Source organism: Mariniflexile jejuense, assembly GCF_042675665.1.
GTDB classification, from domain to species: Bacteria; Bacteroidota; Bacteroidia; order Flavobacteriales; family Flavobacteriaceae; genus Mariniflexile; species Mariniflexile jejuense.
Genome location: NZ_JBHTJI010000001.1, coordinates 1,551,278 through 2,012,650, shown reverse-complemented (window position 1 = coordinate 2,012,650; position 461,373 = coordinate 1,551,278). Strand labels below are relative to the sequence as shown.

Genomic DNA, 461,373 nt, shown 5'->3' with positions numbered 1-461,373 from the left:
AACAGCACCTTTGTTTAAGTGAAGGTTTACGTTGCTTTTGAAGTGAATTTTTTTTGTTAACCATTCACCTTCGGGGATAACTACAACACCTCCGCCAGTTTTGTTAGCTTCAAAAATGGCATCTGCAATAGCTTTAGAGGTTTTTTCTTTATCGCCTTGAACTGCTCCAAAATCGGTAATTAAAAATTGTTTGCAATTACTAAAATCTGGTGTTTTAATAGCAGGCATCTCAAAAGGTGCTTCTACTTTTATTTCTGTAAATTTAATTTGATGAGTGTTTTCTTTACATGAGTACAGGGCCAATACCAATCCAATTAAAACTATTTTAAAAATCTTCATTTGTATATTTTTAATTTTTAAAAATAATTACAATACTAGTAATTGCTATCCTGTGGTGTCTTGTTTGGTAATTTAAACACTCGAAATTTAATCGATAACATTAAGTATTTTTTTTTTAATTTTTTCCATAACATTTAAATACATGAAAATCAGTCACTTGCATCATTTATTTTTTTTGTAAAAAATTTAACATATTATTTTAAGCAGGTAAGCACAGGATACACTTAGAATTTGTATTGGATAGATTTGGTTTTATAATTACTAAACTAAATTACATGAAAAACAAATTAACTTTTTTTATGAGTATGCTAATGTTTACTATATTGTATGCATCTGGTTACGCTCAAGAAAAACAGATTTCAGGTACAGTAACCGATCTGTCGAAACTTCCTTTACCAGGGGTAAACGTTATTGTAAAAGGAACTAGTAAAGGAGCTAGTACCGACTTTGATGGGAACTACACGATTACTGCATCTGTAGGACAAACCTTAGTTTTTTCGTATGTGGGTTTTAAAACACAAGAAAAGCTTGTAGGTTCAGCTAATAGTTATAATGTTTCTTTGGAAACTGATAATGCACAGTTGGATGAAGTTGTTATTGTAGGTTATGGTACTCAAAAAAGAACCATGACAACAGGAGCAGTATCATCCATTAAAACTGAAAATTTTGTTGAAAGACCAATTTCTAGAGTAGACCAAGGTCTTATAGGTCAGATTGCAGGTGTTCGTGTTAAACAAACTTCTGGATTGCCAGGTGAACCATTCAGTATTAATATTCGTGGTACAGGTTCCATCTCTGCAGGAAATGAACCTTTGTATGTTATTGATGGATTTCCAATACACACTGAAGGTACTTCTAGTAGTGGTGGTTTTGGAAATGGTAGCCCATTAGATAATATGAATCCTAATGATATTGCATCTGTTGAAATTTTAAAGGATGCAGCTGCAGCAGCAATTTATGGTTCAAGAGCTTCCAACGGAGTTGTATTAATTACAACTAAAAAAGGTAAAACAGGAAAACCTAAGTTTACATTTAATACTTATTCAGGAGTATCTAAGGAGGTTAAACGTATGGATATGTTAACAGCTGAGGAATGGATAGAAAGAGCTAAAATAATGATTGATACTCAGTGGGAAGCTTCAGGTATTCCTGGTGCATCTGCTAGCCAAACAGTTGATGAGCGTAGAGCTACGTACAATGCAGCTAGAAATCCAGATCTTGCTCCAGATCAGTTTAATACAAGTTTTATGTACGACCCAAGATGGGATATTCCAGGGCATCCAGGATTGGATTATATAGATTGGCAAGATTTAATATTTAAGAGAGGAGAATTTAATAATTATCAAGTATCAGCATCTGGTGCTACAGATATGGTTAATTATTATGTTTCGGGTAATTACCAAAAAAATAAAGGATATATTGTTGGTACAGATTATAGTTTATATTCAGCAAGAGCAAATGTTGATATAAATTTTTCTGAAAACCTAAAGATAGGTATTAATTTAGCCCCTTCATACTCTATAAAAAATGATCCTGGGGTTGAGGGTAAAGACCAAATTTTGCATAGAACAGTAGGTGCAACACCTGTTTTTGAAAGTGCTACCAATGAAAATGGAGAAAAGTACACAACACGATACGCTTGGGGAAGTAGTACTACAAATCAGCTTCCTCTTTTGGATAGAAAGGGTAAGAATTCAATGTTTAGAAACCTAACCTCTGCATATATTAGTTATAACGTTATTAAGGATTTAAATATTAAGAGTAGTATTAACTTTGATAACTCTGACAATACAACAGAAGTATATAGACCTAGTGATAATTTAACTAGTATAAGAGGAAATTATAATACTTACAGACGTCAAAATATAGTTAATGAAAACACATTAACATATAATACTACAATACGTGATAATCATAATTTCACCTTACTTGCAGGACAATCATATAATGCTTATCAAATCACTAGATCTGGGTTGTCATCAGGAAATCTATATAATAGTTATACAATTGAAACATTGCCTAGCGGTTCTACGGGTAACACAACTTCTGAAAAAAATGTTCAAATTTCATACTTCGGAAGGCTTCAGTACAACTTTAAAGAAAAGTACATACTTTCTGCTAGTCTCAGACGAGACGGTTCATCAAAGTTTGGATTTGAACAACGTTGGGGAACGTTTCCTTCAATCTCTTTGGGATGGCGTGTTACTGAAGAAGATTTTATGAAAGATGTAAATTGGTTAAGCGAGTTAAAACTTAGAGGAAGCTCTGGTGTTAATGGAAGTAATAACATTGGTAATTATGCAGCATTTTCAACCCTTGGAACTTACAATTATGCTTTAGGTGGTACCACTGGGTTAGGGCAAGGTGTTTCTGGCATACCAAATCCATATTTACATTGGGAAGAATCTAAAACTACCGATTTTGGTTTAGATTTTGGAATATTAAAAAACAGAATAACAGGTGTTTTTGATTATTACAGAAAAGTAAATAGTGATTTGTTATTACAAGTTCCAGCATTAGCATCTTCAGGTTATACGAGTTATTTGTCTAATGTAGGAAAAGTTGAAAATAAAGGTTGGGAGTTTGAGTTAACTTCGATAAATGTTAGTACCAAAGATTTTCAATGGAAAACATCAGCCAATATAAGCCATAACGAAAATAAAGTTTTAGCATTAGGTCCAGATCAAGATAAAATTGAAATTAACTCTAGTTGGGGTGGTGGTGTGCCATTTTACAAACTAGAAGTGGGCAAACCTATGTATACTATTTTTACGATTGTTCAAGATGGTGTAGTTACACAAGCAGATATTGATACAGGTGGTACTACTTGGGGAGGTAGAGCTTTAGTTTTAGGAGACCCAAGATATGTGGATCAAAATAAAGATGGTAAAATAACAACTGATGACCGAGTTGATGTTGGAAATCCAACACCAAAGTATACATGGGGTATAACAAACACCTTCAAATATAAAGATTTTGATTTAAATATTTTAGTTGAAGGTCAAAACGGAGGTTATGTGTATGGCCTTTTAGGTAGAGCATTAAATCGTACAGGTATGGGAGCTGTTGAAAACACAATAGATGTAGATCCAGCTATTAGAGGAAATTGGAAAACAAATTTTGGTTATGTGCCTAATACAGATTGGTTATATAAATCAGATTACTTGAGTGTTAGAAATATAACATTAGGTTATGATTTAACAAAATCCCTAAAATCATTAAGCAGAATAGATAATGCAAGATTATATTTAAGTTTTGAAAACTGGTTTTATTGGGATAAATATGATGGTGGATTTAACCCTGAAGCTAATAATGTATCGGGAAGTAGTGATAGTAGATATCCTGTGCCAGCAGATTATGGAGGAGCTCCATTAGCAAGGTCACTGGTTGTAGGACTTAATATTAATTTTAATTAAACGAAACATGAAAAAGTATATTTATTTAATAGCAAATATTTTTGCATTACTTATTTTAGTATCGTGTGAAGACGAACTTAATCAAGTTCCTTTGTCAGAAGGAACTACTGAGAATTTTTATTCTACACAGAATGATTTTATACAAGCTAGAAACGCTACCTATTCCATAGCGTTTCATGGTACAGGAACCTATGGATATCCTAGTAGAGTTTTAAACCTAAGCGAAACTAGATCAGACAATTTTTATGCAACAACACAAGCTTCAAGAGATTGGGAAGGTATTAATAATTTTTTTGTTTCTCTAAGCTCAAACTCTTTAGTAACAGAGGCTTATGTTAGTAATTATAATGCTATTTATAAAGCTAATCAGTTATTAGAGCAATTAGAAGCGAGAGGACAAGTTATTCCAGTCGTAGCAGACAGAACAAATATGGAAGCAGAAGCCCGTTTTCTTCGAGCATTTTGTTATTTTGATTTGTTAAGATGGTTTGGTAAAGTGCCATTAATAAAAAACACTTTATCTCCTCAAGAAGTAGCTTCAATAAAAAGAACAGCAGTAACAGAGGTTTACGATTTAATTCTTTCAGATTTGCAATTTGCCGTAAACAATCTAGCACCTTCATACGATGCAGCTAATTTTGGTAGAGTAACAAAATATGGAGCAAAAGGTTTATTAGCTTTGGTTTATATGACACGCTCAAGTCCTAACTACGGAATCGACGGTGCAATGCTAGGACTAAATGAATGGGATAAGGCATATCAACAATTAAACGATATTAAGTCAAGTGGATTATATGCCTTTGGTTCAAGTTATGAATCTATATTTAGAGTAGAAGGAAATACAAACAAAGAAAACGTTTTGGTTATTCCGTATTCTCAAAATACAGGTAATGGAGTTGGGGGTAATTTTATGGTGGAGTTAGGTTATGAGCCATATTTTGCATCATTAAATTTATCCCAACAAGGGTCATTAGAATACAGGCCTATTTCAGAATCGCTACTTAATCTATTAAGTTTAACTGACAATAGAAGAATCTTTGGAATTGCTGATACTTATACTGTTACTTCAGGAACTTATTTAGGAACCTATACAGATAGACCTGTAGTGAGAAAGTATATAGATGCATCAAGATATGGAAATGGTAGAGAAGATTGGGGTGTTGATTTTATTGTGATGCGCTATACAGATGTCTTAATGTTAATGGCAGAGTGTACCTTACATGGTGGTGGTGGTTCACAAGCCGATGTTGATGCAATTGTAAATGATGTTAGACAACGAGCTGGCTTAGCTCGAGATGCAAGTAATGTAACTTTGGATCAGTTATTTGAACACAGAAGAACCGAATTTTTTGGAGAAGGTACCAGATGGTTTGATTTAATTAGATCAGGAAATGCAATAACCATTATGAATGCATGGAAAACTGCAGAAGATGCTTCTAACAGTATTGGTACTATCGATAAAAATTCTTTATTATATCCAATGCCATTACAAGAAATGCTGGCTGTACCGGGTCTTTATGAACAAAATCCAGGGTACGATAATTAATGTAAAGAATTTATTTAATATCAAAAGCACTTGAGTAAACTTATTCAAGTGCTTTTTTCATTACATTTTACAGTATAGTACAGGATACAATTAAAAAGGCAATAAAATATCTTTGAAATAAAGAGTTAATAAACCAACTATGTTTCTAAAAAAGATTTATTTTATAAGTGTATTTAATTATGCTTTTTTAATCTGTTTAATAGGATGTTTAAACGCCTGTAATAAAATTGAGAAACACAAAACGCCTAAAGTAGCAACAAAAGGCATAAACATTCTAGTTATAATAGCCGATGATGCTGGTTGGAATGATGTAGGTTATAACGGTTCTGAAATAAACACACCCAACATTGATTTTTTAGCAAATAAAGGTGTGCAACTTAATAGGTTTTATGCGAATCCAACCTGTTCGCCATCACGTGTTTCACTATTAACAGGCATGCCAGCTAGTAGAATAGGTATTGTAGCGCCTATAAGTGATAAAAGCACAAAAACGTTACCAGATTCAATAGTAACACTACCCCAAGCATTAAAAAAACAAAACTATCAAACTGCTTTATTTGGGAAGTGGCATTTAGGATTGGATATTTCCAACGGGCCAAATGCCTTTGGTTTTGATTATTCGTACGGTTTTCTTCATGGTCAAATAGATCAATACACGCACAAATATAAAAATGGCGATGCGAGTTGGTATAGAAATGATAAAATGATTGAAGAAGAAGGACATACAACCGATTTAGTTACTAAAGAAACCATTGAGTGGATAACAAAAAAGCGCGATGTTTCAAAAAATTTCTATATTCAATTAGCTTACAGTGCACCACACTTTCCTTTACAAGAAGAAGATATATGGAAAGCACCTTATCTTGAAACCATTAAGAACGGTTCAAGAAGAGATTTTGCAGCAGCCATGTCGCACATGGATAGCAGTATAGGATTGGTTTTAGAAACTTTAAAAAAACAAGGTTTAGAAGAAAATACCATGGTTATTTTTATAAGCGATAATGGTGCCATGGAAAACTGGTATCCAGAAAATCAATATGGAGGTAAATTTAAACCAAATCCAGTATTAGGCAGCAATTATCCTTTGCGAGATTGGAAAACATCTAATTATGAAGGTGCTATTCGTGTACCAGCTATAGTCTATTGGAAAAATAAATTACATGCTCAAATTAATTCAAATTACATAAGTATTACAGATGTAATGCCAACAATTTTAAAATTAATAAAAAGCGAAATACCTAAACAAGTTGAAGGTGTTAATGTTTGGACATCCATACAAGATTCTAAAAAAGAAACAACGCACAACATTTATGTACGAGGTCATATTCAGGAAAGTTTAATACAAAAACCTTGGAAACTAATACGAAATAGATTTAAAGATAAGTCTCCAGCAAGCTATCAACTTTATAATATTGAGTTAGATCCTGAAGAAAAGAATGATGTTATAAATCAAAATCCAGTAATAGCATCTCAATTGAAAATAGTATTGCAAAATCAATTTAATAAAGACGATAAAACAATTAACGTCGATTTAAAATAAAAAACAAAATTTTAATGAAGTTAAAAATCATTTACATCCTTTTAATATTAGTTTGCATATCATGTAAAACACAAAACAGCAATAAAACTCAAACAAATGTTGCAGATAAACCATTGTTTCGAGATCCAATTTTTGATGGTGCTGCCGATCCATCAATTATTTGGAATAAAAAGGAGAAAACTTGGTATATGTTTTATACCAACAGACGTGCTAAAGATGATGCAGCAAGTGGCGTAGCTTGGGTACATGGTACACGAATTGGTATTGCAAAATCTAAAGATGGCGCACATTGGACGTATAAAGACACATGCAATATTCAATATCAAATAAAAGACGTAACGCATTGGGCACCAGATGTAATGGAGTATAAAGGTGTTTATCATATGTACTTAACCATTGTTCCAGGTATTTTTGAAGATTGGTACCATCCACGCTATATTATTCATCTAACTAGCAGTAATTTAACCGATTGGAAGTTTCATTCAAAATTAAATCTAGCTTCAGATCGCTGTATTGATGCCTCCGTTTTTCTGTTGCCAAACGGTACTTGGCGTATGTATTACAATAACGAAAATGATGGAAAATCTATTTATTATGCTGATAGTCCCGATTTGTATAATTGGATAGATAGTGGCACAAAAGTTATTAAAGATAGAGGAGAAGGGCCAAAAATTTTTAAATGGAAAGGCAAAAACTGGATGGTAAATGATGCATGGAAAGGTCTAGGTGTATATACTTCAGAAGATTTTGTTAACTGGAAACGACAAGATAAAAACATTTTAGAAATACCTGGTACAGGTGAAGATGACATGGTTAAAGGTGGACATCCAGATGTAATTGTGCAAGGTGAAAAAGCTTATGTGTTCTATTTTACCCATCCAGGGAAAACACCCGCAAATAAAGATATAGATAATTATGAAACCAGACGAAGTTCTATACAAGTTGCCGAATTGGAATACGTTGATGGAGAAATAGTTTGTAATAGAAATAAACCAGTATTTATTAAACTTATTCCTTAATTTAAACACTATAAAAATCTGTAAGATGAAAATTAACAAGTATATAATATTAGTTTCTGGAAGTCTTTTTTTGTTTAGTTTATCACTTTACAGTCAAATAGGTAGACGATTTCCATCTGAAAAGAGAATCATAGTAGATTCTATAACTGGAACAAAATTAGTTTTCTTAACAAGTAAACCTATGGGAGATTCTAAAATTTATCAAACACATCCGCAATGGACGGCAGATGGTAAATGGCTAATATTTAGGTCAAACAGGGTAAAAGGTGAAGCCATGGCAGTGAATGAAGCTACGGGTGATATCATTCAAGTTACAGAAGGTGGTTATAGTGGCATGCTAAATATTGCTCAAAAATCTATGAAGCTATATTTTATGAGGCATGCAGGGAATGATGTTTTGCAAATAATTGAAGTAAATCTAGCAAAGGTTTTTGCTGATAGTGAAGCAGGTAAAATGAAATCAGTTTCAAATTACGAAAGAATATGTGGTACAACACCAGCTAATATAAAAGCAAACGGCGATTTAGCACTCGATGCAGATGAAGAATGGGTGTATTTTAAAACAGGAAAAGAAGCAGCGGCAAAACATTTAGACTTTAATGTTAAAATTGAAGAAAATTTTGGACCTCGTAATATGGGTGCAGGACCTTCAGGAATTGCAAAAATGAATATTAAAACAGGAGAAACAACACATGTAATTTCTGTTCCTTTTCAAGTAGGTCATATACAAACCAATCCATGGAAATCTGGTGAATTGGTTTTTTGTTGGGAAACCGGCGGAAAATCACCACAGCGTACTTGGGTAGTATTGGCAGATGGCACAGGTTTACGTCCGTTATATCCTGAGGCAGATTATGAATGGGTAACCCACGAAGCCGTTATAACAAAAGACGAAGTAGCCATAGCAATTATGGGGCATCGTAAAGTAGATATTTTAAATGAAAAGCCTGTGGAGGTTACAGAAAGTACCAGCGTGAGAAATCCAGAAAACCCGGGGCAAGAAAGTAATTGGGGACCATCAGGAACTCGTGAAAAACCAACAGGTTTAGCTATTGTTAATTTACGAACAAGAGAAATGACTATTGCAGGACAAACACCAAGTGGAAGCGGTTTGTGGCACGTTAACGGTTCAAGTGATGGGCGATGGGCTGTTGGCGATGACTTCTCTAGAAGTGTTTACCTAATAGATAGACATACCAGAGAAATGATGCTGCTCACAACAGGACATAAAGTTACAGCAAGTGATCATCCACACCCATCATTTAGTCCTGATGGAACAAAAATTCAAATACAATCGGCAATGCTATCTAAAGATAATAAGTCTATGAATATTTGTATTGTTCATCTTCCTAAAACTTGGCTTGATAGAACTTATACTAAACCATAAATTATAGTTACCATTTCATAATAATTAAAACCAAATAATACTTTTCGGTTTTTACTAATACTATTTAAAGATGAAAATAAATGCTTTTAAAATGAAACTAAAACCAGGTTTCGAAGCTGAATATAAAAAGCGTCATGATGAAATTTGGCCAGAATTATCAAATCTACTTTCAGAAACAGGAATACAAGATTATAGTATATTTTTAGATGAAGAAACGTTAATACTTTTTGCAGTTCAAAAAATTTCAAAAGATTTTGATGAATCTTATTTACCTAATCATCCAATAGTAAAAAAATGGTGGGCGTATATGGCAGATATTATGGAAACTAATCAAGATAATTCACCTATAGCAATACCACTAAAACAAGTGTTTCATTTAGATTAGTATTGCTATAGGTAAGTTTTAAAAGAAATATTACTTAACAGTAATTATTTTACTACTTTTTTGATTGTCAGACCCTTTAATTACTAAAAGATAATTGCCAGATGCTAAGTTGTTTCTATTTATTGTAATTGTGTTTTTTCCAACAGGATACGTTTTTTCAGCAATATCAATTATTTTTACCCCCATAATATTGTATAATGAAAGGTGTAATTTTGAAACTTGATTTGTTTGAAAAACTAATGTGGTTTTTTCAGAAAACGGGTTAGGATAATTATAAAAATTTTCAACAATATTAAAGTTTTTCAAACCTAATGTTCCTGTTTCTAAATAACCCAAATCTGGAGCAGTACCATTAAATGCTAAACCAACATCAACACCTTTATCAATTAAATCACTTCCAGGAACAAGTTTCATAAAATCTATATCTGGTAAACTACCATCTGCTTTTCTTGGAGCACTTAATAGAGTTATATCTAAACTAACAAAATCTGAAGCATTAGCTACAAGACCATTTTGCCAACTATTGTTGGTTATGTTTGTAGTTGTTGCAGAATAACTATCGCCGCCAGAAACTCCTGAGATAGAAATGGTGTTTTTAATGGTAAGTGAATTAGCTATGTTGGTACTGCTAAAGTTAATGTTTCTTCCGTTACTGTAAGCAGAACAATTATAAAGTGTTACATCGCCACGGTTGCTATTATGATCAAAACCATCAAAAACATTTCCAGCTGCAATACAGTTTTTGTAAATAGCGTTGTGCTTTAGTAGTTTGTCATCACTACCACCAGTTTTAAAACCGTTACCATCGCCACCACCTATGGTACCATTTTTTAAATATCCGTTTCTAAATGCCCAACAATTCTCATAAGTAGTTGTAATATTATTAGCTGGTCTTAAATAACCATCCCAACCATCATCCAGATTTTGCCATGCACGACAACCAATAAATTTATTTCCAGTTCCTGCATCTAATTTACAAGCAAAACCATCGGCATTTTCAACTAAAGAATCGGCATTATTGTAAGAATCACAATTTAAAATTGTATTATTACTTGCGCCACTTCCTATTTGTAAGCCAGAGTCTTTACATTCGCTAAATGTGCAAAATTCTATTAGATTATTGCTTCCGCTAATAAACATACCGTTGTCTCCCGCACCAAAAATGTCAATACCTTTAATGTGCCAATAAGAACCAGATAGCGTAATAGCTCTATTGGTTGAGTTTTCTGCCATTGAAGAAAAATTCAATAGTATTCTAGAAGTGTTATTAGGATGCGGTAATAAGGATATTATATTTCCAGAAGTTCCATTTTTGGTAATACTAATTCTTGTAGTAAAGGTGTAAGTGCTACTGGTTGCATCACTTATGTAAATAGTGCCTCCAGCAGTGATAGTTGAAAGCGCACTGGTAAGTTCTTGTGGTGAATTTACAGTAGTTTGACTGTAACTAAATATACACTTAAGAAGAACTGTGTAGATAAGTAGCTTTTTTTTCATAACAAATTTTTTAATCTTTTTTACAAAGATATATACTTTAATTTGTTATAACTTCAAATAGCATGTTTTTTTTGTAATCGATTAACCTGACTTTGATTTGCATTTGAAAAATGGGTAAATTAAGTGCATTTAATACCCATTTTAAACACGTGTTTGCATTATTTTACAGTCATTAATTTACTGGTTTTTTGGTTGTTAGAGCTTTCTAAAACCACCAAATAATTACCAGTTGACAACTTATTTCTATTAAGAGTTATATTATTTTTTCCTGTATAACAAGTTTCCTCAGGAAGCTCAAGTACTTTAACTCCCATTAAATTATATACTGAAACTTTTATTTTTGAAGCTTGTGTTAAATTAAAAACAATATTAGTTTTAGTTGAGAATGGATTGGGATAATTAATAACATTAAACAAAGTATTATGATTTTTAATACTTAATGACGATGACTCTAAATAACCTAAATCTGGCGCAGAACCATAGTAAGCAAACCCAATATCATAGCCAGCATCAATTAAATCGCTTCCAGGTGCTAATCTGAAAAAGTCTGTATCAGGAAGACTACCATCAGCTTTTCTTGGACTCATCAATAAGGTGTGATCAAAACTTATAAAATCACTTGCATTAATGGTAACAGGTAAATCAAAATAGTTGTTGTTTAAGGAGCATTCAGGTTTGTCAATATCTGCTAACTCTTGTGAAGTTGCTCCTGCACCAAGGTTATTTGCCATTATATGTCCCCAACCAGGAACATCTGTAGCAAAATCGGTTGGATTTAAAGCTTTACAATTAAGCATTGTGTAGTTAACTGGGTTTTGAAAAGCAGTATTGTTAAACCACTTATTACCATTTAAATGATGGTTTGCATAAAACCCTCGAAGTCTATTTTTAACTGCTACACAAAACTGAATAGTATTCATAGGTATAGGAGCATATCTATTTACTACATCAGTATAAGCGGTACCACCTTTGCCATAACCACCAGCTTTAAAGCCAGTACCATCACCACGAGAAACAAAACCGGTTGAATACCCATTGTAAAATGCCCAACAATGATCGATTAAAACTGGTTCTCCTGAATTAATCAAATCAAAACCATCATCACTATTAAACCAAGCACGACAACCTCTAAATATATTCCCTACATCGCCATTTCTTACATGGCAACCAAACCCATCTACATTTCCTCCAACACCACCTTCTGAAACTGAATCCCAGTTTTCATAAGCATCACAATTTAAGATTAGGTTGTTAGAACCACGTAAAATATATACTCCTATTGCCATATTATGGTGCATAACAATGTTTTCTAGTGTATTATTGCTTCCTTGTATTTCAAAACATTCTGATTGTGTATGTGTAGTAATGGTTACTTGTACACCAATAATTTCTATGCCTTTAATGTGTATATTATTACCATTAATATAGAATGCAGTAATACGATAATTTACAGGTTTTATATTTTGATAGTCGAAAACAGGTTTTTCATTTTGGTATGCTAAATAAGAAATACCACTTTTATCTAATTTTGTTACGTATGCCCATATGCTATTGTATTGAGCTATTTGATTTTCTCTCATGGTGTACAAACCACCTCTTATATATACAGTGTCTCCATTACTAGCAAGTTGTTGCGCTCTTTTAATAGATTCTAAAGGGCTTGATATGGCACCACTGTTTGTATCATTTCCATTTGGAGCTACATAAAAATCTGCAGAAAAAACTGAAGTTATTGCAAATAGAGATATTATAAAAGTTAGGTATTTATTTAGCATAGTTTAGTTTTTAATAAAATTAATTAATTGCAGTTTAAAGCAGAAGTATAAACGAGGAACCGTGTTTAATTTAGTTTATATATAATTAGAGTATCAAAAGCAATAAGGTTTTTAGAAAATAAAATTATTGACTTGATGTCTAAAATTTTATATTTTAAAAACCTATTATCTAATTAGTTGTTTAATATTTTATTCTTCGTCTTTCCAAACAAATGGTAAATACCAGTTTGAAGGTGTCATTAGTTTACTACGAACTTCACTAGCTTTTGGGTTACCTTCTTTTAAAAGTTTTTGATAAATTCTATCTGCTAAAAAAGCAGGGTCATTACGGCGTAGCGCTATTCGAACTAAATCGCCCCATCTATTTCCTTCAAAGGCTAGTTCTAATGCAGCTTCTTTAATTAAGTTGTCTTCAATAGACATTAAACTATCGCCAACTACCGCGGCTCTTTCTACATAAGCACGACCTCTTATACCGCCGTTACGATGCCAATCATCTCTATAACGTGGGAAATCACCCATACGTGCAACAAAATCATATGGAAATGGTTGTTTTGTTTGCTCTATGTTTGTTTTATCAGTTTCTCCTGCAACGGTATAAGCACTTCGTATTCCGAAGTTTAAAATAGCATCTGCAATTTTATGTTGATTATCTCTGTTAGCGGCTTCTGCATAGCGTAAATGTAATAAACCTGCACGATACAAATGCCAATCGCCATCTGTTTGGAAAACATCAATAGGAGTTTGGTTTGTAGCATCTAGGTAATGGTAAAGGTATTTCATAATAACTTCTTCGCCATTAATCAAGCTATAAGAGAATTTTTGACCACGAGCATCATAAGGAAAACCATTACGTTGTTTTTGAGTTTTCCATAAATCCATTGCACTTTGAGATGGTTTTAATAAGTAGCTGCCTCCTTGGTTTGAAAAAAGATCGATAAATGGATTTTTAGGCGCAAAATTACTATCAAAAGGTAACGACCAGATCCATTCTGTATTCCATAATACATCTTTTTGTCTTGCAAACATAGAGCGCCACCCTTGTGTATTATTATTAACTAATGAAAGAGCATCTTGTTCTCTATATCTTAAGTAACCTACTGCTAAGTCATTGTTGGTTGCTATATCAGCTTCTTTAACACGATATACGTCATATCGTTCAGAATCATTGCCACTACCTGTTCCTGTTTCCATTACTAGTTTGTAATGGCTTGCAGCTTTTAAGTAATTACCTTTCCAAAGTTGTAAATCTCCTAACAAACATTCTTTATTTATAAAGAATTTAGCTGTGTTATAACCATCAACATTTATAACAAGAGAGCTATTTACATTATATAAATCTGTATACGGAAGTGATTCAGTAAATTGAATAAGTTCATCAAGTAATTGTTGAAATGATATTTTGTTATAATAGTTTGGATTTTTAATGTCATTAATATTTTCAACTGGTTCGGTAATGTAAGGTACACTACCATAATGCATACCTAATTGTAAATATAACCAGCTTCTTAAAGTACCTATATCAGAGTAACGTTCGTTAAATTCATCGGCATCTAATCTATTATCTGCACGCATTGCCTTGAAGTTTTTAAGAACGTCATTGCAGTTATTTATTAATTCGTAAAAATCTTTTGGGTTTGCATAAGGGTTATTCACACTTACCGAGTGTTCGTTCAACTCTTGAAGTGTTAAACCAGCATTGTATGTAGGGCTAATTAAATCTGCTCTTAATTCGTTTAGAACAACATACTTTTCTGCCAACCCCATTAATTTGCCATATATACCAACAATAGCTGCATCGGCATCAAAAACATCACGATAAACTTGATTGCTGTTTAATTTGTCTTGTGGATCAACATCTACATAGTCTTGACATGCAGTTAAACTTAAAAGAATAGCTAAGCCTCCTAATATAAAATGTCTTTTAATATTTTCGATTATTTTTTTCATTTTTATAACTCTAAAATTTTAATCATTATAATCCTAAACGTAGTCCTAATTGAACGGTCATGAATTGTGGCATTAAGCCTAAATCTACACCTTGTCCAAAAATTGATGAAGATGCGCTAAACTCTGGGTCAAAACCTAAGTAGTCTGTAATGGTGAATAGATTATTACCAGAAACGTAAACTTTCATGTATTTGAGGTAGTTCGAATCGATATCGATATCATAGGAAATAACAAGAGTTTTAAGCCTTAGGTAAGAGCCATCTTCTATCCATCGGCTAGAAAAAGAAGCATTTCCTAAAGGATCACCCCACGTTGCTTTTGGTATAGAAGTTTGTTGTCCTTCAGCTATCCAACGGTTATTTACAGCGATACTTTGGTTTTCATATCCGCTCATTTTTTCAAGGTTTTGACGAACACCGTTATATATATCATTTCCTATAGAAAAGTTGAATAATCCGGAAATACTTAATCGTTTGTATGTAAAGTTTGTGCTAATGCTTCCTGTTAAGTCTGGATTTGGATTTCCTATAACTTTACGATCACTTTCATCAATAACTTTATCACCGTTTAAGTCTTGAAAAATAACATCACCCCCAGAAAAAGGAACTAAACTTCCGTTTGACATTCTTCGAGATAAACCTTCTGTAAGAGCTTGTGCTGTGGTACTATATACGCCATTTGCTTGATAGCCGTAAAATAGGTTAGCGTCTTGTCCTTCATCAGTTATATAAGTAGCACCACCAAATTGTGTGATAATGCGATTGTTTGGGATGCTTAATATTTCGTTTTTGTATTTTGATATGTTTACACCTAAATCAAATTGAATATCTGAAGTATTTACCAATCTGCTATTTAAGCCCAAATCAAAACCTTGCGTTCTCATTGCACCACTATTCGATACAATATAATCGAAGCCACTTGTTGTGTTTAGGGTTTCGTAGGTTATCATATCTGTAATTCTGTTTGAAAACACATCGAAAGTACCATTTAAGCGTTCGTTAAATAAGGCGAAATCTAAACCTAGATTTAATTTTTGTACACTTTCCCATTTTAATTTTGGATTTCCAATATTACCTCTTACAAGACCTTGAATACCTAATAAGTTTTGCGAAACGTATAGTTGTTGTGCAGTATAGTTTCCTATATCATCATTACCACTTACACCAAAACTACCGCGAAGTTTTAATAGGTCAAAAGCTTTCGAGTTTTTCATGAAATTTTCAGAAGAAATTAACCATCCACCAGATATTGAGCCCAAAGCTGAAAATTTAACTTCATCACCAAAACGACTTGAACCGTCGTAAGAAGTGTTCAATGTTATAAAATATTTATTTAAATAATTGTATTCTGCGTTTATATAGCTATTAACCCAATTCCATTCACCTAAAGCACCGCCAACAATTCTTAAAAGGTTGCTTCCTGCGCCTACAGTTGTGAAATCATCTGTAGCAGAATTAAAACCTAATCCCAAATCACTTTCAGATTTGTTTGATTGGGTTCGCATACCTAAACTTACATTAAAATTGTGTTTGTAATCAATGCTTTTAGCGTAATTTAAAGACCCATGTGTATAAAGTGAGTAATATTGTTGCACTTCACTACCACTACGGTTATTAGCTATGGCTGTTGGTAAAGTTATATCGGCTACACCAAAGTTAGGTATAAAAAAATTCTCGCGTTCCTTGTTGAAATTTAGACCAACCAAAAGGTTTGCTTTTAGAGTTTTATTGATGTCATATTGAAAATTTAAGTTTCCAAAGAATCTATAATTTTTATTGATTCCTATACTGTTTTGAATAATTGCAACAGGGTTGCTTACATTAAAAATATCTACATCTGATAAGTTTGGAGATACTTCACCAGTTGCATTTATTGCATTTACTGCAACAAAAGGCGACTTTGTAAGTGCCAAATACATAGGGCTGGTTTTATATGCTAAACCTTGGTCGTGTTGGTTTTCTGTATTATAAATAAATGATAGGTTAGCATCAACCGAAAGTTTATCGGTAAGACGTAAATCGGCATTTAATCTTGTGTTATAGCGTTGTAAATTAGTATTTCCAGTGATGCCTTCGCTATTAAGGTATCCTACAGAAATCCCATATTTTGCAATATTATCACCACCTCTAATTTTTAAGAAGTAGCTTTGGTTTTCGCTAGCATTAAAAACTTTTTCTTGCCAATTTGTTTCATTATGGTATTGGTAATAATAACCACTATCAGTATTGTCCAGCATCCATGGTTTATTGGCTATTTGTTGTTGGCTATCACCTCTGGTTGCTAATAATTGTGATAAGTATGTTCTATAATTTCCTGATTTCATAACAGGTATTGGGCGTGGATCTCCGTTAACACCACCATACATTGTGAAATCAATTTTAGTGCTTAAATCAACAGGACGCGTAGTTGTAATAATAATTACCCCATTTGCTCCTTTTGTACCATAAAGTGATGAACCATCTTTTAATACAGTAATATCTTCAATATCTTTCACATCTAGCATAGATAGTGGTGATGTAGTATTGTTTTGTATTATACCAGATCCATAATCTTCATCATCATAAATCATTCCATCCAAAATAATTAATGGTTTGTTGGTAGCATAAAGCGAGTTAAAACCTCTTAATGTTAAATAAGCACCAGAGCCTGGAACTCCTGAATTACGAACACTATTAAGTCCTGTAATACGACCTTGTAAAAAGCCTCCAATGGATTCGTTTATAGGAATTCCCCATTGTTTCTCTTCAAAATCTACTACTTGCGCTGCTTTAGAGTTGGTGTATTGTAATTGTTCATTACTTGGTAAATTAGCAGTTTGGTAAAATGGAGAGTAACTAGCTTCAAAAAGAGCTATTTCAATACCGTTGGTTCTATTATTTAATGGAAAAACTTTAGTTTGATAATCTTGCCCACTTATTATTAATAGTGCGTTAAGATGAGGTGCTTTAATAGAAAAGCTACCATCTTCTTTAGTAATTGCTGCAGAAAAATCTTTTATAGCAATATTAATACCGGAAATTCCTTTACCTGTTTTAGCATTTTTAATCAGACCTACTATTTCAATCCCATCTTTAATTTGGGTTTTTACTTTTGTAGAATCTGAAGCAGTTTGTGCATTAAGATTCATTTTAATTCCCCCGAAAAGAAGTATGCAAAGTAGACCTGTTAGTTGCAATATTTTGAGCATAATAGTTGGTTTAAAAGACATTTATTTAATAACTGGAACTAGTTTTAGGTAATCTAAGCTTAAGGTGTTATTACCGTTAACACCAGTATTTGCGGCAATAAGTGATATTAAATCTATAGTACCAGCTTCGTTTAGAGTAAATTCTCCTATAAATATTTCATCATATACATTTGGAGGTACATCAGTATAAGGTAACTCTGCTATAGGGTCTAACACTGTACCATCTACTTGCCTCGTTCCACCTATGCGTAAACTTTGTTGAAATGTATTTGCTTGAATATCGTTTACGGCACGCCAATATACCTTATACGTTGTGCTATAAAGGTTTGAAGCACTATAGTTTATAGTAAACAAAGGTGTGCCATGGTTTTGTATCATGATGTCATTAAATAAAACACCATTATTATCATTTTTTTCTCTGTAAAATGTGTTGGTGCGTTTATCATTTCTGCTAAATCCTACAGGTTTTTCACCTTCAATTTTTGAGGTAACCAAACGAGTTTTAAGAGGAACATCTAACGCATTCATTACATATATAATGCCATTACTTAATTGAATTTCTCTTACAATATTATTTTTGTTTATTGGTACTTTTACACCAAATCTCGATGTAAGAGTGTCTGGCAAATTTTCTCTAGCAATAGCCTTATGAAAAGCAAAATCTCTAGATGTAAAGTAACTAGCGTATGTTGTGGTTGAATCTTGATTACTTTTTATTAAATAAGGTTCTAATTTTTCAACTTCAATATTGTAAGCGTCGTTTTCTAGTAAGAAAAAAGTGTATTTGTTTTTTTCGTTGTTTAGGTTATAAACATTTTTTAGGTACGAGTTGGTAAGTGAATCTGAATAGATTTTATGAAACTCGAAAGCTTTGGCAATACTATCCGATTTATACAAGTTAAATTGGGTTAAACTTTGTAAGTAAGCACTTAAATTACTACTTCCTGTATTTTCTTTTAAATATTCCCAAATATTAGATTTAGGTTCTAATGCTTTATTGATGATGTGAAACAAACCATTAGAAGCATATTGATTTGCTGTTATCACACTAGCATCTGCCATTATAGATCCGTTTTTAAATTCAAGATATTTGTTTGACAACATTTGTATTGTTACAGTATCTTTTTCGGTTACCGATGAAAACGCTGTTAAAGCTATGTGGTTTTGTACAAATAAGCGTTTTTTATCTAAATTGCTTAATAGAGCTGGGTCAACTTGACTTAAAGCAGCATTTGTAGGCGCCCAAACGGTGTAAGTTTTAGAATTAGACAATTCAATATCTAAACCAGTTTCAGCAATTAATTTTGCAAATTCTGTTGTTTCTGTAGTGTTTTTAAGGCGTTCGTTTAAGTTTTGTTTTAAATTATCATCATTAGTACTGTTGTGATCATCCCAAGGGTCTGAGCATGAAACAGCACCAATTAAAGCAATACTTGCAAATAAGCCTTTTATGTATTTGTTAGTTGTTATCATCCTTTGATGGATTAGTTTATCTATTATTATTAATTAGAGTTGTTATTGGTAAATTAGTCCAGGACCACCTGCTTGAAACTTCGGATAAAGTTGATCCATATCTATTGGTCTAAATTCAACCACATCTATCCATGTTTGTCCATTACTACTATCTTGTAATGCTTCAAATGTTATTTTATGTCTTCCTGTAGTAGGGATGTCGATAATTCCAACAAGTCTACAGTTAAATCGGTTAGTGTGTGGTTCAATATGTCTTTTATATCCTTGCGATTCTAGAACACGTTCAGGTTCTGTAGTATTACCATATTCTCTAAAATTAATTGTTCTAGACATAGGAATACCATTTATTGATACTTGTGTAGAGGCTGAAGATCTTTCATTTGTTCTATAAGATACCCAAACTTTGTATTTACCTTTAATAATTACAGGTGTATCAAATGTTATAGGGTCTAAAAAGCCATTTCTAAAACGTAATAACTCTATTACATCTCCATTCCATGCTCTATCTAAATAAGCACCATCTCCAATAGAAGCGGCAACGTAGGTTAGCGATTGATTGTCTGGCCAGTCAACTTCACTTAATTGACTTTTAGATAACGAAACGAAATTGCCTGGTTTTCTAAAAACTGAGCTTAATTGTCTTATTTCAGGTTGATCTCCTAAGTCAAAATAAACAGGTTGAGGAAATCTCTTTTTAATAAAAAAGTTGTTTTTCACATAATGTAGTGCACCATTTGAGGTGGTTACATCACTAGTAGTACGATTAATTTCAACACCTTTTTCTAATACACCGTTAAATGTAACTTCATTAATTAAAAGAGAGTCTGATGCTAGTTTTATAGTTATAACCTCAAGAGGAGCTTTTGTTAATATCGCAGGTGTTACAGCTAAATCGGCCATGTATTTGAGACCGGGTATAATGCGATATGCTACGAATAAATTAAGACTGTCTTCAGGGTTTAAAGGATCGTTTAAATGGCTGTATTTAGCTTTTAGATCATTAAGATTATTTAAGCCGTTTTTTTGAAACACCTCATTGGTTTGGGCAAAAACACTTAAATGGCTGGAAATACTATCTTGATCATAAGTAACAGGTTTGTTAAGTTTATCATACCAACCAGTTGCTTTTAGCGCTTCGGTAAAAAGAGAAAGTGAAGCGTCTTCTTCTATAGTTTTGGCTAATGTTTTATTTGCAACACGTAATACTTTGTCTAATACATGAATTATTCCATTTCCAACTATTATGTTTGAAGAAACTATTCTTGCTTCTTTATTAACCGTAATACTTGAAGCTCCTTCAATAAAAGCAGCACCCGTAATTATAAATTGGCCTTGTAAACTTGGGCTAGCTATTTTCCCATCAGTAAATGATGTTGTGTTTACTGTTTGCGGTAATATGTGAAGTTTAGCAAGTTCTTTTAAGTCTTCTAGTGGAATATCTTTAACAGAATTTACTCCTAATTGATTTAGTAAACTTGTTACTGCATCATTAGTAGGTAAAAATAATGTATAGGTTCCGTAAGTATTCATAAATGAAGCGTAACCTGTAACATCTAAAATTTCTAGAAAAAGTGAATACTCGCTATTAGCTCTTAAATATTCAGTTATGTTCAAAGTGTCGTCAGTTGATTCTTTAAATTTTTCAGACGTACAGTTTAAAACAAAAATAGTCGCTAGAACTGTAAGTACAAGTCTAGATAAATGGCGAAAGTTTAATAATTTTTTCATGACTATATTTTTTATTTATAAAACGGATTCTGTACCAATGCTTTGTTTGTAAATAGCTCATTTTCATTAATAGGTAAATAATGGCTATTAGAGTCTTTCATCTTAGCAATAATGCTTTGTTGTTGATTTGCAGGAGCACTTTTTAATGCTACGGCAAGTAAAATGTTTAAGTAAGAGTAATTTTCTTTACGAGCGTTACGTAAAACATCAAACCAACGTTTACCTTCAAAAGCAAACTCTCTTGAGCGTTCTGCAAGAATGTATAATCTTATACCAGCTTTGTCATCTAAAGCAATTTGTTGTGCAGTTTCGTCTATAGCTGCTCGTTTTAAACGGATATTTTCAATAATATTTAATGCTTCTTCACCTTGGCCTAGTTCATTTAAAGCTTCAGCCTTCATTAATAAAACATCTGCATATCTATAAATGAACCAATGTGTGTCAGATTCTGATAAAGCTTTGCGTTGTTCGGTATTTAGACCTGTAAATTTGTAAATTTCATTTGTGCCAGGAACTAATGAAGTTCTTTCTCCACGTATATCTTTATTTAAAGGATCTTCAAAATCAACACCAAAAACACCTTCTAATACTAAAGGTGATGCTAAATATTGAGGGCGTTGTAGAAAGATACTATAAAAAGGATTAAGGTTTTGTGTTGTGTATTGAAGTTCAAATATGCTTTCTGTTGAATTTCCTCTTGCAAATACCGTATTAAACCATTGTGGACTTGCATTAATTAATGCGAAAGAACCAGAATTAATAACTTTATTAGCTGCTATTAAAGCATCTTCGTAGTTTTCTTGCCATAAGTAAACATCTGCAAGCATTGCGTTTATAGCGTTTTTTGTAATTCGTCCTTTGGTTTCTGGAATATTGTTGTAAGTTTCAACAGCAAAACCTTCAGCCTTAGTTAAATCGGCTACAACTTGCTTAAATACGTCTGCTTGCGATGAAACAGGTAATTGAAAATTATCTTGATCTGATAGGGTTGCTTCTAATTTTAATGGAACATCTTTAAAAGAGCGTGCTAGGGTAAAATATAAATAGGCACGAATTGCTAAAGCTTCAGAAAGAAAATTATTTAATTTCACCTGTGTAAGGGTTGGGTCATTTTGTAAAACACTAGGTGCTAAATCTATAACTGTGTTGCAATAATTTATTATTCTGTAGTATTGAGACCATGTTGTAAGCGTATTTGATGGTAAAATATTAGAGGTTAACATATCTATTTGATCGTCAGACATAAAAGCTCCAGGGCTTACCATATCAGCTCTAAGTTCTCCATACATAAATGTATATTCAGCAAGTGTAAGGTCGCTTTCAGATGGTGGCGTGTTTAGCATAGCAGAATAGATACCTATTACGGCTGCTTGAACATCTTCTTTTGTTTTCCAAAATTCTTCACGTATTGTGCCGTCTTCAGGTTTTAAATCTAAATAACTATCGCATGATAGATTTAGTGTTGCTATGATTATAGTTAGCGTATATGTTAGTTTTGTTCGCATGAATCAAGTAGTTTAGTATTAAAATCTGGTTCTAAGACCTATTGTAAAACGACGAGTAGGAGGCGTTCTTGAATAATCTATTGCTATTCCAAAAGGATCTCCATTTGGTAGATTTACTTCAGGATCTTGTCCTTTATATTTTGTAAATGTTAAAATGTTATCTGCTGTGAAATAAATATTTAAATCATCAAGATTTAAGTTTTTCAAAAAATTCTTTTCAAAAGCATAGCTAAAGGTTGCAGATCTAAATCTTAAAAAAGATGCATCTTCTACATAACGGTTTGAACCAAGCCAGTTATAAGCAGCACCATAAACTGCACGAGGCATATTAGTTACATCTCCAGGGTTTCTCCAACGTGATAATGTGGCTGTACTTTGGTTATCGTAAGAATACATGTTTGTTGTTAGCATATCGGTACCATTAACTATATCATAGTCTAAGCGGTAAGTAAAGAACAATAGTAATTTATACTGTTTATTAAAGGTAATAGATGGTCCAAAACCACCTGTAAACTTAGGGTTACTGTTACCTAGGTAAACAACATCTCTACTATCAATATTACCATCATGGTTTACATCTTCATAAATTGCATCACCTGGTTGGAATATGTAATCAGTATTTGGGTAATTAAAACGCATATAAACAGTTTGCCCGTTTGGACCTGTAATAACGTTGCCATTAGCATCTTTTGCCTGTGTTGAAGCTAAGTCGGAATATACACCTTTAAATCTATATCCGTAAAATGAACCAAAAGGATTATCAGTTTGAAGAAAACGTTTAAATTGCCCGTTTCTATCAATATTACCACTTTCACTAGGAAAAAATTCTGAAATTTCACGAATTACGTTTTCATTTCTTGATATGTTAAAGTTGAAATCTATACTCCATTTATCTGTTTTTAAGGGTGTTGTATAAAGTCCAACTTCCCAACCTTGATTGTCAATAACACCCACATTTTGGTCTGAAATATTTGAATAACCTGAAACAGAAGTAACATCTATGTTTGGAAAAAGAAGGTCTTTTGTTCTGTTTTGGTAAACATCAACGTCAAGTATGATACTTTTTTTAAATAATTGTAAGTTGATACCTAAATTTTTACCTGTTAAGGTTTCCCATTTTAAATTAGATAGCTCCATGTTTTGAGGATATACACCACTATATCCTAAATATTCTGAAGGAAAGTTTCCATAAACATTAAAATAGCGGTAATCATAACGTGGTGCTCTACCTGATTGTCCTAAACTGGCACGAAAACTAAAGTCATCAATAAAATCAAGATTTTTCATGAACGGTTCGCCAGAAATTCTCCATCTTGTTGAAATTGAAGGAAAAAGTGCGTAACGATTTTCAGGTCCAAATTTTGAATTTCCATCACCACGAAGTCCAACATTAATAATGTATCTATCTAATAAGCTATATTGGGCATTAATTAATGCAGCAACACTACGTGATTGACTGTTGTTATTGTATAAAGTTAACTCAGAATTTTGAGTTCTTGATGGTACTGATGGATCTGTTAATAATGAAGATGCGGTATTGGATGTAAGTGCTTGATGCGATTCATAGCGATAATCATTAGTTTGAAGCGATAAAATAGTTTGTAAACTATGCTTTTGCCCAATATCTGGTGTGTATATAAAATTTGTTTTTGAAGTAACACTTGTAGCATCAACATCTGCATCAGAAGCTCTGTTTACAACAGTTTCAGTAAATGGTCTTCCAGTAGCATTTTGTGGTAAAAATGCTTTTGCTTTTGTACTATTGAAATCGAACTGTAAATCGAAAGTTGAAATTAATCTTTCAGGAACAATATCAACTTTTAAATTGAAATGAGGTACAATTCTATTGCCAATTTGTGTGTTAGAGGCGTATTCTGCTAATGCCAAAGGATTGTATGTACGAGAGTAAGAACCTTGAATATTAATTGCTGGTGAGAAATAATTTGGCGTTAAGTCACCCACATCATCATATTCATAAATACTCATGTTAGGCATTTTATTGTAAGCTACACTTCTAACACGATCACCACTTCCTGTACCATTTACATAATTACGCTCAGTATCTGTACGGGTATATGAAATATCTGCTTTAAAGCGAATTCTATCAGAAACTATATAGTCTAAGTTTAAACGACCATTTATACGATCAAAGCCTGTTCCTTTAGTAACACCTTTTGAACTGTAATAACCTATAGATGTAAAATAACGTGCTTTTTCACCACCACCTTGTAAAGATAGGTTGTGTTCTCCAGTTATACCTGTTTGTGTAATAGCAGCAACCCAATCGGTATTATTGCCATAGTTTTTATACCAGTATACTTCTTGCGGGTCATATTGAAACTCTTTTACAGTAAGTGTATTAAGAGGAGAACCATTACGATTCATAAATGCTTCTGGAATTAACTGTGAATATTGGTCACCACTAAGCATAGGTATTGTTTGAGGTACTTTTGAAGAAGTTCCTGTAAAACTATAGCCTATTTTTGGTGCTCCAACAGATCCTCTTTTTGTGTTAATTATTAACACACCACTTGCAGCACGCGCACCCCACATGGCTGTAGCAGCAGCATCTTTTAATATGGTAATACTTTCTATATCACTTGGCGCAACATTCAATAATGCAGCGTAACCTTGTTGGTCTGCAGAACCAAAGTTAAAATCTTCAGGAATAGAGGTTTCATAAGGCATACCATCAACAACTACTAATGGATCTGATGAGCCAGTAATAGAAGATGTTCCACGAATACGAATTTGCATTCCAGCTCCTGGATCTCCTGAATTAGCAACAATATCAACACCAGGTACTCTACCTTGAAGTGCTTCATCTATAGAAGCCGCTTGGGTGTTTTCAACTTCACTAGCCTTAATAGTAACTGCACTTGTGGTTAAATTACGCTCTGCTATATTTAGTAAGCCACTTTCTGTAGCTTTAGTAGCACTAATAACTATTTCATCTAAGCCTTCAACTGAAACTTCTAGATTTATTTTAAAGTTTCTTTGATTGCCAATTGATATAATTTTGGATTTATAACCTAAAGTTGATATAACTAATTGGTTTTTAATATTTTTAACCCGTATAGCGAAATTTCCATCAAAATCTGTAACAACGCCAGATACGGTTCTTTTTTCTGAATCTTGTTCTATTACGGTTGCTCCAAGCAATGGTTCTTTGGTGGTTGCATCTAACACTTGCCCTCTAATAATATCAGATTCTTGAGCAGAAACTTTTAAAGACGACATGGTGATTAAGAACAATATAAAGCAGTAAAAAAGTTTGGTAAAGTTATGTTTCATTTTATTCTTGGTATAATAAATAGTTGTCAACTAAATGAATTAGAGATCGATCGGCTAGGTTATTACTTAAACTTGGGATATAATTTGAAATTCTATTTTTAGAATCAACGAAACTAAGGTCGCCTGGAGCATTTACAATATTTATATATGTTTTTTCTCCAAGTGAACTTTTACGTAATGTTTCTGTTAATCCATTAATAAGTCCATCCGCAGAGGCAGTTCGTGTAGCTAAAATATGATACCTAATAAAGTCAGATACTTTATCTTTATCGATTTGATTTGCAGGTATAAAAGTTGGAATTCCAGTAGTGGTATTTCCAGGAAGCACACCATCGCGAACAGCTTGTTGAATGGCAGAATTTTTTGGAATAACAAATGTATATGATGTTCCTAATTCTACACCTTGTATATTTCCTGTTGCACTATCATAAATATTAGAATAAAGTAGCAAAATGTAAAAAAATTGAAACTGTGAACCTGAGGTTGTTCCCAATGCTTTTATATCCAATCCTTGGGGTTCTTCACTAAACTGTAAGAGTTTGTCAATATAATACGTACGACCGTTTCTTTGGTCTTCGTAGCCTAAAATATTTACTTTGTTTCCTAATACTTCATTGCCAGCAGCCCAAACCTGATTATTTTGCCACTTAATATATTCACCAGCTAAGTCAAAATCTCCTGATCGAATAATACCTGAGCCAGATAAATCATTTAATTCATTATTTGGCGTAGGAATAATTCCGTTATATAGCACGCGAAGTAAACTAGTTCTGGCCAATGTTCCTGTAACTGTATTGCCTGTTGAAGGAGAAGTGTATACCCATTCACTACGGTTTATATTGTAGTCGTATCCAAGTCCTCGTAGTGCAGTGTCGGATGGTAAAAACAATGTATATCTTCCAGTTATGTTACTTATTATTTCTCTATAACCAGAACCATCGTTATATAAACGCGTTGCTAGTGTAAATCTAGGATCTAAATATGCAGAAGTATAAACGGTAAAGAATAAATTTGATTCTTGAATTTTGTTTGTTCCATAGAAGAAACCATTACTTAGTACTTTTGCTTCAGTAACATTGGTGTTCATGTTTATTCGAATATCTTCTTCCAAGGCATTACTGTATCCAGCAACTAATGAAGGCCATACAGCATTTTTCACCATATGAGCATTGAAAAAATCTTCAAATACATATTTTGGAAGTTTATCAAGCGATGGATAGTTTTTTAAAAGCACATCATCAATAAATTTTTGTAATACAGCATTTTCAGGAGCAAATATGGTGTAGGCATCATTTTGCCCATCATTGTCCGATTCTTTTATATAGTTTTCATTGTTTGGCGAAAAAGACAAAGCTGGATCATAAACTTTAACATAGACTTTATCTGTTTTTCGGGTAAAGTTTTGGTATGTTGTCGTTGCATCTTGATCAAAAACATATTGCACTAAATTGGTTTCTAATAACTCTCTAAAGAGGCTATATTTTGAACTTTCTTCAAGTTTTTGGTCTAGATTTATAGGTGGTAGAGACACTTTATTCACTTCATGTATGATACCATTTTCAGCTACAATATCAGCTTTCACAGTTTGCCCGCTAAGTATATTAAAACCTGTGTAGGTTGTGTTTGGAAAAAAATAATTATAATCACTCGCACCTAACCCAAAGGCAGTCATGTATTCATCAACAAAGTAGGTTATGTATTTGTTGTTATTATCACCTGGGACATAGTAATCTGCTCCAGGAGCATTGTTTCTGTTGGAACCAGCTACAACCATTGGGCTGCCATTAATGGTTTTAGTTTGAAACCCATCATAATAAGCAGTTCTTCTTCTAAATGCGTTATCTTCTTCCCAACCTGTTCTGGATTGATAATCTGAAAGTCTTTCGGTACGAAATGCATTATAAATTAATGCGTATCTTACTATTTTTGAGGCAAGTACAGAATCTATACTTGCAACATTTGCAATTCCTTGTTCTTGGAAAAAAGCAGTAAAAGCATCGTCGTTTGGAGCCATCATTGTCCAATACCCAGCTTTACTTAAAATGTCTTTATAGCCAGCTTTTTCTATAAGCTTAGTAAGTGTATTGAAATTTCCTTGGGCTTCCAATTGTTGGTAAATTGGAGGTTCAAGATAATCAGGTCTTGCATAATACTTGTCAAATTCCTCTTTGCTACTACAATTAGTAAGAGAAAAAATAAGAGGTAAAAAAAGCAAATAATAGAGTATTTTTTTCTTCATTATGTGATGACTTATAAAGTTGTTGAAACTGACATTATATTTTAATTAACATTTCTTTACGAAAACTTTAACACTCAAAAATATTATTATGAAATAGGGTTTCTATCCTGTACTATCCTGTGTTTGTAGGGTTTTATGTAAAATAATTTTAATTTTTTTACATAAAAAGCCAAACTTATGTTTATTTCAGTATATTAATTTAACAACTATTAAGGGTAAAATAGTATATATGTTTTAAGTGAAAATTCAGCATTAAAGCTTTTTTGCTTTTTGGCCTGATGAATTTAGTTGATTAGTTGAGGTTTATTGGAAAAATAAATTAATCAATTTCAATAAAATCACGTAACCCTATTTCTTTATTTTTTTTTAAAACTTTTGCAATAGTTAAAGCTGTAAATGTTGCACCTTCCAAATTAGTGTGGGTATGATCTTGTGGAAAGAATACTTTTACATTTTCTTTTCCTAGATCTTCATATTTAATGGCTATAATATTATTTACATCTATATAAAAAGCGTCTTCAATTTCTGCAGCTTCTTTAGCCCATTTTACATATGTATCTGTTCTACGTTCTACTTTGTTATTTGGCCATTCATTTCTTGGTGTTAAACTTAAAACTATTGGAATAGCTTCTTTTTCTTTTATGTCTCTTATCATTTTTTTCATATACCAGCCATAAGTGTGTACAGTTTCGGTAGTACTATCTCTTTCTACTTGTTGTGTTTCTTCTCCTAAGCCTTTTAAAGAACCTCGGTATTTTTCTTTATCAATATTTCCTGCATCGTTATGGCCAAATTGTATAAAAACATAATCGCCTTTTTGAAATTCTTTTTTTACAGCATCCCATTTACCTTCAAAAGTGTAAGATCGTGTACTTCTACCTCCAACAGCTTTATTTATAATATTAAGCCTTAAAGTGTCGCAAAATTGCGAAAATGCAACACCCCAACCAATTGTGTTTGGGTTGCTGCTATTTGCCATGGTAGAATCGCCTATTAAAAAAATATTTTTCTTTTTCGGTAATACTATTTTTGGGTTGTTAATTATAAATTGTTTTAGTGAATTATTTGTGTAATATAAGGCGTCAATAATGCATGAAGCAGCAAGAACAGCACCCTTTGCAGTAGTATGAGTGTGATCTCGTTTGTAAAAATAAGTGCCGGTTACTTGGTTTTCTCCTAATGGTTCAAGTTTTGTAGCCATTTTTTCATTTAAATCAATAAATGTTACGTTTTCTTGTGTAGCTACTTGTTTAGCCCATAAGCCGTAAGATTCATTGTTTCTTGGTATTTTATGACCTTTCCAATCATTTCTTGGAATAGGTGACATTACAATTGGTATAGCGCCTTTAGATTTGGCTTCTTTCACTATTTTTCTAATATACCAGCCATATGAATGTACAATTTCATGTTTTTTAGTAATAAGGTTATCTATTTTTTGTGTTTCGTTTCCAGTACCTTTTATAGTGCCTCTTGCTCTAATAGTATCGTTTATAGGACCGTTATCATTATGCCCAAATTGTATTAAAACATAGTCGCCTTTTTTTAATTTTTTATATACAGCATCCCATAAACCAAGGTTTTGATAAGTTCTGCTGCTGGTACCACCTAAGGCATGGTTTTCTACGTTTACTTTGGTTGAATCCAAATATTGACCAATAAAATCGCCCCAACCCCAAAGACCTCCAGAACCGTCTCCACGTCCATTTTTTACCGTAGAATCACCAACGGTGTAAACAGTAGGCTTTTTTACATATTCAGAAGTTGATTGTGTAATAGATTTGCAATTTATAAATATAGTTGAAAGAAAAAATAATAGTAGAAATTTTAAATTTTTCATGGTAGTATTTTAATCAATTTTTAATGTATTGTAAATTTATATAAAAAAAAATGGAGGTAATTTACCTCCATTTTTTTAATATTAAGCAAAATGGATTAATATCCAGGGTTTTGCATCGCAGCTTTTTCAGAAGCATTTAAAGGACGACCTTGTGTATAAATAGCATCTAAAAATGTTTGTGGTATTGGTCTTAAAACATGATAGTCTTTAATGTTTGGAGCAGCTTCAGGGTTGTAAGCTTTAGCTCTAGCTACTAAAGTTTTAGTTCTACTTAAGTCTTCCCAACGATGAAATTCGCCACAAAGTTCTCTGGTACGTTCATTTAAAACTAAGCAAAGCATACGGTCATAATCAGTGGTGTAACCTAATTTTGTAATTATAGCTTCATCAGCAGCAGGAAGAGTATTAATACTTGCTATTGTTAAATTTGTAGCGGTAGTTGCTACAGGTATATTATTTGATTCGTAATACGAATTTTCAGGCATAAAAGATACTGCTCTTGTTCCTTGTCCAGCAGCAGTCCATGCCGCAGATCCGTCAGTATAAGCAGCGCGATCTTCACCTGATTTATATGTAGCACGGTTTCGAACAACGTTTATATAACTTAAAGCGTCACTATATGTTCCTGTTCCTAATTTAGCTAAGCGTACTTTAGCTTCCGCTGCCAATAAATAAGTGTCTGCAGAACGTGCTAATATCATATCACGGCTACCTTTTGTATTATTGAAATCAAGTCTTGAACCATCCATGTGTTTACTTAAAGAAGGGAATCTTACATCTTTCATTAAACCAAAATTGTCTGCGGCATAAGCAACAAATACACTAGGGATTGTTTTTCCGGTTTTTGAATAAATGATGGTGCCATCATTTCTTGTTTTAGTAAATCGTGTGTCAGATGGACTGTTAATTACATACATATAACCTAAGTCCCCATTAACATAGTAATTGCCAGATTTATTATTAACCATACCTTTTGTTTGAAAACTTTTCCAGAATCTGGAATCATTAACTTTGTCAAAAGCATCATACGTAAAGTAAGTTGGTGCTAAACGACTAAATGGTCTTCCTCCTGATGTATTACGAATCATTTGAGGCAATTGATCATAGGTTGAAATGAAATATAAATGTTGTTGATTACCTCCTGTTGTTAATTGATTTGAGTTAAAATCGGCAGATAAAATTAATTCAGATAATTTTTCATTTGCCCCATTTGCAGCTTTAAAATCCCATAAATTAACATAGTTAGGAGCTAGTGGGTGGTTTGCAATAACTTCATCTGAAAGTGTAACTACTTTCTGAAGATCGGCAGCTTTAGTTGCTGAATTCCAAGAATCGTTAATTTCACTTGCACGTGATAAATAAGCTTTTGCCAAGTAATGAGCTGCCGCATCTTTTGTAATTTTGTTAGGTGCTCCAGAATTAGCTAATAAATTATAAGCTTGTGTTAAATCGTCTATAATTTGGCTATAAACTTGTTCTGCTGTTGCTCTTGTAAATTCCAATTCAACAGTATTGCTAACAGTTAACTTTAAAGGAACACCTCCATACTGTCTTACTAATTTTAAATAGTTATACGCTCTCATAAAATACCCTTCTCCTAAAGCTATTTTTTTGATGGCATCATTTGTTGATACAATATTAGTTGCAGATTCAATTAATTGATTAGCATTTCCAATACCCATGTATAAGTTATCCCAATTTGTATTTGCTGCAACAGTATTAGAGTTTGATACAGTTACAAATGAACCAAATCCCGAAGCGTATGAGTTCCATAAGCCGTTTGATGGGTCGCCTCCAACGTGAAACTCGTCTGTTCCTGATTCTGTTGCAGTAAGCGGCACCTCTCGGTTCATGTCTAAAGCAAAAACTTGGTAATAAGTTCCAACAGAAAGTGCTTGAATACCGGCTTCTGTTTTGTAATATTCTTTACTGTATACGGTATTGTATTTTTCTTCTAAAAAATCTTCACTACAAGAATAGGTGAGACCTAAAGAAGCTACAAGCATTAAATTGATATATAATGATTTATAATTTTTCATAATTTATTTGTTTTAATTTTCTTAAAATTGAACATTTAATCCTAAAGTAAATCCTCTGTTAGAAAAAGTACTTCTTGTATCTAAATCTACCCAACTTACTTTTGAGAAAATCATACCAGGGTTGGCGGCTTGAAGATAAAATCTTAATCGAGACAATCCCATTTTTTCAACAACATCTTGGTTAAAGTTATAGCCTAACGAAATGTTACGTATTTTCAAGAAAGACCCATTTTTGTATCCTAAAATAGGGTTGTACAAATCGCCAGTACCAGCTGAGAAAATTGGTTTTTGGTATTCAGCATCTGTATTATCATCTGTGTAATAATCTAGTTGTCTTTGGCTGGTTTTACCACTTAAGTTTTCACCACCTGCGTTATATAAATACCCCATGCGACCATATACAAAAATTGATAATTCAATGTTTTTGTAATTAAAAGTATTAGTTAAACCTGTAATAAATTTAGGTTCAGTACTTCCTATAATTACACGATCATTATTCGCGTCAATTTTATAATCACCATTTTGGTCTACTGGTCTTGCGTTACCAAATGTAAAAATGGTACTTCCAGCAGCATCATTAAATTTTTGCATTTCTGCAGCATCTTCTGGTCTCCAAACCCCATTAGATTCAAAGCCATATATTACACCTTGAGTATAACCTATAAAACGGTTGTTGTTAATGTCATCAAACTTACCATTTTGTAATTCAACTATGGTGCTTTTTTGGTAAGAAGCACTTAAGTTAGAGCTCCACTCAAAATCGCCAGCCTTTACGTTAACAGTGTTTAATGTTAGTTCAACACCATTTCCTTTTGTTTTTCCAATATTTGCAATGGTATTAAAGAAACCAGAAACACTAGGAATAGCTCTGTCTAGTAATAAATCGTTAGTTTCTGTTGTGTAATATTCTAGACTTCCAGAAATTCTATTTTTAAATATACCAAAATCAATACCGTAGTTATATTGAGTTGTTTTTTCCCAACCTAGTTCTGTATTACCTAAATTTGAATTGTTTACCGTTCCTGAAAATGTTGAATATAGTACTTGTGTTAAAGGAGGTGTAGTATCGTAAGGATCAACGGCTGCACTACCAGTAATTCCATATCCAGCTCTTAATTTTAGTGAATTAATCCAAGAAATGTTTTTTATAAAATCTTCTTTATCTAAACGCCATCCTAAAGATGCACTAGGGAAATAGTCACTTTTATTTCCTGGCGATAATTGAGAAGCAGCATCATAACGAAGTGATGCCGTTAAAAGGTATTTATCGTTAAATCCATAGTTCAATCTACCCATGTATGAAAATAAACCCGATTCAACAAAATCTGACGAATAACTAGCTAAAGTTACGTTTGCTGTAGTTAATGCATTCCACTTGTTTTTAGGATTTGCAATGCCTTGTGCAGACATAGCACTTGATTCATTGGTATATTGCGTTTTACTTTGTAATAAAGTTAATCCAAAATCATGCTTGCCTATTGTTTTGTTGTAATAAATCAAATTGTCTAATGTGTATGAAATGGTTTGATCTTTTGCTAACGAAGCAAAACTTGTGCCTGAACGCGCAGATGATAAACCATCTAAAAACACACCGTTTCTGTATGAAGTAATGTCTGGTCCAAAATTAACACGATATTTTAAACCTTCTAATGCAGGGAATATTGCACCTAAATCTAATTGTGCATATAAACTACCAAATGCACGTAATGTTACACGTTGATCTTGTGAATATTTGTATTCTTCAGCAACGTTTCTAATTGTAGAATCGCCACCTGGATTTTGTATTCTATTACCATTTGCGTCATAAGGTAAAGCGTACGGAAGGTTTTGTCTTGCTGTTAAGTAAATACCATCTGAAGATGCTACAGCAGAACGACCAACGTTTGATAAACCATATTCATTTAATCCATAACTTGTATTAAGATTAAGACCCATAGAAAACCAATTTGCTGGAGTTAAATCTACGTTTACAACACCATTATAACGCTTGTAGCTTTGCCCTTTTAAAGTTCCCGTATTATCAATGTACCCAAAAGAACCGTAAGCTTTCATTTTATCAGAACCACCACTAACACTTAATGTGTGTTGTTGTGTAATACCTGTTTGTGTAACATATTTTGTCCAATCAGTAGTGCTTACTTTCGAGCCATCCCAAGTACCTGTAGCCCAACCTTTTTCAATGTTTGCCCAAGCTGTAGGATCGGCAGTATCTAAAAAGATGGTTCTATCATTAGCGATGGTTGGTGCATTACCTGCTGGAAAAGCAGAAGGATTAGAGTAGTGTCTTGCCCAACGACGTAATTCGATGTAATCTGCAGCATTCATTAAAGGTGCATTTTCGTTGATACTTTCTGTGGTTACTGCAGAATCGTAGTTTATATTAAATCTACCATTTTTACCTTTTTTAGTAGATACAAGAATAACACCATTAGCACCACGAGATCCAAAAATAGCAGTTGCAGAAGCATCTTTAAGAACTTCTATTGATTCAATATCATTAGGGTTAATAAAATCAATACCTCCTGAATTTAAAGGAATACCATCTACTACATATAATGGAGAACTATTGGCTGTTATAGAACGTGTTCCACGAATTCTAATTGTTCCAACAGTTCCAGGACGCTCGTTTGAAGAAATATCAACACCAGCAGCTTTACCTTGCATAGCTTGAACAGCATTATTTACAGGTCTTGAAGCTAAATCTTCAGCAGTTACACTTACAAGAGCTCCAGTAACATCCGATTTCTTTTGCGTACCGTAACCAACCACTACTACTTCATCTAATTGCGCAGCGTCTTCCAATAAAGTGATATTATAGGTTGCTTTGGTATCAATAGCAACTTCTTTTGTTTTCATACCAACAAATGAAATTACTAAAACTTCACCGGCTTTAGCATTAATAGTGAAATTGCCATCAAAATCGGTTTGAGCACCTCTGGTTGTGTTTTTTACCAAAACATTTACACCTGGTAGAGGCACGCCATTCGCATCTTTTATATTTCCATTGATGGTTTTTTCCTGAGCATTGGCTGTAAGCCCAGAAAAAATAACGGAAACAATAAATAAATACTTTAAAAATAATTGTTTCATAAAAATAGTTTAGTTTTTGTTAATAAATAGTTTAGTTTAATTGTTTTCAATAACAAGCATTCATTACCTAAACATTACATTTGTAGATAATGAAATAAATTAATTGTTACTTTTTGGGTATTTTCCTGATAGAGAGTCTATTGTGAAAATATGAATTGTGGAGTTAGTGTAAGCTTATTTCATAAGCGTTTAGTTTAAGTTAAAGTAGTTTAGTTTTTAAATTTGGTAAAAGTGTGGTGAAATTGTTGCTCAAATTAAATGTTAATTATCTGTTAAACTATCCTGTACTTACATGCTTTTTATAAAAAAGTTCATCGTTTGTTTTTGTAATAAAAAAATTTAATGTTAAAAAACTTATTTTTCTGTGAAATCAAACCACAATATCATTGGGATTCCATCGTCACCACTTTTAATTCTAATATTAGTAGGTTGACTTTCAGGCCCTTGGTGTTCTAAGGGTTTGAAAGCTCGCATTGCTGGAATTTCATACATAAAAGAAATATTCCCTTCAGGAAATGCTGGTTGAGGATAGGTTCCTGGAAATCCATTTTTAGGTAAATCTGGAGTGAATAATCTTAAAAACAGCTTATCGTTTTCACTGAAGAATTTTATATTGCCATTTTTGGTTTTTAAATTGCCTCCAATAAAGTTTGCATGATAGCCTTTAAATTCTGGGTATACTAAATTTTCAAAGCTTTCACCAGTAATAGTTGTGTTGTAATCTTTCTCCCAAAGTCCGAACGTGGTACCTTTGATGCGGTTTTTCCAAACATGATATGGACCATTACCTAACCATTTCATACCTTCAACACCATCTTCAGGAAAATTGAAAGTTAAACCAAATTGGTTTATTTTATCTTCAAATGAAGCTCCATCAAAACCATCATTTCTGCCAGCATCTTTTAAAAAGATGGCGTTCATTTTTAATCTGCCATCATTATAAAGTGTCCAAGTAATGGAATCAATGCCGCCATAATAGTTGAACTTACAAACTACATAATTTTTATTTTGTTCTGTTGAAATATCTTTAAGTTTAGCCTTCATACCAACTGGTTTTGGACCATTATTAAATGGAACAATGCCTTTGTTGTTTTCTATACTTGTTATTTCTCCAGTTGAAGCACTGAATATTACTTTAACGGTTTCAGAAGTTAAAATAATGGCATCATTTGTTTTTGAAATTGATACCGTTTTATTTGAAGTTTCTTTTTGTAATAGCTTTTCTGCAAAGTATGGTGCTCTGTGTATTGGCCATGACCAAGTGTAAATTTCTCTTCCATGTTTATCAGTTGCAGTAATTTCTAAATAATCTCCTTCAAAAAAGTTAGTTGGTAAATTAAATTTGATTTTTCTAGTTTCATTTGGTTCAATGTTTGGTATTTCTATGTTATTTGAATCTATAATTTCGGCTTTACTATCTGTATATAAGCTGTTTGTGTTGATTTTTAAAACACGATATTCCATTTTGCATTCGTTTAAATTCGTGTAGATATAATCGTTTGAAATAAAAAATGAACCATCAAATGTTGAAGTGACCATTTTAGGTTGAAATTGAATGGGCGACCAAACTTCTTTTACCGTATAAAAACTACCTTCTTTTTCTCGATGTGGTCCTAAAACACCATCAGCAGCCAATGAACCTTTTGAATCGTATTTTTCCTTGCCAGTCCAGTCTGATCTTAAAACAGCTTCGTCTAGCATTGCCCACATAAAGCCGCCTGCAAACAACGGACTTTGTTTGTAACGTGTCCAAAAATCGTCTAAGCCAGCGCCAATGCCATTATCGTAAGTACCATGCATAAATTCGGTTGGTAAAAATACATTCTCACCATTGTTAAAACGGTGCATACCTGTTAAGTATGTAGGGTAGTGGTGTGTGTCCCAACCATTAAAATCGGACCAAGGGTGAATAACAATGCGTTTTTGTGGATCGTATTGATGAAAAACGTGGTCTATGTCATAATTCCAGCCACCTTCATTGCCATGATCCCAAATGATTACTGATGGATGATTTACATCACGCTGCACAGTTTCCATAATTAATTTTGTTCCTGTTTTAGTATCGTAGCCATTTTGCCATCCAGCCAATTCATTTAATACAAATAACCCTAAAGAATCGCAAGCTTCTAAAAAATGGGTATCTGGTGGATAATGCCCTCTAACGGCATTCATGTTCATGTCTTTAAGTAGATTTACATCTAATATGCTAATGGCTTTATCAGTACTTCTACCAGATTCTGGCCAAATGGTATGTCGGTTTATGCCTTTCATGATGATTTTTTTACCATTCACATAAATACCATCTTTTTTAAGAAATTCAATAGTTCTGAAGCCTATTTTAGTTTTTGATGTATGAAGCGTTTTACCATTATTTTTAAGAGATAAATGCAATGTGTACATATTGGGCGATTCTGGATCCCAAGTTTTTATATTGTTCCATTTTGCTTTTATATTTTGTTTGCTTGTTTTACTTTCAACAGGAATAGCTATGGTTTCAAACGTTTCATTACTTCCAATAGGTGTTATGCTAGCTTCAATTTTAGTGTTTTTAGGTATGTTAACAAGCTCTAAATCGGCAGAAAGTGTTCCATCCATTTTAGCATCAACAGCTACGTGTTTAATGAATGTTTTTGGAGATACTTCTAACCAAACAGGGCGGTAAATACCACCAAATAACCACCAATCGGTTTTTCGTTCAGCATTATTTACGGTATTGTTGCTGGAATGTTTCCATACATGAACTTCTAAAACATTTTCTGAACCATAATTTAGTAACGACGTAATATCAAATATGAATTCGTAAAAACCGCCTTGGTGTTTTTCGCCAGCTAATTTTCCGTTTATTTTTACTTCGGTATCCGTCATAGCACCACCAAAAATGATGGTTACATTTTTGTCTTTATAATTTACTGGAACATTGAATTTGTATTTGTAAAAGCCTTCTTCCTTACTCGGTTCTTTTTCATTTAACTCTTTATACCATCTGCCATAGGTGTAGGTTCCAAAACCTTCTAACTCCCAGTTTGATGGAACATTTATAGTTGTCCATTTTTTACTGTTATTGCCATCTGTACACATAAAATCCCATGAAACAGGATGTTTAAAATCCTTACCAGATAAAAATATTTTTTCGGTTTCTTGTGAAAAAGTGGTTAAGTAACCTAATAAAGTAAAAGCGAAAAATGAAAAAAGTTGTTTTGGTTTCATAATGATTTAGTTTCCGTCTGGTTTTTTTATTTCAAATCGAGTGCTCATAGGTAGCGACCAATTAGCAAAAATATCTGGTTTTTTTGGGTTGTATTCTGGTAGATTTGGTCTTAAATAATTTACTAACTCTAAATTTAAATCTTTAATACATTGCACTACACATTTGGCAATTTCATTAGCTCCAAAACTATTAAAGTGTGTGTTGTCTTCTAAAGGTTCGGTTTGATTTGGAAATGTGTTTGCGGGGTATTGTACAAAGGCTTTTCTTGATGGTTCATTGCCCCAAGCTTCGTACATATAGGTTGTCATTTTAGTTATGTCAATTAACGGTATATTTAAATCTTTGGCTACTTGTCTCATTGCTGCAGGGAAATCGCCATGCGTTTCTGTTAAACTGCCATTGGTGTTAAAAGCACGTCGTTGGGTTGGTGTTACTAAAATAGGTATGCCACCTTTCTCTCTGCATTTTGTAATGAATTCTTTTAATGAATTGGTGTATAATCCCCAAGCACCATTACCTTCTCCTTTTATTTTTTCATCGTTATGACCAAATTCTATAAAAAGTAAATCATCAGGTTTCATTAAAGATAATATTTTATCTAAACGGTTTGTGCTTTTAAAGGAACTTAACGTAGCACCAGATTCGGCATAATTTGCAACTACAATGTTCGAATTAAAATAGTTGGTAATAAATTGCCCCCAAGATGCCCAAGGTTCTACATCTTGATCTGTAACCGTAGAATCTCCTGCTAAAAAGATGGTTTTAATATTTGTAACAGGACTTATTTTTATGCTTTGAATATTTGGGTTTCCAGCAAATTCTAAAGTTAATTTATTATCCCAATTTAGTTGGTTTTTATCACGGTCTTTAACTTTTATGTGTTGCTCATTATCAATTTTTGGAGTTCTAAGATTTACTGTAAAGGAATAATTTGAAGTCTTTTTTTTGTCAAGTTTCAATTCTTTAAGCATTAATCGTCTTGATTCAGCTTTTATAGTAGTGTTTGATGTTTTGTTTCCACCTAAAACCACATCAATTTTATAATTTCCTTCGGGAAGTTTTACAGAAAAGTAAATGGAGCTTTCACTTGAAATATAATTTTTGTTGAATTTTACATTTTGTGCCGATTGAAAATCAAACCCAAAACCTATTTCATCATCATATTTGATGGCGTTTTTCACTAATGTACCATCATTTTTTATTGTTTTTTTGCCAAAATAGAAGTTGCTGTTTTGAGCATTAATATTCAAAAAGCATGTAGCGGTTATTATGATTAAAATGATTGTTCTTAGCTGCTTCATATCATGTTTTCAGCTAAAATATCGTCAAAAAAATAAAGATGCATCCTGTACTATGATGCTTCTTTAAAGTTTTATAAGTTTAAAAGGTTTTTTAAATGGAGTTTCTTTCAATGTACTCAAACACATTTTTAACCTTTTCTTTTTTATTGGTTAGTACCATGTGTGCTGCAGTTTCGCCCATTGCTTTAAAATGTGTACTAACAACGTTTATGCCTAATAAATCTTTTAAAGGTGTGTCGTTGTATGATATTATGCCAATGTCTTTACCTAAGGTTAAGTTCTTTTTTCGTACTTGTCTTACTAAATTTACCAAGTCGTTTTCTTCAATAATTACATAAGCGTCTTTACTTTCAAGATCCATATCATCATATACTTGGTCTAAAATTTCGAAGTCAAAATTATATTTTGAACAAAATTTTCTAAAGCCATGTATAATTCTAAGCGGGTATGGGTACACAGATTTTGATGGATAAACAAGAACTAACTTGTCGTAGTTTTTAAGTTTTTCTAAGCCTTTTTTTAAAGCATCATAAATGTCATCTTGAAAATCTTGGTAAACGGCACCATAGTTTCCTTTAATATCTAATTTGTTATTATCTAAAATAATAAGTTTGTCTTTCGGAATTTTTTCAATCATATCTTTTACAACATCTGTTGTGCTAATATGATTTAGTTCATCGGTTTTAAAATGGGGCATTATTACATAATAATCAAATGCACCAAGATTTCTTTCTAGGGTTCTTGCAAAAAGCGATTCTTCGCAGTGATAAATAGATAGTGTTACATGCCCATTTATACCAACACTATTAACAAACGAGTTGTAAATCATCATTTTATAAGAGCTTAACTTATTAATCATGAAAAAAATTTGAATTTTAGAAATCAAATCGGTTTTTGAAGTGTAGTAGCCTTTACCTTTAACAGAAATAATAACTTTTTGCTCTTTTAGTTGTTTGTATGCTTTTTCAACTGTATCTCTGGATAGGTAGCAAGATTCACTCAACTCATTTATTGAAGGTATTTTTTCGCCTATTTTTAGTTTTCCTTTGGCAATATCATTAACTATTGAATCTACAATTTGCTTGTATTTTGGAACACGCGATGATTCATTAATTTTTATTTCTATTAATTGAGACATAAAATTTTAAATAGTAAAAGCTGTTTTGTTTATGTTTTGGGTATAAGTGAGTTAAGCAAAATTAGTATAAAAATATCAGTCAAGCATTACTGTAACCTAAATTTTAAGGTGTTAAATCCTATATTTTACTTATATTTTTTACTTTTTACTAAATATTAGTTATAACAAGTGGTTAGTGGTTTTTAATATTGGCAAGTAATATCATGTATGTACAGGATACATTACCTTAATCTTTATTTTAAATTTACTTTTTTGTTTTAAGAGTTATTATGAGGTATTTAAATGTGTTAATGTTATTTGTATTTTGCGCTTGCGCTGAACATAAAACTTCAATTAATCAAAATAAAGAGGTGTTAAAAGTTATCAAACCAGAATGGGTAGATAAAGTAGGTGCAACATTGAACAATTTTAAAAATGAAACCTATTTTGTAAACGATTTTGGAGCTGTAAATGACGGAACAACAGTAAATACTGAAGCTATACAAAAAACCATTGATGCTTGCGAAAAAGCAGGTGGCGGCATTGTAACTTTTAAACCAGGTGTTTATTTAACGGGTTCGGTTTTTGTAAAAACAGGCATACAATTTATAATTCCTAATGGTGTTGTACTAAAAGGAAGTGAAAATATTAAAGATTATAAAGAAATTTACACACGTGTTGCAGGCATTGAAATGGTATGGCCAGCAGCTTTAATAAATGTTGAAAACCAAAACAATGTTGTAATTGGTGGTGAAGGAATTGTTGATGGACAAGGAAAGGTGTTTTGGGATTACTATTGGAATTTACGCAGAAACGATTACGAACCACGGGGTTTGCGCTGGATAGTTGATTATGATGCAAAACGACCACGAACTATTTTAGTTTCAAATTCAAAAAACGTTGTTGTAAAAGATTTGAAGGTGCAGCGTGCTGGTTTTTGGACGGTACAAGTGCTATATTCAGAATATGTTACAGTTGATGGTTTAGTCATACAAAATAATATTGGCGGTCATGGACCAAGTACCGATGGGATAGATATCGATTCTTCAAAATGGATTTTAGTTCAAAACTGTGATATTGATTGTAACGACGATAATTTTTGCCTAAAAGCTGGTAGAGATTGGGATGGGCAACGTGTAAATAAACCAACCGAATATGTAGTAATTAAAGATTGTATTGCTAGAAAAGGCGCAGGTTTGTTTACATTAGGAAGCGAAACCGCAGGAAGTATTCGCTATGTTTATGTGTCAAACATTCAAGGTTTGGGTACAAAAAATGGTTTAAATATAAAATCTGCCACCAACAGAGGTGGTGTTGTAGAGCATATTTATATGGAAAACATAAAAATGGATAGTGTACGTACCTTTATGCAAGTAGGTATGAATTGGAATCCTGCTTATAGTTATTCAGAATTGCCAAAAGAATTTAATGCCGATTCTATTCCTGAACATTGGAAAAAAATGCTTCATAAAGTAGAGCCAGCTTCAAAAGGAATTCCAACTTTTAGAAATATCACCATAAATAATGTCGCTATTGAAGGAGCAGAAACAGCTATTAATGTAAATGGTTTAGAAAATTCTGTAATTAATAATATTACATTAAACAATGTGCAAATTAAAGCTGAAACGGCAGGACAAGTAAGTTATAGTGCTAATTGGAAACTTAATAATGTAAAAATAACTACAAAAGATGGCTCTAAAGTTTCTTTAGAAAACACAACTGAAGTTAATTTTCCAGATACTGTTTATTACCAAGAGAAAAAATAATTTTAATAAAATGAACAAAAAAATAAAACTAGGTACGCTTTTAGGTTTAGTGGTATTACAACTTATGGCATGTAAAACACAAAAACAAGACACAATAATTAGTTTAACCAATGCTTCGGATATTTTATTAACAGATAAACCCGTAGTTATAAAAAGGAATCAATTTTCAAATACAATTTCTAGCAGTCAATTTCCATTGCTTTTAATTGGAACAGACACCATTCCATCTCAAATGAATGATATTGATGCCGATGGTAATTGGGATGAATTGTTTTTTGTTATAAATTTTTCAGCTAATGAAACAAAAAATATTCAACTAAAATGGATTGATACAAAACCAAGCTACGAGGTTAAAACGAGTGTTCGATTTGGAAAGCGCTCGTCAAAAAACACACCAGTTCAACCAGCTACCGATGAATTATTACTAGCAAACGAAGTACATAAAGCTTTAGGATATCAACCTTATCAAACCGATGGGCCAACATGGGAAAATGATAAAGTTGGGTTTAGACATTATTTAGATGGTAGAAATGCAAAAGACGTTTTTGCAAAAAAAACAGCAGCAATAACACCAGAAAATGTTGGAATTGACAGCGTAGGTGGTGTAGAAGATAATTACCATGTAATGCACGATTGGGGAAGAGATGTTTTTCCTGTTGGAAATTCAGTAGGATTAGGTGGTTTTGCAATGCTAATAAACGACAAGGTTGAAAGACTTGGTATTACCACAAACGATACATTAAATAACATAGAAAAAACAACATTTAAAGTTACAGCAGAAGGTTCAGTAAATTCGATATTAAGTTATGAATATCAAAATTGGGAAGTATCAGGAAATAAGTATCAAGCACAAGAAACAACATCAATTTGGCCTGGTATGTATGGTTATAAAAACACAGTAAGCTTAAGTGGACTTAAGGGTAATGAAACTTTATTAATCGGGTTATCTAATATCAACAATGAAAAAGGTTTAAATACGGTTAATGTTGGCGATTGGGTTTGCCTTATTCAGCATGATAAGTTAACATACGAAAGGCAATGGGTAATGGGTACGGCATTAATTATACCTAAAACTAGTTTTAAAGGCGTTATGGAAGCACCGAAAGAAGGACAATTAACCAATTCGTATTTGGCAAAATTTAAAGTAGAAAATAATAAACCTATTAGTTATTATGCAATTGCTGCTTGCGAGTTAAGTGAAGATAAAAACTTTATAGATTCAGAATATTTTACAAATTATGTAGTCAACCTAGCCAAACAACTTGCTACTGAAATAAATATTGAAATTAAAAACTAAACCATCTATTAAACTAATTTAAAAATGAAAACAAATATCTTCATAGTAAAAACCAGTATTGCTGCTTTCTTGCTGTTATTCTCTTCAAATGTGTCAGCACAAGAACCACAAAACGATGTTACAGCACCGTTACATTTGTTGCAACCAGATTACCCAACACCTTACGGTGTACAATCTGTAGAAACTATTACCGCAACTTTAAATAGGGTTTATAATTTTTTAGAAAGTAAAACAGCATCCAAATTAATAGATTCAAAAACAAATAAAGAAATAACAAATCTTAAAAATTTAGATGAAAACACAGTTTTTGAACCAGGCGCGTTTCGATTAACAAGTTACGAGTGGGGTGTTACTTATGCAGGTATGCAATTAACTACTGAAGCAACAGGTGATTCTAAATATGCAAATTATACCAACAAACGATTAAAGTTAATAGCAGATATCGCACCATTTTATAATGCGAAGTTAAAAAAAGATGAAAAGTATCCATCACCAATTATTCAATCATTACGTCCCCATGCTTTAGATGATGCTGGGGCAATTTGTGCAGCCATGATTAAAGCTCAAAGAGCTGGTTTAAAAGCTGATTTAAGACCACTTATTGATAATTTCATGGACTTTATAAGCAATAAACAATTCCGTTTACCTGATGGTACGTTGGCTAGAAATAGACCGCAACCAAACACGTTATGGTTAGACGATTTATTTATGAGTGTGCCAGCATTGGCGCAAATGGGAAAACTTACTGGCGATGTAAAATATTATGATGATGCTGTAAAACAGGTTAAACAATTTTCTGAGCGTATGTTTAACAACCAAAATAATTTATACATGCATGGTTGGGTACAATCTATGGAAGAGCATCCGCAATTTCATTGGGCACGCGCTAATGGTTGGGCAGTTATGACACTAGTAGAATTGCTAGAAGTTTTACCCAAAGATCACGCAGGTTATAATGATGTTTTAAATCAATTACGATTACATGTAAAAGGTTTAGTTCACTATCAAGATGGCACTGGTTTTTGGCATCAATTAATTGATAGAAACGACACGTATTTAGAAACTTCAGCTACTGCAATTTACACGTATGCTATCGCACGTGCTATTAACAGAGGTTATATTGATAAAGCAGCATATTCACCTGTGGTTATGCTTGCTTGGAACGCTGTATCTACAAAAGTAAACGAAAAAGGACATGTGGAAGATGTTTGTGTAGGTACAGGCATGGGTTTCGATCCAGCATTTTATTATTACCGTCCTATCAACGTCTATGCGGCTCATGGGTATGGTCCAGTTATGTTGGCTGGTGCTGAAGTTATTTTCCTTTTGAAGAATAACGAGTTTGAAATAAACGATAGTTCATTACAGTTAAAATCTAAGAAATAATAGTAAAATTTATAAGCCAATACATGTATCAAACTAAAAAACATATCAAAGCGGTTTGTTTATGTTTATGGTTAGTTTTTGCAACTCAAGGAATTTCTCAAGAGAAAACACCACGAAAAATCCATTATGTTCCTGATGGTGAAAGTTTTGTTTTAAAAAACGGTTCTAGGAAATTTAATCGTGCTTTGTACGGAACAAATACAGGGTTTAGGGTTGAAGCTGGCGATTTACCAGAATTTGCTTTATACATGCCAGGTATGGGTGGTAATTTTACGTTAGGAATTGCCACTCAAACTACCAGCAAATGGATTTCCACCTGCGATTCTATTGCTACGCGATACAATCCTGGAATCATGCTTTATGAAATTCGGGATGCATTATTAAAAAACGGAATCATAAAAATTCAAGTTGTAGCTCATGCTGAAAATGAAGCTATGATTTTAAAAGTTGAAACCGAAAACATTCCTGAAAATGTTAATTTAATATGGTTGTATGGTGGTGCAAGTGGTAAAAAATTTAGTCGTGATGGTGATATTGGAGCCGACCCAGAATCGGTTTTTTATTTACAGCCAGAGTATTGTATTAACAATGAGTATAATCTTCAAAAAGAAGGATTTCTTCTAAATTTTGGTTCAGAAAACAACAAGCAAAAAACAGGAAATGATAGACATATAGCAGGTTATTTCCCTAATTCTGATTTAAAATTAGTTGAAGTTAATTCAGAAAAAAGTCCGAATAACTTGTTCAAATCGAAAGTTGATAGTTTACCTGTTGTAATTGGTAAAATCGATTTACTTTCTAAAGATACTTTGTTTTGGAAACTAGAAAACAATAATAATATTGTTGAAACTACCCAATCACAATTAAAAATAGAATTTAATCAAGCGGTTCAAAAAGTAAAGCAATTAGCATCAAGAGTTTCTTTAAAAACACCCGATTCTTATCTAAATACCTTGGGTGGTGCATTAGCAATTGCTGGTGATGCTATTTGGGAGAATCCAGCGTATTTGCATGGTTCTATAGCATGGCGTATGCACTTAAATGCATGGCGAGGTGCTTATGTTGCCAATCCACTTGGTTGGCATGACAGGGCTGAAACACATTTTAAAAGTTACGCCAATTCACAAGTTTTAGAACCTGAAACTGGTCCGGTTGTTTTGGATACGTTTAGAAATTTTGCCAGACAAAAAGAGGTTTTAGGAACCGCCATGTTTAGTCGTGGTTATATTAGTAGAAACCCAAATAATAACACGAAGGCGCATCACTATGATATGAATTCGGTGTTTATTAATCAACTGCTTCGTCATTATCAATGGACAGGTGATGTTGATTTTATTAAACAATTATGGCAAGTTATAAAACACCATATCGCTTGGGAAAAACGAAATTTTGATGCCGATGGCGACGGACTTTACGATGCCTACGCCACTATTTGGGCAAGCGATGCCTTACAATATTCGGGTGGCGGCGTTACCTATGCGTCGGCTTACAATTATAGCTGTAATGTATTAGCTGCTAGTGTTGCTAAACTTTTGGGTGAAAATCCAGAACCATATATTAAGGAAGCAAAACACATAAAAAAGGCCATCGAAACCAATTTGTGGATTTCTGAAAAAGGTGTTTTTGCAGAATATAAAGACTTGTTAGGAAACCAATTAGTACATGATACTCCAGGAATTTGGACTATTTATCATGCATTAGACGAAGGTATTGCAAACCCATTTCAAGCATATCAATCTTTAAGGTATGTAGATACAGAAATTCCAAATATTCCTGTCAAAGCTGAAGGTTTACCTCAATCGGATTTATACTTACTGTCAACCTCAAATTGGCAACCCTACACGTGGTCTGTTAACAATGTAGCGTTGGCCGAAAATTTACATGCTACTTTGGCGTATTGGCAAGGTGGTAGAAGTGAAGAAGCCTTTAAATTGTGGCAAAGTGCGCTAATTGAAAGTATGTATTTGGGTGCATCTCCAGGCAGTTTTCAGCAGTTATCGTATTATGATGCCATCCGTGGTGAATTGTATCGCGATTTTGCCGACCCTATTGGGATGGCAGCACGTTCGTTGGTAGAAGGTTTGTTTGGTATTCAACCAAATGCTATTGAAAACACCTTGTATATAAAACCTGGTTTCCCTAAACATTGGAATTATGCATCATTAAATATTCCTGATATTAATATCGCTTTCGCGGAAGAAAATGGCGTTTCAAACTATGTTATTGAATCCAATTTCAGTAAGCAGATGCATCTTAATTTCTCTGTAAACGTTCCAAATGAAGCAGTAGAATATGTCAAAATAAACAACAAAAAAGTAACTTGGAAACTTGATGAAACCGCCATTGGAAACCCGAGATTAATAATAGAAAGTCCGTTTCAAAAGAAATATGACATTGAAATAAAATGGAAAGGCAATAAGCTAGAACTACCTGTTTTTGAGTTTGAAGGAAATCAAAATAAACAACTACAGTTTAATGTTTTTAAAGCTGAAATCATCAAAATTTACAATCCACAAGCTTCCGTTTTAGAAGTAAATAAAACTAAAAATCAATTTGATTTTATAATCAATTCAGATAAAGGATATAAAACTTTTTTCATTCAATTAAAACAAAAAAATATGTTGTGGTGGCAACCTATTCATATAAAAATTATTGAAAAGGAGTCAGAATTTAAATTCCAAAATTGGGATAAAAAATTACCATTAAATACAAATTTTGATAAAGTTGACTTAGAAACTATTTTTAACTGTAAACTAACTGCTATTTTTGAAGAAAAATATTTAAGTCCACGACCCACATCACCAACCTTACAGCTGCCAACGCAAGGTATTGGCAACTGGTGTTACCCATTTATAAAACCAATTATAGACGATTCAGGTTTACGCAAAATGGCTGGTGAGAATAATACGATTGTAAGTCCGCAAAACATACCTTTTATTACGCCATCTAATCCAGAAAAAAGTAACATTGCTTTCGTTTCACAATGGGATAATTTTCCAAAAGCTATCGAATTACCACTTACAGGAAACGCATCGCATGCTTATTTTATGTTGGCAGGAACCACAAACCCAATGCAAAGCAGGTTTGTAAACGGTGAAATTATAGTAACTTACACAGATGAAAGTACTGAAATACTTCAGCTTAAAAATCCTGAAAACTGGTGGCCAGTAGAACAAGATTATTTTATTGATGGGTTAGCGTTTACAACCAATGCGCCAAAACCACCAAGAGTATATTTAAAATCGGGTAGCATAACCAGAGATTTTGAAGAGTTCACTCCCATTAAAGGCTTTACCGATTTTGGAATTGATGGCGGAGCAGGAACAATACTTGATTTGCCGTTAAATAAAAATAAAACCCTTAAAAAACTGGAAATTAAAGCTATGGCTAATGATGTTATTATTGGATTAATGAGTGTTACATTAATAAGAGATTAAATGAATAGAAAAGACTTCATATCAACTTCAGTGCTTGGTGCTATAAGCGCATGTATACCCATAAATGCGAGTGGTTTTTTAAATAATATTTTACAACAATTACCATTGTCTGATTTTGAAAAAAGTTTATCACCTGTTGGTCGCGCTTTAGAGTTTGAAGATTATTATGTTTGGTGCAATAGCCCCATTGAAGGTTCTGACGGCAAAATTCATGTGTTTTTTTCTCGTTGGCCAAAAGCTAAAAGTATGAGTGGATGGACCAACAGCTCAGAAATTGCTCATGCTGTTGCAAATAAACCAGAAGGACCTTACCAATATGTAAGTACTGTTTTGGCACCTAGAGGAGAAGGTTTTTGGGACGCTACCACATGCCATAATCCAAGTATTCATTTTGTAGATGGAAAATATGCATTATTTTTTATGGGAAATTCCAACGGAAAATTAAATACACAACGCGTAGGATTGGCAACGTCAGATTCGCTTTATGGTCCTTGGAAACGGCCTGATGAACCACTTTTGTTTCCTGGAAATGAAGGTGAATGGGATGATCATTGTACCACAAATCCATCGTTCTTAAAACACCCAAATGGCGAGTATTGGCTATATTATAAATCGTTTGATACTGAAGGGTATGTAAACCCTAAATTTGAAGTGAAAGGCAACAGAAAATACGGATTAGCCATTGCAAAATCACTTTATGGTCCATACTTAAAATATGAAGGAAACCCAGTAATTGATTTTCACGCTATGGGAAACAATCAACAATGTGAAGATGCTTTTGTTTGGTATGATGGTAAATTCAAAATGTTGGCAAGAGATTTAGGAGTTTATGGGATTGATAAAGGCTTGTATATGGATTCTGAAGATGGTAAGCATTGGTCTAAACCACAAATTGGTTATCAAGAATTAGAGAAATATGTAACACAGCCGCCGCCACCAAAGCATTTAAACCGTTACGGTCGTGCTGAACGCCCACAAGTGTTATTTCAAAACGGAAAAGCAACCTATCTGTTTACAGCTTCACAAGGTGGAAAATATGAAACAGCTTCTGGGTTTATTTTTAAAATCAACTAAAATTTAAAACAATAGATGAGACTATTAAAAATGAAAAGAATAATGAACATAAATATATTATTTTTAGTACTGTTATGGTTTTGTTCTAATTATACTTTAGTAGCACAAACATTAAATATTAAAAACGATAGATTTTGGGATACTAAAAACGGTGAACCAATATATAGCCAAGGAGGAGGTATTTTTAAATTTACAGATCCTAATACAAATATTGGAAAATACTATTGGTATGGTGTTCAATATAATGAAGCAGAATTATACAGAAATAACCCAACTGTAACACAACCTAATGCCACTTTTTTATCAGTTACTTGCTACACATCTACAGATTTAGTAAACTGGGATTCTGAAAAACCAGTACTAACAAAAGAGGAAATCAACAAGCATTACAGTAATACAAAATGGTTGGGACGATTGGGTGTAGTTTATATTAGTGTACTTAAAAAATATGCTATGTTTATTCAGCATGATGATCAAGTATTAATAACAGTTTCTGATAGTCCAATAGGCCCATTTAAGTGGCATCAAAGGATAAACATGAAAGCCATGATCGGTACGTCAAATACGGGAGATCAAACGGTATTTACGGATGAAGATACAGGTATTTCATACCTTGTATATTCATACGGAAATGGTCGAAATAAAATTTACATATCAGAAATTGGTGTAAAAGAAGGCATGGTAAATCTGCTTGATTGCACCGAAGTTTTTAGAGGTGCTGGTAGAGAAGGGAATTGTATGTTTAAATATAATGGCAAATATTATTTATTTGCATCAAATCTTTATGGTTGGGATTCATCTTATGCCTATTACTTAGTGGCAGACAAAATTAAAGGACCATATACACCAATAAACAAAATGCTTATCACACCTGGCTGTATGGACGATTATGCGCATATTACACAAACGGGTTTTTTTACTTCAATTAAAGGAAGTAATCAAGAACTTGTTATTTATTGTGGTGATAGATGGGCAGATTTTGCAGGTAATGGCTTGGGGTACAATCAATGGTTTCCAATAACGTTTGATGGAGAAACCCCTTATTTCAACTCTCTAAATTCATGGGATTTTGATGTTTCTACTGGAAGTTGGGCAGTTGCATCGGATAACGATTACGTTAAAAATGGAAGTTTTGAAGCAGATAGAAGGCACATTCCAAGTCCTGTAAAACCTATACAAGAACAATTAAAAGGGTGGACAACGCTAATTTATCAAGGTAATACTATAGTTGTTGGAGATGATGAATCTCCTGTATTAAATTATTTTAACACTGAAGAAGATAGAAAACAAGTTGTTGGTGAAAAAAGTCTAAACATTTCTGATAATATAAATTTCAAAAGAAAAGTATATCAAGTTATAGAGTCTAATCAATTTGTAAAATTGGAAGATGGGCTTTATAAACTATCTGCTAAAATTAAAAATACTTCAGGCTTTACTAAATTAAATATGTATGCAGAAAGTGTAAACAAACAAACTTTTTTGCCAATTATTGAACCAAATGCACAATGGACAGCTATAGAAATAAATGACATTCATGTTTTAAATGGTAAAGTTGAAATTGGTTTTATGGCAGAAGGAATAGCAAATGCATCATGTCAAATTGATGATGTTTGCTTGGTGAAAAACAAAAATAAATTTTAAATCAATCTAATAAAAAAGATATTAAAATGAAAAAAAGGAACCTTTATTTACTTGTATTTATTGCTGTTTTAAGCATGTATTCGTGTAAAGAAAAAGCGCAAACAAATCCTCAAAAAATTAACCGTAATGCTGTGGTAACAAGGCATAATGTTAAAATATCCAAAATTGATACATTAGGCTCATTAAATGTTGGTAATGGTAAATTTTCCTTTACAGTTGATGCTACTGGTTTGCAGTCATTTCCAGAGTTTTATGAAAAAGGTGTGCCTTTAGGAACACAGTCTGAATGGGGTTGGCATACATCATTAAATCAAGAAAATTATGAATTTAGTGAAACACTAAAAGGCTATGATTTTAATGGAAACCCAAATAGTTTGTATGCCATTCAAAATAGAGAAGACAAGCGGAAAAATGATGCAGCCGATTATTTTAGAGCTAACCCACACCGTTTGCAGTTAGGAAATATAGGTTTAGAAATTTTAAAGAAAGATGGTAGCATTGCAACACCTAACGATATAAAAGATATTAACCAAGAATTAAATTTATGGACTGGAAAAATTGAAAGTAATTTTACAGTAGAAGGTATTCCTGTAAAAGTAATTACTTATGGCGATTCAAAACTTGATGCTATTGCAGCCAAAATTGAATCTTCATTACTAAAAGAAAACCGTATAAAGTTAAAATTCAGATTTCCATACCCTACAATGAAGTTTGATGATAGAGGTGCCAATTATGAAGATAATGACATGCATCAAACTAGTGTAGATAAAGAATACGGGAAACATTTTATTTTCAGTAGAACTTTAGATAGCGACCACTATATTGTAGAAGCTAGTTTAAATACAGAGGCAATAATTACAAAAGTTAAGGACCATTATTTTACAATACAACCAAATGCTGAAAATAGTGTTGAAGTTGCTGTAGAATTTTCACAAGAAAGAAATGAAAAAACACTAAAGTTCAATAACATTGAAAAAAATAGCATTAAAGGTTGGGAGCAATTTTGGATGTCTGGTGGCGCTGTCGATTTTTCAGAATGTACCGATACAAGAGCTTTTGAAATTGAAAGACGTGTTGTACTATCACAATACCTAACCCGTTCACAATGTGCTGGCCATTATCCGGTTCAAGAAACGGGTTTAACATATAATAGTTGGTATGGAAAACCACACATGGAAATGTATTGGTGGCATGCAGCACATTACCCACTTTGGGGAAGAACTAATTTATTAGAAAACAGCATTGGTTGGTATTTTGATGCCTATGACAAGGCAAAATTAATAGCCGAAAGACAAGGTTACAAAGGTGTGCGTTGGCAAAAAATGACTGACCATCAAGCTGATGAAGCACCATCAAACGTTGGGTCGTTTTTAATATGGCAACAACCACACGTTATTTATTTAGCTGAATTAATTTATAGAAATAATCCAACAAAAGAGAACTTAGAAAAGTACCAAAAATTAATATTTTCAACAGCCGATTTTATGGCTTCCTATCCAAATTATGATGTTGAAAACGACCGTTATATTTTAGGAAAAGGTGTTATTCCTGCACAAGAATGTTTTGATAAACTAGAAACGTTTAATTCGCCTTGGGAGTTAGCCTATTGGAAATGGGCATTACAAACAGCACAACAATGGCGTGAGCGTTTAGGACTAAAACCAGAAACGGAATGGCAAAAAATTATAGATAAACTGTCACCAATGGCTCAAAAAGATGGTGTGTATTTAGCGGCTGAAAGTGTACCAAATTCATATTCACCAACAAGCGAGCATACTATTGATCATCCTGCAGTTTTAGGTGCTTTAAGCGCATTACCTCAAAATAATTATGTTGATATTAACGTAATGAATAGAACGTTTGATATTGTTGATAAAGTTTGGCATTGGGACCATACTTGGGGATGGGATTTTCCTATGGAAGCTATGACAGCAACTAGACTTAACCGTCCTGATGATGCCATAAAAGCTTTATTAAGAGGCCAAAAAACAAATACGTATTTACCCGGAGGGCATAACTACCAAAACGAAAGATTAACATTGTATTTACCTGGAAATGGCGGTATTCTTTCTGCTATAGCACTTATGTGCGCTGGTTATGATGGTAACACAGTTAAAAACCCTGGGTTTCCAAAAGATGGAAAATGGAACGTTAAATGGGAAGGCTTAAAATCAATGCCGTAATTTTTAAATTGTGTTCTAATTATCTTTTTTTGTATCAATTAATTTCTATAATGTATATTTTTATATTAAATAATTTTTATTAATAAGTTTATTTATATAATATTGTGTAATCGATTGCATATTTCTGTTTTAAAACAGAAAAATAACTATAAAGTGGAATATATATTATGAAGAAATTAAAAGCATTATTGAGTTTTGTTTTTTTAGTTGGTTTAATCGGTTGTAGTGGCGATAGTCCAGTACAAGAAAACTCTAAGACTATTTTAATAAACAATGTAATAATTAATGGAAGTAATATTTCTGACGGAAAGGCTAAACAACTCGCCGTTGTTGTATTACCAAATAACGCTACAGATAAAACTGTAACTTGGAGTGTGTCAAATGAGTCTGTCGCTGTTATATCAACCTCAGGACTTTTAACACCAATGGATAACGGAACGGTAACAGTAACAGCAACGGCTAATGATGATTCTGGAATTTCAGCTGAAAAAGTTATTACAATATCAGGTGTAACAGGTCCTGCCGTATTTGTTGAAAGCATTTCAGTTACTGGAACGGATATTACCGACGGTCAGCCGAAACAATTCTCTGCTCAGGTTTTACCAGCTAATGCCACTAATAAAGCAGTTACTTAGGCAGTTTCAGATGTACTATATGCATCAATATCTACCACGGGTTTGTTAACTCCAAAATTAAATGGTACAATTACCGTTACAGCAACAGCTACAGATGGTAGTGGGAAGGTTGGTCAACTTCAAATAAACATATCAGGAGTAGTTCCAGTATATGCTACTGTTTTAAAAGCTGAAAACATGTTGTTATGGCAACGTAGTAATGGAGGTTGGCCAAAAGAACCTTACAACGATTTTTCAGGTTACGATCGTGTACAAACAGCCAGTGAAATAACAAGAGCTAATAATGAAAAAAATAATACAGATACAACCATCGATAACAATCATACTGTTGGTGAAATTAGAGCTTTGTTAAGTGCATATAAAGGGACTCAGAACCCAGCTTATTTGGAAGCAGCTAAAAAAGGTATAGATTTCCTATTTGAAATGCAATACAATAACGGAGGTTGGCCTCAGTATTACCCATTAAGAAATAACTATAGCCGTCATATAACCTATAACGATAATGCTATGGGAAATGTTATGAATTTAATGAGAGATATTTTCTTAAAAAGAAGCAATTTAGATGTTATTGACCAAAGTTATGTTGCTAAGGGACAAACTGCATTTAATAAAGGTATTCAAGTTATTTTGGATACTCAAGTTGTAATTAATGGTACAAAAACAGCATGGTGTGCTCAACACGATGCTATAACTTTATTGCCAGCAGATGCAAGAGATTATGAATTGGCTTCAAATAGTGGTTCTGAATCTGTTGGTATTGTACGTTTATTAATGACTTTAGATAATCCATCCTCTGAGGTAATAGATGCTGTTAATAAAGCAGTAGCTTGGTTTGAATCAGTTAAAATTATTGGAAAAAGTTTACAAAATGTAGGTAATGATAAAGTATTGGTAGACTCTCCAGGAAATGTGATGTGGGCGAGGTTTTACACTTTGGGTAATTATACAGGACATACATGTCAGGCATTATTTAGTACATTCGGTCCAAATGAGCCATTTTTCTGTAGTAGAGTTGCAGATGCCGAGGGAGGTGGTCCAAGAAAAACGATTGCTGAGATATCATACGAAAGAAGAAATGGTTATGCATGGTATGGTAATTGGCCTGCTAGTTTAATTGGTTCAGAATATACAAATTGGAAAAACAAAAACGGTATTTGATAATTATTTGAGTTAGTCAACAAAAAAGGTGCTTATTTATAAGCACCTTTTTTGTTTTGAAAATAGTTTTGTATTATATTCTTTAAAACTTCCAAGGGTTGCAAGAATTGAAAATAGTTTCTAAGGTGTAGTTTTCAGCTTCTTTATCATTTAATTGATGAGACCATTTTACTCTTTCCGTTGGCTTAAAACCTTCGCCTGTACAATTATATTCTGCAAAAAAAGCTGTTTTTTCATTTTCAATATTACCCCAATTATGCCATCCTTCTGGGGCAATTTGCTTTGGGTAATGGCACTTTATAAATACAGATTTGCCCCAATAACGCCATGGTCTTCCTAAGAAAACTTTAGTGACATTGTTAGCTGTTGTTATATTACAATCTAAAAATACAAAACCAAATGTCTTTTCTTTTGTTGTATTAGGTGCTGTTATATATGAATTGGATTTGCAATGAATGGTACAGTCTTTAAAAACGGCTGTTGCAGGACCAAAAATAAAATCGGTAGTGCCTTCTATGTAGCAATTTTCAAAAAGTTGTCTGGAATATTCGCCTCCAAGGTATATGGTGTCTTGATTTCCAAGAAACTTACAGTTTTTAAAAACAGCTTTGTCTGCATCAACATATAGTGCTACTGCTTGCCCAACGGTGCCTGCCGAATTTTCAAATGTGATATTTTCAGCTTTAAACCTATTTCCAGATATTTTTGTGGTATGAGAATTAAAAGTGCCTATATGCTGCCCTCTTCCAGAATAATCATTGAAAGTTATAATGGTTTTATCTACACTTTCACCTACAAAAGTAACATCTGTATTGTTTTCAGATAATTCAATTTTTTCAGTATAAATCCCATTTTTAATGTACAAGGTTATGGGTGCTAAAGGAAATACACGCATGTCATCAATAGCATCCTGAATGTATTTGTAGTCGCCGCTACCATCTTTGGCAACAGTAAATTCATATTTGTATTTATCTGGGTTTGATGTTTGAGCGAGAATTGATGGAGAAGCAAAAATAAGGAGCAAAATAAATTTTAATGTTGCTAATTTTTTCATGAAGTTTAAGGTTTAGTTATTTAAAACTTTAATTAAAAAATTATCTATATAGTTAACTGTTTGGTTTACCCATGGATGAAACAACCAAAAGGTGTGGATTTGTTCGTTAAATTTATGAACTTCGGTGTAAATACCCCAGGTGTTCATCATGCCAATTAACTCATCTTGACCTGCATGAAATCTGGGAAAACCACTATTTAAAAATAAAATTGGAGGCGATTTTTCATTAGCCCAATAAATACTAGAAGCATCTTTCCATATTTCAGGTTTTTCATAAAAAGAACCACCTAGCCATTCAATATCAGGCGAATTTGGTTTTCTGTTTAAATTTAAAGAAGTTGGAGCCATAAAATTCACAACTCCATCAATATCAATTATTGCTTGAATATCGCTGGGAAAATCCAAATTACCATGGCTACCTTCTTTATCTTTAATACCATTAGTTAATCCTGTAAGCATTGCTAATTGCCCACCTGCCGAACAACCTGAGATAGCAATTTTATTTGCATCTATACCATATTTATCAGCATTTGCTCGCATCCATCTTATGGCACTTTTTATATTGTAAATAGCCGCAGGATATTTTGCTTCCATTGAAAGTTGATATTCTACACAAACTGTTACATAACCTCTAGCTGCAAGTTTTTGAGCCATTGGTATTTGTAATGATTTATCGCCTGCACGCCAACCGCCACCATGTACCATCAATAAAGCGGGATATTTTCCTGATTTTTTTGGTGAAAAAATATCTACATGTAAGTCTCTATCACCAAAAGGGGTATTCTTTAATGCGGTGTAAACTACTTCGCGGAATTGATTCACATTATTAGGTAATGAATCTTTTGCAGGTTTTATGTAAGGGAAATATTTTAAATATTTTTTGTATTCAGAAGCTACTTTATAGGTTGTGTCTTTTGGTATTTTGATATTTTTATTTTGAGCTTTAATTGTTGAAATATTCAAACATAAAAAACAGATAGCTATTATAGTTAAAAAAGGGTTTTTCATAATTTTAAACTTGATTAAAGATATGGATATTTTTTAAAAAAATATTACCGCATGTAATACACATTTCTATGTAGTACATGGGTAATATTTAAACTAACTCAAAACAAACTAAACTATAATGGGTAACCTGGATTTTGGACCAGATTTGGATTTGCTGTTATTTGTTCAGCAGGGATAGGGTATATACCTCTGAATGTTTCCGTTTGAGTGGTCTTAAATTTCCAAGTTCCAGTAAAATAAGTTCCAAAACGAATCATATCTCTTCTTCGGTGTCCTTCCCAAATAAGTTCTCTTGCTCTTTCATTTTCAATATCTTTAAGGGTTAAACTACTTAGTAGTGTAGCGTTACTTCTGCCTCTTACTGTATTTATTAAATTTAAGGGTGTATCTGGTATTGTAGTTGCACCACCTCTAAATAGGGCTTCAGCTTTTATTAGTAAAATATCTGCATAGCGAATCAAAACCAAGTCATTATCAGCATTAAAACCAGACCAAGTTGTACCAATTGGTGTGTATTTTAGAACTTTATAACCTTCATTGTCTTGTGCACTAACTAAATCTTGTACTGCTATGATGTTTAATTGAGTGCCGTCAGGATAGTTTAAAGGAGTTACTCCATCTAAATAATATTGTGGACCATATTCAATTAATTTTTTACGATTATCTTGGTTTTCATATCTGTCAAGAGCTTCTTGAAATGTACTATATCCGTTTGCTGGAGTAAAAGGTAAATTGTATTTTAATTTATCAGGAGCATGATTGGTGTATAGAATAAATTGGTTTTCAAGAGCTTTTTGAGTAGGGTTTACTGAAAATGAAGATATAAGTTCTTTAGAATTTTGCTCGTTTGTTGATTTGAAATTATCAACAACATTGGCTTCCAAATTATACTTTGCAGTACTTATTATATTATCACACATTGTTATAGCTTGCGTCCATTTAGTTGTACCTGTATAAACTTCAGCATTTAAATACATGGTAGCCAATGCAGCATATACAGCTTCTTTAGTAAGCCTTGGGTAATAACTTGCTTTATCTACGGTAGTTATAGAAGGTAAATCTTGAATTGCTGCTAGCATTTCGGTTTCAATAAAACTAAAAACTTCGCTTCTGGGAGTTATGGTAGGTAAATTGTTAGGGTCTATTCTAGCTACTGTAACTAAAGGTACGTTTCCCCAAAAATCCATAGCATAAAAATAACCATAGGCTCTTAGGGCTTTAGTTTCTGCTATCAATCCTTTTAGGTTCTCTTTATTAGGAGATGCTTGTAAGCTTTCTAAAACGGCATTGGCAATTCCTATTTCTTGAAAAATGTTATTCCAAGCTCTTCCGCAAGTAGCATTAGTAGGTTTTACTGTGTGTGTTATAATGTCTATGTTGTTTTGGTCAAACCAACCACCACTTGCTCTACCTGGAACTAAAAATTCATCAGTGCCAAATTCAGCAATTCTCCATGGATCACCTATATGAACTACTCGAGATAATACTTGATATACACCAACTACTGAAGAAAGTGCTTCTGCTTCGGTATTGTAATACGTGTCTGGAGATAAGCTTCCAAACGTTTCTTCATCTAAATTTGTACAGCCCGATAAGCACAAAGTAAAAATAGATAAAGTGAATATTAATTTTATATTATATATTTTCATGATAATTACTTTTATAAATTTAAGTTATTCTTAAAATGATACATTTAGTCCAATACTAACAGTTTTAGCTTTAGGATATGCTAAATAGTCAACTCCCAATGGAGCAATACCTGTACCAGACACATCAGAATTAACCTCAGGATCTAAACCAGAATATTTTGTGAATAACAATAAGTTTTGCCCTGTTATGAATAATCTAGCTGTAGAAATAGCAGGAAGATTTTTTAAGTTAAAATTGTAGCCTAAAGTTATATTATCTAATCTTACAAAAGATCCATCTTCAATCCATCTAGATGAATATTGTTTTGGTTGGCTTCTTAAAACACCACTAGTTAAAGCTTCTTTAAATACATTTCTACCAGGTAGATTGCTTAAATACGCTAAGTTATTTGCGGTTAAATTAAAAACATCATTTCCAATAGAGCCTCTAAAATTAAAACCTAGCGAAATTCTTTTGTATGTAAATGAGTTGCTAATGGCAAACGTAAAATCTGGTTGAGCAGAACCAATTACTTTCATTTCTGGATCTATTATCTCAACACCATTTTCTACACCTTTAAATTCTCTACCATAAAAAGTTCCTACAGGTAAACCTGGTTGTATAAGTTGGGCAAAAATACCGGCGGTTAAGCCTTGACCTTGTAGAGGTGCAATTTGAATGTTATTACCTTTGTATTGTGCGTTAGAAAGACTTAATACTTTATTTCTATTTCTACTATAATTTGCAGAAGCAGACCATGTAAAATCTTTTTTAGCAATAATGTCTGCTGAAATTTCTAACTCGATACCTTTGTTTTCAACACTACCAACATTTGCTAATTGAGTACTAATTGCTGTAGGTGATGGCACAGGAATTCTTAATAAAAGATCGGTGGTTTTTTTAACGTAATAATCGATACTTCCTCGAATTTTACCATCTAATATAGTATAATCAATACCTGTATTAAATTGAGATGTTTGTTCCCATTTTAAATCTGGATTGGCATATTGCTGAGGTAAAACTGTTGTTATTCTTTGGCCACCAACAATATATCCAGCTGTAGTAGCACCAAGTGTGGTAATAGAATTTAAATTTCCTATTTCTTGATTACCTGTAATACCGTAACTGGTTCTTATTTTTAAATCGGAAATAGTTTTTGATTTGAAAAAATCCATGTTTGAAACTCTCCAAGCTAAAGATCCTGAAGGAAAAACACCCCACTGATTACCAGAACCAAACCTACTAGAACCATCTCTTCTTACAGTAGCAGTTGCTAAAATTTTGTCATCAAAATTATAATTAACTCTACCATACATTGATATTAAAGTATTGCTTTCTTTAAAAGACGAAACATTACTTACGGTACTAGCTGCTTGTAAGCTATACCACTTAAACTCATCTGATAAAAACCCGGAAGCAACATTTCTAAGTCCTTCATTAACAAAGTATTGCCATGAATATCCGGCAATGGCGTCAAAATTATGTTTACCAAATGTTTGGTTGTATCTTAAAATAGTTTCTAATAGTTTGCTATAGTCTTCAAGTTTTTGAACACTAGCATAGCCACCCAAACCCTCTCCTAATGGATTAGTTTTTTTAATATATGAGTTTCTATTAATGCCTTGATTTGTATAACCCAAATTCACATTAAGGCTTAATGGTTCTATAATTTTATAGGTTGTAGAAAGATTACCTATAAAGCGATTGTTTGTAACCTCATCTATTACATCGTTTGAAAATGAAACCGGATTGATTCTATATGGAGGTACATGGTTATAATTTCCATTAGCATCATAAATTGGGTATGTAGGATTAAAAACATACGATTCATAATTTATACTAGTTCCTGCTTCACTACCAACAGTATTTGAAACAGGCGAATTATTAGAAAACGTATTACCATAGTTAATTCTAAGGTCAAAATTAAGTTTATCATCAAGTGTAGAATGATTAACATTAATTCTAGCGTTAGCTCTTTCTAATTTAGAACCCATTAAAACACCTTCTTGGTTGCCATAACCTAGCGATGCTAAGTAAGTTGATTTTCCATTTCCACCAGAAAATGATAAATTATAATCTTTTGTTTGAGCAGTTCTATAAATTTCGTCTTGCCAATTTGTATTTCCACCTAAGTCTGAAAAGGTTAAGCCTAAATCTGTATTTATTTGTCTGTATTCATCTGCAGTTAAAACATCTAATTTATTAGCAACTGTTGAAATACCACTGGTTACATTAAGTGCAACTTTTAAATTACCAGAACTTCCTTTTTTTGTTGTAATAACAATAACGCCATTAGCACCTCTAGAACCATAAATTGCAGTAGATGAAGCATCTTTTAAAACCGTAATAGATTCAATATCATTCGGGTTAATTGTCATTAAAGGGTTTGTTGGTTCTTGGTCAAAAAAATCAGTTCCATTGCCTCTTATGTTTGCTGAACTTACACCTGCAGTAGTAGAAATTGGAATTCCATCAATAACATACAAAGGGTCGTTTACGCCAGTTAGCGATGTGCCACCACGTACTCTAACTGTATTTGAACCACCTGGTTTTCCACTATTTTGCGAAATTACAACACCAGCCATTTTACCTTGCATAGCTTGTTGTGCACTTAGTTGTGGACCTTTATTAAAATCTTCTGATTTCATTGAAGAGACAGCACCTGTTAAATCTTTTTGTCTTTGTGAGCCATAACCTACCACAACTACTTCATCTAATTTGGCAACATCTTCTTTTAAAGTAACATTAATTACTGTTTTGTTAGCAAAAGCTACTTCTTGGGTAACAAATCCTATAAAAGAAAATACTAAAATAGCATTGGAATTTTCAACCGTTATGGCATAGTTTCCATCAAAATCGGTTTGAGTTCCATTGGATGTTCCCTTAACTAAAATATTTACACCTGGAAGAAATTGCCCGTTTTCATCTTTTACAGTACCAGTGATTTGATAATTTTGGGTGACCTTATCTTGTAAAGAAACTGGGGTAGTAATAGGTGTTTTTTTCTTAATAACAATATTGTTTTTATTCGTAATTTCAAATAGTACATCAACATTTGAAACGCTTTGCTGAAGCAGTGTATTAGCCTCAATAGTTCCTTTTTTTAAATGTACTTTGGGTAAGTTTTTAAACAAATCTACTTGGTAGATAAATTTGTAATCTGTTTGATCGCTAATCATTTTAAAAACTTCATCAACGGTAGCTGTTTTATCGGTGTCAATTACAATTTTAACATTTTGTGATAAAATGTTACTTGGTGTAAAACCGAAAATTGAAAAGAAGCATAGAAAAATGAAGGTTCTCATAATAATCATTAATAACCGTTTTCTGAATAGAAAACAAGCATTAGTTAATTTAATTTCCATAAATTTACATAGTTAGTTAGTTAAACATTTAATTAATTAATCGCATTAAAGGAGGGAGGATTATTTGCGGTGAGATGTTAATATTTCTTTCCCTCTTTTTTTATTTCAATATTACTTTATTGGTGTTTGTTTCATAGTTATTTATATAATTAGTGTTTTTTATTAGTAATAGGATGTCTTCTAGATTTTGATATTTACTCAATTCTCCATTAAATTTTATATCCTCAAGTGATTTATTTTCAATTTCAATTTCAATATCATACCAGCGCGATAATACCTTTATAATATCTTTTAAAGGTTTATTTTGAAATACGAAATCGCCATGAATCCAAGAAATAACCTCTTTAGTGTTTACTTCCTTAATAGCTATTTTGTTCAATACAATATCTAAATTTGATTGTTGGTTTGGAGCCAGTAGTTGTTTGCCTTTAGAAGTATTAATTTCTACTTTACCTTCTACTAAAGTTGTATAAATGTTGGTTTCGTCTTTATAAGATTTAATATTAAACATTGTTCCTAATACTTCTATCTCTTGAGATTTATTTAGAACCTTGAATTTTGCTCCATTATGTTTTGTACTTGGTGAAACATCAAAATAGGCTTCACCATATACTAATTCTACTTGTCTAGCATCACCTTTTTTGAAGTTTACAGGATATTTTAATTGTGATTCAGAGTTTAACCAAACTTTGGTTCCGTCTGATAGTTCAATAAAAAATTGACCGCCTCTAGGAATTGTTAGATAGTTGTATTTAATAGTTTTAGAATTTTCTTCTGAATTAGTATATACTATTTTTTCGCCGTTACTATTTGCATTTTGAGTTTGGAATGTATCTCCTTTTTCTAAAAGTATAACAGATCCATCTTCTAATGTTAAAGTGGCTTTGTTTGTACCTGCTTCAATAGTATTTGTAATTTTTATACTGTTTTCTATAGGCGTATTAAATAAATTATCTTTAAAATGATAGCTGGTAGCCAATACCCCAATTAGAATTGCCGCTGCATAATATATTTTTTTACGCATTTTCTTTAGCCTTATTACCTTTTTTTCGCGGGTAATTTCTTTTTGAAGTGTATCTTTTGCTTTATTGAGATTAAATGTTCTCATGTTAAATTCAATAGCGTAGTTTGTTTTAACATAGCTTTCAAATAATTGTTCATTATTTGAATCCTGCATCCAAATTTCTAATTCATCCAATTCTGAAGCTGAAGCTTGATTGGTAAGGAATTTAACAATTAAATTTTCTTTGATAGGGGAAATCATTAATTAACGTGTTGTTTGTTTTAATACGTATCAATTTTATAATACCCTAACTTTTTAATAATTTTTTTTCTATTTTCGCAATAAACCATGTTATTTATTATAGTTTTAATATATGTTAAAAATGTTTTCTAATAACACACAACTTATTGAAGCATTAAAATTAGGCGATTCTAAAGCTTATACTTTTTTAATGGAAACATATTACCATAAATTATGTGTTTATACATTTAGCCTTATTCACGATCAAGATGCCGCGGAAGATATCGTGCAAAACGTTTTTATTAGAACTTGGAGAAAGCGAGAACAACTTAAACCTAATTTTGAGATTAAGAGTTTTCTTTATAAATCTGTATATAATGAATTTATAGATTATTACCGTAAGCAAAAATCGGTTTTTCCTTTAGAGAATAAATACATAAGTGCACTTTCTTCTATCGTAGAAGATGAAGAAGAACAGTCTATGGAACAATTAATAAAATTGGTAAAAATAGAAATACAAAATCTTCCTCCTAAATGCAAAGAAATCTTTTTACTAAGTAAACAAGAAGGACTTACTAATATTGAAATTGCTGAATATAAAAATGTTTCTATTAAATCTGTTGAAGCACATATAACTAAAGCTTTTTCAATATTGCGAAAAACAGTTGGAGAAAAAACAAGTTGTATATTATTTTTATTATTTGGTGTTCAAACTAAATTAGGTCTAAAAACTAACGATTAGTTTATATTAAGAATATTCTACCCTGATTAAGATTTTTTTGAATTAGAAAATAATAATTAATCACTGTTTAAAATAAGGCTTAACAACATAATTTACCAAATCTAAGTTTAGTTCTCTAATGCCTTGTAAAACCAATTCAGCCATTTTACGAGCACCAAACTCAGAAAAATGGGTAGTGTCATTAAATCCTTTTGGAAAGCGAGGTAGTTCATTTGGTTCAAAAATCATATATAAATTTTTCGAAAACTCTGGTCCCATTTTTTTAACCAATTCATGGCTTTTAGTGTTTAAATCAATAACAGGTACATTATACTCGGTTCCTAATTCAATAACCGCATCGCAATATTCCTTATGCGATTTTATTAATTCGCCGTTAGAATCATATTTTCTTTGAGTAACTGGTGTTATTAAAATAATTGTAGCGCCTTTGGCTCTTGTTTCATTAATATACTTCCCCATATATTTTTTATAATCTTCGGGTGAAGCATAACGGTTGGGATGGTCTTTAGAATTTGCTGAATCGTTATGCCCAAACTGGATTAATACAAAATCGCCAGTTTTTAGTGAATCAACTATAGGTTGCCAACGGTTTTCATCAAGAAACGATTTGGTACTTCTGCCACCTTTTGCATGATTTTCAATTTCTATGGAATTGTCAAAAAAATTAGAAAATGGCATACCCCAACCTTCTTGTGGAAACCTACTTTCATCATATAAACACATGGTAGAATCACCAACTAGGTAAATCTTGGGTTTTTTACTCGCTGTAGTTTGAGCCACTAAAAACGTTGACAAAAAGGTTAGAATAATGAACGGAATTATATATTTAGTTTTCATTTTTTAATATGTTGTTTAAAAAATTAACGGTATAATTAAGAGTTGTTTCAAACCAAGGATGCATTAGCCAAAAGGAATGCGGCGTTTCAGGAATGGTATGTACTTCGCTATAAATACCATACTTATTTAAAATTGAAATCATATCATCTCGTCCAGCATGAAAACGAGGTTGAGCACTATTTATAAAAAGGGTAGGAGGCGAATGTTCATCAACATATTCTAATGGCGAGGCTTCTTTCCAGTTTTTAAAATTTTCTTCTTTTTCACCATCAAGCCAAATACCTGCCATTGATACTTTACCGAGTTTAGATTCTGCAGAAGCTTCAGGGTGAATAAAAGATACAATACCATCTATATTTACATAAGCTTGTACAGCATCTGAAATTTTTGAATTTGGTTCATACAAAGATGAGTTTGGAGTTACGGCTAAAAGTCCAGCTAATTGCGCACCTGCTGATGCTCCTAAAACAGCAATTTTATCAGGATTAATTTGATACTTTTTCGCATTTTTTCGCATCCATCTAATAGCGTCTTTTAAATCGATAACGCCTGCTGGATAAGGTGCTTCAAACCCTAACCTATAGGAAACCGATATGCCAACATAACCGTTTAGAGCTAAATGTTGCGCCATAACACGCTCATTTTCTTTACTACCAGTTAGCCAACCTCCACCATGAATCAATAAAACTGCAGGATAGGTTTTTTTACAATTACCTTTTGGAAGATATACATCTAATTTTAGGTTGGAGGTGGTTGTTTTTTTATAAACTACATCCTCTTTATATTTTATTTTTTTAGATTTTAAAGGCTGAATAGGAGTAATAAACGGATGGTCTTTTTTGAGTTTTTGATACGTTAATTCAATGGTGTAAGGTGCAAATGTTGGTTTTTCTTGGGCAGAAATAGGTTGCGAAAAAAACATACATAAACTAAATAGACTTATAAAATACCTCATTGTTTTTTGTTTTAATCTTTAATTTCTGCACTTAATTCTTTAAGTCCTTCAAATACTAATCTAGCGACTTCTGTTGCACCTTTTGGTTGAAAATGGGTGTTGTCTTTTTGTCCTTTAGGATACGCTTCATATTTTCCTTCAGGAAGATTCATAAAGTAATTTTCCGTAACAAAAGATTCTCCTTTTTTAGTGAAAAAGTCTCTAGATTTTTGATTTAAATCTATAAGCATGACGTTTAGTTCTAAAGCTACATCCTTCGGTGCTTGGTCGTAATCGCCATGGACATCATGTAAAACACCATCTTTCCAAGGGTAGTTTCTTGCAACAGGTGTTAAAATAATAGGAGTAGCTCCTTTTTCTCTGGTTTGGCTAACAAATAAGCGTAAAAATTCTTTGTAACCTTCAATATCTACGTAACGTTCTGTTTTTTCTTTGGCTGCATCGTTATGGCCAAATTGCATGATAACGATATCATCTTTTTTAAGATTTTCATAAACAGAACGCCATCTGCCTTCTTGAAAGAATGTACGCGTACTGCGTCCACCTCTGGCGCGATCATCAACAAGTACACTATCTGTTTTTATAAGATTTTCTACTTTATATAAACTATCCTTAGCCATAAACGGTTGAAAAACTTGCCCCCAACCAGTTACAGGATATCTGGTTTTCATATAATCTTTTCCTGGGTCATAATCATCAGTATAATCGGCCATGGTTGAGTCGCCAATTAAATAGATTGTAGTTGTAAGTGATACTTTTGTTTCTATTTTAGAAAAGAAAGAAGAAAGTGTATAAAAGGTTATCAAATAGAGTGCTGAAGTGATAAATTTTAAATGCATAATTTTCATTTTGTTATTTTAATTTCTTTCAGCCATTTTGTACAAATGGTTTTCCATTCATCTGTTAATGAAGATTCATTATAAATACCAATATTATGCTTTCCATTAGGAAAAATATGAAGCGAACCTGTAATGTTATTTTTTAGCATTTGTTCATAAAAAAGAATGCTATTCATAGGATTTACTGTAGTATCATTTTGCGCATGGAATAAAATAGTTGGTGGTGTTTTTGCAGTAACATGAAATTCGTTAGAGTATTTCAGAATGTTTTCAGGTGTTGCGTGGTTTCCTAAAAAATTTTCAAAACTGCCCTTATGAGCGAATTCACCAAAGCTTATAACAGGTGAGATTAAAACCATGAAGTTTGGGGTAAAGGAATATTTATCAATAGCATCACCAATTTTTGAAAGGTCTGTATCATGCGTTGCAATAGTAGAAGCTAAATGCCCGCCTGCCGATGCACCAAAGACACCTATTTTATTTATGTCTAAATGCCAAGTGTCTGCTTTCGATCGTATTATTTTTATAGCCCGTTGTGTGTCTTGAATTGGACCATTTTCACTTACTATTAAATCTGGAGAAGTAGGAAGTCTATATATTAAAACAAAAGCTGTAATGCCTTGTGTGTTAAACCATTTTGCTAATTGAATGCCACCAAGGTTATATGTAAGATGGTGGTAGCCACCGGAAGGTAAAATAATAATACTACTTCCATTTTGTTCTTCTTTTGGAGGAAAATAAGCGAGAATTTTAGGTTCTGAAACTTGAGTAATACGTTCGCGTTCTTCAATATGTTCAAGTGTTAAGCCTTTGGAATTTGGCATTTTGCCTTCAGTCCATAAGGGCAAAGCATCTTGAGCTGAAAGCACTGAATAAAAAAGAATATTAAAAATTAATATTAGTTTTTTTTTCATGTGTTTAAATTTGTTTTTTTCAAAGCCCATGCGTTGTTCGCTACTAATCATTCCGTTGGGAGATAGAATTTTGAACATGCCCGTATTTTTTGTTTATTGAATTTTAACTGCCTTTTTACCAATGCCCATTCCTAAAAGGATTTGTTCTTTTTCGTTTGAAATATCTTTTTTGTCAAACTGAATATCATTGGTTTTTGAACCTAATACTTTAATTGCAGATTTGCTTTCTTTAAAGTTGAACTCACTTGCTTTGATGTTTTTGCTGTTATAAATAGTTAAAGCATAATCATCTGAAGCTTTTATTTTTACATTTTTTAATGTAATGCCGTCTGAATTAATAAGAGTGATGCCTTTTTTTGTTTCGAAAATAGAATTTTCTATAGATATATTTTTTAGGTTCATTTCAGGCAATCCCATAAAAAACATGGCTGTTTCAGAATCTACTACATTAATATTTTTCATAAAAATATTTCTAAAAGAAGGCGTTTCTTCGTTAACTTCAACCAATTTTTCTTCTTGTATTTTAGCATCAGATGTTTCATTGTCATCTAAAACCGGTGCTTTACCTGAATAATACAGATTGAAGCCAATTGCTTCGGTTGGAATGTGAATCATATCTATGTTTGATATGTATATGTTTTCAACTATACCACCTCGTCCTCGGGTGCTTTTAAAACGTAAACCAATATCTGTTCCAATAAAAGTACAATTTGAAATGTGTACGTTTTTAACACCACTAGACATTTCACTGCCTATTACAAAACCCCCGTGTGCATGATACACAACATTGTTTTTTACAATAACATTTTCAGTAGGTATGTTTCTATCTCTGCCATCTTTATCTTTTCCAGATTTAAAGCAAATGGCATCATCACCTACATCAAACGTATTATTATAAACTAAAGCGTTTTTACATGATTCTAAATCTAAACCATCACCATTTTGTGAATACCAAGGGTTTCTAACTTTAAGATTTCTTATAATAATGTCTTCACACATTAACGGGTGAATATTCCAAGCAGGTGAGTTTTGAAACGTTGGGCCATCTAAAAGAACTCGTTTACTGTTAATAATGCTTACCATAACAGGACGTAGAAAATCTTTAACTGACGCTAATTCTTTATCAGTAATTAAATCGGGTACATTAAAATCGGTACTACTTTCATACCCTTTTTTTGAACCTTCAGAAGGAAACCAAATTTTACCATCTTTTGAAAGTACGCCACCAGAGCGAACAAGTGTTTTCCATTGTCCATCAGTCATTTTACTAACTTTTACAGGTCGCCAAGCATCACCACTGCCATCAATAATGCCATTACCAGTAATTGCGATATTTTCTACATTTTCAGCATTAATAGGCGAAATACATCTTACTGTATTTAAGCCTTCAAAACTAGTTTTTACAATAGGGTAATCATCAAAGTTTTTACTAAAAATAATTAAAGCGCCATCTTCCAAATGAAGATTTATATTGCTTTTTAAAGTGATTGGTCCGGTTAGCCAAATTCCTCTAGGTACAATAACTTTACCACCTCCTTTTGTTGATGCATTGTTTATTGCTTTAGCAAATGCTTCAGTATTTTTAAAAATGCCATTTCCAACTGCGCCAAAGTTTGAAATAGAAATTTCGTAGTTTGGAAAATTTGTTTCATTTACTTTAGGCATTTGAAACTCTATACCGTTATAAATAGTTTTTTCGTTAAGCGGAATTGCAACTTGAGCGTTTAATGTTTTTATAAAAACAAATACTAATAGGGTTGTAATTAGTTTAGTTGTAAGTAGCTTTTTCATTATTGTTATTTTGTTATTTTGAAATAATTAACATCAGCATAACCGCCACGTTTGGCTTCTTGTGTGCTAACGCTAAACAAACCTACTTTAGCCCCAATCCATTTGCCTTCTTTAGCTTTAAAAGGCTTGCCTATTTTTTTGTATTTTTTTCCGTTTTCGGAATAACTGAATTGACACATGGCATCTGGTGAAGAAATCTCTACTCTAAAATATGCGCTGTTTGTTTTTAGACGTTCAACTTCATTTGTTTTTTCTTCAGCACCATCAATGGCTTTTATAGCTTCGGTTTGTTTTATGAAATAGCCTTTTTCATCATGACTAATGCTTAGTGTTGCATAGTCCATTCCCATAATAATAAGTCCAGCAGTTTTGCCACTAGTGGCTTCTTCAGGAATTAAAGTGATTTTTGTTGAAGCTGTAAAGTTTGGTGCAGGAAATTTTTGAAGCAACAAGTTTGGAACCATCCAAAGATTTTCTGTGTCTTCAACAGATTTAATAGAAAACAATCTTAAATAATTATTTCCTGGTAATTTTGCATGCCAAACTACATTACTGTTTGCATTCCATTGCCATTGTAAACCTATGTTAAAACCATCAAAATTGTCGGTTTCAACAGGTGTTTCTATAGGATATGTTTTTCCAACATTTGGTTTTTTATGAGACATTACAGGTTCACCAATGCCATTTTTATCAAAATCTTGACCCATAACAGGCCAATCGTTTTTCCAAGACATAGGTTGTAAATGAACAATTCTTCCATAAGCACCAACATCTTGAAAATGATAAAACCAAGATTCTCCATTTGGTGTATCAACCCAAGCACCTTGATGTGGTCCATTAATTTTTGTGCTACCTTGCTCTAAAACTACTTTTTCTTCGTAAGGGCCATAAATGTTTTTAGAGCGTAAAATTAATTGCCAACCTGTAGCAACACCACCAGCAGGAGCAAAAATATAGTAATAGCCATTGCGTTTATAGAATTTTGAACCTTCAACGGTTTCATGGTTTTCATGCCCATCAAAAACGTGAATACCTGGATTTAAAACTTTGGTGCCTTCTGGATTCATTTTGTTCACAGATAACAAACTTTTTACACCAGCACGACTACCTGCATAAGCATGTACTAAATAAGCATCGCCATTGTCGTCCCAAAGTGGACATGAATCAATAAGACCTTTACCTGGCATAACAAGGATAGGTTCGTCCCATTTTCCATAAGGATCTTTAGTTTTTACCATATAAACTCCAAAGTCTGGATCGCCCCAATAAATATAAATTTCATTGTTATGATACCGGATACTTGGTGCCCAAACACCATTACCATGTTGTGGGATATTAAAAGTTTCTTCTGGAATTTGAGTTTCTAAAGCATAATTAATTAATTTCCAATTTACCATATCTTTTGAATGAAGAATAGGTAACCCCGGAGCTGAATTAAAGCTAGAAGCAGTCATATAATAATCATCTCCAACTCGTACAACATCGGGGTCTGAATAATCTGAATATAATATTGGGTTTTTATAAGTACCATCGCCATTATCGGCAACCCATACATTGGATACATAGGCTTTATTGTTTTGCGCAAATAGGAGCGTTGTGCATAAAAGGGATGATATTAAAAAATACTTCATTGTTGTTTATTTTGTAAAAATCCAGATTATTTGTTTAATTCAAGAGATGCCATTATGAATGGACCTGTTCCTTTTGGGTCGTTAGAGCGAATAGGTTCATTTATATAATATTCATAAGAACCATCTCTATATGGGTCGCCACCTAAACCGGCTACCGAGCAACATTTGTTTAAGTTTACAACACCGTTTTCTTCAACAGAAACTAAATTATTGATAAGTCCAGAAAAGGCTTTTTCAGCAACTGCTAAATATTTTTTATCTAAATAGCCTTTACGTACACCTTTTGCAAATGCATAAGTAAACATGGCTGTTCCAGTAGCTTCTAAATAATTACCTTCTCTGTTTCCTTGGTCTAAAACTTGCCACCATAAACCAGATTTATCTTGTACTTTTACTAAAGCTTCCGCGTATAGATTTAAATAGTTGATAATTTTTTCTCTTCCGGGATGATTTTTTGGTAAAAAGTCTAATACATCAACCATGGCCATACCGTACCAACCCATACCTCTAGACCAAAAATGTTGTGAGTTGCCTGTTTCTTTATTTGCCCAACGTTGGTCTTTACTTTCATCCCAACCGTGGTATAATAATCCTGTATTTTTATCGTAACTGTGTTTTTGTATTAAATCGAATTGAAGCACAACATCATCATATATTTTTTGTTTTTGAGCCTCGTCTTTAATATATTCATTTGCATAGTTGATATGGAATGGTTCAGCCATATATAAGCCATCTAACCACATTTGATATGGATACCTTTTTTTATGCCAATAACCGCCATCCGATGTTTTTGGTTGTGTTTCCATTTGACTATTTAAAGTTTCCATTGCCTTTAAAAAACGTTCTTCTTTCGTTTTTGGATATAAATAAAGTAATACATCGCCAGACTTTATCATGTCTAGATTTTGATCGGTTATTTTATATGTTTTTATATTGCCATCACTTTCAACTAAGTCGTTTGCATACGCATACGCATAATCATAAAATTTTTGATTTTTGGTTTTTTCAAACACTCTTAATGAGGCAGATAGAACTAATCCATTGGTGTAACTCCAACGTGGTTTGTCAACAAAATCGAGTTTTGAAGCTTCAGGGAAACGTTCAATTTCAGAAAGCATCATGCGTTCAGACCATTTTAAGTTTTCTGGAACTATTTTTTCAACAGTTGCAGTTTCTTTTGTGTTTTCTTTCTTTGCATTTTTACAAGAAGTAAAAAGAACTAAAGCGAAAGTAAAAAGGGCAAAATAAGTTATTGTCTTTTTCATGGTGTTTAGTTGATTGAATTTGTATTATTTAAAGTTTCTAATTTTTTATTTAAATCGGCAATAAATGCTTCTTGTGTTTTAATACCGTTTTGTTCTTGTTCCCAAGCGCCTAAAAAGTAGTAAGTTATTGTTTTATTTGTAGGCTTAAAAACCACCAAATGATCGTCAATACCTGTTTTTTGTTGTACTACTTCATTTAATTTGTAAAAAATAGCCATTCCTAGTTTGTCTGTATTACTTACTAAAGTTTGGTTGCCATAGGTTGCAATGTAAGCCCAATTTGTACCTTCTTTTTTAATTAAAGGAATGTTTTTAAATTTCACAATACCGGTAGAAATTCCTGTTATTTCTTTAGAAGGTGTTAATTCTGCTTTAGTATAACGGTCTTGTTGAAAAATAGTAAGTTTTGAGTTTAAATTGATAGTTTCATCACCCGTATTCCAATCTTCATAAGTAATATTTACAGATGAATTTGTTTTATTATTTTCAATTTTAGCAAATGTATTTTTTACATTTTGAAAATGAGCAATGGTGTCATTTACAAGTCTTCCGTAACCACCAATACCCATTGATTTTCCTGCTTTTAGAATATCTTGACCCCAAGGAGCAGGTTCGTGGTATGAATCAAAACCATCTTGACCAACGTAAGGCAATACTAAAGAATCTACTTTTTTGCCATAAATATCAATAGCGTTTCTCCAATCTAAATAAATTCGGTATCCAATTTGATTGTTTTCCCAACCTGGACCTTCATAACGAATATACCAAGAATGGTCTGTATGTTCTTTTGGAACTTGAAGTGAATTTACGTTTTTAAAAGAGGTTCCGGCATTATATTCTTTGTGTCCTCTTGAACCATCAATCCATTCACCACCTTGTGCAATAGAAAGTTCTGCATAGGTTTTTAAATTTGTTTCTAATGTTCCGCTAGCTTGGTTAGATTTGCATGAAAATATGCTTAAAACGACAATAGATAGAATTGCTATTTTTTTCATAATGAAACTTTATAATTTTAATACTTTTTACCGTTAATAGTTGTGTTTTTGAAAATAATAGGCTCTGAATTTTCTACTGAAAGATCTGTTTCAGCATTTTTTATATGCACGTTTGTTAATGTTACATTTTTTACAAAGCTTTCTGGTCTGCCTTTAATTAGTACGCCATACTTTCCACCATTTTCAACATTAATATCTTGTAAATGAATGTTTTTAACTACTGGCATAAAATCACCCTCTTGAGGACCATAAATGGCGTAGTAAAGATTAATTCTTAAAACAGCTTCTTTTACTTGACCAACTTCTATGTTTTTTACATACACGTTTTCTACAAAACCACCTCTTAATGTGTTGGTTTTTATGCGAATAGCACGGTCTAGTTCTGGGCTATTCATTTTGCAGTTTCTAACATAAACATTTCTAACACCTGCTGAAATTTCACTACCCATTACAACGCCACCATGGCCATCTTTCATGTTACAGTTTTCAACCACAATGTTTTCACTTGGGATGTTTACACGTCTACCATCATTATTTCTTCCAGATTTGATAGCAATACAATCATCACCTGTATCAAACGTACAGTTATTTATATGAACGTTTTTAGAGTATTCTGGGTCGCAACCATCGTTGTTTGGCCCATGGCTACTAACTGTAACCTCTTCAACTCTAACATAATTACATTTTATTGGATGAATAACCCAAAATGGGGCATTTGTAAAGGTTACACCTTGTATTAAAACATTTTCACATTCAAAAGGTTGAATAAATAATGGACGCAGTTGGTAGCCTTCACCAAATGTACGTTCTGAAACAGGTGTATTGTTTTCTGCCATTGCCCATAATCTTGGTAAATTATGGTCGTCTTTTTGTTGTGGTGTGTTTTCTATATGTCCGTAACGTTCTGCACCACACCAAGGCCACCAATTGGTTTTACCTGCTTGACCATTAAATGTTCCTGAACCAGTTACCGCAATGTTGTTTTGTTTGTATGCATAAATTAATGGTGAATAATTCATTAATTCTTGCCCTTCATAAGAAGTATGTACTACGGGTAAATAGTCTTTATGATTTTTTGAGAATAAGACTTCTGCACCTGCTTCTAAATGTAAATTTACATTACTTTTTAGATGAATTGGACCGGTTAAAAATTTTCCTGAAGGAATAATTACTTTTCCTCCGCCAGCTTTATTACAAGCGTCAATGGCTTTTTTAATTGCTTCAGTGTTGTTAGTTTCTCCATCGGCTACCGCACCAAAATCTATTACATTAAATGATTTGTTTGGAAAATCTAAAACCTTTATGGAGCTAATTATTTTATCAGCTTTATTAAAAACATCTGTTTCTACTATTTCCTTTTCTTTGCCCTTTGTTTTGCAGGCGTTGAAAGTTAGAAACAATAATGACATGCATATTATTGCATATGCCGAAAATGGCGTGTTAATTTTCATGAATTTTTATTTAGTTGTAATCGATTGTATAAAAATACTAAAGTTGAAATTGTTGGCATAATTAAATAACATTTAATATGTAATTCTAAAAAATTTAACTAAAAAATTAAAAATTGATTATTAAATTTTTGGAATCCAATTATCTGAACCTTTTAGAACTTCTTCTAAAGTGAAGTTATTAATTTCTTTTTTTGATATTTTTTTGGACCAATCGACTCTTTTGTTTGAAGCTCCTGGTCCTGTAGAATTATATTCTGCATAAAATGTGGTGAGTTCAGCGTTGGGTTTGCCCCAATTGTGCCAGCCTTCTGGTTTAATATGCTTATCCATGTAACAATCTATCCACACGGTTTTAGCATAATCGCGCCATGGTCTGCCCAAATAGAAGGTGTTTTCTAAAGCACTTCCTGTAATTTTACAGTTTTTAAATACAAAACCAAAAGTAGCATCTTTATTTGTTGAAGCTGCCGTTATATAACCTGAATTTTTACAATAAATTTCGCAGTTTTCAAAAAAGGCGGTTGACCATCCAAAGATGAAATCGACTGTGCCTTCTATATAACAATTTTTGTAATACTGTCGGCTTTTATCACCATGACAGTATAATGTATCTTGATTTCCTAAAAATTTACAGTTTTCAAAAATTACTTTATCACCATCAATTCTTACGGCTACAGCTTGCCCAATTGGACCAGCGCTATTTTCAAATGTGATATTTTTGGCTTTAAAACCATCACCAAAAACAAAAAAGGATGTAGAACCTGTGGTGCCTATTTCTTCACCAAAACTGTTATGTTTTTGTGCAAAATCGTCATAAGTTAAAATGGTTTCATTTTTATTTTCACCCACAAAAGTTACATTGGTTTTTGATGTTGGTAGCACGAGTTTTTCTTTATAGACGCCATTTTTTATAAAAATTTTGGTTTCATTTTTTCTAAAATCTGGTACTGCATTAATAGCTTGTTGTACTGTTTTGTAATCACCATACCCGTTGGAGTCAACTACAAAGTCAAATGTTTTACCGTTAATTACTTTTTTTTTTGCAACGACATTTGTTAATGAGTTGGCGTAAATTTCAAGGTTAGTGTAAAGATTGTCTATACTGTTTAGATTAGCATCATTTGTTTTTGGGTCTAGTTTGTTTTGTAGTTCCCAGTCATCTGGCATGCCATCTTCATCTATATCTGCTTTTGCTTTTTCAGATTTTAAAATTGGCCATCCATCAACATTGTTTTGCGAATCGATAATGCCATTTTTGAAATTAGCACTGCCTTCTCTAGTATTATGAACTATTCTAGCATCAACTGCATCCCTAAATAAGCTTGCACCAGCTTGTTTTAAAACGCTTTCAAATGCTTCTGAAGCACTTTCGGTTTTTATGTTTTCTGAAATGCTTATTTCAGTATTTAATTTTGTGGCTTCAGGATTCGCACATTGAACGCCACCATTCCAATTGTTTTTTGTAATAGTTTCAAAACCATTAACATAGTTGCCGTCAACATAAAACATACCGTAAGGATCTGATGGGTTTACAATACGATTTAGTTTTGATGATGTTGTTGCTGGACCGGATTTAAAATAGTTATTAATAATATTGTATGTGCCTTTTTCGCCACCATATATATTATTTTCACCCCAATTGTAAATTACATTATTTCTAAAATCTACAAATTCATTTTCGGAGTTTTCAGTAGTAGACGAACCGCTAAATCTTGGATTTCTACTATTATTACTAGCTATTAAGTTGTGATGAAAGGATACATTAACGCCACCCCAAATGCCACCATAACCATGTACACCTTTACTGTGTACTGAATTGTTTAAAGCTTCTGAAATGATACACCATTGTAAAGTAAAATTTTTATTGTTGTAAAATGAAGCATTCTCATCAGTTCCCCAACTTATAGAACAGTGGTCTATAATAACATTGTTCGCGTCTCTACATCCTAATGCATCGCCTTCAATGTTGTTTACATCTCCCATTCGGAAACGTAAGTAACGTACAATAACATTATCTGCTTTTATAGTGAATGGATAGCCTTTTATGGTTATGCCTTCACCAGATGCTGTTTGTCCTAAAATGCTTAAATCGCCTTTATTTACATCTAAATTTCTTTGAAGTTCTATAGTTCCTGAAACTGCGAATACAATGGTTCTAACACCACTTTTTAAAATGCCTTTTCTTAAACTACCTTCACCATCATCATTTAAATTAGTTACAGTGTAAACAACACCGCCTTTACCTCCAGTTGTATGTTTTCCAAAACCTTCGGCTTCTGGAAATGCTAATTGCTGTGAGTAGCTTGTAATAGATATTAATAAAATTATGGTTTTTAAAAAGTTTGTTTTATTAATCATTTTTTGTTTTTATGTAGTTTCTTAATTCAATTTAAAACAAGTAGTATTAAAAAAGAGGTATACAAAAATAATGTATACCTCTTTTTTAATCTAATCAATATTTATTTTAAAGTCTCCATCTTGGATCTCCAATTTGGTTGTCTATCAAAATTTGATTTGTAACTTTAAAGTTACCAGCAGCGGCATTTACAAAACCAGGATCTAAGGTTGTGAAAGTTGTTGTTGCATCAAACTTAGTATTTGTGGTGTGTAGACCAGTAGTGTTGAAATAATTATTATTTAAAAACACTGGGTCTGAAGTAGTGCTTTGATTTGAGTAAATAGCATCTGTTTGAGCAAAAATATTTTTACTTACAGTAATAGCATTAGCATTAAAACGAATATATAATATTCTATCTGTAGTATTACAAACACCATACAATGTGCAATTTTCTAATAACACATTTACTGTTTTAAGAGGAGTGTTATTATTAGAATCACCAGCGGCATCAATCCTAAAGAAGTCACGAGCTGGTGCACAATTATTAAAAGTACTTGTTTTTACGCTAATATTTAAAGCATCAGAATTTCTAAAATCTATAAAATCACCACCATTCGTTATTACATTAGTTACAATACAATCTTCAACAATTACTGTTTGAACAATAGCACTTGTAACATTACCCGCAATGAATGAACGATCGTAGTTTGATACAATACATCCTTTAATTAGTAATGAGTTATAGTTGCCAGCAGCACTATATCTTACAACATCTTGTACCGTAGCTCCTCCATTTAAGTTTAGGTGTATAAGACTAACATTTGTAGCGCCATTAACAATAGAAACATTGTTGCTTAATAAAGGTAAGTCATAACTATACAAACCTCTTATAGTAATTGATTTATTTAAAGTAATACTGCCAGTTTGTGCTGTATAGTCTCCAGGTTGTAATAATAGAATTGATCCAGATGCTGCATTAGCAATCATTTGAAGTAAATTATCACTAGGTCCAATTACATTGCCTATTGAAGGGTCTACTTCGGTTTTTATAGTTGCGAAACCTCTTGGTTTAGTATTGTTAAAAAGATCTACAGTATATTTTGTTTCACTTGTTAGCGCTGTAACGGTAGCTACTCCTGCGGCTTTTTCTTGTTCTGTAATGGTATGTGTAATGTCACCAGGTTGTAAAAGTAGGTGTGTTACATTAATGCCTGCTTGCCATTTTAAAGTAGCAGTGTTGTAACCTATGTCACCATTAGCATAAGGAAGCATTAGTTGCTCACTCAAGGTTGTTGCTGTTGTTACTGCCCAAGTAGAATCGTCAAGTCCCACTGAACTTAATGCTTTAACCCGTATTGAGTATTCTGTTAAACCTTCTAGTTGAACTTGTAGAGGAAGCTCACTAGCAGATACCTCAACTGTTTTAAAAATTGTATTAAAATTAGGATCATCAGCACTAAACTCAACGATATAGTTATTAACGTCTTCGCGTACGGTCCAATTTAATTCTACCACAGTTTGATTTCTAACGCGTGCAGTTAAGGCTACGGGAGCAAACTCTCTATTTAGAGATAACTCATCAATAACATCTTCGTTATAACCACAATTGTAAACAGTTGTGGAAATTAAAACTGCTATTAATAAAGATTTTAATATATATTTTGTTTTCATATTTTTAATATATTGTTTAATTAAACAGGTTTTAATAACCGTAATCGTTTACTAATTTACCATTACTTCCATCAAGGAATACTTGCCAAATTGGCCAAAATTGTCTGGAATCTGGGTTTACGTCAGACTTGTAAAGTGAATTTATTTTGTCGTCTGTAAAAGAAGTTGAATTCCAACCAAAAGATGAGTAATCGCCACCTGGGTTTGTAGTTTCACCTCTATTTAAACCATATATTTCTAAGGTTTCGTTGTCTGCTTTATACTTATAATAAAGTGTAGTAGGTACATCGGCATAATCACCTTGACGGTTTCTTAAGTCTGTCATTTTCACTTTGGCTTCTGCTAAGCTAGAACCTAATAAATTCCATCTTATAAGTGCTTGTTTACGTGTCATTTCGCCAACAAACTCAAATTTATGTTCTTTTACAATAGCGTTAAACATAGCTTGTTTTGTACCTAAAGCATTTACGTAGGCGTCAACTTTTGTAGCATGTTCAGCTGCTGCAAATGCTCTTTTGCGAATTTCTTTTAAGTAAGGTGCGGCAGCTGCAGGTCCTTCTAACTCATTTGCAGCTTCAGCAGCAATTAAAAGTACTTCGGCGTAGCGCATGTAAATCATATTAATTCCGTCGTCATTGCTAGATGTTACAAAACGATTCATCCACTCGTAACGGTATTTACCAAAATACCAAGTATATGAGTTTCCTAATTCTTGTTTTGCTATACCGTTAACGGCAGCACCCCATCTGTAAGGAACACAACTCACATTTCTACGGCTATCTGTTTCATCATAATCGTAAAAAACTGTTGGTAGCGGTCCTGCTAAACCACCACGATTACTACCGTTAGCATGATACTGGTCGTTAGAAGTATGACGTACAGCAAAGCTAAATAAAACACGCCCACGACCATCGGCAAATGGAATTTCCCAAAGCGATTCTCCACCAGCAGTAATAACTTCTTGATTGAATTTTTTCCAAAGTGATTCGAAAGAAGAGTCTAATGATGCTTTTCCACTGTTAATAACATCTCTACTTTCATCTAATGCAATTTTATACATTTTATCAGAAGCTAAATCTGGGTCGGTGCTTTTTCTAACACCGTCAGGATATTGTTGGTAGCCACCAGCAACTAAAGCTAAACGAGCTCTAAAGCCTTTTACAAATGCTTTGTTAATACGTTCTACAGTGGTTGTAGCAGAAGTTTCGTTTGGCCAAGCTACAAGAGTAGAGGCTTCAGCTAAATCTTCTAAAAGTTGTTTGTAGATAATATCACGATTTGATTTTTCTATATATAAAGTTTCAGAAGTGATTGGTTCAAATCTAGCAGGAACATCACCCCAAGCTTTCATTAAATCGGCATAATAAATGGCACGTAATGTTAGGGCTTCACCTAAAAGTTGTCCAAGTTCTGAGCCTGGAGTAGGGTTGCCAAAAGTACGCAAACCACGGATACAAATATTAGCACGCTCAATACCAGTATACATTTGAGACCAAGCATTATTATCGGTATTCATTTGCGTATTGTTTGGTTTAGCATCGTATATGCATAAATCTGCTGCTGCACTATTTGCTTGATCGGAGTTGTTGTTCCACTCAATATCATTATTAAACCCGTAATACGGAATAAAACGACCTCTGTAAGAGTTAGTTTGTCCAAAAGGTTCTTTAATACCATCTACAGCTCCTTTTGCTAATCCTGCATTAGAGAAAATTACAGATTCGTCTAAAGTTGATTTAGCTGGTGCCTCTAAGAAGTCTTTTTGGCAAGAAGTAAAAACTCCAGCAATAAATACGGTTATTATTAGTATTTTTTTCATAGTATATTCTAATAAATGTTTTAATTAAAAATTAAGATTCAATCCAAAAACAAAAGATCTGCTTCTTGGGAATGGTGAATAATCTACTCCTGGAGTAAGCGGCGTCTTTCTTCTAGTAGAAACTTCAGGGTCTAAACCAGAATAGTTGGTAATAATGAATACATTATTAGCTGTAGCATAAAATCTTAATTTTGATACGCCTAATTGAGTTAGCATTTCGTTAGGAACAGAGTATCCTAATGTTAATGTGTTTAGTCTTAAAAATGAACCATCTTCAACAGCCCAATCACTAAAAACAAAATTAGTAGAATAAGGCGACCACATGGTTGTATTGGCGTTTAGTGCTGTTAATGCAGTAGGATCGGTTACTAATTGACCTGATGTAGGATCTAAATTGGTCCATCTATTTCCATCAGCCATAATAGTACTTAAATTTCTATACTGTCCGTTGTTGTTTGAGGTAGTGAATTCAATTTTGTTGGCATTATAAACATCGTTACCAACACTCCAGTTAAATGCAGCTGACAAATCAAAACCATAGGCATTGGCATTAATTGTCATACCTCCAGTATGTTTTGGATTTGCATTACCAATGATGGTGTTGTCGTTTATATTTACAATACCATCACCATCTAAGTCTTTTAACTTCATGTTACCTGGTTTTGGCACACCAACTATAGCGCTATTGTTTGCAACACCAGTTTTTAAGGTGTAAGTTTCTGTTACAGAGTTATAGTCAAAATCTGAAACTTCATAACGTCCATCGCTTATATAGCCATACATTGTGCCAAGCGATTTACCTACATTGATAACATAATCATTATTTATTTGAGATGACGCCCAACCTGTAGCAGTACCAAAATCATCCATAACACCTAATGAGTTAATGCGGTTTTTGTTCATACCAAAATTTAATGATAAATTTAAACCGTAGTCTTTATGCTCTATAGCTGCAATATTTAAAGAAGCTTCGATACCTGTGTTTTGGGTTTCACCCATGTTTCTATATTGGGTGTTGTATCCAGTTCCAGGAACAGGGAAGTTTATTAAAAGGTCTGTTGTTAAATTTTTATAAGCTTCGAACGATCCACTAACACGCCCTTTAAACAAATCAAAATCTAAACCAACGTTTTGTGTTACGGTAGTTTCCCATTTCAAATCTGGGTTTGCTAAAGTATTTGATGCTGCCCAATAGTTGTTAACTCCATTAATGTAGGTAGTGTTTCTAGATAGGAAGTTTTGAAAGGTTTGACCAGTAGGGATATTATTATTACCTGCTTCACCATAACTTAATCTTACTTTAAGAGTATTTATCCAAGATACATCTTTTAAGAAATTTTCTTCCGAAATTTTCCAAGCAAAAGCAGCAGATGGAAAATACCCCCATTGGTTATCTCCTAAGAACTTACTAGAGCCATCGGCACGATAGGTAGCTGTAATTAAATAGCGGTTTTTAAAGCCATAATTAACACGACCAAAGAAAGACAGTAATTTGTCGTCTGGACTGTAAAAGTTATCAACATTTTGAGGAATACCTTGACTTGTTAAGTTTCTAGAAGTATCAAAATCAAAAAACTTTGGTAGACCTTGTATTTCTGAAGATACTTCATTCGATTTTGAAATAATCATTTCTTCACCAACAAGAAGTTTTAAGCTATGATCATCGCTTTTTCCAAATAATTTCTCAAAATCGTAGTTTAAAGTATTTGCATTTCTAAAACGTTCTCTTTTTTCATCACTAATGATGATAGATGGTAAGCCTTGGTTTTCTGCAGCAGGTCTATTACTTGCATAGTATGTAGAACGGCCATAAAAACGGTAATCTAAATCGTTACGATTGTCTAAACCTAAATCAGATTTAAATTGAAGGTTTTCCAAAATTTCCCAACCAAAACTACCTAATAAATTAAAGTTTTTTCTAAGTTGTAAGCGTTGATTGTCATCTACCGCTACAAATGGATTAACTAAGTAAGAGGATAATGCTTCATCAGTATTATCTGTTGTCAAACCTGGTAGTGGGATAGGTGAGTAACCAACACTATGTCTTAAACGTGCATCGGCTGATGAAATTTCATTTTGTTCGTTAGCACCACCGCCATTAATTTCAGTATCAGAATAACGGAACGTGAATGTTAAATCTACTTTCTCACTAGCTTTACTTTTTAAAGATAATGATAAGTTATCTCGCTTAAAGTCCGAACCAACCATAATGGTTTTTTCATCGTAATGGGCATAGTTAAAATTGAAGTTCAATTTATCTGAACCACCTCTTACAGCTAAATCACGGCTTTGTACTTCGCCCATTTTGCCATAAATTTGTTTTTGCCAGTTATTACCTTTCACTCCATTGTACTGGTCTGCATCTTGCCATAAACCAAAAATGTTTTCGTAAGAATCTTGGCGATCTCTTAATAAAGCATATTCGTATTGCCATTTTACAAAATCAACAGGGTCTAATACATCAATGGTATTCGCAATTTTTTTCACACCATAAAACATATTGAAGTTTGCAGATATTTTTCCATCCTTACCACTTTTAGTTGTAATGATAACAACACCATTAGCTCCTCTAGAACCGTAAATTGCTGTAGAAGAAGCGTCTTTTAAAACGGTAATACTTTCAATATCAGATGGTGTAACATCACTCATACTGTTCACAGGAAATCCATCAACAATTATCAATGGTGAACTATCTTGTGTTAATGAACCACCACCACGAACTCTTATGTTTATTTCAGCATCTGGTGAACCTTCAGAAGAAGTTACTTGAACACCAGCTAATCTACCTGTTAAGGCTTCGGCAACGCTTGATATAGATTGTTTTTTTAAATCTTCACCGCCAATTGCAACTACCGAACCTGTTAAATCAGATTTTCGAGACGTTCCATAACCAACAACAACAACTTCATCTAGAGATTCCAAGCTAGGAAGTAAGGTGATATTTATTGTTTTTTTACCAGAAACAGCAATTTCTTGTTTCTTATATCCTACATAAGAAAAAACAAGCGTTGCATTTGAGGCAACATTGCTTAAAGTGTAGTTACCGTCAAAATCGGTTGAAGCACCTGTTGTAGTTCCTTTAACGAGTACAGTTACACCAGGGAGTGGACCGCCCAAGTCTCCACCATCTGTTACAACGCCGCTAATTGTTATACTATTTTGCGCATTAATATTTAAGCAAAATAAAAATACACCAATAAATAAAGCTACATAAGCCTTATTGTATTGAGTTATTTTTTTTCTGTCTTTTCGAAAGAAAAAAAGATAATCAAATAAGGAATGGTTTGTCATAAATAATTTGTTTAGTTTGTTAATTTATTAATATGATTTTTTTTGAGTTTACTTAGCAGTTTTATGGTGTTTATTTATAAAGTATTATTATTCAAAATAAAACAACCTTGAAAATTTAATTTCTTATTTGTAAATTATAATGTAATCGATTGCTCAAATATAGGCAATATTTATTTTAAAGCAAATTTTTCAAGAAATTTAACATTAAAATTTAACTCAAATATAGGCTTATTTTAATCTATGTGCGCTGTTTTTTTACATGTTTTATTGATTGTTGTTCTTTTAATTCGTTGTAAATAAAATACTTGGTTGTAATTATGTTTTAATTTTCAAATGCAAGTATTTTAAAAATGTAGGATATGAATTTATGTTTTAAAAGTTACTGCTTTTGTTGATTTGATAATTTATTTATCAGAATGTTTGCAAAATTATAATTTTATAATATATTTGAGTAATCGATTGCATTTATGTAAATGTGTTGAGTTTGCTAAATTTCTTCCCAATCTTAGTTTACCTATTTTTTATCAATTTTATTTTACATGAACTAAAAACATAAAAAAATAAGATTAGTAAATATATCTATTAAACTTTAACTAAATTAAATAAACAAATGAGAAAACTATCCTTTTTATTATTAATTCCCCTCTTTTTACTAGCTTTTAAAACGCAGGGGCAAACTGTCATTTCTTATAACATGGGAGATGGTAGCGCTTTTACTAATGATGGAGTTCAATGGAATTCTGTTACATCTACCACTAGTCCTGATGGTTTGTTAAGAACTCAAGCTGCTACTTCTAAATGGCATAGCGCTGGTTATGGTGTGTCTTTTAGAACAACTAATTCGCTTGAAATAGATGTTACAGGCACCGTTACAGTTCGATTTTATGGATCAATTTATAGTGATGCAGCAGGAACTATGAGTGGAGGCACCACCTTAGGTGGTAATGATTTGGGAATTCAAAATATTAAAGTAGCAGTTGATAAAACTGGTTATTATGAGTTTTCGTATGTAGGTGGTCCAAAAACATTATACTTTACAAGAAATGGTAGTGGCGAATGCTACACGCCTGTTATAGATGTAATGTATCCATATAAACTTTATAATTTAGGAGATGGTTCTACCTTTACTAATGATGGAGTTCAATGGAATCCTGTTACTTCTACTACAAGTCCTGATGGCAAATTAAGAACTCAAGCTGCAACATCAAGATGGCATAGTAGCGGCTATGGCGTTTCATTCAGAACAGGTAATTCTTTACAAGTAGATGTTACTGGCCCAAGTGCAACGGTACGTTTCTATGGGTCAATTTATAGCGATGCAGCTGGTACGATTAGCGGTGGTACAACAGTTGGAGGTAATGAATTAGGTGTGCAAAACATTAAAGTAGCAGTTGATAAAACTGGTTATTATGAGTTTTCATATGTTGGTGGTCCAAGAACCTTATATTTTACAAGAAATGGTAGTGGAGAATGTTATACACCTCAAATTGTTGTAACTAATTTAGCGGCTTCTATTATTAAATCAGACGTTTGGGACTTTGGTGCGCAGCAATTAGATGAGGTACTTTATAATAATATGCTTAACGAAACCAAAATCAATGCTTGGTATTCAGGTGTTACTCCTGGTACAACTGCTACTGTGTTACCTACTACATGGACTGAAGGTGTTTTAAGTTGGGTAGGTGGTACGAACGATCGTTTAAGAACATCAAATACTAACCTTACCAGATATGATACAAATTTAGGTGGTGCAGTGGGTTATATAGGTAGAATATATCAAAACGGTACAAACCCAACAGCTCCAACAACTCCATCAAGATATATGCAATTAACCTTAGATGAAGATGACGAAGTAAAGGTTATGATGTTAACACAGTCTGGTGGTGGTGTTATACATTTTCAAAATGTAGCAAATCCAGGTATTCAAGATGATGTTGTAAATGTTGGAACAACATTACAAGAAGTAAAATTTGTATCTAAAGCGGCAGGTCAATATCGTATATATGACGCAGTTGATAAACCTAGCTTTTTTAGAATTTACAGGAAAGATGCTCAATATACTACTATTACGGGTGTTGTTAATGAAACAAATGCTCCTGGAGTTCCAAATGGCTATTCTATCAATTTTACTAATCAAGCAGGAAAAACTTTTTCAGCTGTTGTTTCAAGTGGAACCTATACTATAGACTTGCCTGTTGAATATACTTATGATGTAAGTTTAGGAAACGCAAATGGTTATGTTATTGCAAGTGATTTATCTTTAACAGCTACGGAAACAACTACTAATTTTAACGTAACCATCGTTCAAGTAGATTTGCATACAGTTAGTGGTAATATAACAGGATTGCCTAATCTTTCTAACCTTACACTAACTTATACGCCAGATCCTTTAGCAAATAAAATTTACAATCCTATTATTTCAATAAATACAACGAATTCAACTTATTCAGTTGATTTGGAAGCTAATGTTGAATATACAATTTCTGCAGGTGGAGTGAATGATTATGAGATTTTGTCAAACACAATTACCATCACAGGAACTCAAACTGCGGATATCGTTTTTACTCAAAAACCTTTGCATAATATCACTATAAATACGCCTGATTTAGATGTTACTCAAAGAGGTAAATTGAGTTTAACATTTACTAACTTAAATGAATCGGGATATGTATATACATTTACTGATGTTTCAACAGTAGCATTGCGCGATGGTGTTTATAAAATGACTTATTCTGGTTTAGACGAATATCCTATTGAACTGGCATTGACTTCAAATTTGTCGGTTTCAGGTAGTAACGTAGTAAAAGATTTAGTTTTTAAACCTGTTACAGAGTGGGTTTTTAATGATAGAAATATTTCTGCAGCAACAGCTTATAAAGGTCTTGTTTTTACAGGAAGTGTAAATGTAAGAGGTACAACAAATGGCGACTTAAATGCTAGTTCAGGAGCTACTATAGCTATTCCAGTTCATGTTGGTGATAAGGTGCTTATTACAGATTATTACGCATCAAACTACACAATAGATGGTGTTCAAACGGTTACTAATACATCAAATAGTACTGGTACAAAAGTTATAGCAGAATATGTATATCCAGGAGTGTCCGATGGATTTGTAAACTTAGCTATTTCTGGAACTACGTATTTATTATCTATAAAAGTATTACAAATAGTACCATATAGTGCTACAATTACAGTTGGAACAGGAAAAGATTATCAAACTATAAATGAAGCTTTAGATGCTATTTCAAGAATGGATAGACCAAGTAACGAGCGTGTTACAGTTTTAATTGATCCAGATAACTATGAAGAGATGATTGTAATAAAAAGTGCCAATGTTACATTGAAGAATGCAGCAACAACGCCAAGTATTGCGCTATTAAATAAAGGTGTTGATATAGATGCTAATGCCGTTAGAATAACATCATATTACGGGCAAAAATATAATTTCTTTAGTCAAGCGTCAGACAATAAATGGAATGCAGATGTACTGGCTGTTAATAAAGCCAATGGCTATACATTATACGAAAATAAAGAAGGTACTGGCGGTGGTTCTTCGTACTGGAATGCTACTGTAGTTGTTGAAGCAGTTGGGTTTACTGCTGAAAATATTATTCTTGAAAACTCGTTTAATCAATACATATCTTTAAAAGAATCTCAAGATGTGGTGCAACCTAAAGGTGGAGATCCAGTAAGACCTACAACCTATGGCAATGTAACAGTACAAGATCGCTCATTAGGTTATGTAACTCAAGCAGCTGCTATTGGAATAGCAGCCTCTGCTGATAAAGTACTTCTAAATAATTGTCGTGTTATAGGGCGTCAAGATTCATTTTATGGAGCAGGTCCATCCAGAGTAGTCGTATATAAAGGTGCAATGATGGGTGCGGTTGATTATTTATATGGCGCTATGAATGCGGTGTTTTATAAAACAGATTTAGTTTTAAATACGAGTGATTCTGGTAGTGATGTAGCTTATATAACGGCAGCACAGCAATCTAGTGGTAGAGGTTATTTAATGTATCAGTGTCATGTTAAATCACCTGTTCCAGGTGTTGAAACAGCTTCTATAAATGGGTCTAAACCAGGTTATTTTGGTCGTCCATGGTCACCAAATACGAGTGAAGTGGTGTTTTTTGAAACAACAATTGATGCTTCAACTTATCCAGGTAATGTAGGTCAATCATTAATTGTTCCTGCTGGTTGGAATAATACATTAGGAGGTAGTTCTGCTAAAATGTACGAACGCAGTACAGTAGAGGTTTCTGGTGAAAACAATGCTTCAAGTCGTGCGTCTTGGTCTACAGTTTTAACTCAAGATCAACTAACAGATGGTACGGCAATTACAACGTTTAATTTCACTAAAGGAAATGATAATTGGGATCCAATATCAGAATTGAATGCTTTAGGGGTTGAAGATCAATATCCTAATCAATCATCAGTTAAAGTTGTTGCTTATAACGGAAACATATACATATCAAATGTAACTTCAAACACACAAGTTAATATTTATAGTGTTACAGGCGCATTGGTTAAATCTGTTACAACAAAGTCTGATACCAATTTTAATATACAAAATGGTTTATGGATTATAAAAATTAAAGATGAAGTAGGTAAAAAAGTTATAAAACTAGTTTCTCATTAGTTTTACTTAACTAGTAAAAAAAAGAGAATACAATAACGTATTCTCTTTTTTTGTTTGTAGTATTTTTACGTAATAAGTATATGATAATGCTTATTTTTAAAATAGCTTATCGAGCATACATGTATATTGGCTAAAACTTTAAAACTTTAAGAAATAAATAAATAATAAATCCCAATTTATTTATTAAATTAATACTTGCAATTTTTAAGTAAATTCAAATGTTTTTTTGATTTACAAACTGATTTTGTTGGTTTATAGAAGTTTATAAAATCGACCAAAGTTCAATTATAAACCTGAATAATTGCTAAATAAATTAATTTTACCACATATTTCTTATTTTTTTGCATTCTAAAGGCAAAAAACTCTCAACTAATTATTAACAACTAAAAAAGATTAAGATGAAAAAACAATTACTTTTATTACTTATACCAATGTTGCTTTTTACAGTAACTTCAGAAGCCCAAATAAAATACTGGGATTTTGGAGCTAAAGAATTAGGAGCAGGATACACTAATGTAATGCCTTTATCACATTTAAATGCTTTTGCTAATTACAATCGTCAACTAGATTGGGTTAACGCTAGTGGAACTGTAGTAACAAATTATGCTGATGGTGTAGCTTATGTTGCTAAGTCTGGTTTCGAAAATGAAAATGGACAAAGTGCTGAATCTATTTATTTTACAACATTCAATGCAAATTATGCTAATTATGATAGTAGTGCACGTTTTCAAGTAAGTTCTAAAAGTTCATCACCAACACCTCCAGGTGGTACTTTGTTAAGTGGTGGAAGTATTTACACTAAACCACAATTAATGCCTGACTTAGATGGTACAGCTGATTTAGTATTTAAAAGAGATAGTAATAGCGATAGAATTATCACCACAAATACAGCTGTTACGCGTTTTGATGAGCGAACAGTAATGCTTGATAACATGGATCCAGCTTTATTCCCAGGTTGTTTGCAATTTACAACACCAGGTGAAAAAAGATGGAATAGAAATGGTGGACGAGGATTATTAATTAACTTACAAGCAGGACAGTGGGTTACTGTTGTAGGTTCTGGTGAGTATACCGATATAGAAGGAGATGGTACTTTAGGTTTTAGCACTGGATACATTAAATTTGAAACTTTTGGAGGTACTGGAACACCTGTTGATATAAATGACTGGGGTACAGGTACAGGAAGTCCAACAGGACCTATTGATGGAACAAATAAAGGTGATGAGGCAGTAAGAGTTATGCAGTTTCAAGCAGTAGATGCAGGTACTTATAGTCTTTCTAACAGAGGTGGTAAAATGCGTATTTACAGAATTTATTTAGGGCAAGTTGATGCCTCTCTTGGTTCAGGCCTTACAACTAAAATCTATGTAAATGGAGTGTACAGTAAAACACTTTCTGTAGAAAAAAATACACGAGTATCAACAGATGTAAAAGCTATTGGTAATAGAGTGTTTATATCTAATGTAAAATCAAGTACAGATATAAAAATATACACCATTACAGGTGCTTTAGTGAAAGAATTTAAAACAAATAGCGATATGGATTTTGTTTTTAACTCTGGTTTGTACATTGCAACTGTTAAAACTGCTGAAGGACAAAAATCGGTAAAATTACTTTTAAATTAATTCTATTTTTCTAAAAACAAAATAGAGTTTAATTTAAAAAGTGGCTGTTATTTTTTATAACAGCCACTTTTTTTATTTTAAAAAACAAGAAAAATACTTCAAATTAACACTAAATAACGTTTAAAAATAGTTTTCATCGAAAACCCATAAAAATCTACATGTTAAATAGTTAAATACTTTCAAAGTATTAAGAATTTATACTTAAATTAGGCAATCGATTACAATAGTGTAATCTTAACAAACTAAAACTATTTAAAAAATGAAACAAAAATTACTTTTTATTTTAACCGTATTGGTTATTACGGTAACATCACAAGCTCAATCTAAGGTTTGGGACTTTGGTAATGACACTACTACTTGGCCATTAAGCTCAGGTATTGGAACTTCAGAAATGGTGGTGGATCAATTAGGGTTGATTCCTAATGCTACTAATACCAATTTTGGAGCTGTTAATGCAAGTGCAGCTAATTTCAATATTTTTTCAGGTGAGACTTACTCAGCTGTAAACCGTTTTCAAATGAATGGTGGAGGTGGAGTGACAGCTCCTGCGGTTCCTACTCAGCGTTCATTGTATTTTAATGTTGATGGTAATTGTACTGTGAAAGTATATTTTAAAACAGGAAGTAATGGTACAATGCGTACATTATTTGTTACTGATGGTACAACCATTTTTGGTCAAGCAACAACAAATATGGCTCCAAATACCGATTTGGCCATACTTAATGCTTCAAATACAGCAGGAGCTACAAAATTGTATATTTATGGTGATGCATCAAACAATCTTTATAGAGTAGAGGTTTCTGGTGCTAATGTTACAACACCTGCGTTAGGTTTAGATAATGCAAATTCTAGAGTTTCTACAAACATACAAGCTGTAAGTAACAGAATCTATGTGTCAAACGTAAAATCTGTAACTGAAATAAATATTTACAGTATAACAGGTGCTTTAGTGAAAACATTTAAAACAAATAGCGATACAGATTTTAGCTTAAAATCAGGTTTATATATTGCTACATTAAAAACTGTTGAAGGTCAAAAAACAGTTAAGTTGCTAATGAAGTAATTCAGCAGTATTGCAAAATTTGAAAAGGGTATGCCATAAGCATATCCTTTTTTTATTCTTTAAAGTCAATTATTAAAAAAAAACAGCTTAAACTTATATAATTGGTCACCGCTCAAAAATAGCACAGAAATATTTTTAATTTCACAATATTGCAACTTATATATTATGGTATTTAATATACTATTTTACTTAAAGTATACAAATAAGCTATGCAAAAACGATTTTCAGGAGTAGTAGTTCCTATGATAACACCACTTAATAAAGACTTTACGGTTGATGTTGTTTCTGTTGAACGTATTGTTAAAAGTTTTGCCATAAATGGTATTCATCCATTAGTATTAGGTACAACAGGCGAATCAAGTTCTATCAATCAAAAAGAAAGTCTTAAGTTAGTTGAAGCTGCTGTGAGATTTAAAGGGAAAAATCAATGTATTTATGCAGGGTTAGTGGGGAATCAAGTTGATGATTTAATAGAACGAGGTAATCAATATCTAGGTTTAGGTGCCGATTGTGTAGTGGCTACACTACCATCATATTATGGGTTAACTTCACAACAAATGACATTTTTTTACAATACACTTGCCAATAAAATTTCTGGTCCAGTGATCATGTACAATATTAAAGCTACTACGCAAATGTCAATTCCATTAGATGTTATTGAAGCATTATCAACACATCCAAATATTTGGGGATTAAAAGATTCTGAGCGTGATGAAGAGCGTATGAATATCTGTATCAATCGTTATAAAACCAACCCAAATTTCTCCTATTTCTCTGGATGGGGTGCTCAAAGTTATGGTAGTTTAAAATTAGGAGCCGATGGTATTGTACCAAGTACCGGAAATTATGTTCCAGAAATGTATAAAGCACTTTATGAATCTGCTCTAAATAACGATTGGGAAACTTGTGAAGCATGGCAAAAAGAAACTGATGTTGTTGCACAACAATACCAAAAAGATAAAACCTTAGGCGAGTCATTAGCTGTTTTAAAAGGATTAATGAACAAAAAAGGATTATGTAATAAAACCATGATGCCACCATTAACCGAGGTGGAATAAATAAAACCAACTAAAACCAACCATTATGCTAAATATTCATTGGATTGATATTGCAATTGTAATCATTTCGGTAGTATTCACTTTAGGCGCAGGCTTTTATTTTGCGAGTAGGCAAAAAAGTTCCGATCAATATTTTGCAGGAAGCAAAACCATACCAGCTTGGGCAATAGGTATTTCAATTTTTGCAACGTTAATTAGTAGTGTTACCTTTTTGGCATATCCAGCAGCAGCTTATAAATCTAATTGGATTTTGTTAGTGCAAGGTTTAATGGTGCCAATTGTTTTGATTTGCGTTGTATGGGTTATCGTACCGTTATTCCGAAAAGTTATTCGCTTAAGTACTTATGAGTATTTCGAGCGTCGTTTCGGGGTTTTTGCACGCATGTACAGTTCTATCGCATTTATTTTAACGCACTTTTCTAAAATGGGAACGGTACTTTATTTAGTTAGTTTGGCATTGTCAACATTAACAGGGTTGGATGTAACTATTTATATACTAATACTAAGTGTGGTTATTATTTTATTAACCTTATTAGGAGGAATGGAAGCCGTAATTTGGATGGATGTCATTCAAGGTTTTTTATTAATTGGTGGCGGTATATTGTGTGCAGGTATTTTGTTGTTCAAGTATGAAGGTGGTGCAGGAGCTATGATAAGTGAAGCCGTTTCTATGAAAAAAATAGATTTTGGACCGTATGATTTTAGTTTTACTAAACTTACATTCTGGGTATTAGTAGTTAATGGCATTTTTTATGCGTTGCAAAAATATGGCACAGACCAAACCATTGTGCAGCGTTACTTAGCTGCAAAAAATGATAAAGACGCCAAAAAAGCTGCCTACATTGGTGTATTTGCCAGTGTACCAGTATGGGCGTTATTTATGTTAATAGGCTCATTATTATTTGTGTTTTATAACTCTGGTGGTGCTACTTTGCCTGAAGGCATGAATGCAGATCAAGCATTCACATATTTTATAGGAACTGAGTTACCTGTTGGTGCCGTTGGTTTGGTATTGGCAGCATTAATTGCTGCGGCAGTTTCTAGTTTAGATTCCGATATGAATTGTTTAGCGGCAATTGGTGTTGAAGATTTTTACCAACGTTTCAAACCCAATTGTTCAGATAAAGATAGGTTGCTTGTTGGCCGCTTATTAGTCTTGTTTTCAGGTTTAGCTATGTCGGCAGTAGCACTATTATACCATGCTTGGCAAGGAGAAGGTGTTTTAGGAGTAGTATTCGAACTATATGCTATTTTCTCAGCGGGTATCGTTGGAATTTTTCTGTTAGGATTATTCTCTAGACACGCAAATAAGCAAGGGTTGTATGTGGGTCTAGCAGTTTGTGTAGCTTTTACTGGTTATGCGGTATTAACTACAACCAAAATTAACGGTTCTATGATTTTAGACTTAGGAAGCCTAAACTTTCCGCATCATAAATACATGTTAGGGGTTTATAGTCACCTTATTGTATTGGTTGTTGGCTATTTTGCAAGCTTTTTATTTAAATCTGAAAAGGCAGATGATAGCTTAACCTTCTACGGATATTTAAAACAAAAGCATTAAATTTAAAATGAACGCAATTACATTATTACAACCTAATAAAATTGTTTTTGGTGAAAATTCATTAAATGAATTAGCATCAGAAACTATTTTACAGCATTCCAACAACATATTATTTTTAGTTGCTTCGCCACTATTAAAAGCAGTTTCATATACTGTTGAGTCTTTAAAATCAAAAAGCAAACGGGTAATACTTGTAGAATATACATTTTTAGGCGAACCTACTTTTTCACAATTTAACGAGTTGTTAAATACCAATGCATCATTCAATCCCGATTGTGTTGTAGGTGTTGGTGGTGGCAGTGTGTTAGATTGCGCCAAATTACTAGCGGCATTAATAAATAATAGCCAAAAATTAGAAGACGTCGTTGGTATTGGTTTTTTAAATGAAAGAAAAATTAAACTTATATGTATCCCTACAACATCAGGAACAGGTAGCGAAGTGTCGCCAAATGCTATTTTGTTAAATGAAGAAACTCAAGCTAAAAGCGGTATTATTAGTCCGTATTTAGTGCCAGATATTTGTTGTCTAGACCCTATTTTAACCATAAGTTTACCAGCAAAGTTAACTGCTGAAACAGGAATTGATGCCTTATCACACTGTATTGAAGCCTATACCAATAAATTTGCGCATCCAACAGTTGATACCTACGCATTAAAAGGTATTCAATTAATAGCTGAAAATCTTCATAAAGCCTACGAAAACAGGAATGATGTTGAAGCACGCTCAGCACTATTACTAGGTTCTATGTATGGTGGTTTGTGTTTAGGTCCTGTAAATACGGCGGCTGTTCATGCACTTTCTTATGGTTTGGGCGGTAAATTCCATATTGCTCATGGGTTGTCAAACGCTTTGTTAATGCCAGAAGTATTGCGTTTTAATTTGCAAGCAAATCCAAAACGTCATGCCGAAGTTGCTAGAGCTTTAGGTGTAACCATATCGGGAACTGATGAAGAAGTAGCTTTAGCAGGTATAGAAAAAATTGAAAAGTTATCAAAAGCATGTGGTATTCCACAACGATTAACTGCTATTGGTGTTACAGAAAACGATATACCTGAACTAGCAGACATCGCAATGAAAGTTACACGATTATTAAAAAATAATCCAAGAGGAGTAACTAAGGAAGATGCCATAACTATTTATAAAAAATTACTTTAGAATGATACCAAAAATAGGAATTTCAATGGGCGATCCAGCCGGAATTGGTCCAGAAATCATCATAAAAACATTAGCATTACAAGATGTTTACAGTCGCTGTAAACCATTGGTTGTTGGAGATGCACAAACGATGCAAAATGAAGTGAAAGCATTAAAATCGACATTAAATATAAATGCCATTCAAGATGTAAAAGATGCTAAGTTTGAACATGGTACTATTGATGTATTCGACTTAAAAAATGTTGATAATGCAATATTGCAACCAGGAGTTGTAACTGCCATGGCAGGAAAAGCAGCTTTTGAAGCGGTTACAAAAAACATTGAATTAGCTTTAGCAAACCAAATAGATGCTACGGTTACTGCACCAATAAACAAAGAATCCATTCACAAAGCAGGACATAAATATTCAGGTCATACCGAAATTTATGCCGATTATACAAATACCAAAAAATTTGCGATGCTTTTGGCCGATGAAAACTTCAGGGTCATTCACGTAAGTACCCATGTGTCATTACGTCAAGCTTGCGATTTATGTAAAAAAGACCGTGTATTTGAGGTGATTACCTTATTGGATGATGCTTGTAAAAAGTTCGGTATTAAGAAACCAAGAATTGCTGTGGCAGGATTAAATCCACATGCAGGCGAAAACCAGTTGTTTGGTGATGAAGAAGTTGATGAAATTATTCCAGCCATTGAAGAAGCCAATAAACTAGGTTACACCGTTGAAGGCCCATTTCCTCCAGATACCATGTTTGTAAAAGCGGTTCAGGGCAAGTTTGATGGTTGCATAGCCATGTATCACGATCAAGGGCATATTCCTTTTAAACTAGAAGGGTTCAAATGGGATAATGAAAAAGGGACAATGAAAAGCGTAAAAGGTGTAAACATCACTTTAGGTTTGCCTATCATTCGAACATCTGTCGATCATGGAACAGCTTTTGAAATTGCAGGTCAAGGAATCGCTTCAGCAGATGCGATGTTGGTAGCTATCGATTATGCTATTGTTATGGCGAAACACAAAAAATAATGATTACTGTTATTGCAGATGATTTAACAGGAGCTGCCGAAATAGCTGGTATTTGTCTTCGGTATGGTATAGACGTGTCGTTTGGCATCAATACAATACCAAAAAAACAAGCAACCGTTACTATTATAGCAACCGATTCACGCTCGATGAGTGAAGATGAAGCTTATGAAACTCATTTTCATTTAGCTGAAGAAATTATTTTAAAAACAAACAATATACTTTTTAAAAAATGCGATTCGGTATTGCGTGGTCATGTATTAACTGAACTTTCGGCATTAATTGATGTAACAGAAAAAAAAAGTATTTTACTTCAACCTTCTAACCCAGAAGGGAATCGTTGTATTAAAAAAGGAGTTTATTGGGTAAATGATAATCTTATAGAAAATACTGGATTTGCTACCGACCCAGATTTTCCTTCAAAAACATCTTTAGTAAAAGCGTTACTTTTAGATAGGAGTTCAAAAAAGGAGTCTATTGAAATTTTTACCGGCATTATTCATAAAATTAAAACAAAAGGTCTTTTTATTCCAGATTGTAGTTCTGTTGAAGATTTATCAAAGTGTATCAATTTATATCATGAAGACATCATTGTAGGTGGAAGCGCTGCTTTTTTTGAACAATTTCTAATTAAAATGAAACTGGCAACATCAACAGTAAAAGAAACCAAACATAGCTTTAATAATAATTATTTATTGCTTTCAGGAAGCACACATCCTAAAAGTATAGCGTTTTCAAAAACTATTGAAAAAGCTAATTGTCCTTTGGTTGTTTTTCCTGAAGCGCTTCTTGAAAATAAACTAGATAAAAAAAATTTGAAGAATTTTATAAATGAAGTGTCTTCAATTTATAATGATAAAAAAAAGTTGGTTTTAAGGGTTTCAAATACAATTATTCAATTGAATAACAAGTCTCTAAATTTAAAATCGCGATTGAGTTTAGTTGCAAAAAACCTAATAGAAACTTCAGATATTAAAGAGATTTTTATTGAAGGTGGCGCCACAGCTTATGATTTACTTGATGAATTACAATGGAAATCGTTCACACCCATAGTAGAACTTGCTTCAGGTGTTGTTCGAATGCAATATGATAGTAACCCAAAAAAATATATTACCTTAAAACCAGGAAGTTACCAATGGCCAGATGGCTTGCTAAATTAATATTGTTTTTAATTTCAGGATGCCACAGGACGGTTACATAGTAAGATTTAATTAAAATTGTTAAAGAAAAATGAAAATATTAAAAGGAATAGCTTGGAACCATACACGAGGGTTTACCTCGGTTGTAGCAACCGCACAACGGTTTGAAGAGTTAAATCCCGATGTAAGAATTACTTGGGAAAAACGCTCGTTACAAGCTTTTGCAGATGCTTCTTTAGGTGAATTAACAGCAAATTACGATTTGTTAATCATGGATAACCCGCATGTGTCCATTGCCGCAAAAGATAAAGTCCTTTTGCCTTTTGATGATTATTTAGATGCCGAATTCATAAAAGAATTAGCTAATAACAGTGTAGGGAAATCACATGCTAGTTATCATGTGAATGGTAAACAATGGACGTTGGCAACCGATGCAGCAACACCCATTGCAACTTGGAGAGAAGATTTGGTAAGTAAATACAATGTGCAAATCCCTAAAACTTGGAAAGAATTGATGAAGTTGGCAAAAACAGGGAAAGTGGCGTTTGCATCCATACCAATTGATACGCTAATGCATCATTTTATGATGTGTATCGCTTTAGGAGCTGAGGTTTTTGAAAGCAAAACGGAAGTGGCACCACGCCAAGTAATGATTGAAGCCATCAAAATCTATAAAGAATTATTAGATTTAGCACCGTCATTTTGTTTGGAGATGAATCCTATTAAGATTTATGAACGCATGACGCAAACGGATGATATAGTTTACAGTCCGTTCAATTATGGCTATTCAAATTATTCAAAAAAAAATTATGCCAACCATGTTTTAAAAGCAGGAGGCTTGGTAACTTTTAATGGAAAACGACTGCGTTCTACTTTAGGTGGCGCAGGTATTGCAGTGTCTTCAAAAACAAAACATGCTGAAATAGCTATGAAATATGCCGAATTTACAGCTTCAGAAAAAGTTCAATCTGGTTTGTATTTCGAATTTGGCGGACAACCAGGACACAGAAAATCATGGTTAAATGACGATGTTAATAAACAATGTAAAGATTTTTTTAAGGATACATTACAAACGTTGGATGAGGCAACAATGCGTCCGCAATATTATGGCTATATGCATTTTCAAGATGAAGCAAGCCCTGTAATTCATGAAGCCATGACAGGGAAAACCTCTATTGAAACAGCAGTAGATAAGATGAATGAAATTTATAAAGAATCGTTAACACACTAATTATAAATGAAGCCATTAGAAGGTTTATTGGTTTTAGAATTTGCCCAGTTTTTAGCAGGTCCTTCAGCGGGTTTAAAATTGGCCGATTTAGGTGCACGTGTTATTAAAATTGAGCGTCCAGTAAAAGGTGAAGCTTGCAGGCAGTTAAGCATTAAAGATTTGTTTGTAGATGAGAGTAGCATGCTATTTCATACTATTAACCGAAATAAAGAATCCTTTGCTGCCGATTTAAAAAATCCAGACGATTTAGCACAAGTAAAAAAACTAATCGCTAAGGCAGATATTATGACGCATAATTTCCGCCCAGGCGTTATGGAAAAAATAGGATTAACGTTTGAAGATGCTTTAGCTATTAATCCAAAAATCATTTACGGCGTTATTACTGGTTATGGCGAAAAAGGGCCTTGGGCTAAAAAACCGGGGCAAGATTTATTAATACAATCGCTTTCTGGTTTAACTTGGTTAAGCGGAAAAAGCAGTCAAGGACCAGTGCCTTTTGGGTTAGCCGTAGCCGATTTAATGTGCGGTAATCATTTTGTACAAGGCATTTTAGCAGCGTTACTTAAGCGTACAAAAACGAATAAAGGTGTTTTAGTTGAGGTAAGTTTGTTGGAGTCTATTTTAGATGTTCAGTTTGAAGCCATCACCATATTTTTAAACAATGGCGGAAAATTGGCCGATAGAGGAAATGTGCGAGGTAGCGCGCATGCCTTTTTAAGTGCGCCTTACGGAATTTACGAAACCAACGATGGTCATTTAGCATTGGCAATGGGCGATTTGCTTTTATTGGGAAGTATTCTTGATGTTGATTTAAGCAAATACACCAATAAAAAAACATGGTTCAGGTCGCGTGCAGCCATTCGAAAAATATTAAGTAAAAAAATAATTACCAAAGATTCAGATTATTGGATTAAAGCTTTGCGAGAAAAAGGTATGTGGTGTGAAAAAGTATCGGATTACAACGATTTAAACCGTCAACCTTTCATGAACGATTTACAGTTGAAACAAACCGTTAAAAATTCTGAAGGAAAAGAAATGCTAACGACGAGGCATCCAGTAAAGTTTGATGAAACTATTTTAAGCAGTGCTAAAGCAGCACCAAAAGTAGGAGAAGATAATCAGAAGATTTACGAACAATTTTTAAATAATTAATGAAGCCCTTAGAAGATTATTTAATAGTAGATTTTAGTCAGTTTTTGTCTGGACCATCGGCGAGTTTGCGTTTGGCAGATTTAGGTGCGCGTGTTATAAAAATTGAAAAACCCGGAACAGGTGATATCTGTAGAACGCTTTATACTTCCGATTTGATAATGAATGGTGAATCTTCTATTTTCCACACAATAAACAGAAATAAAGAATCTTTTGCAGTCGATTTTAAAGATGCAGAAGATTTGAAAATCATAAAGAAATTATTGGCTAAAGCCGATGTCGTGATGCATAATTTTAGACCCGATGTTATGAAACGTATTGGTTTAAGTTATGATGATGTTAAAGCTATCAACCCAAAAGTGGTATATGCTGAAATTTCAGGTTATGGCAACCATCCCGATTTAAAGGATAAACCTGGTCAAGATTTATTGTTACAATCCATGACTGCCTTAACATGGTTAACAGGCAACCAAAATGACGGTCCGGTGGCTATGGGATTATCCATAGTGGATATGTTGGCAGGTGCTCATTTAGCGCAAGGTATTTTAGCGGCGTTGTATAGAAAAACAGTCAATGATTCGGGTGCTTTGGTGCAGGTAAGTATGCTAGAATCTGCTATCGATTTTCAGTTCGAAACCATCACCACATTTTTTAACGATGGCGGCGAATTACCTTTACGAACCAAAAGCAACAATGCTCATGCTTATTTAGGAGCGCCGTACGGTATTTATAAAACCAATGATGGTTTTTTAGCCTTGGCTATGGGTTCAATTCGTGTGTTGGCAGAACTTTTAAAATGTGATGCTTTATTACAATTTTCTGAAAATAAATTCGGGTTAAGAGATAAGATTAAAAAAGTATTGGCAACACATCTTAAAACCCAAAACACAGACTATTGGTTAGCCATTTTAGAACCTGCCGATATTTGGTGTGCTAAGGTTTTAAATTATCAAGAGCTTTTTGAAGAAGAAGGATTTAAAGTTTTAGATTTTGTTCATAAAGTCACGATGGGTGATGGGTATTCGTATAAAACCACCCGATGTCCTATAAAAATTGATGGTGAATTGTTTATTTCTGAAAAAGGTTCGCCAAAACTTGGTGAGCACAACGAGAAAATTTTAAAGGAGTTAATGTAAATGGATAAGATAAAAATCGCAGTTCGGAAATTTGAACCTTTTGAAACGACTTTAAAAAAGTTGTGGGAGGCATTTCGTGCTGAAAATAATTTGAGCATGGAGGCAGAAATGGTTCCGTTGGAACTTCACGATTTATATGAAGAAACACTCACTAAAAAAGGTTTGCAAAATGGCGATTGGGATATTGCCCATATAAATACCGATTGGATTTTTGATGCTGTTAATGCCAATGCCGTTGAAAATTTATCACCATTAATAGCGCAAAATCCACCTCAAAATTTTCCGGAAGGTTGGCACGAATCGTTATTGCACCTTCAAGAAATAAATAATCAAGTTTATGGTTTGCCATTTCACGATGGACCAGAATGTTTAATTTACAGAAAGGATTTATTTGAAGATGTTTCAGAAAAAGAAAACTTTAAAAATCAATATAGTTACGAATTGCAACCACCAAAAACTTGGGAACAATTCATCCAAATAGCTGAATTTTTCAACAGACCAACTGATAATCTTTACGGTTGCGTCTTTGCAAACTATCCCGATGGTCACAACATGGTCTTCGACTTTTGCTTGCAGTTATGGACACGTGGTGGTTCGTTATTAGATGACAATAATGAAATAAATATTAATAAACCAGATGCTATCAAGGCATTAGATTTTTACAGACACATAGTAAACAATCAAAAAACAACACATCCCAAATCTAAAGAATTTGGCTCGGTAGAAGCAGGTATGGCATTCGCAACAGGTGAAGCAGCTATGGCAATAAATTGGTTTGGGTTTGCATCGATGTGCGAAGTAATAGAAGCTTCCAAAGTAAAAGGAAATGTTGATATTACAGAATTACCACATGATGAAAAACACAACTCAGCATCACTAAATGTCTATTGGCTATATACTATAGGTTCGGGAAGCAAACATAAAAATATAGCTTATAAATTTTTGCAATTCGCTACAACGCCCGAAAGCGATAAATTATTGACCAATGAAGGCGGTATAGGTTGTAGAAAATCAACTTGGAATGATATCGAAATCAATAAAACCATTCCGTATTATCACAAATTAAGCACGCTTCATGAAAATGCACTAACATTGCCACAAACTCCTGTATGGCCAAAAGTGGCTGAACTGATTGACCACATGGTATTAAAAGCCATTGATAGCAAAATACCTTCAGCTCAATTGTTAGAAGAAACTCAAAATAACATTCAAAAAATACTATAAAATGACTGTTACTTACAAACCATTATTACCAGAAACCCAGCAACCTATCATCATAATTGGTGCTAGCGGTATAGTAAAAGATGCACATTTACCAGCTTATAAAATGGCAGGGTTTAAGGTTTTTGGAATAACAAACCGTACCATTTCTAAAGCACACGATATGGCGAAAGCCCATAACATTCCTCATGTTTTTGAAAATGTAGCTGAAGCTGTAAAACATGCTCCCAAAAACGCGGTATATGATATTACCGTGTTGCCAGATCAATACATAGAAATTTTACAACAATTACCCGATGGAGCCGCTGTACTCATTCAAAAACCAATGGGTAATGATTATAAGCAAGCCAAAGAAATTGTTGCTGTTTGCGAACGTAAAAATTTGGTAGCAGCCATCAATTTTCAATTGCGTTTCGCATCCTTTGTAAGTGCTGCAAGAAATATGATTGACCAAGGGCTCATTGGCGATTTGTACGATTTGGAGTTTAAAGTCACCGTAAAAACGCCTTGGGAATTATTCCCAGTAATCAAACAGCATCCGAGGTTAGAAATATTGTTCCACAGCGTTCATTACATCGATTGTATTCGTTCATTTTTAGGAAACCCAAAAGCGGTTATGGCAAAAACGTGGAAGCATCCTTTAAAAGATTTATCCTCATGCCGTTCAACCATTATTCTAGATTATGGCGATACATTAAGCGTAAAAATAAACACGAATCACGACCACGATTTCGGCATCAATAATCAAGAAAGTTACATAAAATGGGAAGGAACCAAAGGAGCCATTAAAGCAAAAATGGGACTTTTAATGAATTATCCCGATGGCTTACCAGACAAATTCGAGTATATCATTACAGAAGCGGGTAAAGATTCAGAATGGATAACTCTAAACCTTGAGGGTTCATGGTTTCCAGAAGCATTCGTCGGTACTATGTCAAACTTAATGCGTTTCAAGGAAGGTTCAGATAACGTGTTGCATGCGAGTGTTCAAGACGTTTTAGGTACCATGAAAGTAGTAGAAGCGTGTTATGCAAGTAACAACAACGGAGGCGTTCAAATAATCGATTTTAATTAGGGCGTTACCACAAGGGTCGGGCTTTACGCTACAATCTTTTGCAGAAAAAGCAAAAGGATTTTCACTACAATCCCTAACGCACAGCGAAACTATAAACAACTTAACAAATAAACGAATCAACGATTAAACAAATAAAAAGATTATGTATTTCAAATCAACATTTTTCGAAGATTATCAATTAAACGAAAAACGAGTAACCTTAGGAAGAACCATTACAGAAACCGATTTCGTGGTACATGCAGGACATACAGGCGATTTCTTCCCGCATCATATGGATGAAGAGTGGTGTAAAACACAACCTTTTGGGCAGCGCATTGCACATGGTACCATGATTTTTAGTATCGGTATCGGGTTAACAGCTTCCGAAATAAACCCAGAAGCATTCTCAAAAGGGTATGATCGCATGCGCTTTGTAAAACCCGTTCATATTGGCGATACCATTCATTCAGAAATTACCATTTCAGAAAAGGGAGAAGCAAAAAGACCAGAAATGGGAACAGTTACTGAACATGTAGAAATCATCAATCAAAGAGGAGAAGTTGTATTGGTTTGCGACCATCTATTACTAGTAAAAAAGAAGCCATAAGTTAGTTGTTTTGTTATTATTAACTTGTTTAAATCTCATATTGAACTAAACCAACAACCAACAACCAATAACCATCAACTAAAAACTAAAAACTAAATAAAATGAGTGCACCAAATTCTTTATTAGGAACATTGCTTCATGCCGTAGGAGGTATTTCAGCAGCCAGTTGTTATTTACCAAGTACCAAAACAAAAGGTTGGTCTTGGAATACGTTTTGGCTGGCACAATCCATTTTTGCATGGTTACTGGTGCCAACGGTTTTGGCTTGGTTAACAGTGCCCAATTTCTTTTCAATTATTGCTAATGCGCCTTCAAAACCTTTTTGGATGGCACTTTTTTTAGGCGGTATTTATGGTTTTGGTGGTATGTCGTTTGGTAAAGCCATAAATCACATTGGCTATTCATTAACCTATACCATTGCTATTGGTATTTCAGCAGTTGTAGGTACTATTATGCCACTTATGGTTTTTGGGGGCTTAGGGGATTTCTTTACAAAGCCAGGAGGTAGTATTGTCCTTTTAGGGATGCTATTATCTATCGTAGGTGTTATTATATGTGGTTGGGCAGGTTTTAAAAAAGAGAAAGATTTAGATGCAGATAAGCTTAATAAGGCAGGTTTTAACATGATGCTGGGTTTGGGCTTAACCATTATTGCTGGTGTTCTATCAGGAGTATTTAATTTATCATTAGAATACGGACAGCCTATTGCAGATATGGCAGCCGAAAATGGAGCAGGACAATTTGAAGGCAATGCTAAGTTGGTAGTATCTACTTTAGGATGTTTTATTGTAAATTTTATATGGTATATCGTTGTTGGGTTTAAACAAAAAACCATAACAGAATTTTTACCTAATAAAAATGATGATGAAAATAAAGAAAAAAGTCTTACTAGAAATTGGCTATTATCATCATTAACAGGTTCATTATGGTGTTTGCAATTTTTCTTTTACGGATTGGGGCATGTAAAAATGGGAGAATATCAATTTGCTAGTTGGGTATTGCACATGTCTATGCTTATATTCTTTAGCTATATTGTTGGAGTTATTATGAAAGAATGGAAAAACGTTAAAAAAGAAACTTACACCATATTAGTAATAGGGTTGGTAGTTTTAATTTTATCATTTTGTGTTACGAGTTATGGTAGTTATTGATATATTTTATCATTTAATACAAGTTTAACCTTTTAGGGTAGTTTGGTATTTTATTTGTGGTTTTGTACCATAATAAAACTATTTCTAAAAGGGAAATTAAACCTTTCAACAGAATATGAGTCATATTTAACATGATTTAATTTGAAGGATTTTGTTTTTTAGATATCTTTGAGTAATCGATTGCACGGAATTATTGAAAAATATGAAAAATATAAAATATTATCACCTTTTTATAACTATGCTTTTTGTGGTTCTTTCAGGTGTTTTAAATAGTCAAACAATTTCAGAAAATCAAAATATAGAATGGACAATTTCAAGATTTCTTAATAAAAAATTACAAAATGTTCAAATTAGTGGCAATCCAAAAATTGTTAAGTCGCCATACGGAAATGCCGTATATTTTAATGGTGTAGATGATGCGTTTTTTTTAAATGAAATGCCTCTTAAAAACTTGGAGGAGTTTACTATTGAAATGATATTTAACCCCGCAATTGATGGCGATTTTGAGCAACGTGTTGTTCATATGGGTGAAGTGTCCCACGATAGAATGTTACTTGAAATAAGAGCAGTGGAAGGTAATTGGTATTTTGATGGCTACGTGGCATCTAAGGGAAATAAATTAGCACTCATTGATGAAAAATTAACCCATCCCTTAGGAAAATGGTATCATGTAGCTTTCGTGGTTACACAAAATAGTTTAACAACGTATGTAAATGGTAAGTTGGAATTACAGCAATCATATACTTTTAAACCAATAGAAACAGGGAAAACTTCCTTTGGTGTTCGTTTAAACAAACGCTCGTGGTTTAAAGGAAGTATTTATAAAATAAAAATATCACCAAACCAACTTAAACCAGATAGCTTTATGTCTTCTTAATTTAAACTAATCATTAATGAAACCAACTAACCACTTTCTTATTATTGCTTCTTTCTTAATTTTCGGATTTAAATTTCAAGCACAGCAGAAAATTTCAGAAGAAAGAGTTATTGAAACCATGTTGAAAGCTACCGAGTTTATGGTAGAAAAAGTAAGTACCAATGGTGGTTTTGTTTGGTATTATATGCCCGATTTCTCACGCCAATGGGGAGAAATGGAAGCCTATAAAACCATGATTTGGTTACAACACCCAGGAACTATAAGTATGGGGCATGTGTTTATTGATGCCTACAGAGCAACAAAAAACGAATATTATTATAAAGCTGCAGAAAAAGCAGCAAGAGCCATAATTTGGGGGCAAAGTCATGAAGGTGGTTGGAATTATATGATTGATTTTGCAGGAGATAGATCGCTAAAACAATGGTACAATACCATCGGTAAAAACGGATGGCGTTTGGAAGAATTTCAGCATTATTATGGAAATTCAACATTTGATGATGATGTAACTACGGATGCAGCTCGTTTTCTGTTAAGAATGTATTTAGAAAAAATGGATCCAACCTACAAACCAGCTTTAGATAAAGCTTTGGATTTTATTTTGAAAAGCCAATACCCCAATGGTGGTTGGCCACAAAGGTATCCTTTAGTTAAAGGTTATGAAAAACAAGGCTTCCCAGATTATACACCATTTTATACCTTTAATGATGATGTTATATGGGAAAACGTAAATTTTCTAATGCAATGCTATTTGGTATTGGGTCAGGAACGATTTCTTGAACCCATATATAAAGGAATGAATTTTTATAAAATATCTCAGGATACCTGTGGAGCTTGGGGGCAACAAGTAGATATGAATATGAAAGTGGCAAGTGCAAGAACTTATGAGCCTGCTGCATTTTTACCAAGTGCAACCTGTGAGAATGCATTACTATTAATTAAATTTTACCAATTAACAGGCGATAAACAATTTCTAGAAGGTGTTGCGAAAGCTATTAAGTGGTTAGAAGATGTAAAATTACCAGTAGATAAAATTGAAGGTCATCGTATACATCCAACATTTGTAGACGTTAAAACCAATAAACCAATTTATGTACATCGTAAAGGTTCTAATGTAATATATGGAAGCTACTACATTGATGAGAATGACAAGAATTTGCTGTCTCACTATTATGGAAAATCCTTTGTAAATCTTCAAGAGTTAAAAGATGAATATAAAGAGGTTTTAGAACTTTCTGTAGAAGAAGTAACTAAAGATTCACCATTAAAACCAAAAGAGTTTCAACAAAAAGGTACACCTCAAAGTTTTTATGATTTAAATCGATACGTGTTTAATTTCAAAATTGACGATTCTAAAATAGTAGAGGTCGTAAATGAACTTGATAATGAAAACCGTTGGCTTTCTAAAGGTGCCTACATAAGCAATCCATATATAGGTGATGGTAAAAACATAGAATTAACCAATGAATATGCTACAACTAGAGTTGGTGATGAAACAGATACGTCACCATATCCTGATAAAACTGACCAAAAATATATTTCAACAGGAACCTATATTAGAAATATGAAGTTATTAATTAATTATATAAATACTAAAGAAACTTTAAATAAATAATATCAATAATAAAATAAATAAAAATGCTAAGAAAATACAAAATTAGGCTGTTAACACTCTTAATTATCACATCTTTTATAGGTGTTAATGCCCAAAACCCAGTTGTTAAAATAGATTTTGATCAATCTGGAAGAAATACAAGTGAGGTTGGCGATCCTGATTATACGCCGTGGGTTATTGGCTCTGGAACGTCGGCTACAAATACTATAAATGGTGTTACATTTACGGTATCTAAAGCAGGAAGCTTTGGTGACGCTTTGGGTACTAATTGGTATAAAACAGGTATTCAAACACCATATTTTGCAAGATTAGTATGCGATGGTGTTACTGTTAAAGGAACAACCGCTAATCAAGGTGGGCAAATACAAGTACGTATAAGCGGTTTAGAAACGGGTGAACATACACTATTAGCATTTTTAAATGTTGTAGATAGTGAAACCTATACATATAGCCCTATTGATGTTTCAGTTGATGGCGTATTAGTTCAAAATGATGTTGTACCTACTGTAAGAGCATTAACAACTGCCAGTGCAAAATCGGTTTACTTAAAATTTCAAGCAACTACAGGTAACGATGTTGTAATTCTTTTTGCAGCTGAAACCTCAGGTACTTACGATTTTAGAAATGTAATGCTAAATGGTATAGAGTTAAATACACCAAACATTTTTAATCAAGCCACCAATCCAATACCTGCCCAAAATAATGAGCATGTACAGTTAAATTCAGGAAGCACAACACTACAATGGACAGCTGCAATAAACGCAGTTTCTCATAACGTTTATTTTGGCACAAGTTTGGCTTCCGTTGAAGCAGCAACTACAGCTTCACCTGAATTTAAAGGCAATCAACAACTAGCAAATGCTTCTTATACAGTAAATGGGTTATATACAGGTGATACTTATTTTTGGAGAATTGATGAAGTGTTAGGAAATAGTGAGGTTACTAAAGGAAATGTATGGCGTTTTCGTCCAGCTCAATTAGCTTTTCCGGGAGCCGAAGGTTATGGGCGTTTTGCTCGTGGTGGTCGTGGTGGTAAAGTTGTAGTAGTTACAAATTTAAATGATAGTGGTCCTGGAAGTTTACGTGAAGCGGTAACCAATGATATAGGTCCAAGAACCATTGTGTTTAACGTGTCAGGTGTTATAGTGCTTTATTCGCGTTTAGTATCAAGTCAGCCATATGTAACCATTGCAGGACAAACAGCACCAGGAAAAGGCATTACTATTAGAAGAGCACCTTTAGGAATTACAGGTAACGATAACTTAGTTCAAAACATACGTGTTCGTTTAGGAGGAGGTTTAACTTATGATGGAATGGGATTAACAGGTGGTGATCATAGTATTATAGATCACTGTTCTATAAGTTGGACCATCGATGAATCTTTCAGTTCTAGAGGAGCACACAATATCACGCTACAACGTACTTTAATTTCCGAAGCTTTAAATGCTGCAGGGCATCAAAATTATCCAGTTGGTACAGAGCATGGTTATGCAGCATCAATTGGTGGTGATGTTGGTAGTTTTCATCATAATTTATTAGCTCATAATTATGGGCGTAATTGGAGTTTGGCAGGTGGTTTAGATGGTAGTGGTTACTATTCAGGAAGATTGGATATTACAAATAATGTAGTATATAATTGGGGAAGTAGAACAACTGATGGAGGTGCTAAAGAACTGAACTTTGTTGGTAATTATTATAAACCAGGACCTGGTATGCAATTATCAAGATATGCTTTAACAGTGGATCATGAAAACGTAGGTGAAGGCATGCAGCGTGCCTATTTTGCTGGTAATGTAATGCCTGGATATTTTGATGAATCAAACCAAGACTACGGAAGAAGATCAAGAGACTCCAATGGTGCAAATACAACTTACGAAACATTTGTTAATACACCATTTTTTCCTTCTTATGTAACAACTCAAACAGCAAGACAAGCTTATAAAAGTGTATTGTCTGATGTTGGTTGTGTACAACCTGTTTTTGATGATCATGATATTAGAATGATTAATGAAACTTTAGCAGGAACTTATTCAGTTACAGGAAGTGTTACAGGAAAAAAAGGATTTCCAGACAATGAAGCCGATGCTGGAGGCTATGAAAATTATCCATTCATAACAAGACCGTCAAATTGGGATTCAGATAATGACGGTTTGCCAAATTGGTACGAAACAATCATAGGAACTAATATTAATTCACCTGCTGGAGATTTTTCAGATTCAAATGCTGATAACAATATGGATGGATACACTAATTTAGATTACTATTTACAATGGATGTCTTCACCACATTTTAGTACTGCATCAGGTGCAAAAATTGATGTTAATATTCAACAATTATCAAGAGGTTTTACAAGTGGAGTTTCTTATTCCATATCTGATGTTGTGAATGGAACAACTAATTTAGTTGGGAATATTGTAGAATTTACACCAACTGCAACTGGCTTAGGTTCTTTCAAATTTACAGTTACAGATTCTACTGGAGATAGTATGACGCGTACAGTTAATATTCTTAATGGGTACGATTTAGCATTATCTGTTGAAAAGAAAAACTTAGCAGATGTTAAAGTTTGGCCAATACCAAACAACGGTACTTTTTCTATTAAAATGAAGAATAACAACGTAAATTCAGAATATAAAATTTTCGATATTTTAGGAAAAGAAGTAGCTAAAGGCTTTATTGAAGGTTCAAACGTTCAAAATATAACAATCAATGCTAAAGGCGTATTTATATTAAAAGTATCCGAAACAGGTACAAAGCAGGTTTTACATACTCAAAAAATAATTGTTCAATAGCAAAAAATCTAAATTTCAATAAATGAAGAAAATATATTTATACATCTTCTGTATCACAGGAATACTTCAATCTTCGTGTGCACAAAAAAACGATAATGATTTTTTTCCAGACGGAAGTAAAATTCCAGATTGGTTTAAAGATGTAACCAAAGTAGATTATAAAGCTTTAGGAAAAGCATATATTATTACAGATTTTGGTGTTGTAAATGATAGTACAACATTACAAACCGAAGCAATTCAAAAAACAATTGACAATGCAAGTAGTAATGGTGGTGGCGTAATAATAATTCCAAAAGGAACATTTTTAAGCGGCGCATTATTTTTTAAACCAAACACACATTTATATGTTTCTGAAGGTGCTGTTTTAAAAGGTTCAGATAATATTGAAAATTACCCAATCATGCCATCACGTATGGAAGGGCAAAACCTCGATTACTTTCCAGCATTAGTCAATGCCTATGGGGTTGATGGTTTTACTATTTCAGGAACTGGAACTATTGATGGTAACGGACTTAAATATTGGGAAGCCTTTTGGGAGCGTAGAGCCATAAATCCAAAGTGTACAAACTTAGAAGTTTCAAGACCTCGTTTGGTGTTCGTTTGGAAATCTAATAACGTGCAAATGCAGGATATAAAACTAAAAAATTCTGGATTTTGGAGTAGTCATTACTACCAATGTAATAATGTAAAAGTTTTAGATGTACATATCACTTCACCACACCAACCCGTAAAAGCACCAAGTACCGATGCTATTGATATTGATGTATGTAATAATGTGTTGATAAAAGGCTGTTATATGGCAGTTAATGATGATGCTATAGCTTTAAAAGGCGGTAAAGGACCTTGGGCAGATACTGATGAAAATAACGGAGGAAATAGCAATATCATTATAGAAGATTGCAATTTTGGTTTTTGCCATTCGGCGCTTACTTGTGGTAGCGAAGCCATACATAATAAAAATATTATTATGAGAAATTGCACAGTAAAAGATGCAGTTCGATTACTATGGCTAAAAATGAGACCAGATACGCCTCAAAAATATGAATTTATAAGAGTTGAAAACATAAAAGGCTATGCAAATAGTATGATATATGTAAAACCTTGGACACAGTTTTTCGATTTAAAAGGAAAAAAAGAAGTGCCTTTATCATATTCAGATAACATTACAATGAAGAACATCGAACTTGAATGTAATGTGTTTTTTGATATGAAAATAACCGAGCACGACCGTTTATCAAACTTCACTTTCGAAAACTTAAACATCAATGCAAAAAATAGTGATTATGATAAAAGCATTATAAAAGGTGTTACTTTCAACAACGTTGTAGTAAATAAAAAAACAGTTAAGTAAAATATTATAAATATAAAATGATGTGAAAGTAAACGACAATATTAAAATATTTTTAAGCCTTTTTTTAGTTGTAAACAGTGTATTGTTTTCTCAACAGCAATATAAAAATTTGAATAAAGACATTATTTTTTCAAATAGTTATATTATTTACAAATCAAAGAAAATAGAACTTGGCCCGAAAGCATTTTATATTGATGGGCAACTTTCAAGCGAAGAAGCATCAAAATACAAGTACGTTTATAATTCAATTAATGAGGCTTCAAAACACCTAACACATGGCTCAGAAGCTTCACCTATGGTATTATACATAGCACCTTGGGTATATTGGGTAGATAACCCTGATGATACTGAAATTCGATTGCCAAAAGATGGTGAAAACACGCCGTTTGGATTAGAAATTTCATGTGAATGGTTAAAATTTCACGGATTATCTGATGATCCTCAAAATGTGGTAATAGCTTGCAATCGAGGTCAAACTATGGGCGCAAAAGGTAATTTTACCATGTTAAATATTAAAGGTGATGGAACGTATGCGGAAAACATCACCTTCGGAAATTACTGTAATATCGATTTAATTTACCCTTTAAATCCCAAATTAAATCGAGAAAAAAGAGGTTCAGCAATTGTACAAGGGCAGCTTATATTTTCTAACGGCGATAAAGTTGTGGCTCGAAATACACGCTTTATGAGTAGGCTAAATTTAGGACCTTTTTGGGGAAGTAAACGAACTCTTTTTGAAAGTTGCCATTTTGAATCGACTGATGATGCTCTTAATGGAAGTGCAGTATACCTTAACTGCACCTTCGGAATTTATTCATCAAAACCATTTGGAGGAACTCGCGGTACAGGTGCTGTTTTCTTAAATTCAGATATTCAAGCATTTACTAGAGAAAACCAGTATTTTGTAAAAGGTCGTGGACCAGTAACGGCAGTAGATACACGATTTTCTGCAGAAGATTTAAACTATATAGGATGGCGCGATATACCAGATACAGAAGCACGTTACTACCAATATAATGTTAGTTTAAATAATAAGTCAATTTTTATAGGTAATAATGACGCTTTTGCAACAGTTGATATGACCAATAAAAATGTTTTAAATGCGTATCGTTTCGAATACAAAAATAAGATTGTTTACAATACGTATAATTTGTTACGAGGTGATGATGATTGGGATCCAATGGGTGTAAAACCAATTGTTAAAGCAGCCGAAATAGAAACAAGAAGAGATTATTCAACAATTCCAACCTTATTAACAATTAAACCTACCCAACAAACATTAGAAACAGGAAAAGATAATTTGTTACTTGAGGCTACTGTAAACCGTTTTGGAAATTTTGAAATGAAAGGTGAAAAAGTAAATTGGGCAATTGAAGATAAATACAAATCACTAATTAAATTACAGATTAATGAAAATGGTACTTGTTTAGTGATTCCAACAAACAATGAAAATGAAACCAAAGAAGTTATTGTTACAGCTTCAACACTATCAGGTTTAGAGTCGGCAAGCGTATTATATATTGCACCTTCATTTATAAATCCACCAAATTTTACAAAACTTCCAGTAATCACAAAATTTAAAGAAGGCAATCTTCAATTGGATTATTCTTTGGATATGACTTTTAATGATGAATCATTAATTACATGGTATCGCTGCAAAGATTCTAAAGGAAATCATCCTATTGAAGTGGCGGTTTCAAGGTTTAATAAGCCAATGAAAAGCTACGAACTATCATCTGGAGATGTAGGTTATTATATCATGGCTAGTATTTCTCCTAAACATCTTCGTTGTGACTTAGGAGAATCAAAAACGGCTATTTTCAATAAGGTTATTACTGTAAAAGATGTGAAATCCAATGCCAAAATATTAATTCCTAACCTCGAAAATATGTCGGGAAAATATCAACCAGAAATTATAGCAGGATATTGGTCGCTAGATAGTTATGCACCACTTGATACAAAAGAACACAATTGGGAAGGCGATAATAGTCGAGACCCTTGGTTTTTTGGTGAAGGCATCAATGGTGCTGCAGGCGTAAATGGTTTTGTACAAAACACGAAAGGTGCACGCATGCGTTATTTACCAGTAGGGAATAATTTTGGCGACATGAAAATCAGTTTTACAGCAGTACCGTCAAAAACAGCTGGTCAAGGTTTTAGCAGTGCCAGAGCACAGTATATGGATGTTGGTATAAAAATGGATGTTAAAAATATGAATGGCTATGCACTTCGTATAATACGAACAACTAAATATAGCGATGCTGTTGATTTTGTTTTAATGAAATATGAAAATGGAATTGCAACACCTATAAGTGAGCCTGTTTCAACCTCGTCTTATCGACCAAATTGTAAAATTACTGTTAAGGTAAAAAGTAATAAGTTAATAGTACATGCTGAAAACACAGAGAATTACTTTACAGAACATGACGCGAATGAAGTTGTTAAGATAGTAGATGTAGAAACTGAAATAACACAAAACACATTTGGAGGTTTAAGTTTTCAACATACAGGAACAGTAGGAAGTGGTGCTACTTTAATTAAAGATTTAAAGATTGAATGGTTTTAACTAACCAAGTATAAAAAAATGAATAAAAAAGAATATGTTTTAATTTTTGTTATTTTATTAGTGAATACTTTAGTTTTTTGTCAGACTAAAGATTCTCTTTTGCATTATACATCCATTATAAAATCACATGTTTATAAAGATTATAAAAAAATGTACCGCCCAAGTAGCGGTTCATTAGTTTATCCTTTTTTAACACCAGGTAGTAATCAGTATGATAACGTTCTGTGGGATTGGGATTCGTGGTTAAGTAACATTGCACTTCGCCAAATTTTAACCGATGTAGGTTCAGAAAAAGATAAAAAAGAAGCCATAAAATACGAACAAGGTTGCGTGCTTAATTTTCTTCATTATGGAGATTGGGATGGTTATTTGCCAATTGTAATATGGGAAGATTCAAAACCTAGAGACATCATGCCCGAAAACATTTATGATGTAAATATGCACAAGCCTGTGTTAGCGCAACATGCAGCATTTTTAACAAAAACCAATGGAGGTGATGCAGAATGGCTTCGTGAAAAATTTTATCATTTACAGGCATTTGTAAATAATTATAAATCACATCATCGCAATAAAGCTACGGGTTTATATTATTGGCAAAATGATGTTGCTATTGGTGTAGATAACGATCCTGCTACATTTTTTAGACCTGCAAAAAGCTCAGGTTCAATATACTTAAACTGTTTAATGTATAAAGAATTGAATGCGATGGTTTATTTAGCTGATAGATTAAATCAATCTGAAATAGGCAAGGAATTTGCAGAAGATGCTAAAAACTTAAAAACAGCTATTCAAAAACATTGTTGGGATGAACGTGATGGATTTTTCTATAGCGTCGATTTAAATTTAACACCTGCTGTAAACCGATTGGATAGTACATTAGGAAAAGAGTTCATGATACATAGTGGTTACCCACGCGATTACGATTGTATAATTCAGCGTATCGAAGTTTGGTCTGGGTTTTTAGCATTATGGGCAGGCATTGCAACACAAGATCAAGCAGAACGTATTGTAAAAGAGCATTATGCTAATCCTAAAACATTTAATTCCCAATCAGGTGTTCGAACACTTTCAAAAATGGAAAAAATGTACAGCATGCGTGCTAGTGCAAATCCTTCTAATTGGCGTGGTCCTATTTGGGGTATTTCAAATTACATGGTTTTTAAAGGGTTGAAAGATTACGGTTTTACTTCTGAAGCAAAAGAATTAGCATCAAAAACCATTTGGCTTTTTGGGAAAGATTTTGAAAAAAACGGTGCTTTACATGAATATTACGAACCAGAAACAGGCGAACCACTTTTAAACAAAGGCTTTCAAAATTGGAATTATTTAGTATTAAATATGATAGCTTGGTTGGATGGCAAACCAGTAGTAGATGAATTTTAAAATATAGATTATGAAAAATTTAATATCGAGCATTTTATTATTTTCTGTTGTGTTAGTTAATGCACAATTACAACCTGTAAAAAATGGTGTGTATGTTTGGAATGATTTACAAGTAAATAAAACCAACGATAGAGAATCTAGATTTATTTTTGAAGGAGTTTCTCCTCATTTTGAATATTTAGAAATACACGCTACCACACAGTATAAAGACGCCAAACCCAACGAACCAAATGCTAATGATGATATAGAAGAACTCATTATTGTTAAAGAAGGGTTGATGAAAGTAACCAACGAAGGTAAAAGTGAAATTATTGGACCAGGAAGTGTAGTGTTGTTTATGCCAAAGCAAGTACATGCTATTGAAAATGTTGGCGATGGCAACTTAACATATTATGTAATGAGTTACAAATCCAAAAAACCGATAAATATTGAAAGAGGCCAGAGGCATGGAGGAACAATGGTTTACAATTTAGATAATTTAGAGTTTAAACCAAGTTCAAAAGGAGGTGGAATAGCATATTTTGATAGACCAACTGCTATGTGCGAACGTTTTGAAATGCACATTACACAGTTAGATAAAAAAGGACCAAGTCATAACCCACATACACATATTGAAACTGAAATTATTTTGCTAATATCTGGCAATGCAGAAATGACTATTGATGGTAAGCTTTATAAAGGAACTACAGGCGATTTGTTTTTGGCTAACTCTCAATTATTACATGGTATCGCAAATGCATCAAACGAAACTTGTAAATATTTTGCATTTAAATGGAATTAATATTCAATCAATTATTAAAATGAAATTTTTTAAACAGTTAATTATTGCTTTTTTAAGTACAGCATTTTTTACAATACAAGCTCAAGTGCATGATGTGTCTTGGCGCAACATCATTATTAAACAAGAAGGTTCTTGGTTTGCAACACAAGAAGCAAAAGCTATTGCCGAAAACGTATTGCTGTATCAACGAAATATTGGTGGTTGGCCAAAGAATATCCAAATGCAGAAACCACTAACTGCTCAAGAAAAACTACAACTAGAAAAATTAAAAGCGAGTACGGAAGATGTAACTACCGATAATGGTGCTACTACCCAAGAAATGCTTTTTCTATCAAAAATGTATCAAGCTACATCCGATGAAAAATATAAAGAAGCATTTCTTTTAGGCTTAAATTATATTTTAGAAGCACAATACAATTCAGGTGGATGGCCTCAATTTTACCCGTTAAAAAAAGGCTATTACACACACATAACATATAATGATGATTCTATGGTTAACATTTTAAATCTTTTAAAAGATTTAAAAGATAACACTGGTAAATATGCTGTAAAACCATCAAATGAAACTATAAAAAAAATAGAAATTTCATTCTCAAAAGGTATCGATTGCATTTTAAAAACACAATACAAACAAAATGGCGTGTTAACCGTTTGGTGTGCACAACATGATGAAGTTACTTTAGAGCCCGCCAAAGCTAGAGCTTACGAGTTACCATCATTAAGCGGAAGTGAATCTGCTGGAATTGTTTTGCTGCTAATGGATATAGAAAACCCTTCTGAAGCTATTAAAACAGCTATAAAAAGTGCTGTAATTTGGTTTGAAAAAGTTAAACTAACAGGTATAAAACAGGTTTGGGAATTAGATGAACAAACTAAAAAAAGAAACAAAATAATTGTAAAGGATGAAAATGCTAATCCCCTTTGGGCACGTTTTATGGAATTGGAAAACAATAAACCATTTTTTAGTGACCGCGATGGTATAAAAAAATATGCTTTAAATGAAATTGGCTACGAGCGTAGAAACGGCTACGGTTGGTATACCGAAAATCCTAGCAAAGTTTTAGAACGCTATCCAATATGGAAAGCCAAATATGACGTGACTGTTAAAGAAAAAAAATCGCCAAAAGAAGAGTACAACATGGTAGTTGCCAAAGATGGTAGTGGCGATTTTGCCACCATACAAGAGGCTATATATGCCGCAAAAGCATTTCCTTACCAACGCGTCATTATCAACATAAAAAATGGGGTTTATAACGAAAAAGTGCATGTATATTCATGGAATACCCATGTAACTTTTATTGGAGAAAGTAAAGAAAACACTATCATTACGTTTGATGATTATTTTAGTAAACTAGATTTAGGAAGAAACAGTACATTTCACACATCAACCCTTTTGGTTGAAGGTGATGATTTTATTGCGAAAAACATAACAATTAAAAACACCTCTGGTCCAGTAGGGCAAGCTGTTGCACTTTCGGTAAATGCTAACAGATGCTATTTTGAAAACTGTGCACTTTATGGTAATCAAGATACACTTTATACTGCAGGCGAAGGTTTTAAACAGTATTTTAAAAATTGTTATATAGAAGGCACTGTCGATTTTATTTTTGGTGAAGCTACCGTACTGTTTGATGGTTGTGTAATAAACAGTAAATCTAACGCGTATGTTACAGCTGCATCAACACCAAAAGGTCAAGAATTTGGGTATGTATTTAAAAATTGTAACCTAACTGCTAATGAAAACGTAACCGATGTTTATTTAGGTAGACCATGGCGAACCTATGCAAAAACGGTGTACATAAATTGTAATTTAGGCAAACATATAAAGCCAGAAGGTTGGAATAATTGGTCTAATAAAGAAGCTGAAAAATTATCGTTTTATGCCGAATATAATTGTACGGGTGAAGGTTATAAACCTGAAAGTAGAGTGGCTTGGTCACATCAATTAACAAAACGAGATGCTAAAAAATATACTTTAGAAAACATTCTTAAATCAAACACAAATTGGTATCAAAATTTATAATTAAAATGAAAAATTATATTAAAATCAACTTAATCTTAATCATGCTAATTGCCACTAGTTGTATGGCGCAAAAAACCACTATTTACATGATTGGCGATTCTACAATGGCTAATAAAAAAGACCCAGAAACAAACCCAGAACATGGCTGGGGACAAGTGTTGCCAGATTATTTTACAAAAAATGCAGTTATTGATAATAGAGCACAAAACGGTAGAAGCAGTCGAAGTTTTATTGATGAAGGCAGATGGGATTCTATACTAAAAACCTTAAAAAAAGGCGATTTCGTTTTTATTCAGTTTGGGCATAACGACCAAAAATTTAAATCGCCAGATCGTTACACCAATCCGCATGTAACCTATCGTCATAACTTAATAAAATTTGTTGAAGAAACTAGAGCTAAAGGCGCAACACCAGTTTTGTTTTCATCCATTGTTAGACGAAATTTTAATGAACAAGGAACGCTTATTGATACCCATGGCGAATATCCTGTAGAAACCAGATTAGTGGCTTTAGAGTTTAATGTGCCATTTATAGACCTTCAATATTTTACCGAACATTTAGAAGAATCGTATGGCGTTGAAGGTTCAAAAAAGCTACATCTTCATTTTGAAGCAGGTGAACATCCGTATTATAAAGAAGCAAAAGCAGATGATACACATTTGTCTAATTTAGGTGCTAATGAAGTTGCAAAATTGGCTGTTACCGAATTAAAAAAGAAAGTGTCTAGTCTTTCAGGTTTTATAAAATAATAATTAAATGAAAAAACTATTTTTAATAGTAGGTATATTATTTGTTTACACAATAAATGCGCAACAAATTTTGGATAAAGTGACTACAATTTCAAATATTTTAAACAGTATCAGTTTACCTAATATATCAAGTTATACAGTTTCCATTGAAAAATTTGGAGCAAAAGGCGATGGTATAAAAAACAGTAAACCTGCTTTTGATAAAGCTATGAAAGCGTGTTTAAAGAAAAACGGTGGCACAATACGTGTTCCAAAAGGAATATATATAGTTAATGGACCAATTCATTTTGTAAGTCATGTAAATCTGCATTTAGAAGAAGGTGCTAAAATTGTTTTTGGACAAAAGCCCGAAGATTACCCTTTGGTTTTAACCAGTTGGGAAGGTACCATGTTGTACAATTATAGCCCAATGATTTATGGTGAAAATGTAACCGATGTAGCTATTTCAGGAAAAGGAACAATTGATGGTGAAGGCCATGGATTATGGAATACTTGGAAACCTTTGGAAGAAAAAGGAAAGCTTTTAAGTAGAGATATGAACCATAACAAAACAGCAGTAAAAGATCGCGTTTTTGGTGAAGGTTATTATTTAAGGCCGCAACTTATTCAATTTGTAAATTCAAAAAACATTCTTATTGAAGATGTAAAAATTGAAGATTCACCGTTTTGGTGCGTTCATATCCTAAAAAGTAAAAGCATTACTTTAAGAGGAATAAAATACGATGCACACAACAAAAATAATGATGGCATTGATATAGAACATTCTAGTGATGTGTTGATTGAAAATGTAGATTTTAATAATGCTGATGATAATATTGCTATAAAAGCAGGACGCGATGATGATGGTAGAAATTCCAATATGCCTTCAAAAAATATTGTGATTAGAAATAATAAATTTAAAGGGTTGCATGCCTTAGTAATAGGAAGTGAAATGTCTGCCGGAGTTCAAAACGTTTTTGCTGAAAATTGTGAAGCTAGTGGCTATTTAAAACGAGGTATTTACCTAAAAACCAATACCGATAGAGGTGGTTTTATAAAAGATATTTATATAGAAAACATCATGTTTGGTGATGTGGAAGATGCAGTTTACATGACGTCCAATTATCATGGTGAAGGAAGTGGTTTGTATCCTTCAAAAATATCAAATATTTTATTAAAAAATATCAGTTTTGAAACAGTTTCAAACACAGCAATTGTAGTTGAAGGCTATCCAAATTTCAAAATAGAGCATGTAAATTTTGATGGCTTTATTGTAAAGTCTGCCAAAAATGGTATGACGCTTAGTAATACTGAAAACGTAACTTTTAATGAAGTTGTTATTGGCGAAAAACAAGGCGTACCAAGTGCTGTTAAATAGTAATTAATTGATAATAGCGTATTTAATGTTTTTTGTTGTTAGTTCGCAATTATCGGTTCTAAAAGGTGATGCAGGAAAATGTTCTTTATTGTAAAGATTACAATCACCAGCATCATCTGCCCATCCGTATCTAACTTCAATAGGATTGCTAACACTGTCATGATATACAACTACTTTGTTGTTATTTATGTAGGCTTTTGCAAAATGAAAAACGTTGTCTTCATCAGCAATTTCAAAACCTTTAAGGTATCCATATTTGTTGGGTGTTGTTAGGCCACTTCCTAAATTATCAAAAGTTAATATTATTTTATTTCCGTTAATTTCCTTTGATTTAAAAGTTGGTCCGCTAAAAACAATGTCTTTTTTATAAACATTATTTAAAGCGATTGCAGCAAGCCTTAAACCAACATCTTGCTTGTTTGTTGGGTGAATATCTTTAGCGTCGCCAATATCAGTAGTAACACACATGCCTGTGTTTAAAACGGTTTGTAATGTGTAGGTTTGTGCTTCCCTTAGTTCTGCCCATTTACTGCCGTTATTACTATCGCCGTTGTTTTCATTATAGCTTGATAGTTGAACGAAATAAAACGGAAAATCGCCTTGATTCCATTTAGTTCTCCAATCATTAATTAATAAAGGAAATGCTTTTTTATATTGAGTTGCTCTTGAGGTGTTAGATTCTCCTTGATACCACAAAACACCTTCAATGCCATAGGGGATTAAAGGGTTAATCATAGCATTAAATAGTAATGAAGGATAGTTGTTTGGCGAAACAGCACTTTTTACCTCAATAACATTAAACTTCCATTTTCCAGATAAAGGAATGATATTGGTTTGTGTTGTTAATTTTAAGTCTTGTGCATTACCATAAATACCGCCACCACCTGCATAATCAAAAATACGTATGGCAATTACATTTTTACCTTCTTTTAAAATGTTTTTAGGAATATTGTAAACTCTATTTTCATCGTATCTTCTTGTTGTTCCAATGAAGGAGCCATTTACGTAAGTTGAATCTTGATCGTCAATTTTTGCTAATTCTAAAAGCGCTTCTTTATTGGTGTCTTCTTTAGAAATTTGAATTGATTTCCGCATCCATACTGTTCCATCTAAATTTACCAATTGTTGGTTTTCCCAAAGATCAGGAGCATTCATTTCTGGCCAAGTTGAATCGTTGTAATTCAGGTTTTTTAATGAAGCTTCATTAAGCGTGGTAATTTTAGAGCCTTGAATTTTTTCAACCTTATCAGAAATTAATTTTGTTTGATTTTTTACAAGAGAATCAATATCAACATTTGGCATTTCAGCAATCATGTTTTTAAATTCATTACTGTTTTCAAAAGCATTTCTACTAATCCAAGTTTCAACACAAGTACCACCCCACGATGTGTGAATTAATCCTATTGGAATTTTTAATTCAGCATATAATTTTTTGGCAAAAAAGTAACCAACTGCTGTAAAATTTTCAACGGTGTTTTTATTACAAATATCCCATTTTCCTGATTTTACTTCTTGATTTGGGGTCGAACTCATATCCTTTTCAACCAAAAACTGACGAATTAAAGGAAAATTAGAATCGTTTATTTCTTGTTTAGAATTCATTATTTTGTCTACAGTAAACTCCATGTTCGATTGTCCACTGCAAACCCAAACTTCACCTACTAAAACATTATTTATAGTAATGGTATTTTTGCCTTTAATAACCATTTTGTATGGACCGCCAGCTAATTCAGATTTCAAATTAATAAGCCATTTTCCGTTTTTATTGGCTTTTGTTTTTACAATTTGGTTGTTAAAATGAATCTCAATTTTTTCATTAGCTTCAGCCCAACCCCAAACAGGAATTGGTTTATTGCGTTGTAAAACCATGTTGTCATTAAATATTAAAGGCATTTTAATATTGGCATTAGCATAAATACTAAAGACTAATAAAAGAATTTTGATGTATGATTTCATTTGGCTAAAATTATTTTTTGGTTTCAATTTTAATTACAAAAGCAGTATCGTTAATTTTTTGATTTGGTGTTTTAAAATGTAATCCTGCTTCATCTAATATAAATGGAATTTTACCTTCGAAACCTAATATAGAGATTTTTTTTATTTCAGGAATTTTGTCACCTAAAACCTTAGATGTAAAAGATTTTAAAGTGATAGATGTATTATTTCCAGACCACCCTAAAATAATTGCATAAATAGTATTTTCTTTTGTTGTAAAACGGATATCTTGAGGTGTGTAAATAATTTTATCAAGAAACATTCCTGATTTTTCTTGTTTTGTTGGGCCTTCACCAAAAACAAACCATGGTCGAGAACCGTAAATAGCTTCACCATTGGTTTTTAGCCATTTGCCAATTTCTAATAGAATATTTTGTTGATTTTGAGGAATAATACCATTTGCCATTGGTGATACATTTAGCATTAAAGCACCGTTTTTGCTAACAACATCAATTAATACATGAATAATTTCTTTAGATGATTTTAAGCCTAACGTATTGGTGTAACTCCAACTACCAACCGAAACGGTTTCATCAGTTAACCAATACTCTTTGGTTATTTTATTCATTCTACCTTTTTCAAAATCTTCAAGACTTACCGATTTAGGGAATTCACCTTCTTTATGTGTAAAAACCACTTGTTTGTTTTTTGAAACGGCATCATTAAAATAATAAGCAGCGAACTTTTTTCTGTAAAATTCTGGTATTTTTTGGGTTTGACTGTCGAAATAAATTAAATCTGGACTGTAATTATCAATCACTTCTTTAAGTTGTCCAAACCAATCTTTACTAAATTTTTCTTTAGAAATGTTGCCATACATTTTTGCTAATAGCGAATCTTCAGATGCGGTTGGCATTTTTGGGTTATATGGAAAATACGACGTATCATTCAACCATTTTTGTGGTTCTTCTTTAAATATTTGAAGGTTTCTGGCGATGTGAAACGATGCAACAAATTTCATGTGTTTCTTTTTTATTGCTTTGCTAAGTTCGCCCAAAATATCACGATGTGGTCCCATGTCAACCGAATTCCAAGGGTTTATTTTACTTCCCCAGTTTGACCAACCATCGTGGTGTTCTGCTACAATACCTGCAAATTTAGCGCCCGATTTTTCAAAAAGAGTTGCCCATGTATTAGCATTAAATTTTTCAGCCTTAAACATAGGAACAAAATCATGATAACCAAATTTTGATGGTTCACCATATGTTTCAACATGGTGTTTGTATTCATCAGTGCCTTCTATATGCATGTTTCTTGGGTACCAATCGTTAGCATAAGCTGGTACAGATAATACACCCCAATGGGCATAAATGCCAAATTTAGCATCTTTAAACCATTCTGCGGTTTCATTGTATTTTGATAAAGATTCCCAAGTTTCATCGTATTTTATGTTTTTTTGGTTTTGGGAAAATAAACTTATACTTATGATGATGATGTATAGGCTAATAATGTTTTTCATGCTATTTTGTAAATTAATGAAAGCTTCAAGTGAATTGTTTACACAAGAAGCCTTCTAACTAAACTCAAACTAAAAATTCAATAGGTGTTAATTCAAACCTTCTAAAAGTGCTGTTAGTGCTTGGGTATCAAAAACGGTGTTTGTGTTTCTATTAAATATACCTGAACCATTATTTCCAAGTCCTCCTGCATCCCAGTAAAAAGGCAGTAAGCCGTTGGCTTTCGATTCTTTAACAACAGTTTTTAAATAATATGCTCTTGAATCTAAATGTAACTGTAAGTTAGTTCCTGTTAAAGAGGTTCTTCTAATAGCTGCAAATTCCCCTAAAATAACAGGAATACCAATATCAATAAATTTTGTTTTCATTGATTTAAAATAGTTTTTTAAATCGGTTTCTTCACCCCAAGTGGCATTGCGTGTATTATCGGTTATAGAATGATAACCTGTTCCCCAATAATAAAACATTTTCCCCCAAGAAGCATCTACATCCATTAAAGCAAATTGATATGGTGTATAGTAATGTACTTCTACCATCAAGCGGTTTGAAGCAGTATCGGTTGGTAGGGTATTCATTAAATTGTTTGTTTTTTCAATATCGGTTGATGGTCCTTGTACAACCAACGTACGGTATGCATTTTTTCCACCTGTAGAACGTACGGCATTTATAAATGTTTGATGGTATGAGGTTAAAACGCTCATTTCAGTAGCGTTTTCTACTGCTGGTTCATTGGCACTGGCAAACAATAAATGTTCGTCAAAATCGCGTAAATGTGTTGCTATTTGTTCCCAAAAGGCTTTTTGCTTTGCATTTACTTGTGTTTTGTTTGCTTCATTTATGTTGTTTTCTAGCCAACCGCTATCCCAGTGAATGTTAAGTAAAACATACATATTATTATCTGTACAATATTGAACCACTTCTTTTACCCTGTTTAGCCATTCTGTTTTTATTTTGGCATTTGTAGCATCAGACATGTATTGATTCCATGCACAAGGAATTCTAACAGCATTAAAACCATTTGCTTTAACAGCATCAATTAATGCTTTTGTAACTTTTGGATTTCCCCAAGCGGTTTCACTTCCTATAGCTTCTAAACTATTTCCAATATTCCAACCTAAAGAAATATTTGCAGCTATTTGGGTAGCTGTACTGCTCATTCCAGTAGCATTTGCAGGTAATGGATTTGTATTATAATCTGGATAAATACCGTTTGTTGATGCTACACCAGATTGGTTTATTGTTATTTTTACAGCATTAACTTTGTTGGCATTAATAGTTACAGTTGAAGTACGAGGAGATATACTTGTATTAGCTAAAGCTGTTATCTTAACTACTGATGTTCCTGATACACCAGATGTTTTACTAAGTGATATCCAACTTGTGCCAGAAGTACTCATTACCCATGAATCTACATTGGTGGTAATAGTAACATCAAAACTGCTTTCTTTACTTTGAAAATCTACGGTTGAAGCGTTTGAGGTTAGTGTATACACAATTGGTTCTTCTGTAGATTCTTTTTCAGTTGGACTGTCTGAACTACATGTAAATAATCCTATTTGAGAGATAAAAACTAAAGCTAAAATGATAGTTTTGTTATTTAATGTTTTCATATTTAACACTGTTTTTATTTAATGTTGATTGAAATTTCAGCCTTAATATTTCTAGAAGAGCTTCCTATTTTTATTTTGTATAATCCAGATTCTACAATCCATTGTTTTTTAACATCGTTGTAATATGCTAATTCTTTGGCTGGTAGAAGTATGGTAACTTTTTTTGAAGTACCACTTTTTACGAATACTTTTTTAAAACCTTTTAATTCTTGAGCTGCTTTTTCAACATACGATTCTGGATCTGAAATGTATAACTGTGCTACTTCTTTACCATCCATTTTTCTAGTGTTTTTTATAGTGAAGGAAACATTAATTATTTCTTCGGCAGCATATATTTTTTTATCTGTTTTTAAATCTGAAAACTCAAAATTTGTATAAGATAAACCATAGCCAAATGGATATAATGGTTCTACTTTTTTAGTATCAAACCAACGATAACCTACCAAAATACCTTCAGTGTAATTAACTATTTTATCTCCAGGAAAACTGTTTGTTGCATGTGCTGGCGAATCGTTTATGTTTTTAGGCATTGTCCAAGGTAATTTTCCAGAAGGGTTTACTGTTCCTAATAAAACATCGGCAAGCGCATTACCACCTTCAGAGCCATTGAAGGAACTCCAAACCAAAGCATATGCTTTTTCTTTGATGCTATTGATGTCAAATGGTGCGCCAGTAATCATAACCACAATAGTATTTGGGTTAACGGCCAGTATTTTTTCAATTAATTCTTGTTGTCCGAACGGTAATTTTAGACTTATTCTGTCTGAAGCTTCCGTTTCATAATCACGATTTGAACCTGCAAAAATGATGGCAACATCTGAATTTTTGGCAGCATTGATAGCTTCTTCAAGTAATTTAGGGTCTAGTTCATCAATGGTTGGTGTTACTTTTTGAGTAACGTCGCCAAACTTCATTTCCTGTTTAGGCGCATAGCGTTCTAAATAACCTTTTGCGTAATTGATGGTAACTGATTTTGGAAGTCTATTTTGTAAACCTTCCAAAGGTGTTATTTCTCGTTTAGTTTTAACACCAGCACCAAAACCGCCTAAAGCATTTTTTTTGGTAGCATTGTCGCCTATTACAGCAATAGTTTTAATTGTTTTTGTGTTTATTGGTAATAAACTTTTTTCATTTTTAAGTAAAACAATAGACTCTGCGGCTATATTATAAGCATCCTTAAAATGCGCTTCGGTATCGATGCTTCCTTTTTTTCGAGGTTCGTTGCCCATACTTTTTATAGTGAACATAAGTTGTAAAATACGTTTTACAGATTTGTTTACTTCGGTTTCTGCAATATTGCCAGATTTTACTTTTTCAAGTAAAGCATCGGCATAAAAGAACTCATTGAAAGGCTTTGGTGTTCCCATTTCAATGTCCAAACCACTTTCTAAAGATTTTTTGGTATCGTGTACTGCAGCCCAATCAGAAACAACTATCCCTTCAAAACCCCATTGGTTTCTTAATACTGTATTAAGCATTGAGCTATTTTCACATAAATATTCACCTCTAAACTTATTATAAGCTCCCATCATACTGTAGGCATTTGCTTCTGTAACGGCGGCTTTAAAAGCGGGTAAATAAATTTCACGAAGTGCCCGTTCATCTATTTGAACATCAACAAAATCTCTATTGGTTTCTTGATTATTTGCGGCATAATGCTTTACGCAAGCAGCTACATCGTTTTCTTGTAAACCTACAATAAATGGAACGGTTAGTTTTTTGTTTAGAAATGGATCTTCCGTAAAATACTCGTAGGTTCTTCCTCCTAAAGGTGTTCTTATGATATTGATGGCTGGCGATAATAAAACGTCTTTATCTCTGGCACGTGCTTCTTCGCCAACGCTATTTCCAAAAGCATATAATAATTCGGTATTCCAAGTAGCCGAAGCACCAGCACCAGCAGGGTAGTAGGTTGCAAAATCGTTGTCCCAACCTGCTGCAGCCCACGAATCTCTAGAAATTTCTTCACGAACTCCTAATGGACCATCAGCCATTTTCAATTCTGGAATACCAAAACGCTCTATACCTTGAGTTGTAAACATACTGAAACCGTGTAGCATACCTATTTTTTCTTCCAAAGTCATTTTACTAATTATGGAATCTATTTTTGCATCATAGTTATGAGTTATTGGTTTTCCTGAATAGGTTTTTTCTACAATAACATCTTCAATAGGTTCGGCAGTTTTTTTAGTATCATTACATGAAATAATAGCTAATGAAGAAACTGCCATTGATAGAATGATGAGTTTATAATTCATTTAAGTATTTTTTAATTTAGTTTAATGGTTTGTTGGTTTCCGTTGTAGTTGATGGTTTGTCCTTCAGCATCATATTTAAATGGTTTTTGATTTTCTTTACTTACAGAAACGATGATGAATTTTCGGTTTTGCAACATGCCATCAAAAGAACCTTTTCTGTTTCCGATGGTTAATGTGCCTTCTGCTTCATTATAGTTAAATGAAATGGTAGCATACTGTCCTTTTTCATAATTATAATTTTCGTTTTCATCTTCATATAGGTTGAAACTGCCGTTTTTACCACGATACACATATACTATAATGGTATCTGCTGGTTTTTCATTAGTATATTGAATGTCTGGTCCAACAGGAATGATAGCGCCTTCAGGAATGAAAAGGGGTATTTTTTCGTAAGGAGCATCAATGTTTAATGTTTGTCCGCCTTTTATGTAATTACCAGTATAAAAATTATACCAACCCGTTTCTTTAGGAAAATAAACGTCTCTATTTCTAATTTCATAACCATAAATAGGAGAAACCATTATATTTGGACCGAACATAAATTGGTCGCTAATATTTTCAACGTTTTTATCGTTTGAAAAATCCATAACCAATGGGCGCATGATGGTATAATCATTAAAATGAGTCATGCCTGCCATGGAATAGATGTATGGCATCAATCTATAGCGTAATGTGTTATAATATAAAATGGACTCGTAAGCTGGATGTTCTTTTGGGGCAATGTTCCATGGTTCGCGAAATGGAAACTGCCCATGCGAACGGTACAACGGTGCAAACGCACCAAACTGGTGCCAACGGGCGTTTAACTCGCGCCATTCTTTATAATCGGCATTTTCTTTTTCGCTTTTATCGTACTCCAATTGACTGGCAACATATCTATCTTCTACACAAAAACCACCAATATCCATAGTCCAATAAGGAATGCCACTTACTGCGAAATTTAATCCTGCCGAAATTTGTGCTTTCATATCTTCCCAACGGGTAGCAATATCACCACTCCAAGTTGCTGTTGAGTAGCGTTGTAACCCTGCAAAACCAGAACGTGTTAATAAAAATACCCGCTTGTTTGGGGCAACATCTCGCTGTCCATTATAAATAGCTTCTGCATTCATTAATGCATATGTGTTAAAAAACTCTGTAGAAGAACCTAAAGCTGTTGGCCCTTGAAGTGATTTGCGATATTTCATATCTGTGCAATCCAAAACGTTTGGTTCGCTCGCATCCATCCACCAAGCATCAATGCCTAATGGATATAAATTATCATAAATTTGTTTCCAAAATAATTTTCGAGCTTCAGCAGAATAGGCATCATAAAATGAGCCAACATAACCTGGTCCAACCCAATCGCGAATACTATCTTTTATGGCTTGTTTGTACATCCAGCCTTTAGAATCAAATTCTTTAAAATGTTTGGTGGTAACATAAAATTTAGGCCAAACGGAAATCATCATTTTAGCATTCAAAGCATGAATAGAATCTGCCATTCTTTTAGGGTTTGGAAAACGAGTGGCATCAAATTCATGACTTCCCCAAGCATTTTCTTCCCAATAATTCCAATCTAAAACAATATTGTCAATTGGAATTTGACGTTCTCTAAACGCTTTTAAATTACTTAAAATTTCGTCTTCAGTTTTATAACGCTCACGACTTTGCCAATAACCCATAGCCCATTTTGGCATGATTTGGGATTTTCCTGTTAGTGTGCGATAGCCTTTTATTACCGTATCCATATTTTCGCCATGAACAAAATAATAATCCATTTTTTTATTCATTTCACTCCACCAAACTTGATTATTTTTTTCTTCTAGTGGTTGTGGTGTTCTTACTCTTAGTCCGCAATATGATGTGCCGCCATCTGGTTTCCATTCAATGCGTAAAGGCACGCGTTTTCCTGCTTCTAAGTTTATTGAAAACTTGTAGCTATTTGGGTTCCAAGCGGTTCGCCAACGTTCAGGCACAATTAATTCATTGTTTAAATACACTTTAATATAGCCAGCGTAATATAAAATAAAATTGTAATCGCCACTTTCAGAAGCTTCAATAGCACCTTCATAGTTAACATGAGCATGTTTCAAAGGAATTTTTTTTGGTAAGTTTAGGATGCTTTTTTTGTCTTCAAAGAAAATAGAAGTTTCTTTACGTGTAAGGTTTTGTCCGCCATTTTCTGAAGTTTTATAAGATCCAGTTAAAGCACCAATTTCTCCGTTTTTATCATATAATTTAAAAACGCTATTTAATTGTTTATATGGACGACTATCGCCAAAACGGCTTAACGAATAGCTATCCCATAAAAGCCCGTAGTTTTTGTTTGAAACAATAAATGGTACTGAAACTTTCGTGTTGTATTGAAACAATTCTTCACTTTTACCTTTGTAATTAAACTCGTCCGATTGATGTTGCCCTAAGCCGTAAAAAGCTTCATCTGTTGGTGATTCAAAAATTTGACGAATAGAATAGCCTTTTGTGCCTTCAACTTCAATAGGAGAAAATGATTTGCCACCGCCTGTTTTTTCAGCTAAAACAAGTTTTCCTTCTTTATCTTTAAATTGAATGCCACCATCTAACTTTGAAACCATTACTTTTAAAGTTGCTGTAGTTAATAATATTGAATCACCTTCTTCAAAAACATTAAATGGCACCTTTTTTATATTAGGTATAATAATTAAACTGGAATCTTTTGGAAATTCGTTCTCTGGGCTAGCCGATACATGAATAAGTTCATCTCCTAAAACTTGTAAACGCAATGTATTCACTTCGGTTTTGCTATTTTTATTTAAGTGAACAACAATACCATCATTAGTTTTTAAAAATGTTTTTTGAGTTGGAGAACAAGCTACTAATAGTAATCCTGTAAATAAACTTACGTATATATTGTTTTTAGTCATCTAATTTGTGGTTGATTTTTACTTATTTTTTTATTATTTTAAAAAACAGAACATCATTTTCGTTTATGTCTATTTCTTTGTTAAAGTTGTTGTTTGAATTAACTTTTATTTGTTCAATCAAAAATGGTTTACCGTTGCTTTCATCTTTTAACTGCGTAACTTGTAGTTTGGTTAATTGATTGGGCTTTCCCATGTTTAGATAAGCTGTGTAAGGATCGTTATTTTTGTATCCTACTTTATAGATTTCCAATGAATAATTTCCTTTAGGAAGATTAGAAAGTTGAATGTTTACTTTTTCTTTGGGTTTTGAAGGTAAATCTTTGATATAGTATGTTTGATTTAATTCCATATCCCCAGGGTGTGTATTGGTAAAATCCCAAAGCAATAATTGTAAATCGCCTTTGTTATTTTTCGTTGCCCATGAACAATTATCGGAGTTTTGTAATTCTGTTTCACCTAATTTATTCATAAACTGATATGCATAATAAGCTGGTTTTTTGATGCCTTGATAATTAAGTAAACCAAATCCGCCATGAAAAGGGGTGAATCTAGGTGCTGATTCTTCAAAAATATCAGTAAAAACCCAATACGACATGGAGTTTGTCGCAGTGCCAGTTTGCTTAATTTTTTGCAGTATATATGCGGCTTGATGGTAGCTGTCGTGTATAGGGTCTGCAGGTGTGTATGAAGAACTCCATTCGGTATAATGAAGCTCTAGGTTTTGTTTAGATAAGTTGTCCATTTTTTTGCGAACGTTAATAATATCAGCGCTTACGCTCCATTGATCTTTACTTAAAATAGTTCCAGAAGTCCCAAATTCATCCAAATACCCATGTTTTACGCCATATGAATGTGTTGAAATAAAATCGATAGGAACATTATTTTGGTTTGTAAAATTTATAGTTTCTGCTATCCAACCATTACCAGCGGTAGCAGGACCACCAATACGGTATGCACTATTAACGTTCTTAATAGCTTTAGCTGTATATTCATATAATTTGAAATATTCATCTTGTGTTCCAGACCAAAAACCATCTAAATTTGGTTCATTCCAAACTTCAAAATACCAAGTTTTTACTTCATCTTCACCATAACGTTCTGTAAAATGTGCTACTAAATTTTCTATTAACGCTTGCCATTTGTCATAATTATTAGGAGGTGTTATGTTACCTTTCCACCAAAAAATGGTTTTATCTGCACTAGCTAAATAATTGGGCATAAAACCGAGTTCAACAAAAGGTTTCATGCCTACACTTATAATATAATCGTACAACACATCTATATATTGGTAATTATATTGTGGGTTTCCTTTTTCGTCTTGTTTATAAACACCCATATCATCGGTTAAGAGCCCGTGCATTCTAATATATTTAAAATCACAATCTTGTTTTACCATGGCTAATTGTTGTTGCCAATCGGCACGCAACCCTTCATTAGCACGACCAGCACCAATACACTCTTTAAACATGGTATTTAGTTTTCCAGTAGTGTTATTGTAGTCTAGCTTTATAGTTCTTTGGTTTAATTTAGTTGATGAAAGGTTTTGACTAATTAAATTAGCTGTAAAACCAAGGAATATAAGTAGATGATATAGGTGTGAGAAATTAAATATATTTGTTTTGCTTTTAAACATGTTGGATAATTTTATCACTTTTATATAATTGATTAACAATGGTTTTATAATTAACTTCAATTTTAAGGCTTTCTTAATAGAGTTTTAGTAATGGATTAAAATAAATTTTTAATTAAAGCTTATATAATGGAATGCAGTACCATTCATTCAGTGAAAAAAGCTTTTCTGAATGTGAAATAACAAAGTCACTGTACTAGGTTTATTAATACAGTGACTTTTGTTTTGAATTTTAAGATGCTGGTACAAAAACCCAAGTTATCCAAAAAGCATCTTCACCAGATAGCGCAGGATCTCTATTTGCTTGTAAAAGTAAAGCACCATTTTCAATTTTGAAGGTTCTTATATTTGTCCAGCTAGCAACGGCAAAATCACAAGTCCATGGGTGTAACATGGCAACGGTAATAGATAGTTTTCCTGCTGTTACACTCCAATTTCCATTTAAAGTTACAATACCACTATCGGTTCTTTGGTTTACTACCATAGTACCATTTGTGTTGAATGCCATAGTACCGTAATCTACACCTGTATTTCCTGCTGCATAATGCTCTCCTGGTAATGGGTTCCAAGACCATGTTGCAAAATCTGAAAAAATTACAGGACCTTGTAATGATATGCCACCTACTGTTTTATTGTAGCTTCTATTTGAATCTAGTTTCCATGTTTTTCCGGTTAAAATAGCTTTAACCTCAGCATCAGGATCGGCAGATGGATTGTCTAATACAAAATGGAAAACCATATATTCATTTTTGCCAGATTCATCACGTTTGCCAAACCAAATATCGGTAACTAGACTTCCAGTTTTGGCAGTTTTTACAATTTTCCACTGGTTTTGAGATGTTGTTGAAACTGTTGCCCAAGAACTTCCTATAGGAAACGAAGGTGTAATATTGCTAAATGAAATAATGTTGGTGCCTTGTTCTGTTGAATAGGTTCCTGTTTTCTGAACCCCATTACTATCAACAGTTGTTACTTTTCCATCATTAGAAAATGATATTTTATTTTTAATTACTGTAGATTGGTCTGCTGAAATATATCCTGGCCAACCGGCAGCTTCATAATCTGCTACAGAATTCCAATCATTTAAGAAAGTGCCGTTTAAATCGGTCCAGTTAAAAGGTGTATCTTTACTTAAATGCCATGTTTTGGTAGTTGTTGTGGTGGTTGACAATAAATCATCAACTGTACCACCATTTAAATCGATAGCTGGATTTGGGTCGGGTAAATCTTGAGGAACCCAATTATCGCTATATTCTTTAGATATAAAGTTGAATACTAATAAAACTCTACCACCACACCCATCTTTTCTAAAAACACCTAATTGCATTGTGTTCTCTGTTAATGAAAACACTTTTGTTTCCGTCCAACTTTCAACACAACTTTGGTTTCCAGAATCGTGAAGCATTGAAGCATTAGTAAAAGAAAGCGTATGATTATCTTTGTCTAAAAAATAAGTGCCTGATTCATTTGTGCCAGTAGAAAGATTGTTGGTGGTTACAAAAGGGCCATTTATTAAATTAAAGGTCATAGTTCCAAAATTTTGTGCGCCATTTGGGAATAACCATTCATTACCCTTCCAATCTGGGTTCCAATTCCAGCAGTCGCTACCATAGCAGCCATTATCGCCACCTTCAAGCCAGCCCATATTTGTGCCATAAAAAAACATTGGACCTGCAAAATATTTAGATACACCTTCAGCGTTTAAATCTAATAACCAAGTTTTTGATTTGCCTACGCCACCAGATAGGTTTGTCCAAAGCGGATCGTTTACATAGTTAAGGTTATCGTCTGTTACAGTTATGGTTACAGGATCTAGTTCAACAATGCCACCCGCAGTTACAGCCGATATTTTAATAATATAATCACCTTTAAAGGCGTATTTAACGGTTTCAACAGCTTTGTTTGATTTGCCTGTTCCATAATCCCAAGTAAGCACAACGCCTTTGGTTTTGTTGGTAAGGATTACTGTGTTACCTCCAGGGTCTATACTGAAATCTTGGGAGATATCGTACTTGATATCTGATTTATCAAGAATATTGCCTAATGAATAGGATTCTGGCTGACAAGATGATATTAGGAAACTAATGCCTAGTATCAGAAATGACGTTATTAATATTTTAATTTTTTTCATTTTTAAATATTTAGTTTAGTTAAAAATTACCAACCAGCATTTTGCTGTAAAACGCCATTAGATAATGTAATTTGCGTTTTTGGGATTTGTTGCAATCCTTTTGTTGTTTGAATTTTACTAGCTGAAATTGTTTTTGTTCCTGATACTCCACCGCTTAAAAGTGTTGTGGTTTCAGCAATTGTTGAAGCTGCGGTACTTATGCCTTGACGTAATAAATCCCAATATCTAATGCCTTCAAGTGCAAACTCTAAGTGTCTTTCGTTCATTATATTTGTTTGATTTACTGGTGTAGAAGTAAAGTTTGATTGGTAAGCACGTTGTCTAACCTTATCAAAATAAGTTTGTGCATTTGCGCTTCCTAATTCAGCAGCCATTAATAATACATCAGCATATCGCATAACTATATAATCTTGAAATTGGCTAATTTGAAAACTTGTACCGCCCAAAGCAGTTACAACACTATTGCCAGCTTCATCGGACATTGGAGCATATTTTTTATTGTAATAACCTGTGTATTCTCGTTGACTATTTATTTTGTTAAATGGTATATCTTCTTCATCAATTCCTATAATTGTAGCTACTTGTCGTGTGTCGTTACTATCATAGGCATTCCATAGTTTAGAATTTACAGTTACTCCCCAACCATTTCCATAAGGATACGAGGTAAATTCTCTCATACCAAACATAACCATCCAATGGTTGCCATCGGTATTTCCATTATAGTCACTTGTGTAAGTGTATTTAATAGAAAAAACGACTTCTTTGTTAGCTTCGCCAGCATAATTATCTACAGAAGCTGCTGGCCAAAGATTTGAGAAATTACTAACTAAATCATGCCCGCTAGAAGTAATAATATCTTCTAAATGTGTTAATGCTTGTGCTTTAGTTACTACGCCAGCTAAATCTGTTGTGTTGTAGTAGCCAGTATAGTATAAATAAACACGACCAAGTAAGGCTTTTGCTGCCCATTTTGTTACGCGCCCACTATCAACACTATTATATGCTACTGAAGGTAAATTTTCAGACGCAAAAACTAAATCTTGAGCAATTACAGCATACACTTCTGCGGGAGTAGCTTGTGGGATATTTTCAGTTGAAGGTTGTGTTAATAAAGGAATGTTTCCCCATAATCTAACCATTTCAAAATAAATATAGGCTCTTATAAATTTTGTTTCAGATTCGTAAGTGTTTCTTAAAACGGTATTGCCTTTCCAATCAATTTGGTCCATTTTAGTTAAAAACACATTGCATCTGTACAAGGCTCTATAGTAGGCAACCCAGTTACTGTTTAATAAATCTACATCAGATGGCGATTTATTTGTGTCGAATTCATCTACTGCTTGAAATCCAAAACCATCTGAGTTTCCTGTTCCTCCAAAACAATCATCCGATAGTACCTCGCTGGTTACAGGAAAACTTAAACCACCTATACCACCAGTAGCAACTTGTAATCCGTCATAACAGCCAACTAAGGCCTTGTATGCATCATCAGTAGTTTTATAAAAATTGGAATCTGTTAACTGTGTTAAAGGTTCGGTGTCTAAGCTACAAGAACTTAGTGATAACAAACCTAAAAACAATATGTATATATATGTATTTTTCATTTTCTATATTTTTTAAAGTTTAACGTTTAATCCCATCATGAACGTTCTTGGTCTAGGGTAGTAGCCAACATCAACACCAGAAGAAAAGCCATCGGTACCAAATCCAATTTCAGGATCCATACCATTGTATTTAGTAAAGGTGTGAAGGTTTATTGCAGAAATATAAACTCTAAATTGGTTTGCGAAAAATGGTTTGCTTAAATTTAATTTAGCAAAATCGAAACCAATGGTAACATTGCTTAGTCTTAAAAAATCACCATCATGTATATAAAGGTCTGAAAACTGCGTAAAGTTTCTATTGTCTTCAGTTACTCTAGGCATTGAGTTTGATGATCCTTCACCATGCCAACGACTAAATATAGCTGTTGTATAGTTTCCGTAGGCACTAGATTGGTTTCTGTAGGATTGTACTATTTGATTTCCTGCAACACCATTTGCAGCTACAGAAAAATCAAAAGCTTTGTAATTTCCTGATATTGAAAAACCAAAGGTGAAATCAGGATTTGGATCTCCTATATTTGTTTTATCGGCATCCGAAATTTTTCCGTCATTGTTTAAGTCTTGATATATAATATCTCCAGGTGCAGCACTTGGTTGAATACCATAATCATCAATTTGTTGTTGGTTTTGAAAAACACCACCAGTTTTTAAACCCCAAAAATACCCTAAAGGAAACCCGTCTTGCGCTCTGTAAAACTCTGGTGCATTATTGTAAAGTTGGTTGGTTTGCCCATGAATAATGCCATCGGCAGTTGGTATTTCTCCAACTTTATTTTTGTTGTAAGCGCCATTTGCAGCTATGCTGTAGCTAAAATCACCTAGGGTGTTTTGGTATTGTAAAGCTAATTCAAAACCAGTATTTACAACATTACCACCGTTAATATAAGGTGCATCAGCACCAGCAGTTGCTAATATTGGAGCTACAATTAACCAATCTTTATTAGTTTTTTTATACCAATCGAAATTTACATTTAGTGCATTGTTAAATAATCTAGCATCAAAACCTATGTTTGTTTGCTCAGAAGTTTCCCATTTTAAACCTGGATTAGGTAATCTGTTTGGATATGCTCCTGGTGTAAGAACGCCTTCGGTTGTACCAAAAATATAATTGGTTGTTGCTGTTTGTATTGGTGCTAAAAATTGAAATGCTCCTGCATTTTGGTTTCCAACTTGTCCCCAACTAGCTCTTAATTTGAAAAAATTGAACGTGTTAGAATTGTTTAAAAAAGTTTCATTAGTTAAAACCCAACCAGCAGATATTGATGGGAAATAACCCCATTGGTTATCTGGATGAAAATTAGAAGAACCATCGGCTCTAAATGTTGCGTTTATTAAATAAGTATCTTTAAAACTATAATTTAACCTGCCAAAGTAAGACATTCTTTTGCTTTCAGATTTATTGCCATTTGGTCCACCTATTAAAGCACCATCTCTATTTGTTGCATTATCTAACCATGCATGTTCTAAATCATTAAAAATAACATTTACATTACTTGCAAAAATTGAAGTTCCATCATAATTAATTGAAGATGAGCCTAACATGGTTTCAAAGTGATGATTGCTAGTAACATCAAATTTATAAGTTAAAAGGTTGTCCCAAGTTAAACTTTTACCTTTATTCATGCTTTGAGATGCTCTATTGAAATTGTTAAAAGAATAAACAGATAATTCATATATTGGACTATAAGAATGCCCTTCGCCAGCATAATAATCTAACCCTAATGTAGTTTTAAATGTTAGGTTTTTTATAGGTTCTATTTGTAAATAAATATTTCCTAACAGTTTTTGATTATTGCTTTCGTTTTGGTTGTTATAAACCATTTCTGCATATGGGTTTGCAATGCCTGCAAGCCAAGGATCAGAATCATTAACCGTGCTGTAAAAGTCACCATTTGTATCATACATTGGTAAAAGTGGTGTAACACTAAAAGCACTTCTTAAAGAATTATTGTATTGATTTCCAACACCAATACCGTTTTTGTTTATGTATGCAAAACTTAAATTTTCACCAAAAGTTACAACATCTTTATAAAGTTTGTGTTCAGAATTGAATCTGAAATTGTAGCGTTCGTAGTTAGATAAGTCTTTACCACCTACAATACCTTCTTGACCTAAATAGGAAAGCGAACCAGAGTAAACAGAACTTTCTGAACCACCTGAAACGCCTAAAGCATAATTTTGAGTAGTTGTGTTATCTACAAACATCTCATTCATCCAATTGGTGCCTTTTCCTAAAGTAGCAATTTCCGCATTTGTGAAATATGGGTTTTTTCCAGAATTCATTGCAGCTTCATTTAGCATGATTGCATATTCTGATGCATTTAATAAGTCTATTTTTTTAGGAACTGATTGAAGTCCATAATATTGATCGAAGGTAATTTGAGCTGCAGAACCCCTTTTTCCTTTTTTGGTTGATACTAAAATAACACCATTAGATGCTTGAGAGCCATATATAGCAGCAGATGCAGCATCTTTTAAAATAGAAATAGACTCGATATCAGAATTATTTAAGTATGAAATATCGCCTGTAATAATACCATCTACAACATATATTGGAGAGCTACCAGATGTAGAACCTACACCTCTAATAACAACCTTTAAACTTTCACCAGGTTGACCAGAGGTTGATGTAATTTGAACACCAGGTGATTGTCCTTGTAATGCTTGAAGTGCGTTTACGGCACTCATTTTTTCAAGATTTTCACCACTAACTTGTACGCTAGCACCAGTAACAAGTGCTTTTTTTTGTGTACCATAGCCAACCAAAACAACCTCTTCTAAGGTTGCGGTATCTTCTTTTAAAATGATATTTAGTTTGTTTTTACCACTTATTTGAACTTCTTGTGTTAAAAAACCAACGTATGAGATAACTAAAACAGCATTTTTGTTTGAAACGTTTATTGAAAAATTGCCATCAAAATTTGATTGAGTACCGTTTTTAGTGCCTTTTTCTATAATATTGGCTCCTGGTAAAGGTTGTTCAAAACTATCTAAAATAGTACCATTCACAGCCCATGTTTGAACAGTGTTTTCTTTTTCAGTCGAGTTTTCAAGAACTTGTTTTTTAATATTAGATTCTTCTTTTTTTAGAAGAAATATTTGTCTGTCAACAATATTATATGCTGTGTTTGTGTCTTGAAATATTTGGGTTAAAATTGTATTAATGGATTCCTTTTCGACTGAAATTGATATGTTTCGGTTAAGGTTTACATCTTTAATTTTATAAACAAATCGAAATTCTGTAGTGCTTTCAATTTCATCTATTAGTTGGCCAACGCTTACATTATTTAAGTTTAAAGATATTTTTGCTTTTTGCGAATAGGATGTATTAGCATGTAAGGTAAAGAATATAACAAATATAAACAGTGCACTTAGCTTCATCTTTAAATCAAATTTTAATAATGGACTATGATGGCTTCTTTTCTTGTTAAGAAGTTTTTTCATACTTTTGAAGTGTTAATTGTGGTTATTAGTTTCGTTTAATCACATCTTTAAACTATCGGGAAATGCGTCAACATTTTCCGATTTTTTTTTTGCTCTGTAATTTCGTGAAGGAGCGGTAAGATGTGTTTAGTTTAGTTTGGTGTTTTTTTTTGCTTATTTATATCATAGGCGTGGTGGTGGTTTTAGTTTAGTTGATTAGTATTTTATTTTGGTTTATTGAATAGTTTACGTTGTAAGTAATTTTAAAATAGTCTAGTATTTTTTCAATAGGTTCGTTTCTAAAACTAGCGTTGAATTTTTCATTGGTTAGCACTGTGTTGTTGTTGGTAATTTCAACATTATACTGTCTTTCCATTTTTTTTAGAATATTATCAAAGGTGATGTTTCTAAAAACCAATTCACCATTTACCCAAGAGGTATAAATGCTTGTTATAACAGGGTTTGTGGTAATATTATTAGAGGTGTTTTTGTTGTAGCTTCCTTTAAACCCAGGTTTTAATAATACGTTATTGTCTTTATTTTTTGTAGTGTATAAGTTTACCGAACCTTCTACTAAAACAACATCAGTTTCAGTGTCTTCAGGATAGCTAGATACATTAAATTGCGTTCCAAGTACTTGAACATTTAATGCGTCCGAATTTACTACAAATGGATGTTTGGTGTCTTTGGCTACTTTAAAAAACGCTTCACCTTTTAGAAATACTTGACGATTTTGGTCTTTTAAGAATTTTACAGGATATTTTAATGATGTTCCAGCATTTAAATGAACCGTAGTACCGTCTGATAGTGCTATTTCAAAACGTTTTCCATAAGGTACGGTTAAGGTGTTGTAGGTTAGTTTCTCTTCAGAAGAATCGTTACCATAAACTATTTGAGTGCCATTTTGCGTGCCTATTATGTTTCCTTTAGCATCTTTTACTTGCGATGAACCATCTTCGTTTATTACTTTAATAGTGCCATTTTCTAATTGAAGTGTAATTTGTTCGTTAGGAATAACAAATGGTTTGTTGCTTTTGAAATAACCATTTTGATACATATAACCTAAACCTAAAAACACTATAATAACAGATGCATATTTAAAAATTCTAAAAACTTTTAATTGCTTCGTTTTTTTATGATGTTTAATTATTTTGCTTTCTAGTTTTTTGTAAATTCTTTCGGTTTCAATTTGTTTGTATATGCTTAATTTATCTTGTATGGTATTTTTATCAATAATTTTAGTATAAAGGGCTAAATTGGTTTCGTTTTTTAACCAAGCATCAAGTATATTTTGTTCTTCAATGGTAATTATTTTTGCAATTGATTTATATATTAATTGCGCTATTTGATATTCTGATGGACTTATTGGTGTCATTTATAATTCGATAAGATTGTTAAATCTTTTTTGTTAAAATCTAAAAATAATGATTGCCATTTTAACAAAAAGGCAATACAAATGTTAATGTACTGTTAATATGACTGTGGAAAGTGTGTTTAGGGTGGAAAAAAAATTAATTATTTTTTAATTTTTTATAATGAAGCTAAAAATATTTGATAAAAAGGATAGTTTTTTAAGTACGATTTAAGTAATTCTATAGCTCTAGCGCGTTGCGATTTTACTGTGTTTATGCTTATTTGAAGGTCTTCAGCTATGTCTTTATATTTTGCACCATCTAAACAAGATAGTTCAAAAACTTTTCTGCATTTTTCGGGTAAAGTTTCTAAAGCTTGAAATAAAATAGCATGTGTTTCTTCTTCAATGATATATTGTTCTTTTGTAGAAATTGAATTGTGTTTTTTGGCATCTAAACGAACAAATTTTTTTTCTTTTTTTAAATAATCTATTGAAGCATTTCTAACCATAGTGTATAAGTAAGATTTTAAATTTTCTACTTTTTCTAACTTGGTTCGTTTTTGCCAAAGTTTAAGTAAGGTTTCTTCAACAATTTCTTCGGCAGCAAATTTGTCTTCAGTGTATTGTAGCGCAAAGGCGAAAAGTCTTTTGTAATAAGTGTCGAAAATAATTTTAAAAGCATCTTTATCTCCCTTTTTTAAGAGAGAAAGGAAAGATTCAGAATGCGTTAAATCATTATTTTCCAAGATTGCTTTTGCTTATGATGCTGCAAAGTAATAAAATTAAACGATTTTACGCGGTTTATGAATTATTTGAGGTTTTGATGCGCCTAAAGGTGTTTTTAGTTAATTAATTATAATTCTACAACGCTTTTTTTAGTATTACTTTTTAGTGCAGCTTCAATAATTTCGATAACTTTTTTGCCATCTTCCGCAGTAACAGGAACGGGTTTATTATTTCTAATGGCTTCATAAATACCATCATAATATACCATGTAATTTCCTTTTAATGTTGGGATGTATTCTTTGGTTATTTTACCATCTTTTTCTGTGTGCAATACCCCTTTTTCGGTGTCTGGTTCTGTTCCCCAATTAACACTATCTGGCATTTTTCCTAATTGAAGTTCTTTTTCTTGTACATCGGCTTTAGTTTTTATAAATGAGCCTTTGGTACCGTGTAAAATGTTTCCAGCTAGTGGCTCGCGAACGTAATAACTCGATTTTAATATAACACGATGTGATGGGTAAAATAGTTTTACATCAAAATAATCGCCAACTTTAGAGTTTGGTCGATACGAATCTAAATCGGCAAAAATAGCTTTTGGCATTCCGAATAATTGTAATGCTTGGTCTATTAAATGCGAACCTAAATCGTATATACTACCTACACCAACAGTTGGAGTTTCTTTATGAACCTTATAGCTTAATACAGGATCAAAACGGTCGTAATGAAATTCGGCTTCAACAATGGTACCCAATAATCCATTTTCTAATACGTTTTGCACAGTTTTAAAGTCACTATCATATCTGCGGTTATGGTAAACGGACATGATTACATTTTTTTCTTTTGCCAATTGAATTAAATACTCAGCTTCTGCAACTGTAGCGGTAAATGGTTTTTCTATAACCAGATGTTTGCCAGCATTTATAACCTTTTTAGCAAAATCGAAATGTGTAACATTTGGTGTGTTTATAACAACCAATTCAATTGCATCATCATTCAACATGGTTTCTAAAGTGCGAAACGTTTTTATATTTGGATAATGCTTTTGAGCTTCGTTTTTTGTTCTTTCAAAAACAGCATATAAATTAAATTTAGGATTTACAGAAATAAAAGGTGCATGAAAAACATGACCACTCATGCCATATGAACATAGGGCTACTTGAATTGGTTGCATATTGATTGTTTTTTAATAATAACCTCTAAAATACAAATATGAATTTAACCACACTAGTACTAGGCGCGGTTTGGTAATGGTTTAATATCTGTTAAATCGGCTATTTTTATTGGTTTTCCAGATTCTATACTTTTTCTAGCGGCAATACCTATAATGGCAGACATAACACCATCTCTACTACCAGCAGCTCTTTCAAATGGATCTGTTTCATTTGGTGTTTTAAAAATTTTGTCGTGTAAACGTTTATCGCCACCACCATGACCACCTCTTTCAGTTGGTACTAAAACCTTGTTGTAATCTTTCCATAGTTTATGTACAATGATAGTTTCTGTTTCGGCTTCTTCTAAAGCGTTTTGTTCCATTTCCTTGGCATGCATTTCTGCTTGAGACACATCGGTTTTTTTGTTGTAAGGAATATCTAAAGATGCTTCAATTCTGCCTTCTGTACCATTGAAAGCGATGCGCCAACCTTCATAAGGCGAATAGGTTGTTAGTGAGTAATTTACAGTAGCGTTGTTGGCATATTTTATTTGAGCAGACATTTTATCGTAAATATCTATGTTGTTTCTAAATAAACAATTGTCTCTAATATATCCATCGTGTTTTTCGTTTGCTACATATAGTTGCATCATGTGTTTGTCTTTTGTAATATCAAAAAAGTATTCGCAATTTGTTTTGTGTTCGCAAGTTCTGCAATTATCGCCTCTAAAAGGACCGTTTGCACCATAATGTTCTAAGCTTCCGTAGGCGAAAACTTCTTCAGGATCTGAATCTAACCACCAATTTACCAAATCGAAATGATGTGTAGATTTGTGTACCCAAAGTGAATTACTTTTGTCTTTTTCACCATGCCATCTTCTAAAATAAGAAGCGCCATGATGTGTGTTTAAATACCAGTTAAAGTCTACCGAAGTGATTTTACCAATAGTACCGCTACTTAACAATTCTTTAATTTTTGTGCTGTAAGGACTCCATCTGTAATTAAAACCAACAATCAATTTTTTGTCAGATTTTTTTTCGGCATTTAAAATGGCTTGCGCTTTAGTTTCATCAGTAGTTAATGGTTTTTCGGTAAGCACATCACAACCAAATTCCAAACCTTTTATTATGAATTGATGGTGTGTAGCATCTACTGTTGTTACTATAATTAGGTCTGGTTTTGTTTTATTCAACATGGCGTCAAAATCAATAAACGTTGGGCAATTTACACCAATGTATTTTTTAGCGTATTCTAATCTGCCAGGATTTATATCGCTTAATCCTACAAATTCTAAAATATCTGAATATTCTTCAATAAGTCGTTTTCCCCAAAAGCTAATACCTCGAACACCTGTTCCTACAAGCACTACTCTAAGTTTTTTTGAACTACCAAAGCTGAAAGCATTAATTGGAAAGGCACTATAAGCCGCTAGCATACTTATTGATGCTAAAAATTGTCGTCTAGTATTAGTCATGTTATTAAAGTTTAGTGGTTAATTGGTTTTATTTAATTGAAATATTTTTTACGTTTTCGGTTACTATCCATTCACGTTCATCTTCAGTTTCAGTTGTTATTTTACAATTTGTAAAAGTAACATTATCAGTATGTCTTATAAAAAAGGCATGTGCATTTGTATTTCCAAAATAGCTGCCTTCTGGGTATTTTCCATCATATTCCATTACGGTTTGGGTGGTGGTGTTTATACCTCCTTTTAAATTTAAATTGATATTTTCAAAAGAGATGTTTTGAATGTTATGGCCAACAATTCCAGTAATTATTGAAGGGTATTGTTGGGTAAAATTTGTTCCTGTAATGTTTTTGAAATGGATGTTAGAAATTGTTCCTATGCGCGGATTTCTTTTAGGTACAGTTCTTTTTCTGTCTGCTAGTATAATAAAGAAGGCTTGACCGCAATTGGTTATATTAGAATCTCTAATAGTCATGTTATCGATTACAGCACCATCCATGGATTCAATTGCAATTGCAGAATTTTGATAAGCGTTTTTTAATGTTAATTCAGAAACATCAAAGTTCATAAAACTACCCAAACCATCTGTTCCTAATTTAAAGCAATTTCCAGCATTAACATTAAGTTTGTCAATAATACAACGTCTTACAATAATATCTTTACAGCCGAATTCACTACCACTTTTAAAACAAATACCATCGTCTTCTGATTGAATGAAGCTATCTTCTATAATCACATTATGGCAATCAACTATATCAATACCATCACGGTTTGGGGTTAAATTGCCTGTATTGACTTTTATGTTTTTAATAATAATATTTTCCGACTCAATATAAACTTGCGTCCAACAAGCTGGTTTTAAGAGTTTGATATTTGAAATAGTTATGTTTTTTGAACCTACGAAAGCAAGAATTGAAGGTCGATCTTTTTCAATTCCTAATTCTTTTACATGCATCCAAGGTTCATAATCACCTTGTCCATTAATGGTACCGCCACCTGTAATAGTAACATTGGTTATATTATTGCCGTATAGTAAACGTCTTTGGCAATCTTGCAACATACGGTTAGGGTATTTTGTTTCTATAAGATGGTGTGGATAGTCTTTTTCTTCATCAGATTTAATTCCTAAAATAGTTGCAGAAGAATCAATTTTTAAAACCAGATTACTTACTAATTTTAATTGACCCGTTAAAAAAGTACCATTTTTTAGAATTACTGTGCCACCAGTTTTAGAACAAGCTGAGATAGTTTTTTGAATGGCTTCTTGATCGTTTGTAACGCCATCACCTTTTGCTCCAAAATTATAAACGTTATACTCTGGTGTGTTAATTTGAGAACTAATGTTTTGAAAAATTAGTAAAAAAACACAAAAGAAGAATTGTTTAAGCATCAGAATAATTTGAATTATTTACTAATTTGGTTGTTAAATTTACTAAAAAAAGGGAATACTTTTTATTAGAATTAAAAGTATTCCCAATTTCTATTAGATAGCTTACCGAAGCTTACTATCTAAATTATTAAACAAACTAAACTAACTAAAATTAATATCCATTAGTACCAAATTCATCAGCATTAACTATGGCATCAAGAAATGCTTGAGGAATTGGTCTTACTTTGTGTTTATTATCATCAAAAGCTGTAATATCTGGGTTTTTTGAAGTTAAATAGGCACTTGTAAGTTTTCCAAATCTTTTCAAATCTTCCCAACGTACTTGTTCTCCAGTTAATTCTCTTGCACGTTCAGCTAAAATAAAATCTAAAGTTACTTGTCCTGCAGAAACAATCATTTCATTTTCACGACTTGTTACAGCTGCACGTTTACGTAATGTGTTTACGTATGTTGCAGCAGTTGCTTGATCATTATTTTTACGAAGTGCAGCTTCAGCAGCAATTAAATAAACATCGCCTAAACGAAGAATTGGAACATCACCCATCCATCTTTGGTTATTAAAAATCCAATAAATAGATGAAAATTTATTTAGAGAAGGATAGCAGTTGCTATATTCTGCACCTAGACCTCCAGAAGCAGCCGTTACAGATTTTCCATTTGCTTCAAATTGTTCCTCAGGTGTTACAACAAGAAACGGTAGTGAGCTTTTTTCTGATGCTGTCATTGGGTAATTAGGTGTGAATACAGAAATACCATCTAGGTAACCATCAGCATTTGTATCAACCATGTTAACAATTCCAGAGGCATTTAAGGTTGGATAATATACGCTTCTGCCTGCATAATATGTTTGACCTTTTGTATAAGTGCCAGCGGTATTTTTAATTACACGACCTAATAATGATTGATTTTTACCGTATTTAGTTATTATATTTTGATTGATTGTAAAGTCAGACCATCTAGAGTTGTAGTATTCTGTGAAGAATGTGTTATCAAAACGAGTGTCTGCTGGGTTTTTTACAGGAGTAAAAATTTCGGTTAATAAATACTTGGTAGGTTTAAAACCTCTATCGTTAGCTCTACCATACCATGCGCAGTTTTTCTCAGTCGTTCCCCATTCAGCACCTACTGTTTTTAAATCCATTTCGTAATATTGACGGGTACGACCTCTATTTCCTCCTTCAGGATTAAAATAAGTATCAGCATCAACAGCTTCAATAAACAAAAATTCTTTATTGGTTTTATTGTTAACACCGTCCCATAATTGCGCATATCCAGATTTGGTAGCAGTACTTGTGTACAAATCACAACCATAAGCTACTCTGTTGTCAATTAAATCTTTGGCTGTAGCTAATGCTTTTCCGGCATACAAAGCTTCATCACCTAAACGTGTTCTTTGAAGATAAGCTTTCGCAAGCATTCCTAAAGCTGCTTTTTTAGACGCGCGCCCACGATCTGTACCTTGACTTACAGGAAGATTTTGACTAGCGAATTCTAAATCGCTTAAAATTAATTCATAAATTTTTTCTTCACTACTACGTACTGGAAAATTATCCTCGTTTGTAGATAGTGTAGATGGTCTTGTTGTTAAAACTACATTGCCATATTGTTCTACAATTTGCAAATAACTCCATCCTCTTAAAAAATGAGCTTCAGCTGCTTTAGCTTTTCGTTGTGCATCGGTATAGCCTTCAACTTTATCAGCATAGTAAATGGCTAAATTTGCATAATTGATTGCAGCATAAAAGCCTTGCCAAAAAACAGTATTCTGACCTTGATCTGTGTTTAAACTACCATCATATTGTGTGTATGCTGTGTATTTAGATTCAGACCACCATAAATCTGTTCCCATTTCTTGAGCTCCAATACCATCTACTTTTCCATAGAAATAATATAAAGCATCATAGCCATAGTTTAATAAACTTTCATAGCCATCAGGACTTTTATATGAAATATCTGTATCTGCGGTTCTGTAATTAACTTCGTCTAAATCGCAGGAAGTTATCATGAATACCAGTAATATTACAGGTAGTGTTGTTTTTAAATTTAGTATTTTTTTCATCTTTTTCTTTTTTTAAAATGACATGTTTAAACCGAAAACCATTTGTTTATATAATGGAAATGAATCTGAAGCTCTAGTTTCTGGGTCTAACCCATCTAGTAAATGACTTTTTGTAATTACTAAAGAATTATAAATAGTACCGTAAACTCTAAAATTTGTTGCTCCAATACTTTTTGCAAAACTTTGTGGTAATGAATATCCTAAGGTTATATTTTTAATTTTTAAGTATGAAGCATCTACATTAGTTAAACCTAAATTAGGAGCAGATGGTGGTGTGCTTCTTGTTGTATATGGTCTTGGGAAATCGTTTGTTGGATTTGTAGGTGTCCAATAATCATAATTATCAGGAATATTTATTACACCTTGTTTGAAATATCCTAGTAATTCGCCGTCTATCATTTGTCCCCAACGTGCTGTTGCATAAATACTTAAATCGAAATTTTTGTATTTAAATGTATTTTGAAAACCAGCTGTCCATTTTGGTGCTGCTTGACCAATAATTTGTCTGTCATCTGTAGGGTTTATTGCGTATGGGTTACTTGCGGTATATTGTTCATCAACAGAATTGCCAGAAGCATCTTTAATAGTTCTACCCCAAACACCATCAGATATTTTATTTAAGCTGGTTTGAATTTTTGTATCACCAGGTTGAAGTCCAAAAACCGCAGCATCAGCTTCTTCACCTATTTGCCAAATACCTATTTTTTTATAAGTATAAAATATATCTTTTGGTGAACCTATATGTAATCCTTCAGAAATTAAATCGTCTAGCGATACATTATCACCTAAACTAATGGCGTTTATTTCTTCCCAGTTTCTAGCAAAAGTTAGTGTAGAGTTCCATTGAAAATTTTTTGTTCTAACATTTGTGCTAGTTAGTGTTAATTCAATACCATGGTTGTTCATTTCTGCAATGTTACCATATTGTGCGTATTGAATTTTGGGAGTTACACCACCAATTGTAGAGGGTAATGCGCGTTCGTAAATTACATCCTTTGTGTCTGTGTTATACCATTCTATTGAGCCATCTATTCTATTATGTAATAACCCAAAGTCTAAACCTATATTTAAATTATAAGATTTCTCCCAAGACAAATCACTATTACCAATAAATTCGGTAGGAATTGTTGTTAGTACTTGTCCGCTTCCAAAATTTAAAGCATCCGGACCATTTGTGGTTTCAGATCTTGTAACATAAGAATCTATATTTGTATTACCAGAAACACCGTAGCCTGCGCGTAATTTTAAATTATTTAACCAATTGTTAGTGCTTTTCATGAAGTTTTCATCTGAAATACGCCATGCTACTGCACCCGCAGGAAACGCATCCCATCTGTTGTTAGCTAGTTGCGAAACGCCATCATATCTAATAGAACCTGTTAATAAGTACTTGCCTTTGTAGCTGTAATTTAATCTACCAGCATAAGACATGCGTTTTTTGTGATAATAATCTGAAGAAACTCTTGGGTTTAAGCCAGCATCAATATTATAGAATGAGAAATCGTCATATAAAAAACCTTCGCTGTAAGCATAAGATTCTTCATTTTGATTTTTTGCATAAGATGTTATGAAAGTAGCTCCAAAATCGTGGTCTTCATTAAGTGTAATTTTATAGTTTAATATGTTTTCCCAATTATATGAATACCCTAAACTAGTACTGTAAGAACCGCTTCTAATAGCATTTTCACTACCTGTAAGCATTAGGTATGTATGGTCACTTTTAAACTCTCCAGTTCTGCCATTTGATATTGAAACGCCTAAAATAGATTTGATAGTTAAATCTTTGGCAAGCGTAAATTCAGCATACGGGTTTGCAGTTATGTTATAATATTTGTTATTGTTTTTGTAAGTTCCTGGTATATTATTAGCTAGTACACTAACCAAATCTGTTAAACCTTCAACTGGGAATTGGTTTATGTCTCCGTTTTCATTGTATGCATCTCCTAGAGGGATAATGCCGAAGGCTTTATTAATACGACTTCTGTTAGATTCTCTATCTCTAAAAATTAAACCTGTGGTAATACCAAATTTAGCCCAATCTGTAGCTTTAATATTCAAATCACCACGCATGGTGTAAACATTAGTGAAGTCATCTTTATAAACACCTTCTGTTTTGTTATATCCCATTGAAAAACTTGCTTGCACTTTATCGGTTCCACCACGAATAGATAACGTATTGTTGGTTTGAATACCTGTTTTAAAAGTTTCATCAACCCAATCAATGTATTTTGAATTGTTTATATATGGGTTTAGAATTGTAGGTGATAAATTCCATGCAGAAAGTACAGCGTCTCTATCATTAGGTGTAGGATTTCCAGATGCAATATAACCTTCTCTTAAATAATTTAGCCAAGCATCGCCTTTTAAAGGGCTAGGGTAAGATGGATTACCATTTATACTTACGTAAGAATCAAAATCTACTTGTATTTTGCCATCTTTAGCTTTTTTGGTAGTAATAATAATTACACCATTAGCACCAGCAGAACCGTAAATTGCTGTTGAAGAAGCGTCTTTTAAAACATCAATAGATTCAATATCGTTTGGGTTTAAGTTGTTGATGCTTCCTTGAATACCATCAATAATATAAATGGGTTCGCTGCTAGCTGTTAACGATCTGTTACCGCGAAGTAAAATGCTAACACCAGAATTTGAACGACCATCATTTCTCGTGATATCTAAACCGGCAACGCGACCTTGAATGGCTTCAATAGGGCTTGTTACAGGCGCTAATTTGATTTCATCACTTTTAACTGAAGACACAGCACCAGTTAAATCGCGTTTTTTTACAGTTCCATAACCAATTACAACAACTTCTTCTAAAATATCGGCACTTTCTAATAATGTAATGCTTATAGTTTTTTGATTGTTAATTGGTATTTCTTTTGTGATAAAACCAACATATGAAACAACTATGGTTGCATTCGAGTTTGCAACATTTAAAGTGAAGTTTCCATCAAAATCAGACTGCGTACCATTGTATGTTCCTTTTTCAACAATGTTAGCACCAGCTAGCGGTTGTCCATTGGCATCTGTAATTATTCCGCTTATTTTATGTGTTTGGATATTAACAGTAGTTGGTTTTGATACTGAATTTGAGTTAATGTTTTTAGTTTCTTTTAAAATAATTTGTGTATTTCTTATTAGAAAAGAAGTACTTGTATTATTAAATAAGTTGCTTAAAACATTTTCAATTAAATCGTTTTCAACTTGTATTGATACTTTTCTATTTAGGTCAACAAATTTTGTGTTGTAAACAAATCTATAATTTGTTGAAGCTTCTATTTTATCAATAACTTGTGATACTGTTACATTTTCAACATGTAATGTAATGTTTTGTGTATAACCTGTATTTGCCATCATAGTGAAAAATGATGCTATTGTAAATAGGGTTGTTAATTTCATTTTTAGATTAAATTTTAGAAGTAACAGTTTTCTGCCTTTTCTATCATGAAGTTTTTTCATATTTTTAATGTGTTTAAATAGTGTATGACTAAATTTAGTTGTCACTTAATAATTACCGGAAAATGTTGGCGCATTTTTCGGTTTTTTTTATTCCTTTTTGAAAAGAATAATTAGTGATTTTGTTAGTTGTTGTTTTTTTTTGTTTTGTGTTTATTTCATTAGTTTTTTGTTTTTAAGATTCATTAGTTTATATAGATAGTGTTGTTGGTTATTTTGTATTTAATATTGTAACTATCACTGAAATAGCTTAATATTTTTTCAATTGGCTCATCATTAAAGTTAGCATTGAAAATTTCGTTTTTTAATTGCTCGTTTGTGATAATTATTTTTTTGTTGTAATGGCGTTCTAATTTTTTAGCAATATTTTCAAAAGGGATATTTCTAAAAAATAAACCACCTTGTATCCACGATGTGTAAATAAGTGTATTAACTTTTTGTGTAGTTATTTGTTGGTCTTTTTTGTTAAGTGTTCCTTTTGTGCTAGGAATTAGCATAGTGCCATTTTGAAGTGTTTGAGCATCTTTATACATGCCTACTGAACCTTCAACTAAAACAACATCGGTAGTAGTGTCTTCTGGGTAAGCAGATACATTAAATTCGGTGCCTAAAACTTCTACATTTAGGTTTTCAGCATTTACAATAAAAGGATGTTTTTTATCTTTTGTAACAGTAAAAAATGCTTCGCCAGTTAAAAATACTTCTCTGTTTTTTCCTTTAATAAACTTAACTGGGTATTTTAAAGATGTACCAGAGTTTAAATGTACAATGGTGCCATCAGACAATTGAACCTCAAATCGTTTTCCATAAGGAACGGTTAGTGTATTGTAAACTAGCGTTTCATTGTTGGTAGTATTGCTATATACAATTTGGTTTTTGGTTTGTACGCCAATTTGGTTTCCTTTAGCGTCAACTAATTGCATAGTGCCATCACTTTGTATAATTTTTATATCACCATTTTCTAATTGAAGTGTAATGCTTTCCGTTGGTATAACGCTAGTGTTTGTTTTTAAAAAAATATCGTTTTTATACAAATAGCCAATGCTTAAAAATAAAATGGCAACCGCGGCATATTTTAAAATTGTACGATTAGGTTTTAAATATCTAAGAATTTGCGTTTTTGAGTTTGATGTTTGGGTTAATGGATTTTCTAGTTTAGATATAATAGTATTCCAAGCGGCATCTTTATTCAGTATTTTTAAGAATTCTGTTCGTCTTAATTTTTTATGTTTTTTTAAGTATTCAATAAAAAATTGCTCGTTTTTAGAATCGTCTAGTAGCCATTGTTTTAATTCGAGAAATTCTTTTTCGCTTATATTTTTGGATGTGTATTTTGAAATAAGCTTTAATATATTAGGACTAACTGTATTCATTTTGGTTTTGTAAATATGTTATTTTAACACTAATGTGTGCTATATTAACTATAATAACAAAAAGCCAAAATGGGTGACAAAAAAAATAACTTTTTTAAATAAAAAAGAATAAAATGGTTATTTCTAGAACATTACGAAGTTGTTTTAAAGCTCTAGAATGATGGGTTTTAACGGTGTTTATTGAAATGCCAAATAAAGTCGCGACTTCTTTGTACTTAAGATTATCAAGTACTATCGCCTTAAATACTTCTTTACTTTTTAGAGGTAATGCTTCAATTTCATTGTGGATTTTTTTCTTTTCATCTTCAATAAATTTTGTATCCAAATCTTCATCAAAGATAAGTTTGTTAACTTGTTTTTCTATTTCAATAAAACTGAATTTTGATTTCTCTTTTAAAGCTAATAATGTATTGTTTTTAACCGATTTGTAAAGGTAAGGCGCAATGGTATCTTCAAGCTTCATGTATAATTTTTCATCCCAAAATTTAACAAATAAATCTTGAACAATATCTTCTGCCATTACAAAAGAATCGCAATATTTTAAAGCATATGTACTTAGTGGAATGTAGTATAAATCAAACAATTCCTTAAAAGCTTTTGGCTCTCCTTGTTTAAGCTTTTCAAGCATTAATTGTTCGTTTGACTTCATGGTATATAAAGTAAAAGTTTTATTTTCATTATACTATCCTGCGTTATCTTGATTTATATAGAAGTTAAGTATACGTAAGAATTTTTTTTATTTCAATAAAAATAGTTAACCTAATAAAATATACAAAGACTGATGGTTCATCCTATTAAGGAATAGGTTTAAAAAAACTAATATCAATATTTTAAAAATAAACCATTGTTATTTTTAAGCGATGGTCAATTTTATAAATAATTTATATGATAGTAAAAGTATGGGGTGAAGGTTTATTAACTTTACTTTTTAAGTGTTTTGTCTTTGTATTTTCCAGGACTTACACCTATGCGTTGTGAAAATGTTGAAGTAAAATGTTGTAATGAAGAAAAGCCACAAGCAAAAGCAATGTCAGACATATTCATGTCTTCACTGTTTTTTATTAAATCTATAGCTTTTTCAATTTTCAAATTTATTATGAAACTATTAGGTGGGTAGCCTGTGTGTTTTTTTACTTCATATGTAAATTTGGTTTTGCCCATGCCAAACATGTAAGCAAGATCATCAATAATCCATTTTTTATTAATATCATTAGTAACTATTTGGGTTAGTTTAATAATGAAATTGTCTTCTTCTTGAATTTTTTGTTCTCGAAGTGTTAAGTGTCTAAATAAGTCAATAAAAAAGTTCTCTATAATGTTGTTAACAACAATTTCAAAACCTTTTTCTTGATTTGATAATTCTTTTTCGAGTTCTAAAAAGTATTTTTTAAAAACTTTGGCTTTTTCAATAACAATGGCATTTTCATTGGTAATCATGGTTCCCAATTTTTTTTGGAATTTGTCCGATAGTTTTGTCCAAGCACCTAATTTAAGCGATATGTCTAAATCGTATGCGTCGGGTTTAATTACCATCCAATATATTTGACCAATATCCATTTTTCCTGTAGGACTTCCATTTAGTTGCCAAGGTGCTGTAACCGATAGGTTGTCTGGTAAAAGTTCTACTTCATTTTCATCAATTACCCATTGGTATTTACCACTATTAACAAAATGGATTTCAATACCATCATTTAAATGTGGGCGCATGGTTTCATCCATTCTCACTTTTGAAAATTTCATACTACCAAATTGTCTGATATAAGGAAAATGTTTTAATGGTCCTAAATCATCTTGATGCCACCAAATACCCTGATTTCCTGTTTTCTTTTTTTTGTTAGACGAATCGTTTTCTAAAGAATGTTCCATGTTTAACTTTTAAAATCTATTTTTTAAGTTGTATTAATTTTAAAAAGCAAATGTATTTATAAAATTGACCATCGCTTAAAATTAACACTATTTTGTTGTAAAAAAATCAATATTTATACAAAATTTAACAGTAGCAGTTGAATAGTGTTCTGCGTTTACGAAGAAAATAGCTACAGTTTATTAAATTCAAAATAAAAAATGTTAAACATAGCAATATTAGGACTTGGTGAAGGTCGTAGCACAATGTCGGCAGCTTTACAAAGCAAAAAGTTGAAATTGGTAAAAGTTTGCGATTTAAATGAATCGCTTTGTGTAAAACGAGCTGAAGAATTCAATTTTAAATCATACACAACCAATTACCAAGAGTTACTTGAAGATACATCCATAGATATAATTGCTATTTATACACCAGATCATTTACATGCAGAACATGTTAAACAAGCATTATTACATAATAAACACGTGGTTTGCACAAAACCTTTTATAGACGATTTAACAAAAGCTAAAGAGTTAATTGATATTTGTGCAAAAACAGGCAAAAAAGTATTTGTAGGTCAAAGTTCTAGATTTTCAGAGCCTATGCGCCGACAACGAAAAGAATTTAGTGAAGGTTTAATAGGCGATTTAATTACTGTTGAAGCACACTATCATGCTGATAATAGATGGTTTTTGGCTAAAGATTGGTCGTTATTAAATTCTTTTAAATGGTTGTATGGCGGCTTAAGTCATCCAGTAGATTTTATACGTTGGTATTTAAAAGACATAGAAGAAGTAATGGGTTATGGTATGATTAGTGATAATGGCCAACTAGCAGGTTTGAAAAATGAAGATGCTATGCATTTTATTTTTAAAGCTAAAGATGGAAGAATTGCTAGAGTAAGCGGTGTATATTCCTCACCTACCCAACCCACAAAAAGAGATAGTACATTAAGCTGCATTTTACGCGGAACACTTGGCGCAAGTCAAGCAGATTACCACGAACTTAGATATTCAGTAACCACTAAAGAAGGTGAAGAGCGTATTGTGTATTGGGGCGATGAAAAACTTAAATATTATTACCGTTTTGAAGGACAAACCCATCATGCAGGTGAGTATCAAAACTATTTAGAGTATTTTGTTGATAGTATTGAACAAGATTTTACAGCATACCCAAATATGATTGAAGGTATAGGTACTGTAGCGTTATTACAAGCTATGGATAGAAGTTTAGAAACAGGTATGCCCGTAAAAATTGCTAGTATAAAAGCAGAATATGGCATATAATACCTCCTTTATAAAATTGACCAACGCTTAAAAATAACAGTATTTTATTGTTATATTGTGAATATTAGCTGCCCTGTATTAAAAGTTAATCCGTTTTAGTATTGATAAAAAGCGGAATAATTATTTTTATAAGACAATTAATAGCAGTTAGAGAATTATTTATTATCAATCATAAAATTAAAATGAATATGAATAGCAACAGAAAAATAGCAATATTTTTATTAATCTTCTTTGTTGTGTTTTCTAGTCATGCTATCGATATATGGGTTAGTCCAAAAGGCGATGATACAAATTTAGGTACTAAAGAAAAACCTTTAGCAACCTTAAACATGGCTTTAAGAAAAGCAAGAGAATTACGCCGATTAAAAGATCCTTCAATAAAAGAAGGAATTCACATTTTTTTAATGGATGGTTTGTACACTTTAAATGAACCTATATTTATTAGACCGGAAGATTCAGGTACTGCAGAAAGTCCTACCACAATAGAAGCAGAAACCAATTCAAATCCTATTTTAAGTGGTGGTTTGGAAGTGAAAAACTGGAAATTAGCTGAAGCAGTAAATGGATTAAAATCAGGAACTGTTTGGGTTGCCGATGCACCTAAAAAAGCAGGAAACGTAATTGATTACAGACAATTATGGGTAAACGGAAAAAAAGCCGTTAGAGCTAAAAGCGCTTCTGGAAATAAAATGGACAGAATTTTATCTTGGGATAAATCTTCAGAAACCTGTTGGATTCCTTATAAAGATTCTTCAATTAAGTTTGAACCAGGTATGGAAATGTTCATAGTACAATGGTGGGCAATTGCCAATTTGCGTATTAAAGATATTGAAGTTCAAAAAGATAGTGCTAAACTTTATTTTGAACAACCTGAAAGTAGAATACAAAGCGAGCATCCTTGGCCAGCACCGTGGATTTCAAAAAACAACGGTAATTCAGCATTCTATTTAACAAATGGTATGTCTTTACTTAACGAGCCAGGAGAATGGTATTTAGATAAAAATCAAGCCAAAATATATTATTATCCAAAGCCAGGTGAGGCTATAAATAACACTAAAGTCATTATTCCTGTATTAGAAAATATTCTTGAAATTAAAGGAACTATTGATACACCTGTACATCATTTGTCGTTCAAAGGTATTTCCTTTCAGTATAGCAATTGGCTTCGTCCGTCTCAACAAGGGCATGTGCCATTGCAAGCAGGTATGTATTTGTTGGATGCCTATAAATTGAAAACACCAGGCACACCAAACCAAACCACTTTAGAAAATCAAGCTTGGGTTGGCAGACCAAGAGCAGCTGTAGAGTTTAATTATACAAATAACATCACGTTTGAAGGGTGTGTATTTAAGCATTTATCTTCAACTGGTTTAGATTTGAATAAAGGAACAAACCATAACACTATTCAAGGAAATCTATTTAAAGATATTGGAGGAAGTGCTATTAATTTGGGAGTTTTCTCTGAAGAAGCTTTTGAAGCACATTTACCATACAATCCAACCGATGAACGTGAAGTATGTTCAAACGAATTGATTGCCGATAATTTAATTACTAATGTAGCCAATGAAGATTGGGGGACTTTAGGAATAAGCGCTGGTTTTGTTAAAAATATAACAATAACACATAATGAAATTTCAGATGTTTCTTACTCAGGAATTTCGATGGGTTGGGGTTGGAATGCAACGCCTAATGTTATGAAGAATAATAAAATCATCGCTAATAAAATTCATCATTATGCCAAACATTTGCATGATGTAGCAGGTATTTATACCCTTTCCGCACAGCCTGAAAGTCTTATTGCAGAAAATTATATTGATAGTTTATACCACAGTCCATATGCTCACGACCCGTATTTATGGCTTTATTTATATACAGACGAAGGAACATCAAACGTCACCATAAAAAACAATTGGATTCCTGTTGAAAAAAATCTACAAAATAATAATGGTCCAGGAAATATATGGGAAAACAACAATCCTTATGTAGGTGAAAATATTAAGAAAAACGCAGGCATAAGAGAACCATACAAACATTTACAAAACGAGTTAGTAATTGATGAAAATTGGGGTTTACAAAAACTTCCCGAATTTGCAGCTATTGAATTGGTTGGAAAAGAGTTTGATATGGTTGCCATCAAAAAACTAGTAAAAAGTTTTAGAATAATAGATCAAGGTTATTACCAATGGAAAAACCATTTGGTTATTTATGGTAAAATGAACAGCGTTGAAAAACTAAAAGACAGACTTGCATTACTTGCGCCAAAAGCAGAGGTAAAAAGTTACGAAAACCCAATTTACAACTTCAATAATTTTGAAAGATGTAAAGATTCAAAACCAGCTCAAGAATGGGAACATATACTGTTAACCGCAAATTTGGTGGAAGATGAAAAACTTCAAAATGAATATCTAGAGTATCATAAAACACAATTTGAAACATGGCCAGAAGTTGCAGAAGGCTTTTGCAATGCTAGTTTTCAGCAATTGCAAGTATTTAAAAACGGTCGCCAATTAATGCTTGTTATTAGCATTCCTAAAGGTGAAAGTTTAGATAAATTAAACCCAAAAACAACCGAGAACAATCCGCGTGTAAACGATTGGAATGCGTTAATGAAAAAATATCAAACAGGAATTAAAGGCGCAAAACGCAATGAAACTTGGGTGTTTTTAAATAAACTGAATGCTAATTAACCACTAGCATTCAATATACTAACCAGAATAAATGAAGCAAACTAACCATCAATTTTTCGACTTTCTAGATTTTAACACCGACTTATCTTTAGAAGAAGGTGTTTCTAGACTTTGGAAAGCCTGTAGGCCAATTGATATTTCTCAAAATGGACAAGGTGTGGTTTTAATAGTGCCTTTTCAGTGCCAATTGTTATCTAATGAGATAGCGCCCGATACATCGGTTTCTCGAAAAAATTATCATGTATTTTTACGTGCTTTAGGCGAAAAAATACTGCGTGTAAGTATAGGTTTTGATAAAAAAATAGCCGAAACATCCGATATGCTTGAAGTTGCTGATGATTTGAATGAAATGACTCTTGCTATTGAAAAAACGCCTAAAGCATGGAAAGTTATAGATGCTAATGGTGTTTTAAGAGCAGTTTTTAATTTGTCAAATCCAGAAATTGACCATTGGAGCGATTTACTTCCTGAACCTGAAGAATCTATGGAAGCGGTTTTTTATCCTGACGGAAAAAAAGCAGTTATCTTAAACGCATACGACCAGTTTTTTCCAGCTAGAATGGATGCTATGTGTTTATCATTCATTGAAAAATATGGTAAGCCAAGTAAAGCATCTATTTCGTTTCATGCAAAACCAGATGAAAAGTTTGTAGGTACAGGTGAACGCTTCAATAAAATGGACTTATCTGGCCATACTTTTCAATTAAAAAATCAAGATGGTCAAGGCGTAAATAATAAACGAACGTATAAAAATATTCCGTTTTATCTGTCTAGTGAAATGTACGGTTTGTTTTTACATACATCAACCTATTGCAAATTCTCTATGGCCGATTTTTCCACTAAATCGGTACAACTATTAGTTGAAGAACCAGTTTTAGATATGTTTTTAATTGGTGAAGATTCACCCGAAAAAATCATCTATCAATATAAAAAATTAACAGGATTTCCAACAGTACCTCCAGTTTGGAGTTATGGTGTTTGGATGAGCAGAATGACCTATTTTTCAGAAGAAGAAGTAAATGAAATTTGTAATAGGTTACGAGCAGAAGATTACCCATGCGATGTTATTCATTTAGATACTGGTTGGTTTAAAACCGATTGGCTTTGCGAATGGAAATTTAATAATGAACGCTTTCCAAACCCAACGCGTTTTGTTTCAAATTTGAAAAAAAACGGGTATCGCGTAAGCTTATGGCAAATGCCTTATATCTCGGAAGATGCTGAACAATATGAAGAGGCAAAAACCAATAAGTACATGAGTACCTTGAATGCCGAAATAATTAAAGGTGGCTCAAACTTTAGTAATTTAGATTATGCAGGAACCATAGATTTTACATACCCCAAAGCAGTTGAATGGTATAAAGACTTATTAAGAGAGCTTTTAGATATGGGTGTTGCATGTATTAAAACCGATTTTGGTGAAGAAATACATTTAGACGCAAAGTATCATAATATGGCACCAGAATCTCTTAATAATTTATACGCATTGTTATATCAAAAAGCAGCTTTTGAAGTAACTCAAGAAGTTACAGGCGATGGTTTGGTTTGGGCAAGAGCAGGTTGGGCAGGTTGCCAACGCTATCCTATACATTGGGGTGGTGATGCAGCCGCATCTTGGGATGGTATGGCAGGATCTTTAAAAGGTGGATTGCATTTGGGTTTATCAGGCTTCGGTTTTTGGAGTCATGATGTGCCAGGGTTTCATGGTGTGCCTAATTTTATGAATTCGGTAATTCCAGACGATTTGTATGTGCGTTGGACGCAATTTGGCGTTTTTACGTCGCATATCCGCTATCACGGCACTTCAAAAAGAGAACCATATTACTATCCAAATGTAGCTTCAACAATAAGAAAGTGGTGGAAATTACGCTATGCGTTGCTTCCTTACATAATTGCTGAAGGCGAAAAAACGACTAACACAGGCTTTCCTGTTTTACGTGCCTTGTTAATGCATCATCCTAATGATAAGATGTGTTGGCATATAGATAATCAATACTATTTAGGTAACGATTTTTTAGTAGCGCCAATGATGAATTCCGAGAATAAAAGAGATGTTTATTTGCCAGAAGGAAATTGGATTAACTTTTTTACAGGTGAAATATTTACAGGTGAAAAATGGCTAAGAAATTTTGAAGCTTCACTGGAAGATATGCCTGTTTGGGTAAAAGTAGATACTAAAATCCCAATATATCCTGAAACGGTGAATTGTACTGATGACATGGATATGAACAAGACAATAACCATTAAAATAGATGCAAACTTCAAAGGTATTTGGAAGCATTTGGATTATATATAACAAAACAAACAACCATACTATAACAATTAAATAAATAAGACAATGAGTGCAGTTTTAACCAACGAACAAGTAAACCAGTTTCAAGAAGACGGGTTTTGTATTGTAAAAAATGTAATTCCACAAGAATTAATAGAGCGATTACGTGGTGAATGCCAAAGATTCATAAAAGAAAAAGATGATGAAATGGATAGAAAAGGTGTTGAGGTTGACGAAATTAACCACAAAGGAAAACGCTATTTTATAGCATTGCGTTACAAAGATAGTAAAACCATGCAAGACCTTATTTTTGGTGAAGAAATGGAGCAAATTACACGTAAAATTTTAGGAGATAATGTATTTCTATTCTTAGAACAATATGTTGTAAAAGCTGCTGATAAAGGTATGACGTTTTCATGGCATCAAGATTCGGGCTATTTAGATTTTGAACACAAACCTTATTTATCCATTTGGTGTCCGTTAGATGATGTAACCGAAGAAAATGGAACAGTATATTTATTGCCATATAAAGATGCAGGTACAGAAAAACGCATAAACCACGTGTTGCAAGAAGGTACAAATGATAAAATTGGTTATTTTGGTGATAATCCCGGAGTTCCTGCCATATTAAATGCTGGTGACGTAGCGTTGTTTTCTAGTACGTGTTTTCATAGAAGTGGTTCAAATACAACCAACAAATCGCGTCGTGTATTGTTAATTCAATATTCCGCAGAACCTATTTTAAAAAGTACAGGCGAACCACTTTATTGGGCAGAACCTTTTATTAAAGAAGGTGAAAACGTAAATGCATATGTTTAATATATTCTTAACCAACTAACCAAACAGCCACTTAAACTAAAAAAATGAATATATACGACCAATTAGAATTTCTTGACTTTGCTGTAGTAGGTATGTATCTTATTGCGCTAATAGCTATTGGTGCTTGGATAGGTTTCAGGCAAAAAAGACCAGCAGACGAGAATTATTTTCTAGCTGGAAACTCTTTAAATTGGACCAGTATTGGTTTTAATATGTGGGGAACCAATGTTGGACCTTCCATGTTAATCGCTTCGGCAAGTATAGGTTACACAACAGGTATTGTTGCAGGTAATTTTTCATGGTATGCATTCATATTCATTTTTTTATTAGCCGTTGTTTTTGCACCAAGATATTTAGGTGCTAAAGTTCAAACATTGCCGGAGTTTATGGGTAAACGTTTTGGCAATTCTACCCAAAATATATTGGCGTGGTACACTATAGTTACAGTGCTATTAAGTTGGTTGTCCTTAACCTTATTTGCTGGTGGAATTTTAATTCAGCAAATACTTAATTTACCTATGTGGGCATCGGTAGTTATATTGCTACTTATCGCAGGGTTTTTTACTATGGCTGGTGGACTAAAAACGATTGCTTATACCAACGTAATTCAAATGGTGTTGCTAATAATAGTTTCATTTTCATTAATGTGGGTTGGGTTGGATAAAGTTGGTGGTGTTAGTGCGTTAATTGATAAAACACCTTCCAATTATTGGAACTTGTTTTTGCCAAGTGAAGATGCTAACTATCCTTGGGTTGCCATTTTATTAGGTTATCCAATTATGGGTGTTTGGTTTTGGTGTACAGATCAATCCATGGTGCAATCCGTTTTAGGTGCAAAAAGTATAAAACAAGGTCAGTTAGGTGCTAATTTTACAGGTTGGCTTAAAATTATTGATGTGCCATTATTTATATTACCAGGTATTATGTGCTTCATATTATTTCCTAATTTATCTAATCCAGATGAAGCATATATGACTATGGTAACCGAACTGTTCCCTACAGGTATGAAAGGTTTAGTTATGGCAGTTTTAATAGCTGCATTAGTAAGTACCATTGATTCGGCATTAAATGCACTAAGCACGGTATTTACAATGGATATTTATGTGAAAAAATTTCAACCAGAAGCAAGTCAGAAAAAAATTGTAAAAGTTGGACATTTAGTTACTGTTTCTGGAGCTATTATTTCCATTTTTATCACTATGGCTATTGATAGTATTAAAGGGTTGAATTTGTTTGATGTGTTTCAATCGGTATTGGGCTTTATAGCACCTCCTATGTCTGTAGTATTTTTGTTTGGTGTTTTATGGAAAAAAACAACCACAAAAGCAGCTAACAGTATTTTAATTTTTGGAACACTTCTTAGCTTAACTGTTGGTGTATTATATCTTTGGGTGTTTCCAAATAATCCAGCTTCTGGTGTTAAAATTTGGCCTCATTTTCTGATTTTGTCTTTTTATATTTTCGTGTTTCTATCGCTAATGATTGTAGTTATTTCACAGTTGGATAAAAATGGCAATTCGTATCAAAGCACCTTAAATTATACCAAAGCAAAATTATCACCTAAGGTTAAATTCCTTTGGGCTGCATTAATTATTACAATGATTAGCCTATATCTGTTTTTCAACGGACACTAAACTAAATTAAAATAACAATATGATTAAAAACACGAACGATGCTAGTAAAAACCCACCAGCATTACGTATTGATATAAATTATAACACCTGCGATGAATTACCTTCGTTTTCAAAAGGTCCAAAAGGAAATGATAGGGAAAAACATGAAGCTATAGCCAAAGCAGGATTTCAAGGTATTCAAGATGGCGATCCGCAACTTTGTATAGAATTTAACTTGCAATTAACAGCGCATGCTCGAATTAATAAAGTGGGCGATTTAGATGCCTTAATGCCTGTTTGGAAAAGTAAAAATTACAATTGTGCAACCATTCATTTAGGTTGGGGTATGGAAACCGATGCCGAAATGGATGCATTAGTTCAATACGTATTGGATACATCGGTAAAGTACAATTTTCCAATTTACATCGAAACCCATCGCGCTACCATTACTCAAGATTTGTTTAGAACAGTTCAGCTTACAAAACGCTTCCCAGAAGTGCGTTTTAATGGCGACTTTTCGCATTGGTATACAGGGCAGGAAATGGTATATGGTGGTATTGAAAACAAATGGGACTTCATACAACCCGTTTTTGATAGAGTTCGTTTTATGCACGGTCGTATAGGTAACCCTGGAAGCATACAAGTTGATGTAAAAGATGAAAATGCAGATTACGTTCAGCATTTTAAAGAAATGTGGAAACGCTCGTTTTTAGGATTTTTAAAGTCGGCAAAACCCGGTGATTATATTTGTTTTACTATAGAATTACTAAAAGCCGAAATATTTTACGAACGCACCATTTACAGTCAAGATGGACATGAAATTGAAGAAGGCGATCGTTGGCAACAAGCATTACTGTATAAAGAAATAATTAAAGAATGCTGGGAAGCAGCTCAAAAAGAATTAAATTAAAACTTTTAAAAGGTGCTATAACATGATGAAATTAAGTAAGAAAATTGATTTGTTTTCATAAGGAAGTAAAAATAGCAGCGAAAGGATATTCAATATTAAATGGAACAGTAATAAAAACGCATTATAAAAATATTAAATAAAGAATGGAACAAAAAACTGGAAGTTTAAAAAGCACTATAGCAGTATCGCTTACAAATTATCTTGATGCAGGTGCAATTGTTGCAGGCGCAAGCGGATTGACGCTTTGGCAAAATTACCTCGGACTTACCGAAGGACATCTTGGTTGGCTTAACGCTATTAGTGCCAACTGTTTTGGAGCTGCTATTGGAGCGATTTTTGGCGGGTTTCTTGCTGATAAATACGGACGAAAAACCATTTATACCTACAATATGCTTGTGTATATGTTGGGTATTGCCATTATCATGTTTACGGTCAATTTTCCGATGCTCTTAACTGGATTTCTTATTACAGGTATTTCAGTAGGTGTGGGTGTTCCTGCTTCATGGACATATATTTCTGAAAATTCTGAAGTTGGTAATCGTGGGCGCAATATGGGTATTTCTCAGTTTGCCTGGGGTGTTGGTCCAACTATCATTTTGCTTTTAGGCATGTTGTTTGCTCCTGGTAAAGCCGATGCTTCAGCAGGTGTGTTATTTGATTATGTACAGAAAATTGCAGCACTTTTTATTGGTAACGATGCAAGTGTTGAAGCAGTTAATGTGTTTAGTAGTCGAATTATTTTTGGCTCGTTGTTTATTGTTGCCTTTATCGCATGGAATCTTCAGCGAAAACTAAATGAATCAAAAGATTGGCAAGAAGCTAAACAAGTTCAAGGTAAAGACAATCAACCAAGTGTTTTTGCATCATTTGGTACACTTTTCACCAATAAAGTAAATATTCGTACCATGCTTTTTCTTGCAAGTATTTATGTTACTTGGAATATGGTTGCTTCCGTGATGGGTTTCTTTCAACAGCACATTTATGAAACCGCAGGCGGTCTTTCCAACGGAGAAGCGAACATGATATCAGCTGTACAATGGATTGTGATTATTGCTGTTACTTATTTTGGATTTGCCATGATAGTTGATAAAGTAAATCAGCGTCTATTATATTTTGTTGGCACTTTAATAGGTGTTGCAGCATGGTGCATTCTCATTTTTGTAGGCATTAAAAATACATTTGCCTTATGGACGTTCACTATACTTTGGGGTGTTCATGCAGGGATAAGTGTGCAAGCATTTTATGCGCTTTGGGCTTCAGAACTTTTTCCTGCTCAATATCGCGCCGCAGCACAAGGTGTTATGTTTTTTCTAGTAAGAGGCATCGCTGCAGTATGGGGGTTAGGTTTTGTTAATATTTACGGTGAAAACGGTGAAGGATTTAACACAGCTGCCTACATCATGGTAGGATTACTTCTGGTTGCATTAATAATAGGGACTATTTGGACGCCAAAAACCCGAGGCAAAACGTTACAACAAATTACTGATGAAAGATACGGAGACAATATTTAAAACTGTTTTGTAGTATCAAAATAAATAAACTAATGAATAAATCTTTTTTACCAAATGACACGTCTGTTTCAACATGGATTTGGTATCCGGGTGATTATGAAATTTGGCTAAGCAATAAAATGCAGGTAAGACGCACCGAGCGGGAAGCTGTTTTTCCGCCGCTTTGGCGGTATTACAGTCCGTATCCTTTGGTAACCTTTCAAACCGAAGTGGATATTCCTGAAGCAGATGATGTAAAAATTTATTCAGAAGGTTCTTTTCAATTATTAGTAGATGATGTTCAAATTTATGGGCAGCCAAAATCAATTAAAATACCGTCTGGAAAACATAAAATATCTTTAAAAGTTTATAATCAAGAAGTGTTACCAGCTATTTTTATGGATGGTAAATATGTAAAATCAAATAGTTCTTGGGTAGTAACAAATGAAGATAAATTGTGGATTGATGAAACGGGCAAAGCACAACAAGCAGGAACACCTTGGATGCCTGTTGGAACTTGGAATTTTAATTCACCCGAAAATAAACCATCAGAATTTCAACTTAAAACCGAGCCTTGGAATGCCAAAAAGGTAGAAAAAGTAGGTCTTAGCGAATTAATAGACTTTGGCAAAGAAACCTTCGGCTACATTAAAATTCATGGTTTAAAAGGAAAAGGGAAATTAGCGTTGTATTATGGTGAATCGCGAGAAGAAGCTTTAGATTCCGTCAAATGCGAAACATTAGATTATTTAGAATTTGATGGCACGCAACCTGAAACCTACACACACCATGGGTCAAAAGCATTTCGATATGTTCAAGTACAAGCAGACGCATCAGTAACATACGATTCTGTTTCCATGCTGTATGAATATTTACCATTGGATTATCGAGGTAGCTTTAAATCTTCAGACGATTTATTGAACAACATTTGGGATGTTTCGGCTTACACCATGCATTTAACCACGCGCGAATTCTTTATTGATGGTATTAAACGCGACCGTTGGATATGGTCTGGTGATGCCTATCAAAGTTATTTGATGAACTATTATTTGTTTTTTGATTCACCATCAGTAGAACGTACCTTATTGGCACTTCGCGGCAAAGAACCAGTAACGGCACACATCAATATTATAATGGATTATTCGTTGTATTGGTTTGTTGGTATTTACGATTACTATTTATATACTGGCGATACAAAGTTTATAAAGACGTTTTATCAACGAATGAAAACGCTTATGGATTACTGTTTGGGCAGAAGAAATAAAAACGGATTTCTAGAACCATTGGAAGGAGATTGGGTTTTTATTGATTGGGCAGATGGTTTGCCAAAAACAGGCGAAGTAAGTTTTGAACAAATGCTTTTAGTGCGAAGTTTAGAAGCTATGGCAGTTAGTGCCGAAATAGCAAGTGAAACTGAAGACCAAAAACTGTATCAAAAATTAGCCAATGACTTAAAAACAAAATTGTTTGATGTGTTTTGGGATGAAAAAGAAAACATTATGAAGCATCAGCGTATTGATGGAAAAATACAAGACATTGTTACCAGATACGCCAATATGTTTGGTATCTTTTTCAATTATTTTAATGAAGACCAAAAACAAAGCGTAAAAAACAAGGTGTTGCTTAATGATGATGTTCTACAAATCACCACACCATATATGCGATTTTACGAGTTAGAAGCCTTATGTGCTATGGGCGAACAAAAATTCGTGTTGGATGAAATTCGAGATTATTGGGGTGGTATGTTAGCAAATGATGCCACATCATTTTGGGAAAAATACGATCCAAAACAAAGTGGAAAAGACCATTTAGAAATGTACGGACGTCCTTATGGAAAAAGCCTGTGTCACGCTTGGGGTGCTAGCCCAATTTACCTTTTCGGAAAATATTATTTGGGTGTAAAACCAACAAAACCCGGGTATGCAGAATATGAAATTAAACCAAATTTAGGTGGTTTACAATGGATAGAAGGTAAAGTGCCAATACCAAATGGAGATGTTTCATTATATTGTAGTACAAACGAAATTAAATTAAAGGCTTCAAATGGTATGGGTGCTTTAATCATTAACAGTAAAAGTAAACCAACTTCAAATTATGGTAACATAACTATTTTAGGAAAACACCAATACCAATTGAAAATTCAACCAAATACACCATATCATATTAATTACAAAGCATTATAAATACGATGATTAAAATTAGATTTATATTTATTTTAGTAAGCACTTTAGGATGTCTTTTGGGGAATTCTCAAAACGCAATTCCGAGTTGGCAACCAGCTTCTTATAAAATTGTCGGCTCTAATTATCAAACCTTTACTACAACACAATATGCACACGTTTTTTCTGGAAGCAAGCATAATGTTGTTCGTTTAGCACCCGAATTAAAAGGTTTAACAGGTATTAAATTACCTTATAAAACTGATAACCCATTAAAATTGAAATTTAATGAGCCAGTAAAAGTGATTGTTGGTGTTTTTAAAGATGAAAATTCAAATATCAAAGCGAATAAAAATGCGCAGCTTGTTTTACAAAATGGACTAACTATTTCTGGTTTGTCATTTGTAGATGTGTATGCTATGCCATATTCAAAGGGAACACATGTTATTAATACATCTGGTTTATGCACCGTTTTGGGCGTTATAAAAGCAAATGAAACATTGAATTTTCGAAATGCAGAATGTCCAGATGGCAACCTTTGGAATCCAACTTTTATAGTTGAAGGCTTTTCAGATGAAAAACCATTATTTGAAATTATTGGCGGTCAAAATTCACCAGTAGTTGATGAAGGCATGCCTGGAACCGAAGGTATCCAAGGTGGTTTTGAAGGTGGTCGTGTTGTAAAAGTTGGTGATAGGTATCATATGTTTCCAACAGAACGCGCTGGAGAAGTTGGGGTTGAAGCCTATTACGATCGTGTAAAAACTAAAATTGGGCATTGGACAAGTACAGACGCCATAAACTGGAAACGTGAATCTACCATTTTACAAGCTAGTGGAACATATGCCATAACTGAAGATGATAACCCAATGAACGATAGGCGTGCAGCCATTTGGTCGTACATGCCTGTTTTTAATGAAGTGGCAAATAAATGGTATGGCTATTATTTGGCATATACTGTTCATAAAGAGATTGAACCAAACCATTCTTTTGGGCGTATTTGGAGATGCGAATCTATTGTTGATGGTATAGAAGGCATTGGTGGTCCATATAAAGATATTGGCATTATTATTGAGCCTGGTTTAAATTCAAAGCCATGGGAAGGCCGTCAAGGTGTCGCTTCTTTTTTTCCATATAAAGTGAGTGAAAATGAATGGTTAGGTTTTTATAGCGGTGCGTATCCGTTTAAAACTTGGGACGATTATCCTAAGAAATCAGGAAAAGGCTGGTTTGTAGGACTTGCTAAATCCAATAGTTTAGAAGGACCTTGGAAACGTTTAGATGCAACAATAAATCCAATAACATCGATGCATCCTTTTTTTGTTGAAAATCCAATTGTTAGTCAGTTGCCCGATGGAACATACATAGCTGTTTTTGATGGAGGTCCAGAAGGTTGGGGGCATCATTTACCAAATATGATGGCGTATAGTTTGTCTAAAGATGGTTTAAAATGGTCGGAAGCACGCTATTTACCAATTGAAACCAAAGTTGATAAATGGTGGGATATTATGCGAACGCCTTTATGTTTACTTCCCGAAGGGAACGATATTTACACCATTGTATATGCTGCCATCGATTTGAAAAGAAGATTTCATCCTATGGGTATGGTAAAAGTTAAATTGAATAAAGAAGCACTAGCTGAAAGACTTCAAAAGTTATAGAATAAATGAGAAAATTAAAAAACGTAATCATTATTTCAATTTCAATTGTTTTTATTGGATGTGGAACTTCAAAATATAAAAAACGTGATATCACAAACGATGTCATGCTAGAGATTTACAACGAAATTAAAACACCTTATAAATACGGCTTGGTGATGGTGCCAACCGATAATTCCTATAAAATGGATTGTCCAAGTGTCTTCAAAAAAGATGGAAAATGGTATATGACCTATTTGATTTTTGAAGGTAGAGGTTATGAAACTTGGTTGGCAGAAAGTGATGATTTACTCAATTGGAAACATTTAGGTAAAGTTATGTCGTTTTCAAAAGATAGTACGGAATGGGATGTAAACCAAAAAGCAGGATACATTGCTTTGCAAGATCCTACTTGGGGCGGTTCTTATGAATGGAAGAAATATGATGATAAGTATTGGATGAGTTATTTTGGAGGAAATACAACTGGTTATGAAGCAGGTATTTTATCAATGGGAATGGCTTATACCAATAAATTGCCAACAACACCGCATGAATTTCAACGATTGGAAAAACCAGTTTTGTCTCCGCATGATTCAAACGTTAAATGGTGGGATAATAGCACCATGTATAAAAGTTCGGTAATTCAAGATGTTGCTAAAGAAACGGGACATGAGTTTATCATGTATTACAATGCGCGAGGTGATAGTATTAATCCTGCTAAAGGTGCAGAGCGTATTGCTATGGCAGTGTCTAACGATATGAAACAATGGGAACGTTATGGCGATAAACCGTTGATTAATCATCATAAAGGTATTTCGGGTGATGCTTTTATCCAACGAATCAACAATACCTGGGTAATGTTTTATTTTGGTGCTTTTTGGACTGGTTGGAACCAAGGTGCTTTTAATCGTTTTGCAGTTTCGAACGATTTAATACATTGGAAAGATTGGGAAGGCGATGATTTAATTAAATCAACTGAAGATTATGATAATTTATTTGCGCATAAATCTTTCGTAGTGAAAGATAATGGTATTGTGTATCATTTTTATTGTGCCGTAAACAAAAAAGAACAGCGTGGTATCGCGGTAGCAACATCCAAAGATATTGGTAAAAGTAATTTGCATTTTGTAAAGCTAGATGATGAAAAAAAGTAACATTCTTATATGTTTTTTGATTGGTAGTTTTTGGATTGCAAAATCCCAAACCGTTAGTGGCGAACCTGCCGGCATTCCAGAAGCACCCCAAAAATATAGTTTTGCACCATGGGAAGATCCTTTGGTAACCAGCATCAATAGACAGCCAGCAAGAGCAACAGCCTATTCATATAAAACCGTAGAAGATGCATTGGAAGGTAACCGAGAGAAAAGTAGGTTATTGATGTTAAATGGTAAATGGGATTTTAAATATTCAGTAAATCTTCAGCAAGCTCCTAAAGATTTTTACAAACAAGAAGTCAAGAATTGGGATAAAATAGATGTGCCTTCCAATTGGGAATTAAAAGGTTATGATATTCCCATTTATAAAAGTGCAGTTTATCCGTTTCGACCTGTAAACCCACCGTTTGTACCTAAAGACACCAATGGTATTGGCTCCTATCAGCATAAATTTAAAGTGCCAAGTGAATGGAATAACATGACGGTAACATTGCATTTTGGTGGTGTAAGTTCAGCATTTCAAGTATGGTTAAATGGCGAATTTGTGGGTTATGGTGAAGATAGTTGTTTGCCTTCAGAGTTTAATATTTCACCGTATTTAAAGGAAGGTGAAAACGTATTGTCGGTTCAAGTGATTCGTTATAGTGATGGAGCCTATCTAGAAGACCAAGACCATTGGCGTATGAGTGGTATTCAGCGCGAAGTGTTTGTTATGGCAGAACCAAAATTGCGAATTCAGGATTTTTTCTATCAAACAAAATTGGATAAAAAGTATGAAGATGCCGTGTTTCAATTGCGTCCGAAACTTGAAAATCTAACGGGTGCAAATGTGAAAAAAGCTTCGTTTGAATTTCAATTGTACAATGCTGAAAACGAAGTGCTTTTCACCAAACCTATCGATACATTGGCAATAGCAATTGTTAATGAAAGTTATCCACGATTAGATAATGTACGTTTTGGTTTCTTTGAAAAAAAGATTGAAAAACCTAAAAAGTGGAGTTCTGAAACACCCAATTTATATACTTTGGTGATGACTTTAAAGGATGAAAACGGCAATATTTCAGAAGTGAAATCGTGTAAAGTAGGTTTTCGTGCTATTGAGTTTTCAAAAGAAAATGGCAAGCTTTTAATCAACGGAAAAGAAACCTATGTTTATGGTGTTAATCGTCACGATCATCACCCCATTCGCGGAAAAGCATTAAAAAGACAAGATATTGAAGACGATTTAAAAACCATCAAGCAATTCAATTTCAATACCATAAGAACAAGTCATTATCCAAACGACCCTTATTTTTATGAGTTGTGTGATGCATACGGTATTATGGTTATGGACGAAGCTAATTTAGAAACACATGGTTTAGGTGGAAAATTAAGTAATGATACCCAATGGACGCATGCGTATTTAGAGCGTATGAGTAGAATGGTTGAACGAGATAAAAATCACCCGAGTGTGGTATTTTGGAGTTTGGGTAACGAAGCTGGAAAAGGTCCAAACCATGCAGCCATGGCTAGTTGGACACACGATTTTGATATTACCAGACCTGTACATTATGAACCAGCGCAAGGCAACCCAAGATTGGATGGTTACATTGATGAACGCGACCCAAGATACCCTAAAACAGTTGACCACGCACACCGTTTTGAAAACCCGCAAGATGAACCTTATGTAGATATGGTGAGTCGTTTTTATCCAGGTGTTTTTACGCCTAAATTTTTAGTTGATACTAAAGCAGATATACGTCCTATTTTGTTTGTAGAGTATTCACATTCTATGGGAAATTCCACAGGAAATTTAAAAGAACTTTGGGATGAATTTCGTTCGTTACCACGAATAATTGGTGGTTGTATTTGGGATTTTAAAGACCAAGGGTTGTTAAAAACAGATAAAAATACCGGACAGGAATTTTATGCCTATGGTGGCGATTTTGGTGAAAAACTACACGACGGTAATTTTTGTATCAACGGTATTGTAGCTTCTGATGGTAGGCCAAAAGCAGCTATGTACGAAAACAAATGGGTGTATCAACCAGTTACGTGTAGTTTGGATGGAAACCAATTAACAATCAAAAACCGTCAAGCAACAAATTCGTTAGAAAATTACATGCCTGTTTTGCAAATTCTTGAAAATGGCCATGTTGCCAAGGAAGTTGTATTAAATCGTTTCAAAGTAGAAGCAGGAACAGAAACGGTTTTCAATATTGAAAAGTTTCTACCGAAGTTAAAATCGGGCGCAGAATATTTTTTAAATATTCAATTTCAATTAGCTCAAGATGAAATTTGGGCAAAAAAAGGATTTGTTGTTGCGGAAGATCAATTTTTATTACAGAAGAAAGATGTTGTATCATATCTTTCAAAAAATAAAGAGTCAATTTCAGCTATAGAGTCAAATGAAGTTATTTCAGTAAAAGGAGCATTATTCAATATCGATATCAATAAAAAAGACGGCGCACTAACTTCTTATGTTTTCAACGGAAAAGAACAAGTTTTTGCTCCACTATTACCAAATTTCACCCGTCCGTTAACCGATAATGATAAGAAAGGTTGGAAGCCGCAAAAAGTTTTAAAACCTTGGTATGAAGCGAAACCAATATTAAAGTCTATTAAAACTGAAAAATTAGGCAATGAAGTACTTATTATTTCTAATTACGAAGTAATAAAAGATAGTGCACAAGTAACGGTTTCATATACCATAAAACCAGATGGTATTATAAAAGTTGATTATCAGCTAAAAGCTTCGGAAGCATTACCAAACATTCCAAAAGTGGGTATGCAAATGGGTATTAAAAACGATTTCAAACAAATTTCATGGTACGGAAAAGGTGCGTTGGAAAACTATATTGATAGAAATCACGGATTTCCTATTGAATGCTATTCGCTTCCTTTAGAAAAATTCACCGAACCCTATGTCATGCCACAAGAAAACGGCAATCGAACAGATGTGAGATGGATGAGTTTTTCAACCCAAAACAAAAACGAAGGTTTATTGGTGATGAGTAAAAACCAAGCGCTTTGCATGAGTGCATGGGCAAACACCCAAAAAAATATTAATGAAGCAAAACATACGTTCGATTTGATTGATGCTGGTTTTTTAACCGTAAATATCGACCTCATTCAAATGGGTATTGGAGGTAATGATAGTTGGTCGCCAGTAGCTGCACCTTTAGAAACCTATCAAATACCATCTAAAAATTATGAATACGGTTTTTATATAGTGCCATTTAAATCGAATAAAGAAGGATTAAAAAGTACATTGGATAAATTTCAATATTAAATGAAAAAAGCAACAAAATATTTGTGTCTATTTTTGGTTGTTTTATGTATGTTTTCATGTAAGGAAACCCAAGTAATTAGCACATCTTATTTTAAGCCTACTCAAGAAACAGCAAAATCTTGGGTGTATTGGTATTGGTTAAAAAGTGCCTATTCCAAAGAAGGTATTACAGCCGATTTAGAAGCCATGAAAAGTGCAGGCTTAAGAGGCGCTTATTTAATGACTATAAAAGGACCAACAGAACCACCGTTAATAGAACCGCCAGTTTTACAATTAAGCAAAGAATTTTGGGACATGGTACATTGGGCATTAACCGAAGCAGACAGATTGGATTTAAAAATTGCTTTCCATCCAGCCGATGGTTTTGCTGTTGCTGGTGGTCCATGGATTACGCCAGAAATGTCTATGCAAAAAGTAGTTTGGGCAGATACGCTTGTTTATGAAAATAGAACGAGAAATTTAAAACTGCCAGTTCCTCAACATTTCGAAACTTACTATAAAGACATTGCTACCTTTGCAATACCAGTTAATGAAGCTTTTAAAACGTCCATAGAAATTCAACCTAAAATAACCACTTCTAATAGTGAAGCTGCGGTGTTTTTAACGGATAATTCAAAAGAACAAACACAATTCAGATTAAATGAAGTTGGTTGGATTCAATATGAATTTGATCAGCCATTTACTTGTAAATCCATTCAAATTGAAACAAAAGGCAATAACTATCAAGCACACCGATTATTGGTTGAGGTAAGTGATGATGGTAAAACTTTTAAAAGTTTAGGCAGGTTAGAAACACCACGCCACGGTTGGCAAGATACAGATGCTTTTTACACACATAGCATTGTTCCAGCAACAGCTAAGTATTTCAGGTTTATTTATAATCCTGAAGGCACCGAACCTGGAGCTGAAGATTTAGATTCAGCTAAATGGAATCAAGGTTTGAAGGTGGCAAAAATTATACTTTCTAATGAACCTTTAATTGAAAATTATCAAGGTAAATCTGGTGCTGTTTGGCGTGTTAGTTCATTAACAACAGAAGATAAGATAACAAATCAAGATTGTGTTGATACATCCAAAATGATTAACATTTCTAATTTTGTAGATAACAATGGTGTTTTAAACTGGGAAATTCCAAAAGGAAGGTGGCGTATCATGCGCTTTGGGCATACGTCTACAGGTCATGAAAACGCAACAGGTGGTGCAGGAAAAGGTTTGGAAGTTGATAAATTTAACCCTGAAGCTATTCGTTTTCAGCTAGACCATTGGTTTGGTGAAATGCTTAGAACTGCTGGTCCAGAATTGGCTTCAAAAGTTGTAGAAATCCTACATATGGATAGTTGGGAATGTGGTAGTCAAAATTGGTCGCCCGTTTTTCGAGATGAATTTAAAAAACGCCGAGGTTACGATATTGTAGCGTATTTGCCTGTGATGGCTGGAATTCCATTAAATGACATACAAACTTCAGAAAGTATTCTATACGATGTTAGAAAAACCATTTCCGAATTAATTGCCGATAATTTCTTTGGAACTTTAGCCAATGAAGCTAAAAAAGCAGGCGTTAAATTCAGTGCAGAAAATGTAGCCCCAACCATGACAAGTGATGCCTTGTTACATTTTAAATATATTGATTACCCTAGTGGCGAATTTTGGTTTCGAAGCCCAACGCACGATAAACCTTTTGATATGTTGGATGCTATTTCTGGCGGCCATATTTACGGTAAAGATATCATTCAAGCGGAAGCATTTACACAACTTCGTATGGACTGGGACGAGCATCCAGGAAATTTAAAAACATTGGCCGATAGAAATTATGCTTTAGGAATTAACCGTTTTTTTTATCATGTGTTTGTTCATAACCCGTGGTTGGATAGAAAACCTGGTATGACTTTAGACCCAATTGGTACTTTTTTTCAGCGCGACCAAACATGGTGGAAACCCGGAAAAGCGTTTTTCGATTATTGTAAAAATGTGCAGTTTCAGCTTCAAAAAGGATATCCTGTTATTGATTTAGCAGTTTTTACAGGTGAAGATATTCCGTCAAGGTCGGTATTACCCGATAGGTTAGTACCATTTATTCCAAATATTTTTGGTGAAGATAGGGTTGCTTCAGAAAAAGTACGATTAGAAAATATGGGGCAACCTTCCGCACACATGCCTAAAGAAGTACGCTATTCAAAAAATAGCACCGATTTATCCGCATGGACAAATGCTTTAAATGGCTATAAATATACGTCGTTTAATACTGATGTATTGTTGAATGATGCTAAAGTAGTAAATGGCAAAGTGGTTTTTAGAGGCGGTATTGAATACAGTGCATTATTGTTTTTAGGAAACAGAAAATTATCGCCAAATAATATAATGTCTTTGGAAGTGGCTCAAAAAATGTTGACGTTGGTAAAAGAAGGTGCAACTATTTTTGTTGCTGAAAAACCAACTAAAATGACCGGTTTTTTATCATCTTCAGAAAAAGAACAATGGCAACATGTTATAGACGAATTATGGAATAGTAAAGGAAAACAACAATGGCAATTAGGAAAAGGAATTGTTGTGAAGTTGCCATATTTAGAACAAACTTTTGAGAAATTAGGATTTGTTCCAGATGTGATGGTCTATAAAAAACCACAAACCATTGCATGGACACATCGGAAAAATGCCGATAGTGATATTTATTTTTTATCAAATCAATTGGAAGAAAACGTGGTTAGAACATTGTCGTTCAGAATTTTAAAAAAAACACCTTATTTACACCATCCAATAACAGGTATTGAAACCGAAATTAAAAATTGGAAAATTGAAAATGGACGAACTATCATTCCGTTACAATTTGATAAAAATGAATCATTTTTCATTATTTTTAAAGAACCAACTAGTAAAACAAGTTCTAGTGAAAAGCAAAATTGGTCGGATTTTGAAACGGTTGAAATTTTAAATGAAGATTGGATACTTCAATTTGATAAATTATATAAAGGACCTTCAAAACCTATTAAAATTAATAAATTGTTTGATTGGAGTACTTCTGAAAATGATAGTATTACATATTATTCAGGAACTGTTAGCTATTCAAAAACCTTCAATTGGAATATATCTGAAACTAAAGATTTGTATTTGAATTTTGAAGACGTTAACAACATAGCAGAAGTCAACTTAAACGGAAAAAATTGTGGCATCATTTGGACGTTTCCGTACCGTATTAATATTTCCGAAGCCATAAAAAAAGGAGAAAACAAGTTAGAAATAAAAGTAACCAATACGTGGGCAAACCGATTGATAGGTGACCAAAAATTACCAGAAAAAGACCAATTTACATGGACAACAGCTCCTTATCGATTAGATGGAAACCCACTATTAAAAGCAGGATTACTGGGTGCAATAACTATTAAAAAAGAAATAAAAAAGTAAGATGAAAAAATTAATTATCATTACAATTTTTTGCTTTTCGGCAGTATTTCAAGCGCATGCCGAAATAAAATTACCAGCATTATTTACCGATAATATGATGCTACAACAACAAATGGAAACACCAATTTGGGGTTGGGCAACTAAAAACGGAAAAGTTTCGATAACAACTTCATGGGATTCAAAAACCTATGAAGCAAATGTTGATAAGCAAGGTAAATGGAAAACAAAAGTAAAAACACCTATAGCAGGTGGAACTTTTGAAATTGTTATTAAAGAAGGTTCAGAAACTAAAATCATTAAAAATATACTAATTGGCGAAGTTTGGTTGTGTTCTGGACAGTCAAATATGGAAATGCCATTAAAGGGATTTACAGGGCAACCAGTTTTGGGCGGTAATGAAGCTATTGTAAATTCTACAAATAACAATATCAGGTTTATAAGTGTGCCAAGAGCAACCGTATTATCTCCTACAGATGATTTTGAAGGCAGTTGGCAAGTTGCTTCACCTCAAACTACAGGAAATTTTAGCGCAACCGCTTGGTATTTTGGAAGCCTAATTCAAAAAGTTTTAAATGTACCTGTTGGCTTGATAGAAGTGTCTTACGGCGGCTCAAATGTTGAAGCTTGGATGAATGCTGAAATGCTTAAAGACTTTAAAAACATAACCATTCCAACTAAAAAAGAAGATTTTAAAGAAGCTCCTAACCGCGAACCAACTACCTTGTTTAACGGTATGCTATCGCCAACAATTGGTTACGGTATTAAAGGTGCTATTTGGTATCAAGGCGAATCAAACCGCGATAAACCATTTGAATATAAAGCTTTGTTTAAAAAAATGGTATCAAGTTGGAGAAGTTTATGGAATCAAGGTGAGTTTCCTTTTTATTTTGTTCAAATTGCACCGTTTGATTATACACGTTATCATCCAAATAATTATTTAGCAAAATATAATTCGGCTTATTTGCGAGAAGCACAATTGCAAGCTTCAAAAGAAATACCAAACTCTGCAATGGCAGTTATTATGGATATTGGTGAAAAGGACAATATTCACCCAATAGAAAAACAAAAAGGCGGTAGCCGATTAGCGTATTTAGCCTTAGCAAAAACCTATGGAATAAGTGGGTTTGAATTTGAAAGTCCAGAGTTTAACGCCATGGAAATAAAAGGAAGCATTGTAACAGTATCATTCAATAATGTGCCAAATGGCATTACATCATATAATAAAGAAGTAACAGGTTTTGAAATTGCAGGAGAAGACCAAGTGTTTTATCCAGCGCAAGCAACACTTCGAAGTAAATCGGTTTTATTATCATCAACTCGTGTTGAAAAACCTGTAGCCGTTCGCTATTTGTTTAAAGATTTTACTACTGCCGAAATTTTTAGTGTTGGTGGGTTGCCTATGTCGTCATTCAGAACAGATACGTGGTATAAAGATTAATTTTTTTTGATAATGAAACACCTAATAATCTTCATGTTTTTGGTTTTTACGCTTTCCGCGGAAGCGCAACTACCTGTGCTTGAAAATTACAATCAGGTTTGGAACACACAAAGCAAAAACTCATCCGAGTCAATGCCGTTAGGTGGTGGCGATATTGGGTTGAATGTTTGGGTTGAAAATGGCAACGTATATTTCTATGTTTCAAGAAGTGGCACGTTTGATGAGCATAATACCTTGTTAAAATTAGGACGTGTAAAAGTAGAGCTAACTCCCAACCCATTTAAAGATGATTATGGTTTTCATCAAGAATTGGTTTTAAAAGATGGTTATGTTACAATAGCTCAAAATAATACTAAAATAAAGTTTTGGGTTGATGTTTTTAACCCAGTAATTCATTTGGATTTAGAAAGTGAATCACCTTTAAAAATGAAAGCTTCCTATGAAAGTTGGCGTTACAAAAACCGCGACGTAAAAGGGAAAGCAAATAATGCAAACTCCTACAAATGGGCGCCACAAGGAGATATCATTACTTACCAAGATTCTATTGTTTTTGAAAATGATGGTGTTAAATTTTACCATAGAAATAGGGAACAAACCGTTTTTGATGTAGTAGTAAGGCAACAAAAAATGGAATCAGTTAAAAGCCAAATGATGAATCCGATAAAACATCTCACTTTTGGCGGCTTTATGCAAGGTGCCAACATGAAATATGCAGGAACATACACTGGGAAGTATATTGATACCGATTTTAAAGGGTTTAGTTTGGAAAATGTCAAACCAAGTAAAAAGCATCAACTAAAACTGTTTTTGCATACCAATCAATCTGAAAATGCTCTAGACTGGAATATCGAGTTAAAAAAAGAAGTTTTAGTATATAAAGCCAAAGAAAAAAAGGCAGAAAAGAATACCCAATTATGGTGGAATAATTTTTGGAATAGAAGTTTTATTTATACTCGTAAAAATGTTTCCAAAGAAAAAGATTCAGTTTATCAAATTGGGCAGAATTACCAATTATTCAGGTATATGTTGGGCTGTAATGCCTACGGAAAATATCCAACCAAATTTAATGGTGGTTTGTTTACTTACGATCCTGTTTTTACTAATTCTGAATTAAGTTTCACTCCCGATTTTAGAAATTGGGGTGGTGGCACCATGACGCAACAAAACCAACGTTTGGTATATTTTCCAATGCTAAAAAGTGGCGATTTTGATATGATGGATTCGCAATTGGATTATTATTTAACCTTGCAAAAAAACGCCGAATTACGAAGCGAAGTTTATTGGAACCATAAAGGTGCAGCATTTACAGAGCAATTAGAAAATTTCGGATTACCAAACCCAGCTGAATACGAGTGGAAACGACCCGAAGATTACGACCCAGGAATGCAATACAACGCTTGGTTGGAATACCAATGGGATACTGTATTCGAGTTTTGTAACATGATGTTGGAACAAAACGAATACGCTAGTAAAGATGTAAAAAAATATAATGGATTTATTTTAAGCTGCCTTCGTTTTTTTGATGAACATTATCAATATTTAGCTAAAAAACGTGGCAGAAAAGTATTAGACTCTAGTGGGCATTTGGTCTTATATCCAGGTTCGGCAGTAGAAACATATAAAATGGCTAACAATGCAAACGCTACTATTTCAGCATTAAAAGTTATTTCTGAAAAATTATTAAAAGTTTCAAGTGAAAATTTAACCAAAGAAGAAGTTGATTATCTAAAAGCGTTTCAAACTAGAATCCCACCGTTAAATTTCAGAGAAATAAACCATCAAACCGTCTTGTCTCCAGCAAAATCTTGGGAGCGTATTAATAATACAGAAGCGGCACAGTTATATCCAGTGTTTCCTTGGCAACTATACGCTATAGGAAAACCAAATTTAGAAGTGGCTCAAAACACCTATTTTCTGGATGAAGATGTGTTGAAATTCAGAAGTCATGTTGGTTGGAAACAAGATAACATTTTCGCAGCTCGCTTAGGCTTAACCAGTGAAGCTGCAAAATACAATCTACTTAAAATGGCAAATTCAGGAAGACGTTTTCCTGCATTTTGGGGTCCAGGTTTCGATTGGGTTCCAGACCACAATTGGGGCGGTTCAGGCATGATTGGTATGCAAGATATGTTGTTGCAGGAAGCTAATGGAAAAATATACTTGTTTCCTGCATGGCCAAAAGATTGGAACGTACATTTTAAATTACACACCTCAAATAATACAACTGTTGAAGCAAAACTTGAAAATGGTAAGCTTGAACTTTTAAAAGTTATCCCAGAAGAAAGAAAACACGATATCCAAAATTTATTGGAACTATCAATTGAAGAAAAAACTAATTTGAATTAATAAAAAATGATTAAAAACATATTGCAAATAGCATTAATTTCAATATCTATTGTATTAAATGTACAATGTCAAAACATAAAGAATACAGAAAAGCAAATTGTTAAATTCGATTTTGATTTTTCAGGACGAAGAATAGAAGAAGTTAGCGATCCTTTTTACAAATCGTGGGTTATAAATGAACAAAAAGAAGATGAAAAAACGGTTAATGGCGTAACTATTAAGCTAAAAGGAAATTTCACTTCAAAATGGTTTAAAGTAGGAATGAGCGCTCCTTATTATGCTCGTTTGGTAAGTGATGGTTTGGTTTCAAATGAATCTTTAGAATTTAAAATTACAGGATTAAGTGCAGGAAAGCATTCCTTACTAAGCTTTCATAATACTTTTGATAAGGTTGGTGAACAAACATTTTCACCCATAACTATTTATGTAAATAACGAAAAAGTAAAAACCATAACTCCTAGTAACCGCGTTTTTGCAAAAATTGAAGCTGAAACAGCGTATATTACGTTTATTACCGAAGCGAATAAAGATGTTATTATTCGTTTTGAAGTAGCTTCAAATGCCGATATTTCACAATTAATCATCAATGGTTTTGAAATTGATACACCAGATATTAAGAAACAAGCACATACACCGTTTCCAGAAAATGCAGATGAACACGTTGTTTGTGATGATAATTTGATACTAAAATGGCAATCTCCAAAGGAAGCAGTAGCGCATCATATATATTTTGGTGAAGATGAAAAAGCTGTTTCTGTAGCTAATAAAAATTCAAAAGAGTTTAAAGGCAACCTAGCTAAAAATGAATTTTCAGTAAATAACATATACAGTATGACTACCTATTATTGGCGTGTTGATGAAGTAGATAACACTGGCGAAATAACCCAAGGTAATGTTTGGAAATTTAAACCAGCACAATTAGCATTTCCTGAAGCGGAAGGCTATGGTCGTTTTGCTATAGGTGGTCGTGGTGGAAAAGTTGTAGAAGTAACAAATTTAAATGACGATGGTCTAGGTAGTTTGCGTGATGCTGTAAATCAAGATATTGGTCCACGAACCATTGTGTTCAATGTGTCTGGAAACATTCAATTAAAATCAAGGTTAGTTATTAATCAACCTTATATTACGGTTGCAGGTCAAACAGCTCCTGGTGAGGGAATTACTATAAGTCGCGCACCAGTTGGATTAACAGGCAATGAAGGAATTGTACAATTTTTAAAAGTAAGAATAGGTTCAGGAACGACGTTTGATGGCATGGGGCTTACGGGTGCAAATCATAGTATTATTGATCATTGTTCTATTAGTTGGACTATTGATGAATCGTTCAGTTCGCGAGGTGCACACAACATTACTTTACAGCGTACGTTAATTTCCGAAGCTTTAAATGTAGCAGGACATGATAAATATAAAGAAGGGCAAATGCATGGTTATGCTGCAACCATTGGGGGAGATATAGGTAGTTTTCATCATAACTTATTAGCACATAATTACGGCAGAAATTGGAGCATTGGTGGTGGATTGAATGGTGATGGATACTACTCGGGCAAGATAGATATAAGGAATAATGTGGTATATAACTGGGGAGGACGTGTTACCGATGGAGGTGCAAATCAGGTGAATTTTGTAAACAATTATTATAAGCCAGGAGCTTCTTCAAAAGTTTTTTATGCTTTAAAAGTACAACATGAAGGTGTGGGTAAAGGAAAACAACAATATTTTTTTAATGGTAATGTAATGCCTGGGTATTTTGATGAAAATTCTCAAGAAAAAGGAAAAACAATACAGATAAGTAATGGTGCTATTGTTGATTTTGAAACTTTTGTAGATAAACCATTCTTTGAGTCTTATGTTTCAACCCAATCTGCCAAAGCAGCTTATAAAAATGTACTTTCTGATGTTGGTGCTACACAACCGTTTTTTGATAAACATGATACTCGTATTTTAGAAGAAACTCTTAAAGGAACTTATTCATTTAAAGGAAGTAAAAGTGGATTAGCAGGTATGATTGATACCGAAAATGATGCTGGAGGATTTCCTGAATTTAAAAGTGAAACCCGTCCTGAAAATTGGGATACAGACCATGATGGTTTACCAAATTGGTGGGAGAAAGCACATGGGTTAAATGAAAATTCAGCAAAAAATGATTTTTCAGATGCAAATAATGATGATGATAAAAACGGTTACACCCAACTTGAAGAATACTTACATTGGATGGCAAAACCGCATTTTTTTGTAACTTTAGGTGAAACATTAGAGCTTTCATTAGCTAATTATTTTAAAGGCTTTGAAAAGAAACCTGTTTATAATTATTCAAAAGTTTCAAATGGGAAAATAACTTTAAAAAGGGATAAACTTCAATTTAAAGCATTAAAACATGGCATGGCTTCTTTTGAAATTTCGGTTAAAGATGCCGATAACGATTCGATGACACGCCTAATTAATGTTTACATAAAATAAAATAGTTCAAATGATAAAAAATAGCATTTTTATAATCTGTCTTTTAGCTAGTGTCTTACTTTCTGCCCAAGATAAAGGGTTGGTTGCAAACTCTAAAAGTCCTTACACAAAATTACAAAGTGTAAATCTTCAAGATGTAACATGGACAAATGGTTTTTGGAAAGAACAGTTTGATGTAGAAGTTCAAAACACCTTGCCATATATGTGGAATTTGTATCATAACGATTCCATTTCGCATGCTTATGCTAATTTCAAAATTGCTTCAGGCGAAATGAAAGGTAAACATGCAGGTCCGTCGTTTCATGATGGCGATTTTTATAAAATATTAGAAGGTATGGCTTCAGCTTACGCCATCACTAAAAGTCCTGAATTAGATAAACAAATGGATGAAGCTATCGCTATGTTTACCAAAGTTCAAAGAAAAGACGGTTATATAAACACGCCTGTTTTAATAGAAGAACGTTGGGGAACTTTAGGGCCTGAAGAATTAAAAAAACAGTTGGGTTTCGAGAAGTACAACATGGGGCATTTAATGACGTCGGCATGTATTCATTATCGCGCTACTGGAAAAACCAATTTTTTAGAAGTAGCCAAAGGTGTTGCTAATTTTTTATACGATTTTTATAAGAAAGCATCACCAGAATTGGCTAGAAATGCTATTTGTCCGTCGCATTATATGGGTATTATAGAAATGTACCGCACCGTAAAAGACCCGCGCTATTTAGAATTAGCAAATAATTTAATTGATATTAGAGGTACTACCAATGATGGTACCGATGATAACCAAGATCGTATTCCGTTTAGGCAACAAACAACTGCTATGGGACATGCAGTTAGAGCCAATTATCTATACGCAGGTATTGCCGATTTATATGCTGAAACGGGCGAAGAAAAATTAATGGAAAACCTAAAATCTATTTGGGAAGATGTTGCCTACAGAAAAATGTACATTACAGGTGCATGTGGCGCATTATATGATGGTGTTTCGCCAGATGGGACATCTTATAATCCTTCAGAGGTGCAAAAAATACATCAAGCTTATGGTAGGCCATATCAATTACCAAATGCCACTGCGCATACCGAAACCTGCGCAAATATTGGAAATGTTCTCTGGAATTGGCGCATGTTACAATTAACAGGCGATGCTAAATATACTGATGTAATGGAATTAGTACTTTACAACAGTGTATTGTCTGGTGTAAGTCTTGAAGGTACAGAGTTTTGTTATAACAATCCATTAAATGTTTCAGAAAAGTTGCCATTTAAACAACGTTGGGGAAGCAAACGTGAAGGTTATATTGCTTGGTCTAATTGCTGTGCACCTAATGTAACGCGTACTTTGGCCCAAGTTAGTAACTACGCTTATAATTTTTCAAAAGAAGGATTGTACGTAAACTTATATGGTAGTAATCATTTAAAATCTGAATCGCTAAGTGGTGATAATATTGAAATTGAGCAACAAACCAATTATCCTTGGGAAGGTAAAGTTGTTTTAAAAATCATTAAAGCTCCTAAAGAAAATTATGCGCTTTTTTTAAGAATCCCAGGATGGAGTCAAGGTGCAACAATATCTGTAAATGGAAATTTGATTACTGAAGAAGTTGTTTCAGGAAATTACACAAAGCTTTTTAGAAAATGGAGAAAAGATGATATTGTAGAACTTAATGTGCCTATGAAAGTAGTGTTAATGCAAGCAAATCCATTGGTAGAAGAAACCAAAAACCAAGTTGCTGTTAAAAGAGGTCCAATAGTTTACTGTTTGGAATCTGAAGATATTTCGAAGCAATCGGACATTAACAGCATTGTTTTAGATTTGAATTCCAATTTTGAAACCCAGAAGATTAAAGTAAACAATAAAGAATTACTTGCTATTCAGGCTAATGCGTTTTTAGAAGATTCAAATTGGGATAAAAAATTATACAAACCCATAAGTATACAAAAAGAAAAAATAGCCATTAAATTAGTTCCTTATTTTTCTTGGGGTAACCGATCAAGTAAAGAAATGACCGTTTGGCTTTCGTATTGAATACGTGTTTAAATGTTAAAATAAGTTCGAATCCTATTTTATAAAAAGCTATTCTATATCTTAGTGTTTTGCTAATTATTAACAAAACAATCGATTACATAGGTTTTTGTCTGAAAATGAAATGTAGAAAAGTTAAAACCAATTTACAAAATCGGTCACCGTTCAAAAATGGCACTTAAATATTGTTTAATTAACAATATTAGCACTTTGAAACAATCAAAAAAGTCTTAACTAAGCATAAATTAACTAAACAATTATTAAACTAAACAAATAAGTATGAAAAAAACATTTGCAAAAACATGTATTATGTTGATTTTCAGTATATTAAGCTTTAATTCTTTTGCTCAAGATGCTAATAGCAAAAAAACGGTTACAGGTACAGTGGTAGATGCTACTGGTATTCCGCTGCCAGGAGTTAATATTATTGAAAAAGGAACGTCTAATGGTGTTGTTTCCGATTTTGATGGAAACTTCAGTTTATCTGTAAAATCCAAAGGCATCTTAGTCTTTACTTTTATAGGTATGAAAAAGGCAGAATATTCTGTTGATGGTAAAACAATTTTAAAAGTAACTTTACAAGAAGATACAGAATCATTAGATGAAGTAGTAGTAGTAGGTTATGGTACTCAAAAAAGAGAAGCTGTTACTGGTTCTGTAGCTACAGTAAAAATGAGCGAGATAGAAGATTTGCCTGTAGGAAACTTAGCATCGGCACTTGTTGGGCGTGTGCTAGGTGTTAGTGTTTCAGGAGGAGAATCAAGACCAGGGAGTCAAGCTCAAATTACCATACGCCAACCTTCTACTTTTGCAAAGGATGGAGGTAGTTTAAATCCATTATATGTAATAGATGGTGTAGTACAAATAGATCCAAGTAATGGGCAAAACGATGCGACTTTATTTAATAATTTAGATGCTTCAGAGGTTGAAAGTATTTCTTTCTTAAAAGATGCTTCAGCAGCAATTTATGGTTCTAGATCAGCACAAGGTGTGGTTTTGGTAACAACAAAACGAGGAAAAAAAGGACCTGCAAAATTTTCATATAGTGGAAATTTTTCGATATCAGACGAGGCTTATAGAACAGAAATGTTAAATGCTTATGAGTATGGAAAAGTGTTTAATATAATGAACACGCAAAATCCAACTGTTGGTAGTACTTATGATCCAACAAATCCAGCACCAAATAGCAATTATTTTTTCTCGCCAAATGAATTAGCGCATTTTAAAACTTTAAATTTTGATGCTTTAGATGATAATTGGAAATCAGCAAGTACACAAAGGCATAATATTAATTTAACAGGAGGTACTGATGATGCTACATATTTTGGAGGAATTTCATACTATACTCAAGATGGTAATTTAGGTACATTAAATTATGATAGATGGTCTTTCAGGGCAGGATCTAGTGTTAATTTAGCAAAAGGTTTTAAAGCAGATTTTCAAGTATCTGGCTATTTTACAGATAAAAGCAGTACTTTTAGTAAAATTGGCACTGAAAATGTTGAAAATGATTTCCGACAATTACAAAATAGAACGCCATTTTTACCTATGTATATTAATGGGTTGCCAACGCAATTAATTGGTTCTAGTGGTAATGACGATTTAATTGGATATCATTACGAAGAAATTCAAAGATTACAAAATTTAGCAGTAAGCACAGATAATAACGTTTCTTTAAATTTAAATGTAGAGTATCAAGTGCCATTTATTAAAGGTTTAAAACTTAAAGCAAATTATTCGCGTCAAGAGTCTACTGGACGTGGTTCGCAATTAGGTAATAGATATAAACTTTATGAGTTTTTTGGCGCTGATGATGATCTTTCAGTAGCTGGAGTACCTGCTGGAAACACATATATTCTTTATGAAAGTGGTTCAGGACCATTAGGAACCAATGTTGTTAGGTTTGAAGAAGAAATTATTAATGGAGATAGAATTCTAATAGATAATGATAGAAATGGTAGAGAACAAACACGTTTTCAAGCTACTTATGAAAATGATTTTGGAAAACACAGAATTTCGGCATTGTTTGCTGTTGAAAAATCTGAAACATCATACAATAAAGAGCGTATCATAAAATCAGGAGCACCAAACTGGTCTGATGGTATGTTATGGCAAGCAACTGGTACTATAGACCCATCGAACACCTTCAACTGGAGAAGTGAAGCAGGTGATTTGGGTTATATAGGTAGATTAAACTATGATTATGACGGAAAATATTATGCTGAATTTTTGTACAGATCTGATGCTTCGGCGAAATTTGCTCCTAAAAACTATTGGGGAAATTTTTACTCAATTTCTGGAGGTTGGATTATTTCCAAAGAATCTTTTTTTAAATCTAATACTATTGATTTTCTTAAATTTAGAGGTTCTGTAGGGGTACAAGGTAAAGATGATATTAAAAACTGGTTATGGTTACAATCTTTTGCTTTTAAAGGAGATAAAGGTGTTGTTTTTGGAGGCAATACAGCAGCATCTACAGGGTTAGAGCCTAGTGGTGCTCCAAACCCAGATGTTAGATGGAGTGATGAATTAAAAACTAACTTTGGTTTTGAAGCCAGATTTTTAGATAATAGATTATCAGTAAGTGCGGAGACTTACTACAATATAGGAACTAATATATTAATGAATTTAAATGTAGGAGTTCCTTTTACAGTAGGAGGTGCTACATCAGCTTCAAACGTAGGTAAATATGATACTTGGGGTACAGAAATAGGTTTAGGCTGGAGTGATGAAATTGGAAAAGATTTTAGTTATGGTTTTAATCTTAACTTTGGTTGGGGGTATAATAACTTAATTAAAGGTGATTTTTCAGACCCATCCTTATGGACACCATGGTTACAAAACCAACCTGGAAACAGAGATAGAGGTACTTGGGGCTATGATTATGTTGGGATGTTTAAAACTCAATCAGACATTGATAGTTACATAGCTGAAACTGGAATTACTCAAATTTTAGGAAAAACAGTTAGCCAGTTAAGACCAGGAATGCTTTATTATAAAGATATTAGAGGTCCTTGGGATCCTGCAACAAGAACTTTCGCAGCTAAAGATGGTATTGTTAATGAATGGGATCAGGTTCAATTACGTAAAGCAGCTAAAGGACCACAAGGATTTGCATCTACTATAAAATTAGATTACAAACAATTTAGTTTAAATACCGTATTAAGTGTTAGTTGGGGTGGTTATAGAGAGGTAAGTGGAACTGCAAGAAAATCGTTTTCTTCACCATTAATTACTGGAAATTATCAGAATAGACCAGCTTTTTGGGCAAATATGTATCATGAAACTTTAAATCCAACAGGTACAATACCTAATTTATATGTTGATAATGGTTCTATAAATACAGTAAGTTCCAAGTTTTGGCAAGTAAGTAGTTTTGATATTGCTATAAGAAATGTTAATATAAGTTATTCTGTGCCTAAAAGAATTACTGAAAAAGCTGGAGTTAGTAGTTTCAAGTTAAATTTAGTAGCAATGAATCCATTTATTTTATTTAACCCATATAAAGATTATGGTTTAACACCTTATGGTTCATACGATAATTATCCTGTATTGAAAACATATTCATTAGGACTTAATATTGGTTTTTAACTAGACTTAAAATATATAAAAGTATATAAAATGAAAAATATTAAAATAAATAATCTACTAGTAATTTTAGCTCTAATATTGCTAAGTAGCTGTAGTACAGATTTTATTGAAGAAAAGAAAGACTATTCCAGTGTTAATATAAAAGTATATCAAGAAGAGTCTTTAGCTATACAATATCTAGACTATTTATATAACGCAATGTTTCCTGGTGGAAATTCAAACATGGCAATGTGGTCAAAAGCCGCCGCCGAACATTCTGCTAGTGATTTATTCGCAAAAGCTACCGATGAAGTAGCTGGAGAAGTTGATATTAACAAAGCATGGGCGCAAATTTCAGCTACAGAAGCAAATTGTTTAAAATCGTTAGGTACAAAGTTGACATCTAGTGCAAGTAGAACAGATGCTTACACCAGAATTAGACACTGTAATTTATATCTTGATAATGTAGATAATTATACAGGTTTAGAAGAAGATTTTAAAAATCAGATAAAAGGCCAGTTTTATTTTTGGAGAGCATGGCAGTATTTTGAGCTAGTAAGATTATATGGCGGTGTTCCATTAGTTTTAAATGTTCAAGGTGCTAATGTTGATGACCCAAGTGTGCAAATACCAAGAAGCACATCTGCTCAAGTAATTAATCAAATCGTTTCAGATTTAGATATGGCAAAAAATTTATTAACAGCAGGAAGACCATATACTGCCGCACAAGCCGGTAGAATTACAGCTTCTGCCGCTGCTGCTTTAAAAGGACGTGTATTGTTAACTTGGGCTAGCCCACTATTTAACAGAACGGATGATAAAGCAAGATGGCAACGTGCCTATGACGCTAATTTAGATGCCTACAATATATGTGTAGTTGCTGGTAAAGGTTTGAATGCCGATTGGAAAAATATGTGGTTTCAAGATAATAATAAAGAATCAATCTTTGCTTTTGGGTTTAATAATGATGCTACTAATTCTGATATTAGTGAAAATAATTACACAGAATATCAATCACGTTCAAGAGCACAAGGAGGTAACGGTACCATTTCTCCAACAAAAAATATCATGGATGCTTTTCCAATGGCAGATGGTACACCATATAACCCAAATGGAAATTTGAATCACTTCTACAGAAATAGAGATCCTCGTTTTTATCATACATTTGCTTATAATGGATGTATTTGGCCCTATGCTGGGAATGCTAATTACAGAAATTGGACATATTTTTGGCATATTAATACAGATCCTAATGGTGTTGTTCGTCCTACAGATATTGTTCAAAATACATCAGGAGTTTATCTTAGAAAATTTACAAATGACCTTTCTGCAAATACTAATTCTTTCAAAAATAGTGGAGCAGATTATATGGAAATTCGTTTTGCAGAGGTAGTTTTAAATCTAGCAGAATCTGCTATAGGTATAGATAAACTTTCAGAAGGGAAAGGTTATATAAAAACTATTAGAGCGAGAGCAGGTGTAACAAATAGCGATGGAGATTACGGTTTGGCAAGTGTAACCACAAGAGATCAACATTTTGCAGCTGTTATTAATGAAAGAAAAGTTGAATTTGCATATGAAAATAAACGCTTCCACGATTTAAGACGTTGGATGTTGTATAATGATGATTTTGGTACTTGTACTAGATTAAATCAAAAACCAATTGAAGGTTCTAGAAGACAAGGGTATTATACAATCGCAAAAAGAGATGTTAATACACAATATTCTCAAGTTAATCCAGATCCGTTTTTAGGAGCAAGTGCACCTATAATTAATAGAGATGCAACTACATATCCATCTGGAATCACAACATATGCTCAATATTTGGATTATTTGTATGACAATTATTTTGAAGTAATTGTTAGAGATAATGTTGATGCTGCAAGTTTTTCGTTCAAATGGTACAACGAATATTATTTCTTTGGTATCTACCAAGATTTATTAAATACGGCACCATATTTGAAACAAACACAAGGTTGGGGTGGTACGTTTGATCCTATAAACTAATACTATGTAGTATTTAAAATAAAATTACCTGTGTTTGTTTTAAATACAGGTAATTTTTTTTAAAGAGATAAATAAATACAAAAATTTTTTTAGTAACTGGCTTATAATATAGGGTTAGTTGGCTGTTCCTATAAAACACAAAAAAGAGTAATGATGAGAAAGAGTAATTTTATTTTATGTATGTTGTTTTTGATAACAATCAAAACATACGCACAATATCCGAAACTTACTTCAGAAGATAGAGCAAAAGAAGAAGCTATTAAAGCTGAAGCATATAAACATTCTGACGAAGCTTGGGAAAAAGCAAAATTAATTGTTGAACAAGAAGCAAAAGAAGGAAAACCTTATTTGCCATGGGCAGGTAGACCAACCGATTTACCACAAGCCGAAATTCCTGCTTTTCCAGGTGCTGAAGGTGGTGGTATGTACACTTTTGGTGGTCGTGGTGGCAATGTCTATACAGTAACCAGTCTTGAAGATGATGGCGTAGGAACTCTGCGTGAAGCATGCGAAAAGGGTGGTGCTAGAATAATTGTTTTCAATGTGTCGGGTATTATAAAACTTAAAACGCCATTAATTATACGTGCGCCATATATTACTATTGCAGGACAAACAGCTCCTGGTGATGGTATTTGTGTAGCAGGTGAATCGGTTTGGATTGATACTCATGATGTTATTATTCGCCACATGCGCTTTCGTAGAGGCGAAACATTTGTTGGCAGAAGGGACGATGCTATTGGCGGGAATCCTGTTGGAAATATTATGCTGGATCATATTTCAGCCACTTGGGGATTAGACGAAAATATGTCTATTTACAGACACATGTACAGTCCTGGTGCCGACTATAAAGATGAAAAAAAGCCAACCGTTAACATCACCATTCAAAACAGTTTGTTTGGTGAAGCTTTAGATACCTATAACCATGCTTTTGGAAGTACCTTAGGAGGTGAAAATTGTGCATTCATTAGAAATATGTGGGCTAACAATGCAGGTAGAAATCCTTCAATAGGATGGAATGGTATTTTCAATTTTGTAAACAACATCGTTTTCAACTGGAGCAATCGTTCTATTGACGGCGGCGATTATACAGCAACTTACAACATCATAAATAACTACTTTAAACCAGGTCCAGTTACTTCTAAAGAAGATCCAATTGGATATAGAATACTAAAACCTGAAGCAGGTAGAAGTAAACTAGATTACATGGTTTTTGGTCGCGCTTATGTAAACGGCAACATTGTTGAAGGTAATGAAAAAGTAACAGCAAACAATTGGGATGGTGGTGTACAAATGGAAAATAAAAAAGGCGAATTAATGAGTGTTGAAGAAGCTGGAGCCTATTTCCCCGCCATGAAAACTAGCAAACCTTTCCCAATGCCTTGGTTTAGAAATATTATGACAGCAGATAAAGCGTATGATTTTGTATTAAAAAATGTAGGCGCTACTTTACCTATTAGAGATGTTGTAGATGAAAGAATTGTTAGAACCGTAAAAACTGGAAAACCAGAATATGTTAAAGGTTTAGATCCAAATTCATTTTACCAATTTGAACACAGACGTTTACCAGCCGATTCTTATAAAGATGGCATAATTACTGATATTTCTCAAGTTGGGGGTTACCCAGAATATAAAGGTACACCTTATTTAGATTCAGATAAAGATGGTATGCCAGATGCATGGGAAATTAAATATGGTTTAAATCCGAACGATGCTTCCGATGCTAAAGCTGATAAAAATAACGATGGTTATACCAATATTGAAGATTATATGAACGGTACAAATCCGAAGAAAAAAATAGATTGGAAAGATTTAAATAATAATAAAGAAACTTTAACAGAACCGCTATTAAAATAGATTCAGTTATAAAAACTAAAGAAATGATGTTGAAAAAAATAAGTTTAGGTCTAGTACTTTTAGTTTTAACACTTTGTAATCTAAATGCACAGCAACATTTAGATCCAGAGTATATAAAGGTAACCAATGAGCGTGCTGCTAAAATTGTAGAAGAATTAAAACTGACTGACACCGAAAAAGAGCAAACACTTACTAATATTATTGGTGAACAATACAGAAATTTAAGTAAGCTTCACGACGGTAGAGATGCTAAAATTGAAGCTTTAAAGAAAAGCGATTTACCTAAAGAAAAGTTAGAATCTAAAATTGAGAAGCTAAAATCTAAAACAGATAAGTCAATTAGCAAGTTGCATAAAAAGTATATAATTATTTTAAATAAACATTTAACACCTGAAAAAGTTGATGCGGTAAAAGATGGAATGACTTATGGTGTTGTACCTAAAACCTATTTCGCTTTTCAAGATATGTTGCCAAATTTAACCGAAGCGCAAAAAAAGTATATCTACGATAATTTAGTTGAAGCACGCGAACATGCTATGGATGCAGGTACATCAAAAGAAAAACACGCATGGTTTGGAAAATATAAAGGTAGAATAAACAATTATTTGTCGGCTCAAGGTTACGATTTAAATAAAGAAAGTGAAGATTGGCACAAGCGTATTGAAGAACGTGAAAAAGCTAAAAACTAAGTTTTAATTAAAATATACGGTTTAAAATCAATAATTTTAAAAACTCTCAAAATGCATTATTCTTTAAAAAAAATACTAAGAAGCCTAGTATTAGTAACTTTCTTTTGTACAGTTTCTCAAAAAGTAAGTGCGCAATATCCAGACATTCCTGAAGCACTTCAAGCAAAAACGGATTCTGTTTTAGCTAAAGAAGAAAAAAGATTGCAAACCATTTGGGAAAGCAATTATCACATTATAAAAGAAGAATCAAAACAAGGTCGCCCATACATTCCATGGGCAGCATATCCAGGAGATTTAATTAAAGCAGAAATCCCTGCATTTCCAGGAGCCGAAGGTGGAGGCGCATTTACACCTGGTGGTCGTGGTGGCAAAATATTTGTTGTTACCAGTTTAGAAGATAGCGGAAAAGGTACTTTGCGTGAAGCTTGCGAAGCGGTTGGTGCAAGAACCATTGTGTTCAATGTGTCTGGCATTATACGATTAAAATTACCTATAAGTGTTCGTGCACCTTATATAACCATAGCTGGTCAAACAGCTCCTGGTGATGGAATTTGTGTTGCTGGCGAATCGTTGTTGTTGGATACACACGATATCATCATCCGTCATATGCGTTTTCGCAGAGGTGCGACAGATGTTACTAGAAGAGACGATGCGTTAGGTGGTAATGTCATTGGAAACGTTATTATCGATCATTGTTCTGTAAGTTGGGGTCTAGATGAAAACATTTCATTATACAGACATCAATTTCAAGCTAATGAAAAATCAAAATTAGAAAAAATGCCTGCGGTTAATGTTACCATTCAAAACACCATTTCTTCAGAAGGTTTAGATACGTATAATCATGCCTTCGGAAGTACTATTGGTGGTTTAAATAGTACATTTATTCGTAATTTATGGGCAAATAATATTTCCAGAAATCCATCAATTGGTATGTATGGTAGTTTCAATTTTGTAAATAATGTGTTGTTTAATTGGTGGAATCGTTCTCTTGATGGTGGCGATTACCGTTCCATGTTCAACATCATCAACAACTATTTTAAAGCAGGACCTATAACACCAGAAGATCAACCAATTCGATACAGAATTTTAAAACCAGAATCAGGTTACATGGAACCAAAAACATTTGGTCGCGCTTATGTGTCTGGTAATTTTGTGGTTGGTTCACCAGAAGTTTCTGCTAATAACTGGAATGGCGGTGTACAAATTGAAAATCGTTCATTTGAAGAAGCGAAAGCGTATTTAGAATTAATTAAACAAGATAAGCCATTTGAAATGCCACATCTTACAATTATGAAAACGGAAGATGCTTATGAGTTTGTTTTGAATAACGTAGGTGCCACATTACCCAAACGTGATGCTGTTGATGTTCGTGTAATTAATTACGTTAGAACTGGAAAAATTGAATATAAAGACGGATTGGAAAATACCATAGGTAAAGAATTTATTAAAAGGCGTTTGCCTGCGGATTCATATAAAAAAGGAATCATAACTAGCCCAGAACAAGTTGGAGGTTATCCTGTTTACAAAGGAAAACCATATAAAGATTCAGACGGTGATGGTATGTCTGATAAATGGGAAAAAGCCAATGGTTTAAATCCTAATGATGCTTCTGATGCTAATAAAGATATAAATGGTGATGGCTATACCAATATTGAAAAGTATATAAATGGCATCGACACCACTACGAAAGTAGATTGGACAAAATCTGTAAACAATACAGATACCTTGGCAAAATTGCCTAATGGATTATTACAATAATCTCAAAATAAATAGTAATTGTTAAGACTACTTGGAAATGAATTTCAGTGCTTTAAAAAACAGAATTTTTAATCGAAAAGATAAATTTACTTTATCAAGTATTGCTTTGTTTTTTATTGTGAATTTTGGGATTTCTCAAACTAAATTTCCAGATATTGTTAAGAATAAGCAAGGAAAAGTAGTTAATGTTCCTGATAGCTTAGGAAATCAAATTCCTGATTTTTCATTTGCAGGATATATGGCTTCAGAAAAATCGATTCCTACGGTTGAAGCGAAAATATTTGTTCCAAAACAAGATGCTGATGCTACCCAAACAATACAAGCAGCTATTGATTATGTGAGTAATTTAAAACCTAATTCTTCAGGTTTTAGAGGTGCCATACTTTTAGATAAAGGGATTTTCAAAATCAGCGGTACGTTATACATTAAAAATTCTGGCGTCGTTTTAAGAGGAAGCGGAAACGCTGAAAATGAAACCATCCTTTTAGGAACAGGTGTTGAACGTGAAGCCATCATTAGCGTTTTAGGTATAGATGATAGAAAATATCAGGACACTTTAGATTTTAATACAACTTACACGCCTTTAGGGACTCAAAAAATTCAATTAAAAAACACATTCAAATTAAAGGTTTCTGATGAAATTCTTATTAAACAGCCTTTAATCGATAATTGGATTAAGGAATTGAAAATGAACGATTTTGGTGGAGAAACCGGTTGGATTGGTTGGAAATCTAGAGATTGGGATATGACGTGGAATCGTGTGGTTACAAATATAAACGGGAATGAAGTTTCGTTAAATGCACCATTAACCATGGCTTTAAATGCTAAATATGGAAACCCACAAGTTATTAAATATTCTTGGAAAGGTAGAATAGAAAATGTTGGCGTTGAAAATTTGAGTATACAATCTACATTCGATAAAACAAATGTAAAAGATGAACTTCACCGTTGGTTTGGCATTTCTATGGAACATGTAAAAAACGCGTGGGTTCGTCAAGTGAATTTTAAACATTTAGCAGGTGGTGCAGTCAATTTATTAAAATCATCGCAGCAAATTACGGTTGAAGATTGTATCGCTACCGAACCTATTTCAGAAATTGCAGCTTTTAGAAGAAACACTTTTTATACTGAAGGGCAACAAACCTTATTTCAGCGTTGTTATTCAGAATATGGGTATCACGATTTTGCAGTAGGTGGTTTCGGTACTACAGGTCCAAATGCATTCGTGCAATGTGAATCGTATTTGCCATTTAGTAATAGTGGAGCAATAGGTTCTTGGGCAACGGGCGTGTTGTTTGATGTTGCTTATATAGATGGAAATGCCATAAGTTTTAATAACCGAGAACAAACAGGTAGAGGTGCTGGCTGGACAGCGGCTAACAGCGTTATTTGGGAATCATCGGCTTCAAAAATTGATAATTACAGTCCGCCAACAGCTCAAAATTGGGCATTTGGTGTTTGGGGAGGTATTATGGGCGGTAATGGACATTGGAAAGACGTTAACAATCACATAAGTCCAAGAAGTTTATTTTATGCACAGTTGGAAAACAGATTAGAAAAACTTCCCATGAATCCGTATGTGTTCGATTTGGGTACAGAACCATCTTCAAGCCCAACCATAGATCAAGCCGACGCACTAAATCAAGAAGCTCTACAACCTAAAAAAACTTTAAAAGAATGGATTCAAGACGTTTCAACATTGAATACTATTCCTGTAAATACTTCAAATATAAAGTCAATTCATGATTTAAAGTTGAAACCTTCCCACGAAATCGAAAATACTTCAAAAGTAACTATTGAAAAGGGTTGGTTAACCTTTAACGGAAAAGTGATTACTGGCAATCAAGCCAACGTTATGTGGTGGCGTGGAAGCTTGCGTGACCATGATGTGGAAAATGCGACACCGCATGTAACACGATTTGTTCCTGGGAAAACAGGAACAGGGTTAACAGATAATTTAAATGATGTTGTTAATTATTTCAGTTCAAAAAACACCATTGCTTTAGAGCATAATTACGGTTTGTGGTATGAGCGTAGAATGGACGACCACGAACGAACCCGCAGAATAGATGCCGATGTTTGGGCACCATTTTACGAACAACCTTTTTCTAGAACAGGTAATGGTTTAGCGTGGGATCATTTAAGTAAATACGATTTAACCAAATTCAATTCTTGGTATTGGTACCGTTTAAATCGTTTTGCAGATTTAGCAGAACCAAACGGACAATTACTAATTAATCAGCAATATTTTCAGCATAACATTATTGAGGCAGGTGCGCATTGGTCGAGTTCGCCGTGGCGTTCGGCAAATAATGTAAATGAAACAGGTTTTCCAGAACCAGTGCCTTATGCAGGCGACAAACGTATTTTTATGGCGGAACAGTTTTATGATGTTTCAAACGAAACTAGAAAAAAACTGCATCAAGGATTCATTAGAAAATCGTTAGAAAACTTTAAAAACAACAGTAATGTTATTCAATTAACAAGTGCTGAATATACCGGACCGCTTCATTTTATGGAATTTTGGTTGGATGAAGTTCAAAAATATAAAGAAGAAACTTCAGGTAATGGCATTATCGGGTTGAGCGCCACAAAAGATGTACAAGATGCAATTTTGAATGATGCAAAACGCAATAAAACAGTCGATTTGATTGATATTCGTTATTGGCATTACAGAGAAGATGGTAGTGTTTATGCTCCTGAAGGTGGCAAAAATCTAGCCCCACGCCAGCATGCCCGTAAAATGAATGTTGGAAAAGAAACAGAAGAACAAGTGTACAGAGCGGTACGAGAATATCGAGAAAAATATCCTGAAAAAGTGGTGTTATATTCAACGGATGCTTCATCACGATTTGGTTGGTCGGTACTTTTGGCAGGTGGTTCGTTGGCAAACATTCCAAAGATTGATGTTCCTAGTTTTTATGAATCGGTTTCTAAAATGCAAATTCCTGAAAACCAAAATTTAAACAGTAATTTTTGGTGTTTGGAAAACAAAGGAATAAGCTATGTTTTCTATTTAAGAAATACAAAAACAGTTGAAGTAGATTTATCAAATTCAAAAGGAAAGTTTGAAGTATTTTGGATAGATTCCAACACAGGAAAAGTGATTTATAAAAATGAGATTCAAGGTTATAGAAAGCACACTATTTCCGCTTCAAAAACAAGTGAAAAAGCATTCGTAGTTTATATAAAAAAGAAATAATTTAATAATGAAAAACCAGCTAAACCATATTAAAATTTTTGCAGTCATGGCATTTGTTGCTGCACAAATAGTGTCTTGTAAAGAATCTAAAAAAGAACAAGTTGAACCAGAAATAACTGGTATTCAAAAATTAGAAGTGTCTGAAAACGGACATTATTTTCAAACGGAAGATGGTAAACCATTTTTTTGGTTAGGTGATACGGGTTGGTTAACATTCAAAAAATTAAATAGAGACGAGATTAAAAAATACTTCGCCGATAGAAAAGATAAAGGCTATAATGTGATTCAAATAATGACCATGCATTCTGAAGAAATGGCGAATGTTTATGGTGATTCGGCAGTTGTAAATAAAGATGTATCAAAACCATTAATTACTGAAGGTAATAATTTTGAAAATCCAGATGAGTACGATTTTTGGGATCATGTAGATTATGCCTTAGATGTTGCTGAAGAAAACAATTTGTATATAGGCATGGTGCCAATTTGGGGAACCTCTGTTAAAGGCGGCAAAGTAAATTTAGAACAAGCTAAAGCGTATGCGACTTTTTTAGGAGACAGATTTAAAAGCAGAAAAAATATTATTTGGCTTAATGGTGGTGATACACCTGGTGAACAAAACAAAGAAATTTGGAACGCTATCGGTAACATTTTGCATGCTAAAAATCCAGATTGGTTAATCACCTTTCATCCATTTGGACGTACCGATTCTTCCGATAATTATCACAATGAAAACTGGTTAGATTTTAATATGTTCCAATCTGGTCACAGACGTTACGATCAAGAAACGGAAGGCAGAATGTTTGCTCAAGATAATTATAAATTCATAAAAACAGATTTCAACCTTAAACCTACAAAACCAACTTTAGATGGTGAACCTTCTTACGAAGGCATTCCACAAGGGTTACACGATACGTTGCAGCCACTTTGGAACGATAACGATTTGCGTCGCTACGCCTATTGGTCGGTTTTTGCAGGTGGTGCAGGCTTTACGTATGGGCATAATGCCGTAATGCAGATGTTCAGTATTGGCGATAATCCAGCTTATGGAAATAAAAAACCTTGGGTTGAAGCTATTAACGATCCTGGAGCAAAACAAATGCAATATGTTAAAAACTTGATTTTGAAATTTGATTATTTCAATCGTATTCCCGATGAAAGTTTAGTAGCTAATCAAGGCGAAAAGTACGATTATCAAGCTGCAACCAGAGGTGAAGATTATGCTTTGATTTACACTTACAACGGACGAACTATTTCTGTAAACATGGGTAAAATTAAAGGTAAAGAAGTAGAGACAGCTTGGTATAATCCTAAAAACGGAAAAACTACCAAAATAGGAACTTTTAAAAATGAAGGCATACAAGATTTTAAACCTTCAGGAGAACAAGTTGATGGAAACGATTGGGTGCTAATTTTAACCTCTAAATAGAGCATATTCGATTATGAAAAAAGTATTTTTAGTACTATGCATTAGTGTTTTAACATCGTTTGTTTCGGTAAGTTCGGCAACAAATGGTTGGTTAAATATTTTAAATGAAGGAGGCAATAATAAAGGCGAATTGTGTACCGAAGCTATTCAAAAAGCGATAGATAAAGCTGAAAAGCAAGGTGGTGGTACTATATATTTCCCCGCAGGCGAATACCTAACTGGCGCATTAAAATTGAAAAATAATATCACCATTCATTTAGATGCTGGTGCGATGTTACGATTTTCAACAAATTTTGACCATTATTTACCTTTTGTACAATTGCGTTGGGAAGGAACGGTTATGCAAAGTTTTTCACCATTGCTATATGCTAAAGATGTTGAAAATGTAACCATAACAGGTAGAGGAACTATTGACGGACAAGGTGAAGCTTGGTGGAAAGAAATTTGGCGTATTGAATCTTCTAAAGAAAAATTGGAACTTACTAAGTACCAAAAAATGACTCAAGAAGCCAACAAAGATTTAAAAACTGAACCTTATTACGAAAGAACCAGAAGCTATTTGTTTCATCGTCCTCCATTATTTCAAGCATTCAATTGTAAAAATGTGCGAATTGAAGGTGTAACGATTCAAAACTCACCGTTTTGGACCATTAACCCAGCGTTTTGTGATAATGTTACGGTTGATGGCGTAACTATTTTCAATCCGTATTCGCCAAATACAGATGGTATTAATCCAACATCGTGTAAAAATGTACATATTTCGAATTGTCATATTAGTGTGGGTGATGATTGTATTACCATTAAATCGGGTCGTGATGCCGATGGTAGAAAATGGGCAACACCAACTGAAAACGTAACCATAACAAATTGTACCATGTTAAACGGTCATGGTGGCGTGGTTATAGGTAGTGAAATGTCTGGTAGCATTAAAAAAATAACCATCGCTAACTGTGTGTTTGATGGTACCGATAGAGGTATTCGATTGAAAGCAGCACGAGGTAGAGGTGGCGTGGTTGAAGAAATTCGAGTATCTAATATTGTAATGAACAATATCAAGGAAGAAGCCTTCATGTTCAATTTATTCTATGATAAAAACACAGTTGAAGAACCAGTTACAGAACGTACACCAATTTTCAGAAATATTCATATCAGTAATGTTACGGCTACCAATGTGAATACCGCATGTCGTATCATTGGAATTCCAGAAATGCCAATTCATAACCTAACGTTTTCAAACATTAATACTGAGGCGAAACAAGGTTTTTCAATTGACACAGCTACCGATATTGAACTTCATAATGTAAAAGTAAACGCAGAATTAGGAGCAGCATTTAAAGTATTGAATTCTAAAAACATCATTTTAGAAAATGTTTCAACTGCAAAACCAATAAAAGATACGCCTGTTATAAAGTTGGAAAATGCATCAAACATCATGATAAATAATAATTTTCAAATGTATCCAACCGATGTGTTTTTAGAAGCGAATGGTTCAGGAACTAAATCTATTTTCTTAAAAAATAATGTATTTGAGCATGTAAAAACGATAGTTAAAAAAGGAAAAGATTTAAATTCAGAGATTAAAACTAATTAAAAAAGAATGAAAAAACTGTTATTGCTTATTCTATTACCAACTTTATTTAACTGTGCGTCTAAAAAAGACCTGTATATTTTTACGTCTTTTAGAGAACCAGCAACCGAAGGTTTGTATTTAGCATACAGTGAAGATGGTTACCATTGGGAAGATTTAAAAGGCCCGTATTTAAAGCCTGAAACTGGTGCGAGCAAAATTATGCGCGACCCATCAATTACCAGAGGAAAAGATGGAATGTATCACATGGTTTGGACTACCGATTGGAAAGGTGGAAACGGTTTTGGTTATGCATCATCAAAAGATTTAATAAACTGGAGTGAACAACAATACATTCCCGTTATGGCACATGAACCTTCTGTAGTAAATGTTTGGGCACCTGAAATTTTTTATGATGACATTGAAGACCGATACATTATTATTTGGGCTTCAACCATCCCGTTTCGTTTCGAAAAAGGGATTGAAGATGAAGATAATAACCATAGGATGTATTATGTCACAACCAAAGATTTTAAAACCTTTTCAGATACCAAATTATTTTTAGACCCCAAATTTAGTGTGATAGATTGCGTGATTGTAAAGCGTACAAAAGATGATTATGTGTTAATTATAAAAGACAATACAAGACCTATGCGAAACCTAAAAGTAGGTTTTGGAACATCGCCATTAGGACCTTTTAATAACATTTCAGAACCCTACACAGGTTTTAAATCGGAAGGGCCAACAGTATTAAAAGTAAATGGTAAATGGCTTATTTACTATGATAATTATGGTGATATGAATTATAAAGCAGTAAGAACATCCGATTTTAAAACTTTTGAAGATGTGTCATCTGAAATAAAACTTCCAGAAGGTCATAAACATGGCACGATTAGTACCATTTCAAAAAAGGTTTTAAAAAATTTAATTGAAAAAAGTAAAGAAAAGTAATGATGGGGTTTCAAAAAATAAAAAAATATTTCGTCTCTGCAATATTAGTGTTATTTGTGTGTGTTTCTCTAAATGCGCAGCAAGACACCATAAAATATGTGGGTAAAACACTATCGAATATCGATTATCACCATGGGCAACTAGGTCCTGCCGTTGGTGTACATGCTACTCAAATTATGAGAGCAAGTAGAGAGCATCCTGAAAAAGCCGATGGTTTTGGGTGGACTTATAATCACGCACCAAACATAGCTTATTGGAATAATACCTTTTTTGTAAACTATTTAAGCGATCCTGTTGGAGAACACATTCCACCAAGTCAGTCGTTTTTACAAACCTCTAAAGATGGCGAAAATTGGAGTTTTCCTGAAGTTGTTTTCCCGATGTATAACATTCCAGATGGTTACGTGAAAGAAGGTGTTGATGCCGTTGCTAAAAACTTAAAAGCGGTGATGCACCAACGTATGGGCTTTTTTACATCTTCAGATAATCGGTTTTTTACTTTGGCTTATTACGGGATTGTTATGAAACCACACGACGATCCTAACGATGGTAAAGGTATCGGTCGCGTAATTCGTGAAATTTATAAAGATGGTAGTTTAGGTCCTATTTATTTTATTCGTCACAATAAATCGTGGGACACTTCAAAATCGGCATACCCGTTTTATACTAAAAGTAAAGACAAAGGTTTTAAAAAAGCTTGTGAAGAATTATTGGCAACACCATTAATGATGCAACAATGGGTTGAAGAAGCCGATAGAGACGACCCATTAATTCCGCTTAAAAAAGAATATAAAGCATTTAGTTACTACCACATACCTGATGGACGCGTGGTTGGTTTATGGAAACATGCCTTAACCTCTATGAGTACCGATAATGGTAAAACATGGCAGTATGATGCTTTAAGAGCACCTGGTTTTGTAAATAGTAATGCCAAAATTTGGGGACAAAAAACATCTGATAATAAATACGCTACTGTTTATAATCCGTCAGAATTCCGTTGGCCATTAGCAGTCTCAACAAGTAAAGATGGTTTAAATTATACAGATTTGTTATTGGTACATGGTGAAATTTCGCGTCTACGTTATGGTGGTGCGTATAAATCGCACGGACCACAATATGTGCGCGGTATTGTTGAAGGTAATGGCACACCGCTAGATGGAAATATGTGGCTAACTTATAGTATGAATAAGGAAGATATTTGGGTAGCTTCAGTACCTGTTCCAATTACTTCGGAAGTTTTGGAAGATGTAAACGATGTGTTCAATAACCTTCCAAATGGCGACGAATTAGTACTTTGGAATACATACGATTTATCATGGGGTTCAGCAAAAATAGAAACCAAAAATGCTGAGAAACAGTTAACCCTTCGCGATCAAGATCCGTTTGATTATCCTCGTGTGGAACGTGTAATTCCGTTTGCAGAAAAAATGGAAGCTACTTTTACAGTTGTGCCAGAACAAAACAATCATGGCTTGATGGAAGTAGAGTTTCAGAACAAACAAGGTATGCCAGCTATTCGATTTATTTTTGATTCGGATGGAATTTTAAAGCATAAAGCAGGTTATAGATTAAGAAATATTACCAAATATGAAGCAGGAAAAACATATTCAATTAGTGTTTCTTTAGATGTATCATCGCGTTCCTATACTGTTTCTGTTAATGGAAGTGAACCAACGCGTGGTATCTTTTTTCAACCTGTAGATGGTATTTCGCGTATCATATTCCGTACTGGTGAGCAACGTTATTATCCAAATCCAGATACACCTGTTGATACACCCGATTATGATGATGTGCCTTTTACAGGAGTAAGTATTCCCGAGGCTGTTTTCAATATAAAATCATTAATTACTAAAAAGTTATAGATTGAATTTTTTAAAATCCATCCTGTTTTTTATTTGTGCTTCATTAGTTATAACAATGAAAGGGCAAACAGTTGTAACGCATTTAACTTGCGATATGGCTGTAAATCCGTTAGCGGTTATTAAAGAACAGCCCAAATTAGGTTGGAAACTTGAGTCTAAAGATTTTAATATTTCACAAAAAGCATATCAAATTTTGGTGGCTTCTTCCGAAGAAAAACTAAAAAATAATGAAGCTGATGTTTGGGATAGCGGCAAGGTAAAATCAAATAAAAATCAATTAGCTTCATATAACGGAAAACCTTTAAAAGTAGAAACCAAATATTTTTGGAAAGTAAAAATTTGGACACAGAAGAACAAAGAATCCAATTGGAGTAATATAGCTTCATTTAGAATAGCACCCGAAACATCGAGTTTAAATTCTATATGGATTGGCGCTATTACCAAAGCAGATAGCCATTTGCCAGAAGGCAGAAATTACCATACGGCAACCTTCAAAAGAGCAAAAAAAGACTCCATCATCAATGCATCCCATCCGTTGTCACGCCAAAGTATCATGCTTCGCAAACCGTTTTCAGTTTCAAAAAAAATTAAAGAAGCTGTAGTTTATATTTCGGGTTTAGGGCATTATGAATTAACTATTAATGGAAAAAAAATTGGCAACAGTGAATTTGCACCATTATGGACAGATTATGATAAATCCGTTAATTTCAATACTTATGAACTAACATCAACAGATTTACAACAAGGTCAAAATTGTATTGGCGTGGTTTTAGGAAATGGCATGTACAATGTATTGGCAGAACGTTATTCCAAGTTTTTTGTAAGTTTTGGACCGCCAACGCTGTTTTTTAAAATGAAAGTAAGGTATGAAGATGGTTCTGAAGCAATTATTAATTCTGATGAAACATGGAAATATTCTGTAAGCCCTATTACCTACAATAGTATGTTTGGAGGTGAAGATTATGATGCCAATTTAGAACAAAGTGGATGGAATACTCCAAATTTTGATGCTTCAAACTGGAAACCTGTTGTTGTACAAGAAGTGCCAAAAGGAACATTAAGAGCGCAACAAACAGCACCAAACACCATTCAAAAAACATATCAAGTAAAAGAATTTAAAAAACCAGCAGATAGTACACATGTTTTTAATATGGGGCAAAACCTATCGGGATTTCCAACTATAAAAGTCAAAGGAAAAAAAGGACAAACTGTTACACTTTGGGTTGGTGAAGGTTTGAATGACGATGGTAGAATTAGCCAAGGTCGTTCTGGAAAACCATACTATTTTCAATACACTTTAAAAGGTGAAGGTGTTGAAATTTGGCAGCCAAAATTTAGTTATTATGGTTATCAATACATTCAAATAGACAATGTAAATTATTTGGAAGCAAATAACCAAGAACTACCAACAGTATTAGATATAACTTCAAATTTTATTTATAATAATTCGGGTGAAGCAGGAGCGTTTGAATGTTCCAACGAAATTTTTAACAAAGCACACGAGCTTATCAATAATGCTATAAAAAGTAATTTTCAAGCAGTGTTGACGGATTGTCCGCATCGTGAAAAATTAGGATGGTTAGAAGAAGCGCATCTTAATGGACCGGGGTTAATTTTCAATTACAATTTACAAACCTACATTCCCAGTATCATGCAAAATATTGCCGATGCACAACGGGAAAACGGCATGATTCCAACCATCGCACCAGAGTATGTGGTGTTTGGTGGTGATTTTACCGATTCTCCGGAATGGGGCGTTACAGGCGTTATTCTGCCTTGGATGTATTACGAATATTATGGCGATGATAGTTTGATAAAAGATTATTATCAAGTAATGAAAAGGTATATTGATTACTTAACTTCTAAATCTGAAGATTATATCCTTGATTACGGATTAGGCGATTGGTACGATTACGGTGAACATGCTGCTGGCTATTCAAAAAATAGTCCTATTGCCCTTTCTGCCACCAGTCATTACTACTACGCAGCACATTTATTTGCCAAAGCAGCAAAGCACCTAAATAAAACGGAAGATATTTCTAAGTACGAAACTTTAGCATCTCATATTAAAGATGCATATAATGAGGCGTTTTTCAACAAAGAAACGAAACAATACGGTACAGAAAGCCAATTTAGTAATGCGGTTTCTGTGTTTATGGATATTGTAGAACCGCAATATAAAGAAGCGGTTGTGGCTAATTTATTGGCTGACATAAAAAATAGAGGTTACCGATTAACAACGGGCGATGTGGGTAATCGTTACCTATTTCAAGCGTTGGCAAGAAATAATGAAAGTGAAACCATGTTTAAAATGAACAACCATTATGATACACCGGGCTACGGGTTTCAAATTAAATTTGGATTAACCACATTAACCGAACAATGGGATCCAAGAAAAGGAAATTCATGGAACCATTTTATGATGGGACAAATTGAAGAATGGTTTTACAGAAGTTTGGCAGGCATCGTTCCCGATGAAGCACATCCAGGGTTTAAACACTTCTTCATTCAACCAGAAATTGTGGGCGATATGACCTTTGTAAAAGCAAGTTATAAATCGGTTTATGGAACAATAGTTTCAGAATGGGAGAAGCAGGATAACAAAACCATTTTCAAAATTGAAATACCTGCCAATACAACAGCAACAGTGATTTTGCCCGTCAATGCAGAATCTGAAATAACAATTAACGGAAAATCATTAAAGCAATTTAAAGGACAAATTGAGGTTGATAAAAAAGCAAAAAAGCCAACTTTTATAATAGGTTCGGGAGTTTACAGTATAGAAAGTAACTAAAATGAAATTAAAATCAATAAACATAGTAGTTTTTTCAATAGTCGTATTGTTGTTTTCAACAATGCAGGCGCAAACTTCTGATACTAATTTTAAAACGCCTATTGCAGAAACAATTCATAAAATTGAAATTATTTTCAATGTAAAAATTAAAGATAATAAAGGTTTGTTGAAAGAAAAAGTATTGGATTATGCCGATTGGAAAATTGAACCCGATAATTTAGAAGTGTCTTTAGCTAATGTTTTAGCACCTTTCAATTTAACAACGTTTAAAGAAGCTGATGGTATTTATGAAATCAGGGAATTTCAACACCATAGGGTATCCATTCCCAAAAGCGTAGAACGTTTAGCTTTTTTGTCAAATTTATATAATGATAAACAAACTTGGGAAACCAGAAATGCCGAATTGAAACAGTGCATGATAACAGCTTTCGGAATTGATAAAGCACCAAAAATGCCTTATTCAAAACCCATTTTAACCAAAAAAAGAAAGTATAAAAGCTATACTGTTGAAAATATTGGCTTGGAAATTCTTCCAGGAGTTTATACAACTGGCTCAATCTACAAACCTTATCCATTTAACAAAAAAGCGCCTATTGTTATCACGCCAAACGGTCATTTTGGTGATGGTCGCTACCGAAAAGACGAACAATTGCGTTGTGCTATGTTGGCTAGAATGGGAGCAATTGTTGTGAATTTTGATTTGTTTGCTTGGGGCGAATCGCAATTGCAGTTTCCAGCAACAACACATAGAAATAGTATCGCTTCAACCATACAATTATTAAGCGGTATGCGTTTACTGGATTATGTGTCAACTCTAAAACATGCCGATATCACTCGTGTGGGCGTTACAGGTGGTTCTGGTGGTGGTTCGCATACACTATTTTTGGCAGCTTTAGATGATAGAGTTACGGTATCTGTTCCTGTTGTTATGGTGTCAGCAAATCATTCTGGTGGTTGTCCTTGTGAAAGTGGTCGTGGTATTCATCTGTGCGGAAATGGGACAAACAATGTTGAAGTAGCAGCCATGGCAACACCAAAACCACAACTTGTTATTTCTGATGGAAAAGATTGGACTAGCAATGTTCCTGAATTAGAATTTCCATTTATACAACGAACCTATGGTTTTTATGGTAAAAAGGAACTAGTTGAAAATGCTCATTTTGCAGAAGAAGGACATGATTATGGTAAGTCTAAACGTATGGCAATGTATCCTTTTATGGCGAAGCATTTAGGGTTAAATTTAGAAAAAGTTATAAATAATATGGGTGAAATTGACGAATCCGATTGTGTTATTGAACCCTACGAGAACTTATATGTTTTTGGGAATAAAGTTGAAAACTTGCCACAAAACGCGATGAAAAATATAGACGAATTGTATGAACTATTTGGAGAAAAAAACAATAAAGAGTATGATATTAAAAAATAGAAATATTAAAATTCTTTGTTGCCTAATCTTTCTTTTTGGGGTAAATAATTTGTTTGCTCAAACGGAAACCGAATTAAAACTTTGGTACGACAAACCAGCCGAAATTTGGAACGAAGCCTTACCTTTAGGAAACGGACGTTTAGGTGCTATGGTTTTTGGCGATCCAGCGGTGGAACGTTTACAATTAAACGAAGAAACCATTTGGGCAGGTTCTCCTAACAGCATTGCACATGATAAAGCATTAAAGGCATTGCCTAAAGTGCGTCAGCTTATTTTTGATGGAAAATATAAGGAAGCACAAGATTTGGCAACGTCGGATATCCGTTCGCAAACCAATAACGGAATGCCGTATCAAACCTTTGGAAGTGTGTATTTATCATTTCCTGGGCATCAAAATTACACAAATTATTATCGCGATTTAGATATTGAAAATGCAACCGCTAAAGTTCAGTATATTGTTGACGGCGTTACATTTACCAGAGAAATACTTACGGCGTTTTCAGACCAAGTGATAGTGGTAAAATTAACGGCTAGTCAACCGGGGCAAATTACAGGAAATGTGTTTATGAATAGTCCGTTTGATAAAACACTAACTACAACGGAAGGAAATCAAGTATCTCTTTCAGGTGAAACAAGTACGGTAGAAGGTCAAAGAGGACGTGTTAAGTTTCAAGGTAGAATGGCGGCTAGAAATATAGGAGGCGATGTTTCTGTTAAAAATGGAATTATTAGCATTAATAAGGCTGATGAGGTAACACTTTACATTTCAATAGCTACCAATTTCAAAAATTATAAAGAACTTACTGAAGATGAAGTTGCTAAAAGCAAAGCGTATTTAGATAAAGCTTTAATCAAAGATTTTGAAGCCATTAAATCGACACATGTTACCTATTATCAAAAATTCTTCAACCGTGTATCTTTCGATTTGGGAATTACCGAAGCAGCTAAAGAAACTACCGACGCGCGTATTCGAAAATTCGATAGTCAATTCGATCCGCAGTTGGCATCATTATATTTTCAATTCGGACGTTATTTATTGATTTCCTGTTCGCAACCAGGTGGGCAACCTGCAAATCTTCAAGGTATTTGGAACGATATGTTGTTTCCGCCTTGGGAAAGTAAGTACACCATGAATATTAATGCAGAAATGAACTATTGGCCTGCGGAATTAACCAACCTTTCCGAAATGCACGAACCGTTTATTCAAATGGTAAAAGAAGTTGCTGAAACTGGTAAAGAAACAGCTCAAATAATGTATAATGCCGATGGTTGGGTGCTGCATCACAATACCGATATCTGGCGTATTACAGGTCCAATTGATAATGCGGCATCGGGTATGTGGCCAACAGGTGGCGCGTGGGTATGTCAAGATTTATGGGAGCGTTATTTATATACGGGCGATGAAAATTATCTAAAAGAAATTTATCCCATAATGAAAGGTGCTGCCAACTTCTTTTTAGATTTTATGATTAAAGATCCGAACTCCGGATACTTAGTAGTAGTACCTTCAAATTCTCCTGAAAACACACATGCTGGTGAAGATGGTACATCAACTATAACCGCAGGAACTACAATGGATAATCAATTGATTTTTGATTTATTCACCAACATTATTAGAGCAACAGATATTCTATCAGAAGATAAAAATTTTACAAAAAAATTAAAAGATGCTTTAGCTAAAATGCCGCCAATGCAAATTGGAAAGCATGGGCAATTGCAAGAATGGTTGATCGATTGGGACGACCCTGAAGACAAGCACCGTCATGTATCACACTTGTATGGATTGTTCCCTAGTAATCAAATTTCACCTTTTAAAACCCCTGAATTATTCGATGCAGCAAAAACCTCATTAAATTTTAGAGGTGATGAATCTACCGGATGGTCTATGGGTTGGAAAGTAAATTTATGGGCACGTTTGTTAGATGGAAATCACGCATACAAATTATTGCAAGACCAATTACATTTGGTTACTGCAGACCAGCGAAAAGGAGGTGGAACCTATCCAAATATGCTAGATGCCCACCAACCTTTTCAAATAGATGGTAATTTTGGTTGTACTGCAGGCATTGCAGAAATGCTCATGCAAAGTCACGAAGGTGCTATTCACCTGTTGCCAGCACTACCAAGTGTTTGGAAAAATGGCTCTATAAAAGGACTTGTTTCTAGAGGTGGTTATGAATTGGACATCACTTGGAAGAACAATAAAATATCAGTTTTGAAAATTCAAGCAAAACGAGATGGTAATTGTAGGTTAAGGTTGGAAAGCCAGATTAAAGGCAATCATCTAAAAAAAGCCAAAGGAAACAACCCAAATCCTTTGTTTTATGATGTTGAAGTTAAGAAACCAATTATTTCTGAAAAAGCAGAAATTAAGAAAGTGAAGCTTCCTGAGTATTATGAGTATGACGTGGAAATGAAAGCAGGAGAATCTTACATCTTTTACGCAAAATAACTATTAAAATGAATTCAAAAATCAATCATATCAAACTACTAATAGTCTTTTTTACAGTTCTGTTTAGTAGTTGTAAATCGACTTTAGTAGCTCAAAAACCATATGTTTTAGAAGTTGATAACTACAAACATTATGTAGATTATTTCAACACCATGGAAGATGAAAACATAGCCAAAGCCATTCCAAATGATAGTGCTTGGGCTTGGATGAAAGCAAATATTCCATTGTTTGAATGTCCACAACAAAACTTCGAAGAAATGTATTATTTCCGTTGGTGGAGTTTACGTAAGCACATTACCAATACACCACAAGGTTACGCCATTACTGAGTTTTTGGTAGACCGTTCGTACGCCGATAAATACAATTTAATTGCATGTGCTTTAGGGCATCATATTTATGAGTTTAGATGGGTGCACAATCCAGAGTTTATTGAGCAAAACGTTAAGTTGTGGTACAGGGGAAATGAAGGAGGTAGAATGAAAAAACTAATGACGTTTAGTAGTTGGACTGCCGATGCACTTTACAACCGTTATTTGGTAAATAAAGACGAAAAGTTTCTATTGGACATGTATCCTGATTTAGTTTCAGAATATGCACAATGGGAAATTGATAGAGGAAGAACTGATGGATTGTTTTGGCAAATTGACGTGAAGGATGGTATGGAAGAATCCTTAAGTGGTGGTCGCCATGTGCAAAATGTACGTCCAACCATTAATAGTTATATGTTTGGGAATGCCGAAGCTTTATCTAAAATAGCAGCCATAAAAGGAGATAAAAAGCAAGTGGCTAATTTCAGTAGTAAAGCTTCGAAGCTTAAAAATTTAGTAGAAACTCGTTTGTGGAATTCCAAAGATGAATTTTTTGAAACATTGACCGAGAAAGATACCTCTTCCAATGTACGGGAAGCTATTGGTTTTATTCCGTGGTATTTCAATCTTCCAGAAAAAAACAAAGGATTTGAAAAAGCTTGGGCACAAGTAAAAGACGAACAAGGGTTTTCTGCACCTTTTGGTTTAACAACTGCCGAACGTAGAAGTCCACGTTTTAGAAGCCATGGTACTGGAACTTGCGAGTGGGATGGTGCGGTTTGGCCTTTTGCAACGTCTCAAACACTTACAGCTATGGCAAATGTGTTGAATAACTACAGTCAAGATGTAGTTTTAGAAGCTGATTATTTCAAACAAATGAATTTGTATGTAGAGTCGCAATATTATCGTGGTCGACCATATATTGGTGAATATTTGGATGAAACTACGGGCTATTGGTTAATGGGTGATCGAGAGCGTAGTCGCTATTACAACCATTCAACATTTAACGATTTAATGATCACAGGTTTGGTTGGTTTACGCCCAAGAGCCGATGAAAAAATAGAAGTCAATCCGTTAATTCCTCAAGATAAATGGGATTGGTTTTGTTTAGATAATGTGTTGTACCATGGTGCTATTATTACCATTTTATGGGACAAAACAGGTGAAAAATATAACATGGGAAAAGGGTTTAAGATTTTTAGAAATGGTAAAGAAATAGCAGCTTCTGAAAAACTTGAAAGGCTAATTTCAAAATAAAAACATATAAATGAAGAAAATATTTCAATATTTAGTTTTGCTGCTTTTTTCATTTTCGGCGATAGCTCAAAATGATATAAAGTTGCATAATCTTCAATGTGAAATGCTCACAAATCCATTAGGTATTGATGTGTTGCAACCACGATTGAGTTGGCAAATTATTACTGATGTATCTGAAGTAGAGCAAAAAACATATCAAATTCTAGTAGCTTCTTCAGTTGAAAAATTAAAAAACAATAATGCCGATTTATGGGATTCTGGTAAAGTATCGAGCAATGCTTCAATGAATATAACCTATTCAGGAAAAAAATTGAACAGTAAAGATGAAGCCTATTGGAAAGTAAAAATTTGGACGAATAAAGGAGAAACCCAATGGAGTGAAACCGCACATTGGAGCATGGGTATTTTAACTTATGCCGATTGGAAATCTACCCGATGGATTGGTTATAATCAGCTGTTTCCAGGTGATAGTGTGAGCCAGTTTTCAAAATTATCAGCACGTTATATTCGCAAGCATATCGATGTTAAAAAGCAGGTAAAAAATGCCAAAGTTTACATTATGGGTATGGGCTTGTATGAGCTTTATATTAATGGTGAAAAAATAGGGAATCAAGTGTTGGCACCTGTTCCAACCGATTACACAAAAAACGTAAAATACAATGTATTTGATGTAACATCTCAATTAAAAAAAGGTGAAAACGTATTAGGTACTATTTTAGGAAACGGACGCTTTTTTGCGATGCGTCAAGAATACAAACCCTATAAAATTAAAAGTTTTGGGTTTCCAAAAATGGCATTGCAGTTGGATATTGAATATGAAGATGGCACTACTGAAACTATAAAAACCGATGAAACCTGGAAGTTTACACCAAACGGTCCAATAAGAAGTAACAACGAATATGATGGAGAAGTCCATGATGCTAGAAAAGAAATACCCAATTGGAATACAAATAATTTTGACGATACCAATTGGCTAAATTTAACGTGGGTTGAAGAACCAGGCGGCTTTCCAGAGGCACAAATGACACCAAATATGAAGGTGATGGATGAAGTGAAACCTTTATCTATTACGGCAACTAAAACGGGTAACTATATTTTAGATATGGGTCAGAATATGGTGGGTTGGCTGCAACTAAAAGTGAATGGAAATAGAGACGATACCATCACGATGAAATTTGCCGAATCTTTAAAGGAAGATGGGTCGCTTTATATAGCGAATTTACGTGATGCTCGCGTTACAGACGAATACATTTTAAAAGGTGAAGGTGAAGAAATTTGGGAACCAAAATTTGTATATCACGGTTTTAGGTTTGTTGAAATTTCGGGATTAAAATCAAAACCTTCATTAGACCAGTTTTTAGGAAAAGTGGTGTATGACTATATAGAAACCATTGGGACGTTTGAATGTTCTAACCAAACTATGAACCAAATTTTCAAGAATGCTTTTTGGGGCATTCGAGGAAATTATAAAGGCATGCCGATTGATTGTCCGCAACGTAATGAACGTCAACCTTGGTTGGGTGATAGAACGACAGGAGCTTATGGCGAGAGTTTTTTGTTCGATAATCAAACACTTTATGCGAAATGGCTTGACGATATTAAATTTTCGCAAACTTTAGATGGTGGCATTCCAGATGTAGCTCCTGCGTTTTGGCGTTATTATGGAGACGGCGTTACTTGGCAAGGTGCTTACATTAAAGTGGCCGATATGTTGTACAACCAATTTGCTGATGAAAATGTGATTAAAAACCATTATCCCTACATGAAAAAATGGATGGATTATATGGAAGCCAATTATTTGAAGAACGATTTAATGACGAAAGACAAATACGGCGATTGGTGTGTGCCACCAGAATCTTTGGAAATTATCCGTTCGCAAGATCCTACACGTTTAACCGATGGTGAGGTTTTGTCGAGTGCTTTTTATTATCACCTGCTTCAAATTATGAAAAAGTTTGCACATATTATTAATGCAACTGAAGCGGATATAGCACATTATGATGATTTATCAGAACGCATAAAAACGGCATTCAATAAAAAATATTTAAACACATCTACATTTAGTTATGCTAATAATACTGTTACAGCTAATGTATTGCCTTTAGCATTTGGTATGGTACCAGAAGAATTAAAGGCGAAAGTGTTTGATAATATGGTGCATGAAATTGAGGTTACCAAACAAGGCCATGTAAGTACAGGTGTTGTTGGCATACAATTTTTAATGAGAACCTTAACAGAACATGGAAGGGGCGATTTGGCATACAAACTAGCGTCAAACAAAACCTATCCAAGTTGGGGTTATATGGTTGAAAATGGCGCAACTACTATTTGGGAATTATGGAATGGTAATACTGCCAATCCAGAAATGAATTCCCAAAACCACGTGATGCTATTGGGCGATTTATTGGTTTGGTATTACGAAAATATGGCAGGAATTAAAAGTAATCCAGAAATGCCTGGTTTTAAACAAATCATTATGAAACCAGATTTTAATGCTGGTCTAAGTTATGTAAATGCATCGTATAAATCTTCTTACGGGCTTATAAGGAGTCATTGGAAAAAGAATAAAAACAAGTTAACTTGGTATATCACCATTCCAGTAAACACGACAGCTTTGGTTAATTTACCAACCACCAATGTTTCAAAAGTAAAAATCAATAAAAAGCAATTCGATAAGAATTCTGAAAATTATAAAACAGAAGAAGGTAAACTTGTTTTAGAATTAAAATCAGGAACTTATTTAATTAATATAAACTAAACTAATAATATATATGAAATTAATTCAAACCATATTAATTCTAACAGGTATAGTACTTCTAGGGAGTTGTAAACCATCGGTAAATGATAAAAAAATAACTTTAGAAGAAAAAACGTGGAAAGAAGGAATTCTTATAGATGAATTTATTTATCGTGAAGCATCCTATCCTTCATGTCATGCAGCAACTATTGCAGAAATGAAAAATGGCGAATTGATTGCCGCATGGTTTGGTGGTACAAACGAAAGAGATCCAGACGTTGGTATATGGGTAAGTAAGCGTAAAAATGGAAAATGGACTGAAAATGTTGAGGTTGCCAATGGTGTACAAAATGATACATTGCGTTATCCAACATGGAATCCTGTTTTATATCAAATACCAAAAGGAGATTTGTTGTTGTTTTATAAAATTGGGCCGCATCCATCAACTTGGTGGGGTATGTTAATAAGGTCTTCAGATAACGGCGAAACATGGTCTAAACCAGAAAAATTACCAGAAAATTACTTAGGCCCAATAAAAAACAAGCCAGTTTTATTAGCTAATAATAAATTATTACTTCCATCAAGTATTGAAGGTGGTGGCTGGAATTTACGCATGGAATCTACACCAGATTTTGGTAAAACTTGGCACATGAGCGATACCATTGCAAAAGGGCAAAACAATATTAATGCCATTCAGCCAAGTATACTTTTACATAAAAATGGCAAATTGCAAGCTATTGGTAGAACAAAAAATAGAGCATTGTTTAGTACATGGTCTTCAGATAATGGCGAAACATGGTCTGATATTGAATTATTAAACATGCCAAATAACAATTCTGGAACCGATGCCGTAACTATGAAAAACGGACAACATGTTCTAATATACAACCATGTTCTACCTGATGGTGATGATGTTAAAGGTATAAGAACACCACTAAATATAGCTGTTTCAAATGATGGTGTAAATTGGGATGCATCCTTAGTGTTAGAAGATTCACGAATTAGTCAATATTCATATCCAGCCATAATTCAAGGGTCTGATGGCATGCTGCATTGTGTTTATACATGGCGAAGACAACGTATTAAATATGTGAAAATTGATCCTTCTAAATTAGTGTCATTTCCAATAAAAAATGGTGTTTGGCCAGGACCAACAATTGAACGATATAAAGTAGCTGTTTGCGATTGGATGATATTGAAACGTCAAAAATTGGGTGCGTTTGAATTGGCAAAAGAAATAAATTCAGATGGTATTGAAATGGATATGGGAAGTTTAGGTAGCAGAGAAACTTTTGATAGTAAGTTTGGAGATACTACCGAAGTGAAAGTATTCTTAGATAAATCAAAAGAAACTGGTGTTCAAATAAGCTCTATCGCTATGTCTGGCTTTTATGCACAGTCGTTTGCAAAACGTCCAACCGTAAAGAAAATGGTGGCAGATTGTATAGAAACTATGAAAAAATTTAATGTTAAAACAGCTTATTTGCCATTAGGAACACAAGGTGATTTGGTAGCAAATCCAGAACTAAGACCGGCTATTATTGAGCGTTTAAGATGGGCAGGAGAAGAAGTAAATAAAATTGATGGTGTTATTGCAATTGAAACATCACTTTCTGCTGCCGAAGAAGTAAAACTTTTAGAAGAAATTGGTAATAGAAACATTCGAATTTCATTCAATTTTGCGAATGCCATTAAAAATGGTCGCGATATTTCAAGTGAATTAAAAACCTTAGGACGCGATAATATTGCTCAAATTCATGCTTCAAATACAGATGGTTTTTGGTTGGAAAATGATAAAGAAATCGATTTACCAAAAATAAAAGAAACCTTAGATAATATGCATTGGTTAGGTTGGTTAATTGTAGAGCGTTCTAGAGATACAACACAAGTTCACAATGTAAAAGCAAATTATGGCGCCAATGTTAATTATTTAAAAAAGATTTTTAAAAATCAATAAATGAAAGTGTTTTAACATGATGAGATATACCTTTTTACTTTTTTTTATACTAATAGTTTCGTGTTCAACATCGAAAAAAATTACCATTGTTAGTGATGCTGAATCACCACGACTAGCATTTGGTGTTGAAAAACTTTCAACCAAATTATCTGAAAATGGGTATGTAGTTTCAGTTTCTTCCGAAATTCCTAAGGGCAAACACAAAGTAATAGTTCTAATTGATAAAAAAGACGCTTCAAAAAAAGAAAGTTTTAAAATAAGATCTAAAGAAAATATAATAACAATTGAAGGTTCAGATGCTTCAGGAACGTTGTATGGTGCCTTAGAGTTGGTAAATAATATTAAAGAAAACGGAGATTTGCCTTCTGAAATACATATTGAAGATGCGCCAGAAATGGTGCTGCGTGGTACTTGTATTGGCATGCAAAAAACGGAATATTTAGAAGGTAGAGGCGTTTACGAATATCCATATACACCCGAAAATTTTCCTTGGTTTTATGATAAAGAACTTTGGATAAAGTATCTGGATATGATGGTTGATAATAGGTTGAATTCATTATACCTGTGGAACGGACATCCATTTGCATCTTTAGTAAAGTTGGATGATTACCCATTTGCCGTTGAAGTAAGCGATGAAGATTTTAAAAAAAACGAAGAAATTTTCAAATTCATAACCGAAGAAGCTAACAAACGTGGTATTTGGATTATTCAAATGTTTTACAATATTATCGTTTCTAAACCTTTTGCGGAACATTATAACATAGCAACACAAGATAGATCAAGACCCATTGTGCCTGTTATTGCAGATTATACTCAAAAATCCATTGCTGCTTTTGTTGAAAAATACCCAAATGTAGGTTTGTTAGTCGCTCTAGGTGAAGCTATGGAACGAGACTATGATGTAGAATGGTTTACAAAAACCATTATTCCGGGTGTGAAAGATGGTTTGAAAGCTTTAGGAACCACGCAAGAACCACCCATTATTTTGCGAGCCCACGATACCGATGCACCTGTAGTTATGCAACATGCCTTGCCATTATACAAAAATTTATATACCATGAATAAGTATAATGGCGAATCGCTAACTACTTACCAGCCTCGTGGTCCTTGGGCTGAAACGCATCGTCAATTAAGTGCAGCTGGTTCAACGCATATTTCAAATGTGCACATTTTGGCAAATTTAGAACCGTTTAGATATGGTTCGCCAGATTTCATTCAAAAAGCAACAAAAGCCATGCATACTATTCATGGAGCTAATGCACTTCATTTATATCCACAAACATCCTATTGGGATTGGCCGTATGCGCCAGATAAAACAGAAAAACGATTACTGGAAATGGAACGCGATTGGATTTGGTATAAAGCTTGGTCGCGCTACGCATGGGAAAGTAATAGAGATAGAAAAGATGAAATTGAATTTTGGAGTAATGAATTAGCTACTAAGTATGGTATTGATTTAGAATCAGGAAAAAATATTTTAAAAGCTTATGAAGAAGCTGGCGAAATAGCTCCAAAAACCTTAAGACGTTTTGGAATAACTGAAGGCAACAGGCAAACATTATTATTGGGTATGTTCGAAAGTCAGTTGGTCAATCCATACAAATGGCGCGTGTATCCAGGTTTTTACGAATCTTGTGGACCACTTGGCGAAATTCTTTTAGAATATGCAAAAAAAGAATGGGAAAACACACCACATGAAGGTGAAACACCAGTTCAAATCATTAATGAAATTGTAGCACATGGCAAAAATGCTGTTGAAGCTATTGATAAGGCAGAAGCAAGTGTAACTAAAGATAAAGAGGAATTTGCTCGTTTAAAAAATGATATGTACTGCTACAATGCTTTCGCCAATTTCTTTGCTGAAAAAGTAGAAGCCGCTTTATTGGTGTTGCGATATAGCTATTCAAATGAAATAAACGATTTAGATAAGGCACTTCCACATTTAGAAAAAAGTATTACACATTATCAAACCTTAGTTAACTTAACAAAAGACACCTATTTGTACGCCAACAGTATGCAAACGGCGCAACGTAGAATTCCTATTGGCGGTGATGATGGTAATAATAAAAGATGGAAAGAATTATTGCCTCATTACGAACGTGAATTGGCTAATTTCAAAAGAAATTTAGAACTTTTAAAAGCTTCAAAAGATGGTAAAATTGTTAAACAAAACATAACACCTTGGCAAATTGAAAATGTTACTCTAATAACTGAAAACAAAGGCGTTTACCAAGTAAAAAAAGGCACAAAGGTTTACGGTATTCCAGAGTCTGAAATTTTAGAAATAGCACCAGAACTTCAAAATTTAAAAGGTATTTCATTTGTTGCAGATACTCAAAATAATAATGGCACACATCTTAAATTTAAGAATGATAAGTCTGTGAAATTAGTTGTTGGTTATTTCAATACCGACCAAAAACGCTTTTTATTTCCACCAAGTTTAGAAACTAATGCAGCAGGAAATAATAGAGGTGAAGCCGAGGTTGTTTTAGCAAATGCTGTTAAATTGAAAGAATTACCAAGAGTAAATATTCACACTTACAGCTTTGAAGCTGGTGAAAATGAACTTAATTTAGGAAAAGGGCGTGTGCTTATTTTTGGTTTTATTGATGCAAATCAAACTATTAACTCACGCGATGTAGGTTTAATTGGAGACGACGAAAAAGCAGCTGTCGATTGGCTTTTTTATTAATATGAAACAGATACATTACATAATCATTTTAGTTTTTACCACTCTGTTTTCATGCAAAAGTGAAAGTCAAGTTAGTGATGTTCGTAAAACAATCTCATTAAGCACCAATTGGAAAACGATTATTTTAGATAGTTTAAATCAACCGGAAAATGATTTTGTAAAAAACCCAAACACAAATAAAGCTTGGGAAAACGTTTCTGTACCACATAACTGGGATCAATATTACGGATACAGACGTTCAAAACATGGTAATTTGCATGGAACAGCATGGTATAAAAAAACATTAAAATTAGATGCTTCAAATAAAGGGAAACAGCATTTTTTGTTTTTTGAAGGTGTAAGTTCTTATGCCACCGTTTGGGTAAATGGCAAACAAGTTGGCACACATAAGGGTGGAAGAACCACGTTTACTTTAGATATTACAAATGCTATTGATTTCAATAAAGAAAACAGCATCGTTGTAAAAGCAGCACATCCTTCATTTATTGCCGATTTACCTTGGGTTTGTGGTGGTTGTTCTGGCGAATGGGGCTTTTCAGAAGGCTCGCAACCTATGGGTATTTTTAGGCCAGTTTCTTTAGTTATTACAGATAAATTAAGAATTGAGCCTTTCGGAATTCATATATGGAATGATGACAAAACAAATAAAGAAAAAGCCATTCTTCATATTTCTACCGAACTTAAAAATTATGGAAATTCATCTAAAAATATCACAGTTGAAAACTCACTTTTAGATAAAGAAGGTAACGAAGTAGTTTCAATAAAAACCGAAATAAATGTTTCAAATTCAAAAGAAATAAAACAAACGCTTCCTGAAATTTTAAATCCAAAACTGTGGTCGCCAGAAAACCCGTATCTATACACACTTTCAACCAAAATATTTGAAAATGGTAACGTAATTGATGCCTTAACAACACCTTACGGTATTCGTTGGGTAAGTTGGCCAATTAATAGAACAGGAAGTGACAATCGGTTTTTTATAAACGACAATCCATTATTTGTCAATGGCACTTGTGAATATGAACATTTAATAGGGAAAAGCCATTCATTTTCTAATACTGAAATAAAAACGAGGGTTGAACAAGTAAAAGCAGCTGGTTACAACGCATTTCGTGAAGGACATCAACCTCATAATTTAAAATACCAAGAACATTTAGATGAAGAAGGTATTTTGTTTTGGAGTCAGTTTTCAGCACATATTTGGTATGATACACCCGAGTTTAAAGAAAACTTTAAAACGCTTTTAAAGGAATGGATTAAAGAGCGTAGAAACAATCCATCGGTTGTTATGTGGGGCTTGCAAAATGAAAGTACCATACCAAAAGAATTTGCAGAAGAATGTACTCAAATCATTAGAGAACTCGATCCTACAGCAGCAAAACAACGCATCGTTACAACATGTAATGGAGGAGAAGGAACCGATTGGAACGTTATTCAAAACTGGTCAGGAACGTATGGTGGCAATCCATTTAATTATGGCGAAGAATTGACGGAACAACTTTTAAATGGCGAATACGGCGCATGGCGTTCGGCAGATTTACATACTGAAGGCGAATTCAACCAAAAAGGTGAATTAAGCGAAAACCGTTTTTCGCAACTTATGGAAATAAAAGTACGTGAAGCAGAATCTGTAAAAGACAAGATTGTTGGTCAGTATCATTGGTTGTTATATTCACATGAAAATCCTGGTAGAACTCAAAATGGTGAAGGTTTCAGAGATATTGATAAAGTTGGACCAGTAAATTACAAAGGTATTTTTACCATTTGGGGCGAACCGCTGGATGCTTTTTATATGTATCGTGCCAACTACGTTTCAAAAGAAAAAAGCCCGATGGTTTATATTGTGTCACATTCTTGGGCTAACCGTTGGGATTCTGTAGGAATAAAAAATGGCATTGACGTATATTCAAACTGTGATGAGGTAGAATTGTTTAACGATGTTGATAATGAATCTTTTGGAAAACTTAAAAATTCAGGTATTAAAGGCGAACATTTTCAGTGGAATAATGTCAATATAAAACACAATGTGTTATACGCCATTGGTTATGTGAATGGAAAAGCAGTTGCTAAGGATTATATTGTGTTAAACAACTTACCAAAAGCACCAAATTTTGAAAAATTAGTTTCTAAATCGAATGCAATTCTAAAGCCTGAAAGCAATTACAATTACGTGTATAGAGTGAATGCTGGTGGTTCAGATTATAAAGATACTTTTGGAAATACATGGTTAGCAGATGTACATAAAACGGATAAAAATACATGGGGTTCAACATCATGGACAGATAATTTTGAAAATCTTCCAGCCTTTTATGCTAGCCAGAGAAAAACAAACGACCTAGTTGGAAATACCCAAGATTGGAAATTATTTCAAAGCTTTAGATATGGTGCGGATAAATTGCAATACGAATTTCCTGCAGCAGATGGCGATTATGTAGTTGAATTATATTTTAATGAACCTTGGTTTGGCACTGGTGGTGGTTTGGATTGTAAAAATTGGCGTGTTTTTGATGTCGCTATTAATGATGAAATCGTTTTAAAAAATTTAGATATTTGGAGTGAAGTTGGACATAAATCAGCTTTAAAGAAAACAGTTAAAGCAAAAAGTAAAAATGGTAAAATTGTTATTTCATTTCCAAATGTAGCATCTGGTCAAGCGGTTATTTCAGCCATCGCTATTGCTACAAAAAATAAAAATATTAAGCCTGCAAAACCATCAGCGAAAAATATTTTGAATGTTTCAACGAATGCTGAATTTGAAATTGATTCTTGGTTAGATGACTCAAGTAAACAATATCAAAATTCTAATATTCAAATTACCAAATTACCTTCAGAACTTTATGGAGCCGATTATATTCGTTTTTCAAATGCTGCTAAAAAAGATGTTTCAGGTTCGTTTATTTCAAAAGAAAACGCTACTGTTTATGTTGTTTTAGATTCAAAAGTAAACGAAATAGTTTCATGGCTTAACGGTTATGAAAAAACAACAGATACGGTACAGAATTCAAAAGGAAATCAATTCAATGTATTCAAAAAACAAGTAAAAAAAGGTGAAAAAGTAGTGTTTGGCAAAAACGGAAATAGTGAAAACTTAGCGATGTATACAGTAGCTGTAGTTCCTATATATTCAATGGAAGAACAAGATGATAGACCAATTCTGTTGCTTGAAGCTGAAACTGCCAAAACAACTGGTGCAGGCGTTGAAAAAGCATTTTTTAAAAACAGTGATTATATTGAATTTACCAAAAACACTCAAAGCAGCATCACATTTACCGTAAATCCAGGTGTAGCAAATAACTATTTAATGCGTTATCGTTTTATGAATATGAATGATGAGCCTGTTAAAGTGCGCTTAAAAATTGAAGATGCTAATGGTATTTTGTTACGAAATGACGATATAGAATTTCCTGTTCAAAATGAAAAATGGAAAATTTTAAATACCACCTCTGGAGGCTACATTAATGCAGGAACTTATAAAATTACTTTAGAGTCAAATACGATGAAAGGGTTGCGAATAGAATCGTTTGAATTTCAATAAATACTAAAAATAATGCGTTTAAAAATGAAATATATAGGCTTGTTAATTGGTTTGCTTTTAGTAGTAATGGCTTGTAAACCAATTCAAAAAGATATTAGAATTGTTGAAGATTTTAATTTTAATTGGAATTTTAAACTTGGTGACCATCCTGAGGCTATTCAAGAAAATTTTAATGCTTCTGAATGGCAAAATTTAGATTTACCACACGACTGGAGTATTGAAGGCGCTTTTAGTGAAGACCATCCAACAAAACCTGAAGGTGGCGCATTACCTGCTGGTTTAGGTTGGTACAGAAAAACATTTAGCTTGCCAATAAATTGGAAAAACAAACAAGTTTCTGTTGAGTTTGATGGCGTTTATAGAAATAGTGAAGTTTGGATTAATGGTCATTATTTGGGAAAACGTCCTTACGGTTATATCTCATTTGCATATGATTTGTCGAATTTTTTAAAATTTGGTGAAGAAAAAAATATTATTTCGGTGAAGGTTGATAATTCCGAGCAACCCAATTCGCGTTGGTACACAGGTTCGGGTATTTATAGAAATGTAAGGTTGGTAGCAACCGAAAAACTACATATAACACATTGGGGAACTTACGTTACAACACCCAAAGTTTCAAAAGAAAAAGCATCTGTAAATTTAGAAGTAACGCTTCAAAATGATGCAAATTCAAGCAAAACATATAAAATAGTCAGCACAATTTTAAATGCTGAAATGCTAGAAATAGCTCAAACAACTTCTGAAGAGACAATCAATAAAAACACATCAAAAGTAACAAGTCAAACGTTTGAAGTTTTAAATCCAACATTGTGGAATATTGAAAAGCCATATTTATATAAAATTAAAACAACCGTTTTTGAAAACTCTAAATTGGTTGATAATTACGAAACGCCTTTAGGTATTCGTTATTTTAATTTTGATTCCGAAAAAGGGTTTTCATTAAATGGCGTTCCAACAAAAATACATGGTGTTTGTTTGCATCACGATAATGGCGCGTTGGGTGCGGTTGCAAATTATCATGCAATAAAGCGAAAGTTGCAAATAATGAAGGATATGGGTGTGAATGCCATACGTGTTTCGCACAATCCATCATCGGTTGAGTTGTTACAATTGTGCGACGCTATGGGTTTTATTGTACAAACAGAAGCCTTTGATGTCTGGAAAAAGAAAAAAGTAAAAGCCGATTACAATTTGGAATGGGATGCATGGCATAAAAAAGATTTGGAAGATTTTGTTAAGCGAGATAGAAACCATCCATCAGTAATGATGTGGAGTATTGGTAATGAAATTCGCGAACAATTTGATAGTACTGGTGTTGCCATTACTAAAAATCTAGTTGCTATTGTAAAATCTTTAGATAAAACCAGACCTGTAACCTGTGCGTTAACTGAAAATGTTCCAGAGAAAAATTTCATTTACCAATCTGGTGCTTTGGATGTGTTGGGTTTTAATTATAAACACAAAGATTATTACGATTTTCCTGAAAAGTTTAAAGGTGAAAAAATAATAGCTTCAGAAAGTGTATCAGCTTTAGAAACACGCGGACATTACGATATGCCATCTGATAGCATCAAAAGATGGCCGCCAGCACACAATGAACCGTTTGATGGAAATGACGATTTTACCGTTTCTGCTTACGATCAAGTTTCTGCTTATTGGGGTGCAACACACGAAGAAAATTGGAAAACAGTTAAAAAATTAAATTTTATTTCGGGCATGTTCATCTGGACAGGTTTCGATTATTTAGGCGAACCCATTCCATATCCATATCCTGCCAGAAGCTCGTATTTTGGAGTGGTAGATTTGGCTGGTTTTCCTAAGGATGTGTATTATATGTATCAAAGTGAATGGACAAATAAACCTGTTTTACACATTTTACCACATTGGAATTGGAATATTGGGCAAGATGTTGATGTTTGGGTATATTACAATAATGCAGATGAGGTCGAATTGTTTTTAAACGGAAAATCTTTAGGTACAAAATCAAAACAAAATGATGATTTGCATATTTCATGGCGTGTTAAATTTGAAGCAGGTAACATTAAAGCTATTTCAAGAAAAAATGGAATTGTTGTTTTAGAAAAAGAAATTCATACAGCTACATCACCAAATACTATTCAACTAATTGCCGACAAAACCCTGATAAAAAATGATGGTTATGATTTGGTTTACGTTACAGTAAATGTTTTAGATGCCAAAGGAAATTTAGTGCCAAAAGCAGATAACTTAATAAATTTTGCGGTAACAGGTGGTGGAAAAATAGTTGGTGTTGATAATGGTTATCAAGCCAATTTATCGTCGTTTAAAGCTTCAGAAATCAAAGCGTATAACGGTAAGTGCTTGGTGATTATTCAATCTAATGGAAAGGCAGAAGACATTACTTTAGTAGCTTCTTCAATAGATAACGGTGTTATGAAAAAAACAGTTACAATTAAAACAAAATAAATAGTCTAGATTTCTACAAGTCTAACAATCTAAAAATCTTAAAAAAATGAAATATATTGTTTGTGAAGAACCAAACAAATTCACTTTAAAGGAAAAAGAATTTCCAAAAAGAGAAGATAATCAAGCATTGCTTAAAGTGCATCGCGTAGGTATTTGTGGTACCGATTTGCATGCTTATTCGGGTAACCAAGCCTTTTTTACATATCCTAGAATTTTGGGGCACGAATTAGCTTGCGAAGTACTTGAAATAGGGAATAATCCGCAAAAATTAAAAGCTGGCGACAAGGTAATAATTATGCCTTATGTAAGTTGCGGAACATGTTATGCCTGTTCACAAGGCAAAACAAACTGCTGTAGCAACATTAGGGTTTTGGGTGTTCATGCCGATGGAGGAATGCAACAACAATTTGCTGTAAGAACCGATTTATTAATTCCTGCAGGAAACCTGTCGTTTGAAGAAATGGCAATTGTAGAACCTTTAGCCATTGGCGCACATGCTATTAGGCGTGCCAATGTGGTTGCAGGTGAAACCATCGTGGTAATTGGTTGCGGACCAATTGGGATTGGTTTAATGAAATTAGCTCAAATTAAAGGCGCAGAAGTAATAGCTTTGGATGTTGATGAAGCTCGATTAGAGTTTGTAAAAAACGAAATAGGAGTAAAACATGTCGTAAAAGTATCAGAAACCGCGGTTGAAGAAGTTTCAAAAATAACGAATACCAATTTAGCATCAGCAGTTTTTGATTGTACAGGTAATAAACGTGCTTTAGAAAACGGTATTAATTACATGTCGCATGGTGGTCGTTATGTGTTGGTAGGCTTATCAAAAGGCGAATTGGTGTTTAGCCATCCTGCAATTCACGCCAAAGAATCAACCATTATGTGTAGTAGAAATGCAACTCTGGAAGATTTTGATTTCGTGGTAAGTAATCTTCATAAATTCCCAACCAAAGCCTTTGTTACACATCAAGTGGATTTTACAGATATGATTGCTAATTTTGATGCTTGGCTCGATCCAAAAACCAAAGTTATTAAGGCAATGGTTAATTTTAATTAACACTAAAAGTGTATATTGTACAATTATTTTTTTGAAACGTAAAATAAGATGAAATTTAGTCTTGAAAATAAAACAGCCATCGTTACAGGTGGCGGTAGCGGTATAGGTAAAGCTATATCAAAAACATTGGCGGCACAAGGTGCATATGTTCATATATTAGAAATGAATGTTGATAATGCCGAAGTAACTAAAAATGAGATTGAAATTGATGGTGGTTCAGCAGAAACACATCAATGTAATGTTGCTAATCAAGAAGATGTTATTAAGGTTATTAATGCTATTTCAGAAAAGGGTAACATTAATATTTTAATAAATAACGCAGGAATTGCCCATATTGGAAATGTTGAAAACACACCAGAAGCAGACCTAGACCGCGTTTATAGCGTAAATGTAAAAGGTGTTTATAACTGCATTTTTGCAACTATTCCACATATGAAAAAGTATGGAGGTGTTATTTTAAATATGGCATCCATAGCATCATCGGTAGGGCTAAATGATAGGTTTGCCTATTCCATGTCTAAAGGAGCGGCACTTACCATGACCTATTCCGTAGCAAAAGATTATATTGATTACGGAATACGATGTAATTGTATGTCGCCCGCGCGTATTCATACACCTTTTGTTGATGGTTTTTTAAAGAATAATTACCCAGGTAAAGAAGTAGAAATGTTCGAAAAACTATCAAAAACACAACCTATTGGTCGCATGGGAAAACCACAAGAAGTAGCAGATTTGGCATTGTATTTATGTTCAGATGAAGCATCATTCATCACAGGAACCGACTTTCCTATTGATGGTGGATTTATAAAATTAAACGGATAAAAATCAATTATGAATTACGAATTACGGTTCACAATTCACAAATAAAAAATAAGCAAATAAACAATTAAACGAATTTAGAATGAAACTTATAAGATTTGGTGAAGCTGGAAAAGAAAAACCAGGAGTTCAATTACCTAACGGAAATAAAATAGATGTATCAACTTTTGGAGAAGATTATACTGAACAATTTTTTGAAACTGACGGAATTGAAAGGCTTGAAAAGTGGTTAAAAATAAACGAGTCAAAATGCGCTAAAGTTTCTGAAGAAACCAGATTAGGTTCACCAATTTGTCGTCCTTCAAAATTAGTTTGTATCGGCTTAAACTATGCTAAACATGCTGCCGAAGCTGGAATGAAAATACCAAGCGAGCCTGTTTTGTTTTTTAAATCTACCACAGCTATTGTTGGTCCAAATGATGATGTTGTTATTCCAAAAGGAAGTACAAAAACCGATTGGGAAGTAGAACTTGCAGTTGTTATTGGTAAAAAAGCATCGTACATTTCTAAAGAAGAAGTATATAATCACATTGCTGGTTATGTATTGCATAACGATGTTAGTGAACGCGCCTTTCAAATTGAAAAAGAAGGTCAATGGTGTAAAGGAAAAGGATGTGATACATTTGCGCCACTAGGTCCATTTTTAGCTACTAAAGATGAAGTTAAAAACCCAAATAATTTAGACTTGTGGTTGAAATTAAATGGTGAAATGATGCAGAACAGTTCAACATCCGATTTTATTTTTAATATTGAAGAATCTATTAGTTATATCAGTCAGTTTATGACGCTGCTTCCAGGTGATGTTATTTCAACAGGAACACCATTTGGTGTAGGTTTAGGTCTAAAACCGCCCGTATATTTAAAACCAGGCGATGTTATGGAATTAGGTATTGAAGGTTTAGGTGTTTCAAAACAAAAAGTTGTAGCATACTCTGGGAAATGATTATAGATAGTCATCAACATTTTTGGCAATACCATCCTGTAAAACACGCTTGGATAGATAATGCTATGGCAGTTATTCGAAAGGATTTTATGCCCAATGATTTAGCAAAAGTATATCAAGAAAATGGTGTTGATGGTTGTATAGCTGTTGAAGCAGACCAAAATCCAGTAGAAACCGATTTCTTGTTGAAGTTAGCTTCAGAAACTAATTTCATTAAAGGTGTTGTAGGTTGGATTGATTTAAGAAGTGATACAATTGAATCAAACTTAGAAGCGCGCAAAAGTCAAGAAAAATTAAAAGGGTTTAGGCATGTAGTTCAAGCAGAAACAGACCATAACTTTTTGCTTCGCCCTAATTTTTTAAGAGGCGTTTCATTGCTTGAAAAACATAATTACACCTACGATATTTTAATTTTTCCTCATCAACTTGGGGCGACTTTAGAATTTGTAAAACGATTTCCAAATCAGAAATTCATCATAGACCACATTGCAAAACCGTATATAAAAGATAGTTTTTATGATGGTTGGGCGGTTTTAATGAAGGAAATAGCAAAGCAAGAAAATGTGTTTTGTAAACTTTCAGGAATGATAACCGAAGCAGATTATAACCATTGGAAACCCGAACAAATCCACCCATATATGAACTTGGTTTTAGAAGCTTTCGGTTCCAATCGTTTACTATTTGGTTCCGATTGGCCTGTGTGTTTGGTAGCAGGAAATTATTCAAAAGTAAAAGAATTAGTAGTCAATTTCATTTCAAAATTAAGCGCCAATGAGCAGCAAAATATCATGGGTGCAAACGCTATAAAATTTTATAATCTATAATATGGATTTACATTTAAAAGATAAAGTAGTCGTAGTTACGGGTGCTGCAGGTATAAAAGGTAGTATAGGCGAAACCATTGTTCAAGCCCTAGCAAAGGAAGGCGCGATTCCTGTAATTATTTGCAGAAACGACCGCGGATTTGCTTATGAAAAAGAACTACAAGACAAAGGTATTGATGCTCTTTTCGTGAAAACCGATGTTACTAAACCAGAGCAAATTGAAGCAGCAGTTAAAGTAATTGCTGATAAATATGGACGTATTGATGCATTAATCAATAATGTTGGGGTTAATGATGGTGCAGGTTTAGATGCATCTATTGATGATTTTATGCAGTCACTAAAACTAAATCTTGTTAGCTTTTTTGCTACAACAAAGTACTGTTTACCATATATAAAAAAATCAAAAGGAAATATATTAAATATTGGTTCTAAAGTTGGTATGACAGGGCAAGGCGGAACATCAGGTTATGCTGCATCAAAAGGTGGTGTTTTAGGTTTAACCAGAGAATGGGCTGTCGATTTAATTAAAGAAGGCATTCGAGTAAACGCTTTAATAATTGCAGAAAGTTGGACGCCAGCTTATGATACATGGATTAAAACGTTAGAAAATGGTGAAGAAAAGCTAAAATCAATTGTCAAAAAAATTCCTTTAGAAAATAGAATGACAACGCCAGAAGAAATTGCCAATACCTGTTTGTTTACAATTTCCAATAGGTCATCACACACCACAGGGCAATTTATATTTGTTGATGGTGGTTATGTACACCTAGACCGTTCTTTATTAACTGAATAATTAAAAAATCCAACTAAACCACCAATGAATAAACCAACCAAAATTCCTGTTGTACCAGTACATTTAGTAGTACCATTTATTTTAATAACTTTTTGTTTTGCCTTATGGGGTTTTGCAAACGATATTACAAATCCGTTAGTAAGTGCTTTCGGTAGAATTTTTAACCAAAGTCAAACCATCAGTTCATTTACACAGGTGGCATTTTATGGTGGCTATTGTTTAATGGCAATTCCTGCGGCGTTATTCATAAAAAAATACACTTATAAATCGGGTATTTTATTAGGGTTGGCATTGTATGCCATTGGTGGACTTATATTTATTCCAGCTGCTTCCACAGGTTTGTTTTGGCCATTTTTAGCAGCTTTTTTTATTTTAACATGCGGACTTAGTTTTTTAGAAACAAGTGCAAACCCTTATATTTTATCTATGGGTGAAGAAGCAACGTCTACACAGCGCTTAAACTTAGCACAAGCATTTAACCCCATAGGTTCTATAACAGGAGCATGGGTTGCTAAAGAATTTATTTTAGCAAAAATGAATAAATTAAGTACTGCTGAAAGAGCTGCGTTACCTTCAGACGAATTTGAAGTTATTAAAATGGCAGATTTACAAGTTGTTAAAACACCATATGTTATTATTGGTGTTGTTATCGCCATCATGTTTGTTTTGATTCTTCTTAAAAAAATGCCTAAAAGCAAACAAGATGATGGAAACAAAGGATTAGATATAAAAGGAACGCTAAACAGGTTAATTTCAAATGCTAGATATAAAGAAGGTGTTATTGCCCAAGCATTTTATGTAGGAGCACAAATTTGTGTTTGGACATATACTATTCAATATGGTATTAAAGTGTTTATGGATTTAGGTATGATTGAGGGCGATGCAGCTATTGAGGCAGGTTCGTACACCATTTATGCTTTAGTTGTGTTTACAATTTCACGTTTTATTTGCACGTTTTTATTAAAATATCTAACACCAGGCTCGTTGTTAATGTATTTGTCTATTTTGGCTATTGGGTTATTAATTCCTGTTATTTTTGTCGGTGGTTTATTTGGGTTATACGCATTAGTTGGTGTTTCGGCATGTATGTCGTTAATGTTCCCTACCATTTACGGAATTGCTCTAAAAGGTGTTGGTGATGATGCTAAATTAGGTGCCGCAGGTCTTGTAATGGCTATTGGTGGCGGTGCATTATTACCATATTTACAGGCCTATATGATTGATACATTTTCAGTAAATATATCCTATATATTGCCGCTTGTTTGTTTTGTTTTTACAGCTATTTATGGTTACAGATCTTATAAAACGTATCCATATCAAGGGTAAAATTTCACTATGGCTTCCACAAAAAAATACTGTCTGTTTTGCGATTTGAAAGATGATAATATTCTCATTGAAGCATATATTGAGCGTCATAAAAACGTATGGCAAGAGGTTTTAGATAGTATTAAGGCTTCTGGAATTATTAATATGGAAATTTACAATAAAGGTAATAGATTATTTATGATTATTGAAGCAGATGCATCCTTCTCATTTGAAGCTAAATCTAAATTAGATGCCAATAATTCCAAAGTGCAAGAATGGGAAACACTCATGTGGAAATACCAACAAAAAGTGCCTTTTGCTAAAGAAGGCGAAAAATGGATACTTTTAGATACCATATTTAAGCTATAATACCTTCAAACAAACTAAAATAATTCAGATTTCATTTTTTACCAATAATTTATAAGTGTTTTTACTACACTTATAAATTATTTGCATATATTTGCAAATATAATTCGCTATTGCATTTAAAATAGGCTTTAGGTAAACTATTTTTTTATTTTTGCAAAATTAGTTTAAATGCAATCCAACTAAGTTGTTGGCTATTAAAAATTAACCATAAAAAAAATGAACAAAAAATTAGATCAACAAGCAGCAGATAATATCAGAGCATTAGCTGTAGCAATGGTAGAAAAAGCAAATTCAGGACATCCAGGTGGTCCAATGGGCGGTGCAGATTTTATGCACATTTTATATTCTGAGTTCTTTAACTTTGATCCAACTGATATGGAATGGCCATTTAGAGACCGTTTTTTCATGGATGCTGGTCACTTATCTACCTTAATGTATGCTCAATATTATCTTTTAGGAAACTATGAAAAGGATGATGTTGCTAATTTTAGACAATGGGGTTCAATCACACCAGGTCATCCAGAGGTTGATGTAAAACGCGGTATTGAAAATACTTCAGGGCCATTAGGTCAAGGTCATACTATGGGTATTGGTGCTGCTATTGGTGCAAAATTTTTACAAGCACGTTTTGGTGACTGGATGAATCATAAAGTATATGGTTTTATTTCTGATGGTGGTGTTCAAGAAGAAATTTCACAAGGTGCAGGTAGAATTGCTGGTCATTTAGGGTTGAGTAATTTCATCATGTTCTTTGATTCTAATGACATTCAATTATCAACAGGAACTGAAGAAGTAACCTCTGAAGATACTGCCATGAAATACGAAGCATGGGGTTGGAAGGTTGTTACTATTGATGGTCATAACCACGATGAAATAAGAAAAGCTTTAACCGATGCAAACAACGAAACTGAAAAACCTACCTTAATAATTGGTAAAACCATTATGGGTAAAGGTTGTGTAACTGCCGATGGAAGTATGTTTGAAGGCGAATGTGAATTACACGGTCAGCCAATTGGACATACAGGTGCTGATTACATTAAAACATTATTAAATTTAGGTGCAAATCCTGAAAGTCCGTTTGATATTTATTCAGATGTACAGGCATTCTATAAAACTATTTTAAAAGAAAAAACAGTAAAAGCCGCCGAAAAGAAAGCAGAAATTGCTTCTTGGAGAGCTTCAAATAAAGCATTGGCTGATAAATTAGACTTTTTTTTATCAGGTGAATTACCAGAATTAGATTTTGAATCTATTGAGCATAAAGCAGGTTTAGCATCAAGAGCAGCTTCTTCAGGTGTATTGGGCTATTTAGCTGGTAAAGTAGAAAACATGATTGTGTCTTCTGCCGATTTATCAAACTCTGACAAAACCGATGGTTTCTTAAAGAAAACCCACGCACTTAAAAAAGGAGATTTCTCAGGCTCGTTTTTACAAGCAGGTGTAGCAGAGTTAACCATGGCATGTATTGCAAACGGTTTAGCATTACACGGTGGTATCATCCCTGTTGTAGCAACCTTCTTTGTGTTTTCAGATTATATGAAACCAGCCATTCGTTTAAGTGGTATTCAAGAATTAGGTGTGAAATATGTATGGACGCATGATGCCTTTAGAGTAGGTGAGGATGGACCAACACATCAACCAATTGAACAAGAAGCGCAAATTCGTTTATTAGAGAAACTGAAAAACCATAGTGGAAACCCAAGTTTCTTAGCGTTACGTCCTGCAGATTCTGCTGAAACTTCAGTAGCTTGGAAAATGGCATTAGAAAACAAAAACACACCAACTGGTTTAATACTTTCTAGACAAAATATTAAAGACATTCCTGCAATTGGAAGTTCAAGATATAAAGAAGCATTAGCTGCTGAAAAAGGGGGTTATTTAGTGAAACAAGTTGAAAACCCAGATGTGGTTTTAATTGCTAATGGTTCAGAAGTTTCAACGCTTATAGCTGCTGCTGAAATTTTAGAAGCAGAAAACGGTTTAAAAGTAAACATAGCTTCAGTAATTTCAGAAGGATTATTCAGACTGCAATCAAAAGACTATCAAAATTCAGTAATTCCTAAAAACAAACCATTATTTGGTTTAACTGCGGGCTTACCTGTTAATTTAGAAGGTTTGGTTGGAGATAACGGAAAAGTATTTGGATTAGATCATTTTGGATATTCAGCACCAGCAAATGTTCTTGATGAGAAATTCGGATTTACTGGCGAGAAAGTAAGCAAACAAGTACTAGAATATTTAAAAACACAACAAAACTAAAATTATAAAAGATGAAATTTTTTATTGATACTGCAAATTTAAATGATATAGCCGAAGCACAAGCATTAGGCGTTTTAGATGGTGTTACTACAAACCCATCATTAATGGCAAAAGAAGGTATTACTGGAGCTGAAAATATTTTAGCTCACTACAAAAAAATATGTGATTTAGTTGAAGGCGATGTAAGTGCTGAAGTTATTTCAACCGATTTTGAAGGTATGGTAAGAGAAGGTGAAGCTTTGGCTGCACTTCACCCACAAATCGTGGTAAAATTGCCATTAATTGCAGATGGTATTAAAGCTTGTAAATACTTTTCAGATAAAGGTATTAGAACTAATGTTACTTTAGTATTTTCTCCAGGGCAAGCGTTATTAGCTGCAAAAGCTGGTGCAACGTATGTATCACCTTTTATTGGTCGTTTAGATGATATTTCAACAGATGGTTTAAACTTAATTTCAGAAATCAGATTAATTTATGATAACTACGGTTTTCAAACACAAATTTTAGCAGCATCGGTACGTCACACAATGCATGTTATTGATTGTGCTAAGTTAGGTTCTGATGTTATGACTGGGCCATTATCTGCTATAAAAGGTTTATTAAAACACCCTTTAACCGATAGTGGTTTAGCACAGTTTTTATTAGATTACCAAAAAGGAAATAAATAATTAATTACAAAATTTGTTGATAATTTTTCTTTGAAACTATGACAATTGATAACAAAAGATATGAAGAATTACAACAAATTAAACTAGCTGTTGATTGTATAATTTTCGGATTTAACAACAACAGATTAGAGTTATTGCTTATACACAGAGGGTTTGCTCCCGAAATAGGTAAATGGTCTTTAATTGGTGGCTTCATTGGTAATGATGAAGATTTAGATGAAGCCGCCAATAGAGTACTATATGGATTGTCTGGTTTGGAGAATATTTATATGGAGCAAGTTAAAACTTTTGGTAAAGCAAACAGAGATACTTCTGGGCGCGTTGTTTCTACAACATACAGTGCCATGATTTTGAAGTCGGAATACGATGAAGCATTAGTTAGTAAATATAATGCTAAGTGGTTTCCTATTGATGAATTACCCGAACTTGTTTTCGACCATCGAGATATGGTTGATTCAGCCATTAGACGATTAAGGCGTCGTGTTCGCAATTTCCCAATAGCGTTCAATTTATTACCAGCTAAATTCACCTTGCCACAATTGCAAGCACTTTATGAAGGTATTTTGAATGAGCCTATCGATAAAAGAAACTTTAGAAGAAAGGTAGCTCAAATGAATTATTTAGTCAAACTTACTGAAAAAGACATGTCCGAATCTAGAAAAGGCGCATACTTTTACGAGTTTGATGAAGCACTTTATCAAATAGAACAAAATTTCAATCTATAATTTTAATAAACTAGCTTAAAGCTTTTAAAAAAAATATAGATTTTTTTGTTTAAAATTTTATAAGTGTTTATAATACACTTGTCAAAATAAATATTATATTAGCAATGCTAATTAAAAGAAATAAATTTTATAGATTTAAATTATGAATAACGTCAAGTTTACCATAGGAATGGATTTCGGGTCAGATTCTGTTAGAGCACTTATAGTAAATGCTTCAACAGGTGAAGAAATGGCTACAGCAGTTCATTATTATGCACGTTGGAAAAGTGGTAAATACTGCGAACCTTCAAAAAATAAATTCCGTCAGCATCCCTTAGATTATATTGAAGGTATAGAAAATACTATCAAATCGGTAGTATCTCAAGTTGGCGATGAAGTAGTAAAAAATATAGTAGGCATTGGTGTTGATACTACAGGTTCTACACCAGTAGCAGTTGATAAATATGGAACACCATTGGCGTTATTAGAAGGTTTTGAAGAAAATCCAAACGCCATGTTTGTACTTTGGAAAGACCATACAGGTATTAAAGAAGCTGATGAAATAAATGCGTTATGTAAAAAATGGGATGTAGATTATTCTCAATTTGAAGGCGGTATTTATTCTTCAGAATGGTTTTGGAGTAAAATTTTACATGTTTCAAGACAAGATGAAAAAGTTTTAAACGCCGCATATTCATGGGTTGAACATTGCGATTGGGTGCCATTTTTATTAACAGGAGGCAACGACGTAACACAAATGAAACGTAGCCGTTGTGCTGCGGGTCATAAAGCTTTATGGCACGAATCGTTTGGCGGATTGCCACCAAACGATTTTTTTGTAGCATTAGATCCTGTTTTAGATGGTTTAACAGACCGTTTATTTAAAGAAACACATACATCAAATGTTTCAGCAGGAACATTGTCGGAAGCATGGGCAAAACGTTTAGGCTTATCAACCTCAGTTGTTGTTGCTGTTGGTGCTTTTGATTGTCATATGGGTGCTGTTGGTGTAAATATTGAACCTTATTACTTAACCAAGGTTATGGGAACGTCTACCTGCGATATTTTGGTTACACCATTACAAGAAAAAGAACATTTAGTAAAAGGTATTTGCGGACAAGTAGATGGTTCGGTAATTCCAAATATGTTAGGTTTGGAAGCAGGACAATCGGCTTTTGGCGATATTTATGCGTGGTACGAACGCTTAATTTCATGGCCAATTATAGAACTTGTTGGAAATTCAAATCTAATTAGTGAAGATATTAAAGCAAAATTAGTTGAAGAATCTATAGTTAATATTTTACCAAAACTAAGTGAAGCAGCTTCAAAAGAACCAATAACCGCTTCAGGAGAATTGGCTTTAGATTGGATGAATGGTAGAAGAACACCTGATGCTAATCAAAATCTAAAAGGTGTTATTTCAGGAATCAATTTAGGAAGTTCATCACCAAAAGTATTTAGAGCTTTAGTGGAAGCTTCATGTTTCGGAGCAAAAAAAATAGCTGATAGATTTATTAGTGAAGGCATTCCTGTAAAAGGTGTAATTGCTTTAGGAGGCATTGCTAAAAAATCAACATTCGTTATGCAAACCATGGCAGACGTTTTAAATACGCCTATTAAAGTAGCACAATCTGAACAGGCTTGCGCTTTAGGTGCTGCTATTTTTGGAGCTGTTGCTGCAGAAGTACATCAAAATACCGAAACCGCAATGAATGCTATGGCAAGTCCTTTTGAAAAAGAGTATCAGCCTATAAAAGAAAATGCTGAAGCTTACAAGGAAGTCTATAAGAACTATAGTGAACTATGTGAAGCTATGGAAAATCATATCATGAAAAATAAATAATATGAGTATTTATAAATCATTAAAAGAAGAGGCTTTTGAAGCCAATATGCAACTGCCAGAATTAGGATTGGTATTATTTACATTTGGAAATGCTAGTGCGGTTGATAGAAATAAAGGTGTTTTTGCCATAAAACCTAGTGGTGTGCCTTATGTAGATTTGAAACCTGAAGATATGGTTATTTGCGATTTTGAGGCTAAGATAGTTGAAGGTACTTTGCGACCATCATCCGACACAAAAACACATGCGGTTTTATATAAAGAATGGGATAAAGTAGGCGGTGTAGTACATACGCATTCAACCTATGGAACCGCATGGGCTCAAGCCATAAAAGATATACCGATTTTTGGTACAACGCATGCCGACCATTTAATTTCTGATATTCCTTGTGCACCACCAATGAAAGATGATTATATTGCAGGCGATTATGAACACATGACGGGGTATCAAATTATAGATTGTATTAAAGAACGCAGTTTAGACTACAATGAAGTAGGAATGATACTTGTTGGAAACCATGCACCATTTACTTGGGGTTCAACCGTTGCGAAAGCTGTTTATAATAGTGCTGTTTGTGAAGAAGTTGCTAGAATGGCATATTTAACATTGCAAATAAACCCAAATGCAGCTAGATTAAAAGAAGCCTTAAAAAATAAACATTATGACCGTAAGCATGGTAAAGATGCGTATTATGGTCAAGGATGTTAAAACCAATTATAAACTAAATACTAACTAAAATTAATTAAATATGGGAATTTTATCTTTTGTAGGCTTTACATTAATAGTTGCTGTGGTTGCTTGGTGGTCAACTCGTAATACCGACGAGAATTCGTCCGATGGCTATTTCTTAGGAGGACGAAGTCTTACGGGACCTGTAATAGCAGGCTCATTACTACTAACCAATTTATCAACCGAACAAATTGTAGGGATGAATGGTGTATCATTTAGAGATGGTTTGCCAATTATGGCTTACGAAGTTATTGCTGCCATAGCAATGGTTTTTACAGCATTTATATTACTTCCTAAATATTTAAAAGGTGGTGTTGCAACCATACCGCAATTTTTAGAAACAAGGTATGGTAAAAGCACCAAAACCATTGTGTCTTTGTTGTTTTTATTGGGCTATGCTATATCTATGTTGCCTACAGTACTTTACTCTGGTGCACTAGCTATTAATTCAATGTTCGATGTGCCTCAAATGCTAGGCATTTCAGATAAAGCTGCACTTTGGGTAACTGTTTGGGCTATAGGTATTATAGGAGGTATTTATGCTATCTTTGGAGGTTTAAAAGCTGTGGCTGTTTCCGATTCTATTAATGCTATTGGTTTAATAATTGGAGGTTCGCTAATACCAATTTTTGGACTCATGTATATAGGTGATGGAAGTGTCTTTAAAGGTTTACATACATTAACAACTGCACTTCCTGAAAAGTTTGTAATTATTGGAGGTCCAGATTCTGATGTGCCATTTTGGACTTTATTCACGGGCATGATAATTGTAAATTTTTACTATTGGGGAACAAATCAGGCGATTATACAAAGAGCACTTGGAGCTAAAAACTTAAAAGAAGGTCAAAAAGGACTCTTGTTAGCTGCGTTCATTAAAATATTAGGACCATTTATAGTAGTACTTCCAGGTATTATTGCATTTTATATTTTTAATGGCGATTTAGCAAACCCAGATGAAGCGTATCCAATGCTAGTTAAGCAAGTATTACCAACAGCATTTATAGGTTTTTTTGCAGCAGTACTATTCGGTGCAATTTTAAGTTCGTTCAATAGTGCTTTAAATAGCTCAGTAACCTTATTTGGGTTAGATTTTTATAAAGCTTTTATGAACAAGGAAGCTTCAGAAAGAAAAACTGTAAAAGCAGGTAAAATTTTTGGAACACTTTTAGGGGTGTTCTCTATGGCAATAGCTCCGCTTTTGTATGGTGTTGAAGGCGGTGTGTTTACTTATTTACAACAATTAAATGGTACACATAGTGTGCCAATTTTAGCTATTATAATTGTGGGTATCTTTTCTAAACGTGTTTCTGCTAAAGCTGCCAATATTTCTATTTTGTTTAGTGCAGTCACTTACTTAATAACCTTGTATATAATAAAGCCAAATATTAGTTTTTTACACATAATGGGAATTCTATTTGTTTTAACAATTCTTATGATGTTTTTAATAAGTCGCTTTTATCCAAGAGATACAGATTATAATCAAGAATATACCAAACAAGTAGATATTACTAATTGGGAATATTTAAAACCTGTTGGATTTGCTATTGTAGCTATGGTAGTAGGTCTATATGTATATTTATCTTAATAACACTTTTTATAATACAAAATGATTAATTTAAAATTTGGCGAAGTATGGTTTGTAACCGGAAGCCAGCATTTATACGGTCCTGAAACATTAAAACAGGTTGCCGAACATTCAAAAGAAATTGCAAATGCTTATAGTGCAAGTAGCGTTATTCCTGTAAATGTAGTTTTTAAACCAACTGTAAAATCGCCTGAAGAAATTCATGCTATTTGTAAAGCGGCTAATAATGATGATAATTGTATTGGTATCATAACTTGGATGCATACGTTTTCACCAGCTAAAATGTGGATTGCAGGTTTAACCGCACTACAAAAACCATTTTTACATTTACACACACAATTTAATAGAGATATTCCTTGGAGTACTATTGATATGGATTTTATGAACCTAAATCAATCTGCACACGGTGGTCGTGAGTTTGGATTTATGGTATCTAGACTTCGTAAAAATCGTAAAGTTGTTGTCGGTCATTGGCAAAATGAAAAAGTTATTAAACAAGTGGCCGATTGGTGTCGTGTTGCAAATGCAGTAGCCGATAGCAAAACTATGAAAGTAGCTCGTTTTGGTGATAACATGCGTCAAGTTGCAGTTACTGATGGAAATAAAGTATCAGCTCAAATTAAATTTGGATACGAAGTAAATGGGTATGGAATTGGCGATTTAGTTGATTATGTAAATCAAATTACAGATGCGCAAGTAGATAGATTGGTACAAGAGTATGATGATACCTATGTTATGGCTTCCAAAATTAAGGCAGATGGTGCTATGCGTCAATCATTAAAAGATGCTGCTAAAATTGAGTTAGGTATGCGTGCTTTTTTAGAAAATGGTGGTTATACAGCATTTACTGATACGTTTGAAGATTTACATGGTATGAAACAATTACCTGGTATCGCAACCCAACGTTTAATGGCAAGTGGCTATGGTTTTGGTGGTGAAGGCGACTGGAAAACTTCGGCATTAGTGCGTACCATGAAAGTTATGGGTGCAGGTTTAGAAGGAGGAAATAGCTTTATGGAAGATTACACCTATCATTTTGATCCTGATAATACAACCTGTTTAGGTTCTCACATGTTAGAAATTTGTCCATCTATTGCTAAAGGCGATGTGTCTTGTGAAATTCACCCATTAGGAATTGGAGGAAAAGAAGATCCTGTTAGATTAGTATTTAACGGTGGTGCAGGAAACGCTTTAAACGCATCGGTTGTTGATATGGGTAACCGTTTTAGAATGTTAGTAAACAAAGTTGAAGCTGTTGAAATTAAAGAAAGCTTACCAAAATTACCAGTTGCTCGTGTACTTTGGGATGCAAAACCAGATTTACAAACGGCTGCCGCTGCTTGGATTTATGCTGGTGGGGCACATCACACATGTTATAGCCAAAATATTTCACCTGAATCTTTAGAAGATTTTGCTGAAATTATGGATATTGAATATTTATTAATTGATGAAAAAACCGATTTATACCGTTTTAAACAAGAGCTTCGTTGGAATGACGCTGCTTATGTTATAAACAAAGGGTTTTAGTTCTTTTTAAATAAAATAATCTTAAATTTAAACCATCAAAATATAGTTTTTGATGGTTTTTTATTTGTTTGATTTTAAGTTTTTAAGTAGAAAGTGTAGCTTTTAAAATTGTATGTTTTGAAAGTAAATAGTTGTTTTAACGACTAAATTTCGACTTCAATAAAGAAATTATATATTAAAAAGAAAGGAAACATAAGTATGCTAACTTGGAAAGACGTAATCAATTTTTCGGTAAAAGGAAATCCAACTCCAGACCGTCGTGTTGAAAAAACAGATGCCGAATGGAAATTACAATTAACACCAGAGCAATATAGAATTGCAAGACAAAAAGGTACAGAACGCCCGCATAGTGGCGCATTATGTACTATTCATGAAGCCGGAAAATACAATTGTATATGCTGTAATACACCGTTGTTCGACTCAACTATTAAGTTTGAATCTGGTACAGGTTGGCCTAGTTTTACGCAACCTATAAAACCAAATGCTATAAAATATGAAAAAGATACTGCTTATGGCATGATTCGGGTTGAGGTAATGTGTAATACGTGCGATGCTCATTTAGGTCACGTATTTCCAGATGGACCAGAACCTAGTGGTTTGCGTTATTGTATTAATTCAGAATCAATGCTATTAGAAACGGAGGCAACCCATGGGAGCTAAAAATTTACAACTAGCCACATTTGGTGGTGGCTGTTTTTGGTGTACAGAAGCAGTTTTTCAGGAGTTAAAAGGTGTTGAAAAAGTAGAATCAGGTTATTCTGGAGGCAATGTTCCAGGGCATCCAACATATCGCGAAATTTGTTCAGGACTAACAGGGCATGCTGAAGTGGTGCAAATAACATTTGATACTGACGTGATTTCTTATGAAGATATATTATTTATTTTCATGACAACACACGACCCAACAACATTAAACAAACAAGGTGCTGATGTTGGTACGCAATACCGCTCGGTAATTTATTATCATGATGAAAATCAAAAGGCTATAGCAGAAACAGTGATTAATGAAGTGTCTAAACTTTATGATCATCCAATTGTAACAGAAGTAAGTCCGTTAAACGTATTTTATAAAGCAGAAGAATATCATCAAGATTATTACAGAAACAATAAAGAACAAGGCTATTGTAATTTTGTAATTATGCCGAAATTATCTAAATTAAGAAAATTGTACGGAGATAAATTAAAATGATAAACCTCAATATAAAAGATACATTTAATAAAGAATTACCAGCTGATTCAATTTTAGAAAATACAAGAAGACAGGTTGAAAAGGCCTGTTTTTCTTATGTTTCACCCAAGCAAACAGCAAAACCCGAATTACTTCATGTGTCGCCCGAAATGCTTGAAAATTTAGGACTTACAATTGAAGAAGCTAAATCAGAAGCCTTTTTAAGAATTTTTACAGGAAACGTCGTTTTACCGAACACGAAGCCTTATGCCATGTGTTATGGCGGACATCAATTTGGTAATTGGGCAGGACAATTGGGTGATGGTCGTGCTATAAATTTAACCGAAGTTGTTCATAATAACAAGCGTTGGGCACTTCAGCTAAAAGGAGCAGGAGAAACACCGTATTCTAGAACTGCCGATGGTTTGGCAGTTTTGCGTTCGTCCATTCGTGAATATTTATGTAGCGAAGCCATGTTTCATTTAGGTGTGCCAACAACCAGAGCTTTATCATTGGCATTATCTGGCGACCAAGTTTTAAGAGATATGTTGTATAATGGCAATCCTGAATACGAAAAAGGAGCCATTGTTTGCCGAGTAGCACCTTCTTTTTTGCGGTTTGGTAACTACGAAATTTTTGCAGCGCGCCAAGATATTAAAACACTTAAAACGCTTGTAGATTATACTATAAAACACTTTTTTGGCCATTTAGGTGAACCTTCAAAAAAAACGTATTTAGCTTTTTTTAGTGAAGTTTCAAAGCGAACGTTAGATATGATTATCAACTGGCAACGTGTCGGGTTTGTACATGGCGTAATGAATACCGATAATATGTCTATTCTTGGTTTAACCATCGATTATGGGCCTTACGGCTGGTTGGAAGGTTTTGATTATGGTTGGACACCAAACACCACAGACCGACAACATAAACGTTACCAATATGGCAATCAGCCAAACGTTGGGTTGTGGAATTTGTATAAATTGGCAAACGCTTTGTATCCTTTAATTGAAGAAACAGAATCACTTGAAGAAATTTTAAATACTTATAAAACAGATTTTGAAGTGAAATCTTTGAAGATGATGCGTTCAAAAATAGGTTTAGAAATAGAAGATGTTTTTGATGCATCGTTAATTCAAGAATTGGAAGATAATTTATTACTCACAGAAACCGATATGACTATTTTTTTTAGAAATTTAAGTGATTTTAATAGTGAGAAACCTTCAGAAGGGTTAAAAATTATAAAAGAAGCATTTTATATTTCAGAAGAAATAAATGAAGAAATACAACAAAAATGGCATGCTTGGTTTCAAAGATACGCTGAACGTTTAAGTCAAGAATTAATAACTTCCGAAGAAAGAAAAATGAAGATGAATGCTGTAAATCCAAAATATGTGCTTCGAAATTACATGGCGCAATTGGCAATTGATGATGCAAATAAAGGCGATTATAAGCTAATAGATGAGTTATTTCAATTACTTAAAAAACCGTACAACGAACAACCTGAATTCGAAAAATGGTTTGCAAAACGTCCAGATTGGGCAAGAAATAAAGTGGGTTGTTCTATGTTGTCGTGTAGTTCGTAGTAAATTTATAAATGTAAATGACTCAAATAGGTTTAGGATTAGCAGCTTTAGGAAGACCAGAATACATAAATATTAGAGATAATAATGCTATTGATAAAAGCAAAATAGCTTTTAAAAACAACACGTTTTCGGTTTTAAATGAAGCTTATAAGTTGGGTGTTAGGTATTTTGATACAGCACCATCATATGGCAAAGGTGAAGCTTTTTTGCGTGAATGGGATATGGAAACAAACCATCCAGATGTGGTTTTAGGTACCAAATGGGGTTATACCTATGTAGCAAATTGGGAATTGGGTTTTAGTGGCCAACATGAAGTTAAAGAACATTCATTAAAAAAACTATTGGAACAATGGCAGGTGTCAAAAAAAATGCTTCCAAAGTTGAAATATTACCAAGTGCATTCGGCAACTTTTGAAAGCGGTATTTTAGAAAATCAAAACGTCTTAAATCAACTTTTCGAAATTAAAAAAGAAACGGGTTTGCAAATTGGTATTAGTACCAGTGGTGCAAATCAAAAAGAAATACTTGAAGCAGCATTAAAAATTAGCATTAAAAACGAAATGTTGTTTGATTGCTTTCAAGTTACCTATAATGTTTTTGAACAATCTACATTTTCAGTTTTGCAACATATACTACAAAGTGGTAAATCGGTTATTATAAAAGAAGCTTTAGCAAACGGACGTGTGTTTCAAAATGAAAATTTTCAGCATTATAATGAGTCATATAATTTATTAAAACAACTTTCAGAAAAATATAAAGTAAATGTTGATGCTGTTGCATTACGTTTTGTAATGGATAGTTTAAAGCCTACTTTTGTGTTAAGTGGCGCATCAACTATTAAACAGTTAAAGCAAAATTTAAAAGCTAATAATTTTGTTTTATCAGATTCAGAGATAGAAAATTTACAGAAAACACCCATTTCAAACGAAATATATTGGAAAGAACGCAGTAAATTAGCTTGGAATTAAACAATACACATGAAAACCGTTAGTGCCTTATTAGATATTTTAAGATTAACAGAGCATTCTGAAACACAATTTTCGGGTGAAAGTGCAGATGTTGGAAGCCCCAATGTATTTGGTGGTCAAGTTTTGGCACAAGCTATAAATGCCGCTTGCAGAACCATAACCAACCAACGTGTACTTCATTCTATGCATGCCTATTTTTTAGAAGCAGGCAGGTTGGATGTACTAATTGTTTACAATGTAAGCATTGTTAGAGATGGCGGTAGTTTTTCGGTACGACGTGTTACTGCCGAACAAAATGGGGTTACTATTTTTATTTTATCGGCATCATTTCATAAAAAAGAAGAAGGTTATAATCATCAAATTGATATGCCTTCAAACATAAAACAACCAGAAGAGTTACTAAGTTGGACAGATATGTTGAATCAATTTGGAGATGCAATTCCATCAAGAACCAAAGCGTTTATTCAAGTTGAACGCCCAATAGAATTTAAACCTGTTGAAGTAGTAAATCCATTTAATAAAGAAGATTTACCTTCGTTTACAAATGTGTGGTTTAAGTTAATGGGCGATGTTTCCAATTTAGATTTACCTTCAAAACAGCAAATATTAACCTATATTTCCGATTATAATATTTTGGCAGCAGCCATGAATAGGCACGCTAGTAAAGCACATTGGGGTAATACACAAACAGCAAGTTTAGACCATTCTATGTGGTTTTTTAGAGATTTTGATTTTGATGATTGGATGCTTTATGCCATAGAATCGCCAAATACTTCAAACGCACGTGGTTTTGCACGAGGAAATATTTTTACAAGAAGTGGAAAGTTAATAGCATCTGTTACGCAAGAAGGGTTAATGCGCCCAAAAAAATAAGAAAATGAGTAATGAAGTTTTAAAAATTGGGCACCGAGGTGCCAAAGGTCACGCTACTGAAAACACGTTGGAATCCATTCAAAAAGCCCTAGATTTAGGTGTAGATGGTATTGAAATAGATGTGCATGTGTGCGCATCGGGTGAGTTGGTTGTATTTCATGATTTCACTGTAAATAGAATGACAGATGGTACAGGAGAAATTTCTAAATTCACCCTTAAAGAGTTGAAGAAATTAAAAGTGAAAGACCGATACCAAATTCCAACATTATCTGAAGTTTTACTTTTAGTTGATAAAAAATGCTTATTAAATATTGAACTAAAAGGTATAAATACAGCAAAAGAAGCATGTAGGTTAATTACTTTTTTTGTTGAAAAAAAAGGATGGAATTATAATCAATTTATAGTTTCTAGTTTTCAGTCAGGTTTGTTAGAAACTGTTTATGAGATAAATAAAGAAATTCCTTTAGGCGTTCTTACAGACACAAATTTAGATAAAGCTGTTAGTTTTGCTAAAACAATTAATGCAGTTTCTATGCATGTTGATTATACCATGCTATCTCAAGAAATTGTTGAAAAATTACAAGAAAATTATAATGTGTTTGCATATACGGTAAATAATTTAAAACCTTTGGAACGTATTAAATCGTATAATGTTGATGGTATAATTTCAGATTATCCAAACAGGATATGATTGAAAAAGACGTTATCATAATAGGTGGTGGAGCAGCTGGTTTTTTTGCAGCTATAAATATTGCAGAACAAAATCCAGAACTAAAAGTTGCAATTTTAGAAAAAGGAAAAGAGGGGTTGCAAAAAGTGAAAATTTCTGGTGGCGGACGTTGTAATGTAACACATGCTGAATTTATTCCACAAGAATTAGTGCAAAATTACCCGCGTGGCGAAAAGGAATTATTAGGGCCTTTTCATCAATTCATGACAGGTGATACTATTGATTGGTTTGAAAAACGAGGTGTTGCTTTGAAGATTGAAGACGATGGCAGAATGTTTCCCGTTTCAAATTCATCACAAACCATTGTTGATTGCTTTCTTAATGAAGCTAAAAGGCATAAGGTTGATGTTTTATATAATCAAAACGTTTCTCAAATAGCTTCAAAAACCCAGTTTGAAGGTTTTGAAATCCAAACAAAAGATGACACATATCGGTGTAAAAAATTAGTAATTGCCACAGGAAGCAACCCAAAAATTTGGAATCTTTTAGAAGGTTTAGGTCATACCATTTTACAACCCGTACCGTCGCTTTTTACTTTTGATATTAATGACGAACGTATTAAAGATATTCCAGGTGTTGTAGCACAAAATGTTGAAATTAAGGTTTTAGAAACCAATTTGTATAGCGAAGGCCCATTGCTAATTACACACGTTGGTATGAGTGCGCCAGCTATTTTAAAATTATCGGCGTTTGGTGCTATTGAATTTGCAAAACGAAACTATAAATTTGAAATTGAAATTAATTTTATTAAGCAAACTTTTGAAGATTGTTTAGATATTTTGAAAGCACTAAAACACGATTTAGCTAAAAAAACAGTGTTTAAATCTACACAATTTGATTTACCAAAACGGTTATGGCAAAAATTGGTAGTAGCTTCAAGTATGCATGAAGAAACCCGATGGGCAGATTTAAACAAACAACAATTAGAAAATTTAGCATCACAATTAACCCAAGCTATTTTTAAGGTTGAAGGCAAAAGCACCTTTAAAGATGAATTTGTAACTGCTGGCGGAATCGATTTAAAAGAAATCAATTTTAAAACCTTTGAAAGTAAGCTTTATAAAAACCTGTATTTTGCAGGCGAAGTACTAAATATAGATGCTATAACGGGCGGTTTTAACTTTCAAAATGCGTGGACTGGCGCATATATTGTAGCTAAATCTATTTCAAAATGAGTATGTTTATTGCGCTTTTAAGAGGTATTAATGTTGGCGGACATAAAAAAGTGCCAATGGCAGATTTACGAATTTGTTTTACAGGTTTGGGCTTTGAAAACGTTCAAACTTACATTCAAAGTGGAAATATTATTTTTGAATCTTCAGAAAAAAATAGCTTCAAATTAGAAGAAATTATACAAAACGCTATAAAATCCCATTTTGGGTTTGAAGTTTCGGTAATTGTAAAAACGTCTTCTCAATTTCAGATTATTTTTGATGCATGTCCGTTTTCCGAAGAAAAAAAAGGAAAAAGTTATTTTATTCTATTAAATAAAATTCCTAATAAAAACTTAGTTGATGAAGCAATGCAAATTTCGTATGAAAATGAGGAGGTTGTTATTAAAAACGATTGTATTTATTTTTACAATGATGTAGGTTACGGAAAAGCAAAGTTTAATATGAATACTTTTGAGCGTAAGTTAAATGTAGTTGGTACAGCTAGAAACCATAATACAATGGTAAAACTGTTATCTTTGTGTGCATAAAATTAAGAAATGACCGAACAAAACTTCATACCTAAAGCATATTCAAATACGATTGAAAGTGGCAAAGTAACTTGGGAATCGCCTAGTAATATTGCTTTAATTAAATATTGGGGAAAAAAGAAAGACCAAATTCCTGAAAATCCATCCATTAGTTTTACACTTAACAATTGTAAAACAATAACAAGTTTAACGTTTTCAAAAAAAGAAAACACTACTAATTTTGAATTTGAAGTTTATTTAGACGGTGAAAAAAAGGATGATTTTAAACCGAAAATAGAAACTTTTTTTAATCGTGTTGAAGTCTATTTGCCTTTTTTAAGAAATTATAAATTTAAAATTGAAACCAAAAATACGTTTCCGCATAGTTCAGGAATTGCATCGTCTGCTTCAGGAATGAGTGCTTTGGCGTTGTGCTTAATGAGTTTAAAAAGGCAATTAAATCCAGATATGCCTGACGCTTATTTTAACCAAAAAGCATCATTTTTAGCACGATTAGGTTCTGGTTCTGCTTGTCGTAGTATTGAGGGAGATTTAATTGTATGGGGAAGAACCGGTGTGATTGAAGAAAGTACAGATTTATTTGGAGTAAAATATCCATATAAAGTTCACGAAAATTTCAAGGAATATCAAGACACCATTTTGTTGGTTGATAAAGGTGAAAAGCAAGTAAGCAGTACGGTTGGGCACAATTTAATGCACAATCATCCGTACGCAAAAAACAGATTTCAGCAAGCGCATGATAATTTTAAAGCTTTAAAACCCATATTAGAATCTGGAAATTTAGAAGCATTTATTCAACTTATAGAAAGCGAAGCATTAACATTACATGCTATGATGATGACAAGCATGCCCTATTTTATTTTAATGAAGCCAAATACATTGGAAATTATTAATAAAATTTGGAAATTTCGTCAAGAAACAGGTTTGCATATTAGCTTTACGTTAGATGCAGGTGCTAATGTACATGTGTTATATCCAAAAAATGAAGCTTCAGTAATTTTGGAATTCATTAAAAATGAATTAGTTGCATATTGTCAAAACGGTCATTATATTTGCGACCAAATTGGCATGGGTGCAAAACAATTAACAATGTAAAATTGATAATTGACAATGAAGGAGGGGAATATTATTAGAATTAAAAGTTATCAATTTGCTGTAAGAGTTGTAAATTTGTATAAGTTTTTAGCTGAAGGTAGAAGGAGTTGGTGCTTTCAAAACAATTGTTACGCTCAGGAACATCCATTGGAGCTAATGTAAGGGAAGCGGAACATGCAGAAAGTAAAGCAGATTTTATCCATAAGCTTTCAATTGCGTTAAAAGAAGCAAACGAAACGGAATATTGGTTAGATTTGCTTAAAGAAACAAGTTATTTGAATAATTCTGAGTATATTAGTATTCAGGTTGATATAAAAGAAATTTTAAAACTTCTTACAAGTATCATAAAAACATCAAAACAAAAATAATTTTCAATTATTAATTGTCAATTATCAATTGAATTATATGAAAGGACCATTATTTTACTCAAAAATTCTACTCTTCGGTGAGTATGGAATTATAAAAGATTCTAAAGGATTATCCATTCCATATAATTTTTATAATGGGGCTTTAAAAACAGACAAAAACCCTTCAGAAGCAGCTTTAAAATCTAATCAAAGTTTAAAACGTTTTGTTTCATATTTAGAAACAATTAATCCAGAGTTGGTAACTTTTGATATTGATACGTTAAAAAGTGATGTTGATGCAGGTATGTATTTCGATTCTTCCATTCCACAAGGGTATGGTGTAGGAAGTAGTGGTGCATTAGTTGCTGCAATTTATTATAATTACGCACACAATAAAATTACGGTTTTAGAAAATTTAACTAGAGAAAAATTATTGATTTTAAAATCAATTTTTTCTGAAATGGAATCGTTTTTTCATGGAAAATCTTCAGGTTTAGACCCTTTAAATAGCTATTTAAGTATTCCAATCCTTATCAATTCAAAAGATGATATTGAAGCAACAGGTATTCCGTCGCAAAAAGCCGATGGAAAAGGTGCTGTTTTTTTATTAGATAGTGGTATAATTGGTGAAACGGCGCCTATGGTTAGTATTTTTATGGAAAATATGAAACAAGAAGGTTTTCGCAATATGCTTAAAGACCAGTTTATAAAACATACCGATGCTTGTGTTGAAGATTTTTTGAAAGGCGACATTAAATCGTTGTTTAAAAACACAAAACAACTATCAAAAGTGGTGCTTAATAATTTTAAACCTATGATACCGCAACAGTTTCATGAACTTTGGAAAAAAGGTATTGAAACTAATGAGTACTACTTAAAACTTTGTGGTTCTGGTGGAGGTGGCTATATTTTAGGTTTTACCGAAAATATTGATAAAGCAAAACAATCATTAAAAGATTATAAGTTAGAAGTAGTTTATAATTTTTAAATTTTCTTTGTTACTATAAACCTATTTTAGGCTTTTATCAAAACATTTTTTCATGTTATCCAGAAAACAAAAGCACATACTTCTCAAGTTTTTTAGCATGTTTTCTGTAATTAGAGGTTACAATATTCTAATAATTGTAATCGCTCAATATTTAGCATCCATATATATATTGGCACATGATAAACCTTTGCGTAAGGTTGTTTTTGATGTTAATTTGTTTTTGCTTGTTTTAGCTTCGGCAGCTACAATTGCAGGTGGTTACATTATAAATAATTTTTACGATTCTGAAAAAGATTTAATTAATCGCCCAATAAAATCGAAGTTAGATAAGTTGGTTAGTCAAAACACGAAATTGTCATTTTATTTTGTTTTAAATTTCATAGCTGTTATAATGGCTAGTTACGTTTCATTTAAAGCAGTTATTTTCTTTTCAATTTATATTTTTGGTATTTGGTTTTATTCACACAAATTAAAAAAGTTGCCCTTTATAGGTAATTTAACTTCAGCAATTTTAACTATTACGCCATTTTTTGCCATTTTCATGTATTATAAAAATTTCGAAACCGTCATTTTTGTACATGCTATTTTCTTGTTTTTATTAATTTCAATGAGAGAATTAACCAAAGATTTAGAAAACATAACAGGCGATTTAACCTTAAACTATTACACAATTCCAATAGTTTATGGTGAAAGTACTTCAAAAAAGATGCTTACAGCATTAGCAATATTAACCCTTGTGCCAACATATTTGTTGTTATTTAAATTCGAAATAGGGTATATGTATATTTATTTCTATTTAAGTATTGTGCTGCTTGTTGTTTTTATAGTAGTATTGTGGATGTCTAAAACAAAATTGCATTATCTAATAGAGCATAATATTTTAAAATTTATCATTGTTTTAGGGGTTTTTAGTATTTTATTGATAGATGTTAACCTTTTGTTGAATAGGATTTTATAAAATCTATAAATCAAAATCGTAAATCGTAAATTTTAAAAGTATCTTTGCCAAAAATAAAAGTGATGAGTAGAACGCAAGGAACAAGTGGAAAAGGGAAACCTTCAGGAAGAGGACAGCAAAACAGTAATGGTAAAAATACCAGTAGAGGTGGTAGTGCATCAAAAGGTAAAAGTTTTGCTAGAGGAAATGCGCCAATACGCAATGTGAATCCGCCATCTAAAAAAACGTCGAATCCAGATGAAATTCGTTTAAACAAATACGTCGCAAATTCTGGTATGTGTTCGCGCAGAGAAGCCGATGTGCATATTGCAACAGGACTTGTAACTGTTAACGGAAAAGTAGTAACAGAAATGGGTTATAAAGTAAAGCTAGATGACGAGGTGCGATACGACGGAGCAAGGATAAACCCAGAGAAAAAAGCATATGTATTATTAAACAAACCAAAAGGCTTTGCAACAACCACAAGCGAAGGCAAAGGTAGAACAGTAATGGATTTAGTTGCCAATGCTACCACTTCCAGAATAAAACCAATTGGGCGTTTGGGCAGAAACTCAAAAGGCTTGTTGTTATTTACAAATGATGAGGTAATTGCAGAAAAATTTACCAACTCTAAAAATGGTGTAGCACGTTTATTTCAAGTAGAATTAGATAAAAATTTAAAGTTAGAAGATTTAAAAGCCATTCAAGCAGGCTTTAAAGTTGACGGAAAACTAATTGCAGTTGAAGAAATTAGCTATATTGATGGTGAATCTAAAAATCAAATAGGTTTAAAAATTAAGAATATAGGAAACACATTAATTCGCACTATTTTCGATCATTTCAAATACGAAATTGTTAGTTTAGATTGTGTTGCTATTGGTCATCTTACAAAAAAAGACATTCCGCGCGGGCATTGGAAACATTTAACCGAACAAGAATTGAATACTTTGAAGATGCTTTAAAAAAAATCTAAAAAAAAACTTCAAATCACTTTAAAATTAAATTTTTTATATTTCATTTGTAACGTAATTGCCGAACAAATTGAAGCGTGTTTATATGTTCCGTTTTTTGAAAGTTAAGAAGTTGTTTTCAAAAATAGCTTATAGAAAAAGTAACCGAATTTTAGAGTTAACTTCTGCCTATACTATTGCTGGTAGTCAGCATATATATGGCTTCGTTCCAACTACACAAAGTCAAATCCGAATTTGATTAATAGTAATATAATTTGATTAGAAACTTATGTTTCTTTAACTTTAAAAAATTATCATTTAACTATTACATCTAAAAACTAAGAATGAATACTAAATACATTGATTTAATAAATCAATCTTTTTACTTTCCGCAAGAAGAGTTTGATCTAAACGACAGGCATTTAGAGTTCCATGGCATCAATTTAATGGGATTGGTAGAGCAATATGGAGCACCTTTAAAATTCACCTACTTACCTCAAATATCTAATAACATCAATAGAGCAAAAGGTTGGTTTGATAAAGCTATAAAGGCCAATAAATACAAAGGTAAATACAACTATTGTTATTGTACTAAAAGTTCACATTTTAAACATGTTTTAGATGAAGCTTTAAAAAATGATATTCATATAGAAACATCATCAGCTTTTGATATTGATATTGTTGAAAGCTTAAAAGCAGAAGGAAAAATAACCGATAAAACCTATGTAATTAGTAACGGTTTTAAAAGAGATAAATACATTACCAACATAGCAAGATTAATTAATAATGGGCACAAAAACTGTATTCCAATTATTGATAATTATGAAGAGATTGATTTACTTTCAAAAGAAATTAAAGGTAAATTCAACATTGGTATTAGAATAGCTTCGGAAGAAGAACCAAAATTCGAGTTCTATACATCGCGTTTAGGCATTGGTTATAAAAATATATTGCCGTTTTACAGAAGTCAGATTAAAGAAAATAAAAAAGTGAAACTGAAAATGCTTCATTTCTTTATAAATACAGGTATTCGAGATAATGCGTATTATTGGAACGAGCTTACAAAATGTTTAAAAGTTTATACCAGTTTAAAACGCATTTGCCCAAGTTTAGATAGTTTGAATATTGGTGGCGGTTTTCCAATTAAAAACTCGTTAGCATTCGATTTTGATTATGAATATATAGTTGGAGAAATCATCAACCAAATAAAACTAGTTTGTGAAGAAGAAGAAGTAGAAGTGCCAAACATTTTTACAGAATTTGGAAGCTTTACAGTAGGCGAAAGTGGCGGTGCTATTTATGAGGTATTATACCAAAAACAACAAAATGACCGTGAAAAGTGGAATATGATAAACTCATCATTCATCACAACACTTCCAGATACATGGGCTATAAACAAGCGCTTTGTTATGTTGCCAATAAACAGGTGGCACGAAAGTTACGAACGTGTTTTGTTAGGTGGTTTAACCTGTGATAGTGATGATTATTACAATAGCGAGCAACACATGAACGCCATCTATTTGCCAAAATACAACAAAGAAAAACCACTATATATTGGTTTTTTCAATACAGGTGCTTACCAAGAAACCATTGGTGGTTTTGGCGGTTTACAACACTGCTTAATACCATCACCTAAGCATATTTTAATTGATAGAGATGCTGATGGAAATATTGTTACAAAATTATTTAGTGAACAACAAAAAAGTGAAGACTTACTTAAAATATTAGGTTATGACAAATAACACATATGCTGGCATACCAGAAGAATTTGCAAAATTAGAACAAGCAAAAATTGTTTTAATTCCGGTGCCTTTTGAAGCAGAAAATAGCATTCAAAAAGGATCGAATAAAGGACCAGAAGCTTTTTTAAACGCTTCAAACAACCTGGAACTTTATGATATTGAAACAGATACAGAGGTTTACCAACAAGGTATTTATTTGGCTGATGCCGTTGATGAAAACAATTCACCAGAAGCTATGGTTGATGCTGTTCATCAAACCACAAAAAAGTATATTAAAAAGAACAAGTTTGTAACATTATTTGGTAGTGAACATGTTGTTTCTATTGGTACTATTCGTGCGTTTAACGATATGTATCCAAGTTTAACAGTGTTACATATTGGCGCACATGCAAATTTAAGCAAAAGCAAAAATGGAAGTTTCATTAACAATGCTTGCGCACTTCATGAAGCTAACCAAATGACCAATTTAATTCAAGTTGGTGTGCGCTCTATGAGTGCAAATGAGAAAACCATTGCAGATGTTGAGAAAACCTATTTCGCTCACGAAATGGCAGTTGATGATACTTGGATGGATTCTGCAATAGATCAAATGACTGATAATGTGTTTATAAATTTCAACTTAAACGCTTTAGATATTTCTATTATGCCAAATACAGCAGCACCATTACCAGGAGGCTTATTTTGGTATGAAACTTTAGATTTTTTAAAACAAGTTTTTGCTGAAAAAAATGTAGTAGGGTTTGATATAGTTGAACTATGCCCAGCCATAAAACAAAAAGCATCCGATTTTTTAGCTGCAAAATTGTATTATAAAATGTTAAGTTATAAATTTATGGATGAAGAAGTAGGTGATGATTATGATAATACCTACGATAATTCAAAACAAAAAAACAACGCTTCAAAATTTAATGACGACGATGAGTACTAAAGGACCAATATCACAATTTATAGAAAAAAATTATTTACACTTTAATGCTGCTGCTTTAGTAGATGCCGCAAAAGGCTACGAAACACACTTGCTTGAAGGCGGAAAAATGATGGTAACCTTGGCTGGCGCTATGAGTACTGCAGAATTAGGAAAATCGTTAGCAGAAATGATACGTCAAGATAAAATTCAAATTATATCGTGTACAGGAGCAAATCTTGAAGAAGATATTATGAATTTAGTAGCGCACAATTCATACAAAAGAGTACCAAACTACAGAGATTTATCACCACAAGAAGAATGGGATTTATTAGAAAACCATTACAACCGTGTTACTGATACCTGTATACCTGAAGAGGAAGCATTCAGACGTTTGCAATCACATCTATACGATATTTGGAATAAAGCCGATAAAGCAGGCGAGCGTTATTTTCCGCACGAGTTTATGTATCAAATGATAAATTCAGGAGTTTTGGAACAATACTATGAAATAGACCCAAAAGATTCGTGGATGGTGGCTGCAGCCGAAAAAAACTTACCAATTGTAGTTCCAGGTTGGGAAGATAGTACAATGGGCAATATTTTTGCATCGTACTGTATTAAAGGTGAATTTAAACCTACAACTACTAAAAGCGGTATAGAATACATGATGTGGTTAGCCGACTGGTATCCAAAAAATTCAGGAGGTAAAGGTGTAGGCTTCTTCCAAATTGGTGGTGGAATTGCGGGCGATTTTCCAATATGTGTTGTGCCAATGCTTTACCAAGACATGGAAATGCACGATATACCATTTTGGAGCTATTTTTGCCAAATTAGCGACTCAACAACCAGTTATGGTTCCTACTCAGGTGCAGTACCAAACGAAAAAATTACTTGGGGTAAATTAGATATTACTACCCCAAAATATATAATTGAAAGTGATGCAACCATTGTTGCACCATTAATTTTTGCATATTTGTTAGACCAATAATTCCAACCCAAATAAAAATGTTACGCAAAATTGTAGATTACAAAAAATTAAATGAAGATATTTTAAATCTTCTTGTTGAAAAGTTTCCTGATGGTTACGATGAAACAGATATTATTTCGTTTAGAAATGCGCAAAACGAAATAATCGAAGCCGTTGAGGTAAGAACCGATGATACTATTTATTTAGTAAAAGTAGGTAAACGCCTTGTACAAGCTATGGAAGACTTCGGTGATGATGATTCAGATGTTGCTGATGATGATTTCGAAGAAGTTAAAGTAGATGATGCTGATGCGAATTTAGATGACGATGATGATGATGACACACCAGTTAAGAAAGAAAAACTAGATGATGATGGCGATGACGATGATGATGACGATGATGACGCTGATTCAGACTACGATGAAGAAGACGAAGATGATGATATTGATTAGTTTTTAGGTATGAGAACAGCTGTTTTTAAGTCTTACAAAAACGGTTATTTTACGTTTTGGTTTGAAAATGGAGAAGAATTAGTATTCGAGGAAGTACACCCAAGAGTACTAAAACAATACGATTTAAAGAACGATAAAAGTCTAATAGATAAAAGTTTTAGAATAACTTTTGTTGAAGATTTTGAAGATGAAGACGAAGATTTTGTAATTTACAGAGTTGAAAGTTTAAAACCTCTTTAATCAATCATAATTATGGGCGCATCATTTCACATGTCGTTGCCTTGTTTAAGTGTAAAAACAACCAAAAGTTTTTACGCCGATACCATTGGCGCTTCCTTAGGAAGAATTACACAAAATTGGGTAGATGTTAATTTGTTTGGTAATCAATTAACATTTATAAAGGCTGAAAAATTTAGTTTTAATAGTCCTAATTACGTGTTTGAAGGTAAAATATTGCCATCATTTCATTTTGGTATTATTGTCGATTTAAAAGATTGGGAACAAATTTATGCCAGACTTAACGACCAAAAACTAGATGTGGTTACTCAAGCTAGGTTTTTAGAAGGCAAAACAGGCGAACACGTTTCATTCTTCATAAAAGACCCAAATGATTATATGTTGGAGTTTAAAAGTTTTGAAAATCCAAATTCAATCTTTGAGAAATAAACAAAAAAGCTATGAAACCAATTTCATAGCTTTTTTATTTATAAAAACCTCCCAAATAAAAACACTGTAAACAATTAAATATTCCAAACCAATAACCCAAAGGTTTTCGGCATTATTTGAGTTTAGATATGCTAAATAGCTTAAAATAATAGCAAAACTCCAAACCAATGGAAACTTATAATTTGTAAAAACGGATAGTATTAAAAGTGTTGCAACGTACCAAGGATGAATTGTTGTAGCTGTAAAATAGTAAAACGATAAAACCAATAACATGCTTGTTATTAAATCTGTAGTGCTTTTGTTTTTTCTAAAAAAAGTTATTATTAGTACAAACAAAATTACCAAAACAGGAATTGCTTTTCCAATAATTGCAATTTCATTATAACCTCTAAATAAATAACCTACTTCCCTAGCTATGTAGTATAAACTGGCATTAAATTCAAAATCTTGAAACCATAAAGCTACGGTTTTCATGTAGTTGTTTATGAGTATTTTGGAGTAAAAAGGCACAAATAAGAATAGTATTGTTAAGCCTGTTAAGCTATAGAATATAAGTAGATTTGGCATTCCTGTAAAAGCAAGAATCCACTTCTTTTTGTCATTGCTAGAAGGTAATACCGAGTTAGTTTTTTCAACAGAAACAGATTGATTCATTTCATTTTTAATAATATTACGTTTTGTAAACCACCTAAAAAACAAAGGCAAAAACATTAAAGGAATCAATTTTACCGAAATAGACAAGCCTAAAACAATACCTGCAAAATACCATTTCTCTATATGAAGTAAATATAAACTCCATATCAAAAAGAAAATCATTACACCTTCAAAATGAAGATTTCCCGTTAATTCAATAATAATAAACGGATTTAAAATATACCAAAATATGTTGTAAACAGGAATGTTTAGTTTTTTTAAAAGCTTCTTTCCAAAATGCAAGGTTCCAAAATCGGCAGCTATAATAAGTAATCGCATCACAATTACCGAACCTAAAATACTCTTACTAGCAAACAAAGCAGCAAGTATAAAGCACAATTGATTAATAGGCGGATAATTTGTAAAATGACCAGCATTAAGTTCGCCCATGCCATTATACAACTCTTGGGCTTGAGCAACAGGAAAATTACCATTTTTAATAAATGATTCTACAGTATATAAATAAGGATTAAAACCTTCCAAAATCATTCTTCCATCCCAAATAAATCTATAAAAATCCTGAGATAAATTCGGTATTGCTAAAATAAAAACAGCTCTAAAAATAAATGCTAACCAAGTTAAAAATACAATACGTGTTTTTAAAATAGTTATCAATTTGTAAAATAAAAAAAACAACGCAGTGTAAAGCGTTAAAAGTTTAACGTAATCGGCTCTAACTAAATCATAAGCAAACGACACATAGAATAAAATACTAGAAACCACCCATAAAAATGGAGTTCTATTACGTCTTAAAAAGGCAGTATTTACTAGCATAATTCAAATATAAGACTATTTGTTTGGTGTAATAAAAAGAAAAATGATTAACTAAAACGATGTAGTTAACATTAATTCTAAATATTCGGTAATACATGACTTCTGTCATAATTTAAAAAAGTGCCTTCCTTTAATTTTGATACATATTAAAATAAAAACGATAACATTTTAATTATGAATATTTCACATATAGAACATATAGGAATAGCTGTTGAAAACTTAGAAGAAGCAATTACATATTATGAAGGCGTTTTAGGAATGAAATGCTACGCAATAGAAGAGGTTGTCGATCAAAAAGTGAAGACAGCCTTTTTTTTGGTAGGTACAACAAAAATTGAATTACTGGAAAGCACAGCGCCCGACGGTCCAATTGGAAAATTTATTGAGAAGAAAGGACAAGGCATACACCATATAGCTTTTGCAGTAAAAAACACTACGGAAGCTTTAAAACAAGCAGAAGAAAATGGTGTAACACTAATAGATAAAGTTTCAAGAAAAGGTGCAGAAGGTTTAAATATAGGTTTTCTGCATCCAAAATCAACTTTAGGTGTTCTTACAGAGCTTTGTTCAAAAGAATAAAAAAATTAAAGAGATAAGCAAATTCATAAAAAATTATGGCAAATCAAGATAAAATTAATGAACTCATTGAAAAAAGAGTTAAAGCAAGATTAGGTGGTGGTGAAAAACGTATCGATTCTCAACATGCTAAAGGTAAGTTAACAGCACGTGAAAGAATAGAAATTCTTCTGGACGATAATAGCTTTGAAGAGTTTGATATGTTTGTAACTCACAGAACAAAATCATTCGGTTTAGATAAAGAAATTTATTTGTCAGATGGTGTTGTTACCGGTCATGGCACTATAGATGGCAAAATTGTTTATGTGTTTGCACAAGATTTTACAGTTTTTGGCGGTTCATTGTCTGAAACCTATGCCTTAAAAATCTGTAAAATTATGGATATGGCCATGAAAATTGGTGCACCTGTAATTGGATTAAATGATAGTGGTGGAGCACGTATACAAGAAGGCGTTAGGTCGCTTGCTGGTTATGCCGAAATTTTCCAAAGAAACATTATGGCATCTGGCGTTATACCTCAAATTTCTTCCATTTTAGGACCATGTGCTGGTGGTGCGGTGTATTCGCCTGCATTAACAGATTTTACTATCATGACCGATAAAACAAGCTATATGTTTGTTACAGGGCCAAAAGTAGTGCAAACCGTTACTGGCGAAGTAGTTACAGCAGAACAATTGGGTGGTGCAAATATCCATTCTACAAAATCTGGTGTATCACATTTTTTAGCTGAAAATGATGAAGAAAATCTGCTTTTAATTAGAAAATTGTTAAGCTATTTACCTTCAAATAATTTAGAAGAACCACCAACAATTCCAACTTCAGATCCTATTGATAGGTTAGATGATATATTGAACACCATCATTCCAGAAAACGCAAATCAAGCTTATGATATTGTTGATGTCATTTCAACTATCACTGATAATGGTGAATTTTTAGAAGTTCATAGAAATTATGCTAAAAACATAGTTGTAGGGTTTGCTCGTTTTAATGGGCGTTCAGTTGGTATTGTTGCCAATCAACCTAAATATTATGCTGGTGTTTTAGATAGTGAATCATCAAGAAAAGCAGCCAGATTTGTTCGTTTTTGCGATGCGTTCAATATTCCTATTGTAACCTTAGTAGATGTTCCTGGGTTCTTACCTGGTACAGGACAAGAATATGGCGGTATTATTTTACATGGTGCAAAATTATTGTTTGCTTATGGTGAAGCTACTGTGCCAAAAGTAACTATCACTTTACGAAAATCATATGGTGGTGCGCATGATGTAATGAGTTGTAAACAATTACGTGGCGATTTAAACTACGCATGGCCAACCGCAGAAATTGCAGTTATGGGTGCTAAAGGTGCAGTTGAAGTTTTAGAAGGATCTAACATTAGTAAAATTGAAGATGCTGATGAAAAGCAACATTACATTGAAGAAAAAGAAAATGAGTATAATACCAAATTTGCTAACCCATATGTGGCAGCTAAATATGGTTTTATTGACGATGTAATTGAACCTAGAAATACACGATTCAGAATTATTAGAGCACTGGAGTTACTAGCTAATAAAAAGGATGTAAATCCACCTAAAAAACACTCAAATATCCCATTATAATGATACATATTTTTTTAACTACAGATACAATTACTGAAGGTTACATCATTTTAATAACAGGCTTGGTCATCGTTTTTGGTGGATTATTACTGTTAACCTTGTTTTTTAAATATGGATTGCCAACAATGCTTTATGTGTATAAAATAATCACTAAAGGTCCAGATAAAAAAATTAATGAAATATCACATAAGGTAAATCCGCAATTTTCAGGTGAAATAGCTGCGGCAATTTCGGTAGCAATTCATATGTATCTGCATGAACAGCATGATAATGAAAATGCTGTTTTAACCATAAAACAAGCCAGAAAAATGTATTCACCATGGAGTTCTAAAATTTATAGTGCTTATAGAAATAGGCTATAGTTTAGAATTATTTTAATCTGATAAAGAACTATATAACATGAAAAATTTCACATTCAAAATAAACGAAAACAATTACGGTGTTAAAATTGTTTCGCACGAAGATAATATTATAGAGTTGGAAGTAAATGGTACTTCGTATTCTGTAAAAATGAAGGAAGAAGAGGTTAAAGCCAAAAAAACGCCAACGCTTGTACGTAAACCTTCTAGTGCAACAATTGAGCCTATAAAAATAAATCCAAGTTCTTCAAACACTAAAATTATTGCCCCAATTCCTGGTGTTATTTTATCCATTAACGTAAAAGTTGGAGATACAATCAAAGAAGGTGATGCATTATTAGTTCTTGAAGCTATGAAAATGGAAAACAGCATCACTTCTGAAAAATCTGGTACAGTTGCGGCAATCAATGTTAAAGTTGGACAACAAGTTCTGCAAAGTGAAGTAATGATAGAATTAGCATAGAAAACCAAGCGTCATTTCAAAGAAATTGAAGGAATTTTATAAAATGTTCTTCTTTGTTATGACTTAAAAAAAACAGAAAAATGAAGAAAGTAATATTAATATTTGGAATTCTATCACTGCTAGTTTTTATCAGACCTGTTTTAGGTTTAAACGCAAGCAATAACCAAGTTACAACAACTACAACAGTTGCACAAACAGATAACGATACCAGTAGCGAAAGTTTTATTGCAGAGGCAGTTGATGGCATCAAACGGTTTTATAGTTTTACAGGTTTTGCAAATGCACATTCGGGTAATTTACTCATGATTTTTATAGGTATTGTATTTATATACTTAGGTATTAAGTTTGATTATGAGCCGCTTTTGCTAATTCCAATAGGTATTGGCGTTATTATTGGTAATATTCCATTTGTAGCAGGCTACCAAACAGGTATTTATGAAGAAGGATCGGTGCTTAACTATCTGTATTTTGGCGTAGTAAAAGGTATTTATCCGCCACTTATATTTTTAGGTATAGGTGCTATGACCGATTTTTCATCCTTAATAGCAAACCCTAAATTAATGCTTCTAGGAGCTGCGGCTCAAATTGGTGTTTTTGGTACGTTTTTAGGAGCATTGTATTTAGGTTTTAATCTTCCTGAAGCTGGTGCAATAGGTATTATTGGAGGTGCCGATGGACCAACAGCTATTTTCTTGTCATCTAAATTAGCAAATGGTATCAATATTTTGCCAGATGGCACTACTGTAAAAAATTTAATAGGACCAATAGCAATTGCTGCTTATTCATATATGGCGTTAGTACCAGTTATTCAACCGCCAATAATGAAATTATTAACTACTAAAAAAGAGCGTTTAATACGCATGAAACCTCCAAGAGCGGTTACGCAAAAAGAGAAAATGATTTTTCCAGTAGTAGCATTATTATTAACAACGTTTATATCGCCAAGTGCCTTGCCATTATTAGGTATGTTGTTCTTCGGAAATTTATTAAAAGAATCTGGCAGAACCGAACGTCTTGCAGATACAGCACGTACTAAACTAATAGATATTGTTACCATATTACTTGGTGTTACCGTTGGTGCATCAACCCAAGCAGATGTTTTTATTACAAGCGATTCCTTGAAAATTTTCGGATTAGGTGCTATTTCATTCGTTATTGCAACAATGGGCGGATTGCTTTTTGCAAAATTCATGAACTTGTTTCTTAAAGGCGATGATAAATTAAATCCACTTATTGGTGCAGCAGGTGTTTCGGCAGTTCCAGATAGTGCTAGAGTAGTGCATGCTGAAGGTATTAAAGCCGACCCGCATAATTATTTATTAATGCATGCCATGGCGCCAAATGTGGCAGGTGTAATTGGATCTGCAATTGCTGCAGGTATCATATTAAGTTTTTTAGGATAATTTAAAAAAACAAAAATTTAAATTATAAGACAATGAATATACCAAATAAAATGTCGGCAGAAAATGCTGTAAAGTTAATAAAATCGGGCGATCGCGTATTAATTCAAGGTGGTTCAGCAACCCCACAAACGCTTATTAAAGCCATGGTTGATAGAGCTTCAGAATTGCGTGGCGTGAAAATAGTTCATTTACATACCGAAGGCGAATGTGGTTATGTTGCTCCAGAATTACGTGATAGTTTTCATACCAGTGCTTTTTTTATAGGAGGTAATGTTCGGAACATGGTAGGTGATACTGTAGATTATATTCCTGTTTTTTTAAGTGATATTCCTAGTTTATTCCGTCAAGGTTACATGGATTTAGATGTGGTTTTAGTAAATGTGTCACCACCAGATAAGCATGGGTTTTGTTCTTTAGGTGTTTCGGTAGATATTGTTATTTCGGGTATAGAACAAGGCAAAAAAGTAATTGCTCAAATAAATCCTAAAATGCCTCGTACTTTTGGCGATGCTATTGTAAATATTAAAAATTTTGATGCATGTGTTGAAGTTGATGAGGATATTTATGAAATGAAATTTGTCGCACCTTCTGAAGAAGAACAAGCTATTGGTAAACATATAGCAGGTATAATTGACGATGGTGCAACTTTGCAAATGGGTATTGGTGGTATACCAAATGCTGTTTTAACCTATTTAACCAATCATAAAAATTTAGGTGTACATACCGAAATGTTTTCTGAAGGTATTGTAGATTTGGTTGAAAGAGGCGTGGTAAACGGTTCTCAAAAAAAAGTAAATCCTTATAAAATTGTTTCTGGTTTTGCTATGGGAACACGCAGATTGTACGATTTTATGGATGACAACCCAGAAATTGAAATGCTGGATATTGCTTATGTAAACGATACATCTGTTATTCGTCAAAATCCAAAAGTAACAGCTATTAATTCTGCTATTGAAATTGATATTACGGGGCAAGTTTGCGCCGATTCTATTGGAACAAGAATGTTTTCAGGCGTTGGTGGACAAATGGATTTTATGCGTGGTGCAGCTTTATCTGTAGGAGGAAAACCAATAATAGCTGTAAATTCAACAACCTTAAAAGGTGTTTCTAAAATTGTTCCTACCCTAAAACTTGGCGCTGGTGTAGTTACAACACGAGCGCATGCAAGATTTGTTGTAACCGAATTTGGCGTTGCCGAATTGTTTGGTAAAACCCTAAAACAACGTGCACAAGCACTTCGCGATGTTGCGCATCCTGAACACAGAGAAGCATTAGATAAAGCTATTTTTGAAAGATTTGGAAGTAGTATTATGGTCTAAAAAAAAGACAAAAGTTAACATAATATAAATTGTATGGATACTCATAAAAAACTTTTTTCAGAATTTACACCTGTAACTAAGCAGCAGTGGATTGAAAAAGTAAATACCGATTTAAAAGGTGAAGATTTTAATAGAAAATTAGTTTGGAAAAACTTAAATGATATCGATTTTCAGCCTTTTTATAATGAAGATGATGCGTTGGATTTTTTAACTAATACAGGTGAAAATGCACAAGCATTGGTTAATTATAGAAACATAGAAGTGCTTTCTGCTGAAAGCGGCAATAATTTAGCTTTAAAAGCAATAAATGAAGGTGTTACAGGATTACTTTTTAATATAAAACATGCCATTTCTGTTGATACTCTTTTAAAAGGTGTGAATTTAAATAAAGTAACCATTTCATTTGTTTTAAATAACGATATTATAAAGTTTGCTAAAGATTTTTTTGCGTTTGCAGAGCAGAATGTAATCGACAATAAAAGTCTCAGCGGTTATTTTGATTTAGGTTTAATATCAAATTATGTAACAAAAGGAAGCATTGATAATAACCTTTTTGAAGTATTAGCAAACCTTTTAAAATTGGGAAAAGAATTTTCAAATTTTAAAACAATCACAGTTTCAGGAACAGCTTATTTAGATTCTGGTTCCAACCAAGTTCAAGAAGTAGCATATACTTTAAATTCTTGTGTTTACTTAATTGAACAGTTATCATTTAAAGATATTGATGCGCAATCTGTTTTTAATAATTTACATGTTCAATTAGCTATTGGTCCTGAATATTTTATAGAGATAGGTAAGTTTAGAGCCTTTAATAGCCTACTACATGAGGTTGCAAAAAAATACGGCGTAACCAACTTTAGCCATATTTTAACAGCAAAAACAGCGGTTTGGAGTAAATCGGTAACCGATGCACATACCAATTTGTTACGCGCAACCACCGAAGCTATGTCGGCAATTTTAGGAAATGTTGATGGTGTTTTAATCGATCCTTATGATAAAGCGTTTAATGATGTCTCCGATTTTTCAAATAGAATTGCTACTAATATTTCAACCATTTTAAAAGAAGAATCTTACTTCGGAAACGTAGCAAATCCGGTTGATGGCTCTTATTATATAGAAGAAGTAAGCATAAAAATAGCCGAAAAAGCCTTGAATTTATTTAAAGCTATAGAAGAAAAAGGAGGCTTTTTTCAAGCTTTTGAAAGTGGATTAATTCAAACACAAATAGCTGAAATCCGTCAAGAAAAAATCAAATTAATAAGTCAAAGACGGTTACCCATGGTTGGGGTAAATAAATATCCAAACCTAATGGAAAAAGTGTCGTCTAAAGTGCTTGCAGACGTTTCGGAATCAAATTCAAAATTACTCACACCAAGGCGCGCTTCTTTAGAAATTGAAGCATTGAGAAAAATAACCGAGAAATTAGTTGAAGCAACAGGAAAACGTCCAATAGTAGAACTTACAAGTTTTGGAAACTTAACCATGCGTAAAGCACGAGCTGCTTTTTCCTATGACTTTATTGGGGTTTCTGGTTTTGATGTTTTACAAGAAAAAAGTTATGATAGCGTAAAACAAGCAGCCGAAAACAGTGCCAAATCAAATTCTGATGTTGTGGTTATTTGTAGTTCTGATGCTGATTATGATGAAAGCGCTTTAGCGTTTGTTGAAACATTTAGACGTATTAATTCTGAAAAAGTGCTTTTGCTAGCAGGAAACCCATCAAACATCATCGATGCTTTAACCAAAGCAGGTTTAGATGGTTGCATTCATTTAAAATCGGATGTCATACAAATCATTGCTAGTGTTCAAAAGAAAATTCAGAAGAATAATAAAATAGTATACTCATGAAACCAAATTTTTCCGATATAACATTAAATACTGTAAACAAACAAAAAACAGTACGTTCAGATAATCAACAAGTTTGGAATACACCTGAGGGAATTCCTGTAAAAAAACATTTTTCTAAAAAAGATATTGAAAATGCAGAGCATTTAGGTTTCGTTGCAGGATTACCACCATTTATGCGCGGACCTTACAGTACTATGTATGTTACAAGACCATGGACCATTCGTCAATATGCAGGGTTTTCAACAGCAGAAGAATCGAATGCTTTTTACAGAAGAAACCTTGCGGCTGGTCAAAAAGGATTATCAGTTGCCTTCGATTTAGCAACACATAGAGGTTACGATTCCGATCATCCACGTGTAACTGGCGATGTTGGAAAAGCTGGTGTTGCCATCGATTCTATTTTGGATATGGAGATTTTATTCGACCAAATTCCGCTAGATAAAATGTCGGTTTCCATGACCATGAATGGTGCCGTTTTACCAATTATGGCATTTTACATTGCTGCAGCAAAAAAACAAGGTGTAGCGTTAGACCAATTAAGCGGAACCATTCAAAACGATATTTTAAAAGAATTTATGGTGCGTAACACTTACATTTATCCACCATTACCTTCCATGAAAATTATTGGTGATATTTTTGAATACACTACTAAATACATGCCTAAATTCAACTCCATTTCCATTAGTGGTTACCATATGCAAGAAGCCGGTGCAACTGCCGATATTGAGTTGGCTTACACCTTAGCCGATGGTATGGAATACATTAGAACAGGTTTAGTGTCTGGTTTAAAAATTGACGAATTTGCGCCTCGACTTTCATTTTTCTGGGCTGTTGGTATGAATCATTTTATGGAAATTGCCAAAATGCGTGCTGCACGTATGCTTTGGGCTAAAATTATAAAATCATTCAATCCGCAAAATCCAAAATCGATGGCGTTGCGTACGCATAGTCAAACATCGGGTTGGAGTTTAAGTGAACAAGATCCGTTTAATAATGTAGCTAGAACGTGTATTGAAGCTATGGCAGCAGGACTTGGTGGTACACAATCTTTACATACTAATGCGTTGGATGAAGCTATCGCATTGCCAACCGATTTTTCAGCACGAATTGCTCGTAATACACAAATATATATTCAAGAAGAAACACAAATTACTAAAGCGGTCGATCCTTGGGCAGGTTCATACTATGTAGAATATTTAACTCAGGAAATTGCTAAAAAAGCTTGGAAACTTATTGAAGAGGTTGAAGAATTAGGAGGCATGGCAAAAGCAATTGAAACTGGTGTTCCTAAAATGCGTATTGAAGAAGCTTCGGCAAGAAAACAAGCACGCTTAGATTCAGGACAAGATATTTTAGTTGGCGTTAATAAATTTCAAACCGATGAAAAATCGAATATCGAAATTTTAGAAGTTGATAATTCGGTGGTAAGATTATCTCAAATTGAACGTTTGAAAAAATTGAAAGCGAATAGAAATCAAAATGTGGTTAATGATAAATTACAAGCACTATCAAATTGTGCTGCTACAGGAAAAGGAAATTTATTAGAATTGGCTGTTGAAGCTGCTGAAAATTTTGCAACCTTAGGTGAAATATCCGATGCTTTAGAAACTCATTTTGGGCGTCATAAAGCCGATACTAAATTAATAAGTGGTGTGTATAGTAAAGAAGTAAAAGATGATAATGCATTTGCAAAAGCACAAAAAGTTGCTGATAAATTTGCAGAAATTGAAGGTCGTCGTCCACGTGTAATGATTGCCAAAATGGGACAAGATGGGCATGATAGAGGTGCTAAAGTTGTTGCATCTAGTTTTGCCGATTTAGGTTTTGATGTTGATATGGGACCATTATTTCAAACTCCAGAAGAAGTAGCTAAACAAGCCATTGAAAATGATGTACATTTTGTGGGCGCTTCTAGTTTAGCGGCAGGTCATAAAACATTAATTCCTCAATTAATTAATGAATTAGAAAAACTTGGCAGACCAGATATTATGGTTTTTGCTGGAGGTGTTATTCCAGAACAAGATTATAATTATTTACTTGAACGCAACGTTGTTGCCATTTTTGGGCCAGGAACTGTAATTTCAAAAGCAGCAATTTCCATTATGGAAAAATATTTAGAACACGAGTGACTTATTTTATAAATTGATTTGATTGAAATTCCCATTCATGTTTTAGGCGTGAATGGTTTTTTTTTAATCATATTGAAGTTATATGTTATTTAGGAATTATATAATAGTGACAAATTGATATTTGAAATTTAATCTAAATCAAAAGAAGGCGTTTCACAAGAAATAATTTCATTGTTAACCGTAGCTCCAACATAACCGTGTCCTCTTTGATAATAAAAATTAAAATTTCCGCCTTTCAATTTCGCCTCTATTATCAACAAATTTGCATAATCACAAAAAGGTGTTTTTAATTTTCCTTTAAAAGTTAAAATTGTGTATTGTCCTGAACCATCAGATGTTTTCCAACTATGACCCTTTTTAAATTTTTCACTAAACCTTATAGTTTCTTGTTCGCAACATTCATCATATTGAAAAATAACACCGTTTTCTTTTCTCAAGTATAATTTTTCAGAAGCATTTGATTTCCACTTTTGAATGAATTCAAAATATGTTTTTCCGTTTAATTCTTTAGTTCCGTTTATTGTTTCTGTATAATAAGTATCAGACCAAAATATTTTCTTTTCTTTTATATCTATGGGGAAATAGCTTTTTTCTGGTAATTCATCACAAAAAAACTGTCCATCCTTGTATTGAGCGAATGATTGTATTGAGATTAATAAAAGCAATAAATAAAATGTATTTTTCATGTATTTTTTAATGTATAAATTGGAACAAAGTACAACATAGTTAAAACGACTTCTTAAAGGTTTCAATCATTTGTTCTGCAGCTTTTATTGGAGAAATTTTAGAAGCAATAATATCTTTTTCTAAAACAGAAAGGTTGTTTGCAATATCCTTTGAATCATAAAACATACGCTTTAATTCTTCATTAATGTTAGCGTACATCCATTGTATTTTTTGATGATTTCTATTTTTATTGAAATATCCATTTTGGGTAACTAATTTCTTGTATTTTGAAATTTCATCCCAAACCACGTCAATGCCAGTATTTTTTGTTGAAGATGATTTTGTTACAATAGGTTCCCAACCCGATTCTGATTGTGGAAAAATGTGTAACGCATTTTGGTACTGTAATCGTGCTAATTCACTTTTGCGAATATTATCGCCATCAGCTTTATTAATTACCACCATATCTGCCATTTCCATGATGCCTTTTTTTATGCCTTGAAGCTCATCACCAGCACCAGCCAACATTAAAAGCAAGAAAAAATCGGTCATGCCATGAACAGCAGTTTCAGATTGTCCCACACCAACGGTTTCAATTAGAATAACATCATAACCAGCAGCTTCGCAAAGTAACATGCTTTCGGCAGTTTTGTTGGCAACACCACCTAGGGTTTCACCAGATGCCGATGGACGAATGTAGGCGTTTTCTAAATTGCTTAATTCTTCCATTCTAGTTTTATCGCCCAAAATACTTCCTTTTGAACGTTGACTACTTGGGTCTATAGATAATATTGCTACTTTATGATTTTGCTTGATAAGGTGTTTGCCAAATGCTTCTATAAAGGTGCTTTTGCCAACACCTGGAACGCCAGTAATTCCTATTCGAATGGAGTTTCCAGACGCTGGTAAAATAGCTTGAATGATGTCTTTTGCAAGTAATTTATCGCTTTCTAAATTGCTTTCTATTATGGTAATAGCTCTTGATAGAATAACACGGTTACCGCTTAAAACACCTTCAATATAGGCTTGTGCTGTTAATCTATTTTTTGGTTTGTACTTAGTCATTTAACAGTAAAAAATTATAGTTATAAAGATACTGATAATGCGAAAAATAGTTTTGGGTTTTTAGGTGTTTTTTGTAGAAATAATATTTAGAACAAACGTGCTAATTACTATAAACAAAAAAGTGCTACCTTTTGGGTAACGCTTTAATATGTTAGATGTCTGCCTTTGCAGAAATGTGTTTTATACTTTAGAAGTTATCGATTTTACAAATACAAAACCAAAACCTAAGAATAACATAAGGTGAAATGGAAATAATCCGAAATCGCCACCTTGGTTACCTACTATAAAGGCACTATACATACCAAATGCAAAATAAGCCATAAGTAAACCTTCAAAAATAACGTGTACTGATATGGTTTTTTTGATGTATTTATTCTTTTTCCAACTATCTTTTATAGAACTAATGTTGAACTTTGGTGTACGCACAAATTCACTTTTCTTACCAAAATGACCTTCTAATACTGCAATAGAATTATGTAATGAAAAGCCCATGGCTATTGAGAAAAACACAAAAAACATGCCTATGTATTTAATGAAGTTTTTAAAACCACCACCATAAATATTTTTGTACATAAACCAATAACACACAAAGAAAATTATTGAGCTTATTACAAAGAAACTCATTACATAAAAGTATGGTTTTAAGTGTGTATATTCGTTTTTGATATAAAGCATTGGAATACTAAGTACACCTACAACAAACACGTTTAAAAACATGGTGCTATTTAATAAGTGTAAAAGCCCGTGAAGTTTTGTTTTTGCTGAAATATTTTTACTTTTTAAAACGCGTCCAAGCATTTTTTTAAAGTTTTCTGCACCACCTTTATTCCATCTAAATTGTTGTGAACGCGCTGCGCTAATAACAATAGGTAACTCTGCTGGTGTTTCAACATTTTCAAGATATTTGAATTTCCAGTTTTTAAGTTGTGCTCGGTAGCTTAAATCTAAATCTTCTGTTAATGTATCGCCTTCCCAGTTACCTGCATCGATAATACATGATTTTCTCCAAATACCTGCAGTACCATTAAAGTTTATAAAATGTCCTTTACTGTTACGTCCTACTTGTTCCAAAGTAAAATGTGCATCCAAAGCAAAGGCTTGTATTTTTGTAAGTATTGAATAGTTGCGGTTTAAATGTCCCCAACGTGTTTGAACAACACCTAATTTTTCATCTTTAAAGTAAATGATGGTGCGTTTTAACCAATCTGGTTCTGGTAAGAAATCTGAATCGAAAATAGCAACAAATTCACCTTTTGCTATTACTAAACCTTCTTTAAGTGCGCCAGCTTTAAAGCCAGATCTATCGGTTCTTGTAATATGAGTAATGTCTAATCCAGTTGCTTTTAGTTTTTCAACATGTGCACGCGTAGTTTCTACAGTTTCGTCTGTTGAATCGTCTAAAACTTGAATTTCAAGTTTATCACTTGGATAATCTATTTTTGCTATGTTATCCAACAAGCGTTCCATTACATACATTTCGTTGTATACGGGTAATTGTATGGTTACGTATGGTGTTTCTTCTGGTTTTGATAAATCAAAAGTTGGTGAATTATCTTGTTTTCTTTTTGAAGCAAGATAGTTTAGTAACAAGTTTAATTGAGCTAATGCATACATGAAGATAAGCAAAAGCGAAATGGTGTAAATAATGATAACGGTCGTTTCTAGAATCATTTTTTAATACTATATTTTAAAATCCAACTTATGATTTTTGCGCCTGCAAATATAGAACCTTTTATGGTTCCTGATACTTTTGAGACGCCAATTCTATTTCTATAATTTACTGGCACTTCTAAGTAGGTAAATTTTTGTTTTAAAGCTTTTAATTGCATTTCTACAGTCCAGCCATAAGTTTTATCTACCATGTTGATTGACAGTAATTTACTATATTTAATTGCTCTAAAAGGTCCTAAATCTGTAAATTTTGAACCAAAAAAAAGCTTCATTAAACTAGTTGCTAACCAGTTGCCAAAAATTTGAGGCATAGTCATTGAGCCAATTTCTCGTAAACTTTTTACGCGTGCTCCAACAACAAAATCGATATTTTCTTCGATAATTGGAGTTACTAGTTTGGTTAATTCTTCTGGGTAATCACTGTAATCGCCATCCAAAAATACAATAATATTTGGTTTTTCGGGTTCATTTGCAATGTATTCTAACCCTTTAAGGCAAGCAAAACCATAGCCTTTGTTTTTTTCGGTTAGAACGGTTGCACCTGCTTTTTTTGCATTTTCTTCAGTTTTATCGCTAGAATTGTTGTTAATAACAATAATTTCATTCACTATTTTAGGAATGTCGTTAATTACTTTAGCGATAGAATCTGCTTCATTATAAGCAGGGATGATTACCTTGATGTTGGTCATAAAGAACAAACTGTCAGCGCGCAAAAGTACAATAGATTTGATTAATATTTAACAAAACATTAGGATTTTGTTAAATTATTTATTGTTGAGTAGTTTCATTAAATCAACATCATTGCCCAAAAGGATTTCTTTAGGGTTGATGCGACCTTCCATAGTATCGTTTTCCAATTTTAAAACACCTCTGGGGCAAACAGCAGAACAAATACCACAGCCAACACAACTTGAGCGTACAATATTTTCGCCTTTTTGGGCGTAAGCACGAACATCAATACCCATTTCGCAGTAGGTAGAACAATTGCCACAGGAAATACATTGGCCACCATTTGTTGTAATTCTAAATTTTGAAAATAAACGTTGTTGAAACCCAAGTACTGCTGCCATTGGGCAACCAAACCTGCACCAAACACGATTGCCTAAAATAGGGTAAAAGCCTGTGCCAATAACACCAGAAAATATGGAACCAATATATAGACCATATGCTGAACGCAATGTGCTTGATTTTATTAAGAAAATTTCATCGGTTGTGCCAGTATAATGCATAATGAAAAGTGATGTAATAACCACAAAATATCCAATGGCACCATAGCGCGTATCTTTACCAAGTTCATTTCTTTTAAAAAGCATGGTTAAAGTAAAAACTGCTGTTAAAAGTAAACCAACGCTAATTAAAAATGTGTTTCGGGTTAACCAAAATTTGCCAGAATCTTTTCCTAAATAGCTGTAAATTAATGCGGTTGTCATCACTACAGAAAATACTAAAACAGTGTGTATTAACCAACGTTCCAGTTTCCAAGCAGATAGTTTTTTGCTGCTAAGTTGCCTAAAAGCATCGCCTGTGGTTTCTGCCAAAGCACCACAACCGCAAACCCATGAGCAATACCAACGTTTACCATATTTATAAGTTAAAAAAGGCGAAATAACAAATATGGAAATAACACCAAAAAGTAACATCAACAACCCTAAGTTACCAGATGATAGTAAGCCATTTATAGACCAACTGTCAAATAAATAATAGTTTAATGGCCACATGCTTTTTAAATCGTAATACGGTAAATTATAGTCAGGACTTGCATTAAGGCGCGACATAAATTCTGGAATTAAAAACGCAAAACCTAATTGAAAAAACATTACCGAAACCGTTCGTAATTGTTCATAGCGATTATGCTTGTATTTCAACATAAATTTGAAACCAAAAACCAAAATTGAAACCGTATATAAGGCGCCATAAACAAACCATTGGCTTGCAGGGTTTCCGCTTAAAATTTTGCTTAATGGGTCGAATAAAGCAATTAAACCCGTGTTAGGATTTCCGTTTGATGATTGTCCCAAATACTGTGGAAAAAAATAAAGAATGATATAAAAAGCAGTTAATAAAACACCTGTAATCCATCCTAAAACGCCTCGTGATGCTATCGATTTAAACCATACGCCATCATTTTTAATACCTTCCATTTTTTGAAGATACATAGCGTTTGAAAATAGAATTGTTCCCAGAGAAATCAATCCTAACGAAAGTGATAGAAATACTGGTTTGTTAGGGAAATTAACATTGAAAACCGCCAATACTAAAATAAGCAAACCAATAATACCAAGCGCTAAACCTATTTTTTGTTTTGTAGGTATGTTTTGAGCTTCAGCGTTAGTTATGCTCATGCTTTTATTTATTTGAGCACTCATTTCTTTACAGTTTGAAATTGGTTTGCAAATGCTTTTTGAATGTCGTTTTCATAATGTTTATAAAACTCAGGGTCAAAATTAGCTTCTTTTAGGTGTTGAATTATATAGGTTACATCGCGTTTTTCGGTAAGCCATTTATCAAAAGTTTCGTGTTTCATTCTAATTCCGAATGTATTAATTCCTAAAAATTGATTTGTTAATGTGTTGTATTCTATAGTAATACATTTTGTATCATCATTATGCTTCCAATGAAAATGTGCGTGGTGTTCTTTTGGTTTTGAAAATACCCAACCATAGGTTTGGTATTCAATATCAAAAAACTTTGCCGAGTTAAACCAATGACTGGGTTTGTAAGGTAAACGGTTTCCGCAAATGGTTTGTGCTAGTGTTTCTCCCATCATTCTACCAGTGTACCAAACGGCTTCAATTGGTTTGCGAAAGCCAATAGGTTCGTGTTGTTCGGCACAATCGCCAATAGCATACACATCTTGAATATTGGTTTCAAGAAATTTGTTCACTTTCACACCTTTACCAGTTTCGATATTAGAATCTTTTAAAAAATCGATATTTGGTGTTACACCAGCTGTTAATCCAACCACATTACATGGTATTTCTTCGCCAGTTTCTTCAATAATAACCGATTTTACATTGCCATTTTCATCAGAAATTATTTCCTTTAAATTTGACGATAGTCGTAAATCGATATGATGATTTTTAATATGCCTGTTTATCATTTCGCTTTCACCTTCAGGTAAAACGTTGTTCCAAAAACTAGATTCACGAACCAAAAATGTAACAGGAATATTCCTTGAATTTAACATTTCAGCAAGTTCAATACCTATTAAACCGCCGCCCACAATTACGGTACGTTTACATACTTGGTTGTTTGGTGCGTGTTTTTCCAGATTTTCTAAATCTTGTTTGTGGTACATGCCCATAACACCATTTAAATTTTCTCCTTTCCAGCCAAATTTATTGGGTTTGCTACCTGTTGCAATAATAAGTTTGTCGTAATTTAAAATTTCGCCATTTTCAAAACGAAGTATTTTATGTTCGGTTTCAACAGTTTTTACGAAGCCTTTTTTTAATTCGATGCGGTTTTTCTCCCAAAACCAATTTTCATAAGGTTGTGTATGTTCAAATTTCATATGTCCCATATACACATACATAAGCGCAGTTCTTGAAAAGAAATAATCACTTTCTGCAGAAATAATCGTAATTTTTTTGTCTGAAAGTTTTCGAATATGTCTTGCTGCAGTAACGCCAGAAATACCATTACCAATAATAACTATGTGCTCCATAAATTTGTTTGCAATTCCTTTTTTTCTGTCGAAGCTTCTACTAAAACCTTAACGGGTTATTTGTTTTTGTTTAAATTTAAACAATAAAAATTAGTTATGAGAACAATTTTTAAAGTAACACTATGTTTACTTATGTCTTCTTGCGCCATGAGTTCTTTTAAACCTGAAAAAATAAACGGAGTTAGTTTTGTAGCTTCAAGAGACGCGATAAATGAAAAACATATTAAGCCAGTAATTGCTATTCATGCCAATTATGCCGCTATTATGCCGTTTGGTTTTATTAAAGAATTAACACACCCAAACATACAATTTAATACAAATAGACAGTGGTTTGGTGAAACAGAAGCGGGTGTAAAACAATATGTAGAAAGGTTGAAAAAACACGCTATTAAAATTATGATTAAACCCCAAATTTGGGTTTGGCATGGTGAATTTACTGGTGGCATAAAAATGAATAGTGAAGAAGATTGGAAGTTGCTTGAAGAATCGTATTCAAAATTTATTTTAGAAAATGCAAAAGTAGCTGAAGCTGTTAAAGCGGAAATTTTTTGTATTGGTACCGAATTAGAAAGTTTTATAGATTATAGGCCAAACTATTGGAAACAATTAATAGTTGAAATTAAAAAAGTTTACAAAGGTAAATTAACCTATGCTGCGAATTGGAATGAATACGATAGAACACCTTTTTGGAACGATTTAGATTTTATTGGTATTGATGCTTATTTTCCTGTAAGTGACGAAAAAACACCAACACTTGAAGTTTTAAGATTGGGTTGGAAAGCACATAAACCAACCATAAAAGCATTTTACGAAACCTACAAAAAACCTATATTATTTACTGAATATGGTTATAGAAGCGTCGATTTTTCTGGAAAAGCACCTTGGAAAAGCAACCTTTCTATGAATGTGGTTAATTTAGAAGCACAAGCCAATGCAACCCAAGTGCTTTTTGAAACATTTTGGGAAGAAGACTGGTTTGCAGGCGGATTTTTATGGAAATGGTTTCATAATTACAGCGAAGTTGGAGGTGTTAACGATTCGCAATTTACACCACAAAATAAACCTGTTGAAGCTATTATTAAGGCACAATATTTAAAATATTAAATTATACTGCTTCAAATTTTAATCTAAAGTTAATCTGCAATTCTATAATTCTTAATAGAAAACTTTAGTTTTGCAAAAAAAAAATAGTTTCATGAGAACATTGGTTGTTGGCGATATTCACGGCGGGTTAAAAGCTTTAATACAAGTATTAAATAAAGTAGAGGTTACAGAAGATGATACACTTATTTTTGTAGGCGATTATGTAGATGGATGGAGTGAAGCTGCACAAGTAATTGCATTTTTAACAGCGCTTTCAGAAAAAATAAACTGCATTTTTATAAAAGGAAATCATGATGTTTGGTGTGAAAATTGGCTAGAAACAGGTCATGTAGATGCAACTTGGTATATGCATGGTGGTAAAGAAACTATGGATAGTTATAATGGTTTTTCAAAAGAAGAAAAAAACATGCATTTAACATTTTTTAAAAACATGCCGTTATATTATATTGATGATGATAACCGTTTGTTTATCCATGCTGGTTTTACCTCTATGCATGGTGTTGAAAAAGAGGTTTTTAAAGCTACCTATTATTTTGATAGAACACTTTGGGAAATGGCGTTAACTATGAGTAAAGACATAAAAGAAGATTCTCTTTTGTTTCCAAACCGTTTGAAACATTACAGCGAAATTTTTATTGGGCATACACCAACCACTAATTTTGGTTTTTCTGTGCCTACCAAAGCAGCAAATGTTTGGAATGTTGATACAGGTGCTGCGTTTAAAGGCAAACTATCTGTAATGGATGTTAACACAAAAGCCTTTTTTCAAAGCGATGCATTACCTAGTTTGTATCCAAATGAAATGGGTAGAAACAAGGTTTAAATTGTTATTATTTTAAACTTTTAAAATCTTTAATAGCCTGATTGGGTTCAATAATGGTTTCTCCTTTCCAGAAATCTGGATCGTATTTTGACAAGGAAACAGGCGTTACTTTTGGTTTTTCTTGGAAATTAGTAAAAACAGTTTCGGTTATGGGTTCGTTCTCAAAAATTACTAATTCCTTTTTCTCTGTATTTGAAACGATAAAATGAATGTTTGACGATAGCTCATTTTGTTTTCTTCGTCCTTTGGTGTGTTTATTTTTTTCAATAATACTTAAAGGTCTTTTTATTCCAAATTTATTGCCTTCTTCAACATCTGTATATTTTAGAGCATATTTGTTTGAAGCGTTTTTAGCATAAATTAAAGTGCCCTTTTTTAAATATGCATTATAAGAAATACCAAAAAGATTAAAGCTTTTTAGGTTTTTAACATTTTCATAATCAACTCTTATAATCGCAAAATCGTCTGTATTAATGTATAAAACACCTTTGTAATCTTCACTTCTTTTAGGCGTAAAACTTATTTTATAAACAAAGTCATTGTTTAAAAAGCTGTAATCTTCAATCTTAAAATTATATCTGTTTGGTTTTTCTAAAAAGTTTAAATCACTATTTTCAAAAGTAAAACTGTCGTGTTGTAATTTAGAAATAGTACTTTTTTTGTATTTTAAAAAGTTATTTTTCCGTTCTTGTTCTTGTTTCTTTTTTTGTTCAATAAAAGCCTCTGTTTCGTCTGGTTTTTCTTTTTTTTCAGAATCAAAAAACGATTCGTCTATTTCTTGTTTAGTTCCTAAGATTCCTGATTTTATTTTAAAATAGGAGTCTCGTTTTATGCTTTTTTTTAAAATAGTACTAATTCTGTCTTCATAAGCTTCAAAGCTCATTTCTTTTCTTTTATCAAATAAATGTGATGCTTTAATAATATCAAGTTTTTGAAAATCGTTTTGCCCTGCTTTTCCATATAAATTAGCTAATATTTCGGTGTAATCATCTGTGTTTTTAGGCAAAGCGTTTAACAAACTATCAATAAATTTTTGATTAAATTCTGGTATGGTTGTTTTTTTTATAACAACCTCGTTTTTAAGGATGTTGGTGGTATATGAGCTACGGAAAAATAGCTTGCTTTTTGTGAAATCAAAATCGTAATTATGGGCAAGATTTTCTTTTGATTTTTCTAAAATTTCTTCAACGGAATAGTTTTTATTAGAAACCAAAATTTCGTTAAGTTCTATACTCTTTGGGTTTAATAAAATAATACTATCACGGAATGTTTTAAGCAAATAGTGTTTGCTTTCATAGCCTAAGCATCTAATAGTTAAGGAGTCTTTTTCGAAGGATTCTTTATTTAAATACATTGAAAATTCGCCAGTATCATTGCTAATAACGCCCGAGTTGTTATTGATAGAAATAGTAGCAAATGGAATTGGTTTTTTTGAGGTAGAGTCTAGTATTTTGGCATTAATTGATTCTTGAGAAATACTGTATAATGAACTGAAAATAAAAATCATGTAAAAATACTTCATGTAATCGTTGTTTTTTATAAAAGTAGACGATTAAATGAGTTTATTGTAACATTTAAAATTTCCTTAAGATAGTTTTATTAGTTTTTAACATTTACATGTTTTTTATAGTAACTATTTAAGTTTTCTGCGGAAGCACCGCACCATTTTTTTAAATGAATAACAAAAAAGTGGTATTGTAAAGTCCAGATGCCGTTCGTTTTATAGCGTCTGGCAGAAGTAGTAAGCCATTTTTGGATTACTACAAATTGGTTTTGTGCGTATAGTTTGCCAATAAAATCGTTGTCTTCATAAATAACAAATGTTTCATCAAAACCACCAATAGTATTGAAAAGTGATTTTGAAACGAATAAACTTTGGTCGCCACCTCTACAAATTTTCCAAGGTAGTTTTGTTAAAAAACCAGCAAGTTTAAGCCACAAATGGTTGCTATCAAACTTCATAATAAAACAACCTGCGTTATTACCTTTTTTAATTTCTGCTGTAATTAATTTATCAAAATTTTTAGGAGGAAATGAATCTGCATGCAAAAAGTAAAGTATGTTTCCTGTTGCTTGTTTTGCACCCAAATTCATTTGTTTTGCACGACCTTTTTCTGAAGTTAAAAGCATTACGTTTTTAAATTTAGAAACCAAACTTTTAGAACCATCAGTACTACCACCATCAACAACAATAATTTCTAAGTTTGTTTCTTTTGAAGCAGTTTCAAAAAGATAAATAAGCAGTTTTTCAATAGTTTCTGCTTCATTAAGTATGGGAATAATTATTGAAATTTTACTCATTCAAATCCCAATTATAATCTTTGAAACTTATTTTAGCGTTATTCGAAATTTTTACTTCAGAATATTTATTTAAAAAATCAATTAAGCTGCCATTTTGCTTGAAATCTTTTGAAAACCATTGAAAAATTTTAGATAGTTTCAAATCATTTTCTAAAATAGAATTTCGTTCTGAATCTGATAAAAATTGTTTACTAGCTTTGGTAAGTTGTGTTTCTAAATTTTCAAAAGTATAGGCTTCATTTAAAAGTTTCGGACAAGAAACTGATGCGCAAACAATAGCAAAATGTATGCGAGGTTCGTTCATTTTACGTAGTATTTGATGTTCTATGTCGTTTAAATTATACCACTTTTTACCTAATTTCCATAAACGTTGTTCCCAAGGATTTTTAATGTCTTTTATGCTTTTTACAGGGTAATTTCGCAAGATTAAATCTATTGTCATGGCATTATAAGCATTTATCCAAAAGGCTAATTTTTCTTCTTTTGAAAAAGATTGAAATCCTTCGCTTGATAATTCTAAATTTAAAACATAGATGTAATCAAGTAGTTTTTTGTGTTCAGTTTTGAAAGATTTGTAATTTACATTACCATTATTGGAAACGTGTTTTTGCAATAAGTTATTCCATAATTCATGAAGTACAGTAACACGCTTCGCTAAAATTTGGTGGAAATTTATATTTGGTTCATTTTCTTTAAAAGTAATATCATTTACAGAGTCTGTTTCAATAAATTCTTTTACTATAATGATAGAGTCTTTTGTGGTTTGTGAATGTTCTGTGATTTTTGTTGAATTACTTTCGGTAACAGGTTTAGCTCCAGTGCATGCTGAAGTTAGTAAAGTGATAAATAGAATTTGAAAGTATTTCATTTAAAAAACAGCCTATTTTTTGTTTAGCGGATATAATTCCTGACTTATAAAATCTTTCGGGAATGATTCATCACCTTCAAAACCCAATTCAATATCTTTTCCGTTATAAGGCACGTGTGCGGTTTTAAATAGGTAATCCCATATGCTTAATGTAAGTCCGAAATTAACACCATACCTTGCATGTTTTGGTAATTGTTTTGCATGGTGCCAAATATGCATTTTAGGATTATTGAAAATGTATTTAAAAATACCGTAATTCCAACCCAAATTAGCATGGTTTAAATGCCCAATGATAATATTGAAAAAGTGAACAATGGCAACGTCTTGTGAGCTATAATTTGCCATAAGTGCCAATGGTATGTAGCGTAAAGAATTATAAACTACTGGTTCCATCCAATGGTAGCGTAAGTGTGCGGCAAACCCCATTTCTTTAATGGAGTGATGTACTTTATGAAAATTCCAAAGCAATGGTAAGCGGTGCAAAAGACGGTGCGTATTCCATTGAACGAAGTCGTTAACTATAAACAGAATAAAAAGCCCAAGCCATTTTGGTAAATCGGAGGCATTAAATAGTCTTAAGTTTGATAATGTTAAACCTAGGTTTTGTAACATATCATTAAAAAATGTGGCAGCTGTATTTGATAATGCTATAAGTACAATTAAGTTTAATATGAAGAAATTGAAGAACATATAAAACGTGTCCAGCCAAAAATCTTTCCTAAAAATGGCTTGTTGTTTTCGCCATGGAAACGCAATCTCTAATATCCAAACGGCAAACGAAATGAATATTAATCCATAAAAATAATTATCCCAATGGTTTATGGAAATTAGCTCGTGCTTTAAGTAATTCCAGTAACCTGAATAAGAGTTTTTTATGATGTCTATATATTTTTCCATGTTAAGTTCCTGCGAAGGCAGGAATCTTTTTTAGTTTTTTTTCAATCTTATTTTTGAGGTTCCTGCTTTTGCAGAAACTTAACAGCAACCACCACCATCATAATGAAACGTAGATTTGCTTATGAAAATATCATCTCTTTGTAATGATGCTAAAGCATTTGCAGTTTTGTCGCAAATGGCTAAAGGTTGGTTTTTTAATAAAACATGTCCTTTATTATCATCAAAATAATCATTTTCTCCAAAATAAATGGCTGCTTTTCCTGTAAATATACATGGACCATCGGCAGGCATTGGGTCTTTTATGGCGGCTACTTCAATGGATTCTATATAAATTAGCTCGTTTGTTGGATAGTTTTTTGAGTCTAAAATTCTGTAAGGTTTACGAGCGCGAATTTCAATTGTTCCAAAGCCAGCATCGGTTAAGGCTTTCACATATTCGGCAATTGGCAAGCTTCCACTTAGGCATAAAGCACGAAGTCTGTCGTCGTTTCTTAACTCATCATTCATTTCTTGTTCGCAGGTTGGGTCGCTCATTACCAGTTTACCATGAGGTTTTATTACGCGGTACATTTCGGCAATGGCTTGTTTTAAATCGTCTGCCTTAAAAATATTAAATAAACAGTTTTGTGCAGCTACGTCAATGCTGTTATCTGCAACAGGTAAATTCATAGCGTTGCCTTTTTTTAGGTCAATAAAATTGCTTTTAAACCATGTGTTTTGAGCTTCGGCTTCTATAAAATTTTTACGTGATGCTTCCAACATTTCATCAACCACATCAACACCAATAACACCACCTTTTTGGCGATTAAAGTAGGAGAATTGGAGTAATTCCATACCGCCACCAACACCCACATATAGCATTTTAGGGTTATTGGTTAAATCGCGTGCATGTACTGTAGAGCCACAACCATAATTCATTTCTTGCATTATTTTTGGAATTTTTAATCCGGGTAATTCCCAAATAGGGTTGGTTGTACAGCATAAACCAACATCGGGTGTTAATGCTGCATTTTTATATACATTATGTGTGGTTTCTAGGTAACTCATTTTTTTAGATTTGTTAGACCGTTTAGATTTTTAGACTTGTTAGACTATTTGGATAACTTAGTTTGTTAGATAGTTTGTTTTGCGTTAGGGATTGCAGCGTAAAGCCCGCAGTGAGGTACGAACGAGGACTTGTAGCGTAAAGCCCGACCCAGTTCCTGAACTTGTTTCAGGATGTGGTAACGCCCAATGTTATAATGTTTTTATTAGTTCTTTAAATAGTTTAACCATAATTGGTTCTGCTTTTCCTGCCATTTCTATTATTTCGGCAATGTTTACGGGTTTTAAATTATTTGGATCGCATTCATCGGTTAAAACAGATATGGCTGCGACTTTTAATTTTAGGTGGTTGGCAACAATAATTTCGGGTACGGTACTCATGCCAACAGCATCGGTACCTAGAATTTTTAACATGCGGTATTCGGCTCTGGTTTCTAGTTGCGGACCAACTACACTGGCGTAAACACCTTCGTGTAATGTTATGTTATTAGCTTTTGCTATATTTTTGAATTTTGAGTTGATTTCTGCATTGTATGGTGCACTCATATCGGCAAATCGTTCGCCTAATAATTCTACTCCCTTAAAGGCTAATGGCGAACTGCCTTGAAGGTTAATGTGGTCTTCAATTAGCATTAATTCGCCTTTTTTAAAGTTGAGGTTGATAGCACCTGCGGCGTTTGAAACTAATAGTGTTTTTATGCCTAATTGTTCCATAATACGTACCGGATAGGTTACGTCTTGCAGCGTGTAACCTTCGTATAAATGAAAACGACCTTGCATAACGATTACTTTTTTGCCTTCAAAAACGCCATAAATTAATTTTCCTTTGTGAAACTCTACTGTTGCTGTTGGAAAGTTTGGGATGTGGTTGTAGCTTACTTCGTGTAAAATCTCGATATCATTAATAAGTTGCCCTAAGCCTGTGCCTAAAATGATACCAATTTCGGGGTTTTCAAATCCTTTGTTTTTTAAATAATCGGTGGTTTCTGTTATGGTTTTAATGATGAGTGTCATAATATTTTTTTAGTTGATTGTAGGGTTTTATATCTTCAAATGTATCAATATCATTTAATTCTTTTAATAAATGTACGGTGCTGTGTTGTAAGTTATTTAAAGTGTCGTTTAAAACAGATGCTGTTCCCCAATTTTTGTTTTTAAATAGGTTTGGGTTTAGGGTTTTCATGCCTAAAAGGTAATAACCGCCATCTTTTGCTGGACCAATAACATAGTCAAAATGGTTGAGCTGTTTAAAAGCATCGTTAATTAATTCAGAATTTAAATCTAATAAATCACTACCAATTATTATGGTTTTTTGGTAGCCTGAATTTAGAAGTTCTGCAAAGGCATTTTCCATGCGTTCGCCCAAATTACTGCCATTTTGAAGTTTTTTTTTGAAATGTGAAGCATTCCAAATATCTTCTTTTTTTATGTTTTCAGAATAAAAAACAAATTTATCGGCATTAACGGTTTCAGAAACGGAAGCGGTATGTTTTAGTAAATGTTTGTAAATTTCTAAAGCAGCTTCATCACCAATAGTTTTTGCTAAACGTGTTTTGCATTTGCCTAATTCAGGATTTCTTGTGAAAATAATTAAGGCGTTTTTTGAGGTCGGAAAATGAAAATTGAAAGCTATTTCATTATCGCCATCTGTGTCTTTTGTGCTGAATAATCCCATTTAATAAACAATTTTAACTTTGGTTAACCATTTACGCCATTCTTTAGAAAAGGTGTGGATTTCGTCAGTTTGTTTTTCATTTGAATTATAAACAGCAAATCCATTATTTTTCCACTCAAAGATACCACCGTAAAGATTAAAAATGTTAGAATATCCGTCTTTTTTTAGTTTATAAGCAATCGTTTCAGAGCGAATTCCAATAGAGCAATACACTACAATTTTTTCAGCTTTATTTGGTATTAGTTTTTCAATTTTTTTTAAGTTGAAATCATTATAGCCAACATGAATGGCGTTTTTTAAATGACTTACATTGTATTCGTTAAGCTCTCTAGTGTCTAAAATAATAGCGTCTGTATTAGGCATTGCTAATTCTTGAACCGAAATGTATGGAATGTTTTTTGTGTTGTGTTTTTTAAGTAAATCTGATAAGGAATTTTGAGAAAAACCGAACGCTGAAATTAAAACAAGTATTAGGAATTTGAGCTGTTTCATTCTAAAATATAGTTATTAATTTTTTTAAATAACACTTCCTTGGCAGCTACTTCCAGCACCTGCAGTACAACCGTAGCAATGCTGAGAAATTACAATATTTCTGCCTTCTAATAGGTTTTCATTATAATCTGCAATATGTTTTGCTTTACTGTTTACAGGCAATTCAAGCATTTGGTTAAAATCGCAATCATACAAAAAACCATCCCAACTTATTGACAGGGTATTGGTACACATCACGTTTTTTACTGCAGAAGGATTGTAGGCTTCAACCAACGCGTACATATAATCTTCGTAATTTTCTGAAGCAATTAAATAATCTAAAAATCTGCTAATTGGCAAATTTGTAATGGCAAATAAATTATGAAAATGTATATTGAAATCTTCTAAAAGTGTTTTTTTAAAATCCTTTTCTAATGATTTTTGATTGCTTGGTAGAAATGCACCTGATGGATTGTAAACTAAATCTAATCGTAAACTACTGTCTGGTTTACCGTAGCCAACATCATTTAACATTTTTAAGGCAGTAATTGATGCATTAAAAACACCATCACCACGTTGTTTGTCTGTTTTCCCTTGTGTCCAATGTGGCATGGAACTTACTACATGTACATTGTGTTTTTTGAAAAACTCTGGTAAATCGTTGTATTTTTTATTGGCTGTAATAATAGTTAAATTAGAACGAACAATAAAATCTTTAATACCAGCTTTTGAAGCTTCTTTAACAAACCAACGGAAGTTTGGATTCATTTCTGGTGCGCCACCAGTTAAATCTAGCGTATGTGCGCCAGTTTTTTTTATAACATCTAGACATTGAATCATGGTTTCTTTGGTCATGATTTCTTTTCGGTCTGGACCAGCATCTACATGGCAATGTGAACAAACTTGATTACACATGTAGCCAACATTAATTTGTAAAATTTCTAGTTTTTTTGCTTTAAGTGGAAATTGAGAAGTTTCAGAAATTTTGGCTTTAAATGTTGGTAATTCACCACTTTCAAAAATGCTATTTGATAATATTTCTAATTGGCGTTTGCTATTAGCTAGTTCGCTTTTGCGTTTGTGTAGGGAGTTAATCATTACTAAGTTTTAAGTTTAAAAGCTTATACTTTTGTGTTCGGTCTTCTGTATTTCAACGGGGTTTACATATCTAGTTTGTTCACTTTATTCATCATTTGTACACCATGTACTAATGATGCGCCACCACGAATAGCAGCGGCAACATGTAAAGCTTCCATCATTTCTTCTTTGGTAATGCCACGTTGTAGCCCATCGCCAGTATATGCGTCAATACAATATGGGCATTGAATGGTGTGAGCAACAGCTAAGGCTATTAACGATTTCTCCCTTTCAGTTAATGCGCCTTCTTCAAAAACTTTTCCGTAATATTCGAAGAATTTTGCTCCTAATTCTTCATTCCATTCAGAGATTTTTCCAAATTTTTTTAAATCGGCTGGATCGTAATATGTTTTTTGCATAAATATATTTTCTTTAAAGATAAAAATCTAGATTGTAAAGTCGGAAGTATTCAAAATACTTAACAAGAAAAGTTCATTATTTACGGGAAATAAATAATGAACTAAGTTGTATTTTGTTTGAAAACCTATTGTTTAATCAAACTTCTAGAAATAACTATTTTTTGAATTTCTGAAGTGCCTTCGTAAATCTGAGTAATTTTGGCATCGCGCATTAAGCGTTCTACATGATAGTCTTTTACAAAACCATTACCACCATGAATTTGAACTGCTTCAACAGTGTGTTCCATAGCTACTTTTGATGCGTATAATTTGGCCATGGCACTAGAAACGTCGTAATTATTGCCTTGGTCTTTATCCCAAGCAGCCTTCATAACTAAATGTCTTGCAGCTTCAATTTCAGTATACATATCTGCTAATTTAAAAGCAATGGCTTGGTGGTTGCAAATTTCAGTTCCAAACGCTTTTCGTTCTTTGGAGTATTTTAAAGCTAATTCATAAGCACCAGATGCAATGCCTAAAGCTTGAGCTGCAATGCCAATTCTGCCACCAGATAAGGTTTTCATTGCAAATCTAAAACCAGAACCATCATCGCCAATACGGTTTTCTTTTGGCACTTTTACATCGTTAAATTGTAAAGTGTGTGTGTCGCTTCCGCGAATACCAAGTTTGTTTTCTTTTGGGCCAACATGAAATCCGTCCATACCTTTTTCAATAATAAAAGCATTAATGCCATGCGAACCTTTATCTTTATCGGTTTGTGCAATTACTAAATAAACATCGGCGCGACCACCATTTGTAATCCAGTTTTTTGTGCCGTTAATTAGGTAATGGTCGCCTTTATCTATAGCTGTTGTTTTTTGCGATGTTGCATCGCTACCAGCTTCTGGTTCGCTTAGGCAGAAAGCACCAACAAACTCACCAGTTGCCAATTTTGTTAAATATTTTTGTTTTTGTTCTTCAGTTCCAAAAGCTTCAAGTCCGTAGCAAACCAATGAATTATTTACAGAAACAATTACCGAAGCAGAGGCATCAATTTTAGATAATTCTTCCATAATCAACACATATGATATAGCATCCATACCACTTCCGCCATATTTTGGATCTACCATAACTCCCAGAAAACCTAAATCGCCCATTTTTTTTACTAATTCTTTGGGGAAATGTTGTGTTTCATCACGCTCAATAACGCCAGATAATAATTCGGTTTGGGCAAAATCGCGCGCTGCGTCGCGTATCATTTTGTGTTCTTCTGAAAGATTGAAATCCATATTTTTCGAATTTATTGTTGATTTGATAAGAATTATACAAAAATATAGCTTTTTAATGATATTTTTTCAATGAGCATTGTTATTTTTGTCTTCTATGATAAAAGAAGTGTACAACGTTGTTGGTGTAATGTCTGGCACATCGTTAGATGGTTTGGATCTTGTTTATGTGAAATTTCAGTTTAAAAAAGCATGGCGTTTTGAAATAATATATTCAGAAACAATTAGTTACGATTCTCAATGGGTTGAAACTTTAAAAGGCTTGGTTACTTGTTCGTTAGATGCTTTAAAGGAAATTGATTTTCACTACACAAATTATCTGTCCTTAAAAATAAAATCGTTTATAAATACCTATAACATACAAGATATTCATGCTATTTGTTCACATGGGCATACAGCATTGCATCAACCTGAAAAGGGTTTGACGTATCAAATAGGAAATATGTCGCATTTAGCAAAACTTTTGGAAGAAACGGTTGTTTGCGATTTTAGAGTGCAAGATGTTGCATTAGGCGGTCAAGGTGCGCCGTTAGTGCCAATAGGTGACAAATTATTGTTTTCAGAGTACGATTTTTGTTTGAATTTAGGTGGGTTTGCCAATATTTCTACTGAAATTGCTGAGGAACGTATCGCTTATGATATTTGTCCAGTTAACATTGTGTTGAATCATTATGTAAAGCAATTGGGATTTGAATATGATGATGAAGGCAATATAGCTGCAACAGGAACGATTAATAATGAATTGCTTCAAAATTTAAACAATTTAGAATTTTATAAAAAAATCTATCCAAAATCCTTAGGGTTGGAATGGGTTGACAAAAGTATTTTTCCACCTATAAATTCGTTTCATCTAGATGTAAAAGATATATTAGCAACTTTTATTGAACATATTGCACTACAACTTTCTTCTGAAATAAATAAAAAAAATAATGTTTCTGTATTAATTACAGGCGGAGGAGTTTATAATAAGTTTTTGATTGAAAGACTAAAAATCTACACAAAAAATGATATTGTAATACCACCAGCATCCATAATAGAATTTAAAGAAGCTTTAATTTTTGGTTTTTTAGGTGTTTTAAAACTTAGAAATGAAGTAAATTGTTTAAAAAGTGTTACTGGCGCTTCAAAAAACCATTGCTCTGGTGAAATTTTTAATTTTAAAAAATGACTTAAAGCATAAAATAGGCTTTTTCTTTTTTTTTATATTTGTTGACTTAATAATTAAATAACTTTCAGAATGACTCAATTATAGCGATGCTTTCATATTTTTAAAATCAAAATAAAAACAGCTATAAGAATTGAAAAAGAATAAATGAAAGAATTATTAAAAAAGTACGAAGAGAAAGCACCAGAAATTATTTTTAATTGGAAAGACTCTGAAACAGAAGCAGAAGGTTGGGTGGTTATTAATTCGTTACGAGGTGGAGCTGCAGGTGGTGGTACACGAATGCGTAAAGGTTTAGATATGAATGAGGTTTTGTCGTTGGCTAAAACAATGGAAATTAAATTTACAGTTTCTGGACCTGCTATTGGTGGTGCAAAATCGGGTATAAATTTCGACCCAAAAGATTCAAGAAAAAAAGGTGTTTTAGAGCGTTGGTATAAAGTAGTTTCGCCATTACTTAAAAGCTATTATGGTACTGGTGGCGACTTAAATGTTGATGAAATACACGAAGTAATTCCCATAACAGAAGAAAGTGGTGTTTGGCATCCACAAGAAGGTGTTTTTAATGGGCACTTTAAACCTACAGAAGCCGATAAAATAAACCGTATAGGTCAGTTAAGACAAGGTGTTATAAAAGTGATTGAAAACCCATTGTATTCGCCTAATGTTTCCCGAAAATATACAGTAGCCGATATGATTACAGGTTTTGGTGTTGCCGAAGCCGTAAAACAGTACTATACAATTTACGGCGGTTCAATAGTAGGTAAACGTGCTGTAATACAAGGTTTTGGTAATGTAGGAGCTGCCGCAGCATTTTATTTAGCTCAAATGGGTGCAAAAGTGGTTGGAATTATCGATATTGCAGGCGGTTTAATTAATGAAGAAGGCTTTACGTTTGATGAGATTACCAGTTTGTTTTTAGCGAAATCTGGAAACGCTTTAGAAAGTAAAAGTTTAATTCCTTTTGATGAAATTAATAAAAACATCTGGTCAATTAAAACCGAGATTTTTGCACCTTGTGCGGCATCACGGTTAGTAACAATTCATCAAATAGATGAAATGATTGATAGCGGTTTAGAAGTTATTTCTTGTGGCGCAAATGTACCGTTTGCTGATAAAGAAATTTTCTTCGGGCCAATTATGGAACATACAGATTATCGTGTAAGTTTAATACCAGACTTTATTTCAAACTGTGGTATGGCGCGCGTGTTTGCCTATTTTATGGAACGCCGTGTGCAAATGACAGATGAGGCTATTTTTAGTGATACATCAAATAAAATTAAAGAAGCAATACAAAACGTATATAATAAAAACCAATCAAAAACAGGTATTAGTGCAACAGCTTATGAAATTGCATTAAGCCAACTTATATAATTTATTAAATTTTTATGGAAGCAGCAATTATTTTAGTATTTGTAATAGGTTACTTAGCAATTACGCTAGAGCATAACCTAAAAATAGATAAACTTATACCAGCTTTAGTTATGATGGCTATTTGTTGGGCATTAATAGCATTAGGCTTAGAAAGTTTTCCTAATTGGTTCGATTCCGCTAAGCATAGTTTAGTTGAAGGATTTGCAGGATTTGCACCAGAAGAGAAAATGCATTTAATGGAAGAAACCCTATTGCATCATTTAGGTAAAACAGCTGAAATATTGGTGTTTCTTTTAGGTGCAATGACAATTGTTGAAATTATTGATTATTTCGATGGCTTTTCAACTATAAAAGATTTTGTTAAAACAAAGAAAAAAACCAAAATATTATGGCTTTTTGGCTTTTTAGCATTCATTTTATCTGCAATTATTGATAATCTTACCGCAACAATTGTACTTATTTCTATCCTTCAAAAAATAGTAAAAGATAGAGATGTTCGTATTTGGTATGCTGGTTTAATTATTATCGCAGCAAATGCTGGTGGTGCTTGGTCTCCAATTGGCGATGTTACAACTACCATGTTATGGATTGGTAAAAAAGTATCAACTGGTCATTTAATGGGGTATTTACTATTGCCTTCTTTTATTTGTATGGCAGCACCAACATTAATTGCTTCATTTTTGCCAGTTTTTAAAGGTGATTTAGAAATTGAAGAAGTTGAGGAGAAAAAGAAATCCAAATACAGTGCCATCATGTTGTACTTAGGTTTAGGCGCTATTGTATTTGTGCCAATATTTAAAACAGTAACACATTTACCGCCTTATGTTGGTATGATGTTGTCATTAGGTATTGTAGCTGTTTTTGCAGAGGTTTATAGTAGTTCTAAGTTTAGTTTATCTGAAGTAGATTCTGAAGAAAGTGATTCGCATGCACACCATAGTCCTGTTCATCATTCACTATCTAAAATTGAATTACCAAGTATTTTATTTTTCTTAGGAATTTTAATGGCTGTTGCTGCTCTAGAATCTCTAGGGATATTATTTGGTTTTGCTGAATCATTAAAAAATGGAATGCCTATGATGGGCACAGAATTACATGGTGAAGGTGTTTCCGATTTGGTAATGATTTTATTAGGTGTAGGTTCGGCAGTTATAGATAATGTACCATTAGTTGCTGCAAGTTTAGGTATGTTTTCTGAACCTTTAGATAATGAATTATGGCATTTTGTTGCCTTTTCAGCAGGTACAGGTGGTAGTATGTTAATCATAGGTTCTGCAGCAGGTGTTGTAGCTATGGGAATGGAAAAAATTGACTTTTTCTGGTATCTTAAAAAGATTTCATGGCTTGCTTTAGTTGGTTTCCTTTTAGGTTGCGCAACGTTTATGGTAACCAGAACTTGGTTTTAAGTATTTTTAAATTGATATAGTTTTTTTAACCCTTTCAGCGTTTCATACGATGAAAGGGTTAAAATTTATTAAAAAACACACTAAATTACCCATACCTTATTTTTTTAGTATAATTTTATACAAAAATTAGCGTTTTAAACTTCAAGAAACACATATTATATGTTAAATATATTATTACAAACTACAACACAAGAAGGCGCAGAGGTTCTTACAGATACAGCGCAACCTGTTGAAAAATCACTTTCTATAATCGAATTAATTAGTAGTGGCGGTATAGCTGGACAAGTTATTATTGCACTACTTTTTTTAATGTTAGTAGGTGCTATTTATATTTATTTTGAGCGTTTATTTGCAATAAAAGCAGCTTCAAAAGTAGATAGTAATTTCATGAATCAAATAAAAGACCATGTATCGCATGGTAAAATTGATTCAGCTCAAATATTATGCGCGCAAGTAAATTCACCTGTATCACGATTAATTGGAAAAGGCATTTCAAGAATTGGAAAACCTTTGGCCGATATTAATACTGCCATTGAAAATGCAGGTAGGTTAGAAGTTTATGGTTTAGAAAAAAACGTAAGTATTCTAGCAACTATTTCTGGTGCAGCACCAATGATTGGATTTTTAGGAACTGTAATTGGTATGATTTTATCCATTTTCGAAATTGCAAATTCTGGAGGTCAAATAGATATCAAATTACTTGCCGACGGTTTATATACGGCTATGACAACAACTGTTGCAGGTTTAATTGTTGGTATTGTTGGCTATATGGCGTATAACCATTTAGTAGTAAAAACCGATAAAGTGGTGTATCAAATGGAAGCTAATTCATTAGAGTTTCTAGATCATTTAAATGAACCTTCATAACACATGAATTTAAAAGGAAGAAATAAAATTACGCCAGAGTTTAGTATGGCATCCATGACAGATATTGTGTTTCTGTTATTGATATTCTTCATGCTAGCATCAACCTTGGTAACCACAAACGCTATTGATATTTTATTGCCAAAAGCTAGTGGGAAAACCGAAAACAAAAAATCTATTGCAGTAAGTATAAAGGAAGATTTAACCTATTACATAGATCAACGTCGTGTAGGTGAAAGTGTTTTAGAATCCGAATTATTAGCAGTTTTGTCTTCAGAAGAAAAACCAACCATTGTTCTACGTGCCGAAAAATCGGTACCTGTAGAAAACGTTGTGAAGGTTATGGATATAGCTAATAGAAACAAATTTAAAGTCATATTAGCTGTAAAACCAAATTAGTATAACGCTTTCGCGGAACATGGCACGATTTTGGTCAGTACCAATTTAAAAATTATTTTGTACCCATGAAGTATTTGGAAACACCACACGAAAGAAAATCAGCAGTAATAACAGCGTTAATATCTGTAATTATATTGTTGTTACTCTTTGTTGTTGGTACTACATATATGGATCCACCAGAAGAATACGGCATGGAAGTAAATTTTGGCACATCCGAGTTTGGTTCAGGCGATGTGCAACCCTTAAAACCCATAAAATCTGAACCATTAGATATAAATCGTCCTGCAGAACCAGAAGTTACAAAACCCCAACCTACAAAAGCTGCCGAAACAAAAGAAGAGGTTTTAACTGCAGATAATGCTGAAGAAATAGCTATAAAAAAACAAAAAGCAATTGAAGCTAAAGAAAAAGCTATAGCCGATGCTAAAGCTAAAGCCGAAGCCGAACGTATCGCTAAAGAAAAGCGTGAGTTAGAAGAAAAAAAGAAAAAGCTAGATGCTTTAATTGGAGGCGTTAGTAAGTCTGAAGGTACTGCAACAGGAGGTGAAGGTGATGATAATAAGGCAGGAGACAAAGGGCAGTTGGATGGTAACCCATATGCGCCATATGGTGGTATACCAGGATCGGGTGCAGGAGGGATGGGCTATGGTTTAAACGGTAGGGGAAAACCGAGATACCAAATTTACGAAGGATGTGAAAACGAATATGGATTGGTTGTTGTAAATATAGTTGTTAACCAAAATGGAAATGTAATTGAAGCTACAGCAGGAACAAAAGGTTCAACAAATTTAAGTGTTTGTTTAAAAGAAGTTGCAAAAAAGATTGCTCTCTCATATAAATGGCCATCTGATTCAAATGCTCCTAGTAGGCAATTTGGTAAGGTTAGTATAAATTTTACATCAGGCAATTAACTTATGACGTATCAAGATACACTAGATTGGATGTTTGCACAACTACCAATGTATCAACGGCAAGGGCAATCGGCCTTCCGAAAAGATTTGTCAAATACCATAAAGTTTGCGGCTCATTTAAATCATCCCGAAAAACGTTTTAAAACCATTCATGTTGCAGGAACAAATGGTAAAGGTTCAACAAGCCATATGTTAGCATCCATTTTACAGGAAGCAGGATATAAAGTTGGTTTATACACATCACCACATTTAAAAGACTTTAGAGAGCGTATAAAAATTAACGGCAAAGTTATAGGTAAACAGTTTGTAACCGGCTTTATAAAGCGCCATAAGTTGTTTTTTGAAGAGAATAGCTTGTCGTTTTTTGAAATGACAGTAGGTATGGCTTTCAATTATTTTTCAAAACAAAAGGTAGATATTGCGGTTATTGAAGTTGGTATGGGTGGAAGGTTAGATTCTACAAATATTATTATACCAGAAGTATCTGTTATAACCAATATAGGGTTCGATCATATGCAATTCTTAGGGAATACATTAGAAGCGATTGCTTATGAAAAAGGAGGTATTATAAAACCAAATATTCCTGTAGTAATTGGTGAAACGCAAAAAGAAACAACACCAGTTTTTAGGGAATTAGCTAAAAAGAATAATTCAAAAATTGTATTTGCAGATAAAGAAAAAACAAAAACATATACTTCAGATTTAACAGGTATTTATCAATCTAAAAACATGCTTACCGTTATACAAAGCATTAAGGAACTTCAAAATAAAGGTTTTAATATTTCAGAAGAAAACATTAAAAAAGGTTTGTTACAAGTTGTGAAAAATACGGGTTTAATGGGGCGTTGGCAAACACTACAAACCAATCCAAAAGTAGTATGCGATACAGGTCATAATAGAGATGGGTTGAGTTATGTGATGAAACAGCTTTCAAATGAGGTTTTTGACAACTTACACATCGTTTTTGGAGTTGTAAATGATAAAGATTTAACATCCATAATAGATTTATTGCCTAAAAAAGCGACATATTATTTCTGTAAACCAGATATTCCACGAGGTTTAGATGCTAACGAACTTAAAAAAGTGTTGAACGGTTTTGGCTTGATTGGTGAAGCTTATAATTCTGTTAATGAGGCGTATAAAAGCGCATTAAATAAAGCGTCTTTAACCGATTTTATCTTTATTGGTGGCAGTACTTTTGTGGTAGCAGAAATAATTTAATTTTTTTTGAAAAAAGTTTTTGCAGATTGAAAATCTAGCTTATATTTGCACACCGATAACAAGGGCAATTAGCTCAGTTGGTTCAGAGCACCTCGTTTACACCGAGGGGGTCGGGGGTTCGAATCCCTCATTGCCCACAAAAAAAATCCTAAAGTGAAAGCTTTAGGATTTTTTGTTTTATAGCTTTTGCTTTCACAATTTGCCTAATTTTTTATAAAAGAGTATATTCACTTAATTTTCTATTGTATTTAGAATTGTTTATGTATGGAAATTAGTGATATAAAAGGCATTTATAAAGAAGTTTTTAAAACCTATGACCATCCTTCGCTTGAAGAGCATGTTCAAAAAATAATGGAGTTAGATGCTTACTTGCCTTATAGTTCTACCTTTTTTTGCATTACGAATACTAAAGATTTGACATTTGAATACATAAGCAAAAACATGACATCATGTATAGGGTTGAATAAAGATTTGTTTACAACACAAGGCATGCGCTATTTTTGGAGCAGAATGCATCCTGATGATGTTGAACTTTGGTTACAAGCTTTAAATGAACTAATGAATTTCACTTTAACAGAAATACCACTAGAAGATAGAAGTAGAATGAGTTATACCTGGAATTATAGAATAAAAAATGCAGCTGATGATTATGTGAATATTATTCAAAATACAACACCTATTGAGTTTGATGCTAATGCAAAACCCATAATAGGTTTGGCTCATTACACGGTATTAGATTCTAGAATAAAGATGGAAATTTGTGCTTCTGCAAAGTTTTTAAATGAAAATAATGAATATGAAACCATGTATTTTAACAACTTTTCGCAAAAATTGTTATCAGATGTTGTTAGTAATAGAGAACGTGATATTATAAGATTGCTTGTTTTAAATTATTCTAGCAAAACTATTGCCGAAAAATTAAATATAAGTCCTAATACTGTTGATACGCACAGACGTAATATTCTTAAAAAACTTAATATTTCTTCAACTGGTGAGCTTAAAGGCATACTTAAAATGAATACAAGTATTATATAAGTTATTTTTTTTGTTTAATAATACTACAATTTTTAAAGCTTAAAGATTAAGTAAGTACTTTGTCGAAAAAATAACTTGAATACTCAATTTGAGTATTGGATACTACATATTAATAATGGAAATTTGAGTTCTATTAATTAGTTCTTAGGGAGAATTAAATAAAAAGTACCTGTTTTTTTAAATGGGTGCTTTTTTGTTTTAAATTATATTAATTCTAAAATACGTTCCATAGCCATTCCTCTCGAGCCTTTAATTAGTAATGTAGCATTCTCAACTTTGGAAAAGTCAAAGCTGCTTTTAAAGTCATCAAAGGTTTTAAAAATGCCTATTTTAGATGAACTATTTTTAGTTTTATTAAAGTTTTCACCTATCAAAATGGCTTTAAAATGAAGTGTTTTAATTAAATTCACAATATTTTGGTGTTCTAACTCAGCATCTTTTCCCAATTCAAACATATCACCCAAAAATGCCACTTTAGAAGAGTTATTTAGCTTTTCAAAACTCAATAATGCTGCTTGCATGCTAGTTGGGTTGGCATTGTAAGCGTCTAGTATAATGTTGTTAGTGCCTTTTGTTAATACTTGCGAACGGTTGTTATTTGGTATGTAGTTTTCAATAGCTTTTTTTATAGCAGAGTCGTCAACCTTAAAATAGTTTCCAATAGTTATAGCTGCGGCAATGTTGTAGAAGTTATATTCGCCAATTAAATGACTTTCAATGGTTAAATTGTTGTAGCTAACTTTTACATTTGGATGCGCTTCAATAAATACAATTTGAATGTTAAATTTATCATCGTTTCCAAACGAAAACGTGTTAGCTTGTTTGCTTTTTTCTATTTGAATAGCATCATTGCCATTAACAAATATGGTTTTCTTGTTTTCTATAAGAAAGTTGTATAGTTCGGTTTTGCCTTTTATTACACCTTCAACACTGCCAAAACCTTCTAAATGGGCTTTTCCAAAATTGGTAATATAGCCATAATCAGGTTTTGCTATGCTACATAAAAATTCTATTTCTTTTTGGTGATTTGCACCCATTTCTACAATGCCAATTTCAGTGTTTTTAGTCATTGAAAGTAGTGTTAATGGAACACCAATATGATTATTTAAATTGCCTATAGTAGCTGTGGTTTTGTATTTTTGAGATAGTGTAGCGTTAATAAGTTCTTTTGTAGTTGTTTTTCCGTTACTACCAGTTAATGCTATAATTGGAATATTTAAAAATGTTCGATGAAATGCTGCTAATTCTTGAAGCGTTTCAAGTACATTATTCACTAAAATGGTTTGTTCTTTTGTGTTAAATGCTTCTTCATCAATAATGCTATATTTTGCGCCATTATTTAGTGCTTGTTCAGCATAGGTGTTTCCGTTAAAATTTTCCCCTTTTAAGGCGAAAAACATGTCGTTTACTTTTAGCTTTCTTGTGTCTGTGCAAACCGAGTTGCATTCTAAGAAAAGTTTGTGAAGTTGTTCAATTTTCAAAAGAAAAGGTATTAGATTTTAAAATTAAATGTAATAAAAAAAGTCCTAACAACTGCTAGGACTTTTTTTAAATATTTTGAATAATATTAACTTTTGGTTTTGTGTTTTGCTTTAGATTTTGAGCCAACACGAGACATTGCGCATCTAAATCCAATATAATCGGTAGCCATATCTTGTGGGAAGTAACGTCTTTGAGCAGGATCTAACCAATACTCTCTATCTTTCCATGAACCACCTTTGTAAACTCTAACTTCATCATTTATTAACGACGTTCTATTGTTAGATTTATCGTATTGTCTTACTAATTTTCCTGTAGAATCTCTAGTTATAATGTTTTTTGGAGAATTGTACATTTTACTAGTTTCATCTTTTTTACCATTAGTTTCATCTTCATTGAAGCTTTCAAATCGGCGAGACGATTGTTTGTCACCATCTCTAAAGTTTATTTGATTGCTTTTATCGAAGTTTGTACGTAAATATGTTTCGTTTTCGTCAACTGGAACTTGCAGAATTTCACCTGGTAAGTTTCTTGCTATTATTTTTCCGTTTGGTAATGTATCGTAAACAATAGCATCTGCTGTTACTATTTTTACAGTACCATCTTCATTAATAGCATTTTTTGTATAAACGTTTCCACGGTAATAGTTGAAATCGTTAAATTCATCATCAACAATAGGTCTGTAAACATCGGCAACCCATTCAGCTACGTTTCCTGCCATATCGTATAAACCAAAATCGTTTGGTTCGTATGACTTAACGGCGTTAGTAATATCAGCACCATCGTCAGACCATCCTGCAATTCCGCCGTAATCACCTTTACCTTGTTTGAAGTTTGCTAATTGATCACCTCTATATTTACGAGAACCATTACGAGTGTATTGACCATCCCATGGATATTTTTTACGACCTCTATATAAGTTGTAGCTTCTTATTTCGCTTAATCCTAATGCAGCATATTCCCATTCTGTTTCAGTTGGTAGCCTGTACTTAGGAGTAATAAGACCAGTTTCTCTGGTTGCGTAAATGTTAGATTCATTGCCATCAGCATCTGTTCTAACAAATCTTTTATTTCTACCTTCAGCGTTAATTATTTCTTCGTTTCCACCATAAGTTAGTGTTGGCGCATTAACATAGGTATCTGTATTAAATGTAGATTCAGCATTTACATCAGTAATTTTTGAATCACGTTTTAAATAACCTGCTTTTTCTAAGTTGTACTCATTAACACGGTCTGATCTCCAATTTGCAAATTCAACAGCTTGAATCCAGCTTACACCAACTACAGGGTATTCGCCGTAACCTGGGTGACGTAAGTAATTTTCTGTCATTACTTCATTGTAACCTAAACGGTTTCTCCAAACTAAAGTGTCTGGTAAAGCACCGTGATAAATTGCTCTGAAATTTTCATCAGATGGTGGATAAACACGTTTAATCCAATCTAGGTATTCCATGTACATAGCGTTGGTAACTTCTGTTTCGTCCATGTAAAAAGACTGTACGTGTTGTTGGTTTGGTGTATTATTCCAATCGTGCATAACATCATCTTGAACACGACCTTTGGTGAAAGTTCCTCCTTCAACAAATACCAATCCTGGTGAAGTTTCCTGTTCTTTAAAGTCTGTATTGTACTGAAAACCACCTTCTCTGGAGTTAATATCCCATCCGGTAGCTCTAGAACTATTTTTTGAACTCGAAGATTTTTTACAACCAGTTACAGCCACTGCTAGTGCTAAAACTAATAAAACCTTGAAGGCTAATACTTTTTTCATATCCATACGTTTAAGTAAGCTAATAATATTTTTGGTGGTGCAATATAAGAATTAAACCGAACACTGCAAGCTATTTTTTGCATTTTAACCAAAAAAAAGTGTATTTCACCCTATTTTTTAGTTATTACATCGATGTTTTTACTGTTTTACACCGTTGATTTGTGTTGTATTAACGTGTAATTAACTAATTTATTATTGTATTTTTGCTTCAGTTTTTAAATTTGTTATTTTTTTAATAATAACACGACTTTAATAACGTTATTTAAGCAATGAAAGAGAAAATTTTACTTTTACTATATTTTAGTTGTGCGGTTGTGTTTGCGCAACAACAAAAATTCAACATTAATTGGGAATCTTCTCAAAAGGTTTCTGCGGGAACATATACTTTAGAAATTCCGTCGTTTAATAAAGAGAATTTTTCTTTTTCTTTTGAAGAAGGTTTGCTGTTTGTAGCCGAATGGTCATCTTCTTCAATAATAAATGAACAATCTGTAACCATAAGTAATGTTTCGTATACATCAATAACTCAAAACGATCTTAAAGATTTAGATGTTACTACCATTCCTTCACAATTAAAATTTAGTTTAAAAAATTCAATTGCAAGAGATAAGCAATTTGCTGTGTTTAAATTGTCGCCTATTATTAAAGATGCTAATGGCTTGTATAAAAAAGTTACATCGTTTGAAATTAATTATACTACGGGTGTTAATGGTAATAGAATTTCATCAACAACAAAAGCAAGTAAAACAGCAGCGGTTTCAAATTCGGTGTTAAGTACAGGTGAATGGTATCGATTTTATGTTGATACAACAGGTGTATTTAAATTATCAAAAAGTTTTTTACAGCGTTTAGGTGTTAAAGTAAATAATGTTGACCCAAGAACTATTAAATTGTACGGAAATGGTGGACGAATGATTCCATATTCCAATGCAGTTCCTTATCCTTTTGATGTTGAAGAAAATGCTATTAAGTTTGTAGGTGAAGAAGATGGTGTTTTTAATAACGACGATTATATTTTGTTTTATGCTGAAGGACCAAAAGGCTATAATGTTGAAAGTAATACTAATATTAATTGTTATACCGATAAAACCTATTATTATATAAATGTTGGTTCTGGTAACGGAAAACGTATTCAAAATTTTGCGCAACCAAGCGGACCAATTGACATGACAATTACTACTTATGAAGATTATAAGTTTCACGAAATTGACGATTATAATATTGCTTTTTTGGGTAGACGCTGGTTTGGAAATAGGTTTGATGTAACTACAAATAAAACATTTACTTTTGATTTTCCCGATTTGGTTACAACTATTCCGGTTAGGTTAAAGGTTTATGTTGCTGCGGCTTCATCTACATCAACTTCTATGCAATTGCTTGTTAATGGCACATCAATAACCAATTTAACAATTTCAGGTGCGTCAAGTCCTAATTTAGCAGGAGAATCTGCATATAACAATACTGTATCTGTTAATAGTTCTAAAATTGTGGTAGGCTTAAATTATAATAAGCTAGGTAATCCAAGTGCGTTGGGATATTTAGATTATATTTCCATTGAAGCAACCCGAGCTTTAAACTTCAATAAAAAACAATTTCAGTTTAAAAATAGTGCTGTAGCATCAGCATCTGGTATTGGGCAGTATATTATAAGTAATGCATCGCAAGTTTCAGAAATTTGGGATGTAACCGATATTTATAATGTATCAAACACACTAAATTCTAATGCTTCAGCAAACTTAAGTTTTACAGCAAATATGGGTGTGTTAAAAAACTATGTAGCTGTAACACCTCAAGATTATTTTGAGCCCAAGTACGATTCAAAAACATCAATTAGCAACCAAAATATAAAAGGAACGGTGTTTTTAAATAGCCAAGGACAATTTCAAGATGTAGACTATATTATTGTTGCGCCAGATAATATGCTTATTCAAGCTGAACGTTTAGCACAAATAAATAGAACGCAATACAATTTGAATGTGAAAGTTTATGGATTAAATGAAATCTATAACGAATTTAGTACAGGAAATCAAGACGTAGGTGCAATTAGAAATTTAGTAAAATACGTTTACGATAATGCAAGTTCACCCGATAAAAAAATAAAGTATTTGTGCTTGTTTGGAGATGGTTCGTTTGATTATAAAAATAGAATTCCTAACAATACCAACATTGTGCCGTCATGGCATTCTTATAGTAGTTTTAATTTAACAAGTTCTTTTGTGTCTGATGATTTTTATGGTATGATGGATACCAATGAAGGCACTATGGGATTTAACGATAAATTAGATATTGCTGTTGGTAGAATTTTGGCAGATACACCACAACGCGCCAAAGAATTGGTTGATAAAATTGAATTGTATTACAATAAAGAATCTTTTGGTAGTTGGCGAAATAATTTTGTAGTTGTATCTGATGATGTAGATCAAGATTGGGAAGGTATTTTACAAGAGACTACTGATAATGTTGGTAATTTGGTAACTCAAAATAAGCCATTTATGAATGTGATTAAAATACATACGGATGCTTACAAACAAGAAACGTCTGCAGGTGGAAATCGCTATCCACAAGTGTCAACAGAACTTGTTAATAGTATTAATAACGGAGCTTTAGTAGTTAATTATTTTGGACATGGAGGTGAAGATGGTTTAGCACAAGAACGTATTTTTTTAAAACCAGATATTGAAGCTCTTCGTAACTTTTATAAATTTAATTGTTTTGTTACTGTAACATGCGAGTTTACAAAATTTGATAATCCGTATAGAGAAACCGCTGGTGAATTTACTTATTGGAATAAACAAGCTGGTGCTATAGGTTTAATAACAACAACCAGACAAATATTTGTAAGTTTTGCTATAACTTTTAATAATTTATTAGGGCAATATTTATTTTCGTATAGTAATGATGATACTTATTCAAATTATGAATACCCATCAATGGCCGAAGCTTTGCGGTTAACAAAAAACAATCCAGCTATAGCAAGTCAAAGTCAAAATAAATTGATATTCTTCATAGGTGATCCTGCCATGAAATTAGCTTTTCCTAAGCCAAATATTCAATTAACAAAAATTAATGATGTTCCTATAGCACAATCAACCGATACCTTAAAAGCATTAGGTTATGTAAAACTAGCAGGCGAGGTAACCGACTTATCAGGAAACCTGCTTACCAACTATAACGGCAAATTATCGGTAACCATTTACGATAAAGATATAGACAGAGAAACCTTAGCAAACGATGGAACAAGGCTAAATGATCAAGTAGTAAAACTAAATTTTAAAACTTTAGGCGAAATTATTTTTAGAGGACAAGCATCAGTAAAAAATGGTTTGTTCGAGTTCGATTTTGTTGTGCCAAAAGATATTAGTATTCCCGTAGGTTTTGGTAAAGTAAGTTTCTACTCAAAAAGTGATGCTTCATTAGAAGATCAAACAGGAGCAAGTGTTAATACAGTAAGAATTGGTGGTTTAAATAATAATGCAGAAGAAGATAATATTGGTCCAGTTATTACATTGTACATGAACGATGAGAACTTTGTTTCTGGAGGTATCACAAATGAATCACCTACATTACTAGCAAAGTTAGAAGACTTAAATGGCATTAATACAGCCAGTGGTATTGGTCATGATATTGTAGCTATTTTAGATGGCGATGAAACAAATCCTTTTATTTTAAACGATTACTACCAAACCGAAGTTGATGACTATAAAAAAGGAGTAGTAAGCTTTCCGTTTAGAGATTTAGCACCAGGGCTTCATACCTTAACGCTAAAAGCATGGGATGTGTATAACAATTCATCAATTGCTGAAATTCAATTTATTGTGTACGATAAAGATGAAGTTTTGGTAATAAACAACGTTTTAAATTATCCAAATCCGTTTGTAAACTATACAGAATTTTGGTTTAATCACAATAGTTCTGCACCTTTAAACGTTTCTATACAGATATTCACTGTTTCGGGTAAGTTGGTTAAAACATTAAATGGGCAAACCACAGGAGGCTTGGTTACAACAAGTTCATTATCCAGAGATATTGTTTGGGATGGTAGAGACGATTTTGGCGATAAAATAGGAAAAGGAGTCTATATTTATAAACTTACCGTTCAGTCAGAACTCTTAAATAAAAAGGTAGAAAAGATAGAGAAACTTGTAATACTCTAATAAAGATTTATATTTGTTAAATAAAAATTATTTCATGAAGAATCAACTAATGCTATTAATAGCTTTTGCTTTTGTTTTTAAAGTGACAGCTCAAACAACAATAATCCCTAATGATGATAGAAGAGTTATTACAACAGGAATACCATTTGTTCTAATTGCTTCAGATGCTCGTGCAGCATCTATGGGCGATATGGGTGTTGCAACATCTGTAGACGCCTTTTCACAACAATGGAACTCATCAAAATATGCATTTTCCGAAACCAAATCAGGTGTAGCAGTAAGTTACACGCCATACTTAAGCAAATTAGTTAACGATATCTTTTTAGGAAACGTTACTTATTTTAACCGTTTAGATGAAAAAAGTGCATTTGCAGCAAGTTTCAGGTATTTTTCTATTGGTGATATTGAGTTTAGAGATAATGAACTATCTGATGCTTTAATATTAAGACCAAATGAATTAACGCTTGATGTCTCTTATGCATTACGTTTATCCAATCAATTTGCTATGTCGGTAGCTATGCGTTATTTGCGTTCAGATTTAAGATTAGGTGGTTTTACTGATGGTGATGCTGCCGCAGCAAATACTTTTGGTGTTGATATTTCAGGGTATTATCAAAGTGAAGAAGAAGCGTATGCCGATTTTAATGGGCGTTGGAGAATGGGTTTTGCACTTCAAAATATAGGACCTAAATTTAAATACGATCAAGGTGGTGAAGAAAATTTTCAACCAACCAATTTACGTTTAGGTGCAGGTTTCGATTTTATATTTGATCAATACAACAAAGTTTGTGTAACTGCCGAAGTTGCCAAATTATTAGTGCCAACACCGCCACAATTAGGTGATGAGTATAATTATACTGATAATAACAGTAATGGTAGGTATGATGAAGATGTTGATACAAAAGGAACATTAGTTCAAGAAGATGTAATTTACAAAGGAAAATCTCAAGATGTCAATTTCTTATCAGGTATTTTTCAATCATTTAACGATGCGCCAGATGGTTTCAGTGAAGAGTTGAAAGAGTTCACTTGGTCGTTAGGTGCAGAATATGTGTATCAAGATTCGTTTGCTTTTAGAGCAGGTTATTTCAACGAAAGTGAAGAAAAAGGTGCTAGAAAATTTTTAGCATTAGGCGCAGGTTTTAAAGCGAATGTAGTTAATATAGATTTGTCATATTTATTTTCTGCAGCAAAAGTACAAAGCCCGTTAGAAAACACGTTGCGTTTCTCACTTACCTTTAATATAGGCGCAGGAGAGTATAGAGAATATTAGAATAACATTATTTATTAATACAAAAAAACTATTGCCAACAGCAATAGTTTTTTTGTTTAAAATAGTTTTTTAACTTTATTGAAAAGAAATTTATGAAGGAAGTACAAATAACATCAACATTACACATTTTTGAAAATTTAAACGAACTTCCAAATGATGTTGTTTTTTTAATGCAAAAAGCTATAGAAGTTAGAGGTAAAGCCTATGCGCCATATTCAAATTTTAATGTTGGAGCAGCATTACTTTTAGATAATGGTGAAGTTGTTACAGGAAATAACCAAGAAAACGCGTCATATCCATCAGGTTTATGTGCAGAACGTACAGCTATTTATTATGCAGGTTCGCAATATCCAAATGCTAAAGTTGTGAAAATGGCAATTTCAGCCACTTCAAAAAGTAAACCAACATTAAGTCCAATTCCGCCATGTGGCGCTTGTAGACAAGCCATTTCAGAATATGAAGTGAAGCAAGAAACACCTATAGAAATTTATTTTATGGGTGAAGCAGGACAAATCGCCAAATCTGCTTCATTAGCTAATCTTTTACCCTTTGTTTTCGATAAATCGGCGTTGTAATTTTTATTGATTTTAGCGATTTTGCGTTTGCTTAAACGTTTGAAATTTTCAAAACAGCAATTTTCAACATAAAAAATTGATAAAAAAACAACATTGTATATAAACCGTTGTTTTTTTTCATATTTTTTATACTTTAAGCAAATTGCATTTTTGCAATACCTCGTAATGTATTACTTTTGTAATTAGCGAAATTAAAATTTTATTAGGAGTCAATGCAAAAAATCACAAAAGAGGTTTACCTCAAATGGTACGAAGACATGTTATTCTGGAGAAAGTTTGAAGACAAACTTGCTGCCGTTTACATTCAACAAAAAGTAAGAGGATTTCTTCATTTATACAACGGTCAAGAAGCTGTTTTAGCAGGTGCTTTGCATGCTATGGACTTGACTAAAGATAAAATGATTACTGCTTATAGAAATCACGTGCAACCAATAGGTATGGGAGAAGATCCTAGACGTGTTATGGCAGAATTATATGGAAAAGCAACTGGTACTTCCAAAGGTATGGGTGGTTCAATGCACATTTTTTCTAAAGAATTCCGTTTTTATGGTGGTCATGGTATTGTTGGAGGTCAAATTCCTTTAGGTGCAGGTATGGCTTTTGGTGATAAATATAATGGTGTTGATGGTGTAACCATTTGCTGTTTTGGAGATGGCGCAGCTAGACAAGGTTCGCTTCACGAAACATTCAATTTAGCAATGCTATGGAAACTTCCAGTTGTATTTGTTTGTGAAAACAATGGTTATGCTATGGGAACTTCTGTAGAGCGTACTGCAAATCACACCGAAATTTGGAAACTAGGAAAAGGTTATGAAATGCCTTGCGGACCAGTAGATGGAATGAACCCAATAAAAGTAGCAGAAGCTTTTGATGAGGCTATTCAACGCGCACGTCGTGGTGATGGACCAACATTTTTAGAGTTAAAAACATACAGATATAGAGGGCATTCAATGAGTGATGCTCAACATTATAGAACAAAAGACGAAGTAGAAGAATACAAGAAAATTGATCCTATAACACAAGTGAAAGATATTATTCTTGAAAAGAAATATGCTTCTGAAGATGATCTTAAAGTAATAGATAAACGTGTTAAAGATTTAGTTAATGAATGTGAAAAATTTGCTGAAGAGTCGCCTTTTCCAGACAAACAGCAACTTTACGACATGGTTTACGAACAACAAGATTATCCATTTATTCAACACAAAATATAAGTTATGGCAGAAATTATAAATATGCCGCGTTTAAGCGATACAATGGAAGAAGGAACTGTTGCTGCTTGGTTAAAAAAAGTTGGTGACAAAATTAGTGAAGGTGATATTTTAGCAGAAATTGAAACCGATAAAGCAACTATGGAGTTTGAATCGTTTCATGAAGGTACATTGCTTTATATTGGTATTCAAGAAGGTCAAACTACGAAAGTAGACGAACTTTTAGCCATCATTGGAGAACCAGGTGAAGATATTTCTGGGTTATTAAATGGTGAAAGTGCACCAAAACCTGAAGTTAAAGAAGTTACTAAAGAAGCTGCAAACACTCCAGTTGAAACTAAAAATGAAGCACCAGCAAATGCTGAATTGCCAGAAGGTGTTATAGTGGTAGCTATGCCTCGTTTAAGTGATACTATGGAAGAAGGTACTGTAGCAACATGGCTTAAAAAAGTAGGTGATAAAGTATCTGAAGGTGATATTTTAGCTGAAATTGAAACTGATAAAGCTACCATGGAATTTGAATCATTCCAATCAGGTACATTATTATACATAGGGTTACAAGAAGGAGAATCTGCTAAAGTAGATGCTTTATTAGCTATTATAGGACCTGCAGGAACTGATGTTTCTGGAGTTGCTGCTAATTTTTCTTCATCTGTACCTGCAAAAAAAGAAGAAGCTCCAAAACAAGAAGCTCCAAAAGTAGAACCTAAAGTTGAAGCACCTAAAGCAGAAGCTAAAGTAGCTAAACCAGTTGTTACTTCAACGTCAAACGGTCGTTTATTTATTTCGCCATTAGCAAAAAAGATTGCCGAAGAAAAAGGTATTAACCTAAATCAAGTACAAGGTTCGGGTGAAAACGGACGTATTGTAAAAACAGATGTAGAAAATTTTGTTCCTGCTGCATCAGGTGCTGCATCAGTTGGCAAATTTGTACCTGCTGGTCAAGAAGATTTTGAAGATGTACCAAACTCGCAAATGCGTAAAGCTATTGCAAAAGCATTAACAAATTCTAAATTTACAGCACCTCATTATTATTTAAGTGTTGAATTTGATATGGAAAATGCAATTTCATTCCGTACGCAATTCAATAGCATTCCAGATACTAAAATATCTTATAACGATATAGTGGTTAAAGCTTGTGCTTTAGCATTAAAACAACATCCACAAGTAAATTCACAATGGTTTGCAGATAAAATGCGTTTAAATAACCACGTTCATATTGGTGTTGCGGTTGCGGTTCCAGACGGATTGGTTGTGCCAGTAGTAAAGTTTGCAAGCGAGCAAAGTTTACCTCAAATAGGTGCTGCCGTTAGAGATCTTGCCGGTAAAGCTAAAAACAAAAAGTTAACACCTGCAGAAATGGAAGGTAGTACATTTACTGTTTCTAACTTAGGTATGTTTGGTATTGATACATTTACCTCTATTATCAACCAACCAAATTCTGCAATTCTTTCTGTTGGTAATATTGTTGAAAAGCCAGTAGTTAAAAACGGACAAATAGTAGTTGGAAACACTATGAAATTGTCTTTAGCATGCGACCACCGAACGGTTGATGGCTCAACAGGTGCTCAATTCCTTCAAACATTGAAAGGCTATATTGAAAACCCTGTGACTATGTTAGTATAATCAATTCCTGCGTATGCAGGAATCTATTAATATTAAAACCTGTTTCATTAGTTTGAAGCAGGTTTTTTTTATCTTTAAACTCAAATAAATTTCAAATGAAAAAAATAGGTTTTCTTTTATTATTAATACTATCATTCGGTTGTAAATCATCAACGGTTATAATAAACAATCAAAATCCAAGTGAAAATGTTATTCCAAAGGCATCAAAAAGTGATGTAGTTACAAGTGAAAAGCTAAAAAGTATCGTTAGCTTCTTAGCTTCAGATGAACTGCAAGGCCGAGATACAGGTTCAGAAGGTATTGAAAAAGCAGCCATTTATATTGAAAATAGCTTCAAACAAAATAATATTAAATCTTATTTTAAAACATATAGAGATAGTTTTAATTTAAAAGGTGTAGATGCATATAATATTGTGGGTTTTATAGAAGGAAATGATGAAATCCTTAAAAATGAAGTTGTTATAATTGGAGCACATTACGACCACATTGGTTCAGCAAAAAAAGTAAATGATGATGTAATTGCAAACGGCGCAAACGATAATGCAGCTGGAACAAGTGGTGTTTTAGAAATTGCCAACTATTTTGCAGCTTCCAAAAACAACAAAAGAAGCATTATTATAGCTTTATTTTCTGCGGAAGAAAAAGGATTAAAAGGCTCTGAACATTTGGCTAAAAAGCTGAAAGAGCAAAATATAAACTTATACACCATGTTGAATTTTGAAATGATTGGTGTGCCTTTTACAGATAGACCTTACGATGCGTTTGTTACGGGTTACGATTTGTCAAATATGTCTGCTAAAATAAATGAATACACCAACTCAAACCTTACTGGTTTTTCTGAAGTATCAAAAAAATACGACTTGTTTAAGCATTCTGATAATTACGCATTTTACCAAGAGTTTAAATTGCCTTGTCAAACCATCTCTAGTTGCGATTTATCCAATTACGATTACTACCATCATGTAGATGATGAAGCAGATAAATTAGACTACAACCACATGGCAAGTTTAATAAATAAAGTAATTCCAGCTATTGAAAGTATGTGCAATACCCCAACCAAAGAAATTAAAATGAGCAATGAGTAAGAATATAATTATTACAGGTACAAGTAGAGGTATTGGTTTTGAGTTAGTACAATTGTTTTCAAAACAAGGTTATAATATCTTAGCGCTTTCGCGGAATGAAAAACCAGTGCAAGATTTGAAATTAAGAAATGTTACGGCATTCTCTTTGGATTTAAATGATGCTGAAGCTTATAAAAAAGTTGAACATTTTATAAAAACCAATTGGCAACAAGTAGATGTATTAATTAACAATGCAGGAACACTTGTAAATAAACCATTCTCAGAACTTTCTATGAAAGAATTTGAATCCGTTTATAAAACAAACGTATTTGGAGTTGCAGAATTAACCCGAATTGTTTTGCCTTTTATGAAAAAGAGCAGCCATGTGGTAACTATTAGTTCTATGGGTGGTGTGCAGGGTAGTATGAAATTCCCAGGATTGGCAGCCTACAGCTCAAGTAAAGGTGCTGTTATAACACTTACCGAATTATTGGCAGAAGAATATAAAAACACAGGTATTTCATTTAATGTATTGGCGTTAGGTGCTGTACAAACCGAAATGCTAGAAGAAGCCTTTCCTGGTTATGTAGCATCAACTTCGGCTTTAGAAATGGCGCAGTATATTTTTGATTTTTCGCTAAACGGAAATAAATATTACAACGGGAAGTTGTTGCAGGTTTCTAATTCTACGCCTTAAAAAGTATTATTTTTTAATACTTAACGTTTATTTTTGTTTTAAAACTAAAAACATAACTATATATAATCATGTTTTATATATTTGTTAAATGAAGAATATTCTTTCGCTTGTTTTTTGGTTGTGTTTTGCTGTTACGGGATATACGCAAATAACTTTAAGTCATAATGTCGGGAATACGCCTATTGATACGGGTATGCCTAGGTGCCAATATGATGAATATTGGGCGAGAGTATTCACGCTTTCCGAATTTGGAATATCAACTACAGAACAATTTATTATAAAATCTGGTCAGGTTGCTATTAGCAAATCTTATGAAGGTGCCAGTTTAAGCGTTAGTGTTTACAGTATAGATTCTAATTTCCCAAATTCAAAACCTAAGCCGCTTGGCCATGGTGGAGCTATAGAAATCCCTTATATTAATGGTGTTCCACAAATTATTCAAATAGAATTTAATATTCCAGTAGTTGTTCCTGCTGAGGTTGAAAGAATTTTAGTTGTTGCTAGTCAACCTGATGATACTTATAACCCCAACTATACTGATATTATTATTGCAGGAACTGAAGAAGATAATGATGTTTCTTGGTTTTCAGGCTGCCGTGAGTATTATGATTTTATTACTACAGATAAACTTAGCACACCTATTCCTAATGCCAATTTTTTTATAAATGTTACTGGGGAAAAGTTTAACAACAAGAGTTTAGGCGCAACCACTACTTTAACTCATAATGTGTGTGATCAACCTATTTGGGTAAATGAACGGGGTTGTTCAGGAGGATCGATTAATTTTTCTAGAAGGTTTGTTTTAGATGATTTTGGAATCTCTAACAATGAAGAGTTTATTATTAATAAAGGACAAGTCGCTTTTTCTGCGGTAGGTGCTTGGGATGTTAGAATTCAATTTAATATTTACAAGATTGATTCAAATTTTCCTGCTTCGTTTTCTGCTGCTGATTTAATTGGTAGTAGTCAAGTCTTAAGACTTCCTTATTCAAGTGATAGATATAATCCTAAAATCTTCAATTTAGAATTTGAAAATCCAATAGTTGTACCTAAAGATGTAGAAAATATACTTGTTGAGGTTTATCATTTGTGGAGTACAGGTTATTCTGCTGCATTTATAGCAGGAACAGAGATTGATAATGATGTTTCTTGGAGTAAATCAAATACTACAGGATGTACGCCATATGGGGTTTACGAGTCAAGAAATACTAGCTATTATATAAACGTAACTGGAAACGTAAACCACGTAACCAACAATTTTGAAATGAATATTTCAAACATTTGCTCAGAGTTTTTAAAAGAATTTAGTGTAGAAAAAAAGGAAAATGTAGCCTCAGTAGTTTGGGATTTTGGCGACCCCACTTCAGGTATAACTAATACATCAACAGATTTATCGCCATTTCATGATTTTTCAGCAGATGGAACATATACCATAACAGCAACCGTTACAGGTAAAGATGGAAGTATAGAAGTTTTAACTGAAACTATTGATGTTAAAGAACCGCCAAATGTGTATGGAATAAATAACGTTTATGCTTGTGAGGATAATATTAACTCAGGAATTTCTTCAAGTTTTAATGTTTCAAATATTGAATCGCAAGTTTTGGGCGGTCAAACAGATAAGACGATAACTTATATAGATGGTTCTGGTAAATCTTACAACACTTTACCTAACCCATTTACAAACACCATTAAGGATAGAGAAACAATTACTGTTCGAGTATCACATAAAAATAACCCATGCTGCTATTCCGAAACAAGTTTCGATTTAATTGTAAACCCTTTACCTAATACTAATAACATTGCAGATATTAATTTATGTGATGATGATACCGACGGTTTTGCACTATTCAATCTTCAACAAGTAAAAACCGATATTATTGGAACAGCAACTAATATTCAAGTTGAATTTTTTCATCAAAATGGTCAGCAAATAGTATCGCCTTTAAATGCTATTAAAAATGCTGTGATTAATGAAGAATTAATTACTGTAAAAGCAAAAAACACAGATTCAAATTGTTCTACAGAAAAAACGTTTAAGTTAATAGTAAACCCGTTGCCAGTAGCTAATCCATTACAAGAACTAATAGGTTGTGATGATAATAATGATGGTATTTCAGAGTATTTTGATACATCAAATGTAGAATCGCAAGTTTTAGGAAACCAAACAGGAATGGAAGTTACTTACTTTAAAGCTAACGGAAATCAATTACCAAGTCCCTTACCAAATCCATATACAAACACCATATCCAATCAAGAAATCATAACAGTTAGAGTTACAAATACCCTAACAAGTTGTTATGCTGAAACGCCTTTGGTTTTAAAAACAGCTTCGCAACCACAAATTAAGAAACCTTCAATTAGATATGCTTGTGATGAAGGAAGTGGTTATGCAAATTTTGATTTATCTAATATTGGTACTAAAATTATAGGAAATCAAAATGGTTTAAAAATAACATATTTTGATGCTGCTCGAAATCAACTACCAAGTCCATTGCCAACATCTTTTAAAAACACAACAGCTTGGTATCAAACAATATATGTAAAAGTTGAGAATGAATTAAATAATTTATGTTATTCTGAAACCAGTTTTGATTTGGTTGTGAATTATTTACCAGCAGTTACTATTGAAGATGCTTATTTTTTATGCAATTTAGAACCTTCATTAGCAATAAGTGTAGAAAACAATCTTGATAGCTATACATGGGAATATCAAGATGGAACTATTATTTCAAATACATATGATGCTAATTTAGTAAACGCAGGAAATTATACGCTCACAGTAGGTAAACAAAAAAATGGTATTTATTGTGAAAATAGTTTTGATTTTGAGTTAATACGTTCCGAACTTCCAAATATTACAAATGTGGAGTACAAAGAATTGTCCGACGATAATTTTATAAAAATTGAAGCGTCAGGCGATGGAGATTTTGAATATTCCATAGATGGTATAAATTTTCAAAATAATCCTATTTTTAATAATGTTTTAGGAGGTATTTATACTGTTGAAGTTAGAGATAAATTAGGTTGCGGTTCCGATACTGAAGTTGTAACAATTATAGATTATCCTAAATATTTTACACCTAATAATGACGGTGTTAATGATACATGGCACATAAAAGGAATTTCGAACTATCCTGAAGCAGAAGTGTTTATTTATGATAGGTATGGTAAACTTCTAAAACAACTCAATATAAATAATATAGGTTGGGATGGAACTTTTCGAGGGGAAAAAATGGTGTCTACAGATTACTGGTTTACAGTTAAATTGAATAATGAAACCGAGTTTAAAGGGCATTTTTCGTTAAGATTATAGTGTATGAGTAAATACAAATGCATCATTTTTGATTGCGATGGCGTTTTGGTAGATAGCGAACCCATAAGCATTCAAATATTAGTAGATATGGCAAATAGCTATGGCGCAAATATAGATTTACACTACGGGATGAAACATTTTAAAGGCAGTTTTATGACAGCTTGTATTGAAAATATTTCAGCACTTATCAACCAACCATTACCCAATTCGTTTCAAGATGACTATAGAACTCAAAGTTTTGAAGCTTTTAAAAAAGGAATGAAAGCTGTTGGAGGTATAAAAAACGTATTAGATAATTTGAATGTACCGTTTTGTGTAGCTTCAAGCGGACCAGAAAATAAAATAAGACTCAATTTACAGTTAAGTGGTTTACTGCCTTATTTTGAAAACAAAATTTTTAGTTGTTACACCATTCAAAAATGGAAACCAGATCCAGCAGTATTTTTATGGGCAGCAAAAACTATGGGTTTTAAACCGAGCGAATGTTTGGTGATAGAAGATAGCATATCAGGTGTAAAAGCAGCAAAAGCTGGTGGTTTTGATGTGTTTGGCTTTACAGCACACGATTATAATAATGAACTAGAAAAAGAAGCAACAAAAACGTTCAATAGCATGAATCATTTTTTAAAAATGATTTGAATTAAAATTCATTTAGATTTAAACAGAAAAATCAATTCTTTATAATCTAAAGAATTCCACTATTTTTGCAGGTATGCAAAAGCTACTTCAAGCGTATATTTCAGAACAGGCAATGCCTCAAGTTTTAAATCTTTTAAAGCATGATAATTTAACTGTAAAAATTAAAAACGAACGTAAAACACGCCATGGCGATTATATGCGTTTGCCTAATGGAAAACATCAAATTACTATCAATTCAAACTTGAACGAATATCGATTTTTAATCACCTTAATACATGAAATTGCGCATTTTGAAGCTTATAAAACCTATGGGCGTTTTATAAAACCTCATGGCGTTGAGTGGAAAAAAACCTTTCAACATTTAATGTTACCGTTTTTAAATCCTGAAATTTTTCCAATGGAATTGTTGCCGCTTTTAGCAAAGCATTTTAAAAATCCAAAAGCATCCAGCGATAGTGACGCGCTATTAGCCTTAGCTTTAAAGCAATTTGACGAACCTAATAATAAAACCTTTATTTTTGAAGTACCTTTGGGGCAAACTTTTAAAATATACAACGGTAAAATATTTAAAAAAGGAGCGCAACGTACAAAGCGTTTTGAGTGTGTTGAAGTAAAAACAGGACGAATGTATTTGTTTAACCCAAATGCTGAGGTTGAAATAATTCCTATAAAAGCAGGAATCTCATAATAAAAAAATAAAAAAATGAATAAAAATTATTATGCCATATTAATGGCAGGTGGAGTAGGCTCAAGGTTTTGGCCAGTAAGTACAGAAGCATTTCCAAAGCAATTTCACGATATGCTAGGAACGGGTGATACGCTTATTCAAAAAACCTTTCAAAGATTATCGCGGTTAATTCCTAAAGAAAATATTTTCATTTTAACTAATGAGCGTTATAACGATTTGGTTTTAGAACAATTACCAGAAGTAACCCAACGTCAAGTAGTTTTAGAACCTGTAATGCGAAATACAGCACCTTGTATTTTGTATGCATCTTTAAAAATTCAAAAGGAAAATCCAGATGCTGTTATGATTGTAGCACCAAGTGACCATTGGATTGAAGATGAAACTACGTTTTCAAAAAATGTGCAACAAGCCTTCGATTTTTGTTCGGAAAACAATGCATTAATGACGCTTGGTATTCAACCAACATTTCCAAATACGGGTTATGGTTATATTGAATTTAATAAAGCTTCTGCGGAAGCAATAAAGTCAGTAAATCAATTTAGAGAAAAACCAGATTATGAAACTGCAAAGCAATTTATAGCACAAGGTAACTTTTTATGGAATGCTGGTATTTTTATGTGGAGCGTAAAAACGGTAATTGAAACGTTTAAAACCAATCAGCCAACCCTATATTCGCTTTTTGAAAACGGTATTTCTACTTATAATACAGATGCAGAAAGCGATTTTATAAAAGAAAACTACCCAAAAGCAGAAAACATTTCAGTTGATTATGCTATTATGGAAAAATCTAGTAATGTTTATGTAATTGCTGCAGAATTTGATTGGAACGACCTTGGTACATGGGGAAGTTTATATGATAAATTAGATAAAGATGCTTCAGGAAACGCCGTTGTACATGCTAGAACTTTAGCTGAAGACGCATCGGGCAACATGATTAGAACTAAAAAAGATAAAATAGTTGTGGTTGATGGTTTGCAAGATTATATTATTGTGGATAAGGAAGAGGTTTTGCTAATTTATCCAAAAGCAAAAGAACAGGATATTAAAAAAGTACTTCAAAAAGTAAAAGATAATTTCGGGAACCATTTAGGTTAATCTTAAAATTTTAAAAGCAAATCAAATTTACCTATATTCGTGTACTTACGGTAAATTAAAGACTGATGGAAGGAAATAAGTTTAATTTTTCTGAAGAAAAAAATTTGAATAAAGAAAAAAAAGTTGAGGAAACTAAAGAAGCAGTAACAGCTAATCCAGCAGGATTAATAGCTGCTATTAAACATTTTTTTACAGAATTATTAGACTTTAGACATGATACAGATCGTGATGCTACCATTCAAGCCATAAAAGGCGATATTCCTTTTAAAGGTGCAACCGCTTGGATATTAATTTGTTCAATTTTTGTGGCTTCCATTGGGCTTAATGCCAATTCAACTGCAGTTGTTATTGGTGCCATGTTAATTTCTCCATTAATGGGTCCAATATTAGGTATTGGTTTGTCGGTTTCTATTAATGATATTGATACCTTAAGAAAATCCTTAGTCAATTTTGCAGTAATGATTTTGTTAAGTGTGTTAACTGCATTTTTGTTTTTTTGGTTTTTTCCATTAAGTGAAGAATCTTCAGAATTATTAGCTAGAACAAAACCAGATATTCGCGACGTACTTATAGCCTTTTTTGGTGGTTTAGCTTTAATAATAGCTCGTACTAAAAAAGGAACAATAGCATCTGTAATTTTTGGTGTTGCTATTGCTACAGCCTTAATGCCGCCATTATGTACGGTTGGTTACGGGCTTTCAGTTGCGCTTGAAGACGATTTTACTAAAGGTACAAGGTATGCTTTGGGAGCTATGTATTTATTTACAATCAATACCATTTTTATTGCCTTAGCAACATTTTTAGTATTGAAAGTTTTAGATTTTCCTATGCTTAAATATGCTAATTCTGCAAAAAGAAGACGTACAAGTAGAATAGCAATGTTTTTGGCAATTATAGTTATGATACCTGCTATTTGGACTTTTGTAAAAGTACTAAATGAAAGTAGATTTGAACGAGATGCAAAAAACTTTATAAACAGAGAGTTAAGTGCTTTACCGCATGCCGATTATATTATTAAAAATTCATCATTTAAGTATTCTGAAGATGAAAATGTGTTGTCTTCAATCGAATTAAACACATTTGGCTTGGATGTAATTCCAGAAAGCACCACTGCATTACTAAAAGAACGATTAAAAAATTATAATGCTTTAAAAAATACCAACTTAATATTGCATCAAAATAGAAATAAGAATATTGATAATTTGAAACATATGGAACAAATTAGATATCGAGATTCTTTGGATATTTTATCGCAATCTGATAAAATTGTTTTCCTTGAAAATAAACTGAAAAGCTTATCAAAATTAGAAAAACAACAAATTCCGTTTGATGAATTAACAAAAGAAGTTCAAATTAATTATGAAGCTGTTTCTAGGTTGTCTTATTCAACAGTATTAACGTCTAATTTTTCGAAAACTGATACACTTTCAGTATTTACAGTAAAGTGGAATAAAAAGGCTATAAAAGCTGCCGATATTTTAAAACAACAAGATAAATTAGGGCGATGGTTAAAACAACGCTTTAAGTTAGATAGTTTAGTTGTGAATCAAGAATAGGAGTTATTGGCGTTCTTCAATATACATTTGGCGTACTTTTTTCATTAATTCAGATGAATAAACAAAATCTGTTACAACTTCATTATCTGTTTTAAAAATCGAGTTTTTTGAGCCTTCCCAAGCTTTTAAACCGTTTTTTAAGAACACAATTTTTTCGCCAATTTCCATTACCGAATTCATATCATGCGAGTTTATTACAGTGGTAATATCGTATTCTTCAGTAATTTCTTTAATTAAATTATCAATTACAATAGATGTTTTTGGGTCTAAGCCAGAGTTTGGCTCATCGCAAAACAAGTATTTTGGGTTATTTACAATAGCTCTGGCAATAGCAACACGTTTTTGCATACCACCAGAAGCTTCACTTGGTTTCTTTTTATGAGCATCGGCTAAATTAACGCGGTTCAAAACAAAATCTACACGGTCTTGCATTTCACTTTTACTTTGTTTTGTAAACATTTTAAGTGGAAACATTACGTTTTCGGCAATCGTCATCGAATCAAATAAAGCACTTCCTTGAAACACCATACCTATATCGCCTCTTAAATCGCGTTTTTCATCTTCAGTTAACTCAGAAAAAATTTTACCGTCGTATGATATGCAACCTTTTTCGTAATTAAAAAGCCCTAACAAACATTTTAAAAATACTGTTTTTCCAGAGCCACTTTGCCCAATAATTAAATTGGTTTTACCTTTTTCAAAAGTTGTAGTAATACCTTTTAAAACTTCAACACCACTAAAGGATTTATGTAAATCTTTAACCTCTATCATTAACTTAAAAGCATTTGGGTTAGGAAATAATTTAAAAGGATAATAACAACACTTGTCCAAACAAACGCTGTTGTACTTGCTTTACCAACTTCAAGAGCGCCACCTTTCATGTAAAAGCCATGAAAAGCAGGAATGGTTGCCAATACAAAAGCAAACACAAAAGTTTTAATAAAAGCATAGGTAATGTGAAACGGAATAAAATCTGTTTGAATACCCAAAATGTAATCTTCTAATGAGCTAAAACCACCATAAACACATGCCGCCATACCACCAAGAATGCCTAAAAACATACCAATAGCAATGGCAAAAGGATATAGCATTAAAGCTATTGTTTTTGGAAACACCAAATAGTTTAAAGAGTTAATTCCCATAACTTCCAAAGCGTCAATTTGCTCTGTAACACGCATAGTACCAATGCTTGACGTGATAAACGAACCTACTTTACCTGCCATAATAATAGAAGTAAATGTAGGAGCAAATTCTAATACTACAGATTGCCTAGTAGCAAATCCAACCAAATATTTTGGAATTAATGGGTTGCTAATATTTAAAGCCGTTTGGATAGTAATAACACCGCCAACAAAAAACGATATAAACGCAATGATGCCTAACGAGCCAATAACTAAATCATCAATATCTTTCAATATCAAATTTTTCATCACAGACCATTTGGTTGGTTTGCGAAACATTTCAACAATCATTAAAAAATAAGCACCAATATTATGTAGATAGGTCATAATCAATTTTAATAGTGCTAAAGTAAAAAAAGTTACTGGTATTTAACTTTAATTTTAAATTAAAGATATTTTAAAAGCCGTATTTTTGGTTCATTAAATTAATAGTTATGTTTAAAAACACAGTTTTCATTTTAGTTGTTTTTGTTTTATCATTATCTGTTGAGTCACAAAATAAGGAGGCTTCAAAGAAAAACACTAATAACCCTAAGCTAGTAGTAGGCATTGTGGTAGACCAAATGCGATATGATTATTTAACGCGTTTTTATAGCAAATATGGCGAAGGCGGTTTTAAACGCATGATGAATGAAGGTTTTAATTGTAAAAATAACCATTACAATTATGTACCAACATATACTGGTCCTGGACATGCATCGGTTTATACTGGTACAACACCAAAATATCATGGTATTATAGCGAACGATTGGTACGACAAAGAAATTAAAAAAAGTGTTTATTGTGCTGAAGATGAAAGTGTGCAAGCTGTTGGAGCAGAAACAGAAGATGGACAAATGTCTCCGCACAGAATGAAAACTACAACCTTTGCAGACGAGAATAGGTTGTTTACCCAAATGCGAGGAAAAACTATAGGAATTTCAATTAAAGATAGAGGTGCTATTTTGCCTGCGGGTCATACGGCAAATGCGGCATATTGGTTTTACGGAAAAGATAAAGGATATTTTATAAGCAGTACTTTTTACATGAATAGTTTACCTAAATGGGTGAATGATTTTAATAATTCGGATGCAGCAGAATTGTATTTAAAGCCTTGGAATACGTTGTACCCTATTGAAACTTACACCGAAAGTGGTGCCGATTTAAACACATTTGAAGGAGGATTTAAAGGGCAAGAAACAGCAACATTTCCGTATGATTTGAATGTTTTAAAAGAACAAAATAGTGGTTTTGATATTATAAAAGCTACCGCTTACGGGAATAGTATTGTAACGGATTTTGCAATAGCCGCCATAACTGGTGAACAATTAGGGCAAGATAATTTTACCGACATATTAGCTGTAAGTTTTTCTAGTACCGATTATGTGGGGCACAACTTTGGAGTTAATTCAAAAGAAGTTGAAGATACATACATTCGTTTAGATAAAGATTTAGAGCGCTTTTTTAAAGTTTTAGATGAAAAAGTAGGTAAAGGAAACTACACCGTATTTTTAACCGCAGATCATGCAGCTGTTGATGTACCTTCATATTTGCAAACGGTAAAAATACCTGCAGGTTATATTGATTCTAAAGCTCAGAAAAGCAAGTTTATTGAATTTGTTAAAACTGAATTTGGTACTGCCGATTTAATTGAAAATGTAAGTAATAACCAAGTTTTTTTAAATAGAGCAAAAGTAAAAGAACTCGATTTAGATTTAGATGATGTGCAAGAAGCTATAGTAAACGAAATTATTAATTACGAAAACATAGATAAAGCCTATACAGCAACCACTATGAGTTCAACAGAGTTTACAACTGGCATAGAAACCTTACTACAAAAAGGCTATAACCAAAAGCGTTCTGGCGACGTTATTTTTGTTTACGATCCAGCATTTATTTCTTATAGTAAAACGGGTTCTACGCATGGTTCGGGTTTAAATTATGATACACATGTGCCGCTTTTATTCTTCGGAAAAGGTATAAAACATGGACAAACATTACAAAAAACCGAAATAACTGATATAGCACCTACCATGTCGGCACTTTTAGGAACTAGTTTTCCTAATGGTTCAATTGGTCAACCACTAGAATTTGTTTTAAATTAGTTTGAACAAAAAAGCTAAATACACATTAATAGCCATAATACTTGTTTTGGGTGTTTATGGCTATGAGCATTTTTTAAAGACTGAAGAAAAAATTGAAATTGTAGATTCTGGTAAAGAAGTAAAGCAATACACAAACGAATATTTTTTGCCAACAAGTACAACAGGACAAATTGTGCATCATGAAGGGTATTCTTTGTCTTATAGCGAACCACACGAACAGGCTGAATGGGTTGCCTATGAATTAAAAAAAACACACTTAACAAATACTAATTTTAAACGCCCTTATTTTGAAGTTGATAATGCAGTAAAAACAGGTGCAGCAAGTTGGAGAAATTATAAAAATTCAGGTTATGATCGTGGTCATTTATGTCCTGCAGGCGATAGAAGTTATAGTAAGCTTGCTTATAATGAAACCTTTTTAACCAGTAATATTAGTCCACAAGAACACGAGTTTAATTCTGGAATTTGGAATACATTAGAACAAAAAGTACGCTATTGGGCAAGTAAATATGATGGCGTTTTTGTGGTAACCGGTGGCGTTTTAAAAGGTAACATGAAAACCATTGGTAGCGAACATGTAGCAGTGCCAAATCAGTTTTATAAAGTGTTGATTGATGTAAATTCAGGAAAAATAAAAATGATTGCATTTTTAATGCCTCATAAAAATTCTAACAAACCGTTATATGATTTTGTAGTATCGGTTGATGAGGTTGAAAAGTTAACAGGTATCGATTTTTTTCCAGAATTAGACGATTCTTTAGAAAATAAATTAGAAGCATCAAGTAGTTATAAAGATTGGAGTTTTAAATAGTTTTGTTAGTTGTCATCAAAGTTATTACTTCAATTTATTCAACATTCCTTTCCAGCGTAAATCTCTAATAAATTCACCTTCTTCTTCAGAAACTAAAAAATCTATTTTATTTTTTTTAGCTTTAAAATAACCAGCTAAATAATCTTTAAATAAACTTAAACTACCTTTTTTGTAAGCCAATTTTAAAGCCGAAATAAGGGTAATTATAAAACCATAACGCATTTTGTACATAGCTTCACCTTGTAAATATTTCGAGGCTGTATTGTAACTAATCCCAGTTGGTTTTAAATGTTTTACATGCAAGGTTTCATCAGTTAAAATATCCCAACCATAAAATTTAGCAAGCAATTCATCAACTGTGTCCCAACCCATAGATGGTTTTAATTTGCCAATTTGTAAAAAACAGTTTTTTCTATACGCTTTTAAAGCACCTCGAATATGGTCTTTTCGGGTTAAATTTTCTAAAATCCATTCGTCATTTTTTTCAATGTAGCAAAAACCAGCAGCCATTCCTAACTTTTGGTTTTTATTAAAATGAATAGCCAATTGTTCTAAATAATTTGAAGGAAAAATTAAATCGGCATCAAACTTACAAAGTACATCATAATGTTCATCAAGTGTTTCGTAACCTTTGTAAAAAGCATTGATAATTTTTGAACCTGGTAAATGCTGGTTTGAAGATTTTGAATTAACCAATTTAATCCAAGAATGTTTAATGGAATAGCTTTCAACAATGTCTTGTGTGTTATCTGTTGAATTATCATTTACTACCACAACGCATTTTGGTAGAAGTGTTTGGTTTATTAAGGAATCTAAGGTTAAACCTATAGAACTGGCTTCATTATGGGCTGGTATGATGATGTAGAAATTCAACGTTGTAAAGTAGAAAGTTTATAAAGTTTTAAGGGTTAAATTAATACTATTTTAAATTCTTTCTGCATAAACAATGTAATATCTTGGAGTAAACAAGCGCAACATTGGGCGTATGCCAATTTTTTTGGTTGGGTTTGTCCATTTTTGGCGATCTACAATTTTCCAGCCAGCTTTTTCTAACAACCAATCGAATTGCCAATCTTCAAACTCATGGTAGTGCCTATCAAGCATATCGGTATTACTTCTATAAGCTGAAGAAAACCATAATTTTAAAGGAACACTGGCAACTAATTTGTTGGTTTTTATTGATTTTAAAACAGTAAAAGGGGACAGAAGATGTTCAAAAATTTCGAAAGCTGTAACCACAGAAGCATTTGAATTTTCAATGGTTAAAGTGTTTAAATCTAAATCTTCACCTGCAGTGTTTTCAACCGTATAACCGTGATTTTTCATTATTTCAGAAAACGGATTTACAACACCCAAATCTAAAATTGTTTCAGTTTTAGTAATGTGTTTTTCTAAAAACTCAATTGTATGTTTAAAACGTTTGTTTGGAAAAGTTTTTTCGTACATGTTTTTGTTTCCGCGAAAGCGAAATGTTAATATTTATAAGCAAAAGCATTAATATGCATACCGGCACCAACACTTGCAAATATAATAACATCGCCTTTGTTGAGGCTTTGGTTTTCTAGTTTATTGTTTCTTACTAAATCTAAAAGCGTTGGTACAGTGGCTACCGAGCTGTTTCCTAGTGTTTGTATGCTCATTGGCATAATGTGTTCTGGAATTTCAGTTTTGTAAAGTCTGTACAAGCGTTTTAAAATAGCTTCATCCATTTTTTCATTTGCTTGATGGATAAAAATTTTCTTAATATCTTTAATAGCTACGCCACTATTATCAATACATGTTTTTATGGCTTGAGGTACATGAATTAAAGCGAATTCATATATTTTACGACCATCCATTTTTATATAGCGCGTGTCTTTGTTTAAGTTTTGGTTGTTAGAATTTCCAAAGTACAAGTGATAGGCTTCATCGTAGGTGTAGCTAGCGGTTTCATGTGCTAAAATACCGCCTTCATCTTCAGTTGCTTCAATAATAGTTGCACCAGCGCCATCTGAAAAAATCATAGCGTCTCTATCATATTTATCAACGACTCTAGAAAGGGTTTCAGTACCAATAACTAAACAGCGTTTTGCCATTCCTGCTTTAATAAAAGCTTGTGCTTGTATTACGCCTTCTATCCAACCAGGACAGCCAAATAATATATCGTAAGCAACACATTTTGGGTTTTTTATGCGTAAGCTATGTTTAATTCTAACGGCTAAACCTGGCAACATATCACTTTGTACGGTGTTATATTTTACATCGCCAAAATTGTGCGCAACAATAATATAATCAATAGTTTCGGGATCTATTTTAGCATCTTCAATGGCTCTTTCGGCAGCAAAAAAACCCAAATCGGAAGCGTTTAAATGTGGTTTGGCATACCGCCTTTCTGCAATACCTGTAATAGCTTGAAATTTTTCAATAATAACGTTGTTAGGGTAGTTAATTATTGAACCATCAGTGTTTAAAAATGTATGTTCGTAGAAAGCCTCGTTTTTTTCGATAGTATCTGGAATGTAGCTACCAGTACCGGTAATTTTAATGTTCATAAAAAGAAAAATTTGCCTTTTTTAGTTTCCTCATACAAGTTACAAGGTTTTATAAAAAGGCAAATTTAAATTTATTAAAATTTACGATGTTCAACCGCTTATTTACACCTCTGCATAGGCTTCAATAGGTGCACAAGAGCATATTAAATTTCTATCGCCATAAGCGTCATCAACACGTCTTACACTTGGCCAGAATTTGTTATCGCTAACATAATCATGGGGAAACGCAGCTTCTTCACGAGTATAAGGAAAGTTCCATTCGTTTGCAGTTATCATTTCTAAAGTATGAGGAGCATTTTTTAAAACATTATTGTCATCATCTTTTGAAGCCTTGTCAATTTCTTTTTTAATTGAAATCATAGCATCACAAAAACGGTCAATTTCAGCTTTACTTTCACTTTCGGTAGGTTCAATCATTAATGTTCCAGCTACTGGAAAAGATACTGTTGGTGCATGAAACCCATAGTCCATTAAACGTTTTGCAATATCTGTTACTTCAATACCATTGGCTTTAAATGGTCGGCAATCTACAATCATTTCGTGAGCTGCTCGACCACGTTCACCAGAGTATAACGTATCAAAACTACCTTGTAAACGGTGTTTGATGTAATTGGCATTTAGAATTGCAATTTTTGTAGACTCTGTTAAGCCTTCAGCACCTAACATTTTTATATAGCCATACGAAATTAAGCAAGCCAAAGCTGAGCCATAAGGCGCTGCAGAAATAGCCGTAATTGCTTGTTCACCGCCAACTTTTTTAATAGGGTTACTCGGTAAAAATGGCACAAGTTGTTTGGCAACACATATTGGGCCAACACCAGGACCACCACCACCGTGAGGAATAGCGAAGGTTTTGTGTAAGTTTAAGTGGCAAACATCGGCACCAATATTGCCAGGGTTTGTTAAGCCTACTTGCGCATTCATGTTGGCACCATCCATATAAACTTGTCCGCCATTATCATGAATAATTTTTGTAACTTCCTTAATTGCAGATTCATAAACACCATGCGTAGATGGGTAGGTAACCATTAAACACGATAAGTTATCTTTGTGTAAAAGCGCCTTTTCACGCAAATCTTCAACATCAATATTCCCTTCAGCAGTTGATTTTGTTACAACTACTTTCATACCTGCCATAATAGCACTTGCAGGGTTAGTACCGTGTGCTGATGATGGAATTAAACAAATATCTCTATGGCCTTCATTACGAGATTCATGGTATGCTTTAATAACCATCAGGCCTGCATATTCGCCTTGAGCACCAGAATTTGGTTGTAAAGATGTTGCTGCGAAACCAGTAATTTCGGTTAATTGATCTTCTAATTCCTTTAAAACAGTTAAATACCCTTGTGCTTGTTTTTTTGGAACAAACGGATGGATATTTGCCCATTTGAATATACTTAAAGGTAACATTTCTGAAGCAGCATTCAATTTCATAGTGCAAGAACCTAAAGAAATCATGGAATGATTTAATGCCAAATCTTTACGTTCTAAGGATTTTATATAACGCATTAATTCGGTTTCAGAATGGTATTTGTTGAATACATCAAGTGTTAAAAATTCAGATTCTCTTTTTAAGTTTTCTGATATGTTATTGCCTTCTGAAATAGATTCGATAATGATAGTTTCTTTTTCTGAAGCTTCTGCAAAAATTGAAATTAAATAGTTTAAATCTCGTACCGAAGTAGTTTCATTTACAGAAATAGTAACTGTTTCACTATCTGGATAAAATAAATTAACTTTTTTAAGCTTAGCAATTTGTTTTATTTTTTTGGAATCGGTTTTAATTTGAAGTGTATCAAAAAACGATGTGTTTATTTGATTATAACCTAATGTTTTTAATGCAATGGCTAAATTGGAAGCAGTGTTGTGTACTTTATTGGCTATAAATTTTAAACCTTTTGGACCATGATATACAGCATACATACTTGCCATGACCGCTAGTAAAACTTGTGCTGTACAAATATTAGAAGTTGCTTTGTCACGCTTTATATGTTGTTCACGGGTTTGTAATGCCATACGTAGCGCTCTGTTTCCATTTGTGTCTTTAGTTACGCCAATGATGCGTCCTGGAATATCACGTTTGTAAGCATCTTTAGTAGCAAAATAAGCGGCATGCGGACCACCATACCCCATAGGGATTCCAAAACGTTGGGTTGTGCCAACTACCACATCTGCTCCAAATTTACCTGGCGCTTCAAGTTTTATTAAGCTTAAAATATCGGCAGCAACTGCTACTTTTATTTGGGCTTCATTCGCTTTGCTTATAAAGTTTTTTATGTCTGTTACTTGTCCGTCTTTACCAGGATATTGTAAAATTGCTCCAAAAAAATCAGTAGAAAATGTAAAAGTTTCCTCATTACCTATAACTAATTCAATACCAATAGGTGTTGATCTGGTTTGAAGTAATGACAAGGTTTGTGGTAATATGTTTTCAGAAACAAAAAACTTGTTTACGTTATTTTTCTTTTGCTCGCGTTCACGAACTGCAAACAATAAACTCATAGCTTCAGCAGCAGCTGTACCTTCATCAAGTAGTGATGCATTTGCAATTTCCATACCTGTTAAATCCATAACCATGGTTTGGTAATTTAAAAGTGCTTCCAATCTGCCTTGAGCTATTTCGGCTTGGTAAGGCGTGTAGGCAGTATACCAACCTGGGTTTTCAAGAATATTTCTTTGAATAACTGCCGGTAAAATAGTTGGATGATAGCCCAAGCCAATATATGTTTTATAGGCTTTATTAAGTTTAGATAACTCGTGAATATGAAGTAAGTATTCATACTCCGTCATTGGTTCATCTAAATTTAAACTATTCTTTAATCGGATATCATCTGGAATAGTTTCATAAATTAATTGGTCTAAAGAGTCTACACCTATGGTTTTTAGCATAAGTTTTTGGTCGTTTTCTCTTGGTCCAATATGACGCAGTGCAAAAGCGTTTGTATTCATTAAGTGGAATTGTTTATATAATTCGCAAAAATACGTAATATAATACGTGTTTAATTGCATAAAATGGAAAGTTTTTAACCATTTGCAAACCTTATTAACACAGTACGAAAGTGTTTGTTTATTTTTGTAAAATGCAAGTGATTAAGAAGTTATTTAATTTTTATATAAATAGTAGTATCCATGTGGCTTTAGCGGTTGTTTCTTTAACCTGGATTACTTTAAAAACACATAATTTATTACTTGATGAGTCACTGCTTTATTTTGTGTTTTTCGCATCTATAACGGGTTATAATTTTGTGAAGTATTTTGGATTAGCTAAATTTCACCACAGGCGTTTGGCTTCATGGTTAAAAGCTATTCAAATATTTTCGTTGTTTAGTTTTATTTTGATGTGCTATTTTGCATTGAAACTACATGCAAGTTCATTTCTTTTTATTGCTGGTTTTGGGTTAGTTACTTTTTTTTATGCAATACCGTTTTTGCCAAAAAAAATGTTTTTAGATAAACAATCCAACTTACGAAGTATTGGTGGTTTAAAGGTGTATGTAATAGCGTTGGTATGGACAGGTGTAACCGTTTTTTTGCCATTAATAAATAGTCAATACAATTTACAATTTGATAATGTTTTTGCTGCAATACAACGTTTTGTTTTTATTATCGTGTTAATGTTGCCATTTGAAATTAGAGATTTACGATACGATAGTTTAAAATTAGCAACCATACCACAAAAAATAGGCGTGAAACAAACAAAAATAATGGGTGTTTTGCTTTTGCTAATATTTTATTTTTCAGAATTTTTTAAAGATGAAATAAGTACAATAAGCGTAGTTATTTTACTTGTTGTAACCTTTACTGCTGGGTTACTTTTAATATATTCCAAGAAAGAACAAGGAAACTATTATAGTTCGTTTTGGGTTGAAGGTTTGCCTGTTTTATGGGGTTTGTTATTGCTTTTGTTTAGTTAATAGATGTGTCTTTTATAGCCTTGTCCAATGTTTGCTTCATGGCTTCTTTACACTTTTTATCTAAACAGGTTACATTTGCCTTATCTACAACTTTAGTAAGTTTTGCATTGTTTTTTGTATACTTTCTGCAAGCATTACAATATATTAAATGAACATTTAGTTTTATCTTTTCCCATAAAGAAGCATTTTTATACTGCGACTTATCGCACATATGATTTGCTTCATCACACTTCAACATAATTTTAATTTTATTACTCATAATTAAAACCAATTTTCTTTTAAGCAATCTGCCATGGCAGTTCGAGCTCTATGAATAATTACCCAAAGGTTAGACGCTGTGATGTTTAGTTCATTACAAATAACTTCGGTTTCTAGTCCTTCTATGGTTTTCATTCTAAAAACATCGGCTTGCTTTTCAGGTAATTTACTTAAACAGTTAAAAATTGCATCACCAAGTTCTGCATTTTGCATGGTATCTTCGGCGGTTTTATCAAACGGGTCTGCAACACGTTCTTCCAACCAATCACCTTCAGATTCAGAATCATCATTATATGTTATGCGTACTTCAGCTTTACCTTTGTTAGAATTTATTTTTCTATAATGGTCAATAACTTTTCGTTTTAAAATAGATATTAGCCACGTACGTTCGCTAGCTTCACCTTTAAAATTTTTCATCGATTTTAAGGCTGCTAAAAACGTGTCTTGCACCAAATCTTGCGCAATCTCTCTATCACTAACACGCGTAACGGTGTAGTTAAATAGGTAATCGGAATATAAATCGATCCATTTATTAGGATTAATTTGATGGTTAGACATGGTTTTGCAATATTTCTTTTTTTTCAAAAATAGGGTAAAAATTTCATACCTAGATTAAAAGAATATGTTTTCAATTAAAAGTAAAGAATAAACAATAGCAAAAAAAGTGAATAAAAAATTCATAAAATAACTTCCTATTTTAAATATAGCTTTTTTAGGAATGTCATACATTGGATAATAGGCAATTTGAGTTAGTACTTTACCAACCCAATACGCAGCAATTAAGGCAGTAATGGCAATTGCTAAATTTGAATGGTTTTTTAAATCGGAAGGTATTAAAATTGCTATTGCTCCAAAAGAAAAGTTCAACCCTTGTATGTATCTGCCATATGTTTTTGCTATTTCTTGATTTAGCGGTTTTAATTGTTTAACGTCATTGTACCAGTCAAATACAGCATGACGAATATATGGGTATATTATTGCGGTAAATATTTGACCTAATCCGCCAATAAAAATAATCCAAATGGGTATATCTATATTCATATCGATTAATTTATATCAACCCAGCACGTTTTAACAACGCTTCTGGCTGTGGTTCTTTTCCGCGAAAGCGTTTGTAAAGTACCATTGGATCATCAGTTCCGCCTTGCGAAAGCACATTGTTTTTAAACTTTGTTGCGGTTTCTTTATTGAAAATGCCAGTTTCTTTAAAATATTCAAAAGCATCGGCATCTAAAACTTCAGCCCATTTATAACTGTAATAACCAGACGAATAGCCACCTTGAAAGATATGAGAAAACGAGGTGCTCATACAAGTTTCAGGTGTTTCAGGATATAATGATGTGTTTTCAAAAGCTTTTAATTCGAGTGCTTTTACATTTTTTATGGTTTCTGGCGATTCGCCTGCATGCCAACTCATATCTAATAACCCAAAACTTAATTGGCGTAAGGTTTGCATGCCTTGTAAAAAGGTTGCCGATTCTTTTATTTTTTCAACCAAATTCATTGGTATTACTTCTCCAGTTTCATAATGTTTAGCAAAAATTTCTAAAGCCTCTTTTTCATAACACCAGTTTTCCATAACTTGACTTGGTAATTCTACAAAATCCCAAAACACAGAAGTTCCAGACAAACTAGGGTAGGTGGTGTTTGCCAGCATACCATGTAATGCGTGTCCAAATTCGTGGAATAACGTTGTAACTTCATTAAAAGTTAGTAATGACGGTTTACTTTTTGTAGGTTTTGTAAAGTTGCAAACTATTGAAATGTGCGGTCTATCATTCTCGCCATTTTTTATAGATTGTGGTTTGAAAGATGTCATCCACGCACCATTACGTTTTCCTGCTCTTGGAAAAAAATCGGCATAAAAAATTGCTATGAATTCGCCTTTAGTATTGGTTACTTTATAAGTTAAAACGTCTTCATGGTATTTGTCAATCTCGGTAATTTCTTCAAAATGTAAATCAAATAATTTATTGGCAACCGTAAAAGCGCCATTTATAACATTTTCTAATTTGAAATATGGTTTTAAAAGTTCATCATCTAAATTGAATAATTTTTGTTTTAACTTTTCAGAATAATATGAACCATCCCATTTTTCAAGTTGAGAAATTCCGTCTAATTCCTTTGCGAAATTTTGAAGGTTTTCAAATTCGCGTTTAGCGGCAGGTTTTGCTTTTTCTAGTAATTCATTTGAAAATTCTAGAACATTTTCAGGTGTTTTTGCCATGCGTTCTTCTAAAACAAAATGTGCATGGGTTTTATAACCTAATAAATTAGCCCGTTCAAACCGAAGCTTTACAATTTTTAAAACAATATCTTGATTATCTAAAGCATCATTGTTAAAACCCTTGCTGCCTGCCGCTAAAGTTAATTTTTTGCGTAATGCTCTATTATCGGCATAGGTAACAAATGGAATATAACTTGGGTAATCTAAAGTAAACAACCAGCCGTCTTTTTCTTTAGATTCTGCGAGTTGTTTTGCTGCTTCAATAGCGCCTTCTGGTAATCCGGAAAGTTCTGCTTCATTGGTAATCAAAATTTCGAATTTGTTGGTTTCGGCAAGAATGTTTTCACCAAACTTCAATTTCAATTTGCTTAATTCTTTATCTATTTCCCTAAGTTTGGATTTTTTATCATCAGATAAATTGGCGCCATTCCTGGAAAAACTTTTGTACTTTTTATCTAGAAGTGTTTGCTGTTCTGTAGTTAAATTTAACGAGTTTTTTGAATCGTAAACTGCTTTTATACGTTTGAATAATGCTTCATTCAACGTAATATCGTTACTGAATTCTGATAGTAATGGTGAAACTTCTTGTGCTATTTTTTGAATGGTATCGTTAGTTTCAGCAGAATTTAAATTAAAAAAAATGCTAGAAATTCTATCTAGTTGTTCGCCCGAAAATTCTAATGCTTCTATGGTGTTTTTAAAGGTTGGAATGTCTTTATTATTTACAATAACATCAATTTCAGCCTTTGCATCATCAATAGCTTGTTTAAAAGCAGGTAAAAAATTTTCATTTTTAATTTTTGAAAAAGGTGCAGTATTATAAGGTGTTTTGAACGATTTGAGTAAAATATTTGATGTCATTTTGGATTTAAATATGTTAAAACTAAAATTTTATTATGCATACATAATAAGTTTTTTATACTTTTGCTACAACAATTTGAAGAGTGACTAACTCATAAAATTATTCTTAATAGCAAGAAAACCTCGATTTCCCATCGAGGTTTTTTTATTTTAAATCTTTAGCAGATTCGTATACTTTTTGTTTTAAAGATTCTTTATAGTCTATAATTTTATTTAAAACATCTGGGTTGTTTGAACCAAGTATTTGAGCAGCCAATATACCTGCGTTTTTAGCTCCATTTAAAGCTACGGTTGCTACTGGTACGCCTCCTGGCATTTGTAGAATAGATAAAACTGAATCCCAACCATCAATAGAATTACTGCTTTTTACAGGAACACCAATAACTGGTAATGGTGATAAAGAGGCAATCATGCCCGGTAAGTGTGCAGCACCACCAGCGCCAGCAATAATTACTGCAAAACCTTTTGTGTGGGCGTATTTGCCATAATCGAATAGTTTTTCTGGGGTTCGGTGAGCTGAAACAATATCAACTTCAACTTCTATGTTAAAATCTTTTAAAATATCTATAGCGTCTTGCATAACAGGCAAATCGCTTTTACTTCCCATAATAACTCCTACTTTATTCATAATTATTCACTTATTACTTTAATCGTTTTTTTTACTTCTTCGGCTATGCGTCTGGCTTCGTTTAAATCTTCATTTACAATAGTTACGTGTCCCATTTTACGGAAAGGTCTGGTTTGTTTTTTACCATAAATATGTGGTGTAACGCCATCCATTTTCATAATGGTTTCAATGTTTTTATAAACTACATTACCACTAAAACCTTCGGCACCTACTAAATTTACCATAACGCCACCAACTTTACTATCGGTTCTGCCTAAAGGTAAATCTAAAATAGCGCGTAAGTGTTGTTCAAATTGTGATGTGTAACTCGCTTCAATGGTTTGATGACCAGAATTGTGAGGTCTTGGTGCAACTTCGTTTATTAAAATGTCATCATTTTCAGTTTGAAACATTTCAACAGCTAATAAGCCAACATGGTTAAATGCTTTTGAAACATTTAAAGCAACATTTTTAGCTTTGTCTGCAACTTCCTCAGAGATTCTTGCAGGGCAAATAACATATTCCACTTGGTTTGCTTCTGGGTGAAATTCCATTTCTACAACAGGAAAGGTTTTGGTTTCGCCTGATGCATTTCTTGCAACAATTACAGCTAATTCGTTTTTAAAAGGCACTAGCGTTTCTGCAATACATTCTACATTTGGTAAACCATCTAAATCTTGAACAGATTTAACAATTTTAACTCCCGTACCATCGTATCCAAATTGAGCACATTTCCAAACAAAAGGAATTGATAAACCACCGTTATTTATAGCTTCCTTAATTTCAGAAGTATATGCAAAACGCGAAAATGGTGCGGTTGGTAAATTTTTATCAACGTAAAACAATTTTTGTGTTGCTTTATTTTGAATAGTTCGTAATGTTTTAGATGATGGATAAACTTTTTTTCCTTCTTTTTCAAGCGCTTCCAACGCATCTACATTAACGTTTTCAATTTCAATAGTCAAAACATCTACTTGTTTTCCAAAGTTATAAACCGCATCATAATCCATTAAATTGCCTAAATGGAATTCATTACTAGCAATTTTGCATGGTGCTTCGTTACTTGCATCTAAAACGCATGTATAAATATCAAATTTTTGAGTATCGTTAAGTAGCATTTTTCCTAATTGACCGCCGCCAAGGATACCGAGTTTGAAATTTGAAGAAAAGTAGTTCATGGTAATTATTGTGAAAAATCATTAAATATTAGGCAAAAATACACTTAAATCTTAAAATAGTCTCGAATTCGTAAATCAAAAATCGTTATTAGGCAATCTATTGATTATCTTTGCGCTTTTCAAAAAATAATATATCTGTGATAAAGCTACACGACAAATATTTTAAACCGTTTATTTCTGCAAAAGAAATAGATAAGGCTATGACACGTATGGCGACTGAAATTGCTAACGATATTGGAGATGAAATTCCTGTTTTTATAGGTATTTTAAATGGCTCGTTTATGGTTGTAAGTGATTTTGTGAAAAAATATCCAAAACCATGCGAAGTCACCTTTATTAAGTTAGCATCGTATGAAGGTGTAAAATCTACCGAAGATATTCAGCGTTTAATAGGTTTAACGCAAGATTTAACAGGTAGAACAGTTGTAGTATTAGAAGATATTATTGATACAGGAAATACTTTGGCAGAAGTACATCGCATATTTAAAAACGAACAAGTTAAATCGTTAAAAATTGCAACATTGTTTTACAAGCCAGAAGCCTATAAAAAAGATTATAAACTACATTATATTGGTATAGAAATTCCTAACAAATTTATAGTTGGCTACGGTTTAGACTATGATGGTTTAGGTAGAAATATACCAGAAGTCTATCAAATAAAAGAAACACAATACATGACAAACTTAGTATTATTTGGTCCTCCAGGAGCAGGAAAAGGAACGCAAGCAGAATTTCTAAAAGAGAAATATAATTTGGTGCATATTTCTACAGGCGATGTTTTTAGGTTTAATATTAAAAATGAAACCGCTTTAGGCATGTTGGCCAAATCGTATATGGACAAAGGTGCGTTGGTTCCAGACCAAGTTACTATAGATATGTTGGAAGCTGAAGTTGAAAAAAATACCGATGCAAATGGATTTATTTTTGATGGTTTTCCTCGTACTAACGCTCAAGCTAAGGCATTAGATGTTTTAATGCAAAGTAAAGATTCTTCAATTAGTGCTATGATAGCTTTAGAAGTTGACGATGAAATTTTAGTACAGCGTTTAATTGGTAGAGGTAAAACCAGTGGTCGTGCTGATGACGCTGATGAATCTATCATTAGAAACCGCATTAAAGAATATTACGACAAAACTGCTATTTTAAAAGATTACTATTCAGCTCAAAATAAATATTTTGGAGTTGATGGTGTTGGTAGCGTTGAAGATATTACTATTCGTTTAAGTAATGCTATTGATAAACTTTAAGTGAATCATTAAGTTGTTTGTTGTTAAGTTTAAAAATTCATTTAACTGAACAATTTAAGGCAACTAAATAATTAACCAAAAAACGGAAGGTTAACAAGTGAAAACTTTTAACTTTCAATTTTTAACTTTTAACTTAATTATGACAGAAGGTAACTTCGTTGATTACGTAAAAATGTATGTTAGCTCTGGAAACGGAGGTAAAGGATCATCGCATTTACACCGCGAAAAATTTATAGAAAAAGGCGGGCCAGATGGTGGTGATGGTGGTCGTGGTGGACATGTAATTCTTCGCGGAAATTCAAACCTTTGGACACTTCTTCATTTAAAATTTAAAAAACACATACGTGCTGGTCATGGCGAACACGGTGGTAGTAGCCGTAGTTTTGGTGCCGATGGTGCTGATGAGTATGTAGATGTACCTTTAGGAACCGTAGTACGCGATACCGAAACAAACGAAATTATTTTGGAAATTACCGAACACGGTGAAGAAAAAATTATAGCCGAAGGAGGAAAAGGTGGATTAGGCAACTGGCATTTTAGAACATCAACAAACCAAACACCACGCTACGCACAACCAGGTATTCCGCATGAAGAAAAGCACATTACTTTAGAACTAAAAGTACTTGCCGATGTTGGTCTGGTAGGGTTTCCAAACGCAGGAAAATCAACTTTACTATCGGTTGTTACTTCAGCAAAACCAAAAATAGCCGATTACGAGTTTACAACTCTAAAACCTAATTTAGGCATTGTACAATATCGCGATTTTCAAACCTTTGTTATGGCAGATATTCCTGGAATTATTGAAGGTGCTGCCGAAGGACGTGGATTGGGACATTACTTTTTACGCCATATTGAGCGTAATTCTATCTTGCTATTTTTAATTCCAGCAGATGCACCCGATATTAGAAAACAATACGATATTCTGTTAGATGAGCTTCGTCGTTACAACCCAGAAATGCTTGATAAAGAACGCATCATAGCTATTTCAAAATGCGATATGTTGGACGATGAACTAAAAGCTGAATTAAAAGAACTTTTAGATAACGAGTTGCCAATTCCATTCATGTTCATTTCATCAGTTGCACAACAAGGTATTACAGAGTTAAAAGATACACTTTGGAAAATGCTTAATAATTAGGGTGTTACCTTTATCCTGAAACAAGTTCAGGAACCAGGTCGGGCTTTTCGTTGCAATCTTTTTAAACGTTTTGGCGAGGACGGAAGGACAAAGCCATCTGTCAATTTTTAATTCAATACAAAGTTTGGTGTTATTTCAGTTTAAAAAGGATTTTCACTGCAAATGCGGAGTATTCACGATTTCGATATTAAAATAGAGATGTATGAGTAATACCTAACGCAATTCCGAACAAGAATCATATTGTTGGAATAATTTTTGATTAACTTTATAGTAAAAATTAAAGTTATGAAAGTCTTTACTACATTATTCTTAGTCGTTTTAATAGTTTCCTGTGCACCCATTCGTGTAAATACCGATTTTGAAAAAGGAACAGATTTCAACAAATACAAAACCTATAGCTATTACGGCGATATGAAAACCGGTTTAAGCGAACTCGATACCAAACGGTTTTTAGATGCTTTAGATAAGGCAATGGCGGCAAAAGGTTTTTCATTTTCAGAAACACCAGATTTTTTAGTAGATATTAAAAGTAATGAATACCAACAATTACAGCGCAGTAATGTAGGTGTTGGTTTAGGTGGTGGCGGACGCAATATGGGAGGTGGTATATCTATAGGTTTACCAATTGGTCAATCAAATATAAATCGACAAATTAGTATCGATTTTGTTGATGAAAATGGCAAAGGATTATTCTGGCAAGCTGTAACCGAAACAAGCATTAGCCCAAACGCATCACCTGAAAAACGTGAACAATTATTTAATGCTATTGCAGAAAAAGTTTTAGCACAATATCCACCAAAGCAATAACATTCCTGCGAAAGCGAGAATCTATATTTTCGTTTTTCGTAGTAGTTAAGTGTGAGGTTTTAGTTTTTAACCAGTTTTTTACTAGCAATAAGTATATTTCCAGAAAAGAAATTAGTTAAATATATTCCAGTGCTTAAATTACTAATATCAATTTGGTTTGTTTGGTAGTTAGTAATAGAAATGCTTTTTATTTTTTTTCCATCTAAACTTATAATATCAACTTTCATTTTGGTGTCCGTTTCACTTTCAAATTTAAAGTTTACATAGGTATTTGTTGGGTTAGGAAACATACTGATATTGTAATTTGCTATTTCACTAGTTATATTTTTTATTCCAAGTGAAGAATTATCAATAGTCCAAGTTACAGTATATACATGAAACGTATCATGATTATTAACTTTTAATAAGGTTGTTTCATCAATTACAGAAACGCTTAAAGTGTTCATGCCAATATTTAAATCGGTTTCTAAAATAGAAATACCATCAACATCTGAAGCAAAATCCACATTGTTTAATACCCATTTACTTTTTAAGGTATTTGGTGTGGGTTTAATTAAATTTAATTGAAAATCTAAAGGAAAAGATGGACTCGTTATAGCGTTTGAAACAGGAGAATACGAATTAATGGGCGACTGTAAACTGTGTATTTTTTCAACGATACCTTCTTTACAAACAGCACAAAAAGGTACGCTTAAATACCTCATTTTGCAATTTTCATGAGGTCTGTACCACGTAGCTGCAATTCCAGAACTTCCATACGGAAAAACACCTATGTTATTAATGTTTATCCAGTTTTTCCATTTTACTAAACTTGGGTTGTTTTGTTGGGTCATATTTATGGCTTCACCTTCATAACCTGCTGCATAATATTCATCTTTTAAGTTAAAAAATGAATGTCCTAATTCATGAATGGCTATTTCATTGGCGTTTGTAGCTAATGAAGCCATAGGGAATTCGCCACCACTACCACCATATACTGTTGAGTTTACTAAAATCAATGCTTGGTCGTATGTTGGAAAATTGGCAGCTAAAACGGCATGTATTTTTGCTTGGGTATTATTGGCGTAATTGCCATCTATTTCATAAAAAAGTAATCGGTGGTAACCAAATGAATCGAAGGTTGCATTAAAATAGGTATCAACAAACCGAAGGGGAGAAGCAGGTTCAGTAACATCGGTTGCTGTTCCTGGGTGATCTGCACCACTTTCATTTGAAGGCACTTTTATAATGTGAACATTAAAATAATTGGCATATTCTTTAAAAGGCGATTGATTAAATAGTTCGTTGGTGAAGTTAGTAGCATCGGTTTTAAATTTTGCTAATTCTGAGGTTTGATAACCTTCACTTAAAATTACTAAATTGATTCTTTTATCATTATCACCAGCAGTTTTTATGGTTTCTGTATCAAAGATTTGGGCAGAAACGCTATAAAAACTAATAAATGTAATAATAACAAGAAATTGCTTCATACCTAATTAAGCTTAGTAATAATTAACGGTTTACTATTTTGCAACGAATCTTTTATTTCTTCTAAGGCAATAAATGCTGTTTTACTGTGCAATTGCAATCTTAAAGAAAACGCTGATTTTTGCAACTCAATTGTTTTGTTTTCAAAGATAAGGGAATCATTCACAAATTCAATAGTCTTAAATAATGGGTTTTTTATGATGACGGATGTTAGTTCAAGAGAATCTTTGTTTAACTGCCTGCATTTTAAATCGCCAACAGTACCTACTTCAATATATTTATTACTGTTGTTTTTTAATTTACCATCGGCTATTGTTTTGCTTATAAATTCGATGTTTTTTTTATTGTTTTCATCTTTTGAAATATTATAATTTAAGAAAATAAGTTTTGGCGGAAGTACTTCATTTTCAGTTATAACCGTTTTTTTTGAAGCACAAGCTATTTCTAAAGCTAAAAAAAGCATAAATAATGTATATGGCCAATATGTTTTTAAGAATGTATGTTTCAAAGATTTTGAGCTAATGTTGGTAAAGTTAAGCAAAAAAAAAGAGGCAATTAAGCCTCTTTTTAAAAAATTATCCAGCAAGTAAATCTTTATACTTATCTCTGTAGGCATAAAGCATCACGATATTTAAAATAAGTAAAATTAACGCACCCATAATATCTGATGGTCCTAAAAATGCATGAAATAGTACTGCGTTAATGGAAACACTCATTAAAATAAGTGCCATTAATGCGCCATATTTATTAAAAATGAATGATAAACCAGCTATAACTTCTACAGCGCCAACAAGTTCTAGTGTTTTTGTACTCATAAGTGCTGTCATGTAATTCATTACAGCATCGGGCATTGTTTCTGGTGCTGGCATAAAGTTTAAAAATTTATTAGCTCCAAAAATGGTAATTAGCACACCGAAAATGATTCGGATAATGGATAAGGGTTTGCTCATAATTTACAGTTATTAGTTAGTAAAATGAAAGGTAATAAATATTTTAATACATACGTTGGTACTAATTTATTTAACTAACAAACGCACACCTTCACTATGGCTACTAAATTCTGGCGCATACATGCTTTGAATGGTGGTAATACCATTGCTCATATTTCCTGCATTATTCACGCGTAAATCGTATTCAAACACATAAATGCCTTTTGGTAAATAATCAAAAAAGAAGTTGGTTGAAGCATCTTTAGTGCTTTCATAGTAGCCTAAACCATCTTGCCATTTGTATTGCGATATAACATTAATTGGTTCTAAACCTGCTGCACGCATATCTTTCATATGTATAAATTCCATGTTTCTATCGCTTTGTAATTCAATACGAACACGCACTAAATTGCCTACTTTTAAGTTGGTTTTTTCTGTTATTTCAGAAATTTGTTCACCTGTATGGGTATTGGTTTTTAAGAACAGTTTTTTCTTCAATTTTAGCGGTGTTTCGGCTGTTGTTATTTTATCTAAATCTTCAAAATATTGCCAATATAAACTTCCCCAAGCTATACCATTTCCTTTTTTAGTTAACGTAACTTCCGCCATTTTTGGTGTTATTTCAGATGTGTTCCATGAGGTTTTATAGTAACCCGTTCCAGCTTCAGCTTTTACATGTTCTAATTTTGAAGGTTCTATTTTTTGTCCGCCAACTAAAACATCAACCGCATCTGTTACACTTAACCAATCGCTACCTTGAAGTAACAGCGCATAAACAGCTTCTGTAGTTGCTTTGGTGGTTTTCCATTGGTTGGTTTGCTTGTTTTTAAGCAGCCAAATTTTTAAATTGTCAATGGTTTTGGTGTCATTTTCAATTTCTGAAAATGCTTCAATTAATAAAGCTTGTGTTTCAATGGGTGCTTGATACCAATACCAGGAACTTGTATTTTCTTTCCAATACATGCCTAATTCTTCAGAAGTGATACTGGTTTCTTTTAAAGACTTTATAATTTTTTCCGAAGTTGTTTTATCACCCATTCTATTAACCACCAATGCCATTAATCCTTTAGTGTATAATGAACGACTTAACCAATACTTTTGAATTTGTGTTTGATAGTATTTAGTAATTTCTTCAACTTCTTTCGATTTTTTAATGTCTGGGTAGAAGCTTCGCATGTATAAATAATGGAGTTGTATGTAGCTTAAATGGTCTTTTGTTAAATCAACTTTAGCATCGTATTTTCTAATGTCTTTGTATTCTTGAATGAATTCTGAATCTAGATAGTTGATGGCTTTTTCAATTGTTTTAGATTCTTCTTTTGTTTCAACTTTTAGTTGTTTTAAATGTCCGAAACCTGCAATGATGTGTTGTGTAATGTATCGGTTTTCGCGTCCGCCATTAAACCATGCCCAAGCACCATTTGATAACTGATTGTTTTCAAGTTTACGTTTTGCCGATTGTAATTCGTTATTCATTTTATTCAAATCGAATAACAACGCAATGCGTTTTTTCTGTTCGGTTTCATTTTTTGCATCACGCAACCAAGGTGTTTCTTGAATAAGTATTGATTTTAATTCTTCGTTTTTTTCTAGGTTAGAAACAAGTACATCAGAGTTTTTCCATTGGTTGAAAACGTCTTGAATTCTTGGATTACTATTCGCAATATGGCTTGCTAATGCATTGGCGTAAAACCTTGAAAACGTTTGCTCGTTACACTCATACGGATATTCCATTAAGTAGGGTAATGCTTGTACGGCATACCATGCTGGATTGGAAGTCATTTCCAGAGTTAGTTTATGGTTTTTAAGCGTTGTTGAGGTATTTGTTTTTAATTTATCCAAGGTGAATGTTCTGGTTTCGTTACTGCGAATCCACATAGGAAGCGTTTCGGTAACTAACATGCGATTTGATAAAACAGGCAAGGCATTTTGTTCGCCATCGCTAAAGTTACCTGATTTTGCTACTATTTTATATTGAACCGCATCTACATCATCAGGAATTGATAAACTCCACGATACTTGCGTGTTGCCTTTTGAATCAACTAAAAACGTCTCGACCGCACTCGACGTAACAAGTGAATTGGTAATATCTTTTCCAGAAATAGCGTCGGTTAATACTAAAATGGCTTGTCCAGAAAGTTGATTGTTTGTTAGGTTTGCAATTTTGGTGCTAATGGTAATGTCATCACCTTGACGTAAAAAACGTGGTGCATTTGGTATTACCATCAACTCTTTTTGAGTTACTGTGGTTAATGTTTTTGTAGCACTTTCTAAGGTTTTGGTATGTGCTAATAATTGCAATTTCCATTGGGTTAAGGCTTCGGGCGAGTTAAAGCGGAAGCTTACATTACCATCTTTATCTGTTTGTAACTGCGGAAAGAAAAAAGCTGTTTCTTGCAGGTTTTTTCTAACTTTAACAGTGTCGAAGTTTGGTTTTTCTTTTAAAGTATTATCTAAAATTTCTGTTTTAATTAAAGCAACACTTCCTATTGAGTCTTTTTTCTTCATTTCACCATAACCAACCACTACAACTTCGTCTAAACTAGAGCTATCTTCCATAAGTTGAATACCAGGTACTATACTGTTTAATGATTCTGTGACCGTTGCTCGACTTCCGTAAATAGCCTTTGAACTAATTCCTCTAATTCTTATATTGTCGTTTCCAAAATAAAACCCAAACCAATTGAGTTGGTCATATTGTTGTTGAGAATAATTACTTTTTGATTGCTTGTTATAGACCCTGAAATTTTGTGTACCAAAACTTTGGTTAGCATTGTTTTGGTTGTATGAATAATACATAGTTTTATCAATCGGGTTGAAATCCCAAGAATGTGGTTTAAACTGATCTAAAGAAGCATCGTACATGCTTGCTAATAATTCGGCAGAAACGTTGTCTCCTTGCAAACCTTTAATTTTAAAACTCCAAGTTTCATCAACTCCGGGTTGTAGTTTGTCTCTAAAAGCGGTGGTTTCAATATCTAAATTGGTTTTTGGGTAAGGAATATTAATGTTTTCTGCACCCGATTTAAAGCTGTTATAAACTGCAAAGCTATAACGTACTGCAAAACCACCAACGTCTTGAGTTGTTACAGGTATTGATAGTGTTTTTTTGTTGTTATTTAATTGAATAATTTCAGTTTTGACAATCTTTCTGTTTTTTTCAATGGAAACAGTTGCCTGTAAATTTTCAGAAGCCGAAGCCAAAGTTATTATAGCCGTTTCGCCAACTTTATAGGATGTTTTGTTGGTTGTTATGCTAAATAATTGGTTATCTGCCAAGGTTTTATCATTATCACTATATAAAGTTGTTTTAACTTCATCTTTTACCAATTGCCCAAATTTATCAGTGCTTTCTAAAGTTATGATGTATGCACCCGATTCCCATTTTTTTAGGTTTCCTAAATTAAGTTCTTTGGAGGTTTCAGTGTTAAATTGTTTTTCAAAAACCAAAGTGCCTTTTTTCCAATTACTAGCATCGGCTTCATTGGTGTAAGCTTCATGCGGGAATAGGTTTTTAAATGCTTCTTCTGAAAAATCTTGATAATCTGGTGCAGCCCAAGGTCTGGTTCTTAAAACAGATTTTGGTGCTTGAAGTTTATAAATTTTTACAATACCTTTGGCTGAAACAAATTCGCCATTAAGGTTTTTTGTGTCAATTTTTATGCTATTATCTTTTTTTGATTTATCAAGATTTTCAGCAATACTCATATTGGCAACCAAAGCATGATACCCAACATTTACAATGGTTGTTGCGCTTCGGGTTTCGCCGTTTAAGTCGGTTACATCGGCAGTTATTTCATAGTTAAAAATAGGCAAACTGCTTTTATCAACACTTTGGTCTGGTAGGGCTTTGAATGTTATTTCAAATTCGCCTTTTTCGTTTGTGGTACTTTCGCCATGTGTAATTTCTTGTGGTTGGCTGTAAAATCTTGGTCTGTACCAAAAATACCAACGCGGGTATTCCACTTTTCTGTGTACACGGTAAACCACTTTAGCATTGGTTATATTGCTACCAGCATAAGCTAGTGCAGTGCCTTTAATGGTAACAGAATCGTTTACTTTATAGGTTTCGGTAACCGGTGAGAATTTGGTTTCAAACTTTGGGCGTTTGTATTCTTCAACTGAGAAATAATGGTCTGTATAAAAATCTTTTTCATCGCCATCAAATTCAATGTGGTATTCGCCATTTAAACCACCGTTTGGTAAGATGAATTCTCCTGAAACAGAACCGAATTCATTTGTTTTTAATTCAAGTTCCTTAATTTCATCACCATTTACATCATACAAAACAGCATAAACAGCTTCGTTTGCAACTACTTCCGATTTTCCATTAGCAGTTTTTATGGCAATAGCTTTAAAATATACGGTTTGATTTGGGCGATAAATACTTCTATCTGTAAATAAAAACGCTTTGTATTCAATAGCTTCCTTTTCTTGCTTATAATATTGATTCATGTAAAAATCGCCAAAATAAGCCGTATCGTTTGTGTAACTAATTTTTGAGCTAATGTTTCGGTAACGGTCGTTTTCTTTTTTAATTTTAACCTCGCCTAATGCATTGGTTGAGAAACTTTCTTTGGTTTCTTTTTTGTTGTTATTTTCGTAGTAACTTAATTCTACTTTGGTATTTTCAATAGGTTTACCATTGGTTCTATTAATAACTTGAAATATTTTATGTGTTTCACTTTCGCTCTCAACCAAAGCTAAATTGGTAACTTGAATGGTACTAAACGCAGCCGTTTCTTCATCTCCTGCTATTGAAGCGAAAACTAAAAAAATGCCGTTGTTTAATTTAGGCAGTAAAACTTCGGTATTATGGGTTTGGTAATCGTTTTCGTTTCGTAATTTACTGCTCCATTGGTTGTTTGCATCTAATTTTTTTATAAATGCTAATTGCTCGTCTTTTCTATAAATTTTAGTGAATTTTTCTAACTCGTTTTTAGAAATAGGATAGATTTTAAATTGCAGTGCGTCCAAATTTTTATAACTTACTAAAAGGCGTGCATGTTGCTGAATTGGTAATACACTTTCAGTAGTAATTTGAAGGGTTTGCTGAAGAATTTGCGACTTTAAACCTTCACATTTTTCTGCAGCCTTACTTTTTGGAAATTTTGAAATAATCCTATTGCAAATAGCCATAGCTTCTTTTGCTTTCCAACGATTTTCTTCGTTTGTTTTTGGCTGAAATAGATTGCTTTGTTGGTAGTATATCGAGGCAATTTCAAATTGATATAGCCCAGAAACTTCGTGTGTTTTGAATTTTTCAGCTTCACTTTTTAAAGCTTCTAGTAATAACGCTTCTTTATTGCTGAAAGTTCCATGTTGATGGATGAATTTTAGGCGTTCAATATTTACATCTGCCAAAGCATAAGGTTCTTCATCATGTAAATAAAAACATATTAAATCTTGATATATTCTTAAAGCATTTAACTGTAGTGATGTGGCATCTTTAGAATCTAAAACTAGATTGGTATATGTTTCTGTATTACCTAAAAAGTTGGGGTTGTCAATCTCAAATTTATATGCAGGTTTGGTGATATTGGTTTCGTTTGTTTTATAGAATTCTAAAGCATTGTGGTTTAAAAAATCGAACAATGTAGGTCTGTATATTTTAGAATCTTTTTCAAGATTTAGTATGCCATCATACTTACTTAACGGTTCTAGCTGTAATTTTAAACTACTTTGTACTGAGTTTTTGTAATGTGTATGAATTTCATCAAACAGTGTTTGTAAATCCCAGGTTCTAAAGTCTATAGTATCAACCTTTTCAGAAGTTTTTGTACGGTTATAAAACTGCCAGCGGTTTTGTTGAAAATATTGCCAGTATAAATTAGCCAAAATACTTTCAAGAATATTTTTAGTTGGGAAGTTGCTTAGCTTTATTTCATTGTTAAAATCGTTAATAATGTTTAATTGCGCATCTTCTTCTAAAACCAACGTAAATTTGCTTTTAAAAAGCATGGTTTTAATTAGTTGCGCATCGTTTTTGTCTTTTTTAGCAAGTGTGTAAATTTGGTCAACAACCTTTAAAGCCGACTTTGGTAAGCCTTCAATTTCATGCTTTTCTACTGTTTGCCAAAGGGTTTCATAATCAGGTTTTTGACTATAGCTAAAGTTTGAAAGCAAAATAATTGTTAAAAATAGTACCGAATGTTTCATTTCATTAAATTTGTCGTTAAATTACTTTCAAAAGTTATTCCAAAAAACTACAAATGAGTGAATAGTTCATTTGATTGAGTGAAATTAGTTATTTTTAGTTAAAAAGCCGTATTGATATTTGTTAACAAATTACATGTTATGAGAAAAATAATTTACCTACTACTTTTTCCTGCATTAGCAATTAGTCAATCTAAATTAGATGGTTTTGAAGATTTAATTAAGCGCAAACAATATGATAAAGCCGAAATTAAGATAACGGTTTACTTAGAAAATCACCCAAAAGATTTAGAAGCACTCGAACTATTAGGCGATACCTACGGACACCAAAAAAAATGGGACGAAGCCATAGCTATATATCAAAATTTAAGAAAAGCGAACCCGCAAAATGCTGAATACCATTATAAATATGGTGGAGCTATGGGTATGAAAGCTTTAATTTCAAGTAAAATTACTGCCATAGGTATGCTAGACGATATTGAATCGGCACTACACAAAGCAGCTAAATTAGACCCAAAACACAAAAATGTACGTTGGGCTTTGGTAGAATATTATATGAAAATACCAGCAGTTTTAGGTGGTAGTAAAAACATGGCATTAAAATATGCTTACCAGTTAGAGCAACTTTCAAAAGTAGATGGTTACTTAGCGAAAGGTTTTATTTTTGAGTCTGATGATGAACCAGAACTTGCCGAGAAATACTATAAATTAGCTATAAAAGAAAGTGGTTCATTATGGTGTTATAATAAATTAACCAACTTTTACGAAAAGCAAAAGCAACCCGAAAAAGCCATTGCAAATCTAGAAGATGCCAAAGAAAAACACAACAAAAACACCCTAGACTACGAAATGGGTAAAATAGCAGCACAATACAACATCGAGTTGCAAAAAGGCGCACAATGTTTGCAAACCTATTTAAAAAACTACTCACAAAAAGACGGTGTAACAAAAGCATGGGCGCATTACAGATTGTCTCAAATTTATGCCCATAAAAAAAATAAAGCAGCAGCTTTAAAGTATATTGATTTAGCACTTGCTGAATCGCCAAAAACCAAGCACTTTAAAGATGAAAAACAACGCATATTGAAGCTTTAAAATTTGAGTGTTACCCTGCGTCGGTTTTGAAGTTTACCTTTAGCGCAATCTAAGGTTACAATCTTTTTGCTCATACCTTATAAAAAGGATTTTAACTGCAACCCCTACGCAACCCTATCAGCAGCTTTTAGTTAAAGCCTTAGTTTACATAACTACTTTGTAAATTACAGCCTTTTTAACTTTGAAACTTTGTAACTTTGTAACTTTAATACTTAATTAATGAACGTACATTTTATAGCTATTGGTGGTTCTGCTATGCATAATCTAGCCATTGCATTGCATAATAAAGGTTACAAAGTAACAGGTAGCGATGATGAGATTTTCGAACCTTCAAAATCCAGATTAAATGCTAAAGGGATATTACCCAATACCTATGGTTGGTTTCCTGAAAAAATAAATACCAGTTTAGACGCTATTGTTTTAGGTATGCATGCCAAAGCCGATAACCCAGAGTTATTAAAAGCTCAAGAATTAGGGCTTAAAATATATAGTTATCCCGAGTTTTTGTACGAGCAATCTAAACACAAAACCCGTGTAGTTATTGGCGGTAGCCATGGAAAAACCACCATCACGTCCATGATTTTACACGTTATGCATTACCACAATCGGGATGTTGATTATATGGTAGGTGCGCAATTAGAAGGTTTTGATGTGATGGTAAAACTTACAGAAACCAACGATTTTATGGTGCTTGAAGGCGATGAATATTTAAGTTCACCTATTGATAGACGTCCAAAATTCCATTTATACAAACCCAATATTGCCCTGTTAAGCGGTATTGCTTGGGATCATATTAACGTATTCCCAACCTATGATAATTACGTAGAGCAGTTTAGCATTTTTGTAGACTCCATTGTTAGTGGCGGAAGCATTACGTATAATGAAGAAGACGCCGAAGTAAAACGTGTTGTAGAAGCTTCAGTAAATACCATCCGTAAATTGCCATACTACACGCCCGAATATACTGTTGAAGATGGTGAAACCTTATTAGAAACACCTGAAGGACCATTGCCTATTGAAGTATTTGGAAAACACAACCTAAACAACTTAGCAGGTGCTAAATGGATATGCCAACACATGGGTGTTGATGAAGACGATTTTTACGAAGCCATTGCAAGCTTTAAAGGTGCTAGCAAACGCTTAGAAAAAATAGCCGAAAGTAAAACCAGTGTTGCATACAAAGACTTTGCACATTCGCCAAGTAAGGTAGAAGCAACAACTAAAGCAGTAAAAGAGCAATATGCCAACAGAACCGTTGTAGCTTGTTTAGAATTACATACATACAGCAGTTTAAATGCCGAATTTTTAAAAGAATATAAAGGTGCATTAGATGCTGCCGATGTTGCCGTTGTGTTTTACTCGCCACACGCCGTAGAAATTAAAAAACTTAAAGAAGTAACCCACGAGCAAATAGCCACCGCTTTTGAGCGTGAAGACCTTATTATTTACACCAATCCAGATGATTTTAAAAACTTCCTGTTCTCGCAAAACTTTGATAATAAAGCGCTGCTGTTAATGAGTTCTGGTAATTATGGCGGACTTAATTTTGATGAGGTTAAGGAGCTTATTGGATAGTTTATTCCAGTGAAAGCAGGAATCTTTATTTATCTTATGGTTAACTTGTAACTTTTTATTATAAGTTTATACTTATGTGTTACATGTAGCTGTCAATGAAATTTAATAGACGTTTTTTCGATTCATCAGTAAACTTTAGGAAAATTTCTAATGAACGTTTTGTTTTAAGTTTCGTCATTAGTTTAGCTACAGCATACACTATTTACGCTTTCTTTTATGTTTTAAGAGAGGCATTCAGAGTCCTATCTTTTGGTTTTGAAAATTTTTCAAACATTTTAAGTGAATCAGACAGAAATTTTTATAATATTTTTTTTGCTGGTTTATCTTTTATTTTTGCTAACTCCATATTTATTAATTTACTTCTTAGTAAGCCACAACAAGTAGTAAGTCCACTTAATCCAAAAAGAAAAAGAATACTTAATGATCAAATTTTTTTAAGCTTTAATTTTTCATACTGGTTTACTAAAATAGGATTGGTTTTTGGGGTTTTCTCGATGTGTTGTATGGATTTTAATTTTCTTCCATATTTTAAATTTTCATCTTATTTATTATTAGGTGTATTGTATTTAGAATCATGGAAAAATTTAAGTTGTATTTTTAAAAAAAACCGGTTTAAAATTCAATTACTTCATTTGCTATTTATGATGCTTTTAGTTTTTGGATTAAGTAGAATAAATATTATAGATTATAAGGCAATAGATGCATTATCAATTAGTCAAAATCCAATTATAGACTTGCCTCATTCTGATTTTTATAGTGATAGAATGATTCAGTATGACTGGGAAGTAAGTTTTAAACTTCAATTGAATGAGAATAATGATTTAGAGATCAATACAGAGAATAAAAATAAAATTGCATTGGAAGATGTAGCTTCTTTTATTGAAGAAAGAAGAATATTTATAAGAGAAGAGCTAATGCCATTTTTAGCAGTTCGAATTTCTGCTAGCAAGAACATGCCTATTAAGTATATAAAAATGTTTGAAGCGGAGCTGTATAGTATCAACCAACGAAAAATTGTATACGATGTTCATAATGATAATTTAATGGCTTCTAGATTTGAAAAAATAGGGATTGATAAAATGATTACAGAATCGTTTTTTGAAATTAAATTAAAAAAAGATATTCCCATCCCACCAGTGCCAAATTATACTGAAAATTATCAGTTTAATGATACAGTGAATGTTTCTATTCAAAAAATGGTTAGAATAAATGGCGAGGAAATTTCAAAGGACAAACTTGTTGATAAATTCAAAAAATATATAAAACCTAAAACGTTGGTATTGTATATGTATAATGAAGATATCGTGTATCAAGATTATATAACTGTCTTGAGCTCACATTTTGCGGCAGCACATAGGTTAAGGGAAAATGAGCAAACAATTTTTAGAGCGCATGAGTACGATTATAATGAATCGTTTAGAAAGGAACAGACAATTTTAAAAGTTAAGTATCCAATAATTATTAAGGAAAACTTAATTAAAAAAGATGCCAAACGTTAGTGCGAACGTTCCAATCGTACAGATAAGAAAAGGCAAAATATTTTTTAATCTTTTACTAATAACCATGATAGTGTGTTAAGAATTATGCTATTAATTGTTTTGTAATTTAGAAAAGATAAATGATTTGGATAGTGGGCATGAGCGAGACATTTGCACTAGTCGGGGGGAAATAAGCAATTACTTATAAACTATTGTTAGCCTCAGTTATTTTATTTTACTCCAAATTTTGCCCATAATTTCGGATATCTGCTTTCCAATTCATTTTCGTCTTCTTCCCATTCATCTCCAGTAATTTTAAAATTTTCTTGAATTCCTTGAGGCATCTCATTCCCTATCTTTTTTTTATAAACTTCGGTTGGAATATAACTCAAGCCTTCCCAATCTCCATCATTTGTTTCATGGAGTTCTGAAAGTGTTTCAATATTCTTAACTGCATTTTCAAATATAGATTTTCCTTGTCCAATTAACCAACCCCGAAAATCCGAGAAACAGTCATCAGAGCATCCTCCATTTATTATATAAGCAGCAGCCCAAAAATCCCAAGTATAGATTTCTCCTCTTAATTTTCTAAATTTATTGTCAAATTCTAAAACCTCTTTTACTGTAAGTTTTTGCAATTCTTTTTTTAGTAGAGATTGTTGTTTTTCATAATCTCCAGTGCTTTCAGATTTGGTAAATTCAATAATTTTCCAAAATTTTTCTGATTCCATTGTTTTTTTAGAATCTGGATATGATATAGTGATTTCAGTATTTTGAAATTTAAAAAACTCTTTAAAACTTTCAGCAAAACCGAAATGATAAATTGCTATTGAATAGACAAAAATCATAACTAATAAAGGGATCTTATTCACAAAAGGTGTATCTAAAGTTCCTAAGCCAACTAATGCTCCTAAAATTGCTATAGAGAATAAAATTATCGAAACAATTTTCGCCCAATTCTTTCCTTTATATACCATTATTAAAAGTCCGATTGTCAATAAAAATCTTATTATTTGTTGGATAAGTTTTTTTGACTCGATTTCTGGTCTTACAGAATGATAAAAATATATTGTGTGAATTGAAATTAATAAAATACTTATTGAAATTAGTATTGTTCTTTTTTTTCCAAGTTTAGTTAATTCGTTCATTTTTTGGTTAATTGTGGCTAATATTTATGCATAAGAATAATGCGATTTTGTGTTTGAGGATTTTCGGTTTATCACAGATTTTAGTAAATCCGTCAGGATTCGGACGTAATCGAATCCGCTGTAATTGTGATTATACATTGCTAGTGAAAGTTTTTTCTTTTTTCAATTCGTCAACACTTTGGTATCCTTTAAAAATCATAAACAACGCATACAAGTGGACTCCAGAACTTAGCCAATCCTGAAATGCTAATAAAATCAAAGCGTCTATTCCATAAATTATCATTCCAATAATGAAAGCTGTTTTACTCAAATTTTTAGAAAAATGCCAAATAATCGCAAAAATTCCAGAAATTAAGATACTTATTATTACTCCTAATAAATTTAAATCTCCAAAAATTCCAATATAAATTCCTTCAAAAAGTTGAGTAATTCCAAGTCCAAAAATAAATGAAACTTGCCCACCAAAATATAGGATTAAAGTGTTTATCACAGATAAGCCAAAAATCCAAATAAACCATTGCGAACCATTACTTAATTTTGCAGTACTTTCAACTTCTTGAATACTTGGTATAGAATCTAATTTTTTTCTCTCAATAGAATCTTCTTTAAAATTCTCACAAGTTTCTTCAAAGTCAGCGATTTCATTTGTTAAGTTGCAGACTAGTCCTTTTTTTATATCCATTTTCCTATTCAGGCAAATTTTGCAATATGATAAATGTTGTTCTCTTGTCATTCCACTGTTGGTTTTAATTTTTGCTAAAACAACTGGATAAAAACAATTGTTTATATGTAATTTATATGCCTACGAATATAATAAAAATCCTCTTACATAAATTAATTTTTAAATACTCGGTTACTATTTGTCGATTGTTTAAAATGGATTTTATTTTAGTCTGCTTTTACATTTTATAGATATTTTACTAAAGAAACCGTTGCATAATAGTTTTGGCATTACCTTTAAAGTATTCATCAATACGGTTATTTGTAACGTATAAAATCCTATTTTTACTTTATACTTTGGCACAGGCTATTGGTATGCTTACAACAATTTTACAAACCCGATGGTATATGTTATAATGGTCATTTTACTTAAAAAAAATTATGAATCGAACACGATTAAGAGCAAATAATATATTAAATGCAGGTTTGATGTATGTGCTACTATGCAATTTTTTATTTTTTGAAGTAAATGCACAACAGCCTGAAAATAATAACGAAATACCTTTTAGTGAAAACGATGAAGGCTTTTTGCCAATATTTGATGGTAAAACCTTAACAGATTGGATTGGAGACCCAACTTATTGGCGTGTTGAAAATGGTAATTTGGTTGGAGAAATTACGCCAGAAACTATTTTAAAAACAAATAGTTTTATTATTTGGCAAGGCGACCAACCAACTGATTTTGAATTAAAATTGGAGTATAGAATTTCTGAAGCTGGGAATAGTGGCATTAATTACCGAAGTGAGCTTATTGCAGATGTGCCGTTTGCGCTACGAGGTTATCAGGCAGATATTGATGGCAAGAATAGATATACAGGGCAAAACTACGAAGAGCGAAAACGTACTACTTTAGCTTACCGAGGTGAAAAAGTTATCATTGAAAATAAAGATAGCGTAGTTGATTTAAAATCAAACATTGAAAAGAATTGTTGGCAAATTAGAGAAGTTTTAGAATCTTTAGGCAATTCTGATATTTTAAAATTAGAAATTAAAAATGGCGAATGGAACCAAGTACATCTTATAATTAAAGGCAACAGATTACAACATTATGTTAATGATGTTTTGATGAGTGACGTTATTGATGCCGATTTAATTAATCAAGCATTTTCTGGTTATTTAGGCGTACAGGTTCATGTTGGTCCACCTATGAAAGTAGAATACAGAAATATTCTGCTTAAAAAGCTGTAATTATATTATTACTATAGTTAATTGGTTTGCCCAACGCTGTTTACTTCAATCCAATAGCCATCTGGATCTTGAAAAAACACTTGTTTTATACCATCTGCCCGAATACTAATTATATTTAGGTTACCTTCCCAATCGGTATAATTAATATGCATGGATTTAAGTTTTTCAATAAATGCGTCAAAATCTGATGTTGTTAATGCCATATGAACAGCTTTGGTTACAATTATAGCACCTTCAAAATCTGAAATTAAATGCAATTCTTTACCATCACCAAGTGAAAGCCATTTTCGGCTATCTTTTTTTGTTTTATTTGTTATTTCTTTAAGGTTAAGTGTGTTTTTATAGAACTGAGCAGATTGTTCAAGGTTTTTTACAGACAACGCTACATGATTGAAAGTCATAGAAAAATCAGTGTTGTTTTGTGTGTGTGTTGTGTTGTTAAACAGAATTAAAAGGCAAATTAAACTAATTTCTTTCATTTCAAATGATGTTATTTAAGCCTTTCTTTAAAAAAGGCAATGGTTCTATCCCAAGCCAATGTTGCTGCTTTATCATCATAACGCGGTGTGGTATTGTTATGAAAGCCATGATTTACATCGGGGTAAAAATGGGCAGCATATTCTACGTTATTAGCTTTTAAAACGGTTTGGTAAGCATCCCAACCTTCATTTACACGGGTATCTAAACCAGCGTAATGTAGTTGTAATGGTGTTTTTATTTTTGCTGCTTCTTCGGCAGTTGGTTGTCCGCCATAAAAAGGAACAGCTGCTTTTAAGGTTGGTAGGTTTACGGCCATCATATTTGCTATCCAACCACCAAAACAAAAACCAACCACACCTATGTTGCCATCGCAATGTTCGTGGGTGCTTAAATAGTTAAACGCCGCTATAAAATCTTCAAGCATGTCGTTTCGGTCGCGTTTTTTTTGAAGTTCACGTCCATCATCATCATTTCCAGGGTAACCACCTAATGGAGACAACGCATCGGGTGCTAGTGAAATGAAACCATCTAGTGCTGCACGCCTGCCAACATCTTCAATATAAGGGTTTAAACCTCGGTTTTCGTGTACTACAATAATGCCAGGTAATTTATCTATTGTGTTATTAGGCATTGACAGTAAGCCTTTAATAATACCACCACCTTTAGGTGAAGGGTAGGTAATATAATCAGAATCTAAGCGTTCATCATCTGGTTTTACTAATAGTGAATCGATATAATTAGGTGACATAAAACTTAGTAAAGACGCTACGGTTATACCGCCAATGGCGTACAATGAGAGCTTTTCAACAAATTGACGTCTGCCAATTTTATTATGAGCATAATCATCATATAAATCAAAAACTTCTTGATTGATATCTTCTTTAGTTAGTTTTTTCATCTTTGTAAGTTTTTATTTTTCAGTATTATAGCCCTAAGTTATTTAAAAAATCCCACATACGTTTGCTTAAATTGCTGTTTTGTTCTTCATTAAACTTGCCATGAACGCCACCAGTAATGGTTAAAAATTCGGTTTTAATACCATTGGCTTTTAGTTTTTCATAAAGAACTACAGATTGTTGGTAAGGAACCGTTGGATCTGCATCACCATGAACTATAAATGTGGGTGGACTTTGGTTGTTTACATGGTAAAGCGGCGAAACAGATTCTATGAAAGAGGTATTGTTGTAGTTGGTTCCTAGCCAGTTTTTTGCCGATTTCCATTTTGATAAAGGTGTTAATCGGTAACACCATATTTATCAACAATAGCAGCTATTTTAATGGTTTTGTCATGGTTGCAATTGGTGTCGAAGCGTTTATCATTTCCTAATAAACCAGTCATAAGTGCTAAATGACCGCCAGATGAACCACCCATAATAACAATTTTATTTGTATCTATATTTAAAGCTTTGGCATTTTTGATGATGTATATTAAAGCGCATCGCACATCTTCAATAGCAGCAGGTGCAGGAGCAACATTTACCAAGCGGTACTCTACGTTTGCTACAGCATAACCATTTTTAAACCAGGAACCAAAACCAGTTTGCGATTCTTTTTCACCATGATTCCAACCACCACCGTGAATGTTGATAACAATAGGTGTTGGGGTTTTGGTAGTTGGGTTTGTGTAAATATCCATGCGCCCATTCCAACCATTCACTTGTGTATAAACTACATCAATTTGACTTTGGTAACCATCAGGAAACTTTACTGGCTTATAAGTTTGTTCTTGTGAATGTGTAGTAATTACACATAAAAGGTTGAAAATTATTAATAAAAACAACTGTTTCATGTGTAAACAAGGTATTTGTATTTAGAGTTACAGCCCTAAGTTATTCAAAAATTTCCAAATACTTTTGCTTAAAAGGATGTTTTGTTTTTGGGTGAAATTTCCATGTCTGCCTTTTTTAATAGTTAAAAGACGGGTTTTTACCTTGTAAACTTTTAAACGTTTGTAGAGTATTAGCGATTGTTTGTAAGGCACAACAGGATCTGCATCACCATGAGCTATAAAAATAGGAGGACTGTTTTGTGATATGTAATTTATAGGCGATACTTTTTTTACAAATTCGGCATCAATATTATTAAGCCCTAGCCAATCTCTTGGCGAATTTCTATAGGCAAGTGGTGTTAAGTCGGTAACGCCATATTTATCAATAATAGCAGCTACTTTAATGTTTTCGGAGTTTGGGCAATTGCTATCAAAACTATTATTGTCGGCCAATAAACCAGCCATAAGTGCTAAATGCCCGCCAGCAGAACCGCCCATAATAACAATTTTATTGGTGTCTATATTTAGTTTTTTTGCATTTCTATAAATGTATAACAACGCACAACGTACATCTTGAATGGCAGCAGGCGCAGGTGCTACATCTACCAAACGGTAGCTTACATTGGCAACGGCATAACCATTACTAAAAAAGGTTTCAAGACCTGTTTGCGATTCTTTCTGTCCGCTTTTCCAACCGCCGCCATGTATATTAATTACAATAGGTGTTGGTGTTTTGGCATTCGGGTTTGTAAAAATATCCATGTAGCCTTTCCAGTTATTAACTTGGGTGTAAACTACATCAATTTCTGCGGTGTAATCATCAGGATATTCAACAGATGTGTATTCTTTTTCTTGAGCAAAGAAAATGTGTGTATAGCAAAAAAAAGCCATGATGAGCATGATGTACTTCATAAACAAGTAGCTATGTATTAAAATATATTATTTAAAAAATACGCTATACTTTGTTGGTTGGCGCGTATTAATTCGGCTCGGGCATTTTCAATATCTTGAGGTTTTTTGTCTTGCGAGAGTTTAAATTTGCCTTCCCAAGCATCAATTGTAATTTCAAACATATCAATATAATCTAAAGCACCAAGCATACGTTGGTTGTCGGGTTCTAAAATGTATTTGTGTTCAGGAGCTTCAAGAAATTCAGTCATTTTAATAATCGATTCTTTTAAAGCCTCTTTACTTTCAATAGCATTAACCGTGCCTTTTAGGTGTACTTTAATATAATTCCAAGTTGGTAATTGTGTAGTTGTATAAATACTTGGCGAAATATAGCATTGCGGACCTGAAAATAAAACAGTAATAGGTAAACTGTTTTTTAGCAATGCTGCTTGGGGATTTTGCTTATCGATATGACCAATTAATCTTCCAGCTTCATTATAAATTAAAGGTAAGTGCGTAATAAGTGGTTCGTTGTTTTTTACCGAAATGATGGTGGCCAATGGGTAGGTTTTAATCACTTCAATCATGTGATTAATGTTAGTATCTTGATGTATTTTTGGTGGATAATTCAAACAGATTTACAATTTTAAATTTACGATTATTGGTTTATAAAAGTACAATATATATCTTTACTTAATGCAAGAAAAACAAGCCTCGTTTTCAATAAAAAATTGGAGTCAAGACGACCAACCACGGGAGAAATTACTAAACAAAGGTAAAGCTACTTTAAGCGATGCCGAATTGGTTGCTATTTTAATTGGTTCTGGTAACAGAAATGAAAGTGCAGTTGATTTATGCAAGCGTATTTTAGCGAGTGTTGATAATAATTTGAATGCACTTGGCAAGCTTTCCATCAAGCAACTTATGGAATTTAAAGGTATTGGTGAAGCTAAGGCCATTACCATTGCAGCAGCTTTAGAATTAGGTAGAAGGCGAAGAGGCGAGGAGGCTTTACAGAAAAAACAAATAAGTTCAAGTAAATCGGTTTTTGAGTTGATGCAACCCGTAATTGGTGAATTGCAACATGAGGAGTTTTGGATAATTTATTTAAACAATTCTAATAAAGTAATTCAAAAAAATCAATTAAGCAAAGGCGGTATTACAGGCACGTTGGTTGATGTGCGATTGGTACTAAAAAACGCTTTAGAAGTTGGTGCTGTTGGATTAATTTTAGCACACAACCATCCATCGGGCACATTAAAACCTAGTGAAGCCGATAAACAAATAACAAACAAACTAAAGGTAGCCGCAGAAAGTTTAGATATAAAAGTGTTAGACCACCTTATTATAACCGAAAATGCATACTTTAGTTTTGCCGATGAAAACCTTATGTAAGGTTAATGATAAAAATGAAAACAATTTCAATAAATTTTAATTAATAGGATTTTTGGATTTTGGAATTTTAATATTGGAATTAATGTTTTAGATGCTTTTAGTTTACACACATACCATTTCACCACGATTAAAATACGTTTTTAAGCATATTTGTACACGTATTTTAGGAATTGAAGTGTCGTTTACAACCAAAATTGAAGCATTTATTGCTCATGACAGTTTAAAAATATCATACACCAAACAACAATTAAGCAATGAGTTTTTTATAAAAAGTCATGATATTTTATTTGAACAAGGTTTAAATGATATTGATATTAATGTATTAAAATGGGACGATACAAAGTGTTTCTTTTTTAATGGTGAAAAAAGCGCTATTCCTTTTGATGTTTTTGCAGCATCATTTTATTTATTATCCAGATATGAAGAGTATTTACCACACGTAAAAGACGAATACGGACGGTTTTTAGCTACTGAAAGTATAGCTTTTAAAAACGGATTTTTACACCAACCCGTAGTAGATATTTGGGCACATAAATTTAAGGAAGCGCTACAAAGTCACTTTCCTGAATTTGTATTTCCTCAAAAACAATACAGTATCAAACCAATTATAGATGTGCCAAGTCCGTATCATTATAAACTAAAAGGCATTATGCGAAGTTTTGGAGGCGTTGTAAAAGATATATTTGCCTTAAAACTTAAAAATTTGTACAACAGGTTTATGGTAATTTTTGGTTTGAAGCACGACCCGTACGACACCTTTAAGTACATTGTAAACAAGCAAAAACAAAGTAAATTTAAGTTTCTTTTTTTCTTCTTAATAGGCGATTACTCAACCTACGATAAAGGCATCAACCCAAATAAAAAGCAGTTTATTTCACTTATAAAACACGTTGCCGATTACTGTGAGGTTGGTTTAAAAACATCATTTTTCGCCATTGATAGCTTTTCTGTTTTAAAGAAAGAAAAGCAAAAAATGGAAGATATTTTGAACACCACATTAAAAGCATCACGCCAATCGTTTTCAAAACTAAACTTACCAGAATCGTATAGAAATTTAATAGAGTTAGAGATTTTAGAAGATTATACAATGGGTTACGTCAATCAAATAGGGTTTCGAGCAGGTTCTTGCACACCGTTCTTCTTTTACGATTTAGATTATGAAATTCAAACACCTCTTAAAATACATTCGTATCATGTGATGGATTATGTGTTATTAAAAAACCAGTCATTATTAGATAAAAAGAAAACGTTAAATAAGATAATTAATGAAGTGAAGCAAGTAAATGGTGAGTTTGTTCCTGTTTTTCATAATTATACCTTTAGCGATATTGAACGTTGGCAAGGATTTAAAGAATTGTTTAATATTATTTTAGAATCAGGACATGAAAATTAATGGTATAACAGATGTTTTTTTTGATTTAGACCATACCCTTTGGGATTTTGATAAAAACTCCGAGTTAACATTCGATAAGATTTTCAAAATGAATGCAATAAACATTAATTTGAAAGAGTTTTTATCACATTATCGCGATATCAACTTTCAATATTGGAAGTTATATAGAGATGCTGAAATTAAAAAAGAAGTATTGCGTTTTGGTCGTTTAAAAGACACATTTACAGCAACAAACGTGCATGTTGATGATGCCATGATTGAGAAATTATCAAACGATTATATTACCTATTTAACCGATAATAATTATTTATTTGAGAATACCATTGAAATTCTAGATTATTTAAGTTTGAAGTATAACCTGCATATTATTTCAAACGGATTTGAAGAAGTTCAGTATAGAAAATTAACAAAATCAAACATTCACCATTATTTTAAAACAATTACAAATGGTGAAGATATTGGTATAAAAAAACCACATCCACAAATTTTTCATTATGCTTTAGAAAAAGCGCAAACAGAAGTAACTAGAAGCATCATGATAGGTGATGGTTATGAAGCAGATATTGAAGGTGCTTTAAATGTAGGAATGGATGTTATTTATTTTGATACCAATAACATGAAAAATGAAACAACCGTTAAACAAATTAAAGGCTTAATAGAATTAAAAAAATACTTATAAAGTGTATCTTTACAACAAGAGTTAAAATTATAAATTAAAAAAATGAAAGCTAAATATATTGCAATACTTCTAATGTTCTTTACAGCATCAAGTCTGTTTTCACAATCTAAATTAAACAATTATAAATATGTAATTGTACCAAATAAATACGATTTTTTAAAAGAAAACGACCAATACCAATTAAATTCTTTAACCGAATTTTTATTTAATAAATATGGTTTTAAGGCACTAATGGAAGGTAGTAAATACCCAGACGATTTGGTTAAAAACAGATGTTTAGCATTAAAATCTAATTTAATAAAAGATTCAGGTATGTTTAAAACGAAGTTGGCAATAGAACTTAAAAATTGTGACGACCAAGTTGTTTTTACTTCTGATATAGGTGAAAGTAGAGAAAAAGAATATAATCGAGCGTATACAGAAGCATTGCGTGCAGCTTTTGAATCTGTTGAAGCTTTAAATTATAAATACGAACCAAGTACTTCGGTTGCAACAACAACAATTATAGAAGAGAAAGTAATAGCTAACGAAGTTTCAAAAGAAATACAGCAATTAAAAGAAGAAATTCAAAACCTAAAAAAGGAAAAAGAAACTGTAATAGCAGATAAAGTTGAAACAAAAGTAGAAACCGTAACAGAAACTCCTGTTAAGGAAGTTATAGTGAAAGAACCTGTAATTGTTAACACACCTGTAAACGAAGTGCCAACAGGTGTTTTATATGCACAAGTAATAGAAAATGGGTTTCAATTAGTTGATAGTACACCCAAAGTAGTTTACAAAATAAAAAAAACAGGTATTGCTGATGTTTTTTTAGTAGAAAACAAAAACGCTACGCTATACAAAAAAGTTAATAACTGGATTTTAGAATATTATGAAAACAATGTTTTAAAACAGGAAGTGCTTAATATCAAGTTTTAATAAACATTACGTTTTTTGTCGTTAAAGTATTAAGCTGAAATAAATTTTCCCATTTAACAACACACAACTTAACAACAAGCTAATACCCATATTTATCTTTCCAACGCTGTCTTAAAAACGCTCTATCGGTATTTTCTCTAGCGTTGTTTCCAGGGTCGTAAAGCTTTGTATTTTTTAAGGCATCGGGCATAAACTCTTGGTTGGCAAAGTTATTTTCGTAATTATGTGCGTATTGATAGTTTTCGCCATAACCAAGCTCTTTCATAAGTTTGGTTGGTGCATTTCTAATATCTAAAGGCACCGATAAATCACCCGTTTCACGCACCAATTGTTGTGCTTTGCCAATAGCTGTGTAAGATGCGTTACTTTTTGGCGAACAAGCCAAATAAGTAGCACATTGACTTAATAAAATTCTAGATTCTGGATAACCAATAGTAGCAACTGCCTGAAATGTGTTATTTGCAATAACCAATGCCGTTGGGTTGGCATTACCAATATCTTCGCTTGACAGAATTAATAAACGTCTAGCAATAAATTTTACATCTTCACCACCTTCAATCATGCGAGCTAACCAATACACGGCAGCATTTGGGTCGCTACCACGAATAGATTTTATAAAAGCCGAAATAATATCATAATGCTGTTCGCCAGTTTTATCATAGCGTGCTGTGTTGTTTTGAATTTTTTGTGATACTAATGCATCAGTAATCGTAATATCATCCGAGTCTTCAGAATTCACTATTAATTCAAAAATATTCAACAGTTTTCTAGCATCACCACCAGAAAGCCTTAAAATAGCAGTTGTTTCTTCAAGTTTTATGTTTTTTTTAGATAAATGTACATCCGTTTCAATAGCGCGTTTTAAAAGCGTCTCTAAATCATTTTTGTTAAACGCATTTAAAATATAAACTTGGCAACGCGATAAAAGTGCAGGAATAACCTCAAAACTAGGGTTTTCGGTAGTTGCCCCAATTAGCGTAATCCAACCCTTTTCAACAGCTTGTAGTAATGAATCTTGTTGCGATTTACTAAACCTATGTATTTCATCAATAAACAAAATAGGGTTTTTAGTAGTAAATAAACCACCACTTTGTTTAGCCTTATCAATAACATCCCGAATATCTTTAACGCCCGAATTTATGGCACTCAAAGCGAAAAAAGGTCTGCCAGATTCCGATGCTATAATATTAGCCAAGGTTGTTTTACCAGTACCCGGCGGACCCCAAAAAATCATCGACGGAATCAAACCTTGTTTTATATGTTGCGTTAACGTACCATGTGTACCAACTAAGTGGGTTTGACTCACATAGTCGGCTAAAGTTTTGGGTCTTAAACGTTCTGCTAAAGGCTCATTCATATTGTAAAATTAACTATTTCTTGTTAAAACTTGAATCTCATTTTAATTAAGTTTTATTTATATGGCATGTCCCCGAAAAAAATCGGGGTCGCGCTTTCGCTACTCAATCTTTTTGTTTTTTTTAGTAAAACAAAAAGGATTTCAAACAAACCGCTCAATCGCTCATGCACCCAACTGCCATTTTAGCATTTATACAAAATTGGTTAACTATTTGCTATCTTTATTTTTATGAATAACCAAGATCCTTTTAAATTTTCAACTGGTGTTATAGCCTACCCAATCTTTTTTGTACTAACCATTTGGTTGGTGTATTGGTTTGAAGTACGTTTTGGGTATCATTTTAATAAATTTGGTATTTATCCGCAAACATTACATGGGTTGTCTGGCGTGGTATTAAGTCCGTTTATACACGGTAGCATTTCCCATCTATATCATAATACCATACCACTTTTCGTATTGTCAACGGCATTATTCTATTTTTACAGGCAAATCGCTTGGAAAGTATTACTATATGGTATTATAGTGTCTGGGTTTTTAACATGGAGTATTGGTAGACCATCATACCATATTGGAGCAAGCGGACTTATTTACGTTTTAGTAAGTTTCATATTTTTTAAAGGTGTTATAGCAAAACATTATAGGCTTATAGCATTATCACTTTTAGTTGTTTTCCTTTACGGAAGTATGATTTGGTATGCATTACCACTTGAAGATGGCGTATCATGGGAAGGCCATCTTTCAGGTTTAATAACAGGCTTATTATTTGCTTTTTTATTCAAAAAATCAATTGCTAAACCTAATAAGTTTGAATGGGAAACACCAAACTATAATGACTCTAACGACCCATTCTTAAAGCATTTTGATGAAAACGGCAATTTCATTGAAAAAATAGAACCTAAAGAGGAACAAAATCAATCAGATATAAATTACATTTTTAAAGAGAAAAGTAGCGATAATTTATAATTATTAGTTGTCAATTGTCAATCTTTGTCTAACCACTTCATACAAAAAAGCGCCACAAGCAACCGAAACATTTAAAGATTCAATATCTCCAAGTATAGGCAATTTTGCTTTAGCATCAACCACCTTTAAAATTGAAGGATTTATACCTCTATCCTCCGAACCCATAATAATAGCACAAGGTTCAGTAAAAGTAACATCGTATAAGGTATTATCTGTTTTTTCGGTAGCAGCAATCACTTTAATACCTGACGATTGCATGTAAAATACAGCATCTTTTATGTGGTCCACTTTACAAACAGGTACTTTAAAAACAGCACCTGCACTTGTTTTAATAGTATCACCATTTACAGGAGCGCCACCTTTTTTCTGGATAATAATTCCAGAAACACCAGTACATTCAGCAGTACGTATAATGGCTCCAAAATTTCTAACATCGCTTAATTGATCTAATAATAAAAACAAAGGTATTTTTCCAGATTCTATAACATTGAGTACTAGTGTTTCTAAATCATAAAATGCAATAGGTGAAATTTGAGCAACAGCACCTTGATGGTTTTTATTGGTAAGTCTGTTAAGTTTTTCAACAGGCACATATGATATGTTTATAGAATTTTTGTTTAATAATGACTCTAGTTCACTAAAAAGATCACCTTTTAAACCCTTTTGCAAAAAAACTTTATCAATAGTTTCTCCAGCATTTATAGCTTCAATTACAGCTCGTATTCCAAAAATTTGTGTTTGGTTTTCCATGGGTTAAAGGTATAAAAAAAGCCGAAGAAATTATTTTCTTCGGCTTTATAAAATGTAAAAATGAAAACTAATTAATGCTCATCATCAGCAAAACCAGTTCTTTTGTAACCTTTCATAGTATAAATAGTTCCAGGATCATCTGAAAATTCGATATCAAAAGATATTCCATCTGTTGGATTTCCAGCAGGGGTTATTACATCACCTTTTGTTATCTTACCATTTGTAATATTAACAGTAATTTGGTATCCATCAAAATCACTAGCTAAGTTATTCCCGGAAAAAGTTAGAGCAGACAGATTTACAGGTGTTTTGGCTAAAAATTCCCAAATATGACCATTGTCATTTATCCACATTTCATTTGCACTATTTGAGGCTGTGTTATAGGTAGTGATTAATGAATAATCAAGTGCTAAATTTTGCCCTACGAAGGTTTGAACATACCAATCACCAGCCATAGCTTCAACTTTAGAACCTCCTACATCATTATCTTCAACTTCATCACATGAAGTCAAACTTAGAAACATTATCAGTGTTAATGCTCCTAAAACAGATTTAATTTTTATATTTTTCATATAGTATTTTTTTATAATTGAACTTGTTTTAATTGTATTTTAAATACACCAGAAGATGCAGTGCCATATGTAGATGTGAATGTTATTGTTTTTGTTGTAGCATCAACAACCATATTAGACATATTTAATGTGATTCCAAAGGCTGCAATTGGTCCAGGGGTAAATGAAAAGCTATTTGTAGCTAAATCGTTTACTGTTATTGTTGCGTCTGATGTAGCATAATTAGAACCATATCCTCGGCCTATGTCATAATATCCTCCAACGGCATCTGAAATTGCATATTTATTTGTACCTATTTTTTTAATAAATACATAATTCAAAGCTGAATATTGAGCCGTAACAGAAAATGATGGACCTCTTTGAACATCAGAGGAATAAAGACCTGATATATCAGAAGTTAAATTACCAGTAGATGGTTTTACCCAAATTGTTTTAGTTGCAGTACCTGGAAATCCATCTTTATTGATTGCGGAGTAAGTAACAAAATATAAATCTGGTGAATCAGTGCCAAAATCTCCTCCAAAATAAACTCCTTTAGAGAAAGATGTTGTGGTTTCAATCACTGCGCCACCTTCTGTAGAAACAGCACCTGCATCAGTATAAGTATCACCTTGATTCAAAAATAGAACATCTGGACCATTTAGTGTAATTATAGGGTAATTTGTAATACTTGAAACACCGTCTGTGTTATCAATAGTACATGAAGTAAAAACTCCAAGAAGTACTAACAAAAATATACTTAAATTTTTCATTTTTTTTTCTTTTAATTAATTTAAATCAAACCAAACAGGTTCAGTAATTGAAATTATTGAACTAGGAGCATTTGAGTTTCTCTGTAATTCTGTTGAAGGATACTCAAATCTTCTAGGAAATTTACCTCCTGTTTTTCCTTCTACAGAATAAGCAAACTCTCCTTGAACATAAGAAGCACTAGTTTGAGATATAGCAGATTTTTTAGGTATCCCAGTTCTATTGTGCTCAAAAAATGCTTCATAACCATTTCCAGGGAAACAAGATATCCATTTTTGAGTTAAAATAGCTTTTAAATTTTGAGAACTTGTACCGTTAGGGTATGCATAGTTGCCAGTTAAAAGTGAACCAGAAGTTAAGTTCCAACGACTGAAAGATGCATTTACAGCTTCATCATATAGTGATTTAGCTTTAGTTCCTGAACCATATCTAACATCTGCTTCGGCTTGTAAAAATAAACTTTCCGATTTTGAAATAAAGTATAATGGATCTGTAGCTGTAAGTATAACTACAGAGGCATTACTAGATCCTTCATCAAAATTACCTTGAACTTGAAAAGTTGTTCCATTGTAGTATTTGGCTAACCTAGCATCTGAATTTGCAGAAAGAAAGCCGCCTAGTGTTTGACTTGCACGCAGGTTAGTTCCAACATTTAGTTGGCGTCTATCAGATTCATACAAAGGATTACTTTTACTATCTTCATTCGCAAATTGAGTTATAGCAGCGTCAGTAGATAAAAATTCAACACCTGATGATAATAATGCATTTATACCATTCTGTGCTATTGTAGGTCTAACTTGAGATTGTCTCATATATAGTTTTAATAACAATGTGTTTGCAAATTGTTTCCATTTATCCATATCACCTCCAAAAATTAAATCAGTACTTCCAGGTGAATTTTCTATTGGGGATTCAAGGAAATTTTTGCCTAAAGCTTCGGTTAAATCGGCAACCATTTTATCATATACAACATCAGGTTGTTCAAATTTAGGATTTAAAATTGCTGTGTTGTTAGCTTCAGAATATGGTATTGATCCAAAAATATCTACTAAAATTTGAGAAGTATGCACTTCAAGCGTAGTAGCTATTAAATAATAATTCCAGTTTTTTTCAGATAAAGCATTAGCTTTTATGTTTTTAACATCGGTTAAAGCATCATACATAGCAAACCAAAAACCAGTAATCAATGAATTTGAAGAGTTTAAGGAATAATCATCAATTACTTTGTATTGATTGGCTACAGCACTTTGTGTCCAATATTGACTCCAAAAACCTCCAGCTATTGCTAAATAAGATCCAGTAGCACCTCCAATACCTGTAATAGCAGCGGGTAACTCTGCAGACATAGGAACTTGGTCTGGGCTTAATAAATCTGGGTCTTTATTTATGTCTAAATCAGTATTACAAGAAGTAAATACTAATAAACTAGTTAAAAGTAAACTAGCTATATTTTTAGTTATATTTTTCATTTGTACAATAATTTAAATTTAGAATGTGAATTTTATACTTGTGCCATAAGATCTTTGTGAAGGATTCGTTGCAAACTCACCAAATTCACTTCGTAAACCATTACCATAAGTAGTGGTTTCAGGGTCAACAAACGTATTGTTTGAAGGAGTCCATAAGAATAAATTTTGCCCGTAAACTGAGAATGTTAAATCTGTAAATCCCCATTTATTTACAAGGCTTGTTGGTACAGAATAAGATAACGATAAATCTCTTAGTCTAACAAAAGTTTTGTTAATTATATGTTCTCCTTCAATTGCTGCATTTTGAGAATCATTATAGAAAGCTGTAACATCATCATAAGCAACAGGAGTTGTGTTTTCAACATAACCACCAGCACCATCAGACACTACAGAGTTTGGTATAATAAAAGGATTTCTTCCGTTGTATGTGGTTTCTACGGCATTACCAACAAAATAACTTAATCTTTTTGTATATGAGTACATTTGACCTCCTTGTTTCCAATCTAAGCCCATAGACAATCTAAAGTTTTTATATTTAAATGTGTTTTTAAAACCAAGAATAAAATCTCTTTGAGATGTACCTGCGTAACCTTCTTGTCCGCTGTAAGTATAATAACCTGTATCTGGATTAGCTATATATTCTCCAGTATCAGTTTTGTCTGGTGTTGGTGTATAAAACACACCTAAAGGTTTGCCTTCCTCAGCATAGAAATTCGTGTCATAAGCGTTGTAAATCAGTATTTTACTGGTTTCGCCTTCAGTTGCTTCAATTCGAACTTTATCTACATTACTCATGTTTTTTGTAAAAGTAAAAGTAGCATCCCAAGTAAAACTATCTGTAACAATTGGTTTTATACCTAATGATATTTCTACACCTTTATTTGTTAGATCAACGAAATTACCTGTAACTGTACTATAACCAGTAGAACTGGCTACAGGAGAGTCTACAATTAAATCTTTTGTTTTTCGATTGTAGTAAGTGAAATCAAGGTTAATTCTATTATTAAAAAGCCTTGTTTCAGTCCCAATTTCAATCTCATCAGTAATTTCAGGTTTTAAACTTTGATTTTCAATTCTTCCAAATATTTCATAACCATTTACACCTCCAAAAGGATAAGTAATACTTCCATAATAAGCTGCGTTTGTTGATTGTCCAGCTGTAGCAAATATTTGATAAGCACCTGTATCATTACCAATTCTAGCCCAACCTAATCTAAGTTTTGAAAAAACAGTATTATTATCCGCTAAAATTGCTGCAAATGAAGCTGAAGGATAGAAATAGCTATTCTTTTCAAAGGGAAGTGACGATGATGAATCATTTCTAGCAGTTAGTGTTAAATAATATTTTTCTAGATAACCTAATTCAACTTGACTGTAAGCACCAAAAACGCGTTTTACAGCATTACTTTGTGATATAGTTGGTGTACTAGCTGAATTTGATAATTCATAGTAATCAGGTAAATCTAAATCTGTCACAGTAACACCCAATACATCCGAATTAGTTTCATTGAAATTGACACCAAGTAGCGCATTAATAGATAATTTATCATTAATTTTCGCATTATAATTTAGATTAAAATAGGTATCAAATTGTCTTGAAGTATACTTTGCTTCTTGTACACCACCTACAACTCCGTTTGCATTTGCCAAATCTTGGGGAGAACCAGGCACATATTCTATAATAGATCCATACCTTTTCACTGTTTGGTTATCTATATCTGTACTCAACTGATAAGTAGCAGAAAATTTATCATTAAATAAGTAAGTGAAATTAGCATTTCCATAAAACCTGTCTTTTTCAATATCTACCACATTGCTAGCTAAAGTAATGTAGGGATTTGAAGCATAAGGTGTATAAAAATAACTAGGAGTATTCCAAAGTGAAGATAAATCTTTCATATCTACGATACTAACATCATTAGGCATTTGTATCATTTCTTGAATTAATGATTTTCCGAAACTTGCATCATCACCTTGACCAGTAGGTACAGCACCTTGTTTTATATGACCATAATTTGCACTAAACCTAGCTTTGAATTTATCACTTCCAGTCCCAGCGTTAATTCCAAAGTTGTTTTTTGTGAACGAATCTTGGTCTGATGGGATAACCCCGTCTGTATCAACACGTGAAAAAGTAAAAGATACATCTGAGTTCTCATTGCTACCACTTATTCCTATTGAATTATTATAGGAATAACCGCGGTTATAAAAATCTCTTACATTATTTTCCAAAGGGATATAAGCCTTAATCAATTGTTGATTATTAATAATTCTACTCCATGGTTTAACTAAACCGTTGAAGGCTGGTCCCCAAGAACCGTTTTCATTACTTTGAGCAGTAGATCCTTCACCTTGAACATTAGAATAAGAAACACCTGCCCAACCAGTTCCAAATTCTTGTTGAAAATGAGGTACACGGGCAACTTCCTGTAAGTCTATACTTGACGAAACATTCACTTTTAACTTATTTTTACCTCTTTTAGTGTTGATTACAATTACCCCATTAGCTCCCCTAGAACCATAAAGTGAAGTTGCTGCTGCACCTTTTAAAAAGTTTATACTTTCAATGTTATTTGGATCTATGTCATTAAGACCAGAACCAGCATCAAATGAACTTGTTGACCCAATACTACTTCTATTGGTGTCAAGAATAGGAGATCCATCTATAATGTATAGAGGAGAGTTTGATCCAGTAATAGAGCTAATACCTCTAAATATAACCTTTGTTGAAGCACCTGGTTGTGCAGGAGATGAAATGTCAACACCTGCTACTTTACCAGACAAACTTTGTAATGGATTGCCAGTTGAGACTTCAGTAAGTTCTTCACTAGTTACTTTTGTAGCTGCGTAACTAAGAGATCTAGCTTGTCTTTGAGTTCCAAAGGCAGTGATCACAACTTCTTCTAAAGATTGAGCATCTTCGCTGAGAGTTACATTAATTAAATTAGATGAACCAACTTTTGTTTCTTTGGTAGTATACCCAACAAAGCTAATTACTAGAGTTTCCCCTTGTTTTGCTTTAATTGAATATTTTCCATCGAAATCTGTTGATGTACCTGAAGCAGTACCTTTAACTAAGACAGTTGCTCCAGGAAGCGGTAAACCAGAACCATCTGATACTGTACCTGAAATTGTCTTTTCTTGTGCGAACGTTAGTTGCACGACAAACGCTAGTAGTAGCGTTAGAATTCCACTAAACTTTGTTTTCATTTTATAATTATTTGAATTAGTCAATGTCAAAAATCATAATAAAAAGTTAATAAAACAATAAATAATGGTTAAAATTTACTGTTTTACTCTAAATTTTAAGAAAACGGCAAAAAATAATTAAAAATTAGCGGTTAAACTGAGGTGTATTTTATAATTAGACAGCTTAAATGGGGTATTCTCAATTTTACTATTAGCGAAATTAAATTTTAATAAACCTGAATTAGTTAAAACTCCAAATCCAAATCCAAATCCAATTAATTTTTCTTGATTATTAGTTATTTTATTTTCAAAATAAGCAGTATCTATTATTGTATGAACGTACATATAGTTATTTAATTGATATCTATACTCAGTATTTATTAATCCAAAAAGAGAAGCGTATATACTGTTTTCTTCAAAACCTCTTATGGAGTTTATGCCTCCAAAGCGAAATAATTCATTTTCTAAATAATTATTTGAGGTTAAAAAAGCACTATTCAACCTAAAAAAAAGACTGTTTTTTGCATTTAGATTAAATATTTTAAATGCATCAATGCTAATTTGAGACTGTTTTTCCTTAATATTTGTTTGAATTCTGTTTCCTAAATTCGTTTCAATGTAAAATTTCGAGTTAATAGGAAAAATGTATGAGCTTGATTGTGGGTTTAAAAACTCATAGGCCAATGTTGTGTAATTGGTTTTGTAATCAAATACAGTTAAGCTGGTGTTTGTGTTTAGTAAATTGTTTGATTGAATAGATTGAACTCCTGCATATACTTTGTGCTTAGGGCTTATTTGATAATGTAATTTAACTGCTTGATTAACGGTGTTAAATGTTGAATCTTTTTTGAAAATTCGTAGAGATACATCAAATCCAATAGGTGATTTAAACAAATATGGTAAACTTAAGTTGGTTTCAAATGTTTTTTGGTCGTTTTCATCACTTTTATAGAGTAGTCTGAAAGATTCACCATAATTTAAATTATTTGTAAGATTTAAATTTAAATAGCCATCAAATTGTATTTTGTTGGTATCTTCATTAGTTCCAAAACCTAAAAAGCCATCAAAAGTATTACTTCTGGTTTTTTGAAGATACAAGTACAGGGTTGTAGAGTCTTTAGAAAATAAGACTTCGGGAGGTTTTACTTCACTAGCAAATCTTAAATTAGATAAACGTTCGGTTTTTATTTTAATCTCGTTTAAGTTTAAAGTTTGTTGCGATTTAATTTTTAGGTAATATTTTAGGTAGGAGCGAGGAAATTTTTCGTAACCTTTTATAATAATGTCGCTTATTAATCGCTTTTGTTTTGTTGATGTTGTTATTAGGTTAGCTTTTAAATAGTTGGTGTCTGTTATTTCAATATTAGATAATTTTAATTTTGAAAACGGAAATCCTTTTTCTGAAATTTTTAAATTGATAAGGTTTAAAGTAGTTTCAATTGTGTTAAATGCTATAACAAAATAGGTGTCAAATACTTTGTCAGAAACAATATTTAATAGCTTTGAATCAACTTGTAGATTGTCATAATATATATGTATAAATTCATATTTGTTTTTTAAATGGAGTTGAGCTAAAAAAACAGAATCGTTAAGTTTTGCGATTTGGTTTAATTCGTTTTCAATGTAACCTGCTTTCAAAAGTGTTTTTTGTAGTGAATCTATTTCATTTTTGATAGCGCTATAATTAGGATGCGTTTTATTGTATTCATATGAATTAATAATAGTTGTTTCAAGCGCATTATTACCTTCAATACTAAGTTTTAAGTTTTGGCTAAATAGTTTAGCAGAAACGCATACATATATAATAAAGTATAAAGCTATTGTTTTTTGCACGATAAAAGACAGCTGTTTTGTGATGTAAATCTAACGGAAAACTTACACTAATAACATTAGTAATAAAAAAATATTATAAATGATGTGAAAATTAATGAATTAGGATTTGAATTTTACATTTTAATTTCTACCTTTGCAGCCCTCTTAAAAGAGGATTATTAAATTTATATATAATATATATGCCAACAATTTCACAATTAGTACGAATAGGAAGAGCCAAAATAACCAAGAAGAGTAAATCGGCTGCTTTAGATTCGTGTCCACAACGTCGTGGGGTTTGTACGCGTGTTTACACTACTACACCTAAAAAACCTAACTCAGCAATGCGTAAAGTTGCTCGTGTTAGATTAACAAATGGTAATGAGGTAAATGCATACATCCCAGGTGAAGGTCACAATCTGCAAGAGCACTCGATAGTATTGGTTAGAGGTGGAAGAGTAAAAGATTTACCAGGGGTTAGATATCATATCGTTCGTGGTGCTTTAGACACAGCAGGTGTAGCAGGTAGAACACAACGTAGATCTAAGTATGGAGCAAAACGTCCAAAACCAGGACAAGCACCAGTAGCTCCAACAAAAGGTAAGAAAAAGTAATTAAAACTTTTAAGAAGAAGACATGAGAAAAAGAGCAGCAAAAAAGAGACCGCTTTTGCCAGATCCACGTTTTAACGATCAGTTAGTAACTCGTTTCGTTAACATGATGATGTGGGATGGAAAGAAGTCTGTGGCTTTTAAAGTATTTTACGATGCGATTGACATTGTAGAGTCGAAAAAAACAAACGAAGAAAAGACAGCTTTAGAAACATGGAAAGATGCTTTATCAAATGTGATGCCTCACGTAGAAGTACGTAGTCGTCGTGTTGGTGGTGCAACATTCCAAATTCCAATGCAAATTCGTCCAGATCGTAAAGTTTCAACAGCAATGAAATGGTTAATTAGCTATTCACGTAAAAGAAACGAAAAATCTATGGCGCAACGTTTAGCTTCTGAAATTTTAGCAGCAGCTAAAGAAGAAGGTGCAGCGGTTAAGAAAAGAGTTGATACTCACAAAATGGCAGAAGCTAACAAAGCATTCTCTCACTTTAGATTTTAATACGACATGGCAAGAGATTTAAAATATACAAGAAATATAGGTATCGCTGCTCATATTGATGCTGGTAAAACAACAACAACAGAGCGTATACTTTATTATACAGGAGTTTCACATAAAATTGGTGAAGTGCACGATGGTGCTGCAACTATGGACTGGATGGAGCAAGAGCAAGAGCGTGGTATTACTATCACATCGGCTGCTACAACTTGTGAGTGGACATTTCCAAGAGAAAATGGAGAGCCAACTGCAGATGCTATGGCATACCATTTTAATATTATTGATACGCCAGGTCACGTTGATTTTACTGTTGAAGTAAATCGTTCATTACGTGTTTTAGATGGTTTGGTATTTTTATTTAGTGCAGTTGATGGTGTTGAGCCACAATCTGAAACTAACTGGAGACTTGCTGATAACTATAAAGTGCCACGTATTGGTTTCGTAAATAAAATGGACCGTCAAGGGGCTAATTTTATGGAAGTTTGTCAACAAGTAAAAGATATGTTGAAATCTAACGCGGTGCCAATCGTTTTAAACATTGGTGACGAAATCGATTTTAAAGGTATTGTTGATTTAGTAAAAAACAGAGCAATCGTTTGGCATGATGAAACACAAGGGGCAACTTTTGATGTTATCGAAATTCCAGAAGAATTGAAAGCTGAAGCAAAAATGCTTCGTGGTAAACTTATTGAAGAAGTTGCTGCTTACGATGAAAATTTGCTTGAAAAATATATGGAAGATGAAGATTCAATTACAGAAGACGAAGTGCATGCTGCGCTTAGAGCTGCTGTAATGGATATGTCTATCATTCCAATGATTTGTGGATCATCATTCAAAAATAAAGGTGTACAATTCTTATTAGATGCCGTATGTCGTTATTTGCCTTCTCCAATGGATAAAGAAGGTATTGTAGGTGTTAATCCAGATACAGAAAAAGAAGAATTACGTAAACCATCTGTAAGCGAGCCTTTCGCAGCATTGGCATTCAAAATTGCAACCGATCCTTATGTTGGTCGTTTAGCATTCTTCCGTGCTTACTCAGGTCGTTTAGATGCAGGTTCTTATATTTTGAACAACCGTTCAGGAAACAAGGAGCGTATTTCTCGTATCTACCAAATGCATGCTAATAAACAAAATGCTATCGATTTTATTGAAGCAGGAGATATTGGAGCAGCAGTAGGTTTTAAAGATATTAAAACAGGAGATACACTTTCTGCTGAAAAACATCCTATTGTTTTAGAATCTATGAACTTCCCTGATCCCGTAATTGGTATCGCAGTTGAGCCTAAAACAAAAGCAGATGTTGATAAATTAGGTATGTCTTTAGCAAAGTTAGCTGAAGAAGATCCAACATTTACAGTTAGAACTGATGAGGCTTCAGGGCAAACAATCATATCTGGTATGGGTGAGCTTCACTTAGATATTATTGTTGACCGTTTACGTCGTGAATTTAAAGTTGAAGTAAACCAAGGTGCGCCTCAAGTAGAGTACAAAGAAGCTATTACGCGTAAAGCTGATCATAGAGAGGTTTACAAAAAACAATCTGGTGGTCGTGGTAAATTTGCTGATATCGTATTTACCTTAGAACCAGCTGAAGAAGGTAAAACAGGTTTAGAGTTTATTTCTGCAATTAAAGGTGGTAACGTTCCTAAAGAATTTATCCCTTCTATTGAAAAAGGATTTAAAGCAGCCATGAAAAATGGTCCATTAGCAGGTTACGAAGTTGATGCCATGAAAGTAACATTAACAGACGGTTCTTACCATGATGTGGATTCGGATGCATTGTCTTTTGAATTAGCGGCTAAATTAGGTTTTAAAGCAGTAGCAAAAGCAGCAAAAGCTGTAATTATGGAACCTATTATGAAACTGGAAGTTATTACACCAGAAGAAAATATGGGTGACATTGTAGGCGATTTAAATAGACGTCGCGGACAAGTAAATGATATGGGTGATAGAGCAGGAGCAAAAACTGTAAAAGCACACGTACCATTATCTGAAATGTTTGGTTATGTAACTACATTAAGAACATTATCATCAGGTCGTGCAACATCAACTATGGAATTTTCACATTATGCTGAAACGCCTTCAAACATATCTGAAGCAGTTATTAAAGCAGCAAAAGGCGTTGAAGCTTAAAATTTAAGAAAATGAGTCAAAAAATCAGAATAAAATTAAAATCTTACGATCACAATTTGGTAGATAAGTCTGCTGATAAGATTGTAAAAACTGTAAAAAGTACAGGTGCGGTGGTAACAGGTCCTATTCCATTACCAACAAACAAGAAAATTTTCACTGTTTTACGTTCTCCTCACGTAAATAAAAAGGCTAGAGAACAATTTCAATTAAGCTCATACAAGCGTTTATTGGATATTTATTCTTCGTCTTCAAAAACAATTGATGCTTTAATGAAACTTGAATTACCAAGTGGTGTTGAAGTAGAAATTAAAGTGTAAGTAGTAACAGAAACATGTCCTTAACGATGGTTAAGGAAAAACGGTAAAATACAATTCAAGGCTGAAACGTATTTTTAGCCTTGAATTTTTTTTAAATAAATAGTAATAATAAATAAATAATAATTATGTCTGGGTTAATTGGAAAAAAAATCGGTATGACCAGCATTTTCGATGAAAATGGAAAAAACATTCCATGTACAGTAATCGAAGCTGGACCATGTATCGTTACCCAAGTCAGAACTGAAGAAGTTGATGGCTACAAAGCTGTTCAATTAGGTTTCGATGACGCGACAGAAAAAAGTGCTACTAAAGCTGACCAAGGTCATGCTAAAAAAGCAGGAACTTCTGTAAAACGCAAAATCGTAGAATTCAAAGGTTTTGAGGAGGAGTACAAATTAGGTGATGCAATCACTGTTGAGCACTTCATTGAAGGTGAATTTGTTGATATCTCTGGGATATCAAAAGGAAAAGGATTCCAAGGTGTTGTTAAACGTCATGGGTTTGGTGGTGTAGGTCAAGCTACTCACGGTCAACATAATCGTTTAAGAGCTCCTGGTTCTGTTGGTGCGGCATCGTATCCTGCTAGAGTTTTTAAAGGAATTCGTATGGCTGGTAGAATGGGTGGAGACTCAGTAAAAGTTGAAAATTTAAGAGTTTTAAAAGTAGTAGCAGATAAAAATCTGTTAGTAGTTAAAGGTTGTGTGCCTGGACATAAAAACTCTTATGTAATTATTAGAAAATAATGAAAGTAGCAGTTTTAGATATAAACGGAAAAGATACAGGTAGAAAAGCAGAGCTTTCTAAAGATGTATTTGCTATAGAGCCTAATAATCACGCAGTATACTTGGATGTTAAACAATATTTAGCAAACCAAAGACAAGGAACTCACAAAGCTAAAGAGCGTGCTGAGATTTCTGGAAGTACTCGTAAGCTTAAAAAGCAAAAAGGAACTGGTACAGCGAGAGCTGGTAGTATTAAGTCTGGTGTATTCAAAGGTGGTGGTCGTATGTTCGGTCCAAGACCAAGAAATTATAGCTTCAAGCTTAATAAAAATTTAAAGCGTTTAGCACGTAAATCAGCTTTAAGTATCAAAGCAGGTGAGCAATCAATTGTTGTGTTAGAAGACTTCAATTTTGAAGCTCCAAAAACTAAGAATTTTACTGCTGTTTTAAAGGCTTTAAACTTAGAAAACAAAAAATCTTTGTTTGTGTTGGGTGCTTCAAATAATAATGTATATTTGTCGTCACGCAATTTAAAAGGCTCAGAAGTTATAACCGCTTCAGAATTAAATACTTACAAGATTTTAAATGCAAATCAAGTAGTGCTTTTAGAAGGAGCTTTAGAAGGAATTGAAACAAATTTAAGTAAATAGAAACCATGAGTATCTTAATTAAACCTATAATCACAGAAAAAGCAACAGCTAATAGCGAGTTAAATAACTGCTATACTTTTGCGGTGAATACTAAGGCGAACAAGGTAGAAATCAAAAAAGCGGTAGAAGCTGCTTATGGTGTTTCTGTTGAAAAAGTTCGTACTATAAATGTCCGTCCAGAAAGAAGAACCCGTTATACAAAAACAGGTATTCAACATGGTAAAACAAATGCTGTTAAAAAAGCAATTGTACAACTGGCGGAAGGTGAAATGATTGATTTATACAGTAACATGTAATTAAAGACTAATGTCAGTAAGAAAATTAAAACCAATCACACCAGGACAGCGATTTAGAGTAGTAAATGGATTTGACGCCATTACTACTGATAAGCCGGAAAAGAGTTTACTCGTTCCGAACAAAAGGTCTGGTGGTAGAAACAGTCAAGGAAAAATGACCATGCGCTACATAGGTGGTGGTCATAAAAGAAAGTATCGTATTATCGATTTTAAACGTGACAAAGCTGGAATTCCAGCAGAAGTTAAGTCTATCGAATATGATCCAAACAGAACAGCTTTTATCGCATTATTAAATTATCAAGATGGCGAAAAAAGATATGTAATTGCTCAAAATGGTTTACAAGTAGGGCAAACCGTGGTTTCAGGAGAGAATGTTGCTCCAGAAATTGGTAATGCCATGCCGCTTAGCCAAATTCCATTAGGAACTATTATTTCTTGTGTAGAGTTACGTCCAGGGCAAGGAGCTATTATGGCTCGTAGTGCTGGTGCTTTTGCTCAATTAATGGCAAGAGATGGTAAATTTGCAACAATTAAATTACCTTCTGGTGAGACAAGATTAATTCTTGTTAACTGTTTAGCAACGGTAGGTGTTGTTTCTAATTCAGATCATCAATTATTAGTATCTGGTAAGGCAGGTAGAACAAGATGGTTAGGTAGAAGACCACGTACTAGACCAGTAGTTATGAACCCTGTAGATCACCCAATGGGAGGTGGTGAAGGTAAATCATCTGGAGGACATCCACGTTCTAGAAAAGGTATACCAGCTAAAGGTTATAGAACTCGTTCTAAAAAGAATGCAAGTAATAAATATATTGTAGAACGTAGAAAGAAATAAGACATGGCAAGATCATTAAAAAAAGGACCTTACGTTCATTATAAATTAGAGAAAAAAGTGGCTGACAATGTTGAAGCTAACAAAAAAACCGTAATCAAAACTTGGTCTAGAGCCTCTATGATTACACCAGATTTTGTTGGACAAACAATTGCAGTACACAATGGCCGTCAATTTGTACCTGTTTATGTGACAGAAAATATGGTAGGTCATAAATTAGGAGAATTTTCACCAACACGTTCATTCCGTGGACATGCAGGTGCTAAAAATAAAGGTAAAAAGTAGTAAGCTATGGGAAGTCGTAAAAAACAAATGGCAGACGCTATTAAGGAAGGTAACAAGCAAGTTGCTTTTGCTAAACTTAATAATTGTCCTACGTCACCGAGAAAAATGCGTTTAGTAGCCGATTTAGTAAGAGGCGAAAAAGTAGAAAAAGCACTTAATATTTTAAAATTTAACCAAAAAGAAGCTTCATCTAAATTAGAAAAATTGCTTTTATCAGCAATTGCTAACTGGCAGTCTAAAAACGAAGAAGCTAGCATTGAAGATGCAGAATTGGTTGTAAAAGAAATAAGAGTTGATGGCGGTGCAATGTTAAAAAGATTGCGTCCAGCACCACAAGGTCGAGCACACAGAATTAGAAAACGTTCAAACCACGTAACAATCGTAGTTGGAGCAAACAATAACACACAAAGCTAAGATAGACAATGGGACAAAAAACAAATCCAATCGGAAATCGCTTAGGTATTATCAGAGGATGGGAATCTAACTGGTACGGAGGTAATGATTATGGAGATAAGCTTGCCGAAGACGATAAAATTAGAAAATACGTACACGTACGTTTATCTAAAGCTAGTGTAAGTAGAGTAATTATTGAAAGAACTTTAAAACTTGTAACCGTTACTATCACAACGGCTCGTCCAGGTATCATAATTGGTAAAGGCGGTCAAGAGGTAGACAAGTTAAAAGAAGAACTTAAAAAAATTACTGGAAAAGAAGTTCAGATTAATATTTTTGAAATTAAAAGACCTGAACTTGATGCATTTTTAGTAGGATCTAGCATTGCACGTCAAATTGAAAACAGAATTTCATACCGTCGTGCTATTAAAATGGCTATTGCTGCTACAATGCGTATGAACGCTGAAGGAATTAAAGTTCAAATTAGTGGTCGTTTAAACGGAGCTGAAATGGCGCGTGCAGAACACTACAAAGAAGGACGTATTCCTTTATCAACCTTTAGAGCCGATATTGATTACTCACTTGTTGAGGCACACACTACTTATGGTAGATTAGGTGTGAAAGTGTGGATTATGAAAGGTGAAGTATATGGTAAAAGAGAACTTTCTCCGCTAGTTGGTTTATCCAAAAAGCAAGGAAAGGCAGGTGCAGGAGCACCACGTGGAGGAAATAATTCTAAACCACGTCGAAGAAAGTAATTTTTTATAAAGTAAAGAAAAATGTTACAGCCTAAAAGAACAAAATTTCGTAAGCAACAAAAAGGACGTATGAAAGGTCTTTCTCAAAGAGGACATCAACTTTCAAACGGAACTTTTGGTATAAAATCACTCGAATCTGAGTTTTTAACATCGCGTCAAATAGAAGCTGCACGTATTGCTGCTACACGTTACATGAAAAGAGAAGGTCAACTTTGGATTAAAATATTTCCAGACAAGCCTATTACAAAAAAGCCTCTTGAAGTACGTATGGGTAAAGGTAAAGGTGCTGTAGAGTATTGGGTAGCGGTTGTAAAACCAGGAAGAATGCTTTTTGAAGTAGGAGGAGTATCACTAGACATCGCTAAAGAAGCGTTACGTTTAGCTGCTCAAAAACTACCAGTTAAAACTAAGTTTATAATTGCTCGCGATTACGAAGCATAATTTATTTGATATTATGAAACAATCAGAAATTAAAGAATTATCAGTAGCCGAGTTACAAGAGAAACTTGGTGAAACAAAAAAGAGTTATTCAGACCTAAAATTAGCTCATGCAATATCTCCTTTAGAAAATCCAATTCAATTACGTTCTATAAGAAGAACAGTAGCAAGAATTGCGACAGAATTAACTAAAAGAGAATTACAATAATTCTGCTAAAAGATGGAAACAAGAAATTTAAGAAAAGAACGTATAGGAGTTGTTACAAGTAACAAGATGCAGAAATCTATTGTGGTTTCTGAAGTGAAAAAAGTAAAACACCCTATGTATGGTAAGTTCGTGTTAAAAACTAAAAAATATGTTGCACACGACGAAACGAACGATTGTAACATTGGAGATACTGTAAGAATCATGGAAACAAGACCTTTAAGTAAATCTAAATGTTGGAGATTAGTTGAAATCATAGAAAGAGCTAAATAATATGTTACAGCAAGAATCAAGATTAAAAGTAGCAGATAACACTGGAGCAAAGGAAGTTTTAACTATCCGTGTTCTAGGTGGCACTAAAAGAAGATATGCTTCTGTGGGAGACAAAATAGTTGTTTCAATTAAAGATGCAACACCTAATGGAAACATTAAAAAAGGTGCTGTTTCAACTGCAGTTGTTGTTCGTACAACAAAGGAAGTAAGAAGACCAGACGGATCTTATATAAGATTTGACGATAACGCATGTGTGCTTTTAAACGCTCAAGGTGAGATGAGAGGAACACGCGTATTTGGTCCGGTTGCTAGAGAACTTCGTGATAAACAATTCATGAAAATTGTATCATTAGCACCTGAAGTGCTTTAATACATTAATTTAAGATGACAAAGCTTAAAATAAAAACTGGAGATACTGTAAAAGTAATTGCTGGAGACCATAAAGGTGCTGAAGGCAAAGTACAAAAAGTATTAATAGACAAGAACAAAGCCATCGTTGAAGGTGTAAATTTGGTTAAGAAACATACTAAACCAAGTGCAAAAAACCCTCAAGGTGGTATCGTAGAAAAAGAAGCTGCTATTCATGTTTCTAACTTATCATTGTTAACCAAAAAAGGTGAAACAACAAGAGTTGGTTACAGAGTAGAAGGCGATAAGAAAGTAAGATTTTCAAAAAAATCTAATGAAGTAATATAGTTATGGCATATTCACCGAGACTTAAAGAAGAGTATAAAAGCAGAGTTATTGCAGCTCTTACAGACGAATTTGGATATAAAAATGTAATGCAAGTTCCTAAACTACAAAAGATAGTAATATCTAAAGGAGTTGGAGCAGCAGTTGCAGACAAAAAGTTAATTGACTACGCAGTAGAAGAATTAACTACTATATCTGGACAAAAAGCTATAGCAACATTATCTAAAAAAGACGTTGCAACTTTTAAATTACGTAAAGGCATGCCTATTGGGTGTAAAGTTACTTTACGCGGCGAAAGAATGTACGAATTTTTAGATCGTTTAGTTACTTCTGCACTTCCACGTGTAAGAGATTTTAACGGAATTAAAGCTACAGGATTTGATGGACGCGGTAACTACAATTTAGGAATTACCGAGCAAATTATATTCCCAGAGATTAATATTGATAAAGTTAATAAAATCTCAGGTATGGATATTACATTTGTAACGTCTGCAGAAACTGATAAAGAAGCAAAATCATTATTAACCGAATTAGGATTACCTTTTCAAAAGAACTAAGTTATGGCTAAAGAATCAATGAAAGCCCGCGAGGTAAAAAGAAACAAAGTTGTAGCTAAATATGCTGAAAAACGTAAAGCTTTAAAAGAAGCTGGAGATTATGAAGCATTACAAAAGTTACCAAGAAACGCAAATCCAGTTCGTTTACATAACAGATGTAAATTAACAGGAAGACCTAGAGGGTATATGAGAACTTTCGGAATATCTCGTGTAACTTTTAGAGAAATGGCCAACAATGGTCTTATTCCTGGAGTAACAAAAGCAAGTTGGTAATATTATTAAATTAATCAGATTTAAGGTTCAACCATCCAACGTTGAAAACCAAAGTCACAAAATCAATTCATTATGTACACAGATCCAATAGCGGATTATTTGACAAGAATTAGAAATGCAGTACGTGCAAATCACAGAGTGGTTGAAATACCTGCATCTAATCTTAAAAAAGACATCACTAAAATATTATTCGAACAAGGATATATTTTAAGTTACAAGTTTGATGATTCTTCAGTACAAGGAACTATTAAAATAGCTCTTAAGTACAACAAAGAAACTAAAGAACCTGTAATAAAAAAGATTGAAAGAATAAGTAAACCAGGTTTACGTAAATATGCAAGTTCAAAAGAACTACCTAGAATCTTAAATGGTCTTGGTATTGCCATCGTTTCAACGTCTCATGGCGTTATGACAGGTAAACAAGCAAAAAGAGATAATGTAGGTGGTGAAGTATTGTGTTACGTTTACTAAAAAGGATAAGACATGTCAAGAATAGGTAATAACCCAGTAGTAATTCCACAAGGCGTTACAGTTGATATAAAAGACGGAGTAGTTACAGTAAAAGGAAAAATGGGTGAATTAACTCAAAATTTTGATTCTGTAGATATTAAAGTTGAAGATGGAAATGTTTTAGTAACACGTTCTTCTGATTCTAAAGATCAAAAAGCAAAACATGGTTTATATAGATCATTAATGCGTAATATGATTGAAGGTGTTTCAAAAGGATGGACTAAAGAATTAGAATTAGTAGGTGTAGGATACAGAGCTAGTAACCAAGGTCAAAAATTGGAATTAGCATTAGGTTTTTCACACGCTATTGTAATGAGTTTAGCTCCTGAAGTTAAAGTTGAAACAGTTTCAGAAAAAGGAAAAAACCCAATCATTAAACTTACATCACACGATAAACAACTTGTAGGACAAGTTGCTGCTAAAATTCGTGGATTTAGAAGACCAGAACCTTATAAAGGAAAAGGTATCAAGTTTGTTGGTGAGGTAGTAAGAAGAAAAGCAGGTAAATCAGCTTAATAAGTAAGTTATGGCATTAACAAAATACGAAAGAAGAATAAGAATTAAAAGCAGAATACGTAAGATAGTTTCTGGTACAGAAGCTAGACCTAGATTAACTGTTTTTAGAAGCAATAAAGAAATTTATGCTCAAGTAGTAGATGACGTAACTGGTGTAACTATCAGTGCAGCATCTTCAAGAGATAAAGATATTAGTTCTGCAAAAGCAACTAAAATTGAAGTAGCTAAATTAGTAGGTAAGTCGCTTGCTGAAAAAGCTTTAAAAGCAGGTGTAGAAACGATCGCTTTTGATAGAGGTGGTTATTTATACCATGGTAGAGTAAAATCATTAGCTGATGGGGCTAGAGAAGCAGGACTTAAATTCTAAGAAATTATGTATCGTAAATATAAAAGCGCAGAATTAGTAAAACCAGGTGGATTAGATCTAAAAGATCGTTTAGTTGGTGTACAAAGAGTTACAAAAGTAACAAAAGGTGGTAGAGCATTTGGTTTCTCAGCAATTGTAGTAGTTGGTGATGAAGCAGGTGTTGTAGGACAAGGTTTAGGAAAATCTAAAGACGTAGCTAGTGCAATTGCAAAAGCCGTTGAAGATGCTAAGAAAAACCTAGTTCGTATTCCTTTAAAAGGAAAAACATTACCACATGAGCAAAAAGGTAAATTTGGTGGAGCAAGAGTAAATATTATTCCTGCTGCTCAAGGTACAGGTGTAATTGCTGGTGGTGCTGTAAGAACAGTACTTGAAGCAGTTGGTGTGCACGATGTATTATCAAAATCTCAAGGATCATCAAACCCTCATAACGTTGTTAAAGCTACTTTTGATGCTTTATTACAACTAAGAGATGCAAATGCAATTGCTAAAGATAGAGGTATTTCACTTGAACAAGTTTTTAAAGCTTAATACAGACAGAGATGGCAAAAATTAAAGTAACAAAAGTTAAAAGCGCAATCAATTGTCCGCAAAGACAAAAAAGAGTTTTAGAATCTTTAGGTCTTAGAAAAATTGGTCAAGTAAAAGAGCACGAAGCTACATCAAGTATTCTTGGTATGGTAAGTAAAGTAAATCACTTAGTTTCTGTAGAAGAAATTAAATAATATTATACTGAAAAATGGATTTAAGTAATTTAAAACCTGCAGAAGGTTCAGTTAAAAATCAAGGAAAAAGAATAGGTAGAGGACAAGGTTCTGGAAAAGGTGGTACTGCAACCCGCGGTCACAAAGGAGCTAAATCGCGTTCTGGTTATTCTAAAAAAGTAGGTTTTGAAGGAGGTCAAATGCCACTTCAAAGACGTGTTCCTAAATTTGGTTTTACAAATGTTAACCGTGTAGAGTATCAAGGTATTAATTTAGATACGTTACAACAATTGGTTGATGAGAAAAAAGCAACTGACACTGTAGATTTCGATACATTATTCACAAACCGTTTAGCTGGAAAAAATGATCTAGTTAAGATACTAGGTAGAGGTGAATTAAAAGCGAAATTAAAAGTATCAGCACACAAATTCACTGCTTCAGCAAAAGCTGCAATAGAAGCTGCTGGAGGAGAAGCTGTAACTTTATAAGACCTTATTATAAGTATGAAATTTATAGAATCGTTAAAGAATGTTTGGAAAATAGAAGAACTAAGAAACAGAATCATGGTAACTCTTGGTTTGCTATTAGTTTATCGTTTTGGTGCTCAAGTTGTACTACCAGGTATTGATGCTGCACAATTAAAAGGGTTAGCAGAAAGTACAGATGGTGGTTTATTAGGGTTGCTTAATGCCTTTACAGGTGGTGCATTTGCAAATGCTTCGGTTTTTGCATTAGGTATCATGCCATACATTTCTGCTTCTATTGTAGTTCAATTAATGGGAATAGCTATTCCTTATTTACAAAAACTACAAAAAGAAGGCGCTAGTGGTCAAAAGAAAATTAATCAAATAACTCGTTGGTTAACTATTGCAATCTGTTTGCTACAAGCACCAGGTTATTTAGCAAGTTTACCAGCATTAGGCATTCCTACAAGTGCATTTTTATTAGGAACAGGACCATTATTTTACTTCTCTTCAGTAACGATTTTAGTTACAGGCTGTATTTTTGCAATGTGGTTAGGAGAAAAAATTACCGATAAAGGTATAGGTAATGGTATTTCTTTATTAATTATGGTAGGTATTATAGCAAGGCTACCTGCAGCATTCATTCAAAATGCAGCAACAAGGTTAGAAGGTAATAACGTAATGCTTATTCTTTTTGAATTAGTATTATGGTTTGCTATCATACTAGGAAGTATCATGTTAGTTATGGCTGTTAGAAAAATTGCTGTACAATACGCAAGAAGAACAGCTACTGGCGATTACGAAAAAAGTGCAATGGCAGGTTCAAGACAATATATTCCATTAAAGCTTAATGCTTCTGGAGTTATGCCAATTATATTTGCACAAGCTATTATGTTTGTTCCTAGTTTAATAGGAGGTTCATCACTTTTAAAGGAAACAACATTTGGTGCGTGGATGCAAACTAATTATGCTGATATTTTTGGATTGGCTTACAATATTACATTTGCGTTATTAATTATAATATTCACATATTTCTATACAGCTATTACGGTGCCAACAAATAAAATGGCAGACGATTTAAAACGTAGTGGTGGTTTTATACCAGGTATTCGTCCAGGTACAGAAACATCTGAATATTTAGATAAAATTATGTCTCAAATAACCTTACCAGGTTCTATATTTTTAGCATTCATAGCTGTGTTCCCAGCAATTATTGTTAAGCTTATGGGCGTACAACAAGGATGGGCATTATTTTTTGGAGGCACCTCATTAATCATTTTAGTAGGTGTAGCCATAGATACTATGCAACAAGTAAATTCTTATTTGTTAAATAGACACTATGATGGCTTGATGAAAACAGGTAAAAATAGAAAGGCAGTAGCTTAATATTATACTATGGCAAAACAAGCAGCAATAGAACAAGACGGAACCATTATTGAAGCATTATCAAATGCTATGTTTCGTGTTGAATTAGAAAATGGTCACATTGTGACAGCGCATATCTCTGGTAAAATGCGTATGCATTATATAAAATTATTACCAGGTGATAAAGTAAAATTAGAAATGAGTCCTTATGATTTATCTAAGGCCAGAATAACTTATAGATACTAACAGAGATGAAAGTAAGAGCATCAGTAAAAAAGAGAAGCGCAGATTGTATAATTGTGCGTAGAAAAGGTAGACTTTACGTGATAAACAAAAAGAATCCTAGATTTAAACAAAGACAAGGGTAATTATGGCAAGAATTGCAGGTGTAGACATACCAAAAAACAAAAGAGGAGTTATTGCTTTAACCTATATCTACGGAATAGGTAATAGTAGAGCTAAAGAAATATTAGCACAGGCTAATGTTGATGAAAGTATTAAAGTTCAAGATTGGAACGATGACCAAATTGCTGGGATTCGTGAGGCTGTTGGAACTTTTACAATCGAAGGTGAATTACGTTCGGAAATTCAATTAAACATCAAACGTTTGATGGATATTGGATGCTACAGAGGTATTCGTCATAGAGCAGGTCTTCCATTAAGAGGACAGCGTACTAAAAACAACTCTAGAACTAGAAAAGGTAGAAGAAAAACTGTTGCTAACAAGAAAAAAGCAACTAAATAACAATTAGTCTTTAGTAATTAGACGTTGGAAGGAATCTGTTTGAAATTATAAAAGGTTTAGGATTCTAGCGACTATCAACTATAACTGAAAACTATAAACAATGGCAAAATCAAACACAAAAACTACAAAAAAACGTAAAGTTATTGTAGACTCTGTAGGAGAAGCGCATGTAAATGCTTCATTTAATAACATCATCATCGCACTTACAAACAAAAAAGGCGATGTAATTTCTTGGTCATCTGCAGGTAAGATGGGTTTTAGAGGTTCTAAGAAAAATACACCATATGCTGCTCAATTGGCTGCTGAAGACGCTTCAGCTGTAGCTTTAGAGGCTGGCTTAAAGAAAGTAAAAGTGTATGTAAAAGGACCAGGAAACGGTAGAGAATCTGCAATCCGTTCTATCCATAATGCAGGTATTGAAGTGACAGAAATTATTGATGTTACGCCACTTCCACACAATGGATGTCGCCCTCCAAAACGTAGAAGAGTATAATATTTTACATATTTTAAATAAAATTAATATCAGTTGTTCTAAACAGTTGATATTAATTTTTTTATATGTAAATTTGCACACTTAAAAAATAAAATTAACAAGTATCAACAAAGAGATCAACGATTATCGAAGGATAAGATTAAGACCTTAATTCATAATCACTCTTAAAAAACAATTAAAATGGCAAGATATACTGGTCCTAAAACTAAAATAGCTCGTAAATTTGGTGAAGCTATCTTTGGAGAAGATAAATCTTTCGAGAAAAGAAATTATCCTCCAGGGCAACATGGAAACGCTAGAAAGCGTGGGAAAAAATCTGAATACGCAATTCAGTTACAAGAAAAACAAAAAGCAAAATATACTTACGGTATATTAGAGCGTCAATTCAGAAATATATTTGAAAGCGCAAGAGCTTCTCAAGGTATTACAGGTGAAGTTTTATTACAACTTTGCGAATCAAGATTAGATAACGTTGTATTTAGAATGGGAATTTCTCCTTCTAGAAGTGGTGCTAGACAATTAGTATCTCACAGACACATTACCGTAAATGGAGAAATTGTAAATATTCCTTCATACCAATTAAAAGCTGGTGATGTTGTTGCTGTAAGAGAAAAATCTAAATCTCTTGAAGCTATCGCTAAATCTTTATCAAATTCAAGTCAAGTTTACGAATGGATTACTTGGAATGATGATACAAAACAAGGAACCTATGTTTCTGTTCCTGCAAGACTTCAAATTCCAGAAAATATTAACGAGCAATTCATCGTCGAATTATATTCTAAATAATAAATTATTAATATTGGTATTTAGCCAAAGGGTTTATAGTCTTCTTCAAACTTTTAAACCGCGCAACTAGGTAACAATTAAAACGAAGAACAATATGGCAGTATTTAATTTCCAAAAACCAGATAAAGTAATCATGATTGATTCTACTGATTTCGAAGGTAAATTCGAATTCAGACCATTAGAGCCTGGTTATGGTTTAACAGTAGGTAACGCATTAAGAAGAGTTTTACTTTCTTCTTTAGAAGGATTTGCTATTACCTCAGTTAGAATTGAAGGTGTAGATCATGAGTTTTCAGCAATTGCTGGCGTAGTAGAAGATGTTACTGAAATCATTTTAAATTTAAAACAAGTACGTTTTAAAAGACAAATTGAAGATATCGATAACGAATCAATTTCTATTTCAATTTCTGGTCAAGAACAAATTACAGCTGGTGATTTCCAAAAATTTATTTCTGGATTCCAAGTGTTAAATACAGAATTAGTAATCTGTAATTTAGATCCAAAAGTTAATTTCAATATGGAAATAACTATTGAAAAAGGTAGAGGATACGTTCCAGCAGAAGAAAATAAAAAAGCTGCTGCACCAGTAGGAACTATTTTTACAGATTCTATTTATACACCAATAAAAAATGTTAAGTATAGTATAGAAAACTATCGTGTTGAGCAAAAAACAGATTACGAAAAATTAGTTTTTGAAATCATCACAGACGGTTCAATTACACCTCAAGATGCATTAACTGAAGCTGCTAAAACATTAATTCACCACTTCATGTTATTCTCTGATGAGCGTATCACTTTAGAAGCTGATGAAATTGCACAAACTGAAACCTATGATGAAGAATCACTTCACATGCGTCAGTTGCTTAAAACGAAGTTAATCGATATGGATTTATCTGTACGCGCACTTAACTGTTTAAAAGCTGCAGAAGTAGATACTTTAGGAGATTTAGTATCTTTCAATAAAAACGATTTAATGAAATTCAGAAACTTTGGTAAAAAATCATTAACAGAGCTAGAAGAACTAGTAAATGTTAAAGGTTTAAATTTCGGAATGGATTTAAGTAAATACAAATTAGATAAAGACTAGTTAATTTAGTTTTTTCGCAATAAACAATTATTAACGACTCATAATTTGCTCTCCGAATGGATCTGGTAGCAAGATGATGTCAAATTTAAAATGTCATGAGACACGGAAAAAAAATAAATCATTTAAGTAGACAAACTGCTCACAGAAAATCTATGTTGGCTAATATGGCTTGTTCTTTAATAGAACACAAACGTATTAACACTACAGTTGCAAAAGCAAAAGCTTTAAAACAATTTGTTGAGCCAATGATTACAAAATCTAAAGAAGATACAACACATAACAGACGTATTGTTATGTCGCGTTTACGTCAAAAAGAGGCTGTAGCAGAATTGTTTAGAGATGTTGCTGCAAAAGTAGCTAATCGCCCAGGAGGTTATACAAGAATTATTAAACTTGGAAATCGTTTAGGTGATAACGCTGACATGGCAATGATTGAGTTGGTTGATTATAACGAGCTTTACAATGCTTCTAAGCCAGAGAAGAAAACAACTAGAAGAAGTAGAAGAGGTGGTTCTAAACCAGAAGCTGCTCCAGTTGTTGAACCAAAAGCAACAAACGAAGAAGAATAAATGTTAATAAGCATTTAACATATAAAGGATAAACTATTTTAGTTTATCCTTTTTTTTTAGCATTTTTGCAAAACTTTTTTACACTATAGATGAAATATCAAAAAAGACAAAAAGCCATCATTCTATTAGCAGATGGTACTATTTTTTACGGAAAAGCAGTAGGTAACAAACAAGGAACAGCATTTGGTGAAGTATGCTTCAATACCGGAATGACTGGGTATCAAGAAATTTTTACCGATCCTTCCTATTTTGGACAATTAATGGTAACAACCAACGCACACATAGGTAACTATGGCGTGAATGCAGACGAAGTTGAATCCGATTCTATTAAAATTGCAGGTTTAATTTGTAAAAACTTTAGTTATGAATTTTCTCGTGACGCAGCAGACGATTCATTAGAAAGTTTTTTAGATAAAAATAACCTTTTAGCAATTTCTGATATCGACACAAGAGCATTGGTAAGCTATATTAGAGATAATGGCGCAATGAATGCTGTTATTTCTACTGAAGTAGATAACATTGAAGGTCTTAAAAAACAACTTTCAGAAGTGCCAAATATGAATGGTTTAGAGTTGGCTTCAAAAGTATCAACTAAAGAACCATATTATTTTGGAAATGAAAACGCAACTTATAAAGTAGCAGCCTTAGATATAGGCATTAAAAAGAATATTCTTCGTAACATAGCTAAAAGAGACGCATACATTAAGGTGTTTCCGTACAATGCAACATTTGAAGAATTAGCGGCATTTAATCCAGATGGCTATTTCTTATCAAATGGACCTGGAGATCCAGAACCTTTGGTAGAAGCCCAAGCATTAGCAAAAGAAATTATTAAAAGAGATTTACCTTTATTTGGGATCTGTTTAGGGCACCAAGTTATTGCATTAGCAAACGGTGTCTCAACTTATAAAATGCATAACGGGCATAGAGGTATTAACCATCCTGTTAAAAATTTGAATACTGGTAAAGGTGAAATTACGTCACAAAATCATGGTTTTGCTGTAAATAGAGAAGAAGCTGAAGCACATCCAGATTTAAAAGTAACACACGTACATTTAAATGATAATACAGTTGCTGGTTTAGCCATGAAAAGTAAAAACTGTTTTTCAGTACAATACCATCCAGAAGCTAGTCCAGGGCCACATGATTCATCATACCTTTTCGACCAGTTTATAGAAAATATTAAAAGTAAATAATATAAAATCCTCAAAAACAAACAATGTTTTTTGAGGATTTTGTTTACTAAAACGTTATAGATGCTATTTTAAATATTTATTAAAGAACATCTTAAAATTAACAAGATTTAAACGTAAATTTGAATATTAAAAGTTTTAAAAATAACCAATTATGAGTGTAATTATAAATATCCACGCTAGACAAATTTTAGATTCTAGAGGAAATCCTACCGTAGAAGTAGATGTTGTAACAGAAAATGATGTTTTAGGAAGAGCTGCTGTACCATCAGGTGCATCAACAGGCGAGCATGAAGCTGTAGAATTACGTGATGGTGGAAAAGCATATATGGGTAAAGGTGTTTTAAAAGCTGTAGATAATGTAAATTCAATTATCGCTCCAGAATTATTAGGAGTTTCAGTTTTTGAACAAAACTTAATCGATCAAATAATGATTGATTTAGATGGTACAAAAAATAAATCAAAATTAGGTGCTAACGCTATATTAGGTGTGTCTTTAGCAGTTGCAAAAGCTGCAGCAAATGAACTTAATATGCCACTATATCGTTATGTTGGTGGTGTTTCGGCAAATACACTTCCAGTACCAATGATGAACATTATCAATGGAGGTTCACATTCTGATGCGCCAATTGCATTCCAAGAGTTTATGATTATGCCTGTAAAAGCTAAAAACTTTACACACGCTATGCAAATGGGAACAGAGATTTTCCATAATCTTAAAAAAGTATTACACGATAGAAATCTTTCTACAGCAGTAGGTGATGAAGGTGGTTTTGCTCCTAACTTAGCGGGTGGAACAGAAGATGCTTTAGATTCTATAAAATTAGCTGTTGAAAAAGCAGGATATACCTTTGGTGATGATATTATGATTGCCTTAGATTGCGCTTCGGCTGAATTTTATGTAAATGGAAAATACGATTATTCAAAATTTGAAGGCGAAACAGGAAAAGTAAGAACATCGGTAGAACAAGCTGAATATTTAGCTGAATTAGCTGCAAAATACCCTATCATTTCTATTGAAGATGGTATGGATGAAAACGATTGGGAAGGTTGGAAATTATTAACCGATAAAATTGGTGATAAAGTTCAATTAGTAGGTGATGATTTATTTGTAACAAACGTTGAACGTTTATCGCGCGGTATCGAGCAAGGTATTGCAAATTCAATTCTTATTAAAGTAAATCAAATTGGCTCATTAACCGAAACTATTGCAGCTGTAAATATGGCTAAAAACGCAGGATATACATCTGTAATGTCTCACCGTTCTGGTGAAACTGAAGATAATACCATTGCCGATTTAGCAGTAGCTTTAAACTGCGGACAAATAAAAACAGGTTCTGCTTCTCGTAGCGACCGTATGGCTAAGTACAACCAATTACTTCGTATTGAAGAGCAATTGGGTGAAGTGGCTTATTTTCCACAAGAAAAAGCATTCAAAATAAAATAAGAAAAAATTAAATTTTATAAAAAAGCGGTTATTATTTTAATAATCGCTTTTTTTTTTAGATTAATTTCAAATAATTTGTTAAATGATAAAATCTTTGTTTATATCATTTATAGTACTAATAAGATATTTTGTAAATTAGCAATCCAATTTAAGAATTTTAAAAAATCATTCAAACTTATGGCAAATACTGCTACTATTGAAGTTAACGGAAAAAAGATAGAACTTCCCGTAATAGAAGGAACAGAAAATGAACTAGCTATAGATATTTCAAATTTTAGAAGTGCATCAGATGGTGTAATTACTATTGATCCAGGATATAAAAATACAGGATCGTGTGAAAGTGCTATTACATTTTTAGATGGTGAAAAAGGGATTTTACGTTATAGAGGATATTCTATTGAAGAGTTAGCTGAAAAAGCAGATTTTTTAGAAGTTGCATACTTATTAATTTTTGGAGAATTACCAACCAAAGAACAAAATGATAAGTTTCATGATGATATTAAAGCACAATCTGTTGTAGATGAAGATATTAAAAAAATTATAGAAGCGTTTCCAAAATCGGCTCATCCAATGGGCGTAATATCTTCATTAACAAGTGCATTAACAGCGTTTAATCCGTCTTCAGTAAATGTAAATTCTGAAGCAGAAATGTATAAGTCTGTAGTTAAAATTATGGGTAAATTTCCTGTTTTAGTAGCATGGACTTACCGCAGAAAAGCAGGTTTACCTTTAGACTATGGCGATAATTCATTAGGTTATGTTGAAAACATTCTAAAAATGATGTTTAGCCAACCTAATGCATGTTATGTGCAAAACAAAATTTTAGTTGATGCATTAGATAAACTATTAATTTTACATGCAGACCACGAACAAAACTGCTCTACTTCAACAGTTAGAATTACAGGTTCATCCCATGCAGGATTGTTTGCATCATTATCTGCTGGTATTTCTGCACTTTGGGGTCCACTTCATGGTGGTGCTAATCAAGCAGTATTAGAAATGTTGGAAGCTATAAAGGAAGATGGTGGCGATACAAAAAAATACATGGCGAAAGCAAAAGACAAAGAAGATCCGTTCCGTTTAATGGGCTTTGGTCACCGAGTTTACAAAAACTTCGATCCACGTGCTAAAATCATTAAAAAAGCAGCTGATGATGTATTAGGAAGTTTAGGCGTTGAAGATCCGGTTTTAGATATTGCAAAAGGACTTGAAAAAGAAGCATTAGAAGATCAGTACTTTGTAGATAGAAAATTATATCCAAACGTTGATTTCTATTCAGGAATTATTTATAGAGGTATGGGTATTCCAACCGATATGTTTACCGTAATGTTTGCATTAGGTCGTTTACCAGGTTGGATAGCACAATGGCGTGAAATGCGTTTAAATAAAGAACCAATAGGACGTCCTAGACAAATTTATACAGGCGCAACTTTAAGACCGTTTGTACCTGTTGAAGAGCGTTAAAAACCTTTTTAATTGTTAAATATTTAAAGCTTCATAACTAAACATTATGAAGCTTTTTTATATTTACAGCATGTTACAACTCAATATAAAAAACGAAACTTCAAGACTTCGTACTGTTATTTTAGGAACAGCAGAAAGTAATGGGCCAACACCAAGTGTGGAAGATTGTTACGACCCTAAAAGTAAAGAACATGTAGTTGCAGGAATTTATCCTAAAGAAGTAGATATGATTAACGAAATGGAAGCTGTTGCTGCTGTTTTTAAAAAATATGATGTTGAAGTATATAGACCCAATGTTATTAAAAATTGTAATCAAATATTTTCGAGAGATATTGCCTTTGTAATTGAAGATAAAATAATAAGAGCCAATATTTTACCAGATAGAGAAAAGGAAATTGAAGCCATTCGCTATGTGTGGAATCAGGTTGAAAGAAAAAATAGAATTATTCTACCTCCAGAATGCCATGTAGAAGGTGGCGACGTCATGCCTTGGAACGATTATGTTTTTATAGGCACTTATTCCGGTGAAGATTATCCAGAATTAATTACAGCACGTACCAATATGGATGCTGTTATTGCCATACAAGAATTATTTCCAGAAAAAACCGTAAAGTCTTTCGAACTTAGAAAATCGAATACTAATGCTAAAGAAAATGCGCTGCATTTAGATTGTTGTTTTCAACCTATCGGAAAAAACAAAGCCATTATTCATAAAAATGGGTTTTTAATTGAACGTGAATATAATTGGTTAGTAAATTTCTTCGGAAAAGAAAACGTGTTTGAAATAACTAAAGATGAAATGTACGATATGAATAGTAACATTTTCTCAATATCTGAAGACGTTATAATTTCAGAAAAAAACTTTACACGACTAAACACTTGGTTACGCCAACAAGGTTTTATTGTTGAAGAAGTGCCTTATGCTGAAATAGGAAAACAAGAAGGTTTGTTGCGTTGTACAACAATGCCCTTAATTCGTGATTAAAATTCCTGCGAAAGCAGGAATCCCAGTTTTTAGCTTTCATTTAATACAAAGCTAAAGTTCCATTTTTAATGAATATAATCGCTTGTTAAATGAATTTGGTTCTATTTTTCTTATAAAATCAAGTGTAATTCTCTAATTTTAATAGCTTAAATAGTTTTATTTTTGCTCTCTAATACCGTTTAGTCATGCAACAAACCACAAACACAATTTTAATGATTCGCCCTATAAATTTTAGGATGAATGAGCAAACTGCCGTAAACAACTACTACCAAAAGGTGTTAAATACTGTATTACCTCAAACAGTAAATGCAAAAGCCCAACAAGAGTTTGATAGCTATGTTGAAAAGTTGCGTGGTATAGGTGTAAATGTCATTGTGGTTAATGATACTAACGAATTTGATACGCCCGATTCCATTTTTCCAAATAATTGGGTTTCGTTTCATGAAAATGGCGACGTTGGGTTGTATCCTATGTTTGCAGAAAACAGACGTTTAGAGCGTAGGGAAGATATTTTAGAAACGCTAGAAGAACAGGGTTTTGAAATAAATAATGTTTATGATTATACCAGTGCTGAAGATGAACATGTGTTTCTTGAAGGTACAGGAAGTTTGGTTTTAGACCGTGTAAACCGAAAAGCATATTGTGCTTTATCGGCAAGAGCTGATGAAGATTTGTTTATTGAGTTTTGTGAAGATTTTGAATATACACCAGTAATTTTTACTGCTAACCAAACCGTAAACGGGCAGCGAAAAGCAATATACCATACAAATGTAATGATGTGCATTGGTGAAACATTTGCTGTTATTTGTTTAAGTAGTATTGATGACAAAACGGAATGCAAAAACGTAATAAGCCATTTAAAAGAAGATGATAAAGATATTATTGATATTACCGAAGCACAGGTTACTAATTTTGCGGGTAATATGTTACAGATACAAGGTTTAAACCAAGAACGTTATTTAATAATGAGTGATGCAGCGTATAATTCACTTACCAAAAACCAAATAGAGCGTCTTGAGAAGCATACTAAAATACTTTCAAGTTCTTTAGATACTATTGAAGCTTGTGGTGGTGGTAGTGCTCGTTGTATGATGGCAGAAGTGTTTTTGCCTAAAAGTTAAATCTTATCTATTGAATTTTTGGTTATTGCGTAGGATAAAAACTGTCAAAACAATAAATAATCATTGTATTAACAACTGATTTAAAAAAATAAAAAATCACTTTTTAAAAATACTCATGTCTTCATTATAAATTGGGCTTCCTACTGCTAAAAAATCTAAAATACTATGGAAAACATGGTGTTGAGATAGCATTTTATTTTCTTTAAGTTTTCTTGATCCATCAGATAACCATACAATAAATGGTATTTCAAGTTGCTCTTTTGGAGCCATGCTTACAGGTATACCATGCATGTATAAATTATTTTCACCTAAAGACTCACCGTGGTCGGAAATGTAAATAAGAGAAGAATTATATTCTTCAATTTGTTTTAATTCTTCTATTAAGCTAGCTAAAATATAATCTGTATAAACAATCGTATTGTCATAAGCATTTGTTAGTTCTTCTTGGGTGCAATTTGCTAACTCAACACTTTTGCATACAGGATTAAATTTATTAAACTCTGTAGGGTATTTTTTATAGTATGTTGGTCCATGACTTGTGCTTGTATGTAAAACTACTAATATTTTATTTTTTTTACTTGTTAATATCTGTTCTTTTAAACCATTGAGTAAAATTTCATCATAATCGCACTTATTTCCAACGCAAAGTTTTTTTAAATCTTCTTTGTTTTGATAATTTTTAATTTTAACAGTAGGTTCTCCCCAATTTGTGCTTTTCCAGAAAACCTCAACATTACTTCTAAATAAATAATTTGGTAATATCTCATATAACTTATTACTGCTTTTATGTTCTAAAATACTTTTAACACCAGCAGTAGTATATGTTGCATTTGATTCTGCTTTGTAACTATACACATTACTTATTTTTGAAAGTAATGGGTTGGTGTTTTTCTTGTAACCGTATAAAGAAAAATTCTTACTTCTTGCAGATTCTCCTATTACTAGTACAACTATAGATTTTTTAGTGTCTTTTATTGTCGCTTTTGGTAATAAAATTTGTTCCTTATTTTTTTGGTTTTTATGAAGGTAAAATAAATGTGTGTTGACGGCATAACACCAAGGCATAACCAAACCCCCTAAAGTTTTTGAATTTTTGTCTATCCATAACCAATTTTTTGAGTTAGCAAAAGCAAGTGACAATAGAAAAATAAGAGTTAAAAACACATGCACTAAAAACTTTTTAAACGGTATGTTAATGGGTTTTATTTTAAAAATTAAAATACTTGGAATTATTCCTAAAAAAATTAAGTATAGTATTAAAGAAAAAGAAAAGAAACTACTAGACTCTTCAAAATTAGTATTGAGAATATTACCAATCATTGTTTCATCTATAATAATACCGTAATTATTTATAAAATATAACGCAATTGCATTGATAATAAAAAAGATAACTAATAACCATTTACCAAAAATGCGTAGTGTGTAAAATAGGATATAAAAAAATAATGCATTTAAAACTAAGGCTAAAATGGTTAAACTAACAATAAGTGTAATGCCATTTAAACTATTAATATCAAAATTAGCACAAACAAATTTATAAAAAGGATAATGGTATAAAATAAGATTAATAAAGCTAACTAATAAGGCAAAATAAGTTAATCTAATTGGTTTTTTTAACATAGGTACTTGTTATTAAATATAGTGTTACAACTAAAGCTAATAATGAAATATAAAAAATTGGTAGATTTAAGTCTATAATTTTCTTAATAATAAAAAAACTCCAAACAGCTAAAACTAACATAAAAATAGGATAGTTTTTTTTGTTTTTAATACAAGAAAACAAATTTACAACATTACTTATTTTAATACCAATAATGGTCACTATATAACCAATTGTACTTCCAATTATTACATCAAGTGGATAATGAGCACCAACACCAACTCTTGAAAAAGCTATTATTAAACCCAACAAAAGCATAAAAATATACCAAAGTTTTTTGTGTTTTTTTGGCATAAAAGCATACAATACAATTGTTATTACAATAAAAGTAGCTATGGAATGTCCTGAAGGTAAAGATGTGTGTCCTGTAAGTGTTTTTCCAATTATGCTAAAACTGTCATTGTTAAAAATAGCAGCTGGTCTTGGTACTGCAAATAATTTTTTTAATGTAGCAGAAACTATTAATGAAATTATAGCAGATATTAACAATGCATCCCACACTTTAGGGGCATAAATAATAAATATACTTAAAAAAGGGAAAAATATAATTACATCACCTAGTTGAGTTAGGTTGAACTGTAAATTTGGATATTGTGATAATTTATTGTTAAGAAAAAAAAATAAATCTTTTTGAATATTTATATATGCATAAGTGTAGTTAGCACCGTTATTAAAAATAATAAAATATAGATAAATTAACAATAGTAACAAAAAGGAAGGGATAAGTAACTTTAATTTTAAATTCATAAAATTATTAATTACAATATTATCCAATTTAGAATTATTTAACATATACAATTTTTTCTATATAGCAGAAGTTAAAACGAATTTAGTTTGAATTTTTTATATAGTCAAATTGAACCAGTTAATTTTAATAAATTAATCAAGATTGACTTTTTTTTGAAGTATTTACTGTGTGTTGGTACAATAATATATAGTGATGTTATATTGATTACTATGTTGAAAATAATAAAATCTATGCTTCTTTAGTTATTATTTTTAAAAGATTTTAAACAGTTTTATGCTTATAAGTAGTAGATAAAACACTAAGATGGTCTAGATTTTGGTAACTGTACATAAAACGTACTACCTACATTTGGTGTGCTTTCAACCCAAATTTTACCGTTATTCAGTTCTACCAACTCTTTACATATTGATAAGCCTAAACCTGTACCTTTTTCATTATTGGTACCAACTGTGGTGAACGAACTGTTTTTAAATAGTTTGTCTATGTTTTGTTTTGATATGCCAATACCTGTATCTGCAATACTAATAATGCAACTTCCGTTGCTTATGTGGTTTGAAATAGTGATTGTATCGCCACTTTTGCAGAATTTTAAGGCGTTTGCAAGTAGGTTTTGTACAACAATTTCGAACATGCTTCTATCTGCATAAGCAAAATCGCGTAATGAATGGTCTACTAATTCGATGCCTTTGCTTTCCATGCGTTGGTCGATTAGTTTTACTTTTTCTTCAAAAACTTCTTGTATATCAAACAAGGTTGGTTTTGGTTCTAAAGATTGCATTTGCGATTTAGACCAATTTAGTAAGTTGAATAATAAAAGTGATGCATTGTTAGCGTTTTCGCTTAATTCTGGAATTAGATTATCAAATTCTTCTCTGCTTAAAGAACCGTCTTTTAATAAATCTATAAATCCATTAATTGATGAAAGTGAGTCTTTTAAATCGTGTGAGACAATAGAAAATAGTTTGTCTTTTACGTTGTTTACGTTTTCTAAGTGTTTTGTTTGTTCTACAAAAGCCTCGTTTTGTAATTCAATTTTTAGGTTTTTTTCTTCTAATTCTTGCGTGTATTTAATGTTACTGTTTCGTTTTAAATAGATTAAAATTAAAAACGTTGAAACAATTGCAAGTGCAGCTAATAAGCCATAAAATATTAGTTTAAACTTATCAAAACTTCCGCCTAAGCCAGCAAAAGAATCATCATTAGTTTCATCTAATTCTTTTTCAAAATTTGGGTTAAACTCTAAGGCAACAGTATCGTTATTATTATGTTTATAACTATTAAGGCTGTTTTTTAGATTGAAATATTCACGTTGCCACATAAAAGCACTCTCAAATTTGTTTTTTGTAGAGTCTAACGCAATCATTAATTTATAATATCTAAGTAATTCAGATTTGTTATTTAAACTTTTAGCAATAGTACCAGCTTCATAAAGTTGTTCTTCTGCCTGTGTTAATTTGTTGGTTTGTAAGTTTAAATCGCCCAGTGTGTTAAGCGCGAATAAAACGCCTTGTTTGTTATCAAATTTTCGGTTAATGTTTAAGCCTTCATTTAAATAGTTTGAAGCTTTTTCATAATCGTTAAACTTTAAATATTCGGCACCTAATTTTGGAAATATGCGACCTTTTAAAGAATCAATATCTTTGTTTTTTCCTTTTAAAACCTTTTCATAATACTCAATAGCTTTTCTATTTTCATTTTTTGATGAATATACTTCGGCCAGTAAACTGTAAGATTGTGTAAGTCCTACATTATCATTTATTTGTATTTGGTTTTCAACTGCTTTTAAACCATAGTCAATAGCTTTGTCTGCTGCATTTATGTTTTGATATGCTTTGGCTAGGTTGCTGTATGCGGTGCTTAATTCTTTTTTTAGGTTCTTTTTTTCAAGTTGATTTATGGCTGCTAAGGCATATTGAATACCTTTTGAGTAATTACCTCGTTTAATTTCTATTAAACTTATACTGTTATTAATTTTTGCAACACCTAGTGAGTCATTTAAATTTCGGTATAAATTTTTTGATTTTTCATAACCAGAAATAGCATTAATATAATCACTTTTTTGGGCATAAATGAGAGCTTTGAAATAAGTTGTTTCGGCAATGCCTTTCGTGTAGTTTAAACTTGTTGATAGTTTTTCACTTTCAATAATATATTTTAAAGCTCTATCATAATCCTTAATATCATATAGTGATTTTATAAGTTTTAATGATGTTCTTACTTTTAAGGTGTCTTGATTTTCAAAGGCAAGTTGTATGGAAAGGCTATCTAACTCTTTGGTCTGAGAGTGACCTAAGAATACAGATAATATAATAATTAAAGTAATTATTTTCCTCATACAATATGTATTACAACTAATAATAAAGCCATAATATAGTGTATCTTATTTGAGGGAAATAAGTAATACCTATCAAGCTGTAATGTTTTTGTTGGTTAAAAAAAAATCCTCGAAAGGATATTAATAGCTTTACCACGCAAAAGTTGGAAAAAGCCTTTTTAAAATCTAATTTCTGCGTTTTTCTACCAATAAATTAGTTAAAATGACAAAGTGAAAAATGCTAAAAAATCGACGAATAGATTAACGGCAAAAAACATAGAAAAAAAGCACTTTTGTCGATGAAATGCATTAGCCTTTTTAATGTTTTAGAATGAAGGTGAAAAGCTAAAAAAATCAAATTATTGTATTACTTTAAATAGTTGTATTACATTTTTAATAATATAACTAGTTTTTATTAAGCCAAATTTTAAAGTAAAGCTTTAATAAAAGTTTTATCTTTGCTCACTTTAAAAAATTGACTATTAATGAGCCTTCAAGTAACGTTATCAAATCAAGTAAAACAAGCGGTTTTAGCATCATTTAATATTGCCTTAGAAACGGTAGAATTTCAAGCAACTAGAAAAGAGTTTGCTGGCGATATAACGGTTGTAATTTTTCCAATGTTACGTTTTATTAAAGGAAATCCTATGCAAATAGGTGAAACTATTGGTGATTATTTAGTTGAAAATGTTGCAGATGTTAAAGCTTATAATGTAGTAAAAGGCTTTTTAAATGTTGAAATAAGTGATGCGTATTATGTTAAATTTTTTAATAGTATAAAAGAAAATGCACTATATGGTTTTGTTTCACCCCAAGCAGATGAAAAAGCTATAATGGTTGAGTATTCTTCACCCAACACAAACAAACCGTTGCATTTAGGGCATGTTAGAAATAATTTATTAGGCTATAGTGTTGCCGAAATTTTAAAAGCATCTGGCAAAAAGGTATATAAAACCCAAATTATAAACGATCGCGGTATTCATATTTGTAAAAGTATGTTGGCTTGGAAACTGTTTGGTAATGGCGAAACACCAAAAAGTACAGGCTTAAAAGGAGATAAACTGGTTGGTAATTATTATGTGAAGTTTGACCAAGAGTATAAAAAAGAGATTGAAGCTTTAGTAAAATCGGGTAAAGCGGAAGATGAAGCAAAAAAGAATGCACCTTTATTATTTGAAGCTCAAAACATGCTTTTGAAATGGGAAGCAGGTGATGCAGAAACTGTAGCGCTTTGGGAAAAAATGAATGGTTGGGTTTATGAAGGTTTTAATGAAACTTACAAAAACATAGGAGTAGATTTTGATACTTTGTATTATGAAAGTAATACCTATTTATTAGGAAAAGAATTTGTTACAGAAGGTTTAAAGTCGGGTGTTTTTGTTCAAGAAGCCGATGGTTCAATTTGGTGCGATTTAACCGAAGATGGTTTAGATAAAAAAATAGTACAACGTTCTGATGGTACAGCAGTTTACATGACCCAAGATATTGGAACTGCTATACAACGTATTAAAGATTTTCCTGATGTTGGTGGCATGGTTTATACCGTTGGTAATGAGCAAGATTATCATTTTCAAGTGCTTTTTTTAATTTTGAAGAAATTAGGTTTTGATTGGGCAAAAAACCTATATCATTTAAGCTATGGAATGGTTGATTTACCTAGCGGTAAAATGAAAAGTAGAGAAGGAACTGTTGTTGATGCCGACGATTTAATTAATGAAATGGCTTCAACTGCAGGTGAAATTTCAGAAGAACTTGGAAAACTTGATGGCTATACTGAAACTGAAAAACAAGCGTTATATAAAACCATTGGCTTGGGTGCTTTAAAATATTACATCTTAAAAGTAGATCCTAAAAAGCGTATTTTATTCGACCCAAAAGAATCTATCGATTTTCAAGGAAACACAGGACCGTTTATTCAATATACTTACGCCAGAATACAAGCTATTTTACGAAAAGCAGATTTTAATTTATCGGTTAATGTAGAAATGCCGCTTCATCAAAAAGAAAAAGAGCTTATAAAACAATTGGAGTTATTTCCTGATGTTATTCAAAATGCAGCTTCGCAACACAGTCCGGCATTGGTTGCTAATTATACTTATGAGTTGGTAAAGGAATTTAATTCATTTTACCAAAACGTATCTATTTTAGGTGCCGATAATGATACTGAAAAAGTATTTAGAGTACAACTTTCTAAAATTGTGGCTTCAACCATTAAGAATGCCTTTCATGTTTTAGGAATTCAGGTTCCTGAGAGAATGTAATAAAACCTAAAAAAAAGGTATTGCAATTTATTTTTTGGAATTTATCTTGTGTTACTTTCCGTACAAAAAATACTTGTTCACCAAATCAATATACAAACGCTTCGCTTCGTTTTGAGATATATTCTTTACCTGAAATAAAGCATTTGTTTTAAAAGCATTGATAATGGCTTTTTTACTACTTGGCCGACTGTAGTTGTTTGTAGCCTTTTTGTAGTACGCATATAGGTTTAAAAGTACATCGGCAGGAAAAGGCTCGGTGTAAGCATTTACACGACTTACAGCTTCTTGAAATTCTATTTCTAATGCGTCATTAGTCATTTACTTCGGCAATTATACTTTCGCCACCACGAACTTTTTGGTTAAGTTCTACTTTAATTTTAGTATCTAGAGGTAAATACAAATCTACTCTTGAGCCAAATTTTATAAATCCAGAATCGGCACCTTGTGTAGCTTTGTCATTAATTTTAGCATAGTTTACTATACGTTTTGCTAAAGCTCCTGCAATTTGTCTGTAAAGTACTTTTCCGTAAGTGTCGTTTTCTACAACTACGGTTGTACGCTCATTTTCTTCGCTTGCTTTTGGATGCCATGCTACTAAATATTTACCAGGATGGTATTTACTAAAAATAACATTGCCACTTATAGGATAACGTGTTACATGTACATTTATTGGAGACATAAATACACTTACTTGCAAACGTTTGTCATTAAAAAATTCTTTTTCAAATACTTCTTCAATGACTACTACTTTACCATCAACAGGTGAAACTACTTGCTTGTTATTTAAAACAGTATGGCGTTTAGGGTTTCTAAAAAATTGAAGTATGAGGATTAAAAACACTAATAATGTAATTAATACAATGGTTCTTAGCCAATTAATAGGTATAAAACTATCAGCTAATAACGAGCTGCCAACAACAAATACAAATGTTAGAAATATAATTTTATGGCCTTCTTTATGAAACATAATGTAAAATTCTTAAAAATAAATATATAAATGGTGCGGCAAAAATAATGCTATCTAACCTATCTAGCAAGCCTCCATGACCGGGCATTATTTTACCACTATCCTTTACGTTCGCTTGTCTTTTAAACTTAGATTCTATTAAGTCGCCTATAGTACCAAAAACACTTACAACAATACTTAAAATTAGCCAACTCGTAAAGTTTAAAGTTTGTGTAAAGGTAGCAATAAAATAGCTAGCGATACACGAAAAAAGTAAACCACCTAGAAAACCTTCTACTGTTTTTTTAGGTGAAATTTTTTCAAAAAGCTTTTGTTTGCCAAAGTTTTTTCCAACTAAATAAGCAAAAGAATCGTTAACCCAAACTAAAATAAAACATCCTAAAAGAATATTTGGGTTGTATGTTTCATGATAATCTGCAATTAAAATTAAAAAAACAAAAGCACTTGATATATAAAACGTAGTAAGTACAAATTGTTTTGAGCTAAAAAGCGGTGTTGCTTTTTCAGAAAACAAGTCTTTTATTAAAAAAAGCTCAATAAAAATAGTAAGAACCATAAGTATTTGTACAGCTTCATCAATGCCTGTTTTTGTTTTCAAAAGTAGTTGCCAATACACAAAAACAGCATAAAGGATACAAAATATAAAATAGGGAATGATGTTTTTAAGTTGAATTAATTTTTTAAATTCAAATAGGCAAATGATGCCAAAAACAAAAAAAAGCGCAATTAGTAAATGTTGATTGTATAGGCATAGAATTAAAAGCAATACATATAGCAAGCCTGAAAACGCCCGAATAAGAATTTCTTTCATTCTATAAATCTTCTAAAAGGAGTAGGTATAGATTTTTTGCACTGCTGCCATAACTTAAAAAATCTTTTTCATCATTAGATTTGAAGTGTTTTATGGTAGTTATGTTTGTTGGGATTTTTTGTTTGTTTTTAAATTTGATACCTCTTAAACCTTCACCAATATTCTCTACTATTTGACTTGTTGTAGCAAAAACAATAAAGTTTGCAGGTAATTCTGGTAATTTTTTTTCAAAAATTTGTTTGGATGAAATTAATAACGAACCATCATTTGCTATTAGGTTTTCGCAGGTTGTTAAAAAAATGGTTGCTTCACTTACTTTGGTAGTAGGTTGTAATTCTGAGTTTTTAAAACGATCTTTTAAGTTGTCGTCTAGTATTAAAGTTTCTTTGTCAGTCCAATTATTTTCTTCAATAATGCTTTCAAGATTGTTGTAAATTTCATTTAAATTTTCACAATACAGAAACTTGCCGCCATTGGCTTTAAAGTTTATAGTAAACTTTTCATCAATAGGTAGCTTAATTTCGGGCATATATTTGCCTCTTTCATTAGACTTTACATCTTCAGTAGATTCGTCTGGTTTCAGACCAAAAATTTTTCTAAAAAGACTCATTTAGTACACTGCTATTAATATAATTCTTTTTGAGGTTATCAAATATAAAAAATCTTAAATTAACAGTACTGTTAATTTAAGATTTTTACTTAAAGCTTATCAAAATATAAAAAAAACTTACTTTTCTTGTGTTTCAACGTCTTCTTTTTCAAAAGCACGTTCACCAAATATTTTTTCAAGATTGTCTTTAAAAATAACTTCTTTTTCAAGAAGTACTTCTGCAAGCTCTGTAAGTTTGTCTTTGTTATCTTCTAAAAGTTTGATAGCACGTTGATATTGTTTTTCAATAATATCTGAAATTTCTTTGTCTATCAATTCAGCTGTTTGTTCGCTATATGGTTTTGTAAAACCATATTCGTTTTGTCCAGATGAATCGTAATAAGTTAAGTTTCCAATTTTATCGCTTAAGCCATAAATAGTTACCATAGCTCTTGCTTGTTTTGTTACTTTTTCTAAATCGCTTAATGCACCAGTTGAGATGTTATTGAAAATAACTTTTTCAGCTGCACGACCACCCAAAGCAGCACACATTTCATCTAGCATTTGCTCTGGTCTAACTATTAAACGTTCTTCTGGTAAATACCAAGCAGCGCCTAACGAACGTCCACGTGGCACAATAGTTACCTTTACAAGTGGTGCAGCATGTTCTAGCATCCAACTTACAACAGCGTGACCAGCTTCATGAAAAGCTACTGCACGTTTTTCACTTGGTGTAATAATTTTATTTTTCTTTTCTAAACCACCAATAATTCTATCAACGGCATCAAGAAAATCTTGTTTATCTACAGATTTTTTTCCATTTCTAGCAGCTATTAAAGCAGCTTCGTTACAAACATTTGCTATATCGGCACCAGAAAACCCTGGTGTTTGTTTTGATAAGAAGTCTAGGTCTAAATTTTCGGCTTTTTTAAGCGGTCTTAAATGTACTTCGAAAATTTCTTTACGCTCTCTAACGTCTGGTAAATCAACATAAATTTGTCTATCAAAACGTCCAGCACGCATTAAAGCGGTATCCAAAATATCGGCTCTATTGGTTGCAGCAAGCACAATAACGTTGGTGTTTGTGCCAAAACCATCCATTTCTGTTAATAATTGATTTAAAGTGTTTTCACGTTCGTCATTACTTCCAGACATGGCGTTTTTACCTCTTGCACGACCAATGGCATCAATTTCGTCAATAAAAATAATTGAAGGTGATTTTTCTTTGGCTTGTTTGAATAAATCTCGAACACGAGACGCACCAACACCAACAAACATTTCTACGAAATCTGACCCAGATAATGAGAAGAATGGCACTTTTGCTTCACCAGCAACGGCTCTTGCTAATAATGTTTTTCCTGTGCCTGGAGGTCCTACAAGTAACGCGCCTTTTGGTATTTTTCCTCCTAATGAGGTGTATTTTTCAGGAAATTTAAGGAAATCTACAATTTCTTGAACTTCTTCTTTTGCCCCTTCTAAACCAGCAACATCTTTAAATGTGGTTTTTACTTCTGTATTTTGGTCAAAAAGTTTTGCTTTAGATTTTCCTATGTTGAAAATTTGACCGCCACCACCGCCACCAGTACCACCAGACATGCGACGCATTATAAAAATCCAAACACCAATAAGTAGGATAAAAGGTAAAATACTCATTAACAAATTGCCCCAATTATCAGTTTCTGTATCAAATTTTATAACCGGTCTTTTTGGTAAGTTTTTAGCAATATCGTTTAACTGATTTTCAAAATTTTGTAAATCGCCAAACTCAAATTTATAGTTTGGTAATTTTGAAGCTACAGGTAAAAATGAGCTTGGTTTCGATTTCTTGTGGATATCTTTATTTTCTGCTTCTTCAGTTAAATAAACTTTAGCAACACGTGTGTTTTTTATAATATCTACTTTTGCAACATCACCATCTTCTAAATATTTAAAAAATTGAGAAGGTGTTGTGTCGCTACCATCTTGTGATGTGCTGCTACTAAATAATTGATACCCTAAAATAAGAGCAATTAAAATACCATAAATCCAGTACGGACTAAATTTTGGCTTGTTTTCGTTTATATTTTTTTTATCGTTTGCCATTCTTTTTCTTAGTAACTAGTTTGTATAACTGTTGTTTTTGCATCGCCCCAAAGACTTTCAATATCGTAGTATTGTCTTATTTGTTTTTGAAACACGTGTACTACAACATTAACATAATCCATTAATACCCATTCAGCATTGTCCATACCTTCTGTGTGCCATGGATGGTCTTTAAGTTCTTTGCTTACTTTTTTCTGAACAGAATTAACTATAGCGTTAACTTGCGTGTTTGAAGTTCCTTCGCAAATTATAAAATAATCGCAAACCGTATTTTCAATTTCTCTTAAATCAAGAATATTTATTTCTTTTCCTTTAACGTCTTCAATGCCACTAATTATAACAGATATTAATTGGTCTGCACTTATATTTTCTTTCGCCATTAAAACTTTTTAAATTTTTGCAAAGTTATTATTTTTTTAGTTCTTTATAGTTTAAAATTATCATAAGATTTTATATACTACAAATTACTTTCCATGCTTATAATCAAACTTAATGCCACCGATTCAACAAATAGTTATTTAAAACGGCTATGTGGGAACGAATTGGTAACCGATTATACAGCTGTTATGGCAAAAAAGCAAACCAATGGCAGAGGACAAATGGGAACGGTTTGGAGTGCTCAATCGGCTAAAAACCTCACGTTCAGTGTATATAAAGATGTTTCAACGTATAATTTAGAACATCCTTTTTATATAAGTATGGCAACTGCTTTGGCTTTAATTAAAACTTTAAAAAGCTTATCTATTAATAAATTAAGTGTTAAATGGCCTAACGACATTTTGTCAGAAAACAAGAAAATTTGTGGTATTTTAATAGAAAACGTTGTCAAACAAAATAAATTTGCCAGTTCTATTATTGGTATAGGTTTGAATGTGAACCAAGTTGAATTTGAAAACTTACCACAAGCATCATCTTTACGAGTGGTTTCTGGGCGTGTTTTTGATATTGATGAAGTTGCCCAAATTATCATTAAAAACCTGAAGTATTATTTTGATATGTTGAAAAAAGATGAGTTTGAAACCCTAAAGAATAAATACGAAAGTTGTCTTTTTAGAAAAAACAAACCTTCAACATTTAAAGATGCTGAAGGTGTAATGTTTTCTGGTTTTATAAAAGGTGTTTCAAATTCTGGATGTCTTCAAATACTTCTTGAAGATGATATTATAAAAGAATTCGAATTTAAAACAATTACATTATTGTATTAAATAGCTTTTGGAATACTTGTGGCAAGTGTTTCAATAAATTTGCTAATTGGGCCTTTTATCATCATAGCCATCATCGGGTTAAAGTCGCCCGAAAACTCCAATTGAACTTCGCTTGAAGCGTCATCTTTCTTGGTAATATTACCAGTTAATGAAAAATCTAATTTTCCGCCAGCAGCACCTAAAACTATTTTGTTTGGTGGTACAACTTCTTTCTTTTTAAGAACAATTTCTGGCATACCTTTTAAAGCAAATACAAATGTGTCTTCACTTAATACTTCAAATTTGCTAATATTTTCAGGCATTAACGATTCGAAATTTTTAATATTAGCTAAAAAATCAAATACGTCTTCAGGAGATTTTTCAACACTTATTTTTGGAGATTCTAAATTCATTTTTGTAGTAATTTGTTTGTTGTTAGGTTGTTAAGTTGGGCATGGTTTAAACAGCCATACAACTTAACAACATACTTTAATCAAATAGCGTTCCATTCACTAGGGTTGGTATTCCATTCCGATAAAGTTGCTGCTTCTTTTTCAGAAATATAATTGGTTTTTAAAGCTTGTTCAAGTAAACTATTATAATCGCTTAAGGTTTGAAGTTTTATATTTTCAGATTCAAAATTTTTAATTGAAACATCAAAGCCATATGTAAAAATAGCAATCATACCTTTTACATTTACACGTGCTTCTTTTAAAGCTTTTACAGCATTTAAACTGCTTCCGCCAGTACTAATCAAATCTTCAACCACAACTACATTTTGTCCATGTTCAATAAAACCTTCAATTTGGTTTTTTCTGCCATGGCCTTTTGCATCTGGTCTAACATAAATAAAAGGTAAACCCATATATTCTGCCACCAACATGCCAATACCAATTGCGCCAGTAGCTACACCAGCAATAACATCGGGTTTGCCATATTGTTTTTCAATTTGTTTAGCCATGGTTTCACGAATGTAGTTTCGTATGGGCGGAAATGATAATACAATACGGTTATCACAATAAATAGGTGATTTCCAACCAGAAGCCCAAGTAAATGGCTCCTTAGGGCTAAGTTTTATAGCATTAACTTGCAATAAAACTTCAGCAGTTTTTCTAGCAATATCTTTATTAAAAATCATAGCCACAAAAATAAACATAAATTTAGTTTTTGTTACTGATGAACGATTGAATAAAAATATTTTTTTTAACAATGCATAGTTTGTAACTAAAAATGATATTTTTACAAAAATTGTAATTATTAATTAAGGAATGTATAAAGTTTTTGTTGGTGATAAACCCATAATTTTAACAACTATTGTTGAGCAAGAGACAAATTTTAAAAACTATTTGCTTGATACTGTTAATATTGGAAAAGTTATTAAAGAACTAAATACTACTAAATTAGAAGAAGTTCGCCTTATTCATAAAAATGCTGAAAAGCTGCTTAAAAAGTTTTTAAAGAAACTTCCAAACGTTGTTGCTGGTGGTGGAAAAGTGTTTAATAATAAAAATGAGATACTTTTTATATACCGAAATGATAAATGGGATTTGCCAAAAGGAAAAATAGAAGGTACAGAAAGTATTGAAAAAACAGCTTTACGCGAAGTAATGGAAGAAACTGGTGTAGCTGGTTTAGAAATAACAAAACCGTTAGAAACTACCTATCATATTTTCAAACGTAACGGAAACCACCGAATAAAAGTAACCTATTGGTTTGAAATGAAAACAGCATTTGAAGGTGTTTTGTATGCTCAAGAAGAAGAAGGTATAACCAAAGTAGAATGGTTAAATCAAGAACAAGTTTGTGATGCCCTTGAAAATAGTTATGCTAATATTAAAGCTTTAATTTAAATAAAGTTAGAAATACAAAATCCCTCTCGATTATAAACTGCTATTAATTAACATTTTGAAGTTGTTGTAATTTTTTAATCTCTCAAAAAATTAAAAAAGTTACATGAAGAATTATAAATTATCGTTTGGAGAAATTATTATAATAGACGAAAACTTAGCAGAAGTAATCGTAAATGAAGGGGTTGTAATGAATGATATTATGGTAGATGAATATCACGATTTCTTATTAAGTTATTTAAAAGCACCATTTTCATTATTGATAAATAAAAAGCATTCTTATGCGATGACTTTTTCTGCCCAAAAAACTATAGCAACCTTAAAAGAGATAAAAGCAATGGCAGTTTTGTTTTCTTCAGTAGGTGGCTTAATGTCAACTGAAACACTTATGAATCTTGGGGAAAATAAAGATTTAAATATTAGATTATTTCAGAAAAGAGAAGATGCTTTAAATTGGTTAAATTCTTTAGAATCATAAAAATCTTAGTTCTTCTCAAACGTTTTAGTAGGAATGTAGACTTAAAAACGCATTTCTTTGCTCTAACTTACATATTAAACGTAAATTTGCCACCTCATTAAAAAGAAATCATGACCGAATTTGTAAGGAAGATAACACCAAACATTAAAGATGATGTTTTGGCAGGTATAACCGTTTCATTAGCAATGATTCCCGAAGTTGTAGCGTTTGCTTTTGTTGCACAAATAGATCCTTTGGTAGCACTTTCTGGAGCTTTTATCATAGGTTTAATTACAGCTATTTTTGGAGGTAGGCCAGGTTTAATTTCTGGTGCAGCAGGTGCTGTTGCAGTTATTTTTGTGCATTTAATTTCTGAAGGTCATGCTAAAGGAATGTTGTTTGATGTTCCAGTTGAAAACATGGGTTATTTCTATTTGTTGGCAGCCGTTATATTAATGGGTGTATTCCAAATTGGTGCTGGTGTATTTAAATTGGGGCGTTTTGTGCGGTTAATTCCACATTCTGTAATGCTTGGTTTTGTTAACGGATTAGCAATTGTAATTTTTCTAGCACAAGTGCGTATGTTTTCTCATAAAGAATTGGAAATAAGCGTTGATGGTGTTAAAAATTATATAAACATTCCCATGCAAGGCACAGAATTGTATGTTATGCTTGGTTTAGTTTTATTAACTATGGGCATTATTTGGGGTTTACCTAAACTTACAACCAAAATTCCTGCTGCTTTAACTGCAATTTTAATTACAACAGGTATTGTAGTGTTTGGTGGTTTAGATGTTAGTACTGTTGGATCTTATATTATTGAAGGTGGCGGCAATGGGCTGAAAGGTGAATTTCCAACACCAAATTTAGAATTATGGCAGTATTTACCATTTAATTTAGATACACTTAAATTTATATTACCTTATGCGTTTCTGGCAGCTTCGGTTGGGTTGATAGAATCGTTAATGACCATGAATTTAGTTGATGAACTAACTGAAACGCGTGGTAATGGTAATAGAGAATGTGTTGCCCAAGGTGCAGGAAACATGTTAAGTGGTTTGTTTGGTGGTACTGGTGGTTGTGGTATGATTGGGCAAACCGTTATCAATATTAATGCTGGTGGACGCGGACGATTATCTGGGATAATGATGGCATTAACCTTATTAACTTTCATTTTATTTACCGATAAGTATATTGAACAAGTGCCAATAGCTGCACTTGTTGGTGTTATGTTTATGATGGTAATTGAAACATTTGCATGGTCTAGTTTTAGGATTATAAGGAAAATACCAAAATCGGATGCGTTTGTTTTAATTATCGTATCGGCAGTTACCGTTATTTACGATTTGGCAATTGCGGTTTTTGTAGGCGTTATTATTTCTGCATTGGTATTTGCTTGGGAAAACGCTAAAAAAATTAGAGCCAGAAAACGTTTTTCTGAAGATGGGAAAACTAAAACATACGAAATTTGGGGACCTTTATTTTTCGGTTCTATTTTAGCTTTTAATGATAAATTTGATGTGAAAAATGATCCTGAACATGTTGAAATTGACTTTGTAGAATCGCGCATTAGCGACCATTCTGCTTTAGAAGCTATTTTTAATTTGGTTAATAAATATGAAGCTGAAGGAAAAACAATTAAGCTTAAGCATTTAAGTGAAGATTGTAAAATATTACTTTATAAAGCAAGTCCGAAATTTAGAGAAGTTATTGTTGAAGCTATTGATGACCCACGTTACTATTTGGCCGAAAACCCAGAAGCATTTACAAAATCGTTAAAAGAATATAAATTTTAGATTGTTAGACTTTTAGATTGATAAACAAATGAATTCATAACAACTTCTAGCCATTTAATAATCTAGTAATCTAACAAGCTAAAAAAACCTATTTCACTCTAACACTATCAGGTACAAACTTGGTGTAATCGCCATTGTTTTTAATAACATCGCGTACAATAGATGATGATATAAAAGATGTTCTAGCTGAGGTTAATAAAAACACGGTTTCAATAGTTGCTAAGCGTCGGTTTGCATGAGCAATGGCTTTTTCAAATTCAAAATCGGCAGGATTTCTCAAACCACGTAAAATAAATTCGGCACCAACATTTTTACAAAAATCAACTGTTAAACCTTTATAAGTTACAATTTTTACTTTTGGTTCATCGGCAAAAGCATTTTCAATAAAAGCAGTTCGTTCTTCAAGAGAAAACATGTATTTTTTATCAGAATTAACACCAATAGCAACAATTACTTCATCAAAAAGCGTTACACCACGTTTTATAATATCGTAGTGTCCTAAAGTTAATGGGTCAAAAGAACCCGGAAATAATGCTTTTTTCATGTTTTTTTTATTCCTGTAAAGGCAGGAATCTTGTTGTTTAATTGTCTAAAATCAAATATAGTCAATAATTATTATTAATTTTTTAAAGCTTCTTCTATTGCATTATCAAATAACTCAACCAAAGTAATACCTGCAGCTTTAGCTTGTTGCGGTAAAATACTGGCTAATGTTAACCCTGGTACGGTGTTAACTTCTAATAAATGTGGTTCACCATTTTTAAAAATATATTCGCTTCGGCTAAAACCTTTCATTTTTAAAACTTCGTAAACTTTTTTAGCTACGGCAGTTACTTTTGTTTCTTCATCTTCAGATAATCTGGCAGGCGTTATTTCTTGCGATTTACCCAAATACTTTGCTTCGTAATCAAAAAAATCATTTTCACTAACAATTTCGGTTATTGGCAATACTTTGGTTTCACCTTTATAGGTAATAACACCAACCGAAACTTCAGTACCATCTAAAAACGATTCAATAATAATTTCATCATCTTCCTTAAAAGCAACTTCAATGGCGTTTTTTATATCTTCCTTTTTATGCACTTTGGTAACACCAAAACTACTTCCTGCCTTATTAGCTTTAACAAAACAAGGTAAACCTACTTTGGTAATAATAGTTTCTTCATCAATAACATCGCCTAAATTAATGTAGAAAGATTCGGCAGTTTTTATGCCATACGGCTTTAAAACACTTAAGCAATCACGTTTATTAAAGGTTAATCCAGCTTGGTACATATCACAACTTGTTTGCGGAATATTTAGCAATTTAAAATAGGCTTGCATAAAACCATCTTCACCTGGCGAGCCATGAATGGCATTAAAAACACAATCAAATGTTATTTTTGAGTTGTTTACAGTCACTGAAAAATCATTTTTATCAATATTGAATTCTGCGTTGTTGCTATCAACATAAACCCATTTTTCTTTAAAAATATGAATTCTGAAAGCGTTGTATTTTGAAGCATCTAGGGTTTCAAAAACCACATTTCCACTTTTTAATGAGATTTGGTATTCACTTGAATAGCCACCCATGATGATAGCAATATTTTTTTTCATATCGTATAATTTGTTGTTTTTTTTATGGAGAAAATCTTTATATAAGTCTAAAAGTTACAATAAAACGTATCTATTATTAGTTAAGCTAAAATATCACTTAAATTGCAAAAGAAAAAACAGTTCTGTTTTTATATATTTGCCTAATCGAAAATTTTATAAATGAGCATTACTAAATTTCTAACCAGTAAAGTATTTTTTAAACAAGTATTACTAGCTATAGGTGCGGTAGTTGTTATTAGTTTTATCATTTTAAGATGGTTAAGCTTTACAACAAACCATGGCGAGTTTGAAACAGTGCCAATGCTAAAAGGAAAATCGTTAAGTGTAGCAACTATTGAGTTAGACGAGCATAATTTGGTTATGGAAATTCAAGATTCTGCAAATTACAATCCAGATTATCCTAAGTTTTCGGTTATAGACCAAGATCCACAAGCAGGAGCCAAGGTTAAGGAAGATAGAAAAATTTATATTACCGTAAATCCTTCAGGTTACCGAAAAATAACTGTTCCCGATTTAAAAGAACGTACTTTTAGACAAGCAAAACCAACCCTAGAGGCTTTAGGTTTTAAAGTTGGTAAAATTTCTTATATTGATAATATAGCCAAAGATTTAGTATTAAAAGTACAATACAGAGGTGTAGATATTAAAAAAGGAGAGAAATTGCCAAAAACAACAGCTATAGATTTAGTGTTAGGAAATGGTAGTAAAGGTGGTTTTTCAGAAACGGTTTCTGATAGCTTATCTATAAATGGATCTGAGGATATTTTGCCTCCTTCAGATTTAAACTAAATATTAAAAAGTAAATTTTACTGTTTTAATACAGTTACTAAATTCCCTATGGAAGATTATACCCCAGATTTTATTGATGATGAAAGTGACCTTTATGAACATCATGCATTTACTGTAGATAAAGGTCAAAATCCACTTCGAATAGATAAATATTTAATGAATTTTGTTGAGAATGCCACTCGAAATAAAATTCAAGCTGCAGCAAAAAATGGAAGTATTTTTGTTAATGGAACTGCAGTAAAATCAAACTACAAAGTAAAACCTCACGATAAAATTCGCGTGCTTTTTACGCACCCGCCACACGAAAATTTACTGGTTGGTGAAAATATACCGCTAGATGTTGTTTATGATGATGATGAACTTTTGGTTGTAAATAAACCAGCAGGCATGGTTGTACATCCTGGGCATGGAAATTATTCTGGTACACTTATAAATGCATTAATTTATAGATTTGAAAATTTGCCTAATAACTCTAGCGAGCGTCCGGGTTTGGTGCATAGAATTGATAAAGATACTAGCGGACTTTTAGTTATTGCGAAAACTGAACATGCCATGACGCATTTATCGTTGCAGTTTGCTGAAAAAACTAGCGAACGCGAGTATGTAGCTATAGTTTGGGGTAATATTGAAGAAGATGAAGGTACTGTAGAAGGTAATATTGGCAGACATCCAAAAAACAGATTACAAAACACCGTATTTCTTGGTGATGAAGCCGATAAGGGAAAACCTGCCGTAACACATTATAAAGTTTTAGAACGTTTAGGTTATGTAACCTTAGTGTCATGTAAGCTTGAAACAGGTCGTACGCATCAAATACGTGTACATATGAAACATATTGGGCATACCTTGTTTAATGACGAGCGTTATGGTGGTGAAAAAGTTTTAAAAGGAACTACATTTACCAAATACAAACAGTTTGTAGATAACTGTTTTAAAGTATTACCAAGGCAAGCATTACACGCTAAAACACTAGGTTTTGTACACCCAAAAACAGGAAAATTTATGCAATTTAATACGCCAATTCCAGATGATATGGAACAATGTATTGAAAAATGGCGTACATATTCGAAGCATCAAGGTTTAGAGGAATAATTGTTGAAAAGTTAACCAGAATATTTAAAATAAATATGCTACTCTGTATAGCTTATAGTATTCCCAACTGCAAGTCCCCAAGTATCAACCAAACCCGCATTTACCTCTAAAACATATTTTGCGGGTAGGTTAGAAGGTAGCGAAGTTTCATCCATTGGTTTCGCATTTTTTTGAAAACTTACTATGGTTTTATTGGCGTTTATATAGATAATGTCTAACGGAATTTTTGTGTTTTTCATGTAGAAAAAGCGTTCGGTTTCATCATCAAAAATGAATAACATGCCTTGGTTTTTTGCCATCAGGTCACGATACATTAAACCAGTTTGTGTTTCAAATTCGGTGTTAGCTATTTCTATATCTAAAGTAATTGCTGTAGAATCTGTTTTAGTAATTTTTAATTCGCCTTCTTTTTTAAATGTAATTTCTGTTTGTGTAACTACATTTTTATCGTCTTTACAAGCTGAAATACTAAAATTAAAAAAGCTTAAAGTGAAAATAAATGGTAAAGAAAAGCGTTTTAAAAACATGTTATTTAGTTGATGTTTTAGGTTTGTAAACAAACATAAAATACAGTCCAATAATAATAAATGGAATACTTAACCATTGCCCCGTGTTTAAACCAAACCAGTTAATATATTCATCGCCTTGTGGTTCTTTTACAAACTCAACAAAGAAACGAATGGTCCAAAGTAAAATTAAAAATAGTCCGAAAAGGAAGCCAGTTTGGTTTCTTTTTTCAGTTTTAGAATAGAAATACCATAAAATTAAGAACACAAAAATATAGCAAAACGACTCGTATAATTGTGCAGGGTGGCGGTAAGGAACAGCATTTAATAATTCAATAAATTGTGGGTTATCAGTGACAGCATTATATGCTTTTTGAACATCTTTAATGCCCGTTAATTGTACAATTTGATTTTTGTAATATTCATCTTGAATGAAACGAACACCAAAAGCAGAATCGGTAATTTTTCCAATAATTTCAGAGTTTATAAAATTTCCAATACGAATAAAAACAGCTCCAGAAGCTACCGAAATTACCACACGATCTAATATCCAAAGCAGCGATTTGTAGTTGTATTTTTTTCGGTATAAATACATGCCAATAATAATGCCAATGGCAGCGCCATGGCTTGCTAACCCTAGAAACCCTGTAAACTCTATGCCGTTTTTAAAGCTGAATGGTAAAAATATGCTAAAAAAATCTTCAAAAATTAATTCAGATTGGTAAAACAATACATGTCCTAAACGTGCGCCAATCATTGTAGCCAAAACGGTATATATAAACAAAGGATCTAAATAGTCTAATGACACTTTTTCTTTAGTAAAAATACGCTTCATAATAAACCAGCCTACAACAAAAGCGACCATCCACATAAGGCTGTAAAAGTGTAATTTAAAGTTTCCAATAATGTCGAGTCCAGTTATAGGATTCCAATCAAAAGTTAATAAGTACATGTGTTATAGTTTTTACTTAAATTTTTAAAATATTAGTTTTGAAGTTCTACAATTTCAACTTCAAAAATTAAATTTGTTTTGGGCGGTATGCCTCTATTACCAGTTTCGCCATACGCCAAATGGTAAGGTATGAACAAAGTAGCTTTATCGCCAACATGTAATTGTTGTAAACCTTCTTTAAAACCTGCAATCATTTGTGCATCAGGACTAATATCACATACTATGGGTTGGTATTGGTTGGCGGTTTTGCGGTATTCATTTACAATATTAAATGTTTCGGCAGTTTCTAGTTTGTTAGTATCTAGCAGTTTACCATCTTCAAAAAACAGAGTGTAATTGGCTAAAACTTTTGAGGTTTCAGTTAGTTTTTCACCAGTTCCTTTTTCTGTAATAGTATACTTTAAGCCAGATTGTAAAGTAATTGCTTTTTCTTGTTGTTTATTAAACTTGTCTTTAGTTGCTTTTAAAAGTGCTTCAGATTTTGCAATTCGTTCTTTTTCAATTCGTTCAGCTTCAGCAAAATGATTGATAAAAATTTTAGGTGCATCAAATGCTTTGGCTGCTTTTCCTTTTCTTATAATGTTTACTTCTTTTAAAACAACATCAACAAGTGGTTTGTTGTTACTGTTAGTTTCAACATTTGAAATGCTGTCTTGCACATCTAAACCTAAAATAAGTTCGCCAAAAACGGAATGTTTGTTGTCTAAATGTGGTTTTGGAACTTCAGTAATAAAAAACTGACTACCATTTGTTTTTGGCCCCGAATTCGCCATTGATAAAATACCAGGTTTATCGTGTTTTAAATCAGGATGAAATTCATCCATAAACTTATAACCAGGATTTCCTAATCCGGTTGCTTTTGGGTCGCCACCTTGAATCATGAATTTGTCCATAACACGATGAAAAATGGTGCCGTTATAGAATTTTTTTCCTTTGTAAGCACTATCAACCATTGTGTTTGTGCCTTCAGCAAGTGCTATAAAATTTGCTACCGTTATAGGTGTTTTATCATATGCTAGTTTGGCTACCATAGTGCCTTTTGTAGTTATAAATTCTGCATAAATACCGTCTTCTAAATCGGGGTATTGGGCTTTACACGATGAAAATGCAACTAATAAAATGATGAATGATATTTTAAAAGACAATCTTAAGTTGTTCATTTTTAATCTGCTTGATTTTGGGTAATTGAATTGATGGTTACTTCGCACATTAAAGGCATGTTGCCACCTATTTTATGTTCGTCGCCATAATAGCCATATGCTTTTTGAGATGGAAATAAAAAGGTAACTGTTTCGCCGGTTTTCATAAGTTTTAAACCTTCACGTAAACCCGTAAATAGTTCTTCTTTATCCATGGTATAGGTTTGTGTTTTTAGCTCTTCTTTAGAATATATAACGCTACCACTTAACGATTTTACATTGTAATTATAGTTAACAATATCACCAAAGTCTGGTTTTTCAATAGAGTCGAATTCAACTTTGGTGTTGTAGTAGTACCAAAATCCGCTAGATGAAGCAATGTAGTCTTTATCTTTATGCTGCTTCATTATTTTTTCTATTTGAGATTGCTCTTTGGCGAACAATTTTTTATTTCGTTCTACAGAAGCATCAATAAAAGAACCAGATTTTACAGAAACAGGACGTCTGGCTTCAGGTTGTTTACAGCTTACAGCAGCGAGTAAAATAAGTGCAATTAGAAATAGTTTATTCATTATTTAGGGCTTTATTATAACTAGGCAATATACTAATAAATTTTTCAACCGTATGGTTTAAACTTAAATAGCTTTTTCCGCCAGCAGCATTTATATGACCACCGCCTTCAAAATGGGTTCTAGACATGTCGTTTACCGAGAAATTACCTTTAGAGCGTAACGAAATTTTAACAATACCTTCTTGTTTGTCTTCAATAAAAATGGCTGCAAGAATAACGTTTTCTAATGATAAACCATAGTTTACAATGCCTTCAGTATCACCTTTTTTGTAATCAAATTTATTTAATTCTTCTTGTGAAAGTGTTATGTATGCTGTTCTAGATTCTGGAATAACCTTTAAATTAGTTAATGCACAACCCAATAATTGCAAACTGTTGTAGCTATTGGAGTCGTACACGTTATTATGAATTTGCGCATTATCGGCACCTTTTTCAATTAGATGTGCTATAATTTTATGTGTTTCACTAGTTGTAGATGGAAACCTAAACGAACCCGTATCGGTCATAATTCCTAAATACAAGCAGGTGGCAATGGTTGAGTCTATCTCATTTAAATCGCCCAACATATTAATAAAATGATATACCATTTCGCAGGTTGAACTCATGCTAACATCGCTAAAAATGTATTTTGCATAATTGTCTGGTGCTTGATGGTGGTCAATCATTATCTTAACGGCATTACTTTTGGCAAGTGCGGTTTCCATATTACCAGCTCTGTGAAGTGCGTTAAAATCTAAAGTAAAAATAATATCGGCATCTTTAATTAAAGTATCGCAAACTTTAGTTTGCGAGTCGTGTTTTAATATGGTATGTTCTTCTGGAATCCATTTTAAAAAGTTTGGATAATCATTTGGAGCTATAATTTGCGCGTTGTGATTTCCTTTTTTTAAATAGTGATACAAGCCTAATGTAGAGCCAATAGCATCACCATCAGGGTTTTTGTGTGGAACAATCACTATTTTCTTAGGGCTTGATAATAAGTGTTTTATATCTGCGATATCTTGTTTTTTCATAGATGACGAATATACAATTTTTTTAAAATTTGATAGCCTTGTTTTTAATGATAAATACCGTACTTTTGCACAAAATTTAATAAAACAAAATGGCAACAAACAGAACATTTACAATGCTAAAGCCAGATGCTGTTGAAAAAGGACACATTGGTGCAATATTAGAGAAAATTTCAGCTTCAGGATTTAGAATTGTTGCAATGAAATTAACACAAATGACAACGGCAGATGCTAAAGCTTTTTATGCAATACATAGCGAACGTCCGTTTTTTCCAGATTTAGTAGAATACATGACACGCGGTCCTATTGTAGCTGCAATTTTAGAAAAAGATAATGCAGTTGAAGATTTTAGAACGTTAATAGGTGCTACAAATCCTGCTGATGCAGCTGAAGGAACTATTAGAAAATTGTACGCAGCGTCTATTGGTGAAAATGCAGTACACGGAAGTGATAGTGATGAAAATGCAGCTATTGAAGGTGCGTTTCACTTTTCTGGAAGAGAGCAGTTTTAAATAAAAGCTTCAATTTATAAATAGAAAATCCCGCAATTGCGGGATTTTTTGTGTCTTAAAAAAAATTAAAAAGTATATATTAAATTACTTTTACATTTACTGCGTTTAATCCTTTTTTACCTTCTTTTAATTCAAATTCAACTAAATCGCCCTCACGAACTTCATCAATTAAACCTGAAATGTGAACAAAATGTTCTTTTTTCGAACCTTCTTCAACTATAAAACCAAAACCTTTGGCATCGTTAAAGAATTTAACTGTTCCTTTACTCATACTTTAAATTATTAAATTAGATACCATAAATGTAATGCAAAAAAGTTTGAAAAAAAAAATGTTTTTTTCAGAAAGTCTATAAAAACAAAAAAGTCTATCAAAATGATTGATAGACTTTTAATGTAATTGTTAAAGTATATGTATTAGATTACTTTTACGTTTACGGCGTTTAAACCTTTTCTACCTTCTTGTAGATCGAATTCAACAGCGTCACCTTCACGAATTTCATCGATAAGTCCTGAAATGTGTACGAAATGTTCTTTGTTGTTGTCATCTTCAGTGATAAATCCAAAACCTTTAGAATCATTGAAGAATTTTACTGTACCTTTACTCATTGTATTTATTTATAAAAAATTTAAGTGCCAAAGGTAGTATAATTATTCAGACAACCTTGCTTTTTGTTGTTTTTTTTATTTTCAAGCGCATTATCTAATTATCGGAGAACCAGTTTTTTAATAATTTCTTTTCCTAAAGCCTCATTAAGCATGGTTATAATTTTTTCTTTGCCATAGCTTAATTCTTCACGCAATACACTCGAGCTAAGTTGTACATAAAGTGTATCGCGCTCAAGGTTTACAGCAGTTGTATAATTGTTTACTCCATTGCCCATTAAGTTTGTCCAGGCATCTGCAACATTTACTTTATTTAATCCTTTTTCAAGTTTATTAGTTTCAACAAATTCTTTAAGCGCATCTGCTATACTTATGTGTTCGTTGTTGCGTTTTGCCATTTGTTTTTAGTTTTTAATGCTGAATTCTGATAGTTTTTTTACAAATTTAGCTTTTTGATACCAATCATTGTATACTAATTCTATGGATTTAACTTCAAAGGTTCCGAATTCGTGATTTTTATATTTTTCAACAATTTCTAGAAATTTTGATTTATCAATTATTTTCTCTTTAAAGCGAAGTACTGTTGCATGTGCGGTTTGTATTGTATAACGCTTGTCAATACTTTGTTTTAATGTTGAATTTTTAAACTTAATTCTTAAATTATTTCTTGCATCATTTAATGCTTCGGTATTCATAAAACCTTGAACCATGATGCAAGACGTTGAAGCCGTAATACCTTTAAACTCTATTTTTAAGTTTGAAACATTTTGAATACTTTCATTAATTAATGTGATATATTCTGAAATATTAATGGATTTTAATTCAAAACCATCATAGCAAGATATAATAGACATGACCGTAATGTGAATATCCGAATTTACATAATAATATTGATTAGGGTCAATTGCTTTTAGTATATCTAAAAACTTTTGAATCTCATTTTTTATTGTTTCTGAAGGTCTTATTAAAAGTGTAATTCCAAAACGATTATCAGAAGGTGAATCAATTAATGTGTCAATATCATATGCGTCTGCTTCAATTTGTTTTATTGATGTTTTGTAAAGTGATTCATAATGTTCTTTTAGATTCATAGCCTAAAAATCTCATATGATTGATGTACTTGTTTTACAGCATTTTCGGTACGTTCGGCATGTGTATCGCTTATAAAAAGTTGTCCAAAATTTTCATCATCAACCAACTTAATTATTTGTGCAACTCTGTTTTCATCAAGTTTGTCAAAAATGTCATCAAGTAGTAAAATTGGGTTTACATTACTTTGTGCTTTTATAAAATCGAATTGAGCCAACTTTAGCGCAATTAAAAACGATTTTTGCTGCCCTTGACTACCAAATTTTTTAATAGGATGGTTTTCAATGTTAAAATGTAAGTCGTCTTTATGTATGCCTACACTTGTATATTGCAAGGTTTTATCTTTATTAATGTTTTTCTGTAATAGAGTATTTAAATCGGTTTCAAATAAATCGCTATGGTAATTTAATTCAACTACTTCATTGCCATTGCTAATAGCTTCATAACGAGCTTTAAATATAGGAATGAATGCTTTTAAAAACGCATCACGTTTTTCAAAAATAACAGTTCCAAAATCGTTTAATTGGTTGTTGTAAACCTCTAAAGTATCTTTATTAAAAGTATGGTTTAAAGCAAAATATTTTAAAAGTGCATTGCGTTGCGCCAGTATTTTGTTGTAATTAATCAGGCTGCTTAGGTAGGTTTTGTCGCTTTGCGAAATAACGCTATCAATAAATTTTCGGCGTGTGTCGCTACCTTCAATAATTAAGTCTCTATCGGCAGGTGAAATGATAACTAGAGGTAAAAAACCTATGTGTTCGCTAAATTTTTCATACGCTTTTCCATTGCGCTTAATTACTTTTGTTTGTCCGCGTTTTAAACTTACAACAACTTTTTCGGTTTTATTATCCTTTTCATAATCGCCATTAACCACAAAAAATTCTTCATCATGTTTTATATTTTGTGTTGCAACCGGATTAAAATAACTTTTTCCAAAAGATAAATGATAAATAGCATCTAAAATGTTAGTTTTTCCAATGCCATTATTTCCAACAATGCAATTTATTTTGTCGTTGAAAATGAACGATTTACTGTCGAAATTTTTATAATTTAATAATGAAAGTGATTTTAAAATCATACAAAAAGTTACTTAAAAGTATCAGCAAGTGGTCGCTTATTAATTAAGGATGTGCAAATTATTGAAAAATATCAAATAAATACCCTTTTAGTTATGAAGAAAAATTATATTTTTGCGGCGCATTAAAATTTAGACTAAATACATGGCAACTTATAATAAAAGAGGATACAAACCAAGAACAGTAGAGGAAAAGGTAGAAGAAGTAGAACAACACTCAACTACTGCCGAGGTTTTTAACACGCTTGACGAAACAGCATCAAAAACAGAAGATTTTGTAGCTAAAAATCAAAAATATATTTTCATAGTTATAGGTGTTGTTGCTGCAGTAGTTTTAGGTTATTTAGGGTATAACGAGTTTGTTGCAAAACCTAAACAGGTTACTGCTATGAACGATATGGCTCAAGCACAAAACTATTTTAACGATGCCGTAAATAGTACAGCAAAAGATTCACTTTTTACGCTTGCTTTAAAAGGTGGTGAAGGTAAATTTGGTATGTTAGATATTATTAAAGAACATAGCGGAACACCAGCTGCAAACTTAGCAAACTACTATGCTGGTACAGCTTATTTGCATTTAAAAGATTATAAAAAAGCTATTGAGCATTTAAACGAATTTACTAGTGATGATGAAATTTTAGCACCATTAGCTAAAGGAAATATTGGCGATGCGTTTGCGCAATTAAACCAATCTGATGATGCTTTAGATTATTATGAGCAAGCTGCAGAAATGCGTAATAATGAATACACAACACCAATGTATTTATACAAAGCTGGCGCAATTGCTTTAGAATTAGGTAAAGCTGATAAAGCACTTACGTATTTTAACAAAATTAAAGACGAATTTCCAAATTCATCTGAAGCTGCAACCATAGATGTTTTTATTGGTAAAGCACAGGTGTTGGCAAACAAATAATATGGCTACGGCAAACAAAAATTTATCAGATTACGATAAAACAACAATCCCAAATGCGAACAAGTTTCGGTTTGGGATTGTTGTTTCAGAATGGAATGATACCATTACAGAAGGCTTATATAAAGGCGCTTACGATGCTTTGATTGAAAATGGGGTGTTGCCTAATAACATTGTCCGTTGGGATGTTCCTGGAAGTTTTGAGCTTATTTACGGCAGTAAAAAAATGCAGCAACAATTGGTTAATGCTGTTATTGCCATAGGTTGCGTAATACAAGGCGAAACAAAACATTTTGATTTTGTTTGCGAAGGTGTAACACAAGGTATAAAAGACTTAAATGTTTTACATGAAACACCAGTGATTTTCTGTGTACTTACAGATAATACCATGCAACAATCAATAGACCGTTCTGGAGGTAAACACGGAAATAAAGGTACTGAAGCTGCTATAGCTGCCATAAAAATGGCGGAATTACGGAAAAACAGTTAGTAAAAAACATACAATCTTAAAATTCCAAATTCCAACAGTGTATTGTAAACCACTTTTGGAGTTTGGAATTTGTTTTTTTGGAATTATTTAGCATTTCAATTCTCGGTTTCTGCCTATTTTTAAGTATTTTTGAGGTAAAAGTAGTAGTAACTTTGTTTAAACAACGCAAACATAAAACCTTTAAGCATTCATCCGTTTTTTCAGAAGAAAAAAGTGCGGATGCAAATTTAGAGTTACCTAAGAAAAAAGACTTTGTTTCTAAATGGCAACGAGAAAGTACAGGCAGTAGAAAAGTAAAAGGCGCTATGTCTTTACCAATTCTAATCTTAGCTTTGGTATTATTATTGATTTGTATGTATGTATTGGATTCAAAATTCAATTAACTTAAAACTTAGAAATTATGGGAATCTTGAAATTGCGAAAAAACAAAAAGTACAGCTACACACCGCGTTATTTTGATGATAAAGGTGAAGGAAATCCGTTTGAAATAAAACATAAATTTGACGAACATAGAAAAACCGTTGGCGGTAATACAGGTTTTAAAACCAAACTAAATAACGCTTTAGACGATTTAAAAAACAATCCAGATAAAAAAGCAGATAGACGAATTCTAATTATAGTAGCTATTTTGGTTTTGGTGTTTCTTTTAATTATCGATTTCGATTTATCTATATTCTTTTCTAAATAATACATGGCAGACATTATACAGCTATTACCCGATCATGTAGCAAACCAAATTGCTGCTGGAGAAGTTGTACAACGTCCCGCTTCGGTGGTTAAAGAACTTTTAGAAAACGCCATAGATGCCGATGCTACCATTATTAAACTTATTATAAAAGACGCAGGAAAAACCCTTGTGCAAGTAATTGACAATGGAAAAGGCATGAGTGCTACCGATGCCAGATTAAGTTTTGAGCGTCATGCAACCTCTAAAATTCGTTCTGCCGACGATTTATTTCATTTGCACACCAAAGGGTTTCGTGGAGAAGCGTTGGCAAGTATTGCAGCTATTGCGCATGTAGAATTAAAAACAAAACAAGAACATGATGATGTAGGTACTGTAATTATTATTGAAGGCAGTTCTATTGTTTCTCAAGAAGTTGTGGTAACACCAAAAGGAACGTCACTTTCAGTAAAAAATCTGTTTTTTAATATTCCTGCGCGACGTAATTTTTTAAAATCGAATGCTGTTGAATTACGCCATGTTATTGATGAATTTCATCGTGTAGCTTTAGCGCATCCAAGTATAAGTTTTGTATTATATAATAATGGAAGTGAGGTTTTTAATTTGCCAATTAGTAATTACAGACAGCGAATTGTAAATATTTTTGGAACAAAAACGAATGAAAAATTAGTACCTGTTGAAGAAGAAACCGAAGTTTTAAAAATCTCAGGTTTTGTTGGTAAACCAGAATTTGCAAAAAAAACCAGAGGCGAACAATACTTTTTTGTGAATGATAGATTTATTAAAAGTCCGTATTTAAACCATGCTATTTCATCAGCGTTTGAAGGTTTATTAAAAAATGGCAACCATCCAAGTTATTTTTTAAACTTAAATGTCGATCCACAAACCATTGATATCAATATTCATCCTACAAAAACAGAAATTAAGTTTGATGATGAGCATACGCTTTATGCATTATTGCGTTCGGCAGTAAAACATAGTTTAGGGCAATTTAATATTGCACCTGTACTCGATTTTGAGCGTGATGCTAGTTTAGATACGCCATATAATTTCAATAATAAAGAAACAAATACGCCTGTTATAGAAGTAGATAGAAGCTTTAACCCATTTAAAGAAACCTATACTTCTGGCAAACAAACAACAGCATTTAAGAAACAAACTGTTAATAATTGGGATAGTTTGTATGTTGGTTTAGAATCAAAAGGAACAAAAACAGAACACGATTTTAGCGAAGTGCATTTTGAAAGTGAAGAAACAACGTTGTCTGTTTTTAGTGATGATAATGCTATAGAACAAGTACAAACTACCTATCAACTTCATAATAAATACATTGTTAGCACTATTAAATCGGGTATGTTAGTCATCGACCAGCATCGAGCGCATCAACGTGTGTTGTATGAAGATTTCTTGAAGAATTTAACCATAAAAGCAGGCGTAAGTCAGCAATTACTATTTCCGTTAGAACTTCATTTTTCTACACAAGAAATTCAAATAATTAATCAATTAAAAGACGATTTAGAACATACAGGTTTTGTGTTTTTAAACGTTACTAAAGAAACTGTTGAGATAGTAGGAGTGCCTGTAACGGTGCCAGATAGTGAAGTGTCTATAATTTTAGAACAATTAATTAGTGATGTTGAAAATGAAGTGCCAGATAGTCATTTTAGTACCACCGATTTATTAGCAAAATCGATGGCAAAAAGTTTAGCAATAAAACGAGGGCAATCACTTTTAAAAGATGAACAAGAGCATTTGGTAAACAAACTATTTGCGTGTAAAGAACCCAATGTATCACCAACTAACCGAACAACATTTGTAACCATGAGTGTTGATGAATTAGATAAAAAATTTATGTAACTATGATGCGAATTTCAGAAACCGTAAAGCACTTAATAATTATAAACGTACTCATGTTTATAGGTACATTGTTTGTTGCAAATGGTGCTTTTTATGAATGGTTTGCAATGTATTTTCCAAAAAACGATTTATTTAAACCGTGGCAAATAATAACACATATGTTTATGCATGGTGGCGGTTATTTGCAAAATTTAAGTATTACGCATTTGTTGTTTAATATGTTTGCTTTGTGGATGTTTGGTTCGCCAGTAGAGCAAGTTTTAGGGTCTAAGCGTTTTTTATTTATTTATATTTCGGCTGGTTTGGGTGCGGTAGCATTACAAGTTGGCTATTACTATTCGCAATATTTGCCTAATTATAATTCTTTAATAGCTTCTGGTTTAAGTTCAGACCAAATTCATTACATGCTTACATCTACTAAAGTTTTAGAAGGTGTTACACAGGCTCAATTTTTGCAATTGCAGGACATGTTTCAAGTTTTTAACGCGTCTATGGTAGGTGCTTCAGGTTGTATTATGGGTGTTATGGCAGCCTTTGCTATGATGAATCCTAATGCAGAATTGATGCTTATATTTCTGCCAATTCCTATTAAAGCTAAGTATTTCATTCCAGGAATTATTATCTTAGATTTAATATCTGGTGTTACAGGACAATCGTTTTTTAGTCCTAGTAATACCGCATATATGGCTCACGTAGGTGGTGCATTAACAGGCTTTTTTATAATGTGGTACTGGAAAAAAAATCAGTTTAATAATAACCGTTGGTATTAATGAGTTTAGCTAATGATGTAAAATATAAGCTATCTAACCTTAATGTTTTAGATAAAATTATAATAGTTAACGTTATAGTTTTTTTTATTGGTTTTTTACTGACTAAGTTTTTAGGCTTACCAGATAATACAAGTTTAAATTGGCTAGATTTACCAAGTGATTTTGGTGTTTTTTTTACAAAACCTTGGGCTATAATTGCCTATGCTTTTGTACATTATGATTTTTTGCATATTCTTTTCAATATGCTATGGCTGTATTTTATTGGGCGTATGTTTTTAAATTTATTTAGCGCTAAAATGGCTTTAAATATTTATATGCTTGGTGCTATGGCTGGCGGTGTTTTGTATATGCTATGCTACACATTATTTCCTAATGTGTTTACTGCTAATTCTAATTTGGTTGGTGCATCGGCAGCTGTTAGGGCGTTATTAATTTTTCTTTGCGCTTATTTACCAAATCAAGATGTGCGTTTTTTTGTGTTTAACATAAAACTTTGGCATGTTGGCTTATTTATAGTTGTGTTAGATGTTTTTGGTGTATTTTCAGGAATAAATAATCCTGTAACAGGAAATGCAGGCGGAAATTTAGCGCATTTAGGAGGTGCTTTGTTAGGGTATTTGTATGCAAAACAATTATTAGTTGGCAATGATATAGGAAAAGGTATTGAAGGTTTGATGAACCTTTTTACTCATATGTTTAAACCATCAAAAAAAGGACCGTTAAAAACGGTTCATAAAAATAAAAGTAAAGTTGGTGGTTATACGAAATCGGATTTTAACGAGTTTAATAACCAAAAGAAAATAGACGTTATTTTAGATAAAATTAGCAAAAGCGGTTACGATAGTTTAACAGCCGAAGAAAAAGAGTTTTTATTTAGGGCAGGAAAGTAAAAATGAAACAATTAAGCACCATAAACAAGGTTATATATGTTATCAACATGTTGGTTGCTTTTGTTTTGTTGCTAGCTTTTGTCTTGCCATTTTTACCTCCAAAAACATATTCTGTTTTATCTGTTCTTAATTTGGGTGTGCCTTTTTTAATACTAAGTAATGTGTTGTTTTTTTTGTATTGGTTGTTTAGAGTTAGAAAGCAATTAATACTGTCGTTAGGAGTTTTGGTAATTGGTCAAATAGCATTTGGCTCTTTATATAAGTTTTCATCTTCTAAAAAAATTGAAAATCCTAGTAATTTTAAGGTAATGAATTACAATGTTAGGTTATTTAATTTATTTGATTGGATTCCAGAAAAAGATATTGATACCAAAATTATTGAGTTTGTAAAAAAGCAAGAACCAGCTATTTTATGTATTCAAGATTATCATCCACGTAAAAATAACGATTTAGCCTTTTTCAAATACAAATACGAGCATCTTTCAGGAAAAAAAATAAAGCATGGTCAAGCTATTTTTTCACAGTTTCGTATTATTAATTCGGGATCGGTAGAGTTTCCTAATACTTCCAACAATGCTATTTTTGCCGATGTTGTAAAAGGGAAAGATACTATTAGAATTTACAACGTTCATCTAGAATCGTTACGTATCAATACCCAAATAGATAGCTTAAAAAATGCAAATTCTGAACGACTATTTAACAGGGTAAGTTCCACTTTTAAAATGCAACAATCGCAAACCGAATTACTTTTAAACCATAAAGCCAACTGCCGTTATAAAACAATTATTTGTGGCGATTTTAATAACACAGCATTTTCATATGTATATAGAAAAATAAAAGGCGATTTAAACGATACCTTTTTAGAAGCGGGCAATGGTTTTGGTAGAACATACGATTTTAAATTTTTCCCCGTTCGAATAGACTATATTTTTGCTGACGATGCGTTTTCTGTAAATGGTTTTAAATCGTATAATGAACATTTTTCCGATCATTATCCTATTTCAACAACTTTGAGTTTGTCAAATGATAATTAATTTCTGCTTGAAGGCATCAATTCTTGTTTTTTACATTAGTGAACAATCAACCATATCAGCAATAATATGTATTACCAAGCCTAAGCCAATTAATCGTGTTTTCTTAGGAAGTAAAAGCAGTAAATAAATAGCAATAGCATAGTAGGAGTGTAGCGGATGAAAATTAATACTACATCTATTTGGGTCGAAAACAGGGTTTGCTAATAAGTGATCTAAATCTATCAACATACCTAAAACCATGATGAGGTAAGCAAATTTCCAACGGGGTTTATAAAAAAGTAATGCTACTGCCAAAGGCAATAAAAAATGACAACCGTAATGCGCTACTGTTTGAAGCATTATAAAAGTGGTGTTGTTTGCGATTCTAAATAATTTAAAGCATTAGGACCTTCGTTAAAAAGTAAATCTAAAATGCTTAAATTAGGAATAAAACCATGTTTATCACCAAAAACCTGGGTGTAATTTTCAAAAGGTTGAATGTGTTCTTTTTTTGCATTCACTAATGGTCTAAAATCCAAGTTTTTTTCAATAGTTTTTTGATATGTTTCAGATTTAGATATGTTTAAATCTAACTGTAAACAATCACAAATTACATCAAAACATTTTAAATTAAAATCTAAAATATAATCAGCTTTTATGTTGAATAAGGGTTGAAGTTCATCTTCATAATATTCAAAAAAAGGCGATGTTTTATAAGCTGAAAGTAACGATTTCCAATGATTGCTTTGCCAATTTTCATCATTAAAAATTTTAACATCCTTGTACTTTTGCCTGTTTTTTTGGGTATGAATTACAGGAATGTTTAAAGTTAATTTACCGTTTGCGCCATAAATGTACGTACGGTTTCTGTAGGTTTGCTTTAAAAAATTATCCTCAACTTCAAATGTAATAGCATCTGCTTTAGCAATAGCTACAAAATGTGCTATGTTAGGAAAGTATGTTGGATGTAATATAACGTTCATTTGTTGATGCGTTTATTTGTTAATTTGATAGTTTCGTAACGCATTCAACTTATTAGTTATACTTTCAATTTGCTCTCTTAAAGAAACGTATTCTTTTTTATTTATGAAATCTAACTCGTAAGTAATGATGATTTGATTTAAAACCTCAACAGCAGAACTAAATGCTATTGTTGTGAAATGAGCTTTATCTTTGTTGCTTTTTCTAGCAGAACCTTCAGCAATATTTGAACAAATAGAAATTGAAGCTCTTTTTAATTGTGACGTTAATCCGAATTTTTCATCTAGTGAAAATTTACTAGTTACACTGTAAATATCTTTTGAAAGTTTTTTAGCTTCAATCCAAACTTCTAATTTTTCAAAACTATATATATACATTTCAAATCAACAAATAAACGCATGAACAAATAAACATATTAAGTAATCTATTTCTTTCTAGCTCTCCATTTATTAAACCCAATCCATCCTAACAATAATACAAGAAATGGAATAAGATAAGACGTTGCTTTTCCATTACCACCAACTGTTGTAAAAAAACGTTCCCAACGCGGTTTTTTTCCATCCCAACTCATCCAAATAAATACAGGTTTTCCAACCACATGGTCAAACGGTACAAAACCCCAAGCGCGTGCGTCAATGGAGTTGTGGCGGTTATCACCCATCATCCAGTAGTAGTTTTGTTTAAATGTATAACTGGTAGCTACTTTACCATTAATTATAATTTGATTGCCTTTTACCTGCAATGTATTGCCTTCATATTCAGTAATAACGCGTTTATAAAGTGGTAAAACTTTTAAATTTATATCAATAGTTTTTCCAGCTTCTGGTATGTATAATGGGCCAAAAAAGTCTACATTCCAGTTGTAATTTGGGTCGTGTGGAAAAATATTTGCGTCTCTAACGCCTTTTTCAGCTTTTATTGGTGTAATGCTTATAACATTTGGGTTGTCTTTAAATTTGTCTCTGGCTTCATCAGAAATAGCAGAGAAATAATAGGTGTTTTGGTTGTTTATAATGCCAAAACCATCTGTAATATCGTAACGTTCTTTTAAGTATAACGGATTAAATTGTGTGGTTTTTGGTTGTACATAATAGCTAAATTGTAGATGCGCTCTATCTGGTAAAACATTTTGTTTTCCGTTAATATATACATAACCATTACGAACTTCTAAAGAATCGCCTGCAATACCTACACAACGTTTTACTAAATTCGTTTTTTTATCAATAGGTTTGTAATAATTTCTGTCTGGATGAAAATCGTTCATATCCAACAACGTATCTGCTGGTTGGTTAAAAACGACAATGTCATTTCTTTCTATTTTTTCAAACCCCGGAATTCTAAGGTATGGTAATTGCAATTTGTTTTTCCATGAAGAACTTCCTTTATGGTCATCAAATAAGTATGATTTGCTTTTTATTACAGGAATTGTATCATGTACCATTGGAGCAGCAACCGTTGTCATAGGAACTCTGGCGCCATAATGAAATTTACTAACAAATAAAAAGTCGCCTACTAATAACGATTTTTCTAATGAAGAAGATGGAATGGTAAACGGTTGAATGAAATATGTATGAACAATGGTTGCAGCAACAATGGCAAATAAAATAGAACTTACCCAATCGCCAACGCCCGATTTTGGATGTAAACTTCTGTTTTCAATATATTTAACATCAGTAACATAGTTTAAGTAGTAGTTGTAAAACCCTAATGTAATAACTGCTAAAAAGGTGTCTAAGTTCGTGTTTTTTCCAAAACTTCTAGCAGTTTCAACCCAAACCACAGGAAACATGATTAGGTTTACTATTGGTAAAAACAATAAAATTACCCACCACCACGGGCGATTGATTATTTTCATTAACACAACGCCATTGTAAACAGGTACAAAGGCTTCCCAAAGTTGTCTACCAGCTTTAGTGTATAATTTCCAAGTACCTAAACCATGTACTATTTGAATAATCAAGATGAAAATAAACCATTGCATCAATGTCATAATCGTAATTTTTTAATTGTTCTATTTGAAGCTAACTTACTATAGTTGTTACGTTTTAAGTAAGGATTAACCAATATTTAACACATCGTTCATGGTAAAAACGCCTGTTTTACCAACCAACCATTCTGCAGCAATTACAGCACCTAAAGCAAAACCTTGTCTGGTATGCGCTATATGTTCTATAGTGATTGTGTCAACTTCACTTTCATAGTTTACTGTATGTGTTCCAGGAACATCTGCAATTCTTTTTGCTACAATCGGAATTGTTTTTTCGGCAGCCTCATCTAGTTTCCAAGCTTCAAAATTTGAATTATTTGCTATAATGTCGTTGGCTAATGAAATAGCTGTTCCGCTAGGTGCATCTAGTTTTTGTGTATGATGAATTTCTTCCATAGAAACATTATACTGTTTCAAGGTACTCATCATTTTAGCTAGTGTTTTATTAAGTTCAAAAAAAATGTTTACACCTAAACTATAGTTTGAAGCGTAAATAAAAGCGCCTTTTTTCTGGTTACATAAAGCAACGGCATTATCATAATTTTCTAACCAACCTGTTGTGCCTGAAATAACAGGAACACCATTGTTTAAGCAATTAGAAATATTGTTAAATGCTACTGTTGGAATACTAAAATCAATAGCAACATCAGCTTTTGTAATGTCGTAACCTTCATCATCTTTATCAACGGTTAAAACAATTGTGTGTCCGCGTTTAATGGCGATTTGCTCAATGGTTTTTCCCATTTTTCCGTATCCAAGTAAAGCAATATTCATAATTAAAAATTAAAATTTAATGTTAATCCAAGATTGCTTGTTCTATCAATCTCATTCATTTTAAAATGTGGCACCAAAGATAAGTTTTCATCTACATTAAATTGCATTAAATGAGCATCAACATTGGCATCAATAATGTTTAAGGCATAAATGCCAAGTGTAACTAAAAGTGAAATTTCTTTGTTTCTTTTGTAAAATTTTTGTCCGCGTTGTAAACCATCTGTAGATACTCTAGGTGTAGTTAATTGGTTTCCTTGAACGTCAAAATAAAATTCATCGGTTGTTAAACCAGCAAGTCTACTTTTATATGCATCTCTATAGCGATTGTATTCTTTATTGTTTGTAGTATAAAAATAAACACCAGTAGCTAAACCACCATATACAATTGGAATTTTCCAATACCGTTTATTATAAGCTTGTCCTAAACCAGGCAATACTGCCGAATAAAATGCAGCTTTTGCAGGTGATAATGGATTGATTGGTTTTTCAATTTTAACTAGCGAATCTGCAACAATAGCTTCAGGAAGCGTTTCTTTTTTCTTGTTTTTTTCTTGCGCTGTAATTAAGCAACAAAATAATAGTGCGAATACGCTGGTTGTTAGAAGTTTATTTGGCACCTTCAACTAATTTTTTAATACGATTAAAATCTTCTTCTGAATGAAACGGAATGGTAATTTGTCCTTTCCCATTCTTAGAAACTTTAACGTCTATTTTGTGTCCAAAGTATTCGGAAAAAGCACTAATACCATTTTTTACATAGCTAGGAATTGTTTCTTTTTCTTTTTTTGAAGAAACTTTTACTTCTTGATTGGTATTGTAGTTGCGTACTAAATTTTCGGTATCTCTAACCGATAATTCATTTGAGAGTACGTTTTCGTAAATATCTAACTGAATTGATTGGTCTTCAACGGTAATTAACGCACGCCCATGTCCCATAGAAATAAAACCATCGCGCATACCAGTTTGGATAATTGGGTCTAATTTTAATAAGCGTAAGTAGTTGGTTATGGTTGAACGTTTTTTGCCAACACGCTCGCTCATTTGTTCTTGCGTAAGGTTAATTTCGTCAATTAAACGCTGGTATGAAAGTGCAATTTCAATTGGATCTAAATCTTGACGCTGAATGTTTTCAACCAAAGCCATTTCCAACGATTCTTGGTCGTTTGCAATACGTATGTATGCAGGAATGGTTTCTAAACCTATTAGTTTTGAGGCTCTAAAACGACGTTCACCAGATACTAATTGGTATTGGTTAAAGCCTAGTTTTCTAACAGTAATTGGTTGAATAATGCCTAATTCTTTGATGGATGAGGCTAATTCGCGTAGCGATTCTTCACTAAAATTTGAACGTGGTTGAAATGGGTTTACTTCAATAAAATCAATATCTAGCTCAATTATATTACCTACAACTTTATCAGCATTTTTATCTTGTACTGATTGAATGTCGTTTGCAGGATCTTTTAAGAGTGCAGATAAACCTCTGCCTAAAGCTTGTTTTTTTATTGCCTTAGCCATAATTAAGCGTTTTTATTGATAATTTCTTTTGCCAAACTTAAGTAATTAGTAGCGCCTTTACTAGATGCATCATAATTTATAATGCTTTCGCCAAAACTTGGTGCTTCACTTAGTTTTACGTTTCGTTGTATAATGGTTTGAAAAACCATATCGTTAAAATGTTTTTGAACTTCTTCAACCACTTGGTTTGAAAGTCTTAATCGAGAATCGTACATGGTAAGTAGTAAACCTTCAATGTCTAATTCAGAATTATGTATTTTTTGAACACTTTTTATCGTGTTTAATAGTTTTCCTAAACCTTCAAGTGCAAAATATTCACATTGAATTGGGATTATAACTGAATCTGCAGCCGTTAGGGCGTTTAAAGTTAATAAACCTAATGAAGGTGCACAATCAATTAAAATATAATCGTAGTCATTTTTAATTTCTTGTAATGCTTTTTTTAGCATATATTCTCTAGCATCTTTATCAACAAGTTCTATTTCAATAGCAACTAAGTCAATATGCGCTGGAATAATATCTAAATTTGGCGTTTCAGTTTTTAGTATAGCTTCTTTAGCGGTGCTAGAATGTTCTAACAGTTGGTATGTGCCAATTTCTATAGATTCTACATCAAGTCCAATTCCAGATGTTGCATTTGCTTGAGGGTCAGCATCAATAAGTAACACTTTTTTTTCTAGCACACCAAGTGAAGCAGCTAAATTTATGGATGTTGTTGTTTTTCCAACGCCTCCTTTTTGATTTGCAATTGCAATAATTTTGCCCATTAAATGATTTGGTTTTATGAACGGTAAAAATACAATTATTTATGAGGAATAAAAATCCTAATCGTAAACAGTTTGTCGAAAAATAAGTTAAATAAATATGATTTAAGCTATGATGATAAATACTTAAAGATTCACTCTTTTTTGTAGTATATTTAATACTTTTTAAAGTAAAATTTGCTAATTTTACAAAAACACAAAATATACATATGAGAAAAATCAATCAAAAAACTAAGTTTCTGCTACTTTTTTTAGCATTAGTTGCGTATTCAACAATTTCTGTAGCTCAAATTAAAAAAACAGCAAGTGTTGAAGGCATAACAGAGTACGTGCTTGATAATGGCATGAAAGTACTTTTATTTCCAGACAATTCATCGCAAACCATTACAGTTAATATTACCTACTTAGTAGGTTCTAGACACGAAGGTTACGGTGAAAAAGGTATGGCGCATTTATTAGAGCATATGGTGTTTAAAGGAACGCCAAACCATCCAGACATTCCAAAAGAATTAACGGCAAGAGGTGCAAGACCAAATGGAACAACTTATTATGATAGAACAAACTATTTTGAAGCATTTAATGCAAATGATGAAAATTTAGATTGGGCTTTGGATTTAGAAGCTGATAGAATGGTAAATTCATATATAGCTAAAAAAGATTTAGAATCTGAATTTTCAGTAGTTAGAAATGAATTTGAAAGCGGAGAGAATTCACCATCTAGAGTTTTAATGCAACGTGTAATAAGTGCAGCTTACTTATGGCATAATTATGGACAATCTACCATAGGAAATCGTTCGGATATAGAGCGTGTGCCAATTGATAATTTACAAGCATTTTACAAAAAATATTACCGACCAGATAATGCGGTTTTAATGGTAACAGGTAAGTTTGATACCGATAAAACCTTAGCGTTAATTGATAAAAAGTTTTCAAAAATTAAAAATCCAAGCATACCATTAAATGATGTTCCAACCGTAGAACCAGCACAAGATGGTGAAAATCGTGTAACTGTTAGTCGTGTTGGCGATTTACAAATAGTTTCTGCACTTTATCATATAGCAGCAGGTTCTCATGAAGATTATGCGGCTATGGCAATTGCTGAGGAAGTTTTAACCGATCAACCATCAGGTAGATTATATAAAGCTTTGATTGATGGTAAAAAAGCAGCATCAATTTGGTCGTATTCACCATTTACTAAAGAACCTTCATTTTTATATATCAATGTAGATGTGCCTTCTGATAAATCTTTAACCGAAGCAGAATCAATGCTAACAACCTTATTAGATGGTTTAAAAGATAACCCAATTACTGCAGAAGAAGTTAATAGAGCAAAAGCTAATTTGTTAAAACAATATGATCAAATAAGTAGAAATTCGGCTTATTTAGGTACCTATATGAGTGAATTTATTGGTGCTGGCGATTGGCGTCTATCATTCATTCAACGCGATAGAATAGAAGGTATGACTGCCGAAAAAGTAAACGCGGCAGTTCAACGTTATTTAATAAACACCAATAGAACCGTAGGTAATTTTGTTCCGAGTAAACAACCAATTCGTGTAGAAATTGAACACACAGAAGGTGTTGAGGCATTAGTAGCTAGTTATAAAGGAAAAGAAGGTTTGGGTGAAGGTGAAGCGTTTGATGTAGCATATGATAATATTCAAAGCAGATTAGATTCTGGTACTTTACCTAAAACTCCTATTGAATACGGTTTTATTAAAAAAGATAATCGAGGAAAAACAGTTACATTATCATTTACATTTAGAACTGGTAATGTAAACGACTTTATGAACAAAGGAAAAGTTGCAAGTTATACAGCTAGAATGTTAAATAAAGGCACAAAAAATAACTCAAGACAAGATATTGAAGATAAGTTAAGTGCTATAAAGTCGTCTATTAGTTTTGGTGGTTCAAACGGTCGTGTAACGGCAAATATTAATACCACTGAAGAACATCTTATGGAAACATTGGCTTTAATGACCGATATGTTGAAAAATCCAAAGTTTGATGCAGACGAACTTGAAAAACTTAAAACTCAAGAATTAGCAGGTATCGAGCAAAATAAAACTGAACCTCAATTTTTAGCCAGTAAAAAGCTATCATTATTGAACCAGAAGTATAAAAAAGGTCATCCACTTTATGCTACATCCATAGAAGAAGATATTGAAGCTGTAAAAGCGGTTTCTGTAAAAGCAATACAAGATTATTACAATACGTTTTATGGACTTTCTAATAGCGCAACTTTAGTTGCAATTGGGAATATTAACGAGTCAGAATTAAAAAAATATTTTGAAACAGAATATGCTAATTTTAAATCGAACAAACCATATGCACCAATAGCTGATAAGTTTACTCAAAACACGCCAGTAAACGAAAACATAAAAACACCAGACAAGAAAAATGCTATAAGCATAGGTGTTTTACCTTTTGAAGGTAGTGTAGTTGATGACGATTATGCAGCCTTACAAATAGCTAGTGAAATTTTTGGTGGAGGTGTTTTAAGCTCTAGAATTACGACACGTTTACGCCAACAAGATGGAGTTAGTTATGGTGCTGGCGGACAAATACGTGTTGATGGCGATAAAAATGATAAAAACTCATCAATGTTAGTTTATGCTATTTATGCTCCTGAAAATGCGACTAAAGTACAAACTGGTTTTAAAGAAGAAATAGCACGTTTTATTAAAGATGGTATTACGGAAGAAGAATTAAAAGTAGCTGTTACCAGTTGGGTTCAAGGTGAAAATGTTTCTAGAGCTAAAGATAATGAGTTATCTTCTATCATAAATAACAATTTATATTATGATAGAGATATGGCATTTCATAAAGCTGTTGAAGGCAAAATAACATCATTAACAGTTGCCGATGTAAACAAAGTAATAAAAAAATACTTTAAAACGTTTGATAAATGGACAGTAGTAAATGCTGGCGATTTTGTTGAACAAGAAATAAAGAATAAAGACGGTAAAGTAGATTAATTCTGAATTTTGAAAATTTATAAAAAAGGCCAATTTGTAATTAAACAAATTGGCTTTTTGTTTTTATTAGTTTATCAAAACTTCTAGAATTTGTATGGCAGCATCACTAATTTTTGTGCCTGGACCAAATACAGCTGTAGCTCCAGCATCTTTTAAAAATTGATAATCTTGTTTTGGTATGACGCCACCTACAATTACCATAATATCTTCACGTCCATATGTTTTAAGTTGCTCAATAACTTGTGGTACTAAAGTTTTGTGACCTGCAGCTTGCGATGATATGCCTAAAATATGCACATCATTTTCAACGGCTTGTTTTGCTACTTCTTGTGGTGTTTGAAAAAGCGGACCAATATCAACATCAAAGCCTACATCAGCATAACCTGTTGCTACTATTTTAGCACCACGGTCATGACCGTCTTGCCCCATTTTTGCAATCATAATACGCGGTCTTCTACCTTCTTGTTTGGCAAAAGTATCGGCTAATTCTTGAGCCTTTTTAAATGAGGCATCATCTTTTATTTCTTTACTATACACACCAGAAAAGGATTTAATATCTGCTTTATAACGCCCGAAAACAAGCTCAAGTGCATCACTTATTTCACCTAGTGTAGCACGTTGGCGAGCTGCTTCTACAGCTAAAGCTAATAAATTTTCTTGTTCTGAGCGTGCTGCCTCTGTTAATTTCGATAATGCTAGGTTTACTTTTTCAGAATTTCTTTCAGCCTTAATGGTATTTAAACGCTCAATTTGTTGTTCCCGAACGGTTTGGTTGTCAATTTCAAGCGTTGCAATGGTGTCTTCATGGGTAAGTATGTATTTGTTAACACCAACTATAATATCTTGATTTGAATCAATTCGTGCTTGTTTTTTTGCAGCAGCTTGTTCAATACGCATTTTTGGAATGCCGGCTTCAATAGCTTTTGTCATACCACCAAGCGCTTCAATTTCTTCAATTAAAGCCCATGCTTTTTCGGCAATATCATGGGTTAATTTTTCTACGTAAAAACTTCCAGCCCAAGGATCTACTGTTTTTGTTATTTTGGTTTCTTCTTGTAAAAAAAGTTGTGTGTTTCTAGCAATTCGAGCCGAAAAATCGGTTGGTAAAGCAATAGCTTCATCTAAGGCATTTGTGTGTAAGCTTTGTGTGCCTCCAAAAACTGCTGCGGCTGCTTCAATAGTGGTTCTTGCAATATTATTAAAAGGATCTTGCTCGGTTAAACTCCATCCTGAGGTTTGACAATGTGTGCGAAGTGATAATGATTTTTCATTTGTAGGGTTAAATTGTTTTACCAATTTAGCCCAAAGCATACGTGCAGCACGCATTTTTGCAATTTCCATAAAATGATTCATGCCAATAGCCCAAAAGAACGATAATCTTGGGGCAAATGCATCTATATCCATACCTGCTTCCAATCCTTTTCGTATATATTCTAAACCATCGGCTAGGGTGTAAGCTAGTTCTATATCGCAAGTAGCACCGGCTTCTTGCATGTGATAGCCAGAAATACTAATGCTGTTAAATTTTGGCATGTGTTTGCTTGTATATTCAAAAATATCAGCAATAATTTTCATGGATGGCGTAGGTGGATAAATGTAGGTATTACGCACCATAAATTCTTTTAAAATATCATTTTGAATTGTTCCTGAAAGTAGTTCTGGTTTTATACCTTGTTCTTCTGCAGCTACAATGTAAAATGCCATAATGGGTAAAACAGCACCATTCATGGTCATGGAAACACTCATTTTATCGAGCGGAATTTGGTTGAAAAGTAGTTTCATGTCTTCAACCGAATCGATAGCAACACCTGCTTTCCCAACATCACCAACTACGCGGTCATGATCGCTATCATAACCTCTATGGGTTGCCAAATCAAAGGCAACCGAAAGTCCTTTTTGTCCTGCTTCTAAATTGCGTCGGTAAAACGCATTACTAGCTTCGGCAGTTGAAAACCCTGCATATTGCCTAATAGTCCAAGGTTTTTGAACGTACATGGTGCTGTATGGTCCACGTAAATTTGGTGTAATACCTGCGGCAAAGTTGAGGTGTTCTAAATTTTCAATATCAAGTTTTGTGTAGGTAGATTTAATAGCAATATCTTCAGAGTTAGTGAAAGTTTCAGAAGTATCAATCTTCTGTTTTTCATCTTCTGTTTTTAAAACAATATGCTGAAGGTTTTTTCTACCCATTATAAAATGATTTTTTGTAAAAATGGATCGAAATTAACATCGAAACCAGATAGTAATTGTATGTATATCGTTTTGTTGTTTGCAGAAACGATATATGATGAATTGTAACTGGTGTGTTGTTTTTTATTATTGTCAATTTTATGAATGGCCTTAAAAATTTGTATGCCGTTATTGGCACTGTATTTTGCAGTTATTTTAGTAATTTCTAAGTCGCTTTCTTTAGCGATTTTTTTATTATTCATGCTAATCATGCCTAAAATATATTGTGCATCGCCTTTATGAATAGGCATGTAAGGCATGGTATTTATTGTATAGGTAGAACGTGTTTCTTCATCAAAAAAGATGTAAAAATTACCTTCCATTTCTCGAAGATATTCTAGCCGTTTTAGTTCTAATTCATAATCTTTTTTACTTGCTAAAGAGTCTAATAATTTTTCATAACTAACTCTTGAATATTTTTTAAAAGCCTCTGGTAAATATATTTTGATACCATCATCACTTAAAAAATGATATTTGCCTTTTACCTCTTCAATATTGCTAACTTCAATCCAGCTTTTTACGTCTTTAGCGATGGTTAAACAAGATGTGTTTAATGCAAGAATTGCAATTAGTGAGTACAGTATGAATGTGTTTTTATTCATTTTTTAATCTATTTTGTTCCAAAGTTTCGGCTAAACGCTTTTCAATAATAGGTTCTGTCAACGTTTTTCTTTGGTTTGTTTTTACAAATGGAAAAAGTTCCAATTCATGTTTCATATTATCATTTTGGTTGGAATATTTGTTTGTGCCAACCAAAATGTGTTCATTAACATCAAATTGCTGTTGTTCTTTTTTTGCGCTTTCTTTAATTTTTCTTTGAATGGTACCATCTTTCAACTGTTTTAAAAAACCACCTTGTTGTTCAATATCTTTAAATAAAGTCAATGCTTTTTCAGCTAATTGATTGGTTAATATTTCAATATAATAAACTCCATCGGCAGGGTTGTTAACTTTGTTAAAATAGCTTTCGTGTTTTAGTATTAGTAATTGATTTCGCGATAAACGTTCACTAAAGCTATTTGTTTTTTTATAAATAGCATCGTAAGGTAAATTGCAAATTGTGTTTGCGCCACCAAGTATGGCACTCATACATTCGGTTGTGGTGCGTAATAAATTGGTGTTGAAATCGTAAATAGTTTTATTGCGTTTTGTTGGTATAACAATGATATGGCATTGCGCAGTTATATTGTATTCTGAAGCTAAAGTACTCCAAAGAAGGCGTAAAGCACGAAGTTTTGCTATTTCGAAGAAGTAGTTACTTCCTATTGAAATATTGAATGTTATTTTAAAAGATTGTTTTTCTTCACTCGAAAAATCGCCTTCTAAAACATTTAAATATTCATTGGCATGTGCCAAAGCGTAAGCTAATTGCTGCACCATTGTTGCACCTGCATTTTGATATGTGGATGCGTTAATATGAAACGATTTTGAGAGTTTAATGATGGATTTAAATTTAGAAAAATCGTCATTTAACGTATTAAACCAATTTCCAGATTTTACTAAATTTCCAATAATATCTGTTTGAATGTAAACTTTGTTTTCTTGTTTTTCAAGTGCGTTAGAAATGGTGAAAAGTTTTTTATTGAAAGATTCTGAAAGAAATTGAAGTTCTAGAAAAACAGGAATATTACGAAGGTTTTTTAATAAATTTTCAATTGAAATTGTTTTGTTTGGGATGATGAAGATGATGGATTCTGCACCGCGTTCTATTGCTTTTATGGCTTTTTTATTTGATTTTTCAACATCTGCCACAAAAATAGTTTGGCAAATTTGCCATTGGGTTGCTTTTGTGTTTGAAACTTCGGGAAGTGTTTTTAAATCTTCGGCATTGTAAAATGGTTTTACTGAAATGTCTTCGTTTGTTTTCCAAATAAGCGTTTCATTATAATCGGCTCCTTTTAAATCGAACTGAATTTTTTGTTTCCATTGTTTTGCTGAAACTTCATCAAAATCTTCAAACAAGCCACTAGTCATCTTTTTTTGTTTTTAAGCTATCTTCATATTCAATAATATAAATTTCTTCATTTTCACGTTTCATGTAGTATTCTTCGCGAGCAAATTTTTCTAAGCCTTCTTTATTGTTTAAGGTTTTTATAGCTTTATTGTCTTTTTCAATTTCTTTTTGATAGTATTCTTTTTCACTTTCTAGAGCATCAATATCATTGTTTAATTCGTGGTGAATTAACCAAGAGTTAGCATCAAAAAACAACATCCAAACTACAAAAACAGCCAAAATAAGGATAAAAATGTTTTTGAAGGGTTTTAATAATTTGTGTTTTAGAATACTCATTTATAGTTTGTTATTTATAATAGTGCGAACAATATCTATAGCCACTGTATTGTGTTTGTTGTTTGGTATTATAATATCGGCATACTCTTTCATGGGTTCAATAAACTGGTCGTGCATGGGTTTTAATGTAGTTTGATAGCGTGTTAAAACTTCATGTAAATCTCTACCACGTTCTGTAATATCGCGTTTTAATCGGCGTATTAGGCGTTCATCAGTATCGGCATGTACAAATATTTTAATATCAAACATATCACGCAATTCTGGATGTGTTAAAATTAAAATGCCTTCTACTATCATCACCTTTCTTGGGTGTGTTAAAATAGTATCGCCTGTTCTATTATGTTTAACGAAAGAATAGACAGGTTGGTGTATGGGATTGCCGTTTTTTAAATCTTTAAGATGATTTTCCAAAAGTTCAAAATCGATAGACCTTGGATGGTCGAAATTAATTTTAACACGCTCATCATAACTTAAATGGGTGGTGTCTTTATAATACGAGTCTTGTGAAATTACACCAACTTCACCTTCTGGAAGTTCGTTAAGTATTTGATTTACAACAGTTGTTTTTCCACAACCTGTTCCTCCAGCAATTCCTATAATAAGCATGAATAGTTTTGTTTAATTAGGCGTTACAAAGTTAGTTAAATGCAAGTCAATTAATGAGACTCTTGTTTTATTTTTTAACTTTTGAAACTTCGGCTTCGGTTACTATTTTGTCGTTTTTATTGCCCCAAGTGTTCGAAATGTAATTCATAACATCGGCAATTTCATCATCACTTAACCCTAACGGCGTCATAACACTATTGTATTTTTTTCCGTTAACGGTAATGCTTCCTTGAAGTCCAAATTTTATAGCTTTAATACTTGCTTCTCGGTTCTTTTTTAGATAATCTGAATTTGCTAGAGGTGGATAAACACGTTCTACGCCTTTTCCATTAGGTAAATGGCATGATACACAGAAATCGGTATAAATTTCTTGACCTCTAGCGATACTTGATTTTAAAGCATTTGTTTGTGAACTACCTATAATTACGAATGAAAATGAAATAAATAAGCTTAATAAAAATGATTTCATATATTGATTTTTTTAATTTTTTGGAATAATTTTAAAAATACCTTTTCCTTCAACTGCTACATAAATATAGCCATCTGGAGCTTGAACAATATCTCTAACACGACCAATTTTTTCTAATAGTTTTTCGCGTTTAACTACCTTGCCATTTTCAAAAACTAAACGTTCTAGATATTCAAATTTGAGTGAACCAACTAATAAATCGCCTTTCCAATCAGGATATCTATCTGAGGTTATAAAATCCATTCCGCTAGGTGCAATAGATGGAACCCAATAAAATAGTGGTTGTTCCATGCCTTCTTTTTCTGAAATATCTGTAAATGAAGTACCATCATAGTTAATACCGTATGATATGACTTGCCAACCATAATTTTTTCCTTTTTGGATGATGTTTATCTCATCGCCACCTTTAGGGCCATGTTCATGCTCCCAAATTTCTTCAGTAAAAGGGTTTTTTATTAAGCCTTGCGGGTTTCTATTACCATAAGTGTAAATGGCTTTTTTAGCATTTGGAACATTAACGAATGGGTTATCTTCAGGAATGCGACCATCATCATGTAGTCTGTATATTTTACCACAATCGCGAGTAATATCTTGTGCGTTAAGCGAGCCTTCACCACGTTCACCAATAGAAAAGTAAAGATAACCATCGTTATCAAACTCTATTCTAGAACCAAAATGCTGACCTCTTTTAGAGTTGGGACTGGCTTTGTAAAGTAGTTCTTTGTCAACCAAAGTATTGTCTTTTAGTTTACCACGCATAATGGCTGTATTACCACCATCACCTTCACCTTCTGCAGAAGCGTAAGCAAAATAAATCCAGCCATTAGTTTCGTAATTTGGATGTAATTTAATGCCCATAAAACCACCTTGCCCACGTACATAAACTTCTGGAACACCCAAAATTGAAGTTTTTGTACCGTTTTTGAAGTGAATAAGTTCGCCTGCTTTTTCAGTAATTAGCATGCTGCCATCTGGCAAAAAGGCTATTCCCCAAGGTATATTTATATCGGAAACAACTAATTCTGTCGTGTAGTTTATAGTGGTTGGATCTTCAGCTTTTACTGTAGATTCGGTTTGTTGTGCGCAAGCAAAACAAGACATAAAAATGATTGATAAAATAAAAAGACCATGTTTCATAATTTCTTTTTGCCCTAAATTTAGTTAAAACATATAAATTATATTAATTCCTGTGTAATAATTTGTTGGATTGCCTGGGTAATAATATCGTGGAGCAGCACCGCCAAAACCAGTAGCATTAATAAGAATTTGCGAAGCGTAATGTTTGTTAAAAACATTGTCTAAACCAAAATAAGCATTTAGTTTTAGCTTTGAGTTGATACTGTGTTTGTAGCCTATTTTTGTGTTTGTTAAACTGTAATCTTTAGTAAAAAGTGAGTTGTTATCTGTTATAGGAATACTGCCAACAAACTGATAGTTTACTGTGGTGTATACGCCAAATTTAGTTTCAAAGTCTATACCAGTATTTAAAACTTCAGAAGGTACGCCTGTTAGTTTATTTCCAGAGAAATCAGTTTCATTATCAACAAATTCTTTGAACTTGAAATCGTTTAGTGTATATGAAATATAATGATTCAAAGAAACAGTTTCATGTTGTATCCATTGGTATTTCACAACCATTTCTAAACCATTATGTTGTGTTTTTCCAGCATTTACACCAATAAATTGGTCGTTACCTGTTCTTCTAGCAACTAAAAGATTTTTAACAGCCATTTTATACAATGCTAAGTTAAGTTGTAAACGGTTGTTGAAGAATGTTGAGCGAGTACCAACTTCAAAATTCCAACCAGTTTCTGGTTTTATGTTAGGGTTTATCAATCCTTCGGGTAGTAAAGTTTCTGCTGTTGAAGGTGGTGAAAAACCATGACTTACATTAGAATAAAAGCTTATATTTTCAGTAAAAAGATGCGATATACCTAATTTTGGCGACAGCATGCCTTTGAAGCTATAAGAGCCTGATTGGTCTGGGTTTTCATCAGTTAAAAATTTATCATATAAGTTGTAAGAAGTTTTATTGAAATTTAATCCTAAAGACACTGTAGTTTTTTCAGAAGTATTATAGTTGGTTTCAAAAAACAGGTTGTAGTAGGTTCGTTTTTCTTTTAAATCTGCAAATTTATCGCCTTTAACACTACCAGTTCCAGCAGGATAACTTTGATATAAGTTTTCAAAATTTCTAGATTTATAAGTGTCTTTAAATAATTCACCACCAAGTGTCCAATTTAGTTTATTAATTGTTCCTAAAATACGACTTCTAATACCAATAGCGTTTGTGTTTTCTGTTAATATATCAAAAGGTCTTGGTTCATAAGCTTTTTTAAAAGATGAAAAAATACTGGTAGCTTGCTTTATGTTACTGTTGTATTGATGATTCCAAGAAACACCCAAAATACCACGTTTAGAATCTTCATAACCTTTTGATTGTGCCCATGTAAATGCAGCCGATTTAGGGTTGTTTAAATAGTTAGTTTCATTTATAGAACTTGGTATAAACCCTTTTAAATTAACAAAACTAGCCAATAATGTAATGTCGTCTTTATTACTTATAAAGTGGTTAGTGTTTATGGTAAAGGTTTTTCGGTTGTATTCATTATTCGCTCTGTAGCCATCACTATGTGTGTTGCTATAAATGGCTCTAAAACTATTTTTTGTAGTACCATGGTTCACATTTAGTACACCTTTCATTAACCCAAAAGATCCAAAAGAAATATCACTTTGTATACTGGTTTGATTTAAATAGGCGTTTTGAGGAATAAGGTGAATTGTGCCACCTAAACCAGCACCGTAAATACTAGAACCAGCACCTTTTATAATTTCAAAACGCGAAATGGAACCCAATTCAAAATCTTCAATTGAAGTTTCTCCATTACCAGAAGTTAAAGGTATATCTTGAAAATATGCACGAATTTTTGAAGTGCCATACAAATTTCTAGAACCTATACCTCTAATAGAAATTTTGTTAGTGTTTAAAGCACCCGATTGCATAAAAATACTCGGCACTCTATTTAAAATATCAAGAACATTAGTAGTATTACCACGTTCAATATCTTTAGTAGTAATAAGATCTATGGTTGTATTAGATTTTTTTAATTTTTGAGCAATATGGTTAGTGCTTACAATAACCTCATTTAAATTTGAAGGACTAATTTCTAATTGAATAATTATGTATTCAGCTTTTGAAATTTCAATTTCTTTTTCTTCATAACCAGCTTTTGAAAAATTGTAAAATCCTGTATTTTGAAATTCAAATAAACCTAGGTTGTTTGATGTTGATGTTGTATTGTTTTGAACGTTTTTAACTATTACGTTGGCTATTGGTGTGCCGCTTTCACTATCAATAATTTTGCCTTTTAAAATTTGTTGAGAATGCGTATACAATATGCTAATTAAAAAAACACCTGATAACAGCGTTTTTTTTAAAATGAGAGAATTAAGTCGGGTCATTTTAAATTTTGGCATATTAAGATTTGGTTTTAATTAGCTATAGTTGTCCAGAAAAGGTTAAATATAGATTTTTTAAAATTATATTAAATATTTAGTTTGTATATTATTTAAAAAAGTATATTTGCATCCCGTTAGAATAGAACTAACTTCGGGGTGTAGCGTAGCCCGGTTATCGCGCCTGCTTTGGGAGCAGGAGGTCGCAGGTTCGAATCCTGCCACCCCGACGAACCTAGAAATAGGAAGTATCAAAACACTGTTAATTGTATGATTATCAGTGTTTTTTGTTTTTAGGTATTTTGTTTGATGGCAAATAAAAACAATTTAACTCAATAAAAAGGTGTGCAATCAGGTGTGCACTTTCTCACCAAAATTGTCGTAAATTTAAAGAGCATTTAAAAGCAATTTGACTTTCGTTTTTTCAAAAAAATGTCAAACTAAAGCCGTTAAAAATGCAGACAAACAGCACCTTTTCAATTATTTTCTTCACAAGAAAATCAAGAAGCAGCGCGAACGAGCTATCTATCTACGTTCGCATTACAGTCAATGGACGACGTTCAGAAATTAGCCTTAAAAGAACCGTTCTCATTAGAGAATGGGACAGTTCGAAAAATAGGGGACGTGGAAGCACTTATAAAATAAGAGTTCTGAACTCTTATTTGGACCAGTTATATAGTCAATTATTAGACTGCCATAAACAGTTGTTGGAAGAATCCAAAATCATTACCGCCAATGCCATTAAATCAAGATACTTGGGAGAAGACGATAACCATAAAAGTTTAAAAGAACTGATTGCTTACCACAATACCAATATGGTCAGCGTTTTAAAACACGGTACGATGAAAAATTATACTACTACGGAAAAGTATTTGGATAAATTCCTAAGCCAAAAACTAAAAACAAATGACATTTATTTAAAGCAACTTAACTACCGTTTTATAAGCGATTTCGAACAGTATTTGCGAACTTACAAAAACGCTAAGAAAAAGCTTATGCTCAGCAATAATGGTGTAATGAAACATTTGGAGCGTTTCAAGAAAATGATAAATCTAGCGGTAAAATTGGAATGGATACCAAAGAACCCGTTCAACCAATTTCAATTGAAGTTTGACAAGTATGATAGGGCATACCTAACGGGAAGGGAACTGGAGTTATTAGAAAATACATATTATAAAAATGAACGCTTAGAAAGAGTAAAGGATTGCTTTATTTTTTCCTGTTATACAGGATTGTCCTATGTAGATGTTAAAGAGCTTACAACAAAGCAAATCACTCGGGGTATAGACAACAACCATTGGATATTTACCAAACGGGAAAAGACGGACGAAACGGTAAAAGTCCCTATTTTGCCTAAAGCAATGGAAATATTGGAAAAGTATAAAGATATTTCAGAAAACAACTATGGAGAATCCTTGTTGCCTTTGAGCTCCAACCAAAAAACCAATGCCTACCTAAAGGAAATAGCAAATGACTGCGGTATAAACAAGAACCTAACCTTTCATGTTGCCAGACATACTTTTGCCACAACCGTCATGCTTTCGAACGGTGTACCCATAGAAACGGTATCGAAGCTTCTAGGGCATGCTAAATTATCAACCACACAGGTATATGCTAGGGTAGTAGAAACAAAAATAAGTGAGGATATAAGTAACCTATTGCAGCGATTTAAAACCAAAAAGCTACAATCAGAAATACAAACCAAAACCACTATTTTTTAAGGCTAAAATAGAATTCCCTTTCAATACACTCTTCACAAAAAGACGGGAGTGTATTGAAAGAGAATTTATTATAAATATCATTCAATTAATAAACACAAAATTTTAATAATATATGTTAATTAGAAAGCTTGATATCTTTACAAACTTCTTTTAGCATTTCACAAGGATTAACTTCTATCGCTAAAGCGATTTTATAAAGTTCATCAACTCGAAATTTAGTTCTTGGATTGTTAGATAATTCGTTAAGTCTTGTAGTATTAATTCCTGTTTTTCTAGAAACATCTGATCGGTTAATTGATCTTCTAGATAAATATAGTCCAAGCTCGGTCATTGTTACTTTTTTAGGAATATAAATTTACCTATTAAGAACATCTATTACAATTTTATTATAAAATTCTAGTTATTATTTACTTTTTTTAAAATAAATATTCCTATATTAGTAACAAATATATATAAATTAGGAATATTAATTTTTAAGATTATAGAAGTGTCAGCAAAAACATCAACAAAATTTCCTTTACAAACGGAACTTTTAGTCCTTTTACAAAGTTTGATACCATTGCATTCAGTATATATCATTCATATGAATACGTGCAAAAGCAAGCACCTAACTTATTTATCACCAAAAGACAAACAAATTTATTTGGAAGCAGTGTACACTTTATTACTTGTAGGTGATAAAACACTCCAGAAAGACCTTGATGATTTTATGGAAGAAATGTATAACAAAATGGAGCAGCGTTGCAAGGTTTGTGTAATATATGTAACCTTGTCTAACCTCATGGAAAGGATTGATATTGGCGATAATTTTTTAACCCGGACTATAAAAGAAACACCCTGTATGTATAAACAAGATAATGTGTTGTCAAGATATAGCCAATACGGGTTGATGTATCATGTGTCAATATACAAAGAGATTAAAACCATTTGGAAGCACCGTATGAAACGGGCAAAATATTTGTTCTCGGTTATTGATGTCATCCATGACGATGAAGAACCTTTATCGAAGCTTGCGGTACTCCATAATGCGATGGAACAAATATGTTTGGGACTTTTGTATGTGTTTTGGGAATTTAAGCCCCATCATTATGCCCTGTCCTATTTATTACACTTGTGCAGCACTTTTACTTCTCTGCCCAATAACATATTTTTCCAAACGACTTTTGGTGTACAACGCCAGTATTATATGCTTTGTAACGCATCTGAAATCATACAATTTAAAGGCACAAATGGAGCATATGATTTTGGATTAAAGGATGTGGACAAGGTTTTAAAACGCTGTAAGCAGTTCTTAAAGGAGTCCCACCAAATAGGAGAAACTCAACTGAAACATTTAAAAGAAGTCCACTGTGAAGCTCATACTCCGATATAATTAAATCCTAGCTGATGAAAACAAAAAACAAAAACCATAAACAAGACAAGGAAACATTGGAAACAGTCTTTAGGTTATTGAACCCTCGAGAGCGTAAATACTATAGTAGGGAGGGCAACCCTGTTATGCAGGAAGTGACCTTTGAAGTAACTGACAATGGTGAACTGCGTTATATTATATCTTGTCTGTTAAGGACATGTATTTTGGCTTTGGACAGTGAGAATGACTTTGCATCACCCAGACTGAACAATTGTTCCAAGGAACTGACCATAGCAACCGTATTGGAACTGGTTGATAGTATATTGCCCGATTCACAGTTGGTAAGCTATGATGCCATTGAAAAACTATTATTGTCAAAAAGACAAAGACAGGGATAAAGGCATTGAATTTAGAATGTTTCCAAAAGAAGTTACAAATTAATACTTTTTACGAATTAAAAGCCCCAACATCTATCGAGCTAATACTATGAAGTGTTTTTGGAGAATTCAGGGCTGAAATTTGATTTATTAGTAAAAAAAAATTATTGATTTCACTGGGCTGAGCCTATTTTCGTAAAAATGAATTTTTAAATTCTCATAAAGACTTTCAGAAACTCAAAACAGCCCAAAATGTAACAAAATGGATTCAAAGCCTGCTTTTTCACGGAATAATTCTTTGATTTTATTGACTTACGAGCGTTTTTCCGTGAAAAATGATTAGAACTTAATTCATTTAAAGCATCAAAACTATTGAAAACTAAGGGGTTAAAAAAAGTAACATCGCTTTAGCGTGTTACCCTCTTGCTTTTCCCTTAGCTTTTCCCTTAGTTTTACAATCACGCTTATATAGAGAATTTTTTATAATAGTAAGTTCTTGTAATTAGTAACTTTATATCGAGGGAAAACTTTCTGTAATTATAATTTTAATGAATCAATTTTAATTTTTTTGAAAAAAACACATACATGAATTTAATTTTCTACTTTTTCAAGTATTTCATTTATGTCAGAAACACCAAACCAAAATTGATTTCCAGCACTATCAAACGAAAAAACATTTTCTTCTTTACCTTTGGTTAGGTTCTTTAAAATATATAAGCCATTTTTAGGTAAATTATCATATTTAAGTACTGTATCATTAGCTATTTCTTTTCTTATACTCTTCCAACCTTTATCATACTGCATAAATTCATATTCTTCTCCAATATTGATATGATTATCATCATTTCTAGCTTGAATTTGAAATCCAGATACAAATTGATTTTTAGATATTTCAAAAGCTATATTTAAATTTTTGTATTCGATATAAGTTAAAGGGTCATCATCTAAAACTTTAAACAACCTATCGGTTGTTTCCAAGCCATTGTACGCCAAATCTAAATTCTCAAAAGGTTTTCCATGTTCATCTAGTAAATTAAAATTAGCTAATTGGATAAGAACATCGTTATCACTAATCAATCTATAATATTTGTACTTTTGTTTTTCATTAAAATAAAATTTTATTTTTTGTGAAGTACAAAAATTTTCAATTTTATAAATATCATTAAAATCTTGGTCATCTAAAGTATTAGATCCTTGAATTTTGCAATAGTTTAATGTTTTAAGTCTGTCAAGTTTAACATTAATATGAGGAAAGAAAGGAGGGTATTTTCTAAGTACAAATGAAGTTTTATTTAGGGGAGATTTATTATCCAACATGATTAAGTTTCCTTTAAAATCTAGATAAAAAGGATAGTTAATTAATTTCAAATCCTTATTTTCTAATATTGCAATGGAATATAATATACCCCTGCCAACGTTATTAAAAGTTACTGTTTCATTACTATAGGTATAATTATCATCAACGATAGCCCATTGTTTTTGATTATCATAAACACATAATTTAAAATCTTCATTAAAGTTAGATTCAAAACTGTTTTTAACATGTACATTAGAGGTTAGGCGATAAACATAAGTCACATCTTGTATAGGTAAAAGTTCTAAAGTTTCTTCATCTATCTTTATAAAGTTATTTCTAAATATTTTTGGCATACTACCAACCATAAATATTTTTTTAGATGTAGAATTTGAATAACTATCCACGCTAACCTGAATAGGGAATGTCTCATCTTTGATTTTTAAAAATACCCATGCATGACCTGACGCATGATGAAAATTTCCCCAATGACTAATATAATCCTCTCCAGCAGCAAAACCCAAAGACCTAAAAAGCATAACAAAGTAATTTACAATATCGTCACAACGTCCAAACTGAAGTTTTTCAATTTGGGTTAACGATAATAGACCGTTTAGTTTCTTTAATAAACTTTGACCTCCATCAAGATTCAAATCATCATAAATTCTTTCAATAATTATATCCAAGGGCTTTGTTTTAAGAGAGTCATAAACCCAAGAATATTTTTTGTATAGCTCTTTTCTTTTTGTAAGTTCAAGAGGTTCACTACTAACTCTATATGGTAGCACATATTTAACAAAATCTTCAAAATTAGACTGGTATTTTTTAGGTAATTTATTGTGAGCTTCAAAAGCTAACTCAATATTTTCAATTAAAAAGTCAGATTTCAGAATGTCTATATCGCTTATTAAAGCATGCTTCTTCCCTCGATTTAATTGATATACTGATGCAGAAGCCTTCTCAAATGTTTTCCGAACAAAATCTCTAATTTTTTTTTCTTCAATACCATCTTCCATTTGTTTCAATCTTTCATTGTGCAAAAAATCAATTAAATCATTATAATCTTCATAATTATTTTTAAAGGAATGAAAAGAGATGTTAGAAATCAAACTGCTTGCGGCTTTAAACTTTAATGTGTCTGATTTAAAGTGTTCTAAAACTTTAATGAACTCAGCTTTATTGTTACCTGCTTTTGATAGCGTGAGATTTACACTTTTGGTATAATTGCTACTTGTTTGAGCATATAACGAACAAGAACTTAATACTAAAAAAAGTAAAAAATAATGTAGATTTTGAAGAGACAATAGCTTAGAAGTAATATTGAAGGTATAAGATGGCATAAAAAAATAGATTAAAATTTGATAAAAAAATATAATTGATAATAAAGTTGGTTACATGATTTTTTTGTTAAAAAAATAAACAAGTATATCGTCTAATTGTTCTTGCCATACACTCCACTCATGATTGGCACCTTCAACTCGATTTATTTTTAAATTATAGCCTTTGTTTTTTAAAATTTGAATAAATGGAATATCTTGTTTTTCTGTGTCTTTACCTGTGCCATAACTCAAATACATCTTGAAATCTTTTTTTGGCTTCATGTAAAATGAATTATAAATATCCTTACATGGATGAAATGCTGGCGACTGCATGATAACATTTTTAAACGTATTTGGAGCGTTATCAGCAATATAAGCTGCCGCTAAACCTCCAAATGAAACACCCATTATACTTCTATCATTAGGATGGTTACTTACGGTATATAACTTTTCAATGGTTGGTATAAATTCATTAGTGAAAAAACTTACGAATAAAGGATTGCATAAAAATAGTTCTTGCCTGATGTTTCTCCAATTTTCTTTTTCATCTCTTGGTTCTAAAAAAACGGCTACAACTGGTTCTATGATATCATTTGATATTAAGCTATCTAGCACTTTGGGAAGTGACGCTTTTTTGATATAATTATCACCATCATTAATATAAATGACAGGTAATTTTTTATTTACCTTATATAGTGGTGGTAAATAGATTTTATAGAGCAAAGATTTATTTAAAACAGTACTCTTTATTATTTTTAAATTGGATAAGCTCCCTTTTATATTTGTATTGCCAGTGCGTGAATAGTTCTCAACATATTTTGAAGCTGTTTTTTTGAATTTTTCAATTTCTTTTGAAGGGATTTTTACAGGAAGATTGATAATTTCTTTGGATAGTTCAAACACTTCTTTATGACGGTTAAATTTATGTAGGAACATTAACAGATCCATTCTGGGTTCGTATCGATACGGTTCTACATGAATATTAAATCTAAATATCGTTTCGGCTTTTTTGTAATCGCCTTCTTTTATATAGCAAAAAGCAAGTTGTTTACCTATTTTGGGAGCATAGCTTTTTTTAAAAGCTTTTTCCATATGTGCTATACCCTCGTTTTTGAAACCATTATCGTAAAGCTTTTTTCCTAAAATATATTCAGAAAATAAATTATCATCTGTTGATTTATTTAAGCAAACAACCTTTTTTACATCTAAAGAATCATTAATAATGCTATAGTCCTTAAATTTTTTTTGATTGATAGTTTTTGTAGAGACTGCATATAATCCGAGACAACCTGCAAAAAAGACAACTGCTAAAGTTATGTTCTTTAACGAAAATGGGAGTTTTATAGAAAATAGATTAAGCTCTCCAAATTTCAGTATTAAAGCAAATCCTAAAAGCCCAACAGACATTATATATGGATTATGTATAGGGGAATTGAACATGGCAAAAATGCAGAGTGTTACAAAAAGCCCGAGTCCAATTCTTGTTTCAGGTGTTATTTTAAGTTTTTTAAATACAAAAATAACTAGAGCTAACAGAACTATTAAAACCAATACCCCCAATTCAAAAGCAATCAATAAATAATCATTAAAGGCAGAAAATGAGTAAATAGCTATTTTCATGTCACCCCATGGTCTGGGTTGCTCTATAAAATAATCGGCTTTTGCTTTATTGTATTTACCAGCAAAGGTAAAAAGCCCATGACCTTTTATTGGCTGCTTCATTATTTCTTGTAAAGTTATTTGTGTTGTAAAAGCACGTCCGTTAACAGATTCTGGTTTTAGAGCATATAAGTATTTACTCCCAAAAAAGCATAGAAAAACTATAATTAATGAGCCAAAAACAAGTTTTGGAACAGAAAGTTTTTTTATTGAAGTAATGACTTTTTTAGAAGTGAAGGCTAACACTGTTAACGCCACCAGTATTGACAACCACGTACCTCTTGAATTGGACAGTATGATAAGTATGGTAAACAGTAATATTCCAAAAAAGCATAGGACAAAAAGAATGTTTTTTTTGGTTTTAATAATGAATAGATACCAAATTAAAATAATAAAACCAAACCCCAAATAAACTCCAAAAAAATTAGGAGTTCTAAAACTACCTAATAATTTAAAAAAATCATTCTTTCCGTTTAGTACATCGAAATATTGTAAAATGCCAATTAAGGATTGGATAAGACAAGTGAAAATAATTAAAAGCAATATAAAGTGTACTGATAACATGGGTTTACCTTGGGTTTCTAACATCCAACGAAACATATAGAATATAAAAAAATAGCCAATATAGAGCCATAGCATATAGTAATATAAAGAGGCACTGGAATAGAAACAAAAATGAAATACGGCATATAAAAATAAGGTCAAAACGCCTATGTCAAATAATGAAGCCTTTTTAAGGGATAATTTTGAATAAGTTGGCTTACATAACATCCAGAAAGCAAGTATACTTATAAAGCTTATTCTTAATTGAGACGTATTAAATTGAAAAAAAATGGTTAAGAATAAGGGGGATACAAATAAAAGTACTATAAAAATACCGTCCAGTAATATCGTTTTTTTTTTATGCTTTGAAATTGACTCTTCTTTCATTAAAGATAATTAGGTTTAGTAAGTTAAACTATATCTTAAGATAAAGGTTTAACTACAGTAAATTAAAGTTATTTCTTTTTAAAAAACACTTTTTTTATAAAAAAGTATGATTAATTCTAAGTGTAATCTATGTTTTTACGGTTTCCCCGTATTTTGTATACGACAAAACCGCAATTCAAATTAAAAAAGAATATGTATAATTGCACTTGTTAATATTGTAAGATAAAAATTTAGTCATTTAAAAACTTATCTTACTTAATATAGAGCAAACTAATTAAACCATCAACAACTAAACTACCAAAAGATGAAAAGAAAAACGCAAATTGTATTCATAATCTTATTAGGTTTATTCCTAAATGTGACTGCCCAATCAAACAATAACACCGAATTGGAAGTGCTTGTAGAAAGAGCTAAAAAGGCTGGATTGGATAATGATAGGATTATCAAATTTTTAGATCTGATTAAACAAAAAGAAGCTGCTCTCTTGGAAATCAAGAACAGCAGTAAAGATGAATCGATTTATGGAATATTAGAATCTCCCATGCAAAAAACCAATACAGAAGTAAAAATGGAATTTGCAAAAAATTTGGCAAATCTTATTAGTAAAGAAGAATACCTTTCAATTCTTGAAGAAGAGATTAAGCAAGCAGCAACTAAGGAGGCTACAAAGGAAATGAACAACGTGCTAAAAGCTCATGAATTAACTGATGACCAGAAAAAGAAAGTTTATGCACTTATAGCACATTATTACCTAAACCAGTCGGTAACCAAAGCCTATTATTTATACGATAAAAAGCTAAAAGAACAGAAGTTGAGTGCTTTAAGGTTTTATTTTGAGAAAAACTATAAAAAACTAATGGAAAGCTTTGGAATAGAATTAGGAATTTCAAAAAAAGTGGACACAAATACTTTTCAGTATTAAGCTTTATCCTCTTCAGCTTATAATCCAACCAACTAATTTCAATTAAATTATATTATCGATGAAAAAATTCATGTATCTCTTTTTTCATTTTTCTTTAGTTGTATTTGCATTAAATGCACAGGAAGATTGTGAAAAAAACTTAGAAAAAGCCAATAGTATATTATTAAAAAAATCACCTTTCGGGCAGCAAAACACCTTATTTGCATTAGTAGAACCTTGTGCTTTACAAGGTGATGCCAAAGCAGAAAACTATTTAGGCATGTTTTACTTAAATGGTATTCAAACCAAAAAAGATATAAATAAAGCATTTTACTATATATCAAGTGCTGCACATAAAGCGTATCCAGAAGCCCAATATAATTTAGGAAGGCTTTACAAATATGGCATGGGCTGTGAGCTTAGTTTTGCTAAAGCCATGGAATGGTTTGAAAAAGCAACAGAAAACGGTAGCCAAAGAGCAGCATACACCTTGGGCTATATGTACTTTAAAGGTTATGGAGTAACACAGGATTACCAAAAAGCCGTGTATTGGTTTAACCAAAGTACCGATGTTATGGCAGTCCACTTTTTAGGCTTATGTTATTATTTAGGTTATGGCGTGCCTGCCGATGAAAATAAAGCTCTAGAGTTTTTACTGAACAACAATACGGTAAATAGTAAAACACTTGCAAAATACATACAAGCACAACAAAAAGAAAAGAACGAGGTCGCTATAGAAGCAACAATGCAAACTAATATAGAAGTGGATTCTACCTATATACAACCCGAAGTGATTTCAGAAATTAATATAGAAACCTATCAGGAAACTTTAACAAAAGAAATGGTTGCTGGTGAATGGATTGGGAAGCTTGTACAATACGATTGGTCTGGGAAAACTATAGAACGCATTGTGCCAATATCAATTAATTTTGATGCTTCTGGCAATACTGCAATTGGTATAAAAGCATCCATTAATGGTCAGGAAAAAACAGCTTCGGCACAATGGCAAGATGGTAATATCTATATAGATACCAATTTAAGCTTTGCTATGGATAGATTATACCCGGATAATCCCAACGAGTTAAGCTTAGATTATACGGTTTTTACATTAGTCCTTCAACAAAAGGAACTATTGGGTACTACGTATTTAACGGGAACAGTTGACACTTTTATAGAATCTTGGACAGAATATGGGCAACCCATGAGTTTGGTTCTAAGACCAAAAGACTCAGTAGATGCCTTGGATACTGAAATACTAGAAGCACTTGCAGCCCAAGAAAACCAATTTATTAAGCTTTATCCTGTACCGTTCAATAATAGTCTAACAGTACAGTATCAACTGGAAACCGCTAGCGAGGTGTTTGTAGAATTGGTTGGTTTGCATACAGCGCAGCATATAAGCATACTGCCAAATACCACACAGCAAGCAGGCGAATACACCTACACCATACCCATAGACAGTAGTTTGCCCGAAGGGTACTATGTAGTAAGGATTATTGCGGGCAACCAAATTTACACCCGAATGATTGTTAAAAGCAACTAATACAAAATTGATATGAAAAATTATACTAAATTAGCTTTTAAAAATTTTTTACTTTTAGGGTTGTTTTTTTGTTTGGGGTGTAATTTGGGAATTGCCCAAGATTACAGTGAAGCAGGAGATGATTGGGGAGTGGATGATTGGATTAGTTGGGCAGAAGATAATGATATTGATTACGATGTATTTACTGACCCTAATGATTATATATATGATGTTAATAATGACGATGACGTTACCAATGATGTTTACGATTGGAATGATGATGGAGTTATTGATGTTTATGACGCAGCAATTCAAACTAATTATGGTCAAAATTTTGATGAAATGGTAATTATTGGAAGTTCTTCTAATAGTGATGATGAATGTATTTCTTGTGCCTGCGACCCATATTATTGTCCACCAGTTACAGATCCAGATCCAGAAGAAGAAACATGCCCCAGTGGGGATGCTTGTGAATGCTTTGGTATAGGATGTATGGATTATAACAATTGTGAAAATGATAGCGATGGTGATGGTATAAATAACTGCATAGATGATTGTTTTGGTGTAAAAGATAATTGTGGTGTTTGTGGTGGCGATGGCAGTAGTTGTGTGAATGATAAGCCATGTAAAGGAGATCCTGTAAAGAACCCTGAGGTTGCTGCACAAAAAAATTCTGGGATTAATGGAGGGAAATTTGGATATACTAGATCAGGAGGCAAACAATTTCATGGAGGGCTGGATATAAAAAACTCCTATGGATCACCAGTTTATGCTATGTTTGATGGTCATGCCCAAGCGACCGCTTTAATTCCAAAAGCAGGTTATGTAGTTTATCAAACAGCTATTGTAAATGGTGAAAACATATCTATTCAATATTTTCATTTACAGGAAAATAATAGAGTTACTGGGGATGTAAAAGCTGGAGATATAATAGGTTATCAAGGTGATTCAGGGAATTTAGGTAACGCAATTAGTCAAGGGCTATCTGTTTCTCATGTACATATTAAGATTAAGAATAGTAGTGGAACAGCACTAAACCCTGAAAACTATTTGGCCACTAAATTTGACTCCAGTGGTAAACCAATTAATAATTGTAATTAAATAAATATGAAAAAAATAATTTTAAATTCAGCAATTCAACTTTTGTTTTTATTTTCTTTAAGTTGTACTTCACAAACTTTTAATCTATTAACATATCAAGAATATGTTAATATAAAAATAGATGGAGTAACGTTTTTAAATATTAACAATACAAATGCGGATATTACTCAAATGAATTCAATTTTTAACAGAACATTTGGATACGAAGTAATTGAAATACCTGATAGTTATAAAAGATTTTCAAAAGACGGATTAAACATTACCTTTTTAAAAAGTAGCCAAGGAACAAATCAAAATTATGAAATAGCTGAGATTGAAGTGATATCTCCTGATATTTCAGTGGAAATAAAAGGTGTTTTGTTTAAAGTAGGTGATACGGTTAGTGTATTGGGAAGTAATTTTGTTACAAATTCAGAATCTGGAGATATAATTATTAAAATAAATCCTAATAGTAATACATTCTTTACTCCTGAAGAAAATTACGTTTTAGTGGAATTAACTAACAGTATTATAACAAAGATATCACTTCAAGGGTTATAAAACTTACAAGTTATGCTAATATTGTAACTTAAAAAAATGTAAGTTATGATGTATTTCTTGATTGATTAAATTTGTACTTTTATTACATTAAAAACAATCAAATTAAATTACATCGATGTTCTTTTGAAGTTTAGTGTACAATTAGGTGAGCACAAAAAGGTAAAAACCGCAATAAATCAGTAGTATTGGGGGATTAGGAGATTTTGAATTAAGTCTGCCACCCCGACAATATCAGAATTAATAACAAATAAAACCTTGGTAATTTAATTATTATCAAGGTTTTGTGTTTTAAAATGTTCGGTTAATTTGTTTTTGTTTGGTGAAAAAGTGACCTATTCGGTTACTAATACTAAAAAGCCATAAAAAAGGTAACCGAATGATTTGATTTGACTTTTGTTTTTAATGTTTAATTTAAAAATGAAAGATTATAACACATTCAAACACCTTTACTATCCTGTTTTGGCTAAAACTGGCAAGTGCCAAAAACAAAAAAGCTCCACTTTATGCCAGAATTACGGTGTGCGGTAAGTGTTCTGAAATCTCGCAACCTTTTTCATATACAATATAGTAAGTCTATTTTGTCGGGATGACAGGATTTGAACCTGCGACCACACGACCCCCAGCCGTGTACGCTACCAGACTGCGCCACATCCCGTTTAAAACTGTTTTCAAAGAAAACACATTTTATTAAATTTTAAAAAACAATTAATAAAAAAAGCCGAAGCAAATACTTCGGCTTCAAACTTTAATTTTTATAATCTAATTGTAATTAGATGTAGATACTTCAAAAGTTGAATCTTTTGCTGCTAAATAGCGTTCTGCATCTAAAGCCGCCATACAACCAGTTCCTGCAGCTGTAACTGCCTGTCTATAAACGTGGTCTGCAGCATCACCAGAAACAAAAACTCCTTCAATATTTGTTTTTGATGTTCCAGGTACATTTATAATATAACCTGTTTCATCTAAATTTAAAAAATCTTTAAAAATATCGGTATTTGGTTTATGCCCTATGGCTACAAAAAATCCAGTTGCAGGAATTTCAGTTAATTCACCTGTTATATTATTTTTAGCTCGAACACCTGTTACAACTTGTCCGTCGCCTAAAACCTCATCGGTTTCGGTATTAAACAGTATTTCTATATTAGCTGTTTTTTTAACACGTTCTGCCATAATTTTTGATGCTCTAAACTCATCACGTCTTACTAACATAGTTACCTTTTTACAAAGTTTTGATAAGTAATGTGCTTCTTCACAGGCGGAATCTCCTGCACCAACAATTACTACTTCTTGATTTCTATAAAAGAAGCCATCACAAACAGCACATGCCGAAACACCACCACCTAATTTTAAATATTTCTGTTCAGAATCTAAACCTAAATATTTAGCAGATGCGCCTGTTGATATAATTACAGTTTCGCAATGTATTTCTTTGGTATCATTTACCCAAACTTTATGTATATCGCCTGAAAAATCTACTTTAGTTATCCAACCATCGCGTACATCAGTTTCAAAGCGCTCTGCCTGTTTTTGTAACTCCATCATCATTTCTGGTCCTGTTATACCTGTTGGATATCCTGGAAAATTTTCAACTTCATTAGTTGTTGTTAATTGACCTCCTGGTTGTGTTCCTTGATATAAAACGGGGTTCATATTTGCTCTGGCAGCATAAATGGCTGCTGTGTATCCTGCCGGACCAGAACCTATTATTAAGCATTTTACTTTTTCTATTGTATCTGACATAATTGCTATTAATTATTAATCATAACAAAAGTAGAATTTTTGGTTTAAAACTTTCACTAAAATTATCAAAAGATATTATCATACCATAATTAGCAACTATTCCATTATCTATTTATCTATTTTTTTTGTAAATTGTAATAAACTGACTTTTAACTAAATAAACCAATTATGAAAACTTTATCATTCATCCTTTGTGCTACCCTATTATTTTCTTGTAATAAAAAAAATAAAACCGAAATTGAAGCAAAACCACCTACTTTAGAAGGTGCTTGGGAACTTGTTAGTTTTTTAAACTACAGAGACGATGGTAGTGTAGACACCATAAAATCTTCAAGTAATTATAAACAAATGAAAATGTTTTCTCAAACTAAAGTAATGTGGAGTAGGTTAAGAACATCGGATTCTCTTGATTGGTTTGGTGTTGGAAACTACACTTTAAAAGATGGTATGCTAACTGAAATTTTAGATTATGGCTCTAAGGCAATGGAGAGCAGAATTAAAGAGAAAAAGAAGTTTGTTTTTAATATAATGCTAGATAAAAATAAATTTACTCAAATAGAAGTAGATAGTTTAGAACAACCAACTTATGGTGAAAACTATAAACGTATAGAATAAAAAAAAGCCGAACTAAAAAGTTCGGCTTTTTCAAGATTTAAAAAAATAATTAAATTATTTTCTAACAGCTTTTACAATTGCTAAAGCAGCTTTTACATCTTGCTCTAACTTTGCGTAATCTTTATTTGCAATAATTTCTTTAGAAATTAATTGAGAACCCATACCTACACACGTTACACCTGCATCAAACCAA

Annotated in this window: 363 protein-coding genes, 3 tRNA genes and 1 pseudogene (2 of these 367 only partly in view); 218 read left to right on the top strand and 149 right to left on the bottom strand. The window is 32.8% G+C overall.

Translation table 11 applies throughout. The annotated features are described in order from the left end of the window. On the bottom strand, positions 1-339 hold the 5' end (the start) of the coding sequence (locus tag ACFQ1R_RS08565; protein WP_379925742.1) for a glycoside hydrolase family 28 protein. It extends 1,032 nt beyond the left edge of the window; 339 of the gene's 1,371 nt are visible here — the first part of the coding sequence; its start codon is at positions 337-339; the stop codon falls past the left edge of the window. A 275-nt stretch (positions 340-614) separates the two neighbouring features. On the opposite strand from ACFQ1R_RS08565, the gene ACFQ1R_RS08560 reads away from it, so the two are divergent. From ACFQ1R_RS08560 to rhaM, 6 genes are all read left to right on the top strand, one after another. After that, positions 615-3,755, top strand: coding sequence for a SusC/RagA family TonB-linked outer membrane protein (locus ACFQ1R_RS08560; protein ID WP_379925741.1), 3,141 nt, complete (start codon positions 615-617; stop codon positions 3,753-3,755). Positions 3,756-3,762: 7 nt separating this feature from the next. After that, entirely contained in the window at positions 3,763-5,301 is a 1,539-nt protein-coding gene (locus ACFQ1R_RS08555) for a RagB/SusD family nutrient uptake outer membrane protein (protein ID WP_379925740.1), read from the top strand. A gap of 139 nt (positions 5,302-5,440) precedes the next feature. Further along, entirely contained in the window at positions 5,441-6,841 is a 1,401-nt protein-coding gene (locus tag ACFQ1R_RS08550) for a sulfatase-like hydrolase/transferase (RefSeq protein WP_379925739.1), read from the top strand. A 14-nt stretch (positions 6,842-6,855) separates the two neighbouring features. After that, positions 6,856-7,860: a family 43 glycosylhydrolase gene (locus tag ACFQ1R_RS08545; protein ID WP_379925738.1), complete on the top strand. Its 1,005-nt coding sequence runs from the start codon at positions 6,856-6,858 to the stop codon at positions 7,858-7,860. Between the two features lie 25 nt (positions 7,861-7,885). Beyond that, positions 7,886-9,247: a hypothetical protein gene (locus tag ACFQ1R_RS08540; RefSeq protein ID WP_379925737.1), complete on the top strand. Its 1,362-nt coding sequence runs from the start codon at positions 7,886-7,888 to the stop codon at positions 9,245-9,247. Between the two features lie 91 nt (positions 9,248-9,338). Then, entirely contained in the window at positions 9,339-9,632 is a 294-nt protein-coding gene (gene rhaM, locus ACFQ1R_RS08535) for an L-rhamnose mutarotase (RefSeq protein ID WP_379925736.1), read from the top strand. Between the two features lie 30 nt (positions 9,633-9,662). Here the strand turns inward: rhaM and ACFQ1R_RS08530 are convergent, their stop codons facing one another. The 15 genes from ACFQ1R_RS08530 to ACFQ1R_RS08460 all read right to left on the bottom strand — a co-directional run bounded on the left by ACFQ1R_RS08530 (position 9,663) and on the right by ACFQ1R_RS08460 (position 40,893). Continuing rightward, entirely contained in the window at positions 9,663-11,129 is a 1,467-nt protein-coding gene (locus ACFQ1R_RS08530; RefSeq protein WP_379925735.1) for a right-handed parallel beta-helix repeat-containing protein, read from the bottom strand. A gap of 158 nt (positions 11,130-11,287) precedes the next feature. Then, positions 11,288-12,904, bottom strand: coding sequence for a right-handed parallel beta-helix repeat-containing protein (locus ACFQ1R_RS08525; protein ID WP_379925734.1), 1,617 nt, complete (start codon positions 12,902-12,904; stop codon positions 11,288-11,290). A gap of 189 nt (positions 12,905-13,093) precedes the next feature. After that, positions 13,094-14,854, bottom strand: a complete 1,761-nt coding sequence (locus ACFQ1R_RS08520; protein WP_379925733.1) for a RagB/SusD family nutrient uptake outer membrane protein — start codon at positions 14,852-14,854, stop codon at positions 13,094-13,096. Between the two features lie 25 nt (positions 14,855-14,879). Continuing rightward, positions 14,880-18,041 (bottom strand): SusC/RagA family TonB-linked outer membrane protein, encoded by a 3,162-nt coding sequence (locus ACFQ1R_RS08515; RefSeq protein ID WP_379925732.1) that lies wholly within the window; start codon positions 18,039-18,041, stop codon positions 14,880-14,882. Positions 18,042-18,062: 21 nt separating this feature from the next. Beyond that, positions 18,063-19,514: a fasciclin domain-containing protein gene (locus ACFQ1R_RS08510; RefSeq protein WP_379925731.1), complete on the bottom strand. Its 1,452-nt coding sequence runs from the start codon at positions 19,512-19,514 to the stop codon at positions 18,063-18,065. A gap of 42 nt (positions 19,515-19,556) precedes the next feature. Further along, positions 19,557-21,242 carry a fasciclin domain-containing protein gene (locus tag ACFQ1R_RS08505; RefSeq protein WP_379925730.1) on the bottom strand — a complete coding sequence of 562 codons (1,686 nt, stop codon included), beginning with the start codon at positions 21,240-21,242 and terminating at the stop codon, positions 19,557-19,559. Between the two features lie 11 nt (positions 21,243-21,253). After that, positions 21,254-22,747, bottom strand: a complete 1,494-nt coding sequence (locus tag ACFQ1R_RS08500) for a RagB/SusD family nutrient uptake outer membrane protein (RefSeq protein ID WP_379925729.1) — start codon at positions 22,745-22,747, stop codon at positions 21,254-21,256. Between the two features lie 18 nt (positions 22,748-22,765). Then, positions 22,766-26,041, bottom strand: coding sequence for a SusC/RagA family TonB-linked outer membrane protein (locus ACFQ1R_RS08495; protein WP_379925728.1), 3,276 nt, complete (start codon positions 26,039-26,041; stop codon positions 22,766-22,768). A 1-nt stretch (position 26,042) separates the two neighbouring features. Beyond that, positions 26,043-28,280, bottom strand: a complete 2,238-nt coding sequence (locus ACFQ1R_RS08490; protein WP_379925727.1) for a fasciclin domain-containing protein — start codon at positions 28,278-28,280, stop codon at positions 26,043-26,045. A gap of 319 nt (positions 28,281-28,599) precedes the next feature. After that, on the bottom strand, positions 28,600-30,117 hold the full coding sequence (locus ACFQ1R_RS08485) for a rhamnogalacturonan acetylesterase (RefSeq protein ID WP_379925726.1): 1,518 nt from the start codon (positions 30,115-30,117) through the stop codon (positions 28,600-28,602). A gap of 95 nt (positions 30,118-30,212) precedes the next feature. Continuing rightward, complete coding sequence (locus ACFQ1R_RS08480; protein ID WP_379925725.1) at positions 30,213-32,156, bottom strand: RagB/SusD family nutrient uptake outer membrane protein; 1,944 nt, start codon at positions 32,154-32,156, stop codon at positions 30,213-30,215. 21 nt (positions 32,157-32,177) lie between these two features. Beyond that, the gene (locus ACFQ1R_RS08475; protein ID WP_379925724.1) at positions 32,178-35,246 is read right to left on the bottom strand and encodes a SusC/RagA family TonB-linked outer membrane protein; all 3,069 of its coding nucleotides are present in this window, start codon (positions 35,244-35,246) and stop codon (positions 32,178-32,180) included. 354 nt (positions 35,247-35,600) lie between these two features. Continuing rightward, on the bottom strand, positions 35,601-38,453 hold the full coding sequence (locus ACFQ1R_RS08470) for a glycoside hydrolase family 2 TIM barrel-domain containing protein (protein ID WP_379925722.1): 2,853 nt from the start codon (positions 38,451-38,453) through the stop codon (positions 35,601-35,603). 6 nt (positions 38,454-38,459) lie between these two features. Then, positions 38,460-39,755: a rhamnogalacturonan acetylesterase gene (locus ACFQ1R_RS08465; protein ID WP_379925721.1), complete on the bottom strand. Its 1,296-nt coding sequence runs from the start codon at positions 39,753-39,755 to the stop codon at positions 38,460-38,462. A gap of 91 nt (positions 39,756-39,846) precedes the next feature. Next, positions 39,847-40,893, bottom strand: coding sequence for a GntR family transcriptional regulator (locus tag ACFQ1R_RS08460; protein ID WP_379925720.1), 1,047 nt, complete (start codon positions 40,891-40,893; stop codon positions 39,847-39,849). Between the two features lie 290 nt (positions 40,894-41,183). Between ACFQ1R_RS08460 and ACFQ1R_RS08455 the strand changes: the two genes are divergently transcribed. The 9 genes from ACFQ1R_RS08455 (at position 41,184) to pelA (ACFQ1R_RS08415) (ending at position 55,449) form a co-directional block, all read left to right on the top strand. Continuing rightward, positions 41,184-42,638, top strand: a complete 1,455-nt coding sequence (locus ACFQ1R_RS08455; protein WP_379925719.1) for a glycoside hydrolase family 28 protein — start codon at positions 41,184-41,186, stop codon at positions 42,636-42,638. Positions 42,639-42,648: 10 nt separating this feature from the next. Beyond that, complete coding sequence (locus tag ACFQ1R_RS08450; RefSeq protein ID WP_379925718.1) at positions 42,649-43,935, top strand: DUF4861 domain-containing protein; 1,287 nt, start codon at positions 42,649-42,651, stop codon at positions 43,933-43,935. A 24-nt stretch (positions 43,936-43,959) separates the two neighbouring features. Then, positions 43,960-45,321: a glycoside hydrolase family 88/105 protein gene (locus ACFQ1R_RS08445; protein ID WP_379925717.1), complete on the top strand. Its 1,362-nt coding sequence runs from the start codon at positions 43,960-43,962 to the stop codon at positions 45,319-45,321. 23 nt (positions 45,322-45,344) lie between these two features. Then, positions 45,345-48,758, top strand: a complete 3,414-nt coding sequence (locus ACFQ1R_RS08440; RefSeq protein WP_379925716.1) for a DUF4450 domain-containing protein — start codon at positions 45,345-45,347, stop codon at positions 48,756-48,758. Beyond that, complete coding sequence (locus tag ACFQ1R_RS08435; protein WP_379925715.1) at positions 48,759-49,832, top strand: glycoside hydrolase family protein; 1,074 nt, start codon at positions 48,759-48,761, stop codon at positions 49,830-49,832. A gap of 42 nt (positions 49,833-49,874) precedes the next feature. Next, positions 49,875-51,473, top strand: coding sequence for a family 43 glycosylhydrolase (locus ACFQ1R_RS08430; protein ID WP_379925714.1), 1,599 nt, complete (start codon positions 49,875-49,877; stop codon positions 51,471-51,473). A gap of 26 nt (positions 51,474-51,499) precedes the next feature. After that, on the top strand, positions 51,500-53,656 hold the full coding sequence (locus ACFQ1R_RS08425) for a hypothetical protein (RefSeq protein ID WP_379925713.1): 2,157 nt from the start codon (positions 51,500-51,502) through the stop codon (positions 53,654-53,656). Positions 53,657-53,823: 167 nt separating this feature from the next. After that, positions 53,824-54,291, top strand: a complete 468-nt coding sequence (locus ACFQ1R_RS08420) for an Ig-like domain-containing protein (protein WP_379925712.1) — start codon at positions 53,824-53,826, stop codon at positions 54,289-54,291. Positions 54,292-54,333: 42 nt separating this feature from the next. Then, complete coding sequence (gene pelA / locus ACFQ1R_RS08415) at positions 54,334-55,449, top strand: pectate lyase (protein WP_379925711.1); 1,116 nt, start codon at positions 54,334-54,336, stop codon at positions 55,447-55,449. Positions 55,450-55,531: 82 nt separating this feature from the next. On the opposite strand, the gene ACFQ1R_RS08410 is transcribed toward pelA (ACFQ1R_RS08415), so the two are convergent. The 5 genes from ACFQ1R_RS08410 to ACFQ1R_RS08390 all read right to left on the bottom strand — a co-directional run bounded on the left by ACFQ1R_RS08410 (position 55,532) and on the right by ACFQ1R_RS08390 (position 63,769). Continuing rightward, positions 55,532-56,503: a pectinesterase family protein gene (locus ACFQ1R_RS08410; RefSeq protein ID WP_379925710.1), complete on the bottom strand. Its 972-nt coding sequence runs from the start codon at positions 56,501-56,503 to the stop codon at positions 55,532-55,534. 12 nt (positions 56,504-56,515) lie between these two features. Continuing rightward, positions 56,516-57,511: an alpha/beta hydrolase fold domain-containing protein gene (locus tag ACFQ1R_RS08405; protein WP_379925709.1), complete on the bottom strand. Its 996-nt coding sequence runs from the start codon at positions 57,509-57,511 to the stop codon at positions 56,516-56,518. 113 nt (positions 57,512-57,624) lie between these two features. Next, positions 57,625-59,160: a RagB/SusD family nutrient uptake outer membrane protein gene (locus tag ACFQ1R_RS08400; RefSeq protein WP_379925708.1), complete on the bottom strand. Its 1,536-nt coding sequence runs from the start codon at positions 59,158-59,160 to the stop codon at positions 57,625-57,627. 30 nt (positions 59,161-59,190) lie between these two features. Beyond that, positions 59,191-62,445 carry a SusC/RagA family TonB-linked outer membrane protein gene (locus tag ACFQ1R_RS08395; protein ID WP_379925707.1) on the bottom strand — a complete coding sequence of 1,085 codons (3,255 nt, stop codon included), beginning with the start codon at positions 62,443-62,445 and terminating at the stop codon, positions 59,191-59,193. A gap of 160 nt (positions 62,446-62,605) precedes the next feature. Then, positions 62,606-63,769, bottom strand: a complete 1,164-nt coding sequence (locus ACFQ1R_RS08390) for a FecR family protein (RefSeq protein WP_379925706.1) — start codon at positions 63,767-63,769, stop codon at positions 62,606-62,608. Positions 63,770-63,890: 121 nt separating this feature from the next. Here ACFQ1R_RS08390 and ACFQ1R_RS08385 point away from each other — a divergent pair, with 121 nt between their 5' ends. After that, positions 63,891-64,490 (top strand): RNA polymerase sigma factor, encoded by a 600-nt coding sequence (locus ACFQ1R_RS08385; RefSeq protein WP_379925705.1) that lies wholly within the window; start codon positions 63,891-63,893, stop codon positions 64,488-64,490. 60 nt (positions 64,491-64,550) lie between these two features. On the opposite strand, the gene ACFQ1R_RS08380 is transcribed toward ACFQ1R_RS08385, so the two are convergent. From ACFQ1R_RS08380 to ACFQ1R_RS08320, 13 genes are all read right to left on the bottom strand, one after another. Continuing rightward, positions 64,551-65,327, bottom strand: coding sequence for a rhamnogalacturonan acetylesterase (locus ACFQ1R_RS08380; protein ID WP_379925704.1), 777 nt, complete (start codon positions 65,325-65,327; stop codon positions 64,551-64,553). After that, positions 65,317-66,282: an alpha/beta hydrolase fold domain-containing protein gene (locus ACFQ1R_RS08375; RefSeq protein ID WP_379925703.1), complete on the bottom strand. Its 966-nt coding sequence runs from the start codon at positions 66,280-66,282 to the stop codon at positions 65,317-65,319. The genes ACFQ1R_RS08380 and ACFQ1R_RS08375 overlap by 11 nt, the downstream gene beginning before the upstream one ends. Positions 66,283-66,293: 11 nt before the next feature. Further along, on the bottom strand, positions 66,294-67,121 hold the full coding sequence (locus tag ACFQ1R_RS08370; RefSeq protein WP_379925701.1) for a rhamnogalacturonan acetylesterase: 828 nt from the start codon (positions 67,119-67,121) through the stop codon (positions 66,294-66,296). 5 nt (positions 67,122-67,126) lie between these two features. Continuing rightward, positions 67,127-68,113, bottom strand: a complete 987-nt coding sequence (locus tag ACFQ1R_RS08365; RefSeq protein ID WP_379925700.1) for an alpha/beta hydrolase — start codon at positions 68,111-68,113, stop codon at positions 67,127-67,129. A 15-nt stretch (positions 68,114-68,128) separates the two neighbouring features. Beyond that, on the bottom strand, positions 68,129-69,826 hold the full coding sequence (locus ACFQ1R_RS08360) for a glycoside hydrolase family 28 protein (protein WP_379925699.1): 1,698 nt from the start codon (positions 69,824-69,826) through the stop codon (positions 68,129-68,131). A 5-nt stretch (positions 69,827-69,831) separates the two neighbouring features. Next, positions 69,832-71,457, bottom strand: coding sequence for a glycoside hydrolase family 43 protein (locus tag ACFQ1R_RS08355; RefSeq protein WP_379925698.1), 1,626 nt, complete (start codon positions 71,455-71,457; stop codon positions 69,832-69,834). A 26-nt stretch (positions 71,458-71,483) separates the two neighbouring features. Further along, positions 71,484-72,722, bottom strand: coding sequence for a glycoside hydrolase family 88/105 protein (locus ACFQ1R_RS08350; protein WP_379925697.1), 1,239 nt, complete (start codon positions 72,720-72,722; stop codon positions 71,484-71,486). A 5-nt stretch (positions 72,723-72,727) separates the two neighbouring features. Beyond that, entirely contained in the window at positions 72,728-73,717 is a 990-nt protein-coding gene (locus ACFQ1R_RS08345) for a DUF4861 family protein (protein ID WP_379925696.1), read from the bottom strand. A 17-nt stretch (positions 73,718-73,734) separates the two neighbouring features. Further along, a complete protein-coding gene (locus ACFQ1R_RS08340; RefSeq protein ID WP_379925695.1) occupies positions 73,735-75,168 on the bottom strand; it encodes a glycoside hydrolase family 28 protein in 1,434 nt (477 codons plus the stop codon). Between the two features lie 120 nt (positions 75,169-75,288). Continuing rightward, on the bottom strand, positions 75,289-77,526 hold the full coding sequence (locus ACFQ1R_RS08335) for a pectinesterase family protein (protein WP_379925694.1): 2,238 nt from the start codon (positions 77,524-77,526) through the stop codon (positions 75,289-75,291). 106 nt (positions 77,527-77,632) lie between these two features. Beyond that, the gene (locus tag ACFQ1R_RS08330; protein WP_379925693.1) at positions 77,633-79,177 is read right to left on the bottom strand and encodes a DUF5123 domain-containing protein; all 1,545 of its coding nucleotides are present in this window, start codon (positions 79,175-79,177) and stop codon (positions 77,633-77,635) included. Between the two features lie 31 nt (positions 79,178-79,208). Next, on the bottom strand, positions 79,209-80,996 hold the full coding sequence (locus tag ACFQ1R_RS08325; protein ID WP_379925692.1) for a RagB/SusD family nutrient uptake outer membrane protein: 1,788 nt from the start codon (positions 80,994-80,996) through the stop codon (positions 79,209-79,211). A 24-nt stretch (positions 80,997-81,020) separates the two neighbouring features. Continuing rightward, positions 81,021-84,287, bottom strand: a complete 3,267-nt coding sequence (locus tag ACFQ1R_RS08320; RefSeq protein WP_379925690.1) for a SusC/RagA family TonB-linked outer membrane protein — start codon at positions 84,285-84,287, stop codon at positions 81,021-81,023. A 610-nt stretch (positions 84,288-84,897) separates the two neighbouring features. Between ACFQ1R_RS08320 and ACFQ1R_RS08315 the strand changes: the two genes are divergently transcribed. The 25 genes from ACFQ1R_RS08315 to ACFQ1R_RS08195 all read left to right on the top strand — a co-directional run bounded on the left by ACFQ1R_RS08315 (position 84,898) and on the right by ACFQ1R_RS08195 (position 120,595). Beyond that, positions 84,898-88,929, top strand: coding sequence for a hypothetical protein (locus tag ACFQ1R_RS08315; protein ID WP_379925689.1), 4,032 nt, complete (start codon positions 84,898-84,900; stop codon positions 88,927-88,929). 398 nt (positions 88,930-89,327) lie between these two features. After that, positions 89,328-90,554, top strand: coding sequence for a T9SS type A sorting domain-containing protein (locus tag ACFQ1R_RS08310; protein WP_379925688.1), 1,227 nt, complete (start codon positions 89,328-89,330; stop codon positions 90,552-90,554). Positions 90,555-90,813: 259 nt separating this feature from the next. Next, positions 90,814-91,617: a T9SS type A sorting domain-containing protein gene (locus ACFQ1R_RS08305; RefSeq protein WP_379925687.1), complete on the top strand. Its 804-nt coding sequence runs from the start codon at positions 90,814-90,816 to the stop codon at positions 91,615-91,617. Positions 91,618-91,826: 209 nt separating this feature from the next. After that, positions 91,827-92,675 (top strand): dihydrodipicolinate synthase family protein, encoded by an 849-nt coding sequence (locus tag ACFQ1R_RS08300; RefSeq protein WP_379925686.1) that lies wholly within the window; start codon positions 91,827-91,829, stop codon positions 92,673-92,675. A gap of 25 nt (positions 92,676-92,700) precedes the next feature. Continuing rightward, on the top strand, positions 92,701-94,236 hold the full coding sequence (locus ACFQ1R_RS08295) for a sodium:solute symporter (protein WP_379925685.1): 1,536 nt from the start codon (positions 92,701-92,703) through the stop codon (positions 94,234-94,236). Between the two features lie 7 nt (positions 94,237-94,243). Next, positions 94,244-95,392, top strand: coding sequence for an iron-containing alcohol dehydrogenase (locus ACFQ1R_RS08290; RefSeq protein ID WP_379925684.1), 1,149 nt, complete (start codon positions 94,244-94,246; stop codon positions 95,390-95,392). Between the two features lies 1 nt (position 95,393). Continuing rightward, a complete protein-coding gene (pdxA, locus tag ACFQ1R_RS08285; RefSeq protein ID WP_379925683.1) occupies positions 95,394-96,419 on the top strand; it encodes a 4-hydroxythreonine-4-phosphate dehydrogenase PdxA in 1,026 nt (341 codons plus the stop codon). Further along, positions 96,419-97,576 (top strand): four-carbon acid sugar kinase family protein, encoded by a 1,158-nt coding sequence (locus ACFQ1R_RS08280; RefSeq protein WP_379925682.1) that lies wholly within the window; start codon positions 96,419-96,421, stop codon positions 97,574-97,576. The genes pdxA and ACFQ1R_RS08280 overlap by 1 nt, the downstream gene beginning before the upstream one ends. A gap of 70 nt (positions 97,577-97,646) precedes the next feature. Then, a complete protein-coding gene (locus ACFQ1R_RS08275) occupies positions 97,647-98,786 on the top strand; it encodes an extracellular solute-binding protein (protein ID WP_379925680.1) in 1,140 nt (379 codons plus the stop codon). A gap of 6 nt (positions 98,787-98,792) precedes the next feature. Then, the gene (locus ACFQ1R_RS08270) at positions 98,793-99,938 is read left to right on the top strand and encodes a CaiB/BaiF CoA transferase family protein (protein ID WP_379925678.1); all 1,146 of its coding nucleotides are present in this window, start codon (positions 98,793-98,795) and stop codon (positions 99,936-99,938) included. Further along, a complete protein-coding gene (locus tag ACFQ1R_RS08265; RefSeq protein ID WP_379925676.1) occupies positions 99,938-101,071 on the top strand; it encodes a CaiB/BaiF CoA transferase family protein in 1,134 nt (377 codons plus the stop codon). The genes ACFQ1R_RS08270 and ACFQ1R_RS08265 overlap by 1 nt, the downstream gene beginning before the upstream one ends. Then, positions 101,072-102,295 carry an extracellular solute-binding protein gene (locus tag ACFQ1R_RS08260; protein WP_379925674.1) on the top strand — a complete coding sequence of 408 codons (1,224 nt, stop codon included), beginning with the start codon at positions 101,072-101,074 and terminating at the stop codon, positions 102,293-102,295. A gap of 1 nt (position 102,296) precedes the next feature. Beyond that, entirely contained in the window at positions 102,297-103,367 is a 1,071-nt protein-coding gene (locus ACFQ1R_RS08255) for a Gfo/Idh/MocA family protein (protein ID WP_379925672.1), read from the top strand. A 142-nt stretch (positions 103,368-103,509) separates the two neighbouring features. Then, positions 103,510-103,953 carry a MaoC/PaaZ C-terminal domain-containing protein gene (locus ACFQ1R_RS08250; RefSeq protein WP_379925670.1) on the top strand — a complete coding sequence of 148 codons (444 nt, stop codon included), beginning with the start codon at positions 103,510-103,512 and terminating at the stop codon, positions 103,951-103,953. 101 nt (positions 103,954-104,054) lie between these two features. Then, positions 104,055-105,104 (top strand): L-rhamnose/proton symporter RhaT, encoded by a 1,050-nt coding sequence (locus tag ACFQ1R_RS08245; protein WP_379925669.1) that lies wholly within the window; start codon positions 104,055-104,057, stop codon positions 105,102-105,104. Between the two features lie 202 nt (positions 105,105-105,306). Beyond that, complete coding sequence (locus tag ACFQ1R_RS08240; protein ID WP_379925668.1) at positions 105,307-105,981, top strand: LamG-like jellyroll fold domain-containing protein; 675 nt, start codon at positions 105,307-105,309, stop codon at positions 105,979-105,981. Between the two features lie 16 nt (positions 105,982-105,997). Further along, positions 105,998-107,593 carry a pectate lyase gene (locus ACFQ1R_RS08235; protein WP_379925667.1) on the top strand — a complete coding sequence of 532 codons (1,596 nt, stop codon included), beginning with the start codon at positions 105,998-106,000 and terminating at the stop codon, positions 107,591-107,593. Between the two features lie 23 nt (positions 107,594-107,616). After that, positions 107,617-110,385 carry a T9SS type A sorting domain-containing protein gene (locus tag ACFQ1R_RS08230; protein ID WP_379925666.1) on the top strand — a complete coding sequence of 923 codons (2,769 nt, stop codon included), beginning with the start codon at positions 107,617-107,619 and terminating at the stop codon, positions 110,383-110,385. Positions 110,386-110,407: 22 nt separating this feature from the next. Beyond that, complete coding sequence (locus tag ACFQ1R_RS08225; protein WP_379925665.1) at positions 110,408-111,736, top strand: rhamnogalacturonidase; 1,329 nt, start codon at positions 110,408-110,410, stop codon at positions 111,734-111,736. Positions 111,737-111,845: 109 nt separating this feature from the next. Continuing rightward, positions 111,846-114,302, top strand: coding sequence for a hypothetical protein (locus tag ACFQ1R_RS08220; protein ID WP_379925664.1), 2,457 nt, complete (start codon positions 111,846-111,848; stop codon positions 114,300-114,302). An 18-nt stretch (positions 114,303-114,320) separates the two neighbouring features. After that, positions 114,321-115,685 carry an MGH1-like glycoside hydrolase domain-containing protein gene (locus ACFQ1R_RS08215; RefSeq protein ID WP_379925663.1) on the top strand — a complete coding sequence of 455 codons (1,365 nt, stop codon included), beginning with the start codon at positions 114,321-114,323 and terminating at the stop codon, positions 115,683-115,685. 10 nt (positions 115,686-115,695) lie between these two features. After that, entirely contained in the window at positions 115,696-116,466 is a 771-nt protein-coding gene (locus tag ACFQ1R_RS08210) for a cupin domain-containing protein (protein ID WP_379925662.1), read from the top strand. A 19-nt stretch (positions 116,467-116,485) separates the two neighbouring features. Continuing rightward, positions 116,486-118,489, top strand: a complete 2,004-nt coding sequence (pelA, locus tag ACFQ1R_RS08205) for a pectate lyase (RefSeq protein WP_379925661.1) — start codon at positions 116,486-116,488, stop codon at positions 118,487-118,489. Between the two features lie 5 nt (positions 118,490-118,494). Continuing rightward, on the top strand, positions 118,495-119,238 hold the full coding sequence (locus ACFQ1R_RS08200) for a rhamnogalacturonan acetylesterase (protein ID WP_379925660.1): 744 nt from the start codon (positions 118,495-118,497) through the stop codon (positions 119,236-119,238). Between the two features lie 7 nt (positions 119,239-119,245). Next, positions 119,246-120,595 carry a glycoside hydrolase family 28 protein gene (locus ACFQ1R_RS08195; protein WP_379925659.1) on the top strand — a complete coding sequence of 450 codons (1,350 nt, stop codon included), beginning with the start codon at positions 119,246-119,248 and terminating at the stop codon, positions 120,593-120,595. Positions 120,596-120,598: 3 nt separating this feature from the next. On the opposite strand, the gene ACFQ1R_RS08190 is transcribed toward ACFQ1R_RS08195, so the two are convergent. From ACFQ1R_RS08190 to ACFQ1R_RS08100, 19 genes are all read right to left on the bottom strand, one after another. Further along, entirely contained in the window at positions 120,599-122,551 is a 1,953-nt protein-coding gene (locus ACFQ1R_RS08190; RefSeq protein WP_379925658.1) for a sialate O-acetylesterase, read from the bottom strand. Positions 122,552-122,561: 10 nt separating this feature from the next. Then, the gene (locus ACFQ1R_RS08185) at positions 122,562-124,049 is read right to left on the bottom strand and encodes an alpha-L-fucosidase (RefSeq protein WP_379925657.1); all 1,488 of its coding nucleotides are present in this window, start codon (positions 124,047-124,049) and stop codon (positions 122,562-122,564) included. An 87-nt stretch (positions 124,050-124,136) separates the two neighbouring features. Next, entirely contained in the window at positions 124,137-125,657 is a 1,521-nt protein-coding gene (locus ACFQ1R_RS08180) for a cellulase family glycosylhydrolase (RefSeq protein ID WP_379925656.1), read from the bottom strand. A 14-nt stretch (positions 125,658-125,671) separates the two neighbouring features. Then, the gene (locus ACFQ1R_RS08175; RefSeq protein WP_379925655.1) at positions 125,672-127,915 is read right to left on the bottom strand and encodes a glycoside hydrolase family 3 C-terminal domain-containing protein; all 2,244 of its coding nucleotides are present in this window, start codon (positions 127,913-127,915) and stop codon (positions 125,672-125,674) included. Between the two features lie 11 nt (positions 127,916-127,926). Continuing rightward, positions 127,927-130,800: a TIM-barrel domain-containing protein gene (locus ACFQ1R_RS08170; protein ID WP_379925654.1), complete on the bottom strand. Its 2,874-nt coding sequence runs from the start codon at positions 130,798-130,800 to the stop codon at positions 127,927-127,929. Between the two features lie 22 nt (positions 130,801-130,822). Then, positions 130,823-132,433: a GH39 family glycosyl hydrolase gene (locus ACFQ1R_RS08165; protein ID WP_379925653.1), complete on the bottom strand. Its 1,611-nt coding sequence runs from the start codon at positions 132,431-132,433 to the stop codon at positions 130,823-130,825. A 229-nt stretch (positions 132,434-132,662) separates the two neighbouring features. After that, positions 132,663-134,561, bottom strand: a complete 1,899-nt coding sequence (locus ACFQ1R_RS08160; protein ID WP_379925652.1) for a hypothetical protein — start codon at positions 134,559-134,561, stop codon at positions 132,663-132,665. Between the two features lie 26 nt (positions 134,562-134,587). Next, positions 134,588-136,165: a RagB/SusD family nutrient uptake outer membrane protein gene (locus tag ACFQ1R_RS08155; RefSeq protein ID WP_379925651.1), complete on the bottom strand. Its 1,578-nt coding sequence runs from the start codon at positions 136,163-136,165 to the stop codon at positions 134,588-134,590. Between the two features lie 12 nt (positions 136,166-136,177). Further along, on the bottom strand, positions 136,178-139,609 hold the full coding sequence (locus tag ACFQ1R_RS08150; protein ID WP_379925650.1) for a TonB-dependent receptor: 3,432 nt from the start codon (positions 139,607-139,609) through the stop codon (positions 136,178-136,180). A 187-nt stretch (positions 139,610-139,796) separates the two neighbouring features. After that, a complete protein-coding gene (locus ACFQ1R_RS08145; RefSeq protein WP_379925649.1) occupies positions 139,797-140,963 on the bottom strand; it encodes a FecR family protein in 1,167 nt (388 codons plus the stop codon). Between the two features lie 155 nt (positions 140,964-141,118). Further along, the gene (locus ACFQ1R_RS08140; RefSeq protein ID WP_379925648.1) at positions 141,119-141,688 is read right to left on the bottom strand and encodes an RNA polymerase sigma factor; all 570 of its coding nucleotides are present in this window, start codon (positions 141,686-141,688) and stop codon (positions 141,119-141,121) included. Positions 141,689-141,795: 107 nt separating this feature from the next. Beyond that, positions 141,796-142,839 (bottom strand): Gfo/Idh/MocA family oxidoreductase, encoded by a 1,044-nt coding sequence (locus ACFQ1R_RS08135; RefSeq protein WP_379925647.1) that lies wholly within the window; start codon positions 142,837-142,839, stop codon positions 141,796-141,798. A gap of 59 nt (positions 142,840-142,898) precedes the next feature. Beyond that, positions 142,899-144,293, bottom strand: coding sequence for a Gfo/Idh/MocA family protein (locus ACFQ1R_RS08130; RefSeq protein ID WP_379925646.1), 1,395 nt, complete (start codon positions 144,291-144,293; stop codon positions 142,899-142,901). Positions 144,294-144,321: 28 nt separating this feature from the next. Continuing rightward, the gene (locus ACFQ1R_RS08125; protein ID WP_379925644.1) at positions 144,322-145,677 is read right to left on the bottom strand and encodes a glycoside hydrolase family 28 protein; all 1,356 of its coding nucleotides are present in this window, start codon (positions 145,675-145,677) and stop codon (positions 144,322-144,324) included. Between the two features lie 151 nt (positions 145,678-145,828). Then, positions 145,829-147,736, bottom strand: a complete 1,908-nt coding sequence (locus tag ACFQ1R_RS08120) for a RagB/SusD family nutrient uptake outer membrane protein (protein ID WP_379925643.1) — start codon at positions 147,734-147,736, stop codon at positions 145,829-145,831. A 12-nt stretch (positions 147,737-147,748) separates the two neighbouring features. Continuing rightward, positions 147,749-151,198 carry a TonB-dependent receptor gene (locus ACFQ1R_RS08115; RefSeq protein WP_379925642.1) on the bottom strand — a complete coding sequence of 1,150 codons (3,450 nt, stop codon included), beginning with the start codon at positions 151,196-151,198 and terminating at the stop codon, positions 147,749-147,751. A gap of 182 nt (positions 151,199-151,380) precedes the next feature. Continuing rightward, on the bottom strand, positions 151,381-152,568 hold the full coding sequence (locus ACFQ1R_RS08110; RefSeq protein WP_379925640.1) for a FecR family protein: 1,188 nt from the start codon (positions 152,566-152,568) through the stop codon (positions 151,381-151,383). A gap of 94 nt (positions 152,569-152,662) precedes the next feature. Beyond that, a complete protein-coding gene (locus ACFQ1R_RS08105; protein ID WP_379925639.1) occupies positions 152,663-153,217 on the bottom strand; it encodes an RNA polymerase sigma factor in 555 nt (184 codons plus the stop codon). Positions 153,218-153,489: 272 nt separating this feature from the next. Further along, complete coding sequence (locus tag ACFQ1R_RS08100; RefSeq protein ID WP_379925638.1) at positions 153,490-154,434, bottom strand: helix-turn-helix domain-containing protein; 945 nt, start codon at positions 154,432-154,434, stop codon at positions 153,490-153,492. A gap of 198 nt (positions 154,435-154,632) precedes the next feature. Here ACFQ1R_RS08100 and ACFQ1R_RS08095 point away from each other — a divergent pair, with 198 nt between their 5' ends. The 68 genes and pseudogenes from ACFQ1R_RS08095 to ACFQ1R_RS07760 all read left to right on the top strand — a co-directional run bounded on the left by ACFQ1R_RS08095 (position 154,633) and on the right by ACFQ1R_RS07760 (position 257,359). Next, on the top strand, positions 154,633-155,697 hold the full coding sequence (locus tag ACFQ1R_RS08095) for a Gfo/Idh/MocA family protein (RefSeq protein WP_379925637.1): 1,065 nt from the start codon (positions 154,633-154,635) through the stop codon (positions 155,695-155,697). A gap of 188 nt (positions 155,698-155,885) precedes the next feature. After that, complete coding sequence (locus ACFQ1R_RS08090) at positions 155,886-158,384, top strand: L-rhamnose mutarotase (RefSeq protein WP_379925636.1); 2,499 nt, start codon at positions 155,886-155,888, stop codon at positions 158,382-158,384. Between the two features lie 31 nt (positions 158,385-158,415). After that, positions 158,416-160,680: a glycoside hydrolase family 31 protein gene (locus tag ACFQ1R_RS08085; protein ID WP_379925634.1), complete on the top strand. Its 2,265-nt coding sequence runs from the start codon at positions 158,416-158,418 to the stop codon at positions 160,678-160,680. A gap of 42 nt (positions 160,681-160,722) precedes the next feature. Next, positions 160,723-161,475 carry a phytanoyl-CoA dioxygenase family protein gene (locus tag ACFQ1R_RS08080; RefSeq protein WP_379925632.1) on the top strand — a complete coding sequence of 251 codons (753 nt, stop codon included), beginning with the start codon at positions 160,723-160,725 and terminating at the stop codon, positions 161,473-161,475. A 44-nt stretch (positions 161,476-161,519) separates the two neighbouring features. Further along, the gene (locus tag ACFQ1R_RS08075; protein ID WP_379925631.1) at positions 161,520-163,109 is read left to right on the top strand and encodes a sodium:solute symporter; all 1,590 of its coding nucleotides are present in this window, start codon (positions 161,520-161,522) and stop codon (positions 163,107-163,109) included. Between the two features lie 19 nt (positions 163,110-163,128). Beyond that, entirely contained in the window at positions 163,129-163,998 is an 870-nt protein-coding gene (locus ACFQ1R_RS08070) for a hypothetical protein (RefSeq protein WP_379925630.1), read from the top strand. Between the two features lie 143 nt (positions 163,999-164,141). Then, positions 164,142-165,509, top strand: a complete 1,368-nt coding sequence (locus ACFQ1R_RS08065; protein WP_379925629.1) for an MFS transporter — start codon at positions 164,142-164,144, stop codon at positions 165,507-165,509. A 32-nt stretch (positions 165,510-165,541) separates the two neighbouring features. Beyond that, positions 165,542-167,671 (top strand): alpha-L-rhamnosidase-related protein, encoded by a 2,130-nt coding sequence (locus tag ACFQ1R_RS08060; protein WP_379925628.1) that lies wholly within the window; start codon positions 165,542-165,544, stop codon positions 167,669-167,671. Positions 167,672-167,676: 5 nt separating this feature from the next. Further along, entirely contained in the window at positions 167,677-169,308 is a 1,632-nt protein-coding gene (locus ACFQ1R_RS08055; protein ID WP_379925627.1) for a hypothetical protein, read from the top strand. A 5-nt stretch (positions 169,309-169,313) separates the two neighbouring features. Further along, positions 169,314-170,438, top strand: a complete 1,125-nt coding sequence (locus ACFQ1R_RS08050; RefSeq protein ID WP_379925626.1) for a glycosylase — start codon at positions 169,314-169,316, stop codon at positions 170,436-170,438. Then, the gene (locus tag ACFQ1R_RS08045) at positions 170,422-173,709 is read left to right on the top strand and encodes a glycoside hydrolase family 2 TIM barrel-domain containing protein (RefSeq protein WP_379925625.1); all 3,288 of its coding nucleotides are present in this window, start codon (positions 170,422-170,424) and stop codon (positions 173,707-173,709) included. The genes ACFQ1R_RS08050 and ACFQ1R_RS08045 overlap by 17 nt, the downstream gene beginning before the upstream one ends. Further along, positions 173,710-177,108, top strand: coding sequence for a glycosyl hydrolase (locus ACFQ1R_RS08040; RefSeq protein WP_379925624.1), 3,399 nt, complete (start codon positions 173,710-173,712; stop codon positions 177,106-177,108). A gap of 1 nt (position 177,109) precedes the next feature. Beyond that, positions 177,110-178,546, top strand: coding sequence for a sialate O-acetylesterase (locus ACFQ1R_RS08035; RefSeq protein ID WP_379925623.1), 1,437 nt, complete (start codon positions 177,110-177,112; stop codon positions 178,544-178,546). A gap of 12 nt (positions 178,547-178,558) precedes the next feature. Continuing rightward, entirely contained in the window at positions 178,559-180,892 is a 2,334-nt protein-coding gene (locus ACFQ1R_RS08030) for a DUF5703 domain-containing protein (RefSeq protein ID WP_379925622.1), read from the top strand. 6 nt (positions 180,893-180,898) lie between these two features. Continuing rightward, entirely contained in the window at positions 180,899-183,349 is a 2,451-nt protein-coding gene (locus ACFQ1R_RS08025) for a pectate lyase family protein (protein WP_379925621.1), read from the top strand. Between the two features lie 10 nt (positions 183,350-183,359). Then, positions 183,360-185,375 (top strand): aceric acid hydrolase, encoded by a 2,016-nt coding sequence (locus tag ACFQ1R_RS08020; RefSeq protein WP_379925620.1) that lies wholly within the window; start codon positions 183,360-183,362, stop codon positions 185,373-185,375. A gap of 276 nt (positions 185,376-185,651) precedes the next feature. After that, positions 185,652-188,963 (top strand): SusC/RagA family TonB-linked outer membrane protein, encoded by a 3,312-nt coding sequence (locus ACFQ1R_RS08015; RefSeq protein ID WP_379925619.1) that lies wholly within the window; start codon positions 185,652-185,654, stop codon positions 188,961-188,963. 30 nt (positions 188,964-188,993) lie between these two features. After that, complete coding sequence (locus ACFQ1R_RS08010) at positions 188,994-190,949, top strand: RagB/SusD family nutrient uptake outer membrane protein (RefSeq protein ID WP_379925618.1); 1,956 nt, start codon at positions 188,994-188,996, stop codon at positions 190,947-190,949. 150 nt (positions 190,950-191,099) lie between these two features. Next, the gene (locus ACFQ1R_RS08005; RefSeq protein WP_379925617.1) at positions 191,100-192,803 is read left to right on the top strand and encodes a pectate lyase family protein; all 1,704 of its coding nucleotides are present in this window, start codon (positions 191,100-191,102) and stop codon (positions 192,801-192,803) included. A 23-nt stretch (positions 192,804-192,826) separates the two neighbouring features. Then, complete coding sequence (locus ACFQ1R_RS08000; protein WP_379925616.1) at positions 192,827-193,492, top strand: DUF3826 domain-containing protein; 666 nt, start codon at positions 192,827-192,829, stop codon at positions 193,490-193,492. A gap of 51 nt (positions 193,493-193,543) precedes the next feature. Then, positions 193,544-195,250: a polysaccharide lyase gene (locus tag ACFQ1R_RS07995; RefSeq protein ID WP_379925615.1), complete on the top strand. Its 1,707-nt coding sequence runs from the start codon at positions 193,544-193,546 to the stop codon at positions 195,248-195,250. A 37-nt stretch (positions 195,251-195,287) separates the two neighbouring features. Then, complete coding sequence (locus tag ACFQ1R_RS07990; RefSeq protein ID WP_379925614.1) at positions 195,288-198,452, top strand: DUF6298 domain-containing protein; 3,165 nt, start codon at positions 195,288-195,290, stop codon at positions 198,450-198,452. A gap of 7 nt (positions 198,453-198,459) precedes the next feature. Further along, positions 198,460-199,878, top strand: coding sequence for a glycoside hydrolase family 140 protein (locus ACFQ1R_RS07985; protein ID WP_379925613.1), 1,419 nt, complete (start codon positions 198,460-198,462; stop codon positions 199,876-199,878). A gap of 13 nt (positions 199,879-199,891) precedes the next feature. Continuing rightward, positions 199,892-201,469, top strand: coding sequence for a glycoside hydrolase family 28 protein (locus ACFQ1R_RS07980; protein ID WP_379925612.1), 1,578 nt, complete (start codon positions 199,892-199,894; stop codon positions 201,467-201,469). Between the two features lie 6 nt (positions 201,470-201,475). Further along, on the top strand, positions 201,476-202,396 hold the full coding sequence (locus ACFQ1R_RS07975; RefSeq protein ID WP_379925611.1) for a glycoside hydrolase family 43 protein: 921 nt from the start codon (positions 201,476-201,478) through the stop codon (positions 202,394-202,396). Further along, complete coding sequence (locus ACFQ1R_RS07970; RefSeq protein ID WP_449288660.1) at positions 202,396-204,258, top strand: six-hairpin glycosidase; 1,863 nt, start codon at positions 202,396-202,398, stop codon at positions 204,256-204,258. The genes ACFQ1R_RS07975 and ACFQ1R_RS07970 overlap by 1 nt, the downstream gene beginning before the upstream one ends. A gap of 55 nt (positions 204,259-204,313) precedes the next feature. Next, positions 204,314-207,052 carry a glycoside hydrolase family 78 protein gene (locus tag ACFQ1R_RS07965; RefSeq protein ID WP_379925609.1) on the top strand — a complete coding sequence of 913 codons (2,739 nt, stop codon included), beginning with the start codon at positions 204,314-204,316 and terminating at the stop codon, positions 207,050-207,052. A 1-nt stretch (position 207,053) separates the two neighbouring features. Continuing rightward, positions 207,054-208,478, top strand: coding sequence for an acetylxylan esterase (locus tag ACFQ1R_RS07960; protein ID WP_379925608.1), 1,425 nt, complete (start codon positions 207,054-207,056; stop codon positions 208,476-208,478). Next, the gene (locus tag ACFQ1R_RS07955; protein WP_379925607.1) at positions 208,462-210,930 is read left to right on the top strand and encodes a glycoside hydrolase family 95 protein; all 2,469 of its coding nucleotides are present in this window, start codon (positions 208,462-208,464) and stop codon (positions 210,928-210,930) included. The genes ACFQ1R_RS07960 and ACFQ1R_RS07955 overlap by 17 nt, the downstream gene beginning before the upstream one ends. A gap of 8 nt (positions 210,931-210,938) precedes the next feature. Beyond that, positions 210,939-212,495: an MGH1-like glycoside hydrolase domain-containing protein gene (locus tag ACFQ1R_RS07950; protein WP_379925606.1), complete on the top strand. Its 1,557-nt coding sequence runs from the start codon at positions 210,939-210,941 to the stop codon at positions 212,493-212,495. 10 nt (positions 212,496-212,505) lie between these two features. Then, the gene (locus ACFQ1R_RS07945) at positions 212,506-215,253 is read left to right on the top strand and encodes a glycoside hydrolase family 78 protein (RefSeq protein WP_379925605.1); all 2,748 of its coding nucleotides are present in this window, start codon (positions 212,506-212,508) and stop codon (positions 215,251-215,253) included. A 13-nt stretch (positions 215,254-215,266) separates the two neighbouring features. Then, positions 215,267-217,189 (top strand): exo-alpha-sialidase, encoded by a 1,923-nt coding sequence (locus ACFQ1R_RS07940; protein WP_379925604.1) that lies wholly within the window; start codon positions 215,267-215,269, stop codon positions 217,187-217,189. Positions 217,190-217,205: 16 nt separating this feature from the next. Then, the gene (locus tag ACFQ1R_RS07935) at positions 217,206-219,881 is read left to right on the top strand and encodes an alpha-d-galacturonidase (RefSeq protein ID WP_379925603.1); all 2,676 of its coding nucleotides are present in this window, start codon (positions 217,206-217,208) and stop codon (positions 219,879-219,881) included. A gap of 1 nt (position 219,882) precedes the next feature. After that, positions 219,883-223,416: a malectin domain-containing carbohydrate-binding protein gene (locus tag ACFQ1R_RS07930; RefSeq protein ID WP_379925602.1), complete on the top strand. Its 3,534-nt coding sequence runs from the start codon at positions 219,883-219,885 to the stop codon at positions 223,414-223,416. 24 nt (positions 223,417-223,440) lie between these two features. Beyond that, positions 223,441-225,861 carry a sugar-binding domain-containing protein gene (locus tag ACFQ1R_RS07925; RefSeq protein WP_379925601.1) on the top strand — a complete coding sequence of 807 codons (2,421 nt, stop codon included), beginning with the start codon at positions 223,441-223,443 and terminating at the stop codon, positions 225,859-225,861. 46 nt (positions 225,862-225,907) lie between these two features. After that, positions 225,908-226,918, top strand: a complete 1,011-nt coding sequence (locus ACFQ1R_RS07920) for a zinc-binding alcohol dehydrogenase family protein (RefSeq protein WP_379925600.1) — start codon at positions 225,908-225,910, stop codon at positions 226,916-226,918. A gap of 48 nt (positions 226,919-226,966) precedes the next feature. Next, the gene (locus tag ACFQ1R_RS07915; RefSeq protein ID WP_379925599.1) at positions 226,967-227,740 is read left to right on the top strand and encodes an SDR family NAD(P)-dependent oxidoreductase; all 774 of its coding nucleotides are present in this window, start codon (positions 226,967-226,969) and stop codon (positions 227,738-227,740) included. A gap of 79 nt (positions 227,741-227,819) precedes the next feature. Next, positions 227,820-228,680, top strand: coding sequence for a fumarylacetoacetate hydrolase family protein (locus ACFQ1R_RS07910; protein ID WP_379925598.1), 861 nt, complete (start codon positions 227,820-227,822; stop codon positions 228,678-228,680). Then, on the top strand, positions 228,677-229,504 hold the full coding sequence (locus ACFQ1R_RS07905; protein ID WP_379925597.1) for an amidohydrolase family protein: 828 nt from the start codon (positions 228,677-228,679) through the stop codon (positions 229,502-229,504). The genes ACFQ1R_RS07910 and ACFQ1R_RS07905 overlap by 4 nt, the downstream gene beginning before the upstream one ends. A 1-nt stretch (position 229,505) precedes the next feature. Then, positions 229,506-230,297: an SDR family oxidoreductase gene (locus ACFQ1R_RS07900; protein WP_379925596.1), complete on the top strand. Its 792-nt coding sequence runs from the start codon at positions 229,506-229,508 to the stop codon at positions 230,295-230,297. Positions 230,298-230,321: 24 nt separating this feature from the next. Continuing rightward, positions 230,322-231,623, top strand: a complete 1,302-nt coding sequence (gene fucP / locus ACFQ1R_RS07895) for an L-fucose:H+ symporter permease (protein WP_379925595.1) — start codon at positions 230,322-230,324, stop codon at positions 231,621-231,623. A 9-nt stretch (positions 231,624-231,632) separates the two neighbouring features. Continuing rightward, positions 231,633-231,971 (top strand): L-rhamnose mutarotase, encoded by a 339-nt coding sequence (locus ACFQ1R_RS07890; protein WP_379925594.1) that lies wholly within the window; start codon positions 231,633-231,635, stop codon positions 231,969-231,971. 216 nt (positions 231,972-232,187) lie between these two features. After that, complete coding sequence (locus ACFQ1R_RS07885; RefSeq protein ID WP_379925593.1) at positions 232,188-234,230, top strand: transketolase family protein; 2,043 nt, start codon at positions 232,188-232,190, stop codon at positions 234,228-234,230. Between the two features lie 11 nt (positions 234,231-234,241). Continuing rightward, positions 234,242-234,898, top strand: coding sequence for a fructose-6-phosphate aldolase (fsa, locus tag ACFQ1R_RS07880; protein ID WP_379925592.1), 657 nt, complete (start codon positions 234,242-234,244; stop codon positions 234,896-234,898). 38 nt (positions 234,899-234,936) lie between these two features. Continuing rightward, positions 234,937-235,623 (top strand): NUDIX hydrolase, encoded by a 687-nt coding sequence (locus ACFQ1R_RS07875; RefSeq protein WP_379925591.1) that lies wholly within the window; start codon positions 234,937-234,939, stop codon positions 235,621-235,623. 142 nt (positions 235,624-235,765) lie between these two features. Then, the gene (locus ACFQ1R_RS07870) at positions 235,766-237,445 is read left to right on the top strand and encodes a ribulokinase (RefSeq protein WP_379925590.1); all 1,680 of its coding nucleotides are present in this window, start codon (positions 235,766-235,768) and stop codon (positions 237,443-237,445) included. A gap of 1 nt (position 237,446) precedes the next feature. Further along, complete coding sequence (locus ACFQ1R_RS07865) at positions 237,447-238,151, top strand: L-ribulose-5-phosphate 4-epimerase (RefSeq protein WP_379925589.1); 705 nt, start codon at positions 237,447-237,449, stop codon at positions 238,149-238,151. A gap of 40 nt (positions 238,152-238,191) precedes the next feature. Beyond that, on the top strand, positions 238,192-239,757 hold the full coding sequence (locus ACFQ1R_RS07860) for a solute:sodium symporter family transporter (RefSeq protein ID WP_379925588.1): 1,566 nt from the start codon (positions 238,192-238,194) through the stop codon (positions 239,755-239,757). A gap of 21 nt (positions 239,758-239,778) precedes the next feature. Continuing rightward, entirely contained in the window at positions 239,779-241,284 is a 1,506-nt protein-coding gene (araA, locus tag ACFQ1R_RS07855; protein ID WP_379925587.1) for an L-arabinose isomerase, read from the top strand. A gap of 198 nt (positions 241,285-241,482) precedes the next feature. Next, positions 241,483-241,944 carry a peptide-methionine (R)-S-oxide reductase MsrB gene (gene msrB / locus ACFQ1R_RS07850; RefSeq protein ID WP_379925586.1) on the top strand — a complete coding sequence of 154 codons (462 nt, stop codon included), beginning with the start codon at positions 241,483-241,485 and terminating at the stop codon, positions 241,942-241,944. Further along, positions 241,934-242,473, top strand: coding sequence for a peptide-methionine (S)-S-oxide reductase MsrA (gene msrA, locus ACFQ1R_RS07845; RefSeq protein WP_379925585.1), 540 nt, complete (start codon positions 241,934-241,936; stop codon positions 242,471-242,473). Before msrB ends, msrA begins: the two co-directional genes overlap by 11 nt. After that, complete coding sequence (locus tag ACFQ1R_RS07840) at positions 242,473-244,035, top strand: protein adenylyltransferase SelO (RefSeq protein ID WP_379926324.1); 1,563 nt, start codon at positions 242,473-242,475, stop codon at positions 244,033-244,035. The genes msrA and ACFQ1R_RS07840 overlap by 1 nt, the downstream gene beginning before the upstream one ends. 17 nt (positions 244,036-244,052) lie before the next feature. Further along, the gene (locus ACFQ1R_RS07835) at positions 244,053-245,003 is read left to right on the top strand and encodes an aldo/keto reductase (RefSeq protein ID WP_379925584.1); all 951 of its coding nucleotides are present in this window, start codon (positions 244,053-244,055) and stop codon (positions 245,001-245,003) included. A gap of 9 nt (positions 245,004-245,012) precedes the next feature. Then, on the top strand, positions 245,013-245,876 hold the full coding sequence (locus ACFQ1R_RS07830) for an acyl-CoA thioesterase (protein WP_379925583.1): 864 nt from the start codon (positions 245,013-245,015) through the stop codon (positions 245,874-245,876). A gap of 4 nt (positions 245,877-245,880) precedes the next feature. Continuing rightward, complete coding sequence (locus tag ACFQ1R_RS07825; protein ID WP_379925582.1) at positions 245,881-246,567, top strand: glycerophosphodiester phosphodiesterase; 687 nt, start codon at positions 245,881-245,883, stop codon at positions 246,565-246,567. After that, positions 246,564-247,781: a BaiN/RdsA family NAD(P)/FAD-dependent oxidoreductase gene (locus ACFQ1R_RS07820; protein ID WP_379925581.1), complete on the top strand. Its 1,218-nt coding sequence runs from the start codon at positions 246,564-246,566 to the stop codon at positions 247,779-247,781. Before ACFQ1R_RS07825 ends, ACFQ1R_RS07820 begins: the two co-directional genes overlap by 4 nt. Then, entirely contained in the window at positions 247,778-248,308 is a 531-nt protein-coding gene (locus ACFQ1R_RS07815) for a DUF1697 domain-containing protein (protein WP_379925580.1), read from the top strand. Before ACFQ1R_RS07820 ends, ACFQ1R_RS07815 begins: the two co-directional genes overlap by 4 nt. Positions 248,309-248,317: 9 nt before the next feature. Further along, positions 248,318-249,403 carry a diphosphomevalonate decarboxylase gene (gene mvaD / locus ACFQ1R_RS07810; RefSeq protein ID WP_379925579.1) on the top strand — a complete coding sequence of 362 codons (1,086 nt, stop codon included), beginning with the start codon at positions 248,318-248,320 and terminating at the stop codon, positions 249,401-249,403. A 15-nt stretch (positions 249,404-249,418) separates the two neighbouring features. Then, positions 249,419-249,771, top strand: a pseudogene (locus tag ACFQ1R_RS07805) (four helix bundle protein). Positions 249,772-249,808: 37 nt separating this feature from the next. Further along, positions 249,809-250,738: a mevalonate kinase family protein gene (locus ACFQ1R_RS07800; protein WP_379925578.1), complete on the top strand. Its 930-nt coding sequence runs from the start codon at positions 249,809-249,811 to the stop codon at positions 250,736-250,738. A gap of 52 nt (positions 250,739-250,790) precedes the next feature. After that, complete coding sequence (locus ACFQ1R_RS07795) at positions 250,791-251,696, top strand: geranylgeranylglycerol-phosphate geranylgeranyltransferase (protein WP_379925577.1); 906 nt, start codon at positions 250,791-250,793, stop codon at positions 251,694-251,696. A gap of 62 nt (positions 251,697-251,758) precedes the next feature. Beyond that, positions 251,759-252,637 (top strand): pseudouridine synthase, encoded by an 879-nt coding sequence (locus ACFQ1R_RS07790; protein WP_379925576.1) that lies wholly within the window; start codon positions 251,759-251,761, stop codon positions 252,635-252,637. A 332-nt stretch (positions 252,638-252,969) separates the two neighbouring features. Next, entirely contained in the window at positions 252,970-254,367 is a 1,398-nt protein-coding gene (locus tag ACFQ1R_RS07785) for an arginine decarboxylase (RefSeq protein WP_379925575.1), read from the top strand. After that, on the top strand, positions 254,357-255,295 hold the full coding sequence (gene speB / locus ACFQ1R_RS07780) for an agmatinase (protein ID WP_379925574.1): 939 nt from the start codon (positions 254,357-254,359) through the stop codon (positions 255,293-255,295). The genes ACFQ1R_RS07785 and speB overlap by 11 nt, the downstream gene beginning before the upstream one ends. Further along, on the top strand, positions 255,276-256,262 hold the full coding sequence (locus ACFQ1R_RS07775; RefSeq protein ID WP_379926323.1) for a deoxyhypusine synthase family protein: 987 nt from the start codon (positions 255,276-255,278) through the stop codon (positions 256,260-256,262). Before speB ends, ACFQ1R_RS07775 begins: the two co-directional genes overlap by 20 nt. Before the next feature lie 17 nt (positions 256,263-256,279). After that, a complete protein-coding gene (locus ACFQ1R_RS07770) occupies positions 256,280-256,693 on the top strand; it encodes a DNA primase (RefSeq protein WP_379925573.1) in 414 nt (137 codons plus the stop codon). A 9-nt stretch (positions 256,694-256,702) separates the two neighbouring features. Next, on the top strand, positions 256,703-256,933 hold the full coding sequence (locus ACFQ1R_RS07765; RefSeq protein ID WP_379925572.1) for a hypothetical protein: 231 nt from the start codon (positions 256,703-256,705) through the stop codon (positions 256,931-256,933). 12 nt (positions 256,934-256,945) lie between these two features. Then, positions 256,946-257,359 (top strand): VOC family protein, encoded by a 414-nt coding sequence (locus ACFQ1R_RS07760; RefSeq protein ID WP_379925571.1) that lies wholly within the window; start codon positions 256,946-256,948, stop codon positions 257,357-257,359. A 9-nt stretch (positions 257,360-257,368) separates the two neighbouring features. Here ACFQ1R_RS07760 and ACFQ1R_RS07755 read toward each other — a convergent pair whose 3' ends face one another. Further along, entirely contained in the window at positions 257,369-258,826 is a 1,458-nt protein-coding gene (locus tag ACFQ1R_RS07755; RefSeq protein WP_379925570.1) for a mannosyltransferase, read from the bottom strand. Positions 258,827-259,000: 174 nt separating this feature from the next. Here ACFQ1R_RS07755 and mce point away from each other — a divergent pair, with 174 nt between their 5' ends. The 8 genes from mce (at position 259,001) to scpA (ACFQ1R_RS07715) (ending at position 268,521) form a co-directional block, all read left to right on the top strand. Beyond that, on the top strand, positions 259,001-259,405 hold the full coding sequence (gene mce, locus ACFQ1R_RS07750; protein WP_379925569.1) for a methylmalonyl-CoA epimerase: 405 nt from the start codon (positions 259,001-259,003) through the stop codon (positions 259,403-259,405). 35 nt (positions 259,406-259,440) lie between these two features. Then, the gene (locus tag ACFQ1R_RS07745) at positions 259,441-261,000 is read left to right on the top strand and encodes an acyl-CoA carboxylase subunit beta (protein ID WP_379925568.1); all 1,560 of its coding nucleotides are present in this window, start codon (positions 259,441-259,443) and stop codon (positions 260,998-261,000) included. Beyond that, on the top strand, positions 261,000-261,362 hold the full coding sequence (locus ACFQ1R_RS07740) for an OadG family transporter subunit (RefSeq protein WP_379925567.1): 363 nt from the start codon (positions 261,000-261,002) through the stop codon (positions 261,360-261,362). Before ACFQ1R_RS07745 ends, ACFQ1R_RS07740 begins: the two co-directional genes overlap by 1 nt. A 37-nt stretch (positions 261,363-261,399) precedes the next feature. Then, a complete protein-coding gene (locus tag ACFQ1R_RS07735) occupies positions 261,400-261,822 on the top strand; it encodes a biotin/lipoyl-containing protein (protein WP_379925566.1) in 423 nt (140 codons plus the stop codon). A gap of 80 nt (positions 261,823-261,902) precedes the next feature. After that, complete coding sequence (locus ACFQ1R_RS07730) at positions 261,903-263,225, top strand: sodium ion-translocating decarboxylase subunit beta (RefSeq protein ID WP_379925565.1); 1,323 nt, start codon at positions 261,903-261,905, stop codon at positions 263,223-263,225. Positions 263,226-263,257: 32 nt separating this feature from the next. Next, positions 263,258-264,544 carry an acetyl-CoA hydrolase/transferase family protein gene (locus tag ACFQ1R_RS07725; RefSeq protein ID WP_379925564.1) on the top strand — a complete coding sequence of 429 codons (1,287 nt, stop codon included), beginning with the start codon at positions 263,258-263,260 and terminating at the stop codon, positions 264,542-264,544. Between the two features lie 33 nt (positions 264,545-264,577). Beyond that, positions 264,578-266,392 (top strand): methylmalonyl-CoA mutase family protein, encoded by a 1,815-nt coding sequence (locus ACFQ1R_RS07720; RefSeq protein ID WP_379925563.1) that lies wholly within the window; start codon positions 264,578-264,580, stop codon positions 266,390-266,392. Beyond that, positions 266,389-268,521, top strand: coding sequence for a methylmalonyl-CoA mutase (gene scpA / locus ACFQ1R_RS07715; RefSeq protein ID WP_379925562.1), 2,133 nt, complete (start codon positions 266,389-266,391; stop codon positions 268,519-268,521). The genes ACFQ1R_RS07720 and scpA (ACFQ1R_RS07715) overlap by 4 nt, the downstream gene beginning before the upstream one ends. 128 nt (positions 268,522-268,649) lie before the next feature. Here the strand turns inward: scpA (ACFQ1R_RS07715) and ACFQ1R_RS07710 are convergent, their stop codons facing one another. The 6 genes from ACFQ1R_RS07710 to ACFQ1R_RS07685 form a co-directional block, all read right to left on the bottom strand. Continuing rightward, the gene (locus ACFQ1R_RS07710; protein WP_379925561.1) at positions 268,650-269,207 is read right to left on the bottom strand and encodes a hypothetical protein; all 558 of its coding nucleotides are present in this window, start codon (positions 269,205-269,207) and stop codon (positions 268,650-268,652) included. A 40-nt stretch (positions 269,208-269,247) separates the two neighbouring features. After that, positions 269,248-270,252, bottom strand: a complete 1,005-nt coding sequence (meaB, locus tag ACFQ1R_RS07705; protein WP_379925560.1) for a methylmalonyl Co-A mutase-associated GTPase MeaB — start codon at positions 270,250-270,252, stop codon at positions 269,248-269,250. A 180-nt stretch (positions 270,253-270,432) separates the two neighbouring features. Further along, positions 270,433-271,923 (bottom strand): cellulose synthase family protein, encoded by a 1,491-nt coding sequence (locus tag ACFQ1R_RS07700; protein ID WP_379925559.1) that lies wholly within the window; start codon positions 271,921-271,923, stop codon positions 270,433-270,435. Further along, positions 271,920-272,612 (bottom strand): glycosyltransferase family 2 protein, encoded by a 693-nt coding sequence (locus ACFQ1R_RS07695; protein ID WP_379925558.1) that lies wholly within the window; start codon positions 272,610-272,612, stop codon positions 271,920-271,922. Before ACFQ1R_RS07695 ends, ACFQ1R_RS07700 begins: the two co-directional genes overlap by 4 nt. Before the next feature lie 75 nt (positions 272,613-272,687). After that, entirely contained in the window at positions 272,688-274,289 is a 1,602-nt protein-coding gene (locus ACFQ1R_RS07690) for a 4Fe-4S binding protein (protein ID WP_379925557.1), read from the bottom strand. Then, complete coding sequence (locus tag ACFQ1R_RS07685; protein ID WP_379925556.1) at positions 274,286-275,590, bottom strand: NAD(P)/FAD-dependent oxidoreductase; 1,305 nt, start codon at positions 275,588-275,590, stop codon at positions 274,286-274,288. The genes ACFQ1R_RS07690 and ACFQ1R_RS07685 overlap by 4 nt, the downstream gene beginning before the upstream one ends. A gap of 96 nt (positions 275,591-275,686) precedes the next feature. Between ACFQ1R_RS07685 and ACFQ1R_RS07680 the strand changes: the two genes are divergently transcribed. Continuing rightward, positions 275,687-276,694, top strand: a complete 1,008-nt coding sequence (locus tag ACFQ1R_RS07680) for a glycoside hydrolase family 113 (protein ID WP_379925554.1) — start codon at positions 275,687-275,689, stop codon at positions 276,692-276,694. 91 nt (positions 276,695-276,785) lie between these two features. Next, complete coding sequence (locus ACFQ1R_RS07675) at positions 276,786-277,517, top strand: metallophosphoesterase family protein (protein WP_379925552.1); 732 nt, start codon at positions 276,786-276,788, stop codon at positions 277,515-277,517. Between the two features lie 7 nt (positions 277,518-277,524). Here ACFQ1R_RS07675 and ACFQ1R_RS07670 read toward each other — a convergent pair whose 3' ends face one another. The 11 genes from ACFQ1R_RS07670 to ACFQ1R_RS07620 form a co-directional block, all read right to left on the bottom strand. After that, a complete protein-coding gene (locus tag ACFQ1R_RS07670; protein ID WP_379925551.1) occupies positions 277,525-279,039 on the bottom strand; it encodes a carboxypeptidase-like regulatory domain-containing protein in 1,515 nt (504 codons plus the stop codon). 77 nt (positions 279,040-279,116) lie between these two features. Then, positions 279,117-279,818: a TIGR04283 family arsenosugar biosynthesis glycosyltransferase gene (locus tag ACFQ1R_RS07665; protein ID WP_379925550.1), complete on the bottom strand. Its 702-nt coding sequence runs from the start codon at positions 279,816-279,818 to the stop codon at positions 279,117-279,119. Then, positions 279,811-280,686, bottom strand: a complete 876-nt coding sequence (locus ACFQ1R_RS07660; RefSeq protein WP_379925548.1) for a DUF547 domain-containing protein — start codon at positions 280,684-280,686, stop codon at positions 279,811-279,813. Before ACFQ1R_RS07660 ends, ACFQ1R_RS07665 begins: the two co-directional genes overlap by 8 nt. A gap of 12 nt (positions 280,687-280,698) precedes the next feature. Next, positions 280,699-281,583, bottom strand: coding sequence for a sterol desaturase family protein (locus tag ACFQ1R_RS07655; RefSeq protein ID WP_379925547.1), 885 nt, complete (start codon positions 281,581-281,583; stop codon positions 280,699-280,701). Positions 281,584-281,661: 78 nt separating this feature from the next. Further along, the gene (arsM, locus tag ACFQ1R_RS07650; protein ID WP_379925546.1) at positions 281,662-282,630 is read right to left on the bottom strand and encodes an arsenosugar biosynthesis arsenite methyltransferase ArsM; all 969 of its coding nucleotides are present in this window, start codon (positions 282,628-282,630) and stop codon (positions 281,662-281,664) included. A gap of 189 nt (positions 282,631-282,819) precedes the next feature. After that, the gene (locus tag ACFQ1R_RS07645) at positions 282,820-283,632 is read right to left on the bottom strand and encodes a purine-nucleoside phosphorylase (protein WP_379926322.1); all 813 of its coding nucleotides are present in this window, start codon (positions 283,630-283,632) and stop codon (positions 282,820-282,822) included. Beyond that, complete coding sequence (locus ACFQ1R_RS07640; RefSeq protein ID WP_379925545.1) at positions 283,625-284,302, bottom strand: TIGR04282 family arsenosugar biosynthesis glycosyltransferase; 678 nt, start codon at positions 284,300-284,302, stop codon at positions 283,625-283,627. Before ACFQ1R_RS07640 ends, ACFQ1R_RS07645 begins: the two co-directional genes overlap by 8 nt. Further along, positions 284,303-284,794, bottom strand: a complete 492-nt coding sequence (locus ACFQ1R_RS07635; protein ID WP_379925544.1) for a rhodanese-like domain-containing protein — start codon at positions 284,792-284,794, stop codon at positions 284,303-284,305. 24 nt (positions 284,795-284,818) lie between these two features. Then, positions 284,819-285,871 carry an arsenosugar biosynthesis radical SAM (seleno)protein ArsS gene (gene arsS / locus ACFQ1R_RS07630; protein ID WP_379925543.1) on the bottom strand — a complete coding sequence of 351 codons (1,053 nt, stop codon included), beginning with the start codon at positions 285,869-285,871 and terminating at the stop codon, positions 284,819-284,821. Between the two features lie 62 nt (positions 285,872-285,933). After that, positions 285,934-286,269 carry an arsenosugar biosynthesis-associated peroxidase-like protein gene (locus tag ACFQ1R_RS07625; protein WP_132213794.1) on the bottom strand — a complete coding sequence of 112 codons (336 nt, stop codon included), beginning with the start codon at positions 286,267-286,269 and terminating at the stop codon, positions 285,934-285,936. A gap of 125 nt (positions 286,270-286,394) precedes the next feature. Beyond that, positions 286,395-287,537, bottom strand: a complete 1,143-nt coding sequence (locus tag ACFQ1R_RS07620) for an acyl-CoA dehydrogenase (protein ID WP_379925542.1) — start codon at positions 287,535-287,537, stop codon at positions 286,395-286,397. Positions 287,538-287,631: 94 nt separating this feature from the next. On the opposite strand from ACFQ1R_RS07620, the gene ACFQ1R_RS07615 reads away from it, so the two are divergent. The 9 genes from ACFQ1R_RS07615 to ACFQ1R_RS07575 all read left to right on the top strand — a co-directional run bounded on the left by ACFQ1R_RS07615 (position 287,632) and on the right by ACFQ1R_RS07575 (position 295,909). Continuing rightward, positions 287,632-288,702: an anhydro-N-acetylmuramic acid kinase gene (locus ACFQ1R_RS07615; protein ID WP_379925541.1), complete on the top strand. Its 1,071-nt coding sequence runs from the start codon at positions 287,632-287,634 to the stop codon at positions 288,700-288,702. A 144-nt stretch (positions 288,703-288,846) separates the two neighbouring features. After that, complete coding sequence (locus ACFQ1R_RS07610; protein ID WP_379925540.1) at positions 288,847-290,073, top strand: Glu/Leu/Phe/Val dehydrogenase dimerization domain-containing protein; 1,227 nt, start codon at positions 288,847-288,849, stop codon at positions 290,071-290,073. A gap of 14 nt (positions 290,074-290,087) precedes the next feature. Next, positions 290,088-291,479 carry a sodium:proton antiporter NhaD gene (gene nhaD, locus ACFQ1R_RS07605; protein ID WP_379925539.1) on the top strand — a complete coding sequence of 464 codons (1,392 nt, stop codon included), beginning with the start codon at positions 290,088-290,090 and terminating at the stop codon, positions 291,477-291,479. Positions 291,480-291,638: 159 nt separating this feature from the next. Beyond that, on the top strand, positions 291,639-292,346 hold the full coding sequence (locus tag ACFQ1R_RS07600) for a MotA/TolQ/ExbB proton channel family protein (protein ID WP_379925538.1): 708 nt from the start codon (positions 291,639-291,641) through the stop codon (positions 292,344-292,346). A gap of 3 nt (positions 292,347-292,349) precedes the next feature. Next, positions 292,350-292,742, top strand: a complete 393-nt coding sequence (locus tag ACFQ1R_RS07595) for an ExbD/TolR family protein (protein WP_379925537.1) — start codon at positions 292,350-292,352, stop codon at positions 292,740-292,742. A gap of 65 nt (positions 292,743-292,807) precedes the next feature. After that, positions 292,808-293,653 carry an energy transducer TonB gene (locus tag ACFQ1R_RS07590; protein ID WP_379925536.1) on the top strand — a complete coding sequence of 282 codons (846 nt, stop codon included), beginning with the start codon at positions 292,808-292,810 and terminating at the stop codon, positions 293,651-293,653. A gap of 3 nt (positions 293,654-293,656) precedes the next feature. Next, positions 293,657-294,874 carry a bifunctional folylpolyglutamate synthase/dihydrofolate synthase gene (locus ACFQ1R_RS07585; RefSeq protein ID WP_379925535.1) on the top strand — a complete coding sequence of 406 codons (1,218 nt, stop codon included), beginning with the start codon at positions 293,657-293,659 and terminating at the stop codon, positions 294,872-294,874. A 62-nt stretch (positions 294,875-294,936) separates the two neighbouring features. Continuing rightward, positions 294,937-295,011, top strand: a tRNA-Val gene (locus tag ACFQ1R_RS07580). Positions 295,012-295,138: 127 nt separating this feature from the next. After that, a complete protein-coding gene (locus tag ACFQ1R_RS07575) occupies positions 295,139-295,909 on the top strand; it encodes a LuxR C-terminal-related transcriptional regulator (protein WP_379925534.1) in 771 nt (256 codons plus the stop codon). A 203-nt stretch (positions 295,910-296,112) separates the two neighbouring features. Here the strand turns inward: ACFQ1R_RS07575 and ACFQ1R_RS07570 are convergent, their stop codons facing one another. Then, positions 296,113-297,390: a UDP-N-acetylmuramoyl-tripeptide--D-alanyl-D-alanine ligase gene (locus ACFQ1R_RS07570; protein WP_379925533.1), complete on the bottom strand. Its 1,278-nt coding sequence runs from the start codon at positions 297,388-297,390 to the stop codon at positions 296,113-296,115. Positions 297,391-297,476: 86 nt separating this feature from the next. Continuing rightward, positions 297,477-299,165 (bottom strand): gliding motility lipoprotein GldJ, encoded by a 1,689-nt coding sequence (gene gldJ / locus ACFQ1R_RS07565; protein WP_379925532.1) that lies wholly within the window; start codon positions 299,163-299,165, stop codon positions 297,477-297,479. A gap of 263 nt (positions 299,166-299,428) precedes the next feature. On the opposite strand from gldJ, the gene porU reads away from it, so the two are divergent. From porU to ACFQ1R_RS07505, 12 genes are all read left to right on the top strand, one after another. Further along, entirely contained in the window at positions 299,429-303,313 is a 3,885-nt protein-coding gene (gene porU / locus ACFQ1R_RS07560; protein ID WP_379925531.1) for a type IX secretion system sortase PorU, read from the top strand. A 34-nt stretch (positions 303,314-303,347) separates the two neighbouring features. Continuing rightward, a complete protein-coding gene (gene porV, locus ACFQ1R_RS07555) occupies positions 303,348-304,586 on the top strand; it encodes a type IX secretion system outer membrane channel protein PorV (protein ID WP_379925530.1) in 1,239 nt (412 codons plus the stop codon). Positions 304,587-304,678: 92 nt separating this feature from the next. Beyond that, positions 304,679-305,161: a cytidine deaminase gene (cdd, locus tag ACFQ1R_RS07550; RefSeq protein ID WP_379925529.1), complete on the top strand. Its 483-nt coding sequence runs from the start codon at positions 304,679-304,681 to the stop codon at positions 305,159-305,161. A gap of 212 nt (positions 305,162-305,373) precedes the next feature. Then, a complete protein-coding gene (gene pdhA, locus ACFQ1R_RS07545; protein ID WP_379925528.1) occupies positions 305,374-306,372 on the top strand; it encodes a pyruvate dehydrogenase (acetyl-transferring) E1 component subunit alpha in 999 nt (332 codons plus the stop codon). A 3-nt stretch (positions 306,373-306,375) separates the two neighbouring features. Beyond that, entirely contained in the window at positions 306,376-307,995 is a 1,620-nt protein-coding gene (locus tag ACFQ1R_RS07540; protein WP_379925527.1) for a pyruvate dehydrogenase complex dihydrolipoamide acetyltransferase, read from the top strand. A gap of 95 nt (positions 307,996-308,090) precedes the next feature. Beyond that, a complete protein-coding gene (locus ACFQ1R_RS07535) occupies positions 308,091-309,080 on the top strand; it encodes a M28 family peptidase (protein ID WP_379925526.1) in 990 nt (329 codons plus the stop codon). After that, the gene (locus ACFQ1R_RS07530) at positions 309,073-309,756 is read left to right on the top strand and encodes an SDR family NAD(P)-dependent oxidoreductase (RefSeq protein WP_379925525.1); all 684 of its coding nucleotides are present in this window, start codon (positions 309,073-309,075) and stop codon (positions 309,754-309,756) included. The genes ACFQ1R_RS07535 and ACFQ1R_RS07530 overlap by 8 nt, the downstream gene beginning before the upstream one ends. 88 nt (positions 309,757-309,844) lie before the next feature. After that, on the top strand, positions 309,845-313,072 hold the full coding sequence (locus ACFQ1R_RS07525) for a T9SS type B sorting domain-containing protein (RefSeq protein ID WP_379925524.1): 3,228 nt from the start codon (positions 309,845-309,847) through the stop codon (positions 313,070-313,072). 3 nt (positions 313,073-313,075) lie between these two features. Then, positions 313,076-313,711 carry an HAD family hydrolase gene (locus ACFQ1R_RS07520; protein ID WP_379925522.1) on the top strand — a complete coding sequence of 212 codons (636 nt, stop codon included), beginning with the start codon at positions 313,076-313,078 and terminating at the stop codon, positions 313,709-313,711. A gap of 73 nt (positions 313,712-313,784) precedes the next feature. Then, a complete protein-coding gene (locus ACFQ1R_RS07515) occupies positions 313,785-314,399 on the top strand; it encodes a SprT-like domain-containing protein (protein ID WP_379925521.1) in 615 nt (204 codons plus the stop codon). Between the two features lie 15 nt (positions 314,400-314,414). Continuing rightward, positions 314,415-315,494, top strand: a complete 1,080-nt coding sequence (locus tag ACFQ1R_RS07510) for a mannose-1-phosphate guanylyltransferase (protein ID WP_379925520.1) — start codon at positions 314,415-314,417, stop codon at positions 315,492-315,494. A 65-nt stretch (positions 315,495-315,559) separates the two neighbouring features. After that, positions 315,560-317,050 carry a DUF389 domain-containing protein gene (locus tag ACFQ1R_RS07505; RefSeq protein WP_379925519.1) on the top strand — a complete coding sequence of 497 codons (1,491 nt, stop codon included), beginning with the start codon at positions 315,560-315,562 and terminating at the stop codon, positions 317,048-317,050. A 3-nt stretch (positions 317,051-317,053) separates the two neighbouring features. On the opposite strand, the gene ACFQ1R_RS07500 is transcribed toward ACFQ1R_RS07505, so the two are convergent. Then, complete coding sequence (locus ACFQ1R_RS07500) at positions 317,054-317,821, bottom strand: ABC transporter ATP-binding protein (RefSeq protein ID WP_379925518.1); 768 nt, start codon at positions 317,819-317,821, stop codon at positions 317,054-317,056. Next, the gene (locus ACFQ1R_RS07495) at positions 317,821-318,558 is read right to left on the bottom strand and encodes an MlaE family ABC transporter permease (RefSeq protein ID WP_379925517.1); all 738 of its coding nucleotides are present in this window, start codon (positions 318,556-318,558) and stop codon (positions 317,821-317,823) included. The genes ACFQ1R_RS07500 and ACFQ1R_RS07495 overlap by 1 nt, the downstream gene beginning before the upstream one ends. Positions 318,559-318,665: 107 nt before the next feature. Between ACFQ1R_RS07495 and pafA the strand changes: the two genes are divergently transcribed. Both pafA and ACFQ1R_RS07485 read left to right on the top strand, forming a co-directional pair. Continuing rightward, positions 318,666-320,315 carry an alkaline phosphatase PafA gene (pafA, locus tag ACFQ1R_RS07490; RefSeq protein WP_379925516.1) on the top strand — a complete coding sequence of 550 codons (1,650 nt, stop codon included), beginning with the start codon at positions 318,666-318,668 and terminating at the stop codon, positions 320,313-320,315. Between the two features lies 1 nt (position 320,316). Next, positions 320,317-321,126 (top strand): DNA/RNA non-specific endonuclease, encoded by an 810-nt coding sequence (locus ACFQ1R_RS07485; protein WP_379925515.1) that lies wholly within the window; start codon positions 320,317-320,319, stop codon positions 321,124-321,126. Between the two features lie 24 nt (positions 321,127-321,150). On the opposite strand, the gene ACFQ1R_RS07480 is transcribed toward ACFQ1R_RS07485, so the two are convergent. The 4 genes from ACFQ1R_RS07480 to gcvP all read right to left on the bottom strand — a co-directional run bounded on the left by ACFQ1R_RS07480 (position 321,151) and on the right by gcvP (position 326,609). Continuing rightward, positions 321,151-321,999, bottom strand: coding sequence for a glycosyltransferase (locus ACFQ1R_RS07480; RefSeq protein WP_379925513.1), 849 nt, complete (start codon positions 321,997-321,999; stop codon positions 321,151-321,153). Between the two features lie 51 nt (positions 322,000-322,050). Further along, positions 322,051-322,572, bottom strand: coding sequence for a methyltransferase (locus tag ACFQ1R_RS07475; protein WP_379925512.1), 522 nt, complete (start codon positions 322,570-322,572; stop codon positions 322,051-322,053). A gap of 26 nt (positions 322,573-322,598) precedes the next feature. Then, positions 322,599-323,657, bottom strand: coding sequence for a 3-oxoacyl-ACP synthase III family protein (locus tag ACFQ1R_RS07470; RefSeq protein ID WP_379925511.1), 1,059 nt, complete (start codon positions 323,655-323,657; stop codon positions 322,599-322,601). A gap of 102 nt (positions 323,658-323,759) precedes the next feature. Next, positions 323,760-326,609: an aminomethyl-transferring glycine dehydrogenase gene (gcvP, locus tag ACFQ1R_RS07465; protein WP_379925510.1), complete on the bottom strand. Its 2,850-nt coding sequence runs from the start codon at positions 326,607-326,609 to the stop codon at positions 323,760-323,762. Between the two features lie 131 nt (positions 326,610-326,740). Between gcvP and ACFQ1R_RS07460 the strand changes: the two genes are divergently transcribed. Continuing rightward, positions 326,741-327,574, top strand: coding sequence for a hypothetical protein (locus ACFQ1R_RS07460; RefSeq protein ID WP_379925509.1), 834 nt, complete (start codon positions 326,741-326,743; stop codon positions 327,572-327,574). On the opposite strand, the gene ACFQ1R_RS07455 is transcribed toward ACFQ1R_RS07460, so the two are convergent. The 6 genes from ACFQ1R_RS07455 to ACFQ1R_RS07430 form a co-directional block, all read right to left on the bottom strand. Next, complete coding sequence (locus ACFQ1R_RS07455; protein WP_379925508.1) at positions 327,567-327,833, bottom strand: anti-sigma factor family protein; 267 nt, start codon at positions 327,831-327,833, stop codon at positions 327,567-327,569. The genes ACFQ1R_RS07460 and ACFQ1R_RS07455 overlap by 8 nt on opposite strands. A gap of 2 nt (positions 327,834-327,835) precedes the next feature. Beyond that, complete coding sequence (locus ACFQ1R_RS07450) at positions 327,836-328,390, bottom strand: sigma-70 family RNA polymerase sigma factor (RefSeq protein ID WP_379925507.1); 555 nt, start codon at positions 328,388-328,390, stop codon at positions 327,836-327,838. A 54-nt stretch (positions 328,391-328,444) separates the two neighbouring features. After that, a complete protein-coding gene (locus ACFQ1R_RS07445) occupies positions 328,445-328,873 on the bottom strand; it encodes a hypothetical protein (protein ID WP_379925506.1) in 429 nt (142 codons plus the stop codon). A 10-nt stretch (positions 328,874-328,883) separates the two neighbouring features. Continuing rightward, positions 328,884-330,920, bottom strand: a complete 2,037-nt coding sequence (locus tag ACFQ1R_RS07440) for a M3 family metallopeptidase (protein ID WP_379925505.1) — start codon at positions 330,918-330,920, stop codon at positions 328,884-328,886. Between the two features lie 145 nt (positions 330,921-331,065). Then, positions 331,066-331,548, bottom strand: a complete 483-nt coding sequence (gene purE, locus ACFQ1R_RS07435) for a 5-(carboxyamino)imidazole ribonucleotide mutase (protein ID WP_379925504.1) — start codon at positions 331,546-331,548, stop codon at positions 331,066-331,068. Positions 331,549-331,550: 2 nt separating this feature from the next. Continuing rightward, positions 331,551-332,705: a 5-(carboxyamino)imidazole ribonucleotide synthase gene (locus ACFQ1R_RS07430; RefSeq protein WP_379925503.1), complete on the bottom strand. Its 1,155-nt coding sequence runs from the start codon at positions 332,703-332,705 to the stop codon at positions 331,551-331,553. 137 nt (positions 332,706-332,842) lie between these two features. On the opposite strand from ACFQ1R_RS07430, the gene ACFQ1R_RS07425 reads away from it, so the two are divergent. The 3 genes from ACFQ1R_RS07425 to ACFQ1R_RS07415 all read left to right on the top strand — a co-directional run bounded on the left by ACFQ1R_RS07425 (position 332,843) and on the right by ACFQ1R_RS07415 (position 335,897). After that, complete coding sequence (locus tag ACFQ1R_RS07425; RefSeq protein WP_379925502.1) at positions 332,843-333,952, top strand: adenylate kinase; 1,110 nt, start codon at positions 332,843-332,845, stop codon at positions 333,950-333,952. A 139-nt stretch (positions 333,953-334,091) separates the two neighbouring features. Continuing rightward, complete coding sequence (gene obgE, locus ACFQ1R_RS07420) at positions 334,092-335,090, top strand: GTPase ObgE (RefSeq protein ID WP_379925501.1); 999 nt, start codon at positions 334,092-334,094, stop codon at positions 335,088-335,090. 285 nt (positions 335,091-335,375) lie between these two features. Further along, positions 335,376-335,897 carry a DUF4136 domain-containing protein gene (locus ACFQ1R_RS07415; protein ID WP_379925500.1) on the top strand — a complete coding sequence of 174 codons (522 nt, stop codon included), beginning with the start codon at positions 335,376-335,378 and terminating at the stop codon, positions 335,895-335,897. A gap of 59 nt (positions 335,898-335,956) precedes the next feature. Here the strand turns inward: ACFQ1R_RS07415 and ACFQ1R_RS07410 are convergent, their stop codons facing one another. The 4 genes from ACFQ1R_RS07410 to ACFQ1R_RS07395 form a co-directional block, all read right to left on the bottom strand. Beyond that, complete coding sequence (locus ACFQ1R_RS07410) at positions 335,957-337,366, bottom strand: T9SS type A sorting domain-containing protein (protein ID WP_379925499.1); 1,410 nt, start codon at positions 337,364-337,366, stop codon at positions 335,957-335,959. A 2-nt stretch (positions 337,367-337,368) separates the two neighbouring features. Continuing rightward, positions 337,369-337,872 (bottom strand): hypothetical protein, encoded by a 504-nt coding sequence (locus tag ACFQ1R_RS07405; protein ID WP_379925498.1) that lies wholly within the window; start codon positions 337,870-337,872, stop codon positions 337,369-337,371. Between the two features lie 67 nt (positions 337,873-337,939). Continuing rightward, a complete protein-coding gene (locus tag ACFQ1R_RS07400; RefSeq protein WP_379925497.1) occupies positions 337,940-338,314 on the bottom strand; it encodes a DoxX family membrane protein in 375 nt (124 codons plus the stop codon). A gap of 66 nt (positions 338,315-338,380) precedes the next feature. Then, positions 338,381-344,452: an alpha-2-macroglobulin family protein gene (locus tag ACFQ1R_RS07395; RefSeq protein ID WP_379925495.1), complete on the bottom strand. Its 6,072-nt coding sequence runs from the start codon at positions 344,450-344,452 to the stop codon at positions 338,381-338,383. 138 nt (positions 344,453-344,590) lie between these two features. Here ACFQ1R_RS07395 and ACFQ1R_RS07390 point away from each other — a divergent pair, with 138 nt between their 5' ends. The 3 genes from ACFQ1R_RS07390 to ACFQ1R_RS07380 all read left to right on the top strand — a co-directional run bounded on the left by ACFQ1R_RS07390 (position 344,591) and on the right by ACFQ1R_RS07380 (position 348,618). Further along, a complete protein-coding gene (locus tag ACFQ1R_RS07390; protein ID WP_379925494.1) occupies positions 344,591-345,544 on the top strand; it encodes a tetratricopeptide repeat protein in 954 nt (317 codons plus the stop codon). Between the two features lie 219 nt (positions 345,545-345,763). Then, complete coding sequence (locus tag ACFQ1R_RS07385) at positions 345,764-347,119, top strand: UDP-N-acetylmuramate--L-alanine ligase (protein WP_379925493.1); 1,356 nt, start codon at positions 345,764-345,766, stop codon at positions 347,117-347,119. 95 nt (positions 347,120-347,214) lie between these two features. After that, entirely contained in the window at positions 347,215-348,618 is a 1,404-nt protein-coding gene (locus tag ACFQ1R_RS07380) for a hypothetical protein (protein WP_379925492.1), read from the top strand. A 209-nt stretch (positions 348,619-348,827) separates the two neighbouring features. Here the strand turns inward: ACFQ1R_RS07380 and ACFQ1R_RS07375 are convergent, their stop codons facing one another. Together ACFQ1R_RS07375 and ACFQ1R_RS07370 are read right to left on the bottom strand one after the other, a co-directional pair. Beyond that, positions 348,828-349,745 carry a DUF4240 domain-containing protein gene (locus ACFQ1R_RS07375; RefSeq protein WP_379925491.1) on the bottom strand — a complete coding sequence of 306 codons (918 nt, stop codon included), beginning with the start codon at positions 349,743-349,745 and terminating at the stop codon, positions 348,828-348,830. A gap of 130 nt (positions 349,746-349,875) precedes the next feature. Beyond that, positions 349,876-350,478, bottom strand: coding sequence for a hypothetical protein (locus ACFQ1R_RS07370; protein ID WP_379925490.1), 603 nt, complete (start codon positions 350,476-350,478; stop codon positions 349,876-349,878). Positions 350,479-350,846: 368 nt separating this feature from the next. Between ACFQ1R_RS07370 and ACFQ1R_RS07365 the strand changes: the two genes are divergently transcribed. Continuing rightward, positions 350,847-351,653 (top strand): 3-keto-disaccharide hydrolase, encoded by an 807-nt coding sequence (locus ACFQ1R_RS07365; protein ID WP_379925489.1) that lies wholly within the window; start codon positions 350,847-350,849, stop codon positions 351,651-351,653. A gap of 17 nt (positions 351,654-351,670) precedes the next feature. On the opposite strand, the gene ACFQ1R_RS07360 is transcribed toward ACFQ1R_RS07365, so the two are convergent. Genes ACFQ1R_RS07360 through ACFQ1R_RS07335 form a run of 6 tightly spaced genes read right to left on the bottom strand, consistent with a single transcriptional unit; the run spans position 351,671 to position 355,424 of the window. After that, positions 351,671-352,132 carry a VOC family protein gene (locus ACFQ1R_RS07360; protein WP_379925488.1) on the bottom strand — a complete coding sequence of 154 codons (462 nt, stop codon included), beginning with the start codon at positions 352,130-352,132 and terminating at the stop codon, positions 351,671-351,673. 11 nt (positions 352,133-352,143) lie between these two features. After that, the gene (locus ACFQ1R_RS07355) at positions 352,144-353,031 is read right to left on the bottom strand and encodes a dienelactone hydrolase family protein (RefSeq protein WP_379925486.1); all 888 of its coding nucleotides are present in this window, start codon (positions 353,029-353,031) and stop codon (positions 352,144-352,146) included. Between the two features lie 25 nt (positions 353,032-353,056). Next, on the bottom strand, positions 353,057-353,386 hold the full coding sequence (locus ACFQ1R_RS07350; RefSeq protein ID WP_379926321.1) for a prolyl oligopeptidase family serine peptidase: 330 nt from the start codon (positions 353,384-353,386) through the stop codon (positions 353,057-353,059). Further along, positions 353,368-353,922 (bottom strand): alpha/beta hydrolase fold domain-containing protein, encoded by a 555-nt coding sequence (locus ACFQ1R_RS07345; protein ID WP_379925485.1) that lies wholly within the window; start codon positions 353,920-353,922, stop codon positions 353,368-353,370. Before ACFQ1R_RS07345 ends, ACFQ1R_RS07350 begins: the two co-directional genes overlap by 19 nt. Before the next feature lie 27 nt (positions 353,923-353,949). Beyond that, positions 353,950-354,813: an alpha/beta hydrolase fold domain-containing protein gene (locus tag ACFQ1R_RS07340; protein ID WP_379925484.1), complete on the bottom strand. Its 864-nt coding sequence runs from the start codon at positions 354,811-354,813 to the stop codon at positions 353,950-353,952. A 17-nt stretch (positions 354,814-354,830) separates the two neighbouring features. Further along, positions 354,831-355,424 carry an FMN-binding negative transcriptional regulator gene (locus ACFQ1R_RS07335; RefSeq protein ID WP_379925483.1) on the bottom strand — a complete coding sequence of 198 codons (594 nt, stop codon included), beginning with the start codon at positions 355,422-355,424 and terminating at the stop codon, positions 354,831-354,833. A 64-nt stretch (positions 355,425-355,488) separates the two neighbouring features. Between ACFQ1R_RS07335 and radC the strand changes: the two genes are divergently transcribed. The 4 genes from radC (at position 355,489) to ACFQ1R_RS07315 (ending at position 359,177) form a co-directional block, all read left to right on the top strand. Continuing rightward, positions 355,489-356,187: a RadC family protein gene (gene radC, locus ACFQ1R_RS07330; protein ID WP_379925482.1), complete on the top strand. Its 699-nt coding sequence runs from the start codon at positions 355,489-355,491 to the stop codon at positions 356,185-356,187. 91 nt (positions 356,188-356,278) lie between these two features. Next, the gene (locus ACFQ1R_RS07325; RefSeq protein WP_379925481.1) at positions 356,279-357,580 is read left to right on the top strand and encodes a polysaccharide deacetylase family protein; all 1,302 of its coding nucleotides are present in this window, start codon (positions 356,279-356,281) and stop codon (positions 357,578-357,580) included. Continuing rightward, positions 357,570-358,259: a YjjG family noncanonical pyrimidine nucleotidase gene (locus ACFQ1R_RS07320; RefSeq protein WP_379925480.1), complete on the top strand. Its 690-nt coding sequence runs from the start codon at positions 357,570-357,572 to the stop codon at positions 358,257-358,259. The genes ACFQ1R_RS07325 and ACFQ1R_RS07320 overlap by 11 nt, the downstream gene beginning before the upstream one ends. A gap of 42 nt (positions 358,260-358,301) precedes the next feature. Next, positions 358,302-359,177: a hypothetical protein gene (locus ACFQ1R_RS07315; RefSeq protein WP_379925479.1), complete on the top strand. Its 876-nt coding sequence runs from the start codon at positions 358,302-358,304 to the stop codon at positions 359,175-359,177. Between the two features lie 79 nt (positions 359,178-359,256). Here ACFQ1R_RS07315 and ACFQ1R_RS07310 read toward each other — a convergent pair whose 3' ends face one another. Beyond that, complete coding sequence (locus ACFQ1R_RS07310; protein WP_379925478.1) at positions 359,257-360,534, bottom strand: replication-associated recombination protein A; 1,278 nt, start codon at positions 360,532-360,534, stop codon at positions 359,257-359,259. A gap of 228 nt (positions 360,535-360,762) precedes the next feature. Here ACFQ1R_RS07310 and ACFQ1R_RS07305 point away from each other — a divergent pair, with 228 nt between their 5' ends. Then, the gene (locus tag ACFQ1R_RS07305; RefSeq protein ID WP_379925477.1) at positions 360,763-361,497 is read left to right on the top strand and encodes a rhomboid family intramembrane serine protease; all 735 of its coding nucleotides are present in this window, start codon (positions 360,763-360,765) and stop codon (positions 361,495-361,497) included. Between the two features lie 3 nt (positions 361,498-361,500). On the opposite strand, the gene rlmB is transcribed toward ACFQ1R_RS07305, so the two are convergent. The 6 genes from rlmB to ACFQ1R_RS07275 all read right to left on the bottom strand — a co-directional run bounded on the left by rlmB (position 361,501) and on the right by ACFQ1R_RS07275 (position 370,060). Beyond that, a complete protein-coding gene (gene rlmB / locus ACFQ1R_RS07300; RefSeq protein WP_379925476.1) occupies positions 361,501-362,247 on the bottom strand; it encodes a 23S rRNA (guanosine(2251)-2'-O)-methyltransferase RlmB in 747 nt (248 codons plus the stop codon). Between the two features lie 71 nt (positions 362,248-362,318). Then, a complete protein-coding gene (locus ACFQ1R_RS07295) occupies positions 362,319-362,771 on the bottom strand; it encodes a lipid-binding protein (protein ID WP_379925474.1) in 453 nt (150 codons plus the stop codon). Between the two features lie 59 nt (positions 362,772-362,830). After that, positions 362,831-363,571, bottom strand: coding sequence for a BT_2262 family domain-containing protein (locus ACFQ1R_RS07290; protein WP_379925473.1), 741 nt, complete (start codon positions 363,569-363,571; stop codon positions 362,831-362,833). A 15-nt stretch (positions 363,572-363,586) separates the two neighbouring features. After that, on the bottom strand, positions 363,587-365,038 hold the full coding sequence (locus ACFQ1R_RS07285) for a SusD/RagB family nutrient-binding outer membrane lipoprotein (protein WP_379925472.1): 1,452 nt from the start codon (positions 365,036-365,038) through the stop codon (positions 363,587-363,589). 18 nt (positions 365,039-365,056) lie between these two features. Next, positions 365,057-368,248, bottom strand: a complete 3,192-nt coding sequence (locus ACFQ1R_RS07280) for a SusC/RagA family TonB-linked outer membrane protein (protein WP_379925471.1) — start codon at positions 368,246-368,248, stop codon at positions 365,057-365,059. Between the two features lie 117 nt (positions 368,249-368,365). Continuing rightward, complete coding sequence (locus ACFQ1R_RS07275) at positions 368,366-370,060, bottom strand: hypothetical protein (RefSeq protein WP_379925470.1); 1,695 nt, start codon at positions 370,058-370,060, stop codon at positions 368,366-368,368. A gap of 179 nt (positions 370,061-370,239) precedes the next feature. Here ACFQ1R_RS07275 and rpsL point away from each other — a divergent pair, with 179 nt between their 5' ends. The 37 genes from rpsL (at position 370,240) to ctlX (ending at position 393,793) form a co-directional block, all read left to right on the top strand. After that, entirely contained in the window at positions 370,240-370,653 is a 414-nt protein-coding gene (gene rpsL, locus ACFQ1R_RS07270) for a 30S ribosomal protein S12 (RefSeq protein ID WP_379925469.1), read from the top strand. 22 nt (positions 370,654-370,675) lie between these two features. Next, complete coding sequence (gene rpsG / locus ACFQ1R_RS07265) at positions 370,676-371,152, top strand: 30S ribosomal protein S7 (RefSeq protein ID WP_117172458.1); 477 nt, start codon at positions 370,676-370,678, stop codon at positions 371,150-371,152. A 6-nt stretch (positions 371,153-371,158) separates the two neighbouring features. Beyond that, the gene (fusA, locus tag ACFQ1R_RS07260) at positions 371,159-373,285 is read left to right on the top strand and encodes an elongation factor G (RefSeq protein ID WP_379925468.1); all 2,127 of its coding nucleotides are present in this window, start codon (positions 371,159-371,161) and stop codon (positions 373,283-373,285) included. An 11-nt stretch (positions 373,286-373,296) separates the two neighbouring features. Further along, complete coding sequence (gene rpsJ, locus ACFQ1R_RS07255) at positions 373,297-373,602, top strand: 30S ribosomal protein S10 (RefSeq protein WP_111309258.1); 306 nt, start codon at positions 373,297-373,299, stop codon at positions 373,600-373,602. 125 nt (positions 373,603-373,727) lie between these two features. After that, positions 373,728-374,345: a 50S ribosomal protein L3 gene (gene rplC / locus ACFQ1R_RS07250; protein ID WP_379925467.1), complete on the top strand. Its 618-nt coding sequence runs from the start codon at positions 373,728-373,730 to the stop codon at positions 374,343-374,345. Next, the gene (gene rplD / locus ACFQ1R_RS07245; RefSeq protein ID WP_379925466.1) at positions 374,345-374,974 is read left to right on the top strand and encodes a 50S ribosomal protein L4; all 630 of its coding nucleotides are present in this window, start codon (positions 374,345-374,347) and stop codon (positions 374,972-374,974) included. Before rplC ends, rplD begins: the two co-directional genes overlap by 1 nt. Before the next feature lie 5 nt (positions 374,975-374,979). Then, positions 374,980-375,270: a 50S ribosomal protein L23 gene (rplW, locus tag ACFQ1R_RS07240; RefSeq protein ID WP_379925465.1), complete on the top strand. Its 291-nt coding sequence runs from the start codon at positions 374,980-374,982 to the stop codon at positions 375,268-375,270. Between the two features lie 10 nt (positions 375,271-375,280). Further along, positions 375,281-376,105 carry a 50S ribosomal protein L2 gene (gene rplB / locus ACFQ1R_RS07235; RefSeq protein WP_379925464.1) on the top strand — a complete coding sequence of 275 codons (825 nt, stop codon included), beginning with the start codon at positions 375,281-375,283 and terminating at the stop codon, positions 376,103-376,105. 3 nt (positions 376,106-376,108) lie between these two features. Next, the gene (rpsS, locus tag ACFQ1R_RS07230; protein WP_028283873.1) at positions 376,109-376,387 is read left to right on the top strand and encodes a 30S ribosomal protein S19; all 279 of its coding nucleotides are present in this window, start codon (positions 376,109-376,111) and stop codon (positions 376,385-376,387) included. Between the two features lie 6 nt (positions 376,388-376,393). Further along, positions 376,394-376,801 carry a 50S ribosomal protein L22 gene (gene rplV / locus ACFQ1R_RS07225; protein ID WP_379925463.1) on the top strand — a complete coding sequence of 136 codons (408 nt, stop codon included), beginning with the start codon at positions 376,394-376,396 and terminating at the stop codon, positions 376,799-376,801. An 8-nt stretch (positions 376,802-376,809) separates the two neighbouring features. Continuing rightward, entirely contained in the window at positions 376,810-377,538 is a 729-nt protein-coding gene (rpsC, locus tag ACFQ1R_RS07220; RefSeq protein ID WP_379925462.1) for a 30S ribosomal protein S3, read from the top strand. 21 nt (positions 377,539-377,559) lie between these two features. After that, positions 377,560-377,979: a 50S ribosomal protein L16 gene (gene rplP, locus ACFQ1R_RS07215; protein WP_117172449.1), complete on the top strand. Its 420-nt coding sequence runs from the start codon at positions 377,560-377,562 to the stop codon at positions 377,977-377,979. A gap of 13 nt (positions 377,980-377,992) precedes the next feature. Then, positions 377,993-378,184 carry a 50S ribosomal protein L29 gene (gene rpmC, locus ACFQ1R_RS07210; protein WP_034043309.1) on the top strand — a complete coding sequence of 64 codons (192 nt, stop codon included), beginning with the start codon at positions 377,993-377,995 and terminating at the stop codon, positions 378,182-378,184. 12 nt (positions 378,185-378,196) lie between these two features. After that, positions 378,197-378,454, top strand: coding sequence for a 30S ribosomal protein S17 (rpsQ, locus tag ACFQ1R_RS07205; RefSeq protein ID WP_044637136.1), 258 nt, complete (start codon positions 378,197-378,199; stop codon positions 378,452-378,454). 1 nt (position 378,455) lies between these two features. Further along, positions 378,456-378,824: a 50S ribosomal protein L14 gene (gene rplN / locus ACFQ1R_RS07200; RefSeq protein WP_132218421.1), complete on the top strand. Its 369-nt coding sequence runs from the start codon at positions 378,456-378,458 to the stop codon at positions 378,822-378,824. A gap of 14 nt (positions 378,825-378,838) precedes the next feature. Beyond that, positions 378,839-379,150, top strand: a complete 312-nt coding sequence (rplX, locus tag ACFQ1R_RS07195) for a 50S ribosomal protein L24 (protein ID WP_379925461.1) — start codon at positions 378,839-378,841, stop codon at positions 379,148-379,150. 2 nt (positions 379,151-379,152) lie between these two features. Further along, positions 379,153-379,704, top strand: a complete 552-nt coding sequence (gene rplE / locus ACFQ1R_RS07190; RefSeq protein ID WP_379925460.1) for a 50S ribosomal protein L5 — start codon at positions 379,153-379,155, stop codon at positions 379,702-379,704. 3 nt (positions 379,705-379,707) lie between these two features. Then, entirely contained in the window at positions 379,708-379,977 is a 270-nt protein-coding gene (gene rpsN / locus ACFQ1R_RS07185) for a 30S ribosomal protein S14 (protein ID WP_379925459.1), read from the top strand. A 72-nt stretch (positions 379,978-380,049) separates the two neighbouring features. Continuing rightward, the gene (gene rpsH, locus ACFQ1R_RS07180; protein ID WP_304386786.1) at positions 380,050-380,448 is read left to right on the top strand and encodes a 30S ribosomal protein S8; all 399 of its coding nucleotides are present in this window, start codon (positions 380,050-380,052) and stop codon (positions 380,446-380,448) included. Between the two features lie 12 nt (positions 380,449-380,460). After that, on the top strand, positions 380,461-381,003 hold the full coding sequence (gene rplF, locus ACFQ1R_RS07175; protein WP_379925458.1) for a 50S ribosomal protein L6: 543 nt from the start codon (positions 380,461-380,463) through the stop codon (positions 381,001-381,003). Positions 381,004-381,013: 10 nt separating this feature from the next. After that, positions 381,014-381,370, top strand: a complete 357-nt coding sequence (gene rplR / locus ACFQ1R_RS07170) for a 50S ribosomal protein L18 (protein ID WP_379925457.1) — start codon at positions 381,014-381,016, stop codon at positions 381,368-381,370. A 6-nt stretch (positions 381,371-381,376) separates the two neighbouring features. Further along, the gene (gene rpsE / locus ACFQ1R_RS07165; protein WP_379925456.1) at positions 381,377-381,901 is read left to right on the top strand and encodes a 30S ribosomal protein S5; all 525 of its coding nucleotides are present in this window, start codon (positions 381,377-381,379) and stop codon (positions 381,899-381,901) included. Between the two features lie 11 nt (positions 381,902-381,912). Beyond that, positions 381,913-382,095, top strand: coding sequence for a 50S ribosomal protein L30 (gene rpmD, locus ACFQ1R_RS07160; RefSeq protein ID WP_379925455.1), 183 nt, complete (start codon positions 381,913-381,915; stop codon positions 382,093-382,095). A 14-nt stretch (positions 382,096-382,109) separates the two neighbouring features. Then, a complete protein-coding gene (gene rplO / locus ACFQ1R_RS07155) occupies positions 382,110-382,562 on the top strand; it encodes a 50S ribosomal protein L15 (RefSeq protein WP_379925454.1) in 453 nt (150 codons plus the stop codon). 15 nt (positions 382,563-382,577) lie between these two features. After that, a complete protein-coding gene (gene secY, locus ACFQ1R_RS07150; RefSeq protein WP_379925452.1) occupies positions 382,578-383,924 on the top strand; it encodes a preprotein translocase subunit SecY in 1,347 nt (448 codons plus the stop codon). A gap of 9 nt (positions 383,925-383,933) precedes the next feature. Then, complete coding sequence (infA, locus tag ACFQ1R_RS07145; RefSeq protein ID WP_028289261.1) at positions 383,934-384,149, top strand: translation initiation factor IF-1; 216 nt, start codon at positions 383,934-383,936, stop codon at positions 384,147-384,149. A 5-nt stretch (positions 384,150-384,154) separates the two neighbouring features. Further along, complete coding sequence (gene ykgO / locus ACFQ1R_RS07140) at positions 384,155-384,271, top strand: type B 50S ribosomal protein L36 (RefSeq protein ID WP_074961360.1); 117 nt, start codon at positions 384,155-384,157, stop codon at positions 384,269-384,271. Positions 384,272-384,273: 2 nt separating this feature from the next. Next, positions 384,274-384,648: a 30S ribosomal protein S13 gene (gene rpsM, locus ACFQ1R_RS07135; RefSeq protein ID WP_372755617.1), complete on the top strand. Its 375-nt coding sequence runs from the start codon at positions 384,274-384,276 to the stop codon at positions 384,646-384,648. A gap of 100 nt (positions 384,649-384,748) precedes the next feature. Continuing rightward, entirely contained in the window at positions 384,749-385,141 is a 393-nt protein-coding gene (rpsK, locus tag ACFQ1R_RS07130; RefSeq protein ID WP_117172435.1) for a 30S ribosomal protein S11, read from the top strand. Between the two features lie 180 nt (positions 385,142-385,321). Then, entirely contained in the window at positions 385,322-385,927 is a 606-nt protein-coding gene (rpsD, locus tag ACFQ1R_RS07125) for a 30S ribosomal protein S4 (RefSeq protein ID WP_379925450.1), read from the top strand. Between the two features lie 94 nt (positions 385,928-386,021). Then, a complete protein-coding gene (locus ACFQ1R_RS07120; protein ID WP_379925449.1) occupies positions 386,022-387,014 on the top strand; it encodes a DNA-directed RNA polymerase subunit alpha in 993 nt (330 codons plus the stop codon). 95 nt (positions 387,015-387,109) lie between these two features. Beyond that, the gene (gene rplQ / locus ACFQ1R_RS07115) at positions 387,110-387,583 is read left to right on the top strand and encodes a 50S ribosomal protein L17 (RefSeq protein WP_379925447.1); all 474 of its coding nucleotides are present in this window, start codon (positions 387,110-387,112) and stop codon (positions 387,581-387,583) included. 89 nt (positions 387,584-387,672) lie between these two features. Next, complete coding sequence (gene carA / locus ACFQ1R_RS07110) at positions 387,673-388,779, top strand: glutamine-hydrolyzing carbamoyl-phosphate synthase small subunit (protein WP_379925446.1); 1,107 nt, start codon at positions 387,673-387,675, stop codon at positions 388,777-388,779. Between the two features lie 151 nt (positions 388,780-388,930). After that, a complete protein-coding gene (gene eno / locus ACFQ1R_RS07105; protein ID WP_379925445.1) occupies positions 388,931-390,223 on the top strand; it encodes a phosphopyruvate hydratase in 1,293 nt (430 codons plus the stop codon). A 177-nt stretch (positions 390,224-390,400) separates the two neighbouring features. After that, positions 390,401-391,687, top strand: a complete 1,287-nt coding sequence (locus tag ACFQ1R_RS07100; RefSeq protein ID WP_379925444.1) for a citrate synthase — start codon at positions 390,401-390,403, stop codon at positions 391,685-391,687. A 70-nt stretch (positions 391,688-391,757) separates the two neighbouring features. After that, positions 391,758-392,672 (top strand): dimethylarginine dimethylaminohydrolase family protein, encoded by a 915-nt coding sequence (locus tag ACFQ1R_RS07095; RefSeq protein WP_379926320.1) that lies wholly within the window; start codon positions 391,758-391,760, stop codon positions 392,670-392,672. Positions 392,673-392,857: 185 nt separating this feature from the next. Next, on the top strand, positions 392,858-393,793 hold the full coding sequence (ctlX, locus tag ACFQ1R_RS07090) for a citrulline utilization hydrolase CtlX (protein ID WP_379925443.1): 936 nt from the start codon (positions 392,858-392,860) through the stop codon (positions 393,791-393,793). A 96-nt stretch (positions 393,794-393,889) separates the two neighbouring features. Here the strand turns inward: ctlX and eptA are convergent, their stop codons facing one another. The 3 genes from eptA to ACFQ1R_RS07075 form a co-directional block, all read right to left on the bottom strand. Further along, complete coding sequence (gene eptA / locus ACFQ1R_RS07085) at positions 393,890-395,413, bottom strand: phosphoethanolamine--lipid A transferase EptA (RefSeq protein ID WP_379925442.1); 1,524 nt, start codon at positions 395,411-395,413, stop codon at positions 393,890-393,892. Beyond that, entirely contained in the window at positions 395,394-396,200 is an 807-nt protein-coding gene (locus ACFQ1R_RS07080; RefSeq protein ID WP_379925441.1) for a phosphatase PAP2 family protein, read from the bottom strand. The genes eptA and ACFQ1R_RS07080 overlap by 20 nt, the downstream gene beginning before the upstream one ends. 299 nt (positions 396,201-396,499) lie before the next feature. After that, positions 396,500-398,536 carry a tetratricopeptide repeat-containing sensor histidine kinase gene (locus ACFQ1R_RS07075; RefSeq protein ID WP_379925440.1) on the bottom strand — a complete coding sequence of 679 codons (2,037 nt, stop codon included), beginning with the start codon at positions 398,534-398,536 and terminating at the stop codon, positions 396,500-396,502. Positions 398,537-399,000: 464 nt separating this feature from the next. On the opposite strand from ACFQ1R_RS07075, the gene argS reads away from it, so the two are divergent. Continuing rightward, complete coding sequence (gene argS, locus ACFQ1R_RS07070) at positions 399,001-400,776, top strand: arginine--tRNA ligase (protein WP_379925439.1); 1,776 nt, start codon at positions 399,001-399,003, stop codon at positions 400,774-400,776. Between the two features lie 51 nt (positions 400,777-400,827). Here the strand turns inward: argS and ACFQ1R_RS07065 are convergent, their stop codons facing one another. From ACFQ1R_RS07065 to rsfS, 6 genes are all read right to left on the bottom strand, one after another. Beyond that, on the bottom strand, positions 400,828-401,094 hold the full coding sequence (locus tag ACFQ1R_RS07065) for an acyl-CoA-binding protein (RefSeq protein ID WP_379925438.1): 267 nt from the start codon (positions 401,092-401,094) through the stop codon (positions 400,828-400,830). After that, positions 401,087-401,743: a phosphatidylserine decarboxylase family protein gene (locus tag ACFQ1R_RS07060; protein ID WP_379925437.1), complete on the bottom strand. Its 657-nt coding sequence runs from the start codon at positions 401,741-401,743 to the stop codon at positions 401,087-401,089. The genes ACFQ1R_RS07065 and ACFQ1R_RS07060 overlap by 8 nt, the downstream gene beginning before the upstream one ends. Further along, positions 401,733-402,554: a phosphatidate cytidylyltransferase gene (locus ACFQ1R_RS07055; RefSeq protein ID WP_379925436.1), complete on the bottom strand. Its 822-nt coding sequence runs from the start codon at positions 402,552-402,554 to the stop codon at positions 401,733-401,735. The genes ACFQ1R_RS07060 and ACFQ1R_RS07055 overlap by 11 nt, the downstream gene beginning before the upstream one ends. Before the next feature lies 1 nt (position 402,555). Next, the gene (locus ACFQ1R_RS07050) at positions 402,556-403,164 is read right to left on the bottom strand and encodes an LUD domain-containing protein (RefSeq protein WP_379925435.1); all 609 of its coding nucleotides are present in this window, start codon (positions 403,162-403,164) and stop codon (positions 402,556-402,558) included. A 117-nt stretch (positions 403,165-403,281) separates the two neighbouring features. Beyond that, the gene (ftsH, locus tag ACFQ1R_RS07045; RefSeq protein WP_379925434.1) at positions 403,282-405,225 is read right to left on the bottom strand and encodes an ATP-dependent zinc metalloprotease FtsH; all 1,944 of its coding nucleotides are present in this window, start codon (positions 405,223-405,225) and stop codon (positions 403,282-403,284) included. Between the two features lie 8 nt (positions 405,226-405,233). Next, entirely contained in the window at positions 405,234-405,605 is a 372-nt protein-coding gene (rsfS, locus tag ACFQ1R_RS07040; RefSeq protein ID WP_379925433.1) for a ribosome silencing factor, read from the bottom strand. Positions 405,606-405,698: 93 nt separating this feature from the next. Here rsfS and ACFQ1R_RS07035 point away from each other — a divergent pair, with 93 nt between their 5' ends. Continuing rightward, the gene (locus ACFQ1R_RS07035) at positions 405,699-406,430 is read left to right on the top strand and encodes a biotin--[acetyl-CoA-carboxylase] ligase (protein WP_379925432.1); all 732 of its coding nucleotides are present in this window, start codon (positions 405,699-405,701) and stop codon (positions 406,428-406,430) included. Here the strand turns inward: ACFQ1R_RS07035 and ACFQ1R_RS07030 are convergent. Then, the gene (locus tag ACFQ1R_RS07030) at positions 406,427-406,822 is read right to left on the bottom strand and encodes an SRPBCC family protein (protein ID WP_379925431.1); all 396 of its coding nucleotides are present in this window, start codon (positions 406,820-406,822) and stop codon (positions 406,427-406,429) included. The genes ACFQ1R_RS07035 and ACFQ1R_RS07030 overlap by 4 nt on opposite strands. A gap of 80 nt (positions 406,823-406,902) precedes the next feature. Then, on the bottom strand, positions 406,903-407,547 hold the full coding sequence (gene pyrE / locus ACFQ1R_RS07025) for an orotate phosphoribosyltransferase (RefSeq protein WP_379926319.1): 645 nt from the start codon (positions 407,545-407,547) through the stop codon (positions 406,903-406,905). Between the two features lie 130 nt (positions 407,548-407,677). Between pyrE and ACFQ1R_RS07020 the strand changes: the two genes are divergently transcribed. The 3 genes from ACFQ1R_RS07020 (at position 407,678) to ACFQ1R_RS07010 (ending at position 410,509) form a co-directional block, all read left to right on the top strand. Continuing rightward, entirely contained in the window at positions 407,678-408,259 is a 582-nt protein-coding gene (locus ACFQ1R_RS07020; RefSeq protein WP_379925430.1) for an NUDIX hydrolase, read from the top strand. A 103-nt stretch (positions 408,260-408,362) separates the two neighbouring features. Beyond that, complete coding sequence (locus ACFQ1R_RS07015; RefSeq protein ID WP_379925429.1) at positions 408,363-408,734, top strand: hypothetical protein; 372 nt, start codon at positions 408,363-408,365, stop codon at positions 408,732-408,734. Positions 408,735-408,844: 110 nt separating this feature from the next. Continuing rightward, the gene (locus tag ACFQ1R_RS07010) at positions 408,845-410,509 is read left to right on the top strand and encodes a SulP family inorganic anion transporter (RefSeq protein WP_379925428.1); all 1,665 of its coding nucleotides are present in this window, start codon (positions 408,845-408,847) and stop codon (positions 410,507-410,509) included. Between the two features lie 88 nt (positions 410,510-410,597). On the opposite strand, the gene coaD is transcribed toward ACFQ1R_RS07010, so the two are convergent. Further along, positions 410,598-411,053: a pantetheine-phosphate adenylyltransferase gene (gene coaD / locus ACFQ1R_RS07005; RefSeq protein ID WP_379925427.1), complete on the bottom strand. Its 456-nt coding sequence runs from the start codon at positions 411,051-411,053 to the stop codon at positions 410,598-410,600. Between the two features lie 74 nt (positions 411,054-411,127). Further along, on the bottom strand, positions 411,128-412,105 hold the full coding sequence (locus ACFQ1R_RS07000) for a D-alanine--D-alanine ligase (protein ID WP_379925426.1): 978 nt from the start codon (positions 412,103-412,105) through the stop codon (positions 411,128-411,130). A 159-nt stretch (positions 412,106-412,264) separates the two neighbouring features. Between ACFQ1R_RS07000 and ACFQ1R_RS06995 the strand changes: the two genes are divergently transcribed. Then, positions 412,265-412,894: a PASTA domain-containing protein gene (locus ACFQ1R_RS06995; RefSeq protein ID WP_379925425.1), complete on the top strand. Its 630-nt coding sequence runs from the start codon at positions 412,265-412,267 to the stop codon at positions 412,892-412,894. Between the two features lie 48 nt (positions 412,895-412,942). Continuing rightward, entirely contained in the window at positions 412,943-413,986 is a 1,044-nt protein-coding gene (locus ACFQ1R_RS06990; RefSeq protein WP_379925423.1) for an RluA family pseudouridine synthase, read from the top strand. A 38-nt stretch (positions 413,987-414,024) separates the two neighbouring features. Here ACFQ1R_RS06990 and ACFQ1R_RS06985 read toward each other — a convergent pair whose 3' ends face one another. Genes ACFQ1R_RS06985 through ACFQ1R_RS06965 form a run of 5 tightly spaced genes read right to left on the bottom strand, consistent with a single transcriptional unit; the run spans position 414,025 to position 418,167 of the window. Further along, the gene (locus ACFQ1R_RS06985) at positions 414,025-414,513 is read right to left on the bottom strand and encodes a DUF192 domain-containing protein (RefSeq protein WP_379925422.1); all 489 of its coding nucleotides are present in this window, start codon (positions 414,511-414,513) and stop codon (positions 414,025-414,027) included. Position 414,514: 1 nt separating this feature from the next. Next, entirely contained in the window at positions 414,515-415,444 is a 930-nt protein-coding gene (gene lgt, locus ACFQ1R_RS06980; protein ID WP_379925421.1) for a prolipoprotein diacylglyceryl transferase, read from the bottom strand. A 32-nt stretch (positions 415,445-415,476) separates the two neighbouring features. Next, positions 415,477-416,604 carry a peptidylprolyl isomerase gene (locus ACFQ1R_RS06975; protein ID WP_379925420.1) on the bottom strand — a complete coding sequence of 376 codons (1,128 nt, stop codon included), beginning with the start codon at positions 416,602-416,604 and terminating at the stop codon, positions 415,477-415,479. A 2-nt stretch (positions 416,605-416,606) separates the two neighbouring features. Next, complete coding sequence (gene gldI / locus ACFQ1R_RS06970; RefSeq protein WP_379925419.1) at positions 416,607-417,155, bottom strand: gliding motility-associated peptidyl-prolyl isomerase GldI; 549 nt, start codon at positions 417,153-417,155, stop codon at positions 416,607-416,609. After that, positions 417,148-418,167, bottom strand: a complete 1,020-nt coding sequence (locus tag ACFQ1R_RS06965; protein WP_379925418.1) for a DHH family phosphoesterase — start codon at positions 418,165-418,167, stop codon at positions 417,148-417,150. Before ACFQ1R_RS06965 ends, gldI begins: the two co-directional genes overlap by 8 nt. 89 nt (positions 418,168-418,256) lie before the next feature. Between ACFQ1R_RS06965 and ACFQ1R_RS06960 the strand changes: the two genes are divergently transcribed. Next, positions 418,257-418,676, top strand: coding sequence for a nucleoside-diphosphate kinase (locus ACFQ1R_RS06960; protein WP_379925417.1), 420 nt, complete (start codon positions 418,257-418,259; stop codon positions 418,674-418,676). 79 nt (positions 418,677-418,755) lie between these two features. Here ACFQ1R_RS06960 and ACFQ1R_RS06955 read toward each other — a convergent pair whose 3' ends face one another. The 5 genes from ACFQ1R_RS06955 to recF form a co-directional block, all read right to left on the bottom strand. Then, the gene (locus ACFQ1R_RS06955) at positions 418,756-418,947 is read right to left on the bottom strand and encodes a cold-shock protein (RefSeq protein ID WP_379925416.1); all 192 of its coding nucleotides are present in this window, start codon (positions 418,945-418,947) and stop codon (positions 418,756-418,758) included. Between the two features lie 143 nt (positions 418,948-419,090). Then, on the bottom strand, positions 419,091-419,282 hold the full coding sequence (locus ACFQ1R_RS06950) for a cold-shock protein (RefSeq protein WP_034044451.1): 192 nt from the start codon (positions 419,280-419,282) through the stop codon (positions 419,091-419,093). Between the two features lie 98 nt (positions 419,283-419,380). Next, positions 419,381-419,677: a DUF721 domain-containing protein gene (locus ACFQ1R_RS06945; protein ID WP_379925415.1), complete on the bottom strand. Its 297-nt coding sequence runs from the start codon at positions 419,675-419,677 to the stop codon at positions 419,381-419,383. 6 nt (positions 419,678-419,683) lie between these two features. Beyond that, the gene (locus ACFQ1R_RS06940) at positions 419,684-420,370 is read right to left on the bottom strand and encodes a 2'-5' RNA ligase family protein (RefSeq protein ID WP_379925414.1); all 687 of its coding nucleotides are present in this window, start codon (positions 420,368-420,370) and stop codon (positions 419,684-419,686) included. Next, positions 420,367-421,446 carry a DNA replication/repair protein RecF gene (gene recF / locus ACFQ1R_RS06935; protein ID WP_379925413.1) on the bottom strand — a complete coding sequence of 360 codons (1,080 nt, stop codon included), beginning with the start codon at positions 421,444-421,446 and terminating at the stop codon, positions 420,367-420,369. Before recF ends, ACFQ1R_RS06940 begins: the two co-directional genes overlap by 4 nt. Before the next feature lie 142 nt (positions 421,447-421,588). Here recF and ACFQ1R_RS06930 point away from each other — a divergent pair, with 142 nt between their 5' ends. From ACFQ1R_RS06930 to ACFQ1R_RS06895, 8 genes are all read left to right on the top strand, one after another. Beyond that, positions 421,589-422,359, top strand: coding sequence for a tetratricopeptide repeat protein (locus ACFQ1R_RS06930; RefSeq protein WP_379925412.1), 771 nt, complete (start codon positions 421,589-421,591; stop codon positions 422,357-422,359). A 1-nt stretch (position 422,360) separates the two neighbouring features. After that, positions 422,361-422,846, top strand: coding sequence for a 6,7-dimethyl-8-ribityllumazine synthase (gene ribH / locus ACFQ1R_RS06925; protein WP_379925411.1), 486 nt, complete (start codon positions 422,361-422,363; stop codon positions 422,844-422,846). Positions 422,847-422,908: 62 nt separating this feature from the next. Beyond that, the gene (locus tag ACFQ1R_RS06920) at positions 422,909-423,229 is read left to right on the top strand and encodes a hypothetical protein (protein WP_379925410.1); all 321 of its coding nucleotides are present in this window, start codon (positions 422,909-422,911) and stop codon (positions 423,227-423,229) included. Positions 423,230-423,246: 17 nt separating this feature from the next. Next, on the top strand, positions 423,247-423,534 hold the full coding sequence (locus ACFQ1R_RS06915; protein WP_379925409.1) for a riboflavin synthase subunit beta: 288 nt from the start codon (positions 423,247-423,249) through the stop codon (positions 423,532-423,534). Positions 423,535-423,537: 3 nt separating this feature from the next. Beyond that, positions 423,538-425,388, top strand: coding sequence for a DNA mismatch repair endonuclease MutL (gene mutL, locus ACFQ1R_RS06910; protein ID WP_379925408.1), 1,851 nt, complete (start codon positions 423,538-423,540; stop codon positions 425,386-425,388). A 2-nt stretch (positions 425,389-425,390) separates the two neighbouring features. After that, entirely contained in the window at positions 425,391-426,158 is a 768-nt protein-coding gene (locus ACFQ1R_RS06905; protein ID WP_379925407.1) for a rhomboid family intramembrane serine protease, read from the top strand. Then, the gene (locus tag ACFQ1R_RS06900) at positions 426,158-427,048 is read left to right on the top strand and encodes a rhomboid family intramembrane serine protease (protein WP_379925406.1); all 891 of its coding nucleotides are present in this window, start codon (positions 426,158-426,160) and stop codon (positions 427,046-427,048) included. The genes ACFQ1R_RS06905 and ACFQ1R_RS06900 overlap by 1 nt, the downstream gene beginning before the upstream one ends. A gap of 2 nt (positions 427,049-427,050) precedes the next feature. After that, positions 427,051-428,082, top strand: a complete 1,032-nt coding sequence (locus ACFQ1R_RS06895) for an endonuclease/exonuclease/phosphatase family protein (protein WP_379925405.1) — start codon at positions 427,051-427,053, stop codon at positions 428,080-428,082. A gap of 30 nt (positions 428,083-428,112) precedes the next feature. Here the strand turns inward: ACFQ1R_RS06895 and ACFQ1R_RS06890 are convergent, their stop codons facing one another. The 8 genes from ACFQ1R_RS06890 to ACFQ1R_RS06855 all read right to left on the bottom strand — a co-directional run bounded on the left by ACFQ1R_RS06890 (position 428,113) and on the right by ACFQ1R_RS06855 (position 434,085). Beyond that, complete coding sequence (locus ACFQ1R_RS06890) at positions 428,113-428,421, bottom strand: DUF6122 family protein (RefSeq protein WP_379925404.1); 309 nt, start codon at positions 428,419-428,421, stop codon at positions 428,113-428,115. Then, positions 428,421-429,044 (bottom strand): WbqC family protein, encoded by a 624-nt coding sequence (locus ACFQ1R_RS06885; protein ID WP_379925403.1) that lies wholly within the window; start codon positions 429,042-429,044, stop codon positions 428,421-428,423. Before ACFQ1R_RS06885 ends, ACFQ1R_RS06890 begins: the two co-directional genes overlap by 1 nt. 12 nt (positions 429,045-429,056) lie before the next feature. Beyond that, positions 429,057-429,419, bottom strand: coding sequence for a four helix bundle protein (locus ACFQ1R_RS06880; protein ID WP_379925402.1), 363 nt, complete (start codon positions 429,417-429,419; stop codon positions 429,057-429,059). Positions 429,420-429,466: 47 nt separating this feature from the next. Further along, positions 429,467-431,032: a signal peptidase I gene (gene lepB / locus ACFQ1R_RS06875; protein ID WP_379925400.1), complete on the bottom strand. Its 1,566-nt coding sequence runs from the start codon at positions 431,030-431,032 to the stop codon at positions 429,467-429,469. A gap of 66 nt (positions 431,033-431,098) precedes the next feature. Continuing rightward, positions 431,099-431,803, bottom strand: a complete 705-nt coding sequence (gene dapB / locus ACFQ1R_RS06870; protein WP_379925399.1) for a 4-hydroxy-tetrahydrodipicolinate reductase — start codon at positions 431,801-431,803, stop codon at positions 431,099-431,101. Between the two features lie 2 nt (positions 431,804-431,805). Then, entirely contained in the window at positions 431,806-432,420 is a 615-nt protein-coding gene (locus ACFQ1R_RS06865) for a DUF5683 domain-containing protein (protein ID WP_379925398.1), read from the bottom strand. Then, positions 432,410-433,318, bottom strand: a complete 909-nt coding sequence (locus ACFQ1R_RS06860) for a ParB/RepB/Spo0J family partition protein (RefSeq protein ID WP_379925397.1) — start codon at positions 433,316-433,318, stop codon at positions 432,410-432,412. The genes ACFQ1R_RS06865 and ACFQ1R_RS06860 overlap by 11 nt, the downstream gene beginning before the upstream one ends. A 2-nt stretch (positions 433,319-433,320) precedes the next feature. Continuing rightward, a complete protein-coding gene (locus tag ACFQ1R_RS06855) occupies positions 433,321-434,085 on the bottom strand; it encodes a ParA family protein (protein WP_379925396.1) in 765 nt (254 codons plus the stop codon). 206 nt (positions 434,086-434,291) lie between these two features. On the opposite strand from ACFQ1R_RS06855, the gene ACFQ1R_RS06850 reads away from it, so the two are divergent. Further along, entirely contained in the window at positions 434,292-437,060 is a 2,769-nt protein-coding gene (locus tag ACFQ1R_RS06850; RefSeq protein ID WP_379925395.1) for a M16 family metallopeptidase, read from the top strand. A 66-nt stretch (positions 437,061-437,126) separates the two neighbouring features. On the opposite strand, the gene scpA (ACFQ1R_RS06845) is transcribed toward ACFQ1R_RS06850, so the two are convergent. From scpA (ACFQ1R_RS06845) to ACFQ1R_RS06810, 8 genes are all read right to left on the bottom strand, one after another. Further along, a complete protein-coding gene (scpA, locus tag ACFQ1R_RS06845; RefSeq protein ID WP_379925394.1) occupies positions 437,127-439,250 on the bottom strand; it encodes a methylmalonyl-CoA mutase in 2,124 nt (707 codons plus the stop codon). Next, complete coding sequence (locus ACFQ1R_RS06840; protein WP_379925393.1) at positions 439,250-439,891, bottom strand: hypothetical protein; 642 nt, start codon at positions 439,889-439,891, stop codon at positions 439,250-439,252. The genes scpA (ACFQ1R_RS06845) and ACFQ1R_RS06840 overlap by 1 nt, the downstream gene beginning before the upstream one ends. Next, complete coding sequence (locus tag ACFQ1R_RS06835) at positions 439,884-441,263, bottom strand: methylmalonyl-CoA mutase subunit beta (protein ID WP_379925392.1); 1,380 nt, start codon at positions 441,261-441,263, stop codon at positions 439,884-439,886. Before ACFQ1R_RS06835 ends, ACFQ1R_RS06840 begins: the two co-directional genes overlap by 8 nt. After that, on the bottom strand, positions 441,256-441,579 hold the full coding sequence (locus ACFQ1R_RS06830; RefSeq protein ID WP_379925391.1) for an FtsB family cell division protein: 324 nt from the start codon (positions 441,577-441,579) through the stop codon (positions 441,256-441,258). The genes ACFQ1R_RS06835 and ACFQ1R_RS06830 overlap by 8 nt, the downstream gene beginning before the upstream one ends. Next, positions 441,580-442,185 carry a uridine kinase gene (gene udk / locus ACFQ1R_RS06825; protein ID WP_379925390.1) on the bottom strand — a complete coding sequence of 202 codons (606 nt, stop codon included), beginning with the start codon at positions 442,183-442,185 and terminating at the stop codon, positions 441,580-441,582. Between the two features lie 67 nt (positions 442,186-442,252). Continuing rightward, on the bottom strand, positions 442,253-442,654 hold the full coding sequence (locus tag ACFQ1R_RS06820; RefSeq protein WP_379925389.1) for a c-type cytochrome: 402 nt from the start codon (positions 442,652-442,654) through the stop codon (positions 442,253-442,255). 12 nt (positions 442,655-442,666) lie between these two features. Further along, complete coding sequence (locus ACFQ1R_RS06815; protein WP_379925388.1) at positions 442,667-443,791, bottom strand: PQQ-dependent sugar dehydrogenase; 1,125 nt, start codon at positions 443,789-443,791, stop codon at positions 442,667-442,669. Between the two features lie 24 nt (positions 443,792-443,815). Then, a complete protein-coding gene (locus ACFQ1R_RS06810) occupies positions 443,816-446,131 on the bottom strand; it encodes a TonB-dependent receptor (protein ID WP_379925387.1) in 2,316 nt (771 codons plus the stop codon). Between the two features lie 134 nt (positions 446,132-446,265). Here ACFQ1R_RS06810 and ACFQ1R_RS06805 point away from each other — a divergent pair. Both ACFQ1R_RS06805 and ACFQ1R_RS06800 read left to right on the top strand, forming a co-directional pair. After that, positions 446,266-446,340, top strand: a tRNA-Pro gene (locus ACFQ1R_RS06805). Positions 446,341-446,565: 225 nt separating this feature from the next. Beyond that, complete coding sequence (locus tag ACFQ1R_RS06800; RefSeq protein ID WP_379925385.1) at positions 446,566-447,831, top strand: site-specific integrase; 1,266 nt, start codon at positions 446,566-446,568, stop codon at positions 447,829-447,831. 115 nt (positions 447,832-447,946) lie between these two features. Here ACFQ1R_RS06800 and ACFQ1R_RS06795 read toward each other — a convergent pair whose 3' ends face one another. Continuing rightward, positions 447,947-448,162: a helix-turn-helix domain-containing protein gene (locus ACFQ1R_RS06795; protein WP_379925384.1), complete on the bottom strand. Its 216-nt coding sequence runs from the start codon at positions 448,160-448,162 to the stop codon at positions 447,947-447,949. Positions 448,163-448,318: 156 nt separating this feature from the next. Here ACFQ1R_RS06795 and ACFQ1R_RS06790 point away from each other — a divergent pair, with 156 nt between their 5' ends. Both ACFQ1R_RS06790 and ACFQ1R_RS06785 read left to right on the top strand, forming a co-directional pair. After that, a complete protein-coding gene (locus ACFQ1R_RS06790; RefSeq protein ID WP_379925383.1) occupies positions 448,319-449,203 on the top strand; it encodes a hypothetical protein in 885 nt (294 codons plus the stop codon). 14 nt (positions 449,204-449,217) lie between these two features. Next, on the top strand, positions 449,218-449,580 hold the full coding sequence (locus ACFQ1R_RS06785) for a hypothetical protein (protein WP_379925382.1): 363 nt from the start codon (positions 449,218-449,220) through the stop codon (positions 449,578-449,580). 570 nt (positions 449,581-450,150) lie between these two features. Here ACFQ1R_RS06785 and ACFQ1R_RS06780 read toward each other — a convergent pair. Then, complete coding sequence (locus tag ACFQ1R_RS06780) at positions 450,151-452,193, bottom strand: hypothetical protein (RefSeq protein WP_379925381.1); 2,043 nt, start codon at positions 452,191-452,193, stop codon at positions 450,151-450,153. Between the two features lie 51 nt (positions 452,194-452,244). After that, complete coding sequence (locus ACFQ1R_RS06775) at positions 452,245-454,395, bottom strand: alpha/beta hydrolase-fold protein (RefSeq protein WP_379925380.1); 2,151 nt, start codon at positions 454,393-454,395, stop codon at positions 452,245-452,247. 670 nt (positions 454,396-455,065) lie between these two features. On the opposite strand from ACFQ1R_RS06775, the gene ACFQ1R_RS06770 reads away from it, so the two are divergent. The 4 genes from ACFQ1R_RS06770 (at position 455,066) to ACFQ1R_RS06755 (ending at position 458,825) form a co-directional block, all read left to right on the top strand. Further along, on the top strand, positions 455,066-455,683 hold the full coding sequence (locus tag ACFQ1R_RS06770) for a hypothetical protein (RefSeq protein WP_379925379.1): 618 nt from the start codon (positions 455,066-455,068) through the stop codon (positions 455,681-455,683). Between the two features lie 58 nt (positions 455,684-455,741). Beyond that, the gene (locus tag ACFQ1R_RS06765; RefSeq protein WP_379925378.1) at positions 455,742-457,205 is read left to right on the top strand and encodes a hypothetical protein; all 1,464 of its coding nucleotides are present in this window, start codon (positions 455,742-455,744) and stop codon (positions 457,203-457,205) included. A gap of 84 nt (positions 457,206-457,289) precedes the next feature. After that, a complete protein-coding gene (locus ACFQ1R_RS06760) occupies positions 457,290-458,285 on the top strand; it encodes a M23 family metallopeptidase (protein WP_379925377.1) in 996 nt (331 codons plus the stop codon). A 6-nt stretch (positions 458,286-458,291) separates the two neighbouring features. Next, positions 458,292-458,825, top strand: a complete 534-nt coding sequence (locus ACFQ1R_RS06755) for a hypothetical protein (protein ID WP_379925375.1) — start codon at positions 458,292-458,294, stop codon at positions 458,823-458,825. A 581-nt stretch (positions 458,826-459,406) separates the two neighbouring features. On the opposite strand, the gene ACFQ1R_RS06750 is transcribed toward ACFQ1R_RS06755, so the two are convergent. Both ACFQ1R_RS06750 and trxB read right to left on the bottom strand, forming a co-directional pair. Further along, a tRNA-Pro gene (locus tag ACFQ1R_RS06750) sits at positions 459,407-459,480 on the bottom strand. 104 nt (positions 459,481-459,584) lie between these two features. Then, positions 459,585-460,565: a thioredoxin-disulfide reductase gene (gene trxB / locus ACFQ1R_RS06745; RefSeq protein ID WP_379925374.1), complete on the bottom strand. Its 981-nt coding sequence runs from the start codon at positions 460,563-460,565 to the stop codon at positions 459,585-459,587. 168 nt (positions 460,566-460,733) lie between these two features. Between trxB and ACFQ1R_RS06740 the strand changes: the two genes are divergently transcribed. Beyond that, complete coding sequence (locus ACFQ1R_RS06740) at positions 460,734-461,180, top strand: hypothetical protein (RefSeq protein ID WP_379925373.1); 447 nt, start codon at positions 460,734-460,736, stop codon at positions 461,178-461,180. Positions 461,181-461,234: 54 nt separating this feature from the next. Here the strand turns inward: ACFQ1R_RS06740 and ACFQ1R_RS06735 are convergent, their stop codons facing one another. Next, a protein-coding gene (locus ACFQ1R_RS06735; RefSeq protein WP_379925372.1) for a bifunctional 4-hydroxy-2-oxoglutarate aldolase/2-dehydro-3-deoxy-phosphogluconate aldolase crosses the window boundary here: on the bottom strand, positions 461,235-461,373 show its 3' portion. Its footprint extends 530 nt past the window's final position; the window shows 139 of its 669 coding nt (coding positions 531-669); the start codon falls outside the window, past its right edge; its stop codon occupies positions 461,235-461,237.

Excerpts from the sequence above, each read along its gene's own strand:
- ACFQ1R_RS08560 (WP_379925741.1), top strand. The coding sequence starts at position 615 with ATGAAAAACAAATTAACTTTTTTTATGAGTATGCTAATGTTTACTATA.
- ACFQ1R_RS08555 (WP_379925740.1), top strand. The coding sequence starts at position 3,763 with ATGAAAAAGTATATTTATTTAATAGCAAATATTTTTGCATTACTTATT.
- ACFQ1R_RS08550 (WP_379925739.1), top strand. The coding sequence starts at position 5,441 with ATGTTTCTAAAAAAGATTTATTTTATAAGTGTATTTAATTATGCTTTT.
- ACFQ1R_RS08545 (WP_379925738.1), top strand. The coding sequence starts at position 6,856 with ATGAAGTTAAAAATCATTTACATCCTTTTAATATTAGTTTGCATATCA.
- ACFQ1R_RS08540 (WP_379925737.1), top strand. The coding sequence starts at position 7,886 with ATGAAAATTAACAAGTATATAATATTAGTTTCTGGAAGTCTTTTTTTG.
- rhaM (WP_379925736.1), top strand. The coding sequence starts at position 9,339 with ATGAAACTAAAACCAGGTTTCGAAGCTGAATATAAAAAGCGTCATGAT.
- ACFQ1R_RS08530 (WP_379925735.1), bottom strand. The coding sequence starts at position 11,129 with ATGAAAAAAAAGCTACTTATCTACACAGTTCTTCTTAAGTGTATATTT.
- ACFQ1R_RS08525 (WP_379925734.1), bottom strand. The coding sequence starts at position 12,904 with ATGCTAAATAAATACCTAACTTTTATAATATCTCTATTTGCAATAACT.
- ACFQ1R_RS08520 (WP_379925733.1), bottom strand. The coding sequence starts at position 14,854 with ATGAAAAAAATAATCGAAAATATTAAAAGACATTTTATATTAGGAGGC.
- ACFQ1R_RS08515 (WP_379925732.1), bottom strand. The coding sequence starts at position 18,041 with ATGCTCAAAATATTGCAACTAACAGGTCTACTTTGCATACTTCTTTTC.
- ACFQ1R_RS08510 (WP_379925731.1), bottom strand. The coding sequence starts at position 19,514 with ATGATAACAACTAACAAATACATAAAAGGCTTATTTGCAAGTATTGCT.
- ACFQ1R_RS08505 (WP_379925730.1), bottom strand. The coding sequence starts at position 21,242 with ATGAAAAAATTATTAAACTTTCGCCATTTATCTAGACTTGTACTTACA.
- ACFQ1R_RS08500 (WP_379925729.1), bottom strand. The coding sequence starts at position 22,747 with ATGCGAACAAAACTAACATATACGCTAACTATAATCATAGCAACACTA.
- ACFQ1R_RS08495 (WP_379925728.1), bottom strand. The coding sequence starts at position 26,041 with ATGAAACATAACTTTACCAAACTTTTTTACTGCTTTATATTGTTCTTA.
- ACFQ1R_RS08490 (WP_379925727.1), bottom strand. The coding sequence starts at position 28,280 with ATGAAGAAAAAAATACTCTATTATTTGCTTTTTTTACCTCTTATTTTT.
- ACFQ1R_RS08485 (WP_379925726.1), bottom strand. The coding sequence starts at position 30,117 with ATGAAAAATTTAAAATTTCTACTATTATTTTTTCTTTCAACTATATTT.
- ACFQ1R_RS08480 (WP_379925725.1), bottom strand. The coding sequence starts at position 32,156 with ATGAAAAATTATAAATCATTATATATCAATTTAATGCTTGTAGCTTCT.
- ACFQ1R_RS08475 (WP_379925724.1), bottom strand. The coding sequence starts at position 35,246 with ATGAAACAATTATTTTTAAAGTATTTATTTATTGTTTCCGTTATTTTT.
- ACFQ1R_RS08470 (WP_379925722.1), bottom strand. The coding sequence starts at position 38,453 with ATGAAACCAAAACAACTTTTTTCATTTTTCGCTTTTACTTTATTAGGT.
- ACFQ1R_RS08465 (WP_379925721.1), bottom strand. The coding sequence starts at position 39,755 with ATGAAGCAGCTAAGAACAATCATTTTAATCATAATAACCGCTACATGC.
- ACFQ1R_RS08460 (WP_379925720.1), bottom strand. The coding sequence starts at position 40,893 with ATGTCTCAATTAATAGAAATAAAAATTAATGAATCATCGCGTGTTCCA.
- ACFQ1R_RS08455 (WP_379925719.1), top strand. The coding sequence starts at position 41,184 with ATGTTATTTGTATTTTGCGCTTGCGCTGAACATAAAACTTCAATTAAT.
- ACFQ1R_RS08450 (WP_379925718.1), top strand. The coding sequence starts at position 42,649 with ATGAACAAAAAAATAAAACTAGGTACGCTTTTAGGTTTAGTGGTATTA.
- ACFQ1R_RS08445 (WP_379925717.1), top strand. The coding sequence starts at position 43,960 with ATGAAAACAAATATCTTCATAGTAAAAACCAGTATTGCTGCTTTCTTG.
- ACFQ1R_RS08440 (WP_379925716.1), top strand. The coding sequence starts at position 45,345 with ATGTATCAAACTAAAAAACATATCAAAGCGGTTTGTTTATGTTTATGG.
- ACFQ1R_RS08435 (WP_379925715.1), top strand. The coding sequence starts at position 48,759 with ATGAATAGAAAAGACTTCATATCAACTTCAGTGCTTGGTGCTATAAGC.
- ACFQ1R_RS08430 (WP_379925714.1), top strand. The coding sequence starts at position 49,875 with ATGAACATAAATATATTATTTTTAGTACTGTTATGGTTTTGTTCTAAT.
- ACFQ1R_RS08425 (WP_379925713.1), top strand. The coding sequence starts at position 51,500 with ATGAAAAAAAGGAACCTTTATTTACTTGTATTTATTGCTGTTTTAAGC.
- ACFQ1R_RS08420 (WP_379925712.1), top strand. The coding sequence starts at position 53,824 with ATGAAGAAATTAAAAGCATTATTGAGTTTTGTTTTTTTAGTTGGTTTA.
- ACFQ1R_RS08410 (WP_379925710.1), bottom strand. The coding sequence starts at position 56,503 with ATGAAAAAATTAGCAACATTAAAATTTATTTTGCTCCTTATTTTTGCT.
- ACFQ1R_RS08405 (WP_379925709.1), bottom strand. The coding sequence starts at position 57,511 with ATGAAAAACCCTTTTTTAACTATAATAGCTATCTGTTTTTTATGTTTG.
- ACFQ1R_RS08400 (WP_379925708.1), bottom strand. The coding sequence starts at position 59,160 with ATGAAAATATATAATATAAAATTAATATTCACTTTATCTATTTTTACT.
- ACFQ1R_RS08395 (WP_379925707.1), bottom strand. The coding sequence starts at position 62,445 with ATGAGAACCTTCATTTTTCTATGCTTCTTTTCAATTTTCGGTTTTACA.
- ACFQ1R_RS08390 (WP_379925706.1), bottom strand. The coding sequence starts at position 63,769 with ATGATTTCCCCTATCAAAGAAAATTTAATTGTTAAATTCCTTACCAAT.
- ACFQ1R_RS08385 (WP_379925705.1), top strand. The coding sequence starts at position 63,891 with ATGTTTTCTAATAACACACAACTTATTGAAGCATTAAAATTAGGCGAT.
- ACFQ1R_RS08380 (WP_379925704.1), bottom strand. The coding sequence starts at position 65,327 with ATGAAAACTAAATATATAATTCCGTTCATTATTCTAACCTTTTTGTCA.
- ACFQ1R_RS08375 (WP_379925703.1), bottom strand. The coding sequence starts at position 66,282 with ATGAGGTATTTTATAAGTCTATTTAGTTTATGTATGTTTTTTTCGCAA.
- ACFQ1R_RS08370 (WP_379925701.1), bottom strand. The coding sequence starts at position 67,121 with ATGCATTTAAAATTTATCACTTCAGCACTCTATTTGATAACCTTTTAT.
- ACFQ1R_RS08365 (WP_379925700.1), bottom strand. The coding sequence starts at position 68,113 with ATGTTCAAAATTCTATCTCCCAACGGAATGATTAGTAGCGAACAACGC.
- ACFQ1R_RS08360 (WP_379925699.1), bottom strand. The coding sequence starts at position 69,826 with ATGAAAAAGCTACTTACAACTAAACTAATTACAACCCTATTAGTATTT.
- ACFQ1R_RS08355 (WP_379925698.1), bottom strand. The coding sequence starts at position 71,457 with ATGAAGTATTTTTTAATATCATCCCTTTTATGCACAACGCTCCTATTT.
- ACFQ1R_RS08350 (WP_379925697.1), bottom strand. The coding sequence starts at position 72,722 with ATGAAAAAGACAATAACTTATTTTGCCCTTTTTACTTTCGCTTTAGTT.
- ACFQ1R_RS08345 (WP_379925696.1), bottom strand. The coding sequence starts at position 73,717 with ATGAAAAAAATAGCAATTCTATCTATTGTCGTTTTAAGCATATTTTCA.
- ACFQ1R_RS08340 (WP_379925695.1), bottom strand. The coding sequence starts at position 75,168 with ATGAAAATTAACACGCCATTTTCGGCATATGCAATAATATGCATGTCA.
- ACFQ1R_RS08335 (WP_379925694.1), bottom strand. The coding sequence starts at position 77,526 with ATGATTAATAAAACAAACTTTTTAAAAACCATAATTTTATTAATATCT.
- ACFQ1R_RS08330 (WP_379925693.1), bottom strand. The coding sequence starts at position 79,177 with ATGAAAACAAAATATATATTAAAATCTTTATTAATAGCAGTTTTAATT.
- ACFQ1R_RS08325 (WP_379925692.1), bottom strand. The coding sequence starts at position 80,996 with ATGAAAAAAATACTAATAATAACCGTATTTATTGCTGGAGTTTTTACT.
- ACFQ1R_RS08320 (WP_379925690.1), bottom strand. The coding sequence starts at position 84,287 with ATGACAAACCATTCCTTATTTGATTATCTTTTTTTCTTTCGAAAAGAC.
- ACFQ1R_RS08315 (WP_379925689.1), top strand. The coding sequence starts at position 84,898 with ATGAGAAAACTATCCTTTTTATTATTAATTCCCCTCTTTTTACTAGCT.
- ACFQ1R_RS08310 (WP_379925688.1), top strand. The coding sequence starts at position 89,328 with ATGAAAAAACAATTACTTTTATTACTTATACCAATGTTGCTTTTTACA.
- ACFQ1R_RS08305 (WP_379925687.1), top strand. The coding sequence starts at position 90,814 with ATGAAACAAAAATTACTTTTTATTTTAACCGTATTGGTTATTACGGTA.
- ACFQ1R_RS08300 (WP_379925686.1), top strand. The coding sequence starts at position 91,827 with ATGCAAAAACGATTTTCAGGAGTAGTAGTTCCTATGATAACACCACTT.
- ACFQ1R_RS08295 (WP_379925685.1), top strand. The coding sequence starts at position 92,701 with ATGCTAAATATTCATTGGATTGATATTGCAATTGTAATCATTTCGGTA.
- ACFQ1R_RS08290 (WP_379925684.1), top strand. The coding sequence starts at position 94,244 with ATGAACGCAATTACATTATTACAACCTAATAAAATTGTTTTTGGTGAA.
- pdxA (WP_379925683.1), top strand. The coding sequence starts at position 95,394 with ATGATACCAAAAATAGGAATTTCAATGGGCGATCCAGCCGGAATTGGT.
- ACFQ1R_RS08280 (WP_379925682.1), top strand. The coding sequence starts at position 96,419 with ATGATTACTGTTATTGCAGATGATTTAACAGGAGCTGCCGAAATAGCT.
- ACFQ1R_RS08275 (WP_379925680.1), top strand. The coding sequence starts at position 97,647 with ATGAAAATATTAAAAGGAATAGCTTGGAACCATACACGAGGGTTTACC.
- ACFQ1R_RS08270 (WP_379925678.1), top strand. The coding sequence starts at position 98,793 with ATGAAGCCATTAGAAGGTTTATTGGTTTTAGAATTTGCCCAGTTTTTA.
- ACFQ1R_RS08265 (WP_379925676.1), top strand. The coding sequence starts at position 99,938 with ATGAAGCCCTTAGAAGATTATTTAATAGTAGATTTTAGTCAGTTTTTG.
- ACFQ1R_RS08260 (WP_379925674.1), top strand. The coding sequence starts at position 101,072 with ATGGATAAGATAAAAATCGCAGTTCGGAAATTTGAACCTTTTGAAACG.
- ACFQ1R_RS08255 (WP_379925672.1), top strand. The coding sequence starts at position 102,297 with ATGACTGTTACTTACAAACCATTATTACCAGAAACCCAGCAACCTATC.
- ACFQ1R_RS08250 (WP_379925670.1), top strand. The coding sequence starts at position 103,510 with ATGTATTTCAAATCAACATTTTTCGAAGATTATCAATTAAACGAAAAA.
- ACFQ1R_RS08245 (WP_379925669.1), top strand. The coding sequence starts at position 104,055 with ATGAGTGCACCAAATTCTTTATTAGGAACATTGCTTCATGCCGTAGGA.
- ACFQ1R_RS08240 (WP_379925668.1), top strand. The coding sequence starts at position 105,307 with ATGAAAAATATAAAATATTATCACCTTTTTATAACTATGCTTTTTGTG.
- ACFQ1R_RS08235 (WP_379925667.1), top strand. The coding sequence starts at position 105,998 with ATGAAACCAACTAACCACTTTCTTATTATTGCTTCTTTCTTAATTTTC.
- ACFQ1R_RS08230 (WP_379925666.1), top strand. The coding sequence starts at position 107,617 with ATGCTAAGAAAATACAAAATTAGGCTGTTAACACTCTTAATTATCACA.
- ACFQ1R_RS08225 (WP_379925665.1), top strand. The coding sequence starts at position 110,408 with ATGAAGAAAATATATTTATACATCTTCTGTATCACAGGAATACTTCAA.
- ACFQ1R_RS08215 (WP_379925663.1), top strand. The coding sequence starts at position 114,321 with ATGAATAAAAAAGAATATGTTTTAATTTTTGTTATTTTATTAGTGAAT.
- ACFQ1R_RS08210 (WP_379925662.1), top strand. The coding sequence starts at position 115,696 with ATGAAAAATTTAATATCGAGCATTTTATTATTTTCTGTTGTGTTAGTT.
- pelA (WP_379925661.1), top strand. The coding sequence starts at position 116,486 with ATGAAATTTTTTAAACAGTTAATTATTGCTTTTTTAAGTACAGCATTT.
- ACFQ1R_RS08200 (WP_379925660.1), top strand. The coding sequence starts at position 118,495 with ATGAAAAATTATATTAAAATCAACTTAATCTTAATCATGCTAATTGCC.
- ACFQ1R_RS08195 (WP_379925659.1), top strand. The coding sequence starts at position 119,246 with ATGAAAAAACTATTTTTAATAGTAGGTATATTATTTGTTTACACAATA.
- ACFQ1R_RS08190 (WP_379925658.1), bottom strand. The coding sequence starts at position 122,551 with ATGAAATCATACATCAAAATTCTTTTATTAGTCTTTAGTATTTATGCT.
- ACFQ1R_RS08185 (WP_379925657.1), bottom strand. The coding sequence starts at position 124,049 with ATGAAAAACATTATTAGCCTATACATCATCATCATAAGTATAAGTTTA.
- ACFQ1R_RS08180 (WP_379925656.1), bottom strand. The coding sequence starts at position 125,657 with ATGAAAACATTAAATAACAAAACTATCATTTTAGCTTTAGTTTTTATC.
- ACFQ1R_RS08175 (WP_379925655.1), bottom strand. The coding sequence starts at position 127,915 with ATGAATTATAAACTCATCATTCTATCAATGGCAGTTTCTTCATTAGCT.
- ACFQ1R_RS08170 (WP_379925654.1), bottom strand. The coding sequence starts at position 130,800 with ATGACTAAAAACAATATATACGTAAGTTTATTTACAGGATTACTATTA.
- ACFQ1R_RS08165 (WP_379925653.1), bottom strand. The coding sequence starts at position 132,433 with ATGTTTAAAAGCAAAACAAATATATTTAATTTCTCACACCTATATCAT.
- ACFQ1R_RS08160 (WP_379925652.1), bottom strand. The coding sequence starts at position 134,561 with ATGAAAAAAATTAAAATATTAATAACGTCATTTCTGATACTAGGCATT.
- ACFQ1R_RS08155 (WP_379925651.1), bottom strand. The coding sequence starts at position 136,165 with ATGAAAAATACATATATATACATATTGTTTTTAGGTTTGTTATCACTA.
- ACFQ1R_RS08150 (WP_379925650.1), bottom strand. The coding sequence starts at position 139,609 with ATGAAAAAACTTCTTAACAAGAAAAGAAGCCATCATAGTCCATTATTA.
- ACFQ1R_RS08145 (WP_379925649.1), bottom strand. The coding sequence starts at position 140,963 with ATGACACCAATAAGTCCATCAGAATATCAAATAGCGCAATTAATATAT.
- ACFQ1R_RS08135 (WP_379925647.1), bottom strand. The coding sequence starts at position 142,839 with ATGCAACCAATTCAAGTAGCCCTATGTTCATATGGCATGAGTGGTCAT.
- ACFQ1R_RS08130 (WP_379925646.1), bottom strand. The coding sequence starts at position 144,293 with ATGACTAATACTAGACGACAATTTTTAGCATCAATAAGTATGCTAGCG.
- ACFQ1R_RS08125 (WP_379925644.1), bottom strand. The coding sequence starts at position 145,677 with ATGCTTAAACAATTCTTCTTTTGTGTTTTTTTACTAATTTTTCAAAAC.
- ACFQ1R_RS08120 (WP_379925643.1), bottom strand. The coding sequence starts at position 147,736 with ATGAAAAAAATACTAAATTTAAAAACAACACTACCTGTAATATTACTG.
- ACFQ1R_RS08115 (WP_379925642.1), bottom strand. The coding sequence starts at position 151,198 with ATGAAAAAACTTCATGATAGAAAAGGCAGAAAACTGTTACTTCTAAAA.
- ACFQ1R_RS08110 (WP_379925640.1), bottom strand. The coding sequence starts at position 152,568 with ATGAATACAGTTAGTCCTAATATATTAAAGCTTATTTCAAAATACACA.
- ACFQ1R_RS08105 (WP_379925639.1), bottom strand. The coding sequence starts at position 153,217 with ATGAAGTCAAACGAACAATTAATGCTTGAAAAGCTTAAACAAGGAGAG.
- ACFQ1R_RS08100 (WP_379925638.1), bottom strand. The coding sequence starts at position 154,434 with ATGGAACATTCTTTAGAAAACGATTCGTCTAACAAAAAAAAGAAAACA.
- ACFQ1R_RS08095 (WP_379925637.1), top strand. The coding sequence starts at position 154,633 with ATGTTAAACATAGCAATATTAGGACTTGGTGAAGGTCGTAGCACAATG.
- ACFQ1R_RS08090 (WP_379925636.1), top strand. The coding sequence starts at position 155,886 with ATGAATAGCAACAGAAAAATAGCAATATTTTTATTAATCTTCTTTGTT.
- ACFQ1R_RS08085 (WP_379925634.1), top strand. The coding sequence starts at position 158,416 with ATGAAGCAAACTAACCATCAATTTTTCGACTTTCTAGATTTTAACACC.
- ACFQ1R_RS08080 (WP_379925632.1), top strand. The coding sequence starts at position 160,723 with ATGAGTGCAGTTTTAACCAACGAACAAGTAAACCAGTTTCAAGAAGAC.
- ACFQ1R_RS08075 (WP_379925631.1), top strand. The coding sequence starts at position 161,520 with ATGAATATATACGACCAATTAGAATTTCTTGACTTTGCTGTAGTAGGT.
- ACFQ1R_RS08070 (WP_379925630.1), top strand. The coding sequence starts at position 163,129 with ATGATTAAAAACACGAACGATGCTAGTAAAAACCCACCAGCATTACGT.
- ACFQ1R_RS08065 (WP_379925629.1), top strand. The coding sequence starts at position 164,142 with ATGGAACAAAAAACTGGAAGTTTAAAAAGCACTATAGCAGTATCGCTT.
- ACFQ1R_RS08060 (WP_379925628.1), top strand. The coding sequence starts at position 165,542 with ATGAATAAATCTTTTTTACCAAATGACACGTCTGTTTCAACATGGATT.
- ACFQ1R_RS08055 (WP_379925627.1), top strand. The coding sequence starts at position 167,677 with ATGATTAAAATTAGATTTATATTTATTTTAGTAAGCACTTTAGGATGT.
- ACFQ1R_RS08050 (WP_379925626.1), top strand. The coding sequence starts at position 169,314 with ATGAGAAAATTAAAAAACGTAATCATTATTTCAATTTCAATTGTTTTT.
- ACFQ1R_RS08045 (WP_379925625.1), top strand. The coding sequence starts at position 170,422 with ATGATGAAAAAAAGTAACATTCTTATATGTTTTTTGATTGGTAGTTTT.
- ACFQ1R_RS08040 (WP_379925624.1), top strand. The coding sequence starts at position 173,710 with ATGAAAAAAGCAACAAAATATTTGTGTCTATTTTTGGTTGTTTTATGT.
- ACFQ1R_RS08035 (WP_379925623.1), top strand. The coding sequence starts at position 177,110 with ATGAAAAAATTAATTATCATTACAATTTTTTGCTTTTCGGCAGTATTT.
- ACFQ1R_RS08030 (WP_379925622.1), top strand. The coding sequence starts at position 178,559 with ATGAAACACCTAATAATCTTCATGTTTTTGGTTTTTACGCTTTCCGCG.
- ACFQ1R_RS08025 (WP_379925621.1), top strand. The coding sequence starts at position 180,899 with ATGATTAAAAACATATTGCAAATAGCATTAATTTCAATATCTATTGTA.
- ACFQ1R_RS08020 (WP_379925620.1), top strand. The coding sequence starts at position 183,360 with ATGATAAAAAATAGCATTTTTATAATCTGTCTTTTAGCTAGTGTCTTA.
- ACFQ1R_RS08015 (WP_379925619.1), top strand. The coding sequence starts at position 185,652 with ATGAAAAAAACATTTGCAAAAACATGTATTATGTTGATTTTCAGTATA.
- ACFQ1R_RS08010 (WP_379925618.1), top strand. The coding sequence starts at position 188,994 with ATGAAAAATATTAAAATAAATAATCTACTAGTAATTTTAGCTCTAATA.
- ACFQ1R_RS08005 (WP_379925617.1), top strand. The coding sequence starts at position 191,100 with ATGATGAGAAAGAGTAATTTTATTTTATGTATGTTGTTTTTGATAACA.
- ACFQ1R_RS08000 (WP_379925616.1), top strand. The coding sequence starts at position 192,827 with ATGATGTTGAAAAAAATAAGTTTAGGTCTAGTACTTTTAGTTTTAACA.
- ACFQ1R_RS07995 (WP_379925615.1), top strand. The coding sequence starts at position 193,544 with ATGCATTATTCTTTAAAAAAAATACTAAGAAGCCTAGTATTAGTAACT.
- ACFQ1R_RS07990 (WP_379925614.1), top strand. The coding sequence starts at position 195,288 with ATGAATTTCAGTGCTTTAAAAAACAGAATTTTTAATCGAAAAGATAAA.
- ACFQ1R_RS07985 (WP_379925613.1), top strand. The coding sequence starts at position 198,460 with ATGAAAAACCAGCTAAACCATATTAAAATTTTTGCAGTCATGGCATTT.
- ACFQ1R_RS07980 (WP_379925612.1), top strand. The coding sequence starts at position 199,892 with ATGAAAAAAGTATTTTTAGTACTATGCATTAGTGTTTTAACATCGTTT.
- ACFQ1R_RS07975 (WP_379925611.1), top strand. The coding sequence starts at position 201,476 with ATGAAAAAACTGTTATTGCTTATTCTATTACCAACTTTATTTAACTGT.
- ACFQ1R_RS07970 (WP_449288660.1), top strand. The coding sequence starts at position 202,396 with ATGATGGGGTTTCAAAAAATAAAAAAATATTTCGTCTCTGCAATATTA.
- ACFQ1R_RS07965 (WP_379925609.1), top strand. The coding sequence starts at position 204,314 with ATGAAAGGGCAAACAGTTGTAACGCATTTAACTTGCGATATGGCTGTA.
- ACFQ1R_RS07960 (WP_379925608.1), top strand. The coding sequence starts at position 207,054 with ATGAAATTAAAATCAATAAACATAGTAGTTTTTTCAATAGTCGTATTG.
- ACFQ1R_RS07955 (WP_379925607.1), top strand. The coding sequence starts at position 208,462 with ATGATATTAAAAAATAGAAATATTAAAATTCTTTGTTGCCTAATCTTT.
- ACFQ1R_RS07950 (WP_379925606.1), top strand. The coding sequence starts at position 210,939 with ATGAATTCAAAAATCAATCATATCAAACTACTAATAGTCTTTTTTACA.
- ACFQ1R_RS07945 (WP_379925605.1), top strand. The coding sequence starts at position 212,506 with ATGAAGAAAATATTTCAATATTTAGTTTTGCTGCTTTTTTCATTTTCG.
- ACFQ1R_RS07940 (WP_379925604.1), top strand. The coding sequence starts at position 215,267 with ATGAAATTAATTCAAACCATATTAATTCTAACAGGTATAGTACTTCTA.
- ACFQ1R_RS07935 (WP_379925603.1), top strand. The coding sequence starts at position 217,206 with ATGATGAGATATACCTTTTTACTTTTTTTTATACTAATAGTTTCGTGT.
- ACFQ1R_RS07930 (WP_379925602.1), top strand. The coding sequence starts at position 219,883 with ATGAAACAGATACATTACATAATCATTTTAGTTTTTACCACTCTGTTT.
- ACFQ1R_RS07925 (WP_379925601.1), top strand. The coding sequence starts at position 223,441 with ATGAAATATATAGGCTTGTTAATTGGTTTGCTTTTAGTAGTAATGGCT.
- ACFQ1R_RS07920 (WP_379925600.1), top strand. The coding sequence starts at position 225,908 with ATGAAATATATTGTTTGTGAAGAACCAAACAAATTCACTTTAAAGGAA.
- ACFQ1R_RS07915 (WP_379925599.1), top strand. The coding sequence starts at position 226,967 with ATGAAATTTAGTCTTGAAAATAAAACAGCCATCGTTACAGGTGGCGGT.
- ACFQ1R_RS07910 (WP_379925598.1), top strand. The coding sequence starts at position 227,820 with ATGAAACTTATAAGATTTGGTGAAGCTGGAAAAGAAAAACCAGGAGTT.
- ACFQ1R_RS07905 (WP_379925597.1), top strand. The coding sequence starts at position 228,677 with ATGATTATAGATAGTCATCAACATTTTTGGCAATACCATCCTGTAAAA.
- ACFQ1R_RS07900 (WP_379925596.1), top strand. The coding sequence starts at position 229,506 with ATGGATTTACATTTAAAAGATAAAGTAGTCGTAGTTACGGGTGCTGCA.
- fucP (WP_379925595.1), top strand. The coding sequence starts at position 230,322 with ATGAATAAACCAACCAAAATTCCTGTTGTACCAGTACATTTAGTAGTA.
- ACFQ1R_RS07890 (WP_379925594.1), top strand. The coding sequence starts at position 231,633 with ATGGCTTCCACAAAAAAATACTGTCTGTTTTGCGATTTGAAAGATGAT.
- ACFQ1R_RS07885 (WP_379925593.1), top strand. The coding sequence starts at position 232,188 with ATGAACAAAAAATTAGATCAACAAGCAGCAGATAATATCAGAGCATTA.
- fsa (WP_379925592.1), top strand. The coding sequence starts at position 234,242 with ATGAAATTTTTTATTGATACTGCAAATTTAAATGATATAGCCGAAGCA.
- ACFQ1R_RS07875 (WP_379925591.1), top strand. The coding sequence starts at position 234,937 with ATGACAATTGATAACAAAAGATATGAAGAATTACAACAAATTAAACTA.
- ACFQ1R_RS07870 (WP_379925590.1), top strand. The coding sequence starts at position 235,766 with ATGAATAACGTCAAGTTTACCATAGGAATGGATTTCGGGTCAGATTCT.
- ACFQ1R_RS07865 (WP_379925589.1), top strand. The coding sequence starts at position 237,447 with ATGAGTATTTATAAATCATTAAAAGAAGAGGCTTTTGAAGCCAATATG.
- ACFQ1R_RS07860 (WP_379925588.1), top strand. The coding sequence starts at position 238,192 with ATGGGAATTTTATCTTTTGTAGGCTTTACATTAATAGTTGCTGTGGTT.
- araA (WP_379925587.1), top strand. The coding sequence starts at position 239,779 with ATGATTAATTTAAAATTTGGCGAAGTATGGTTTGTAACCGGAAGCCAG.
- msrB (WP_379925586.1), top strand. The coding sequence starts at position 241,483 with ATGCTAACTTGGAAAGACGTAATCAATTTTTCGGTAAAAGGAAATCCA.
- msrA (WP_379925585.1), top strand. The coding sequence starts at position 241,934 with ATGGGAGCTAAAAATTTACAACTAGCCACATTTGGTGGTGGCTGTTTT.
- ACFQ1R_RS07835 (WP_379925584.1), top strand. The coding sequence starts at position 244,053 with ATGACTCAAATAGGTTTAGGATTAGCAGCTTTAGGAAGACCAGAATAC.
- ACFQ1R_RS07830 (WP_379925583.1), top strand. The coding sequence starts at position 245,013 with ATGAAAACCGTTAGTGCCTTATTAGATATTTTAAGATTAACAGAGCAT.
- ACFQ1R_RS07825 (WP_379925582.1), top strand. The coding sequence starts at position 245,881 with ATGAGTAATGAAGTTTTAAAAATTGGGCACCGAGGTGCCAAAGGTCAC.
- ACFQ1R_RS07820 (WP_379925581.1), top strand. The coding sequence starts at position 246,564 with ATGATTGAAAAAGACGTTATCATAATAGGTGGTGGAGCAGCTGGTTTT.
- ACFQ1R_RS07815 (WP_379925580.1), top strand. The coding sequence starts at position 247,778 with ATGAGTATGTTTATTGCGCTTTTAAGAGGTATTAATGTTGGCGGACAT.
- mvaD (WP_379925579.1), top strand. The coding sequence starts at position 248,318 with ATGACCGAACAAAACTTCATACCTAAAGCATATTCAAATACGATTGAA.
- ACFQ1R_RS07800 (WP_379925578.1), top strand. The coding sequence starts at position 249,809 with ATGAAAGGACCATTATTTTACTCAAAAATTCTACTCTTCGGTGAGTAT.
- ACFQ1R_RS07795 (WP_379925577.1), top strand. The coding sequence starts at position 250,791 with ATGTTATCCAGAAAACAAAAGCACATACTTCTCAAGTTTTTTAGCATG.
- ACFQ1R_RS07790 (WP_379925576.1), top strand. The coding sequence starts at position 251,759 with ATGAGTAGAACGCAAGGAACAAGTGGAAAAGGGAAACCTTCAGGAAGA.
- ACFQ1R_RS07785 (WP_379925575.1), top strand. The coding sequence starts at position 252,970 with ATGAATACTAAATACATTGATTTAATAAATCAATCTTTTTACTTTCCG.
- speB (WP_379925574.1), top strand. The coding sequence starts at position 254,357 with ATGACAAATAACACATATGCTGGCATACCAGAAGAATTTGCAAAATTA.
- ACFQ1R_RS07775 (WP_379926323.1), top strand. The coding sequence starts at position 255,276 with ATGACGACGATGAGTACTAAAGGACCAATATCACAATTTATAGAAAAA.
- ACFQ1R_RS07770 (WP_379925573.1), top strand. The coding sequence starts at position 256,280 with ATGTTACGCAAAATTGTAGATTACAAAAAATTAAATGAAGATATTTTA.
- ACFQ1R_RS07765 (WP_379925572.1), top strand. The coding sequence starts at position 256,703 with ATGAGAACAGCTGTTTTTAAGTCTTACAAAAACGGTTATTTTACGTTT.
- ACFQ1R_RS07760 (WP_379925571.1), top strand. The coding sequence starts at position 256,946 with ATGGGCGCATCATTTCACATGTCGTTGCCTTGTTTAAGTGTAAAAACA.
- ACFQ1R_RS07755 (WP_379925570.1), bottom strand. The coding sequence starts at position 258,826 with ATGCTAGTAAATACTGCCTTTTTAAGACGTAATAGAACTCCATTTTTA.
- mce (WP_379925569.1), top strand. The coding sequence starts at position 259,001 with ATGAATATTTCACATATAGAACATATAGGAATAGCTGTTGAAAACTTA.
- ACFQ1R_RS07745 (WP_379925568.1), top strand. The coding sequence starts at position 259,441 with ATGGCAAATCAAGATAAAATTAATGAACTCATTGAAAAAAGAGTTAAA.
- ACFQ1R_RS07740 (WP_379925567.1), top strand. The coding sequence starts at position 261,000 with ATGATACATATTTTTTTAACTACAGATACAATTACTGAAGGTTACATC.
- ACFQ1R_RS07735 (WP_379925566.1), top strand. The coding sequence starts at position 261,400 with ATGAAAAATTTCACATTCAAAATAAACGAAAACAATTACGGTGTTAAA.
- ACFQ1R_RS07730 (WP_379925565.1), top strand. The coding sequence starts at position 261,903 with ATGAAGAAAGTAATATTAATATTTGGAATTCTATCACTGCTAGTTTTT.
- ACFQ1R_RS07725 (WP_379925564.1), top strand. The coding sequence starts at position 263,258 with ATGAATATACCAAATAAAATGTCGGCAGAAAATGCTGTAAAGTTAATA.
- ACFQ1R_RS07720 (WP_379925563.1), top strand. The coding sequence starts at position 264,578 with ATGGATACTCATAAAAAACTTTTTTCAGAATTTACACCTGTAACTAAG.
- scpA (WP_379925562.1), top strand. The coding sequence starts at position 266,389 with ATGAAACCAAATTTTTCCGATATAACATTAAATACTGTAAACAAACAA.
- ACFQ1R_RS07710 (WP_379925561.1), bottom strand. The coding sequence starts at position 269,207 with ATGAAAAATACATTTTATTTATTGCTTTTATTAATCTCAATACAATCA.
- meaB (WP_379925560.1), bottom strand. The coding sequence starts at position 270,252 with ATGACTAAGTACAAACCAAAAAATAGATTAACAGCACAAGCCTATATT.
- ACFQ1R_RS07700 (WP_379925559.1), bottom strand. The coding sequence starts at position 271,923 with ATGATTCTAGAAACGACCGTTATCATTATTTACACCATTTCGCTTTTG.
- ACFQ1R_RS07695 (WP_379925558.1), bottom strand. The coding sequence starts at position 272,612 with ATGACCAACATCAAGGTAATCATCCCTGCTTATAATGAAGCAGATTCT.
- ACFQ1R_RS07690 (WP_379925557.1), bottom strand. The coding sequence starts at position 274,289 with ATGAGTGCTCAAATAAATAAAAGCATGAGCATAACTAACGCTGAAGCT.
- ACFQ1R_RS07685 (WP_379925556.1), bottom strand. The coding sequence starts at position 275,590 with ATGGAGCACATAGTTATTATTGGTAATGGTATTTCTGGCGTTACTGCA.
- ACFQ1R_RS07680 (WP_379925554.1), top strand. The coding sequence starts at position 275,687 with ATGAGAACAATTTTTAAAGTAACACTATGTTTACTTATGTCTTCTTGC.
- ACFQ1R_RS07675 (WP_379925552.1), top strand. The coding sequence starts at position 276,786 with ATGAGAACATTGGTTGTTGGCGATATTCACGGCGGGTTAAAAGCTTTA.
- ACFQ1R_RS07670 (WP_379925551.1), bottom strand. The coding sequence starts at position 279,039 with ATGAAGTATTTTTACATGATTTTTATTTTCAGTTCATTATACAGTATT.
- ACFQ1R_RS07665 (WP_379925550.1), bottom strand. The coding sequence starts at position 279,818 with ATGAGTAAAATTTCAATAATTATTCCCATACTTAATGAAGCAGAAACT.
- ACFQ1R_RS07660 (WP_379925548.1), bottom strand. The coding sequence starts at position 280,686 with ATGAAATACTTTCAAATTCTATTTATCACTTTACTAACTTCAGCATGC.
- ACFQ1R_RS07655 (WP_379925547.1), bottom strand. The coding sequence starts at position 281,583 with ATGGAAAAATATATAGACATCATAAAAAACTCTTATTCAGGTTACTGG.
- arsM (WP_379925546.1), bottom strand. The coding sequence starts at position 282,630 with ATGAGTTACCTAGAAACCACACATAATGTATATAAAAATGCAGCATTA.
- ACFQ1R_RS07640 (WP_379925545.1), bottom strand. The coding sequence starts at position 284,302 with ATGGGATTATTCAGCACAAAAGACACAGATGGCGATAATGAAATAGCT.
- ACFQ1R_RS07635 (WP_379925544.1), bottom strand. The coding sequence starts at position 284,794 with ATGAAACAGCTCAAATTCCTAATACTTGTTTTAATTTCAGCGTTCGGT.
- arsS (WP_379925543.1), bottom strand. The coding sequence starts at position 285,871 with ATGATTAACTCCCTACACAAACGCAAAAGCGAACTAGCTAATAGCAAA.
- ACFQ1R_RS07625 (WP_132213794.1), bottom strand. The coding sequence starts at position 286,269 with ATGCAAAAAACATATTACGATCCAGCCGATTTAAAAAAATTTGGAAAA.
- ACFQ1R_RS07620 (WP_379925542.1), bottom strand. The coding sequence starts at position 287,537 with ATGGATTTCAATCTTTCAGAAGAACACAAAATGATACGCGACGCAGCG.
- ACFQ1R_RS07615 (WP_379925541.1), top strand. The coding sequence starts at position 287,632 with ATGATAAAAGAAGTGTACAACGTTGTTGGTGTAATGTCTGGCACATCG.
- ACFQ1R_RS07610 (WP_379925540.1), top strand. The coding sequence starts at position 288,847 with ATGAAAGAATTATTAAAAAAGTACGAAGAGAAAGCACCAGAAATTATT.
- nhaD (WP_379925539.1), top strand. The coding sequence starts at position 290,088 with ATGGAAGCAGCAATTATTTTAGTATTTGTAATAGGTTACTTAGCAATT.
- ACFQ1R_RS07600 (WP_379925538.1), top strand. The coding sequence starts at position 291,639 with ATGTTAAATATATTATTACAAACTACAACACAAGAAGGCGCAGAGGTT.
- ACFQ1R_RS07595 (WP_379925537.1), top strand. The coding sequence starts at position 292,350 with ATGAATTTAAAAGGAAGAAATAAAATTACGCCAGAGTTTAGTATGGCA.
- ACFQ1R_RS07590 (WP_379925536.1), top strand. The coding sequence starts at position 292,808 with ATGAAGTATTTGGAAACACCACACGAAAGAAAATCAGCAGTAATAACA.
- ACFQ1R_RS07585 (WP_379925535.1), top strand. The coding sequence starts at position 293,657 with ATGACGTATCAAGATACACTAGATTGGATGTTTGCACAACTACCAATG.
- ACFQ1R_RS07575 (WP_379925534.1), top strand. The coding sequence starts at position 295,139 with ATGGAAATTAGTGATATAAAAGGCATTTATAAAGAAGTTTTTAAAACC.
- gldJ (WP_379925532.1), bottom strand. The coding sequence starts at position 299,165 with ATGGATATGAAAAAAGTATTAGCCTTCAAGGTTTTATTAGTTTTAGCA.
- porU (WP_379925531.1), top strand. The coding sequence starts at position 299,429 with ATGAAAGAGAAAATTTTACTTTTACTATATTTTAGTTGTGCGGTTGTG.
- porV (WP_379925530.1), top strand. The coding sequence starts at position 303,348 with ATGAAGAATCAACTAATGCTATTAATAGCTTTTGCTTTTGTTTTTAAA.
- cdd (WP_379925529.1), top strand. The coding sequence starts at position 304,679 with ATGAAGGAAGTACAAATAACATCAACATTACACATTTTTGAAAATTTA.
- pdhA (WP_379925528.1), top strand. The coding sequence starts at position 305,374 with ATGCAAAAAATCACAAAAGAGGTTTACCTCAAATGGTACGAAGACATG.
- ACFQ1R_RS07540 (WP_379925527.1), top strand. The coding sequence starts at position 306,376 with ATGGCAGAAATTATAAATATGCCGCGTTTAAGCGATACAATGGAAGAA.
- ACFQ1R_RS07535 (WP_379925526.1), top strand. The coding sequence starts at position 308,091 with ATGAAAAAAATAGGTTTTCTTTTATTATTAATACTATCATTCGGTTGT.
- ACFQ1R_RS07530 (WP_379925525.1), top strand. The coding sequence starts at position 309,073 with ATGAGTAAGAATATAATTATTACAGGTACAAGTAGAGGTATTGGTTTT.
- ACFQ1R_RS07525 (WP_379925524.1), top strand. The coding sequence starts at position 309,845 with ATGAAGAATATTCTTTCGCTTGTTTTTTGGTTGTGTTTTGCTGTTACG.
- ACFQ1R_RS07520 (WP_379925522.1), top strand. The coding sequence starts at position 313,076 with ATGAGTAAATACAAATGCATCATTTTTGATTGCGATGGCGTTTTGGTA.
- ACFQ1R_RS07515 (WP_379925521.1), top strand. The coding sequence starts at position 313,785 with ATGCAAAAGCTACTTCAAGCGTATATTTCAGAACAGGCAATGCCTCAA.
- ACFQ1R_RS07510 (WP_379925520.1), top strand. The coding sequence starts at position 314,415 with ATGAATAAAAATTATTATGCCATATTAATGGCAGGTGGAGTAGGCTCA.
- ACFQ1R_RS07505 (WP_379925519.1), top strand. The coding sequence starts at position 315,560 with ATGGAAGGAAATAAGTTTAATTTTTCTGAAGAAAAAAATTTGAATAAA.
- ACFQ1R_RS07500 (WP_379925518.1), bottom strand. The coding sequence starts at position 317,821 with ATGATAGAGGTTAAAGATTTACATAAATCCTTTAGTGGTGTTGAAGTT.
- ACFQ1R_RS07495 (WP_379925517.1), bottom strand. The coding sequence starts at position 318,558 with ATGACCTATCTACATAATATTGGTGCTTATTTTTTAATGATTGTTGAA.
- pafA (WP_379925516.1), top strand. The coding sequence starts at position 318,666 with ATGTTTAAAAACACAGTTTTCATTTTAGTTGTTTTTGTTTTATCATTA.
- ACFQ1R_RS07475 (WP_379925512.1), bottom strand. The coding sequence starts at position 322,572 with ATGTACGAAAAAACTTTTCCAAACAAACGTTTTAAACATACAATTGAG.
- ACFQ1R_RS07470 (WP_379925511.1), bottom strand. The coding sequence starts at position 323,657 with ATGAACATTAAAATTACCGGTACTGGTAGCTACATTCCAGATACTATC.
- gcvP (WP_379925510.1), bottom strand. The coding sequence starts at position 326,609 with ATGAATACAAACGCTTTTGCACTGCGTCATATTGGACCAAGAGAAAAC.
- ACFQ1R_RS07460 (WP_379925509.1), top strand. The coding sequence starts at position 326,741 with ATGCAAGTGATTAAGAAGTTATTTAATTTTTATATAAATAGTAGTATC.
- ACFQ1R_RS07455 (WP_379925508.1), bottom strand. The coding sequence starts at position 327,833 with ATGAGTAATAAAATTAAAATTATGTTGAAGTGTGATGAAGCAAATCAT.
- ACFQ1R_RS07450 (WP_379925507.1), bottom strand. The coding sequence starts at position 328,390 with ATGTCTAACCATCAAATTAATCCTAATAAATGGATCGATTTATATTCC.
- ACFQ1R_RS07445 (WP_379925506.1), bottom strand. The coding sequence starts at position 328,873 with ATGAATATAGATATACCCATTTGGATTATTTTTATTGGCGGATTAGGT.
- ACFQ1R_RS07440 (WP_379925505.1), bottom strand. The coding sequence starts at position 330,920 with ATGACATCAAATATTTTACTCAAATCGTTCAAAACACCTTATAATACT.
- purE (WP_379925504.1), bottom strand. The coding sequence starts at position 331,548 with ATGAATAAAGTAGGAGTTATTATGGGAAGTAAAAGCGATTTGCCTGTT.
- ACFQ1R_RS07430 (WP_379925503.1), bottom strand. The coding sequence starts at position 332,705 with ATGAACTACTTTTCTTCAAATTTCAAACTCGGTATCCTTGGCGGCGGT.
- obgE (WP_379925501.1), top strand. The coding sequence starts at position 334,092 with ATGACAGAAGGTAACTTCGTTGATTACGTAAAAATGTATGTTAGCTCT.
- ACFQ1R_RS07415 (WP_379925500.1), top strand. The coding sequence starts at position 335,376 with ATGAAAGTCTTTACTACATTATTCTTAGTCGTTTTAATAGTTTCCTGT.
- ACFQ1R_RS07410 (WP_379925499.1), bottom strand. The coding sequence starts at position 337,366 with ATGAAGCAATTTCTTGTTATTATTACATTTATTAGTTTTTATAGCGTT.
- ACFQ1R_RS07400 (WP_379925497.1), bottom strand. The coding sequence starts at position 338,314 with ATGAGCAAACCCTTATCCATTATCCGAATCATTTTCGGTGTGCTAATT.
- ACFQ1R_RS07395 (WP_379925495.1), bottom strand. The coding sequence starts at position 344,452 with ATGAAACATTCGGTACTATTTTTAACAATTATTTTGCTTTCAAACTTT.
- ACFQ1R_RS07390 (WP_379925494.1), top strand. The coding sequence starts at position 344,591 with ATGAGAAAAATAATTTACCTACTACTTTTTCCTGCATTAGCAATTAGT.
- ACFQ1R_RS07385 (WP_379925493.1), top strand. The coding sequence starts at position 345,764 with ATGAACGTACATTTTATAGCTATTGGTGGTTCTGCTATGCATAATCTA.
- ACFQ1R_RS07380 (WP_379925492.1), top strand. The coding sequence starts at position 347,215 with ATGAAATTTAATAGACGTTTTTTCGATTCATCAGTAAACTTTAGGAAA.
- ACFQ1R_RS07375 (WP_379925491.1), bottom strand. The coding sequence starts at position 349,745 with ATGAACGAATTAACTAAACTTGGAAAAAAAAGAACAATACTAATTTCA.
- ACFQ1R_RS07370 (WP_379925490.1), bottom strand. The coding sequence starts at position 350,478 with ATGACAAGAGAACAACATTTATCATATTGCAAAATTTGCCTGAATAGG.
- ACFQ1R_RS07365 (WP_379925489.1), top strand. The coding sequence starts at position 350,847 with ATGAATCGAACACGATTAAGAGCAAATAATATATTAAATGCAGGTTTG.
- ACFQ1R_RS07360 (WP_379925488.1), bottom strand. The coding sequence starts at position 352,132 with ATGAAAGAAATTAGTTTAATTTGCCTTTTAATTCTGTTTAACAACACA.
- ACFQ1R_RS07355 (WP_379925486.1), bottom strand. The coding sequence starts at position 353,031 with ATGAAAAAACTAACTAAAGAAGATATCAATCAAGAAGTTTTTGATTTA.
- ACFQ1R_RS07345 (WP_379925485.1), bottom strand. The coding sequence starts at position 353,922 with ATGAAACAGTTGTTTTTATTAATAATTTTCAACCTTTTATGTGTAATT.
- ACFQ1R_RS07340 (WP_379925484.1), bottom strand. The coding sequence starts at position 354,813 with ATGAAGTACATCATGCTCATCATGGCTTTTTTTTGCTATACACACATT.
- radC (WP_379925482.1), top strand. The coding sequence starts at position 355,489 with ATGCAAGAAAAACAAGCCTCGTTTTCAATAAAAAATTGGAGTCAAGAC.
- ACFQ1R_RS07325 (WP_379925481.1), top strand. The coding sequence starts at position 356,279 with ATGCTTTTAGTTTACACACATACCATTTCACCACGATTAAAATACGTT.
- ACFQ1R_RS07320 (WP_379925480.1), top strand. The coding sequence starts at position 357,570 with ATGAAAATTAATGGTATAACAGATGTTTTTTTTGATTTAGACCATACC.
- ACFQ1R_RS07315 (WP_379925479.1), top strand. The coding sequence starts at position 358,302 with ATGAAAGCTAAATATATTGCAATACTTCTAATGTTCTTTACAGCATCA.
- ACFQ1R_RS07310 (WP_379925478.1), bottom strand. The coding sequence starts at position 360,534 with ATGAATGAGCCTTTAGCAGAACGTTTAAGACCCAAAACTTTAGCCGAC.
- ACFQ1R_RS07305 (WP_379925477.1), top strand. The coding sequence starts at position 360,763 with ATGAATAACCAAGATCCTTTTAAATTTTCAACTGGTGTTATAGCCTAC.
- rlmB (WP_379925476.1), bottom strand. The coding sequence starts at position 362,247 with ATGGAAAACCAAACACAAATTTTTGGAATACGAGCTGTAATTGAAGCT.
- ACFQ1R_RS07295 (WP_379925474.1), bottom strand. The coding sequence starts at position 362,771 with ATGTTTCTAAGTTTGACTTCATGTGATGAAGTTGAAGATAATGATGTA.
- ACFQ1R_RS07290 (WP_379925473.1), bottom strand. The coding sequence starts at position 363,571 with ATGAAAAATTTAAGTATATTTTTGTTAGTACTTCTTGGAGTTTTTACT.
- ACFQ1R_RS07285 (WP_379925472.1), bottom strand. The coding sequence starts at position 365,038 with ATGAAAAATATAACTAAAAATATAGCTAGTTTACTTTTAACTAGTTTA.
- ACFQ1R_RS07280 (WP_379925471.1), bottom strand. The coding sequence starts at position 368,248 with ATGAAAACAAAGTTTAGTGGAATTCTAACGCTACTACTAGCGTTTGTC.
- rpsL (WP_379925469.1), top strand. The coding sequence starts at position 370,240 with ATGCCAACAATTTCACAATTAGTACGAATAGGAAGAGCCAAAATAACC.
- rpsG (WP_117172458.1), top strand. The coding sequence starts at position 370,676 with ATGAGAAAAAGAGCAGCAAAAAAGAGACCGCTTTTGCCAGATCCACGT.
- fusA (WP_379925468.1), top strand. The coding sequence starts at position 371,159 with ATGGCAAGAGATTTAAAATATACAAGAAATATAGGTATCGCTGCTCAT.
- rpsJ (WP_111309258.1), top strand. The coding sequence starts at position 373,297 with ATGAGTCAAAAAATCAGAATAAAATTAAAATCTTACGATCACAATTTG.
- rplC (WP_379925467.1), top strand. The coding sequence starts at position 373,728 with ATGTCTGGGTTAATTGGAAAAAAAATCGGTATGACCAGCATTTTCGAT.
- rplD (WP_379925466.1), top strand. The coding sequence starts at position 374,345 with ATGAAAGTAGCAGTTTTAGATATAAACGGAAAAGATACAGGTAGAAAA.
- rplW (WP_379925465.1), top strand. The coding sequence starts at position 374,980 with ATGAGTATCTTAATTAAACCTATAATCACAGAAAAAGCAACAGCTAAT.
- rplB (WP_379925464.1), top strand. The coding sequence starts at position 375,281 with ATGTCAGTAAGAAAATTAAAACCAATCACACCAGGACAGCGATTTAGA.
- rpsS (WP_028283873.1), top strand. The coding sequence starts at position 376,109 with ATGGCAAGATCATTAAAAAAAGGACCTTACGTTCATTATAAATTAGAG.
- rplV (WP_379925463.1), top strand. The coding sequence starts at position 376,394 with ATGGGAAGTCGTAAAAAACAAATGGCAGACGCTATTAAGGAAGGTAAC.
- rpsC (WP_379925462.1), top strand. The coding sequence starts at position 376,810 with ATGGGACAAAAAACAAATCCAATCGGAAATCGCTTAGGTATTATCAGA.
- rplP (WP_117172449.1), top strand. The coding sequence starts at position 377,560 with ATGTTACAGCCTAAAAGAACAAAATTTCGTAAGCAACAAAAAGGACGT.
- rpmC (WP_034043309.1), top strand. The coding sequence starts at position 377,993 with ATGAAACAATCAGAAATTAAAGAATTATCAGTAGCCGAGTTACAAGAG.
- rpsQ (WP_044637136.1), top strand. The coding sequence starts at position 378,197 with ATGGAAACAAGAAATTTAAGAAAAGAACGTATAGGAGTTGTTACAAGT.
- rplN (WP_132218421.1), top strand. The coding sequence starts at position 378,456 with ATGTTACAGCAAGAATCAAGATTAAAAGTAGCAGATAACACTGGAGCA.
- rplX (WP_379925461.1), top strand. The coding sequence starts at position 378,839 with ATGACAAAGCTTAAAATAAAAACTGGAGATACTGTAAAAGTAATTGCT.
- rplE (WP_379925460.1), top strand. The coding sequence starts at position 379,153 with ATGGCATATTCACCGAGACTTAAAGAAGAGTATAAAAGCAGAGTTATT.
- rpsN (WP_379925459.1), top strand. The coding sequence starts at position 379,708 with ATGGCTAAAGAATCAATGAAAGCCCGCGAGGTAAAAAGAAACAAAGTT.
- rpsH (WP_304386786.1), top strand. The coding sequence starts at position 380,050 with ATGTACACAGATCCAATAGCGGATTATTTGACAAGAATTAGAAATGCA.
- rplF (WP_379925458.1), top strand. The coding sequence starts at position 380,461 with ATGTCAAGAATAGGTAATAACCCAGTAGTAATTCCACAAGGCGTTACA.
- rplR (WP_379925457.1), top strand. The coding sequence starts at position 381,014 with ATGGCATTAACAAAATACGAAAGAAGAATAAGAATTAAAAGCAGAATA.
- rpsE (WP_379925456.1), top strand. The coding sequence starts at position 381,377 with ATGTATCGTAAATATAAAAGCGCAGAATTAGTAAAACCAGGTGGATTA.
- rpmD (WP_379925455.1), top strand. The coding sequence starts at position 381,913 with ATGGCAAAAATTAAAGTAACAAAAGTTAAAAGCGCAATCAATTGTCCG.
- rplO (WP_379925454.1), top strand. The coding sequence starts at position 382,110 with ATGGATTTAAGTAATTTAAAACCTGCAGAAGGTTCAGTTAAAAATCAA.
- secY (WP_379925452.1), top strand. The coding sequence starts at position 382,578 with ATGAAATTTATAGAATCGTTAAAGAATGTTTGGAAAATAGAAGAACTA.
- infA (WP_028289261.1), top strand. The coding sequence starts at position 383,934 with ATGGCAAAACAAGCAGCAATAGAACAAGACGGAACCATTATTGAAGCA.
- ykgO (WP_074961360.1), top strand. The coding sequence starts at position 384,155 with ATGAAAGTAAGAGCATCAGTAAAAAAGAGAAGCGCAGATTGTATAATT.
- rpsM (WP_372755617.1), top strand. The coding sequence starts at position 384,274 with ATGGCAAGAATTGCAGGTGTAGACATACCAAAAAACAAAAGAGGAGTT.
- rpsK (WP_117172435.1), top strand. The coding sequence starts at position 384,749 with ATGGCAAAATCAAACACAAAAACTACAAAAAAACGTAAAGTTATTGTA.
- rpsD (WP_379925450.1), top strand. The coding sequence starts at position 385,322 with ATGGCAAGATATACTGGTCCTAAAACTAAAATAGCTCGTAAATTTGGT.
- ACFQ1R_RS07120 (WP_379925449.1), top strand. The coding sequence starts at position 386,022 with ATGGCAGTATTTAATTTCCAAAAACCAGATAAAGTAATCATGATTGAT.
- rplQ (WP_379925447.1), top strand. The coding sequence starts at position 387,110 with ATGAGACACGGAAAAAAAATAAATCATTTAAGTAGACAAACTGCTCAC.
- carA (WP_379925446.1), top strand. The coding sequence starts at position 387,673 with ATGAAATATCAAAAAAGACAAAAAGCCATCATTCTATTAGCAGATGGT.
- eno (WP_379925445.1), top strand. The coding sequence starts at position 388,931 with ATGAGTGTAATTATAAATATCCACGCTAGACAAATTTTAGATTCTAGA.
- ACFQ1R_RS07100 (WP_379925444.1), top strand. The coding sequence starts at position 390,401 with ATGGCAAATACTGCTACTATTGAAGTTAACGGAAAAAAGATAGAACTT.
- ACFQ1R_RS07095 (WP_379926320.1), top strand. The coding sequence starts at position 391,758 with ATGTTACAACTCAATATAAAAAACGAAACTTCAAGACTTCGTACTGTT.
- ctlX (WP_379925443.1), top strand. The coding sequence starts at position 392,858 with ATGCAACAAACCACAAACACAATTTTAATGATTCGCCCTATAAATTTT.
- eptA (WP_379925442.1), bottom strand. The coding sequence starts at position 395,413 with ATGTTAAAAAAACCAATTAGATTAACTTATTTTGCCTTATTAGTTAGC.
- ACFQ1R_RS07080 (WP_379925441.1), bottom strand. The coding sequence starts at position 396,200 with ATGAATTTAAAATTAAAGTTACTTATCCCTTCCTTTTTGTTACTATTG.
- ACFQ1R_RS07075 (WP_379925440.1), bottom strand. The coding sequence starts at position 398,536 with ATGAGGAAAATAATTACTTTAATTATTATATTATCTGTATTCTTAGGT.
- argS (WP_379925439.1), top strand. The coding sequence starts at position 399,001 with ATGAGCCTTCAAGTAACGTTATCAAATCAAGTAAAACAAGCGGTTTTA.
- ACFQ1R_RS07065 (WP_379925438.1), bottom strand. The coding sequence starts at position 401,094 with ATGACTAATGACGCATTAGAAATAGAATTTCAAGAAGCTGTAAGTCGT.
- ACFQ1R_RS07060 (WP_379925437.1), bottom strand. The coding sequence starts at position 401,743 with ATGTTTCATAAAGAAGGCCATAAAATTATATTTCTAACATTTGTATTT.
- ACFQ1R_RS07055 (WP_379925436.1), bottom strand. The coding sequence starts at position 402,554 with ATGAAAGAAATTCTTATTCGGGCGTTTTCAGGCTTGCTATATGTATTG.
- ACFQ1R_RS07050 (WP_379925435.1), bottom strand. The coding sequence starts at position 403,164 with ATGAGTCTTTTTAGAAAAATTTTTGGTCTGAAACCAGACGAATCTACT.
- ftsH (WP_379925434.1), bottom strand. The coding sequence starts at position 405,225 with ATGGCAAACGATAAAAAAAATATAAACGAAAACAAGCCAAAATTTAGT.
- rsfS (WP_379925433.1), bottom strand. The coding sequence starts at position 405,605 with ATGGCGAAAGAAAATATAAGTGCAGACCAATTAATATCTGTTATAATT.
- ACFQ1R_RS07035 (WP_379925432.1), top strand. The coding sequence starts at position 405,699 with ATGCTTATAATCAAACTTAATGCCACCGATTCAACAAATAGTTATTTA.
- ACFQ1R_RS07030 (WP_379925431.1), bottom strand. The coding sequence starts at position 406,822 with ATGAATTTAGAATCTCCAAAAATAAGTGTTGAAAAATCTCCTGAAGAC.
- pyrE (WP_379926319.1), bottom strand. The coding sequence starts at position 407,547 with ATGATTTTTAATAAAGATATTGCTAGAAAAACTGCTGAAGTTTTATTG.
- ACFQ1R_RS07020 (WP_379925430.1), top strand. The coding sequence starts at position 407,678 with ATGTATAAAGTTTTTGTTGGTGATAAACCCATAATTTTAACAACTATT.
- ACFQ1R_RS07015 (WP_379925429.1), top strand. The coding sequence starts at position 408,363 with ATGAAGAATTATAAATTATCGTTTGGAGAAATTATTATAATAGACGAA.
- ACFQ1R_RS07010 (WP_379925428.1), top strand. The coding sequence starts at position 408,845 with ATGACCGAATTTGTAAGGAAGATAACACCAAACATTAAAGATGATGTT.
- coaD (WP_379925427.1), bottom strand. The coding sequence starts at position 411,053 with ATGAAAAAAGCATTATTTCCGGGTTCTTTTGACCCATTAACTTTAGGA.
- ACFQ1R_RS07000 (WP_379925426.1), bottom strand. The coding sequence starts at position 412,105 with ATGAAAAAAAATATTGCTATCATCATGGGTGGCTATTCAAGTGAATAC.
- ACFQ1R_RS06995 (WP_379925425.1), top strand. The coding sequence starts at position 412,265 with ATGAGCATTACTAAATTTCTAACCAGTAAAGTATTTTTTAAACAAGTA.
- ACFQ1R_RS06990 (WP_379925423.1), top strand. The coding sequence starts at position 412,943 with ATGGAAGATTATACCCCAGATTTTATTGATGATGAAAGTGACCTTTAT.
- ACFQ1R_RS06985 (WP_379925422.1), bottom strand. The coding sequence starts at position 414,513 with ATGTTTTTAAAACGCTTTTCTTTACCATTTATTTTCACTTTAAGCTTT.
- lgt (WP_379925421.1), bottom strand. The coding sequence starts at position 415,444 with ATGTACTTATTAACTTTTGATTGGAATCCTATAACTGGACTCGACATT.
- ACFQ1R_RS06975 (WP_379925420.1), bottom strand. The coding sequence starts at position 416,604 with ATGAACAACTTAAGATTGTCTTTTAAAATATCATTCATCATTTTATTA.
- gldI (WP_379925419.1), bottom strand. The coding sequence starts at position 417,155 with ATGAATAAACTATTTCTAATTGCACTTATTTTACTCGCTGCTGTAAGC.
- ACFQ1R_RS06965 (WP_379925418.1), bottom strand. The coding sequence starts at position 418,167 with ATGAAAAAACAAGATATCGCAGATATAAAACACTTATTATCAAGCCCT.
- ACFQ1R_RS06960 (WP_379925417.1), top strand. The coding sequence starts at position 418,257 with ATGGCAACAAACAGAACATTTACAATGCTAAAGCCAGATGCTGTTGAA.
- ACFQ1R_RS06955 (WP_379925416.1), bottom strand. The coding sequence starts at position 418,947 with ATGAGTAAAGGAACAGTTAAATTCTTTAACGATGCCAAAGGTTTTGGT.
- ACFQ1R_RS06950 (WP_034044451.1), bottom strand. The coding sequence starts at position 419,282 with ATGAGTAAAGGTACAGTAAAATTCTTCAATGATTCTAAAGGTTTTGGA.
- ACFQ1R_RS06945 (WP_379925415.1), bottom strand. The coding sequence starts at position 419,677 with ATGGCAAAACGCAACAACGAACACATAAGTATAGCAGATGCGCTTAAA.
- ACFQ1R_RS06940 (WP_379925414.1), bottom strand. The coding sequence starts at position 420,370 with ATGAATCTAAAAGAACATTATGAATCACTTTACAAAACATCAATAAAA.
- recF (WP_379925413.1), bottom strand. The coding sequence starts at position 421,446 with ATGATTTTAAAATCACTTTCATTATTAAATTATAAAAATTTCGACAGT.
- ACFQ1R_RS06930 (WP_379925412.1), top strand. The coding sequence starts at position 421,589 with ATGGCAACTTATAATAAAAGAGGATACAAACCAAGAACAGTAGAGGAA.
- ribH (WP_379925411.1), top strand. The coding sequence starts at position 422,361 with ATGGCTACGGCAAACAAAAATTTATCAGATTACGATAAAACAACAATC.
- ACFQ1R_RS06915 (WP_379925409.1), top strand. The coding sequence starts at position 423,247 with ATGGGAATCTTGAAATTGCGAAAAAACAAAAAGTACAGCTACACACCG.
- mutL (WP_379925408.1), top strand. The coding sequence starts at position 423,538 with ATGGCAGACATTATACAGCTATTACCCGATCATGTAGCAAACCAAATT.
- ACFQ1R_RS06905 (WP_379925407.1), top strand. The coding sequence starts at position 425,391 with ATGATGCGAATTTCAGAAACCGTAAAGCACTTAATAATTATAAACGTA.
- ACFQ1R_RS06900 (WP_379925406.1), top strand. The coding sequence starts at position 426,158 with ATGAGTTTAGCTAATGATGTAAAATATAAGCTATCTAACCTTAATGTT.
- ACFQ1R_RS06895 (WP_379925405.1), top strand. The coding sequence starts at position 427,051 with ATGAAACAATTAAGCACCATAAACAAGGTTATATATGTTATCAACATG.
- ACFQ1R_RS06890 (WP_379925404.1), bottom strand. The coding sequence starts at position 428,421 with ATGCTTCAAACAGTAGCGCATTACGGTTGTCATTTTTTATTGCCTTTG.
- ACFQ1R_RS06885 (WP_379925403.1), bottom strand. The coding sequence starts at position 429,044 with ATGAACGTTATATTACATCCAACATACTTTCCTAACATAGCACATTTT.
- ACFQ1R_RS06880 (WP_379925402.1), bottom strand. The coding sequence starts at position 429,419 with ATGTATATATATAGTTTTGAAAAATTAGAAGTTTGGATTGAAGCTAAA.
- lepB (WP_379925400.1), bottom strand. The coding sequence starts at position 431,032 with ATGACATTGATGCAATGGTTTATTTTCATCTTGATTATTCAAATAGTA.
- dapB (WP_379925399.1), bottom strand. The coding sequence starts at position 431,803 with ATGAATATTGCTTTACTTGGATACGGAAAAATGGGAAAAACCATTGAG.
- ACFQ1R_RS06860 (WP_379925397.1), bottom strand. The coding sequence starts at position 433,318 with ATGGCTAAGGCAATAAAAAAACAAGCTTTAGGCAGAGGTTTATCTGCA.
- ACFQ1R_RS06855 (WP_379925396.1), bottom strand. The coding sequence starts at position 434,085 with ATGGGCAAAATTATTGCAATTGCAAATCAAAAAGGAGGCGTTGGAAAA.
- ACFQ1R_RS06850 (WP_379925395.1), top strand. The coding sequence starts at position 434,292 with ATGAGAAAAATCAATCAAAAAACTAAGTTTCTGCTACTTTTTTTAGCA.
- scpA (WP_379925394.1), bottom strand. The coding sequence starts at position 439,250 with ATGGGTAGAAAAAACCTTCAGCATATTGTTTTAAAAACAGAAGATGAA.
- ACFQ1R_RS06840 (WP_379925393.1), bottom strand. The coding sequence starts at position 439,891 with ATGAATAAAAACACATTCATACTGTACTCACTAATTGCAATTCTTGCA.
- ACFQ1R_RS06835 (WP_379925392.1), bottom strand. The coding sequence starts at position 441,263 with ATGACTAGTGGCTTGTTTGAAGATTTTGATGAAGTTTCAGCAAAACAA.
- ACFQ1R_RS06830 (WP_379925391.1), bottom strand. The coding sequence starts at position 441,579 with ATGAGTATTCTAAAACACAAATTATTAAAACCCTTCAAAAACATTTTT.
- udk (WP_379925390.1), bottom strand. The coding sequence starts at position 442,185 with ATGCTTATTATAGGAATTGCTGGAGGAACAGGTTGTGGAAAAACAACT.
- ACFQ1R_RS06820 (WP_379925389.1), bottom strand. The coding sequence starts at position 442,654 with ATGAAATCATTTTTATTAAGCTTATTTATTTCATTTTCATTCGTAATT.
- ACFQ1R_RS06815 (WP_379925388.1), bottom strand. The coding sequence starts at position 443,791 with ATGAAACATGGTCTTTTTATTTTATCAATCATTTTTATGTCTTGTTTT.
- ACFQ1R_RS06810 (WP_379925387.1), bottom strand. The coding sequence starts at position 446,131 with ATGCCAAAATTTAAAATGACCCGACTTAATTCTCTCATTTTAAAAAAA.
- ACFQ1R_RS06800 (WP_379925385.1), top strand. The coding sequence starts at position 446,566 with ATGCAGACAAACAGCACCTTTTCAATTATTTTCTTCACAAGAAAATCA.
- ACFQ1R_RS06795 (WP_379925384.1), bottom strand. The coding sequence starts at position 448,162 with ATGACCGAGCTTGGACTATATTTATCTAGAAGATCAATTAACCGATCA.
- ACFQ1R_RS06785 (WP_379925382.1), top strand. The coding sequence starts at position 449,218 with ATGAAAACAAAAAACAAAAACCATAAACAAGACAAGGAAACATTGGAA.
- ACFQ1R_RS06780 (WP_379925381.1), bottom strand. The coding sequence starts at position 452,193 with ATGCCATCTTATACCTTCAATATTACTTCTAAGCTATTGTCTCTTCAA.
- ACFQ1R_RS06775 (WP_379925380.1), bottom strand. The coding sequence starts at position 454,395 with ATGTTATCAGTACACTTTATATTGCTTTTAATTATTTTCACTTGTCTT.
- ACFQ1R_RS06770 (WP_379925379.1), top strand. The coding sequence starts at position 455,066 with ATGAAAAGAAAAACGCAAATTGTATTCATAATCTTATTAGGTTTATTC.
- ACFQ1R_RS06765 (WP_379925378.1), top strand. The coding sequence starts at position 455,742 with ATGAAAAAATTCATGTATCTCTTTTTTCATTTTTCTTTAGTTGTATTT.
- ACFQ1R_RS06755 (WP_379925375.1), top strand. The coding sequence starts at position 458,292 with ATGAAAAAAATAATTTTAAATTCAGCAATTCAACTTTTGTTTTTATTT.
- trxB (WP_379925374.1), bottom strand. The coding sequence starts at position 460,565 with ATGTCAGATACAATAGAAAAAGTAAAATGCTTAATAATAGGTTCTGGT.
- ACFQ1R_RS06740 (WP_379925373.1), top strand. The coding sequence starts at position 460,734 with ATGAAAACTTTATCATTCATCCTTTGTGCTACCCTATTATTTTCTTGT.